Source organism: Bacillus cereus, from assembly GCF_025917685.1.
Classification (GTDB): domain Bacteria; phylum Bacillota; class Bacilli; order Bacillales; family Bacillaceae_G; genus Bacillus_A; species Bacillus_A cereus_AT.
The window spans coordinates 3,455,565-3,916,937 of record NZ_CP089518.1; the positions used below are offsets into that span (position 1 = coordinate 3,455,565).

Sequence of the window (461,373 nt, forward strand, 5' to 3'; positions counted from 1 at the left end):
TATTAAATCATGCTGTAGATACTGCAAACTTCCCGTACCTATCAGCAAACATTTTAGATAAAAACATAAAAGAACCTTATTTCGGGAAACCATATATAATAAAACGTATCGAATCAAATATGAAAATTGCTATTTTGGGGGTAACAACGCATTACATCCCAAATTGGGAACAAGCCCATCACATTAAAGATTTACTATTTGAAGACGCATTCGAAACTACAGGAAAATGGGTTTCTTACATCCGCGAACATGAAAAACCAGATTTACTAGTCGTAGCCTATCACGGAGGATTTGAACGTGATTTACAGACCGGAGTACCAACTGAAGTGTTAACAGGCGAAAACCAAGGATATGCAATATGTCATGAAATTGAAGGTATAGATATTTTATTAACAGGCCACCAACACCGAGAAATTTCTCACACAACGGCTAACGGTGTAACAATTTTACAGACTGGATGTAATGGGCAATCAGTTGGAAAAATAACCGTAACCTTCGAAAGAATGGAACAGAAGTGGGTAAAAAAAGAAAGTTATTCAGAGTTGTTGACGGTGCAAGGAATTGAGGCAGATCCAGATGTTCTCTCATTAGTATCTGATTATGAAGAGAATACACAAAAATGGCTTGATCAACCTATCGGAATCATTCATGGGGACATGCAAATTTCAGATGTTATGCAAACTCGTTTGCAAGACCATCCATTTATTGAATTTATAAATAAAATACAAATGGATATAGCTAACGTTTCAATTTCTTGTACAAGCTTATTCCATAATACATCTCCAGGTTTCCCGAAATATGTAACAATGCGTGACATCGTTTCTAATTATATTTATCCAAATACATTAAAAGTAATTAGAATAACTGGAGCGGACATAAAAGATGCCCTTGAACTCTCTGCTTCTTATTTCACATTAAATATAGATGGAACTATCATCGTAAACCCTGCCTACATAGAACCAAAGCCGCAACACTATAATTACGATATGTGGGAAGGAATTTCGTATGTATTAAACATTTCCAAACCAATTGGCGAGAGAGTAGAATCTTTACAGTATAAAGGCGCTTCTCTTAATATGAATGAAGAATATGACGTTGTTATGAATAATTATCGTGCAAGCGGTGGCGGGAACTTCTTTATGTTTCAAAATAAGCCAGTAATAAAAGACATACCAACAGATATGTCTGAACTTATCGCTAACTATATATTGAAGCATAAAAGGATAGAAGCAACGAAAAATGACAACTGGAAAGTTATTAAATAACGATTTTAACAAATAAAAAAAGATGGGCTGCGCCCATCTTTTAATTTAATTTTGCATTATCTTGCTTTTTTAAAGCTTTTAATTTCGTCGGTGTAACATCCGTTCCTTCTTCGTTAACGACTTTAATTCCTTTTAATTCGTTTAACATATTTTGACGAAATCCTTTTAAATATTGTTCACGTAGCGACTGGCGCTCACGTTGTTCTTCTTCAGTTAAGCCTTCAGCTTTTGCTTTTTTCGCTAAGAAGTTAATGCGTTCAATGAGTACTTGACTTGGCATCTCGAATCCCCCTTCTACTCAAAACTGATTATTATCATACAATAGTTAGTCCTCTTTATCAAGCAATTGCTTTGTATATTCTACATACCTTCGATGTACAGTTGCTTTTGAAACATCATGACCAAAACCACGAAGTGTTGCTGCAATTTCTTCAAAAGTTAATTCATTCCGGCGTAAACGTACAATTTCCTCAATTGGTACTTCTTTTTTCTCACGTCCTATACTTAAATGACGATTTTTTAAATTATTCTCTGGACGAAATCCTTTCTCTACCGCCCTTTGCATACCACGTTTAATTTTTAAATTGTGAATCTTTCTTTGATACTCTTCAACAATCCCAATTATATCTAGCACCATCGAATCAGAGTCAGAGAGTTCTAATTCTCCATTATGCGTATGCGTATATACTTTTATTCCCTCTTTATGTAAACAGTGCATTAATGCAATTTTCGCATTCCCTCTACCAAGACGCGTTTCATCTTGTATTAGAAGTACATCAACTTGTTCATCGCGAATTGTATCTAGCACTTCTAATATGCCATCACGTTCAATTGTATAACCGCTAGCCTGCTCCTCAATCACCTTTGTAACATTCATTTGATAACGCTCAGCTAAATGCAATAATTCATCTTTTTGACGCAATAATGATGTTTCCTGCGCTTCTTTTGTTGTGCTTACACGTGCATAAATAATTGCATTCATTTTGAACCCTGCTTTCTCACTATATTTTCCTTATAGTGTATCATAAATTCGCCTTTCGTTCGAACTTATGTTTGTAGAATGTTTTTTCGCATGTTATACTTAATAATAAGAAAAATGAAAGAAAACGAGGTGTTAGAAAACATGGAAAAGTTAACGAAACGCCAGCAAGACATTCTCGACTTTATTAAGCTAAAAGTACAAGAAAAAGGATATCCACCTTCCGTACGCGAAATCGGTCAAGCAGTCGGCCTCGCTTCTAGTTCTACAGTGCACGGACATTTATCACGACTAGAAGAAAAAGGATATATTCGACGCGATCCAACAAAACCACGCGCAATTGAAATTTTAGGTGACAACCGAATGGAAACAGAAACACAATCTGTTATTCAAGTTCCAATCGTCGGAAAGGTTACTGCCGGTTTACCGATTACAGCAGTCGAAAGTGTAGAAGATCACTTCCCACTTCCAGCTAGTATTGTTGCTGGAGCAGATCAAGTGTTTATGTTACGCATTTCTGGAGATAGCATGATTGAAGCTGGTATCTTTGATGGTGATTTAGTTGTTGTTCGCCAGCAACAGTCTGCATACAACGGTGAAATTGTAGTTGCTTTAACAGAAGATAACGAAGCAACTGTTAAACGTTTCTACAAAGAAAAAGACCACTTCCGTCTACAACCGGAAAACTCTTCTCTAGAACCTATCATTTTAAAACAAGTGTCAGTTATCGGAAAAGTAATTGGCGTATATCGTGATTTACATTAAAAATAATAAAAAGAAGATAATCCCCTTATTTATATAGGGCATTATCTTCTTTTTATATTTTGATAGATTTCCGTTCACTCAAAAGAATGCATTACCTTAATTATCAACGCGTTTCAATAGTAACATCTCCAGCAGCTGTTTTACCGCTAATTTTTTTACTCCCATTACCAATTGTTATATTTTGATTTTCTTCATTAAAAATTGTCACGTCTCCAGCAGCACTTTGCCCCGTTATAACTGCATCTTGTGGTTTTTCCAACAAAGTAATATCTACATCGCCAGCAGTTGAACTTGCCTCTGCATCATATTTAGGATCATGATCCATAATATTTACATCCCCGCTAGCCGTTTTTGCTGTTACTTTCCCTATTACTTTTTTAAAGCTCACCTCACCAGCTTTTGTAGATCCCTCCACACTCTTAGCTGTTACATGTTTCAAATCTACTTCTCCAGCGAGTGTTCCAACACTTACGCGATCACTTTTCACATCACTTATTTCTACTTGTCCAGCGGATGAATTCACTTTTATCCCTTGGTAAGAACGTTCAGGCACAAGTATAGTCACTGTAGGCGTTTGAAAATTGAAAGTGAAAAATGAAAAATCAAATGAGACACCTTTCTCTATTTCTCCTTTAATTTTTAATGTGTCACCATCCTCCACAATACGAATCTCTTGCTTACGTAAATCACCTGATTGCTTTACATAAAAAGTGGAATCAGGTGATTTTTGGACAATGATATCCCCAGCATCTAACTTAACTTCTATATTTTTTAGTGTTTCGTTTTTAATTACTTCTTCTTTATCGCCTTTTTCTGCAGTTTTTACTGCCTTTTCATATGTTTGTGAAATTCCTATTACCCCAATAATGATACAAGCGATAGCTACTAATAATACTTTTTTCATCATCTACTCCCCTTTTATCATTTTGAAGTTCCATATTACATATCGTACACACAATCTTTTAAACCACTTCGTACTATAATAAGCTGCAATACATAACAACAAACCTACTCCAACAAACGTTATACTAACGAAAAGATCCAACCATATAAACGTACCCATGAATATTTTTATAATAACGAAAAATGGTGTCACTACACTAGCAATTCCACCGCCCCAAAAGGAAAATATAAAAGCTATAATTGCAACTAACGGGCCTAACACAATAATAAAATTAAACAAACTAAGTCCAACCACTGCCATGACAGCTCTTGTTACATTTGAAGTCGACGGATCTTTTTTCATTTCATCAAATCGATACATCGCAAGTAAGTCTTTCGCAATTACTTTCGGAGAGCCAAGACCCTTTATTATTTCTGATTCAGTTTTCCCCTCTTCTATCCCAAACTGAAAGTGCTCTTCATAATCGAATAAAATATCTTGTCTCTCTTCTTCTGGTAACTTCCTAAGATAACTTGATAATTCTTTAAGAAACCGTTCTTTACTCATCCCATTCCACCCCTTCAATAATTTCTTGAACACCTTTAGCAAAATCGCGCCACTCTGTTACTAATAAAGTAAGTTGCCTCTCTCCTTGCTCTGTTAGTTGATAATATTTACGGGGCGGTCCTTCCGTGGATTCTTTTAAATATGTTTGAAAATATTCCTCTTTCGTTAAACGACGTAATAGCGGATATACAGAACCTTCCGATATTAAAAATTTATTTGAAATTTGCTGAACAAGTTCATAACCATAACTATCTTTACGTTTCACAAGTGCCAAAACACATAGTTCTAACACACCTTTTTTAAATTGAACGTTCAAGGACAATCCCCCTTTCTTATTTTAGTACTGTTCAGTACACGGTACCTGTTTCATCCATAATATACCACTTGGTACTGTTCATTGCAAGGTACTTAATTATATTCATTCCCAAAATTTAGAAAACATATATATAAAAGCCCGAATAAGATCCTGTTATAAAACTGATCATTACTCGAGCTTTTATTCGATTCGAACTGCATGAATACAAAACTTCATTCACTCTTTCTCCTCTATGAACCCACTTCCATTTGTGACCCTAATAAATTTCGAAATACACCTTTTCTTTCTTTAGCTAATTGATTAAATTCACCTATTTGAACAATTTCACCTTTTCCTAAGACAATAACTTGATCTGCGTTGCGTATAGTAGATAAGCGATGCGCAATAACAACAATAGTCATCGTTCCTTTCAATCTTTCTATTGCTGATTGAATTTTTACTTCATTTTCAGTATCTAATGCACTCGTAGCCTCATCTAATACTAAAATCGACGGTTTTCTTAAAATAGCCCGTGCTAGTACAAGCCGCTGGCGTTCACCACCCGAAAGCCTCACCCCTCGATCCCCAATCAATGTATCAAGCCCATTTGGAAGCGTTCGTACAAATTCAGAAGCGGCCGCAAACTCTAATGCATCCCAAATTTGTTCTTCACTTGCATTCGGTTCAATCATCAATAAATTTTCTCTTATGCTTGCATTAAATAAGAAGGGATCTTGTGGTACATAGCTAATAGCCCGCCTTAATGACAATAAATTATCAGTTGTAAGTGGAATACCATCTATTAACACTTGACCTTTTTCTGGTTGAATTAATCCCATTAAAACATCAATTAATGTACTTTTTCCCGCACCAGAATGCCCCACAATGGCCGTCATACTATTTATTGGAATTTGCACATTAATATTTTGAAGTGCGTATAAAGATTCTTGCTTATTATAACGAAAGTAAACATCCTTACACTCAATACCTCGCTCTATACAAATCGGAGTTATATGTTTTTGCTGATGTATATCCTGCATTTCAATTGCTTCCTTACATTCCTCTTGTAATTCCCATAATGACTTAAAAGCAGGAATACTTGCAGCCAGTTGTTCTAAATTTGATTGAATTGTCATGAATCTCGGCCATAGTCTGGAAAAAATGAGGATGATTAATAGTAATTGGGTAGTTTGCGCTTGAAACATATTTACTGATAAAAATATAAAAAATGCAATTAATATAGCCATTGAAATTTTATAAAACAATTGAGAGTTTGATCTTATTCTCATATACTCCATTTGTTCGCTACTCATCTTTTTTGTTATAGATTGAAACCAATCCAAACGTGATACTTCCAAAGTATTGCTCTTTATATCTTTAATTCCATTGAAATGATCTGTTATACCAGAAAGATAGTCTTTTGCCAATTCTGAGGTCTTACCGCCTAGTATTCGTGCTTTTTTTATAAAAACACGAGAAGCTACCAAGAATAATAAGCCAAAGACCAAAACAAATATAGTTATTTGGGGAGATAATAAAAACGCAATCCCCACCTGTATAAATGTAAACAGAATAGCAGCTAACAATTGTAAAATTAAATTAACCCCATAACTTACACGAGCTAATTCTGTAGTTAATATATTTATTAGATTTGTTTTCCTTTTCTCTAAAAAAAAACTCCATTTTGCTTTTAAAATCATACTATATGTTTCTATTCTTAATTCTCGTACAAAAGCTTGTTGCGTTCTCGCATCCCTTAGCGTTATATTTCTTTGTAGTAAATTTTGACCTAACACTATTAGTATATATATACCTAAAATGAAAACTAGACTTGTTACTTTAGGAAAATCCTGCAAAAATCTATAGACAGGTGCAATAAAAGTAGTCTCCTCGCCTATATTAATTATTCCAGTCATACTTATCATAGGAATTAATAAAATAATACCTATCCCTTCAAGTAAACTTATTAAAACCATACCAAATAAATTCACATACAGTATTTTTCCCGCTGAAGAGTATAATTTCTTCATAAAATATATAATATGATTCATTGATATCCCTCCTATAACAAAGCAAGCTTCTTTGTTTTCCTCCAAAGACATAAAAACGGACGTAAAGGAAAATATAAAAAATGAAGGAATTTAGGTAACGGTAATGTTTTTGCATCAATTGGATAAGGATATAGTTGGCTCATAATATATAAAATCTTTTGCTGATTAGACATTAGTGAAAATAAATGTCGACTATGATAAGTAAGTACTTCTTCAGGGACAGGGTCGGTATGCAAGTTTATCATTTGCTTGAAATAAAACAACGCCTCTTGAGCTAACTGCTTTGAATGTTTTTTCGCTACTAATTCCATCGTTCTTTCATCTAGTCGTACACCCAGCAATTGAGATGCCAAAATTAATGCTTGTCCTCCTAAATGAAGCATTTGATATTTTCTCATTAATTTATGAATCTCACTCCAATTAAGATCTTGATCGACAATTTTTTTTATATCTACTAACCACCGTAATCTGGACCAACCATGTCTAGCACCATGAGATACAAGAAATAAAAATAAATCTTCCTTCCCTAACATATATACAGAATTACTCGTAAGGGTACTTTTTCTTTTGCTTCCCCAAAGCTCTTCAAACCCAGGTTCTTTACCCGGTCCGGGGTTTAGCCTCCAATGAATTTCAACTTTGATCCGCTTTATTGGATGAAAAAATGTTATATGATGATGCCTCCATTTCCAATCATTTAATATCGTTTGAATATAATCATCTTTTACATACCCCTGCTCTAAAAGTAGTATTTCTACTTCCTCTAAATTTTGAATTGGAATAAGAACGTCCAAATCACAGGATGTTCGTAAAGAAATATCTCCATATAAGTCCTGAGATAGTACAGGTCCTTTTAAAAAAATCATACGAATCTCATTTTCATTACATAGTTTATTTATTCGTTCCATTTCAGCACTTAAATAAAGCATTTGAAATGTATTTTTTTTATATTTTCTATTCAAGGTTTGTACAATATGTGAAGGAATTAGTTCCTCATCCACCTGTTTAAGTTTTTGATATATCACCGGATAAACGCGATGATGCACAGCTTGCTCAAGAAATACCTCCCAATCAATATCCAAAAACCATTCATTACTGTAAGTTTGCACTGTTTCGTCATCTTGTAACTTCAAAATTGCAAAAAGAAGTTTCAATTCCTTAGACATGAACTCTACATTAAGACCAAAATCTTTCTCCATTTTATTCTCCTTTAATAATGTCCTCACTTAGCCTCTTTGCAAATGATCCAACGACAGTAAATCTCTCCATTCCTTCTGATCCAGTAACATAAAAAGAACCGCTCCGTAACCATGCATGTGCAATTAATTCCCCATGACTATCCTTAGCAGTTCCTAAATAAAGAGTACTCTCAATGTGACGTTTTTCAAGCATTTTCATCCCAGCTATAGCTTTAACGAGACATTGACTTTCCCAAAAAGTATACCGACTCATAATAGAAATAGCTTCAGACACCTTCTTTAGTGTATCCCCGTGTGGCTGAATTTGGGCAACTGATGTTTCGTTCATGTAATCCCCTAAAGAAGGTGCAACTTTGGAAAAGGTAATACTTTTTAGTACACGCGCCCATCCTAAAAAAATAAAAGCCTCTAAAAATAAAAGCTTTGTTTCCGTGTTCAGTGATAAAAATACTCTTAACCTTTTCACAATATTCATTAATTCCTTCCTAACAGTTCTCTTGAAATTACGAATCTATCTATTAGATTGATCTTTTATTTGAATTAAACCTTCTTGAAATAAACACTCTAAAAAGGAAAGAACTTGCTCTTCACAATCTTTTCGTTCAATATCATAGTTAGATACTAACATAGTAACAAGCTGATTAATTATTATCGGCTTTTCAATAAGCTCCCATATTTCTCCGCCTATTTCACCTAAGTTATAATAATTTCCTTTTTGGACATTTAACATAACTTTTTCTCCATCCATATCGCTCACTATATTACCTTCACTCTGTACAACGTTATGTTCTAATGATATTTTTCTCGAATGAACAACCATCAACCATACTCCCTTTCTGTATAGTATTTAAAATAACTTGCACAAGCTCATGAGCTGTAAATCTCGAATCCGGGCGTCTTAATTGAAACATTTCCATTCCACTTGCAATATTAGATGAGGTTTCAAAATGCCATTCCATCAATCCTAATTTAGAAATCAAAGAATTCCTAAAAGTATGTTGGTATAATTTACACAAGCGTGTGAGACCTTCAATACGGGTCATCTCGATATCTTCTCCCTGCGTTTTTACTAATTCAATAACACCAGCAAGAGGTAATGGATCGGGGGAAAATTGAGAATTCACAGGAACAGCATACTTCGTTTCTCTTTCAAACAAAGGGCTAAATTGCGCTACTTCCATTCCTAACTCATTTATGCTCTCTTGCCATAATTTTTGTTGTGCGTAAGAAGGATGAACTATTGCAGTATTTTTATTCAAAAGAGACACAGCAACTACATCATCACTTAAAAGCTGATATCCTATATTCAAAAAAGCCGAGGCTAACGTTGATTTTCCAGCTCCTGAATCACCAATTAATGCATACGCTTTCCCATCTATGGCAATTACACTCCCATGCAATGGAAGTATTTTCCGTTGCATTAAAAGTGCCCCCATACAAGTTCCCAGAATGTATAATCGAATTTTATCTTCTTTCGCCTCTGGCATAGGTGAAAAAGTAATTTTCTCGCCCGCTTGGATAGAAAATATTGCAGTTTGAGGAACATGAAACATCACTACATCATCTTCCACTACAATGGTTTTTTGCTGTGATTCGTCATATCTACCCCATCGTTCAGATAAATCAGTTATTTCAATTTGAACATCTGTCATCTCTTTCTTTTCATTCAGCTGAGACAACTCGGGTAATGGGACTTCACTTACTATTTTTAACCCGAAGGCTTTGTATAACACATTTCCCATCGAATCGATCATCCTATTCACCCCACATTGTCAATTTTTTTTGAAAGCTCTTATATAATAAAACTATATAAGAGCTTTATTTTTCCAATGACTTAACTATACTTCACTGGATCATCTGGATCAGGTTGAACTGCGTCAGGAATTTTATGTCCTGGCCCCGCCATAGTCATATTAATATTAAGTACTTCTAATACAGGTTGTTTCCATTCCTTTTTCATACATATCACCCCCTTTCATATTAAATTTTTTATAAATCGATAGAAGATTAAGCTACGCATTAAAATTCTAAAATCTAAATCAAATGCATATTCTGGTCGAGGTTCTTTACATATTTTTGAGATAGCTTTCTTAATTACCTCTACATTTAGAAATTCAGAGATTATTGGATCTACACTAAGTTCTTGAACTTCCTCAATAAATTCATTCCAAAAAGGAGTCATACGATAAACACCATCTGCACCCTGAACACCTCGAACGCGTTGATTTAATCGTACTTTATCCGGAAGGAAATTTTTTGTGGCTCTCCGAATAAGAGATCGATCTAAACCATTTTGAACATACTGTTCTTCTGGGACTGACAAACAAAATTGAATAATCCGTAAGTCATTTGTAGGATCACGATCCCATAAAGCATAACGTAACGATAATTTCGTTTCATACGTTCCATTTATGCTCCAATAATAAGGTTTTTCAAATTGTTCTCTTTTCATGTCATATGCATTTGATATAAAGGTACCTGTTATATCAACATCCTGTTCTTTGAGCCTATCAAAAACATTCATTTTTTTTGCAAATTCCGGATTGATTATTATAGGAAAAACATCTTGTTCCTCTGAAGAAAGTAACTGATGCAAAAACGGAAATGCCTTTCTTCTTACCACTTCAAAAACACGTGCTTTTTTCACTCCTATATTTCTACTATATAAATATAGTTCACGATAAAACCGAATCCAATGTAGCTTTTTCAATAACATTGCCTGGTAATCAAAAATAGGCCCCCATGATACTGTCCAATTACCTCTTTGACCACTAAGGAGTACTCCTATGTCACGCTGAGATGCTTTTTCATAAACTCCCCTCAACCAAAAGGTATTCTCAAAAAATTTATACGGCATCTCCATTGTTTCCAACCAATCATCAATTTCCGATAATGGGCTTCTTTCCGGTAATTCTAAATAATAATCCTGTATATTCCCTACATATTGTACAGTCGATTGAATAAATGGTCTTTCGTCAGCTATCCTACCTTTGTGTGTCCAATCTTCAAATCCTTCTGCCGGGACATAACTAAACGTATGTAATTTTTTATTTTCAGCACGTAAATCTTTTGCAGCAAAGCTAACGACAGACCCTGAGTCTAGCCCTCCGCTCAAATGAGCTCCTACTTGGTGATGTGTTCGTAAACGTACCTTCACTGCACTTTGATACACCTCTCGAAACGCCTCTTCATACTCTTCATTTGATTTTAAATTAAGCATTTTTCCAGCAGTTGGTATATAGTATCGCGAAAACTCAACTTTGCCATCTTTCACCAAAACAGTGTGTGATGGAGGCACCTGTTCTATATATTTATAGACCGTTAGCTGTGGATCTACTGATTCAAAATTTACAGGTATAGCTAAAAATTCAGCAATCCACTGCTCATTCAATTTTTTCTCAACATATGGTAGAGTAAATAACGGTTTTATAATAGTACAAAAAGCAAATTTGTTCTCACTACGATAAAAATAAAGTGTTCGGCTCCCAGAAAAATCTCTAGCTCCAAAAAGAATTTGTTTTTTCTCATCCCAAATCATAAAGGAAAAATCGCCCACCAAATATTTCGGTGTTGCCTCTCCCCATTTCTGATAAGAGAGTAAAATCAACTCACTATCTGTCATGTTTTTTCTATCAGCATAATCTACTTGTAATTTTTCAAACAACTCATCACGATTATCAATAATAGCATCTGCTGTAATTGCCAGTTGTTCTTCATAATTATAGAAGGGTAATTGTTCACCAACTGACTCTGGTGTAATCCATTGTGCGTGACATCCCAGGAAAACGTTTTCTTTGTGCCATATTTGAATATCATCAGCAGGGTACTTTTGTAAGTCACTCATTAATCGTGTACCATGTTCAATTGATACAGCTTCATTATTAAAGTGAATAATGCCAGTTATAGCGCTCATTTTTCCCACCTCTTATACAACAAGTTACTAAAAATGTTTTATTTATTTCATGCAACTCACCTATACGTTCTTTTTAAAGAACGTATAGGTTTTTTAACACCTAATTGATTAAATTCTCTGATTCACTAACGAATCGGGGTATAGATATGTTAAAGTTATCATTATATTTTCTCTACGTCAACACGATAATGGTAATTATCACCAAATAAGTTCCATTAAAGTTCGTTATAATGAACTTTAATGGAACAAATATATGAGTCCAACATTTTTTATCCTATTTATTTCTCTTTGAATTATTCCATGTTATATAATATTTATTATAGCCTGAATAACTCTCCGTTGATCCTCATCCATCATATTGGAACCCGAAGGGAGACAAACCCCCTGTTCAAATAATCTTTTAGATACATCATTATCTTTCTGATGAGAATAATACTTACTTTCTTTAAAAAGTGGCTGCATATGTAGTGGCTTCCAAGTAGGACGTGCTTCAATATTCTCTTCTGCTAAGGTTGTCAATAATTTTTCAATAGAGATACCAGATTCCTTTTCATCAATCATCATAGTTGTAAGCCAACGATTCGAGCGAGTATTTTCTAATTCCGGCATAAAACAAAATCCAGGTATGTGAGATAATTCTTCATAATACCGATTAAATATACACCTTCTAGTCCTCACTCTATCTTCTAAAACTTCTAATTGCCCTCTCCCAACACCAGCTAATATATTACTCATTCTATAATTGTAACCTATCTCACTATGTTCATAATGTAGTGCTGGATCCTTTGCTTGCGTCGCTAAAAATTTTGCTTTCACTAATGCTTCCACATCATCTGATATAAGCATTCCACCACCTGAAGTTGTAATGATTTTATTTCCATTAAATGAATAAACCCCAAACCTCCCAAAAGTACCGCTCGCTTTTCCTTTATATGTAGAACCTAGAGATTCTGCTGCATCCTCAATTATAGGAACATCATATTGATTACAAAGCGAAAGAATTTCATCTAACTTAGCACTCTGACCATATAAATGAACAAGAATAACAGCCTTCGGTAATTCCCCTGCTTTATTAGCATCATATAATGCAAGCGCTAGCGCTTGCGGTGACATATTCCATGTTTCCGGTTCCGAGTCAATAAACACCGGTTCAGCTCCCAAATAAACAATTGGATTCGCACTCGCTACAAAAGTAAAACTTGAACAAAACACTGTATCTCCCTTTTTAACATCTAATAGTCTCAAAGCCAAATGAATAGCAGCCGTACCTGAACTAACTGCAGCCCCACCTTTAACTCCTACAAAAGATGCAAGTTCTCTTTCAAATTCATCTACATTTGGACCAAGAGGGGCAATCCAGTTTGTATCAAATGCATTTTGAATATATTTTTGTTCATTTCCACTCATGTGCGGTGAGGAAAGATAGATTCGTTTTTTATGCTGAATGGTTTGCATATGAACACATCCTTTATACATATTTTTAAAATTATGTATCTAAAAACATATGCTTTAATACAGGTATATCAGGGAGTCTTCTTAAATCATTTATTGTATAATGTGCTTTATAATCTTGCCCAACTATAAGATTATGGTAAATCCCATCTTCTCTATTAATATGAATTGTTATCCAATTTAGTTTCTTCGCAGTTATAAAATCCTTACTTAAATTATCTCCTATATAAACACACTGCTGATGTGGAACCTGTAGTTCCTTACTTATTTTTTCATAAGGAATTTGGCTCGGCTTCCAATATTCTTTTCCCAGCTCATCAGTGAGAATTATTGAGTGAAATCTCTCTTTTAACTTTAATGCATTAATTTTCTTTTCTTGGGCAACTAAATATCCGTCTGAAATAAGTCCTATTTTAACGGTATTAACTAAATTATTTAGTACCCAATCCGCTTCATCCAACAATTGAATATCTGGTTTATGAAACCTATACTGTTCTATCAAATTACTAATCAATTTTTCATCGTAAGGAATGTTTAACTTTTCTAGTGTTTCATTAAACACGAACCTTCTTTCCCCCGAATCGAATAATTGAATTGCAATATTATAAAATCCAGTTTTCTTATACTTCTCTTTAATCCAATCATCCACTGCTTTAAAACCACTTACAACATAATCTTTCTCTTTATATAAAGTATCATCCATATCAAAAACAATTGCTTTAATCACCATCTTAAATACTCTCCATAAAAACCGCTTCATCATATCTAAGCATCGTTAAGTTTTCTCTCCAATTAAAGTCCCTATCTATAAAAACTTCCCCCTGACACATTTTAATTGTCCAAAGCGGAAAATTTGCTCCCGCCTCTATGGATAATGGAATCCCTCCACCAAAACGAGGATTTATTTCAATAAACTTAATTTCCCCATCTTCTTTTTTAAAACATTGTAAAGTTATACAGCCAACAGGATCAGGAAGTGCCTGAATTACATTTTCTGCAGCTTTAATGATTTCAAAATCCTTTTTGGTCATTCCTTTGCTTACCTCACCCGCTCGTGTTTCTATACGCAATCTAGGAACAATTGTTTTTATATTTCCATTGAAATCTACCATTACATCTATAGTGTATTCTTCCCCTGAAACGTATTCTTGTATCATAGCGTTAGGTATATACTCCTTGAAGAATTCTAATTCCTTTTCATTCATAATTTTTGTTACACCTTTACTAGAACTTCCATTATATGGCTTAATTAATAATGGAAATTGATATTCTTTCCTTTCAATTTCTTCATCACTATATACTTTAGGCGTTGGAATATTATTAGAAACAAAGAAGTTATATGTGTATTTTTTGTTATTAGCTATTTTATTTAATTCCAAACTAGAAACTAGTATTTTTACACCGATACTTTCAAAAACCTTCGCATTATTAGCCAAAAGGATTAATTCCGTATCAATTAACGGAATTATTAGTTTTATCATTTCAGATCTACATATCTTTAATAATTCATTAATATACCCTTCTTCATTTACACGCGGAACAACAAAATGCTTATCGCTAAAGTAAATGGTAGGAGCAGTTTCTTTTAAGTCTGCAGTAAAGATTTTCCCTTCGATTCCTTCTTGTTTAAGTACTTCCTTGAATTTTTTAATTAAGGCAACCCTCCTACCTGAGCTAGTAAACAAAATATTCATTTCATTCTCCACCACGCTCGATTCCCCCCTTAAAAACTGGCATAGTCACATGCTTATTATTTGTTATCCCTTCTGACTTTAAAACCTTACTAAAAGTCAGATATAAAATTTTCAAGTCTAAAAGAAAACTTTGATTCTCAACATACCATACATCTAATTTGAATTTTTCATCCCATGAGATACTATTTCTTCCATTAATTTGAGCCCACCCAGTGATTCCAGGTCTTACATTATGCCTTTTAGCTTGCTCTTTCGAATATAAAGGCAAATATTCCATTAATAATGGTCGAGGACCCACCAAACTTAATTGACCTTTTAGCACATTTATTAATTGTGGTAATTCATCTAAACTATATTTTCTAAGAAATTCCCCAAATTTAGTTAATCTAACGTAATCAGATAGCAGCTCGCCATCACTATCTCTAGCATCAGTCATCGTACGAAACTTGTAAAGGTAAAAAGGCTGTCCATGTAGTCCTGGACGTTGTTGTTTAAATAGAATAGGTGAGCCTATTCTAAACTTAACTAGGACTCCTACTAAAAGAATAACGTGACAAAAGCACAATAATAATAATAAAGAAATAAGTATATCAAAGAGTCTCTTCATTAATAATCATACTCCTTGCTAAAATTTTTACGAATGCCTTTTTCAAAGATAAATAGACAAAAAAACATTCATTACAAACTTACTTCATTTCACTATACATCTTAGAAAAAAATTTAAACCTCGTATTTTTTAATTCCTTTTTTATTTATACATTTAGTTCCTCTTAAATTTATTGTTGATTTCACTTTTCAAAATCACTTTTTATCCCTATCATTTATTTACAATTAAATTCGTAAAAAAACTATTCAATCGCTCTTTGGTTATCACGTACAATAAAACTCTTTTTGTCAATCATTCGCACTACAGGTTTATATATACAATTTATTACATACGATGAAGCAATACATAACGTTATCAACCAAATAAAAATTATGATTGGATATCTAGGTGCAAATATAAGCTCTGGAAAAATTGACATATAAAAAAACATATGAGTCAACCATATGTTTGTCGAATGATCCCCCAAAAAAGCTAATATATGTTGTATAACACTACTCTTATTCATAAGAATAAAGAAACTAATAAATGCAATAGCCGTAAAAGGGGCGATAATCATAGATTCATAAAAAGCATGTAAAACTATTAACATGATTATCCCTATAGCACAAAGTGTATTCTTATAAGACATGTCATAAAATTTATTATATAGTTTCGAATAAATTTTTTCTTTCGCAAAAATAGTACCTACAATAAATGGAAGTAAAGATGTACCAACCAATACCACGGCATTTACTGACATACCTAGAATTGTATGATGCCCAACATCCAAAACATTTTTTATACGTTGAATATAACTCACTAAATATATAGTTCCAAAAACCAGTAACAAACTTAATGAATTATATTTCCTCACCAATTTAGTCAATAACGGTGCTAAAAAGACAAGAATAATATATGTCTGTAAAAACCACCATGCACCATTATATGAAGATGATAGTACAAAGACATTGAGAAGGAACTTTATTATACCACCTGAGAAAACCTCTGATTTACCTGAAAAAAATCCTACAACAACAAATAGAACAAGCACTATCCAATAGTTCATTAATAGTTTTAAGATACGTATACAGTTTCTATTTACATTTAATCTTTGTTCTTTATAAAAAATTACATATAAACCATAACCACTTACAAAACAATATATAGGTACACATGCATCTCCAAATAATGCCAAGTAGTAAACTAGCGGCGTTCCATTGATTGTTATAAAGTTTTCATACATCCCATTAACTTCTTTCCTACCAAACAGGTGAAGTAACAACATGAGTAATATAGCTGCTCCTTTTAACATTTTCGCATCACTTTTTGAAATTTCTATAAAATCGAATCTCCTCCTTTCATATCTGCTGGTTTCTCATTATACATTCCATATCAGCTGTTTTATTTAAGCCGTATATAATTAAATTTAGTTGTCGTTATATGATACTTCTTCCTAAAGTTTTAAAAATCCCAACATAAATAAAAAGCCACTATGCTTATGAAAACATTGTGGCCTTTCTCTTTTTATATTAATAATTCAACACATTACGCATTTATTTGTCCGAATATTGCAAATGTAGCCAATAGACCGATTTCCTTCCATACAATATCATTATCAGTAATAGTATCGCTGGAAATTGTAGAAAAAGTGGGTGAGATTGTATGTGACGTACCATTATTTAAAGCTTCATATACATGGTTACCAAAATTAATTCTACTTCCTTTCACATAACTTTTAGACGCTATCCACGTTTGATTATTTGCATATCCGCTTTTAGAACAAACCCAACCAATATATCCTCCCGCAATCGGATTTGAATTTCTTATTTCTTGTCCTAATCTATAATATCCTGTTGTCGGGATAGTTGGTATTCGATAGTATGGATCTAACACACCGTTAACAACATTTCCTTGTAAAAATTCTTTTCCTGTAATCATCATTGTTGCATTATTTAACATATTATTTTGCATTACAACTTGAAGTGTATTACTTGCTGTCCTATTGTCTATTCCAACTTGCGTTAAATTTACTGCGGTTATAGTATTATTTTGGATCACTGCTTGCTTACCTGCAAATTCTCCATCTAAAATAACAATCGTTCTTTGAAGAGTATCATTTGTAATTTTTATAACATTTCCACTTAACACTATATCATCAGATACATTTTGAACATTTAAGACTGTTCCATTTGGTTTTTCAATATGACAATTAATCATCTTGAATGACTTGAGATTATTTACTGTAAGTAACGTATTGTATCTATCCGTACTAATGAACTTACAATCTCTTAACTCTAAAGAGGTTGTTTTACTTGTTGCACCCAACAAATCAATTTCCTTAAAAAAACAATTCGTATATGTTCCTGCAAATAAGGTTGGGTTTTTAACATTATTAAATAGTGTATTTTCAAATATCCATCCTGGTTTAAATGTTCCTGCTGTTACATAATTTAAATACAACACATCTTGCCCTTCAAACACGCAGTTCGAAATTATTTGCGGCTCATTTTTAACCTCTAAAGTCCATTGATACAATGATGATAAGGAAGCTAGTTTATCCGCATCATTAAAAAAACGACAAGAATCAACTTTAACTACATATGGAAAAGGTGTATCAATAATCATCTTACTATTACAAAAAACATTACTTACTATGTTAATAGACCTGTTCGCATATACACCCTGCGTGTTTATTTGTGTTCCATATACGTAATTATTAGAGAAAATAACATCGCCTGACAAAGAGATTTTTGTTAATCGAATATTATTCCCTGCCACCATTACCCTATCGGTGCCACCATTAACTGCTAGCCCAACATAAGCATTTGATACTGTATTCATAATAGAATTGTCCAATATATAGATGAATTTCCCATTTACAACAATAATATTGTAATTTTTATTATCATGAAAATTATTTCTTTCAATATAGATATATTGGTTTAAGTCATATCCATCTTCAACATCAATTCCACTTTGTGGATTAGTACCTGCAATATGATGAATATTATTATCTCGAATGTATACATTCTTTGCACCACATACACTAATTCCTTGTCTACGGCAGTCATGTAAATTACATTTCTCAATATACGTATATTGAGGGAACGAAGGCACTCGAACATTTATTAAGCAATTTGTAGAAGCAGGAACATTACCTTGATGCAGAACGATTTTAGCGTAACTTGCTCCTTTAGGAACCTCTACTTCATCAAAAAATTGCACATTATTTTTTGATGATATAAATACATCACTTAAAGTATAAAAAATCACATCATAATAATCGCATTTTATATCAGAACCCAATGCTCCGTATCCATTTCCATACAAACCGAAGTAACCATACTTTACAATAGCCACTTGAGTCATATCAATTCGCAAAGTGGAACGTATCTTTGTTGTACTACTTACTAATGAACCATCTGTTGTATTAATTGCTCCCTGTTCAAATGAACTTGCTAATGATGTAGGAAAAGGTGAAATCTGACCAAAAGTACTGTTCAGTGTAATGGCATCTCCTGTACAATCTAAAATATCTAGATTATCTAAAGATACAAACCTTGTATTGTTCCCCCCATCAGCAGGTGGAATAAAACTCCCCACTTCAATTCCGTACCCTCCCTCATGTGTTCCTCCACTTGAATAATCATGCGTATCTCTATCCCCTTGGATAACACCATTTGTAACCCTGGAATAAATCTGATTTTTGCGAAAACTTACAATTGCATACCCTGTCAATTTATTCGTTTCCATTTTTAAGATTGAACCATTTAAATTCAGTGTAAGATAGCTTTGAGGTTCAATAGGATTTTGTTTATCAATTAAATATATACCTTTTGGTAATACAACTTCTGTATACCCTTGTTGCTGCGACGCCCAAACTAAAGCATTATTAATCCCTTGAGAAGTATTAACGGCGTCAGTTCCATCATTCTTAACATTCCACCTATCTAATTCTAATGTATATACACTTAAAGAATTTGTAATCCCTAAAGATTTTGGAATCCATTTTGATTGATTACTATCATAAGTCAAAATATCGTCATTAGAAGGAGGCTTGGTTACAAAATTCAAATCACTCAAACTTCCAAGATTAACCTTTCTAATCCACATCAATTTACACCTCTTTTTCATGTTTCTATATATTATGTTCAATACGGTAAATTGATTGGATATAGTAGAATTACTTGTACTTTCTAAATATCAATACAGGAATTCACTATTTAGAAAGACCTTTTACAATCCCTTTCTTCTTTCCTGAAAGATTTTCTCCTACTCATTATTTTTGGTCCACTTACCAAATAATTGGAGTAGACGATATAATTTTGAAAAGTAGTTTGGTCCAAAGGAAATTTTTATTGAAGGCCCTTTTGTATTTTCATAACTAATCACAATAAGTTAGATTACAGGAAACTTAGCAATAACATTTTTAATACCTCTTTTAATTTTCCCCTTTCTATACACTCTTTCACCTAGCACGTACAAATATTCTATATTTTTATATTTGATAGCCTCTAAATATTCCTTTGAAAAATAGTCCCTAGAACCTTCGTTATGCAAACACTCTATTACCTTTTCATTCGAAACATACTCTTCTATTAATCCTCTAATGTGCGCTTCACTCAGGTTACTATTAAACAAATTATATAGACATGTTTTAAATGTATTTAGCAACATTATACTAATTCCGTTGTATTGCTCTTGTTTAGTATCTAAATAATATTTATTAATAACTTCTTTTTGTATTTGATAACCATTGACCATATCCTCAAATAAATACGGCATATATTTACTTGTTAGTCCGCCCATCCTATAATAATATAAAGTCTCATCAATAATTGTTACCCTATTTGATTTTATAAACATTTCCAAATTATAAAAAAGATCTTCTCCCAAAAAATGTATTTTTTCTAAATACCCCCCACAACTTTCGAGTATCTTCTTTTTATATAACTTTGCAAATAACGAAGCTGGGAATGGGTGCCCCCAAAAGTATGCTACTACTAATTCTTGTCTTATTTCCTCCTTATTATAAATTCTATTATTATCGAAGTATTCACTTTTATTTTTTTTCTTAATCAACATACCATTACCTAGAACTTTATACGCATTACAAACTGTAATATCCGCAGAACTTTCAATAGAGTGTTTATATAGTATTTCAACCATTCTCCTGTCAATCCAATCATCTGCATCAACGAACATGACATAATCAGAACTCGAAACTTCTATTCCTTTTCTTCGAGTTGGAATACTTCCCTCATTATTCTTATTTATTACAATGATTCTTCTATCTAGCTTTTCATATTTCCTACATATATCCAAACTACCATCTGAGGATCCATCATTCACTAAGATCAGTTCCAAATCCTCAAATGTCTGGTTAAGAATAGATTTTATACATTTATCAAGTTTTTCCTCTGCATTATAGATAGGTACTACTACACTTATCCGACTCATACACTTCACCGCCCTTTATACAAATAGTCATAGTAATCTGAATTCTATTGTTATTTTTAGATTTTATGGTACATCATTTAAACTCACAATGCTCTAACTGTTAAACATCTAGATGTATGTAATTAAAAAACCGCTATGCTTTTATACATAACGCCCTTTCTCTTCTAGAATAATATCCTTCTTAATATATTTACTTATAATACACCTTCTTTTCATTTTATTATGCACATTAGGATCTTTATCTTCTTATTCAAAACATAACTTCCTTCGATTGAATCCACATAACATATAACATTTTTAGAATTTTATTCATTCCTCCCACTAATGATTTGTTCGAACAATCTAATGTTTTTTTTATAGGAAAAAAATTCCCTTCGTTCTTTACTTTTCAACTTATACTTCTCTATTAATTTAGGAGATGAGAGCATCCTTTTTAACCCTTCGTAGATACCATCTTCACTGTTTTCAACTAATAATCCATATTTTCCATTATCTAACATCTCAGCAGGTCCATTGCAATACGTGCTTAAAATTGGTAACTCCAAAATAATTGCTTCCGCTACAGCTAAAGAAAATCCCTCGGTTAATGAGGATGAGACATATATACTACACCTACTCATATATTTATATGGATTATCCTTAAATCCTAAAATATCTATTTTCCCACTTAAAACAGGGGTATGAAAAATCATTTCATTTAACTTCTCTCTTTCGGGACCATCTCCTAAAATTATTAAATTAAAATCATAACCTTCACTTAATAATCTTTTACATGAACGGATTAACCTATCAATACCCTTTTCAGCACTTAATCTACAAGAACATACGATGTTTATACCATCCTTGAATTCATAGTCCAATACCGCTTCATGAGATAGTTTCGTTATTTCATTATTATTAATCGGATTAAACAACACTTGACATCGTTCGTTCAAGTCATATTTATTACCAAATCGTTTTCGCGCAGCATTTGTTAACGTAATTATTGTATCGAAATTTCTGTAAGCTCGTTTTTGAATCCATCTTTTATAATTAACAAATGTAGTTGATTCCTCAGTTTCAAGATGTTCCAACCCTCCATGAATCCACATAACTTTATAACACTTGTTAATACTAATTGGGTATGAAAAAAAGTCTTTAGTAGTTACAATAATGTCATAATTCTCTTTAACTATGAACTTATTCACAAATATATGAGGCAAACATATAAATGAATAATACAGTAATCTTTTATAAATGCCTTTAACAGGTTTATAAAAAAGATATTGTATTCTAACATTTTCCGGGATTTTTTTAATATTCTCCTTCTCTCCTTCAGTTCTATACATAATAAACAGAGTTACTTCAAATTTAGTATAATCCAACCCATTCAAAGTATTTACTATAACTTTTTCAACTCCACCTATTGACATTATATCTGTGACTAGCAAAAGTTTCTTTTTCAATCAAAAAACACCCTTTCAAAAAAATGACATAAATAGTATTTTAATTACTATATTATGCGACTTGGTGATATTCAAAAACTTATTCATAGATAGGTCTTACTCGAATTTTTATGTGCTAATCGTCTAGATATTATTTTATTAGTTAATGTTTTGAACACATTAATTAAATACTCAAATTCTTCACTTTTTCTAAACACCATAAAAAAGATTGTATTTGGAATAACTAAACATAAAATGCTACGTATTACCATGTTACTAACTATAGAATTATTAAAGATATTGCCCAGAATATCCGTTATTATAACAGCAACTAAAACCAGCACTACAAACAATCCATATCTAGCAAAATATAATTTTACTGATTTTTTGAAAACTAAATTAAATATAATATAAGGATCGTACCAGAAGTAAGTGCACAATCTACTGATAATAGTCCCCAAAAATACACCTGCAATTCCTATGTGTTTCGCGAGAATTATAGAAACTACAATGTTTATGACAGCCGCTATAATAGGTCTATATTTTCCTTTTTTAAATAAACCAGTGGTTTCTCTAAAAGTTGTGGCCGCATTTTGCATTCCGGCAGTAAAAAAATTTAGTATTATGGCAAATATTATGTATTTATTAAACACATAATCCTTACCTAACCATAGAGTTATAAATGGATTCATTAAATTCCAAAGACAAACAGTACAAAAACCATATATCCAAAAATTAGCGAAATTCATCACACGAAAAATAAAATACTTTTTTTCCGCATCTTCTTTAGCATTTAAATTCCCGACACTGGCAGTAACAGAATAAAAAAAATACCCCAACAAGGTATTCAATGTGTTTAAAATCAATAAATAGTTCGAATACACACCAACCCAAATAATTCCAATAAATTTAGAGATAACAATATTATCAGTTCCGTTAATTACTACACCACTAATTTTATATAATAATAAAGCATACAAATTTTCAAAGAATAGCTTTCTATCTTCTTTGGATAATTTTGCATTATTTTTCCCTTGTAGATATGGATATAATTTATTTGCCGTATTTGCAATATATATATTTTCAATTATTCTCAATACTAATTGAACTATTAGTACCAAAATATAATTACTTATAGCTACCAATAAAAAAATTTGTAACGAGTGGGATATGATTGTAAATATACTATGTATTTTGGAAATAACATGATTACGTTGATCAGCAATAATAATTGATTGCTTATACACAAAATAATATGATGAAACTGAACTTACTAAAAATAAGAGGTAGATCATGTTAATATTTTCAATTGTAGTATGGGCATTCGTTATATAAGGAAGAAATGGTAATAGTGATAACCCTAGTAACAAAACTATTAATCCTATTAATCTGTATGCTTTTTGATATAAGTTCATTAATGCCTGTATTTTATAAATATCATTTTCAGCTAAAGGCTTGTATAAACTATAAATTATAGCAGTATCAAAACCCAAATTAGCTAGTGAAAACATAATTAATATACTTGTAAAAAGTCCATCCACACCTAAATATTCTACGCCGAGTGTATAAATAAAAACCGTTCTAACGACAAACCCCATACCAATACTGAGTAATTGTCCAGACAAACCAAATAATATATTTTTCAGGGAATTTTGTATTCTCATAATAATACCCTCTATTTTTAATTGTTTTGTTTAAGTATTGCATTTACTTTAATACTAATTTTTCTTTTTAAAATTGGAAAAAATTTCGTTATTCTGTATTTTAGTAATGCTTTTCTTCTCTGTGCTTTAAAATCATAATTTAAAAACCAGTCTAGTAAGTCTTTATCTAATATATACGTATAATTTTGCTTCATCCGAATTTGAATTAGATTCCAATACATAACAATGAACGTATTTGTAAAAAACTTCACCTCATTATTTAAAGATTTTTTGACGTACTGAAAAAGATTATTCGGGATATTGAACCCATACTCCCGAGGATCTTTTCCTTCAGCAATAATTCCCATAATAGTCCTTAAACATTTTTCACATTTACAACAATTTTCTTCATTTTTAAAACATACCCTGATATTAACCGATTCCTTATTAATTGAATAATGGTCAACAACCACTTTAACTTTATCCTGCCTAGTAAGTTCGTATCCATCGTGAAAAACTTCACCTGATGCATATTTTATTTCATTGTCGACTGTTGGATCCGATGCACAAGTAACTTGATATAAAGGTGAATTAGAGCTTGCAATATATATGCATTTTATCTTAAGTTTGAAAGCTATAGGAATAGCTGCGGATATTATTGCTAGTCCATGATGCAATCCATGCCACCATGTATCGTCTAATTTATCTCTAAAGTCATGGTCAACATTCCCCGCAATTATAAAAGTTCCATAATTAGATTGAATAAGAATATTTTCTAATCCATTCTCTTTTGCAAAACTTATAACATTTTCTTTATCTGCTTCCCAAACATTACTATTCTCTATATCATCTTCATGCCATCCATATTCCGTAATCAATAATGGCTTTTTATCCTTTATTCTTATAAAAGTAGTAAGTGCATCAAGCCCCCCACTAAATAGAGATGCTGCTTCAAGTTTAGGAATGTAAGAATTGTCAACAATTTTATCTACTACAATAGAACCCATAAATTTGACACTAGGAAACATATTTTGATATGCACTTTTTATATTATTTAGACAGACATAAAAGGATTTATCTAATTCTTTTATCACTATTGTTGAATCAGTAATCCATATAAGAGGGACTACATTCGCAACAAATGGAATAGCTAAAATGCTATTTGGAATATCCGATACATTATAGTTGTATTCAAGAAACATATGATTACTTGTTTTAAAATACTTTTGTAAATCCCCCTCGATACTAAAAAAGTAATCCACCCTGTTATTTTTTATTATAATTTCATCGAGAATTATGCTATTCATTTTTACCTCCTAATAAATCGCCTCATTTACCATATGTTCTGTTTAATTTGAGAATTGTCTTAACCATCGATTTACCACATCAAAATCTACCTTAACATCTGTGATTATTTCTGAATTAATCATTTTTTCAAGATTATTAAAATCACTTCTATCGATTAAATTTAAATTATATGTCTCGCCCATTCCCTTTGCTCTTTCATCTATAGAGATAATTATTGTACGTTTTTTATGTCGCATTGCGAATATACCACCATGTAAACGTGTTCCAATATAATCCACTTCTCTATTCAATATTTTTTCGTACTCTTCGATGGTAGGGGGTACAATTTTTATTTCTTGTACACCTTTTAATTCTTTCAAATATTCAAGATCTCCCGCGTCTTGTATCCAAAAATAAACATTTTTATAATTTTTATTAAGTATATCTATCAATAATTGATCCTTTACACGGTTCTTAGAATGATGAGTAAGTGTAAAAACAACTGAGTCTGATTTTTTTGTAGGAATTCCCTTACAAAACTCAGGTGTAAGGGACCACAATGTTACACACCCTGTATTTAAAGCTTTAAACCCCATTTCTTCTAAAAATCTTTTGGTTCTTTCGTCCCTAACGCTATGTATATATTCATGTGATAGAACTTTTTTATATAACAACTTTGTATATATATTTATCTTATTACCTTTCCCTGCACCAACACCAACTAGAATACTCCCTTTTAAAGGACCACAATTAAACATATTAATATTCCATTGAGGAAAATGAGTAAACATGTCCATCGCTAGCAAGTTTGAACCACCTACAAACTTATATTTAGCGCTACTATAAATCTGTACTCGATGTGATTTTCTTACTACTTGATACCAATGAAACGGTGAAACATGAGTGGGTAATGTTAAAACATATGCATTTTGAGTTATATCAGATAGCTGGTACTTTACACACTTCATTATTATGTCATCGCCCTTGTTAAGAGAACCTACCGACGTATCTAACACTAAAACATTATCCATGAAAACACTTCCTCCAAATATCTTTTATACATATAATAAAAGATTTTTTAGTTTTATAACTTAATCAATTATCACTCAATTAATCTATATATCTTTTCCACTTCTGTTTCATTGCCATAATTCCGTTGACTAACATTATTCACAATTTCAGTTCTGAATTCGACATCATCAACCAGGTTTTTTATCCCCTCTACAATCCCCTCTACACCCATTGGACAAATATATCCATCTACACCATTCTCTAATTGGCTTTTTGCAGTTGGAAAATTAGTTATAAGTACTGGTTTATTAAGGATTTGTGCCTCACGTACTGTCACAGCTTTCCCTTCATATCTGGATGGTTGTACATATATATCACACGCTTTTATGTACGGATACGGATTGGTCTTCTTGCCTAGTAGAAAGAATCTACCTTGAAGCTCTAGTTTATCTATCAATTTTTCAAGTTCAGTCTCTTGAGGTCCATATCCAACAATGTACCACTCAATATCGTATCCTTGATCCAATAATTTCCGACAGGCATATATAGCGTCATCGATTCCCTTAGCATGTGAAAGTCTACCTACAGTAACTAGTTTTATCCGTTCAAGGTCAACTGGTATTTCATGATTAACATCTTGATTAGATTGCTCACGTATAAACTCAGGAGATATTATATTTTCAATAACCTGTACTTTTTTATTTATATAAGGAATGCTACTAAGAAATGTATCTCTACAACTTTCAGAAACAGCCACGATATCATCTATTTCTTTCCACATTTTATATTCCATGCCTTTATTAAGTTGTATGTTTGAATAATCTGTATGAATCCACCCAATTTTTCTTTTCGCCCGAACTTTATTACCTACGAAATAATGTGGCCACAAAAAACTAATCGCAACATCGTACTCTTCTTCCAACCTCGGAAGAAATGGAAGAGACATTCTCCATCCATATTGAATGACAAAGTATCCTGGTTCTTCACTCTTCAGATACCCTCCATGCACAGTACCCATAACTTTACCTATCAACCTTGTTATCCCAATAGAGATATGCCCATCTTGTACTATTTGTTTAATTGATTTCCTAAAAGTAGTGTATTTTTTTAATTCTTGTAACAAATTCGGTTCTTTAGGTAATAAAGAAAAAAACTCTCCCTCATGTTTAAATAACATTAAATCTACATCATATTTACTGTAATCAATTGTATTTAGCAAACCAATTAAGCTTCTTTCTACTCCACCAATTGCCAAATCAAAAGATGTAATCAATATTTTTTTCTTTTTCATCATCGAATACCTCACAAAATCTATTGTGGACTTCTATTAATTCATATGATATTTTGCTATCTCCGCCCAACAAATCACCATATGAATCAAGTATATAAATTAGCAATGAACCAGATTACCTTATAGCTTCCTTACCCTCTATTCCATATAACGTTAACCACTCAAGAATATTATTATTGATATCAAAACCTAATTTTGAAATATTATTAATTATTACTCCCTTTTCAGGTCTTTCTTTTAGTAGAGCTTTATAAATTTCTGTAGACCATATTTCAATTTTTTCATCTAAGCCAACAAACGACATTATACCTAAGCCCATATCAGTATTTTTAGGTATTGTATCCGCCACAACACAAGGTACGCCTGCACATTGTGCTTCCAATGTCACAATACCGAACCCCTCAAATAAAGAAGGAAAGATAAAAACATCTAAAACATTCATAATTACCGGAACGTCTGTTCTCACCCCTAAAAATCTAATGTTTTCATAAATACCTAGTTCTTTTGCTTTCAATTCAATAGAAGTTTTTAACGGACCATCCCCTGCTAAAATAGCGATAAAATTCGTATCCCTCTTTAAAATCTCCTTTAAAACTTGTAAGATAAAAATATGATTCTTCGATTCCGAAAAACGGCCTATATGCCCAATTAATTTCGCAGTATCCGGTATACAAAGTTCTTTTCTTACACTAGAAATCTCCTCTATATCCACATCAATAAATTGTTTTATATCTATTCCATTTTTAATCAATTCCACCTTATTATTGTGAAGCATCTTTTCACCAAATAAAAAACGCGCCGCTTCAGCACTGCACGCACAATAGTCTGTTCCAGCATATTTAATAATAGATTGCAGTATCTTTAGGGTAACTCTTGCTGTGACTCCAGATCCTTGTGGCCAATTATTACTGTGAGAATGGCAAATTCGCTTTTTTATACCAGCCTTTTTTGCAGCCACAGCTACAAAACCACCTTGATAATCCGTATGTGCATGTACAGCTACATATTGACTATCAGACATTATTTTTGTAAGTTCTTTAATATATGCCAAAGGCCCTACTTGTCCTAGACTTGGTATTCTATATACTCTCCCTCCTAATGCTGTTATTTCATCATCGTAATCACACTTCCCACTTCCATGAGATACAAAATCAAATTGAAGTTGCTCTCTATCTATTTTCCTATACATATTCATTATTAGAGTTTCGGCACCGCCCCGATTCATAGCACTGACAATGTGCAAAATTCTTTTGGCTTTTTTAGTCTTAAGCATTGAAATCTACCCCAATCTTACAATCAATCCCCTATATTTAACCCTTTATTATCCAAGTAAATTGCTCTTATAGATAATACCCAAAGTAATGATATGTTCATAAACAAAATAGATAAAATAGCATACCAGGATACTATAATAAATTAATTTCTGATCCTTCTGTGTAAATAACTTTACAACCCAAGAAATTAATATTAATTGATATAATCCAAAATAAATCGAAAATCTTGCAAAAATCCAATTTTGAGTTGAAATAATCATAAAAACTAGACCTAATAATGCCATATTTACGATATAATCACTCTTCGGAAAAAGTTTTCTTAGTTTATGCCTCCCAATAAAAGCAAGGATGAGCGGCGCTGAATCCACAGCAACCCTCAATATATTGGCTCCACCTTCGTGAAAATTCTTATATTCACCATATTGTGTATCTTCTATAGCCGTAAAAAATAACGTTGAAAATTGATTAAATCCAATTACAATTATTACAGCAAAAACAAGAAGGATACATGTCATTACTGACCAAGATTTCCTTCGAACTAAAAAATATATTGGAATTAAAACAAGCGCACTTTGATGAAAAGTTGAAGCAATAAGAACTATTAAAATATACATTTTCCAGTTACCATTCAAAATATATTTGGTCGCAGCGAAAATAATAGCTGCAGCTAAGCACTGCCTTATTCCATTCATAGAAACTAAATACATCCCAGACGTTATATACACATAGAGACTTATTTCAATTAACCTTGAATATTTATATAGAGTAAGTACAATTAACACATTTGTTATCAACGCTGTAATAAAAACCATGACTTGAGGATCATCGGTGTACCCCTTTAAAATCATTTGAAATATATTGAATCCCATGTCTTTATTATTCTGGATATATTCCCAATTAAATTCGGCAACAGTATATGCATGCATATAAAAATAAGTATCCCCAATATTATTTCTAAGCCCTGACACTAATACAAGAGATAGAACCGCCATCAAAATTAAAAACTGATTTGGCTTTATCGATGTAAGACTATTAGTCACTGGTATAGCAAAATATCTTGCAAAAAATGCGAGTATGAATACTATAGCAAGATTCATCCAAAGTATGGTCATTATTCTGTCCTCTCATTTAATTACTAAATAAGTCTCTACATGTTTACTTTCATTTTTGTTTTCATTGTAATGTAACTATAAAGGATAGCCCCAAATGGTAGTGCGCAAAGTGTCAGTCCTTTACATGGCGATTCTTGTATAAACCTTCTATTTCTCGATATGAAACTACTAGATACATAATGTATAGCTTGCCTATACTTAAATAGTCGATTAGTAAATGGTAGTTTCATTAGTTCCTTGCGATAAAAAGCAAACCCTCTTGGATTTTTACGATATTGATTTAGCATATTCATTGATGATCCATCAGCCATGTATTCTACATAACAAAGCGCTTCGTTCATTAGTAACATCTCATACTGTTGATCTAACATATAGTATTTATATGCTAACCCTACATATTTTTCATTTTTAAAAATTGGGTATGGATATTTCTTAGTCAATTCTGTGCGATAGATCAATTTTTTATCACCTGTGACACCATGTTTGTTGTAAAGATCAAAAAGCGTGGAGTGTTTAAGGTTCTCTGGTAACTTTGAACCAATTATTTGCCCATTTGTATACAAATCCAATCCAATTATCCCACTAACTTCTTCATTCCCATAGCTACTCCAAAAAGAAAGGATTTTTTCTACAGCATCATCGGGCATATAATCATCAGAATCAATACAAACATTTAGCTCCGTTTCAATCATTTCATATGCTGTATTATGAGCACCATGCATCCCTTGATTTTGTTGCCAATGATACATAATTTTGATATGTTTTTCAGCTATCCAACTATCCACCAATTCTTTTGTGTTATCATTAGATCCGTCATCTATTATTAACCATATAAAACTCTTACATGTTTGACGTTTTAAACTCTCATAACAATTTGTAAGACAATACGCTCTATTATAAGTAGGGGTGAAAATCGTTAAATTCTCCATATTCCTCACCTCGAAAGTACTGAATAATAGTCTTGAGTTAATTCTGCCGTATGTTTTATATCGTAGCCTTTGTCTAAAAATACTTGAGCTGGTATTTTTCTCGAAAAATTACTAATTTCTATATTTTTCATTTTTTCTATCCAAGCCTTTTTATCTGTTAGAGGAACATGTTCAACTAGGTTCATTCCCAAGTCCACTTCTTTCGTAATTGCATCTGATATAATACAAGGCAAACCAACTCCTTGCGCCTCTATGAGAGTAAGTGGTAATCCCTCATGTATGGATGGAAAAACAAATGCATCAAATGCTTGAAGTACCCTCTCTATATCGGCTCGTATCCCAAGAAATCTTATATGCTTCTCCAAATTCAATTCCCTTACTTGATTTTCAATTTCCACACGAAGTGGCCCTTCTCCAGCTAATAAAAGCATTGAATTCGGCCTAACTCGAGTTAACTGCGCAAATAATTCTATAAGGTAGATATGGTTTTTTTGACGAGCAAACCTTCCAACATGGCCAATAACAATAGCATCTTGCTCAATTTGTAATTCTTCTCTTACTTGTTTTCGCATTTCTGGACAGAACAAAAATCTATCACAATCAATTCCATTTTTTAAGATTTTAGCTACATCGGCTTTATCCGCAAATAGCCATCTGGCAGCAGCATTTGAACATGCTAACAAATGCGTTGCACATGTACCTATAGATTTTCCTGCATACCATTTATAGATTTTTGCAGCAGCACCACCTTCACTACTAGTATTGTGACTATGCGCAATCCTAACTGGCACTCTTGCTTTTTTAGCTGAACGAAGGACAAATCCACTCATTTTATCCATATGTGAATGAACGATTTTATATTGCGGATGAGAGCTAAAGAAAGTATCTAGCGCCTTTATATAGCCTCTATGACCAACGTCTGTAACATATGGAATTCTATGAACTTTTCCGCCTAACTTTACTATTTCTTCATCAAATACACCCTCTTTACAAGTTAAAAAATCAAATTGTACTTTTGAGCGGTCTATATTACGATACAAATTCATAATTAAAGTTTCGGCTCCGCCTCTATTCATATTTACGACTACATGTAATACTCTCAATGGAGTGCCCAATTTAAATCCTCCATTTCATCCATATATGTTGTATAAATTTCTTGTTTCTCTTTCAACACTTCATTAACTGAATATTCACTTGTAATAATAGTACGTCCACACTGTCCAAACTGCGCTTGTAATTTAGTATTTTTAGAAATGAAATTTATTCTTTCAGACATCGTCTTTATATCATCACGATCTATAATCCAACCATTTTTATTACTAATAATTAGCTCCCTATGTCCCCGATTATCAGTAGCTACAACCGGAAGTCCACAAGCCATAGCTTCCATAATATTAACTGGTAAACCTTCCCGGTAACTCGATGCAACAGCTAAGTCACACATCTGCAACAAAGAGGCTATATCATTTCTATAACCAAGAAAGTGAACCATATTACTCACGCCTAGTTGGGTCGCTATTTTTTTGCACTCTTCTATTAACGGTCCTTCCCCAGCAAGTAGAAGCTTTGCATGTGGAATTTCATTTTTCAATTGTGCTACTACATGGATTAAAAAACTTTGATTTTTATTCTTATTAAATTCAGCAGCATAACACATTAAAAAATCTTGTGGATTATAGCCAAATTGTAGTTTTAATTCTTGCTTTTCAGTTTCAGTTACAGGAGCAAATTGCTCTATATCTACCCCTACACCATGAACGAGTTTAATATCTTTCGCTTGAAAACGATGTTTAACTGCTAAATTGTAATCTTCTTCGTTAATTGTTATTAGGCAGTCCGTATTAATCGCTAAACTCCTTTCAATTGGATAATATAGAAGCCAATTTATGAATGGTGACCCTTTACAAAAATGAAATCCATGTGCTGTATATACGACTTTTGTTCCTTGCTGCCTTGCTTTTCGAGCAGCTAAACGAGCAATTACTCCTCCCATAGGCGTATGACAATGAATGATTTTATATTTATTTTGATGAATAATTGATTTTAGTTTTTTATATGCATGAAAATTTTGTATGCTGAGAGGTGATCTTTGGATAGGAATATTATATTTTTGAGTTACGTACGGAAGATGTATATTCCCATTCGCTGCAACATGTACTTCCCATCCTTGGTCTGTAAACCATTTCAAATACGGTAAATGAAAAGCTTTAAAATGATAATCCACAGTTGCACAAAACAGAACTTTTTTAGACACCATCCCACGCACCCGTCTTATATAAATTTTTTCTATTAACCTGATACCGGTATTAACACCTTTAAAGTTTTACGCTGATTTACTAACTTTAACAATCGTTTTCTTAATTCTACTTCGTTTAAATCGGTATAACTTGAAATGAACTCTTCAATTTCTTCTATACGAACATTCATTTCTTGCCCTACATAAATTCTCGGATGAACTTGTTTCTCATTCATTTCACCTTCTTTTAGTAATTCTTCAAAAAGTTTCTCCCCTGGACGTATACCAGTAAATTCTATTCCTATTTCATCTACAGAATTTCCTGATAATCGAATTAGATTTTTAGCAAGATCGACAATTTTTACTGGTTCTCCCATGTCTAATACAAAAATCTCTCCACCTTTAGCTAAAGCACCCGCTTGCACTACAAGTCTTGATGCTTCCGGAATTGTCATAAAATACCGAACCATATCAGGATGAGTAACTGTAACTGGTCCACCATTTTGAATTTGCTTCTTAAATAAAGGTATAACACTCCCTCTACTTCCTAAGACATTCCCAAAGCGTACAGTAACAAATTTTGTATGACTTAATTTATCTTTATTTTGAATAACCATCTCCGCCAATTTTTTCGTTGCTCCCATAACACTCGTCGGATTCACTGCTTTATCCGAAGAAATCATGACAAATGTTCCCACTCCATGCGCTCTCGCTGCCTCTGCTATATTCATAGTCCCAATCAAATTATTTTTAACAGCCTCTTCAGGATTATTCTCCATTAGAGGTACATGTTTATGTGCAGCTGCATGATATACGACATTTGGAAGATGTTTACTCATAATTAAATTCATCTTTTTTTCATCTTGTATATCTGCGATTTCAGGAATAAACGTGCCTTTCATATCTCCATATTTTTCGTTTAATTCCATTTCTATAGAATATATACTGTTTTCCCCATGCCCTAGTAAAATCAACTTTTTCGGCCTAAATTTTGCAATTTGTCTACAAATTTCCGAACCAATTGAGCCACCTGCACCAGTAACTAAAATAACTTTATCCGTTATATAATCTGAAATAATATTCACATCAAGCTCAACAGGATCCCGCCCTAATAAATCTTCTACTTGAACATCCCTGAATTCATTCACCGAAACTTTACCTGTTACTAAATCTTCTAACATCGGAAGAATTTGAGTTTTCACTTGCGTTTTTAAACATTCTTTTAAAATAGCATTTCGATCACTTTTGTTTAGCGAAGGAATTGCCAAAATAATATTTTCAATATTCAGTCTTCTGGTTACATACTCAATTTGATTACTACCACCCATTACTGAAATTCCTAAAATATCAAGATTGTGTTTTTTTACATTATCATCAATAAATGCGACTGGCATTAATTCGGCAGCACTATTCTTTAACAACTGTCTTGCAACCATTGTCCCGGCTGAGCCAGCACCAACAATTAAAGTTCGTTTTTTATCACCCTTTTTTACATAATAAGTATCTCTATACATTCTCCATATAAAACGCGAACCACCAATTAATAAAATATGGATCATCCAAGTTACAACTAACAATCGAAAATACATTTTTTGCATTATAATTTGTTGCATAACCGCTGTAGTGATAATAGAAAATGTAACAACTTTGCATATAATGAGTAATTCACCTATACTTGCATATTCCCAAGCTTTTTTGTATAAATTATAAACAAAAGCAAACAAATGATGACTTAATAATAAAGTGATAGAGCTAATAACTGATGATAAGGTGATAACACTGAAGCTAGCATTTACAAAGAAATAACTAAAAAAAATAGCACTTAACACAATCAGTGAATCCATTAAAAGCAATAACGATATCCTCCGCCGATACGTCATGTAACTTCCTCCTTTAATCAATTCCATACATAACTCTTTCAAATTTAAAGTTTCTAACTATATTCTCTTTATTAAAAACACATAGTTAGAAACTTTAATAAAACATGGGCATCTAACCCGGCCTCACATTACACTCTTGATGACTCGCATCTAAGGTTGTTTTCACAACCCACAGCATAATCGAGTGCCTCCGTTGATAGCGGTAAGGAGACATCACCACATCGTAGCTCTTCAAAAAATTCTTTATAAAGAACATCTTAATATAAGAATATTAAATTTATTTTTCTAAAGTACATTTATGTTATTTATACTTTCCCATTCAAAATTGCACCCAATATTCTACTTTTCGTAAAACTTAACGCTCTTTTCGTTTCAATCGCATCTTCGTTCACAGTACGATTATAACGAATCACCAATAATACTCCTTCACACTTATCAGCTAATACACTCGTATCTGTTACTTCTAATACAGGAGAAGAATCAAATAATATGATGTCGTACCATCCCATCGCCTTTTGAATTAACATATCCATTGCATCTGAACTAAGTACTTCAGATGGATTGAATGGTATCGGTCCGCTAGTTAATACATCCAGACTTTCCATCTCTGTTTTTTTCACAGCGCCCTCTAAAGTTGTTTTTCCGTTCAATATATCAGTTAATCCAATTGTATTTTCTACTCCAAACATTTCATGAATCGTTGGTGTTCGTAAATTTGCATCTATTACCAATACTTTTTCACCTTTTTGTGCTATTGAGACTGCTAAATTAACTGTAATCGTTGATTTCCCTTCACCATACCTCGGAGAAGTAATAACTATAGTTCTGCTTTTATGAATAGATGAAGATAATTGAAGGTTTGTTCGAAGCGAACGATACTGCTCCGAAATTTTCGATCTTGGAGCGGTATGTACAATTATACTTTCTCCTTTAACTTTATTTGTTTTTCGTCTATTTTTGTATGCCACTCCGTTCCCTCCCCCAATAATACCGTATTTTTTTTACTGAATTTGTCTTTCACATTTTTTCTATTCATCTTAGATATTCCGCCCAAAACAGGGATATCTAACAATTGTTCAATTCGCCGTTCCGATTTGATTCTCTCATCAAGTGAATCCAATAAAAAAATGAATCCAATACTGAGCACCATACCTATAGAGAATGCAATTAGTATCGTCTTAAAGTGATTTATATTTATAGGCATAGAATTTTTTTGAACTGGGTCTTCTGGTAATATACTCACATTATTAAAATTCAGTATATTCGCTACTTCTTTCTTATAAACAGCGGCTGTAGTATTTGCAATTTTATGAGCAAGTACAGGATCTATATCCACTACATTTATTCTCATAATCTGGGACCCTTGCAAACTTTCTGTACTTATTTGTCCACTTAATGCACCTGCAGATCTGTTAATATTCAATTCAGCAGCCACTTTTTCTAATATTACAGGCTCATTTACCATCGCTTTCAATGTATTCATCGTTTCAGCATTAGCTTGAACAATAACCCTTGCTGAAGAGGCATACAATGGTGTTTTTACATATATACTATATATCGCTCCTGCTACTGTTGTGAGAGTTGTAAATAATAGAATGATCCAAATTCTTTTCCGTATAATAGTAAATAGATTTTTCAAATTTATTTCTTTATCCATAATTCTCCTCCTCATTTAAAACCAATGAGCTTGAAATTGAAATTAAAAACTCCAGTACAATAACATTTTCATTCTTTTAAATATACAAACATTACTAATTAATGCCATTTTAGTTCTTTATATAGAACGAGTCAATACAAATTATTCTTGTTAAATCACTTCTTAATTACACCGCAAAAATTACGACAAATTTCACTGTAATTCGCTGTAGATAAATGACGAAAAAGCCCTGATGCCGTAATATCAGGGCTTTTTTTCTTAGTAGCCAAACGTATTTCAGTAACTGTTTCATTTTAGTAACTGTTTTATCTATTTCACCTTGTGTGTTTTTCACAGCAGTAAGAGTTTGTGCAACCTCTTTAAGATTCCTTGTAACTTCATTATCCGGAAACATCATTACTTTAATACCATTGAGTAATGATCCTATCCATGAACCACAGACCTACGACCTTTCAGCTGAAGATGTAAAAATCATTGGTCGCGTTGTACAAGCAGTAAAAAATTATTAAATTTTTAGCGCTAGAAATTTAACATAAAAAAGAATCAATTCTAATAAAGGTTGATTGGAATTACTGTATCTATTATCAGAATACTCTTAGTAGAACACCTTAAGAAAAATATAAGAAAGACTCCGTCATATATCCATTGAAGTAACTTCTAATATCTATTTTCATATTAGCGACAAAATCAGTAAAGGTTCTATTTCTGAATTTGAAAAGCATATGAGTAATGTTTTAGACTAAAAATTTTAGTGGCTATTTTGTGGCCGCTTTTCATTTTGCATCCACTTGAAGTTATCTTTATAAAAAAGAAAAAGCCCTAATACCGTAGTATTAGGGCTTTTTTCTCTCTTAGTATAGAGACATATATTGATCGCGTTCCCATTGGTGAACTTGAGTTCTAAAAATATCCCACTCAATTTCTTTTGCTTCAATGAAGTGCTCAAGTAAATGGTCACCTAGTGCACCACATACCACTTCATTTGATTGTAATGTAACTAATGCTTGCGCTAATGTTGCTGGTAAGTCAACGATACCTGCTTCTTCACGCTCTTCTTTTGTCATTACATAGATGTTACGATCTACTGCAGCTGGCGGAGTTAATTTGTTTTTAATTCCGTCAAGACCTGCTGCTAATAATGTAGCCATTACTAAATATGGGTTTGCAGCTGGGTCAACACTACGTACTTCTACGCGTGTACTAATACCACGAGATGCAGGGATACGTACTAATGGGCTACGGTTTTGTGCAGACCATGCTACGTAACAAGGAGCTTCATATCCAGGTACTAAGCGTTTATATGAGTTTACAGTTGGGTTTGCTACCGCTGTAAATGCTGGTGCATGTTTTAAAATACCTGCGATGAAGTGACGAGCATCATCACTTAATTGTAAGTCACCGTTTTGATCGAAGAATACGTTCTCACCATTTTTGAATAGTGATAAGTTACAGTGCATACCTGAACCGTTCACACCGTATAATGGTTTTGGCATAAATGTTGCGTGTAAACCGTGTTTACGAGCAATTGTTTTTACAACAAGTTTGAATGTTTGAATATCATCACATGAGCGAATTGCACTTGCATATTTAAAGTCAATTTCATGTTGACCTGGTGCAACTTCATGGTGAGACGCTTCAATTTCAAAGCCCATCTCTTCTAGTTCAAGAACGATATCACGACGACAGTTTTCCCCTAGATCCATCGGCGCAAGGTCGAAGTATCCACCGTTATCGTTTAATTCTAATGTTGGATTTCCTTTTTCATCTACTTTAAATAGGAAGAATTCTGGCTCTGGTCCAAGATTGAAATCTGAGAATCCTAAAGCTTCCATTTCTTTTAACACACGTTTTAAGTTGTTACGTGGGTCTCCATCAAATGGAGTGCCATCCGCATTGTAAATGTCACAAATTAGACGAGCAACTTTACCTTTTTCAGCTGTCCAAGGGAAAATTACCCAAGTATCTAAGTCAGGATATAAATACATATCAGATTCTTCAATACGTACGAAACCTTCAATCGAAGATCCATCAAACATCATTTTGTTATCAAGAGCTTTCGTTAATTGTCTCACTGGAATCTCTACGTTTTTAATTACTCCTAAAAGGTCTGTAAATTGTAAACGGACATACTTTACATTCTCTTCTTCCGCCAAACGGAAAATATCTTCTTTTGTGTACCTAGCCATTATAAATTCCTCCTTAGTCCCTCTAAACACCTTCAGAATCAGTTATCTTTAGTGAAAAAACCTTGAAATGTCACCTTGTCGCAATGAAGTTCGATTAAATCTACCTGTATGTTGTAGTTCATCTCGAAGTATTTTGCGAAGCTCAGTTTTTGAAATTTCTTTCGTTTCTTCTTTTACTTTCACTGTTTCTGTTTGATTTTCTTTCATTAGTAACACTTGTTTAATACCAGCCATATTCAAGCCTTGATCTAATAAATCTTTAATCTCTAACAACTTATCTACATCGTTAAATGAAAATAATCTACGATTCCCCTTTGTACGGGTTGGAGAAACAAGATTATGCTCTTCATAGTAGCGAATTTGACGTGCAGATAATTGTGTTAAATCCATAACAATACCAATAGGAAACAGCGGGGCAGAACGTCTATCTTCTTTCATTGTTTCAGTTCCTCCTTCGCCTTAACTGCTTCTCATTTTATACCATGTTATGTTTAGTGTCAATAGATGTTAGCTTTTCTTACATGATTTTTTTATAAATTTTTTCATTCTTTTTTCTAATGAAATAAATCATTACTTTCACACGAAAAAAGCTGTCGAAATCGACAGCTCCCCCTTAAGAAATTGTTAATAATTCTTTTTCAATTAATGCGTCAATTGCAGAACAAATCGCAATCTTCACATGCGAATAAGTTAACCCACCTTGCACGTAAGCAACATACGGCGGACGAATTGGACCATCAGCTGACAATTCAATACTTGCACCTTGAATAAACGTTCCAGCAGCCATAATTACATCATCTTCATACCCCGGCATATAGTTGGCATATGGAGTGAAATGAGAATTAATCGGAGATGCATATTGAATCGCTTGGCAGAATGCAATCATACGATCTTTATCATCAAATTGAACAGACTGAATTAAATCTGTTCTTGGTGCATTCCATGCTGGTGATGTATTCATTCCTAACTTCTCTAAAAATGCAGCTGTAAAAATCGCACCTTTTAGTGCTTGTCCCGCTACATGAGGCGCTAAGAAGAAACCTTGATACATTTCTTGTAGACTGTATAAAGATGCCCCTGCTTCCGCACCGATTCCTGGAGATGTTAAACGATATGCACACGCTTCAACATACTGTTCTTTACCAACAATGTAACCACCAGTTTTAACAATTCCACCACCTGGGTTTTTAATAAGCGAACCTGCCATTAAATCTGCACCAACATGACATGGCTCTTGCTCTTCAATAAACTCGCCATAACAGTTATCTACAAATACAACAACATCAGGCTTAATTTCTTTAACAAACGCTATCATCTCTTTAATTTGAGAAATAGTAAATGACGGACGAGTAGCATAACCTTTCGAGCGCTGAATACCAATCATCTTCGTATTACTATGAATTGCGGCTGCAACTGCTTCAAAATCAACAAGCCCCTCTTCAGTAAGCGGAACTGCATTATAACCAATATTATATTCTTTAAATGAACCTACACCTTTTCCGCGTACACCAACGATTTCTTCTAACGTATCATACGGCTTGCCAGTAATGTACAATAACTCATCTCCTGGACGTAAAATACCGAATAACGCTGTAGAAATAGCGTGAGTTCCTGAAATAATTTGCGGGCGAACAAGACCAGCTTCTGCCCCAAATACATCCGCATACACTTTCTCTAACGTGTCACGGCCAATATCATCATAACCATAACCTGTCGTCGGAATAAAATGCGAATCACTAATTTTATGTTTACGAAAACTTTCTAATACACGAAACTGATTACTTTCAATTACTTGATCCGCACGTTTATGTACTTCTGTAATCTGACTCTCTACTTCTTTTACGATTGGAGCAATTTTTTCTCCATTTTTCAAACGATCAAACATTTTTATTTTCTCCTTCTTCCACTAAAAATCTCTTTAATTGCCCATTAAGTGATGAATGAGCAAATATATACCCTGTACAATCATATATAAATTTATTTTCCAAAAACTCCATCTTTGTTAATAGTGTTTCTGTTTTTAATAGCGTTAACAACTTACCTTCACTCGGAGGAATTTCCACTTGATAACGATCCATTTCTTCCTTCATCTGTTTTTCTATCGCTTCTTTTATATGTAATAAATCACTTTCTTCAAAAGCACTAGTCATTAAGAAGTCACTTTTCGGAAATGGAATGAAATTTTGATGCAACTTATCTTTTTTATTATAAAGCGTAATAATAGGAATATGATTAATTTTAAGTTCTGACAATAATTCTTTTACCGTTTGTTCATGCCCTACGTAATTAGAGTCTGCCGAATCAACAACATGCAAAATCACATCCGCTTCACCAGCTTCCTCTAACGTAGAACGAAAAGCAGCAATTAGTGACGTAGGTAAATCTTGTATAAAACCTACTGTATCAGTCAGTAACACTGTATAACCGGAAGGTAATGGCATCTTTCTTGTTGTTGGATCTAACGTTGCAAACAATAAGTTTTCTTCAAACGTATCAGCTTCCGTTAACCTATTAAACAACGTGGATTTCCCTGCATTCGTATATCCTATTAACGAAACTTGAAATACTTTATTATCTTTTCTTCTCTCACGATATCTTTTCCGATGTTCCACAACAACCGCAAGTTGTTTCTTTATTTCATCAATACGCGATCGAATATGACGACGATCCGTTTCAAGTTTTGTCTCTCCCGGTCCTCTTGTACCAATCCCGCCACCCAGACGAGATAAAGACAAACCTTGCCCCATAAGGCGCGGCATCGTGTATTGCAACTGGGCTAATTCTACTTGAAGCTTACCTTCTCTCGATTTCGCACGTTGCGCAAAAATATCTAATATTAATTGCGTTCGGTCAATTACTCTTGCATCCAACACTGAGGATAGATTCCGAATTTGACTCGGTGTCAACTCGTTATTAAATATAATAACAGCTGGTTCTAATTCTTCAGTTAAAGCCGCAAGCTCTTCTAATTTACCTTTCCCTATATAAGTCGCCGGATGGAACTTCGGACGTTTTTGCGTCGTTGATACTAACACTTCCGCTCGAGCAGTCTTCGCTAGCGATGCAAGTTCTTTCATGGAATGCATAAATTTTTCATCATCATCTTGCGACAATTGACAGCCAACTAATATGACTTTTTCTTTTTCTTCCATCAAATATGTTCACTCATCCTTTTCGAAATTTAAACCTTCTAATATAATAGCAGAGGAAGCATATTTCATCTAGTTAGCGGGGGAGAAAATTCATGGCATGGGAGATTTTTAGCATCATAGGCACAATCGCCTTCGCACTAAGCGGAGCCATTGTTGCAATGGAAGAAGATTATGATATTTTCGGGGTATATATTTTAGGAATGGCAACCGCATTTGGGGGAGGTGCCCTTCGTAATTTATTGATTGGTTATCCAATCGTCGCATTTTGGCAACAAGACATGTTATTCCAAATCGCACTTTTATCAATGACGATTATTTTTCTTTTTCCAAATAAATTAATTAGACATTGGAAAAAGTGGGAAAACATCACAGACGCCATTGGCTTATCAGCATTCGCTGTACAAGGAGCACTATATGCTCAAAAACTAAATTTGCCAATTAGCGCTACAATCGTAGCTGCAGTTTTAACCGGCATCGGCGGTGGTATTATTCGTGATCTTTTAGCTCGCAGAAAACCTCTCGTCCTTCGAGCTGAAGTATATGCGTTTTGGACAATTTTAGCAGGTTTCTTAATTGGCGCTAAAATTATCGTTAGCGATTGGGCTCTATACACCTTATTCATTTTAATTGTTTGCTTCCGCATGATTTCTATTCATTACAAATGGCATTTACCGCATAGACGTATCGATACAAATGAACGTTCAATGCATAAATAGCACTCTTACCTCTTTACATATCGTAAAGAGGTTTTTCTTTTCTAACGAGTTTTTCTTCACATAATGTTTATACTAATTTTTAAAGTGAGGTGAATACAAATGACAAACCACGTTAATAAAGGTGCTCAAAAAAGCTCAGTAGGCCAAATTGAACACGACCCTAATTCAGCACACGAAAAAAGCGCTAAAATGGAGCGCTTCCATAAATCTTACCAAGAAAAAGCGAAAAAAGAGTAAACACACTTATACACCAAAAACAGACGCACAGTTTACGTACTGTGCGTCTCCTCTTCAAGCATCAAATCCATACTTGATATCCCAATCAAATCATATTTATCATACGTATCCTCTTGTAACAATCGCATAGCTTGTGTGCGAATTGATTTTTCAACAATATTCCGTACGTATCGCCCATTACTAAACGATGTAATTTGTGACGAATACTTTACCGCGTGTAAATGATCTCTAAATTTCCACTCTGCTTCTTTCGACAACTGATATTCACGCTCTTCATACATTCTCTTCCCAATTTCCAACAACTGATTTACCGAGTAATCCGCAAATTCAATAATAAACGGAAAACGAGATTGTAATCCTGGATTTAATGAAAGAAAATGATTCATTTCTCTTGAATATCCAGCTAAAATTAATACAAAACCGTGTTGCTTATCTTCCATATGCTTCACAAGTGTATCAATCGCTTCCTTCCCAAAATCCTTCTCTCCCCCCCTCGCTAATGAATACGCCTCATCAATAAATAAAATCCCTCCCATAGCCTTCTTTATTAAGTCCCTTGTCTTTTGTGCTGTATGACCGATGTACTCACCTACAAGATCAGCACGTTCAGCTTCAACTAAATGCCCTTTCGATAAAATATTCATCTCAAACAACAATTTCCCTATCATTCTAGCAACGGTTGTCTTCCCAGTACCAGGATTCCCCTTAAATAACATATGAAGCACTTGCTTCTCAGACTTCAACCCCACCTCTTGCCTTTTTTTATTCACAAAAATCCAAGCATAAATTTCTTTTATTATCTTTTTTATATCATCCATCCCAACAAGTTTTCCCATTTCTTCTTCAATTCTCTGCAACATCTCATGTTTAGTAGTGGTTTCACTTGAAATTACGGCTTTATTTTCTGATGCCGGTAACGAAATTTTTTTTCGATGGTTTAATACAATATTAATTTGATTGTTATTTTTCTTACGCATCGATTGCTCCATACAATCACCTCATTTTATCCACTCACCAAATATTATTATTCCAACCTCTCTTTCAAATGCCTATTTTCAGAAAAGTTTGCTATAATATAAGAAATAATTAAGGTGGTGGGACTATGGAAACAACGGAATTCCATGATATAATACAAGCCTTTTCTATTTTTTTATTGAATAAAGGTCGAAAGCCTTCAACCATTAAACGTTATGTTTATGACATTGAAGATTTCGGACATTGGTTAGAAAAAAACCAAAAGCTCCCTTCCAGTAATATATGGGCAACACTTTGTACAAAAGACTATGAAGATTACTTTTCCGACTTAAAAAAGAATCGACACTACTCAGAAAAAACGATGCATCGTGTATTTATTGTTCTAAATAGAATGCATCATTTTCTAAATATTCCCAATCCATTAAAGAATATGGAAATTACTATTCAACCAGACCGTGCATTGCGCGATGAAGATTTCATTTCATCCGATGAAGAAAAAAGATTAAAGCATATAGTCACTTCATTAGACGGACTTTCAGAAAAACAACGTCCTGTTCGTCCATTATTAATGGATCGTAATATCTCCATTTTAAGTCTGTTAATCGACTACGGACTATCCTTACAGGAACTCACAGCACTAACTATGCATCACGTTCATTTCGAAACTAATACACTTTCTATTCCAGCAACCGCAGGAGTAGAAAGATCAATCACATTAACAACCGAAGATAAAAAGCAACTGTACACATATTATAAAAGTATTCCAGAACCAGTTCGCCCTAAATACCATAGTAACGATCCATTGTTTGTTGCATTCGATTTTAACCGCGGAACATTCAGATGGGTATATGAAAACGACGCACCAAAGGCATTAACAGAAATCGCTATCCAAAAAATGATCCGACTTGAAGTAGCAAGAGCGAATTTACGTAAAGGCATTTCTGGACAACACTTTCGAAACACTTTTATTTTACGCCTAATAAAAAAACAAACCCCAGAACCAGAGATCATAAAATTAGTTGGCTTCAAATCAAAAGTCTCACTAAAACGATATTATCAATATGCTGAAAATAAAAAAAACGCCCTATTATAAGGCGTTTTTTTTATTTCTTTTCGAAACAATCAATTTCACTATGACCATTTAACTATTCTCTGCATCTACTATGATGAGTTTCGTTCACATTCTCATTAGAAAGGAGAGATTTAATGTCTCGCTTTAACGACAATCAAAATAAATACTCCAATCCATGCTTCCCAACTAGTGCTGGACGAATTCCAACTACCCCAACGATTCCAATTACTAAAGCACAAATTAGAAAATTCCGCGCAATCATTAACGATTTAATAAAAATAATCCCTAAACTTTTCGCCAATCCATCCCCAAAAAACATAGAAGATCTAATAGATACATTGCACCTACTAAACAAATTCATTTGTTCACTAGACGCTACTTCTGCTCTGAAAGCACAAGGATTCGCCATTATCAAAAACTTAATAACTATATTAAACAATCCGACCTTCGTAGCAAGTGCCGTATTTGTTGAACTTCAAATTTTAATTAATTATTTACTTTACATTACAAAGTTATTCCGAATTGATTCTTGTACACTCCAAGAACTCCTTAAATTAATTGCAGAGTTACAAACTACTCTAGTTAATTCAGCTTCTTTCGGCAGAGGACCTACTGGACCTACTGGACCTCAAGGTAATACTGGCGCTACCGGACCTCAAGGTATTCAAGGTAACACGGGTGCTACCGGACCTCAAGGCATTCAAGGTAACACGGGTGCTACCGGACCTAGAGGTAACACAGGTAATACTGGCGCTACCGGACCTAGAGGTAACACAGGTGCTACTGGTGCCACTGGATCTCAAGGGCCTCAAGGTAATACTGGCGCTACTGGACCTCAAGGTATTCAAGGTAACACGGGTGCTACCGGACCTCAAGGCATTCAAGGTAATACTGGCGCTACCGGACCTCAAGGCATTCAAGGTAACACGGGTGCTATCGGACCTAGAGGTAACACAGGTAACACGGGCGCTACCGGACCTAGAGGTAACACAGGTGCTACTGGTGCCACTGGATCTCAAGGGCCTCAAGGTAATACTGGCGCTACTGGACCTCAAGGTGTTCAAGGTAACACGGGTGCTACCGGTGCCACTGGATCTCAAGGGCCTCAAGGTAATACTGGCGCTACTGGACCTCAAGGTGTTCAAGGTAACACAGGTACTACTGGACCTAGAGGTAACACAGGTGCCACTGGTGCTACTGGACCTCAAGGTGTTCAAGGTAACACGGGTGCTACCGGTGCCACTGGATCTCAAGGGCCTCAAGGTAATACTGGTGCTACTGGACCTCAAGGTGTTCAAGGTAACACGGGTGCTACCGGACCTAGAGGTAACACGGGCGCTACTGGTGCTGCCGGACCTAGAGGTAACACGGGCGCTACTGGTGCTGCCGGACCTAGAGGTAACACAGGTGCCACTGGATCTCAAGGACCTCAAGGTAATACTGGCGCTACCGGACCTCAAGGTATTCAAGGTAACACGGGCGCTACTGGTGCCACTGGTGCCACTGGACCTCAGGGTGTTCAAGGTAACACGGGTGCTACCGGATCTCAAGGGCCTCAAGGTAATACTGGTGCTACTGGACCTCAAGGTGTTCAAGGTAACACGGGTGCTACCGGACCTAGAGGTAACACAGGTACCACTGGATCTCAAGGACCTCAAGGTGTTCAAGGTAACACAGGTGCTACCGGACCTAGAGGTAACACAGGTACCACTGGATCTCAAGGACCTCAAGGTAATACTGGCGCTACTGGACCTCAAGGTGTTCAAGGTAACACGGGTGCTACCGGACCTAGAGGTAACACAGGTGCCACTGGATCTCAAGGACCTCAAGGTATTCAAGGTAACACGGGCGCTACTGGTGCCACTGGACCTCAGGGTGTTCAAGGTAACACGGGTGCTACCGGATCTCAAGGGCCTCAAGGTAATACTGGCGCTACCGGACCTCAAGGTGTTCAAGGTAACACGGGTGCTACCGGACCTAGAGGTAACACGGGCGCTACTGGTGCTGCCGGACCTAGAGGTAACACGGGCGCTACTGGTGCTGCCGGACCTAGAGGTAACACAGGTGCCACTGGATCTCAAGGACCTCAAGGTAATACTGGCGCTACCGGACCTCAAGGTATTCAAGGTAACACGGGCGCTACTGGTGCCACTGGTGCCACTGGACCTCAGGGTGTTCAAGGTAACACGGGTGCTACCGGATCTCAAGGGCCTCAAGGTAATACTGGCGCTACCGGACCTCAAGGTATTCAAGGTAACACGGGCGCTACTGGTGCCACTGGACCCCAGGGTGTTCAAGGTAACACGGGTGCTACTGGACCTCAAGGTGTTCAAGGTAACACGGGTGCTACTGGTGCCACTGGATCTCAAGGTGTTCAAGGTAACACGGGTGCTACCGGACCTAGAGGTAACACAGGTGCTACTGGTGCTACCGGACCTCAAGGGCCTCAAGGTAATACTGGCGCTACTGGACCTCAAGGTGTTCAAGGTAACACGGGTGCTACCGGATCTCAAGGGCCTCAAGGTAATACTGGCGCTACTGGACCTCAAGGTGTTCAAGGTAACACAGGTACTACTGGACCTCAAGGTGTTCAAGGACCAACGGGTGCTACTGGTATAGGAGTTACCGGACCTACTGGACCTTCTGGTGGGCCTCCTGGACCTACTGGACCTCAAGGTGTTCAAGGTAACACGGGTGCTACTGGTGCCACTGGATCTCAAGGTGTTCAAGGTAACACAGGTACTACTGGACCTAGAGGTAACACAGGTGCCACTGGTGCTACTGGATCTCAAGGTGTTCAAGGTAACACGGGTGCTACTGGACCTAGAGGTAACACAGGTGCCACTGGTGCTACTGGATCTCAAGGGCCTCAAGGTAATACTGGCGCTACTGGACCTCAAGGTGTTCAAGGTAACACGGGCGCTACTGGACCTCAAGGTGTTCAAGGTAACACGGGCGCTACCGGACCTAGAGGTAACACAGGTGCCACTGGATCTCAAGGGCCTCAAGGTAATACTGGCGCTACTGGACCTCAAGGTGTTCAAGGTAACACAGGTACTACTGGACCTCAAGGTGTTCAAGGACCAACGGGTGCTACTGGTATAGGAGTTACCGGACCTACTGGACCTAGCTTCCCAGTAGCGACAATCGTTGTAACAAACAACATCCAACAAACAGTAATCCAATTTAATAACTTTATTTTTAGTACTGCAATTAACGTAAACAATATTATCTTTAACGGCACAAATACAGTGACTGTTATCAACGCTGGTATTTATGTAATTAGCGTATCCATCTCTACAACCGCACCGGGATGCGCTCCGCTTGGAGTAGGAATTTCAATAAACGGAGCAGTGGCAACTGACAACTTCTCTTCAAATTTAATAGGCGATTCGCTTTCATTTACTACAATTGAAACGTTAGCAGCTGGCGCAAATATTTCTGTCCAATCTACCTTAAGCGAAATTACAATCCCCCAAACAGGCAACACTAACATCCGACTTACTGTATTTAGAATCGCTTAAATTTCACCACTTATTGTTTATGGCAAATAAAAAAAAGAGCGAGAAATTCGCTCTTTTTTTGCTATGTACAATAATTCATTACTACTCTAGTTCAATCGAAACATTTTTTTGTGGTACAAATGTAGAAATTGCATGTTTATAAATAAGCTGTTGCTTACCTTCTGTCTCCAGTAGGACTGTAAAATTATCAAACCCTTTAATTAATCCACGAAGCTGGAAACCATTTAATAAGTACAGCGTAACGAACGTATTCTCTTTACGGAGTTGATTTAAAAATTGATCTTGAATATTGATTGATTGCTTCATGTCGAATCCTCCTCTTTTTCTCTACTTAATATTATTCGACTTTAGTTGTAACTTTCCTTCTATGTATCGTAAAATTTCTGACGTTTTTTCACCATCTGTAACATCAAACCATGTGACATCCATTTTATTGCGGAACCATGTTAATTGACGTTTGGCATAACGGCGTGAATTCGTCTTTAATTGTGCCACCGCTTCTTCTAAAGAGACACGATTCTCAAAATAACCATATATCTCCTTATACCCAATCGCTTGAATAGATTGACAATCTCGCATCCCTCTACTATACAGCCCTTCTACTTCCTCTAATAAACCTTGTTCCATCATTAAATCCACTCGCAAGTTAATGCGATCGTATAGCATTTCTCGATCCATTGTCAAGCCAATTAATGAAACATCATATAATAACTCGTTTTCTTGTTTTTCAAGTTGATCACTCATTTTTTCGCCCGTCGTATGGAAAATTTCTAACGCACGAATGACACGTCGCACGTTATTTGCATGAATACGCTCCGCGCTTTCTGGATCTACTTCTTGCAATTTTCCATGTACATATTCCACACCACGTTCTAAAGCTAACTTTTCCATTTGTTCTCGGTATGTAGCATCACCAGCATCATCTGTAAACTGATAATCGAATAAAACAGATTGTATATAAAGACCGGTTCCACCAACTATAATTGGTAATTTACCACGCTTTGTAATTTCTCGAATATGTTTACGAACACGTTCTTGAAATTCCGCAACAGAAAATGATTCTTCCGGATCTTTTATATCGACCATATAATGTGGAATTCCATCCATCTCTTCTGTTGTTACCTTTGCAGTTCCAATATCCATCGTGCGATAGATCTGCATGGAATCGCCACTTATAATTTCACCGTTCAACGCTTTTGCAAGATCGATACTTAACTTCGTCTTCCCAACAGCAGTGGGTCCAATTATGACAGCAACTTTTTCACGTTGCACTTCTCCCATATCATTCAACTCTCTTTATGTAATGTACTCCATCTATTGATTATACCCAATCTTACCAATTTTAACGACATGATTGCAAGTTCTTTCATTCCGGTAAATGAAATTATAAATAAAAAAGAACATAGTTTGTCCAATTCTGCATATACATGATAAAAATCGCTCGGAGAGGATGGGTTGACTATGAAACAATCCACTATCAATTTTTCAACACTAACAAATGACCTCATTTTGGCTACAGCTACAAAAGAACAAAATTGTTCACAAGACGAATTGTACTTCGCCTTAAATTGTTTACTACGTTCTTTTCATTCTACTCTTCAAGAAACAACGTTACATTCGGAAAACACACATACAGAGTATATGCAAACTCAATTTTGCAGCGCATATAAAATTATTACAGGTAAAACAATTTATCCATTTCAATAACCATTTTTTGAGGCGATATTGTTATTACAAAATGATAAAAAGCGGTTGCTTACATATTTTCAAGCAACCGCTTTTTTACATTAATAAAGATAAATTATTTTATAACTTTCACTTTAACGGATTTACGACCCCAACTATCAGCATTGCTATCTGAACCAACTAAAACATCAATACGGTTTCCTTTGATCGCGCCACCAGTATCTCCAGCAATCGCTTCTCCATATCCTTCCACCCACACTTTTGATCCAAGAGGGATTACTTTTGGATCCACAGCAATAACTTTCATATTTGGATTCGCTGTTAAATCATGCCCCATCGCAGTTAACACACGTCCACCATACGTACCATTCTCACCTGGATTCGCTGTATACGCTGTCGCTTCTACTGTTATTTCACGCCCACCAGCAGGTTCACTAGTTTCAGTAGATTTCGCAACTGGTTTCGCAGTTGGCTTTGTTTTTTCTACAGGTTTACTTGAATCTACACTCTTAACAGCTTCTTTACTCTTAACTGTCGTATTATTTTTAACCGATGTTTTCACTCTAGCCGGTGCTTCTTCTTGAGTTACCACTTCTTTCGTTTCAATCACAGGTGCCGTTCCTGTTAAAAATGGAACGTGAGCATATGCTGTTTTCCCATTATATTCGAATTGTAACCATTCATTTTGAACTTGATTTGTCGTTTCAATCACATCATCTTTATTTAGTTTACCAATAATTTCAGAGTCAGTATTCGCTCCAGCACGAACATTTAATACGTTCGCCGCTACATAATAAGTACTTTTTGTAAATTCAGCACTTACAAATGCTTCTTTACCATTTAATTTAATTTTTGTCCATCCGTTTTCTGTATTTATAACATCTAATTTATTTCCACTTAACATTTTACCTACAAGCTTTGACTCGACAGTTGGGTTTTCTCTAACATTTAATACGTCCGTTGTTACAATCGTTTCCGCTTTCGCAGAACCTGCAAAAATCCCAAGACCAAAAACTGCTGCTGTTGCTATACCTAATAATTTTTTCATGAATAGCCTCCATTTGCTTTGTTTTCGTATTTTCATTATAGCAACAGATTTTGGGGGTTTTTAGAAATCACACAATTACAAAGCATTCGTAATACACCATTAATGAGCTGTAACATAAATTTCCATATTCATAAAGTGCATTTCCAATAGAATCCCCAATAGTTTTCATATATTTTCCACATAGAAGCATGAGAATTTTTTCCAGAAAAAATTACAGTATTACTGTTTTGTTACAAAAAAATCACGTTTCATTACATCTTTTACCAAAATTCATCATTCTCCAACTATTAACCTACTTTTTTGTAATAAAAAAGGAACAACTCCTATTAGCTGTCCCTTTTATCATTTATTTAACTTTCTTTTTCCAAACACCTATCATAACCGCTGAAACAATCGTTCCAATTAATATAGAGAAAATATATAGCAACGGTTTATTTACTAATGCTATAACAAACAACCCACCATGTGGTGCTGGTAACGTAATTTGGAATAACATCGATAACGCACCTGCAATACTTGAACCAACAACACAACTTACAATTACTCGAATCGGATCTGCAGCTGCAAATGGAATTGCACCTTCTGTAATAAACGATGCGCCCATAATATAATTTGTTAAACCTGATTTACGTTCCGCTTCAGTAAACTTCGATTTAAAGAATGTAGTTGCGAATGCAATTGCAAGTGGCGGTACCATACCACCAGCCATAACAGCAGAGTGCACTCCAAAGTTCTGCGCTTCTATTGCAGCAATACCAAATGTAAATGCAGCTTTATTAATTGGACCACCCATATCAATTGCCATCATACCACCTAAAATAAGACCTAGTAATATAGCATTTGTACCGTTCAAACCATTTAACCATCCTGTTAACATTTCATTCAATGCTACTACAGGCGGAATTACTACTTTTTGCATTACAACTCCTGTAATTAACAATCCAAAGACTGGATATAACAAAACAGGTTTAATCCCTTCTAACTGTGCTGGTAATCCTGAAAATAATCTTTTCAATCCTAAAACAACATATCCAGCTAAGAAACCAGCAATTAATCCACCTAAAAATCCAGCATTCGCATGTGCCGCTAAAAACCCACCTACGACACCAGGCATAAAACCAGGTCGATCAGCAATAGAACTCGCAATAAATCCAGCTAAGATTGGTACTAGGAATAAAAACGCACCTGTTTTTCCGCCTCCAATAGACATTAGCAATTCAGCGAAAGGACCTTCTGCCTTAATACCACCAACCCAAAACGCTAGCGCAATTAAAATTCCGCCACCAACAACGAATGGAAGCATATTACTTACACCGTTCATTAAGTGCTTATAAATTCCTAACCCTTTTTCTTTCTCTGCGCTTTCTGTCTTCCCATCTTCCTTTATTCCTTTAAAGATAGGCGCGTCTTGTTTTACAGCTCGATTAAGAAGCGCTTCCGTTTTTCTAATCCCATCAGCGACTGGCACTTGAATGACATGCTTCCCAGCAAAACGGTTCATTTCTACTTGTTTATCTGCCGCAACGATAATAGCCGTTGCACGTTCAATGTCCTCTCTTGTTAAACCGTTTTTTATACCTGTTGATCCATTCGTTTCAACTTTAATTGCGATTCCTAGCTCTGCTGCTTTTGCTTTCAAGCTATCTGCAGCCATATACGTGTGAGCGATTCCAGTTGGGCAAGCCGTAACTGCTAATACGTACGGTTCATTTCCTTCTGGTTTTGCAACTTCAACCTCTTCTTCTTCTTTTTCATTCTCTTTTTCATCAAATAAACGAAGAAGTTCCTCTTCATCCTTTGCTTCTAATAATTGCTTGCGAAACCCTTCATCCATTAATAATGTAGAAAGACGAGACAACGTTTCTAAATGCGTATTATTCGCCCCTTCACTCGCAGCAATCATAAAGAATAAATGTGCAGACTGTCCGTCCAGCGATTCATAGTTGATACCGCTTACACTTCTACCAAAACAAATCGCTGGTTGCTTAACAGCTTTCGTCTTCGCATGAGGTATAGCAATACCTTCACCAATTCCAGTTGTACTTTGTGATTCCCGCTTTAAAATAGCTTCTTTAAATTCAGCTTTACTATTTAAACGATTTGCCCCGCTTAACTTCTCAACTAATTCATCTATGACAGCTTCTTTATTTGAAGCTGTCAAATTCATAATGACTGTATCCCTTTTTAATAGTTCTGTAATTTTCATATGTTGGTTCCCCCTATCGCTTAGCTACAATTACTTGCGACAATAATCCTTCTACTTTTTCTTTTTCACATAAATCAGCTGAAAATGCTGTTGCACTCCCTGTTGCAACGCCATATTGAAATGCCTTTTCAATATCTTTTGTCTGTTCATATTTACCTACAAATCCTGCAACGAGAGAATCCCCGGCCCCAACCGAATTAATTACAACACCTTTTGGAACAGTTGCTTCATATATACCTTCTGCCGTAAATAATAAAGCTCCATCTCCGGCCATTGATACGATAACGTGCTCTACACCTTGTTCGATTAATTTTCTTCCATACGGTAAAATATCTTCTACTGTTGAAATCTCTACTCCGAATAACTCACCAAGTTCATGATGATTAGGCTTTATTAAAAATGGCTTATTTTTAATTACATGTTGCAAGGCACTTCCACTTGCATCTACTACTACGCGAATGCCTTTTTCTACTCCAAACGCTGCGATTGATTCATAAAAGGTACTTGAGATAGACGCAGGTATACTTCCAGCTAGTACAATGCAATCTCCCTGCTTCATACTTTCAATTTGTTTCATTAATTGTTCAAATTGCTCATTTGTCACATTAGGACCTTGCCCATTTAATTCTGTTTCTTCTTGCCCTTTTATTTTCACATTAATTCGGGAATCTCCGTCTACTTGGACGAAGTTTGTTGTTACACCTTCCGCCTGTAATACATCTTTAATAAATTGACCGGTAAATCCACCAGTAAATCCAAGCGCTACATTTTCAACACCTAAACGATGAAGAACGCGAGAAACATTAATCCCTTTCCCCCCAGGAAACTTCATATCTTTCTCTGTTCGATTTACTGCGCCTAAATCGAAGGAATTAACTTGTACTACATAATCAATAGATGGGTTTAAAGTAACTGTATAGATCATTGTTTATCAGCCTCAATTACATTGGTTTGTCTTTTATATTTTTCTAAATCAATTTCTAAATGGTTTGTAATAATATTTGCCTCTTCAACATTTGCAATTTTCGCAAACGCAACTTCTGAAAACTTACTTTCATCAATTAAGAAATATCCTTCGTTCGCTAATGTTAATGCCATTTGTTTTAAAAGTGCCTCTTCTGGATCTGGCGTTGTAAAACCAAGCTGTTCATGTACACCATTCGCTCCTAAAAAACATTTATCAAAACGGTACTTCTGCATACTTTCCTGTGCCATAGCACCAATTAAAGCTTTCGTCCTACTTTTCATCATCCCGCCTAGTAAATATGCACGAATATTATTTTCAACTAATGCTTCAATATGCATAAGTCCATTCGTAACGACAGTAACATCTTTGTTTATTAAAAATGGAATCATTTCAAATGTTGTACTTCCCGCATCTAAATAAATGCAATCACCTTGTTCAACAACGCTAGCCGCATAGTTAGCAATTTGTTGTTTTATATGAATGTTTTTGGATGATTTTTCAACCATCGTTGGCTCTTGCCCTTTTCCTGTTAAAACAGCCGCACCACCATGAACTCTTTTTAATAACCTTTGTTTTTCCAATTGTGCTAAATCACGACGAATTGTTGATTCAGAGCTTTCTGTTCTTTCCACTAATTGTTGTAATTTAACAACCTTCTGCTCTTTTACAAGTTGCAATATCATTTGATGACGTTCAGGAGTTAACATTTTATTCACCTCTTCTTTGATTACAGTATAATGAAAACGATCACAAAAATCAACCAAAAACACTCATTAATAATCACAAACAACCAAAAACAATTATAAATAGCCAAAAAGAAACCTATTTGATACAATAATCAAATAGGTTTCTTCTTTCGATCCACTTTATAGAGAAGCTTTATATATATCTAGAACATCATCTTTATTTAGTTTTTTAAAGTTACCAAATTCCCCATAAGCCATCGCTTTATCCGCCATTAAATCAATTTCATTTTCTCCAATAGCGTAATCAGCTAATGTTACTGGCGCTTCAATCGAAGTCCAAAATTGACGTAACGCCTCAATTCCTTCTAATGCAACCTCTTTATCTGTCTTCCCATCTGTTTCTACATCGAATACACGAATAGCGAACTGTTTAAAGCAGCTTACATTCTCATCTACAACATGCTTCATCCAGTTCGGGAATAAAATCGCAAGGCCACCTCCATGCGGTATATCATGAACAGCAGAAACCGCATGCTCAATATTATGGGTTGCCCAGTCTCCTTTTACTCCCATCGCTAAAATGCCGTTTAACGCCATCGTGCCGCAATATAAAATTGTTTCCCTATGCTCATAATTTTCTAGATCACTTAAAAGCTTAGGAGCTGTTTCAATTACTGTTCTTAAAACAGATTCACAATAACGATCTTGTAGTTCTGTATTTGTTCCATGATGGAAATATTGTTCTAATACGTGTGACATAATATCTACCATACCGTAAATTGTTTGATCTTTCGGTACAGATGCAGTATGAACTGGATCTAAGATTGAAAACTGCGGGAAAGTAACTGGGCTACCCCAGCCATATTTTTCATTCGTTTCCCAGTTTGTAATTACAGATCCTGCATTCATTTCAGAGCCTGTCGCCGCAAGTGTAAGTACAGTACCAAATGGTAACGCCTCGCTAGCAAATACTTTTTTCGTTACAATGTCCCATACATCTCCATCGTACTTACTACCAGCGGCAATTGCTTTCGTACAGTCGATTACACTTCCTCCACCAACAGCTAAAATAAAGTCGACTCCATTATCTTTACAAATTTGAATCCCTTTCTTTACAGTTGATACACGAGGATTCGGTTCAACACCTGTCAACTCAAACACTTCTGCATTTATATCCTTTAAGATAGAAATTACATTATCATAAATACCGTTTCTTTTAATACTTCCTCCTCCATATACGAGAAGAACTTTTTTACCGAACTGTGGAATTTCAATTTTTAACTGCTCTAATTGTCCTTTACCAAAAATAAGTTTTGTTGGATTACGAAATACAAAATTTTGCATATCCCTTTACCATCCCTTCTATATGAAAAGCAACTATACTTTTATATACCATATTTTTTTCATATCACAAAAATATTTGCTTTACAAAAAAAATCCCAGCCTAAAGGCTGAGACTTTTTATTGATAATAAGGTGATATCATTAAGTAAACAATAACACCAGATAAACTTACATATAACCAAATTGGCATCGTCCAACGTACAATTTTACGGTGACGTGTTAATTGGTTTGTAAAACCAAATACAAGTGCGAACAATGCAAGTGGTACAATAATTGCTGCAAGGATAATATGTGTAATTAAAATGATGAAATACACATATTTAATAAATCCTTCTCCGCCAAAATGTGTTGCTGGCGCTAAGTAATGGTACGATAAATACGACACACAAAATAGTAAAGTCGTTGTAAATGCTGCCAGGATGAAGCCACGATGCATTTTTACATTCTTTTTAATAATAGAGAATAACGCTGCTAATAAGAATACGAACGTAAAGCTATTAAAAATTGCATTTAACATTGGTAAGATTGTTACATCAAAATGTACTTCTCCTTCATAGCCAACAGGTCCAAAGAACAAAAATAAAATAATCGCATTTACAATTACAGAAAGCGTTATCACAATAGGAGCATAGCTTTTCTGATTAGTTGATTGATCCACCAAAATGGTCACTCCTCTTCCTTCAAATATGTATACGTAACCTCACTATTTTAACATATTATTCACAGTGTAAATGTGACAATAGTTTGACACAGTAAGACAGAGCAAAGAAAAAAATCCTTCTTAATAAAACTTCTTAAGAAGGATTTTATCGCTTTATTATTTAAATAGCAATGTAATTAGTTTTTGTTGAAAAACGTATTGCTATATGCTTGAAAAATTTCAGACACTTGATATCCCATTAAAGAAATTGCTGTTAATGAAAAGAAACCAATCATAAGAAATCGAAACCACATATAAATCTCCTCCTTGTATTTAGCCTATAAAGCAGTTGCTATATTACAAGTTGAGTGGCACTCTTCATCGTCACTTTCCTTCTTCTTCACAATCGCTGTTATAAATCGAATCATAAAGAAAATAACAAAAGGAAATTGTTCGTAATTTACATTGGCATAGTTTTGCAACGGCTCATGTTGCAAATCGGACGGGGATGAGAAGGAATAGAACATACCTTGCTCTTCCATATATACAATTACAATTTTCATGCAAAATAATATCCCAAGAAACGAAACAATATCTTGCCATTCTGTCGTATATAACAGGTTATACAGCTCTAATACGTACTCTTCCATCATCATCCCCCCCTTCCTTTTTTATCATTCTGCTCTCCTTCGTATAAAAAGTCAAGAAAAAAGTTTATATTCACTATGACAATAGTAATTACTCTTTTCTTTACTTATATATGAATCTTTTCTAGCAATGATTGGATATACCTTTCTTCGAAAACAAGAAATTAGAATTGAACGAATTCTTTATCCTCACCTTTAGGATTCAAAACCGAACCATTTTTATTTTTATTTCTTAAATAACTACTTACAAGACTTAAAAGTAATTTCCCACCAACCAACATCGCACGTTCATCAAAATCGAATTGAGGATGATGATGTGGATATGTTGCTCCTATTTCTTCATTACCCGCACCTGTGAAGAAAAATGCTCCTGGAACATGTTCTAAGTAGTATGCAAAATCTTCTCCCCCCATAATCGGTGGTATTTCAATGACCCTTTCTCTTCCAAGATCTCGTTTCGCAATCTCCATAAAATGACTCGTTTCATCTAAATGATTTATTAATATCGGATAGCCGCGTTTATATTGAATATTAACTTCCGCATGAAGAGATTGACAAATCCCCTCAACAACTCTTTTAAATTCCTTCTCCATAAATTCTCTCACTTCAGGATCCATCGTCCGAATTGTCCCTGTAAATATAGCAGTATCCGCAATAATATTATCTGCTTGACCAGCATGGAATGTACCAACTGTTAAAACTGCTGATTGAAGTGGATCAACTTTTCTACTCACTAAAAGTTGCAACTGATTAATAACTTGTGTTGCAATGATAATGGCATCTACAGTATGATGCGGCATACCTCCGTGACCGCCTCGTCCTTGAATCTTCACTTCAAAAGTATCAGCTGCCGCCATCATTGCTCCCGCTTTCGCACCAACAATTCCTACAGGCATTTGAGAAGACAAATGTGTGCCAAAAACAACATCTACTTCCTCTAAACAACCATCCTCAATCATAGCAATTGCTCCGCCAGGCTCTTTCTCTTCTGCATGTTGATGAATAAGGACTATTTTTCCTGAAAGTTGGTCTCTGTTATCGCTTAATACTTTTGCAACTCCTAAAAGGGTTGCTGTATGGCCATCATGGCCACAAGCGTGCATTACGCCAGGAACCTTTGATTTATATGAAACTTTCTTTTCATCTTGAATAGGTAGTGCATCAAAATCAGCGCGCAACGCGATCGTCTTCCCAGGTCTTCCTCCTTCAATTACGCCGATTACCCCTCTTCCCCCGACATCTGTTTTCACATCAATATGAAAACTTTTTAAAATTCTAGCTATTTTTTTCGGTGTTTCTATTTCTTGAAACGATAGCTCTGGGTATTGATGAAAATCTCTTCGCCACAAAACCATTTGGTTATATAAACTTTCCAATTCTTTATGCCATGTTTCTATCATAGAAACGCCCCTTTCTTTTTTAATACTTCAAATAAAATTTACATAATATTCTGTGTTTAATCAATGAAAAAAGAGAACTTTCTCTGAAAGTCCTCCTACTATTCTAGTAATAGTCTAGTTACTATTTTGCTTCAATACAAATACTGAAAGTTCAGGTACACTCCAAAATCTAACAGGCATTCGGGTTGTCCCAATACCACGATTTACGTATAAATGTAACAGCTTATTCTTCCCTTCTACTTCATACATACCTTCCACATGACTCTCAGCTAGTTTTGTAGTAATTAATGGACCTATAAAAGGAATTTGAACTTGTCCTCCGTGACTATGGCCTGACATTTGAAAATCAACTGGGTAACGTGCTACTTTGTCTACAACATCCGGCTCATGTACTAAGAGCATATTGAAATCTTGTTGCCTTATATGTTTTAAAGTCGAGTCTATTTGCGGCTTCCCTAATAAAAAATCATCCAAACCTGATATTGTAATATATTTGCCGTTTTCCGCTTTAATTTTCTGCACTTCATTGACTAACACAGAGAAACCAGCTTCCTCCATATATTTTTTATAAAATAAACTACCTCCACCGCCCCTATCATGATTCCCAAACACTGCATATTTTCCTAAGGGTGCATGTATTTTCTGTAAAATACCTTTCGCCTCTTCTCTTTCGGCTTTATATGATCCAAACTTATCAATTAAATCCCCTGTAAAAACTACTACATCTGGATGTAACGCATTCATCTTCTCCACCAAATTTTCTAGTTGTTTCAGTGTAAATTCTGGCCCTAAATGTACATCTGAGAACTGCAATATTTTTTTATTATTAAACTCTTTAGGAATTGTAGGAGCTTCTATTTCATTCCACGTAACTGTTACTAGTCTTCTTTCTATTTCTGTCGCATAGAAATACAAACTTACTGGTATCATTAATATACTTATGAAACTAATAATAAATATCTTTACAACTGATTTTTTCCGTTCTTTTTTTACATGATGCGTATTCATGTTTTCACCTCTAAAATCACTTTAAAACCTTATTGTTACATTAATGTGACAACATGAACAATGTTCGTTATATCCAATTTTATCCCCACTCCCTTTGACAAATTTATACAGAAGTCATAACATATTTTTATAATACATAGATTCTTTAAAATGTTTCTTCTATTCATTCCATCATTCTATTAAGGAGAGGTTATTCATGTCTGTATTTACACCAGAAGAAATTACGGAACTTGCTGCTAATTCCGGAAGAAAAAAAGCTCATTTATCATTGCTCCCTATGCTAATTCTCGGTTTTTTTGGTGGTGCTTTCATAGCATTAGGATATTTACTTGATATCCATGTTATCGGAACAATGCCAAAATCTTGGGGATCATTTACTAGTTTTCTAGGTGCTGCCGTATTCCCTATCGGTCTTATACTCGTTATCCTTGCAGGCGGTGAATTAGTAACTGGCAACATGATGACCGTTTCAATGGCATGGCTTCACAAAAAAATCGACTTATTTCACTTCATACGAAATTTAGTTATTGTTACGTTTAGCAACTTCATAGGTGCTATATTCGTCGCTTATTTTTTTGGTCATATCGTCGGCTTAACGGAGGGAGCTTTTTTAGCAAAAACTGTTTCTATTGCACAAGCTAAACTACAAGATACACCACTGCAAGCCTTCATTTCTGCAATCGGGTGTAATTGGCTCGTTTGTTTAGCTGTTTGGCTCAGTATGGGAAGTAAAGAATTTATCGGAAAGATTGTCGGTATTTGGTTCCCTGTTATGACTTTTGTCGCGATTGGATTTCAACACGTTGTAGCCAATATGTTTGTCATCCCAGCTGCAATTTTTTCTGGTCATTTAACTTGGGTTGAATATTTTCCAAACTTCATTTTTGTTTTCTTCGGAAACTTAGTAGGGGGTATGCTATTTGTAGCATTACCTTATTTCATATCTTATAATAAAAAACTACCTTCCAATAAAGAGAAAACTGCATTAAAGAAAAAATCTGTATCCGCTTAAATTGAATATCTATAAAGTGGCCCTAAAAAATATTACAAATTTCATTTTTTTTGCGAATATATGTACGTACACTTGTTCTCGAATGTTTTATACGTTATAATAACAACTTAAATAGCATTATTTACATATGAGGTGAAAAACATGAATAAAACAGAATTAATTAAAAACGTAGCACAAAATGCTGAGATTTCTCAAAAAGAAGCTACTGTAGTTGTACAAACTGTAGTAGAATCAATCACTAACACTTTAGCTGCTGGTGAAAAAGTACAACTTATCGGATTCGGTACATTTGAAGTTCGTGAAAGAGCTGCTCGTACAGGCCGTAACCCACAAACTGGTGAAGAAATGCAAATCGCAGCTTCTAAAGTACCTGCTTTCAAAGCTGGTAAAGAACTTAAAGAAGCTGTAAAATAATGAAAAAATAGCCTTCTCGTTTATGAGAAGGCTATTTTTTTCATTACATAATTAATAAAAATTTGACCATTATGCTGCTTTTTTTGTTCCTTTAAGCAAATATAACCGTTTCTTTCAAAGAAAGGTTTTGCTGTAATACTCGCCTCAGTATATATCTCCCTATGATGCAATTTCACTGCTTCTTTTTCTAACTTCTGTATTATATATGAAGCTATGCCTTTTCCTTGATAATCTTTATGTGTAAATAAGCGATCTACGTAATGCTCATCATTATAATCCCCAAATCCCACTATTACTCCTTTATAATCGGCAACATAACAAACATTCTTTTCTAAAGACTCTAACCATCTTTCTCTATCTAGTCGATCTGGTGCCCATGCCTGTAGCTGTAACACGTTATAATCTTTTACATTAACCGTATGAACTGTTTCATAGAACAACTGTAATACTTGCTCTAAATCCTCTTTCTGGAATATTCTAATTATAATATCCTTCAACATATGTAAATCTCCTTATCAAAATAACACTTAGTTTTTCTACTATCTACAATTCAATATTTTTGCTTTATTATATCTTTTTATTTTCTATACGAACAAAAACAATACTTTGAATAAGTATTGTTTTTGTAATAATCATATGCCATTATTTAATGAGCTTTTTAAGATTTCAATTTAACTCTTTGTAATCTTAACGCATTTAATACGACAGATACAGAGCTAAACGCCATCGCTGCACCTGCAACCCAAGGAGCTAAGAAACCCAGCGCCGCAATTGGAATTCCTAGACCGTTATAAGCTAACGCCCAGAATAGATTTTGCTTAATATTTCTAATCGTCATTTTACTCATAAAGATTGCATCAGCAATACTATTTAAATCACCACGTATTAACGTAATATCCGCTGCTTCCATTGCTACATCTGTTCCTGTTCCGATGGCCATTCCGATGTCTGCTGTAGCAAGAGCAGGAGCATCATTAATTCCATCCCCAACCATAGCCACTTTCTTACCACTAGCCTGAAGTTTTTTCACTTCCTCTGCTTTTCCTTCTGGTAATACTTCTGCAATTACGTGATCAATACCAACTTGCTTAGCAATAGCTTGAGCAGTTTGTGTATTATCTCCTGTAATCATAACAACATCTAGACCCATTTTCTTAAGTCTTGCAATTGCTGCTTTTGAAGTATCCTTTACAGTATCTGCAACAGCAACAATTCCAGCATATTCCTTATCTATCGCTATAAGCATTGCTGTTTTTCCTTCTCGTTCTAACTCTTCCATTGATTTAGAAACTTCTTCAATATCAATATTGAATTTCTTCATTAATCGGCGTGTACCAATTAATAATTGTTTCCCTTCCACGACTGATTCGATACCGAATCCAGGAATCGCTTCAAACGCTTCTGAACTTGGGATATCAATTTTCTTTTCTTTAATTCCTTCTACAATCGCTTCTGCAAGTGGGTGTTCAGAATTTTTTTCTGCCGCACCTACTAAACGTAGTATTTCTTCTTCATAGAATCCATCTACTACAATTACATCTGTTAACACCGGCTTCCCATTTGTCACAGTACCTGTTTTATCTAGAATAACTGTATCTAATCGATGCGTTGCTTCTAAATGCTCCCCGCCTTTAAATAAAATACCATACTCAGCCGATCTTCCTGATCCAGCCATAATAGATGTAGGTGTCGCAAGACCTAATGCACATGGACATGCGATAACAAGTACTGCTATCATTTTCTCAAGTGCTCCGCCAAAATCACCTGGTGTAACAAATATCATCCACACTGCAAATGTGATAATAGCAATCACAACTACTACAGGTACGAAAATACCTGAAATTTGATCCGCTACCCTTTGAATAGGAGCTTTTGAACCTTGAGCCTCTTCTACTACTTTAATAATTTGAGCTAATGCAGTATCTCTTCCTACCTTAGTTGCTTTCACTTTTAAAAATCCATTTTTATTCATTGTAGAACCGATTACTACATCCCCAATTGTTTTATCAACTGGAATACTTTCACCCGTTAACATCGATTCATCAATTGCTGATTTTCCTTCTACAATCTCACCATCTACCGGAATTTTTTCACCAGGCTTTACATAAACGATATCACCGGCTACTACTTCTTCGATTAAAATTTTCATTTCTGTTCCATCTCGCACAACTGTAGCTGCCTTTGCTTGTAAACCCATCAACTTTTTAATTGCTTCTGATGAACGTCCCTTTGCTTTTGCTTCAAATAATTTCCCTAAAATAATTAATGTAATAAGTACTGCGCTCGTTTCAAAATATAAATCTGTCATATGTTCCGAAGAACCGATAGATTGAATGCTTAAATATACACTATAGAAATAAGCGGCCGATGTTCCAAGTGCCACAAGAACATCCATGTTAGCACTTTTATTACGTAACGCTTTATAAGCCCCAACATAAAACTGTCCACCAATGATAAATTGAACTGGCGTTGCAAGAGCTAGCTGCACCCAAGGGTTCATAAGCATATCAGGTAAATAAATAAACGATGTAAATGAGAAGTGACTTACCATTGCCCACAGTAACGGGAATGATAAAATAAACGAAATGATAAACTTCTTCTTTTGTCGCTTAATTTCTTGTAAGCGATGATCAGTTGATCCATCTTGCTCATCTGATTTCACTTCCAATTTATATCCTAATTTCGTAATTGCACTCTTCATTTCATTTACATTAATTTCATCAGGATTAAAATCTACTGTAGCCGATTCCAAAGCGAAATTTACTGTCGCTCCATTCACACCTTCTAACTTATTTAAACGCTTTTCTACTCTATTGGCACATGCTGCGCATGTCATTCCTGAAACAGTAAATTCAGCTTTATCACTTACAATTCCATATCCTAACGATTCAACTTTTTCCTTAAATTGTTGCGGATTTGTTTTTTGGGGATCATACATTATTTTGGTTTTTTCAAGTGCAAAATTTACATTTGCATCATGAACACCTTCTACTTTTTTTAGACCTTTTTCAATTCTATTTGCACATGCCGCACATGTCATTCCTGATATTTGAAGATTGGCCTCTTTTTGTTCATTCATGTCTCTCACCTCTATATACCCTTATGAGGTATAATTATTAGCAAAATAAATCGTACTTCCTATAAAGTACGATTTATTTCCATATCTAAAAATAACTATTGAACATCGTATCCTTGATCTTCAATTACAGCAACGATATCTTTTAATGTTACAACCGATGAGTCGATAGTAACTTCAACAGTTCCTTCTGCTAATTGAACTTTCACTTGGTCAACACCGTTTAGTTCTTTCACACTGCTTTCGATAGCATTTACACAATGTCCACAAGACATACCTTCAACTTGTAATGTTAACTGTTCCATTTAAAATCCTCCTCTTGTTTCTTCATTGTTTGTTAATTACAACTACATTTTACCATACCCCCCTAAGGTAATCAATAGTTTTATATCATGATTTTTCAATTATTTTCTAAAAGTTTATTTTACACACACTTATTCACAACAATACACCTAAACCCTATATAAGGATAAATAAACAAACAAAAAAACAAGCCAGTTATATACTAGCTTGTTTTTACGCTTTTGAAAAACGTTCAAATACCGTCATTAATTCTTCGATTGCTTCGTCACCATTCCCATCTTTAATAGCTCCTGAAACACAATGACTAGTATGATTTTTCAAGACACCCATTCCTACTTTTTTCATCGCTGCATTAATGGCTGAAATTTGCACTAAAATATCAACGCAATAACGATCATTTTCAATCATATTTTGAATACCACGGACTTGTCCTTCAATTCTCTTTAATCTATTTATAATTTGTTCTTTTTCTTTTTCCGATCTATGTGTAGTTGCTTCATGCTCTTTATGATCCATATTATCACCTTCTCAAAGTTTTTCTTCATCCAATAAAACAATTACTTTTACGAGTATACCAATTATAGCATCAAACATCTATGTATGATACCCCATATGAGTATATTTCCGCTTTATGATTATTCTTAACAAATTATTAGCTTCTCAGACTCAATTATTATGATACCCTTTCCTTTTTTCAAAAAACAATAATAAGCAGGGATTGTCCATCCCCGCTTATTATTCATCCTCAAATATAAAAGTCTCAATTTTCACACATATAAATCGAGACTTTTTTCTTCCTATATATATTATTGCTGATCACATACTTTTGTATCATTCACTACTGAAGTTCCTTCAACGGTTACCGTATGAAAACAGTCATTTACACGAACTGTCACAACATTATCTTGCCGATCAATGATATGATATTCATTAAATTTTTTATTCAAAGCACTGCGAATTTGTTCTCCTTCATAAATTGGAATGCCATGTGATAAAACCCAAATAAGCCCGGCAATAACAAGAATTGCTTTCATACGATCTACCTCCTTGAGAATAAAGTGAACTTTTAATCGGTGTTTATTTCAGCCCTACTAATCATTAATTGAATCAGTCGAGCTTTTATGGGATAAGTTCATTTCGTCTATTTTATGTTTATGCTAATTGTGACGGAAATGTGACAACTTTTTGTCTCTTTAGACGAAAAGTTGAAACAAAACTTTCAAAAAGGACAATTCTACTTATAAAAAAGGTTATGGAATGTTTCATCCATAACCTTTTTTCAGTCCTATTTTACAACTCATTTACCTGATTTAATGTGATTTTTCGGGACTTGTTCTATTTCGATTTATCTATATCAAAACAAAACTTTGAAAAAACTTCCCACACAAGTTCATTTCTACTATGCACCCCAACTTTTTCGAAAATAGATTTTAAATGATCCTGTACGGTGTATATAGAAATACAAAATTATCTAGCTAACATACCCGGAAGACTCCTACTTATTACTTGCTTCTCACGTGTTGTCAGGCTATATACCTCCGCAATAAGATGCGATTGTTCAGATAAACATTTGAGTTTATTAAAATCATCTTCTAAAAATTCGGTCATAAACAACTGTAGATAAACCTTTTCAATACTTGCATCAGTATACGCCTTCTACACTTGACTAATAAATCTCAATCCTTTACTTAAAGACGTTGGCACAACCGATGCATGATTCTCCCCTTCAGCTTCATAAAACTTAAACCTAAACTTCTCATATTTGAATTGAAGAAGACGCTCTGATAATGCATTTGCATCTACAACCATATGCTCTCGCTCCAATGATCCCACTGTAAGGAATACTCCCGTTTCAACCTTCGCTTCATTTAATTCATTTACAAGATTCTCTTCTTTTTCAAGTACGGATTGATTATTCCACCAAATAGACGGGCTGCTAATAAAATAATTTTGAAAAGCATTTACATTTGTAAATAGTATATGTAATGCAAATAGACCACCTAAAGAATGCCCAAATAACGTTTGTTTTTCTTTATCGATTTCAAAAACATTTTCAATTTGTGGTTTCAATTCTTCTTCAATAAAAGTAAAGAAATTATGTGCTCCTCCTGTTTTAGGCCACGGTTTGCCATCCGGTTTTAAAGGAGCATCTTTTGAAATTATAGAAGGTGTAAAATCATAACATCTTTCTTCTCCTGAAAATGCCCCTTCAATTGGATAACCAATACCAACTATAACGGCTGATGAAACACCTGTTTTTTCCGCTCTAACCGATTGTATTTTAACCGCTTCATGAAACGTTTGAAAAAAGGCATTGCCATCTAATACATATATGACCGGATATCCTGAATCTGGTGCTGGTTGCTTCGGCTTTGAAATATGGATTTGATATTCCTTACCTTCTAATTTTGAATACATTTTCCACTGCTCTGTATTAGATGTAATAATCTGCTGTTTTTCGATAGTAGTATTCACCCTATATCCCCCTTTTTTAACTTGTTACATATATTTCTACTTTTTCATCCTGAGATACAACGCTATCATAACCGAAACAAACAGGGGCCCCATTATATGGATCAATCATGACTCGTGCATCAATATGAAATACTTCTTTTAATACTTCATTTGTAATTATCTCTTCTGGGCTACCAGTTGTAACAATTTCCCCTTCTTTCATTGCAATAATTTCATCTGAAAACCTTGCTGCATGGTTAATATCATGCAGTACCATAACAACTGTACAATTATGTTCTTTATTTAACTTCTCCACAATTTGCAGTACATCTAATTGATGAGACATATCAAGATATGTCGTCGGTTCATCTAGTAGTAACACTTCTGTCTCTTGCGCTAAAGCCATCGCTAGCCATACCTTTTGTCGTTGACCACCTGATAGATTTGCTATTTGCCTCGTTCGAAAAGCAGATGTTTTCGTTATATCTAATGCCCAATCAATCATCTCTTTATCTTTTGAAGTTAACTTATTTACGTTATTTCGATGTGGATAGCGTCCATAAGAAATTAATTCTTCTACTTTAAGTTCTCCTGGTGCAATTGGAGTTTGCGGGAGTAAAGCTAACAGCTTGGCAATTTCTTTCGTTGGAATTGTATTTAAATCTTGCCCTTGCAAATACACTTTACCGCTTTTTTGCTTTAAAATTCGTCCCATTGTTTTTAACAATGTCGATTTACCACACCCGTTTGGCCCTATAATTGTCGTTACTTTTCCTTCTTGTATTTCCACATTTAAATCGCGAAACACTGTAAGCTTTTCATAGCTCGTTTCTAAATTCTTTGCACTTAAAATACTCACTTTTACTCCTCCTCTTACGCCTTCGCCTTATAAAGTAAATATAAGAAATACGGTACACCGACAATAGAAATAACGATTCCAACTGGTAACTCTACAGGTGTGAAAACTGTTTTTGCAATAAAGTCTGATGCAATTACAAGGAACATTCCGATTACTCCGCACGTAGGAATGATATACTTATGCTGAATACCGACAAGTCTTTTCGCTATATGCGGTGCCATTAGTCCAATGAAACCAATACTTCCTGAAACAGCAACACATGCACTCACAAGTCCGATACTACTTAATAGTAAAATGGATTTCTCTCGTTCTACTGCAACACCTAAACTTGTAATACTCGTTTCTTCCAATTGAAATAAATCTAATAAATAAGCTTTCTTTTGTATAAGCGGAATTAAAATGATAAGCCACGGTAACATAGCAACAATATATTTCCAGTTTGCACTATATATACTTCCAGACACCCAAACCGCAGCCATCTCAAAATCAGTTGACTTCATTTTAAGTGATAAATACATAGAGAATGCTCCAAACCCTGAACCAATTGCAATCCCTGTTAATAAAAGACGCTGCGAGTCTAACTTACCGTTTTTCCAAGAAAACAGATAAATTATGATGGCTGCACCTAATCCACCGACTAAACCAAACATCGGCATCATCATAATAGAAATCCAATCTGTACTCTTTAATTGTCCTTGAAAGAAAAACATGAAAATGACGATTGCTGTTCCTGCCCCAGCATTTACTCCTAAAATACCTGGATCCGCCAATCCATTTCTCGTAATTCCTTGGATAACGGCACCCGCAACGCCTAAACCTAATCCTACTAATCCAGCAATTACAATGCGTGGAAGACGAAAATCAAAAATAACTAAATCATGCTCTGGTACTGGATCAATTCTAAAAAGTGTTTTAAATACATCTGTAATCGTAATATCAAACGTACCATTCGTTAAACTAATATAAATTGCACCAAAAATTAAAAATATAATAATCCCCATCGTCATTCCAAAACGTTGACTTGAACTTTTAGGCATGTCTCTCTCCTCCTCTTGTACGGATTAAATAAAGGAAGAAAGGAATTCCAATTAAAGATGTAACAACTCCAATTGGTGTTTCAAATGGATAGTTTACAAATCTACTTAATACATCGCATAATGCTAAGAAAACTCCACCAATAACGCCTGCGCATGGCAAAATCCACTTATAATCTACCCCGATTAAGAAGCGAGTAATATGCGGAATAATTAAACCTACAAAACCAATTTTCCCAACTAAAGCAACTGCCGTTCCTGTTAAAAAAATTACTGATAAAATTGCCATTGCTTTAACTAGTTTTGTACGCTGTCCTAGATTAATAGAAACTTCTTCTCCTAACGAAAGAATGGTAATAGATTTTGATATTAACAGTGCTAAAACTATCCCAATTATCCCAAAAGGTATCGTGATTTTAATTATATTAGGATCCACTTGATCTAACTTTGCATTAAACCAAAAACTAACATTTTGAGAAATTTGGAAATACGAAGCCATCGCGGCTGATACACTGCTTAAAAATGTTCCAATAACTGTTCCAATTATTGCTAATCTAACAGGGGATAAGCCATTTTGAAGTAGTGAGCCAAAACCAAACACTATACCGGCTCCTAGTGCAGATCCAATCATTGAACATAAGACCATACCGATCGATGACATTCCCGGAAGAAAAATCATACTAAGTGTAATAACAAAAGCTGCACCATCGGTCACACCCATAATAGAAGGGGATGCAAGATAGTTTCTTGTCATCCCCTGCATAAGTGCTCCTGATATGGCTAGAAATGCTCCGACTAAAAGAGCTGCAACTACCCTTGGCAAACGTGAAGTAATAATAATATTATGATTTACATCGCTTGAATTGAAATGAAATAATGCATTCCACACTGTTTCAGCATCAATGCTTTTTGCACCATATAAAATAGAAAGTATAACTGTAAATACAATCACTATGGGTGCTATACATAAAATAGTTACTGGTACCGCATTCGTTTTCTGCATATCATTCAACGCACCTTACTTATTGTATTATTTTGATAAATTTTTCACTGCTTCTTTTAAGAATGCTGTTTTACTCCAAGCAGTACCACCTTGTGCCATTGGATCTACAACGTTTACAAATACTTTCTTTTCTTTCGCTGCATTCATACTTTGCCAAATTGGATTACTTTCAATGTCTTCTAGCACTTTTGGTTTATTATTTTCGCTTGCCTCGTATTGTAAGAAGATATAATCCGGATTAACTTCAGCAAGTTTTTCTAAAGAAATCTTCTCTTGTGCTTTTACAGTTTTTAGTTGTTCTGGCACAGTTAGTCCAAGATCTTTATAAATTACAGGATTAAAGTATACTCCTTCTGGGTATAAAAATAGGTCGTTTGCTCTTAGTCTAATGACAAGTACTTTTTTATCTTTTAACTTATCTCCCAGTTTCGCTTTTGCTTTTTCAGCGTCTGCATTGTAATCTTTAATAATTTTTTCTGCTTTGTCCTTCTTACCAGTTAGTTCCCCCATTAACTTTAAGTTATCTTCCCAATTTGTTGAAACGTGTGATACTGGGAACGTCGGAGCTACTTTCGTAAACTTCTCAGCTGTTTCTGCTGGGAATTTCGTACTTGATGTAATAACGTCTGGTTTTAATTGAAGTAATGTTTCAAAATTCGGTTCCATTTTCTCACCAACAGATTTTGCACCTTCTAAATCTTTTTCAAGATATTTTGGCAATTTACCACCAACAGTAATGGCACCTACTGGTTTAATTCCAAGTACTGCTGCATCTTCCATTGACTCTAAACTAGCTGTCGCAATTTTATCTACTTTTGCTGGCACTGTATATTCTTTACCTAAATATGTAATTTTTCGTTTTTCATCTTTTTTCGTTTCTGTTGCTTTTGTTTGTTGCTTTTGTTCCCCAGAAGTTTTGTCTGCACTATTACATGCTGCTAAACCTACACTTAAAACTGTAACCATCCCTAATGTAAATAATTTCTTATTCATCTTTATATATCTCCTCTCGAAAGCTTTAAATATATTATTTTAACTATGAAACTTAATTACATGAAACATATTTCTCATATATATTTCACATCATTAATAAATCTACATAAAATGGAGAGCCATTCTCGTTCACTTCCCCTAGTATTAAATTCTTTACAACCCTCATCCATCGATAATTGTTATCAATGATAATGATTATCGTTATTAAGTATATATTTAAAATCAGATTATTTCAAGAATGATTTGAAAAATTTTAACAAACTGAATTAAAAAGAAGTATCCGCCTATTATTAGCGAGATACTTCTTTTTTTAGAAATTTATATGTAATTCAACTGGACAATGGTCTGATCCCATTATTTCACTGTTAATTTTTGCATCTGTTATTTGACCTTCTATTCTTTCCGAGACAACAAAATAATCTAAACGCCATCCAATATTTTTTGCTCTGGCTCCCATTCGATACGACCACCACGAATATGCACCTTCCTGATCAGGATAAAGATGACGATACGTATCAATAAATCCTTCTTCTAAAATACATGTAAACTTCTCTCGTTCCTCATCAGAGAATCCAGGATTTTTACGATTACTTTTTGGATTTTTTAAATCGATTTCTTTATGAGCGACGTTTAAATCACCGCAAAAAATGACTGGTTTCTTCTCATCTAATCTTTTGATATATGCCCTGAAATCATCTTCCCATTTCATTCTGTAATCTAAACGCTCTAATCCTCGTTTTGAGTTTGGTGTATATAAAGTTATCATGTAAAAATCTTCGAATTCTAAAGTAATAAGTCGCCCTTCTTGATCATGCTCTTCAATTCCTAAACCGTATGTAACAGCAATTGGTTCTTTTTTCGTAAATATAGCCGTTCCAGAATAGCCTTTTTTTACAGCATAATTCCAGTATGTATAGTATCCCTCTAGATTTAAATCAATTTGCCCATCTTGTAATTTAATCTCTTGTAAACAAAATATATCAGCATTTGATTCCTCAAGATATTCTAAAAATCCACCTTTTGCGATAACTGCTCGCAAACCATTTACATTCCACGAAATTAACTTCACCTATAGTCCTCCTCTTGATGTTCACTTTCAAATTTCATGCTATCACAAAATAGAAAAACAATCATATTTTCATCTTTGTAATCTTGCTCTTACATTTGTGAATACATACATACGCACTTTATTCAGGTTATACTAATTTCAGAGGTGATGTTCTTTGCACAATGAAGGAGTTACGTTAACAAATGAGCATTGGCAAGCGATTATTCATAATGATTCTTCCTATGATAGCAAATTCTTTTATGCTGTGAAATCAACCGGAATCTTTTGCAGGCCGTCATGCAAATCAAGGATACCAAATAGAAACAATGTACGAATTTTTCATCATGCAGAGCAAGCATTAAGTGAAAACTTTCGCCCGTGCAAACGTTGTAAGCCAAATGGGATCACTTTACCTAATGAAGAGTGGGTAGAACAAATTAAAGATTATATCGAAAAGCACTTCGATGAATTATTAACTCTCGATATACTTGCAGAAATGTGCCATGGTAGCCCATTTCATTTACAACGCACTTTCAAAAAAACGACAGGAATAAGTCCAATAGAATATATACTACAATTCAGGATTGTTAAAGCGGCAGAACAGCTATTACAAACAAATCAATCCATTAAAGAGATTAGTACCGCTGTCGGGATAGAAAACCCCGAATATTTTGCAACTTTATTTAAAAAGAAAACCGGATTAACTCCTACTGAATATCGAAAAAAGAACGAAATGAAAGAAGGATACAAGAATGAATTCCTACAAAAATAAATTTATTTATTGGACGCTACTTACACATAAGAATTGGCAGTTTCATATTGCTGCAACTGAAAATGGACTATGTTTCATTGGATCACAAGATGAAAACTTTGAAGAACTAAATATATGGGCTAGAAAAAAATTGCCACAACATATATTGGCCTGTAATCCAGATTATCTACAATCATATACGAAAGAAGTTATCGAGTATTTAGAAAGTAAACGAGAAACTTTTACATTCCCTATCGATGCTTACGGAACTGATTTTCAATTATCTGTTTGGAATACGGTACGTGAAATTCCTTACGGGAAAACATATTCTTATTCAGAAATTGCCGAAAGAATGCAAAAACCTACGGCTATACGTGCCGTTGCTACTGCTATTGCTGCTAACCCCCTCCTTATTACAATTCCTTGCCATCGTGTTATTGGTAAGAATGGTAAACTAACCGGCTTTAGAGGTGGCTTAGAAATGAAGAAAGAGTTGCTTACATTAGAAAAGTCGCAGGTAGAATTCATATGACAGCAAAATATACTAGCGCATTGACTTTAACAGTTCCAACAGAATTTAGTTTCCAAGAAAATTTTCGCTATCTATCCCGCTCTAACAATGAATGTATGTTTCACATTGAAGATAACAAAATTTATAAAGTTGTCCCTGTTCACGATGTAAATCCTTTAGTTGAAATTAGTATGAATATGGATGGTAATATTCAAGTACGTTTTTTAGGAGAGTCATATATAACTGAAGAATCGATACGTGAAGCTGTAGCTAACTATGTAAAAGAGTGGTTTGATTTAACTACTGATTTAGCTCCCTTTTACACGTTAGCTAAACATGATGTACTCCTTCAAGGACCAATTGAACAATATTATGGACTTCGAACTTTAGGTATTCCTGATTTATTTGAAGCACTTTCCTGGGGAATTATCGGTCAGCAAATTAATCTCACATATGCTTATACGCTAAAAAGAAGATTAGTCGAGACATTTGGAAGTTATGTAGAATGGGACGATAGAAAACATTGGGTATTCCCTTCTCCTGAAACAATTGCAAATTTACATGTAGAGGATCTAAAAAAATTAAAAATGACGACTAGAAAATGTGAATATTTAATCGGTGTTGCAAAGCTTATTACAGAAGGAAAACTGTCAAAAGAATCTTTACTGCAACTACAAAATGTAAAAATCGCTGAAAAACAATTAACTGCTATACATGGTATAGGACCGTGGACTGCCAACTATGTTTTAATGCGTTGTTTACGATTCCCTTCCGCTTTTCCAATTGACGATGTCGGTTTGCATAATGCAATTAAATGTATAACAGGTTCCGAAAGTAAACCAACTAAAAATGAAATAAAAGATTTTGCGGTAAACTGGAAAAATTGGGAGTCTTATGCGACTTTTTACTTATGGCGAGTACTATACTAAAAGAACCAAGTAGCAACTCCGCACTACTTGGTTCTTTTTTAAGCTTGTTCTTCAAATCGTCTTGCAATTTCTACAATAACTTGAACAGCTTTTTCCATAGTATCTACCGAAACATACTCAAATTTACCGTGATAGTTTTCACCACCAGTGAAAATATTTGGCGTTGGTAATCCCATATACGATAATTGTGATCCATCTGTTCCACCACGAATTGGATGGATGTTCGGTTCGATATTTAAACTTTTCATCGCTTCATAAGCAATATCAACAATTTCTCGCACTGGTTCAATTTTTTCAAGCATGTTATAGTACTGATCATTCATCTCTAAAACAATCGCATCTTCACCGTACTTCTCTTGCATGTTTTTCACAATATCTTTAATGTTATTTTTACGCGCTTCAAAATGATTACGATCAAAATCTCGAATAATATAGTAAGCTTTACTTTGCTCGACGTCACCATTTAAAGAAAGTAAATGATAAAAGCCTTCATATCCCTCTGTATATTCTGGCGCCTCTTCTACCGGCAACTGTCTATCGAATTCCATAGCAAGTTTACTTGCGTTACGCATTTTGTTTTTCGCTGTTCCAGGATGTGTATTTGTCCCTTTAAAAGTTAATTTAGCGCTTGCAGCGTTAAAACTCTCATATTCTAAACCACCTAATGGACCTCCGTCCATCGTATAAGCAAACGATGCACCAAACGCTTCTACATCAAAATGAGCTGGCCCACGACCAATCTCTTCATCTGGTGTGAATGCTACTCTTATTTTTCCATGCTTAATTTGCGGATTATGTATTAAATAATTCATTGCGACCATTATTTCTGTAAGACCAGCTTTATCATCCGCTCCAAGAAGTGTTGTACCATCAGTTGTAATAATTGTATGTCCTTTATATGATGGTAATTCCGGGAACTGTTCAGGTGTTAACACAACATTTAATTCTTCATTTAACGTAATCGCATTACCATCAAAATTTTCATAAATTTGTGGTTTTACGTTTTTCCCTGTAAAATCTGTTGCTGTGTCTAAATGAGCTAAAAATCCTATTACAGGAACATCCTTATCTGTATTAGCAGGCAGTGTTGCCATTACGTAACCATTATCATCCATCGTCACTTCTGATAACCCAATCTCTTTTAACTCTTCCACTAATAACTTACCAAACTCAATTTGCCCTGGTGTTGTAGGCACTGTATGACTTTCTTCATTTGATTGTGTATCAATCTTTACATATCTCGTAAATCTTTCAATAAGTTCTTGTTTCAAATTCGTTCACTCCTTTTATAGTTCTCTCTCTATTATAATCCTTAAAACGAAATATTTTAACTTTTTTGACTGTAAATATATATATCCATTTACATTTTTAATAAATCATAAAAAGACATAATATTTGTACATTTAAATTCAAACATGTAATATACATCATTATATATTGGGAGGTTTTAAAGATGAGGCTAACTCTCTTTCGCTATTTTCTTTTTTTCCTAGGATTAATTTTCTTTGGACTTGGAAATGCTCTTGCAGTCAAAGTTAAATTCCTCGGTTTACACCCTTGGGAAGTTTTAAATATGGCTCTCTACCAACGATTTGGGTGGACAATTGGTACTTGGAGTGTCATATGTGGATTATGTCTCGTTCTTATCTCTTTACTAGTAGATCGAAAATATATAAACGTGGGCACATTTTTAAATGCACTACTTATCGGTCCTATTATGGATTTTTTCTTACAATCAAAAATCCTTCCAAACGCTAGTGATTATTTATGGATAAACTTACTCATTTTATTTTCTGGTATTGCAATTACAGGAATTGGGGGCGGCATGTACGTTGCGGCTGGCATTGGTGCTGGACCCCGTGATGGATTCATGCTTACCATTTCTGACAAAACTGGGTTATCTATTAGCCGTGCTCGAATCATTGTAGAATGCTTTGTACTAGTCATTGGATACATGCTAGGAGGTCCTGTTTTTATCGTAACTTTTCTATACACTTTTATTCAAAGTCCAATATTCCAGCATTCATTTAAGGTATTTCAAAAACTCTTACATACTTTAAATAACAAAAACAAAGAACATATTAGTGAAACTATTTAAAACTCAGCTTAATACAAAAGAGTGTGTTTTAAAAGTAATTTTTAAAACACACTCCATATACCCCATTTCATTCTCCTTTCCATAATCTCTCTACATTCATTAATTGCTCTTCTTTAAATTCTAGCTTATATATATCCGGTTTGGATGTATTCATTAAAAAATCAAGTCCATATTGATTATCAAAATAGTTCATCATTAGTGTCATTACAAGCCCATGTGTACCAATTACAATTTTATGTCCTTGAAAATTCATTAATATTTCTTTTAACACTCTCACTACCCTTCTCTGACAATCCGCATATGACTCTCCATCCGTCAGTGCATATTTTGAATTAAAAAACATCTCCTTTACAAGTGGGTACACTTCCTTATCCGATATAATTTTATCTTCATTTAAAAACTTACACTCTTTAAGATTTTCATATACTAATATTTCTTTTTCATGGAAATTCGCTGATTCTTCTATCGTTAACATAGCCCTCTTATACGGACTTGAAATGAAAGTATTAATTCCCTCTGTTTCTAATATCTCAGTTACTCTTTGAGCATCTAAAATTCCCTTCTCAGTTAATCCACGTGTTCTTTCATTTCCTTCTAATTTTGGCGATTCACCATGCCTAACCATATAGATATATGTATTCATAATTCCTCCTTAAAAATATTTATAAGTTAATTACTTTAATCTTTTCCATATCAAAACTTGAATACAATCAAAATATTAATTTATTCTTTTTTTATGAACTTTGCTGAGCAGTTCGTCTAACCCACTCCGAAACTAAACTCTCAAATAATTCAGGCTGTTCAATTTGCAAATTATGTCCCGCGATATCTAATACCGCTAATGTCGCTCTTGGATAATCTTCAATGATTCCTACAATATCTTGATAACCTACCGATATATCTTGTCTTCCAGCTAATAAAAGAACGGGTTTCTCATATTTTTTATGCTGGAAGTCCAAAGTAAGAGAGTAATTCTTTTGTAATCTTTCAATAAACCCATCATTAGCAATATCTAGCCCTGGCTTAATTTCTTCTTTGAAACGCTTATATGTATACTCATTCGCAACCACTGCTAACTCACAAAATTCTTCCCTTTCGGTTGAAGTAAGTGTGTTTAAAAATTCTTCATCCTTTACAATTACCCGTTTATCCGGGAGAATCCTTTTTTCTCGTTGCGCTACAACAACAGGACATACTAACAATAATCCATTAACTCTCTCAAACATCTTTGAAAGTATCCCGCTAGCTAAATATCCCCCGTAAGACTCTCCTACTAGTAAAAAATCTTTTGTTGGGATGATTTTCTCAATAAATGCAGTTAACAGTTCTAATATATAATCTGAACTATTTATCCAATCTGGGGCATTCGATTTTCCCATTCCAGGTAAATCAATATAAATTCGTTGATATCCTTTAGACTTCTGAAACACTGTTTCCATACATCTCTTCATTAATCTATGGTCAGGAGAACACCCATGTATGATAAGTACTGGCTTTCCTTCTCCAATGATTTCATAGTATACTTCTGCATCCCTAATCCGGCATATCATAAAAAAACCTCCCTATTTTGATATTTACCTTTAAAAACAACCCTCTCAAACTCAAAAGAATACACGTTCTCATTTTATATCTTTTCAGAAGTTAATTTCAAATCTTAATTTTCAGATTACAAATACCAAAAAGCTTCCCTATGAGTGTATCTCTTCCAAGTAAGCTTTTTTATATTTTCTTTTATCCTATCAAAATTCGAAACTTCTCTTCTCTAGCTTCATTACATCCTATTCTTCTATTTGCATCAACACAATTCTCCAACCATCTGGGTCCTCTATAGTAATCCCCTTTTCTTTCCAATATGGATTTTCCGGTTCTACTTCATCGTATCCCATTGCATGTAGCCTTTTACTCACTTTTTCTACTTCATTATATTCTTTTATATAAAATATAAGTAAATTATCTTTTGTTGGGGCTGGACATGGGCTTCCATCTATATGTCTTGTAAATTCTAAATGATATTCTTCATCCGGTAGACCAAACATGACTCCATCATAGCCGTCATGGTCATTAAACTCACCTATACGTTTTAAGCCTAATCCTTCTTCATAGAATGCAATAACCTCTTCAAACTTGTCTGTTGGACGTGCTATCCTAAACCTTATCCACTTTTTCATGCTCTTCCTCCCACACTAAAAACTTAATGTATTATTACATATTATTGTATATACTCAACACATTTCTGAAATCCCTCATTGGTATGAGAATAGTTACATACTAATGTCTTACTTAATATTCTCTAATAGCAACAAAACATCATTTTATATGTATTTTTGCATTTTCACTTGCAAACTCTTAAAAAGTCATTACAATTTACAGAATGACTAAATATACAAATTTTATCCAAACTAATAAGTATTGATCATATTATTTCCCGAAAATTCCCAGAAGTATTATACTACTCAATTCTTTCTTTATAAACATGCTTTTTCTGTAGAAATCTGATACAATCCTTAAGTAATATCCTTATGTATGGATATTATGAATAACGCACATACTTTAAGAAGGTGATCATATTGAAAATAAATAAAAATTTGCAATTATGTATATTAACAACAACTTTAATATGTTATTCCAGTTATTGTTTTATATATTTCTTTTTGTTCCATGCTCATTTTTCCGGCTTCAACGTACGCTTCTCTTCACTCATCGTAGAAGCCATTACATTTATATCATTAATTTATTCTATATACTCTAAAAAAGTCCGCTCCAATCCTTTTTGGTTATGTATTACACTCGCAATTGGCAGCTTTTTATTAGGGAAAATAATATATATATATCAAAATGAATTTTTCCAATTTCCAATACATCAATTTTCTATTTCTGACGTATTTTATATGCTTTTTCTATTCTTATTTCTTATTGCTTTCTGCTATAAAATCTTAAACAAATGCAATAAGTGGGAAAAAGCTTTCTTTATATGCGATATATGTATAGTACTCACTTCCATTCTCACATTAGAATGGTATTTATTTAACCAACCAGATTTAAATATATTCTCTCTCTCAATGGGAGACATGGTACTTTCATTTCTATATCCAATTGCAGACTTACTTTTTCTACTACTAGGCGTTATTCTCTTTTTCCGCCCAACAACTTTTAATTCAAAATGGAAAATTTATATCTTTATTTTTGTATTAATAAGTTCTGCAACTTTTAACTATATTTATTTTTACTTACATACTTATTTATCGTATGACACGATAGCATTATTACGTCTATTATATAGAATACCAATATTATTAATTGCCATTGCTGGTTCTATTTCAAACGATCATAATAGCAATACAAACCATTTTATTATAAACCCTATATTAGGAAAAAAAATCTTAGTCGTATTTCCTTATCTTGCTGTTACAATACTAATCGGGTTTACATTAAAAGAACAAACATCGTCTTCAACTCTCATTACAGGAAATTGTATCGCTTTTGTTTTCGTACTTATTCGGCATTCTATTGCACATATGCAAAACAACAGCCTAACAAAACGTTTACAAGTATTTAATACTCAATTAGAAGAAAAAATTACTTTACGGACTTCTGATTTAGTCCAAAAATCAGATGCTTTATCTCAAAAACAACAAAAATTCAAATCTTTATATGAGTATCACCCTGATCCTATTTTTACGATTGATTTAAATGGAATATTCTTAAATGCGAATAATGCAGGAAGTGTATTACTCGAAGCACCAACGAACGAGTTACTCGGTGAAACATGTTTTTCGATTATTTTAGATGCAGATAAACATAAACTAGCATCTGCATTAGAAAAAGTTAAACAACAAAAATCAGCATCTTTACAACTTAGTTCTCAATATAAAGATGGCTTTACTTATTCCTTATACGTTACCATCGTTCCTATTATGATAGACGGACAAATTTCAGGAAGCTATATTATGGTAAAAGATATTACCGCATTAAAAAAACAACAAGAAGAAATAAAATATTTAGCATTCCACGATACTGTAACGAAAATTGGGAACCGATCCTTTTTCCATAAGAAATTAAGAAAAGTTATAAAGAATGCTCAAACAATACAAAGTGAGTTTGCATTATTATATTTAGATTTAGATCGCTTTAAAGTAATTAACGATACACTTGGACATTCGTCAGGTGATTACATATTAGAAGAAGTAGCAAAACGTTTCCAATCATGTCTTCCATCACATACTCATCTGTCAAGAATCGGTGGCGATGAATTTACAATTTTAATCGAAAACTATACGGACCATGATTGCTTATTCAAGTTATGCAACCGATTATTTGAATGTATGAAAAAACCGTTTGTCATACATGAGCATAAATTAACTTTATCACTGAGTATCGGCATCGCTATTTATCCATATTCCGGAATCGATACCGCTACACTTCTGAAAAACGCTAATGTTGCAATGTATGATGCAAAGGCGAAAGAGCTTAACTCTGTCTCTATTTATGACGATGTAATCGCAAAAAAAATCGAAAGACGATTACGATTAGAAAAAGATTTACCAGACGCAATACAAAATGAAGAATTGTTCCTTTTGTATCAACCTCAAGTTGATAGTGAATCTAATAAAATTATCGGTGCAGAAGCTTTAATCAGGTGGAATCATCCTGAATTAGGTGTTATTTCTCCATACGAGTTTATTCCGATTGCAGAAGAAACACTACAAATTATTCCAATAGGAAAATGGACATTACAGCAGGCTTGTGAGCAAATGAAACGTTGGCACGCACTCGGATATTCGCATTTAAAAATAGGTGTAAATTTATCTGCTAAAGAATTTGAGCAAGAAGATTTTGTAAAGTCTATTTCTTCTACTTTAGCAAATACAGGTTTATCAGCAAGTTCTCTCGATCTTGAATTAACAGAACGAATTGCAATGATGGATGAGAGAGAAACATTGATAAAACTGCGTACACTAAAAAGTTTAGGGATTCACATTTCAATCGACGACTTTGGTACAGGCTATTCTTCCCTAGCCTACTTACCTTTATATCCAATCGATACGTTAAAAATCCCGAGAGAATTTATTACAATGTCTGAAACGTGTGAAGATGGAATGGAAATCATTAAAACGATTATCACATTAGCAAATACATTAGGAATGTCTGTCATTGCTGAAGGTGTAGAAACGAAAGAACACGTGAATTTCCTTCAAAAAAATAAATGTCAGTTTATTCAAGGTTATTATTACAGTAAACCTATTCATACTAATGCATTTACTGAGCTATTAGAAATCGGTATTCACCAATAGTACATAGCTAATCGGTATAAGTAATAATGAATTTGAACAACTATAGTAAAAAGGAAAGAAGATACCTTCTTTCCTTTTGTTTTTCTATTTAAATTTCTATTACTTCACCACTTCATTTATTATATCTATTAATTGATGAATCCCCTCATCATTTGTTTTCTTATATCCATTCATGTTTTGAATATATCTCTCCTTATTTGTATACAACTTATTTACTGCATGTATAAATGTACTAGTGTTTACTCTATCTTGAAGTAAAACTTCCGCATACCCTTGCCTAGAAAAATAGTCAGCATTTAAAACTTGATCCCCTCTACTGGAAGCATTAGTTAACGGAATAAGCAACATCGGTTTCTTCAAAAATAACAATTCAGAAATAGCGGTAGAACCCGCTCTGGAAACTACAACACTTGCCATATTTAGTATATGCGGCAACTCTTCCCCTATATATTCAAATTGCATATAACCTTCCATGCCAATAGATAAATCCACCTTCCCTTTACCACACATATGAACAATATTAAAATTTAATAATAATGTATCTAAACTTTTCCTTACCATATCATTTATCCACTTAGCACCTTGACTCCCACCCATTATTAACAATACCGGTTTATCTTGCTGAAATTTACAATAGCTTCTTCCTCGTAATACGTTACCTCTCTCAATTTCTCCCCTTACAATTGGCCCTACATAAACCTTCTTCTCAGTACTTACATTACCCCCTGTTTGAGGAAATGTTGTGCATAGTTTTTTAGAAAAAGGTAATGCTATTTTATTTGCCAACCCTAACGTACTATCTGGTTCACGTATTATTATAGGTACACGATTTAACCATGCCCCTATAACTACAGGAACTGAAACAAATCCTCCTGCTGAAAAGATAACGTCAGGCTTCATTTTCTTAATTAATTTATAACTTTGTAAACAACCGTGTATAATTTTAAAAGGATCTTTAAAGTTCTCCCAATCCCAATATCTCCTAAGCTTCCCCGTTGAAATACTATTGTATTTAACATTTTGAACTAATAATTTTTCAATTCCATTTTGAGATCCAATATACTCAACTCCCCATCCTTTTTCCATAAATTTAGGAATCAATACCATATTAATCATTACGTGTCCGGCTGTACCGCCCCCAGTAAAGAGAATCTTTTTATTCATAACTTATATCCACCTTTATCATTAAAAATCTAGCTTTATATTAATCTTTAACTCAAGTCCTATATCTTGTAAAAGATCTTTGATGAGTTCATAAAAATCATTTCCATACTCACTACACTTATACTGAGCAAAAACTTGAATCACATGCCTAGTTCTAATCTCTAGTGCTGGCTTTGTTCGATCAACCTTTTTTTCTTCCACATACGCTCGATATTGATTTATTGCCTCATAGAGGTGTAACACATGCGCTTCTTCATCTTTCCAATCCAGCGTATCAACAATCGAAAGAAATAACGTACTTTGATTATCTATTGCTTCATAACCATTCATATACTTCTTACACCCTTTTTTATTAAATGCAGATGTCACTGTGCTTCGCATACTCAAGTACATCTTTCAATGATTGATGAAATTGGATTTTTGGGACCCAACCTAACTTTTTTATATCCTCTAACACTAAACTTTTATTTGAGTCACTCTCAAAATTATCTGTTTCTTTTATAGTAAAGTTCAGCTGTGTTAATCCTTTATATTGTTCTAGTACATCTAATAAAGATCGTTTTACTCCTGATCCAATATTATATTCTTTTCCATTTATACCATCACGTAATAACACATGATACGCTTTAACTGCATCACGTACATCTAGAAAGTCCCTACTATCTTTCAAACTGTTTACTTCAATAATTGGTTCACTTTTACCCGACTCTATATCTATCATTTTTTTTGCCAGAATAGAACAAATGCCATTCGATACTCCTGGACCAATTAAGTTCGAGGGCTTTGCAATGATAATATTTGAATCCATTAACCCACCCCAAGCCTCTGCGACGATTACTTGCATAGTTTTACTTAAACTATATGGATTTGAAAATTTTATGGTGTTCATACTATCTGCTTGCAATGCAGATCCTATAACTAATGTTCTACAATGGGGGGCTTCTTGCTTAATTGCTTCTAATAAATATAACGTCCCTATCACATTAATCTCCATGTATTCAAGAGCAGCTGTCCAAGACTCTATGACCGAATTTCTTCCTGCTAAATGCAATACATAGTCTGGCTTTATTTGTTTAATTACCCTCATTACTTCGCCCTTATTAGTTAAATTACAAGTAATTCCATTCCTGCATTTTTCTCTATGTGAACGATTTTGAAACATAGGAATTACATGAAAGCCCTTGTCTAAAAAATATTGGCAAGCATGGCGCCCTGTGAAGCCATTTGCACCAGTTATTAAAAGGCTCGCATTTTTTTTCATCGTAAAAAGCCTCCTTTTTCTAACATTTGTTTCACCTCATGTTTTGCAAGTAAGTCTTGTTGAGAACTAAAACTCTTCACATCCACAAGCGGATAACTAGCATAATATTCTTGAAGTCCTTCTATAGGAATAGTCGGTAGTACCACAAAATAATTTTGATCAAAACTAATACTTGTTTTACTCTCTACCTCAGATAAAAGCATTTCACTTAATTTTTCACCAGGTCTTATCCCTACTTCTTTTATCTTCACGTTTTCTTTTTTTGAATCTTCAATCAATACTGTTGCTAAATCCGTTATTTTACATGCTGGCATTTTCATAACAAAGATTTCCCCTCCTCTTCCTTCAGATGCTGCTTTAAATAACAATCCAACAGCATCTTCAATTGTTAAGAAGAATCTAGTCATATTTTCATCAGTAATCCCTACCTGTGAAGACTTTTTAATTTGCTTTTTAAAGAGCGGTACCACACTTCCATTCGTCCCTAAAACATTTCCACCACGAACACAAATGAATTTTGTTTTCTTCGTTTGCACATTCGCATGAATCATTAACTTTTCACCAATTGCTTTTGTCATCCCATACGTATTTGATGGGTCGGCCGCTTTATCAGTTGAAACATATATAACTTTCTCAACTTGCTTCTGGATTGATGCTTCAATTATATTTTGCGTACCATGTATATTTGTTTTTATAGCTTCATAGGGATAATACTCACATACTGGAACATGTTTTAAAGCTGCAAGATGGAATACATAATGTACACCTTGGCAAGCATAGACTAGTTGGTCTTTATCACGAATATCTCCAATAATAAATTTTAATCTATTGTCATTTATAAACTGTTGCTGCATTTCAAACTGAACCGTTTCATTCCTTGAAAAAACCCTAATTTCTTTCGGCGATCTTTCTAATAGTTGTTTTATAAGTTCATGTCCCCACGAACCTGTGCCACCAGTAATTAAAATTATTTTATTAAGCATTCCTTTTCCTCCTACCATACATTTCAATAAAAATTGTACTTATTAACGCGATTGAATTATTTTCAATTGATTCAAATCATAATCGTCGTTTGTTACATTAAATTGACAAAATAAAAAAACAGAAACTATTAAACATAGTTTCTGTTTTTCATTTCACCTCTTAACAGTAAGATTTTTTCATACTGTTTGCTCGATAACTATATTACTTGTAAAAAAACACCGCTCATTTATTTCATATACTCGTAATAAAATAAATAGAATGATTCATAACCAATATCATGTTTAAATTCATGAAAAGGGAGGTAATGGAATGTACCAAAGCAACTCAAATAATACATATAATGAAGCTTCCAAAGCACTTCCTCTCTCCCTATTTGATGTAAAAAACGAGTTAAAACAAAAATGCAAACTCATTCATTCTGGAACCATGTATAAATTAACGAAAGAAGAGCAACTCATCATCGACAACATAAAAGCACAAACAAAACAACTAAATAAAAATAATGTAACAAGAACACGTGCATACTACCAATTTTACATTCAATATCCAGAAATACATTGGGCACTACTTGGGCATATGGTATCACGTAACGGTGGTTGGAATATGACCGATTTAAAGGGAGATTTATATACGAGAATTTTATCTGAGAAAGATCAAATTACATTTTTTTCTTTCTTAGAAAGAGGAAATTGGCTTATTTTCCAAGATGTATATCCTCAATTTTTGCTATATGAACAAAGTGTAAAAAGATCTCAAAGGCTATTTCACCTTCTCCCTCACCTAAATGTTTCTACATTTATGGAAACGATGTGGAACGATTTTTGGAAAACAGGTAACAAAAAAACATTAGCGATTGCAACTATTATTAATGAACAAAACTACTTAGAAAAAAGAGTTATTCAAAATGCTCACTTTCAAAAGACTGTACTAAATAGTATTGGATTTAAGCTCTTTGATTTCTTTCAGTTTAATCATATCCTTTTCCCATTCTACGAAAACGATAAGAAACAAAAAGTATTACTATTTGGTGATACAATGAAACATTTTACTTCCTTACATGAACGAATCTTAATCGGAAAAAGGTTGTATTCATTATTATTTCGGGATACACATGTTTTATCTCAAATAATAAGCTGGGCCCAAAATCATCCGCATACAGGATCAAGAAAAGATTACTGGCCTCATTTATTTTCAAGTGTAAATGAATCTTTTTCCCGTGAGTTTTATAAACGCCGAATAAAGAAATGCCAGTTGCGTAGTGGCGCATATCGTATATACAGCCCTGCACTCATCTATGCATGGCGCGATATGAAACATGAAGAAGATGAAAGTAAAGATTGGTTTACTGATTGGCAAGTTGTAAATTACTTAGTTGATAAGGAGGAAAAGATAAGTGGACAAATTACAGAAGACTATTGCAAAACACTCGAGAAAATTGAACTTGCCATTCTCGCAAAGAAAAATGTCCTCCTCCGAGAGGAAGAATGACTTTCTAGCTTTAATAATTACAGTTTTTTTCTCTGCTATTATTGGAACTTGTTTAGATGCTTTCTTTGTTAATAAACAACTATATTCCTTTCCAGTTAGGCCCTTCTCATCCATATTTTCAGTTAACATAGCTTTTACGTTGTTTGTACTGCCGATTTTAACAGCCTCTTTTATACAAATTTCAAAAAAATTATCTACAGTTTCTAGAACTCTATTTATTTTTTCAATAGGTATTTGTGCTAGTATTTTTGAACAAGTTGCTGAGAGATTAGGTTTATTTGTACATAATATGAATTGGCAGCATAGTTATTCTTTGTTTGGATATATCATTTTCTTTTCTCTTATTTGGACATTTTATAATTGGATGCTAAAAATAAAGAGACCGTTTTTATAACGGTCTCTCCTTAAGCATAATCTTCAGTTACTGCTACTGAACGACTTTGAAGGCTTTTTGATCGCAAACGATATGCAACTACTTTCTTTTTATATTGCTTTATTACATCAACGTGTTCCTCGTAGCTATATATAGAAAATCTAATCTCTCTTTTTCCTTTCTTCGTCTCCATGACTATCGGTGTACCATTCCCTTGTGGCGGAAAATAATGTTTATCTAAAAATAAAGCCTCATTAAATTCATGGATAACTTGAAGTTTCATTTCTCCTTCTATACTTTCCCCATCTACTGTTATAGTAGTATTTTCCTCATCAAGTTTTTGATGTAATTCGAATCTACTAATAATTGATTCTACAACAGAAGTTGGCATACTAGAAACTAATACTTTAAGAGCACCAAAAATAAATAATGTAACTATAAACCACGTTGTCACTTTCATCATCTCCATTACGTTCTAAAACGAGTAGTGTTATACTCCTTATTACGATTCATTAATTTTTAAAATAAAAATTTAATTCCATAAGGTACTAATATACTAATAAGTATCCCTGTTACAATCATCGTTACCGAACCGATAGTTGCCTCTTTCTCTCCTTCTTTCACTAAACGACTCACACCAATGATATGTGATGCACAGCCCATCCCTACTCCTTTTCCAATTGTACTTGTTATACGGAAAAGCTTAAGTACTGTCGGTCCTATAATAGCACCTGTTATTCCTGCAACAACTACAAAACTAGCTGTCATAGATGGGATACCACCAATTTGCTCGGCTAATGAAATTGCAATAGGCATCGTCGCTAATTGCGGGATAGTTGTTAATATAAGTTCCTTATCTATATTCAACATTTCCCCAATCACTACATTCAAACTTATTAAAGCTACTATACCGATTACTACCCCAACAAGTATTGATAAGAAGTTTTTCATAAGTATTTTTCGTTCCTTAAATAGCGGTATTGCTAATGCTACAATCGCAGGGCTCAAGAAGCTTGAAAGAATATCTCCCCCATTTTCCTTATAATCTTGATGCGAGATCCCGAAGGTAAGAAATATACAAATCATAATCGTCGTAACTGTTAACACCGGTAAAGTAAATGGAAACGTAAATTTTTTATATAGCTTTGTCGCCAATAAATAAATCACTACAGTAATAAAAATTAAGACCATTTGAATAGCGCACCTTGTCAATTTTATTTTTTAGATGTTATTAATAATTGACTTACATAACCTGAAATAATCAATGTTACTATCGTACTTGCAACAACTAAAAGAAATATAATACTCCCCTTACTTAAAAGAAAAGACCCGTATTCCATTAACCCAGTTGTCGAAGGAATTAGAAATAATGGTAAAAATATTATTAACTTTTCTGCACCTATCTCAAACCAGTTTAACGGTAAAATACGAGTGGAGAGGAGCAAGAACAGCATTAACATCCCAATTAAACTTCCTGGCATTGATAGATGGAATACTCCCTGAATCCACGTACCAGCTAAGCTAAATACATATAGCACGCCTACTTGAAGTAAAAGCGTCACGTACTTCATTTTTTTCCCTCATTTCAATATCGAGCATCACTATTACGAAATCTCATTTAACGTTTCTGCAAACCTCGTAATTCCCAGTTGAATTTGTTCTACGTCTACTCTCCCAAAAGTAAAACGAATATATTCACTTTTAGAACCTAAAACACTTCCTGGAACGAATGCTACACCATTTCGTATCGATTCACCTAACAAATGATATTCATCAAACGTTCCTTGCACTTTGCACCATAAATGTATTCCGCCCTCCGGAACGAAAAATTCAACTCGGTCCCCTAATAATTCTTCAATCTTTTTAATTAACTCATCTCTTCTTTGTTTCAATTGTCCACGAAGCATTGTAATATGTGCATGAAAATCTTCTGATTCTAAAAATTGATTTGCTACCCACTGTGTAAATACACTATGACCAAAATCAACTTGTTGCTTCGCATCTGCTAAACGTTCTATTACGCGTGTAGGACCAATTACCCAACCAATACGTAATCCTGATGCAACAATTTTTGATAATGAACTTACATAAAGAACATTCCCATTTTGATCCATTGATTTTAATGTGGGATTCACTTCTCCATTAAAAGAAGTCAAACTATACGGATCATCTTCAACAATCGGTATACCGTATTCAGAAGACAGTTCTAGAATTTTTTTACGTCTCGCTACTGAAAGCACAGTGCCAGTTGGATTTTGATAATCCGGATTCAAAAACACCATACGAATACGATGCTTTTTGTGCAAATCAATTAAATCATCCGGATTCATTCCATGCTGATCAACAGGTAAATGGAATATTTTTAAACCAGCGGATTTAAACATCGGAAGTGAGAAACAATACGACGGATCCTCAATTGCAATCGCATCACCAGGCTTTAATAAACATTGAACGATAAGATTCAGCGCCTGTTGTGCTCCAGATGTAATAAGTATAGAACTTGAACCTGCTTCAATTTGTTTATATTGCTGAACATGTGCTGCAATTGTTTTTCTCAGCATTTCATTTCCAAGTGGATGGTCATAACCGAGGTTTTCCATAAATGTTTTCTCCGACAAAATCGTTCGGAATCTATCACTTGGAATTAATTCTGGTGATAATTCACCACTCGCTAAATTAATTAAGTCATCTTTTTGTGTTTCCGTTCGAATTTGTTGAACAAGTGGTACATTAGGTAAGAACGATCCATCCTCAACATACCTCCCCCAGTTCGGTATTCGTTTATGTGACACACCCCATATGTCTGTATTCACCCGAGTGCCGCTTCCTTTTTGTCGTTCTACTACCCCGAGTGATTTTAATTCCTCATAAGCAGCTACTACCGTACTCCGGTTCACCTGTAACTTCTGTGCTAACATACGCTCGGAAGGTAATTTTCTATCAGAAGGGAATTCACCGGTAGAAATGCCTCTTTCAATGTAATCAGCAATTTGTTTATACACTGGTATCTTATCTGCACGATTCAGTTTCCATTCCATTTAGTTCCCTCCTCTCCAAGCTAGTGTCCTGAATTCATTAATAACAGTATTCACTGTAAAAATGGTATTAATCAAACGCATGGTTTAAAAACACCTCAACCGTCACATTAAAATTAGTAAGCTGTTCTAAATAAGGCAAATGCCCACTATTTTTCAACTCAACGAACGTCACGTTTCTCAGGTGTTTTTCAAATTCTCTCACATACTTTTCCGGAACAAAATAATCATTCTCTCCTCGTATTATTAATACAGGACATGTAATGTTATAGAGGTATGGTCTTTGATCGTAATCAACTAATTCAAGGTAAGAGGGACTTTCTGCTCCGTATAAGCCAAAATCGTGTCAGTCACACAATACGACTCATCATCTGGATGCGGGAAAACAACTAAAACATGGCGCTCATTTTTCATCAATGCATTAACTCCTTCATCATATACACACTCTATAAAATAACGACCGCATACCAAGTAACTCCCACAAGAAGCCCTAAAAGAAGAATGATATAGATAGCAGATAAGTTTTTTACATTCCTCTTTGTAGACTTACCGTAATTCTCTTCTACATTTCTTGCGACTAGTACGGTCCCAAATAGTGATACAACTACAATAATAACAACTAGTGAAATCGCAAAACTCATTGTCTTTCACCTCTCTAAGGCCAGTCTATTTTAAAACATGAATAACATACTACCTTTCTTCTCTTATCATAATAGAAGTTTGTAAAAAACGGACCCACCACTTTTGTGTTTTTTTGCTCATCCACTTTGACAATAAAAAGTAACTGATCGTTTCGTATAAGTTGCTTTTCTTTTCTCAGATTTATTTAGTTCTAAAAGCTGTGCATTTTCGTTATTTATTTTTTCACAATTAATAACTTTATCGGCAAAACCAATATTTAGTCACAATCCTTCAATGAAATAACTGTATACAGAGCTTAATGCTATTTCTATTTCCTACCTTTCATAATTTGTTATACACTAGGAAAATAGCAAATAAACTATTCGTTAGCAGGTGGAAAAATATGTATGACGTTACAATTATCGGAGCTGGAGTGAGTAGCATTTTTATGGCTTATGCATTAGCTAAAAGTAACAAAAACATTTTAATTCTTGATAAAGGTAAACCGCTAGAACATCGGAATTGTCCTTTAGACCAAGGGAAAACGTGTAACTGTAACACATGTGATAAATATTTCGGATTTGGTGGTTTAGGAAAGTCTGAAGGGAAATTTAATTATACAAATGGATTTGGAGGCGAACTCGAGCAAAAAGTAGGTAAAAAAGCTTTTATACAACTCATGGCTGAAGTAGATGAAATTCTATGTCAGTTTGGCGGAAGTTCGGTTTCAAAATATTCTACAGAAAATCTAAATCTCACTAAGAGAGCTGAGACATGTGGTTTACAAATGCTGACAACAGAAGTAAGGCATCTTGGCACTACACTTTCAAGTAACATTTTTCAGCAGCTCTACGAATTTTTACTTACGAAAATAAATATCCGATTTCATATAGATGTAGAGCATATCATGAAACAGAAAAATCATTTTAAAATAGATACAAATCAAGGAATAGTTCAATCTAAGCAAATCGTATTTGCAACAGGACGTTCCGGGGCGGATTGGTTAAAAGAAATGTGCACTTCTCTAAATATTTCTCAAGAGCAAACTCGTGTAGATTTAGGTATTAGAGTAGAGATGAAAGAACACCAATTACGTACTATATTAAAAGATACATTTGAGACGAAACTTTCTTATGAGCATGAACTTTTCACGGCTACTACTTACTGTATGAATCCAAAAGGACGCATTATTCGAAAGTACGAAGACGGCTTGATTATGCCTGACGGTCAAAATTTCCGAGAGCAAGAAACTGGCACTTCTAACTTAAATTTCACTTTATTTATCCCGCGCTATTTTCCAACTCTCAAAGAAGCAAATGTATACGCAAGTTCAATTATTAAAAACATTAACCAAGGACGAGATCGGATTGTTATACAGCGTTTAGAGGACTTAATAAAGAAACAACCTACAGCGGAGAACAACATGAAACATAATCGTATACAGCCTACACTACACGGAGATTATGGAGATTTGAATAAAGAAATTCCTCCATTATATATTGAAGGACTCAAAAAATTTTTATTACGTTTAGAACAATTTATACAAGAGCCTATCGATCAAGATACTTTATTATATGGAATTGATGGCAAGTTCTACGCTCCTACAATAAAAATCAATAACTATTTTGAAACAAGTATGAATGGGCTATTTTTAATTGGAGATTGTTCAGGCGTCACTCATTCATTATCTCAAGCAGCCGCAAGCGGTCTGTATGTCGGAAAACACTTGTCTGACATTTAATCGCTATAATTTAAATACCAATCAAATATTTTGAGCTTCATCAGTACTTTACTTATGTAGTAATAGCATGAATGAAATCCTTCCCTCGCTACTGATTAACCTACAAAGAATCGGGATTTTACAAGATACATATTTAATATAACCATGTATGTAAAACTATTGACATTCAATTCTAACAAATTGAATGTCAATAGTTTTACAAGTCTCTATTCATTTTCACTTTTATTTGTTCGATATTTTGTAACATCGCCGTAGGGTTTAATATGTTAGGATGTCTATAAGTATTTTTTACTACAACTATGACTTTTTCTGCTCCGTTTCTAAAAAAATTAGATTTATGTTACTTCGCTTTAAAATTCTCCATTGTATGTATATGAATACTTCAAATTATTACCTTTAGAAAAATATAGTCTAAATAGTTCACCACACTCTAATAGTTATAAAAATATAATATATAACCTCAGTTAAATAAACTCTATAAAGAAGGTGTAAAAATGAAGAATAAAATAAATTTACAAATGCAAAATATAAGCTTTGTTATAATAATTGCTTTAGCAGTATGGTTAAAAACATATCTTATTACGCGATTCAGTTTTGATTTAAAAATTGAGTCTTCTACACAAGAATTTATTTTGTTTATTAGCCCTCTCGCTGCATCGTTAGCATTTGTTGGATTAGCATTATTTGCAACCGGTGAAAAGAGAAATTATATAGCGCTATGTATTAATTTCTTATTAACAATCGTACTTGTTGGGAATGTAATGTTCTATGATTTTTATAATGATTTCGTTACGTTGCCAGTACTTGGACAAACATCAAACTTTGGCCAATTAGGCGGCAGTATTATAGAAATATTGAACTACAAAATTATACTCGCATTCGTAGACATTATTTTCTTCTTTATTTTATTAAAAAAGAAAGCAATAGTCTTTAAAACAGCACGTGTAACTCATTCTGCACGCTTATTATATTTTCTTTTAACGATTGGTGTATTTTTTGCGAATCTACATCTTGCAGAAAAAGAACGACCTGAATTATTAACGAGATCCTTCGACCGCGTAATGCTTGTGAAAAATTTAGGACTATACACTCATCAAGTATATGATTTAACACTACAAGTAAAAGCAGGATCCCAAAAGGCACTTGCAGATAGTAGTAAATTACAAGAAACTGAAAACTACGTAAAAGCAAACCAAAGTGAACCAAATCCTAATATGTTTGGTGCAGCGAAAGGAAAAAACGTAATTGTCGTTACTCTTGAATCCTTGCAAACCTTTTTAATAGGTGCATCCGTCAATGGTCAAGAAGTTACACCGTTCTTGAATGAATTCATAAATGAAAGCTATTACTTTGATAACTTTTTCCACCAAACTGGGCAAGGAAAAACATCAGATTCTGAATTTCTAATAGATACATCGTTGTATCCATTAAATCGAGGAGCTGTATTCTTCACGCACGGTAACAATGATTATACTGCGACTCCAGAAATTTTACGTCAGCAAGGCTATTTTACTTCTGTATTCCATGCGAATAACGCAACATTTTGGAATCGTAATATCATGTACTCTGCTCTCGGTTATGATCGTTACTATAATGAACTTGATTACAAAATTACGCCAGAAACAAATTTAAATTGGGGCTTAAAAGATATCGAATACTTTGATCAATCAGTAGATATATTAAAAACTGTTGATCAACCATTTTACGCTCGTTTCCTTACTTTAACGAACCATTATCCATTTACGTATGATGAAGATACAAAATTCATTGAACCATATAACTCTGGTAATGGCGTGTTTGATCGTTATATCGTAACAGCACGTTACCTAGACGAATCAATTAAAAAATTTATTGAGCGTTTAAAAGCCGAGGGAATATATGATGATTCTATTATTGTTTTGTATGGTGATCATTATGGCATTTCTGAAAAACATAATCGCGCAATGGCACAGTTTTTAGAAAAAGATCAAATAACAGAATTTGATACTTTAAATTTACAACGTACACCTTTATATATTCATATGCCTGGCCAAACAGAAGGTCAAACGATTTCAAAGCCTACGGGACAAATCGATATGAAACCTACTATTCTAAATTTATTAGGGATTGATAGTACGAACGATATCCGTTTTGGTCATGATATGTTTTCAGATGAATATACCGGTTTTGTTGTTTTACGTGATGGTAGCTTTATTACAGACAAGTATGCATACACAAACAACACTTTCTATGACCGCATAACAGGTGAAATTGTAGATTTACCAAAAAAAGAAGCACAAGCACTCATTAACCGTGCACAAAATGAATTACGAATGTCTGACAAAATTATTGAAGGCGATTTATTACGTTTCTCAGAAAGTAATAAAATTAAAACTGGAGAAGTAAAAACTAAAATTAAAGAAACTGAAAAATAATCTATATATGCGAAGGGAGCAACTTATTAAAAGCTGCTCCCTTTTTACTTTCTTATAACACATGGTGCAATTTCATATAAAAAAACTGATATATTTTACTTTTATTCTACGCTTGTTTCTAAAGTTACATCTGTATAGGTATTATCATCACCTATATTTAAAATTACTTCACATTGACGTAATCTCAATTCAAAGAGCTTTATAGGATCATGGTAAACTTCAGGGGTTGATTTCATTTTATGCAGTTTATCTTGTTTTTCTTTTATTTCTAAATGAGTGTTTTTTACAGCTTGTTCCAACGCGCCAAATGGATTTCTAAAGAACATATTAATATCCCGCTCTTGTGTATTTTCAAACAGCTCAAATTGCAAGAAAAACTTCTTCATAATAGAAGCCGTTACATCGGTATAATCTTCATTTTCTAAATACTGTTTGTATTTGTTATATAGCATAGCTTTATTTTTAGGAAGAACTCCAAATAATTTACCGGCACTTTTCAGTAAAAATTGCGCTGGTGTAAATCGACGTAAAATATTTACCTCTTCCATTTGTATTCTAGTTGTCATTCTATCAGTATCTCTACGCCAGTCATCAATTACTTTAAAGTCACATTCTAACTGTATTCGATTTTCTCCAAATAAAGAATTAAGCCCTTCACTGGTTTCTTCTAAGTACAATTGACTTTGAAGGAGTTCGTTATTAGAAGTTGCAATCCAATTTTGCATAGAGCGAGCAAGATTAGGTAATACAGTTTGTTCTAGATATTGTTGCACTCTTTCATTCATCGCTGTGTTTAGTGCAATATCAATGTGACCAAAATCGCTTTCTTCACTAATTAAATCGGAACAACTCTGCAATAGTTTCGGAATATGTTCTGTAAGATCATTAGTAATTTCATTTTTCATCGTACGATATGATTCTGTAATTAAATGAATTTTTTCCTTCTCAAAAGCAGTAAGGTTATTAATACAACCATTAAGTTTAACTAACGTATCTTCATTCCAATTAATAGAATCCACTAGATTATTTTCCTTCTCGACGCGTTTATCCAAAAGATATGTAATTGTTTTTCGAATGAAAAACAATAGCTTTTCATTACGTTCTGCATCGATATTTTTATAGTTAAAGTTAAAATGAATAAACTCAGTTAAATCGTTTAATTGTTTACTATTTGTATATAACGAAGAATAAGGGAAAACTCTTGCATTAGGGAAATATGTATTTATTCTCACTTGCGTATCTTGTATAACTCTTTTTGCTTCTGCTTCATTGTAAATGTTATCGATTTTATTTAATAAGAAATGAACTTGTAGATTTGGTGTATGTTCTTGAATACTTAATAGAATGTCACGTTCTTTGTCAGTAAAAGGTGAATCCGCATTCAATACGAATAATAATTCATCTACGGAATTTAAATATTCAAATACCTCATCTCTTGCATCATTGTTCCTATTAAAGCTAGGTGTAACAACGAATGTAAGTTTGTTTTTACTTAAAAATCTGCATGGTAATTTAAATTCAACACATGCTCTATCTCTATATGTTTGACGGTGCACTGCCATCATGTTATGGAAATCAGAGAAATTCTCAGTTGTTGTAATTTCCGAATCTGTTATAGCGTTAATTTCTGTATAAGCGTCATTTTTAAAAACAACCACATTTGAGATTGAGTTTTCTAATATATTTTCTCCTAAAATAGAGTTAATAAACGACGCTTTTCCGTTTCCTGAAGTTCCAGTTACTAATAGGCGATTTGTTCTTAAATCTGCAAGCTCGCCAACTAACCAGCTAAATCGGTGACCCATTTCTAAATCATGTTCTTGTGCCCAGTCTGTAATAGATTCAAAAAGATGTAAACTATACTCTAAGCCATTCACATGATTAATAGAATATGACAGTAGGTTTTCCGCGTCTTTTATATCCGCTGAATCTATTTTAGAAGGAAAAATCTCATCCCATGCCAATACTGCTGCAGATGGAAATACAGCATGAGAGGGATTGACTACTTTTAACCAATTTGTTAACAGATTTGGAATGATATCGTGTAATTGTCTAAGCATATATTGACCTTGAATTAATTCAAAGTATGTTTCTTCGTAAAGTGAAGAAATTTTGTCCCATATATCGGACGAATGTATTTCGATATGTATAAAAAATTCATTTATTGTGTTAAGCCATAATAAGTAATTTTGTTCATCTTTATAGCTGCGCCAAAGTGATGAAACTATTTGCGTAAATTGTACTTGATCTACATTATTTAATGTTACTAATACTTTATAAAAATAATCTGGTGAAATATTTTTAGTAAATCCTTTATTGATATATTCTTTTAGAACCTCAAACCATGGATAAGATTCTGTTCGAATTAACTCGTTCACAGCCAGCTCTACTGCACTATCAAAATCTTGCTGTTCTTCATAAAAGGAACGTGCAATTGTTGTGACGTTTGGATAATCGGGATTTAAAGAAACCGCTTCTTTTATAACAGCGAAAGCTGAATCAAAATTATTTTGCTCGATGTAAAGAGACAGTAATTGCAGTACAATTTCGGTCATAAGTATTTTGTTATCAGTAGTAATGGAAGTATACACATTTTCAGCAACTGATAATTGGTTAAGTTCGAAGTAAGCATCCGCAATATTTTTTTGTGCCCATGGCGCTAATTCATTACTAACTTTCTCCCATTTAAAAATAGCTGCTTCAAAATCTTGATGGTGATAATAAAATTCACCTTGTGCAAAACGAATATAAGATCCATCAGAAATCTCATTTTTTTCTTCGTTTACATAAGCTTCTCCTAGTACTTGAAGAGGTGGATGTGTTTCGTTTTCCATTAGGAATGTTTCATAATACATCTTTTTTATTAATTGTTTTTCTATTCTCATCTTTTCCCCCACTATATCTTGAAATCACATTTTTAAGATATGTCAATACTTTTTTTATGTATGCTTTTTATCTTAACAAAGAATTTCTTTTGGAAAATTTCATTTTCCTTTCATTTTTCAAGTAAGATTGAATTTTTATGAGAAAAGTTTCATTTCTTTTTCAATTCGCTTTCAGTTGTGAAACAACATTAAATGTTCCTAATAACCTAATAACAATATAATATTCCACATTATATTATCAGGAAAATCCCATATAAGTCACATTATAAAAACAATCTATAACGAATATATATGCATTGTTTGTTTCACTGATAAATAAAAGAACTCATCACATAATGGTTATTAGATAGACCAATATGCTACGTCCCCACAGAATTTCGAACACACCACGATAACTTAAACAACAATAATAATGCACAGCTATCATTACAATATATTTCTCCAATTGTTTTCCTTAAAAATATTTCAGTAGTTATGTAATTAAATTGTTCTAACCTATATAAATAACTAGTCCAAAAAAACTCTATATGCATATCATGTTATAGTAAAGAATTTAGGAAATCCTAAAAAGGAGGCATTTTCATGTTTGAAGATAAATCTAAAATAAATTACCCATATGAATTTACTGAAACTACAACAGTCCCTCTAAAGAACCCCATTGAAAAAAAATTCAAGAACGGCACAGGTACACATAACTTCCCAATTAAAAAGCATTATAAAGAGCAGGTTTTATATACTGAAAAAATTAATAATAATAAAAATAAATAATCGTATAGATCCTTATAACAATTAACCAAATAAGAATCAATATTTGGCCATGCATAGTTATGTGTTTAATAATGTAGAAATCCTTATTATACAATTTACGTACCTTTAAAAAGTGCTGATATACGGCGCTTTTTTATACATAGATAATGGACGAACTTGAATTATTAATATAAGGTATGGATATTTTCCATACCTTTTTTGTTCTTTGCTATTTATAAATAGAGTCCGCTCATGTTTGCTTTGCATAATAGCACTTTAATGGCACTTCTAGAAGAAATAAAAGCTAGTTTAATGAAAAAATAAGTTTCTTAGCGTCTTCAGAGCTATTCAGGATAATACTATTCGAATACATTAGGAAATAAAGTCCACTTCCACTAATCCTTAGCCAATGTTCCTACCAGCAAAATTTTACTCGTTGGAGTCATTGAAGAAAGGAGTAGATTGATGAATCACAAAGTTAAAGAAGCACCCAAGAATGATATAGGCATTATTGCTCTATTATATATATTTAAAAATTTACTAAACGTTGTTTCAAAGCTACTTAGTTTTCATAAAATATTTTTTGTTTCCGTTGGAATGGATAGGCTTTAATCTCATCTGTATCTAAATTTTCATGGAATAAATGAATGGCTATAATTTGTCTACAATCGTAGGTATGATAATAATATGTTCCAGACTCCATACACATTACGCTTGTATAAATGGTATTATCTAATGCACCTTCTTCTGTTATTACTCCACCTTTAGGAACCTCGCAATTTGATAAGATATGAAATAGGGCCGATACTCCCTCTTCTTCACTATCTATACCTTGAATGTTTTGTTTGCCATATGCTGCCCGCACAAACCTTGATGGCGGGGTGAAATCCCCTGGAAGTCCCATTGAGCCTGAACCTTGACCAAAAGCACTTAATGGTAAGTTACTCCACTCAGTTGGCGCGAATGGCTGCGATTTAAGGCCAATATATTGTCTTAAATTTTGCAAATGCCAATTAAACTCCGGACTATTCGTCATCACTCCTAGTGGGTTGTCATACATTTTTAATCCTTCATTTGTCGGCTCCAGTACGATGCAATCTCCCCATTTATCCGCTAAAATCCAATGTAGTGGTGGCGTAAGTCCTAAATCCGGTAATGGTATATCCAAAAAGGCAAGGCTATCTACAGATTTCTTTAACTCTTTGACAGAATTGAATTGTGTCAGACTCCAAGTCACAAAATCAAATGGAGCTAAATTCGTTTTGTTGTCATCTATGCTTTGACTATAAGTAGCGAATCCTGGAAAATAGAGTGTTGCACATGTCATACCTGCTTCATTTACTCCGTCCGCCATAATGATCCTTCCTTGATGATTAATCCCCATTCCGACCGTAGCATGTTTCGTATTAATGATTTCACCAGTTATATTATTCCACTGGTAATGTCGAGGAATGATTATTACTTCTTGATTCAAATCTAATGTGAAATCCATCGTTCTTGCAAAAAGATGCTGACCATTTTTTGTCTGTAATGTCAAACTAGTACACATAAAGAACACCCCATTTTATGGTTTTATCTACACTTTACATAATTCTGATAAATCTGTAAATTAAAAACCCTTTCCTTACAAAAAAATAAAAAAACACATATAAATTACAAATAGGTTATCTCTAGTTTATAAATGAATTTTTAAAATATAGTTGCAAAAGAATTATATTAAAAAGGAGCGATTTGTTACTATCGCTCCTTTTTATTTCTCTCAATATTTTATTAAAATAACTGTAAAGAACATTGCTATTACATATTTATTTTCTTTCAACACATATAAATAATACTAGGCACTTTCAAACCGTTTCAAATAACTGGGAACGAACTTTTTCTCTTTGGACATTAACCCTACATAACCCTCTTAAACATCTTCTCCAACTCATAAGTAGAATGATGCACAAGAATTGGTCTTCCGTGCGGGCATGTGTATGGATTTGTTGTTGTACGTAGTTCTTCAAGTAAAGCAAATATTTGATCGTTCGTTAAATATTGATTTGCTTTAATTGAAGCTTTACAGCTCATCATAATCGCTGCTTCTTCGCGTAGTTTTTTTATATCTACTTTTTTCAGTTTTACAACTTGCTCCATCATTTCATCAATGATTTCTGTTTCTTGTCCTTTCGGGAACCACGTTGGGTGCGAGCGGACGATAAAGGATTGATGGCCAAACTGTTCTAAAAATAGTCCAACTTTTTTTAATTCTTCTAACTGCTCTTCGACACGTAAAAATTCAGTAAGAGATAAGTCAATACGGTACGGTACAAGTAGTTCTTGTACTTCTTGCGCTACTCTTCCTACTTTATCACGGAAATATTCATAATTGATACGTTCCTGCGCTGCGTGCTGATCAATCATATATAACCCATTATCATTTTGAGCAAAAATATATGTTCCGTGCATTTGTCCAATTGGATAAAGCGGTGGTAAATCATTACCGTTCATTTCAATCTCTTTTATTTCGTGAACTTCTTCTTCCAATTCCTCTAATTCAAAATCATCATTGTTGCTAGTCCATTCCTTTTCCTCTCGAACCGTTTTTTCTATTACCGGCTTAGAGGATGGCTGCCAGCTTTGTTCTTCTCTTACGAGCGACTGTGGTGGTTGCCATTCTTGCTTCGGCGGTTGCCACAGTTGTGCTGGCTGTTTTACTGCCAGTGGTTCTTCTCGTTTTTCATCCATGCCCGTCGGTAAAATGATGTCCGGCATAGATGGCTCTTTCGGCTTCGCATGCTCAAATTGGAACTGTCCTTGCACACTTTCATCTTTTTCTTTTTTCTTCGTTGTTACACCTGCATCTGGAATGAGCTGTATTTTTTTAAATGCTGCTTGCAACGTTTCTTCGATAAGCTTTAGCAATTCTTGTTCTTTACTAAAACGAACTTCTAATTTCGCTGGATGTACGTTAACGTCAACAAGCATTGGATCCATTTCAATCGATAAGAAGCCTATTGGATATCGTCCAACTGGCAGTAATGTATGGTATCCTTGCTGAATAGCTTTCATCAATACGAAATTTCGAACGTAACGGCCATTTACAATCGTTGACATATAGTTACGTGACGCTCTCGTTACTTCTGGTAATGTTACATAACCTTTAATTGTAAAGTCTAAAGATTCGGCTTCAATTGGAATAAGCTTCTTCGCAACTTGAATGCTATAAATCGATGCAAGTACTTGTCTTACATCACCGTTTCCTGACGTATGAAGCAATTTCTTTTCATTATGAAACAGTTTTAACGATACTTCTGGATGTGACATTGCAATACGATACACGATATCTGTAATATTCCCTAGCTCTGTATGAATGGTTTTCATATATTTAAGACGCGCTGGTGTATTAAAGAATAAGTTTTGTACTGTAATATCTGTTCCTTTTCGGCTCGCTGTTTTCTCTTGCTTTATAATGTCTCCACCTTTAATGATAAGGTGTGTACCAGGTGCATCACCTGTGCTACTGATTAATTCTAATTCACTAACTGAGGCAATACTCGGCAACGCCTCACCGCGGAAACCAAGTGTTCTTATGCGAAACAGATCGTTTTCATCTTTAATTTTACTCGTCGCATGTCGCTCAAAAGCGACGATACAATCTTCTTCGGCAATACCATCACCGTTATCAATGATGCGAATTTTCGATAAACCAGCCTCTTCTAAGTGGATTTCAATAGATGTACTATTCGCATCGATAGAATTTTCCACAAGTTCTTTTACGACTGAGGCAGGGCGTTCTACTACTTCCCCTGCCGCAATTAAGTTAGAGAGTTGGTCATCGAGTTTGCGAATTTTCCCCATCTACTTACTCATCCTTTCTTTAACTTTTTCTGCAAGCGATACAGTTCATTCATCGCTTCTAAAGGTGTCATATCAAGTAAATCAATTTTTTTAATTTGCGCAAGTACTGCTGTTTCTTTTACATCTAAAACTAGCTTGTCTTGTTTTTTCGAAGACTGTTCTCCACCAAAAAATGATAGTTGTGATTCTTCTTCAGTCTCTACTTTCTTCTCTTGTATTTCTACTGGCGCTTCTTTTACAACTACAGGTTCTGGAATAACTTCTTGCACTTTCACTTCTGTGCGCTTTGGAATAATAATTTCTTCCTGTCCTTCTAGTTGTGCTAACACTTCTTTCGCGCGAGCGATTAAGCTATCTGGAAGCTCAGCAAGTTGAGCAACGTGAATTCCGTAACTTTTATCAGCCGCTCCATCTTGAATTTTATGAAGGAAAACTACTTTTCCATTCTCTTCAATTGCTGAAACATGTACATTTTTTAGTTGGTCTAAACTTTCTTCTAACACCGTTAATTCATGATAATGTGTAGAGAATAATGTTTTCGCACCAATTTGGTCATGAATATGTTCAATGATTGCTTGTGCAAGTGCCATACCATCATACGTAGATGTACCGCGTCCAATTTCATCGAATAAAATTAAACTTCTTTCTGATGCATTTGCAATTGCATTTTTCGCTTCTAACATTTCAACCATAAATGTACTTTGACCTGAGATTAAATCATCCGCTGCACCAATTCTCGTAAAGATTTGATCGAATACAGGTAATACCGCTTCTGTTGCTGGTACGAAACAACCGATTTGCGACATAACAGTTACAAGCGCTAATTGTCTCATATACGTACTTTTACCAGACATGTTCGGTCCTGTAATTAAAAAGACATCCATCTTCTCCGGCATAATACAATCATTCGGTACATACAATTTCCCGTTCAATACTTTTTCAACGACAGGATGACGACCATCTTTAATAAAGATTTCGCGCTTAGTTGTTAAAACAGGTTTTACAAACTGTTCTTCTTCACTAACTGTCGCGAAACTTTGCAGTACGTCTAATTCACTAATTACTTTCGCTAAATGCTGTAATTTCGGAATAAATACTTTTACTTCTTCACGAAGCGCTGTAAATAAATCGTATTCTAGTTGTACAATTTTTTCTTCTGCTTCTAAGATTAACGTTTCTTTTTCTTTCAGCTCATCTGTTATGAAACGTTCAGCATTAGCAAGTGTTTGTTTACGCTCATAGCGGCCTTCTGGTAATGCTGCAAGGTTCGCTTTCGTTACTTCAATGTAATAACCGAAAATACGGTTGTACCCGATTTTTAATGATTTAACTCCTGTAATATCACGCTCTCGTTTTTCAAGCTCAGCGATCCACGTTTTTCCATTTTTACTAACGTATCGATATTGATCAAGCTTGTCATTATAACCGTCTTTAATAATATCTCCATCTTTAATAGAAAGCGGTGGGTTTTCTTGAATACTTCTTCCTAGTAATTCAGTTAAGCTCTCACATGGATCCGCACCTTGAATTAACCTTGCTGCATAAGCATTATCTAACAAACTAATCGCTTCTAAAATAGCTGGTACTTGAAGTAAAGATCGTCTTAACTGTAATAAGTCCCGTGCATTCACATTACCAAATGCAACTTTCCCTGCTAAACGTTCTAAATCATATACTTCTTTTAATTTTTCTTTTAAATCTTCACGTAAGAAGTAATCATTTACAAATGTTTCAACCATTTCTAAACGCTCTTCTACTTTTTCTTTTTGGATCAGTGGACGTTCCATCCACTGTTTTAACATGCGACCGCCCATAGCTGTTTTCGTTTTATCTAATAGCCATAGTAATGATCCTGTTTTTTCTTTCGTTCGAAGTGTTTCTGTCAGCTCTAGATTTCGCTTTGAATGCACATCAATTTTCATAAACTGGTTTGTATAATAAATTTCCACTGGTTGCAAATGGTCTAACGAACGTTTTTGCGTTCTTATCACATAGTTAAATAAGCGTCCAACTGCTTTAATTAACTTTGCTTGTGAAACGTTTTTCACAAGATGTTCTAATCCCTCTGGAATCGTTGTTGCATCTTCATACGAAATCGTCATTTTTAATGTTGCAGTTAATTTATTTAATTCATCTTTCGAAAATGTAGAATCTACAACAATTTCTTTTGAACCAGTTGCATACACTTCTAATAAAATATCTTCTACTGAACCTGTTAACAACGTTACTGTATTTTGTCCAGTCGTTAAATCATTACAAGCTAAAGCATACGATCCATCTTCAAAATGTGTTAATGCTGCTAAGAAGTTATTTTCTTTCTCATCAATCGTACGCCCTTCCATCATCGTTCCTGGCGTAATGAGTTGTACGACTTCACGGCGCACTACACCTTTAGCTGTTTTTGGATCTTCCACTTGCTCACAAACAGCTACTTTATATCCTTTTTCAACAAGTTGCTCAATATAATTTTTAGCTGCATGATGTGGTACACCGCACATCGGTATACGATCACTACTACCACCATCTCGGCTCGTTAATGTAATTTCAAGTTCATGAGCTGCTTTAACCGCATCTTCAAAGAACATTTCATAAAAATCACCTAATCGGAAAAATAAAAAGGCATCTTGATAGTCTGCCTTAACCTTTAAATATTGCTGTATCATAGGCGTATATTGCGTCATACTTATCCTCCATAATTCTTACATAATAATCTATATTCATATATGTCACACTTCACGGACATCCATATCTCCTATTTCAGGAGTCTTTCTTCATTATAGCACATTTCATAAGGAATCATGGTCATTCAAGCACTACTTATGTAAAGTAAAAAGCTAGGAAGAACTTCTCCCTAGCTTTCTATTACTCTTCTTCTGCATCAACGATAAAGTTCGGATCTAATTCTTCAAACTCATCATCATCGATTTGGAAATCTTCGTCTGATTCTACACACCCTTCAGGATTTACACTTACACAAATTTTCGTTTCGCCAACTACTTCTGTTACAAATTCACGTTCTACAGTCACAACGATTTTATTACCATTTGGTGATACAAGAGCTTCTAAACAATTTGGTGGCTGAATGACACGAGCAATAATTTCTAAATCATCACCAGAAAAGTTTTTATCACGATACCCAATACTCACTTCATCAGTGTAGTTCACACGTTCTGTTACAACTTCTGTCTTTGTATTACCATCAAACGAATACCAAGTGTTCACATCATAGAAACCTTCAATTTCCACATGCTTTCCATTCTTTCTTGCTTCGTACGAGTGGTTAATTACCCAGCACCCTAAAATACTTGTTGGCTCATTATTCGATTCACATGTATGCGTTGACTTTGTATACTTACGTCCTTTTCCAACCACTGCTTTTGTAATAATCTCTCTAAATTCGGACATTCGTAACCCTCCTCAATCACTATTCACTTAATCATATGCGTGACAATAGCGGAATGTGTCATTCTTTTTTCGAGAAGAACTTACGTTTAACCTACTAAAAAAAGAGATGTCAATTCGACATCTCTTTAACAACCACAATTTCCTTTTTTACTTTCTACCTCTGCGCCCGTTTCACCCTTCAATACATCACCATTAGTTGAAATTAATATTTCATCTGTTACGTTGTTAGAAATCGTACTGGCAACTAGCTGTAGTAAGTCATTTACATATGTTTGTGAAGATTTAAATTCTTGTACAACTGGGATACTATCCAACTTATCTTGCAATGCATCAATTTCAGCTTCTACTTTTTTCAAAGCTTCCCATTTCCCGTAATGCTGCAAGTTTACTGCTTGCTTTTGCAGTGCTTTAATTTCATCAATTGCGCGCTTTACATTTTCATTTTTATGAATTTGCGCCTCTGCTTTCTTAAAGAAATCAACTTCTTCTGTTTCAGAAATCATTTTTGCTAATTCTTTCGCTTGCTCAACAATTTCATCTTTCGTATATACTTTCATCTATCATTCCACCTCAATCGGCTCTTCAACTAATTCTCCGTTAAGAGACCAAGTTTTCGCATCCGTTACTTTTACTTTCACTAGCTGACCAATTAAAGATTTTGGCGCAACGAAGTTTACAAGTTTATTCGTACGAGTATAACCTGCAAGTACTTCCGCGTTATTTTTACTTTCCCCATCAACTAACACTTCTACAATTTGACCTTTATAACGATCATTCTTTTCAACTGCCAATTTATTTACTAATGTATTTAAGCGTTGAAGACGTTCTTTCTTCACTTCCATCGGTACATTATCTTTCATCTTCGCAGCTGGTGTACCTTCGCGCGGAGAATAAATAAAGGTAAAGGCAGTATCAAATCCTACTTCACGATATAACGACATCGTTTCTTCAAATTGCTCATCAGTTTCATTTGGGAAACCGACGATAATATCAGTCGTTAATACCGCGTTTGGAATTGCTTCTTTAATTTTTCTTACAAGCTCTAAATAATGCTCACGTGAATATTTACGCGCCATAATTTTCAACATCTCTGTGCTTCCAGATTGAACTGGTAAGTGAATATGTTCTACTAAGTTTCCACCTTTTCCAAGCACTTCAATTAAGTGATCATCGAAATCGCGTGGATGGCTCGTTGTAAAACGAATACGGGCAATATCAACTTTACGGAGTTCGTCCATTAAATCGCCAAGTCCGTATTCAAAATCTTCAAAGTCTTTACCATATGCATTTACGTTCTGTCCAAGTAACGTAATTTCTTTATAACCATTCGCAGCTAAATGGCGGATTTCTTGGATAATGTCTTCTGGACGTCTGCTTCGCTCTTTTCCACGTGTATACGGCACAATACAATATGTACAGAACTTATCACAGCCATACATAATATTTACCCAAGCTTTAATATCGCCACGGCGTACTTTCGGAAGGTTTTCAATTACATCCCCTTCTTTTGACCAAACTTCAACTACCGTCTCCTTCGAAAACATTGCATCCTTTAGAATGTACGGTAATCTATGAATATTATGCGTTCCAAACACCATATCTACATGCTGATTTTTTTGCATAATTTTATTTACAACGGATTCTTCTTGCGACATACAACCACATACACCAATTAAAAGGTCCGGATTTCTTCGTTTTAATGACTTTAAATGACCTAGTTCACCGAACACTTTATTTTCAGCATTTTCACGAATGGCACAAGTATTTAATAACACTACATCTGCATCTTCAGTTGAAAAGGTTGGCTCATATCCAAGTGCGGTAAAAATCCCCGCCATTACTTCGGTATCATGTTCATTCATTTGACAACCATATGTACGAATATAGAACTTTCTTCCTGTACCAAAATTGCGAAACTCTTCAGGTAAGCCAAAATCCCGTTCAATTTTAACTTCTTCTTTCCCTCGTTTTTTCGCGTCTTTTAAGGAAGGTGGTTGGTATACACTTTCAAAGTATTTACTATAATCTTTCTCTTCTTTTTTCATAGAGGAATTTGCTTGTTGACTTGCTAATCGTTGTTGCTCGTTCATCGGTAATCTCCTTTCACCCTTAACTATACACATTCTATAGTCCATTTTAATGCGCTTTGACTCACCTCAAAAATGGTTAGATAGCTTGAGAGATAACTTGTCCTTTGAAACTTGAGTAATCAATCTAATCATTCATAAGAATGAAGTCTTCCCCACACACAAATAGACATTCCCTTTTAACATTTCTTTTTGTCCTACCCAAAAGCATATTGCTTTATCCTTATAAACATTACCATAGTATGAAGCGTTTCGCCAATTTTAACAAGAAAGAGGCTCTGTTTGGATCTTACATTTCATATACAATGAACTCACCATTTTCATACAACGATTTATATATTATTTTACCATTCTGAATTTTCTAAGTAAATAAGACTGCCTTATATTTTTCTCATGAAAAAAGGTTGCCACATGGCAACCTCCTCTTCTTATATTACATAAATTCAGCAACAAGTTCATCAAACATTTTCTGATCCATATTTAAATCAGCTTGCACTAAAGGCTTCTCGCTATAGCCATTTACAAGTTCTTGGTAAGAAGGTTGCTTTGTATTTTGATAAATTAAACCTGTTACTAACCCGTTCTTTTCCATTAATGTTTGCATAGCCATCATGCGATTAGATGGATCATATCCCTCTACTGTACTTAGTTTCGTTAAATTCTCTTTAAACCAATCATAAGTATTTACTTTATTGTAAGTAACACATGGACTAAATACGTTAATTAATGAAAATCCTTTATGATTAATGCCAGCTTCAATAATTTGTGTTAGTTCTTTCAAATCACTTGAAAAGCTTTGCGCCACAAATGTCGCACCAGCTGTTAAAGCCATTTCCATAACATTTAGTGATGGTTCAATTGAACCTTGTGGTGTACTTTTCGTTTTAAATCCAGCTTCACTTCGTGGTGAAGTTTGACCTTTTGTTAATCCGTAAATTTGGTTATCCATTACAATGTACGTAATGTCAATGTTACGACGAATAGAATGGATTGTATGTCCCATACCAATCGCAAAACCATCACCGTCACCACCGGATGCAATAACTGTTAAATCACGATTTGCCATTTTCACACCTTGTGCAATCGGAAGAGCACGCCCGTGAATACTATGCAAACCATACGAATTAATGTAGCCTGAAATACGACCTGAACAGCCGATACCAGAAATAACAGCTAGCTCATCTGGATTTAAACCAACGTTAGCTGCCGCACGTTGAATCGCAGCCTGCACTGAGAAGTCTCCGCAACCTGGGCACCAGTTTGGTTTTACACTGTTACGAAAGTCCTTAAATGTTGCCATTTAATACAACCCCTTTTTTGCATTCGTTGTAAATCTCTTTCGGTAAGAATGGATTTCCGTCATATTTTAAAAGACTAGAAATTTTCTCACCATTACCAAGATTCATTTTCATAATGTTAGCAAGCTGACCAGTTGCATTATTTTCTACTACTACAACACGCTTCGCTTTTTTCACAAGTGGATCGATTTCAGCTGTTGGGAACGGATGAATTAAACGTACATGGGCATGGTTTACTTTCATTCCTTCTTGTTCCAAACGCTGCATTGCCTCTTCGATCGCACCACGAGTTGAGTTAAAGCCAACTAACAATACGTCTGCTTCATCATGCTTAGCATTTTTGTAAATAGGGGTATTAAACTGCAAGTTCGCCATTTTACGGAAACGTTTGTCCATTTGTTCTTTACGATTTAACGCTGATTCAGATGGTTTACCCGTTTCATCATGTTCTACACCTGTAACATGGTGAATACCATTTTTCATACCAGGTAAAACACGTGGTGAAATTCCATCTTCTGTTACTTCATAACGCTTGAAGTATGCTTTATTTTCACGTTCTGGTAATTCTACTTCTAAATCAAGCTTACCGCGACGAATTTCAACTTTATCTAACTTAAGTGGTTCTACTGTTTGCTTTCCTAAAGAAAGCTGTAGATCTGTTAAGAAGATAACAGGCACTTGATATTCTTCTGCTAAGTTAAATGCTTCTACAATATCATAGAAAGCTTCTTCAACTGTGCTTGGCGCCATTACGATTTTTGGAATTTCACCATGCGTTCCGTAAATCATAGCCATTAAGTCAGACTGCTCTTGTTTTGTTGGTAAGCCCGTACTTGGACCACCACGTTGTGTATCAATGATAACTAGCGGTGTTTCAGTAATACCTGCTAAACCTATTGCTTCCATCATTAAAGAAAGACCAGGACCAGCAGATGCTGTTAATGTACGAACACCAGCGTAGTTTGCGCCGATTGCCATTGTACAAGCTGCGATTTCATCCTCAGTTTGGATTACTGTCCCGCCGACTTTCGGTAACTTTTTAATTAAGTATTCCATAATTTCAGATGCAGGTGTGATTGGATATGCAGACATAAAGCGAGCACCACCAGCTACTGCACCAAATGCGATTGCGTCGTTTCCAATCATAAACATGCGTTTCTTACCGTCAGCTTTTTCAAGCTGCATCATGTTTACTTTTTCACCAAGCAATTCTTTCATATATTGAGAGCCGCGTTTAATGGCTTCCATATTCTTTTGAACGACTTGCTCTCCTTTACGACCAAAGATTTCTTCAACAACATCTAAATACGCTGTTTCGTCTAATCCTAATACCGCACTAGATGCCCCAACAGCAACCATGTTTTTCATTAATGATGTGCCTAACTCTGAAGCAATATCTGTAAACGGTATCACATATAGATTTACATCTGTATTATCAGGTATTGTTGGATTAAATTTCGCATCCGCAACTACAATTCCACCCGGACGTAGTTCGTGGAAGTTAAAATCAATTGTTTCTTGATCAAAAGCAATTAAAATATCTAAATCATCTGAGATCGCGCGTACTTCTGTTGTACTTACACGAATTTTATTATTTGTATGGCCGCCTTTAATACGTGATGAGAAGTGGCGGTAACCGTATAGGTAATATCCTAATCGGTTTAATGCAATACAGAAGATTTCCCCTGTACTTTCAATTCCTTCACCTTGTTGGCCTCCAACTTTCCATGAAAGTTGACTAATCATCTCCTACACCCCTTTTGGCTGCATTCATTGTAGTGTATTTTTTTACAGTATTAGTTTAGCATTTTTTATACAAATAAACTACAATGGACGCAAATTATGCCTCTTCTGATTTCCCTGAATCTTTAGTATAAAGCTATTTCGTTTTCCATTCTAGTATTAGGTCTTAAAAAAATCAATAAATTCAAGTGAATTTATTTTAATTTTTCTGAATTTTTAAAACGCAATCTTTAGAACGTTACACAGTCAACAAAATTTTTATACAAAAATCGATCTACAGTTGATTCACTATACTTTTTACACAGGTGATTAATTATATTTTCATAATCCCTGTATGCTTCTACACCTACAACAGTTTCTAAAATCCCATCAAAATCCGAACCGAATCCTATATTTTTTTCTCCACCTAATGAACAAATATATTCCACATGTCTTAATATATCTGCTATATTCGCTTGTCTTTCATTCGTTAAAAACTGCGGTACGAATGTAATACCAATAATGCTATTTTTCTTTATGAGAGCTCTTATTTGTTCATCGGTTAAATTGCGTGGATGCCCACAAAGTTGATAACAGTTTGAGTGAGATGCAATTGGGTTTTTAGCTATTTCTATAACATCCCAAAAGCTTCTTTCATTTAAATGAGACACATCGGTCCATAAATCTAACATATTAAGTTCTTGTACAACTTGTCTACCAAATGTAGTTAAGCCTGCACCACGTGTCTCTAGCGCCCCATCAGCTAATAAATTAGCATAGTTCCATGTTAATCCAAAGGAACGTACACCTAAGCGATAAAACAAACGTAATCTCATCGCTTCTTTTCCAATCGCTTCGCATCCTTCTAATGTTAATAACGCTCCAGTCTCGTCCTGTTTTAGCATGTTAATATCGTTTTTTGTCTGAATAAACTTCATTCCTGGTAGCGATAGAATTTCACTATGAAAAATATCTATCATTTGCAGTGCAACTTCAAAGCGCTTTTCATACGCTACTGTTTCTGGTACATATATCGCAAAGCATTGTATACTTCCTTTTCTTTTCTTTAATTGTTCAAATGTAATATGTAATTGTGAATCGTTTTGAAAGTCTTTTTTTCCCTTTGCACTCCATAACTGAAAGAGTACATCGCAATGAGCATCAAAAATTTTCATATTCATTCCTCCACTATAAAAACAACCTGTTTGCATACATGCAAACAGGTTGTTTCAACTTAACGAGGTTCTACAATTAATTTTATTGCTGTACGCTCTTCGCCATCAATCATAATATCTGTAAACGCTGGGATACAAATCAGATCCAAGCCACTAGGCGCTACAAATCCTCTTGCAATTGCTACTGCCTTTACCGCTTGGTTCAATGCACCTGCACCAATAGCTTGAATTTCTGCTGTTCCGCGTTCGCGAATAACACCTGCAAGTGCACCAGCTACAGAATTAGGGACCGACGTTGCTTTAACTTTTAATATTTCCATTCCGCGTTTCCTCCTCGTTTTTATAAAAAGTAATAGCAATTATTTCACTTTAACTTATATTCACGAGGAATGGCACGTATTCCTGCTAAATTTCTGTAATTTTTCTAAAAAATTAAAATATAATGACTTCTCTAATTTTTCGTTAAAAATTACTCAAAAAACGGCTGATCATCATTAATTAAAATGCGTTCAATTTTCTTCGCTTTCCCTGTATTTGGATCCACATCGATTAAAACTGCACTTAATTGCGTTCTGCCATTCGTTACTTCAAAACGTACTGGTAAGTTCGTTAAAAACTTCTTCAATACCGCTTCGCGATCCATACCTAAAATACCATCATACGGTCCTGTCATACCAACATCTGTAATATAAGCTGTTCCGCTTGGTAAAATACGATTATCAGCTGTAGGAACGTGTGTATGTGTACCTACTACAGCTGTAGCACGACCATCTACGTACCAACCTAACGCCTGCTTCTCACTTGTTGTTTCAGCATGAAAATCAACAAAGATAATATTCGTACGTTTTTTTGCAATATTGATTAATTCATCCACTTTACGGAATGGACAATCAATTGGAGGAAGGAAAGTACGTCCTTGTAAGTTAATTACCGCAACTTCTGTTCCGTTACAGTTCACAAAGATAAGACCTTTTCCTGGCGTTCCTTCTGGGAAGTTAGCTGGTCTTGCAAGATATTTAGCATCATCAATAAATTCAAATACTTCACGATTATCCCAAGCATGGTTTCCAAGCGTAACTGCCTGTGCCCCGCACTCCAAAAAGTTTCGATATATTTTTTCCGTAATTCCACGTCCACCCGCAGCATTTTCTCCATTAATGATTGTTACTGTAGGTGTATATTTTTTCTTTAATGCCGGTACGTACTGTTGAATCATGTCTCTACCAGGAGATCCTACTACATCCCCAACAAATAATATTCTCATATGTCTTACCCTTTCTATGTACTACATTTTTTATTGCCTTACTCTAACAAGCAATTTCCTTATAATATTAAAATTTTACCTATTATAAGTTTCTTTCACTTGCATACTTCTCATAAATAATTTTCTTTATTTTACCCAATTCCAACACAAAAAAATAAAGTGGTATTTCACCACTTTATTTTGCGTATTCCACTGCACGTGTTTCACGAATAACAGTAACTTTAATATGTCCTGGATAATCCAGTTCATTTTCAATACGTTTTCGAATATCACGAGCTAAACGATGAGCTTCTAAATCATCAATTGTATCCGGTTTTACCAGAATACGAACTTCACGTCCTGCTTGAATTGCGAAAGATTTTTCTACGCCTTCATAAGACTCTGAAATTTCTTCTAACTTTTCAAGACGACGAATGTAGTTCTCAAGTGTTTCACTACGAGCTCCCGGTCTTGCAGCTGATAATGCATCTGCTGCTGCAACTAGAACTGCAATGATAGAAGTTGGTTCTGTGTCACCATGGTGAGATGCGATACTGTTTATTACAACAGGGTGCTCTTTATATTTCGTTGCGAGTTCAACACCAATTTCAACGTGGCTACCTTCTACTTCATGATCAATTGCTTTTCCGATATCATGTAATAGACCAGCACGTCTTGCTAGTTTTTCATCCTCACCAAGCTCCGCTGCCATAAGTCCAGTTAAATATGCAACTTCCATAGAGTGTTTTAAGACGTTTTGTCCGTAACTTGTACGGTATTTTAAACGACCTAAAATCTTAATTAAATCTGGATGTAAGCCATGAACACCCACTTCAAACGTTGTTTGCTCTCCGACTTCACGAATATACTCGTCCACTTCACGTCTTGATTTTTCGACCATCTCTTCAATACGCGCTGGGTGAATACGTCCGTCCTGTACTAGTTTATCAAGAGCGATACGAGCTGTTTCACGACGAATCGGGTCAAATCCAGATAGAATTACCGCTTCTGGCGTATCATCGATAATAAGGTCAATACCTGTTAACGTTTCTAGCGTACGAATATTACGACCTTCACGTCCGATAATACGTCCTTTCATTTCGTCGTTTGGAAGATTTACAACCGAAACGGTTGTTTCAGCAACATGATCAGCTGCACATCTTTGCATTGCAAGAGATAAAATCTCTTTTGCTTTCTTATCCGCTTCTTCTTTCGCACGAACTTCACTTTCTTTTACCATAACGGCAATTTCATGAGAAACTTCACTTTCTACTTTACCAAGAATAATTGCTTTCGCTTGTTCGCGTGTCAGATTGGAAATGCGCTCTAATTCTGTTTGTTGCTTTTGAACTAACTCTCCCACTTTGCTTTCCAACTCTTCAATCTGTTGTTGTTTCGCTACAAGAGAATCCTCTTTCTTTTCCAACTGTTGCTCGCGCTTATCGAGCGTTTCGTCTTTACGATCAAGGTTCTCTTCTCTTTGCATTAAACGATTTTCTTGTTTTTGTAATTCGCTTCTACGGTCACGAATTTCTAATTCAGCTTCTGTACGAAGTGTATGAATTTCATCCTTTGCTTCTAAAAGCGCTTCTTTCTTAAGTGCTTCTGCCTCACGATTCGCTTCGTCTAGAATACGTTTCGCTTCATTAGTTGCACCATTAATCTTCGCTTCAGCAATAGACTTTCGAACAAAAAAGCCAACAACTGCACCGACTGTTGTTGCAAGCAAAATGGAGATGAGTATCCAAACTGTACTACTCATGATTTCACCTCCCCTTGCTATGAATGAAAAAAGACTGTCGGCATGTACATTGAATAGCAACGTACAGCAAAGACCGTCGTCCCGCTTTTTTAAGGGACTTTCTTCATTTCACAATTAAAATGTCATATTATTATTTCGGCAAGATTTAAGTCTTACTCCGAATATTACTTCTCTTCTTGAGAAGAGTATATCGTATATAAGAAAAAATATACATTCTCATTGTATCTATCGCAATTTTCATTGTCAAGCGTTGTCTACTTTTACTTTCTTTACCTTCAGCCCTGAATCTTATCTGAATTCGAAAAGTAGGTAGCATATTATCCTGGAAAACCTTAGTAAATCCCATTGTCTTCACGTAAAATATATGAATATTCCTCTTTATACATAGCCTTTTGGATAGAATAAATATTTTATCTCCAACTATATACAACGCTTTCATAGCGAATTTAAAAATAAAAGACACGATTCCGTGTCTTTTATTTTTAATCTTAAAGGGTTGAATCTTCCGTGTCTTCAACACCAGAGTCTTCACCAATTCCATGATGTTCACGAACAAAGAAGGCAATTTCCTCTCTTAAATCCGTATTCTCTTTTAAGAATTGCTTCGAATTCTCACGACCTTGTCCTAAGCGATCTTCATTATAAGAGTACCAAGCACCACTCTTTTGCACGATATCAAGTTCAGAAGCCATATCTAAGATTTCACCTTCTCTTGAAATACCTTCTCCGTACATAATATCAACTTCAGCAACACGGAATGGTGGTGCTACTTTATTTTTAACTACTTTTACTTTCGTTTTATTACCAACGATGTCGTTACCTTGTTTTAACTGCTCAGCACGACGCACTTCAAGACGGACAGTTGAATAGAATTTCAACGCACGACCACCTGGAGTTGTTTCTGGGTTTCCGAACATAACCCCAACTTTTTCACGAATTTGGTTGATAAAGATTGCGATTGTTTTTGATTTGTTGATTGCACCTGAAAGTTTACGAAGTGCTTGTGACATTAAACGTGCTTGTAAACCAACGTGAGAGTCACCCATGTCCCCTTCGATCTCAGCTTTCGGTACAAGAGCTGCTACAGAGTCAATTACGATAATATCAACCGCGCCACTTCGTACAAGTGCTTCTGCGATTTCTAGTCCTTGCTCCCCTGTATCAGGCTGTGATAATAGTAATTCATCGATGTTAACACCTAATTTTTGTGCATAAACAGGATCCATCGCATGCTCCGCATCGATAAATGCTGCTTGTCCACCTTGTCGCTGTACTTCCGCGATTGCATGTAATGAAACTGTTGTTTTACCTGAACTTTCAGGTCCGTAAATTTCAATAATACGGCCACGTGGGTATCCGCCTACCCCTAGTGCCACATCTAGTGCTAAAGAACCACTTGAAATTGTAGAAATTCTACGCTCCGCTTGTTCTCCTAATTTCATAATTGAACCTTTACCGAATTGCTTCTCTATTTGTTTTAACGCCATATCTAATGCCGCTTGACGATCACTCATTCATAACTCCTCCTTAACTGAACTGCTAATCTTATTATACCTATTTTCAATTCAATTTGCCAACAAAAATCGAACATTTATTCGATTTTTTTATTTTATATCGAATCAAACTAGATTTTCCCACAAAAAAAACCAGAAGAAACTTATATCTCTTCTAGTTTTTTGTATAAATGATAAAACCCATATTTTGTAGAGCGCTCTCTAATTTGTTGACGACTTCCACTTAAATTAAGAGGGAAGACTTCAGTCGGTTCATCCTTAATCGCCAATCCAACAAATACTGTTCCTGGTTCTTTATACTCTGAAGCATCAGGTCCTGCCACCCCAGTAAAACTAATTCCGATATCTGCTTTTAACAGTTCCTTTACATTTTCAGCAAGATAACGAGCACATTGTTTACTAACCGCGCCGTCAGTACGTAACACTTCTTCAGGTACATGTAAAATTTGTTGCTTTACTTCATTTTGATAACAAACGACACCGCCTTTAAACACAGACGAAACACCCGCATTTTCTGTTACTTGATTTCCAAAGAGACCGCCTGTTAAACTTTCTGCACATGCTAAAGTTAACCCTTTTTCCTTCAATAACTCTATTGCCTTGTAATGAAGAAAATCTTGGTCATATCCATAGAAAAATTCTCCTACTCTTTCTAAAATCAAATTTTCCACATGTTGAATTAGTTTCTCCGCCTCATTCGCATCATGATGTTTTGCAGTTAAACGTAATGTCACTTCTCCATCATTTGCGAGTGGTGCAATGGTCGGGTTCGTTTGTCCATCAATTAAATCTTGAACTTTTACCTCTAATTGAGATTCCCCAATACCGAAAAAGCGAAGAACGCGAGAATAAATATTTTCCCCTGTTGTAAAGTTACGTAAAAAAGGCTCTACGTAACTTACATACATCGGCTTCATTTCTTTTGGTGGCCCTGGTAATAAAATATAAACTTTTCCGTTTTTATTTAACCCCATGCCAGGCGCCATACCGTGATCATTCGCAAACACAGTCGATCCACTTAGAACGAGCGCCTGCTTTTTATTATTTTCCGTAAATTCACGGCCTGTACGCTTAAAATAATCGCTTATAGATGTTAATGCTGTTTCATCATACACAAGCTCTTCACCTAAGCTAGACGCTATTGTTTCTTTCGTCAAATCGTCTTTTGTCGGCCCTAATCCGCCCGTAAAAATAAGCATATCAGCGCGCTCTTCAGCCAATTCAATTGCCTTTTGTAATCGCTTGTTATTATCACCCACAACAGTATGATAGTACACATTTATTCCAATTGAAGCTAACTTTTCAGATAAAAACTGGGCATTTGTATTTGCAATTTGTCCAAGTAACAATTCAGTTCCAACCGCAATAATCTCAGCATTCATCCCAATTCCCCCATAAAACTTCTATTTTGAGTTTACAAAAGCAGCCCTATTTTTCCAGAAATAATCCCATCCTGAAATAACAGTAAAGATTAATGCAATCCATATGAAAATATCAGCAACTGGGATATGGATTAAATTTAAAGGTACATCGTGTAATAAATACGCTGCAATCGCAATAATTTGTGTCCATGTCTTAATTTTCCCTAACTGATTTGCTGCCACTACTTCCCCTGTCCCAGCAAGTACAAGGCGTAAACCTGTTACTGCAAACTCACGGCTTATAATTACAATAACGATCCAAGCAGGTACATATTGCATTTCTACCAATGTGATAAGTGCTGCCGAAACAAGTAATTTATCCGCTAACGGGTCAAGGAATTTCCCTAAATTCGTTACAAGATTATACTTTCTTGCATAATGTCCATCAATCCAATCTGTAGCCGAAGCAATAATAAAGATAAGTGCCCCTACTAAATGTTGAATTGGTAACTCTACATCACCAATTATTAATGAGCCCCACTCAAAGGGCGCTAACATAATTACCATAAAAATTGGAATTAAGAAGATTCTAGATATTGTAATTTTATTTGGTAAATTCACAGCTATTCCTCCATCATATCAAAAACATTTGTTCATTGAAAAAAGTCATCGAAGCGATGACTGTTATTGTGCAGGTTGCCCTATCCCTTGGTTTTTTATCACCAATCTTTGGTGATATTCTTTTTCTGGATCCAATGGGAAAGCAACCACTTGGCCATTCAGTTTAATTTCAACATTCGGTGCACTTCCGATATTAAGTCGCACTTCTTTTACTGTTGATAAATCACGTTTTTCTGTTTGACCACCTTGTACTGTAGTGTTTAGAATTTCGTTACCCGCATCATCTTTAACATCTACATAACTCGCACCTTTACCCGATATTTCCAGTTCTAATGTTTTATTATTATGAATTTCCAAAGTAGATACCTTACCAGTTGTTCCAACTACTTTTATCTCTTGCTGTCCAGTTGGTTGTGCTGGTTGTTCCTCTTTCTTTGGCTCTTCTTTTTTTGGTTCTTCTTTTTTTGGTTCTTCCGCTTTCTCTTCATCTTTCTTCGTATCTAGCGGAGAATTTTTTGCTTTTTGAACTTCAATTTTCTCACTTTGAGCATTTGGAACGTGCCTATCATCTTTTCCAGTTAACGCTTGAATAACAAACCAGACTACCACTCCAAATGCAATTACTAATAACGCAATCAAAATTTTTGGCATATGATCTGCAATTGGCCATGATGAAGATTTTTGCATTGTTTCTTGTGTTTTCTGTCCAGTTGATACTTGTGGAACATCGTGTTTTTCAGATTGTGGTATCGTACTCTGATATTCTACAAGCAGTTCCTCTCCATTTAACCCAACCGCATCTGCGTGTTGTTTAATGAATGCACGCGCATAAAAAGCCCCTGGCAATACATCATAATTGCCTTCTTCAATCGCTACTAAATGGCGTTTTTGAATTTTTGTAATTTCATGCAGCTGATCAATAGACAAGCCTTTCGCTTCTCTTGCTTCTGTCAGCTTTTGTCCTAATTCCGTCACTACTAACACCTCAATATTTCTTTAAAAGTCAAACATAGAGAAATTATTTTGCGTACCTTGCTCAATTTCATCTACTAAATTATATTGAATTTCTTCATCATAATCGTTACGCAATTCGATAATATAATCAAAATCATCCAATGTGTATTCCGACTGACTCACAAATACATCTGGATGTTCCACAACTTTCGTTGCAGGCAACCTCATGATTTCACGAACAAGCTGCCAATGTCTTTCATTTGCACGCTTTGTTGATACAATTCCATCTAGTATGAAAATATTATCGTCGCTATACTCATCTTCAATCAATTGGCTACGAACAGTTTGCTTAATAAGAGTCGATGATACGAATAGCCATCTCTTATTTGCACAAACACTTGCGGCAACAATGGATTCTGTTTTTCCGACACGAGGCATTCCTCGTATCCCAATTAGCTTATGACCTTCTTTTTTCATTATCTCCGCCATAAAGTCTACAAGTAAGCCTAATTCATCACGTACAAATCGAAATGTCTTCTTATCATCTGCATCTCGTTGTATGTACCTACCATGTCTAACTGCTAGCTTATCTCTAAGCTTTGGCGGACGATATTTCGTTACCGTTATATTATCCATCGTATTTAGAATTGATTCAAGTCTAGAGATTTGCTCTTGATTATCACACATAAGTAGAAGTCCACGTCGTGCATTATCTACACCATTAATTGTGACAATATTGATGCCAAGCATACCGATTAACGAAGAAACGTCACCAAGTAAGCCAGGTCGGTTTTTATGTATTTCATATTCAAAATACCATTCAATCATCCAAGATCACTCCCCCACGCTTACTTTACACCTACGTACTATATTATATGATTTCACCTTAATAGGGAAGCTAAATGTATAATCTATCCCTCTTAATTATTATACAAAAAAAGTAGAGAGGAGTTTCTCCTCTCTACTTTTACTTATGTTGTACAAACTTCACCATTAAATTTGCGATTGTATGTTGCTCTTGTTCATCAGCAACTTTCCAAAGCTCAGACAATAATTTTTCTTGATCGTTGCGCGCTTCTACTTCATTTGCTAAATAATCACCAACACGAAATGCCATATCTGATACGGCACCACCATCAAGCCCTTTTCCTCCCGCTTGTTCTAAACGTTCTCCTAAAAAGCTCTTCCACTGATCAAAATTATCTAACACTGACATGTTTAAGCACCTCACTACTTAGTAATAGAATCATGCTTAATTTGTACATTTTTTTATTTTTTATGTAAGAAATTTTTAACAATGCCAACCGCCATTCACTCCAATAATTTGTCCAGTTATGTAAGATGCTCCTGGTGATACGAGGAATGATACCGTTTTTGCTACCTCTTCTGGTAATCCCAATCTACCTAATGGAATCTCTTCAGCAATTTCATTCTTATCCTCTTCTGAAAATACACTTAGCATTTCCGTTTCAATTGCTCCTGGTGATACTGCATTAACACGTAATCCACTTAATGAAACTTCTTTTGCTAAAGCTTTTACATAAGAATTTTGCGCACCTTTTACCATTGAGTAAAGCACTTCACATGATGCGCCAATTTGTCCCCATATAGACGAAATAAGTACAATGTTACCGCTTTTTCGCTGAATCATTGGCGGAAGTGCCATTGATAGTAGTTTATAGATGCTCTTCACTTGAAGTTCCACCATATAATCCAATTCATCGTTTGTTACATCTGTTACTAGCCCAAAGATACTCTTCCCAGCTGCGTATACGATAACATCAATGGGATGTTTAATTTGTCCCCACAACTGCTCTGCTCCATCACTAGAAGCTAAATTTGCTTGAACAGGAATCACTTCAGCCCATTCCTTCTGTAACTCATTTACCTTCTCTTCACTGTTATTGTAATGAACATATACTGTATATCCATCCTGAATTAATTGTTTTGAAATAGCAGAGCCGATTCCTCCGCTCCCTCCAGTTACTAATGCATATTTTTTCATAATTTCCCTCTCTTATCTCTACAAGCTCATTTTTCATACAACTAAATAATACCCTCATCTTATAATTTATCAATGATAAGATGAGGGTATTATTATGAAACCTTTTATTTTTTCGGTAAAACTTGACAAACACTCATTTTTTCTTCTGATAATAATAATTTTGCTACTTCTTGTAAATCTTGAACAGTTAGACCTTCTAATACAGTCAATGCATCAAACAAGCTAGATTCATTAAACGCATATCGTGTAAATTGATTTGCAATATATTCCGGTGAATTCAACGATCGTAAAAAACCACCAATTTTCTTTTTCTTTACTCGTTCTAATGCTGCCTCATCTAATTGATCATAATTTGTGTTTAATAAAATACCTTTCAAACGCTCTTCCAATTCATCAGGTTGCTTCGTATCACCGCCAACCATTGCAAAACCGAAGTTATTCTCTTCCGTATAGTCATATGAGAACGAATCATCAATAAGCCCTTCATTATATAAAGCTTCGTAATGAACAGAACTTTTTCCAAATAAATAATCTAAAAGTAACGTAAGCGCAATTTCTTGTTTTAAAAGGGCTTTCCCTTTTTCTTGTAAATTCGTTGCTTTAATACCGACTAAACATTTTGGAGTTTGAACAGGCATTAAAATAATCTTTTTCTTTTCATTTACTTCTTCTGGTTCCTCTTCAAAAGAACGAACGATTTCCGGTTGGTTTTCGTAATCTTTTTTCTCTTGATTTTCACGAACTAAATCCATTGTTTTTTCAGGATCAATCGCTCCAACAACAAACAATAACATATTGCTTGGATGGTAAAAAGTCTCATAACACTCATACAATAGGTCTTTTGTAATTTTACTAATAGACTCAATCGTCCCTGCAATATCAATTTTAATTGGATGTTTCACAAACAAGCTATCGATTAATCCAAAATATAAACGCCAATCTGGATTATCTTGGTACATTTGAATTTCTTGGCCGATAATACCTTTTTCTTTTTCAACCGTTTTTTCTGAGAAATACGGTTCTTGAACAAAATTTAACAACGTATTTAAATTTCGCTCTACATTTGATGTACAAGAAAAAAGGTAAGCAGTTCTCGTAAAGGATGTAAAAGCATTTGCTGAAGCACCTTGTTTACTAAACAATTGAAATGCGTCATGGTCCTCCTTTTCGAACAATTTATGCTCAAGAAAATGAGCAATCCCATCTGGCACACGAGTCATTTCTTCTTTTCCAAGTGGGACAAACGTATTATCAACAGAACCGTACTTCGTCGTAAATGTCGCAAATGTTTTATTAAATCCTTGTTTCGGTAAAATGTATACATCTAAACCATTCGGAAGTTTTTCATAATATAGTGTCTCTTTTAATTGCTCATACACAATTTTCTCCATCTATTCTCCCTCCGTTCCATGTAAAAAGTAAATTGTATCTAGTTCAATATTTTTAGCAACTTTCACAATCTCTTCTTTCGTCACACTTTCTATACCCGTAAGCCATTCTTCAACTGGACGTGTACGATCTGAAATAACGCCATGATATAGCATTTCCACAAATCCACGCGGTGTATCAATTGCCTCTAATACTTGATTTTGAATGACACTTTTTGTTTGATGCATCTCTTCTTCAGAAAAATCACCATTTTGCATCGCTAGCATTTGTTCTTTTATAATTTCAACTGCTTTTTCATAATTTTTCGCTTCGATTCCTGACATAACAAACAACAAGCCTTTATGGCTTTCAAAGCGTGATGCTGCATAGTACGCTAAACTATTTTTTTCACGCACATTTACGAATAGCTTCGAATGAGAAAAGCCTCCAAATAACCCATTGAACAATTGCAGTGCGAAATAATCTTCATCTTTATATGTGACAAACGTACGATAACCGATGTGTAATTTGCTTTGTTTTAATTCTTGTTTTTCAACAACTTCTTTTTCTTCATTATTTCGCTTATGAAGGAGTACATTTCTTTCTCTCACAGGACGCGCTGAAATAGAAAAATACTTACTTACAAGGTCAACTGCACTTTCTGAAATATCACCAATAATATATAGATCCATTTCATCTTCTGCTAACACTTTTTGATAATATTGATATAGACTTTCATTTGTAATAGAAGCAACACTCTCTTTTTTTCCATTTGCACTTAATCGATACGGTTCTACTTTGCACATTTCTTCGATTAAACGCTCGTTTGCATAGCGCATTTTATCATCATAAGTAGCTTCAATTCGCTGCAAGAGCGCTCTTTTTTCACTTTCTACGATAGAAGGTAGGAAACTATTCCCCTCTGTTGCTGGATGTAAAACAATATCTGATAACATAGAAAGCGCTTTTTCAAATAACGGTGGTGCATCATGTAAATATACTTCATTTGCGATATCTACATAAATAGAGATGATATGGTCTTCCCCTTTTTTACTTACATCTACCGCTAAAGAAGATCCATATAATTCTTCTAAATATTGACGAAGACGAATTACAGAAGGCAGTTTTTCTGTCGCACTTTGCAATACGTATGGCAATAGGGCACGCTCTGTCACCGTCTCCTCATTTAAAGGTGCTTTAAAACGAAATACAAAGGTATTTGTTTTATATTTATCAGTCGGAATAATATGTACTCGCAAGCCACCTAATTCATGTAGTTGCTGTTCCATTAGTTTCATTAATAGCCCTCCTTTACGTATGTAGGAATATTCCTCTTCAATATACAGTTTTTAGAAATAAAAAATCAACTTTTCTTCCTTATTATGCTTACATTTGAGTCTTTCTAAAAACTTTAATATGTAAGGAACATAGTAAATTTCCGTATTAAATATATTCTATGTAAAAAAGCCCGCACTAATGTGCGAGCTTTTCTTATACTTTCTAAATACTCATCGTTTTCCTTTTTCATAAGGCGTTCCTAATGCTTTCGGAGCTTCAGATCGGCCCACAAAACCAACAAGTGCTAATATTGTAAATACATACGGTAATATCGTTAAGAATACACTTGGAATTTCTTTTAATACAGGAATTGTACCACCTGTTATCCCAAGTGATTGAGCAAATCCGAAGAATAGAGCTGCTCCAAGGGCGCCTAGTGGATTCCACTTACCGAAAATCATAGCTGCTAATGCTAAGAAACCTTGTCCAGTAATTGTAGCACCTGAGAAGTTACCAGAAATCGACATTGCAAAGACCGCACCACCCACTCCTGCAAACATTCCAGATATACAAACTGCAATATAGCGCATTTTATATACATTAATCCCCATCGTATCTGCTGCCATTGGATGTTCACCAACTGCACGAAGACGAAGACCGAACGGCGTTTTATAAATAATGTACCAGACAACAAAAGCTAAAATAATAGCAATATATGATGTTAACGGTACATTTGAGAAAAAGATTTTCCCGATTACCGGAATATCTGAAAGTCCTGGAACATCAATTTTTTCAATACGGTATTGAATAAAATCAGTTTGTCCTTTACCAAAGATTTTCTTAATCGCAAATACAGTTAAACCGAGAGCCAAAAAGTTAATCGCTACTCCACTTACTACTTGATCCGCACGGAATGTAATAGATGCTACTGCGTGAAGAAGTGCAAATAACCCACTACCAATTGCTGCAAATAATAGTGCAATCCAAGGAGTCATCGCTCCCCACGTATCACCCATTAATAACGTTGTAACGATACCAGTAAATGCACCAAATAACATTAAACCTTCTAACGCTATATTTACAACTCCAGAACGTTCACTGAACACCCCACCTAACGCCGTAAAAATAAGTGGCGCTGCCGTATATAACGTACCAGTCACAAGAATGGCTAAAATATCAATAAAGCTCATTTATTTCCCCTCCTTGCTCATGCGTGTAAGTGCCCAGCGTAAAACATAACTGCAAGCAACAAAGAAAATAATGCATGCGATAATAACATTAATTAACTCAGAAGGTACATCTGCTTCAAAATTCATTTGCGGGGCTGCACTTTTCAAACCACCGAACAGTAAAGCCGATAATAATATACCAAACGGATTATTTCCTCCAAGAAGAGCTACCGCAATCCCATCGAATCCAATACCAGTAAACGACGTCATTGCTGTCATACTTTGGAATGTTCCTAGACCTTCCATTGCCCCACCAATTCCAGCAAAAGCACCAGCAATTGTCATTGATAATACAACATTACGAGAGACTTTCATCCCTGCATATTGCGATGCATTTTGGTTAAAACCAACCGATTTCAACTCATATCCTAACGTAGTTCTATCTAACAAGAACCACATTACAATAGCAATTATAATAGCTACAACAATTCCCCAGTGCAAACGAGATCCATCTGTCAATGAAGATAGCCAATCAGAAGCTAATGAAGCACTCGCCTGTACATCATAAGATTTCTCGTTACCTTCATGTATAAAACGTTTAATAAGGTCATACGTAACATAAAGCGCAATGTAGTTCATCATAATTGTTACAATTACTTCATTTACTTTAAGCTTTCCTTTTAAATATCCAGGTATAAAACCCCATAAACCACCAGCAATCGCGGCTACTAAAATAGATAATGGAATATGCAAAAATGCCGGTAGCGATACTGCGTAACCAAACCAAACAGCGGCAAGCCACCCAACTAATAATTGTCCTTCTACCCCAATGTTAAAAAGACCGGTACGAAATGCAAATGCCACGGAAAGTCCTGCTAACACAAGCGGAATCATCGTACGTAACGTTTCACCAATCGCTTGCGGATTCCCAACCATTCCTTCCCAAAGCGCTGCATACCCAACAATTGGATCATATCCACTAACTAACATTACAATGGCACCAACAATTAAACCAAAAATAACGGATAATACGGGAACTAAAATATTAATTGTTCGCTCCGTTAAAAATTTTTTAGCCATTTGTATTCACCTTCTCTTTCTCCGTTCCGCCAGCCATCAACAAACCAAGCTGTTGTTCATTTGTTTCTTTTGCATCGACAATCGCTACAATTTTCCCTTCATATATAACAGCAACTCGATCGCTAACATTTAAAATTTCATCCAGTTCTAACGATAGAAGTAATACCGCTTTCCCATTATCTCTCTGCTCGATTAACTTCTTATGAATAAATTCAATCGCACCTACATCTAAACCACGTGTTGGTTGCGCTGCAATTAATAAATCTGGATTACGATCTACTTCACGTGCAATGATAGCCTTCTGCTGATTTCCACCTGATAGAGCACGCGCTAATGTTTGTTCGCTAGGCGTACGTACATCAAACTGTTCAATAAGCGCCTTTGCTTTCTCTGTGATTTTACTAAAGTTTAAAATCCCCTTCTTTGAAAATGGATTTTTATAGTACGTTTGCAAAACTATATTGTCTTTAACAGAAAAATCAAGCACTAGCCCGTGTTTATGACGGTCTTCTGGAATATGACCAATTCCTTCCTCTGTAATTCTTCGAACAGGCCAATTCGTTATTTCTTTTCCTTTAATTGCAATAGAACCTGACTCAACTTTTCGTAAACCAGTAATCGCCTCTATTAATTCACTTTGTCCATTTCCATCAATCCCTGCAATCCCAACAATTTCTCCTGCACGAACAGTTAAGTCAAGGCCTTTTACAGCAGGTAATTGGCGTGCATCATGAACGACAAGATTCGCAACAGACAGAACCTCTTCTTTCGGTTTGGCCACTATTTTTTCTGTTTTAAAATTCACTTGACGTCCGACCATTAATTCTGCAAGTTTATGTTCATCCATTTTCGCAACGTCAACTGTACCAATCCCTTTACCTTTACGAATAATTGTACAACGATCGCAAACTTCCATAATTTCTTTCAACTTATGTGTAATAAGAACGATAGATTTCCCTTCTTGTACAAGTTTTTTCATAATTTGAATCAATTCATTAATTTCTTGAGGGGTTAACACCGCAGTAGGTTCATCAAATATTAAAATCTCCGCACCACGATAAAGTGTCTTTAATATTTCAACCCTTTGCTGCATCCCAACCGAAATATCTTCAATCTTTGCATATGGATCAACAGCTAAACCGTACTGTTCAGATAATTGTTTAATTTCTTTTGCAGCCTCTTCAACAGCGATTTTCCCTTTTCTCTTCGGCTCATTTCCTAGAATAATATTCTCTGTAACTGTAAAATTATGAACAAGCATAAAATGCTGATGGACCATCCCAATTCCAAGGTCATTTGCTATGTTCGGATTTGTAATTTTTACAGGTTTCCCTTTAATTTTAATCTCTCCCTGTTCTGGTTGATACAAACCGAACAGTACATTCATTAGCGTTGATTTCCCTGCACCATTTTCTCCAAGTAAAGCATGTATTTCTCCCTGTTTTACTTGCAGCGTAATATCATCATTCGCCACAATGCCTGGGAATACTTTTGTAATATTGTTCATCTCAATTACGTATTCCATTTTGTTCCTCCTTCTAGCAGGGAACACTCCCCAATTACACTCTATTAAAAGTAATTTTATATATACAAAGGTTAGTTCTAAGAACTAACCTTTGCTATTTCTCTATCATTATTTCTTTAGAGAAGCTTCGTATGCTTTATATTCCTCATCTGTCGCAGGTACTTTAATTTCACCAGCAGTAATTTTCTTCTCAAATTCTTCTACTTTTGTTAAAATTTCTGGGTTTACTTTTTTCACATTGTCAGTTGTTTTCGCAATACCGACACCTTCATCTTTTAAGCCAAACTCTTCTACTTTACCGCCTTTTAACTTACCATCTTTCGCTTCTTGTGCCACTTTTGCAACTGCAATATCAACACGTTTTACCATCGAAGTTAAAGTTACATTTTCAGGCATACCTTCTTGGTTTTGGTCACGGTCAACACCGATTACCCAAACGTCTTCACCTTTTTTCTTGCGGTTTTTCGCTTCTGTGAATACACCGTTACCAGTTGCACCTGAAGCGTGATAAATTACGTCAACACCTTGACCGTACATTGCTGAAGCTAATACAGATCCTTTTTCTGGCTTATCAAACGCATCAGCATATTGCGATACAATTTCGATATTTGGATTTACTGCTTTTGCACCAGCTTTAAAACCTGATTCGAATTTTGTAATTAATGGACTCTTCACACCACCAACAAAACCTACTTTATTTGATTTTGTTGTCATTGCTGCTACAGCCCCAACTAAGAATGAACCTTCATGGTCTTTAAATGTAATACTTGTTACGTTTGGCTTATCCACAACTGTATCTACAATCGCAAACTGTTCTTTCGGATACTGTTCAGCTACTTTTGTAATTGATTTTTCCATTAAGTAACCAATACCAAATGTTGTGTTATAATTATCTTTCGCAAATTTCGTTAAATTCGGGATATAGTCTGCATCTTTACTTGATTGAAGATAACGGTATCCTTCATTTTTCTTTAAATTGTTGTCTTTACCAAATTTCGTTAAACCTTCCCAAGCTGATTGGTTGAATGATTTGTCATCAACGCCCCCAACATCTGTAACCATACCAACCTTAAACTCTTTATCCCCTTTTTTGTCACTATCCGCTTTATCCGAGTTACCACATGCACCTAACACTGTACTTGCTGCTAATGTTAACGATAATAAAAGACCTGTTTTTTTCTTCATACTAGAAACCCCTCCTGAAATGTTTTGTCTAATGATTCATACGCTGCTGTCCCTTACTTCTTGCTGTCACCTCCCTAAAAAGGAACTTCCCTACATACGTTTTCTTAATACGTGGAAGCTAAATTTATCAGCTCTAAAGTAATTAATAGAATATAAGATTGGCTCATCATTTTGATCATAGTGCATTTGTTTTAAAACTAGCAGTGCCGTTTCAGGTTCACATTCTAAAATCGGTGAAATTTTCGGATGATAACCTATCGGCTCAATGTGAGCAACTGCGTATGTGATTCGCTTGTGCGTATTATTATGTATTACTGTAAGCAGCGATTCCTCATTGTATCCCGATAAATCTGGTAATATCTCTTTTGCCAGTTTATCAATGCAATATACAACTGGTTCCCCATCCGCTGTACGAACACGCTCGATCATTACTGCACTAAAGCCATCTTCACAATTAAACTTCTCTTTTTCTTCTTCTGTTAAAGTTGTTGTAGATGATGATAAAAAGATTGTTCCTGGTGTTTTCCCCACACTAGAAATCATATCTGTAATACTAGAAAGTTGCTCTATTCCAGAAGAAAATAACGGCTTCGCATTTACAAACGTCCCTACACCATGTCTACGAATGACAACATTTTCTTCTTCTAAAATACGCAGTGCTTCCCTTAAAGTTGCCCTACTTACACCAAGCTCTTTCGCTAGATCAAACTCTGAAGGTAACTTTTGCTTTTCTTTATAAGCCCCATCTTTAATTTTTCCTTTGATGTGATCAATCACCCGTAAATATAGGTGACGACTATCGGATTTTACTGACATAAGACTCCCCCGCATTTCAATTATTCGACCTCTGATGTAAGACTTCTTTTCTCTTTTTTCAACTTACAACACAGCATAATTACTAAATACTAAAAATAAGTGTAATTATCGAACAAATATTAATAATTTTTCAAGATGAAATTTTCACTCTTTATTCCATAAAAAAAACTTTGCACCATAAACATTCCTCATATCGAGAAAAAGTTCGGCACAAAGATACTTTACATCCTTTGTTACACACTTTTCCCCCATAGTCTAGCAATTCATGGTTGCCAGGTAGAAACTTATGGACCTTATCTCCAAGATTATATGAGGCAGTGATTCTTTTCGAAGTAATCTTACCACTTGCTCCCATATGTGTCAACAGAATTCAACATTTTTCTACATTAAATATCGAACGTTTCGAAAACCAAAACAATAAGCATTCGTATTCTAAAGAGCACCCGGTTATGTAAGCCCTTTCTTTTATATTGACTATAGTATATAACAAAAATAGCATATAAAAAAGCCTAATCGTAAAAACAATTAGGCTTTTTTTCAAGAACTTTTTTCTTGCACATCTTTAATGAGTACTTCCCTCGGTTTACTACCTTCATAAGGACCTACTACACCATTCATTTCCATAGCATCGATTAAACGAGCCGCTCGCGTATATCCTACTCTAAATCTACGTTGTAACATAGACACAGATGCTGTTTGCATTTCTACTACAAGTTGAATCGCTTCATCGTATAATTCATCTTCTACTTCCTGCTTTGTTTCAGGAACATCTTGCGGAATCATATCCTCTTGATATTGCGCTTTTTGTTGCGCAACAACATATTCTACGACTCTCTCAACTTCATCATCTGATAAAAATGCTCCTTGTACACGAACAGGTTTCGATGCACCAATTGGTATGAACAACATATCTCCACGCCCCAGCAGCTTCTCTGCACCACCACCGTCAAGAATCGTTCGAGAGTCTGTTTGGGAAGATACAGCAAATGCAATACGCGATGGAATATTCGCTTTAATAACACCTGTAATTACATCAACTGACGGACGCTGAGTCGCAATAATTAAATGAATACCAGCAGCACGTGCCATTTGAGCTAAACGCATAATCGCATCTTCTACATCAGAAGAAGCAACCATCATTAAATCAGCTAACTCGTCCACAATTACTACAATATATGGTAATTCAGGTTGTTTCGCTTCCGATTGGCTATTATGCTCTTTAATATGATCGTTATACCCTTCAATGTTACGCGTACCGCTATGCGCGAATAATTCATAACGACGCTCCATTTCACTCACAACTTTCTTCAAAGCCTGTGACGCTTTTTTCGGATCAGTTACAACTGGCGTTAATAAATGCGGAACACCGTTATATACATTTAACTCTACCATTTTCGGATCAATCATCATTAATTTTACTTCATGCGGTTTCGCACGCATTAAAATACTTACAATAATTCCATTAATACATACACTCTTTCCGCTACCAGTCGCACCAGCTACTAATAAATGGGGCATTTTATTTAAACGTGCCAATACAGCCTCTCCTGTAATATCACGTCCAAGACCGATTAATAACTTCTCTTCTGGATGGTTATTCGCCTTTGAATCAAGAACTTCTCTAAGCGTTACCATAGAAACTTCTGAATTCGGAACCTCAATCCCAACAGCTGATTTCCCGGGAATAGGTGCTTCAATACGAATGTCTTTCGCTGCTAAAGCAAGCGCTAAATCATCACTTAAACTAACAATTTTGCTTACTTTTACTCCCATATCAGGATACACTTCATACTTCGTAACTGCGGGACCTCTATGTACTTTTGTTACTTTCGCTTTCACACCAAAACTTTGGAATGTACGTTCCAATTTACGAGCATTTTCATAAATTTCCGCATTTTCATTTGTAACTTGCTTATTTTTTGGAAACTTTAATATATCAAGCGAAGGAAGCTTATAATCTTTATTTTCCACATTAGAAAATTGCATAGGAGGCGCTTTCGTTTCACCTTCTAGAGATTCAACGATTTTTTCTCCTCGTTTCTTTTGAGGGTGCTCTTCTGGTGTAGCCGGAACTGTCTCTTCAATAAACGGAGGAGTGATTAAATCATTTTCATTTTCTTCTATCCGCTTTTCCGTCTCTTCACTTACTGGATAATTCTCAGTAAAATTTGAAATAATTGGCGGTCCGATTTCTATCTCTTCTACTGGCTCAATAGCCTCTTCTTGTTCGGCAACTCGTTCACGCCTCTTACTTCTTGTTGTTTTTGTCTTTTCAGTTTGCTCAGCGACCCTTTTAGATCTCCAATCTTTATAATCCCCTTGCATTACTTCGAATTGACTTCTAAGAATTCGCCCTACAGGAGCAAGTACTTCTCCAATATGCTTATTTGTTATACACAGTATTCCGAGTATAACTAAAATAATTCCAATGATATATGCTCCTACTTCGTCAAATAAGAAATAACACGTTGCGAACATAAGCGCACCGAACATACCACCACCTAAATGAACACTATCTGGGCCCTTTTTCATTTCAAGGAAGAAGTAATCTTTTGTACTAACAATTACAGAAGTATTTTGCACAGCTCCATCTTTCGTAAGAAGATTAAATAATGTAATATGACTAAACATTAATATTGCTAATACAATTAAATAAACACCTATTAGCCGTTTATTTAAAAGGTTTGGCCATCCACGCTTTATAACAAACGCAACAGATAAAGCTATTACACCTAACACACCAATTATGTACCACTCACCAAAGAAGAAGCGAAAAAATAACACAAACGATTTCCCTACTACACCTAGCTGTAAAATCGTAATAATTGAAAGTGCAAAAAGAGTCAACCCGACGATTTCATAATACAAAGTTGGCTTTATCGTACGCCTTGCTTTTGCCTTCGTCCCTCTTTGCTTTTGTTTTGCCATTTCTTCACCTCGTGTTCTAAAAATTAAGTACAACTTCCTAAAAAAGCTCTACTTATATGTCTTTCTCTCTATTTTTCTGGTCTTTATATCTTCTATTTTTACACTTCTTGTAAAATGTTAAATAAACAGAAGAAAGCAGCCTACTCATGGCTGCTCAACCGTCTTGTTTTTTATATTATACCATAGCTTCTAAACAAAATCCTTCTTTTTGCTAAAAGGTAATTTTCTGTCCAGGCTCAAACTCTAGGTAGTGAGACGGATTCGTACTTAACACACGTACAATCGAGTAACATTGATTATCCTCCTCAGAAACCATTAATTCCACGCCATTTACATTCACAACTTTTTGACTTTCGCATTGTGAATAATCGGCCGGATATACAAGTTGCTCTGGCATAATTGTATATAAAATCATTGTAGCATTGTCCCTTCTGTCTGATTGTCCCCACGCGTATCAATTAATTCGTTTAACTTCCGCAGCGCGCTACCAATACCACCGACATCATCTATAAGACCATACTTCACTGCATCTCCACCTATTACATTCGTCCCAATATCTCGCGTCAAATTCCCTTTTGCAAACATAAGCTCTTTAAAACGATCTTCCGTTACTTTCGAATGCTTTGTCACAAATCGAATGACTCTTTCTTGCATTTTATCCAAATACTCAAATGTTTGCGGCACACCTATAACAAGACCTGTTAAACGAATCGGATGAATTGTCATCGTCGCTGTTTCGGCAATAAATGAATAATCAGTTGAGACCGCAATCGGTACACCAATTGAATGCCCTCCTCCTAAAACAAGAGAGACAGTTGGTTTTGAAATCGAAGCCACCATTTCAGAAATTGCTAACCCAGCTTCAACGTCACCTCCAACTGTATTTAATATTAAAAGTAAGCCTTCAATTTTCGGATTTTGTTCGATCGCGACAATTTGCGGAATGATGTGCTCATATTTTGTTGTTTTATTTTGTGGCGGCAACTGAATATGACCTTCCACCTGCCCAACAATTGTTAAACAATGAATACGCGATTCATTCATTTGCGGTACATTCGTCTGTCCAAGTTGTTGAATTTTCTCCACTATAGAAGCTTCTTTCGGAATTTCTTTCGGCTCAGCTTCTTTTTCTTCATTTGTATAACGATCACGTTCTGTCATATCGTATCCCCTTTCACTCGTATATAACTATTATTTCTTAAGTTATAAATTTCATTCGATAGGGTTAAAAAAGAAAAAGATCACCTGTAAAGGTGATCTTTTTTATACTTCCATAATAATCGGTAAAATCATTGGCTTTCTCTTCGTTTCTTCGTACAAGAACTGCCCTAATAATTCACGAATATTTTGTTTTAACATAGACCATTCAATTGAATATTCTTTAATAGATTGTTCAACAATCATACGTACAATATCTGTAGAACGTTCGATCAATGCTTCTGATTCACGTACATATACGAAACCGCGTGAAATAATTTCTGGACCAGAGATGATTTTCTTTTCATCTTTACCAAGTGTCACAACAACAACTAAAATTCCATCTTGAGATAACATCTTTCTATCTCGAAGAACAATATTACCAACGTCGCCAACACCTAATCCATCAATTAAAACATTGCCAGCTTGCACTTTACCAACTAAGTTTGCTTCTTCATCGCCAAAAGCAATTACATCGCCTTTTTCTACAATAAAGATATTTTCTCTCGCAATACCTACATCTTCCGCTAAATATGCATGTGCTTTTTGCATACGGAACTCACCATGTACGGGTACAAAATATTTCGGCTTCATTAAATTCAACATCAGTTTTAATTCTTCTTGGCTACCATGACCTGAAACGTGAACTTTTCTTTCACCGTAATAAATAACTTCAGCTCCAGCTCTAAATAACAAATCAATAATTTTCGATACAGATATTTCATTCCCTGGAATAGGAGAAGCTGCAATAATAACCGTATCACCTTTACGAATTGAAATTTGTTTATGAGCTTGCTTCGCCATTCTAGAAAGGGCTGCCATTGGCTCACCTTGACTACCTGTTGTTAAAATAGCTACCTTTTTCTCTGGGAAATTGTCCACTTCTTGTAATGAAATAATCATACCTTCTGGAACCTCTAAATAACCAAGACGTCTTGCAATGTCTACCACTTTTACCATACTGCGTCCTACTACCGCTACTTTTCGTCCTGTTTCACCAGCTGCATCAAATACTTGTTGGATACGATGTACATTCGATGCAAATGAAGCAACAATAATACGACCTTCTGCACTATAGAACACTTTTGAAATCTCTATACCAACTTCTTTTTCTGAACCTGTATAACCAGGACGTTCAGCGTTTGTACTATCAGATAGTAAGCAAAGCACGCCTTCGTTTCCGATTTGCGCCATTTTCCCAAGATCTGCTCCATTATTTCCAATTGGAGTTTGATCAAATTTAAAGTCTCCTGTATACACTACAGCACCTTTTGATGTATGGAAACAAACACCAACAGAATCCGGAATACTATGTGTCGTTCCAAAGAATGACACAGTTGTTGAATTAAACTCTATAGTTGAATTCGAGTCAATTGTTTTTAAGTCTACACGGCCTAACATCCCCGCTTCGCCAAGCTTTTCTTGTATAAGCCCTACCGTTAATTTCGTCGCGTATACTGGAATAGATAATTTGCGAAGTACATAAACAATTCCACCAATATGATCCTCATGACCGTGAGTAATGAATAATCCTTTTACTCGCTCTTGATTTTCTACTAAATATGTAATGTCAGGAATAACAATATCAATTCCAAACATTTCATCTCCCGGGAACATCAATCCTGCATCTACAATAAAGATTTCAGAATCAATTTCAACACAGTACATGTTTTTTCCGATTTCACCTACTCCACCAAGAGCAAATACTTTAACAGACTCATTCTCTTTTCTCTTCATGTTGTTGCCTGGTTTAAAAATCTTGCAAACACTGATTTCACCAAAATTGCAGAGACACCAGGGGAAACTCTGCAACCACCATATATTCACCGTCCAAGACGAATGTCCTTACCGTTATGCGATATCATGTTCTTGTTTATTTTTTAAACCAGGTTTCACCTCTCTTTCATTATATAAATCAAATATCTTATTCGATATGATATGAAAATTTCATTAAATCATAATTTTTTCCAATTTTGCTAAGCATACCCGTACTAAGCTACTTAGCCATATTATACCTGATACAAGAAATAGAACACAAGTTAAATTATGCGAAAGACAAGAGAAGACACTAAAATGAGGTTATAAATTACGAGGGCGAAATTCATATCATCTTTATTATTTTTCCTACTCCATAAGAGTCTAATGGAAAAATATTCATGCGATTTCTTTGCATGAATATTAAACTCTATGCACTAAAATGTTTCATAATATATTAACTCTGCAATCAGTTTATAACAAATTAAATGTTATTTCTGCTTCCCCTACAACCTATTAACTCTAGGTGAATTTACTTCACATAATTTAAAAAATAAAAATGACCTAGTTTCACACTAGGTCATTTTTATTAACGAGGAATAGATTGCATTACAGATTGTAACGTTACTCTTTCTTCTTCTGTTAATGGAAGAAGTGGTAAACGTACCGAACCTACATCTAATCCAACCATTTGCATTGCTGTTTTTACTGGTGTTGGGCTTGGCGCCATAAATAGTGCATCTGTTACTCTTACTAGTAATTGATGTAATTTCTGCGCTTTTTTGAACTCTCCAGCTTGGAATGCAGCAATCATTTCTTGCATTTCATTGCCGATAACATGAGATGCTACAGAAACAATACCTTTTGCTCCAATTGCCATAGCTGGTAACGTTAAACCATCATCACCGCTGTATACTGCAAAGTCGTCCGCTGTTTTTTCAATGATTTCTGTCATTGTTAGCACATCGCCGCCTGCATCTTTAATCGCAACAATGTTTTCTATTTCTGATAAACGAACAACTGTATCAACGGAGATTTGTACAATAGATCGTCCTGGAACGTTATATAGCATAACCGGAAGCGGAGTGCTTTCAGCAATTGTTTTAAAGTGCTGATACATCCCTTCTTGGCTCGGTTTGTTATAATACGGTGCCACTAGCATTACTGCATCAACACCAACTTCAGTCGCCTTTTTTGTTAGCTCAACAGAAGCATGCGTATTATTGCTACCTGTTCCAGCGATTACGGGCACCCTTTTATCGACAACAGATACGACATGGCGATATAACGCTACTTTTTCTTCTGAAGTTAATGTAGGAGATTCACCTGTCGTTCCTCCTACCACGATTGCTGTTGTACCGTTATCAATTAAATAATTTACCAATTTCGTTGTCTTTGCAAAATCGATATTCCCGTTTATATCAAACGGTGTTACCATCGCGGTTGCAATTGTCCCAAAATCTATCATGGTCTCACTCCTTATTGTTCCAGTTGCTTTTCTTTTGAAAGCTCAAACGCACTATGTAATGCATTTACAGCCTCCACTAAATCGGTTTCTTTTACAAGAACCCAAATTGTCGTATGACTATCTGCTGATTGCAGAATTTGAATACCTTTTTCCGCTAAAGCTGTAACGATTTTCGCAGTAACCCCTGGGTATCCTGCCATTCCAGCTCCTACAATAGATACTTTTGCACAATGCTCTGTCACAATTGGCTCATATCCAAGATTATTTAATAATTCAACTGCACGACTTGATACATTATCACTCACCGTATAAGCTACTCCAGTAGGTGAAATGTTAATTAAATCGACACTTATTCCTTCATTCGCCATTTCTTTAAACACATGCTGTTGCAAATCATATGCCGTTTCTTTTGCAAGCACTTTGATTTGCGTCACATTTGATACGTGAGCGATACCTGTAACAGGCCGTTCTTCTACATCACGGCCTTTTGTAGCACCGTCAGATGCTGAAATAAGCGTACCTTCACTATCAGAATACGTAGAACGTACACGAAGCGGCACTTTTGCATGCATCGCAATTTCAACTGCACGTGGATGAACGACTTTTGCACCTTGATATGCCATGTTACAAATTTCATTGTACGTTACAGTTTGAAGATGGCGTGCATCTTTCACAATACGAGGATCCGCAGTCATAACACCTTCTACATCTGTGAAGATATCGATATATTCAGCATGAAGCGCAACACCTAACGCTGAAGCTGAAGTATCGCTACCTCCGCGTCCAAGTGTTGTCGTATCACCTTTTTTCGTTTGTCCTTGGAATCCTGTAACGACGATTACATCTACATTTTTTAACTCTTCATGTACGCGATCACAATTCATTTCAATAATCTTAGCATTCGTAAAATCATCATTTGTTACAAAACCAGCTTGTGCACCATTTAACGCTGCTGCTTTTATACCGTTCTCATTTAACATATTAGAGAAGACGATTGCTGAGATTAATTCTCCGCATGATAATAATAAATCTTGCTCACGATTAGAAATGTTAGATTCCTCTTTATTTACAAGACTTAACAAAGTATCAGTTGCATATGGTTCACCTTTACGGCCCATAGCAGATACGACAGTAACTACTTTATAACCCGCATCTAACGATTTTTTTATATGATGAAGCGCATGCTTACGTCCATTTTCATCACGTACTGATGTGCCACCAAATTTTTGAACAATTATTTTCATATTTTGCACCTTCTCTTAGCCGTTTACACTAATTGTAATTTTACTAAGCGCTCTGCAATTTGAACCGAATTCCATGCAGCGCCTTTTAATAAGTTATCAGATACGACCCAAAGGTGGAATCCTTTATCGTTATTTAAATCTTTACGGATTCTTCCAACGAATACTTCGTTTTTACCTACTGCAGTAGCTGGCATTGGGTATAATTGTTCTGCTGGATTATCTTGCAGTACAATCCCTTCTGCATTTGCAAGTAAGTTCTTTAATTCTTCTACTGTAACGCCTTCTTTTTCCACTTCAATGTACACAGATTCCGAATGACCTGATACAACTGGTAAACGTACACATGTCGCAGCTACTTCTAGTTCTGGCATATGCATAATTTTTTTCGTTTCATTAATCATTTTCATTTCTTCAAATGTAAATCCATTATCTTGGAATTTATCAATCTGTGGAATAGCATTAAAAGCGATTTGGAAATGCTTCTCATCACCTGATACAGGTAAAACATTCGCTTTAACTTCTTCTCCATTTAAGATTGCTTGTGATTGTTCATGAAGTTCTTCAATAGCTGCTGCACCAGCACCTGATACAGCTTGGTATGTGGAAACGATTACTCGTTTTAAACCATATTGCTGACGAACTGGCTCAAGAGCTACTACCATTTGAATTGTAGAACAATTTGGATTTGCAATGATACCATTATGCTCTTTTAAGTCATTTTCATTTACTTCAGGTACAACAAGTGGCACGTTTTCTGTCATACGGAATGCGCTTGTATTATCAACAACAATTGCACCGCGCTTTGCTGCTTCTGGCGCTAATTGTTTCGATACAGATCCACCTGCACTAAATAGTGCAATATCTACTCCTTCAAAACTTTCAGGAGTTGCCTCTTGAACTGTAAATTCTTCGCCTTTAAATACAAGTTTCTTACCTGCAGATCGTTTAGATGAAAGTAACGTTAACTTCCCAATTGGAAATTCTCGTTTCTCTAAAGTATTTAACATTTGTTCACCAACTGCGCCGGTTGCTCCAACTACAGCGACATGAAAAGTTTTTTGCTTTTCCATCACTATGCCCCTTTCTAGATACCAATCCTTCTATAACTTAGAATTAGAAGGAGCTAAAAATGCCCCTCCCAATCTTAATAACGTTAATTTTATCATATTCTACAGTAAGAATGATGGTTTCATCAAAAATTGTCCGTTTTTTTTCGTTTTTTAATTCATATATCTGAATTTTTCTACAACAACAGGTTGCAATTGTTTCCCTTGCAGTGCTTCTAATACTGTATCTTCAAGTAACTCCATACGAGCTACCATTGAGTTCGGTTTTTTCTCTGGTGCATCTTGGCCGAATGGGACGAAGTAGATGTTTTTTGTAGCCATTAGGCGCATGAGGTTGACGCCAACAGGGTGATGACAATATAAATATTTCTTTTTTCTTCTATTATATGTTTATTTCACAAGCTGTAAATTTATTTTCATTTCAAAGCATGTATATCATATTCTTCATTGAAGCTAAATGTGAAATTAAAGAAAAGAAATAATACATACTTAATATATAATTTCTTTTAGGGGGCATCTTCATGAAGGTTGTACGCTCTATATTTAAAACTTTTCGTTTAGTAGGTTTAATTGTAAAGCCAGTACTTAAAGCATTATCTAAAAGTAAATTTTAAATCTCATAAAAATTAAAATCCCCTTCTGCATATAAGTGCAAAAGGGGACTTTTTTCAAATTATTCTATTCGTTCTACAGACAGTACTCATAGATAAATAAGAAACGGTGTATATTTACACTAACATTTATAAAGATGGAAATCAATATATAATTATCTACATATAGAACCAGATAATAATTTTTGTTCATAAAACTATTCTTTTGTTAAAAAAATGATTAATTCACTTTAATATATTCATACCACCATTTACCACCAGGTCTAGTATCCATCCACCAGGTAATCTTGTCTAATTCTGGATTAGGTAAAACCTCTGTTTCAATATGAGCAAGACCTGTTAATGGATTAACAACCACTTTCCCCTTTGTTCCTCTTTCGTTCATCGCTTGGATAGCTTCTTCAATTAAGTTAGTACCGAATTCACCAGATTTAATATATTGATATCCGCCATTAGAAACAGGTTGTTCGGGTTGTTTTTCTTCTGTAAACCAAGATAAAGATTTGCTCCCAATCAATTCATTCAAATCACATTTACCAATACCAGCTACATTCCCTGTTTCAGTGTATTGCCAAATATCGCATGGATAAGCTGGTCTATTCCCGCCATAACGAGGAATCCATACAAAGTCAGCGTTTATTTTATCTGCTTGGAATTCTTTGTATGTGTGGTGGCCAACATATAATCCAACCTTTTTAGCACCAAGTCTGCGTAATTCATCAATGAATGCCTGCGTGCCAGCTCTCATATCCCCCATTGTTTTTACTTCCACATCAGCAACCCAAAATAAAGCACCTTTATCACCACGATTCCAGAAGTCACGAGCTTCTACACGTGCATCATTCTCAGAAACGAAACGACAGAATGCATAGTTACCAAATGGAACGCTACGTTTTTTCATTTCTCTTACATATCCTTGATACATATGATCTACTGCGTTCGTACCATCTTGCACCCTAGCAATCACTAAATCCAGCTGTGACGCTGCTACATCCCAATTAATATTACCATTCCATTTAGAAATATCTACAATATAACCCATTATTTATCATCCCCTTCACTATTTACATCATGATCAGACCAAATGCCAAGTGCGATACCAACAGTTAATAAATAAGGTGCTAATTCATCTAAGAAGCTTTTCGCCTCTGGTACACCAAACTTTGTAAACAAAAATCCAAGCAAAGAAAAAACCGCAACCCATGTTTTCCAGTTGCGGAATCGTTTTTTTATATTCTCTTTTGATTGATTCATAGTTAATTTATCTCCTTTTCTACATTATCAATGCGCTTATGCGCTTGTTTAGAGCTTTCTTCGACCCTTGTAATACGCTCGCCAAACGAAACCATCTGCCTTTCACTCGCCTTTTGGTCTATACGAATATCATCAACACCTTTACTGATGTATTCTAATTTCGCTTTCATCTCTGCCCCTTGTTGACCGTCTGACTTAATTTCTTTTGAGCGATTTAGCGAGTAAGAAAAATACCCGATTAATGCTGATGCGATTGCTATAAGTACTCCAATTTCAATTGTCATAACTTCACTCCTTTTATGCTGCAAAATAACTTGGATCCATTCCAAATATCTCTGCAATATCTTCTTCACTTCTATCTTTCAAGTAAGATTCAGTTGTAGAAATATCCGAGTGGTTAGCCAACGACTTTAGCTTCTCTAGTGGTACACCTTGCACTTTTAAATTATCTAATCTGCTATGACGGAAACAGTGCGGATTTATTTTAAACTCTTTACCTTCTTTTTCACGCAGCATCTTAGCAAATATCTTGCACCAATAATTAAATACGCTTTTATTTAAAAGTTTTCGCCCACCATTCTTATAAACTCTTACAAATAAATCTGGAATAGTATCTTTACCTAGTTGATCTATATATAAACGAATACATTTCTGCACTCGTGGATTGTAATATAATCTAAACTTCTTACCACGCTTCCCTCGGACCACATTTGTATAATATTGTTCTGTCAGTCCTTCTTTTTGAACTTGGTAAACTTCATTTTTTCTAGCTGCACTGTAGTATGAAAGTGCTAAATACGTAGCTAACATATATCTTTCTTCTGCTATTAACTCATCGATTAACCATTCAATTTGTTCTTCAGTTATAAATGTAATTTCTCTAATTGGATTCTTAGGTAAACCACGTACCCTTGAACCTACATTGAATTCATAATTATAGTCATCATCGTCTGCGCAAAATTCAAGTGCTGAACGTAAAGCACTCATCAATCCATTTACACGCGCATTAGACATTCCCATTTCTTGAAAAATAATAGATAAGTTTCGAATGTCTTTACGTGTTAAATCAATAAGATTTTTATTTTCGAAGTGTTCATGTACTAGAAACAAAATAATTCGTAAATCCCAATTGTATTGCTGTAAAGTGCTTGCCGCTTTTCCTTGTGCTTTCTTTTCAATAAGAAAATCCTTGACTAGACTTTTATTTTTCTGGCTAACATACTTTTCATAAATCGCTTGGTCTACTATTCGTTTCACACTAATCATCTCCTCAAAATAAAAAGAGAAGCGAAATCGCTCCTCTTGATCTATGAATTGAATCTATTTACAGCTTCACTTTATTTTTTACACGAACTGGACCATCATATAATGTTTCAAAAAAATAATTTTCACTTCTTTTTTCACTAAAATAGTTACGCGCTAACGTTTTCAAATCTTCATAATGCTTCCCTGTGCTAAAATCAATCCATGTCATATCAGCAGTTATAATACGACCAGGTTCTTCTATTTCCACTTCATAAACATGATTTATGTTGAACTTCTTTCGATATGCTAATGCCGCTTTTAAATCTTTTACTAGATATTTTGATTCTAATCGAGAAGGTGCCGAAGGAAAGCTAACTTTTCTTACTTCTTCAAAAATCATCTCTCTTAAATGTTGAGCGTAATTATGTTCGCTTCCCCTATAAAAATCAGGATGCTGTATTGCTTTACCATAATTAATAGTCAACAGTTCACCTTTTTTTAATTCCGTATTGGATGCATGATAGAAAATCCCCAAACATTTCTCCTCCTAACGCATATTAAAAATAAGAATAAAATAATACGAATATTCTATCATAACAATGATCTTTAATCTAATTATTCGAATTTACGATAACCACTTCTGTTAATACAAGCCGTATTTTATTAAAAATAAAAAGCCCACTATTGTGCGCTATCCGTAATTAAATCCGCTCTTCCATTGTCAGTTAGGTATTTATCGATTCTTTCTTTGTACGTCTTCATCTTTACAATGATAAATGTATAGGTAAAAACTTCATCGATAACTCGTTGTGCCATGTATTCTGCCATTTTGGGTCCACTCCTTTTTTATTGAATACCTGCAATAATCATTTCATCCATTGCCTTCTGCATTAATTCCATCTGCTTTTTAAGTTTTTCTAATTCCGATGGTTCCTCTGGTTGCGGTTCTTCAGGCTTGGGCTCAACTGTTTTAACCCATTTTACCCCCGTGAATATTGGATCGTAAGCTAACCAGGGGCAAACTTCTAAAGTACAATTTTCTGGGATATCTGGCTCGTAACCTACAATAACATCTTCCTTATATGGCACTTTAACAGGTACATACTCAACACTGCGTATAACACAATCAGGACATTCGTGTTTGTCGATCGGTTCCTCTGGAAGAAATTCCATTGCCTCTTCTGGATCTTCACCCGGATCGGGGAGCGGCACGTCAGGTTTATACGTACCATCCTCAATAGATTGGTGAAGCTCACATAACTTCTCTTCTGTAACAATTTCTTTCTGTTCTTCTCGGATGAATTCTTTTCTTTCGTAAATCGGTTTCTCATCTAACGGAATGATTTCCGTAAATTTCCCTTTATCATCGTAACAATAGCCGTAATATTTAGCCATGAAATAGCCTCCTTTAATTCACTACGAAAGTAGTTAATATTCTAAATCTCTTCCCTGGGGCGTCAACATATATTTCTCCATTGTATCGAACCATTACTCGTGATGGCGTTCCATCAACGGCGATTGCGTCGAATGCATAAGATTCTGTTGGGCACATATCAGCAGGTAGAGTTGTAACAATAAGACCTGTAGCTCCTGCATTTCTAACTACGTCTAAATTAACTGTTACCACATTCCCTTTCCGTGTAGCTAATTGAGGGGTTGCGCTTCCTGCTGTAGCGTCTGCCGTTAATGTTAAAGTTACTTTCCCGTCTTTCGTTTTCGTCACTACGTTAGTGTTTGGCGCAAGGATATTGAAAGATTTTGCAGTTTTATCATAGGAGAAAATCGAATTACCTGCACCAGAATGGTAGGCTCTCCAGTTGCCGCCTACGTCTTGACCTAGTACAACGTCTATGTCACCACCTGTAGTCCATTTTAATTCACGGTAAGATGCCCCTGTCGGTCTATCAAGTTGTAAATCTCCTGTCATGACCTCCCCAGACTTCTTAACAAGGTTCGCAGCGTTGACATTGAAACCGTTGTCGTCATTACTCCAAAGAACTTTATCTCTCTTCCAATCTTTCATGTACAACTGCTTGCCGTCTGCTGTAGACATGATGCCCGTGTCCATGAATTCTCCATATCGCCATATTAAACCTTTACCGCCTGTACCATAAATAAAGTTATTAGCTACAGTACCGCCGTTAATATCTAGTTGTTGAATCCATTCTCCCCACACACCTTTATTCCATAGCCTTACCCAAACCATAGGTGTTGCAACAGCAAGTGTAGTAGCCGTCTGTTTAGCGTAGTCAGAGGATGTGTGTTTAACCACTTCAATATAGAAGAACTTAGATGAAGCCGCTGCACCGTCTGGCGTGTTCAACATGTTCTGCCCAGAGTACTGTCCAGCTTTGATTATAGTATTCAAGTCTTGACCTGTTATCGTAATAGCTCGTCCATCAGGTTGTGTGAACTCTGAATAGTTTTCCGATTTCTTCACAAGGTTAGTAGTCGAATTCAATGTAAATGTATCAGTCGATGCTTGATACTCCCATACGAATTTATTTCCTTCTGTAGGGTGTAATTTCTGCATAATTAACTTATTGTTTCCTGCTTGAGCACGTATTTTAAATTCATTATCATTACTGCCTTTAAAAGTAACGTTTCTATCAACGTTCATGTTTAGATCGCCTGTCATCGTATCCCCAGCTTTTTTAACTGCTGCATCAGCTTTTGCCCCTGCTGCGATGATACCGTCAATATCTACTCCTTTAAGTTTCTCCCCTGCTTCAATCGCTTTTTGGATAATTGTAAATTCATTTGTAGATTCAACGGCACCATTACCTGAATATGATTGTTTAACAGTAAATCCAAACGGTTCTGCATCTAACTCCTGGTCCTTTTCAAAAATTCGAACTTGCCCATACACATTTCCTGCCGCTGCTAGAGTTTGTGTTTTTAAGATAATTTGATATTTACCTTTCGTCGCGTTAATCGGTTGCAAATCTTCCTGAAACACTGTTGTACCATCTGGCTTTTTAAAAGTGATTCGAACCGCTTTTGCCTGACTCAAATCTAATTCCTGTCCTTCATTTGTTATGTTTAATACTAATTTAGCGGAATTTCTATCACCTTGTGAGAAACGTATTTCCTTTGTAGATATCTCATTTACTAAATCTACAGTAAGTTCTCGTGTTTTGAATGTCATAAAATCACTCCTCTATGCAAAATAAAAAAGACCAGCGTTTGCTGCTCCCTTGGTTTTAACTAATTAATTTTTGAAGTAATGCTTTCATTTCTGATACGTCATTTTCAAGTGTTGCTACTCGCTCTTTGAGTTGTTTATTCTCTGCTTTAAGTTCAATATATATTTTTTGCGTTGCATCGATTGCAAGAGAAACTACAGGATATAGATTAATAGCTTCCTTTTCTACTGTAGTAAATACATCATCAGAATCCTCTGCTATAAACCCATATTGTAGAGGGATATCTTTAACAGTAGGTAATGGATCTCCTTCTTTTCTGTTCTCTCTCATCTCATACAATCTATCCATATCGGATTTAAAGTGATACTGTTGCACTTTAAGTCCCATAAACTTATCAAGTGAATCAATTTCAATATCCTTAATGGCTGTTTTAATTTTTCTTGTAGATGTCTGTTGTAAGGATACAGCCTTAATATAACGAGCTTCTAAATCCCTAAATTCATTACCGTTAACACTTTTAATTTGAAGACTGCCTTGATAACCAGAGGCGTGAGAGGACCTCATTAGAACATAAGCAAGCCTAAAATCAGCATTCATATCATCGTCTTTTATAACAGGTGCATTTTGCTCACTTGGTTTGTTGGTTTTTGAAAAAATCCAGTTACCATTACCAGATTCGATATATACTTCTTTGTTAGCCTTTACCCATGCGTAACTAGCCGCACCTACATACACACGACCACCATAAGTTCCAGCAAGACCTTCTGTCCCTATATAAACATCATTTTTAGACTGTAAATTAAGCCTTCCATCAGCACTTATATTCATATGCCCGCCATCACGATAGAATGAAATTTGTGAGCTTCTAGAAAATTCATTTGTAGTAGGATTATAGTATGCAACCATACCTAGAGTTGCATATGATGTGTCAAAATTCTCTACTCCATTTATCCTTGGGGTTACTTGTGTAAGTGCAAATGAACCGTTCATTGACCCTTGCGCACTGTCTCGCCCTAAAATAAAAGTTGGTTGGAGTCCTCCGTCTGTTGATCTATCATAAAACCCTAAAAATCCACGTATTTCATTTTTATCATATAGACGTATGTTTTGTTTATTAATTTGTATATATCTTTGTTCGGAATCTCCTGTAGTCTTTAAAGTCACTCCTTCTAAAACTTGCCCTTTAATATGATTCGCTGTAATAAAACCTACTAAGTTAATCTTGTTCGCATTCAATGTTATATTCTCTTTACTCATATTGAATGCTGCGATTACACCGTTTTCCTTTACAGATATACTAACGCCTTTTTCTGTTAGCTCAAGGCGTGATTCCATAGTTCTTACATAGGAATCTTTAGCAAATTCTCCATCTGCTTGCGTTCTTGTATATACTTCTGTCTTTTTTGCTGCTAAATCGATACCTTTCTCATTAACACTAAAACGGTTGTCGATCATAGTCATCTTCTGATTAAATTGCTCAGTTGCAAGCTTGTTCGCTAGTTCTGCTAATAGATCTTCTTTATTTTTATTAACTGTATTCTTCAAATCAGGAATCTTAAAACCAGCAACATAATCCTCTACTTGTTTCAATTCAACTTTTGCATTGATTGCTGTTGCCTGTTGTTCAATTTTAGAATTTGCTTCAGTAAGCTTTTTACCTTGCGCATCTACTATATTATTTAAATTCCCAACTGTGGAGGATAAACCGCTTGCTGTTTTTTCAACTTCTAAAACACGTTTATCAAATCCATTTTGGTTATTTTCTACTATTGTTATTGTTTCTTTGATACCATCCACACTTTTTGTAATTTCATTTGTTTTCTTCGTAAATTCATCATTTGCAACTTGGTTTTCTGGGGCTGGCGTCCAATCCTGCGGCTTATTCCCTTTATATAGAGCAACCCACTCTACAGTAGCTTTTGTAGTATTACTTGGAGAGTTATATAAACTTAACTTTCGTTCATTCCCACTTGTAGCCGCAACAGCTTTGAAGGTTACATAAGTTATTCCATTAGCGTAAACACTTGTTGCATATCCAACATTGCTAGACCCACCATTCTGCCAAATCCCAAATTTTTGACCTTGAAGGACACTTCCTTTAATTACAAAGGTATATTCCTCACCTGTAGCGAAATTTTCAGTTAGAGAATATTGATTGATTAAATAATCTGTTTTCTCATATTTTACATTTGAATCTAATGCAAGGTTACGTCCCCCAACCTTATCATTATTAACTTTCGTTTCTACACTAGTTAACTTTTCATTGATTTTACCTGCTTGCTCTGTAATTTCAGTTGTTGTTTTCTTGAGATCATTTGCTGTTTGCTGCACATCTGAAATTGTCTTTTTTGTACCTTCCACAGTTTGCTCGACTGTATTTAATTTCCCGCTAATTTCCCCATCTTTTTTCGTTAATGATTCAATAGAAGTTTTAAATCCATCAGCGGTTTGTTCTGATGTAGTAACTCGTTCGGTAAGCTTTCCCTGTTCGTTTTGTATATTTGATACAGAAGTATTGATCCCTTTAATAGTAGTCTCAATTTCTACTGTTTTTTTCGTGAATTCAGTTGTTGATACCTGATCTTCTGGTGCTGGTGTCCATGCTGTCGGTACTGTGCCAATTTCTAATTTAGCCTTTTCAATTAACGTATCCCCAGTGAAATCACGTGCTAAAGCGTAAGCTGAAATCCCTTTAATAGGCTTATCTATTACTACAGCACTCGCTGTGAACCTTTCCTTGTTATACTGTTTACCTGGTGTTAGGCGGTTTTCTATGCGACAACTTGGATACTGAAATGTATCGTCTGTGAAAGTAATCTTCACTTCGATACCAACCCATTTATTCGTTACACCCCATGCCGTAACTTTACCTGTAAATAGGAAACTCATAGCAATATTCTTACCCTGCATTAAAGTAACTGCATCTTTGGCTACATCAAAATAAGTAGATTGCTTGTTTTCCCCAGTCTTCACTAAATGCGATTTAGTAGCCGTTTCTAGTAATAGATTTCGAACACCAATTTCCGTATTATCAACTTTTGTTTTTAAATCAGTAAGTACTTGTTTCGTACCATCAGCGGTTTGTATTACTTCATTCGTTTTCTTTTCAAGCTGTGATAGACCCTCATTCGTTTTCGTTAACTCTGACTTCTCGGCTTTCTGTGTAAGAGCTTCATTCGTTTGACCAATAGATGTATTTATATCCTTGAATTTCTGTACATTCCCTTGTTTATCAGTTTCATAGACTTGTTTACCAACAGTGTTATTATCGATGTAATCTCTCGTATAAACACCTGATTTATCAGCCTTATCTTTTAGCTGAGTATTAATCCATGTTTGATCCACTTTGTCATTAACTTGCTTTTGAACATCAACTATTTGTCCAGCTATTTCTTGAGCTTTATTTTCCACAGTTTGAACTTTTTGATTTAACTCTTTTTTTGTGGACTCAATATCTTTATTAACCTGCTCTAATGTTTCTTTTTTGACAGACTCTACATCTGGTACAACAGATTCCCAAGCTGTACCTGTCCATATTTTTAAAATACCAGGCTTTCCATTGCTAATATCACGCCAAAGTGTTTTATAGGGCTTTAATCCTGTTGTCGGCGGATTCTTAGCTTCTATAATTTCAACGGTATTATTTTTAAGATTCTCTTGAACCTTTTCAGCAAGTGTTTTGGCTGCTTCTGATTCTTTTTGTGCATTACCAGCGGTTTCGTTAGCTTCTTTAACTAATTTATCTAGCTGATCTATCATTTCTTGTTTATTTCCTAAGGAACTAAGAATGCGATTGTAAATCTTTCGTAGTTCTTCATTTGGATCTGTAATCTCACGGTAATCACCATACACATATTTATCTTGCAATGGATTTTTATGTGATTCATCACCAGCAATTGTTCTCGCTTCTAAATAAAGCTTAGGCGTGAATCCAGTATCTTTAATTCGAATTGAATCTCCCTCATTGATTAACTCATGAGCTAGTCCAAATACACGCCCTATACTTTGTGCTTGAACATCATAAGAAACAGAAGTATTCACACGTTTTGCTAACTCTGCTTTCATAAGAGTCAACAATCGTTCTGGTGTTATATCTTCTTCTGTTTCTGGAGTGTAAAATCCAAATTTATGTTTACCTTTTTCATTCCAGCGTTGAAAAGCATCGCTATCCACAATATATGGCATACCTTTGTTTATATCTGCGATAGTGAGAACTTCTCCACCTTCTTTTTTGATAAAGCCAATTAAAGCTGTACAAATGTTTTGTGAGTTTTCAATACGTTTAATTCCAACTAAATCTTTACCTAACGAGACTTCCTTACCTGTTTCTCTCCCTCTTTTTTTCACCATGTCTACATACCAACCTACGATTTGAGAACCGACCACTTCAACACGGTATATAATTTCTAATTCAAATAGGGAAGCAATCTTTTTTAAGAAACTCAACGGATCTATAAATTCATCAATAGTCATAGAACGAAAACCAGCATACTCTGTTTTACCACGCTGCCATTTTACACCTACAAGAGCAATGTCCATAAATTCATTTACTGTCTTACCTTCAATTTTCTGTGGACGAATATAGTCATCTTTAGCAAGATTAATCCATGCACCTGATGCATAAGTAATTACGGATCTATCGTTAGGATCTTTCTCTACTTCAGTGATTACATACGGAACAATACGCCCATCCCTTACTTCTTTTAATACTAAGTTTTGTTGCATAAGTGTGGCTGCATATTTCGTGTTATCAAATACTTTAAACTCCAAAGTATCGATATTATTCTTGATTTCCCAATGCCGTTTATCATCCCAGTAATCTTTTGGCTGTATAGCTGAAACGATTTGACTAGTTTTAAAATCAATAATATGTAAGACTCCACTTGGTGTTCTCATCTAAACCGCTCCCTATATTTAACCCTGGCTGTTCCGATATCAGAAGGCATGATTTCTAGTATATTAGTACCTTTATTAATGACAGGAAAATTACTGAAAATGTCTTTAATATTAATCGCATCCTTCCCTTCAATCGTTACATGACTATTTTCTGTATCAATTACAACTTTATCGCCAACATCTACTATATAAGGCGGTGTGTTTTTCGTATTTAAATTCACTTTCCAAAACTTCAAATCACTAACTGACATCGCTTCTACTGGCGGTACATCCTGCCATTGCATGATGCTAATCTGTATTTGAGCTGCTTTTTCCATGTGATAGTTATTTTCATCAGTCCACCGTGCGAAACGTTCTGAATCATCTTTTTCTGTCCCAGGAAGAAATTTTGAAATATACGCTTCCCATACGTTTCCTGTTCTAGCTATCCACAATCGACCGAAATATTGATTCCATGTATTTGGATAATCACCGCTCTCATAAATCAGCCCTGTTTTCCCTGGTTTGTTATCGTATCCGATAACCATCGTTCCAAAATTTTGTTCAGCTTGCCAATAGAGATCATTCATAGCAATTTTTGAAAGTACCTTACTATTTTCATCGAGTATTGCTATCTCAACTCGTCCCATTTCATTGATTTTCTTACTCTTACAAGTAACGTAGGCTTGCATAATAAAATCTTGTAATGGACCACCAGGTATACTCTTTTTAACAGCTGCACCATGCCATCCTTTACCTGTTCCAGTACCGAAATCAGAACAATAAAATTGATATTTATCTGATTTCATTTCGCCAACTGGCTCACCATCTTCCATTGCACTGACTTTACTCCATCCGACTGTAGTAGCCATTTCATCCCATACTATACGCTGATTCTTTTCTACAGGCTTTTCCACAGTTTTTAGTGGCATACCGATACGAAAATAATCTCGATTATTTAAAGATATTCCACCGAACCATACATCTAAAAAAGTGTTTGGTTTCGTAATGTCAATCTCAATAATAGGATTAGAGTGAACTGTTCCTTTGTTTTGAACATTTGCCGTTAACCCACGTGCACCTGATTGAAAATCTACTGTTCGAGTAGGTCCTAATTTATAAGGCATCGGACAAATAAACTTCAAAGTACCTTTACCTAACGTAACGAAATCCTCAGGATTAAAATCTTCATCAATAATAGCTAAATATGTTCTATCAGGAGTTGCATCAAATACTAGCTCAACTGCTTCTTCTGTAATTAACCAAGCTGCTATTTCTTCTTTTAATGTTTCTAAATCTTTTCCATCTGGAACGATAATTCCCACAGGGACAGGAAGTGGACGAGGATCTGTTTCCATTCCTAATAATCTTGCGCCTGGATATCCAGGCGTTTTTAAGAAATTGCGTTTCAGAGGTGCCCATGTTGGTGGACTCCATCCTTTTTCTATTTGGATGTATTTTTTCCGTTCGTTATTAAATGTAAAAGAACTCATTTTTCCACCTCATTTCTATATAAAATAAAAGAAACCCTAACCTAAAAGGCTGAGTTTCTTGCTGTTTCTCTATCTTGATACTCTTTCGTATATCGATAAGTCCCACGCGCCACATCTCGTCCCTCTAAAACAACAGGAACTTCAACAACTAAATCACCACCAAGCATTGGAATGGCTCCACCACCAGATGATCCAGACGAATAATTAATCACTTGATTTGATACGCTATTTGCCATAGCTTGTCTGCTATTTGACATACTTCCATACACACCACTCATAACAGACTTTAATCCTGATAACTGGCTCATAGAGCTAGCCATCATACGGCTCATGTCACCCAATAGTTGATTGATTTCTCCCGACATAGCAAATTGTTGTTGTGGCATGGCTGCTACTATTCCCGCACCAATATCTCCAAGTGTTTTTTTATTCAATGGTAAAACCGCTTCTTTTCCAGCTTCTCCTGCACCTTGTAAGTTTCCACCATTCATTCCAAAGATAGTCGGTTTAGTGAAAATACCACCTTTAGCGCGCCAATCAACATTAATTCCTGATGGATAAGTAACGTCTTTACCCAGTACATTTTTTGTACTAGTTTCTAAACTAAAGTGCGGCATTTTAGGCATTTCAGGTTTAGGAATTTTCAATTTCAAATTATCAAAGAATCCTTTGATTTTATCAATGAACCCCTTTACCCCATCAACTGCATCTCTTATTGGATCCATAATAAATCTTTTTGCCGCTTCAAATTTTTCTTGTGCGGCACTCTTCACGGAATCAAATTTCTCGCGCGCTGAATTATATAAATCAGTGAATTTTTGTTTGGCTTGATTATACGTTTCAGTTACTGGATTAATTACGTATTGCTTCACTAAATTCCAGGCTAAAAGTGTATAGGATTTTATAGATTCCCAATTTCCTAATATCCAGTTAGCTAAATCTGCTAGTTTTTGTTTCGTTGTATTCCACAATTCCTGAACCGGTTGAATAACATACTGTTTTATTAAATTCCAACCTGCTAGTGTATAAGATTTTGCTAATTCCCACTGTGAACTTAGCCAAGAAACCAAATCAGAAAATTTTTCTTTCACTAAAATCCAAGTTTCCTGGACTGGTTGGATAATATACTGCTTGCATAAAGACCAAGCAATTTGTGTTGCTAACTTTACTAACTCCCATTGTTGGCTCAACCAGTTAACCAAATCACCAAATTTTTCTTTGACTAAATTCCACGTATCTTGAACAGGTTGAATAATATATTGTTTCAATAAACCCCATCCAATTTGCGCGGCCGCCTTTGCAATTTCCCATTGTGTGCCAAGCCATGAAACCAATTCGCCAATCTGTTGACTTACCCAATCATACGCTTCTTGAATCGGTTGAATAATATATTGAGATATAGCCGCCCAAGCAATTTGTGCACCTGCTTGTATTAATAACCATCCAGCTTGTAGGACCGTTGAAATTAATGAAATAATTGGATCTAAGAATGTAAGTATAGAATTCCAAATTTCTTGCCATTTTTGGAACAATTGCATAAAGAATTGAGATGCTGTTTCAACCAAGGATGACCACCAAATCGATGCTGTTTCTACTAAGGAAGAGAGCCAACTTACAGCTGTATCAACTAAAGAAGAAAACCACCCTGTTGCTGTGTCTACTAAAGAAGATAGCCATGAAGATGCCGTCTCTACTAAAGAAGACCAATAAGTTGATGCTGTTTCGACAAGTGAAGACCACCAAGTCGATGCCGATTCAACAAGTGATGATAGCCACATTGTCGTAGATTCTACTAGAGAAGACCACCAACTAGACACTGATTCTACAAGAGAAGATAGCCAAGCTGATGATGTCTCGACTATTCCACTCCACAAATTTGATAAATAATCACCTATAAAATTAAAAGTATCTATTGTCCACTGTTTTATAGAATCCCAGTTTTTATAAATGGCAACACCTAAAGCAACTACCGCGGCTACAATAACAGCAAAAAGGGCTATCCATCCCATCATCGCTGCTCCTATCCCTGATATGACGACAACTATCGGCGCTAAAGCCATAAACGCTCCTGCGATTACTCCAATAGCTACTGCAATAGCTGCCAACGTAGCTGCTAATTTGGGATTGTTAGAAATCCAATCAGCTATTTTAGCAACGACATCAGCTATAACACTAAGAACTGGCTTGAGGGCTACTTGTAAATCTTGCATTGCCTTTTGGAATTTAACTGCTGGATTTGCATCCATTTTCTTAATAGAATCATTTAATTTGTCTTGTTGCTTTCCAAAATCGACTGTTTTATCTTTCGCACCTAGCAAAGTATTAATGATGTTTTGCCCTTGATCTTCGTACATCGTACCAAAAAATTTAACACCTAATTCATTACGTTTGGTTTCATCATCAACCTCAGATAAAGCCTGGGCAATTTCAGTCATAGCCGCTGAACCTTCTTTACCACCATTAGCTACAGCTTGCCCCCACTTTTCAACTTGTTCTGCCGAAATTTGCGTGCCTTCAAGGGCTTCTTTCATCGCTTTATCGACACCTTGACCAAACTCAGCCGCTTTGATACGTCCTTCTTTTAAACCCGTTATGTTCAGTAAAGTACGCAACACTTTACCCGTCCCCAAAGGACCGCTCACTGTCGCCAGTAAGACCAGACTATATCATCATCTAAGCAAAAACAGATCCTAGATGCTCCCCATTTCCACTATCATTCGCTTATAGTGTACGTCTCTCGACTAGTCGTTACACCTTCATCTAACAAATCAAATTTGTACCCTTCTAAATGACGATATTTACTTTTTTGCCTATTAAAATCATCTTCTACAGAAATTTTCTTACCTAATAACTTTGTTAATAAATATAAACTTATTTTAAACTGCTTACTTGTTATTTCTTTCGTTTCATAGATTGTAACATTACCTAGATTATCAGTAACTTTAACTTTTACAGCGGCGGGATTTTTACCTCCTGCAATAGCTTGACCGTTTCCGTAATTCGGGTTATTAGCTCCACCTACGTCTATTTTTTCTCTAGCTATTTTTAAGTTTCTTTTGTGTTCTTCTGATTTCTTTTTTCCTTTTAACGCTTGGCTTATATTTAAACGCTCTTGTTCAGTTTTCTTACGTCCGTATATCGGACTTGAATCCCCACGTTTTCCGTACATTCCATTTCTTTTTCCAGAACGAGCTAGACTTTGCTTTCTGCGGGTTTCTTCTGACACAACCACGCCATAATTCGGATGTAACGATCCTTTCCGACCGTACATGTGGTTAAACTTTCCTTCTACCGCACCAAGTCCTCCATCATCTAAATTAACAAGTTTGTAGTTTAAAACATGCTTATATTCATAAATAAACCAAACTTCAGCATCATAAGCCTCTTTTTCGGTTAAATTATTAGATATGATAGCTACAGCTACCTCAGTTTTGTTTAAAATATTTTTAAAATACCTATTTCTACTTTTATCAATTTGATACGCTCGATTACCACTACCTTTTCCTACATAAAAAGGCTCGTTAGTATCAATCCTTATCCATTCATAAATATAAAATCTTCTATCCATACCCTCACTCCTAATACAATATCTTACAGCAATAGAGAGGATTATTGAATAATTAAAAGTAGTATCAACAGTAAAAATGACTCATCAATTTAAAATAATTAAATCATCTGTAAAAGGATGTCTGTCTAAATATACAAAGTAAATAACATCTTTGATTTATTAAATGCTTGGCACGGTATTGTCTCTATGACAGAGAGTTCCACCGTTTTAAAGGAGTTTTCTATGAATGTCACCACTCATAGGGACAATACTTTATCCAATAAATTATCGATATTCCAAGTACCTGTTTCAACCCCAGCTGCCATAATAGCTTGTACTTCTTCAGCTGTATAACCTGCTCTTGTAAGCTGTCCACCATATTCAGCGATAATATCTAACTGTTCTGGTGGAAAACCCATTTTCAATAAGGCATCAGCCATACCAAGAGCACCTTCTTGTGAAATACCTAGTTCACTGCCGATTTCATTTGTTTCTTGAATTAACTCAGTAAAATCTATACCTTCATAGGACTGTGCAATTGCTACTGCTCCCTTTACGATTGCTGCATTTGCTTCATCACTTACATCTTTATTTAAAGCCCATTGTCTACGCACACCAGCAAGCGATTCTTCCGCATCTAATCCATAAGCCGAAATACCTCTTATTGCATCCTCTACGGATTTTTTTGATGAATCTGGAACATCAAAAGCTATATCAATTTTCGTTTGTAGCTTTGACATATCCATAGCTTTTTCAATAGCTGTCGCAATTCCGCCACCAGCTGCTAATCCACCAATAACATTTTCTAATCCTATTTTTAGCCCTTCAAACTTTTTCTCTGTTCTCCCAGCTTCTTGTTGTAAATCCCTTAATTCATTTTGTACCTGTCGTATCGAATTACCAGCATCCACAGATCTTAGCGCACGTTGTAATTTATCAATATCTGTCCCTGCGCCTAATGCTTCTTTTCCGATAATTCCAATTGCTTGCTCTAACTGCTTACTTGTAGCCGTTCCGTTTCTAATTGCATTCACAAGACGATTTCCTAACGCTCCTGCAAAATCATCAACGCTTTTCCCTGTAGCTCTGAATAACGTTTCTAATTGTCTTGTGGAACTAGCTACACTTTCCTGCTCGGCTTTCATGTTTCCAAGCTTATTTTTCAGACCATTAAGAGACCCTTCTGTAAATTCAATCTCACGCCTGAACGCACGATATTGTTCTTCAGAAATTTTACCGTTTTGAAATTGTGCTTGAACTTGTTGTTCTGCTGCTTTTAATTTATCTAGCTTTTGCGTGGTATTTTCAATCTGTTGTGTAAGTAACTGTTGTTTTTGAGCTAATGCTTCCACATTACCAGGATCAAACTTTAACAACCGTTCAACGTCTTTAAGTTCTTTTGTTAAATCATTACTTCGTTTATTTACATCTTTTAAAGCATTTTGAAGACCAGTAGTTTCTCCACCAATTTCAATCGTAATCCCTTTAATTCTTCCTGCCATTTTCTCACCCCTTTCTTAGAATGAATCGAAGTCTTTTTGACCCGCTTTACGTGTTTTGTCTTTGTCTGGATTCTCCATTTCAGCGAATTCAGCAATATAATCAAAACAATCACCAACGGTCATATCTTCTAAATCCCAACGTGTTAATTTCGCTTTATAACAAAGAGCAAGGAACAAATCAGTGGTTAATTCTTCAGCACTGAATGTCCCTTGCTCTCCATTATTTTTCTTTATTTTTTTTTTGCTCCCATAGTAACCTGAACTAATTCCATGACTTCTGGCATAATTTCTTCAATCGGGAATTCTTCAAATTCATCCAGCCACGTCATAGGATCAGGAATACTTTGATCAGCCGTTTTAGCGTATAACCACGTCAAATCATAAATAAGCTCAAAATCCACGTTACTTAAATCTAAATTAGACACATCAATAGGTTGTTGTGAACCATCTGGTGAAGTTAAAGCATTAATTGCTCCTAACGCCATCAGATCTGCAAATAAATTACGTCTGAATTGCGCTTTGTATCGTTTAACTGTTGCCGCTGTAGCTTTTAATTTAACTTTTTGTCCATCTATAACAATTGTCTTTTCCATCTATATTAAGCTCCTTTTTTCATATATGCCGCGTTGTACCAGCCGTCATAAATTGCTTGAGTAGTTTTAGAAGTTGTTTTTGTTTTAACCAGTCGTTTTCCACCTGGTACTAAAACAATTGGACTTGAAACAAACTTTAGTTCATTTGTATTTGGTTCAGCTGAAGTTGTTTTTGTTTTAGATGCAATGGTTGGTCGACTCGCTGAACAGTTATACATAATGTGTCGAACTGCTTTTTCATCCCCATCAAATTCAAATAACAGTGCAAATGGTTTTCTCTTTGCATTTGCAACTTCGTTTAACACACCGTCTGTTTCATCTAATTGCTCTCCTAACACGTCAATTGCAAATTGTTCTGGAATATTAGCAATTCCCAACGTGCCATCATAACCTTGGTTATTGTCTGCTGAATAGTAAACCATATCGTCCGCATAAAATTCCGTTAACTCACCCTTAGGTTCAAAGGTTAATTCAACTCCACCTGGCATTGGAATTGGAACTCCAAATTTAGCCGTACCATTTGTTACATCTAATAATGCATAATGAACATTTTTTAAACCGAAAGTAACTTTGTTCATTTATATCAACCTCGTTTCATATAATTTTTGATACATTTTTTCAGATTCAATAACCCCTTCCAATGGCGAGTCATAAGGAATCTCATGATCGCCCAGGACCTTTTCAAGTTTGGCTTCTGCAACTAAATCTTTCTTAGTTGTGTAAAGCTCTATATTTAAATCATTAATCTTGTGATAAACCTTGTTATCAGCCATTAAATTCGCTGAACCGTCCACAAGAAAACAAATATATGGCGGTTTTGGTACTTGGTTACCTGGTGTTGCTGTGAAATGCGAATAAGCTACAGGATAACCTGTAGCTTCAAGGATTTTTGTTATTTCACCTAATGTCATTGTTGAACCGCCCTTTCGATGCGTCTTGGCAATTCATCAATTACAAACTCTTCAACTGGACGAATATGCACTTGTGCCGGAACACGTCCACCACTAACTTTTGCATGTCCATTTTCTAAAAGGTGTGTTAATTGTCCTTTTGTATTATGAAGAACAACACCTTTACCTTCTTTCTTCTTACGCCACCTTTTACGATAAGTACCTGTTTTTTTAGGACTATTTTGCTTTAATTTATCTACAGCAATATCCCCTATTTCTTCGATTTCATTTTCTAAGTTTTCTTCCACGACATTCGCATACCTTTGTAATTCTCTAGCAATCTCACTCGCAAAATCATTCATATTAAGTATGCTCCTTTGCGATAATGGTCAATGTTTGATACATTTCATCATCATTCATTGGTGGTTCGATAATATCAAAGATACGATTCTTCATTTTGATCCGCATTTCTTCTGTAATTCCCGATGTATAAGGGATAACAAACCGATAAATCCGAGTAGCCTGTGAAGCTGAAGCTTCAATATACTCGGAACCTTTTACCGTTTTTATCATCGACCAGGCTTTTTTAACTTCTTGCCAATCTGTTTCAATTGGCTGATTCAATTCATCTTTTATTACTACAGGTTGTTCAATGATAATTCGATTTCTACAATCACCTGTATTCAGTGGCTTTTTGTATTGAAAAGGACGCATCTTATTCACCGTCCAGTTTGATTTCTTCTAAAGCTTTTGCAATGCCAAAACTATTAATTTCGGTTAAAAAATTCTTAGTAAAATACTCAAGCGCATCATTATAAACATAACGAGAACGCTCAAAAACTAGTTCTTTGAACGTCTCATCTTTGTTTATGTCATACGATCCACACACTTTTATTAAAGCTTCATTGGATGCAAAAAGGATACGTCTCAGGTTATCGTCTTCATCATCACCTAATCGCATCCTATCTTTGAATTGCTGTAATATTTCATTTGAAATTACTGTTTCCATTTACATCATTCCTTATTTAGTTGCTGGTGGTGTTTCCTCAAGGCTTAATGTGTAAACTTGTGAAGTATATTTGTCCTTCGGCTTACCCGTAGCATATTGTTTAGCAATATAAAGTGTTGCATCTTCTAAAGCTAATGTTTCTTCATACTTTTTAATTGGTTCAGTTCCACCCATCGCTGCAATATACTCTCCTTTAACAAAAAACAGCACCTTACCTTGAGGTACAAACACTGATTCTGTAGGAGTTGGATTGAACGGTAAGCTTGTCACATACACTCCAGCTGCATTTTGAATTGTTGCATTTGCTTGGATATCAAAAGTATCAAACGGATTTGTTACCATAACTACTTTCCCAGCAATATTTTTTGGTCTGTCTGCATCAGTTTTACCATCAGGACTTAGCTTTTTAGCCAGTAATTTAACAACTCCTTTTAATTCATTGATTGTTTTTCGACCTGGTTCAAATGTTAAAGTCCCTGCTGTTTTTTTATCTGGATATACTCCTCCGACAACACTTCCACTTGGATCTTTTAACAATCCAATAGGTTCATCTTTACCTGTACCAATTACGAATCCACGTTCTAAACCAACAGACATAGCTTCTGAAATCATTGTACGAACATAGCGTTCCACCCACACTGGACCAAGTTTAAGCATGTCATTCGCCAATGGGATAAATGCCGTTAATTTAAGTTGAGAGATAGACTCTTTTCGGAATGTGGCATTTAGTTGTCCTTTAATATCACCGAATAATGGTCCCCATACAGCCGCACCTTCTGGATCTCCATAGATAAATTCTGTCACAGCACCTAAGTTTTCTAATCCGATATGTGCTAACAACGGATGACCTTGAACTAAATCATCAAAAATTCGTTCTTGTGTTGTCTTAGGTAATGTTTCAGTATCTTTAAATCCACCATCTTGAACTACTACATTGAAGAATTTCATTTCCTCACTTGTTAATACGTTAGAACCTCGAGACTGCATAATAGAACGATCTACAATAGATTCATTGACTTGATTCAAGATATCCGAACGAACATCTGTAGCAAGTGCTTCAATCATAGAATTTAATGCTGCTGTTTGTTCTTCTGGTGTACCTTCCTGTGTCGCTTTCGCAAAAGCTAGTTTCTTCTCTTCAAAATTATTAAATTTAATAACCATATTTTATTTTCCTCCTAAATTTAAAAAGAGCGTACTCAAATTCTGTTTATTAACAGGTTCTTGAATAGGCTCTTTTGGATTTTGATTATTTGGTTGTTTCGTATACTTAGCAACTAAATCTTCTTTGAAATTTTCTACAACTTCCACTTCTTCCTCTTCTTGCGTATCATCAATTTCAATTTCATCAGCAATTTCATCAGCTAAACCAAGAGCAACTGCTTCCTCTGCTGTTAGCCATGTTTCATCTTTTAATAGTTGCCTTAATTCTTCATCTGTTCCAACAAAACGTTTCTTATAAGATGCCGCTAAAGCTGAATCAATCTTTCGTAAATCTCGTGCTGTTTTTTCAAATAAATCTGCATTTCCATATTCAAAGGTACTTGCTTGATGAATCATCATCATAGTATTACTAGGCATAATGATTTTATCACCTGCCATTGCAATTACAGACGCGGCACTAGCTGCCCAACCATCAATATGAACTATAATTTCTGCACTATGCTGCTTTAATTGATTACAAATTGCTACACCATCAAAAGCGGAACCTCCACCAGAATTAATATGAACGTGAATTTTTTCTGCTTTAACATCTTGAATTTTTCTTCTTACTGCTTCAGCATTATTTTCACTAAACCATCCACCAATTGACCCATAAACAGTTAATTTGTATTCATTTTCACCTTTAGCTTCAAAACGAATATCTCGTTTTAAGTTCAAAAGCTTATTCATATTCACATGCTCCATCATTTCTCACCCCCTTCAGATTCATTTAATTTTGTATAGTTCTTCGTAATATGATGGATATTTAGATTTGGATCATCCGACTCCTCATAATCTACTTCTGAACGAATTTCATTTCCTGTAAATGCACTTGAAGAAATAAGTTTATCAATACTTGTCGCAAGATCAAATATACTTTGATAGGAAACAGCCTTAACCTCAATTTTTCGTCCTAAAAGATATTCACTCATTTCAAAGAATTTAACGTTCGCTTCATCAGATAGCTTTTTTAATAATGGCCGTACTGTGAAAAGCATATAATTTTTCGTTTGCTTTTCTACATCAGCCATTTCTCCATATATCAGAGCTATAGGAATACCAATTGCCATAGCTACTTGATTCAAGAAACCATTTGTTACTTTATTGATTTCTTCCACACTTGGACCATTTGCAACACCATTGTATATCTCGTTATAATTAATACCTTTTTGCTGTGGAACAATAGCTATATCTTTCGAACCAATTGACTTATACATGTTGTCTATAAACTCTTGTAACTTTGCTATTTGTTCCTCAGTTTTAGCACCAATCATATCCATATCAACCGTGCCACGAACTTGATTTTTACGTTTCTGTGAATTTAGTATCCTACCAAATAAATCACCGTAATCTGCAAACAATCCATCAATAAGTGGAGATAATTTATCATTCCGATACTTCAAATGAATAACTTCGCTTTGCTTAAAACTTCTCTTAAACGTATAATCTTTTACCCTTACATCAGTAAAGGTATCTTCAAACACAGCATACTCATTATGTTGGAATCCATCTGCAATAAGTAAATCACCATCATCTGCTTGTATGACTAAACACTCATTATCATAAATAAGTTTGCGAACAAACCTTTCCCAAAAGGTACTTGCGGTCATATTCTTGTTTGGTCTTACATTTAATCGATAATAAAGCTCATCCTTCTTAAATACTTTACCATTTCTTACTCTAAATTCAGATTGACTAATCGTCCTTCCTAAAAATGAGACACATGTATCAATTGCTAAACGTTTCATATGAAGCCTGTTTGCTGTATCAGTAATTATGTCCAGATCCAACATGAATTCTAGTTCTTTATTTCTTTTAAATACTGAACCTAACCATCCAATGATTATCACCCCCTTTATTAGAATTTAATACCATCTAGCATAAAGTCGAATTCATCCACAAGAATATTATCCGCTTGCCATAACGCATGTATAAAAGCTTGGAATCCATCTGTTTTTCGCTTAAATTCATCTTTTTTCAGGTATTCTTTGTTGCCGTCTTTTTTGATGTGGACGTAGACGTTATTGGTGTACCAACGCATTAATGGATTATCCCCAAAAATAATACGATTGTTTGCAAATAACGTTTCAACTCTTGGTGCTAAAAGAGAATGTATTGCCTTTGGATTACGGATATACAACAATATAAATCCTTCAGCTTCAAGTGCCGTTTTAACAAGATCAAGACGGAATGTATCGGCTACAATCGTATTAACACCGTATAACTCACGCATTTTTACAAACCAATCTACAATGTGAGAGATATTAATAACTGGTTCATCCACAATAGTTAGTAAGCCATTTTCAGCCCATTCATATATAGGTGCTTTTAATTTCACCTTGTCCAAAAATCCCTTACGTACAAATGAATGACCTTTCCATATATAATCTTCACCATGTTTAAATAATAGACCAACCGCAGCAAAGTCTTTAATGCTGGCGAAGTCGAGTCCGCCTACAGCTACTTTATGTTTTAAATCTGGAACCTCTCTGAGCGTTTCCCCATCTTCTTCAAAACCAGTACGCATGATTTCTTCCCATGAAGCTACAGACTTTGTTAAATCTGTTTCAGGATAATTCATACGTTTTGTGATGAATTCTTCACGGTTTGAAGGATTATTTTCTAATTGTTTATATTGAGTTAATACCTTTTTAAATAATTGTTTAGCATAAGAACTTCTCGGCTCGCTAAACATCGGATTCGCTTTTTCCCATACATCAGGATTATCAATTTCTTCTGGATTATCTATTTTGCAAATAAAAGGAAATAATGGATCTTCTAAATCTTTTCCCTTTAGAATATTCATCGCTCGCTCTTTTGTTTTATCCAGAAATCCGTCGCGGACAAAGCCATCTGTACCAATAAAAAATTCTCTAGCATTTGGTACTTTTCCAAGTCCACTAGAGAACACATTTACTACATCAAAGTTTTCATATCGATGTATTTCATCGTAAATAACACAACCGTCACGAAGTCCATCCTTAGAACCAGCATTAGATGTATGATATTGCATAATGCTTTGAGTATCGTTACTCAGTATCTCTACCTTGGTTCGATAAAACATATCCTCTAGTATTTCTTTTCCTTTAATAGCATCATAGACTTCACGAAAAGAAACTTTAGCCTGCTTCTCGTTGTTCGCCACAATTGAAACATTGTATCGATTTATTCCATGCAACGGACTAATAAAGAAATGGCATAATGATGAAATTAAACCGTTTTTACCACCACCACGAGCCATCATAATTAAAAATTGCTCGTAAAAAACAGAATCATCTTCTTTATAGAAAAGAAAAACAAATGCTGTTAGGAACTTTTGGAATTCTTGCAATTCAAAGTACCATTTCTCAGTGAATTTTATATAGTCCTCATGCATTTCATTATCAAAATACAAATCATCGCGTATTAAGATGTATGTCTCCAGGTACTCAATTAGCATTATGCGCTCTTTATTCAGCTTAATTTTCCCTGCGCGATACATTTCAATATATTCAGTGACATATTTATTTTGAATCATGTTAAATCTTTAATAGAGCGCACAGGTTTTGAAGGAACTTTCTTTTCTTCTGCCGATGCTTCTAATCCAAGTGCATCTAAAATCTTTATCATTCGATCATTTGTTTTATGTAAATCGTTAATAGAAGGATTGGATTTCGGACCATGCATGCCAGATACTTTTATTCCTGTTTCTTCAATATCATCAACAAGAATACACTTTAAATCCCACAACGATAAATAGTCTTGAATTAAGTCAGTATAATGATTTCCTACAATCTTCTTTTCTTTCAATTGGTTTGTTAGATCCTTTTCAATCCTTTTTCTCATTGTTTCACGCTTCACTCTAGCCACAATATCCCTCCCTTCTGATTTACATCATTTCCCAATTTGATATAACGCGCGAATTTGGTTATAAATTTGAAAAATCGACCCCCTCCTCCGGTGCCCCTTAGAGCAATTTTTGATGAAATAATTTAAGGGGGGTATCATTATCGAATCATTTTTACCACTTTTCATCATTTTCCCATTTATTGATTTTCTTTTTGAATGTTCTACCGTGTTCTTTATTATGGCAATCCACACAGATTGTTTCGAGATTATCTATTTCTAATGCAAGTTCAGGATAATCTTCAAGCTCTTTGATATGATGGACAACTAACTGTATCTTCTTACGCTTGGCACTCTCACTGTATTCATTGGTGTCTGTTTGTACTCGACCGTTGCGCTTACACTCCTGACACTCATAGTTGTCACGCTTCTTTACTTGTTCTCGTATACTCTTCCACTCACCACTATCATAGAACTTACGCTTCTGTTGTTTGGTTTTGTATTGCTTCACTGTTCTTCATCTTCTAATATCTTATGAATGAATTTACTTACAACACTTTTACCAGCTTCCTTCATTTGATTTAATGTTGAGTTACTGACTATGTTATCTAATTCATTATCTATTTGTTTTAATAAATCATTACCTTTATCAAGTTCTTCCTCATCTAACCCTTGAATGAATGCACTAAGAGCAATTGCTACCTCTAGTTTAGTTAGTTCCATTTACCTTCACTCCTTATCGTTTAATAGATCATCCATCAACTTACTAATTAAATTCGTTATGGCTTCTTTCTTTTCTTCAGGTTTTGTTCTCTTATGTAATTTATTTAGAACTTTCACTACTGGCCGTAATGATTCTAACTCCACACAATCTTCAAGCTTATCTTCATCAATAGAATTAAGGATTGTTCCAAGAGCAATTGCTTTCTCAAGTTTAGTTAATTGCATCTGTCTCACTCCTTACTATTAATGAATTCATCCATTGCCTTACCAAGCAAACTAATCATCGCTTCTCTCTTTTGCTTTGGTGTTGTGTTATCTTCTAACTCGTTAAAGATTGGAATTGCACTTTCTAATTTCTGTTTATCAATACGCTCATTTATAAGGTCCTGTCCTAACATTGAAATGAATGTACCAATTGCAACCGCTTGTTCTTGTTTAGTTAGTTTCATTTATCTCACTCCTTAACCAAAATAAAAAGCACCCGAATGGATGCTTTAACAAATTATTTATTCAATTTCTTTAATTAATTTATATAATTCATCTCCAGCCGGATTTCTTTCAAAATTAACACTATCATTATCAAATGTAACAGGGCCTAAAGTTAAAATTTGAAAACTATTTATTCGCATTAAAGAAGACCTAAGTGTTTTATATTCCTCACTTTTCATAACCCTTTTCTCTTCTTCTATCAAACGTGCTTCTACTTGTGATGAATTATTTATCAATTGTTCATATTCTTCTTCAGATATAATTAGCAGTAAACGCTTAGTATTTACCCTCGTTTTTTGGGGATAAGCCTCAAAATGTGAATATATTTTCTTAAAGCTATCAATATCCCAATTATTCATGTTTTTTAGACCATTAATAAGAATCCAATCATTATAATTAAATTGTCTTTCCTCTTTCATTACTTGCCCAGCTATAATTCCTAATAGCTTCGAGGAAGTATCTGATACAGTTTTTGTTGCTTCTTCTAGAATATCTAAAACTAAAAGTCTATTTACATTTTTATTTAATAACTCATTTAGTTTTTGCAAATCATCAGAAGTAAGTTCTTCTCGAGAGAGAACCTTCATCCCTAATCCTTGAAGAAATTCTTTACACTTTTTCTCTCTTCTTTTATTCATCCAGTTATTTGCTAAACGTACATAAGGACTATATTCAGAAAGTGTATCAACTAATTCATGACCATTCTTTAATAAATCTCCTGCGGTTTCAAATACATCATCTTGTTTATTTATTAAATCTAGTTTGTCCTTAATACTCATACCATCCACTCCCTTATTAGAAATTACTTCCAAAATTATATTACAACATTTCTATACAGGAATAAATTATAAAAAGAACAACCTTATATCAGTTGTCCTTTCGTCAAAATCGTATGTTATTACTAAAAATACGGTAAATGAAGTTTTATTCTTCTTCCAACCACCTAATGTTGTTTGCGTTTATCTGTCCCAGCAATATTAAGTAACTGGAAGAAGAGCAAAAGCCCTTCTCCGTTTACACAACAGATTTTGACTTTGGAATTGAAAACAAGAAACAACATCTCATTCAATCCTCAACCATCACCCATAGCCTAACGATCCATTTGAATTATAAAGGAACGTGAAAAAATGTTTTCCGCCACTTCTCACAATACAAATATATCACGTTCATTCCAAAACAACCGGCACATTTACTGCCAAAAAGCGGTCACGACTCCGCCACTTATTTCAATTCGCTAATAATCTTTATTTTCCTAGACAACCCCACTGCAACAGCCATAAAGAATAAATTGGATTTTTATTTAGGCATTATGCTTGATCTGATTGTAGAACATGTAATGGAGGCGGAATAATCCAACCTTTTTTCTTATTCAGACGAAGTAATATAGCTCCAGCTTGTGCTTTTTTCATATGAAATTGACCAAACATCATTCCTACATCTTCTCGAAGAGATTGACCCATAGCTTGGCTACATGCTACTAACCCAGCAGCAAGATCCATAGAAACTTTTGCAGCAATTTCTGCATCATTAATGCGAGCTCCAGGAGGAATCGTTTCAATAGATGCAACTGGTCTTTCTGGAGGTGCTGGTGGTAATGCAACACCATTCAATTTTAATATATTTTTTAATTCTTCAACTTCTGATTGGATATCATTCTCTACAAGGTTTTCTAAAAATTTCTTTAAATCCTCGTCTCCTGTGTGGTTAATAAGAACTTGATATCCAGCAATTGCGCCTTGTGCCGCTGCAAGATAACTCCAAATCCCAAAGACTTCTCCGTAGTGCATTGGTTCATTTTGTGGATTTCCACTTAAAATACCCATAAAAATATTCCTCCTTAAAGAAATTAGACTTTTAGCAACAATACTTACTATAGAAAAAATTTTCCCAATCATGTTCTTGATTAAAGAAAATAAGTTCTTATAACTCATAAGGAACACCTTACCCAAATATAGTAATTACCTCTCATAGAATGTACCGTTACCAAAAATTTATACTTATAAAGAATAAATACATTTCAATTAACTTAATCCATCACTTACCCATATCTTATATTTTGTGTAACTGACCCTTTCGCTAGAGCCCTTGATATTCATAGCTTCATAAGCCTTCCCTTTTTGAGTTACACAACACATAAAAAATGGGTAATTATAAAAATAAAAAAATAAAAAGGATGTTGCTATATTTTAAATTTAATCATAGCTTTATCCATCGCATCTTGATTGACACCTATGTATCTTAACGTAACCCTTTCAGATGAATGATTAAATATCTCCATAAGTAAGGCAATATTCTTCGTCTGCATATACATGTGATATCCAAATGTCTTACGTAATGTATGTGTACCTATCTCATCCAATCCAAACTCTGCTGCTGTACTTCTAAGTATCTTATATGCCATGCTGCGTCCAATCGGTTTATTCTTTCCTTCACGACTCTTAATTAAATACTCATTGTCATCTCTTTCTTCAATGTACCAACGTAGTTCTCTTTTTAATGCTGGAGTCAATTGAATACGTTTCTGTTTGCCTGTCTTCTTTTCTCTCATTGAAATATGACTTCCTTTTAAATCACCAACTCTTAACTTTAAAATATCACTAATCCGTAAACCTGTATTAATACCCATTACAAACAAAATATAATTACGTTCATTGTTTTCCTTCAGATATTCTTTAATCTGCTGTATTTGCTCCGGATCACGAATAGGTTGAACAAAGTTCATAGATCCTCCCCTCCATTTTGCTTTTCTATTTCATACGCTTCTAATCTAAGAGCAAAAGCTAAATTATAAAATGCTCTGGACTTCCAACGACGATAAGTACGTTCAGCCATTCCAATCTCGTTATAAATCATATAATCACATACGTCTTCTTCTTCTAAATAACGCTTTTTAATGATATCCCTCTGAATTCTTCCTGCACGTCCATTACCCAAACGACTTAAAAATTGATCAATGCGGAATGACATATTTTCAAGGTATTGCTCACGTTCACTACGCTTTATATTTTCTAAAGCTACATCTTCTAATGGGTTTCCTACTGTATTTGTAGGGCCATGATATCTCACTTCATATGAAGGAGTGACTTTCATTTCTTCTCGAACCATTCCGAACTGTTTGTAAATACGTACTTCTTCAAGAAGGCTTTCTAATTTCCCTTGTGTTGCTGCACGATCAATTTTAGATAAGAAAGTTAATTGAGTCATATATAAACGCTCCTTGTCTATTTTGTTAATAAAATACAAAAAAGCAGACACCAAACTATAGAGCAATATCACTAATGCTCTTTATAGTTTGATGTCCGCTGGTTCTTCCAGTAGGACTAAATGTGTAATTGGTATTATTATATCATTTTCTCATATTTTAGTAACTTTCTTATTAGAAAAGGATTATTTTATTAGGTTTTCTAACAACCTTCATTTTTAAATTTTCAGATCCAGATGCACATCTAGACTCATAAACCATATGCTAATTTAAATACTTTCTAAGAAAGTAGGTGAAAACAATGCCCTCTGTTGTTGGAAATATGGTTGTACAAAATAGTAACGGCTCTTTCAACTTAGGTGATTTTTATAACGTTTCTCCAAAGGAAAATACAAAAGCTTATAATGGTTCGGGTTCATCAAATGTTGCTTTTGTTGCCAATACCTTTAGCGGTGTTAGTGCAACAAACACATATGATTCTGATATTGCAGACCAAAACCAAGTTGGGACAGTCTAGAATTGTTCATTTCCCTCTTCCTCCCCTGAATAAAACTAAATATTCCGGCAATACTGTAGACAACCCATTCTCCAATTCCTCTGGAGCCGAGCAGTTAGCTTTTGCTAGCTGCTCTTTTATTTTAATTAGCTTGTCACCATTTGATAGGGCAAGCATATATTATGGATATGGAAACTTTTCACTCATAGGGCCCTCCCTACAAAGAGCACTTGTATACGGTACTCTTTTTTGTGCGAAGATTTTCTACAAAATGAAATTTTTATTAAGTTCCCTTTCGTTCCCGCATAACATTTCCAATTACGTTTATACTATAGCTGTAACTTCAAGTTACATATCATTACTTGTATGGCCTAATTTCTTTTGTAAAACAAGTAGTTAGCTAATTGAGCTAGCTGCTTTGTTTTTTAACCATTTTTGTAGGAACATAATTTATATGCATAATTTCTGAAGTGAAATCCATACTATATTTAGGTCTTAGGTCTTAGATCTTAACATCTAAAACCCTTATTTCAGCCTTAGACCTAATAAAGAGCCCCTCTCTCTTCCATGGGGCTAAGCAGTTAGCTTTTGCTAGCTGCTCTTTCTTGTATATTCTGATTTTCATTACATATAATGCTTATATACCAGCTAAAAAGGCATTCTATCGCCTAGCCCATGAACAGGTGACACTTCTTGTCCTTTTTTATTCCACTACACTTTTGGTTTTATTTCTTACCCATTAAACATACCTTAATATCGAAAGACGTTTAGCTCAGAGAGTTACCTCCTTATCGAAGGGCACTTGTGTATAGTGCTCTTTTTTTACTGTACAACTTCTCTTTATTCAAATGACTCACATTATTAAAGAAATCCCATATTATATCACGTATTCTTTTACATTAAGAGTTTTGGTCCTAAGAGCACTTATTTAAGTGCTCTTTTTAAATTTAAGTTCCACTTCAATTTGTTCACCATTGTGTAAAATGAACATATACTAACCTGACAAGTCATAGTTTTTGATATAGTGGTGCACAAAAAACTTTGTGCACTATTTTTCATCTACATAACTAAGTTATCAAATAGCGTTTTTATTCGATATCAAAAAATCTATATACATCGAAATTAATAATTGCATTTAAATACTAGTACATAAGCCGTTTCTAGTATTTAAGTACGTCATAGAATACAATATAGGACAAGTTTTCTCATAATTTAGTCCTAATAAAATTGAGAAGGAGGTGAATACCAAATGGCTATCGTACCTCCATTTATAGCTTCTAGAAGATTTACATCCACACTAGGCGCAGGAACAGGGACAGGTGCTGCGTTTGCGGTTGCTGCTACAGCTTGTCTAAATGATGCTGGTGTGGCTGCTACAGCATTTCCAGTTTTTACGTATTACAACTTCTACGTGAATGGTGTACTCCAACCAGGCGGAAGCTCTAGTGTTACTACTGGCGCGGCTGGTGCAATCACAATTCCAGGAGGAGACACATTGGATCCAGGAATCCCTATTACCGTTGAATTTATCGTAACTTAATTCACATCTTTTACTTTTGGACAGATTTCTTAATAAAGAAATCTGTCCTTTTTTTAACTAATAGTAATGAATTGCAAAATAATTGAAGCTCCCTGCACTGGAGCTTCAGGGGCTAACAAAGTTAACTGCCCTGTTACAACCTGGTACGAAGATAGTGGCTGAAGAATTCCGTTTACAAATAAATTAATATAGGAAACATCACTTGGTGACAATATCTGTGTTGTTCCATATTGAGGTAAGCCATCAGCATTTGTATAGACGAGTTTTTGCCCGTCTGAAAAAGTAAAATACAATACATTTGTCGTTTGTATTACTCCAGTTGGACCCGTTACTCCGGTTGGGCCCGTTACTCCGGTTGGACCCGTTATTCCAGTTGGGCCCGTTACTCCGGCTGGACCCGTTATTCCAGTTGGGCCCGTTACTCCGGTTGGGCCCGTTACTCCGGTTGGGCCCGTTATTCCAGTTGGGCCCGTTACTCCGGTTGGGCCCGTTACTCCGGTTGGACCCGTTATTCCAGTTGGGCCCGTTACTCCGGTTGGGCCCGTTACTCCGGTTGGGCCCGTTACTCCGGTTGGGCCCGTTACTCCGGTTGGGCCCGTTACTCCGGTTGGGCCCGTTACTCCGGTTGGGCCCGTTACTCCGGTTGGGCCCGTTACTCCGGTTGGGCCCGTTACTCCGGTTGGACCCGTTGGAAAAATAATGGCCGGGAGTGGCGGAAGAGTCGGCCCTATAGTTACAGGATCTATAAACCTTTGAGTATCAGACATTCTTCTAAATCGGTCCACATCAATACCTCCTTCCCTCTAATATTTATTAGATGATAAATTGTATTAAATGTTAAAAATTAATTTACAAACACGGTTTTCATCATTATTTATCCTATCAAATAACGATTTTGTTCACTTTTATAGCTAGCCATTCCTCATAGTTGTGTTTTTCCTCTAGGACTTTTATAAAGTTAAAGTGTCCATCGAGATAACAAGCATTGATATAACCCCCAAAATATATTTCATTAACTTCGCTTAAAGTAAAATATTCATTTTTTCATTCACCCAAGTTCATAACATATTCTTTTCCTCCGATAAAATAATGATTAGGTGCCCCACGCACATTTTATCCACTGGAAATAACACCATTTACGTACTTAACTATTAGAAACTTCATTTCTGCTACTTCTGCAATAGCAATTTTGTTCACTTTTTCGATACATTTATGAAACATTCATTTGTTATCTTCAGTATGTTCAATCCTTTTTATAAAACCGTGTGAGATATACCAAAACAAGAATCCCTAGAGCCCTAACTCTAGGGATTCTTGTTTTCAAATAAGGATTTTGTTTTCATTTACACACTTGTAATCAGTTAATATATTGCAAACGATGATAGCCCTAAGGCAGATCCACCAAATAATGTTCCGTACAAATTACCTTTTGTACTGTCTACACAACAAAATATAGTTGCATAGACAGAGAATGCTATGAGACTAAACCACCATACAAAGGACAAGACCATTACAGCTGCTATTATCATTAATCTCACTTCCTCCCAAATAACGCTTTTTTTTATTGAAAACCAATTAACTATAATTTGAAAAATCGGAAACATTTACTCAATGTTTTTTCTGAATACTCATGATATTATTTATGTGCTGATGTTCACCATCCCAAGAACTCAGTAATTTCATCCACAGGCTCCACTCTCACCCTTTTGAGAGTGGAGCTTTTATTTATAAGGATTATCCTCAATTAATTTTTATAAAATTCAAATTTGATTAAAGTAACTGTGTTTTTCGTTCTTCCATACGAATTACTTTTCCACTTTGATATACAAATGATTGTTCACCAAATCCACCTTGAGGTGGTTCTATTAGTTGGATTTGACCATTTTTAATAACATATATTCCGTTTATTTTCAAATCTATTTCAGCTGTCATTTCTACAAGATTTTCTTTCCGGATTCCCACCAAGATCACTCCCATATGTTATAATTACTTTGTCGAAGTAAGTTGAGAGTGATCTCAGCTTTTTTTTATTTGTCTATAGATATTGCACAACATTTTCTGGAACAAATGATTGTTCAAGTGACAAATGGAGCCGTATTGGAATCGGCTCTTTGCTATCCCTTGCTCGCTTACACGTTTCTTCTGCTTCTTCCCATACAAATTGTTTATCCTCCGCTCGCTTATAACGCCAAATTCCAATTGTGTAATCTTCAAATAACTCATAACGTTCATCAGGCGCTGTCGTTGGTTTTAATTCATCAATCGCTTTGGCATGACGTGGTATTTGTACAACCACATCTGCATACCGTAATTTTGAATTCAAACGGTGAATATGAGCTTTCTTAAGATCAAATGATACAACTGGTTCCACGTCAAAAATTGTTAATTGCTTTGGCATTGTTCTTTCCCTCCAATACCTGCAAGCTTGCAATTAAGATTCCTTCAAGCTGCGTTAACGTTAGTTGATCTAATGTTTGTCCGTTAATTTCAGCTAATCCTAATCCCAATAATTTACGAATGATTGCTAGTTTTCTACGCTCTACTTCTTGACGTAACAACATGATTAAGCCTCCTGTTGACGATTGAACTTACGCTCTAAATTTACAAACTTACTAAATTCTTTAATAAATGCTAGTTCAACTACACCAACTGGGCCATTTCTCTGTTTCGCTAAAATGATTTCTGTTATGTTTTTATTCTCTGTTTCACGGTTGTAATAATCTTCACGATATAAGAATGCAATCAAGTCCGCATCTTGCTCAATTTGACCATTTTCACGTAGGTCTGAGAGTAACGGCCTTTTATCTTGTCTACTTTCAACAGCACGACTTAACTGCGATAATGCAACCACACATACGTTTAGCTCTCTTGCCATAAGTTTTAGCTTGCGACTAATCTCACCAATCTCTTGCATGCGATTTCCTTTGTGCTTTGGGTCACCTACAATAAGCTGCAAGTAATCAATTGCGACTAGCACTTTTTTGTCTGGGTATTTACGCTTTAGTTTCCTAGTCTTTGCGTAAATTTCTTGCATTGTTACATTGGCTTTATCGTATATTTCTAGTGGTAAATCATTTATCAAGCCCATGGCCTGACTAATCTTTTCCCAATCCTTTAAATTACATAGCTTTTTAGGATTCTTTAATTTCGTAGCATCTATATTTCCAGTACTTGAGATCATACGCTTAAGTAACTGCTCTTCTCCCATCTCTAGCGAAAAGACTCCCGTTGCTGCATGAGCGCTCGCTGCATGGAAAGCAACGTTTAATACAAATGCTGTTTTCCCCATCGAAGGACGGGCACCAATAATAATTAAATCGCCTTCTTGCAATCCCGCGGTCATTCTGTTTAAGTCGTCATAACCAGTTGGTATACCGGTTAAATCTCCTACATCAATTTGCATATTCTTATACAGATCAACTAGGGTTTCCTTTAGATTAAATTCATCTGAATAACCCGTTTCCTCAATGGCGCTTAATTCATCAATTGATGTACTAATAGCACTAATATCTCTTTCATCCTGAAGACGATTATATAAGTTACCAGCAACCTCTTGAGCATGTCGCATCTTCCAAGCTTCAATCACTAAACCTTCATGATACGAGAAGTTTTTAGTTGTTGTTACAACTTCTGTCAGGTTTACAAAGAATTCAATTCCGCCAATCTGATTCATAAAGCTCTCATCGAATTTCCCCATGAGAGCGACAAGGTCTATTGGAACCTCAGCATCCTCTAACTCTCTCATCGCTTTAAAAATCACTTGGTGTGTTGGTAAAGAAAACTGTTTTTCCTTTAGCTGGCAATCTTTAATTAAATCGCCTTCTTGAATAATGCTACCTAAAACACTTTGTTCAGCTTCTGCGTTACGAATCATATCGTTACTCATTGAACCATCCACCCATTTTGTTGATTAAGTGCTGCCAGTTCTTCATCCGTTGGAATGTTTTTCTCCCATGATTGTTGCTGCTGTATTACGTTCTTAGTAGATTCTGATAAGCCTTTCTGTTGATAAGGAGCTTGCGTCGGTTGTTGTGCCTTTGCTAATCGTTGAGTACGAAATGCTTTATCAGCTACTTCAACATCTACTATCGTTTTAAAACCTTTAAGATGCCAATCTCGTAAAATCGTATTTACGTAAGACATGTTTCTCGTATTTTTCTCTAAAGCAATCTCCATAGCTTTTACAACTAGCTCCGCATTTAAATCATCTATCCAAGCGTGAATACCATCTGCGATAAAAGGTGTAATGAATCCGAAGTTCTGCTCGTAAAAAGAAATTGGATTAACCTCAACAACTTCTTCCGCGCCTGCGCGTTCTTCTTGTTGTTGTTCTTTTTCTTCTTCTTTTTCTTTTTCTTCTTCCTTGCTAGGGTCTTGGAAGCCCCTTATAAGTCCCTCCAAACGGACTGATAAATACTCCTTGATACGAGGGATTTTGAAATCTTGTTCACGTTCTAATTGCAAACATGTTTCATAGAAATCAGCTAAAAAATCTTGGTCCTTCACAGATTGAATCTCTTTTAAAACACACTTTTCAATGTTTACATTTTTAATCGGATTGAATTTCAACCAGTTGATTAAGAACAACTCTTTTGTTTTTTGGTTGTAATTAATTTTTCCATACTCAGCAAAACGTTCTAATAACTTCATAACAGTTTCGCGGTTATATCCTGTATCAGTTTCAATGATACGAAGTGGAAGTTCATAGATTCCTGATTGAGACGTCTTACTGTTTGTCATCAAATATAAGTAGAAATACTTCTCCTCCGGTGTAAGATCTAAAACAAATGAATCCTGCCAAAATGAAACGTGTACTGGTCTATAAACTGCCATATTATTCATCCTCCTGTTTACATATCGCAAATCCGTCCTCTACACGTAATAAGCGATAATTCTTGTATCCCGTTTTGAGATATTGGTTTACTAAATAAATTAGGTGTTGCGTTGATGTTGCTCGTTGAAACACTTTAGGATTCAGCAACACTCTATGTAATGACTTGTCTAAAGGCATGCAATACACCCCGTTGTTATACGAATGCTAATTTGATATAATTAATCCTAAGATCTTTTGCAAGACCATTTATCTATCACTCTGCCAAGTGATAGACTTTTTTATTTTCTACGTGTTACCAATGAAGCGTTAACTCCTCTTGCTCTTAAATCTTTAATCACTACACGATAACTCATCGATGCCTCATGTTCCTCTTTTGTATCACGAAGCATTTTAAATTCCCTCATACATCGCTCCAGTTCTTCTTCCCAGCAATTTGATTCTTCAGTTGATTCTGCATTAAACATGTTATGAATACATGCAACCATACAGTTATGAAGTTTATTTGCGAATGAAAAGTCTCCTGGAAGAACTAGATCATGAAGACGATCGTTTTTATATGTCATGAATTACATCTCCTTTCTATTTGAGTTGATGCTGTACGCATCGTTACAACCAGAAAGGAGTTTTGTAGGGGTAAGGGAGGAACATAATCCCTTTCTGGTCATAACGACAAGCACAGTGGCTTGTCCAAATAATGAATAAAATGTTATAATTGCTTTATCAAATTTTTGTTAGAGCTACTGTTGTCTAGGCGGTAGCTTTTTCTTTTGCCCATTTATGTTTTAAAATGAATGATGCTTCGATAATTTTGATTCGAATCCCCACTAACTTTTTCTCTTGCTTTAACTCAACTGACTTTGAATCCTCACCAAGTGTTTTTGCTATTTTAATTTCACCAGTTAGTTTTGCATCATAGCGTATTAGTTCCTTATATTCTCTTAAACTTGGTTTCTTATAATCTACTGTCATTTTTCTTCCTCCTTTACAGCATCTTTGTTAAAGTCATTAAGCTATCCACCGATTGAATAATAACGTTCTCCGCCATAGCCTTTTGCAACCAACTTCTTTGTATTTGTTCCATAATGCCAAAATGAACCTGCTCAAGAGCTTGTACTACACATTGAGTAGCTTGGATTGTATCGAAGATTTCTTTTGCATGAACTGCGTATTCATGTTTCTTTTTTTCATCAAGCTTCCATGACCTTGTTGCAACTTGTAAGTTCATGATTTCCTTTGCTGCCACAATCCCCTCTTCAGCTTGTTTAATGTAGTTCATCAATTGTAGATTTACATCTTGAGTTAAACGTGGATCTGTAGGCGGTAATCCAACACCATAAATATGTTTAATCGCTTGTTGATTCAACTTTGCTCCTGTTGCATGACACCAATCCATCGCAAGCTCAAATTCTGGTTTAGAAAGTCCAGATTCAATACGAGTTAAGCGTTCATGTGTAATGCCAAGGTACTTAGATAGTCCTTTCTTCGTTTTCAGCTGAACATTATCACAACATTCTCTAGCATTCTGTAATAATTCCCCTATTGCTGAATTGCAGTATATGCTTGTTCCCATATCTGTTCGCCTCCATATTTAGTTTTCAAATGGTTATAATGAATTTAGTACATACGTAACTTGTCTATTATTCATGTAAAAAGAGAGGAACTACTCCTCAATGTTTTCTTTCACTTGCATTTCTTTGATGATGGCCCAACCAGCCTTGTAATATGCTTGAAGGAGTTTATCAATATCCTTTTGCGCTTTCGGCTCAGGAGCCACAACATGGACTTTCGTTTTTCCAAATTCATAAGTCGCTGCATATTCTTCTTGTTGGCTCATGGTGTCACCTCTTGAAGTGCTTTTTATATGTTTATGCGAAGGATCTGTTGGTACTGCCATGTTAGTTGATGGCATTTCCTCACCTACTTCCCAGTTAAAAAAGTATAAGATTCTTGTACTTATATACATCAAATTAAATCTTTTACATCACACCTAAGAATAGCAGCCAACCTTATAGCTTTTTCAAGATTTGGATTACTATAACCATTTTCCCAATTACTTATTGTAGATTTTGTAACTTGCATTCTACCTGCAAGATCTTGTTGCGTTAACTTACTTTTTTTCCTGGATCTAATTAACTTGATATTTTTGTTCACTGTCTCGCTCCTTGTATAAGTTATTTGTACTTTTATTATAAGTATAAGATTCTTGTACGTCAATACATTTGTACAATTTTCTTGTACAAAGTTTGATGTTCCATCTATATAATGTACAATATATTTGTACTTTTTATTAACGGGAGGCGCTAAAAATGTTGAAGCAAAGATTAAAAGAAACACGTAAAACACGTAAACTCACTCAACAAGAATTAGCCAATAAAGTAAATACAACTAAAGGCACCATTAGTAACTATGAGAATGGTCATAGCACTCCCTCAAACGAAATGCTAAAAGATTTAGCAAATGTTTTAGGAGTAACAACAGATTATTTATTAGGACGAGAAAATGAATCGAGAGTATCCAATACACTTCCTGATTTAACAAAAAAAGATACTCGTGATATCGCTCGTGACTTGGAAAAAACTCTAGAACAATTAGAAAACAGTGATGAAGCGTTAATGTTTGACGGAGAGCCAATAGACGAACATACAAAAGAAATGATTCGTATTTCTCTGGAGAACTCAATGCGCATGGCAAAACAATTAGCAAAACAAAAATTCACTCCAAACAAGTATAAAAAAGATTGAACGGAGCGAGAAATGGAAATTAAAGAATACGCACTCAAAATCGCAGAAAAACATGAAACAACAAATCCATTTGAAATTGCTAGACGAAAAAATATTATAGTGTTGTTTGAAGACCTTGGGAATACTCTTGGTTTTTACAACACATACAAACGCTTCAAATTCATTCATATTAATAATCAAATCGACGAAACTACTCAACGTTTTGTGTGTGCTCATGAACTTGGACATGCCCTATTACACCCAAAAGCAAATACTCCATTTTTAAGAAATAAAACTCTGTATTCTGTAGATAGGTTAGAGATTGAAGCAAATACATTTGCAGTCGAGCTCTTATTACCTGATGAAATGATTTCTGAATATCAAGATACTAATCTATCAATTCAAGAAGTAGCTGAAATCTATGGGATTCCAGAAAATTTTGCTCGTTTAAAAACCTATTAATATGAATTTAAAATACAACTTTATAAGTTAGGAGTTACATAGATGAAAATATTTTTCTCATTTCTATTTGCAATAGCAATGATAGCCACGTTCATTTTACTAATTACATCATTAGTGTTTCGTTTAAAAAAGAAACCAACCACTAAGAAATACTTTAAGCTTACAGGTATAGCTTTTGTTTTATCTATCATTTCATTAATTGTAGTTAACATGAACATGACACCACAAGAAAAACAAGAAATTCTCGCTAAACAAAAAGCTGAAGAAAAGCTAAAGGCCGAAGAAAAACAAAAAGATAAAGAACAAAAAGAAGCTGAAGAAAAGCTAAAAGCCGAAGAGAAACAAAAAGCTAAAGAGCAAAAAGAAGCTGAAGAAAAGCTGAAAGCCGAAGAGAAACAAAAAGCTAAAGAACAAAAAGAAGCTGAAGAAAAGCTAAAAGCCGAAGAGAAACAAAAAGCTAAAGAGCAAAAAGAAGCTGAAGAAAAGCTGAAAGCCGAAGAGAAACAAAAAGCTAAAGAGCAAAAAGAAGCTGAAGAAAAGCTGAAAGCCGAAGAGAAACAAAAGGCTAAAGAGCAAAAAGAAGCTGAGGATAAACAAAAGGCTGAAGAAAAGAAATTAGCTGAGGAACAAAAAAAAGCTGAAGAAAAACAAAAAGAATTTGCCTCCTATGCCCAAAACATCAGAGGCGGAAATTTTATTAAAGATATGAAGCTTAATAATAATGAAGCTGAAATTGTGTTCCATGATTCCTATCAATCTTATAAATCTGCAAAACCCGATAGCAACGTCACAGAAGAACTTTATAAACAATATTTCTCAACTGGAGATGATATTGAGAAAATGTTTGTAAGTGAACCAGCTAGATTACTAAGACAGTTTCCAGATTTAAATACGGTAAAAATGACTCTTCCATTCGATGGGAAAACATATAACACTAGCTTGGATAGAAATTCTTTGAATTCATATCTTGGATTTAAAATTGAAGATTTAAAAGTTGAAGACAAGTCTTGGGTCAAGAAGTTTAACGATCCATACGTGTATGATAAGACAAAACGTAAGGCATTCTTTAAGAAATTTGTTACTGTTCAATAATTTTTGTCTTAGAGAATCTATCCTTATCCAATATCACTAATATACTCAATAATAAAAGGCTGATATCCTCACGCCTTTTATTTCTACAAATAAAACGAACATACGTTTTATTTTAAACGTGAAAAATATATATTTAATCGTATAATTTTTTATATAATAAATAATACAAAGGAGGTTCTTCCACTATGAAAACTGCAATCTACCTAAGAAAATCTCGTGCCGATCTCGAAGCTGAAGCGCGTGGCGAAGGCGAAACTTTAGCAAAGCACCGCACTACCCTGCTGAAAATTGCCAAGGAAATGAACTTAAATGTTTTATCTGTCCGTGAGGAAATCGTTTCCGGTGAGAGCTTAGTGAAACGTCCTGAGATGTTAGCGCTGCTTGAAGAAATTGAAGATAACAAATATGATGCTGTTCTTTGTATGGATATGGACCGTTTAGGGCGTGGTGGTATGAAAGAGCAAGGAATCATTTTAGAGACGTTTAAACGCTCGAATACGAAGATTATGACGCCTAGGAAGACTTATGACCTTAATGATGAGTGGGATGAAGAATATAGCGAATTTGAAGCATTTATGGCACGTAAAGAATTAAAGATTATTACGCGTCGTATGCAACGCGGCCGTATAGCAAGCGTGGAGGCTGGTAATTACCTTGGTACCCATGCGCCTTATGGTTATGATATCCACCGTTTAAATAAGCGAGAGCGTACGTTAACGATTAACTCAGAAGAAGCTTCTGTCGTAAGAATGATATTTGATTGGTATGCAAACGACGATATGGGCGCTAGCGCAATCAGAAACAAGTTAAATGAACTTGGCTACAAAAGTAAGTTAGGTAATGAATGGAACCCTTATAGCATCTTGGATATATTAAAGAACAATGTATACATAGGAAAAATAACGTGGCAAAAACGAAAAGAAGTAAAACGTCCTGATGCTGTGAAACGTAGCTGTGCAAGACAAAATAAATCAGATTGGATTATTGCTGATGGAAAACATGAACCTATCATACCCGAATGCTTGTTTGAGCAAGTGCAAGAAAAATTAAACTCAAGGTATCACATTCCATACAATACGAACGGGATAAAGAATCCATTGGCTGGTATTATTAAATGCGCTAAATGTGGTTACAGTATGGTCCAACGTTATCCAAAGAACCGAAAAGAAACTATGGATTGTAAACACCGGGGCTGTGAAAACAAATCAAGCTATACTGAATTAATCGAGAAGCGTTTACTCGAGGCCTTAAAAGAATGGTACATCAATTATAAAGCTGATTTTGAAAAATATAAGCAAGATGACAAATTAAAAGAAACACAAGTTATTCAAATGAATGAAGCTGCATTACGCAAGCTTGAAAAAGAATTAGTGGATGTCCAGAAACAAAAAAATAATTTACATGATTTATTAGAACGTGGCGTTTACACAGTCGATATATTTTTAGAACGCTCCAATGTAGTTTCTGATCGTATTACTGAAATTACTTCCACGATGGAAAACCTAAAGAAAGAAATTAAAACAGAAATTAAGAAAGAAAAAGTGAAGAAAGATACAATACCTCAAGTAGAGCATGTTCTTGATCTGTACTTTAAAACAGATGATCCCAAAAAGAAAAACAGCCTCCTAAAGTCGGTTTTAGAAAAGGCTGTTTATAAAAAGGAAAAGTGGCAAAGACTCGATGATTTCGAACTTGTGCTTTACCCTAAGCTCCCTCAAGATGGCGACATATAAGCATTTATGACTTAACCCATAAAGTTGCATACCAATAACTTATAACTTTACATAACAAAAAGGTGATGCTTTGAAATGAAGTTATGAAAGGGTTTATTTTCCCTCACAGATAAGAGAAAAACAATGTATTTTTGATGTAGGTGGGATATATTTAGTAATAGGCTAATTAAAGCTATTTTGATGAATCGTCGAATTAATAGGAGGAGAATTAAATGGAAATCAACTTACCACATGCTGAATTAACTGACTTGCCACGCCTAAACATATCTCTAAATGAAATTACAAATATAAATCTTTTCGATAATAATTTCACAAAAATCCCAAAAGAGATCTATAAAATGAAGAATCTAGAGGTACTAAATATTTCCGCTAATGAGATTGGGGAAATTCCTGCTAGTATAAAAAATTTAAAAGAACTTAAAATGATGGACTTAGGGCACAACCAGATTGAAACAGTTCCATCAGAAATAGAATACCTTGTAAATCTAGAGGATTATTTATATCTTCACAATAATAAACTTGAAACAGTTCCATCAGAAATTAGGAACCTTGAAAAATTAAAATATTTAAATCTGAGTGATAATAAATTGAAGGAATTACCAAAAGAACTTGGTAACTTAACTAACCTGCTAGAATTACGCTTAATGAATAACCAACTTAATAAGATACCTGAGAGTTTTAGCATGTTAACCAATATTAAAGAACTTCACCTGAAAAATAATCAATTTAGTACTTTACCGGAAGTTTTTGGGGATTTAGCATTATTAAGAGTGTTGGATATGGAAGATAATAATTTAAAACAAATTCCTAATTCACTCAAAGAATGTAAGAAATTACGACGTCTGAACCTGAGAAATAATCAATTGACTACATTGCCAAATGAAATAGGAAAACTAGAAAATTTATTAGAATTAGATTTAAGAAGTAATAAATTGAGGGAATTACCAGATTCATTAATGGAAATGGACGGATTAGAACGTTTAGATTTAAGATGGAATCATGATTTAAGAATACCTGGTTGGCTAAGGGCGTTAGAAGAAAAAGGTTGTATTGTTTATTTGTAGACTAATTTTCCTTAATGTACTCATGCGTTAGTTAAAGATAGAAAGAAGCATAAACCTGCATTTTATACAAAGTTATGCTTCCTTCCATAGCGCTCACGTTTTGTCGTTACCTTGTTGGTGTAATTAGGTTCACCCCATTAAGCCCTAAAGCATCATTCGTCGAAACAGCTAACACAACAGGCTTTCCATTTCTTAGCGTCGCTTTTGCTGCCATTAGTACTGGAGAGTCTGTCATTGCATTTGCAAATTTACTCATAGAATTTCCTGTTAGTGGTGCAATCACCATGCAGTCTAGTGGAATTTTAGGTCCTAGTGGTTCTGCGCCAACAATTGAATTAATTGCCTTAAAACCTGTTATTTCTTCAATCTTTTTAATCCACTCTTCTCCTTCTCCAAATCTAGTATTTGTTGATTGAACAGTGTAAGAAACAACGGGACGTACTTCTGCTCCCTCAGCAATTAATTTTTCTAAATGAGGCATCACTTCCTCATACGTACAATGTGAACCTGTAAAACCAAATCCTATTCTTTTCCCTTTTAAATTCATTCCCCATTCTCCTTTCTTGCTATTGCACCTTCTGCTAGTAACTGAGAAAGAACGTTCGCTAAAATTTGTCCGGCTGTTTTCGGAGCAACAATACCCGGCAAACCAGGTGCTAACAACGCCTTGACTCCTCTTTTTTCCGCATATCTAAAGTCGGTACCGCCTGGTTTAGAAGCTAAATCAATTACTAACGTATGAGCTGGCATTTTTGAAATAACATTCGCTGTCACAACGAGATGCGGAATTGTGTTAATCACAATATCGATATTACCTACTTCTTTTTCTATGTCTTGCATATGAAAAGGAGAAAACATCATTTCTGTAATACGAGCAATATGTTCCGATCGTCTCGCTCCTACTTTGACATGTGCTCCTAATGATTGAAAGGCTCTTGCTACACTCATACCAGTTCTACCAAACCCTAAAACCATTACATTCGATCCATGAATTGTATAATCAGTATGTTGAATAACCATCATTAGTGTACCTTCTACAGTCGGAATAGAGTTATAAATTGCAACATCATCACGATCAAATAATTTTACAAGTTTTCGATTCGTAGTAGATACAAGATTCTCCAAATAAGGTGTTCCGATACCTGAATATATAGTAAAGTGTTCTGGTGTCTTTTCAATTTGCTCTTGCGTTATAGAAACTTTTTCATTTGAAAAAATAGTATCTACTTCTCCTTTGGCATTCGTCCCTGCAACTGGCAAAATAATGGCATCTAAAGCAGCGAAATTTAAATCCTGTATACTTTCTTTTGCTGCCCCAGTGAAGCCATGATCTAGCTGTTCAAACCCTATTAATGAAAGTTTCGCATCTAGTTCAACTAACTTGCGAATTACTTCTAGCTGCCGTGCATCTCCTCCTATGACAGCGATATGCATCTCAGTCAACATTCCCTAATTCACCTTCTTTTTCTTTCATTTATAAGAAAAATGCCTACTTTTTCTTTTTCCTCCACATCATATGTAATGTACGAGTTTGAGGTGATTGAAAAACAAAAAGCACACATGATTTATCTTCTTTATATAAAGATAAAAAAAAGACAACCAAAATGGTCATCTTTCACTCTGATTTTGAATGGTTTGTAAAATCACAAAGTATCATATCATGTCCCACTTTCTTAATTTGGTTCCATTCGACCCTCACTTCTTGCTGTTCTCTTTTAAAACCTCCCCACTTCCCAGCAGGTATAATAAGAGCTTGTATTCGTCCATCTCGTTCATTAATTTCTAAATCTGCGTGTCCTAAAACTCCCATTCTTTCCGCTCTTTCTAAATCCACAATCTCTTTACCACTTAATTCACTTAAACGCATGAAATCTCCCCCTTATCTTTTTTATCAAAGCCTTCCTATAATAAGTACCTATTCTGCATATATAAAAAAAATAACCATATCTCCTTTAAAAGAGATACGGTTATTTCTGAAAACAAATGAATCACAACACCAATTAAAGTTTCATTCCTTTTGGTAGTTTTCCATCCGGACTAATAAGTGCTGCAGAGAATTCATCTGTAAACATGTTACGAATTAATTCGTCTACATTTTGTTTTGTTACAGTGTTTACACTTTCAATAATCTCATCAAGAGAACGATGTTTACGAAGAAGTAGTTCGTTTTTACCGTTACGGCTCATACGACTATTCGTACTTTCTAAACTTAACATTAAGTTTCCTTTTAATTGTTCTTTACTATTAACAAGCTCTTTTTCTGTAATACCTGTATTTTTCAACGTATTTAACGTCTCTTGCATTGTTTCATACAGTGTATCTAATTGTTGGCTACCTGTTCCACCGTAAAGCGTTAACATCCCTGTATCTTCATAAGAAGAGTGATAAGAGAATACTGAGTACGCCAATCCACGTTGCTCACGTACTTCTTGGAATAAACGGCTACTCATACTACCGCCTAAAACATTATTTAATACAATTAAGTTATAAATATCTTCGTGTCCCATTTGCAAGCCTTTATATCCTAAACATAAATGAGCTTGTTCTGTTTCCTTCTTACGTGCTACTTTATTGAAATGGAAAATTGGGCTATGTACTTGTTCACGATTTGTTGTACCTTCGTAATTACCGAAATATTGCTCTACAATTTGTAAAAATGATTCATCAATATTACCTGCAATTGATACAACTACATTTTCAGGTGTGTAATGATCTTTTATATATTGACGTAACGTATCACCTGTAAATGTTTCAAGTGTTTCTTCTGTTCCTAAAATAGGATATCCAAGCGGATGCGTTTCATATGTCGCTTTCGTTAACATATCATGCACAATATCATCTGGCGCATCTTCGTACATTTTTATTTCTTCACATACAACATTCTTCTCTTTTTTCAGTTCTTCCTCATCAAATGTTGAATTAAAGAACATATCTGCTAAAACGTCTAACGCGTATTTAGCGTGCTCATCTAACACCTTTGCATAGTAACATGTATATTCTTTTGAAGTAAAAGCATTTACTTGTCCGCCAATGCTATCAAATGATTCTGCAATTTCTCGCGCGCTACGTGTTTCTGTCCCTTTAAAGAACATGTGCTCTAAAAAGTGCGAAACCCCATTGTTTTTTTCATTTTCATTTCTTGAACCTGCATGGATCCATATACCAATCGCAACTGAGCGTACAGTTGGAATATTCTCCATAACAATTCTTACACCATTTTTACACGTATATTTTTTAATCAAAAACTTTCCTCCTAATGCCAGTTTCTCTAAATAATTGCTATTATTTAATGATAACAAGTTTAAGGATGAATGTCATGCAAATGTATTTAATCTACACGTTTTTCATCCAGTAATTCTGTTATATTCCCCACTTTATATCCTTGTTCCTTCAAATTTTTAATCATAGTTTCTAATGCTTCAGTTGTAGATGAAGTAGGATGCATCAGCACGATAGCACCTGGATGTATTTTCCGCATTACTCTCTGCAATAGTACGCCTGGTTCTGGTCGCTTCCAATCAATTGTATCTACCGTCCACATAATCGTACCCATTTGAAAATCATCTGCTATCTTTACTACCTCATCCCGAAAACTTCCACTTGGAGGAGCAAACCATCTCACCTTTTGATTCGTAGCTACTTCTATCATTTGATTCGTTTTTTGCAATTGCTCTCGTATTTCCTCCGAAGATAACGTTTTCATATTCGGGTGTGTGTAAGAATGATTTCCTACTTCTTGATTCGCATCTACAATCATTTTTGCAAACCTCAAATTTTCTTTCACCCAACGTCCTTCTAAAAAGAAAGTCGCCTTCACATCATGTTTTTTCAATATCTCTAATATACGAGGCAAATACTCATTGCCCCATGCCACATTAATTGTTAATCCCACCATTTTTTTATTTGGGTGCCCTCGATAAATGGGAGCTGGTGGTAAATCTTTTAGATGGACACTCGGTGATACTTCCTTGAATTTAAGTTGTTGTTGATCAAACTTCTTGAGCGTCTTCATATTATTGTAGGATGCTTCTACATCCACTTGTCTTCCATTATATCCTGGTGTCGCTTTCCAAATCTTATCAATCACCGCATTTTGCGGGACAACCTCATACTGTTTTGCATGTTTTTGAATTTCTTCATACAAACTATCTTGAGCAAAAACGGAATAAGAGCCTAAACCAACATATAAAGAAAATATTAATATGTATGCAAATATACGAACTTTCATATAAACCCTCCCATTAACTATATAAAAAGAAAACCATTTTCTTCTTATCTTTGTTAATTTGAGCGTTATGATGAAAACTATACCTATACTGACATAAAAATATATGCAAATCATGTTTTTTACATAACAAAAAAAGCCAGTTTAACTGGCTTTTACTTATTGCTGCTCTTGTTTATTTTCTTCTTTCGCAGCTTCTTTTTCTTGCTCTTCTTTTAGCAATACTTTTCTAGATAAGTTCACACGACCTTGCTTGTCAATCTCGATAACTTTAACTGTAATTACATCACCGATTTTCACAACGTCTTCTACTTTACCTACACGCTCAAGTGCCAGTTCAGAAATGTGGACTAATCCATCTTTACCGCTGAATAATTCAACGAAAGCACCGAATTTCTCAACACGTTTCACTTTTCCTTCGTAGATTTCACCTACTTGTACTTCACGAACGATATCTTCGATAATTTTCTTAGCTTTGTCATTCATTTCTTGATTTATTGAAGAAATGAATACTGTACCATCTTGCTCGATGTCAATTTTAACGCCAGTTTCTTCAATAATTTTATTAATTTGTTTACCGCTCGGTCCAATAACGTCACGGATTTTATCTGGGTTAATTGTCATTGTAATAATCTTTGGAGCATACGCTGATAATTCAGTACGTGGCTCTGCAATAACAGATAACATATGATTTAGAATGTGCACACGACCAACTTTCGCTTGTTGTAATGCCTCTTCTAAAATTTCACGAGATAGACCATCGATTTTAATGTCCATTTGCAGTGCAGTTACACCTTTTGCTGTACCTGCTACTTTAAAGTCCATATCACCTAAATGATCTTCCATACCTTGAATATCAGATAAAATTGTGTAATGCTCACCAGATTTAACTAGACCCATTGCAATACCAGCAACTGGAGCTTTCAGTGGAACACCCGCATCCATCATTGCTAAAGTACTACCACAAATACTTGCTTGTGAAGTAGAACCATTTGATTCTAAAACTTCAGATACAAGACGTACTGTATATGGGAAATCTTTTTCAGATGGAATTACAGGCTCAAGAGCACGTTCTCCTAGTGCACCGTGACCAATTTCACGACGACCTGGTCCACGCATCGGTCTTGTTTCACCAACACTAAATGATGGGAAATTGTAATGGTGCATAAAGCGTTTTGATTCTTCTACACCAAGACCATCTAAAATTTGTACATCGCCTAATGCACCTAATGTACAAATACTTAATGCTTGTGTTTGTCCACGTGTGAACAGACCAGAACCGTGTGTACGAGATAAAATGCCAACCTCTGATGCTAATGGACGGATTTCGTCACCTTTACGGCCATCTGGGCGGATTTTTTCAACTGTAATAAGACGACGTACTTCTTCTTTTACAATTTTATATAAAATCTCATTTACTTGTCCTAATGTGTCAGCGTCAGCTTCCTGCGCTTCGTAATGTTCAATTACACGCTTTTTCACTTCGTTAATTGCATTTTCACGTGCATGCTTTTCATGTACTTGAATCGCTGAATGCATATCTTTCTCAGCCATTTCACGTACAGCTTGATTAAGATCAGCATCAACTTCATAAAGTTTTACTGCTAATTTCTCTTTACCTACAGCTTGTACAATCTCTTCTTGGAATGCAATTAGACGTTTAATTTCGTCATGACCAAACATAATTGCTTCTAACATTGTTTCTTCAGGTACTTGATCTGCTCCTGCTTCAACCATGTTAATTGCATCTTTCGTACCAGCTACAACTAGGTGAATATCACTTTGTTCTTGCTGTTCTACTGTTGGATTAATAACGAACTCGCCATTAATACGACCAACTGTTGCACCAGCGATTGGGCCTTCAAATGGAATATCTGAAATCGATAACGCTAATGAAGAACCAAACATAGCTGCCATTTCAGAAGAACAATCTTGATCAACACTCATTACAATGCTGACAACTTGTACTTCGTTACGGAAACCATCTGCGAAAAGTGGACGAATTGGACGGTCGATTAAACGACTTGCCAAAATTGCTTTTTCACTTGGACGGCCTTCACGCTTAATAAAGCCGCCTGGAATTTTTCCGACTGCATATAAACGCTCTTCATAGTTTACTGTAAGCGGGAAGAAATCTACATTTTTTGGCTCTTTTGATGCAGTTGCTGTAGATAGAACTGCTGTGTCGCCATATCTTACTAATACTGCTCCGTTCGCTTGTTTTGCAAGCTGACTTGTTTCAATTGTTAGCTGACGACCAGCTAAATCTATCGAGAAGACTTGCTTTTCCTGACTCATTTAAGTACCCCTCTCAATTTAAAATATTCAATTCTTCTATGTAAATGGATAGTATATCACAATATTCTTTCCTCTAGTATTGCCGAAAATTTAATAAGCTATAAAGAGTAGAAGATATATTTTTACCTAACAAAAAAGCGGGAATATTCCCGCTTCTCTGACTATCGACGTAAGCCAAGCTTTGTGATTAATTCACGGTAACGTGTGATATCGCTATTACGAAGGTAAGTAAGTAAGTTACGACGTTTACCAACCATCTTTAATAGACCACGACGTGAATGATGATCCTTCTTGTGAGTACGTAAGTGCTCGTTTAGAGTGTTAATTTGCTCCGTTAGGACAGCAATTTGAACCTCTGGAGAACCAGTATCAGTCTCATGAGTTCTAAATTGTGCAATGATTTCATTTTTACGCTCTTGTGTTAAAGCCATCCTATTTCACCTCCTAATAATTAAACCCCCAATTACCTAGCAAGCGTCGGTGAGTCGCAATGCCAAGCAATGGTTGTCATAAAGTACATAACATAGAATACTACTTTTCATTTGAAAAAGCAAGTATATTCTTTGCGCTTGAAAAATATTCTTGGGCGATTTTCTTATCTTTCGCAATTTGTGCAACTAACTCATCAATACCATTAAACTTTTTTTCTTCTCTTATACGCATATGCCACTCCACCGTGACACTTTGATCGTATATATCTTTATTAAATTCAAATAGATGTACTTCAATAGATAATTGGCGCTCATTCTCTTTAAAAGTTGGTTTATATCCAATATTACATACGCCATCGTGCCATTCATCGTGAACTTTTAATCTCACTGCATATACACCTACAGGTGGGAGTAGATATTCATCACTTAAACCTACATTTGCAGTTGGAAAGCCAATTTGGCGTCCACGCTTATCACCGTGCACAACTGTTCCTTCTACCGTATAAGCTCTCCCTAAAATAGATGGAATCTGCTCCATTTCTCCATTTCGAATTAACTTTCGTAATGAAGTAGAACTTACTTTTTCTTCTTGATATTCAACTTTTTCGATCACGGTCTGTGTAAACTCCCCTCTTGCATGAAATGGTAAAGTCTCCATCTTCCCTTTCCCTAAACGTCCATATGAATAATCAAAGCCTGCTACTACATGCTTTACGTTTAAATCAATAATATAATCATCTACAAATTGTTGTGGTAATAATCCTGCAAATGATTCATCAAATTTAATAACATATAATATATCGATTCCTAAACTTTCGACTATTTTTTCTTTATCACGCATTGGTGTAATATACTCCACATGCGCTTCCTTTTTTCCTAAAACAACAGATGGGTGAGGATAAAATGTCATAACTGCACTTTTATATCCCCGTTCATCCGCTATTTGCTTCGCAGTTCGAATCACACATTGATGTCCTAAATGAATGCCATCAAAAAATCCTAATGCCATTACAGTAGGTGGTAATTCTAATTTATTTTGTTCATGTGGATGAGTTAAATGAATAAGTTTCACGCTTGAATTCACCTTTTTCTGTAATAATCCTTCCGATAATTCATTATAGCTTTAGTTCTTGATTATTCACAAGTACTTTCATTGGCTTTAGCATACCAGGGTGTTTTGGATGATGCTCATAAATCGCTAAGCAACAATCATTTTTATCAAATACTGTAATAAATGGTGCTGTTATTTCTAATTCATTCTTTAAGAACATACCATTTTTTATTTTTTCTGCTTGCTTTTCATCTACAACCATTTTTGGAAACTTACTTAACGCTTCATCGATTGAAATGAAGATAGACTCTACTGTTCCATTTTGCACGTTTTCTTCAATTTCTTCAAATGATATGCAATCTTCTAGTAAAAATTCACCAGATGCCGTTCTTACAAGATGGGACATGTGTGATGGAAAACCAAGTTTTTCACCAATCATTACTGCTAGCGTTCTTACATATGTACCTTTACTACACGTTACACGGAAACGGAATGAAATGTTTTCCCCTTCAAAAACTTCACGTTCATCAAGTAATACAAATTCGTGAATTGTAATTGTACGAACTGGACGTTCAACCTCTTGACCTGCTCTAGCATATTCGTATAGTTTTTTCCCGTTTACTTTTACAGCTGAAAACATCGGTGGCATTTGTTCAATTGTTCCTGTTAACTTTGCAAGAACATTTTCTACTTCTTTTCGTGTAATAACACGATCCACATTTTTCGTTTCTACAACTTCACCCGAAGCATCTTCAGTCGTCGTAGAAAATCCTAATGTTACTTCACCTTCATACGTTTTCGTCTCACTTGTTAAAAATTGTGCAATTTTCGTTGCTTTACCAACACAAATCGGTAATACACCCGTTACATCTGGATCTAATGTTCCCGTATGACCAATTCGTTTCTCACGTAAAATCTTTCTTAATTTAAATACACAATCATGTGACGTCATGCCTTTTGGCTTATGTAATAATACTACACCTTCCATATATGTTCACCTCATCATAATTCTTTCATAATAAATATCCAAAACTTATTTTGCATTGAAAAAATGGATAGACATATGTCTATCCATTATTCTTCACGTTTACCTTCTTTATTAATTTCATGTAAAAGTGTATCAATTCGATGACCATATCCGATAGACTCATCAAATTCAAAGGAAATTTCCGGTGTTTTACGAAGACGAATACGTTGGCCAATTTCTGAACGAATGAAGCCTTTTGCCTTCGCTAAACCTTTTAATGTACTTTCTTTCTGTTCTTCATCACCTAAAACAGAAATATATACTGTAGCAATTTGTAAATCTCCACTCACTTGTACATCTGTTACTGTAACAAATCCGACACGTGGATCTTTAATTTTACGACTGATTATGTCGCCTAATTCTTTTTTCATTTGCTCGCCTACACGGTTTGCACGTAATTTCATAATTCTTCACCTCATTCAGTACCATTCCAATTGTGTTATCGTACGTTCAATTTCAGGAAATGAATCGATGTACTCAAGTACACGATTCATTTCTTTTTCACAGATAACACGATTTGAGGATACGGAAACAATTGCAATTTCTGTACGTTGCCATACATCTTGATGCCCTACTTCTGAAACAGCTACGTTATAACGCTGCTTCACACGAGTTAGCACCCTTTGCAAAATTGCTCGTTTCTCTTTTAAAGAATGCACATCGTAAATCATACACTCGAATGAGAGTGAAGCGATAATCATCGCTTCACTTCTTCCATAATGTACGCTTCAATGATGTCCCCTTCTTTAAGATCATTATATCTCTCAATTGTAATACCACACTCATAGTTTTGTGCAACTTCTTTTACGTCGTCTTTGAAACGTTTTAACGTATCAAGTTGTCCTTCGAAAACTACTACGCCATCACGGATAATACGAACGCCACTATCACGTGTAATTTTACCGTCGATTACGTAACAACCTGCGATTGTTCCAACTTTTGTTACTTTGAACGTTTGACGTACTTCCGCTTGACCGATTACTTTTTCTTCGAATTCTGGATCCAGCATACCTTGCATTGCTGATTCGATTTCTTCGATTACTTTATAGATAATACGGTGTAAACGAACATCAACGTTCTCTAATTCAGCTGTACGCTTCGCATTCACATCAGGGCGTACGTTAAATCCAATTATAATTGCATTAGATGCAGAAGCTAAAATAACATCAGATTCTGTAATCGCACCTACGCCCGTATGGATAATTTTTACTTTTACGCCTTCAACATCAATTTTACGAAGTGATGCTGCCATTGCTTCTACAGAACCTTGTACGTCTGCTTTCACAATTAAGTTAATTTCTTTTACATCGCCCTCTTGGATTTGTTGGAATAAATCTTCAAGGCTTAATTTAGATTTCTCACCACGTTGAGCAAGTAACGCTTCTTGTGCACGTGATTCACCGATTTGACGAGCTTTCTTCTCATCAGCGAATGCCATGAAACGATCTCCGGCTTGTGGTACTTCATTTAAACCTGTAATTTCAACAGGAGTTGATGGACCAGCAACTTTTACACGACGACCAATATCACTTACCATCGCACGAACACGACCGAATGATGTTCCAACAACAATTGGATCTCCAACTCGAAGTGTACCGTTTTGAACAAGTAATGTCGCGATAGTTCCTTTACCTTTATCAAGCTGCGCTTCAATTACAGTACCAGTTGCATAGCGATTTGGATTTGCTTTATATTCTTCTACTTCACTCACAAGAAGAATCATTTCTAGCAAGTTGTCAATTCCCTCGCCTTGAATCGCAGAAATTGGTACGAAAATTGTGTCTCCGCCCCAAGCTTCTGGAACTAATTCATATTCTGTTAATTCTTGCATTACACGATCAGGATTTGCCGCTGGTTTATCCATTTTATTCACAGCAACAATAATTGGTACTCCAGCTGCTTTCGCATGGCTAATTGCTTCAACTGTTTGTGGCATAACACCGTCATCAGCTGCAACAACAAGAATTGTAATATCCGTTACTTGCGCACCACGAGCACGCATCGTTGTAAATGCTGCGTGACCAGGCGTATCTAAGAATGTAATTTTCTTATCATTTACTTCAACTTGGTATGCACCAATATGTTGAGTAATTCCACCCGCTTCGCCAGCAGTTACTTTTGAATTACGGATAGAGTCAAGTAAAGTTGTTTTACCATGGTCAACGTGTCCCATAATTGTAACAACAGCTGGACGCTCTTTTAAGTTTTCTTCATCATCTTGCTCATCGATGAATGTTTCAAATTCAGTTTCACTTACAACTACTTCTTCTTCTACTTCAATACCGTAATCAGTAGCAATTAACTCAATTGTATCTTTATCTAAGTCTTGGTTAATTGTTGCCATAATTCCTATCATGAAGAGCTTTTTAATAATTTCAGATGGCTCTTTGCTTAACTTTTTAGCAAGTTCACCTACTGTAAGGCTTCCAGAGAAAGTAATTTTATCTGGTGTTTCTACTATTTGTGTTTGTTGTCTTCCAGCAAAGTTTTCTTGACGTTTGTCTTCATTTCCTTTGCCTTTTTTCTTCTTCTTATTGCTGTTCTTTTTACTGCGAACAACTTTCTCTTCTACTTCAAACTCATCTGCAACAGAAGGTTTTTCTGCCCCAGTGTTATATTGATTATCTAATTTGTTTACTACTTCGTCTTCTAACATTGTCATATGATTCGAAACCTCGATATTCATCTCTTTTAGTTTTGTCATAAGATCTTTACTTGAGATATTATTTTTTTTTGCATATTCATGTACTCGAATTTTACTCATACCTTCACCCCCGGTAATTTGTATCGAGCATGCTACGTAGCTTTTTCGCAAAGCCTTCATCTAACACAGCTACAACGACTCGCTCGTCTCTCCCAATCGCATGCCCTAATTGTTGTCGATTTTCGACTTTTCTCATTGGTATGTTGTAGTACGTGGTTTTATCAATGATACGTTTTGTAGTGTTCGCTGACGCATCTTCAGAAAGCAATACTAGCTTTGCTTTGCCACTTCGTACTTCTTTTAAAACGAGTTCTTCACCCGAAATAATTTTTCGAGCGCGGTTTGCTAGTCCTAAAAACGATTTCCAATCGGACACTTACTTCGACTCCTTCTCAACAAGCTCAAGAAGCTCTTCGTACAGAGAACTGTCGATTTTCGCTTTTAGATGATGTTCCAAAATATTTTTCTTTTGGGCTTGAATAATGCATTCTTTATCTTTTGACAAATATGCACCTCGTCCTGATTTTTTTCCTGATAAATCAATAGACACTTCGCCCTCTTTGGAACGAACAATGCGAACGAGCTCTCGTTTTGATTTCATCTCTTGCGTCGCAATACATTTTCGTAACGGAACTTTTCGATTGCTCATACTCATCACCTCTATTCGATTTCGTCTTCAACTGAATCGAATCCGAATGCGATTACGCTATCTTCATCTGTTACAATACCAAGTTGTTTCGCATCAGACTCACTTTTAATATCAATTTTCCAGCCTGTTAATTTAGCTGCAAGACGTGCATTTTGTCCACGCTTACCAATTGCTAATGAAAGCTGGTGGTCTGGAACAACAACAGTTGTTGCTTTTTCTTCTTCATCTACAAGTACTTTAACAACTTGTGATGGACTTAAAGCATTTGCAACATATTCAACTGGATCATTTGACCAGCGAACGATGTCAATTTTTTCGCCTTTTAGTTCATCTACAATGCGTTGTACACGTTGTCCTTTCGGTCCTACACAAGAACCTACTGGATCAACATCGATATTCTCTGCATACACAGAAATTTTCGAACGATCGCCTGCTTCACGCGCTACAGAGCGAATTTCTACAGTTCCATCATAAATTTCTGGAACTTCCATTTCGAATAAACGTTTTAAAAGACCAGGATGTGTACGTGATACGTAAATTTGTGGTCCTTTCGTTGTTTTTTCTACTTTTGTAATAAATACGCGAATACGATCATGTGGTTTATATTGCTCATTTGGCATTTGCTCACTTACAGGTAATAAAGCTTCTACTTTCCCTAAGCTTACATAGATGAAACGAGCATCTTGGCGCTGTACAATACCAACCATAATGTCTTCTTCACGATCACTAAATTCTGAATAAATAACACCACGTTCCGCCTCACGAACTCGTTGTGTTACAACTTGTTTTGCAGTTTGTGCTGCAATACGACCAAAATCTTTTGGCGTTACTTCAATTTCTAGTACGTCGCCATCTTGGTAGTTTGGATTAATTTGTCTTGCCTCTTCTACAGAGATTTCAAGACGTGGATCAAACACATTATCGACAACGTCTTTACGTGCTAAAACTTGAATTGTTCCCACTTCTGGGTTAAAGCTCACACGAACGTTTTGTGCTTGGTTAAAATTGCGTTTATAAGCAGAGATTAATGCTGCTTCAATTGCATCAATAATAATATCTTTGCTAATACCTTTTTCTGACTCTAAAACGAGCAAAGCATCTAACAACTCAGTGCTCATGAAGATCCCCCTTCTTACTAAAACGTAACAGCAAGTCGCGCATTGGCAACTTTATCCATTGGAATTTGGATTTCTTTTTTACGTGTTTTAATTGTTAATAGTAGTGTAATTGTAATACCGTCGTAGGAAAGTAGCTTTCCTTCAAACATCTTTTCACCATCAATCGGCTCATATGTTTTAATTGCCACTTGTTTCCCTACCGCTTGCTGGAAGTCTTTCTCTTTCTTTAATGGGCGTTCCGCTCCAGGAGATGATACATCCAAAAAGTAAAGATGAGGAATTGGGTCCTCTTTATCTAAAGCTTCGCTTAAACGTTCACTTACCGCACCGCATTCTTCAATGTCGACTCCCTTTTCAGAATCGATGAATACGCGTAAGAACCAGTCTTGTCCTTCTTGCACATACTCTACATCTACAAGTTCAAGATTTAACTCTTCAACGATCGGCTGCGCAAATGCTTCTACAACTTCTGTGACTTTCTTATCCATAAACAGCCTCCTTCCTGCCGCCATGTACCATTTACAAGAAAAGATCCCGTTCATTAAGACGGTCTATCTTATTCTTTCTCGTTAGCTAACAAAAGCCCCTGCCGTTAAGCAGGGAATATCTGTCTTAGTATTACCAAATTTAAGAAGTAAAACTTGTAACAAAATATGTATATACGACAGAAATATCTTTACTATCCACATAAATAAAATGTAGATAGTAACACGAAAGAGTGGGTTTCCCCACTCTCTTTTTCACAAAATATACATGACATGGTTATCTCGGTTTATAGTATACCATAGCAAATATTGATTTGCAAAGACTTTTCCTACCTGTTAGAACAGTGATAATTGGTTTTGATCCGGTAAATCTCCTAGACAACCTTGACTATCTAAATACTCAATAATTGTTTTTGAAACCTTACTGCGCTGCTGTAAGTCTTCTTTTGATAGGAAGTCTCCATTTTTACGTGCTTCTACAATACTTAAAGCTGCGTTTGTACCAAGACCAGGCACTGCATTAAATGGAGGAATTAATGAGTCTCCATCAATAATAAATTCTGTTGCATGCGAGCGGTATAAATCAACCTTTTGGAATGAGTATCCACGCTCACACATTTCAAGTGTCATTTCTAGTACAGTTAATAAACTCTTCTCTTTCGGCGCTGCATCCAATCCTTTTTGAGCAATTTCGTCAATTTTTACGCGTATGGATGCTGAACCTTTCGCCATCGCTTCTACATCAAAATCATCTGCACGAACTGTAAAATATGCCGCATAGAATAAAAGTGCAAAATGCACTTTAAAGTACGCGATACGTACAGCCATAAGTACGTAAGCAGCCGCATGGGCTTTAGGGAACATGTATTTAATCTTCTTACATGAATCAATATACCAACCTGGTACATTATTATTTTTCATATCCTCTTCCCATTCTTCCGGTACACCCTTACCTTTACGAACCGACTCCATGATTTTGAAGGCTAACGATGGATCTAAACCTTGATAGATTAAATATACCATGATGTCATCACGACAACCAATAACTTCACTCAGCGTACATGTACCGTTATAAATTAACTCGTTTGCATTACCAAGCCATACGTCCGTACCATGTGATAATCCAGAAATTTGGACTAACTCAGAGAATGTCGTAGGTTTCGTCTCTTCTAACATCTGCCTTACGAATTTCGTACCAAACTCTGGTATACCAAGTGTACCTGTTTTACAGTTAATTTGTTCCTCCGTTACGCCTAACGATTCTGGCCCAGAGAAAATTTTCATTACTTCTGGATCGTCCGTTGGGATTGTTTTCGGATCAATACCACTTAAATCTTGTAACATACGAATAACGGTCGGATCATCGTGTCCTAGTATATCAAGTTTCAATAAATTATCATGAATCGAGTGGAAATCAAAGTGTGTCGTTCTCCACTCAGCACCTATTGAATCTGCCGGGAACTGAATTGGTGAAAAATCAAAAATATCCATGTAATCTGGCACAACGATAATACCACCTGGATGCTGTCCGGTTGTACGTTTTACCCCTGTACAACCTGCAACTAACCGATCTATCTCTGCATTTCGAATCGTTAAGTTATGATCATTTGCATAACCTTTTACATAACCATAAGCAGTTTTTTCCGCAACTGTACCAATCGTTCCTGCACGATATACATAATCTTCACCGAACAGTACTTTCGTATAGTTATGGGCACGTGGTTGGTATTCCCCGGAGAAGTTCAAATCGATATCGGGTACCTTATCTCCTTTAAATCCAAGGAACGTTTCGAACGGAATGTCATGTCCATCTTTTACATATGGAATATTACAAGCAGGACATTCTTTATCCGGTAAGTCAAAACCAGAACCTACAGAACCATCATTAAAGAATTCTGATTGCTTACACTTCGGACATACATAGTGTGGTGGTAATGGGTTTACTTCTGTAATTTCCATCATCGTTGCAACAAATGATGATCCTACCGATCCACGCGAACCTACTAAATATCCGTCTACTAACGATTTTTTCACAAGCTTATGTGAAATTAAATAAATTACGGCGAATCCATGCCCAATAATACTTTTTAATTCTTTTTCTAAACGTGCTTCTACAATTTCCGGTAGCTCTTCACCATAAATGCTACGCGCCATTTTATAACTCATATCACGCGTTTCATCATCAGCACCTTCAATTTTCGGTGTGTATAGATCGTCTTTTACTGGATGCACATCACCAATTAATGACGCAACCTTTTGTGTATTTGTTACAACAACTTCTTTCGCTTTGTCTTCACCTAAGAATGAAAAACATTCTAACATTTCATCAGTTGTACGGAAATGTACTGGCGGTAATGAATGTCGATTTAACGGATTGGCTCCGCCCTGCGAACTGACTAAAATTTTACGATACATTGCATCCTCAGGGTCTAAATAATGCACGTTTCCTGTAGCAACAACTGGTTTATCTAACGTCTCACCTAGTTTTACTAAGTTAGAAATAATTGTTTTTAATTGACCTTCATCTCGAACAAGTTCACGTTCTACTAAATGACGTAACACCTCTGGAGGCATTACTTCAATGTAGTCATAGAACTGGGCAATTTCTTCTACCTCTTCAGGTGCCTTTTGCATCATTGCCTCGAACACTTCACCTTTATCACAAGCCGTTCCTACTAAAATTCCTTCACGGTATTTTTTTAATAGTGACCTCGGCACACGTGGTACACGGTAAAAGTAATTTAGATGCGAATAGGAAACAAGTTTATAGAGATTTTTTAACCCCACATCCGATGTGGCAAGTAATGTCATATGACTTGGACGGCCACGCTTATACGCATCCCCTTGTCCCATGCTATCATTTAATTGATCATGATATTCAAATCCCTTTTCAATTACGTCTTTCAACATTTTCACAAGTAAATATCCCGTCGCTTCTGTATCATAAATCGCACGGTGATGTTGCGTTAATTCAATATCAAGTTTTTTACACATCGTATTTAATCGATGATTTTTCATCTCTGGGAATAGGAATCGTGCAAGTTCTAACGTATCAATAACTGGGTTATTCGTTTTTTCTAGTCCAGCCTTTTTAAAACCTACGTTAATAAAGCCCATATCAAAGCTCGCGTTATGGGCAACAAGTGTATGATCGCCCATCCATTCCTCAAACTTTTTAAACACTTCGTCCACTTCTGGTGCATCGGTTAACATATCATCTGTAATACCTGTTAATTCAATAATCGTCGCTGATAATGGTTGATGTGGATTTGCGAAAGATTCAAAGCGATCAATGATTTCGCCACCCTTTACTTTTACGGCAGCCAACTCAATGACTGTATCGTATACAGCTGATAAACCTGTCGTCTCAACGTCGAAAACAACATACGTTTCCTCTGCAAGTAAACGATGCGCTTCGTTATACGCTATCGGTACACCATCATTAACTAAATTCGCTTCTACACCGTATATAACTTTAACTCCAGCCTTTTTCCCCGCAGAATATGCCTCCGGGAACGACTGAGCCACAGCATGGTCTGTAACCGCAATAGCTTCATGTCCCCATTTACCTGCTTGGGCAACAAGCCTAGAAACAGGAGTAACAGCATCCATTTGGCTCATCGGAGTGTGAAGATGAAGTTCTACACGCTTTTCGCCTTCTGGCGCTTTATCTTTACGAGACGGCCCTGTTATTTCATTAATATCATTTGCAATCATTACTAAATCTCGAACGAATGTATCGTTTTGAACAGAACCACGCGCTTTCACCCACATTCCTTTTTTCAAGGATTGCAGCATTGGAATATCTTCTTTGTCACGCGAGAACATTTTGATCATAATAGAATCCGTATAATCCGTTATTTTTAAAGTTAATAACGTACGTCCACTACGAAGCTCTTTTGTTTCTACATGGAAGACATATCCTTGAACCGTTTTTCTTCTTTCTTCATCTTGAATTTCTCGCATCGGTGTAATCTCTTCATCTGGCTTAATAAGATACCCGAGTGTAATCGGTCCTTCATACACAACGCTGCTTTCTTCAGCTTGCTTCTTCGCCATTTCTTCCATAGCTTGTATAACACGCTCGCGGTCTTCTTGCTGCGTTTGCTCACGAAACTTTTGCATTTCTTCTGTATTTTGCTGTATATGTGTGTCTAACTGGAAACGCGGGAATCCAAAAACTTCGTATTGATCCCCTACTGGTTTCGCAACGTTTTTCTTTAAAGCAGTAGACTCCAGCTCATTATTCACATTTATTAGCAACTTCACTCCATTCACCTGTGGAAGCTGCTTCTTTAAGTATGCGAACATAGGTGAAAATGTAATTCGTTCCGTACAAAGCGGCCAATACGCCCTCACTTCTTCTTCTGTAAATTGTTTATTCTCTGTTTCTAATGCAAATGTTGTTCTTGCAATATGAGAAAATGATTGCTTAAGCTTTGTTTCTAGCAATTCATATAATTCTGTAGGCAAAATACGTGGCACTTGTAAATCAAAATGCCAACTTTTATTCGCTTTATCAATAACGAGCCTTTCAATACCACCGCCTTGTAAATATTGATTTATAAGGTCGTCTGGTATTTGCAACTGCTGGAGCAAAATTTGAAATCGCTCTTGTTGTTCATTTGTTAATGACATATGCACTCTCCTTCCATTTGCTATTATAAATTGAATCGTACTACAAAGAAAGATTTCTCCCTTCTTCTTTTACGAAATACGTTTACAAAGAAAGAGAAGGTACCTCATAACGAGGTACCTCTTCTTATTTTAAAATATTAGCAATATATGTTTGAAGTTCTTCTACTTTCACTTCTACAGACTCACCTGTAGCACGTACTTTCACTTCTACAATACCTTCATCCGCTTTTTTACCAACTGTAACACGAACTGGAAGGCCGAATAAATCTGCATCAGCAAATTTAACACCTGCACGTTCTGCACGATCATCTAGTAATACTTCGTATCCTTGATCTTGTAATGAGTTGTAGATGTTTTCACCCATTTCACGTTGTGCATCAGATTTCATGTTTACTGGAATTACATGCACATGGAACGGTGCGACAGCTTTAGGCCAAACTAAACCGCTCTCATCATTAAACTGCTCTGCAATTGCTGCCACTGTACGAGATACACCGATACCGTAACAACCCATAATAAGTGGTTGTGTTTTCCCGTTTTCATCTAGGAATGTTGCATTCATTGCTTCGCTATAACGAGTTCCTAATTTGAATACGTGACCTACTTCAATTCCGCGTGCGAAAAGAATTGTTCCGTTTCCGTCTGGAGATTGGTCTCCTTCTTGAATGAAGCGTAAATCTGTATATTGACTTACTTTAAAGTCACGTTCTGGATTTACATTTACATAATGGAATCCTTCTTCGTTCGCTCCTGAACATCCGTTGACAATTGTTGCTACAGCATGGTCAGCAATAATTTCGATATCACCTGTTACACCAATCGGTCCTAAAGAACCAACTTCACAGTTTAATAACTCTTTTACTTCTTCATGCGAAGCAAGCTCAACGACTGAAGCTCCGTATAGATTCTTCACTTTTACATCATTGACTTCATGATCGCCACGAACAAGTACAACTACTAGTTTCTCATCTACTTTAAACACCATAGATTTAATGCATTTTTCCGCTGCAATATTTAAGAATGCAGATACTTCTTCAATAGCCTTTTGATCCGGAGTTGCTACCTTTTCAAGTGCTTGTTCAGCATCATCACTTTTCGTATACGTAGCAACAACAGGAGCCATTTCAATATTTGCCGCATAATTAGATGTATCAGAATACGCAATTGTATCTTCACCTACATCAGATAATACCATAAATTCATGTGTATCTTTTCCACCCATTGCTCCCGAGTCAGCAATAACAGCACGGAAGTTCAAGCCACAACGAGCAAAAATGTTAGAGTATGCATTGTATAAGCGATCATACACTTCATCTAAGCTCTCTTGCGTAGCATGGAAAGAATATGCATCTTTCATTAGAAACTCTCTTCCACGTAATAGACCAAAACGAGGTCTTTGTTCGTCACGGAACTTTGTTTGGATTTGGTATAATGTTAACGGTAATTTTTTATATGATTTCACTTCATCACGTACAAGATCAGTAATTACTTCTTCGTGTGTAGCTCCTAATGCAAATTCACGAGCGTTACGATCTTTCATACGCATTAATTCAGATCCGTAAGAATACCAACGCCCTGACTCTTGCCATAATTCCGCAGCTTGCATAGCCGGCATTAATAATTCTACAGCTCCTGCACGCTCCATTTCTTCACGAACAATACGTTCTACTTTGTGTAATACTTTTAAACCAAATGGTAGAAAACTATAAATACCAGAAGCATTTTGACGCATAAACCCTGCGCGAAGTAATAATTGATGACTTTTAATTTCAGCATCAGCTGGAACTTCACGTAATGTAGGACTGAATACCATACTTTGTTTCATTTATTCGCACCTCTTCATTTTACTCTTACACGCAACAAAACCCCTCACCTCGAGTTAGGTGAGGGATTTTATTGTACGAGCTCTATTTCATTATAAACTTCTTCTTATTTTACAAGAAAAACTTACGGATGTCATTCCATGTTACAACTAACATAAGCAACATTAATAATGCAAATCCAATAAAGTGAACCATTCCTTCTTTTTGACGATCAATCGGTTTCCCTCTTAATGCCTCAATTAAGAAGAAGAACAAACGTCCACCGTCTAAAGCTGGAACTGGTAATAAATTAAATAAACCAAGGTTAATACTTAAAACTGCCGCTAAACTTAGTACACGCGTAAATCCATAATCTACAACTTGATCTGTTAGATTATAAATTCCTACTGGACCTGACAACTCATTAATAGAAAATTGACCAGTTACTAATTTCACAAGAGAATCAAAAATTAGTTTCGTCCATTCGTACGTTTGTTCAAAACCTGATTTAATAGAACCCATCACTGTTTTCTCTACAGGAGAGTAAACACCAATTCTACCAACTTCTTCTTTTCCTTCTTTATCAACCGTTGGCGTTACTTTCACATTAATCTGTTCACTATCACGCTTTACTTGTAACGTAATTTCTTTATTCGGGTTTTCACGTACAATGTTAACAACATCTTTCCATGTACTTGTGTTTTTCCCATCAATAGCTTGAATTGTATCATTTTCTTTTAATCCAGCTTGCTGTGCTGCACTATTATCCATTACTTTTCCGACCATTGGTTTATCAACGGGAACCCCTTGTACAAATCCAAGAATCACAAAAATAACAAATGCTAGAATAAAGTTCATTGCAGGACCTGCAAAAATTGTTAACGCGCGTTGACCCAATTTTTTAGAGCCAAACTGTCTGTTAAACGGAGCGATTTGGATTTCTTCTCCCGCAGATATGATACGAGCTTTTTCATTCACTCGGAATGTTTGCAGCTCTTCCTCGTACTCTTCATATCCCGAAATTGTAAGATTATGCTCCAAATCAGCTTGTTCGACTTCAATAACACGAACATTTGGATATTTTTCATATCCATCAAAAACTAATTTCACAGCTTCGTCTTTTTCATTTAGCACAAGGCCAACCTTTTTCCCTGGCTTTAACTCAACTGTGTCCGCATCCTCGCCAGCCATTCTTACATAGCCACCAAGGGGCAGTAATCGAATCGTATACACCGTTTCATTCTTTTCAAATGAGAATATTTTTGGACCAAAACCAATCGCAAACTCGCGGCATAAAATACCCGCTCTTTTTGCGAAATATAGATGCCCTAGCTCATGGAAAAATACGAGTGCACCGAAAATTAATATAAAGGCAATCGCTGTATTCAATTCCATAACCACCTTTGCTAAATTTGTTCCATCACAAACCGTCTTGTGGCTGCATCAATTTCCAGAATTTCCTCTAAGCTCGGACGTGCAATGACATTGTGATGGTTCATTGCTTTTTCAATGAGGTCTTCCACTGTTAAGAAACCAATTCTCTTTTGTAAAAAAGCTTCAACAGCTACTTCATTTGCAGCGTTCATTACAGCTGGCATACTTCCACCTGTTTTCCCAGCTTCATACGCAAAACGTAGACAACGGAAACGTTCTTGGTTCATTTTTTCAAAATGCAATGTTCCCATTTCCCATAAGTTTAACTGTTTTGTGTCTGAAAGAGGTAATCTATCAGGATATGTAAGCGCGTATTGAATTGGTACTCGCATATCAGGTGAGCCAAGCTGTGCCATTACACTACGATCTTCAAATTCAACCATAGAATGAATAATACTTTCTTTATGTAAAACAACATCAATTTGCTCATAAGGGATACCAAAAAGCCAATGTGCTTCAATTACTTCTAGTCCCTTATTCATCATTGTAGCAGAATCAATTGTAATTTTCGAACCCATTGACCAGTTTGGATGTCGAAGCGCATCTTCTACGGTCACATGATGCAATTCATCTCTCGTTTTATCACGGAAACTTCCGCCAGAAGCCGTTATAATGAGTCGAGAAATTCTTTTTTCATTTTCACCATTCAAGCATTGAAAAATAGCTGAATGTTCACTATCTACTGGAAGTAACGAAACATTATGTTTTCGTGCCGCTTCCATTACTAGATGCCCTGCAGTTACTAACGTTTCTTTATTTGCAATTCCAATTGTTTTTTTCGCCTCAATTGCACGAAGTGTTGGTAACAACCCTACGCTACCTACAACGGCATTTACTAAAATCTCCGCATCTGGATGTAATGCTACTTCTAAAAGACCTTCACTACCATATACAATTTTTGTATTACCAGAAACAGCTTGTAATTTTATAACATCTTCTGCTCTTTGCACAGAAACAATTTGCGGAGAAAATTCTTGAATTACTTTTACTGCGTAGTCAATATTTTTCCCTACAGAAAAAGCAACGAGACGGAATTGGTCTGGGTGCGAGCGTAACACATCTAAAGTTTGTGTACCAATTGATCCGCTTGCACCTAATAAACTAATATTTTTCATGACTCCAACCCCTCGTTCATTTATTAATTGTATTGTAATAAGAAGTAGAGAATTGGTAACACAAATAACCAACTATCTGTTCGATCTAATATACCACCATGTCCAGGTAAAATTGTACCTGAATCTTTTACGCCATAGTGACGTTTAAATGCAGACTGTACTAAATCACCAATTTGTCCAAAAATAGAAATGATAATCGTCAGCACAATTAAAATCCCTACATTTGCTTCAACTGGGAAGAACATATTGTAAACAAGTGCAACAATAACTCCACAAACAATACCGCCTAATGAACCTTCAATTGTTTTATTTGGACTAATTTCTGGCCACAACTTTCTTTTTCCTAATGCTTTTCCTACGAAATATGCGCCTGAATCAGTAGCCCATATAACAAATAATGCGCAAAACACATATTTAATTCCTAATATTCTCGTTTCATTTAAATATAAGAATCCCATTGCAACATATGTCGTTGCCATAAGTAAAAATGAAGCATTATCAAAAGTAAATGTATTCTTAGAAAGGACTGTATATGATAAAAGTAATAAAACAATCACAAACGTAATTTCTAATTTACCTAATCCAATCCACCTAAACAGTTCTGATGCACTACTTGGAACTAAAATAACCCATAATAATACCGCAGCTAAAACTGTTGGTACCGAAATAAGCGTAAGCTTGTTCATACGAATTAATTCATATAAACCTATAGAAGCAAGTGCATACACTAAAACCGTAAAAGGCACGCCACCGTAAATTACGATGGGAATGAATAGCGCGGCAGCAACCACTCCAGTAATAATTCTCTGTTTCACTACCAAACCCTCTCTTTCTACACGCCTCCGAATCTGCGCCCTCTATGTTGAAAGTCTGTAATCGCATTAAGCAAATGTTCTTCCGTAAAGTCTGGCCAATACACATCCGTAAACCAAAATTCTGAATATGCAATTTGCCATAACATAAAATTACTAATACGTAGCTCTCCGCTTGTACGAATTAACAACTCTGGATCAGGTAAAGAACTCGTCATTAAGTAGGAAGAAATCATTTCTTCACTTATCTCTTCAGCACGAATTTTTCCTTCCTCACTATCTTTCATCATATGTTGCACAGCAGAAACGATTTCATCTCGACTTCCATAGTTTAACGCGAAATTAAGAATTAATCCCGTATTCTCTTGCGTATCTTCCATGGCTTTTTCCATCGCTCTGCGTGTATGCGTAGGAAGACGATCTTTTTGCCCTATTACTCGGACTTGTACGTTTTCTTCAATCAATTCTGGTAAAAATGTACCTAGAAATTCTTCTGGAAGCCTCATTAAATAGTCAACTTCCTTTTTCGGTCTTTTCCAGTTCTCAGTTGAAAAAGCATAAAGAGTTAACACTTTCACATTAAGCTTACTTGCAAATTTTGTAATTTTCTTTACAACTTGCATGCCTTCATGATGTCCCGCAATACGAGGCATAGCTCTCCTCTTTGCCCATCTTCCATTGCCATCCATAATGATGGCAATATGTTCTGGTATATATCCTTTTTTCACTTCTTCAACGAGATGATCAAACGATGCGTCCTTTTTACTTTTAAAAAAAGGAAAGTTTTTAAACATCATTCATACCCTCCAGCAAGCAGACGTATGCCTAAAAGTGTAAAAAGACCCCCTTAAGAAGAGGGTCATATTTGCGAAGTTATCGCTATTACACTTCCATGATTTCTTTTTCTTTGTTTTTTGCGATTTCGTCAACTTTTGCAATATATTTATCTGTTTCTTTTTGGATATCTTCAGTATATCCTCTTAAATCATCTTCCGTAATATCGCCAGCTTTTTCAAGCTTCTTAAGATCATCGTTACCGTCACGACGTACGTTACGAACCGCAACTTTTGCTTCTTCAGCATATTTTTTCACAACTTTTACAAGATCACGACGACGCTCTTCTGTTAATGCAGGGAATGCAATACGAATTACAGTTCCGTCATTAGAAGGGTTTAATCCTAAATCTGCTTTTAAGATTGCTTTTTCAATATCACCGATAGAAGTTTTATCATAGGGTTGAATTACAAGCAAACGTGCTTCTGGAACTGTAATGTTCGCTAATTGCACAACTGGTGTTGGTGCACCGTAGTAATCAACTTGTACCTTATCTAATACAGACGAGCTTGCACGACCAGCGCGAACTGTTGCTAATTCACGAGAATAAGCAGCAACTGCTTTTTCCATTTTTTCATTTGAAGACTTCAATACTTGTTGTCCCATATTTATTTCCCCCTTACAACTGTTCCAATATTTTCGCCTAAAACGGCACGTTTAATGTTACCTTTTTCCATAACTGAGAATACAATTAATGGAATATCATTGTCCATACATAAAGAAGAAGCTGTAGAATCCATTACACCTAAACCTTCTTTTAATACATCTAAGTAAGTAAGTGTTTCGTACTTTGTAGCAGTTGGATCAATAGATGGATCTGCACTATATACGCCATCCACATTATTTTTTGCCATTAAAATAACGTCCGCTTCGATTTCCGCTGCACGTAATGCTGCTGTCGTATCTGTAGAGAAGTATGGGTTACCAGTACCTGCGGCAAAGATAACAACACGTTTTTTCTCTAAGTGACGAATTGCTTTACGTCGAATGTAAGGCTCTGCCACTTGACGCATTTCAATTGAAGTTTGAACGCGAGTTTGAATTCCAATATTCTCTAAACTATCTTGAAGAGCTAGTGAATTCATAACTGTTGCTAACATGCCCATGTAATCTGCTCCTGCACGATCCATACCCATTTCGCTTCCAATTTTCCCACGCCAAATGTTACCGCCACCAACAACAACAGCAACCTCTACATCAAGTTCTGCAATTTCTTTCACTTGTTCCGCAACTGACTTAATAACAGTTGGGTTAATTCCAAATCCTTGCTCGCCAGCTAAAGCTTCTCCGCTCAGCTTTAAAACGACACGATTATATTTCGGTTTACTCATAATGAACCTCCAATTGCTTACATCTTTATTTTAAAAAAGGGAACACAATGTGTTCCCTAATCTGTATTAGTTGTTACCTTTTACTTGGTTCATTACTTCTTCAGCAAAGTTGTCTTCGCGTTTTTCGATACCTTCACCAACAGCGTAGCGAACGAATCCTTTTAATGTTCCGCCTTTAGACTCAACGAATTGACGAACTTTCATATCAGGATTTTTAACGAATGCTTGGTCAAGTAAGCAAATTTCTTCGAAGAATTTGCCAAGACGGCCTTCAACCATTTTTGCAACGATTTTTTCAGGCTTGCCTTCGTTTAAAGCTTGTTGTGTTAATACTTGACGCTCATGCTCAACTTCTTCAGCTGTTACAGCATCACGGTCAATGTATTTAGGGTTAACTGCTGCAATGTGCATTGCTACATCTTTAGCAGCTGCTTCGTCAGTAGAACCTTCAAGAACTGTTAATACACCAATACGTCCACCCATGTGTAGGTAAGCGCCGAATGCATCAGCATCAGTTTTTGATACGATTTCGAAACGACGAAGTGTAAGTTTTTCACCAATTTTAGCGATTGCTTCATTGATGTGCTCTTCTACTGTTTTACCGCCTTCAATTGTTTGAGCCATAGCTTCTTCAACGTTAGCTGGTTTGTTAGTTAATAAGTGAGCAGCTAATTCTTTAATTAAAGCTTGGAAACCTTCGTTTTTCGCAACGAAATCAGTTTCAGAGTTTAATTCTAAGATTAAACCGTCGTTACCGTTTGTTTCGATGAAAGTTAAACCTTCAGCAGCGATGCGGTCTGCTTTTTTAGCAGCTTTCGCAATACCTTTTTCACGTAAGAAGTCAATTGCTTTCTCCATGTCGCCGTTAGTTTCAGTTAAAGCCTTTTTGCAGTCCATCATACCTGCGCCTGTTTTTTCACGAAGTTCTTTTACCATTTGTGCAGTGATTGCCATGTTTTTCATCCTCCTAAAATATGTATTTATACCTTTTAAAAAGGTTTTTATACCTTAAAAAAGGTGATAAAAGGCCGAACCCCTTATCACCTTTCCAAATTTGTTACGCAGTAACAGTTTCTTCACCTTGTTTTGCTTCAAGGATCGCGTCTGCCATTTTAGATGTAAGAAGTTTTACAGCACGAATTGCATCATCGTTTGCTGGGATAACGTGATCGATTTCGTCTGGATCACAGTTTGTATCAACGATACCGATGATTGGAATGTGTAATTTGCGTGCTTCAGCAACTGCAATACGCTCTTTACGAGGGTCTACTACGAATAATGCACTTGGAAGACCTTTCATATCTTTAATACCGCCTAAGAATTTCTCAAGACGCTCTAACTCTTTTTTAAGTTGAACAACTTCTTTCTTAGGAAGTACTTCGAAAGTACCATCTTCTTGCATTCTTTCGATGTCTTTAAGGCGCTTGATACGCTTTTGGATTGTTTGGAAGTTTGTTAAAGTTCCACCTAACCAACGTTGGTTAACGAAGTACATACCAGCACGAGTTGCTTCTTCTTTAATAGCTTCTTGTGCTTGTTTTTTAGTACCTACGAATAAAATGTCTCCACCTTCAGCAGCGATGTCGCGCATCGTTCTGTAAGCTTCCTCAACTTTTTTCACAGTTTTTTGTAAGTCGATGATGTAGATACCGTTACGCTCTGTGAAAATGTAACGCTTCATTTTTGGGTTCCAACGACGAGTTTGATGTCCGAAATGAACACCAGCTTCAAGCAATTGCTTCATAGAAATTACTGACATAATTTAGTTCCTCCTAAATGGTTTTTGATATCCTCCGTTTACTTCATCTCTAAGCGAAACTACAAACGTAGCACCAACACTTAAATCAGTAAACGTGTGTACTTTGTACTGACACCACTGCTTACTATATCATACTGAAATATTACAATCAAGTCGAAAATGCGAACAATGTAAAACTTTCTTTTTTTCACGCTCAAATTCTAGTATTTCCAACCTTCACTTCCTTTAAGCAAGGAGGTGAAGGCTAATTAATAGTTTTCTAATGAACGCTGTCATGACGCCTTACGTAAGCAAAATCATTCTCTTAAAAAACAAAAAACTCTCCTCAACTGAGGAGAGTTTTTATATAAATTAGTTTGTTTTTAATTTAGCAAGTTCCTGTAGAAACTTGTCGTTTAGTACTTTAATGTATGTTCCTTTCATACCTAAAGAACGAGACTCAATAACACCAGCACTTTCTAATTTACGTAGTGCATTTACGATTACAGAACGAGTAATTCCTACGCGATCAGCAATTTTACTTGCAACAAGTAAACCTTCTGTTCCATTTAATTCTTCGAAGATATGCTCGATTGCTTCTAACTCACTGTAAGATAATGAGCTAATCGCCATTTGAACAACAGCTTTACTACGTGCTTCCTCTTCGATTTCTTCTGCTTTTTCACGTAAGATTTCCATACCTACTACAGTTGAACTGTATTCAGCAAGGATTAAATCATCGTCTAAGAACTCTTGACCAAGACGAGCTAATACTAACGTACCTAGACGCTCACCGCCACCAACGATTGGTACGATTGTAGTTAAACCTTGACCGAATAATTCTCTATTTTCTACTGGGAATGCTGTGTAAGCACTGTTTACATCTAAGTTAGAAGATGTTTCTGTAATGTTGAATAAGCTTTGTGTGTATTCTTCCGGGAATTGACGCTCTGCAAGCATTTGTTTCATACGCTCATTCTCAATTTGTTGGTGAATTGCATAACCTAGTAATTTACCACGACGGCTTACTACGAATACGTTCGCTTCGATTACTTCACACATTGTGTCAGACATTTCTCTAAAGTTTACAGGCTTTCCTGCTGCGCTCTGTAATAACGCATTTAATTTTCTTGTTTTTGCTAATAATTCCATTTCAAAAGTTCCTCCTACATATTACTCACATATTTTTTCATCACTTGGAAACTAGGGCGAGTCACCTGATGACACAATTACAAAATAAACTGGCTCACATCTTTATTTTTAGCAATCGTTGCTAATTTCTCCTCAACGTATTGAGGTGTTATCGTTATTTTCTCTAACGTAATTTCAGATGCTTCAAACGATAAATCTTCAAGGAGCTTCTCCATAATCGTATGAAGTCTTCTTGCTCCAATATTATCTGTATCCTGATTAACTTGATAAGCAATCTCAGCAATCTTACGAATAGCTTCGTCTGAAAATTCAATTTCTATACCTTCAGTCGCTAATAAAGCCATATATTGTTTAATTAACGCATTGTCAGGCTCGATTAATATTTTAACAAAATCATCTGTCGATAATTTTGTTAATTCTACTCGAATCGGAAATCTCCCTTGCAATTCCGGAATTAAATCCGACGGTTTAGACATATGAAACGCTCCAGCTGCAACGAATAAAATATAATCCGTTTTTACTGATCCGTATTTTGTCGCAACATTCGATCCTTCTACAATTGGTAAAATGTCACGTTGCACACCTTCGCGTGATACATCTACGCTATTCGACTGCTTACCAGCAATTTTGTCAATTTCATCAATAAAAATAATCCCGAGCTGTTCAGCACGATAAACAGCCTCTTGTGTAACTTCATCCATATCAATTAAGCGCTGTGCTTCCTCATTTGTCAAGAGTTTTCTTGCTTCTTTTACAGAAAGTTTACGTTTTTTCGTTTTTTTCGGCATAAAACTTCCTAATGCATCTTGGAAATTCATTCCCATTTGTTCCATGCCAGTTCCTTGTAACATATCAAACATGGAAGACTGTTGTTCAGTCACTTCAATCGATACAATTTCATCTTCAAGAAGTCCCGCAGCAAGCTTTCTTTCCACGTCTTGGCGTTTCTTTTCGATTTCAACATCTTCTTGTGTATCAGATGTTTGATTCGAATTTTGAGTACCGCCAAAAAGCATTTCTAATGGGTTTTTAAATCCAGATTGCTTCTCCGGACTCGGCACTAAAATTTCAACAAGACGTTGGTTCGCTTGCTCTTCTGCTTTATCTTGAACTTTAACTACCATTTCTTCTTTTACGATGCGTACTGACGTTTCTACAAGGTCACGTACCATCGACTCTACATCTCTACCTACATATCCAACTTCTGTGAATTTCGTAGCTTCAACCTTAATAAAAGGTGCTCCAACGAGTTTCGCCATTCGTCGTGCTACCTCTGTTTTACCAACACCTGTCGGTCCAATCATTAAAATATTTTTAGGTGCAATTTCATCACGTAAATTTTCAGCTAGTTTACTGCGACGATATCGATTTCTCAGAGCTACAGCAACCGCTTTCTTTGCATCTTTTTGACCGATGATGTATTGATCTAATTTTTCCACAATTTGGCGCGGAGTAAAATGTAAATGCATATAAAATGCCTCCCTTACGATTCTACAATTCTTCAACAATTATGTTGTGGTTCGTATAAACACAAATATCGCCTGCAATTTCTAAACTCGCTTTCGCAATCTGCTTCGCAGTTAAATGTTCACTTGCATATTGTTTTAAAGCACGACCTGCAGAAAGTGCATAATTTCCACCAGATCCAATTGCTAAAATACCATCATCGGGTTCAATTACTTCTCCTGTACCCGAAACAAGGAGCATAGTTGTTTTGTCCATGACAATGAGCATCGCTTCTAACTGACGCAGCATTTTATCCCCACGCCATTGTTTCGCCATTTCAACTGCAGCTCGCTGTAAGTTCCCGTTATACTCTTCTAATTTCCCTTCAAACATTTCAAAAAGAGTAAATGCGTCCGCAACTGAACCTGCAAAACCAGCTAAAACTTTCCCTTGGAAAAGTTTACGGACTTTACGAGCTGTATGTTTCATTACAACTGCATTTCCCATTGTCACCTGACCATCTCCAGCCATTGCACATTCTCCATTATGATGAACTGCAAATATCGTTGTAGCGTGGAAATTTCCCATAGAAAAAACTCCTTTATATGTTTTTATAGCTTTAAAAGCAATTTATGCCCGCGGGTGATGCTTCATGTAAACAGAACGCAATCTTTCTTTAGAGACATGCGTATAAATTTGTGTCGTCGACAAATTCTCATGGCCTAATAGCTCCTGGACAGTACGTAAATCCGCCCCTTCATCTAACATATGTGTAGCAAATGTATGCCTTAACATATGGGGACTTATCCGCATTGTCAGCGAAGCCTTTTTAATGAGTTCGTTTAAAACATAACGAACTCCACGACTTGTTAGCGGCGTACCTTTCGCATTTAAAAATACCATATGAGAGTCTTCATCAGTCTTATTAACTAACTGTTTTCTCCCATTCTCTATATAAGTAACTAAAGAATCTTGCGCATAGCTTCCGAACGGAATATACCTTTGTTTTTTTCCTTTTCCCATTACTAAAACTGTTCCCACCGCAAAGTCAATATCGGTAAGTTGTAAATTGACACATTCACTCACACGGATACCAGTCGCATACATCAACTCTAATAATGCTTGATTCCTTTGACCTAATGGTGTTTCCGCGTCAGAAACTTCAAATAATTCCTCTAACTCTTCAGCATATAAAAACTTTGGGATTGACAATTCTTTTTTGGGGAGTGACGCAAGTGCAAACGGATTATCTTTTTGATAACCTTCTCGCATCAAAAAACGATATAAACTTCGTAAACTTGATACTTTTCTTGCGACAGATTTACGGGCTAACTTTTCATCGTGCAACGTCGTTAAGTATAAACGAACATCCGCGTATGTAACATCTAAAAAAGAGGATATGCCTTCTCGCTCCATAAATTGCACAAAATGTTCTAAATCATTTTGATAACTTGCAATTGTATATTTTGAATAATTTCTTTCAATTTGTAAATATCCTACGAATAATTGTAACAATTTCTTCACATTCACATAACTCACCTCAATAAAGGCTACTAAATCGTATCACAACTTAGTAGCCTTTGCAAGAAATTTAACTAAATATTTACAAAATTTTGAATCATTTCTAAAGCGCGTGTAGCATACGCTTCATTTCGCTCTTGTTTCTTTTTAATTTTCTTCTCTAACGGTGCAAATAGCCCGAAGTTTGCATTCATTGGTTGGAAGTTTTTCGCATTAGTCGCTGTAATATAATTTGCCATACTTCCCATTGCAGTTACAGATGGTAGTACAACTGGCTCTTCACCTTTTACAAGTCGAGCAGCGTTAATACCTGCCAGTAATCCTGACGCTGCCGATTCAACATATCCCTCTACTCCAGTCATTTGACCGGCGAAGAATAAATCATCGCGTTGTTTATATTGATATGTTGGACGAAGTAAGTTAGGCGAATTAATAAACGTATTACGATGCATTACACCATAACGTACAATTTCTGCGTTTTCTAGTCCTGGAATTAGCTGCAATACTTCTTTTTGTGGCCCCCACTTTAAATGTGTTTGGAAGCCTACAATATTGTATAACGTTCCTGCCGCATCATCTTGACGTAGCTGAACAACTGCATATGGTGTTTTTCCTGTTTTCGGATCTTCTAATCCAACAGGTTTCATCGGTCCAAATACTAACGTCTGTCTTCCTCTACTTGCCATAACTTCTACTGGCATACAACCTTCAAAGAAAATTTCTTTTTCAAATTCTTTTAAAGGCACTGTCTCAGCAGCAATTAATGCTTCATAAAAGCGATCAAACTCTTCTTCTGTCATTGGACAGTTTAAATATGCAGCTTCACCTTTATCATAACGAGATTTTAAATATACTTTATTCATATCAATGCTGTCTTTCTCAACAATTGGTGCTGCAGCATCATAGAAATAAAAATAATCTTCACCTGTTAATTCTTTTAATTGTGCAGCAAGATCAGGAGACGTAAGTGGACCTGTCGCGATAACAGTAGGTCCTTCTGGAATTTCAGTGATTTCTTCATTCATCACAGTTACGTTTGGATGATTTTTCACATACTCAGTTACCTTTGCCGCAAATTCATGACGATCTACAGCTAAAGCTCCTCCTGCTGGTACAGAGCACTCATCAGCTGCACGAATAATAACAGAATCCATTAGGCGCATCTCTTCTTTAATAACACCAACAGCATTTGTTAATGTGTTTGCGCGAAGCGAGTTACTGCATACTAGCTCTGCAAATTTATCTGTGTGATGAGCTGGCGTTTGCCTTACTGGTCTCATTTCATATAATCTTACTTGGACACCACGTTTTGCAATTTGATAAGCTGCTTCGCTTCCTGCAAGACCTGCGCCAATGACGTTTACTACTTGTGTTGTCATATATATCACCTTTCCTTTTCTTCCCGAAAAAAATGTGAGCAGTTACGCTCACATTTGTTGTTCTTCTTCATAATCACACGAAATACATTGTACTTGCACGCCTTTTTTCAACTTCTTCTCTACAAGCATACCTTCGCACTTCGGACATTTACGGCCAATTGGCTTATCCCAAGATACAAAGTCACACTCTGGATACGTACCGCACCCATAGAAAAGACGTTTCTTTTTATTACTTCGACGTTCAATAATCTGTCCTTTATCACACTTCGGACAAGTAACACCGATTTCTTTCACAATCGGCTTTGTATTACGACAATCAGGGAAATTCGAACATGCCATAAACTTCCCGTATTTACCCATTTTAAAGACCATTGGGTGCTCACATAATTCACAGTCTTCCCCAGCTGGTTCATCTTTAATTTCCACTTCACGCATTTCTTTTTCCGCTTTCTCTAAGCGCGGTTCAAATTCTACGTAGAAATCATCAACAATTTTCACCCAATTCGCATTTCCTTCTTCTACTTCATCAAGGCTTTGCTCCATATTGGCAGTAAATTCAATGTTAATAATTTCCGGGAAAAACTCTAAAATAAGTTCGATTACTATTCCACCAAGTTCAGTCGGAACGAAGCGTTTATTATCTAAACCAACGTATCCACGTTTTTGAATCGTTTCAAGTGTCGGTACATATGTAGAAGGTCTCCCAATTCCAAGTTCCTCAAGTGTTCTTACTAGACGAGCCTCTGTATAACGCGGCGGAGGTTGTGTGAAATGTTGCTTCGGTTCTATATCTTTTGAAAATACAGTTTCCCCTACTTCTAAAGGTGGCAACATTTTATCTTTTTCTTCCGCACCATCATCTTTCGACTCTACATACACTTTCATAAATCCTGGAAACTTTACAACCGATCCACTTGCACGGAACTGAACATTGTTATTAATGAGTTTCGCTGTAACAGTATCCATTATAGCAGATGCCATTTGACTTGCAACAAATCGCTCCCAAATCAGTTTATACAAACGTAGTTGATCACGACCTAAGAAACTTTTTAGTTCCTCTGGCTTTCTCATTACCGAAGTAGGACGAATCGCCTCATGCGCATCTTGTGCATTCGACTTTTTCGTTTCTTTCTTCTTCTCTGTCCCTATGTATTCCGCACCGAACGACTCTGTAATATAAGTACGAGCCTCTGTTTGAGCTGTTTCTGAGATCCTTGTTGAATCGGTTCTCATATACGTAATAAGACCTACAGTCCCTTGCTTTCCAAGATCTATCCCTTCATACAATTGCTGCGCAAGCATCATTGTTTTCTTTGCTCGCATATTTAATTTACGTGCAGCTTCTTGTTGCAAGGAAGATGTTGTAAACGGTAATGCCGGATTACGCTTTCGCTCTTTTCGCGTTACATTTTCAACCGAAAACGCATTATCTTTCATCTTTTCGATTATTTCGTTCACTTGTTCTTCGTTCGTTAATTGAACTTTTTCACCATCTACACCGTAAAAGCTTGCTTCAAATGTGTCTTTACCTTTCACAAATTCTGTTTTAATTGTCCAGAATTCTTCAGGTTCAAAGTTTTGAATTTCTTTTTCACGTTCGATAATTAAACGAACTGCTACAGATTGTACGCGTCCTGCACTTAATCCTTTTTTTACTTTCTTCCATAATAAAGGACTAATATTGTAACCAACAAGACGATCGAGTATACGCCTTGCTTGTTGCGCATCTACTAAATCCATATTAATTGCCCGAGGATGTTTAAATGATTCTTTTATTGCATCTTTTGTAATCTCATTAAATACCACTCGGCAATCTGATTCAACGTCCACATTTAACGTATTCGCTAAATGCCAAGCAATTGCTTCCCCTTCGCGGTCTGGATCGGCCGCGAGATAGACTTTCTTTGCTTTTTTTGCCGCTGATTTTAAATCTTTTAAAACGGGACCTTTACCACGAATGGTAATATACTTCGGGGTGAAGTTATTCTTTACTTCTATCCCCATTTGGCTTTTAGGTAAATCGCGAACATGTCCCATGGACGCAACGACTTTGTATTTTTTCCCTAAATATTTCTCAATGGTCTTCGCCTTAGAAGGCGACTCCACGATTACGAGGTAATCTGACATGCTAGTGCCTCCTTAAGAGGTGGATTCAAGTCTTCATTAATCTTATTGATTTCTCTTGTTTTTGTCAATCAAGAATGAATATACCATACAGTGACAATCTACCATTTGTCAATAATTGTTTAATAAAAACATAAAAATATAAGGTTAATTTATAATTTCCTCCAGGATATCCTCTGCATTTCGTACTAATTTTGCACCTTGTTGAATAAGATAATTCGTTCCTGATGCACTATCTATAAATATTGGTCCAGGAAGGGCAAATACCTCTCTATTTTGCTCTAATGCAAGGTCTGCAGTAATAAGTGATCCACTTCTCGATTTTGCTTCTACAACTAAAACCCCTTTACTTATTCCACTAATAATTCGATTTCTTTTTGGAAAATACCATTTTTTCGGTGCATAATGCGGAGGATACTCTGTCAATAGCAATATATAGTCTTTGCACGTGTCATATAAACGTCTATTCTCTTTCGGATACATATAAGATAATCCATGTCCTAAGATTGCAATAGTCGGGCAACGTTGACTTACTGTAACTTCGTGAGCAATTGTATCTATTCCTCTTGCAAACCCACTAACAATAAGCCATTCCTTTTCAAGTAAAGGGTGTAAAATAAATTCCATACTCTTCTTTCCGTATAAAGACGGATCTCTCGTCCCAACAATCGCTAATTTATTTACTTTACTAAGAACAGCCCTCTCCCCCTTTCCATATAAAATAAAAGGAGGATCTTGTATTTCTCGCAATAATTTTGGATAATCCTCATCCCATATAGTCATATAAAACATTCGATTTTTTTCTAAATAGGAGATATATTGCGGGAGACTTGCATTCTGAAGAAAATTTACTAGTTCTGAAGATTTTTTCGAGGATATTCCAGCGTAATATTCAAATTGCTTTGCACTAAAAGTGTACATCCCATTCAATTCTGGATCAACATATAGTATCCTCTCCATCGCTTTCCAATGATCCGCCAACATGTAATGTAGGTGCAATAATCGTTCTCTTTTCATCCCAATTCTCCTTACCCATAATTTTTATTATGTAAACAGAAAAAGTATAAAAAGACACCCTCAAACAAGAAGGTGTCTTTCAAAAAGATTAATAGTTTTTACAAGTTTCAAATAATCCCTTTTCTTTTAAAACAGAGATTAATGTTTCACCCATAACAGCTGGCGTTTCAGCTACTTTAATACCACAAGCTTCCATTGTTTTAATCTTTTCCGCAGCAGTTCCTTTACCGCCAGAAATGATTGCACCGGCATGGCCCATACGTTTACCTTCAGGCGCAGTTTGGCCACCAATGAAGCCGACAACCGGTTTTGTCATATTAGCTTTTACCCACTCAGCTGCTTCTTCTTCTGCCGTACCGCCGATTTCACCAATCATAATTACAGCATGTGTTTCTTCATCTTCATTAAATGCTTTTAGCGCATCAATAAAGTCTGTACCGTTAACAGGGTCCCCACCGATACCTACAGCAGTAGATTGGCCAATGCCTTCTTGTGTTAACTGATGTACAGCTTCATACGTTAATGTACCAGAGCGAGATACGATACCCACATGACCTTTTTTATGAATGTATCCTGGCATAATACCAATTTTACATTCATCAGGTGTAATGACACCAGGACAGTTTGGTCCAAGTAAACGTGTATGTTTACCTGCCATGTATCTCTTTACATTTACCATATCTAATACAGGGATTCCTTCAGTAATACATACTACTAAATCAATCTTTGCATCAACTGCTTCCATAATAGCATCAGCCGCAAAAGCGGGTGGAACGTATACAACTGAAGCATTTGCGCCTGTTGCTTTCACTGCATCTTCTACAGTATCAAATACTGGTACACCTTCAATATCAGTGCCACCTTTACCTGGCGTTACACCACCGACAATTTTCGTACCATATTCAATCATTTGTTTTGTGTGGAATAATCCTTGAGAACCTGTAATACCTTGAACAATAACTTTTGTATCTTTATTAACTAATACGCTCATTTTTCTCCCCCGCTTTCTATTAGCCCACTAGTGAAACAATTTTTTGTGCACCGTCTGCCATAGATTCTGCTGCAACAATATTTAAGCCAGACTCATTTAAAATCTTCTTACCTAACTCTACGTTTGTACCTTCAAGACGTACAACTAAAGGTAACTCAAGACCCACTTGCTTCGTTGCTTCAATAACACCTTCTGCAATAACATCACACTTCATAATGCCACCAAAAATGTTAACGAAGATACCTTTTACATTTTTGTCAGAAAGGATAATTTTGAATGCTTCTGTAACTTTTTCAGCTGTCGCGCCGCCACCAACATCTAAGAAGTTAGCTGGATCACCATGGTAATGTTTAATGATATCCATTGTAGCCATTGCTAAACCTGCACCATTAACCATACAACCGATATTTCCATCTAAAGGAATGTAGTTTAAGTCATATTTAGAAGCTTCAATTTCTTTTGAATCTTCTTCATCAAGATCACGAAGTTCTAAAATGTCTTTATGGCGATATAACGCATTAGAATCGAAGTTTAATTTCGCATCTAAAGCCATAACTTTACCGTCACCTGTTGTAACAAGTGGATTAATCTCAGCGATAGAGCAATCTTTTTCGATAAACGCACTATATAAGCCCATCATAAACTTCACAGCTTGTCCTACAAGCTCTTTTGGAATATTGATGTTAAACGCGATTCGACGTGCTTGGAAACCTTGTAAACCTACTGCTGGATCAATATATTCTTTAAAGATTTTTTCAGGTGTTTTTTCTGCTACTTCTTCAATTTCTGTTCCACCTTCTTCAGATGCCATTAAAACAACTTGAGAAGTTGCACGATCTAACACAAGACCTACATAATATTCTTTTTTAATATCGCAACCTTCTTCGATAAGTAAGCGTTTTACTTCCTTACCTTCAGGACCTGTTTGATGCGTCACAAGTGTAGTTCCTAAAATGCTTTCTGCATATGTACGAACTTCTTCTAAATTTTTCGCAACTTTTACTCCGCCAGCTTTGCCGCGTCCACCAGCGTGAATTTGCGCTTTAACTACACATACTTCCGTTCCTAATTCTTTAGCTGCTTCTACAGCTTCTTCTACTGTAAATGCAACCTTCCCGTTCGGAACGCTAACCCCATAGCTTCTAAGGACTGCCTTACCTTGGTACTCATGGATATTCATGGTCCCATCCTCCCCTGTTTTCCTGTTTTACTCGAAAAGTTTTTTAATGTTTAAAAAACATTACATTGCCATTGTATAAGATGATTGGCACGCTGTCTACAATAAAGTGTCAGAAAACTGAAATCGCTTTATTCTTTTTCGAAAATAATAATGTTCATATACCAAAATAAAAAAATAAGCTGTATATTCACAGCTTATTTTTAAATCATACCTTTAATTGGCGCAAATGATTTCCGATGTTCCTCTAACACTCCATGTGATTCAATCGCTTCTAAATGCTGTTTCGTCCCATATCCCATATGTTGTTCAAATCCATATGCAGGATACTTTTTACCTAACTCTTTCATCATACGATCTCTTGTCACTTTCGCAATAATAGATGCAGCTGAAATAGATATACTTTTCGCATCACCTTTAATGATTGATGTTTGCGGAATTGATGTAGGCAACTTCATCGCATCGATTAATAAATATTCTGGTGTACATGATAAATTGGCAACTGCATCTAACATCGCTTGCTTCGTTGCTTGATAAATATTGATTTCATCAATAATTTGTGGTGATACAATTCCAACTCCAATTGCAATTGCATGCTCTTTAATTTCATCATAAAAACGCTCTCGTTTCGCTTCACTCAACTTTTTCGAGTCATTTAACCCTGGAACATAAAACTCTTCTGGAAGGACAACAGCAGCCGTCACAACAGGTCCAGCTAACGGTCCTCGTCCCACTTCATCAATGCCAGCAATGTACATGATTCCTTTTTCACGCAAAGCATGTTCATACTTAGACATTTCTAGAAATTTTTCTTTTTCCTTGTGTGCTAACTCTTTTTGTTTATACCACTTCAAAATTAATTTTTGAACACCTTTTCTCTCGTCTTTCACTAACATTTGAAAACGCTCATCTTCTTCATTTATAATTTCTTGTAGCAAACATTCGGCTTCTTGTATAGTCATTTTTTGCATCTATCTACACTCCTTTTTAAACGTATCCAAAAAGAAAAGACGCACATACGCACGTCTTATACTTCTTCTACTTTTTCCACATCTTCTACCTGCTCTGCATACTCTTCTGGTGTTTCAAACGTCATTTTTCCAAGTTTACCACCACGAAGCTCACGAAGTACAAGTTCAGATGTTTTATCATAGTCAATCATGCCGCCGCCCATTAGGCAACCTCTGTTTTTTCCGATTGCATCAAATAACTCCACAATATCTTCTGGAATGTCATTTAAATTATATCGCTCTTTTAATCGTTCTGGATAATGTTTCTCCATAAAACGTAATGCATAAACAGCTACATCTTGTAGATTTAAAATAGAGTCTTTAATTGCACCAGTCGTAGCTAGACGTAAACCAACTAATTGATCTTCAAATTTAGGCCACAAAATACCCGGTGTATCAAGTAACTCCATTTCTTTTCCAACTTTAATCCACTGCTGAGCCGTAGTTACTCCAGGACGATCTCCTGTTTTTGCGATATTCTTCTTCGCTAATTTATTAATCAAAGTAGATTTACCAACATTTGGAATACCTACAATTAAAGCACGAATCGCTCTCGGTCTAATACCTTTAGCAACCATTTTATCAAATTTTTCTTTAACAAGTATTTTACAAGCTGCTGCAATTTCTTTCATACCTTGTCCAGCTTGCGCGTTAATTGAAATTGCCTTATGGCCCTTTTCTTTAAAATACGCGATCCATTGTTTCGTTAAACGATCGTCTGCCATATCTGCCTTATTTAAAACAACCAGTCTCGGTTTATGTGTAATAATTTCATCAATCATCGGATTTCGAGAAGATAAAGGTAATCGAGCATCTACAAGCTCAATTACAACATCGATTAACTTTAATTTTTCTGTTACTTGGCGTCTAGCCTTTGCCATATGTCCTGGGAACCATTGAATTGCCATGTTGCCACCTTCTTTTTCTGTTATTTCACAATACGTGCGTCTTTTAACGGCCAATATAACATATTTGCATTACCAATTACTTGGTCCACTGAAATGGTACCAATTGTCCGGCTATCTTTACTAAAACGGCGATTATCACCTAAAACAAATAATTGACCTTCTGGGACAGTTTTCTTTCCAGTCATTTCTTCAAGAGTAAAATCATATGTAAGCGGTCCGTCAGAAATTTGTTTTTTCTGTTTGTCTAAATACGGCTCCTCATAAGCTTTTCCATTAACGTATAGCGTATCATTACGATATTCGATTTCATCGCCTGGTAAGCCGATAATACGCTTAATATAATCTTTTTCTTCCGTCGCTCGAAATACAATAATATCAAAGCGCTTCGGATCACCTATGTGATAACCTATTTTATTAACAATCATTCGATCACGGTCATGTAAAGTTGGTGACATCGATACACCATCTACGAGAATTGGCGCAAAGAAAAACTGTCTAATAACGCCCGCTAATACAATAGCAATCAAAATTGCTTTGATCCATTCCCAAAGTGAACTCTTTTCTTTCTTCATGCATTTCCCCTCCACAATTATGTAAGCTGCTCGTATTATATCAAAATTTTATATAGATTGGAAAAAGGGAGCTTGTGCATTTACAAGCTCCCATACATGTCTTATCGAATTTCTTTAATACGTGCTTTTTTACCGCGAAGGTTACGTAAGTAGTATAACTTAGCACGACGTACTTTACCACGGCGAAGTACTTCGATGTTCGCGATTCTTGGCGTGTGAACTGGGAATGTACGCTCAACACCTACGCCGTAAGAAATCTTACGAACTGTGAATGTTTCACTGATTCCGCCACCACGACGTTTGATTACAACACCTTCGAAAAGCTGAATTCTTTCACGAGTTCCCTCAACTACTTTTACGTGTACACGTAAAGTGTCTCCAGGACGGAATGAAGGAAGGTCAGTTTTTAATTGGCCTTTTGTAATTTCTGCGATTAATTGTTGCATATTAAATTCTCTCCTTTAAACAGATGCTCTTATAAAGTCTTAATAAATTACAGCGGAACATCGTTAATACGGCTACTGATTTCAGTAGCACAAATGTTATAATAGCATATTGCTAGGACTGTTGCAATAGAAAATATATCAAGCCCTTATTGGTCTTTTTTAATTTGCTCCAGCCATTTCTCTTCCTGCTTAGATAATTCTCGCTCTTCTAGTAAATCTGGTCTACGCGTATACGTGCGACGCAAGGATTCTTTATGGCGCCATTCATCAATGTTTTTATGATTTCCTGACATTAATACATCCGGTACCTTCATACCACGAAAATCAGCAGGACGTGTATAATGTGGATGTTCTAACAAGCCTGTGCTAAAAGAGTCTTCCACTTGTGACGTTTGATTCCCTAGCACTCCTGGCAGGAGACGTACAACACTATCAGTAATCACCATTGAGGCTAATTCTCCACCGGTCAATACGTAATCACCAATAGAAATCTCATCTGTTACAAGATGTTCACGAATTCGTTCATCGTACCCTTCATAATGGCCACATACAAAAATAACATGCTCTTCTTCAGCAAGCTCTTCTGCCTTCCTCTGCGTAAAACACTCTCCTTGTGGACACATTAAGACGATTCTCGGTTTACGGTCTGTTTCCTTCGTTAACTCTTCCACCGCATCAAAGATAGGCTGAGGAGTTAATACCATCCCAGCTCCCCCACCATACGGATAATCATCTACACTATTATGCTTACTAGTTGTATAATCACGGAAATTGACAACACGAAGCTCTACCGCTTCTTTTTCTTGTGCTTTCTTTAAAATTGAAGACCCAAACACACCCGTAAACATATCTGGAAACAATGTTAAAATGTCAATTTTCATTATAGCAACCCTTCCATTACATGAATGGTTACTAATTTATTCTCAATGTTAACTTGTAGTACAACGTCATCGATATAAGGAATTAAAAGATCTTGACCTTTTGGACGCTTAATCACCCATACATCATTCGCACCAGGAGATAGGATCTCTTTGATCGTTCCTAACGCTTCTCCTTCTTCCGTTACAACACTGCAACCAATAATTTCATGATAATAGTATTCACCTTCAGCTAGTTCGCCTAACTGCTCTTCTGGTACTTTTATTAAAGAACCTTTCAACTTCTCTACTTCATCTACATTGTTGTAGCCTTCCAATGTTAATAAATCAAATGTCTTATGTTGACGATGAGAATTTACCTTCACTGGAAGATAGTCTGTACCTTTCTCATTACATATGTATAACGTGTTTCCTACTTTATATCGCTCTTCCGGAAAATCAGTACGAGAAATTACACGAATTTCTCCTCTTACGCCATGAGTATTTACAATTTTCCCTACGTTAAACCATTTTGTCATAAATAGTATGTCACCCCTGGTTTCTATATAAATTAAGCATCTCCATTTCATATATGGAACATGCAACTTCTCTTTAAATGTTAAAAAAGGGAGAGGAATTAACTCCTCGCCCTTTTTACGTTTATTGAATTTCCAGTGTTACTTTTTCATCATTATGATGTCCCACTGAATACAAGAGCATTCGAATTGCTTTCGCAACCTTCCCTTGCTTTCCAATGACTTTTCCAACATCCTCAGGATGTACAGTTAATCGATACTTTATCTCTCCGTTGCAAAGTTCCTGTGTAACTTTTACATCTTCAGGATGATCGACAAGAGGCTTGACAATCGTCTCGACTAACTTCTTCATAGTCATTGCCTCAATTACTTACCTTGTTTAGATAAGTGGAATTTCTCCATGATACCTTGGTTAGAGAATAGGTTACGAACTGTATCAGATGGTTTAGCACCGTTTCCTAACCATTTTAATGCTGCTTCTTCGTTGATCTTAACTTCAGCTGGTTGAGCAACCGGATTGTAAGTACCGATTTCCTCAATGAAACGTCCGTCACGAGGAGAACAAGAATCTGCAACAACTACACGATAGAAAGGAGTTTTTTTAGCTCCCATACGTTTTAAACGAATTTTAACTGCCATTTATAAAGCACCTCCGAATTTATTTCACACAGATAATTATATTAGCAAAAAGACTATTGCTTTGTAAAGTATTTTTTCTTAACAGAGCCATCTTTTTTCCTTACATGAATGGAAACTTCAATCCACCTAGTCCTTTTTTCTTACCTTTTTGCATTCCAGTCATCGTCTTCATCATTTTTTTCATATCATCAAATTGCTTGATTAGACGATTAATTTCTTGTACGGTTGTACCGCTACCTTTGGCAATGCGTTTTTTACGACTAGCATTGATTATTTCCGGTTGTTCTCGCTCTAATTTAGTCATAGAACGAATAATTGCCTCAATATGCCCAATTTGTTTTTCATCAACTTGTGCATTTTTCAGCCCTTTAATTTTATTTGCACCAGGAAGCATTCCTAACAATTCGTCAAGCGGTCCAAGTTGACGCACTTGTCCAAGTTGTTCTAGGAAATCGTCAAGCGTAAACGAAAGCGTACGCATTTTTTGCTCAAGTTCTTTTGCTTTCTCTTCATCAACTGTAGCTTGCGCTTTTTCAATTAATGTTAAGACGTCGCCCATCCCTAAAATACGGGATGCCATACGTTCTGGATGGAACGCTTCAATCGCATCTAGTTTTTCGCCCATACCAGCAAATTTAATTGGTGTGTTTGTTACAGCCTTAATAGATAATGCCGCACCACCGCGCGTATCACCATCTAATTTCGTTAATACAACACCTGTTAAACCTAACTGCTCATGGAAACTTTGTGCTACATTTACCGCGTCTTGTCCTGTCATCGCATCGACAACAAGGAAAATTTCATCCGGTTTCGCAACTTCTTTAACTTTCGCTAATTCATCCATTAGTTCTTCATCAATATGCAGGCGACCCGCTGTATCAATTAAAACATAATCGTGATGATCTTCTTTTGCTTTTGCAATCGCTTGTTTCGCAATTTCAACTGGACTTACTTTATCTCCTAAAGAGAAAACAGGCATGTCCAATTGCTTCCCTAATGTTTCAAGCTGTTTAATCGCTGCTGGACGGTAAATATCTGCTGCAACAAGCATCGGTTTACGATTATACTTTTTACGAAGTAAATTCGCAAGCTTACCTGTTGTCGTTGTTTTACCCGCACCTTGCAGACCAACCATCATAATAACAGTCGGTGGCTTATTAGCAACAGCAATTTTGCTTTGCTCTCCGCCCATAAGTTCTGTAAGTTCTTCCTGTACGATTTTAATTACTTGTTGTCCAGGTGTCAAACTTTTCATTACATCTTGTCCGACAGCACGCTCAGACACACGCTTTATAAAATCTTTTACTACTTTAAAGTTAACATCTGCTTCTAAAAGAGCTAGACGAACTTCTCTCATCATTTCTTTCACATCGGCTTCAGAAACTTTTCCTTTGCCGCGGATTTTTTGCATTGTCTGTTGAAGTCGGTCGGCTAATCCTTCAAATGCCATATTGCCGCCCTCCTAATCTAATTTTTCGATAGCTTCAACAACTTGTTTCATTTCTTCATTCACATGCTCTTCTTCGCTGATTAGCTGTTTTAGCTTTGCAACAAGTCGCTGTCGCTCTTGAAACTTTTGAAGTAATACTAATTTATCTTCATATTCTTCAAGCATCGCTTCAGTCCGTTTAATGTTATCATACACGGCTTGGCGGCTTACATCAAATTCTTCCGCAATTTCACCAAGAGATAAATCATCTAGATAATAAAGCGACATATAACTTCTTTGTTTTTGCGTTAACAACGATTGATAAAAATCAAATAAATAGTTCATTCTCGTTGTTTTTTCGAGCATGTTGGATCATCCTTTGTTAAGTGATTTCCCTTTACATGAATTAGTTTACATGGAGTATAAAAGAGTGTCAAGTTTTTTTCTTAACATCACATATTTTTTATAGAAAAAGAAGCGGAAATACCGCTTCTTTCACTTACACTTCTTCAGTTTCTACCAAGTTCGCGAATAAGCCATACACATATTGTTCTGGATCAAATTGCTGCAAGTCATCCATTTGCTCTCCTAGTCCAACAAATTTCACCGGTACATCCATTTCGTTACGAATTGCTAATACGATACCACCTTTAGCAGTTCCGTCTAACTTCGTTAAAACAATACCAGTCACATTTGTTGCCTCGCGGAATGTTTTCGCTTGACTTAAACCATTTTGTCCTGTTGTTGCATCAATAACAAGTAATACTTCATGAGGAGCTCCTGGTACTTCACGCTCAATTACACGCTTCACTTTCTCTAACTCTTTCATTAAGTTGACTTTGTTTTGCAGGCGTCCTGCTGTATCACATAGCAACACATCCACTTTACGAGCCTTCGCTGCCTGTACAGCATCGTACATAACAGCCGCTGGGTCAGACCCTGATCCTTGTTTAATTACTTCTACACCAACACGATCGCCCCATACTTCTAATTGTTCAATCGCCCCAGCACGGAATGTATCTCCTGCCGCCAATAGGACAGACTTACCTTCCGATTTAAATTTATGTGCAAGCTTACCAATTGTCGTCGTTTTTCCTACACCATTAACACCAACAAATAAAACAACTGTTAATTGATCCTCTTGTATATTAACTTCATTACTAAAGTCGCTATCACCTTTGTAAATTCCCACTAACTTCTCAGAAATCACAGCCTGTACTTCTTTTGGATCTTGAATGTTACGACGTTGCACTTCTTCTTTCAACTGATCAATTAATTCCATCACTGTCGAAACTCCAACATCTGCACTAATTAATATTTCTTCTAATTCCTCAAAGAAGTCTTCGTCTATTTTACGGTAACGATACACTAAATCATTTACTTTATCAGCAAATGAATTCCTTGTTTTTTCCAATCCTTGTTTAAACTTCTCTGTTACTGTATCCGTTTGTTTTGAAATCTTTTCTTTTAATTTTTTAAAAAAGCTCATACTTCCCATCCTTCCTATTTACTTGCTACAAGTTCTTCACCATCACCTAAACGAACAGAAACAAGCTTAGATACCCCTGATTCTTGCATTGTTACACCGTACAATACATCAGACTCTTCCATTGTACCTTTTCGGTGTGTAATTACAATAAACTGCGTTTCATCACTAAATTTCTTTAAATACTGCGCAAAACGAGCAACATTAGCCTCATCAAGAGCCGCTTCTACTTCATCTAGCACACAGAATGGGACTGGGCGTACTTTTAAAATACCAAATAAGAGCGCAATTGCCGTCAAAGCACGCTCTCCACCTGAAAGTAAACCTAAGTTTTGTAGTTTCTTCCCTGGCGGTTGCGCCACAATATCAATACCAGTATTTAATAAATCTTCTGGATTTGTCATTACTAAATCCGCTCTTCCGCCTCCGAATAATTCAGAGAATACAGATTGAAACTCCGTTCGAATTCCTTCGAATGTAGTAGAAAAGCGTTTTTTCATCTCTTCATCCATTTCCGTAATAAGTTGATGTAACGTCGATTTCGCTTCTTCCAGGTCATCTCTTTGCTCTAGTAAGAATGTATGACGTTCTGCTACACGTTCGTATTCATCAATTGCCCCTAAGTTTACTGCGCCTAACTCTTCAATGGATAGTTTAATTAATTTCACCTTTTTACGCGCATCTTCTGCAGGCATCGTCATTGTATACTTCAGTTTTGCTGCTTCAAATGAAATAGTATAAGTTTCACGTAAATGTTGCAATCTATTTTCCAACTCTACATCAAGTCGGTTAATTTTCACTTCTTGATCTTTCAACATCTCAAGAATATATTTATGTTTACCTATTGTTTCTTTCACACCGCGTTCTAAATGCTCCACTCTCTCTTGCAATGATACGCGTTGTTCACGACGCGAACGAATTAAATCCGAAGTTTGATTACGATCATACGCTTTCTTCTCTATCATATTCGTAATTTGGTCTTCGCCACTTGAATTAGACGTCATCTCTTGTTTTAAGAACGCTAAATCTTCTTTCGTTTTTACAAGTGTCGTATCAGTCTCTTCTTTTTCCTTCGTTAATCGTTCAACTTTTTCTTTTTGATTAGATAAACGTTGTTGTTGTTCAGCTGCTTGTACTTTTAGCTCAGTCATTTCCTTTTGAACTTTTTCTTTTGAAGAATGTTGCTCACTTTTTTGTTTCGTTAATGCGACGATTTTGCCATCTAATTCCGAAATCTCCGCTTGAAGAGTTGCTAAAATCTTTTCTAACTCTCCTTTACGCCCTTGCATTTTCACTTGATCTTGTAAAAATCCTTCTATCTCTAAATCGTATATAGATAAACGATCATTAATTCGATGTTCTTCTAATTCTAATCGATTAATTTCTTCTCTTAATTTCTGTTCATCTAAACGCTCAGTTTCTACGCCTTGGCGTAGTTCACGTATTTGTACTTCTTTTTCTTGAATCTCTTGCTTTACTGCTTTAACAAAGTTTTCTAGCTTCGTTGTTTTTTCTTCCATATCAGCTAGCTTTTTAGTCCATTCTTCAAGTTCACGCTGGCGCCCTAATAAAGAAGATTTCGCCTGTTTTACAGCTCCACCAGTCATAGAACCACCAGGATTCACTACGTCACCTTCAAGCGTTACAATACGATAGCGATATTGTAATTGTTTCGCTAATTCATTTGCACCGCGTAAATCTTTCGCAACAATAACAGTACCTAATAGGCTTGAAACTACATTCTCATATTTATTGTTGTACTGCACAAGTTCTGCCGCCACACCAACAAACGCTGGATGTTGATTCACAATACGTAATTGTTCAAATGATAACGATCTACTTTTAATAACAGCTTGAGGTAAAAACGTTGCACGACCATGTTTATTTTGCTTTAAAAATGCAATTGCATTACGAGCATGTTCTTCTGTTTGTACTACGATATGTTGCATCGCTGCCCCAAGGGCGATTTCCATTGCAATTTCATATTCTTTCGGCACAGTCAGAAGTTCTGCAACAGCTCCCTCGATACCTTGCAATCTATTTTCTCTAGCCTTTAATACTTCACGTACCCCTTGATAGAAACCAGAATAGTCCTCTTGCATTTCTTCTAGCATTTCTTTTCGAGAACGCGCCTGTTGCACAAATTGATACGCTTGATACAGTTTCGTTTCATTTTCACTATACTGAGACTTACATTTCCCAAGTGCCGTTTCTGTCTTCTGTATGTTAGAAATAATGCCAGCTACTTTCTCCTTCACTTGCTCATAACTTTCTACAAGTTTCGCTTTTTTCGCTGTAATTTCCATACGCATCTGTACATATTTTTCATTTTCTTCATCAAGGCGTTCATTTTTAGAATTTTGCTGTTTAGATTGTTCTTCAATCATAGATAATTCATTACGAAGACTTGCTTGTTGATTTAAAAGTTCAATATAATCACCTTTTAAATTCTCAATCTGTTCCTCTAGATTCACGGCAAAAGTTGCAAGTAGTTGCTCATTATCATGCAATTTCTTCTCCAACTCTTTTACTTGATTCACAAATTGCATTAACGCTTCGGTACTTGTTTCAATTTCGCCATCATAACTTTTAGCTTTCTCTACCAATTCAACAATTAGCTTTTCAAGCTGCGCACAATGCGTCGTCGCATTTTGCTTTCTTTCCTTTAACAACTCACGCTGCCCTTCTAGCTTTTCTAGCTCTTTACTAGAAAGAAGAAGAACTTCTTGTAAAGAGTTTACAGATTCATCAACCGCTTGTAATTGTCCGCGTAATTCCTCAAGCTCTTCTTCACTTTTTTGTAAATTCGTCGACATTTTAACTTCTTCATCTTTATTATGCCCAAATTGATTTCGAAGCGCTTCCCACTTTTCATGTAATTCTTCAATTTCATGTACAATAAGCGCCGCTTCTACTTTTTCTAATTCTTCTTTTTTCTCAAGAAAATCTTTCGCTATAGAAGCTTGTCTTTCTAGCGGCTCTACTTGACTACTCAATTCATGTATAATATCTTGCACACGATTTAAGTTTTCTTGTGTTTCTGCTAATTTCCCTTCGGCTTTCTTTTTACGAAGTTTGTATTTCAGCACACCCGCAGCTTCCTCAAATACCCCTCGACGTTCTTCCGATTTACTACTTAAAATCTCTTCGACTTTCCCCTGGCTAATAATTGAAAAAGCTTCTCTTCCCATACCAGAGTCCATAAATAAATCAATAATATCTTTCAGTCTACAAGATTGTTTATTAATATAAAAATCACTATCACCCGAACGAGATACACGACGTGTTACACACACCTCGTTATATTCAATCGGTAATCGTTGGTCTTCATTATTTAAAGTTAATGTTACTTCAGCAATATTAACCGCTCTTCTCGTATCACTACCTGCAAAAATAATATCCTCCATTTTTGCACCACGTAATGACTTTGCAGATTGTTCACCAAGTACCCAGCGAATCGCATCAGTAATATTACTTTTCCCGCTCCCGTTAGGTCCTACTACAGAAGTTACACCTGGAACAAAATCGACAGATACACGCTCAGCAAAAGATTTAAATCCTGCTATTTCTAATCTTTTTAAAAACACGAAAGGCCTTCCTCCTATTCTCCGTTGTTGTAAACATTGTCTGTACGAAAACAAGCTACTATACGGATTTCCCACTCCTTTTATTTATAAACAAAAGGAAAGTTTCATTCTATGCATAAGGAATCCCCCTCATTCAAAGGGGGATTCCTCATAATTGTTCTTTTAATTTTTTCAATGCTTCTGCAGCAGCTTGTTGCTCTGCCTCTTTTTTTGACTTACCACTCCCAAGACCTAATGCCTCATTATTTAAAGTTACACGTGACACAAATTCTCGGTTATGGGCCGGTCCTTTTTCTTGCAAAATTTGATACTCAATGTTCCCACTACCATCACGCTGAATCAATTCTTGCAATTGACTCTTATAATCCATCACATGAGAAAAAGCACCTTCATTAATTTTCGGATATACAACTTCTTTTAAGAATCCCCAAACTGTTTCAAGCCCTTGATCAAGATAAAGGGCACCAATAAACGCTTCAAAGACATCCGCTAATAAAGCTGGTCGTTCACGTCCACCCGTCATTTCCTCACCTTTCCCTAATAAAACAAGGCTACCAAATGACAATTCGTTTGCAAAACGAACAAGAGATGGTTCACATACAATAGCTGCACGTAGTTTTGTTAACTCTCCTTCGCTCATTGTCGGATATTTTTGAAACAGATACTGTGATACAGTGAGTTCCAATACAGCATCACCAAGAAATTCAAGACGCTCATTGTCCTCATGCGGTTTTTTTCGATGCTCATTCACATACGATGAATGCGTAAATGCTTGAATCAATAATTTTTCATCTGAAAACGTAATACCTATCTCTTCTTGAAATACTTTAAACGCTTCACGATATTTTATTTCGTATTTTTTTTCTCTATGTTTTCGGTACGGCATAGGTCCCTCCAGATATAAGCCGAGAAGCCCCGCTAAAAAACGGGACTTCACTTAAGCATTATAGATGACTCTCTATGTAAGTCACAGCATCGCCAACAGTAGCAATCTTTTCAGCATCTTCATCAGAAATTTCCATTTCGAATTCGTCTTCCAATTGCATTACAAGTTCTACTACATCTAGGGAGTCTGCGCCTAAATCTTCTTTAAAGCTAGCAGCCGGTACTACTTCAGTTTCTTCTACACCTAAACGATCAACGATGATTTTTGTTACACGCTCTAAAACATCTGCCATTCCATTCACCTCCCCTCAAATATTATATAAAATATTGTCCAAAAAAACTAGGTGAAATCGATTCTTTTATTACATTACCATTCCGCCATCAACATTTAACGTTTGTCCTGTAATATATTTGCTTTGATCAGCAGCAAAAAACGTTACAGTATTTGCGATATCTTGCGCTTCACCAAACTGAGCTGCAGGAATTAATTTTAACATTTCGGCTTTTATATTTTCATCTAATACATCCGTCATATCAGTCGCAATAAAGCCTGGAGCAATTGCATTTACAGTAATATTTCGGCTCGCTAATTCTTTTGCTGATGTTTTTGTTAATCCAATTACACCAGCTTTAGCAGCAACATAGTTTGCTTGTCCTGGGTTTCCTGTTACTCCGACAACAGAAGCGATATTAATAATACGTCCATGACGTTGACGCATCATATAACGAGATACTGCCTTCGTACATAAGAAAACACCTTTTAAGTTTGTATTAATAACTGTATCCCATTCTTCCTCTTTCATACGCATTAATAAATTATCTTTTGTTACACCAGCGTTGTTTACAAGAATATCTACTTGTCCAAACGTATCTACAGTTTGTTTCACCATACTCGTAACATCTTCAGCATTTGCAACATCTGCTCTTACTGCAATAGCATCTGAACCTAATTTCTTTATTTCATCGACTACTTCATTCGCCTTTTGCTCATTACCAGCATAATTTACTACAACATTTGCCCCTTGTTTTGCTAAATCAATCGCAATCGCACGACCAATTCCACGTGAAGCGCCAGTTACTAATGCTACTTTCCCTTTTAACATCAGTTTTCTCCTCTCAAATTTGAAATGGTATCTTTTAATGTCTCTTCGTCATATATCGCATATGCTTTCACAGAAGAGTCAATCGACTTCATAAGACCAGCAAGTACTTTTCCAGGGCCGATTTCAATAAATGTATCTACCCCTTGATTCACCATATACTCAATGGATGGATACCATAATACAGGCGAATAGAGCTGTTCAATCAGCTTTTCTTTAATATCTGTACCACGTGTAATAACGTCCGCTGTAACATTTGCAATAACAGGAATATTCGTGTCTTGAATTGTAATTTCATTTAAAACACTTTGGAATCTCTCAGCAGCTGGCTTCATAAGTGAGGAATGAAATGGTCCGCTTACTTTAAGAGGAATTGCTCTTTTAGCACCATTTTCTTTCGCTCTTTGAGAAGCAAGTTCTACTCCTTGATTTGTTCCAGAAATAACAATTTGCTTCGTGCTATTCATATTAGCAATTTGCACCGCATATCCTTCACTTGTTACTTCTTCTGTAACTTGTTTCAGCATTTCCGGATCAGCACCTAAAATAGCTGCCATTGCACCTTCCCCGCCCGGAACCGCTTCTTCCATATATTCCCCGCGTTTCCTTACAGCATATACAGCATCTTCAAAAGTTAATGCACCTGCTGCTACAAGAGCGCTATATTCACCTAAACTATGTCCCGCGACAAAATCCGGTATAATATCATACTCCTTCAAAGCTGTTAAAATTGCAAAACTCGTTGTTAATAAAGCAGGTTGTGCATTTGTCGTTAATGTTAGTTTTTCCTGTGGCCCTTCAAAAATCACTTCTGAAAGTGAATCTTGCAGCACCTCATCCGCTTTTGCAAACACTTTCGCAACCTCGTTATTATTCTCCGCTAACTGTCTACCCATTCCAACTGCCTGTGAACCTTGGCCCGGAAAAAGAAATGCTAGTTTTCCCATTTCAAATCCTCCTCTTATTGAAGCGGCTCTTTCTCCATTACATTTGAAATTGTAGGAATTACTTCTTTCGCTACCATTTCTCTTGTTTGACGAATCGCACTAAATATCGATTGGTCATTTGAAGAACCGTGAGCCTTAATGACAGGAGCTTTTAACCCAAACAATGCCGCTCCTCCATACTCCGAATAATCCATTTTATCTTTTAATACCATAAGTTTTGGTTTTAATACCGCTGCTGCTAATTTGCTCGTAAACGAACTCATTAATTGCTCTTTTAACATAGAGAATAATGCAAGTGCTGTTCCTTCTAATGATTTTAGAGCTACGTTACCTGTAAAACCATCACATACAACAACATCTGCTACACCTTGCAATAAATCTCTTGATTCAACGTTTCCAACAAAATTAATTGGTGCATCCTTGAGCATAGCAAAGACTTGTTTTGAAAGCTCGTTTCCTTTGCCATCCTCTGTTCCAACGTTTAAAAGTCCAACGCGAGGATTTTTAATTCCTCTTACCTTCTCTGCATAAACAGAGCCCATTACTGCATATTGATATAAATGGATTGGTTTTGCATCAACGTTTGCTCCAACATCTAACATCACAAAACCTTCTCCATCAACAGTTGGCATTGTAGGTGATAAAGCTGGTCGTTCAATTCCTTCCATACGACCAACAACAAATAATCCAGCTGCCATTAAAGCTCCTGTACTTCCTGCTGATATACAAGCATCCGCTACGCCGTTCTTTACTTGCTCTGCTGCCAGTACCATTGAAGCTTGTTTTTTTCGGCGAACCGCTCTTACTGGTTCATCTGTCGATTCGATTTTTTCGTCTGTATGAAGTATAGTAATTCGCTCTTCACTCGTTAAGTATTGACGAATTTCCTCTTCTTTCCCTACTAACGTAATATGTAAATCTGGGTATTCCTTAATAGCTTTCATTGCTCCTAATACTACAGCCTTTGGAGCATGATCGCCGCCCATTGCATCTATTGCGATTTTCATAAGTTGTTACCTTCCTCACTATAATTACTAGATCGATACATTTCAAAAGTGCCTGTGAAAACAAGTTCTTCTCCAACAAAGCTACGCACTTTGACAACCGTCCGTCCTTTATCATTCTCTACATCTTCAACACGTGCTTTTGCAACAACACGCTCTCCTAATTTTACAGGACGAATGTATCGAATGGTAGACTTTGCAGTTAAAGCTAATTCTTCATCAATAACCGCAACAGCTAGTGAGTTTGCTTGTGCAAACAAATGATGCCCACGAGCAATTTGATTTCTTTTAAATACATGTTCTACCTTTACTTCAAAGATAGAAATCGCATGTCTATCTAATTCTATATCGATAATTTCTCCGACAACCTCTTCTAACGGTAAAGATTTCACATCTTCTTCATGTTGTTTTGTAGCCACATGCTTAATTCGTTCTCTTAATTCAGGAATAGATAATTCCATACGATCAAGACGAACAGTTTGTATGCTCACTTGAAATTTTTCCGCTAAATCTTCATCCGTTATAAAAGGATTCGTTTCTATTGTTTGTTGTAATAATTCTTGTCTTTCTTTTTTACTTCTTCTTTTTTTCATACCGCACCATCCATTTTTATGACTAGGTACTAACAGTAGTATATAATCATTAAAAGTAGAATGCAACAAAAACTTTTGCAGACTACTCTTAGTCGAGCTTCTCTCCCTGGAACACACCTGTTCCGTCAAGATAAGCACGCAACGAAGCATACTGATCATTGTGCCAAAACGCTTCTGAATCAACTAGTATCGCCGCATCTTGTCTCGCTGTTTCTAACGCTCGATAATCATGTACCATATCAGCAACCTTAAACTCTGGCAGACCACTTTGCTTACTTCCAAAGAAATCTCCAGGACCTCGTAACTCTAAATCTTTTTCTGACAATACAAATCCATCATTTGTTTCAGTCATAATGCGCATTCTTTCTTTTCCCGTTTCTGATTTCGGGTCCGCAATTAATAAACAATATGATTGTTCACTACCACGCCCAACGCGCCCCCTGAGCTGATGAAGCTGCGATAAACCGAAACGCTCCGCGTCATAAATAACCATAACAGTCGCATTCGGTACATTCACACCTACTTCAACAACTGTTGTCGATACAAGAATTTGCACTTTATTTTCACTAAACTGTCCCATTATCTCTTCTTTTTCTTGAGATGATAGTCTCCCATGCATTAATCCAACTTGACATTTCCCTTGATAATGATGAGTCAGCATACTATGTAAGTCGATAGCATTTTGTACATCAAGCTTCTCAGACTCTTCAATTAGAGGACAAATAACATATGCCTGTCTTCCTTTTTTTATCTCTTTCTCCACAAAACCGAGAACACGATCTAACATATCATGTTTTGCCCAGTACGTTTCGATCACCTTTCTACCAGCTGGCATTTCATCGATAATAGAAACGTCCATCTCTCCAAATGCAGTGATAGCTAACGTACGCGGGATTGGGGTCGCCGTCATAAACAACACATCTGGACTTTCACCTTTCTCACGTAAAACCCGGCGCTGCGCTACACCAAATCGATGCTGTTCATCAGTAATAACGAGACCTAACCTATGAAATATAACTTCATCTTGAATTAAAGCGTGCGTCCCAACAAGGATATCTACTTCCCCTTGCTCTAATCTCGCCAAAATTTCTCGACGTCTCGCACCTTTAACAGAACTTGTTAGCAGTTCAACCTTCATACCGAAATGTGAAAACGTCTCAGCGAGCGACTGATAATGCTGTTCAGCTAAAATTTCCGTAGGAACCATCATAGCACCTTGATAATGAGCTAATTTCGCTCCATAAAGGGCAATCGCAGCAACAACTGTTTTCCCAGAGCCTACATCCCCTTGCAATAATCGATTCATGCGATAGGGAGATGTCATATCTTTCATTATTTCATCTACAACCCGGCTTTGTGCGCCAGTTAACGGAAACGGAAGTGCATCAGTAAACTCTTGCAATTCTACTGACGAAATTTCTTTTTTCGTGCCCTTTGAATTTTCCCTTTCCATTTTCCGTAATGTTTGCATTTTCAACTGGAACAAGAAAAACTCCTCATATACAAAACGGCGCCGCGCTTGCTTTAAGTCTTCCTGTCCCACTGGAAAATGTAACGCCCTGAGCGCTTCATAACGTGGTAATAATTTATACCTACTTAACAAACCGTCAGGTAACACTTCAATTATAGAGTCTCCATATTCCTTTAAAGCCTGGGCAATAAAACGGCGCATCTGCTTTACTGTCAACTTCCCTTTCACTGAATACACTGGCTCTACTTCTTGTTGACGCACAACCGGTCCAAAGTGAAGTTCTGATACAGCGATCGTTTGGCGATGCTGATCCCATTTACCAGTAATCGTTACCGTCTCATCTAGCTTTAACTTTTGTTTATAATATGGTCTATTAAAACATACGGCTGTAATTAAATAACGCCCGACAAGAACACGAACTGTAAGACGCGACTTTTTCTTTCCATAATATTGAAGTAAAGGAGCGCTATGTACTTTCCCTTCAACCGTCACACGCTCATCATGCTTCACTTCAGCAAGATCTTTCATCGCATAGTCTTCATAACGGTACGGAAAATATTCTAATAGATGAGAAACTGTATAAATTCCCATCTCGTGTAATAACTCAGATGTTTCTCCTCCGATTCCCTTTACATCCGTAACAGGAACTTGTACAACTTCATTCAAGATTCTCACGCTCCGTCACATTATTTTCTTCGATTCATTCTATAGATTCTCCATTAACATCATCGACATCTATAATCGCTCTCTTTCACCCTATATATTCTATCATAGGCATTCTAAGAGAAACTACTCTAATCCCTCTATATAAAGTGAAACTATAATCAGTGGGGGGTTGTTCATCCCCCACTGATTATTAGCCCTCACCAATCGGGCTTTTACGGGCAGTTAATCTCCCACCTAACTTCTTTGCTCCAGCCGAATTTAGGGGTGGAAATTTTACTACCCACAAATAGAGGGACAAAACAAAGATATACAACACGTAAGAAAAGAGCCTCACTATTAGCAGCAAGGCTCTTTTCTATCATCAATATGCTAGCCTTTTGAATAAAAACTAGTAATAAATTTCATATCACTACTTTTCATCCATTAGCAAGTAAGTAATCCATTTATTTTTAAAACGAATCTTTTCTTATTCTACAGAGAAGATGAAAGAATACACCGGTTGGTTCCCTGCATGTACTTCTACTTCTGCATCTTCAAAGTTCTCTTCAACAAACGCAACTAATTCAGCCACTTCTTCGTCTGTTGCATCTTCACCTTGTAGAATCGTTACGATTTCAGAATCCTCATCAATTAGTGCTTCTAGTAATTGCTTCGCAGCTCCTACTTTTTCAGCGTTTGTTGATACGATTTTTCCATCTGCAATACACATGAAATCATCTTTTTGAATTGCCACACCGTCAATTTCCGTATCACGAACAGCATACGTAATTTGACCTGTTTTCACATGAGATAAAGCTTCGTTCATGTTTTCTTTATTCTCTTCTAACGTTCCAACTGGATTAAATGCTAACATTGCAGCCATACCTTGAGGAACTGTTTTCGAACGAACAACAATCACTTCTTGATCTACTACTGAAGCTGCTTGTTCTGCTGCCATTATGATATTCCCGTTATTTGGTAAAATGATGATTTTTTCAGCATTCGCCTCTTCAATCGCCTTCACGATATCCTCCGTACTTGGATTCATCGTTTGGCCACCTTCGATAACTTTCGTTGCGCCAATGCTCTCAAATAAAGTTTTAATACCAGATCCCATAGCTACAGTCACAATACCATACGGTTGTTTCTCTTTTGGTTGATTCGTTTGTTCAGGCTCCATAGCAGGTTCATCTAATAAAGCCGTATGCTGTTCACGCATATTTTCTACTTTGATCTTAATTAGACTACCGTAGCGTTGTCCATAGTTCATAGGATCTCCAGGATGTTCCGCATGAATATGAACCTTAACAACCTCATCATCTGATACAACAAGTAGTGAATCTCCGTACACACTAATATCTTCACGGAATTTTTGTTCAGAGAAATTATGTTCCTTCATTTTTTCAGGCTCTAATTTCACCATGAATTCCGTACAATATCCATACTTAATATCTTCTGTACTCAATTGGCTTTGTACACTACGGTGATGTTCTGCGCGTACCATGTCATTCATAGATGGTTGCGTCTGCACATTAGAAGAAATAGTTTCTCCTTTTAAGTCAGCTAAAAATCCTTCATATACAACAACTAGACCTTTACCACCGCTATCTACAACGCCAACTTGTTTTAATACAGGTAATAAATCTGGCGTACGATTTAACGATGCATTCGCTTCTTTTACAACGTCTTCCATAAACAAAACAAAGTCGCGCTGTTTTTTCGCAACTGTCACTGCATATTTACCCGTTTCTCTTGCAACCGTTAAAATCGTTCCTTCAATTGGTTTCATAACCGCTTTATATGCTGCCTCTACTCCAGCTTCTAAAGCTGCAGCAAAATCAACTGTTGTTAATTCTTCTTTTTGTTCAATGGATTTAGAAAAACCACGGAATAACTGAGATAAAATAACCCCAGAGTTACCACGAGCTCCCATTAATAATCCTTTGGCTAAACTTACGCCGACTTTACCAGCATGCTGTGAAGGGTTTTCTTTCACTTCACGTGCGCCTGAAGTCATTGATAAGTTCATGTTTGTACCGGTATCGCCATCTGGAACTGGAAATACGTTTAATGCATCAACAAGCTGAACATTATTTGTTAAATTATTTGCTCCTTGAATGATCATTTGTGATAAACGTTTTCCATCAATTTTTTGAATTGACACAGATTTTCCTCCTTAATGCACATTACAAGTTTATTACTTTAACTCCTTGTACGTAGATGTTTACAGAATCTACTGCTAGTCCTACAGTTTGATCTAATGTATATTTCACTTTAGTCTGCACGTTATGTGCTACTTCTGAAATTTTCGTACCATAGCTCACAATAATATACATATCAATATGTACTTCATCTTCATCTTTACGAACAATAACACCTCTAGTGAAGTTTTCTTTTCGTAAAATGTCTGTTAATCCATCTTTTAACTGATTTTTTGATGCCATACCTACGATACCGTAGCAATCTACTGCGGCACCTCCAGCAATTGTTGCAATTACATCTGTACTAATATCAATTTGACCGTACTTCGTTTTAATTTCAATTGACATCTCGTTTCCCCCTTCATAAATGGTGAAAGTGAGCTAGACTACTTTAGTTACTATCATATAATCTTTTTAAAGAAAATTCCATCGTTCTTTCTTTTCACTCTCATATTTTATGTTTATACTACACTTTTCTATGATGAGCAAAATAGTCCATTGTTATTATACAACATGTACCACTATAATATGTCAAGCAATTTTTCTTGATTTCAGCTTTTCTTCATTGATATATGGTGTCAAGTAATTTTTCTTGATTTCTTTTTTCTACGGTGTTGCATTCTCTTTTTAGTTGTGTTAAATTATAGTAGTGTTTTTAGCATCGCAAAAAAGGCTAACATTGAAAAATTACGCATGGTAAGGTATCAAGGGAGGGAAATATAAATGGCTCGTGTTTGTGCTATCACTGGAAGAAAAGCTCGTTCTGGTAACTCTCGTTCTCACGCAATGAACGCTACAAAACGTAAATGGGGCGCTAACCTTCAAAAAGTTCGCGTACGCATCGACGGAAAAGTTCAACGTGTTTACGTTTCTGCTAGAGCATTAAAATCTGGCAAAATCGAACGTGTTTAATAATAAAAAAAAGAGCCGCTAGGCTCTTTTTTTATTATACCAATGGAAAAAGCACCGGTAATAGGTGCTTTTTTTAGTCTTTTTTGAAGGTATTTAACATCGCACGTACAATTCCACCAAGAAATTTAGGTAACTTAATTGTATAAAATCTCATGGTTTCCCTCCTAATCCCCATTACTCCACTTGTTTACTATATGATGCAAGGAGCAAAATTGTTTCTTCAATCAGTGCTTCTTATCATCATTAATATGCCAGAAGTAAATGAAAAATTACCTTTTTCCACAATGAGTTCATTACTAATACAAAGTGTCGATCCCCACTCTATTGTTTTGTTAGTAAGAGAGTACTTAAATCCACGTAATGTAATACCTTCAACTATTTCAGTAACCGGTACAAAGGATACATAAGGAAAGTTTTCATTTTCTTCAATTATATGTTTACCAACTTTTTTTACTGTTATTTCATTTTTATTGTCTACAATACACATTTCTATCTCTGCCGCTAAACCTTTTAAAAGCATTTGTATATTTGCCAAACCATGATCAAGCCTTCCACCAGTCGCGCCAAAAATACGAATGAATTTCGGTTTTTGTTCTAAAGCCCAGCTAATTGCAATTTCTAAATCTGTTTGATCTTTTTCTCGCGGAACAATATGTAACTCATTTGTTTGCTGCCTCATCCATGCTAACTCATCCTCAGTAACCGAATCGTAATCTCCAAATGCAACGGCTGGAGTGATTCCACTTTTTAACAAACGGTACACTCCCCTATCAACCGCCGCCCACACTACTTCTTCATTTTCATATCGAGAAAAATCTGCGCAGTATTCTACAGGTCCTCCTGCCAAAATATGAACAATCATTTTTTCTTCCCTTTCTATTGTAAAAAGGCAATCTGCCATTCGGTAGATTGCCTTTCTCCTTATTTTTCGCTCTATCCTGTATAAAATAGTGAAGTCTTAATTAACTAGATGCTTCACTAGAATAAAGGCCATTCATTCTTTATCCACGAATTATACGAATTGCTTCACCGCGGTCTTTTTGATTGTATACTGCTGATCCCGCTACAAGAACATTCGCTCCTGCTTCAACACAAAGTCTTGCCGTTTCAGCGTTTACACCACCATCAACTTCAATTTCTACTTCTAGATTTCGCTCTTTAACCATTTCTGCAACTTCTTTAATCTTCGGTAATACAGAATGAATAAACTTCTGTCCACCAAATCCAGGATTTACTGTCATTAGTAATACCATATCTATATCTTCTAATACATGTTCAATCACCGAAACTGGCGTATGCGGATTCAATACAACCCCTGCTTTAATGCCATGAGATTTAATTAACTGAATTGTACGATGTAGATGAGGACACGCCTCTACATGAACAGTAATAATATCCGCTCCCGCTTTTGCGAAAGTCGGGATATAGTTATCAGGATTTTCAATCATTAAATGTACATCTAATGGTAATGATGTAATCGGACGGATAGCTTCTACAATTAATGGTCCAATCGTAATATTTGGTACGAAATGTCCATCCATTACATCGACGTGAATGTAATCAGCTCCACCTTTTTCTACATCTTTAATTTCTTCCCCTAATTTTGAAAAATCTGCTGATAAAATCGATGGCGCAATTTTAATCATGACTAATACCTCGGCTTTCTCTCTCTAATTTCTTCTACGAATTGTTTGTAATTCTTATAACGATACTCGGTTATCTTTCCTTCTTCAACCGCAACTTTCACCGCACATTTCGGCTCAGAAAGATGTGTACACCCTCTAAATTTACAGTATTGGCTCGCTTCTTTCAACTCTGGAAAACAATATGTAAGATCTTCTACCTCTATATCTATGAAATCAAGCGAACTAAAACCAGGTGTATCCGCAACAAGTCCGCTCCCAACTGTAATTAATTCCACGTGTCTTGTCGTATGTTTCCCGCGCCCTAAATGTGAAGAAATATCATTTGTTTTCAATTCTAAATCTGGACGTAAAACGTTTAACATTGAAGATTTTCCAACACCAGATTGTCCTGCAACGACAGAAACACAGCCCTCTAAGAATGGTTTCAAAATATCGATACTTTCCGATGTATTTATAGAAGTAAACAATACATCATAACCCATTTCACGATAATCATTTGCAAAAGCTTCAACAGTTTCCTTCATTTTTTCATTCACTAAATCCATCTTACTAATACAAATAATCGGCTTAATATTATGATATTCAATTTGTACTAAAAATCGATCTAACAGTCCGGGATTAAAATCTGGTTCTACTGCAGAGAAAACGAGAATCGCTTGATCAACATTAGCAATAGGAGGTCTAACAAGTTCGTTTTTTCGATCAAATACTTCTAACACATATCCTTCACTCGGATTATCTGCTTGAAAAACGACTTGGTCTCCTACAAGTGGCGTAATTTTATTCTTTCTAAATACACCACGCCCGCGACATTGTGTAATTCCTTCTTCATGCTGCACATAATAAAACCCACTTAGAGCTTTTACAATTTTTCCTTCTGGCATATAATTCTCCTTTATTTTGTATAAAGTGAAACTGTAATTAATAATGAATTGACTAGAGTTCTTTAAACAATTATTTAAAAACTAACTAAATATACACCCAGTTAATATATTTAAACTACCATCACATTCAAAATATTATTCACAATCATATCACCTTTATAGCTTTTGAATCATATATTTTTGCCTGCTATACCATCCATTATATAGACAGATAACAGGCAAGAGTAATAAAGTGAAACTTTGATCATTGGGGTTTTATCGATCCCCTCTGATTAGTAAAAGCCCTCACCAATCGGGCTTTTACGGGCAGTCAATTCCTGTCTACCTTCTTTGCTTTACAGCCGAATTTTGAGGCGGGAGTCTTACTACCAACAGATAGCAGGACAAATTCCATCCTCTATTAAACAAGAATGGAATCCATTATTATTGAGCTGGATATGGTACTTCTTTTTCTATAATCGTTACTCCATCTCGAACAATTTTATAATGTCCCTTTGAACCTTCTTGAATTACAAATTCTAAAGAAATAGTCGCTGACTCAGTAATCGTTCTCGTTTCAACTGGTCTATCCATTTTTTGCTGCATATCTTCTTTATAAATTTCTATTGTTTGCGGTTTTTTCTCACCTATTGCAGAAGCTTCATATGGGATAGAAATATTATCCACTTTTACTGTTTTCGTCACTTTGGGCTTCGGACCATCAGAGATAACAATCGTTACTTTATCTCCTTCTTTTAAAGGTGTCCCAGGTTTTGGAAATTGAGAAATAACAAGTCCCTTTTCAACAGTATCTGAATACTCCCTTTTTATATCAGAAACAAGCTTTCTTTCATTTAAGTAACCTTTTACACTATTTTCAGTCCATCCTGAAAAATCACCTGGCCTAATTTGATAAGGCCCTTTACTTACCCAAATCTTCAGTTCTTGTTCTGCCTCTACTACCATTTGATCAGGCGTTGGTATTTGCTCTACGATTTCACCTTTCGGCTTATCATTTTCAATAAAATTAATGGTAACCTGTTTATATTTTTCTTCTAACTCAGCTCTTATACTCTCGAAATCTTTTCCTGTGAAGTCACTCATTTTACTTTTCTTTTTTCCACCTGATTGATAGATAGTGATTTTAGAGCTTTCTTTCACTACTCTTCCGGCTATTGGATCTGTTTTTATCACTTTTCCCACTTCAACATTATCTGTATATACAATGTTAGGTTCTGTAACTTCAAAGCCTTTTTCAACTAATGTATTTACAGCTGTCGTATACTTCATACCAGCCACATCAGGAACCTTCACATCTTTCGGAATAAAGAAGCCTGGAATAACAGTAAGCGCTAATGTTATCCCTATCGCTAAAAGTAAAAATGTTGTAATTAAAACCTTCAGCCATTTGTTACTGCGCTTTTTCTTCTTACCTGATTCGGTCTCTTCTTTTCTTGCTTGTTCATCCACTTTACTTCCTTTTAGCACAATTGTTTCATCACTCACATTTTGGAATAATTGTTCTTGTTGAATGATTGGAATCGCTTTCGTTGCTTCCATATCTTCTGGTATGTAAAATGGTTGTTCATTTATTCTTTCTGGATATAGCGCTGTTTCAATATCCCGTTTCATCGCGTTAGCAGATTGATATCGATGGAACGGATCTTTCGCAGTTGCCTTTAATATAATATTTTCAACACTTTGTGGAATATTTTCATTCCATCTTTTTGGAGATGGTATTTCATTTTGTAGATGTTTTAAAGCTATTGCAACAGCAGATTCACCCGAAAACGGTTGTCTTCCTGTTAACAATTCAAACATAACAATCCCAAGTGAATAAATATCTGATTGTTTATTCGCTATACCACCACGTGCTTGTTCTGGTGATAAATAATGTACAGAACCGAGCACCGAATTTGTATGTGTAATTGTTGTTGCACTTGTAGCTGTCGCAATTCCAAAGTCTGTGACTTTTATCACTCCATCATCTCGAATCAAAATATTGTGCGGCTTTATATCACGATGCACAATCTCAAAATGATGGGCGTGTGCCATGGCGGACGTTAACTGCTCCATTATATCAAGAGCTTCTCCTATCGGTAACATCCCTCGATCAATTATGTATTGCTTCAATGTTCGTCCAGGTACATATTCCATTACAAGATAATATATACCATCCTCTTCCCCAACATCATACATATTCACAATATTTGGATGCGACAACGTTGTAACAGATTGCGCTTCTCGATGGAAACGTTTAATAAACTCTTCATTATTTGAATAGTCGAGTCTTAATATTTTTACCGCTACATCTCGGCCAAGTATTTCATCATGAGCTAAATATACATTGGCCATTCCTCCACCGCCAATCATTTTCAGCAGCTTATAACGGTCATTTAAGCGTTTTCCAATCAGCACGTTGCACTTCACCTACTTTCGTTTGCCGAATCCGCATAATCAATAATAACGAGGGTGATATTATCTTCTCCACCACGATCATTTGCTAATTGAATGAAATGCTCTCCCTTCGCCTCGAGCTGTTCATTCAATTGTAAAATTTGTTGCATATCAGCCATAGGGACTTTGTTAGACAATCCATCAGAGCAAAGAAGCAATTGATCATCTTCTTCTAGAACTAATGTTTTAACATCTAATCCAACTGTTTCTTCTGTACCTAACGCTCTTAATAGAACATTCTTTTTCGGGTGATATTCTGCATCTTCTTTTGAAATTTCACCGTGCCTAACAAGTTCATTTACAAGTGAGTGATCTTCCGTTATAAGCGACATTTCTCCCTCTGATACCATATAACAACGACTATCTCCTATATGACCTATTGTTACAAAACTAGGTGTACAAATCGCTACGATAACCGTTGTTCCCATGCCATTACATTCAACATGCTGCTTAGAGTAAGCATATATACGCTCATTAATAATTCCAACGTTAGTATGTAACCACTTTTCTACTTTTTTAGGCTCATTCATATTATGCGTTTGCTTCCAATAATCATGGAATAATTGAATAGCCATCGAACTAGCTACATCGCCAGCTCGATGACCTCCCATTCCATCTGCTACTACCGCTAAAATATTTCCATCTAAATTGTGAAAAACTCCTGCACTATCTTCATTATGTTGACGAACTTTCCCTTTATCCGATAGAAACACGGCTTTCATCTCGTCACCTCGTCTCTTCTTTGCGCTCCTTTGCACGCAACTGACCGCAGGCTGCATCAATATCATGACCTTGTTCACGGCGAATTGTTACATTCACTCCACGATCTTTTAGCGTCTTTTCAAATAAGAAAATTTGCTCTCGTGGCGTACGTACATAATCACGTTCTGGCACGTAGTTTACCGGAATTAAGTTTACATGACATTTTACACCTTTTAAGAGCGCAGCAAGTTCTTCCGCTTGCTCAACTTGGTCATTTTCCCCTCCAAATAAGCCATATTCAAACGTAATACGACGCCCTGTTCTATTTACATAGTATTTAACAGCTTCCATTAAATCTGGTAGCTTATAAGCACGGTTAATCGGCATTAATTTTGAACGTAACTCTGTATTTGCAGAATGCAATGAAATCGCAAAATTGATTTGCATATCTTCTTCAGCGAACTTATAAATTTTTGGAACAATTCCACTTGTTGAAACTGTCATATGCCTTGCGCCAATATGAATTCCTTTTTCATGATTTACAATGCGTAAGAATGACATTAAGTTGTCATAATTATCAAACGGCTCTCCAATTCCCATAACAACAAGAGAACTTACACGCTCTTCTGTTTCATCAAGCGCACGCTGAACTTCTACTACTTGCGCTACAATTTCTCCAGCTTCTAGGTTTCGTTTTAGCCCACCAAGTGTAGAAGCACAGAACGTACAGCCAATTCGGCAACCAACCTGTGTTGTTACACAGATCGAATTTCCATATTCATGTCGCATTAATACCGTTTCAATAGAGTATCCATCGTATAACTGGAATAAGAATTTAATTGTTCCATCCGAAGACGTTTGTTTTACTAATGTATTTAAAGTAGTAATATCAAAGGAATTCGACAATTTATCGCGCAATCCTTTAGAAAGGTTTGACATATCCTCATAATTTTTTACACGTTTTTTATATAACCAATCAAAAATTTGCCCTGCACGGAATTTAGGTTCCCCTTGTTCCTTTAACCAATCTTGCATTTCATGAAGTTGTAAAGAGTAAATTGACGGTTTCTTTGTTTCTAGATTTTTCTTTTGTTTTTTTACAGTTGTTTCCATGATGCTACACCTTCTTTCTTAAACAAGCAATATAAAAGCCATCTGTTGCAAAATAATGCGGTAAAATTTGTACTTGACCTTCATCAATGTACGGACTTAATTTTTCTGGCATACGTTCTTTTATCGTAGTATCCCACTCAAATTCAGGATGCTCTTGTAAAAAACGTTCTATTACTTGTTCATTTTCTATTTTTTCAATTGTACACGTACTATAAACAAGGCGACCACCTTGTTTTAATAATGGTGCTATTTTGTCTAATATCGCAAATTGAATCGTTGATAATCGTTCACTATCGCCCTTATCTTTCCCTAACTTAATATCAGGTTTACGTCTTATAACACCGAATCCTGAACATGGCGCATCTACTAATATTTTATCAAAGGTTTCATTTTCAAAATGCTCTTGAACTTTTCTAGCATCTAATGCCTTTGTTTCTACATTTTCTAGACCAAGTCGATCTGCTTGTTGTCTAATTAAACGCACTTTATGTGCATGTAAATCAAGGGACATTACCTTACCAGTTCCCTTTAATCGCTCTGCAATATGCGTTGTTTTCCCGCCTGGGGCAGCACAACTATCAAGGACTGCATCGCCCTCATTTGGTTCTAAAGCACGTGCCACCAGCATAGAGCTTTCATCTTGAATAGAGAGAAATCCTTTTTTAAACGCTTCTGTATGCGCTACATTCCCTCTTTCAATTTGAATTGCATCATCTGACAAATCGCCACGTTTCGCTTCTATACCCTCGTTTGCTAATAGCCCAATCGCTTCTTCCACCGTAACTTTATCAACATTCACACGTGCTGTCGGTACAGGTGGTAACATATTTACTTCACACATTTTCCCTGCTGTCTCTAAACCGTATTCAGATACCCAGTCTTGTACAAGCCAAGCTGGATGACTCGTTGTAATCGCAAGACGTTCTACCGGATCCTTGATTTCTTCTAACGACGGTACACCTTCTCGCTGAATTGAACGTAATACTCCGTTCACCATGCCTGAAATCCCTTTATGCCCACGACGTTTCGCAATCTCAACAGCTTCATGAATAGCCGCTCTTTCTGGAACTCGGTCTAAATATAGCATTTGATATAAAGATAGGCGAAGCAACACTCTTACCCAAGCCTCAACCTTCTTTTTTAAAAATGGTTGTAAATAGTAGTCTAATGTGTCACGACGTTGAATTGTTCCATATACAATTTCAGTTAATAAGCCTATATCTTTTCTATCAATTGCACTTTTTTCAATCAGGTTATTTAAAAGTAAGTTGCTATATGCGCCACTTTTTTCTACTTGAATTAAACCATCAAGAGCTAACTCACGAACATTTTGTCTCATTCATTTTCTCCTAACTTCGTGCCAATTTCAGGTTTTGTTCCACGTAAAAACTGTGAACAACTCATGCGCTTTTTACCAGACGGTTGTAATTCAGTAATTTTAACACCTGTCTCATTACCTGTTGCAACAACAAATCCATCTTCTTCATGAGCGACTATTGTACCTGGTTCAGCTTTCTCTGCCATAGAAACTTTCTCTCCCCACCATACTTTTACAACTTGTCCTGCTAAAGTTGTATAAGCAACTGGCCATGGATTCAATCCGCGAATGTGATTGTATACTTCTTCACCTGTTTTTGTCCAATCAATTTTCTCTTGCTCACGTTTTATATTATATGCGAACGTTACTTCATCTTCATTTTGTTTAATTGGTTCTAGCTTACCTTGGATTAATAAAGGTACTGTTTTAGATAGAAGATGTGCACCTGCTTCACTTAACTTATCGAATAACGAGCCCGTCGTTTCACGCTCGTCAATTTCCACTTCTACTTGCGTTAAGATATCACCAGCATCTAATTTTTCTACCATATACATAATTGTAATGCCTGTTTTCGCTTTTCCTTCCATAATCGCATAATGAATCGGTGCACCACCGCGAAGCTCTGGAAGTAATGATGCATGGACATTAATACATCCGTACTTTGGTGCTTCTAAAATTTCGTTTGGTACAATCTGACCGAACGCAGCTGTTACAATTAAATCTGCCTCTAGTGCTAATACTTTTTCATATTCGTCTTGTTCACGAATTTTCAGTGGCTGTAGCACCGGAATACCATGTTTCTCTGCTTCAACTTTAACTGGAGTAGGCGTTAAAACCTTTTTTCTACCTACTGGACGATCCGGTTGTGTTACAACACCCACTACGTCATATCCATCCTCGATAAGACGACGAAGCACCGGTACAGAAAAGTCCGGTGTTCCCATAAATACTACTTTTATCATTCAAAAACCGCTCCTTTTAACACCTATTCTAATTCGTTTTCTTCATAATATCTCGTCACTTTAGATGTAAATAAAACACCATGTAAATGATCGATTTCATGCTGAATCGCACGCGCTAAGAAGTCTTTTGCTTCTAATAAGAATATTTTCCCACGACGATTTTGCGCACGCACTTTAATGTAATCTGCACGCTCCACTTCACCATAAAGTCCCGGAAAGCTTAAGCAGCCTTCGGGACCTACTTGTTCACCACGTTTTTCTAAAATAACCGGATTTATTAATTCTATTTTACCCGTATCATCACCGATATCAACAACAGCAACTTGTAAGCTCACACCTACTTGTGGTGCAGCTAAACCAACGCCATCTGCAATTAACATTGTTTCATGCATATCTTTTAACAATTTCACTAACTTTTTATCAAAGTTAATTACTCTTTCGCATGGTGTTTCTAATACTTCATTTGGATGCTTTACAATTTCTAAAACTGCCATATTTCCCTCCGCTACATTAACATTGTTGGATTAAAATCAATTGAGATTTGTAGCTCTTTTTGCATTTCTGCTTGATAATGTTCATTTACCATTTTGAGCACGTTCTTTAAGTTTGGTTCCCGTTTGTATTTTATCATGCATTGGTAACGATATCTATCTTTTATCCTTGGAATCGCTGAAGCAACTGGGCCTAATACCATTGTTTGCTGTGAGCAATGCGTTCGTAAATGACCGACAATTTTTTCCGTCACTTGGACTGCCTTTAATAATTCTGGATGAGATACGGTTACAAGCACAACGTAATAATACGGCGGATATTGTCTTGTTCGTCTCATTTGCATTTCATGTTCAAAAAACACATCATATTGCTGATTCTTTGCTAATTCTACACTGTAATGTTCCGGTGTATACGTTTGAATTACAACTTCCCCTGGCAATTCATGCCTTCCAGCACGTCCACTCACTTGCGTCAATAGCTGATAGGTCTTTTCACTCGCTCGGAAATCAGGTAAGTGCAGCATCGTATCTGCCGTTAATACACCTACAAGCGTCACTTTCGGAAAATCAAGTCCTTTTGCAATCATTTGTGTTCCCAGTAATATATCTGCTTTCTCTTCCCCAAATGCCTTTAGTAATTTTTCATGCATTCCTTTACGGCTTGTTGTATCTACGTCCATTCGAATGACTCGCGCCTGTGGAAATAGTTTTGTGATTTCTTCTTCTACCTTTTGTGTACCAGTACCAAAAAAACGAATGTATGTACTATTACAAGCCGGACACTCTGTTGGCATACTTTCCTCATGGCTACAATAATGACATTTTAAACGATGATTCATTTTGTGGTATGTCAACGAAATATCACAATGCGGACATTGTACGACATATCCACAATCACGGCACATCACAAACGTAGAATGTCCCCTTCTATTTAAAAAGAGAACCATTTGTTCTTTCTTTTCTAATCGATCTGCTATTTTCTCATGTAGTGCCTTTGAAAACATTGAGCGATTTCCATCACGAAGTTCTTCACGCATATCTACAATTTCTACGGTCGGCAAAGCTTGTTCATTCATACGTTTCTCCATCGTCAGCAACTCATAGACACCCTTTTTTGCTCTAGCAAATGATTCAAGTGTTGGGGTTGCACTTCCAAGAACGATTGGGCACTTATGATATTGCCCTCTCCACACCGCTACATCTCTTGCATGATATCTCGGATTATCTTCTTGCTTATAACTCGATTCATGCTCTTCATCTATAATGATAATTCCTAAATTTTCAAAAGGAGCAAAAATAGCTGAACGTGCACCAACTACAACTTTCACTTCTTTTCTTAAAATCTTTCGCCATTCATCATATTTTTCACCAACTGAAAGCGCACTATGAAGAACCGCAACTTGCGAACCGAACCTACCTTTGAAACGATCTACCATCTGAGGCGTTAACGCGATTTCCGGAACAAGTACAATAGCTTCTTTTCCCTTTTTCAACACCGCTGCTATAGATTGTAAATATACTTCTGTCTTCCCACTTCCTGTAACACCATATAGTAAAAATGGATTATAAGTTTCATTTGCAATTGATGATAAGATCGGTGTAATAACTTGCTTTTGCTCCTCAGTAAGCGGAAATGGTTTCGTTTGTTCAAAATCATCATCGTCATATGGATTCCGATATACTTCCACATACTTTTCTGAGATTAGTCCCTTTTTAACAAGTGCTTTTATTGGAGCATCTGTTATTTGCAACTCTTCTGTTATCACTTTCAACGGTACACTTTTATAATTTTCCACAAAATAATAGAGTACATCTTGTTGTTTTTTACTTTTCAGTTCAAATGCCGCTAATTCTAATTTATCTTCTGGCAACTCCGGCTGTACTACTCTTTGTTTTTTCTTTTGCACTTTATCCTTTACCTGATAAACAACTTCAATCGTGCCATTTTTAATTTCTTGTTGAATAGTGCGGTATAGATGCGGCTGCGTCTCAATCGCTTCCCAATCTATCGCCTCTTTGTTTTGAAATAAAAACAGTAGTTCAGGTGCTACTTCTTCTTGTTTACGAAGTTGTATCCGTTTTTTATACGTCGCTTTTATCGCTGTCGGAAGCATCACTTGAAAAGCTGAAATCATATAACATAACGTTTCACTTGTAAGCCAATATCCAAGCCTTAATAATTCCTCATTTAAAACCGGAGTAACATCTAATATTTCATGGAGTGCCTTTAATTTTTTACTTTCTACCTCAGCCGAGTCCTTTATGCCAATAATAAAGCCTTGCAATTTTCTTGGACCGAATGGAACTACTACACGCATTCCTGTTTGCACGATATCTTCCCATTTTTTAGGGATGATATAATCAAACGGCCGATCTGTTTGACGTGCTGGTACATCAACAATTACACTTGCAAACTTCATACACAATCATCTTCTAACATCATTTCGATTTGCTTTAATATTTCACGAGCCACTTCTTTCTTTGTTAAAAGTGGTAACTCAATAATCTCTCCATCTTTTCTATACATTGTTACAATATTCGTATCTGTACCAAAGCCAGCTCCTTGCGCCTTCACATCGTTCGCAACAATCATATTTGCATTTTTCTCGCGTAATTTTTTCGTCGCATATTCTTCTATATTCGTCGTTTCAGCTGCAAATCCAATAAGTAACTGTCGCTCTTTTTTCTCACCTAATGTTCTTAAAATATCTACTGTTCTTTCCAATTCAATAACAGCATCGCCATTTTGCTTTTTCATTTTATTATCGTGAACATATTTTGGGCGATAATCTGCAACTGCCGCTGTCTTGATAACAACATCTACATTCTGATAATGTTGAAGAACTGCCTCTAACATATCTTGTGCAGATTCTACTTGTCTTGTTGTTACATGTAATGGCGGATTTAATGCTGTCGGTCCTGACACAAGTATGACATCAGCACCTAAGCTTGCTGCAACTTCTGCAATCGCATACCCCATCTTTCCAGAAGAAAAATTCGTCATAAAACGGACTGGGTCAATCTTTTCACGTGTCGGGCCAGCCGTTATTAATATTCGCTTTCCTTGCAATGGTTTTTGTTCTGAGAAAACCTCTTCTAACCTTCCAATAATCACCTCAGGTTCTTCCAGTCTTCCCTTAGCTACATAACCGCATGCTAAAAAGCCTTCGCCAGGCTCAATAAATGTATATCCTAACGCTTTTAACGTCATCATATTTTTTTGAACAATTTTATTTTCATACATATGCACATTCATAGCAGGCGCAATCCAAACTGGAGCTGTAGTAGCCAACAACGTAGTCGTTATCATATCATCCGCAATACCATTCGCTAACTTCCCAATGCAATTCGCTGTAGCAGGTGCCACAAGTACAACATCTGCCCAATCCGCTAAATCAATGTGAGCGATAACCGCTGAGTCTTTTTCATCAAACGTATCCGTATATACATCGTGGCGAGAAAGCGCTTGAAATGTAAGAGGTGTAACAAACTTCATTGCCGATTCACTCATCATTACTTTTACAGTAGCACCCGCTTGTGTCAATTTACTCGTTAACGCAGCTGCCTTAAAAACTGCAATGCCTCCTGTTACACATAGAAGTATCTTTTTCCCTTTTAGCATATGACTCGTCCTCTTTCTTTTTCAAACTTATTCTACTGAAATAGAATTTTCAGCTCGTCAGTACCAATATGTTGTTCCACCTTGTTACGATTATTTCTTCCCTATCGTAAAAAAATAACAACCTACTTGTAAATAGGTTGTTACCGTTACATAGAAAATTATAAAGTCTATGTTTTAATTTGTCGAAAAGAATGTCTTAATCGATGATTTTGTCTTCACTTGGTACATATTTTAATACTTCTGCATCGATTTCTTCTAATGATTTACCTACACATTTATGAGAAACAGGTTGCTCAATAACACAATTGTTCGCAAGTTGCATTTCACGCGCACGCTTCGCAGCTACTGTTACAAGCGTATATTTAGAATCGATTTTTGTTAATAATGAATCAATTGATGGATTTAACATAATTATAGACCCTCCGTCATTTCTTTATAATATTTTGCTACTCTTTCGCGGCGGCAATGTTCGCCAACCACAATTGCTTTAATTCTGTCGCAAGCTAATTCAACTTGATCGTTTTCTACAACATAGTCATAAGCGTCCATCATTTCGATTTCTTCTTTCGCTACAGTTAAACGATTTTCAATAACATCTTCAGTTTCTGTACCACGACCGACAATTCGGTTCTTTAGTTCAGATAAACTTGGAGGTGCTAAGAAAATAAATACACCTTCAGGGAAGGCTTTCTTAACTTGAATTGCTCCTTGTACTTCAATTTCTAGGAACACGTCTTTTCCTTCTTGTAATGTTTTTTCAACATAATCAATTGGTGTTCCGTAATAATTACCAACAAACTCAGCCCATTCAAGTAACTTTTCATTACGAATCATTTCCTCAAATTCTTCTCTCTCTTTAAAGAAATAATCCACACCATCTACTTCACCTTCACGCGGTTTACGCGTCGTTACTGAAATAGAATACTGAAAACGTGTATCCTCATGGCTAAATAGCTCTTTTCGAACCGTTCCTTTTCCAACCCCAGAAGGTCCTGAAAGAACGATGAGCAATCCTCTTCTACTTCTCATAAATATGTAAAACCTACCCTTCCTCACTTAAATCTTCTTTATTATTCAAACGATGTGCAATCGTCTCTGGCTGAATTGGACTTAATACTACATGCCCATCATCCATAACAATAACCGCCCTTGTTTTTCTCCCATACGTAGCATCAAGCAAAGCATTATGTTCACGTGCTTCCTGTACTGTTCGTTTAATAGGAGCTGACTCCGGACTTACAATAGCAATAATTCGATGAGCAGATACAATATTTCCGTATCCAATATTTAAAAACCGCATGGCCATAGTTTGCGCCTCCTAGTAAGTCTATCCGATTTCTCCACCACGTATAACTTTATATATTTTTTGAAAGCTACTCAATATTTTGTACTTGTTCACGAATTTTTTCAAGGTTATTTTTCATTTCTACAACATATTTTGAAATTGTTAAGTCATTTGCCTTAGAACCAATCGTATTAATTTCTCTATGCAGCTCTTGCACGATGAAGTCCATTTTCCTTCCAACAGGCTCTTCAATCTGCAGTGTTTCACGAAATTGATCTAAATGACTTTGTAAACGAACTAACTCCTCGTGAATATCACAACGCTCTGCAAACATTGCGACTTCTGTTAGCAATCTTTGTTCATCTAAATCTTGATTATGTAATTCTTTTAAGCGATTTTCTAATCGTTCACGATATTTTTGTGTAACAATTGGTGCATGTGGAATAATTGCATTTACACAATTGTGAATCTCTTGCAAACGATACGCTATATCTTTATGTAATCGTTCTCCTTCGCCATCTCTCATCGTTTTTAACATATGAGCAGCTTGGCGAACAGCCTCATATAAACTGTTTTCAAATTGTTCATTTACATTTTCTATTTCTTCAATTGCCGTTACTTCTGGCATTCCCATTAGTTGCCCGATTGTAATAGAATCTTGTAATTGAAATTTCCCTTTTATATCTTCCATAATGGATTGGTACTGCTTGAGAAGCTCCCAATTCACACTTAATTTTCTTTCAACAAGCCCTTCACCTGTTATACTAATAGACACTTCAATACGTCCACGGCGAACTTGTTCTGCAATTATTTTACGAATTCTGTCTTCAAACACCATCATTTGCTTCGGAAGTCGAATACTCATTTCTAAAAAGCGATGGTTCACCGACTTCATTTCTACTGTTATTTGAAAAGTATCATTTTCTACTTTCGACCTTCCAAATCCTGTCATACTACAAATCATCTTTATCACATCCAAGCCATGAAATAACTCAATGAAAAAGGTAATAGAGACAAGGCTCTACTACCTTCTGTAAATTATATCATATTTTCATATCATTGACTATTTCAAGTTTAGTCCCTTCTTATATAACAGTGGCTTTTTCTTTTTATCCTTCGTTCTTGTTAATAAAGATCCTACTAATAAGAAAGTCGGAATAGATGATAATCCTCCAATTAACAACCAATCTCGTGCTTGTATCGGCATTGTGCTAAAAATCGGCTGTAATGGTGGATAATATATAACTACAAGCATTAACAGTAAAGAAATAATAACCGCCCCTACTAAATATATATTTCCAAACGGGTTACGATGAAATATAGAATGTTCACTACGACAATCAAATACATGAATAAGCTGAGCAAGTACTAATGTTGCAAAAGCTACCGTTTGTGCATACTTTAATTCATTTGGATGCTGGTTAAATGCAATAATAAACGCTACTAACGTCACTGCTCCGATTAGAAAACCACGACTTATAATTTTCCACGCAAGCCCTCTAGCGAACACCCCTTCTTTCGGATGGCGTGGTGTTCTCTTCATGACATCTCCTTCAGGCTTATCCAAACCTAATGCCATCGCTGGTAAACCGTCAGTAACTAAGTTCACCCATAAAATTTGAATTGGAACCATCGGCAATGGCAGTGCAAGTAACATCGCAAATAACATAACTAAAATTTCACCAACGTTAGATGCTAGCAAATATCGAATAAACTTCCGAATATTTTCATATATGTTTCTACCTTCTTTAATCGCCGATTTAATCGTAGCGAAGTTATCATCTAACAAAACAAGTGAAGAAGCTTCTTTTGCAACATCTGTCCCTGTAATTCCCATCGCAATCCCTATATCAGCTGTTTTAATAGCTGGAGCATCGTTCACTCCATCACCTGTCATAGCTACTATATGCCCCTTATTTTGCAGCGCCTTAACGATTTTCAATTTATGCTCAGGAGACACTCGAGCGAATACATACGTATCTTCTACAATATCTTCTAATGCCTCTACATCCATATTCGCAAGTTCTACACCTTCAACAACGCGTCCACCAGCTGGTAAAACCCCTAACTGTTCCGCAATTGCCATTGCTGTCACTTTATGATCTCCCGTAATCATTACCGTTCTAATACCAGCTTCCTTACACTCCTTCACCGCTTGCGCCACTTCTGGTCTTGGCGGATCTATCATTCCTTGTATTCCAACAAGCATAAAATCCTGCTCTACTTCTCTTTCATGCTCAATTGAATCTGTAGCTTTTAACGGTTTAAATGCCACCGCAATCGTTCGTAAAGCTTGACTTCCTAGACTATGAATCGCTGCCTGCACTTCTTTTCGATACATTTCACTTAAAGGCTGCTGTTTATTCCCCCATAAAATCGTTTGGCTCATTTGCAATAGAACATCTGGTGCTCCTTTTGTAATAACAAATTTTTTCCCTTCACGATCACGAACGATAACGCTCATCATTTTTCTAGTTGAATCAAAAGGAAATTCACGAATGACTTCAAATTTCCCTTTAAGAGCTTCACGTGATATTCCCGCCTTCATTGCAGCAGCTACGAGAGCTCCCTCTGTTGGATCTCCATCTAACACATACGTCTTTTTCTTTTGAATAACATTCGCATTATTACATAAACAGCCAAATGTGAGTAGTTGATACAGTGATTTCGTCTTAGAAGGGTCAATTACTTCTTCACCTTTCATAAACGAACCCGTTGGCTCATAGCCTTGACCTGTTACTTTCCACAATTCTCCGCCTGACCACATATGTGTTACCATCATTTTGTTTTGTGTCATTGTTCCTGTTTTATCTGAGCAAATAACAGAAGCACACCCTAACGTTTCTACAGCTGGCAACTTTCGCACAATTGCTCTCTTTTTAATCATGCGCTGTACACCAAGTGATAGCGCAACTGTAACGATAGCTGGTAATCCTTCCGGAATAGCCGCAACTGCGAGCGAAACCCCAGCCAAAAACATGTGATACACTTCATTCCCCTGATATACACCAGCTAATACTACAAGAGCTGTCAAAATAAGAGCGACAATAATTAAAATTTTCCCTAGCTGTTCTAACCTTCTTTGTAATGGTGTTTCCATTTGCTCAGCATTTTGCAACATATTTGCAATTTGGCCCATAGCTGTATTCATTCCAGTCGCTATGACTACCCCTGTTCCAGCACCTCTCGTTATCATCGTCCCCATAAATGCCATGTTTTTTTGATCACCAATTGAAACATCTTGGCCTTGTAATGCTTCTACCTTCTTTTGTACCGGTACTGACTCCCCTGTAAGAGCAGACTCTTCGATATATAAACTTGAAGATTCCACAAGACGAACATCCGCGCCAATACGATCACCACTAGAAAACTTAATAATATCACCTAATACAAGCGCTTTAGACGGCGCTTTTACCCACTTCCCATTTCTTAGCACCGTAACTTGAGGAGCTGCCAACTCTTTTAAAGCTTCCAACGATTTTTCAGCTTTCCTTTCTTGGAAGAAACCAAGGATACCATTGATAATAACGATTGCAACAATTGCAATTGAATCGATATATTCTCCTAAAAAAGCTGAAATAATTGTTGCACCAAATAAAACAAGTACCATAAAATCTTTAAATTGCGCTAAAAACACCATAAGTGCAGAAGGCCGCTTTGCTTCTTGCAATTCATTTGTACCAAATTTCCTTAATCGCCCCTCTGCTTCTTGCTCTGTAAGACCTACCTCCACATTCGTATTCGTTCTTTCCTCCACTTCATGTGCTCGCATTTCATACCAATTCATCCTGCCATCGACCTCCTGATTCCAGACATACTCTAATGAAAGCTTATTCAGCCTCGTCCAAAAAAATGCTATAATTAACTTTTAGTTAGAAAGGAGTGTTCATTTATGGCATTCGATGGATTATTTACAAGAGCGATTACACATGAAATTGCAAATTCTCTTTACACGGGAAGAATTTCCAAAATATATCAACCTTCAAAATACGAGATTTTATTACATATTCGCGCAAACGGAAAGAATCAAAAACTGATTCTCTCCGCTCATCCGACATATGCACGTTTACACTTAACAAACCAAAATTACGATTCACCCGCACTTCCACCAATGTTTTGTATGCTTCTCCGCAAGCATTTAGAAGGTGGTTTCATTGAAAAGATTGAACAAATTGATTTAGAGCGCATTATTCAAATTACAGTTCGCAGCAGAAATGAAATTGGTGATGAATCGCTAAAGACATTAGTAATTGAAATCATGGGACGACATAGTAACATCATTTTAGTAGACACAAAAACAAACAATATTTTAGATAGCTTAAAACACGTTTCTTTAGCAGTAAACCGACATCGAACCGTATACGCTGGAGCTGAATATATTGCACCACCAGCACAACATAAAATTAACCCGCTTCAGATTGAAACAGATGATGAATTTATTAGACCGCTAGACTTTCTATCTGGAAACATGGATAAACAGCTTGTCGGCACCTTTACGGGAATATCACCGTTATTCGCAAAAGAAGTAGTGAAAAAAGCAGGTTTGGTAAATGAAAAAGCATTATCTGAAGCATTTTTCTCCATACAAAAGCCATTACTAACTCATACATATTCACCAACAATGAGTACTGCAAACGGGAAAGAATTCTTTTATCTTTTCCCTCTTACGCACTTACAAGGAAAAGAAAAAACATTCTCATCAGTAAGCGAATTGTTAGATCGCTTCTTCTTCGGTAAAGCAGAGCGCGATCGTGTAAAACAACAGGCGCATGATTTAGAGCGCTTTATGCAAAACGAAAAAAATAAAAATGAGAAAAAACTCATTAAACTAGAAAAAACATTACAAGATGCCGGGAAAGCAGATAAATATCAACTTTTTGGAGAGCTACTTACAGCCAATATGTATGCTTTGAAAAAAGGTGACAAAGATATTGAAGTCGTTAACTATTACGACGAAAATGGTGGGACTGTAAAAATCACATTAGATCCTTTAAAAACACCATCCGACAATGCACAACGCTATTTCCAAAAATATCAAAAAGCAAAAAATTCAGTTGTTGTTGTAGAAGAACAAATCGAAAAAACAAATGAAGAAATTCTTTATTTTGATAGCTTACTTCAACAAATGGAAGCTGCTTCTTCAAAAGACATCGAAGAAATTCGCGAGGAATTAGCCGAAGAAGGTTATATGCGCAATCGCAAAGCAAAAAATGCTAAGAAGAAACCAACTAAACCGGTATTGGACAAATATTTAGCTAGTGATGGAACAGAAATTTTCGTCGGCAAAAACAATAAACAAAATGATTATTTAACAACGAAATTTGCCCGTCGTGATGAAATTTGGTTACATACGAAAGACATACCTGGCTCTCATGTTGTCATTCGTTCTTTGGAACCCGCTGAAGAAACTTTACTAGAGGCTGCAAAAATCGCCGCTTATTACAGTAAAGCAAAAGAGTCTAGCTCTGTACCTGTTGATTTCACGAAAATACGTCATGTGAAAAAACCGAGTGGTGCAAAACTTGGCTTTGTTACATATGACAATCAGCAAACTGTATATGTAACACCGGATGCTGATACTGTAATGAAATTAAAAGCATAAATATTAAAAAATGCGTTGCTTGCAAGCGACGCATTTTTTATATGGTTTCAATTCAGTTCATATATCCATTCACTAATTCATAACATCTTTCTTCCCTTCAATATTGTCAAAAAAATTGACAGTGTCATTTCACATCTGTATAAATTTTTTTACAATATGTATATAAAGTGCACCTTCAATCAATATCTTTTCATCCCCCCACTGATTATTGAAGTAATCTTGACTTTATGAACAAACCGCCTCCCACAAATAGCGGGCTAATTTTTTATCTCCCCTAAAACACATGTAGTTCCTACTATCTTTTCTTCAAATATACATTTTGGCACGCTATTTGCTTTATTCAATACTGTGAAAAGGGGGAAATTAACATGACTTTAAGAATTAATAAAATCCAAAATCAACTACAAAAATATGAAATTGACGGATTACTTATTACAAAAAAAGAAAATCGTCAATATGCAACAGGCTTTACAGGCAGCGCTGGCGTCGTCTTAATCTCTGCGGATAAAGCGGTTTTTATAACTGATTTTCGCTACGTAGATCAAGCGAAATCACAAATAAAAGACGCTGAAATTGTTATGCATAAAGGAAATTTAGAGAAAGAAGTTGCAAATCAAGTATCGAAATTAAACATTCAAAAACTTGGAATTGAAGAAAATAACATGACATTACAACAATATAAAAACTTACAAAAATACATACATGCGGAAATGGTGCAAGTGTGTGAAATTATCGAAGATATTCGTATTATTAAAGACACACCTGAAATAGAAACAATGAAAATTGCGGCTAATATTGCTGACGACGCATTTCACCACATCCTTAAGTTTCTAAAACCGGGAATAAGTGAACATGATGTACGAGATGAGTTAGAATTTTTCATGCGAAAAAAAGGTGCTACATCCTCATCATTTCAAATTATTGTAGCTTCTGGCGTTCGTTCTTCACTTCCTCATGGAGTTGCATCAAATAAAATAATCGAACGAGGCGACATCGTTACATTAGATTTCGGTGCACTTTACGACGGATATTGTTCCGATATTACACGTACTGTAGCAATAGGGGAACCATCAGAAGAATTCAAAAAGATATACAATGTTGTACGAGAAGCGTTAAAACGTGGGACTGAAGCGATTAAGCCTGGAGAAACTGCGAAAAGTATCGATGATATAACGAGAGATTACATTACAGAACATGGATACGGTCAATATTTCGGTCACTCTACTGGTCATGGTCTTGGGTTAGAAATACATGAACCGCTTCGCCTATCCCAAGAAAGTAAGGCTACTTTAGAAGAAGGTATGGTTGTTACAGTTGAACCAGGTATTTATATACCAAACTGGGGCGGTTGTAGAATTGAAGATGATATCGTCATTACAAAAGACGGATATGAAGTTATTACAAAATCAAATAAAGAGCTAATTGTTATTCCTTGTTAATAGTTTAAAGTTTTTAACAGGATTTTTTCATTGCACATAAAATTCCTTCTCTGGGGTATTCATTTAAAGAGGGGGCATTTAAATTGAATTTTGTAATTGATAAAATAGATGGTTTACAAGTTGAATTTTCAAAACTTGTTTCCATGATGAATTACGCTCGCTATACAACAATGCAGGCTGTCGAAGGCTTAACAATTGAAGAACTTGATTATTTATATGATGATGAAGCAAATTCAATTGGTATGTTATTGTACCCTATGGCCGCTGTTGAATTTTACTACCAGATTCATACTTTTGAAGACCGTGAACCAACGGAAGCTGAATTAGAACGTTGGTTACCTGGTATTGAGTTAGGTGATCTTGGACGTGAGAAAATAAAAGGAAACGCTATAGAATTTTACATGCATACATTACAAGAAGTACGTTCCAAAACAATCGAAACTTTTCAAACGTTACCTGATGAATGGTTATTTAAAACGACAGAATTTTGGTATGACAAACCAGCAAATAACTACTTTAAATGGTTTCACGTATTTGAAGATGAAATCAATCATCGTGGACAAATTCGTTTAATTAAAAAGATGCAAAAAGCTCATGCAGTAAAATGAGAAAATGCCACCGAATAAGGTGGCATTTTCTTTTATTCATTAACGAATAGCTTTTCGTTTACTGTTTTAGTGACTACCGCTACCAACATTAAAATGCATATTAAATATAGCAATTTTGCAATAAATAACCACCCTTGAAACATTACAATTCCATCTATTATCTCATTTCCTTTCAATAACAAAAATGGAATCGTACCAATTATAATGACAAACTCGATACTGAAAACAATTTTCTTTTTTCGACTATATGCTTTCCATTCATCCCAGCGATACATGGGAGCAAAAATCAATACTCCTATACATAATATAACGCCTATCCATTCACTTTTAAGAAATTGTCCTGAAATGACTGATAATATTAAACAACCGAGCACACCATAATACCCTATTTTTTCTCTCATTCGCACTCCCCCCGTTCTATTCGCTCTTTAATATGTAACTCCCTATTCTTATCATGACTCCTAGAAAAATGACGACTACAATTACAAGATAAAGACCTTTCGCAGACGACATCCATTCTTGAAAAATAGACATTTTCTCCATTTGCCTTTGCCCCTCTATTAAAATAAACCCTACGACAAATGAACAAACAACAATGATACCTATCATAATTCCAATACTTTTCTTACTATATTGTTTCATGTCATCCCAACGATATAACAGTATAAAAACAAACCCGAGAACAGGTATAATACTTATCCATTCATTCTTTGTAAATAGATTTAAAATGATTAATAGACTACAAGATATAATAAATCCCCAAAAACCAATTTTTTTGTGCATAGCCCCTCCTTTAATTCCATTTTTAGGATTAATTGTATTGTAACATCCATTTTTAAGTCTTACCATTACAGTACATGAAATTTTATTTTTTTCTTTTTCCTATACTCACATACTTTCACTGCTTTCATACAATGAACTACACGAACGCCTAAGGATGTGAATGTTATGGGAGTTGAATTAACGCTTTTACACGCTCTCTATATTCTTTGTTTACTCACTATTATTACCTTCTTTATTTTTAGAAAAGATACGACGATCATTTGTATCGTTTTTATCTTTTTACTGGCATTAACCGCAACAAGTTCTATTCCTCTTGCCATTAGCGGTATTTTTCAAAGCTTCATCTACGCCATTACTGAACTATTACCAACTATATTAATCATCTCCATTATCGTATCCATGAGCAATCTACTCGTTCATACTGGCATAAATGATACAATGATTTCACCATTTACAAAGATGATTCGTACCCCTACCCTCGCCTACTGGATTATCGGCCTTTTGATGATGACAATTTCTTTCTTCTTTTGGCCCTCTCCTGCTGTCGCCTTAATGGGAGCAATTTTATTACCTGTCGCTGTACGTGTAGGCCTTCCGCCAATTGGGGTTGCGATTGCTATGAACTTATTCGGACACGGCATCTCCTTATCTGGTGACTTCGTTATTCAAGGTGCACCAAAATTAACCGCTGACGCTGCTGGGTTGCCTGTTTCTAGCGTTGTTTCTGCCAGTGTTCCCCTCGTTATCGTTATGGGTATTGTAACAACTTCTGTCGCATTCTTCTTCTTACGAAAAAAATTTCATACAGGCTTATCTATACAAGAATCTATTCCATCAACTGAGTCTTCTAAAACGCTCACTTCATTATCTTCTCGGACAACAAAATGGCTCGCTATTTGTATTCCGATCGTATATGCCATCGATATTCTTTGCATGATTCAATTTAAACTACAAGGAAGCGACGCAACAGCACTTATCGGCGGGACGACTGTTATTATGATTATCATCATTTCTCTCATCGCCTACAAAGGAAATGGACTAAATAAAACGACCGATTATTTTATAGAGGGGCTCCAATTTGGATTTAAAATTTTCGGGCCAGTTATTCCAATCGCTGCACTCTTTTATTTAGGAGATAGCGGCTTTGTAAAAATTATCGGGGACTATTTACCGAAAGGTTCACACGGAATTATTAACGACTTAGGAATCGCCTTATCTCAAACGGTTCCTTTAAATCAATATGTATCCGCAGGAACATTAACTATCGTTGGTGTTATAACAGGGTTAGATGGATCAGGTTTTTCAGGTATATCACTTGCTGGTTCGATTGCAAATCTTTTCGGCACAGCACTTGGTCATGGAACAGCTACATTAACAGCACTCGGACAAATTGCAGCTATATGGACCGGGGGAGGAACGTTAATTCCTTGGGCACTTATTCCTGCCGCTGCCATTTGTAAAGTTGATCCATTTGAACTTGCACGCCGAAACTTTTTACCGGTTGTGATTGGCTTAATTGTCACCACGATCGTTGCGATGTTTATTTTATAACGTAAGCAATTGTTCTCTTGCTTACGTTTTTTATTGTGAAATCCATCATGTATTACTGACTTTCAAAAGGGATTACGTATATGTTAGCGAAATTATATTAAGAGAGTATTTATTTCAAAACGTTTACGAGAAACAGATTACTTCCATTAGAAAAGGGGACATAACTATGAATGAATTGATTTTCGTCTTATTAATTTGTCCATTACTTATCTTTATCGTTTCTGTTATTGGAACACGTAGAACGAAAACGTATTACGTAATGCCGATTGTAACGTTTGCTAGTTTTTTAATAATAGGTGTTATCGCCCTTACTCCAAAATTTTTCTTTTGGGTTGGTATGTACAGCATCTTCTCATTTATTGTTTCTTATATGACTCTATTGTTTGTAAGAGGATATGAAGTTGCAGAAAACGCTAAATAGTTATTAGCAAGGAGATTATAATATGATTTTCTTTGATGTCGATGGAACTTTACTTGATTATGAGACTGCTGAGAAAAATGGTATCTCGCATTTCTTCCAACAGTATAATGATATTTTTTCAGGAAACGAATTAGAGGCCTCGAAACTATGGCATGAATTATCCGAACAATATTTCAACAAATTTTTATCCAAAGAATTATCTTTTCAAGAACAACAAGGGATGCGAATGTATCATTTATTTAAAACATATGGAGTAAACTTATCACCCGGGGAATCTCAGCACAAATTCAATCAATATATAGAACTATATAAGAACAACTGGACCGTGTTTGAAGATGTACTCTATACATTACAATCCTTACAGCAAAGAGGATATTCATTGGGCATCATTAGTAATGGCGACTATGAACAACAAATCGAAAAGTTAACTGCTCTAAACATTCTACAATATTTCAAATACATATTTACTTCTAGTGAAATTGGTATTTCGAAACCAGACCCAGAAATTTTCCACAGAGCCGGATTACAATCGAATCTTGAAATGAAAGATTGCTATTATATTGGCGATCGATTAGAAACAGATGCAATTAGTAGTACAATAGCTGGAATGCATGGGATTTGGTTAAACCGGAACGACTCACTGCTAAAATACGATGTGCCCACAATACGTTCTTTACGCGAATTTTTAACAAGGATATAAAAAGACGACCGCGTTCCCCCGCAGTCGTCTTTTTTCATATTACGCTGTAACCCAAGCCTCGTCCGCTGGATTTTTACGCCACTCTTGTAATTTTTTCGTTTCAGCTTGTCCAATCATACCTTTTTCTGCTGCAACTTCAGTTAATGCACTGTAATCACTTAAAGAATATGACGCTACGTTAGCTGCTTCTAATTTTTCTTTTCCTGACTCTAGCTCGTATGTGAAGATTGATACGATTCCTAATACTTCACAGCCAGCTTCGCGAAGTGCTTCTACACATGTAATTGCACTACCGCCAGTTGAAATTAAGTCTTCTACTACTACTACTTTTTGACCCTTTTCAGCTTTTCCTTCGATTTGGTTCCCTTTGCCGTGACCTTTTGCCTTACTACGTACGTAGCACATTGGTAAATCCATACGATCGCTTACCCATGCAGCGTGCGCAATACCAGCAGTTGCTGTTCCTGCAATAACTTCTACAGTTGGGAAGTGCTCTTTAATTAACTCTTCTAATCCAGCTGCAATCGCTTGACGTACTTTTGGATAAGATAAAGTTAAACGATTATCACAATAAATTGGTGATTTCATACCAGAAGACCAAGTAAATGGATCATTCGGTTGTAAAAATACTGCTCCAATTTCTAATAAATGCGATGCGATTTCTTTTTTCATACTGTTACACCTTCCCACTGTTGTTTTACTGTTTTATACGCTTCAAGCGGATTTTCTGCTTTTGTAATACTACGTCCAACTACGATGTAGCTTGAACCAAGTTCCCTCGCACGTTTCGGTGTTGCTACGCGCACTTGGTCATTTACATCATCGCTTGCAAGACGAATCCCCGGTGTTACTGTTACAAATTCATTTCCGCATACTTCACGTAATTTTGGAACTTCAAGTGTTGAACAAACAACTCCATCAAGTCCACTTTCTTTCGTTAATTTTGCATAATGAGCAACCGCTTCTTCTAACGTTTTCTCAATGCCGATCTCTTTTTTCATCATAGCTTCCGAAGTGCTTGTTAGTTGTGTAACTGCAATACAAATCGGTCTCTCTTTTCCTTCTTGCTTACCTTCCTCTAATCCCTCAATCGCAGCTTTCATCATACTGCTTCCCCCAGCAGCATGAACATTTACCATATCAACTTCTAGACTAGCTAGGCTACGCATAGCGCTTTTTACTGTATTCGGAATATCATGAAGTTTTAAATCTAGGAAGATCTTATGCCCTTTTTCTTTTAAGTACGTAATAATCGCAGGGCCTTCTTTGTAAAATAACTCCATACCAACTTTGACAAATAACTCTTCTCCTTCAAAGTGGTGTAAGAATTGTTCTACATCTTGTTTCCCTGGAAAATCTAGTGCAACAATTAACGACTGTGACATGTTTGCTTCCAGCTCCTTCCTTGACACTCCGAAATGTGATCAAATCCTAATTCATCTAGTAATGCTGGTAACTCTTCAATAATTGTCGGACATACAAACGGGTCTATGAAGTTCGCTGTACCTACTGCAACCGCGCTTGCGCCAGCATAGAAGAATTCAATTACATCTTCCGCAGTTTCAATACCACCCATTCCGATAATCGGAATGTTAACCGCTTGACTTACTTCATGTACCATACGAATTGCTACTGGCTTAATCGCTGGCCCTGATAGTCCGCCCGTACGGTTTGCTAAAATCGGTTTTGCAGTTTTTAAATCTAGACGCATACCAAGCAATGTATTAATCATCGTTAAACCGTCCGCACCCGCATTTTCAATTGCTTTTGCAATCTCCACAATGTTTGCCACGTTGGGTGACAATTTCACATATACCGGTACTTCAGAAACCTCTTTTACTCGCTTCGTTAAATCAGCAGCAATTTCAGGATTTGTACCAAAAGCGATACCACCCGTTTTTACGTTTGGACAAGAAATATTTAATTCTAGCGCATGAACATTAGGTGCCTTTGAAATTTCCTTCGCAACTGCTACATAATCCTCAGCTTGTGAGCCAGCAACATTTGCAATAATCGGAAGATCAAATTGCTCGAGAAAAGGTAATTCAGAATTCATTACCTTTTCTAATCCAGGATTTTGAAGCCCGATTGCATTTAGCATTCCACCTGGTGTTTCAGCAACACGAGGTGTTGGGTTTCCGTAACGAGGCTGTTCTGTTGTCGCTTTAATCATAATTGATCCAAGTACACTTAAATCATAGAACTGTGCATACTCACGACCAAATCCGAAGCAACCAGATGCTGGGATGATTGGATTTTTTAATGATAACCCTGGTAATTCAACTTGCAATCTGTTCATAGTACAACCTCCCCGATTGGAAATACTGGTCCGTCGCTACACACCTTCTTGTAAGAATGTCCACTCGGATCTGCTTGCAGATGGCATACACATGCGAAACATGCTCCAATACCACAGCCCATACGCTCTTCTAATGAAATGTAGGCTTTTCTCTCTTTATAGCGTCCTTCTAATGCACGAAGCATCGCTAAAGGTCCACATGAGTATAGAATGTCAAAGTCAATTCCATAGCTATCAATTACATCTGTTACAAAGCCTTCTGTACCATGCGTACCATCAACTGTTGCAACATACGTATCACCAAGCTCTGCGAATTTCTCTTCATAGAAGACAACATCTTTCGTTTGGAAACCTAAGATGTGAATAACGCGTACTCCCTTTGCTACAAGACGCTGTGACAATTCATATAGTGGTGGTACACCAATTCCCCCTCCAACTAATAGAGCCGTTTGTCCAGCTTCCGCTTCTTCTACAGGAAAACCATGTCCAAGTGGTCCTAACACATCTACAAGTTCGCCTTGTTTTCTTTTTGCTAATGTTTTTGTTCCTTGTCCTTCCGCACGATATAGCATTGTAAATTCGTTCTTATCTTGATCGACATTACAAATACTAATTGGGCGGCGCAGAAGGGGCGTGATGCCCTCTGCTACCTTAATGTGTACAAACTGCCCTGGGTCGTTCATTTGCTGCACAAGATCCCCTTGAAGCACTAATTCGTAAATATTTTTTGCGATTTCTTTTTGGTTAACGACGATCATATTTTGCTTTTGCATCATGCATGTACCACCTCGTGACGCTTCGTTTGCGTAATTTCTTTCATTGAATGAGCTGAGAATGTCATAGATTCTAATACTCGTAAGATTGCTCTCGTTGTATCAAGTGATGTTAAGCAAGCCACACCATTTTCTACTGATTCACGGCGAATGCGGAAACCATCACGCGCTGGTTGTTTGCCTTTTGTTAATGTATTGATTACAAACTGTGCTTTTCCTTGACGGATAATATCAAGTAAGTTGTAGTCTTCAGAATCAATTTTGTTTACAACTTGCACTGGGATATTTTGCTCTGCTAATGTTTGTGCCGTTCCAGCTGTTGCTAATAAATTGTAGCCAATTTCGTGGAAACGTTTTGCAATTTCCATTGCCTCTTCTTTATCTTTATCCGCTACAGTAATGATTACTGATCCGTGCGTTGGAATGTTAATTCCTGAAGCAACTAACCCTTTGTATAATGCTTTTTCAAGAGTTAAGTCTTTACCCATTACTTCCCCTGTTGATTTCATTTCAGGTCCTAATGTTGTATCAACTGAGCGTAGTTTCGCAAATGAGAATACCGGTGCTTTTACATACACTTCCTTCTCTTCTGGGTGATAACCAGTTCCATATCCTTGTTCTACAAGGTTTTGCCCTAAAATAACTTTCGTTGCAACATTCGCCATCGGTACGCCTGTAATTTTACTTAAGAATGGTACTGTACGGCTCGCACGTGGATTTACTTCAATTACATACACTTCATCTTTGAATACTACAAACTGAATGTTTAGTAATCCAATAATGTTTAATCCTTTTCCAAGTGCAATTGTATGTTCAATAATTTGTTCTTTCAGTTTTGCAGATAAGCTTTGTGGTGGATATACTCCGATTGAGTCACCAGAGTGAACTCCAGCGCGTTCAATATGTTCCATAATACCTGGAATGAATACATTCTCACCGTCTGAAATTGCATCTACTTCAATTTCTTTACCAACCATGTAACGGTCGATTAATACTGGGTGATCTGCGTGAACTTTAACCGCATTTTTCATGTAGTGCAGCAGTTCTTCTTGACGATATACGATTTCCATCGCACGTCCACCTAGTACGTAAGATGGTCTTACTAATACTGGGTAACCAATTTTGTCAGCGATTGCTACTGCTTGCTCTACAGTCGTTGCTGTTTTACCAACTGGTTGCGGAATACCAAGCTGTGTTAGAGCTGCTTCAAACTTATCACGATCTTCTGCACGGTCTAAATCTTCAAGTGATGTTCCTAAGATTTTCACACCGTGAGCCTCTAATTTAGCAGCTAAGTTAATTGCCGTTTGTCCACCGAATTGGACGATAACACCTTCTGGCTTTTCTAAATCGATAATGTGCATTACATCTTCGATTGTTAATGGCTCAAAGTATAATTTGTCAGAAATACTGAAGTCTGTTGAAACTGTTTCTGGATTGTTATTAACAATGATTGCCTCATATCCAGCTTCTTTAATTGCCCATACAGAGTGAACTGTTGCATAGTCAAACTCAACACCTTGACCGATACGGATTGGACCAGACCCTAGTACAACAACACTCTTACGATCTGTTATAACCGATTCATTCTCGTCACCATATGTGCTGTAGTAGTATGGTGTTGCAGATTCAAATTCTGCCGCACAAGTATCTACCATTTTATAAACAGGAGTTATATTGCTTTCTTTACGCATATCGTAAATTTCACGCTCTGTTTTGCTCCAAGCATTGGCGATGTAATGGTCACTGAAGCCCATTTCTTTCGCTGATTGTAATACTTCCATATTTCCTGCATTTGCTTTTACTTCGCGTTCCATGTTTACGATATTTTCAACTTTTTGTAAGAAGAAGAAGTCCATTTCACACCAATCGTTGATTTCTTCTTTCGTTACACCTTGACGGATTGCTTCTGCTACAATAAACAGTCGCTCATCATCAGCTTTTATAATGCGTTTTTTCATTGTCTCTTTATCAAGCTCTTTTAAATGCTCTAACTCTAAGTGATAAACGCCAAGTTCTAAAGAACGAACCGCTTTTAATAATGATTGCTCTAAGTTACGTCCGATTGACATAACTTCACCAGTTGCCTTCATTTGTGTACCAAGCGTTCTGTTTGCTGATTCAAACTTATCAAATGGCCAACGTGGAATTTTTGAAACAACATAGTCTAATGCTGGCTCGAAACAAGCGTATGTCTTTTGTGTTACTGGGTTTATAATTTCATCTAATGTTAAACCGACTGCAATTTTTGCCGCTAATTTAGCAATTGGATATCCAGTTGCTTTAGATGCTAGTGCAGATGAACGACTTACACGCGGGTTTACTTCGATTACATAGTATTGGAAGCTATGTGGATCAAGTGCAAGCTGAACGTTACATCCGCCTTCAATTCCTAATGCACGAATAATTCTTAATGAAGTGTTTCGTAACATTTGATACTCACGGTCACTTAATGTTTGGCTCGGTGCTACAACGATAGAATCACCTGTGTGAACCCCAACTGGATCGATATTTTCCATGTTACATACTACAATCGCGTTATCATTCGAATCACGCATTACTTCATATTCAATTTCCTTGCAACCAGCAATACTCTTTTCTAATAAACACTGTGTCACTGGACTATGTTTTAAACCACCTGATACGATTTCAATTAATTCCTCTTCATTACTACAGATTCCGCCACCTGTTCCCCCCATTGTAAATGCCGGGCGAACAATAACTGGATAACCAATTTCTTTTACAAATTCATGTGCTTCTTCTAGCGTATGAATAATCGTACTAGATGGAATTGGTTCATTTAATTCCTGCATTAATGTACGGAATAAATCACGATCTTCCGCTTGCTCGATTGCTGATAATTTTGTTCCTAAAATTTCAACTCCACACTCTTCAAGTATGCCTGATTTCGCAAGTTCAACAGCCATATTTAGACCTGTTTGACCACCTAATGTTGGTAGGATTGCATCTGGACGTTCTTTACGAATGATACGGCTTACGAATTCTAATGTTAACGGTTCTATATATACTTTATCTGCTGTTGCAGTATCTGTCATAATTGTTGCTGGGTTAGAGTTAACAAGGATTACTTTGTAACCTTCTTCTCTAAGAGATTGACAAGCTTGTGTACCAGAGTAATCAAACTCTGCGGCTTGCCCAATTACAATTGGTCCTGATCCGATTACTAAAATTGTGTTAATGTCTAGGCGTTTTGGCATAACTCTTCCCCTTCTTTCTTGAAGTTTTCAATCATTTCTAAGAAATCTTCGAATAAATCATTTGCATCTTCTGGTCCTGCTGAAGCTTCTGGATGATATTGTACTGTAAATGCTGGGAACTTCGTATGACGAAGACCTTCTACTGTTCCATCATTTAAAGCGACATGTGTAATTTCAAGTTCTGTATTTTCAACTGATTCTTCTTCTACTGCGTAACCATGGTTTTGAGATGTAATTGCTACTTTTCCAGTTGTAAGGTTTTTTACTGGATGGTTTAAACCACGGTGACCGAATTTTAACTTACTTGTATTCGCACCAGATGCTAGTGCGAACAATTGATGTCCTAAGCAAATTCCGAATAAAGGAACTTTACCGATAATGTCTTTTAGCATTTCAATCGCTTCTGGCACATCTTTTGGATCTCCAGGTCCGTTACTTAACATAATTCCATCTGGGCTAAGGCGTAAAATCTCTTCTGCTGTTGTATTGTAAGGTACTACAATTACATCACAATCACGCTTATTTAATTCTCTTAAAATACCATGTTTCATTCCGAAGTCTACAAGTACAACTCGGTGTCCACGGCCTGGACTTGGGTATGGGTCTTTCGTTGATACGCGTTTCACGTGATCTGTAAATACTGTCGCTTTTAATTGACTCACGATGTATTCTACATCTGCATCCATGTTACATAGACGTCCACGTAATGTACCGTATTGACGAATTTTTCTCGTTAATTTTCTCGTATCAATTCCTGCTAACCCTGGGATGTTTCTTTCTTTTAAGTAATCATTTAACGAAATTTCATTACGGAAGTTTGATGGGTGATCACAAATTTCGTTTACGATTAAGCCATTTACAGATGGGTGAATCGATTCAAAATCGTCACGGTTGATGCCGTAGTTTCCGATTAATGGGTACGTGAATGTTACGATTTGACCGCAATATGATGGATCAGATAATGTTTCTTGATATCCAGTCATTCCTGTTGTAAATACAACCTCACCTGACTTTTCGATTTCTCCTCCGAAACCTTTTCCAATTAATACTGTTCCATCTTCTAAGATAAGTTGTCTTTTCATACTAATGCACTCTCCTTTTGCCATGCGATCTTACCACCAACGATTGTCATTACCGGCCACCCTTGGCATTTCCAACCTGCGAATGGTGTATTTTTTCCTTTTGATAAGAATGTTGTTGGATCAATCTCTTCTTCTTGTTCTAAATCAATGATTGTAATATCAGCTGTTCTACCTTCTTTCAGGCGACCTGCTTCTAAGCCGAATGTATCAGCTGGCTTTTCTGTTAAGAATTGAATTAACTGCTCTAATGTAATAATTCCTTTTTTCACAAGGTTTGTGTATAGAAGTGGGAATGCTGTTTCAAAACCAGTAATTCCGAATGGTGCTCTTTCAATTCCTTGTGCTTTCTCTTCCGCTGTATGCGGTGCATGATCAGTTGCGATCATATCGATTGTTCCATCTAATAGCCCTTCAATTAACGCTGCGTGGTCTTCTTTTCCACGAAGCGGTGGGTTCATTTTAAAGTTAGGATCAGCTGACGGGATATCATCTTCACATAACACTAAGTGATGCGGTGTTACTTCTGCTGTTACTTTGATTCCAGCGCGTTTCGCATCACGGATTACACGTACAGATCCTTTTGTACTTACGTGACATACGTGATAGTGACAATCTGCCGCTTCAGCAAGCAGTATATCCCTTGCAATATGTACAGATTCACATACTGATGGGATACCGTTTAGTCCGTGTTTCTCAGAAAACTTCCCTTCATGTACACAACCTTTATTAATAAGTGTATTCTCTTCACAGTGTGCAACTACTGCCATATTCAATTTCGCTGCACGCTTCATAGCAGCTAACATCATGCTCGCATCTTGTACGCCTACGCCGTCATCAGTGAAAGCAAATGCTCCAAGTTCTTTTAACGTTTCGAAATCTGTCATTTCAGAACCCGCTTGGCGTACTGTAATTGCTCCGTATGGTAGTACGTTGACATGTGCTTTTTCTTTAATACGTTTTTGCAAGTCTTCCATATGTTCTCTGCAATCTGGTACTGGGCGTGTATTTGGCATTGCACAAATTGTAGTGAATCCACCTTTTGCTGCTGCAAGTGTTCCTGTTTCAATTGTCTCTTTATGTTCACCACCTGGTTCACGAAGATGTACGTGTACATCTACTAATCCAGGTGCGATTAACTTTCCATTTACGTCGATTACTTCAGCATTATCTGCCGTAATATTTTCTGCTACTTTCGCAATTTTACCGTCTTGTACGAGAAGATCTGTTGCTACAATGTTTCCTTCTTCATTCATATAACGACCATTTTTAAACAAATAATTCATGTTTCATTCCTCCTAATACATTTGGTAAGGCGCGTTTTAGTACAGCCATTCTTACGTAAACTCCATTTTCCATTTGTTTGAATATGCGCGAACGCTCACACTCAACAAGTTCACTTGCAATTTCAACATCACGGTTTACAGGAGCTGGATGCATAATAATGCTTCCTTCTTTCATACGTTTTTCTCTTTCAACTGTTAATCCATGTTGCTTGTGATACTCTTTCATAATGTCTGTTTCATAATGATCATGACGCTCGTGTTGTACACGAAGTAACATCATTACATCCACTTCTGGAACAAGTTCATCTAATGATTTGTATGTTCCAAATGTGTTATCTTCATCTTTCCACTCTTCTGGGCTTGCAAAGTAAATTGTCGCGCCCAGTTTCGTTAATGCTTCTGCATTAGAACGTGCTACTCGGCTATGTCGAACATCTCCAACTATTGCAATCTTCAAACCTTCAAATCTTCCAAACTCTTGTTTAATTGTTAGAAGATCGAGCAGACATTGCGTTGGATGATTTCCACATCCATCTCCAGCATTCAAGATTGGAATGTTTACTTGATCTTTCAGCTCATCGAAGTAACGATCTTGCTCATGGCGGATGACTACCGCTTTTGTTCCGACTGATTCTAGTGTTCTTATCGTGTCGTATAAAGTTTCTCCTTTTTGTACGCTAGATGCATCTGCTGAAAAGTTTAAAACATCAAGTCCTAATCTCTTCTCAGCAACTTCGAAGCTAAATCTCGTTCTCGTACTATTTTCAAAAAACAAGTTTGCTACAAATGTTTGCTCTGTTGTTTTGCTCTCTTTTCCATTCGCAAAATCTTCTGCGTCTTTTAGGATTTCTGAAATTTCTAGTTCCGATAATTCACTCATCGTTAACAAATGGTTCATCGTCATCCCTCATCTTTCTGATTTTTATGTTATCACTTTTGTATTTATATAACAATATCTGTATAAAAATACCCTAGTCATGTGAGACTAGGGTGCAAGGAAGAAGCCACCCTTTTCTGTCTCACAGGACTGATTTAAAAGGTTGTTTTTATGAAGCAATCTGCTTAGATTGTTTTATTTGTTTTGTTTCTGGTAACAGTAGATTTAACAGTACACCTACAATCGCTGCTAGTGCCATTCCTTCTACTTGGAACGATTCTCCTACGTGAAGTACCGCTCCACCAATGCCGATTACTAGTATTACTGATGCAATCATTAAGTTTCGTTTGTCGCTTAAGTCTGTTTTATCATCTACCATCATGCGTAATCCGCTTGATGCAATTACACCGAATAGTAAGATTGATACGCCACCCATAACTGGTGTTGGTATGGAGTGGATCAGCGCGGAAATCTTACCGACAAACCCAAACACGATTGCGAATACTGCTGAACCGATGAATAAGTATACACTATACGCTCTCGTAATTGCTAGCACACCGATGTTTTCACCGTATGTTGTATTCGGTGGTCCACCGATCAGTGATGCGATTAATGTTGCTACACCATCACCGAATATCGAACGATGTAAGCCTGGTTTTTCAATTAAATCTCTTTTAATAACATTTCCAAGTACAATTTGATGTCCGATATGTTCTGAAATTGTTACTAGTGCAACTGGTACCATTAAAAGTACGATCTTCCACGAGAACTCCGGAGTGTATGTTACAAACGGTACTGTGAAATCTGGTACAACAAACCATTTTGCCTCAGCTACCGGCTTTAAGTCTACTAGCCCTTGGAAGTAAGCAAAGATATATCCGCCGATGATGCCAAGCAGTACTGGTATTATGCTGAAAAATCCTCTTCCGAATATAGAGCAGATAATTGTAATTGCTAATGTTACTAATGCTACTGAAAAGTGTGTAATGCTATACTTACCATCCGCACCGTTCATCGCCATGTTCACCGCTGTATGTGCTAAAGCTAAACCGATTACCATTACGACTGGTCCAACTACGATTGGCGGAAGTAATTTCATTATCCACTCTGACCCAGATTTCTTAATTCCGAGTGAGATTAAGATGTACACAAGTCCCGCTAGTAAACCACCAAGCATTGCTGCTCCCGGTCCACCTGCTGTTTTTGCTGTAATAATCGGTGCGATAAAGGCGAATGATGATCCTAGATAGGCAGGTACTTGACCTTTCGTTATAAGAAGAAACGCTAACGTTCCTAATCCACTTGATATTAATGCTACTGACGGATTCAATCCTGTTAAAAACGGAACAAGCACTGTTGATCCAAACATCGCGAACAAATGTTGTATACTTAAAAATAACCATTTTCCCGGTTTCGGTACTTCATTAACGTCTAACACTGGCTTTTGTTCCATTGTTACATCCTCCTTCAGTTTAATTCTTTGCAATAAAAAAACTCTTTGTGCCTGTGCACAAAGAGTCCTACACTTTCGTATGCCAAATTTGACATATGAAAGCCAAGACCCTTTGGCAGCCTCACAGGACTACATTTAAAAGGGCTTTACTTATCGTATATGCTTACTCGATCTTGTTGATCTGTCTCTTGCAAATCAACTTCGATACGCTCTTCACTAGATGTTGGAATGTTCTTTCCTACATAATCAGCGCGAATTGGTAATTCACGATGACCTCTATCAACAAGAACAGCCAATTGGATTTGTGATGGTCTACCTAAATCCATAAGAGCATCCATTGCTGCTCGAACTGTTCTTCCTGTATATAACACATCATCCACAAGGATAACTTTTTTCTTCGTAATATCTACAGGAATATCAGAACCTTTTACAAGTGGTTCTTTATGTTTCGATTGTAGTGTTAAATCATCACGATATAACGTAATATCTAACTCTCCTACTTCCATCTCTTTTCCTTCAATTTGACCAATTCGTTCTGCCAAACGTTGTGCAATAAAAATTCCACGTGTTTTTATTCCGACAAGAACACAGTTATCGACACCTTTATTTCGTTCCACGATTTCATGACTAATTCGTGTTAAAGCGCGGCGAATCATTTGGTCATCTAAAACGACAGCTTTCTCTTGCATGCTCTACACCTCCAAGCTTATTTTCTTGCGTGAGAGTAATGGTATAAAAAAAGTCCTCTCAGCGTGTGCGAGAGGACTTTTGAAAAAAGGGTACAGCATACCCTAAGTATTTCAAACCGTTACCTTCTCAACCTCACGGGGCTGTGTTAAAGGATCATTATTTAACTGTTGTCAGTATCTCAGTTTTCTTACGATTTGTCAATACTATTTCCGTAAAATATTTAGTGCTTCTTCAAACACTTCTGGAATCGGTGCTTCAAACTCAATATATTCACCAGTACGAGGGTGATCGAAACCTAAAATCCCTGCATGAAGTGCTTGCCCATTCATATCTAATGTTTTCTTCGGACCATACTTTGGATCTCCCGCAAGTGGATAGCCAATATATTTCATATGAACACGAATTTGGTGCGTACGTCCTGTTTCTAAGCGACATTCTACAAGTGTGAAGTCTTTGAAGCGCTCTAACACTTGGAAGTGCGTAACAGCATTCTTACCATTTTCATCAACTGTCATACTTTGACGCTCTTTCTTATCACGGCCAATTGGTGCATCAATCGTTCCCTTATCATGCGGAATAACACCGTGCACAATCGCTTTGTAACGTCTTGTTACTGTTTTTGCTACAAGTTGATTTACAAGTGATTCGTGCGCCATATCATTTTTAGCAACCATTAATAGTCCAGATGTATCTTTATCAATACGATGAACGATACCAGGACGCATTACACCATTAATACCTGATAGGTCTGTACAATGATGCATAAGTCCGTTTACAAGCGTACCACTTGTATGTCCTGGTGCCGGATGTACAACCATACCACGTGGCTTATTTACAACGAGTACATCTGCATCTTCATAATGAATTTCTAAATTCATATCTTCCGCTTTAATATCAAACTCTTCTGGGTCAGGAATTGTTACTGTAATTTCATCATTTCCTTTTACTTTATAATTCCCTTTAACTGATTTCCCATTTACTGTGACAACAGCATCTTTAATCCATTGCTGTACTTGTGAACGTGACCATTCACTGTTTATTTCTGCAACGAATTTATCAATTCGCTCGCTTTTTTGTTCTTCTGCAACTGTTACTTGTACTACTTCACTCATTCAATTACTCCTTCGTTTTCTTTCCTTCTAATACTGTTTGAATAATAATTAATACAACTCCAATACATAATGCTGAATCAGCTATATTGAATACTGGATAATTGTACGAGAAAATATACACGTGAATGAAATCCACTACTTCTTGTCTAAATACACGATCAATAAAATTACCAATTGCTCCGCCTAAAATCAGACCTAATGAAATACCTAGAAGTTTGTCCGTTTTTGCATATTTTTTCATATAAAATACGATAAATGCTACGAAAACGACTGTAATAATGTAGAAAAACCACATTTTATTTTCTAAAATACCCCAGGCAGCTCCTCTATTTCGATGTGATGTTATGTATAATACATTATCGATAATCGGAATGCTCGTACCCAATTCCATGTTCTTTACAATTAGCCACTTCGATATTTGATCGATGGCAATGACAAATAACGCTATTACATAATATATCATTTTCATTTCCCCCACAAAGACAGTGTACCTCAAAATTTTAGCATAGCTGCTACCTTTTCACAATGAACCTTTATAGAAGAATAAAATAAATTAAAAAAAGGTAATATAATATCGTTGTGCGCACTCATACATTTACCTTTTCATAGAAAAATTCATGAATCGTACGGGCAGTCGGCATTGTTTTCATTTGTTTTGTAGGAATTGCTCTCCCAGTTTCTTCACAAATACCGTACATATCTATTTCCATTTTAAACAATGCACGTTCTACATCTTTTAAATCCTCTTTTATATCATGTAATAGCAGTTTTTTCTTTATCTCTTCCTTAATTTCATATCCAAGCTCCCCGCTAAACTCTGTATCATATTTGTGCATGACTTCTTTAGCTAGTCTCTCTTGCAACTCTTTTCTCATCAATTGCAATTCTTCTTTTATTTCCATATACATTTCATTCACGTGTACATTCCTCCCAGCTGCAATGTACGATTAGTGTGTCCGAAATTCTCATGCTTACCTCACACACATTTTTCCTTCATAGGAAAGAGAGTGAAAGTTATTTCAATATATTATCAACGAAAAAACAAAAAAACTGACTGCACTTACGCGCAGTCAGTTTTTTATTATTTTACATAGTTTTCTTTAACAACTGTTGCACAACGCTCACATAATGTTTCATGTTCTGCATCTTTACCAATTGTTTCTGAAACAACCCAACAACGTTCACACGTCTCACCTGTCGCCTGTGCTACAACTACAGCTGTATGCTCATACTTTGGTGCTTCTGTTGGCGCTTCTTCAATTGTACCACCAAGTTTATACTCAGAAACGATGAATAATTGCTTTAAGTCTTCACTAATAGACTCTAACATAGCCTTCATTTCTGCAGTCGGATATAGCGTAATGCTCGCATTTAATGACTTACCAATTACTTTCTCATTACGAGCTACTTCTAACGCTTTTAAAACGTCATCTCGTAATGTCATAAATGCATCCCATTTTGCTCTTAACGCTTCTGAACCCTCTACTTCTGTAGCTTCTGGCATATTAGTTAACTGTACGCTTTCTTCTTCTGCACCAGGAACATATGGCCATACTTCATCAGCTGTATGAGGTAAGATTGGTGTTACAAGTTTCGTTAATGCAACAAGAACATCATATAATACAGTTTGAATTGCACGACGATCCGCGTGATTTGCACCTTCAATGTATAAAATGTCTTTTGCAAAGTCTAAGTAGAATGAACTTAGATCAATTGTACAGAAGTTGTGAATTGCATGATATACAGCAGCAAAGTCATATGTTTCATATGCATCTTTTACTTTTGTAATTAAGTCATTTAACTTCACTAACATGTAACGATCTACTTCACGAAGTTCAGCTACTGCTACTGTATTTTCACTTGGATTAAAGTCATCTAAGTTTCCTAATAAGAAACGGAATGTGTTACGGATTTTACGATACACTTCTGCTACTTGTTTTAAAATATCATCTGAAATACGTACATCAGATTGATAGTCAACAGAAGATACCCATAAGCGTAAAATGTCTCCGCCTAATTGATCCATAATTTTCTTCGGTACGACGATATTTCCAATCGACTTACTCATTTTACGTCCTTCACCATCTAATACGAAACCGTGGCTTAGTACGCCTTTATATGGAGCTTTACCTGTTACAGCAACCGCTGTTGATAATGAAGAGTTAAACCAACCACGATACTGGTCAGATCCTTCTAAATATAAATCAGCTGGACGTTGTAAGTCTTCGCGCTCTTCTAATACCGCTTGATGAGAAGAACCTGAATCGAACCATACATCCATGATGTCTGTTTCTTTACGGAATTCACCATTTGGGCTACCTGGGTGTGTAAAGCCTTCTGGTAATAGATCTTTCGCTTCACGCTCGAACCATACGTTAGAACCGTGTTCACGGAATAAATCTGCTACGTGGTTAATTGTTTCATCCGTAATAATTGGATCGCCATTCTCAGCATAGAATACAGGAATTGGTACACCCCATGCACGCTGACGAGAAATACACCAGTCACCACGGTCACGAACCATATTATGAAGACGAGTTTCTCCCCACGCTGGTACCCATTTCGTTTCCGCAACAGCTTCTAATAACTCTTTACGGAATGCTTCAATAGATGCAAACCACTGTGCTGTCGCACGGAAAATAATTGGTTTTTTCGTTCTCCAATCATGTGGGTATGAATGCGTAATGAATGTTAGTTTTAGTAACGCGCCTACTTCTTCTAATTTTTCTGTAATTGGCTTGTTAGCTTTATCATAGAATAAGCCTTCAAATCCAGGTGCTTCCTCTGTTAATACACCTTTATCGTCAACTGGACAAAGTACTTCTAATCCATACTTTTTACCAACAATAAAGTCATCTTCTCCGTGTCCTGGTGCTGTATGAACACAACCTGTACCTGCATCTGTTGTTACGTGATCTCCTAGCATAACTAATGAATCACGATCGTAGAATGGATGTTTTGCAACTGTGTACTCAAGTTCGCTACCTTTTACCGTTTTCACAACTTCAGCATTTTCCCACTCTAACGTTTTTGCAACTGTCTCAAATAGTTCAGAAGCAATAATATATTTTTCATCATTTACTTTTACGATGCTGTATTCAAGTTCTGGGTGAACAGAAATACCTAAGTTTGCAGGTAACGTCCAAGGTGTTGTTGTCCAGATAATAAATTTCTCATCACCTTCTAATACGTTCTTTCCATCTTTTACAGGGAATGCTACGTAAATAGATGCTGATTTTTTATCTTGGTATTCAATTTCAGCTTCTGCTAAAGCTGATTCACTCGTTGGAGACCAGTAAACTGGTTTTTGCCCTTTATAGATATAACCTTTTTTCGCCATATCACCAAACACTTTAATTTGTTGTGCTTCATAAGCTGGCTCTAAAGTAATGTATGGGTTATCCCAATCAGCACGTACACCTAGACGCTTAAATTGTTCACGTTGACGTTCTACTTGTTCATATGCATACTCTGCACATAACTTACGGAACTCAGCAACTGTCATTTCTTTACGCTTTACACCTTTATTTGTTAAAGCTTGTTCAATTGGTAAACCGTGCGTATCCCAACCTGGAACATATGGCGCAGAGTAACCAGTCATAGATTTATAACGAACAATAAAGTCTTTTAATACTTTATTTAATGCATGTCCCATATGAATGTCACCATTCGCATATGGAGGTCCATCATGTAGTACAAATAAAGGACGACCTTTTGTATGTTCTTGTACCTTTTCATAAATATTCATTTCAGCCCACTTTTCTTGCATTGCAGGCTCACGTTTTGGTAAATTCCCACGCATTGGGAACTCTGTTTTTGGCATTAGTAATGTATTTTTGTACTCCATGCTCAATTCCTCCTTACATGTATAAAAGAAAAGACCTAAAAAACGGAATAAAAAAGAGACTTTCTCATCCCAAAAAGGGACGAGAAAGTCTCCCGCGGTACCACCCTAGTAGATCCTATACGCATGTATACAATCCTCTTTATATTCTTAACGCGAATATAACGCCTACGCTTACTCTATTTGTTCAGCGCGGAACTCCAGGGTGATATTCCCATAATCTCCTTATCCTGAGCTTACACCATCCTCAGTTCGCTATATAAGGTATGAAAAAGGTACTTATCCCTATCTTCGTTTTTCTTAATAAATATGCTGTTTAAAATTATATGTAATAATGGGAAAAACGTCAAGCTTACACTGTTTCTTCTTTTTTCAACAGCTCGTCCACTTCGTCTTCTAACTCAATTAGTTTATCCCAATCATCGTTGTTTAACATTTCAAGCTGTGTTTCTAATAGCATACGGAAACGAGTACGGAATACTTTTGCTTGTTTTTTTAATTCTTCAATATCAAATGCCACTTTTCTTGATTTTACTAGCGCTTCGTTAATGATACGATCCGCATTCTTTTCCGCTTCACGTACGATTAATTTCGCTTCTTTTTGCGCATTACGTTTCACTTCTTCCGCTGCTTCTTGTGCAACAACGATAGATTTGTTTAGCGTATCTTCAATATTAGAAAAATGATCTAACTTTCCTTCTAATTGCGCAACCTTTTCTTCTAAAGTTTTTTTCTCACGAATGACTAATTCATAATCTTTGATAATTTGATCAAGAAACTCATTTACTTGATCTTCATCATAGCCACGGAATCCGCGACCAAATTCTTTGTTATGAATATCTAATGGTGTTAACGGCACAACGCCACCTCCAAGTAGTTATCTAAATTTCCTCTTTCAATTATATCTTTTCTTCGACAAAATAGGAGGATTTCCTTCTAAAAAACCAATCATTTTAGTATACCATACAAAATTCTCCATTTGTCGCGCTTCGTTTTACCTTCTACAGAAAATATTTTACTTCTTCCGTATCCTCTAACCGAGAATACATCTCCTGGAAAACATTCATACGCAGTTTGTTCTACTGTTTTCCAATTGACTTTTACTAAGCCACCTTTTATAAGAGGCTGTACTTTCTGCCTGGATATATGTAGCATTTCAGCTAACAAAACATCTAGACGAAGTGATGAAACTGTTCCAGATTTTTCTCCCCACTTTTCACCTACACACAAAATTTGTTCTGCTTGTACAGGCGTGAGAGATACTTTCACTTTCCCTATTGATTGTAAGTTCATTTCAATATAAGATGCAACTTCTTTTGCAACTGCAATTTGGGCACGATTTTCTTGAAGCAAAATATCACCACATTTTTCTCTGGTTAAACCAAGTGACATAAATGCACCTAATATTTGCCTGTGTTCTAGCGTATAAAATTTGGAAGGATAGTCAATTTCTAATACTTCTACTTGAAATTCTTCTTCATTTAATTCTAGATAGTCTGGATAAATTAGTGCTCTTTTTCGTTCAGATTCAGGCATCGCACCATCAAAGCGTACAGCAACCTCTCCTTGCCCTATTACCATAGAGACAATTTGTTGCTGTCTTGGATCAAGAAAATCTGTTAACTTGACTTGATGATACTCAGCCTCCTGTTTCCACTCTAATACTTTATCCACAAAGACCTCTTCATCAGGTCTAAAATGCTCATAGATGCTCATGTAAGTAACCTCTTATTATAAGAAATAGCGGAATAAACTTACTAAACCATTTGTAGCAAGCTTTAACGCAAGAATCGCAACGATTGGAGAGATGTCAATCATACCAAGCGGCGGAATAAACCTGCGAAATGGTTCTAAATACGGTTCACAAATACGTGCAAGAAACTCTCCAAAAGTTGATTCCTTTGCACCAGGAAACCATGATAGGAGAATGTAAATAATAAGTGCCCACGAGTAAATCTCGATAGCATAAAGTAAAACTGTTAAAACTGTTCCCATGGCGTATTACCACCTCTTTATATTTGTTTCTTCTTCTTCACCGAACAACTCTGAAATTGCACCAACAATATCTACATTTTCAGGTGTACACATAAATGTTTTTGGGCCTATCTTTTGAATATCCCCGTCTATAGCGTATACAGTACCACTTAAAAAGTCAACGATACGTACAGCTTGATCTGTAGACATTCTTTGTAAATTAATTACAACAGCTCGTCTACCTTTTAAGTGATCCGAAATGCCTTGTGCTTCCGAATATGTGCGTGGTTCTAGTAAAACAACTTTTGAAGATTGCTTCGCTGTTTCAATACTCACTACATTTTGCTTCGGTTGCATTTTCGCAAACGGAACATCTTGTTTTTCAGGGGGGTCTTGTTGTTTTTTCATGTCTGTTTGCTCCTTTTCATAACTATATTGAGCTGCTTCTTTTTCTTCCGGTGTGTCAAAAAAGAAGTATTTTACTTTTGACCAACTCATAATAACTTTCTCCTTCCTCTTACGCTTTTCCTACTAAAACCGTTCCCAAACGAATATATGTAGCGCCTTCCTCAATTGCAATCGTGTAATCATTTGACATTCCCATTGATAATTCTTTACATGGTGCATGTAATAATTCTAGCTCTTGCACCTCTGTTTGTAGCATGCGCAATTCCTTAAAGCAGCGACGAATCTCTTCCTCTTCTCCTGTAAACGGAGCCATTGTCATTAATCCTACCACTTCAATCTTATCCAATTCTTGCAAACTTTGAATAAAAGAAATTGTTTCTTCTATCGCCAATCCTTGCTTTGATTCTTCAGATGATGTTTTCACTTGAATAAAGCATTTAACTTTCTTATCAGCACGTTTTTGAATTTCTTTTGCAAGTGAGAGACGATCTAATGAATGTAAATAATCAATCTCATTAATGATTTCTTTTACTTTTCTCGTTTGCAATGAGCCAATAAAATGCCAATTCACGTTTGAACCGAAATGCTCGTATTTTTGTGAGAAACCTTCATTTCTATTTTCACCTAAATCAATAATTCCTGCTTCAATTACTTCGCTTGTTTTTTCAATTCCTACAGTTTTTGTAACTGCAACGAGCTTAATATCTTTCATCGAACGTCCAGCTCGTGCACAAGATTCTTTAATTGCTTCGTTTACACCTGCTAAATTCCCTTGCACTGTCACTTGCTTCACTCCTCCTTAAAACCTATGAAACTCAACATTCTCCCCGTCTTACCTTGATCACGACGATGAGAGAAAAATAATTGTTCTTCACAGCTTGTACAAAGAGATGACATTACAATATGTTCTTCTTTTATGCCTGCTTGTACACATAATATACGATTAACTTCTTTTAAATTAATTGCATACTGACCATCAGAAATTACTTTATAAGGAACAGGTCCGTTTACTACTTGCTGTGCTGCTGTTAATACACGATCATCAACAACATAACAACATGATCCGATCGCCGGCCCAATTGCGACATGAATTTCATCACTTGAAACACCTTCTGCATTCCACTTTTGAATCATTTCTTTCGCGATCTCTGTTACAGTCCCTTTCCACCCAGCATGCGCAAGTCCTATCATATCATGTGATGGTGCATAAAAATAGAGCGGAACACAATCAGCGTAACAAGATGTTAAGAGAACATCTTTGTTCGTCGTATAAATGCCATCCGTTTTTGGAATACCGTCTTCATATGAATAAACGCCTTTCCCTTTTTCTTGCAATCCTACTTTCTCAACATGATGGTCATGAACTTGTTCAGAGCAAATCCAGTTTTCTAATGGTTTTTGTAACTTATTTGCTAAAATGCGTCTGTTTTCATGAACGTTCTCCACGATATCATTCACATGTAATCCTAAATTCATCGCATGAAAGGAGCCTGTACTTACTCCACCATCTTTTGTCGTAAATCCAACAGTAATGTTTCCAAGTTCTTTCCACGCTTGTAAATACAGTATACCGTCCACATATTTAAATGGTTCTCTCATAACAAAGCGGCTCCTTTTAATTAAAATAACATAAAAAAGCATGGTACTTCCTGTCTATTTTACCATACTTTTATTTTTTCATAATGACAACTGAAAAAAAAGAGGAATTTGTAATATTCTTTAAGAAATTGTCGGTGTTTGTATTGATTCTGTTACAGAATTAATATTATCCACCCTCACAAGTATGACATCTTCCCCAATCTTCATAATTTGCTCCCAAGGAATTACAAATTCTACTTCCTTTCCAAAGAGTCCAAGCATTCGTGTCTGCTTGGAAATAATAACTGCCCTAATCTTCCCTGTGTCTATATCAAAATCAATATCTCCAATATTTCCAAGCCTTTTTCCATCTAAAACATTCACAACATCCTTCATTTGAAACTCCGAAATTCGAATCATATTCATCCTCTCCCTTATATCATGAATTGTAAGTACGCTCTCAAATAAAGTGCAACCTTAATCAGTGGAGATATTGCCCATCCCTACTGACTATTCCCCCATGCCAATCGGACTTTTACGGGCAACATGACTTCCACCTAACTTCTTTACTTCAGCCGAATTTAAAAGCGAATAAGCAGTATATAACTGCTACTAATAGAACATCCATTTTATTTTCATTATATGAACCGATCTACTTTACTATGAGCGCAAAATATTATATAAAAAAGGCCTCACCATAACTGGTGAGGGCCTTATCCTTGAATCGTCTTATTCATTTGCTTAATAGCAGACTTCTCCAAACGTGATACTTGCGCCTGAGAAATCCCAATTTCTTCGGCAACTTCCATCTGTGTCTTTCCTTGGAAGAAACGTTTTCGAATAATCATTTTCTCACGATCATTTAAACGTTTCATCCCCTCTTTCAACGCTAGTTCTTCAACCCACTGCTCGTCCTTTTGTTTTTCATCACTTAACTGATCCATAACAAAAATAGGATCTCCTCCATCATTATAAATCGGTTCAAACAATGAAACTGGGTCTTGAATAGCATCTAACGCAAAAACAATTTCTTCATGTGTCACTTCAAGAACTTTGGCAATATCCATTGCTGTCGGTTCTTTCGAGTTTTCAGCAATCAATTTCTCTCTTACTTGCAATGCTTTATACGCAATATCTCGTAACGACCGAGATACGCGAATTGGATTGTTATCACGCAAATATCTGCGTATTTCCCCAATAATCATCGGCACAGCATACGTTGAAAATTTTACATTTTGGCCTAAATCAAAATTATCAATGGATTTCATAAGTCCAATGCAGCCAACTTGAAATAAATCATCAACATATTCTCCTCTGTTATTAAATCTTTGGATGACGCTCAGTACAAGACGTAAGTTTCCATTCACTAATTTCTCTCTTGCGCTTATCTCTCCACTTTGCATTTCACGAAATAATTTACGCATCTCTTCATTTTTTAGTACTGGAAGTTTAGCTGTATCAACACCGCAAATTTCTACTTTGTTTCTCGTCAAAGTGTTCCCTCCTATCGGGAGTTGCTGTACAGTGTAAAGTATTTCCTTTGAAGGGGATTTTATGCATGTGGTTTTTCCATCATTTTTCACAAACATCATATTTCCTAATGCACAAAAAAGAATAGGACCAGTCTAAATACCGACTGGTCCTATTCTTCACACCATTTTATTAAATTCTTTTCGTAATCTTTTTATAATTCTTTTTTCCAAACGAGAAATATAAGACTGTGAAATTCCAAGCATATCAGCCACATCTTTTTGTGTCTTCTCTTCGCCACCAGCGAGTCCAAACCGAAGCTCCATAATTTGTTTTTCACGATCATTTAATTGATGCAATGCTTTCATTAAAAGATGACGATCTACTGTAGCTTCTAAATCTTTTGTAATAATGTCATCATCTGTACCTAAAACATCTGATAATAACAGTTCATTTCCGTCCCAATCAATGTTAAGAGGTTCATCAAACGAAACTTCCGAACGATTTTTATTATTTCGACGCAAATGCATTAAAATCTCATTTTCTATACAACGAGATGCATATGTTGCTAATTTAATTTTCTTTTCTGGATTAAATGTATTCACTGCTTTTATAAGACCAATTGTTCCTATACTAATTAAATCCTCAATATTTATCCCTGTATTTTCAAACTTTCTTGCTATATATACAACAAGCCGTAAGTTACGTTCAATAAGCAGTGACCTCGCCGCTTGATCTCCCTTTGGCAATTTATTCAAAAGAACTTCCTCTTCTTCTTTCGTTAACGGTGGTGGCAACGCTTCACTTCCACCAATATAATAAATTTCATCGGTCTTAATTCCTAATTTCAGCAATACTTTATACCAAAGGTATACCAAATAAAATTTTAATTTCATCATATTATCCCGCCTCTCATAATTAAGCTATTACCATCTTTTGCGAAATCAACATTTTCGGATGTACAATGCATTGATACTCTCCATTGCTAGATAATTGTTGTGTATTTAATCCAATCAATACTTTATTTACAACAATCGAACTATCTTCATGATAAACTTGCACACAATCTGGCTTAATTGCCCATAAAAATTGATTCTCTACTCCTACTGCTCGGAAAGGAATTAAACGCAGTTTCGTTGCCCATCCGGAATCATTTTCTGGTATTTGAGGAATTTCTGTTTTGGAATAAATTTGTTCTGTTAACCAAACTGGCAAACAATGTTCTAATGATGAAATATGCATAATCATAACGGGTGTTTTTGTTAACGGATCATAAAGTTGGTTCCCACTATCAATTAGACCTGCTAGTTCCAATTCCTCTCCAACTAATTGAATTTTCACTTTCACGATTTGATCATAGTGTATCTTTGTGACTTCTACGCTTTCTATACGCTTTTTAGAAAAGTAATAAATTACTGGAAAACCAAAAATCACAAACAACCAACTAATTGGATCACCGTAAGAAACTGATTTAGATTGAACTAATCCATTTACCATTTCGTTCGTTTGCAAAAAGAAATGAGTTCCAATTAATCCTCCACCAACCATAAAAGTGACAAAGTAAAAAGTAAAAACAGTTTGTGCATAATTTCTAAATGTTGAAAACCCAAATGCTGTATACACAATAAGTAACGAGTACAACAGTTTCATAATTGGATGTGTCATCATAGAAGCAAAAGGAGTAAAGGCGAAAATAACAATAGTTGAACCTATAAATGCTCCTAACACAAGCCTCCATCTTTTGATTCTCTTTTTTAACACGGTGGCTGTTAATAAAAGTAAAAGAAAATCAATGCAGGCGTTTAACAACCAAACAATGTCGGCGTAAACAACCAAACAATTCACCTCTTTTTTTAAGTTGAGACTAGTATAATGCATATCCAATAGGAAAGTGTGTCAATTGGTGGAGGGGTTTTTTTGTTATTTTGTGATTTCTAGACATAATCTGTCGGTAAAAAATAAAAGTGTATTTTTCATAGAATAATATGAATTTCTTACTTATATACATAATAATTGAATTATATGTAAGCAAATTTACATCCTCTTTCTCACAACTTCATCTACAAATAAAAAAAAGACCTGCTAAGCAGATCTTTTTCATTCCAATAATAAAAAAGGAGCATGAAAGCTCCTTTTCTTTTATCGTCTACGACGGTTACGTAAGAATGCTGGAATATCGATGTCATCTGAATCTGTATGACGATCATGCACAACCGGCTCTTCACGTTTCATTTCACGCTTAACTTCACGTTGTTTTGAAGGTTGAGCTACTGGTTGTTGTTGCTGTTGCGTGTGATTCGCAGTCGGACGAATAATTGGTTTTGGCGGCTGCGTCGCAGCACTATCATCAAAACCAGTTGCAATTACAGTGACAACAATATCATCTTTTAATCCTTCATTAATAACAGAACCGAAGATCATATTTACTTCTGGATCCGAAGCTGAAGCTACAATGTCTGCTGCTTCTTGTACTTCGTATAAGCTTAAGTTCGCGCCGCCCGTAATGTTCATAATAACACCTTGAGCTCCATCAATAGATGTTTCTAGTAATGGACTAGAAATAGCTTTCTTCGCAGCTTCAGCAGCACGATTTTCACCATTACCAGAACCAATACCCATTAAAGCAGAACCTCTATTAGACATAATTGTCTTTACGTCTGCAAAGTCTAAGTTAATTAAACCTGGTGTTGCAATTAAATCAGAAATACCTTGAACACCTTGGCGTAATACGTTATCAGCTTCACGGAATGCTTCTAACATCGGCGTATTTTTATCAACAATCTCTAATAAGCGATCGTTTGGAATTACAATAAGTGTATCTACATTTTCTTTAAATGCCGCAATACCAGATGCAGCTTGCGTCGCACGTTTACGTCCTTCAAATGTAAATGGACGTGTTACAACACCAACTGTTAACGCACCTAATTCTTTTGCAACTTGAGCAACAACTGGAGCTGCACCAGTTCCAGTTCCGCCACCCATACCAGCAGTTACGAATACCATATCTGCACCACGAAGTGCTTCTTGGATCTGTTCTTTACTTTCTTCCGCCGCTTTTTTCCCTACTTCAGGGTTTGCGCCTGCACCAAGTCCACGCGTTAATTTTCCACCAATTTGCATTTTTGTTTCAGCTTTTGATAGATTTAATGCTTGTGCATCAGTATTCACAGCGATAAAGTCTACACCTTGTACACCGTGTTCAATCATACGGTTTACAGCATTGTTTCCGCCGCCGCCGACACCGATAACTTTTATATTTGCTAATTGATCTTGAGTAGTATCAAACTCTAACATGTCGAAATCCCCCTAGAACCTCATTTTTCGTGTCCAATTTTAATCCCATAAATAACGGAATACACGTTTTACTTTTGACATCATACGGTCATCATTTTGATTATTATTGTTTTGATTACGAGTTTTTTGTTTCGCAGGTTGCTGTTGTACCGGCATTGGTGCTGGCACTGGTTCAAAATGCTCTTGCTTTTCCTGCACATTTTTTCCACGTAATTTAGCTTTTTGATATGAGTGTTTAATTAAGCCTACTCCCATTGTATATTGTGGCTCACGCACACCAATATAATCGGGAGTTGCTATACGAACATTTTCATGTAAGATATCATATGCAAGATCAAGAACACCTGGCATAGAAGCAATTCCACCAGTTAGTACATAGCCAGAAGCAACTTGCTTTATTCCTAACTTGTGCACTTCATCTTGAACAAACATTAAAATTTCCTCTACACGAGCCTCGATAATATCCGATAATTCCAATTGTGAATACTGTTCTGTTTGATCGCTTCCCATAATAGGAACCGTAAACATTTCTTCTTCAGATGCTGTATCATAAAAAGCATGTCCATATTTTAACTTAATTTGATCTGCATTTTCAGTTGAAGTTTTCAACCCAATCGCAATATCCTTCGTTATATGGTCTCCACCTAATGGTAATACGCTCGTTGCTTGTAACTCTCCATCTTTAAAAATAGATAAAGTTGTAGAGCCTCCCCCAATATCAACAAGGGCCACTCCTCTATTTTTTTCATCTGAAGATATTGCAACTGTTGCAGCCGCTAAAGGTTGAAGACAAATATCAACAATTTCAAGACCTGCTTTTTCTACACAACGAAGTAGGTTATGTAGTAAAGTTCTCGAGCCTGTAATAAGTGTACCTTCCATTTCTAATCTTACACCGATCATCCCGCGTGGATCGTTAATCTCGTCAAGACCGTCTACAATGAACTGTCGAGGTACCACATCAATAAATTCACGTTCAGGAGCAATTGACACAACTTGTGCTGCATCTAGAACGCGTAAGACATCTTCATTTCCGATTTCACGATCTTCATTTGAAACAGCGACTACTCCATGACAAGGAAGTAGCTGTACCTGGTTTGCATTGACACCCACTACAACTTGCTCAATGTGGATTCCCACCATACGCTCAGCTTGTTCAATTGCTTTTTTAATTGATCGAACAGTCTCATCTATATCGACTATCGATCCCTTCTTTAAACCATTTGATTTTACATTTCCAACACCAATTATGTTTAAGCTGTCATTAACCATTTCACCAATGATGACTTTAACATTGGATGTACCGATGTCAAGACTAACATATATTTCATTGCTGTTCATTCTTTGGCACCTCCTTCTTTATTTATACCATACAACTCAATATATGGAACAACAATCGCAACTTTACTATTTATAAGAAAAATATTCAACGTCTTTATACGTTTCCCTTTTTTAACCCTATATTTTTCTTATTTTTATTTAACATTCATTTAAGAATATCGCAGTAAACTGTGAATAACTGCTTATCTTGAAATAATTCTATTTCAAGTGTAAAGATTACCGCCAAGTATAAGTCTACACTAAGATGTACTCATAGAAAAGTGAAACTTGTACCAATCCTAGTATGAATCTAATAATTTTTACATATTTTTCATCAAATTAAGCATTCTTGCAAATTAGCATTCATATAAAAGAACATTCGTTTCATTTTATACGTAATAACGCAGTGAAAACTATCATTCTATTCTTTCTTTTCTTCAGCACCTAGTTCCTTCGTATAAGCCCCCACTTCTAAGTCAATTAATACCTTCTTACCAGGTTCAATTGTTTTTATAATAAGTGGATAAGCTTCCATTCGCTTTGCGAAATTTTGAATAGTAGTGCTCACTTCATATCCTTCATTCATATATAAAGTAAGATGATCTTCATTTGCGTTCGTTGGTGTATAACGAATTTCAGAAATAGACCTTAAAATAGTCGGCGTTAATTTTTCTAGTTCTGCAATTAACTCCTTCATTTTTTCCTCTTTAAACGGTTCAAAAATTGGTGCTGCAACTGGAAGTTTTCCATTTGGAAGTACATCTAGTGTTTTCCCATTTTCTAATAACGGTTGTAATTTCCCATCTTTGTTTATATAGCCGATGGTTAAATATTCTTCTATATGAACATCAATTTTGTTTGGGAAACGCTTTTTTACATTTACCGCTTTAATTTCTTTTCGTTTCGTTAAGTTTTCTTCTGCTTTATGTGCTGTTACTCGGAAATAACTCGTGTCATATGTCACACCTGATTCCTTCATAACTTGTTCATCTGTCATATAATGATTTCCAAACACACTTATCTTTTTTATATTACTAAGTGGAGACCGAAAGTAAATTAAAAAGAGTACTAATAAAAATAAAATCGATATGTATAAAATTAACCGATGATTAACAGGTTTTTTATTCTTTTTCTTTTGATTCTTTAGCTTTGGTACACGATCTTGTAGTTTAATCACTTTACTATTTTTCATGTACGATCCCCCTATGTAACATAAAAAACGGCATGTTCCTCATGCCGTTCTTATCTTCTTATTATAACATAAATGATAATGAGCGGAACGAATAACCGTTATCTTCCAATTATTTCTACTTCGGTATGCATATCAACACCAAATTTATCCTTAATTGTACGCTTTATCAATGCAATCAAGTCTAATACATCTTGCGCTGAGGCCACACCAGTATTAACAATAAAATTCCCATGCATTTCAGAAATTTGAGCCCCACCAATTGTATAACCACGAAGCCCTGCTTTTTCTATTAAATCTCCTGCAAAATATGGGACTGGATTTCGAAATATACTTCCTGCACAAGGATGATTCCAAGGCTGTGTTTCACGGCGATAATCTTTATTCTTTTGCATGCTTCTTACAATTTCCTTGCGTTCGCCTACCTCCAATTGGAATTCAGCTTCCAAAACAATACCAGGGCGCTTCGTTTGCAATACAGATGTACGATAAGAAAACTCCATTTCGGTATTCGTCAACCAATTAATTGTTCCATTTTCAAACAAAATACGAGCTTTCGTTAGTACACTCGATATATCGGACTTATGAGCGCCTGCATTCATATACACTGCACCACCGACACTTCCTGGAATACCACTTGCAAATTCCAAGCCAGCTAATCCCTGTCGACTAAGTAAAGTTGACAATTTAATAAGGGGATATCCAGCACCAACTCTTACTTTATGTTTTTCGACTTCTAAGTGGTCTAATCCTTCTCCTAAACGAATAACCACACCTTCTATACCTTGATCAGATACAAGAAGATTTGAACCACGACCAATTACAGTCCACCCTGCCTTGTACTTCTTTACTAACTTTAGCGTTTTCTCAATATCAGCAACATGCTTTGGCACAATTAAAATATCAGCTGGTCCACCTATTTTCATAGTCGTGTAACGCGCTAACGGTTCATTAGCTAACACGCGACCAACATTTGCTTCTAAAAGCTCTTTTACTAATTGTTCCATAGACAATCTCCCCCATATTAAGTCTCCTTATTACAGTAATATGCAGGGCGTTCACCTAATGTTATTTTTTAATAAGCTTGTTCATTACCTCATATAGCTTATTTGCTGCATCTGGAATACCAAGTTGCTTAGCAGCCAGTTTCATATTTTGTAATGTTTGTGTATCCAATAAAATTTCATCAATATCACGAATAAGCGTTTCAGATGTTAAATCTTTTTCAAGTAGCATTTTAGCTGCTCCTTTATCAACAACTGATCGTGCATTTTTTTCTTGATGATTATTTGTTACATACGGACTCGGAATTAATACACTTGGCTTTCCTAATGCCGTTAATTCTGCAAGCGTTGTAGCCCCTGCTCTTGAAACAACAAGATCTACACCAGTCAGTACCTCTGGCATATTATGAATAAAAGGTTTAATAATAACATTATTCGGATTCCCTTTTTGTTTCACAGCTTCCATAACTTTATCATAATGTACTTCGCCTGTTACATATAATACTTCGTAACTTTTATTCCCAAATTGTTCAATCGCTTCTACAAAAGCATCGTTAAGCGGTCTAGCCCCACGACTCCCACCAAAAATAAGCACGGATTTTTTAGAAAGGGATAGTCCTACCGAACGTTTTCCTTTCATTCCATTTTGGTCCAATACTTCTGATGCACGTGGATTACCTGTCATAACCACTTTTGACTGTGGGAAATGTTCTGCAGCTGCTTCAAAGCAAACTGCAACTTTATCGACATAACGACTTAAAAATTTATTCGTTACACCAGGTACACTATTTTGTTCATGTACAATAGTCGGAATACCTAATTTAGCCGCAGCATATACAACTGGCCCACATACATATCCACCCGTACCGATAACAATATCAGGATTAAAACGACGAATATATCGTTTACTATCTTGAACACCTTTTAGGAAACGCATCACCGTTTTTACATTATCAAGAGATATTTTCCGTTTAAATCCACTTATAACAATAGATTGGAACGGAATACCCGCTTTCGGTACGATGGTACTTTCTAATCCATTCTCTGTACCAATGTATAAAAACCTTGCTTCCGGATTTAATTTTTTTATTTCTCTAATTAAAGCAAGAGCTGGATAAATATGTCCTCCAGTACCCCCACCACTTACTAATACTCGCACTACTAATTCCTCCACTTCCCTGTTCTTATTCAATCGTATTTATTTCTATATACATATTGTATTTTCCACACATACGAAAAACCCTGTCTTTTAAACAGGGTTTAATAGCGAGAATGGCGACTTATATTCAATAATACACCTACTGCCATTAACATTAAGGTCAAACTTGATCCACCATAACTTAAAAATGGCAAAGTAATACCCGTAACAGGCATCAGTCCTGTTACAACACCAACATTAATCATTACTTGAATCGCAATCATCGCCACAATACCTACTGCTAAAAACGTACCATATAAATCTGGCGCTCCTAATGCTATACGAATCCCGCGCCATAGTAATAGACTAAATAATAATAACACAAATGAACCGCCAATAAAACCTAATTCCTCGGATAAGATTGCAAATATAAAGTCTGTTTGTGGTTCAGGTAAATAAAGAAACTTTTGTCTACTTTGTCCAAGTCCAAGCCCAAATAAACCACCAGGTCCAATTGCGAGTAACGATTGAATAATTTGAAATCCACTTCCAAGCGGATCCGACCACGGATCTAAATATGATGTGATGCGTTTCATTCGATATGGTGCTGATGCAATTAATCCTACAAATCCCGCTGCACCAAGCAAACCAAACATTGCAAAGTGAAAGACCCTTGCTCCCGAGATAAATATCATAATAATACATGTCCCAACCATTACCGTTCCCGTACCAAGATCTGGCTGTAACATAATCATCCCAAAAGCAAGAAATACAAAACTTAGAGCAGGTAGTAATCCACGTTTAAAAGATGTAATTAATTTTTGTCGTTCCGCTAAAAATTTTGCTAAGAAAATAATCATCGCGAATTTCATAAACTCTGACGGTTGAATGGAAAATGCCCCGATTCCAATCCAACTTCGTGCTCCCCCGCGAACGAGACCCACTCCTGGAATTAAAACGAGAATAAGAAGAACGAAACAAACTAGCAAAATTACTTTTGAATACGTGCGCCACACCCAATAATCAATTTTCATTATAAAAAACATAGCCACTACACCAATACTCGCAAACAACAACTGTCTTTTTGCAAAAAAGAATGAATCCCCCATTTTATAAGAGGCCCAAACTGCACTCGCACTATAAACCATAATCATTCCGATTGTTAACAACGCAAGTGTAACGATGATGAGAATAAAATCAGGCGTTTTCTTCATTATCCATGAACACCACCTCTTTAGGCAGAACCCTTTGCCCTATGTAACAAAACATCAGTAGGTGTTAGCCTACTGATGTTTTGATTTACTTTATATAAGTTTATGCACAGCTTGTATAAAAATGTCTCCTCTTTCTTCAAATGTTTTAAATTGATCCCAGCTTGCACATGCTGGTGAAAGAAGAATTACATCGCCATCCGTAGAATGAGCGTAAGCTTTCACTACTGCCTCACCTAAAGTATCGACACTTTCAATTACATCTAATCCTGCTTTTTCAGCCGCTCTTACTAATTTTGGCGCAGTTTGTCCAAATGTTACAATCGCTTTGACATGTTTAAAGTATGGAATTAAATCGTCAAATTCATTTCCGCGATCAAGTCCGCCAGCTAATAAAACAATCGGTTGTGTAAATGCAGACAATGCTTTTTCTGTTGCTAGCATATTCGTCGCTTTTGAATCATTATAAAACTTACGATTATTAATCGTTGTTACATATTCTAAGCGATGCTTTACACCTGTAAAACTTTTTAACACAGCAGTAATTGCTTCATTAGAAACACCTAGTAGCTTCGCAATACTCATCGCTGCTAAAATATTTTCTAAATTGTGCTTACCAGGTAAAACAATATCGCTTACTTCAACCACTTTTTCGCCTTTAAAATAAAGAGCGTTTTCTTTTATATATGCACCATCTTCAATTTCTTTCGTAGTCGAAAATAGTACTTTTTGTCCTTTACTTTGTGCCGATAACGTCATTACATCTGCATCATCCGCATTAATTACACTATAATCTGTTTCAGTTTGGTTTTTGAAAATATTCGCTTTTGCCAAACCATACTCTTCCTTCGTTCCATGGTAATCTAAATGCGCTTCAAATAAATTTAAAAATGCAGCAATTTTAGGTTGGAACGTCTCTACTCCCATCAACTGGAATGATGAAAGTTCTGTAACTACAACTTCATTTTCTTTTGCAGCTTGTGCAACTTCACAAGCTACTGTTCCGATATTTCCCGCAATAACAGGGTGCTTTTTGCCTTCTTTTAACATTTCAAACGCAAGCATTGTCGTTGTTGTTTTACCGTTAGATCCCGTAATTCCAACAAATGGAGCTTCTGAAATACGATATGCTAATTCAACTTCAGTGACAATCGGAATTTGCTTTTCTTTCGCCGCCACTAGTAGTGGATTAGAATATGGAATCCCTGGATTTTTTACGATAAGTGAAATGTTTCTTTCCAACAATTCTAACGGATGTCCACCACAAACAACATCCATACCCTTCGCTTGCAATTCAGCTGCAGGCACGTTACCCGCTAATGGTTTCCCATCATTTACAATAACGTTTGCACCTAATTCGTTTAATAAAGCAGCTGCTGCATAACCACTTTTAGCAATACCTAATACAAGAACATTTTTATTTTCAAATTCAGTTATAGTTTTCAATTACATCCACACCCCGATATAAATTCCTAACACAGCTAGTAAAAATCCTACAGACCAAAACGTTACAACAACGCGCCATTCTGACCAACCACATAATTCATAATGATGATGTAATGGACTCATTTTAAAGACACGCTTTCCTGTTGTTTTGAACGAAATAACTTGGATAATAACAGATAAAGTTTCTGCTACGAATACACCGCCAATAATAACGAGTAACAATTCTTGTTTTAACAAAATCGCTACAGCCGCAATTGCTCCCCCTAAAGCTAGAGATCCTGTATCGCCCATAAATACTTTCGCTGGATTCGCATTGAATACTAAAAAGCCTAGTACAGCTCCTACAACTGCCATACAGAAAATCGCTACACCAAATTGTTCTTGAGCCACAGCAATAATACTAAATGCCCCGAATGCAATAGCAGCTGTTCCTGATAATAAACCATCTAAACCATCTGTTAAGTTAACCGCATTCGATCCACCAATAAGCATAACTAATACAAGAACAAAGTATGCCCAGCCTAATTCGAATTCAACATCCGTTCCTGGAATCATAATATAAGTGTGAAATGCTTGCCCTTTTCCAATTAAAAAGAATGCAATAGCAATTACAAGCTGACCAATCAATTTTTGTTTTGATGTTAAACCAAGATTTCTTTTCTTAACTACTTTTATATAGTCATCTAAAAATCCGATTAATCCATATCCAAATGTAACTAATAATAATAATGATACTTCTGCACCTAAATTGTTAAATTTAATCGCCATAATGAGCGTAGTTACCATCATGGATACATATATGACAATACCACCCATCGTTGGTGTCCCTGATTTCTTTTGGTGTGACTTCGGTCCTTCGTCACGAATACTCTGTCCGAACTTTAACTTTCTTAAAAATGGAATAAATAATGGCGAAAGGGCAACAGAAATTAAAAATGCTACCCCGGCCGTTACTAATAAACCTTGTTCAAGCACATGTAGTCCTCCTCTCATGCTGTTACTCTTTGTTGTTTAAACGCTCCGTGATTGCTTCTTTAGCGACTTCACGATCGTCAAAATGATGAACTTCCTTACCAATAATTTGATATGTTTCATGCCCTTTACCAGCAATAATAATTATGTCAGCATCTTTTGCTTTAGCAATTGCACAATGTATCGCTTCTTTTCTATCAATAATTACCTCGTAATTATTCCCATTTGCACCATTTACCATATCATCTAAAATAGCCTTCGGATCTTCACTTCTTGGATTATCTGATGTATAAATTGCATGCGTTGCATATTCTGTTGCGACACTTGCCATTATCGGTCTTTTCGTTCTATCTCTATCACCACCGCAACCAACGATACAATATACATTCCCTTTTGCAAATTGTTTTGCTGTTTTAAGTACGTTCTCTAAGCTATCAGGTGTATGTGCATAGTCAACAATAACTGTGTAATTTTGTCCACCATCAACAACTTCAAAACGTCCAGGAACACCAGCAAGCTCTTTAATTACACCAATAATTGTTTGTAAGCTCACTCCTGAAACAAGACCTGCTGCTGTAGCAGCTAACACGTTGTATACATTAAACTTACCAATTAATTTCATCGTAACATTGACAGTTTCATACGGTGTTACAAGTGTAAATGTTGTACCGCCACTCGTCATTACGATATCTCGTGCCATAATGTCGCTTGCAACATCTATACCGTATGTTACAACAGTAGCTGCTGTACTTCTCATATACTCCTCTGCTACTGGATCATCACTGTTTAATATAGCGTATTTTTCACGATTATGATGATAACTATTGCCAAGCTGTGCAAAAAGCAACCCTTTCGCATGTTTATATTCTTCCATCGTTTTATGATAGTCTAAATGATCTTGTGTTAAATTCGTAAATACTGCAACATCATAATCACATCCGTGTACACGGCCAAGATCTAAAGCATGAGACGAAACTTCCATTACTGTGCTATCCACACCTTGTTCAACCATTTTTGAAAACGTCTGTTGAAGTGTTAGTGCATCTGGTGTTGTATTTTTCACCTCAAATGTTTCATCACCGATTTTCATATTAATCGTTCCAATTAGCCCTGTTTTATGACCATGTGCGCGCATAATTTCATCCATAATATGCGATGTTGTTGTCTTTCCATTTGTACCTGTAATACCGATTAAATGTAACTTGTGTGTTGGTTGGCCATAAAAATAATCAGCTAAAACCGCTAGCGAACGAAAAGTATTTTTCACAAGTACAACTGGAACGTCAACATCAATTGGTCTTTCCGCAACAATAGCAGCCGCTCCTTGTGCGGCTGCTTGCTTAGCAAAGTCATGGCTATCAACCGTATATCCTTTCATACATATAAATAAGCTTCCCTCTTTCACTTTACGTGAATCCGCTTCAATAGATGTTATTTCTGGATTTTCTTTTGGAACAACTGGAAAATCATGCAAACATGATAAAAGTGTATGCAACTTCATTTCACTAAACCCTCTCTACATTGTTTATTTATCTCTTATTTTAGCAAGTAACACGTTACCTCCTAGTTATATAAAAATAGGAGGTAAGTGCTACTATAGTCTAATCAATAGATTTATTTATTAATGAGACACATATCGTCTCAAATAAAGCAATTTTCTTATAAAAAACTCACTTCCACCAATTGTACCATAAAACACAATCAGTTACCTTTAATTCCCGAAGTAAATTCTAACTTTTGAACCCTCTTTTACTTTAGCTCCTGCTTCTGGTGATTGTTTAATTACTTTCCCACCATCACCACTTATATCAAGCTTCAAGTCTACAAGTTGCGTTTGTAAATCTTTCTTTTTCATACCAATTAAATTCGGAACTTCCACAGTTGGTGTATCGCCCCATTTATATTCTTTCTCAACTTGCTCTTTTCTCGGTTCCACTCCCATTACAGGAAGTGCGTCACGAAGAATATTCCCAACAATAGGTGCTGCTACAACTCCACCAAATTGAGTGACTCCTTTTGGGTTATCCACAGCTACATAAACAACAATTTGCGGATCGTCGGCTGGAGCAAAACCGATAAATGATACAATATAGTTATTATCTAAATATTTTCCGTCTTTTACCTTTTGAGCAGTTCCAGTTTTTCCACCTACACGATATCCATCAATATAAGCTCCTTTACCAGAACCTTTCGCTACAACATTCTCTAATGCGTAACGAACTTTCTCTGAAGTTTCCTTGGAAATAACTTCCCTTTTCGCAACAGGTGTCTTTTTGCTGACAACTTGATTATTCTTCGGATCAATAAATTCTTTCGCTATATATGGCTGATACAAAGTTCCACCATTTACAGCGGCCGCTACAGCTGCTACTTGTTGAATCGGTGTAACAGAAACACCTTGCCCAAATGAAGTCGTCGCTTGCTCGACTGGACCAACTTTATCTAAATTAAATAAAATCCCGCTACCTTCACCTTGTAAATCAATTCCGGTCTTCTGTCCAAACCCAAAATTGCGAATGTATTTAAACAATCGATCTTTACCAAGACGATCACCGAGTTCAATAAATCCTGGGTTACAAGAGTTTTGAACTACCTCTAAAAACGTTTGGCTACCATGGCCTCCAGCTTTCCAACATCGCAATCTAGCTCCACCAACTTCAGCTGCCCCATCATCATAAAACGTATCTTTCTCTAAGTCTACTAAATTTTCATTCAAGGCTGCAGCTAATGTAATAATCTTAAATGTTGACCCTGGCTCATACGTACTCCATACAGGTAAGTTTCTGTTATATACTTCCGGAGAAACACTTTGAAAATCTGCTGGATCAAAACTTGGCCGACTTGACATACCTAAAATTTCACCATTTTTCGGATTCATTGCAATTGCTATCATACCGTCGGGATTATACGTCGATTCTGCAATATTCATTTCTCTTTCCATAATCCTCGTAATGCGGGCATCAATTGTTAACCCTAAATTCAAGCCGGCTTCTGGTTTTTTGAAATCATCTCCAACGTTAGGCATTCTCTGTCCTTTCGCATCTGCAAAAAATCGCACATGACCTTTATCGCCATTTAACTCTTTATCATAATATTTCTCTAGTCCCATAAGCCCTTGATTATCACTGCCCGCAAATCCTAATACGTGTGATAAAAAATTACCGAATGGATAGTACCGGATAGAATCCTCAGCGATATACACACCCTTTAAACTTAATCCGCGTACTTCTTTCGCTTTGTCATGCGATATTTTCCTTCCGCCTTTATCAAGCCTTACAATCGACTCTTTTTTTGTAATCCGCGTATAAATATCATCTTTTTCCACACCTAATACTGCAGCTAACTTCTCTGCAGTCTCTGCTGGTTTTTCAATTTGCCTCGGCACAACAAAGACGGTCGGTGCACTTTTATTCGTAGCAAGCTCCACACCATTTCGATCTAAAATCTTCCCTCGCTCTGGTTCAAAAGTAATATTACGACTCCATGAATCCTTCGCACGATCTGTTAACATATTTCCAAGAAAAAATTGCACATATCCAAGACGAATATCGATGATGGTGAAAATGAGTATACCCGATATAAGTATAAAAATAAGTCGTTTCCTAACTGTTACATTTGATACACGCATATTGGAACAAGCCTCCCTTACGCCTAGCTTGTTCCAATATATGCTTGTACTTATTTAATTAGAACTTCTTCCCTATTACCATTATGGCTTTTCCGCTTCTTGCTGTGGCTCAAGTGGTGGTACGAGTGTTACACCTAGTTCTGTACCAGGTTGCAACAATGTTCCTTCCGCCACACTTTGTTCCGTTACATATCCTGTACCAGAAGGTTTTAAGTTAAGCTTTAATGTTTTTGCTAAATTCATAACATCACGCAGTGCCCATCCCTGTATATTTGGCATTGTAGGCTTATCTCCTACTAAGAAGACTCGATCACCTTTTAATGTTTGTTCAGTTGCTTTTGGCACTTGCTGCTGTACTTTCCCTTCACCTAATACAATTGGACGAAGTTTTGCTTTATCAATTGCTTTTTTCGCTTCATCCATCGTTTTTCCTGTTACATCAGGAACGACAGTTTGTTGCTCTTTCACATATTTCTTCGGATCCTTTACTTCATTTGGCTTAATCTTTAAATACTCTAAACTATTTTTCGTTACATATTTAAAGATATCAGCTAAAGGTTTAGCCCCGTTTTCATCATCTTTTAATTTCGGCTGTTTAACGGCCACATACACAACAAGTTGTGGATCGTCCATCGGTGCCATACCTAAGAATGAGAATATATAATTCTCTCTTCCTGTCATATAGCCACCTTTCCCGTCAGGAATTTGTGCTGTACCTGTTTTACCACCGACTGAATAGCCATCAATTTTATATGCAGTCCCTGTTCCTTTCGGTGATGTAACAACACGTTCTAGTAATTGTCTTACTTGCGCGGCTGTCTCTTTGGTAACAGGTTTTCCTACTTCTTCTGGTTTATGCTCTAACTGTACTTTACCTGTTATTGGATCCACAATTTTATCAACTGTATAAGGTTTCATCATTTTACCATCATTTGCAATCGCTGTTGCAGCTTGTACAAGTTGAATTGGTGTAACTGTAGAACCTTGTCCAAATGCCGTTGTTACTTGTTGTATTTGTTGATCAAATAAAATTGTATTTGACCCTTCACCAGATAAATCAATGTTTGTTTTCTCATCTAATCCAAAACTGTGAATATATTTTCGAAAACGCTCTGCACCAAGTTTTTGATCCCCTAAAATTGCGAACGCTACGTTTGAAGATCGCTCTACCCCTTCATCAAAAGTAATAGAACCCCATCCAGCGCCGCCGTTATGATCTTTTATTTTGCGATTACCAACTTGATATGTACCAGACTGATAAAAATCTTGCCCATTGTATACACCTTCATTAATGGCCGCCGCTAATGTGAAAATCTTCATTGTTGATCCCGGTTCAAACGCATTTGCAATGGCGTCGTTGAAGAAATATTTAATTTGACGATCATTAGGGTCATAACTAGGTTTACTAGACATCGCTAATATTTTCCCTGTCTTCGGATCCGCAACAATCCCTATTAAATTTTCTGGTTCATAATGTTTACTCGCTTCTTTCATTGCGTCTTCTAAATAACTTTGAATACGTTGATCAAGCGTTAAATACACATTATCTCCATTTTTAGGTGCCTTTACATTCACTTTCCCACCGTCAAGAGATACTCCTTTACGGTCACCTGTATAAGCTACCTCACCATTAGAAGCACCTAAATATTTATCCAAACTCTTTTCTAAGCCAAATTGACCGACTGAGATTCCATTTTCATCAGGTTTCGCATGACCTATGACGTAAGATGCGAAATCACCGTTTGGATAAACTCTCGCATTTTCGGTAATAAAAGATATTCCCGGCAATTTCAATGCTTCTATTTGTTCTTTCTTTTCTTTCGTCAAGTCCTTACCCAATGTTCCAAATTCCACTTGACTTTTGCCTTCTTTATTTAAAGTAGCTAAAATTTTATCTTCATCTTTTCCGAGTACTCCTGCAATTTTCTTTGCAGTATCCTCTTTATCCTTAACGGCGTTGGCTCCTTTTAACTCGGCTACAAGTTTATAAGAATTTGCATCTTGCGCTAGGACATGACCATTTTGATCATAAATGGTTCCTCGATTCGCTTCGAGAACTCCCTTTTTACTATGTTTCTGCTCAGCAAGTTTCTTTAAATCATGATTGTCCACTGTTCCTGTTACTTGTATGTAAAAAAATCGGGCTAATAACAGCAAAAAGAGCAGGAGGAAAAATATCATAAAATAACCTGCTCCCTTATTGGTATGAAATTTGGTCATATTTCTCTTCATCTTTTCTTCACACCTATTTGCCTTACTTTAGGCCTTTCACGTTATTCGCATTAATTTCTAGCCCGTGTTTTTTTGCAACTTCAGCGATACGCTCATAACGACTTAACTTCTCTACTTCAGCCTGCAATTCTTGATTTTCCTTTTGTTTTTTCACAATTTGTTCTTCTATTGTCGCTGCTTCTACATTCACTTGATAAAGACCCGCTTTATTCCCAATAAAAGCTACACAAGCATATAATAAAAACCCAATAAACGTTACATACAATAGCTTTTCAATTCTTGTAATTTTCGCTTTAACTTTTGGCTTAACCATCTGCTGTGGCGGCGTTTGAATTGTTACCTCTTCTTGCGCCTGTTGTTTATACTTTACAGCTAAATTAGTCATACCTCTCTCTCCTTTTTATCGTTTTTCAGCGATTCTCAACTTCGCAGAACGCGCTCGATTATTTTCTTCTAATTCAATGTCAGAAGGTAAAATCGGTTTTCTTGTAATAAGCTTTAATTTCGGTTTAAATTCATCCGGAATAATAGGTAGTCCCGGTGGTAATTGTGGCGTTGTGCTATTTCGCTTAAACGTCGTTTTACAAATACGATCTTCTAAGGAATGGAACGTTATAACACTAACTCTTCCACCAGGCTTGACCATATCAATTGCAGACTCCAATGCCTCTTCAAATACTTTTAATTCATCATTTACAGCAATACGAATCGCCTGGAATACTCGCTTCGCAGGATGTCCACCTGTTCTACGTGCCGGAGCTGGAATACCTTCTTTAATTAATTCTACTAATTCTCCTGTCGTTTCAATAGCCTTATTCTCGCGATACGCTTCAATTTTCCTTACTATTTGCTTTGAAAATTTTTCTTCGCCGTATTGGAAGAAAATTCTTACGAGTTGTTCATATGACCAGCTGTTTACAACATCATATGCTGTTAATGGGGCATCTTGATCCATCCGCATATCTAACGGTGCATCATGATGATAACTAAAGCCACGCTCTGGTGTATCTAATTGTGGGGATGAAACACCTAAATCGAATAAAATCCCGTCTACTTCTGTGATACCTAATTCATGTAGTTTTTCAGATAAATAACGGAAGTTGCTCTTCACTGTTATAAATTGTTCACCATAAGAAGAAAATTTTTCCTTTGCATTTTGAATCGCTATTTCATCTTGATCAAATGCTATTAATTTTCCACCATCTGTTAGCTGGGATAATAAATAAGAACTATGTCCTCCTCCACCCAGTGTACAATCTACATATGTACCACTCGGCTTTATATCTAAGCCATCTACTGTTTCTTTCAAAAGTACTGTTACGTGTTTGAACATTGCTGCACCTACTCTTTTTCCAATTAATTATGTTAAATACATTTCTCACTCTACAAACATTATTTACTACTAGAGGATGAAATGCTAATAAAGAACGACTCATTTAACTTCCAACAAGGTAGCCTGCTATACAAATCGCTATTTTATTTTATTATATACTAAATTTTATCATTTTTTGCGGGAATTTAAACAAAAACCTGTCGAAAAAGATATTAATCCGTTTACATTTTGTGCTATTTTGTTATATATATAAACCTGGTACATAGCGATTCATTACACCAATATAAGATAGATAATTCAGAAATAATTCACTTCACAGTTAATTCAACGGAATAAAAATAAAATCCTGCTCAAAAGAGCAAGATTCTATAGTTTTATTACATGATGTTTTCCGTCCCACAAAAATGATTGTTCCATTACCTGGTCCACAAAATCAAGACCGAATTGATTTAAATAATAACAAACATTCCACACACGTTCTTGTGGTGCTCCTAATGGACGAAGCGCAAATTGCACCCGTCGGAATTTATTTAGTTGAACCTCATGCTTCTTCTCAACATTTCTTTTCAACATTTTTTCTAACAGTTCAATTTGTTCATTAATTTTCAGTTCATTTTTCCCTGCAAACTCATTTAATCCTGGATCTATTTTTTTCACGAATAGTTGTAATGATGTATGAATATCCATTATTTCTTTTTTCGCTTCTAGAAATCGTTCGTCTATCGGTTCCTCTATTTGATTAGAAAGCCAATTGTCACGCAAATTATCTACTTTATTTAGAAATGGATCAATTTCTTGCAAATCTAAATCGTATAAATCTGTCGCTATATCTCGCTCCATATAAGTAATCGTAAGCCGAGGAACGACAGGTGGCATTTGGAAACCGACAGTATGAAACACTTGTTGCAATTCACTCCAATAAGCCAACTCCCCCGGACCACCAATAAACGCTAACGTAGGAAACACATACTCTTGCATAAGAGGACGCGTTACAACATTATTACTAAAACGTTCTGGACTTCTTTCCATCTCTTCCATCAATTCTTCATACGAAAATGAATGCACTCCATCTTTCCCAATAAACTTCCCCTGATTCTCTTCAAGTAATACTCGCTCATTATCAATTTCCATAAATATATGTACTGCATTTGCCTTCGTTTCAATAATCGGTTTAAATCCTAATTCCTTAATTACTTCCTGTTGATTATGAAGGCCTACTTGAATTTCTTTATATTTACTTATTATTTGTTGTAAAAACGGTACTTCTAATTTTCTTAATGCAGGGTGATGGGAATCTACAAGAATTAAACCAGAATTTACGAACATTTTTGTAATAAGGTGCGCAAAGAAATCTACATATGTATGCGATTTATCTAAAGCATCCTCAACAAATTGTAATACATCCTTTGTAAAGTTCGTTTCCGGATATGTTTTAAAAATCTCTTCAATCCATTTTCTACAGTCTTCAATAGAAAGCTCTGACTCAGAAGCACTCGCTTTTTTCGGATGGCGATCATGAAAAATGGTCTTTTTTATTTTTTTATTTTTCGTTACAAATGTATGATTAATTTCATCCATATCATGATCTTCACCAGCAATCCAAAAGACCGGAACAACTCGAATCCCTAAGCTCTCTTCTTTTTCTTTTGCAAGCTGTAAAATCGAAATGACTTTATGCACTGTATAAAGTGGTCCAGTTAACAATCCAGCTTGTTGTCCAGCTATAACTACATATGTATTTTCATCTTCAAGCGCTTTTATATTTTGAATTGTAGATTCTCCCGCTTGCAATTGTGTATTATATTCTAATAAATGCGTTACTAAATCTTGACGGAAAAACTCTCTCTCACGTAAATCATGTAAACGCTGTTTAAAAGCATCTTCTGTTAACAAATAGTCAAAACATGACTCTATCTCTTTTTTACCGTTCACATAGTCCGCTACAACACCTTGTAGTGGAACAGAGATTTCTTTTATCTCCATATAATTCTTCCTTTCGTATCCTGTTCTCTCACCAACCCACATTGTAGTCAATGTTTCCCGTAAAAGCAAAGAAAAACACTTATAATTCCATCCCTTTTATTGCATCATACAAAAATTGAAGTGTCGGAACGGATTGGTGTCGTCCCTTCGCTTCTTCTAATACGTATCCGACAATCGCATTAATTTCCGTTTGTCTATTCTCTCTTACATCCGCTAACATAGATGATGTATTACGAGCTGTTTTTTCACATACTTGGCATACCATTTTCCATACCATTCTTTTGTCCTCTTCTTTAATAAGAAATGCGACTTCCTGAAATACTTGCTCCATCATTTGATAAAAAAACGGATTTGAAATTAACTCTCCGTTCTCAACCCGTAATAATGCGGTCAGTGGATTAATACATACATTCACCACTAATTTATTACACATAATCCCATTCCAATCATCTTCTACTTGAATTGGAAAATAATGAGAATAAAAATGATTCAACACCTTTTCAAAACCATTAGATTGACCACGCACTACACCAAACTTTGTAACACCTATTCCAGTATGATAAACTGTATGTTTCCCTTCTTTTTTCGCACCATGCTCCACGATCCCAACCGCTATACGTTCATTCCCTAATTTTTGCATAATGTGAAGGTGAGACATTCCATTTTGCAAAAAGATTAATGACGATTCAGCCTGCACAAAAGGTAATATGTCAGTTATATGATACTGCTTTACAGCAATAAATGTATAATCCAACTTCTCATCTCGCATACTTTCTATCGGTAACACAGTTGGAAATACCGTTTCACTTTCCCCATTTCTAATACAAGTTACACCTGTTACATTCAATTCCTCAGCCTGCTTAGCCGTCCTTGTAAACAACGTAACATCTTGATTGTTTTTTTGTAAATAAAATGTATATAGGAGACCAATAGCCCCTGGTCCAACAATTCCAATTTTCATCCTCACACAAGGAACTTATATTAAACAAGTGATGTAAGTTCCCTTGCTCTTCCCCCTTTACAGCTTATTAAATTATCTTTTAACAAATGCAACCTCTTCTTTCACTATGTATATACTACTTATATACATAGTTCTACTCTTAGTTTAGCAAATCCTCAAAAAAATAATGAAAGAAATATTCTATCTTCTTCATAAAAATTAAAAAATGAGTTATAATATTATTATAAATATTTTAATTTTTCTGCATTCAACAAGATATGAAAAGGATGTGATGTAATGGGATTCCCAAAAGTTGAGCGCTTGCTCATCAATTATAAAACATTAGATGAATTTAAAAAGTTTAAAGGTTGCGGAGCTCAAGAGCTATCCATGTTGGAAGAATTAGAAGCAAACATTATTGAAAATGATAGCGAATCTCCATTTTACGGTATTTATTACGGAGGATCGCTAATCGCACGTATGAGTCTATACATGAAAAGGAACGGCGGAGAACCATTTGAAATTACAGGACCTTACCTAGAACTTTATAAACTTGAAGTGTTACCGACTTTTCAAAAACAAGGATTCGGACAAATACTTGTTAACTATGCGAAGCAACTGAAATTCCCAATTAAAACGATAGCACGTATCCATTCAGCTGGTTTTTGGGATAAATTAAGTTTCCAACCAGTATCAGTAACTGATGGCGATTTTTATATTTGGCTTCCAGAAACAAATATGAATGCGGTTACAAATGGAGAATCTGCATAAGAAATAAAAAAAAACAGCTGCGTAACAGCTGTTTTTTTATTTCTTTACCTTCTCTAATTTCCCATTCGAGCAAGCACCATTTCTTTCCGCTACCATTACACTTCTTTTTTGATCGATATAATCAAGTAATGTTCTATATTCTTCCTCATATACTGATAATCGCTCCAGAAGACGTTCTCGCTCTGTTTGTAACGATTCAATTTGTTGTTGCAACACCATTAAAGAGTTTTCATCTTTATAATTTCGTAAGAAATCAATAACATCATTCAACGTAATAGATTTCGGCTCTAATACCTTTGTCTCTTTCACTTCATAATTTTCTACCTTACGAAGTTGCTTTGCTTCTTCAATACGTTCTTTATACTGCTTTCTAACGTAAGAATTCCACCTAAATCCACAAGCTGCAGGTGTACGAGACAAATGTCTCCCCACTTCTTTAAAAGCAGACAGTTGGGTCCCACCTTCACGAATATGCCGGAGTACTACTTCTGCCAGAAGCAAATCTTCATCATCAGTCCAAGCATCTTGTCTTGTTGTCGCCATCTCTCTAGTCCTCCCTATGCATTTTTTATTAAGCATATGCAGTTACTAGAAAAGATAGAATACAACAAATAAAGAATAAGACAAAAAAAATAAACGCAGAAGATATCTTCTACGTTTATTTCCCCGCAATTACTTGCTGATTACTTCTTTACCTTTGTAAGTACCGCATGCTTTACATACACGGTGAGCTAATTTCGCTTCACCACAGCTTGGGCACTCTACCATACCAGGTACTGATAATTTGAAATGCGTACGACGCTTTCTTTTTACTGTTTTAGAAGTTCTTCTAAAAGGTACAGCCATTCTTCCCACCTCCTTAAAAGAAATAGTTATTTTCATATGAAGGCCTAAACCAGTCTTCCGATTATTTGTCAAAAAACTTTGCAAGTCCTGCTAATCTTGGATCAACAGTCTTTTCTTTGTTTTCTTCCGAAATCACTTGCCAGTCTTGACCTTGCATCGGTGCTCCACCAGAAACATCATCACTGAAAATTTGCATTGGAATCTCCAAAAGTATATTTTCCTTGATTACGGGCAGTAAGTCAAGTACTTCTCCTTCTAAACAATGAATTTCAGCTTCTGTTTCAAATTCTTCTTCTGAAGTTTGGAACACCTCAGTTGTTTTAATGTCAAATGGTAATGTCACATCTACTAAAGAGCGAGAACATGGTAAAACCATGCTTCCAGTTATATGTAGATGAAACGTAAACTTACCGGAGCCAAAATCAACTCTTCCTGTTACATGAACGGGATTAATTTCACGAATATCTTTCTCGACCTCTTTTAGCTCACTTACATCTACCATTTCATTCAATGTCAATCCTTTATTTCTCAATTTATTCAATTGATGGATGGACCATTTCATATCATATCACCTCAAGGCAACAAACAAAATTATAGCTAGCCATTTTATATTTGTCAATGTTTTTTCTTTACACTATAATGAAGTCATCATAGGAAATAATATATAGATTATCACGTTTTCCAAAAAGATGCTACATCGAAAGGAGAGATTACCATAAAAGCCAGTGGTATTGTTGTTGAATATAACCCTTTTCATAACGGTCATGCTTATCATGTGCAACAAACAAAAAAGTTAACACAGTCTGATATTATTATCGCCGTTATGAGTGGTCCTTTTTTGCAGCGCGGTGAGCCAGCACTCATCTCCAAATGGTATCGTACTAAAATGGCCTTAACAAACGGCGTAGACCTTATTGTAGAGCTTCCGTATGCATTTGCAACACAAAAGGCTGAAACATTCGCAAATGGCGCAATTTCCATTTTAAACGCCCTTCGTGTTTCTGAAATTTGTTTCGGTAGTGAAGATGGGCAAACTGAAAATTTTTATAATACCATTTCTGTACAAAAAAATGAAGAAGAGACTTTTAATCGTCTTGTAAAACAATTTATGAACGAGGGAAATAGTTACGCAAAAGCAACATCTGAAGCCTTTCTACACATTTTACCATCCGAAAAAAACATCGATATGTCACAACCGAATAACATTTTAGGCTTCCAATACATAAAAGCGATTCTCTCACAAAATAGTTCTATGCAATCACAAACTATAAAAAGATTTGCCTCTCATTATCATGATGAAACGTTTAATGACCAACATATTGCAAGTGCAACGAGTATTCGTAAACAACTTTTTAGCGAGAATGGTTCATTTACAGCAATTGAGCCTTTTATCCCGAAAGCAACCGCTTCTCTTTTAGCAAATTATAAACAAAACTACGGGTTATTACATAATTGGGAACAATACTTTTCATTTTTTAAATACAAACTCATGACGATGTCTCCAGAGGACTTACGACATATATATGAAATAGAAGAAGGTTTAGAGCATCGTATTTTATCAAAAATACAGGACAGTTCATCTTTCTATTCATTCATGGAAGCATTAAAAACAAAACGTTATACATGGACTAGATTACAAAGAGCTTGTACACATATTTTAACTAATACAACAAAAGAAGAAATACATAAAGCAAATATAGAACAGCATGCACCGTATATTCGTCTACTTGGCATGTCACAAAAAGGACAAACTTACCTTTCAAAAAACAAGAAAAAAATAGAGCTTCCAATCCTTACCCATACAAAAACATTTGACCATCCTACTTTAGATATAGAGCGAAAAGCAAATTCTGTATATTTCTCCATAATACAAGAACCATTACGGACACAACTACTAAAACAAGACGTAACACACCATCCAATTCGTTACAATGAAACAACTACAACATTTCTATAAGAAAAACCTCTCTATTTCAGAGAGGTTTATTTTTTCTTACCCATTTTTTCCAAATACATTAACGCATCATCCAGTGTATCCACCGGTACAATTTTCATCTTTGTTTTAATATCTTTCGCAGCCTCAAGAGCGTCTTTATAATTCGATTTCTCCGCACCCTTTTCATTTGGCGCAAAGAACACTTCAGCTCCCGCATCACTAGCAGCTACTACTTTTTGCTGAATACCACCAATGGGACCAATTTCTCCTTTTTCATTGATTGTACCTGTTCCAGCTATTTCATGTCCGTTTGTTAAATCTTCTTCAACGAGCTGATTATAAATTTCTAAGGTAAACATTAAACCCGCTGATGGCCCCCCTATTTCATGGGAATCAATTTTCACTTTCGGATCTACCACTAACTCTCTTTCTGTAACGATAGAGACACCTATTCCAACGCGGCCATTTCCATTAGGAATTGTCTTTACATTTAAATTTTCTTTAAACTGTTTTCCGCCTCTCTTGTATTCAATATTTACTGTATCTCCCTCTTTTTTCCCTGTCATATACTCAATAAATTGTTCCGTCTTTTCGAATGTTTTTCCGTCGACAGCTATGATAATATCTCCAAGCTTAAGTTTCCCTTCTGACGGCATTCCCTTTGCCACACCAGCAACTAGTACCCCTTTATTTTCAAAAGATACGGAACGATTTGCACGTTTATATGCATTATAAATTGCGGCGTTTTGTGAATCTTTCATTGCATAATTTTGACGAAATTGATATTCTTCATCACTCTCACCTTTTTGCAATATTTCTTCCGCCTTCGAAACGTGTGTATATTTATTAAATTGCGCGGCTATTAAATTCACAACATTTGCAGGCCCCATTGAGACTGTGACAAGCATAAAATCACCCGACTCTTTAGTTCCCCCATCAACTTGCACGTACGGCGCTAATTTCGCGGCCATACCTGGTTTTGTCACAAAGTATGGCAAACGCACATAAACAAGTAGCATCGCCAATATAACCCCTATTAAAATTGCATATATAAACCGAAAACGCTTAAACATTATGTTTCTCCTTCCACTGCTCAATTAGTAAATAAATGTTTGAAATATGTTTTTCTGCTTCCACTTCTCCGACCCTAATAATGTCTTCAATATGTGTAAAAGCACGCGAACTAAATTGTTCTACTGCTGGCTGCATCATTAAATCTGATGCTATTTGCCGATTCATCACAAGTTCATGTTGCATGATTTCAATACTCTGCATAATTACATCATAAATCGATGTAATCTCTCCATTCACCTTAATTGGAGATACATCAACAGCAATAACAATATCAGCCCCTAAATCTTTTACAACTGATACGGGAATACGGTCAATTACCCCTCCATCCACTAATAAGCGGCCATCTATTTTCTCTGGAACAAACACCCCTGGCACAGATATACTAGCTCGAACCGCCTCCGCAATCGGACCGCTTGTAAAAACAACTTTTTCCCCCTTCAAAATGTCAGTAGCCACAACAGCCGTCGGGATATCTAACTCTTCTAAATTTTTATTATATGTAAACATTTTAATCATATCTTTGATACGTTTTCCAGCAATAAATCCCATTTTAGGAACTGTCAAATCCAAATAATATTTCCTTTTAAAAACAGCGGCCAATCTATACAGCCTTTCAACGTCACAACTCGCTGCATAAAATGTACCAATTAATGCTCCTATACTACTACCTGCTACCATATGAATAGGGATGCCAGCTTCCCTTAACACTTTTATTACCCCTATATGAGCAAAACCTTTTGCACCTCCGGATCCAAGTGCTAAACCGATTTTTGGTTCCTTCATTTTTCTCACCCTTTAATTTTTTTCATTCCTTTTTCATACTTATGGTCTAAATTCACCACATATCCACGTATACTGAAATGAACGTTTTTGGGACAAAGGGGGATTTTCTTACATGTACGAAAAATGGAAAACTGCTTTTCTTACCATATCAATGCTGTTTTTAACCTTTTCTCTTGTACTCCACCCCCAAGCTGCTTTGCAAGCTTCAATTCGAGGGTTAAATATATGGTGGGAAGTTGTATTCCCTTCACTACTACCGTTTTTCATCATTGCGGAACTTCTAATCAGTATTGGTATTGTAAAATTTATCGGCGTTATATTAGAACCACTAATGCGTCCATTGTTTCGTGTTCCAGGGGTAGGCGGGTTTGTTTGGGCAATGGGAATGGCTTCAGGATTCCCCGCTGGCGCCAAATTAAGTGCTAGACTACGCAAGAGCAATCAACTAACACAAATTGAAGCGGAACGACTCGTATCTTTCACAAATTCTTCTAATCCGCTTTTTATTTTCGGAGCGGTTTCTATTGGTTTTTTCAATAATCCGAAATTAGGGCTCGTATTAGCAGCAGCACATTATATAAGTAACTTTACCGTCGGGTTACTGATGCGCTTTTATGGTAGTAACGATACTTACATAAAAGAAAAACATACGAATCAAAAACGTGCCTTTCAAAATCCTTTTTCCATTCTCCACCAAACACGTATGCAAGAAAAAAGGCCAATCGGAAAACTACTTGGTGACGCTATCGTTTCTTCTATTCAAACACTGCTCATGATTGGTGGGTTTATTATTTTATTCTCTGTTTTAAATAAAATGATTATTGTTTTCGAAATTACAGAAGCGCTTTCTTTTATTATGCAACATATTTTATCATTCTTCCAACTTACTTCCCAATTTAATATTCCGATATTATCCGGTATTTTTGAAATGACGCTTGGAAGCCAAATGATTAGCCAAATAAATGAAACAACACTTCTTCAACAAGCGATGGTAACAAGCTTCATTTTAGCATTTAGCGGTCTTTCTATTCAGGCACAAGTAGCAAGCATATTAGCGGAGACAGATATCCGTTTTAAACCATATTTTTTAGCTCGAATTATCCAAAGTATTATCGCTCCTATTTTCACTTTTATATTTTGGGAACCATTTTATGAAAAAGTTCATTCTGTCTCGCCTACACAAGAAGATATTCCCGTATTTTTATTGAATCATTCTTTTACACTAAATGATATTTGGATAGCATTTATACACTACGGACCAATCTTCACCTTATTTTGTTTATATTTATATGTTATCTTATTGTTTTTACGTATTTATAAAGAAAAACCCCGTTCACTTTAACGGGGTTTGAAACTTTTCTTTTAAAGCTCGCTCTACAATCGGAGGAACAAGGTCTACTACACTTCCTCCATATCTCGCAACTTCTTTCACAATACTTGAACTTAAAAATGAATATTGATTGTTTGTCATAATAAAAAAGGTTTCTATATTTTCATCTAATTTTCGATTCATTGAAGTAATTTGCATCTCATATTCAAAATCAGAAACCGCTCGCAAACCACGTAATATTGCATTTGCATTACGCATTTTTGCATATTCCACCAATAATCCACTATGTGAATCAACCTTTACATTCGGAATATCCTTTGTCGCCTCTCGAATTAACTCTAAGCGTTCTTCTACCGAAAAGAATGGTTTTTTTGATGAATTATTTAAAACAACTACATATACTTCATCAAATACTTTTGCTCCCCTTTTAATAATATCCAAATGTCCAAGGGTAATTGGATCAAAACTCCCTGAAGAAATAGCTATACTTGTCATTCCGTCCCCTCACCTTCATACTTATAAATCGAAATTGCTGTAATCCCATAGTTTTCTGCTCGTACTTTTACAAGTTCTCCTATAGAGTCAGGTAAAACCACGTCATCCCCATGCTCCGCCATAATGATTCCATCTTTATTTAACAATCCATGTTGGTCCATCACACTAACTAAAGACACAATTTTTTGAGCTTTATATGGAGGGTCTATTAGTATAAGATCGAATGATATTTCACGCTTTATAAGCGCCTTTACCGCACGTTCCGCATCATTTCGGTACACTTCAGCTTGTTCTTGTAGTCTACAGCTTTCTAAATTTTGATGAATGACTTTTATCGCCTTACTATCTCGGTCAACAAAAATCGCTTTATCAATCCCTCTACTTATGGCCTCAATTCCAAGACCACCGCTACCACCAAATAAATCAAGAGCGATACCACCATCATAATAAGGACCTATCATATTAAAAATAGATTCTTTCACTTTATCTGTCGTTGGACGCGTTGTATTGCCAGGTACCGCTTTAAGTGGGTGCCCTTTACATTTTCCTGAAACTACTCTCATCTGTTGTCACTACCTTTATTTCAATCTATAGAGCGATTACAGCAAATTCATTTCAATTCGGTAACCGCTACCAATTCATACTATTTCATACATTTTTCATTAATCTGTCGTTCGACTAATTGAAAACCTCAGTTAAAATAACTGCTCACTACTTCTTCCAAATTCATTTCACTATTTGCAAGCAACAGCCCTCTATGTATATCAGTTCACTTTACCTTTTTTATCCTATCATAAAATAAAAAAAAGAAAAATAAAAAGCCTAACATAAATTTTAATTTCATTATGTATATCTTCATTTAGATTGGACATAAATAAATATAACAACATCACCTTCGATGTTGTTGCCAACCGCGGAGAAGACTTACGTTTCCCCATAAGTTCTTCCTCCGGTTTCTCCTCTCCCTTTGCCTTCTTGCTAGTTCATACTAGTATAAGAAGGGCCCTGCATTGCAGGGTTTTTTTCTTTGTCTACTTTTCATTTAAAAAGTGAGATGGTACAGTAAAAGAAAGAGGAGGAAAAAATATGATTCAACGCTTTATAGAACTCGGAGAAGGCTACTCTGATTTATATGAATTACTTGAAATTGCCAAAGCAAACAAAGAACGTATAACACATATGTTACAATTTGAAACTGTAAAAAACGAAAAAAAAGTGTGTTCACTTGTTGTAATACTAAAACCTACAACTACTGGTGATTTCCAGCCATTATACATATGTCGTGAAGGCATTCCTGTACTTGAAAATAAAAAAAGCAAACGTGTTATTTTATTTGAAGAAATGGCAGAACAATTAGGGAAAAAGGTTACTACCTTTACTGTAAAACCGTCGACAACTTTCCCTGAAAAAGAACTATTTTTTAATCATCTAATTGGTATTTTACGAATGAACAATTTCATTCCTCCAATGAAGTAACACGTTATTTTAAGTGAAAAATCCCCCGCTAAATTTAGCAGGGGATTTTTTTATTAGCTATAATCGTATTCCTTTGCCCGATCAGGACGTGAATTTTCGAATTCCGTTTTTAAAAATGGGCGATACGACTGTTCTACTTTTTTTACAAAAGGAAGTTTATTCAATTTTTGCATCATATGCTCAATTTGTTCCATATCACAATATACAACCGCATATTTCAATCGTTTTGATATGTAATGAATGTTACCATATTTCCTTAAAATCTTGGCATGTTTCAATGAATGTAAATAAACAATCATACTTTGTCGTTGCCCGAACATAATCTTCTCCATCTTCTCCTTTTAAAAACTTATATTCTTGTATTTTATGAAAACCAATCAGAAATTTATGACATTAAAGGACAAACTCTGTATACGTTTTCTTCTATATTCTAAAAAACAGGGTAAATTACCCCGTTTTTTTACAACCACAACCGCCCCCGGTACCACAACCACCGCCACAGCCACCCGCATCAAAAAACGGATTTCCTGTTGGAACTTTAACGGAAGGAGATACCTCAGAACCAATTGCTACACTAACTTCATCTAATAACTTTTGTAAAGCAGTTTCTGCTCTTTTAAAGGCTGCAACCTTATCATGCATATCTACAGAACGCTTTAATTCCCTCATTTTCGTCGAAACGAAAGTATAATCAGGATGATATTTACCAAAGCGTTGCACTTCTTCATATCGCTCTTTCATCGCTGTAAATTGCTGAATTAGCGTCTGGACTTCTATATCTTCTTGTAAATCCTTATAATACTTACGATAATCTTCTGCTATATCTGAACAGATAATCGCTTTTGCAAGCTGCTCTGCCTTATCTAAAATCAATACGCTTTCCAGCGTCGCTACAATCATGAGAGACACCTCCGAGTATTCATCATAACACATTTAGAACAGAACTACTAATTGAAGTGTCTCACCTAAAAGAAAGATATGATTCTAACTACTTTTCATACAATCCCCTTACACTCTTTATACACTAATATGCTCCGCAATATTATATTTAAGAACATCCCATTTCCCGCTATTCTCTTTCACATAGCTAATACATGCGTTTTTTAACGGCGTTTTAAATGTAATTTCATCTGGTGCAATTGCGTGTAAAATAGCTTTTATTGCATGTGAATGTGCAACAATGATAATACGTTTATCTCCATGTGCTGCTGCAACCTCTTGTAAAGCCGTAAAACAGCGCTCTACAATTTCTTCATCCTGCTCCATTCCTTCTACATTACCATCTGCAATTAACTCTCTAACGGCCGCAACTGGTTTCCCAGAAGCTTCCCCAAAATTACGTTCCATAAATCGCTCATCTAATAAAATAGATGGTAATCCAATAGCCCCAGCAATTTCCTTAGCTGTTTCTTGCGCTCTAATTAACGGGCTACTTATAAGGACATCCCACGATTCCGCTTGCAAGGCAGCTGCGCTTTGACTCGCTTGCTTTTTCCCAACTTCGTTAAGCGGAATATCTTCGCGTCCTTGAATAATCTCTTGAAAATTCCAATCAGTTTGTCCATGTCGTACTAAACAAATTTCCGTCATGCTGCAACTCCTTTTTAAATAATCCGATTCTATTGTAACAAAAGTTTTGCATGACGGACATAGTTTTCACCTTCCAATTACGTCACATTTTGCTGCTTCATATACTGAAACATATCAATCATAATTGAAGCCACCGCTAATTGGTTTTGAAATTTTTCCACTTTATCCGGTATTGTTTTTTTGAAATGCTGCATAGCAGCTAACTCAAAGGCTTCTTTTTCTTCTGGATTACGCGTTAATTTCCGATACCAGTACGGCTGTTCCCGGATATAACGAGTTAAATCCTCATCAGCTTTTATAAACTCCATAATATCTGCTCTCATCCTCTTTCCTCCTAATCCTTTTGAAAGAAAAATGGATTATTTTCAGAAGTATTTTGTTCTTCTTGCGCGCGGTTTCCTTGAAATTGTTGTATAACTTGTTGCACACTACCAATCGCACTCGTTACATTTGCTAAATGTTGCTGCATTTGTTCTACGTCTAGCTTTTTAAAAAAAGAAAGCATTTGTCCCATCACATCAGCAGTTTTTTCTTCTTCAGTTTTTTCTTCTTCAGTTCTATCTTCTTTTTTCTCTTTATTTTTTTTCACTGAAGAAAAAGTAGGTGCTCCATCAGGTCTATACGCTGCCCATATTCGATCCTCTTCACCGAGTAAGTACCATTCTTCATAAAATTGCTGCCAAGTTTTTTGGCCACCTCTAACCTCATGAACCATTTTAGGGTGATGGTTTACAAATTCTTTAAACTGCTGAACCGATGGATGCAACGGCCCTTTTGTTGTCGGCATAATCCTCACCTCTTCATGTATATCTACTATATTGTAAGAAAAAAAAGGCGCATGGTTCGCCCATTTTTAGACGATTCATGCACCTTTTTATTTTCGAATAAAGTTTTGAGTATAAAACTTATCGTATACCCCAACACCTAATCCAGTGAATTGCTCATTTAATAAATTTTTTCTGTGACCTTCACTATTTAACCAGCCTTGTACCGCTGCAATTCCATCACTATGTTGCGCCGCTATATTCTCACCAGCAAGTTGAAAAGCTACTTGACCACGTTGCAAGCGATCTCCTAACGTACCAAAAGTAGGCGAGTCATGGGAAAAATAATTATTATCCTTCATATCTTTACTATGGCCAAATGCAACGTCTGCCGTTTGTTGATCCCATGTTAACAATGGTAATTCATGACGACTTCGAATAATATTTGTTAAATCTAGAATTTGCTGCATATTTCCATTTTCTACTTGCTTCACTTTTTCTGGAGTCAATGGTTGTTCCGCTATTAATTCTCCTGAATAAACAAGCTGATAGGGTCTTTGGCGTAATAAAGTTTCATCATCCATATAACGAACACCAACAAGCTCATGAGTAAAATGATCAAAGTATAATTGTGCCCATCCATCTTCTACAGGTATTAGTGGTTGTTCCATTACTTCTGTATCAGATAACTCAAATTGATAACTATTTTTCCCTCTTTTTAATGAAATCTCATGTGAAATCGGATTCTTTTTATATACTTCTTCATACTTTTCATTTATATGATAAGGTGTCACCTTAACTTGTTCACCAGCAACATACGCCGTTACAACTTTACGTTCAGCAACTCCAAATTGAACATACTGAGTTAAATCTTGATTATACACCCACCATTCATATCCATAAGCAGACGGCTCTATTCGAGACGGTTCGCCCCACTTTGCTAATAAATTCTCAGAGTCCCCACCAATCATATTTAAAACTGTGTCTGAGGTTTCTTCATTTATTTGCTTTTTCTTTTTCACAATTTTATTTTCTTGCTTAGAGTGAGATGGGGTTAATATATATTGCGAAACGAGTAATTTCCCGTATAAATCCACAGCTAAAATTAAAAATGTAATGATTACGATACGTAATACTTTTTTCAAATGATATACCTCCTGAACAAAACATAAAATTGAGATATACACAAATCCTTTTCTTTCCTTTTTTGTGTGTACCGTACTCTTTTCACTATATCATATTTTCACGAAAAAAGTCTGGATTATCCCTTTTCTCTCAATATGAATTGCACTTTCTTATTATTCATACTATTATAAAAATAATAACGTAACATTAAGGAGGAGGTATTTTATGCAATTTACAAATACGAAGTTTAATGATGCAGTCGTAGATTTAACTCTTTTAACTGAAATCATGGAAAACAACCATTTTGTACTCGCTGGACAGTGGGATTATGAACGCATTACATATGATTATAAATTTGAAATCTTAAAGGATGTTTATTATTTACGTGTACAAGGTTTTGCTGTTGAGGGTGACATCGGCGGTAGACACGCTCAAGTAAAACTATTACCCCCCTTATTAGGAAAACATTATTATCCTCATGGCGTTGAATATGGTGATGATGAGATTTTCCCAACGAATGTACTTCAAAAAAGCGAACAACTCCTACAAAATATTGAAAAAGAATTGAAAGAATTTCAGATTATTGAATAACAAAAAACGAGAGCATCAATAAGATGCACTCGTTTTTATTTTGTCTGCAAATAAGGCGGTAACTCTTGCAACTGCTCTTTATCCTTTTCACGCTCTCTACGTGCCCATTTAAAGAACACATAGCCGATAATCGTACCGTACACTATTTCCTGGACAATTTTCATAATGATACCGCCTGTTTGTTGGTCTTGTACTACTGGCATCCAATGTAAAAATTCTGGTCCGGTTATATTTAAATCTGATAAAGTACCCGCTGGTACACAAAGTTCCATCGCCTTCATCCAAGCGGCCGGATCCGTATATGTTGCAAATAATGGTGCAGTCGCAAAAATTATTAATGCACAAGCTGGTGTTAATAAAATACCATTAGCAAACATGTAACCAAGCTTCTTTATATCACTTAACGTTTGATATTCCGGCAATGGATTCAACATCGGCCACCACATCATTATTGCTGCAAAAAACAATATAGCAAGGCAAATAGGATGCGCTATTTGACTTTGTTTTACTGTATCAAAAACAACTGGCAAATGATAAAAGGAAAACAGACCGTTAAATACGAACAACGCAATAAGCGGTTTTGCAAAAAACTTTAGCACAATTTGAACGAACTTAAAAGAAGTAATATATTGATATAACCATACAGGTATACCTAGCAGTAATAACGGGGGAACTGCAATATACATTATTGCCATTTCGAACATATGCGCGCTAAATATAATATGACCAATTAAATCAATAGGTCCTCCCTTTACAAAATACAAGAGGACAATCCCAGTCGTAAAATAAAAAATTTGCTTCTTACTTACCTTCGTCGCATTTTCAAATCGCGTTCTATATGGTCCAATAATTAAAAAGTACCCAATAAGAATCGAAAGCATAAATAATAAAAAGATCGGACTCCATAGAGCTTGAAAACCAAATATCCACAAGTTACTCATTGTCACACCCACCTTCTTAAGGTTATCCTTTCACATAATGTGAAGAGGGAGCTGTGACAACACAAGCTCCCTTATTTTTCACTTTTCAAATCCACACGATCGTCATAAAAGCTAAAATTGTAATTAACCCTATTAACAGACCAGAATAAAGAAAGAAACTTGCTGCTTCATGTCCTTTATGACTCATATGCATAAAATAATACAATTGAAAAATTACTTGTACCACTGCTAATAGTAAAATAAACGGTACAGAGAAAGTCGGACTAAAAGTTTTCGGATATGCAACTGCTACAAATGCAACTAATGTTAAAAAAATCATTAATGTAAACGTAATAACTTGATGCTTCATCTCCTCCGCACTTTTTCTCTTCCGATAAACAAGATCAACTTTAGGATTATTCGTTTGCCTTATCGCCATTGTTTATCCCACCATTCCCATTAAATATACTACAGTGAAAATAAACACCCAAACTACGTCAATAAAGTGCCAATAAATTGATGCAACATAAAACTTTGGTGCGTTGTATAAATTTAAACCACGCTTCGCATTTCTAAAGATTAATGTCAAAATCCAACATAATCCAAACAACACGTGGAGCCCGTGTGTACCAACAAGAGCATAGAATGCAGAACCAAATGCACTACTTCTCATAGTATGCTTAAATTCATGCGTATAATGATAAAACTCATATATTTCAAACCCCAAAAATCCTAAGCCTAGCAGCACTGTTACAAGTAACCAAAGTTGCATTTTCTTAAAGTTGAAATTTTTCATATGATACATTGCATATACACTCGTTAAACTACTTGTTAACAAAAGCATCGTCATGATGAAAACGAGTGGCATTTGAAACATCTCTTGAGATGTTGGTCCGCCATTTGTAGAGTTCTTTAACGCTAAATATGTGCCGAATAAGGAAGCGAACAACACCGTTTCGCCTCCAAGAAATAACCAAAAACCGACAAACTTATTTTTCCCCTCAAGGGTTGCTTTTTCAGGCTCTGCTGGAAATGTTTCATTCGTTAATTTTTCATCTACATGCATTATGCCTTGCCCCCCTTATCCTCTAAATCTTCTTTATGAATATGATATCCATGATCATCGACTACTGAGCGAAGGAACATTGTGCCAAATGTAATGATTAAACCAATAATTGCTACTAACAACCAAAACTTATCTTTTCCACCCTGCATATACATCGCACCAAACGCGGCTATAAATAAACCTAAAGAAATGATAAACGGTGAAAACGAAGGGTTTGGCATATGAATATCACCAACTGGTTCCGCAGCTGTCATCTCTTTATTACCTTCACGTTTTTCAATCCAAAACGGATCTAATCCGCGAACAAATGGTAATTGTTTGAAATTGTATTCCGGTGTAGGTGCTGGCATTGTCCACTCTAATGTACGTGCATCCCATGGGTCACGACCAGCCTTCTCTTTTGACACTGTCGTTTTAATTACATTGAATAAAAGAACGATTGTGCCAAGAGCCATAAATACTGCTCCAATAGAACTAATCATATTCCCCATTTCTAATCCTTGTCCCTCTAGGTATGTGTAATAACGACGTGGCATACCAATTAATCCAAGGAAATGCTGAATAAAGAACGTTAAATGGAAACCGATAAAGAATAACCAAAATGTTATTTTTCCTAGCGTTTCATTTAATACCTTATTAAACATAAGTGGCCAATAATAATGTGCACCTGCAAGTAAACCAAATACAACACCGCCGACAATTACATAATGAAAATGTGCTACTACAAAATAATTATCATGAAATTGATAATCAGCTGGTGCAGATGCAAGCATAACGCCTGTAACTCCACCCATAACGAATGATGGAATAAAAGCTACCGCCCACATCATTGGTGTCGTAAACCTAATACTTCCACCCCACATTGTAAAGAGCCAGTTAAATATTTTAATACCTGTCGGAACTGCAATTGCCATTGTTGCAACTGAAAAGATAGCGTTCGCGACAGGACCAAGACCAACTGTAAACATATGATGCGCCCATACCATAAACCCTAAAAAACCGATTAATACAGTCGCGAACACCATCGATGAATAACCAAATAATCTTTTTTTCGAAAATGTGGCGAAGATTTCTGAGAATATTCCGAAAGCTGGGAGTATAAGAATGTATACTTCTGGGTGACCGAAGATCCAGAATAAATGCTCCCATATAATTGTATTCCCGCCCAATGCCGGATTAAAGAAACTTGTGCCAAATAAGCGATCTAGCATTAAAAGACCTAATCCTACAGTTAATGGAGGAAATGCGAATAATATAAGTGACGATGTTACAAATGTTGTCCATGTAAACATCGGCATGCGCATATAGGTCATTCCTGGCGCTCGCATATTAATAATTGTAACTAGGAAGTTAATACCTCCAATTAATGTACCAATACCTGATATTTGCAAGCCGAGTACATAAAAGTCAACACCATGCCCTTTTGAGGCTAAAGCTAAAGATGCATACGATGTCCAACCTGCATCAGGTGCTCCTCCTAAAAACCAACTTAAATTTAAAAATACTCCACCAAAGAAAAATAACCAGAATCCGAGTGAATTCAAAAACGGGAACGCCACATCACGTGCTCCAATTTGAAGTGGTACTGCGGCGTTCATAAATGCAAACACGAGTGGCATAGCTGCGAGGAAAATCATTGTTGTACCGTGCATCGTTAATACTTGATTATAAGCATCCCCAACAAGAAAAGCATTGTTAGGAATCGCTAACTGAAGGCGAATAAATAGCGCTTCTATTCCGCCTATTATAAAAAATACTCCACCTGCAATTAAATAGAGAATGGCAATCTTTTTATGGTCTACTGTCGTTAAATAATCCCATATGACAGCACCCACCCCCTGTTTTTTTGCTACAGAACTCACGTTTTCAACCTCCCCTTCGCAAATGATCCCTCTTTACTTTTCAATCTTTAACGTTTGTAAATATGCATTTAATGCATTAATTTGATCATCCGTTAAGTTGCCATATTTACCAGTCATTTTATTACCTGGCTTCATATTTTCAGGATCTTTGAGCCATTTTTTTAAGTTCTCTTCATTGTTTTCGGCAATACCAGCAACTGTATCGCGATCTGCAAAGTTTGCTAGGTTCGGTGCGATACGAGCAGAAGGTGGTCTACTATCATTTGATCCAACCGCATGACAACCAATACAGCTTTTATTAAATATTTCTTGGCCTTCTTGCGCCTTTGTAGAAGCTACTTCTTTTTTTCCATCAATCTTCTTCATATCAGCAAGCCATTTTTTGTACTCGCTTTCATCCAGAGCTTTCACTTTGAATTGCATTAAAGAATGTGATGGGCCACAAAATTCTGTACAAAAACCATTATAAGTGCCCGATTTATCTGCCTTTAACCACATTTTGTTTACATTATCTGTATTTGTATCCATTTTCCCAGCTAAAGATGGAACCCAAAACGAATGTTTAATATCGGCACCCTTCAAATTCAAATACACTTTCTTACCTGTGGGGATGACTAAATCTTGAGAAGTTACTATTTTTTCTGATTTATAAGAAAATTCCCACCAATAAAGATTCGCTGTTACATCAACAACGATAGTATCTTTATCAATATTCTTTTTCTCCATCGCACTTACATCAGCAAGCTTGAATGTATATGTAACCGTCGGAACAGCCAAGATTAACAAAAGAATAATCGGAATAACTGTCCATATAATTTCTAGTTTGTGATTTCCTTCAACTTGCTCTGGAATATAATCTTCCTCACCCTTTTTTTGTCGGAAACGCACAATTACATATAAGAAAATAATAGTAACTACAAGTACTACTCCTATCATGATTGCACTCGCTAGTAAGAGCAAATCATATTGCATTTTCGCTACTTCTCCTTGCGGAATTAAAGTAGATTGAAAGGCTTTACCGCATCCCCCTAACAGTAAAGCCAGCAGTGAAACGAACGAAAGCAGTCGCCACTGTTTCTTCATACAAACAACCCCCACTTTCTTTGTGAATTAGATTGTACTTTATAGTTAAGTAAAGTAAATCTCAACGTAAAGAAATCCAATCATGTCGTTGTCTTAGAAGAATGTAACTACAATCATTGACACAAATAAGATTGTTAAGTAATTCAGGGAATAAACAAACATTTTTACGGACCATTTGATGTCATCTTGCTTACGGAAGCCATAAAACCCTAGTACGATCCATCCGATGTTAAGCAATGTTGCAATTACCATGAATGTTATTCCAAGCCCACTCATATAAAATGGTAGTGGTAATAAACATACTGTCCAAATCATAATCTGACGTTTCGTAATATCAAATCCCTGTACAACAGGAAGCATTGGGATTCCTGCATTTCGATATTCATCAACACGTTTCATCGCTAATGCGAGGAAATGTGGGATTTGCCAAATAAACATAATTAAAAATAACATCCAAGCAATTGGATGATTTAAAGACGGATCAATTGCCGCCCATCCAATTAAAGGTGGAACTGCTCCTGATATACTACCTACAACAGTATTTAATGTATATTTTCTCTTCGTCCATAACGTATATAAAACAACGTATGTGAAGGCACCAATAAATGAGATGAAGACTGCCATTGGTGTAGTAAGTAATAAAAATGCAAATCCAAGTAGTAAAATTACAAGTCCAAATGCCAGTGCAAATCCAGGTTTATATTTACCTGTTACCGTTGGACGATTTTTTGTTCTTTCCATTAATGGATCGATATCTCGGTCAATGTAGTTATTTAAACAACATACCCCTGCCATAATTAATGCAGAACCAACGATTGTGAAAAATAGCTTATCTAGATGGTCCATAACACTTAATCCATTAAAATGTAAAGCCAGCCAAAATCCTGTAAATACAGTAAGTGTATTTGAGTTTACAATCCCCATTTTAACGAGTGCTGATAAATCTTGTAACCGAGTTGTTTCCGGTACACTTGAAACAGCTGACTCATCATGCAGCTCACTTGTTGCATGGTTCATCACTTTAACCCCCTCTTAAACCTATCATCTTTCTTAGCTTTTATTTCATATGAAATATTTCGCTTTATATAGCAATATTATTACAGTAGAAATATTGTTAACCCATTCTACTACTAATCTACGCCCATACTCCAATATATTAAATCATATTTCCCGAACATTTTGTGAAGAAAACATGAACTTTTTGTGTCGAATGTTAAAAAACTTTATTCTACTCTATCCTTATCATAACACGATGTTATCTTCTATAATAAACTATTTTGTCATATTTAGCATGTATTCTCCCTATTTCTTTTTAAAATCTCCTTATTTTCCCCTAAAATATGTATGTTAATCCCCATTTTTTTCTTCGCGATACGTACATTGCCCACACCCTTCATTTCTTTGCTATTTTATTATTTTTTATATATCATAGGACTGTAGCACGTTTTATTCTATACATAATGGAATGAAAATATTTCGCAATAACTTCATAGCAGAAAGATGGTGAAAGAGATTGCAACGCTTTATTAAATGGTTAGCAGTCATTACAAGTCTCGATTTACTAATAGTTTTACTAGGAGGCGCTTTAGTTACAAAAACAGGGTCAGGCCAAGGATGCGGTAAATCATGGCCACTTTGTAACGGTGAATTGATTCCATCTAATTTATCAATGGAAACTATTATTGAGCTAAGTCACCGCCTTACATCAGGATCAGCAGGAATCCTTGTTACTCTTCTTTGTATTTTGTCCTGGAAATATTATAAACATGTGCGCGAAACAAAGACGTTAGCAATTTTATCCTTCGTATTTTTAGTGGCCCAAGCATTAATGGGAGCGGCGGCAGTTGTATGGGGACAAATGCCTGCTGTATTAGCTATCCACTTTGGTATTTCCTTAATTTCATTTGCTTCTGTTATCTTGTTAACGTGTCTTATTTTTGAAATTGATCAAAAATTCGATGCACGTTCTCTTATTATGGACAAAAAAATGAAATTTCATATTTACGGTGTAACAATTTACAGTTATATCGTTGTCTACACAGGAGCTCTAGTACGTCACGAACGAGCTAGCCTAGCCTGTCCAGACTTCCCTTTATGTAGCAAAAATAGACCTATGCCAACCCAACTACATGAGTGGGTTCAAATGGGACATAGAGTTGCAGCGATGTTAATTTTCGCTTGGATACTATATGCGATGATTATCGCTATTCGCCATTACAAGCAGCAACGTGTAGTATACTGGGGATGGATCATTTCATTTATCCTTGTTACACTTCAAGCTGTAGTAGGAGTTTTAGTCGTATTTACAAATGCTAGTTTAGCAATGGCATTATTACATTCACTCTTCATTTCTTGCTTGTTCGCTGTACTATGCTATTTAGTTATGTTAGGTACAAGAAGTACAGTCAATGCAAAAGAAGCTGAATTGACTTCCAAGCAAAATAAAACAAAGTAAAACTTTAATACCTTGCCGAATTGGCAAGGTATTATTTGTAATAAAAAAAGAGCTGCTTTCACACAGCTCTTTTTCTTTATTTTAATGATCTAATTCAATAAGTAAATCTCCCGTTTGAATTGCATCTCCATCATTTACATATACTTTTTTCACTTTACCATTAAATGGCGCTTGAACTGTCGTTTCCATTTTCATCGCTTCTGTAATTGCCATAGAATCGCCTTTTTTCACTTCATCGCCTTCTTTTACAACTACTTTAATAACTGTTCCCGGCATTGTTGCACTAATATGGTTTGGATTTTCACGATTCCCTTTCACACGTTGTGCAACTGTTGCTTTTACACTTTCGTCTTTCACAACAATCTCACGTGGTTGGCCGTTAAATTCCAAGTAAAGCACACGATTTCCATCTGGCTGAGGCTCTCCAATTGATACTAGTTTAACCATCAATGTTTTACCTTGTTCGATTTCCACATCGATTTCTTCACCTAGTCTCATTCCATAGAAGAATGTCGGTGTATCAAGCACAGATACGTTTCCATAAAGCTCAGCAACTTTTTCGTAGTCCATAAATACTTTTGGATACAACGCATATGCGACTACATCAAAAATCGTCACTTCGCGTCCAAGTTTATGGAATAACTCTTCTTGTAAAGCATCGAAATCTACTGGCTCTAATAATTCACCTGGTCTTACTGTTAATGGCTCTTTCCCTTTTAAAATTATTTCTTGTAATTTTTCCGGGAAACCACCATATGGTTGTCCTAAATCTCCCGAGAACATTTCAACAACAGATCCTGGGAAGTCCATAGAATGTCCACGCTCTAAAATATCTTGTTCTGTTAGGTGATTTTGAACCATAAATAATGCCATATCACCGACAACTTTAGATGATGGTGTTACTTTTACAATATCGCCAAACATATCATTAACACGGCGATACATCACTTTAACTTCATCAAAGCGATCTCCTAAGCCAACTGCTTTTGCTTGTTGTTGAAGATTACTATACTGTCCGCCCGGCATTTCATGCATATACACCTCTGTGTGAGGAGCATTCATACCACTTTCAAATGGAGCATAGTATTTTCGTACATCTTCCCAATAATGAGATAGTTTTTCTAATGAGTCTATATTAACATCTGGCTGTCTTTCGTTTCCACCTAACGCATAGTATAGTGTATTCGCACTTGGTTGTGACGTTTGACCAGCCATTGAACTCACCGCTACATCGACAATATCAACACCTGCTTCAATCGCCTTTGTATACGTTAAAATACCATTTCCACTCGTATCGTGTGTATGCAGATGAATTGGAATCGACACCGTCTCTTTTAATGCTGAAACTAAATCATATGCTGCGTTTGGCTTTAGTAAGCCCGCCATATCTTTAATTCCTAAAATGTGAGCTCCTGATGCTTCCAACTCTTTTGCTAAGTTTTTATAATAATTTAAATCGTATTTACTACGTAACGGGTCATGAATATCTCCTGTGTAACACATTGTTGCTTCTGCAATTTTACCAGTATCTCGTACAGCATCAATCGCAACTCTCATACCTTCTACCCAGTTTAAGCTATCAAAAATACGGAACACATCAATTCCAGCTTGAGCAGAACATTCCACAAATTTTTGAATTAAATTATCTGGATAGTTTTTGTAACCTACTGCGTTTGAAGAGCGAAGTAACATTTGGAATAAAACGTTTGGCATTTTTTCACGAAGATCTAGTAATCGTTCCCATGGATCTTCTTTCAAGAAACGATATGCAACATCAAACGTTGCACCGCCCCACATTTCTGCTGAGAATAAGTTTGGTAACATTCTCGCTGTCGGCTCTGCAATGTGATGTAAATCTTTTGTACGAACACGAGTTGCAAGTAATGACTGATGTGCATCACGGAATGTTGTATCAGTTAAAAGTACACGCTTTTGATCTTGTACCCACTTTACTAATCCATCCGCTCCACGCTCATCCAAAATTTGTTTCGTTCCATTTTGGATTGGCTCTGAGTGTATCACATTTGCTATACGAGCATCTGGGAAAATTGGTTTCTCTTTTTTCCCTACTCCTGGGAAGCCATTTACTGTTACTGTACCAATATAATTTAACATTTTTGTTCCACGGTCTTTACGTTTCGGGAACAAGAATAGTTCAGGTGACGCGTCAATAAATGAAGTGTCATATTCTCCTGATAAGAAGTTTTTATGTTTTACTACATTCTCTAGGAATGGAATATTTGTTTTAATACCACGAATACGGAATTCTTTTAAGTTACGTTCCATTTTTGCAGCAGCTTGTTCAAAAGTAAGTGCCCAAGTAGTAACTTTTACAAGTAAAGAATCGTAGTACGGTGTAATAACTGCACCTTGGAAACTATTACCTGTATCAAGACGAACACCAAAACCACCGCCTGATCGGTACGCCATAATTTTCCCTGTATCCGGCATGAAATTATTTAGTGGGTCTTCAGTCGTTACACGAGATTGGATTGCAAATCCGTGCACAACCACTTCCTCTTGCTTAGGAACACCTACCATTTTACTATGTAATGCATGTCCATCAGCTATTAAAATTTGCGATTGAACAATATCCACTCCTGTAATCATCTCTGTAATCGTATGCTCAACTTGAACACGTGGGTTTACTTCAATGAAGTAAAACTCATCACCTTTTACAAGGAATTCTACCGTTCCTGCATTTAAATAGTTTACATTTTTCGTTAACTTAACAGCAGCATCACAAATACGTTGACGCAAATCATCTGAAAGCGACACGCTTGGTGCAATTTCAACTACTTTTTGATGGCGACGTTGCACAGAACAGTCACGCTCGAATAAATGAACAACATTACCTTCTTCATCTGCCAAAATTTGTACTTCTATATGTTTAGGTTTTTCAACGAATTTTTCAACGTATACTTCATCATTACCAAAGGCTGCTTTTGCTTCTGATTTCGCGCGATTATACGATTCTCTTAACTCTTCACTAGCACGTACTATACGCATACCGCGACCACCACCGCCAAGCGATGCTTTAATAATAATCGGGTAATCATACTTTTCAGCAAATTCTGCGACTTCTTCTAATGAATTTATTGGACCATCACTACCAGGAATAACTGGAATTTGTGCTAACTGCGCTTGTGTTCTTGCTTTAACTTTATCTCCAAACATATCTAAGTGCTTACTTTTTGGACCGATAAAGATAATTCCTTCTTCTTCACAACGTTTTGCGAATTGAATATTTTCTGACAAGAAACCATATCCAGGGTGGATTGCATCTACATGATTACTTTTCGCAATCTCAATAATGCCTTCAATATCTAGATAAGCATCAATTGGTTTTTTCCCTTCCCCAACTAAATAGGACTCATCGGCTTTATAGCGATGATAAGAACCGCTATCCTCTTTCGAATAAATTGCAACTGTGTTTAATCCAAGTTCTGAACATGCTCGGAACACACGAATCGCTATCTCTCCACGGTTAGCTACCAATACTTTTTGAATACGTTGCAGCTTTGTCATGATTTTCCCCCTCTATTTTCCTACCACTCTAGAGATAAAATACATACACACTCTAAAGAGCGTGAAGTTCTTCACTTTCTACATTATATTATACTTAGAAAGCTTCACTTTATTTTTATCCATCATACCTTATTTTTCAACAAATGATAAGTTTTCTGATCAATTTGTTTCACAAAAATAGTATAGCATACCTCTTCCTTTTCTAACAACCTTATTGTATATCACATTATTTTTAATGTGATATACCTTTAATCGATATGACGAAATAGTATATCACATTAAAAATGAACGAAATAAAAAGCACACTGAGTTCTTCATCCCAGTGTGCTTTTTATTTTACAACAACAAGATGTGGTCCACCTTGCCCTATTTCTGTATTCATTTCATTCTGTAGTTTCTCTTGTCGTTTTACATGACTAGCAATATTTAACAGTATACCCATTGCAAGCAGATTAGCTAATAAAGAACTACCACCATAACTTACAAACGGTAATGGTACCCCTGTAAGTGGTATTAACCCAGACATACCACCGACATTAATAAAAGTTTGAACTCCAAACAAACTTGCAATTCCAATTGCAATTAAACTTCCAAACGGATCTTTACACTTTTGTGCAATTCTAAATGAACGAATAATAATGAGTAGTAAACAGATCAAAATGACAGCTATACCTATAAAACCAAGCTCTTCAGATATAATTGCCATAATAAAATCTGTTTGCGGTTCTGGTAAGTATCCATATTTTTGTACACTGTTTCCTAATCCTCGACCATTTAGCCCTCCTGAAGCAATTCCAATAAAAGAATTTATTAATTGAAACCCATCATTCTGAGGATCGTTAAATGGATCAAGAAAAACTGAAAAGCGAGCTTTTTGGTATGGACTTAACTTATAATTCCCAATAAAATATAGCGCTGGAATCCATATTATAGACGTTAAGAGGAATCGCTTTATACTTAAATTAACATTAACTCCTGAACAAAAGAACATAATCAGTACAGTTCCACCTATTAGTATATCGGTCCCTAAGTCATTTTGAAGTAAAATTAATCCCATCGATCCACCGACAACAGCTAGAGGAGGAATTATCCCTTGTACAAAAGGTGTTTGCGTTTCTTGTTTCTTAGCAAAAAAGTTTGCTAACGTAATAATAACCGTTATTTTCACAAACTCAGCTGGTTGTATACCTAATATCCATCCTTTTGCACCATTTACGTCCTTACCGAAAATCAAGGCTGCTAATAATAGACCAATACTCCCTATTCCCATTGCAATCAAAGCTATTCGCTTTCTCCACAACTTATAAGGAATAGCAACGATAATCGCTAACATTATCGTTCCAATAGCTAGAGCAATTAATTGTTTTTTAAAAAAGTAATTTGCTGGCCAGTTATGCCTCGAAATCGCAACAATGGAACTAGAACTATATACCATTATAACTCCCAACACACATAAGATAACAAGAGGAAGTAATAATGAATAATCCATTGATTTCCATACTTTTTTCATTTCATTTCCTCTTTCTGTTTCAATTTAATTATTGTTGTATTCCATATGTATATAGGTTCTTCCTGCTTTATTATACAAATAAAAAGCCCAAACTATTTCAGTTTGAGCCCCCTTATTTGAACCCGTTATTGTTGTTTGTTTGTAAATGCTTCATGAAGTGCAGACAACTCACGTTCGAGCTCTCCTAACATTGCTTTCCCTTGTTCTTCTGCAATAAGACCAAGGCGAACCGCAAAATCGACCTCGCGGGATAGTCCAAACATTTGTGTGTCTAAAACTTCTTCATATAATGGACATTGCGGCATTGTAAGATTGTCCATTTGTACCTTAATAAGTCTTAAAATCTTCTCTGCATCCGCTTGTAGAAGGGCTAGTGCCTTTTCCTGATGATTTGATACTGTCTCAGACGCCAAATTGATTCCCTCCGTTTCCGTCCTACTCTCTCATATCTATTAATATTAGCGATAGTTTTAATAAATTGCAATAGAAACATTTTTTGTGACAACAGTGTCTAATACTATTATACTGAAAAGTGGGAGTATAACACAAATGGGGGAACAACAATGAGCGAAATTTTATTTATTAACGGAAAAGTACGTTTTCCAATCACTATCGATCCAACTGTTTGGATTTTTGATGATCGAAAATTAGATTTGACAACTTACTTTGATGAAACTAGAGAAGAATCATCCGAATTAGAAACATACTTAAAACATACTTCAGAGCATTGGGATCGCGAAATCCGTGATGGCGCTGCCTTCCCGCCAATCCAACAAAGCGTAAAGAAATATAAAAAAGAACAGCTTATTAACGGAACATTTGGCATACCACTTCAGCCATTTCTTAAAAATGCTGAAATTTTAGAATGTGCTACTCAAGTCGAAATTGAAACTACAGACAATTTGATTACACTTCCGTTAGAAACAGCCAATCAAGCAATTCTCGGTTTTTCAAAAGAAGGTAAACCATTAAGAGAAGACGGGCCTGTTCATCTATATTTCCACGATGGATCTAATAGACAAAATCCGATTCGTAACATCCGTAAATTTACTATCATTTAAATTGTATAATTAAAAGGCAAAAAAGGAGTGAGCTGAGGCCCACTCCTTTTTATAATAAATCCGCTGCTAGTTGAGCTAAATTAGAACGCTCTCCTTTAACAAACTTTACATGACCACTAATACGTTGCTCTTTAAACTTCTCTACAACATATGTTAAGCCATTATTATATTCATCTAAATACGGGTGATCAATTTGCTGAGGATCTCCCATTAATACAATCTTACTTTTTTCGCCTACTCTTGTTAATATCGTCTTTACTTCATGCTTCGTTAAATTTTGTGCCTCATCAATTATAATGAACTGGTCTGGAATACTTCTCCCACGTATATAGGTAAGCGCCTCTACTTCAATCGAACCCATTCCAGCTAAAATAGCATCTAGCTCTCCAGGCTTTTTCGTATTAAATAAATACTCTAGATTATCAAAGATCGGCTGCATCCACGGTCTTAATTTTTCTTCTTTTTCTCCTGGTAAATAACCGATATCTTTTCCTACTGGAACGATTGGTCTCGCAACAAGTAGCTTTTTATATAACCCTAAATCTTCCGTTTGCATGAGCCCCGAAGCTAATGCAAGTAACGTTTTTCCTGTACCGGCTTTCCCTGTTAACGTTACGAGCGGGATATCTTCCCGAAGCAACAATTCTAATCCCATAATTTGCTGCACGTTTCGTGGGCGTATCCCCCACACTTGCTCATTGTGAAAAATAAGTTTCTTTACCTTCTTACCTAAATGATCCACAATCCCAAGTGCAGAACTAGAGCCCCCTAGCGCATCTTTCATTACAACAAACTGATTTGGATAAAAAGGATGATTTGCGATTTCAGATAAAGGTAGTTCACCTTTTTCATAAAAATAGTCTAACTGTTCTTTTGATATATATCCTTCTAAAAACCCTGAATATATATTTTCCACTTCAATTACTCGATCACTTAAATAATCTTCAGCCTTCAAACCAATTGCATCAGCTTTTACCCTTACGAGCACGTCTTTACTTACTAAAATAACAGACTTCCCGTCCTCTTTTTCTTGTTCTTCTAAAGATAGGTTTTTCGCTACCGCTAAAATTCGATTATCATTTGTTTTTTCTACAAAAATATCTTGCAGTTGAACAAATGAGCGATGATTTAATTCAATACGAAATGTACCGCCGTTTTCTAACGGAATACTTTCATGCAGCTTTCCTATTTCGCGAAATTTATCTATTAACTTAGACACATAACGAGCATTTCGTCCTACTTCATCCATATAACGTTTTTTCGAGTCAACCTCTTCTAATACAACTGCTGGAATCACTACTTCATTTGTTTCAAATGAAAAAATAGATAAAGGATCCTGCAAAAGTACATTCGTATCTAACACATAAATTTTATCCAACCTGTTACCCCCTGACTCCACTTTTAAATTTGTAGAACAAGGGTTTCATCCATAAAATATGGACGAACCATTGTTATAATTATATGTAACGTATAAACGAGGTAGAATCGAAATTCATAGAAATTAAACCTTTTCTTTATTTTTTATTCATTTCTATTCAATATATTACTTTTAATTATTATTTTTCACATTAAATCTCAATACTCGATTACAAAAGTTAATGAACGACTTTCCTATTCATCCCATTTATAACTCTTTCATTCCTACCAACACTTGATTATCCAGCTTTTTCGCAGCTCGAAGATCATATGTTTTTTCATATACTGGTTCTGTAGTAAGTTTGGCTCCATAAAACATAACATCACGAACTTCTTGCACATTCACTTCTATTACAGTTAATTTTAGAGGAATCCCTTCCATTCTATCTGTTAAAATTTCACCTTCACCACATATGGAAAATACGGATTCATTCGCCAATATAGTCAATACTACCCCTATATTGCGCCGTATATTTTCCACAATACGTGAGCGTTGATCTACCGCAAATCGAATACTAGTTTCACTCACTGCATATACCCAAGAAATAGCACTTACGTTAGGAATTTGTTTTTCGAAATCTGTCGTTGCTACCATAACGATACACTCTTTACGTAACGATTGTACTAAATCATCTGTCAATGTAGGCTCTACTACATTCGCCATATCTCCACCTCCAAATAATCTTTCTATATCCCTATCATAACTTATTTTTCGAATTGCGAAAATATTATTTTTTCCTGCTATTATTCAAAAACATTATGCTTCCATGATATACTTATACTGATAGAATTCGTATTGAGGTGACGAAATGAGAGTCAGATGTATGATTTGTGATAAAAAAGATGTGTTAGATGACGAAAATCCTATGGCAAAAAAACTGCGTAATCGCCCTATTCATACATATATGTGCATGGAATGTACGGAACGCATTGCAGAGCGTACTATGGAACGCCATGCAAGTGGTAATTTCCGATTATATCGTGATAAAAAAGTAGAAGACGATTGGTAAACCGTAAATAAGTCCTTAATCATATAGATAAGGACTTATTTGTATTTTTCTGGTTCACGATTCATCTGATCCAAAAAACAATCAATTGCTTCTACTGGAAATCTTGCACACCTTATTTCTCCATCAATTTCATATGTAATTAAATACATTTCCTCGTTCTTTTCCACTTCTACATTTCGTAATTTATGCTCTTCATATATCATATCTCGAAATAATACATATGTTTCTTGTGCAGCGCTATCATCTGGACGCGCTTCCGCAACAGTTTTAATTGTTAACCAATTATATAGTGCATCTTGTACCGAGCGCATGAAGCTCCCCCTTTTCACCCTGCTTTTTGTTGTTTCGCTTGATGTAAACGTAATCTATAAATTCCAAGTACAATTGCCGCTACAACAAGCCCCTCCCCCACAGGTAAAAAAACTGCAAAGAACGTTAAAACCGTACATCCAATCGCTAATGATATGTATATCACTATATTTTTTATTATCGACAGTTTTCTTGCGAATCCCAAGTTATACACAAGCGCACTTAATATGATAATGATGCCATACAGTAACCACATCCCTAGTTCTGGATTTTCGTCAACTTTACACAATTTCGCAAAAAACGACATTCTTTCTAACACTATTTATCCCCCTCCTCATAAAAAATAAAAACTCTTTATGTACTTAATACAAGAGTAACCCGCGAAAAAAATACTGTCCACAAAAAAAGAGTAAATATTCCAAAAAATATACATAATAAAAAACAGCTACCTTTATCAAAGGTAGCTGTTTTATTATTTTACGCTTCTACAGATTTCTTTTTCTTAGCAGCTCTTTCGCGCTCGCTCTTATCAAGAATCTTTTTACGTAGACGAATTGATTCTGGAGTTACTTCACAGTACTCGTCTTCGTTTAAGTACTCTAATGACTCTTCTAAAGTCATTAAGCGTGGTTTTTTCATTGTTGAAGTTTGATCTTTCGTCGCAGAACGAATGTTAGTTTGTTGTTTCATTTTTACAACGTTAACTGTTAAATCATTTTCACGTGTATGTTCTCCGACAATCATACCAGCATATACTTCTGTACCTGGTTCAACGAAGATTACACCGCGATCTTCAACTTGCATAATACCGTATTGTGATGCTTTTCCTGTTTCAAGTGAAACTAGAACACCTTGGCGACGTCCACCAACTTGTCCAGCATGTACTGGTTGGTAGCAATCGAATGTGTGGTTTAAAATACCGTAACCACGAGTTAATGTTAAGAATTCTGTTGTGTAACCAATTAAACCACGTGCTGGAACCATGAAAGTAAGGCGAACTTGACCGTTTCCGTTATTCACCATATCTAACATTTCACCTTTACGTGCACCCATAGATTCCATAATAGAACCTGTGTATTCTTCAGGTACATCGATTTGTACGCGCTCTACAGGCTCACATCTTACGCCATCAACTTCTTTAATAATTACTTCAGGCTTAGATACTTGTAGTTCATAACCTTCACGACGCATGTTTTCAATTAAGATAGATAAATGTAATTCTCCGCGTCCAGATACGATCCATGCATCAGGAGAATCTGTATTATCTACACGCAAACTTACATCTGTTTCTAATTGTGAACGAAGACGCTCTTCAATTTTACGAGATGTAATGAATTTACCTTCACGACCTGCAAATGGGCTGTTATTTACAAGGAATGTCATTTGTAATGTTGGCTCATCGATACGTAATAATGGTAAAGCCTCTTCATGCTCAACCGGACATACCGTTTCACCTACGTTAATGTCTTCCATACCTGAAACAGCTACTAAATCTCCAGCTTTTGCTTCTTCAATTTCTTGACGCTTTAATCCAATATAACCAAATAATTTAGTTACACGGAATTGTTTTACACTTCCGTCAACCTTCATTAATGCAACTTGTTGTCCTACTTTCATTGTACCACGGAATATACGTCCAACCCCGATACGACCAACATAGTCATTGTAATCAAGAAGCGCTACTTGGAATTGAAGTGGCTCTTCGCTATTATCAACTGGTGCTGGAATATGTTCAATGATTGTGTCAAACAATGATTTCATATTCTCTTCTTGATTTGCTGGATTTGAATCTAAGCTTGCTGTTCCGTTCATTGCTGATGCAAATACAACTGGGAACTCTAATTGATCTTCGTTTGCACCAAGTTCGATGAATAAGTCAACTACTTCATCAACTACTTCATCAGGGCGAGCGAAGTCACGGTCAATTTTGTTTACAACAACGATTGGCGTTAAGTTTTGCTCAAGAGCTTTCTTTAAAACAAATCGTGTTTGTGGCATACAACCTTCATATGCATCAACAACAAGTAGAACACCATCAACCATTTTCATGATACGTTCTACTTCTCCACCGAAGTCAGCGTGACCAGGTGTATCTAAAATGTTAATTCGTTTATCTTCATAGTGAATCGCCGTATTTTTTGCTAAAATTGTAATACCACGTTCTCTTTCTAGATCATTCGAATCCATTGCACGTTCTTCAACGTGTTCGTTTGCACGGAAAGTCCCCGCTTGACGTAATAACTGGTCAACAAGTGTTGTTTTACCATGGTCAACGTGGGCAATAATTGCTATATTTCGTAAATCTTGTCGTTTTTTCAACATGTCCAACTCCTAATGTCTTTTTAATCCTTCTCTATTATAAGAGCGAAGGGGATACTATGGCAATCAAAATAAAATCAAGAATGAAAATATAGTTGTATTCTTACTTTTGTGAAAGTAAAATGAGATTGGAGGGTGAAGAAATGGAACACATTCAATATCGCTTTTTATTAACTGCAATTATCGGTGTTATTTTCTTAATTGGTATCGGTATTATGATTGCTGAAAATAGTCCCATCGGTGTTATCATTTGCATTATCGGCACATTTGTTACAGTTGGATACGGTTTTGTAACAAAAAGAAAAATGCGTAAATCGCAATAACGTTAAAAAGTAAGAAGCTTCTTTTATAGCCTCTTACTTTTTTTGTTACTGCGATACAAATGGTAATAACTCTTCGTATACTCCTGGTTTTGCAACTAACACACTGCTCTTCTCTATGATAGAAAGAGGAGTTCCAGAGAAGGTTGTTACTCTCCCGCCAACTTCTTCTACAATAATCTGTCCCCCGCCAAAGTCCCATGGCGATAAACGCGGTGTTACATACGCATCTAATCTTCCCGTTGCAACATATACCATTTCTAGCGCAGCACAACCATAAGACCTCGTTCCTCTTGCTTTCTTAACAAGCCTCATCATTTTTTTCGTATTCAGCAATGGATTATCAGTAAGCCATATCGCATTTAGAGCTATAATTCCCTGTTCTATTGTTCCTTCTTCTAGCATGGGAATAGGTAAATCATTACAAAAGGCCCCTTCTCCCTTTATCCCATGATATAATTCATCATGAACTGGATCATAAATAAGGCCAATTTTTCCGATACCGTTCTCATAAATTCCAATTGAGATTGCGAAATTTCTTTTTTGGTGAACAAAGTTCATCGTGCCGTCAATTGGATCAATTAACCAAACAACCCCATTAGAAGAAGTGATTTCATCTCCATAGCCTTCTTCTCCTAAAATATTATGGGCCGGGAATGTTTCTTTAATTCTCCCAATTAAAAACCGCTCCGTCTCTCGATCCATGTTTGTTACTAAATCCGCTGCATTAGATTTTGTTTCTATAATAAGTGCTTTTTTCAGCGATCCCATTAAACGTTCTCCCGCTTCTCGAATCCACTGTTTTGCGTGTGTATCAATATCTTTCCATATCTCGTGCATGTTTAAACACTCCGATCTATACTGTTCACAGAAAAAACGAACCCTTTATAAGGTTCGCACCAACTAATTTTTTATTCATATACTATTATTACGCTTCTAAACGAATCATTTCAAGTCTTAACACTTCTAATTTTTCTACGCACTCTTCTTTTTTCTGTTTGTCATTCTCCATCATTGCATCATATAAAGTTGCTAATTCATAATCTAGCTCCAAACGTAGCACCGGAATTCTTTTTTCAGCATCTGTTCTCTTTAACGCATTAATCACCTGTCTCATATTATTTGCCTCCTCCCAATATTCGTTTGCCCTCGGACTAGAATTGATTCAATTTTCTGATTTTTTGTTTTATACTATACTATGTTGGATAAATCATCTATGCAACAAAATTATATTTTTTTATTAAAATTTTTTTGTGCTGTTTTTTTTATGAATAGTACAAGCTATGCTAAAATAAAACAAAATAGGAGTTGGAGGAACAATCATGCCACTACAAACATTCACATCAACTGATTTTGAAGTTTTTACTGTTGATGGTCTTGAAGAACGAATGAGCGCAATTAAAACGAATATTCATCCTAAGCTAGAAGCTTTAGGGGAACAGTTTGCAGAATACTTATCAAAACAAACCGATGAAAACTTTTTCTACCATGTAGCCAAACACGCACGCCGCAAAGTCAATCCACCAAACGATACTTGGGTTGCTTTTTCAACAAATAAACGTGGATATAAAATGTTACCACATTTTCAAATTGGTTTATGGGGTACTCACGCTTTCATATACTTTGGTTTAATCTATGAGTGTCCACAAAAAGTGGAGACGGCTCACGCCTTCTTAGAACATTTAAATGATTTAAAAACGAATATTCCAAATGACTTCGTTTGGTCCATTGACCATACTAAACCAGGTGTAAAATTACATAAAACGCTTGAAACGGAAGACTTACAAAAGATGATTGAACGTTTAGCTACTGTGAAAAAAGCAGAATTATTAGTTGGTATTCATATATCACCAGAGGAGTTTTCAGCAATGACCAACGAACAATTCCTTGCTAAGATTGAATCTACGATGCAATCACTCCTTCCTTTATATGCGATCTCTAATCGATAAATCGATAGTAGAAAACGGACAATTTATATTGTCCGTTTTTAGTTGTTATCACATTATAGCACTTTGTATTTTATTTTTCAAAATATTTTTACATTTTTACAATCTTTTTTTCCGCTACTTCTTTTGTCTTTTGAATCGCACGATATATAGAATATCCACTTACTTCTTGAAATTCTTTATCAATTTTTTTCTCCGCTGCCTTCGATGGCACAATCTCTTTAAAACGACGATATAATTCCATCAAGTCTTCTCTCAAAACTCCTTTTTCATATACCTTTTCAATCGCTTCATAAAACTTTACAACTGCTACCATTTCTTCATTTGACCAATCGTAATCAAGTGGATATTGATATTCCATTTTTGCACCTCATTCAGTATTCTTTCTTTTTTCATTATGCTACCTTTAAAAGAACCTTTTATTCTTCACTATAGCCACTCTGCATTATACACCATTTATCCATTTCAATGGAATTGTCTTCCTCTTTGCGGTATTTAAAATATAACCATTAAACATACTCACCTTGAAAATGAGATTTTTCTATACATCTATAATTATTGGTGATATAATGCTTTTGTTTTATAGAAAGTAAAGTGAGACTACCATCCCCAAAAAAGCTTTTGTGAATGGCAGGAAAACAAGTCACGTTCTAAAAGTTAGTCATCTTAAATTCCTTTTAGAATGAGATGAAATCATATAAAACAAATTCTAATAAATATTACGAAGAAGAAGGGGTGTATAGATTGTCCCAATACGAAACACCATTGTTTACCGCTTTAGTTGAGCACAGTAAGCGAAATCCCGTTCAATTCCATATTCCAGGTCATAAAAAAGGACAGGGCATGGATCCAACATTTCGCGAATTTATTGGGCATAATGCATTAGCAATTGATTTAATTAACATTGCGCCACTCGATGATTTACATCATCCAAAAGGTATGATTAAAGAAGCTCAGGATTTAGCCGCCGCTGCTTTCGGTGCAGATCATACTTTCTTTTCTATTCAAGGTACAAGTGGTGCAATTATGACAATGGTGATGAGCGTTTGCGGCCCTGGCGATAAAATCCTCGTGCCACGAAACGTGCATAAATCTGTAATGTCAGCTATTATTTTCTCAGGTGCAAAACCGATTTTCATGCATCCTGAGATTGATCCGAAGCTTGGTATTTCACACGGGATCACAATGCAGTCTGTCAAAAAAGCTCTCGAAGAGCACTCAGATGCAAAAGGCTTACTTGTTATTAATCCAACATACTTTGGGTTTGCTGCAGATTTAGAGCAGATTGTAAAATTAGCTCATTCTTATGATATTCCTGTACTTGTTGATGAGGCTCACGGTGTTCATATCCATTTTCATGATGAACTACCAATCTCGGCTATGCAAGCAGGTGCAGATATGGCAGCAACAAGTGTTCACAAATTAGGAGGGTCTTTAACCCAAAGCTCTATTCTTAATGTAAAAGAAGGCCTTGTGAACGTAAAGCATGTCCAATCCATTATTAGCATGCTTACGACAACATCAACTTCTTACATTTTGTTAGCATCCCTTGATGTTGCTAGAAAACGTCTTGCTACAGAAGGAAAAGTTCTCATAGAACAAACAATACAATTAGCTGAACATGTTCGTGATGCTATTAATGCTATTGAGCATCTTTATTGTCCTGGAAAAGAAATGCTAGGAACAGATGCTACTTTTAACTATGATCCTACAAAGATAATTGTATCTGTAAAAGATTTAGGTATTACTGGCCATGAGGCTGAAGTATGGCTTAGAGAACATTACAACATTGAAGTAGAACTCTCTGATTTATATAACATACTTTGTCTTATCACTTTTGGAGATACCGAAAGTGAAACTGATACACTTATCACAGCATTACAAGATTTAGCAACAACATACAGAAATAGAGTAGATAAAGGTGTTCAAGTACAAGTAGACATTCCAGAAATACCTGTGCTAGCACTCTCTCCTAGAGATGCTTTTTATTCAGAGACGGAAGTCATTCCATTTGAAAACGCAGCAGGTCGTATAATAGCTGATTTTGTTATGGTTTATCCGCCAGGGATTCCAATCTTTACTCCGGGGGAAATTATTACACAAGAAAACTTAGAGTATATTCGTAAAAATTTAGAAGCAGGGTTACCTGTACAAGGACCCGAAGATATGACGTTACAAACATTACGTGTTATTAAAGAGTACAAGCCTATCAGTTGATAGGCTTTTCTTTCACCTTTTTTTCCTTTTCTCATACGATATTAAAGAATGTAACGTATAGGTGGGGATACTATTATGATTGTAATAGGCCGTTCTATTGTACATCCTTATATCACAAATGAATATGAGCCCTTTGCAGCTGAGAAACAACAAATTTTATCCATAATGGCAGGAAATCAAGAAGTTTATTCCTTCCGAACAGCTGATGAACTCAGCTTTGATCTTAATTTACGAGTTAACATTATTACTTCCGCGCTAGAACTTTTTCAAAGTGGATTTCAGTTTCGTACATTTCAACAATCTTTTTGCAACACTCAGTTTTGGGAAAGAACATCACTTGGCGGATTTAAACTACTTCCAAACATACCGCCTTCCATTGCCATCCAAGATATTTTCAAAAACGGAAAACTATATGGAACTGAATGCGCAACCGCTATGATAATTATTTTTTACAAAGCATTACTATCATTGTATGAGGAAAAAACTTTCAACCGGCTATTTGCAAACCTTTTACTTTATACATGGGACTATGATCATGATTTAAAGCTCATAACAAAAACGGGTGGCGATCTTGTTCCAGGCGATCTCGTTTACTTTAAAAATCCACAAGTGAATCCAGCTACAATCGAGTGGCAAGGAGAAAACACAATCTATTTAGGAAATTTCTTTTTTTACGGACATGGCGTAGGTGTAAAAACAAAAGAGGAAATTATCTACTCATTAAATGAACGACGAGTCCCTTATGCATTTATTTCGGCTTTCTTGACTGATACTATTACTCGTATCGATAGTCGTATTATGAGCCACTACAGTTCGCCTAGCACACCACAAACATCAATAGGATTTATTCCAATTAGAGATGATGCAATCGTTGCAACAGTCGGACATACAACTACAATCTATTAAAAAAACGCCTACATGTGTAGGCGTTTTTTCTTCATTATTAAGCTTTTGAGTGTTCCTTTTGGTCACATTCGCAATGAGATCCACATTTCCCATAAAGTACTGTTGATTTTTCATCTTCAAAATGTCCGATTGTTCCTTCACATACTTGGCATACGATTGTTCCCATTTTTCATTTCCCCCTGAGTTTTAATAATAATCTACTTATTTATAATTAAGCTTTCGCATTGTCTCTATTAGCACATTCACAATTTGTACCACATTTCCCGTAAAGCACTGTCGTTTTTTCATCTTCAAAATGTCCGATTGTTCCTTCACATACTTGGCATACGATTGTTCCCATTTTTCATTTCCCCCTAAGTTTATGGTCCTAAAAACTTTTAGCTGTCCATTTCCTATCAATTATTGGGCTTTTGTATGCTCTGTGTGATCACATCCGCAAGATCCACATTTCCCGTAAAGTACCGTTACTTTCTCATCTTCGAAGTGTGCAATTGTACCTTCACAATCTTGACATACGATTGTTCCCATTTTTCATTTCCCCCTAAGTTTATAATCCCAAAAACTTTTTGTAACCGCTTAACTTTCTGTCTTTATTTTAATATGTTATACTTTTTACGTCAATAGGTTTTTAGTATAACACATTAAATATTTTAAAATTAAATTAGTATGCGATATTAACACAAAAAAACAGTCATATCTCATACGTACGACTGTTTCTTGTTAATTATTCTTCATACTCCGCATGCAAAGAAGTAGACGGAACAAGAAATTTAAAAAACTGAGCTAGCTCCTCTGCCTCCTCTTCCGACCCTAACTTAAAAGTTTCTTGTATATAAGGAACATTTTCCACATCATCTCGTCCAAGCAAAGTAGATCTCCCTGTTTGCATACAAACAATAAGTGGCTTTCCAAAAAACATATTTGTATAAATAACTCCAAAATCATAACGTGTATCATGCGTCATAAATCCTAAAAATCGTACCTTCACACTTTCATGCTCATCATACAATTTTTCAAACATCAGTTTCCACCTTTCTCAATAACATTTCCTACTCAATAATATATTAAACAAAAAAAGTAATACTCCTTTTAATTGTCAAAAAATTCAGTAGGATGTAGAATGATATTATTCTACTAAACAAGGGGGTAAATTTGTATGCAACACGCCTTTATCACACTTGTACCTAAATCCAATCAACAATCTGTTTCAATAGAGGATGTCAAACATCTTTTTCATAACTATAAAACCGTTACTTCCAAGACTGGTGATCAAATTAATTACGCCTATACAAATACAGCTTTTCCTTATGAAATATTAGATACATCAGCAACAACATTAAAGCTCCAATCGAGTCACGACCGATATAATTCTATTTATGTGGGGATTGGAATAAAAAAGGAACAATCTTTCATACAGATTTCTTTACCCACCACAGCAACATTTGGCGATAAAGGAAAAGCAAATGAATTTAGCCGTTTTCTAGCGAAGAAATTGGAAGGAGAATTACAATTATTTAATGGAAGAACAATGTATTTCTATAAACGTTAATTTAAAAAATAGAGAATATGATTAAAAAAAGTATGCAATTTGAACACGTAAGGAATAATGCCTGTTTCCTTACGTGTAATACAAAACATGCAATCACATATGCCAAATAAAGAAATACGAAAAAGAGAATTACTTTATAATGAAACTTATCACCATTCGATAATGTTAATACGATGGAAAAACCACTCCATAATAGAAAATGATAAAATATAACATGTAATATTCTCATGGAACCTTCTCCTTTGACATGCTCTATTTTATTAATATATGGGATTAAGTTTGAATCAATTACATATTATATGAAAGTATATACTGCTTTTGGATTAACGTATGTTCTGACGATTCATTTAAAGTATTATATATATTCATTCGACAAGTACATATAAAGACCTTGCAAGCCATTATATTAAAATAAAAATAACCCATCTCTTTAAATAAGAGATGGGTTATTTACATTACTTAAATTATTTTACAATGTGAATTGGCATTCCAAGAGCAACTTCAGCTGCTTCCATTGTGATTTCACCTAATGTTGGGTGAGCATGGATTGTTTGAGCGATATCTTCTGCTGTCATTCCAGCTTCGATAGCTAAACCAATCTCAGAGATAATATCAGAAGCGCCTGCACCTGCAACTTGTGCACCTACAAGAAGACCATCTTCTTTACGTGTTACAAGTTGTAAGAAACCGTCAGTGCTGTTTAATGATAACGCACGACCGTTTGCAGCGAATGGGAACTTAGATACAGCTACTGTCATTCCTGCTTCTTCAGCTTGTTTCTTAGTGTAACCAACAGATGCTAATTCTGGATCAGTGAAGCATACTGCAGGAATTCCGATGTAATCGATAGCTGATGCATGGCCACTAATTGCTTCAACAGCTACTTTACCTTCGTAAGAAGCTTTGTGAGCTAATGGTGGTCCAGGAACGATATCACCGATTGCATAGATGTTTGGTACGTTTGTACGGCATTGCTCATCGATTTCGATGATACCGCGGTCAGTCATTTTAACTCCAACTTGCTCAAGACCGATTTCTTGAGTGTTTGGACGACGACCTACAGTTACTAATACGTAATCTGCTTCTACAGTTTGGATTTCACCTTTAACTTCGAAGCTAACTTTTACGCCAGTTTCTGTTTCTTCAACGCCTTTAGCCATAGCTTTTGTATGGATATTTACGTTACCTTTCTTTTGAAGAGCACGTTTAACAACAGAGCTCATTGCTTTTTCGAAACCAGCTAAGATTTCGTCGCCAGCTTCTACTACAGTAACTTCTGTACCGAAGTTAGCATATGCAGTACCTAATTCCATACCGATGTAACCGCCGCCGATTACAACAAGTTTTTTAGGAATTTCAGGTAAGCTTAAAGCGCCTGTAGAGTTGATAACACGTTTAGAGTATTTGAATCCAGGAATTTCGATTGGTGTAGAACCAGTTGCAAGAACAGCATTTTTAAACGTATAAGTTTGTGCTGCATCTTCAGTCATTACGCGTAATGTGTTAGCATCTACGAAGTAAGCTTCACCGCGAATGATTTCAACTTTGTTACCTTTAAGAAGGCCTTCAACACCGCCAGTTAATTTCTTAACTACGCCGTTTTTCCATTCTTGAACTTTTGTAAAGTCAACTTTTACGTTCTCTGCAGTGATACCCATGTCATCAGAATGCATTGCATTCTCATAACGGTGACCTGCATTGATTAACGCTTTTGAAGGAATACATCCAACGTTTAAGCATACGCCACCAAGGTTAGCTTTTTCAATGATTGCTACCTTTTGACCTAATTGTGCTGCACGAATTGCCGCAACGTATCCACCAGGACCTGCACCAACAACGACTGTATCTAATTCAATTGGGAAATCTCCTACTACCATTGTTATTACGCCTCCATTACTAATAATTGTGGGTCATTCAATAGACGTTTAATTTGGTTTAATGCTTTTTGAGCAGTTGCGCCGTCAATTAAACGATGGTCAAAGCTTAGAGATAATGCTAATACTGGAGCTGCAACGATTTCACCGTTTTTCACAACTGGTTTCTCAGCGATACGGCCGATACCAAGGATTGCTACTTCTGGGTGATTGATAACTGGAGTGAACCATTGTCCACCTGCAGAACCAATGTTTGTAATTGTGCAAGAAGCACCTTTCATTTCAGCTGGAGCTAAACGACCGTCACGTGCTTTACCAGCAAGTTCATTAATCTCGTTAGAGATAGTAAAGATAGATTTACGATCTGTATCTTTAACAACTGGTACTAATAGACCTTTGTCTGTATCAGCTGCGATACCGATGTTGAAGTAATGTTTATGAACGATTTCTTGAGAAGCATCGTCTAAAGCAGTATTCAACATTGGGAATTCACGTAATGCAGATGTTAAAGCTTTTACAACGTATGGAAGGTAAGTTAATTTAATACCTTTGTCAGCTGCAACAGCTTTGAACTTCTTACGGTGAGCAACAAGTTCTGTTACATCTACTTCATCCATTAATGTTACGTGAGGAGCTGTATGCTTAGAGTTAACCATTGCTTTTGCAATCGCTTTACGGATACCACTCATTTTCTCACGAGTTTCTGGATATTCACCAGCTGGGATTGGTTGTGCTTTTGGTGCTTCTTCTTTCGCTGCTGCTGGAGTAGCTTCTACTGCTGCTGGAGCCTCAGTTGCTGCTACAGTTTGTCCACCATTTGCAAATGCATCGATGTCAGTTTTCACAACGCGGCCGTTCTTACCAGAACCAGCTACTTTATGAATATCTACACCTTTTTCACGAGCATATTTACGAACAGATGGCATAGCGATAACGCGCTCATTTACTACTTCTGCAGTTGCTGCTGGAGTAGCTTCCGCTGCTGGAGCTTCTACTGCTGCTTCTTCAGCTGCTGGAGCCGCATCATGATCGTCACCTTTAAATTTAAGGTTTTCGTATCCAGGAGCATCAAATTTAATTAATGTATCTCCTACAATTGCAACTGTTCCTTCTTCTACAAGTACTTCAAGTACTTTACCTTTAACAGGAGAAGGGATTTCTACTACTGCTTTATCATTTTGTACTTCAAGAAGTACATCGTCTTCATTTACTTCATCGCCTGGTTTAATAAACCATTTTACGATTTCACCTTCGTGGATACCTTCACCGATATCTGGTAGTTTAAATTCAAATGCCACGGAATTCAGCCCCCTGATTCATTTCATTATTATGGAATATGTACAAAAGAAACCAGCATGTGCTGATTTCTTTTGCACATGAAAAACTAAAAATTAGAAGTTCATTACTTTGTTAACAGCTTCAACAATATCTTTGTGGTTTGGTAACCATACGCTCTCAGCTTGAGAGAATGGGAATACTGTATCAGCAGCTGCAACACGTACAACTGGAGCTTCTAAGTTTAAGATTGCACGATCATTAATTTCCGCTACAACGTTAGCTGCAATACCAGCTTGTTTTTGAGCTTCTTGAACTACAACTACGCGACCTGTTTTTTCAACAGAAGCGATGATTGTTTCGATATCTAATGGTTGAACTGTACGTAAGTCAACAACCTCTAAAGAGATACCTTCTTTTTCAAGTTCTTCAGCAGCTTTTAATGCAGCGTGAACCATAGCACCGTAAGCGATAACAGATACATCTGTACCTTCACGTTTGATATCAGCTTTACCTAAATCAATTGTGTAATCGCCTTCTGGTACATCTTGACGGAATGAACGGTATAATTTCATATGCTCTAAGTAAATAACTGGATCGTTGTCACGAATCGCAGAGATTAAAAGACCTTTTGCATCGTATGGAGTAGATGGAATAACAACTTTTAGACCAGGTTGTTGTGCCACTAATCCTTCTAAGCTATCAGCATGTAGTTCAGGAGTATGAACACCACCACCGAATGGAGAACGAATTGTTACTGGAGCAGTCCAACGTCCACCAGAACGGTAACGCATACGAGCTAATTGACCAGAAACTGAATCCATTACTTCATAAATGAAACCGAAGAATTGGATTTCTGGAACTGGACGGAAACCTTCAAGTGCAAGTCCAACTGCAAGTCCACCAATACCAGACTCTGCAAGTGGAGTATCCATTACACGATCTTCACCAAATTCAGCTTGTAAACCTTCAGTAGCACGGAATACTCCGCCGTTTACACCAACGTCTTCACCAAACACAAGTACGTTAGGATCATTTTTCATTTCAACGCGTAAAGCATCAGTGATTGCTTGAATCATTGTCATTTGAGCCATGGCTTACTTCGACTCCTTTTCTTTGTAAATTTCATATTGTTCAGCTAAGTTGTAAGGCATTTTTTCGTACATGATTTCCATTAAATCAGTAACTTTTTGTTTTGGAGCTTGGTCAGCCTTAGCAATTGCTTGTTTGATATCTTCTTTTGCTTCTTCGATTACTTTCTCTTCAACTTCTTGAGACCATAGGCCTTTGTTTTCTAAGAATGCACGGAAGCGTACGATTGGATCTTTTTGTTCCCATTCGTTTTCGATATCTTTTGTACGGTAACGAGTTGGGTCATCACCAGCCATTGTATGTGGACCATAACGGAATGTTAAAGTCTCGATTAAAGTAGGGCCTTCGCCGTTTACTGCGCGCTCACGAGCGAAAGCAGTTGCTGCGTATACAGCTAATGGATCCATACCGTCTACTTGAATTCCGTAAATACCTGCTGCTACTGCTTTTTGTGCTACAGTTTTAGCTGCAGATTGCTTTTCTACTGGAGTAGAGATTGCATAACGGTTGTTTTGTACAACGAAGATTGCTGGAGCTTTGAATGCACCCGCAAAGTTCATACCTTCGTAGAAGTCACCTTGTGAAGCACCACCGTCACCAGTGTAAGTAATTGCAACAGATTTTTTACCACGTAATTTCATACCTAACGCAACACCAGCAGTTTGGATGATTTGCGCACCGATAATGATTTGTGGAGCAAGTGCATTTACATTCTCAGGCATTTGGTTACCCATGAAATGTCCACGAGAGAATAAGAATGCTTGATATAATGGTAGACCGTGCCATACTAATTGTGGCACATCACGATATCCTGGTAAGATGAAATCTTCTGCTTCAAGTGCGAAATGACTTGCTAATTGAGAAGCCTCTTGTCCAGCAGTTGGTGCGTAGAAACCTAAACGTCCTTGACGGTTTAAAGAAATAGAACGTTGATCTAGTACGCGAGTATACACCATACGGCGCATTAATTCTTTTAATTGATCATCAGATAATTCAGGCATAGCTGCTTCATTCACAACTTCGCCTTTTTCATTTAAAATTTGTAATGTTTCAAATTGAGCTGCAATAGCTTTCATTTGCTCATCAACATTAAATAGGGTCTTTTTTGTTTTAGTACCCATTCCGTTCACCTCTTCCTCTCTTGAACCATATTCTGAAACGCTTTCACTATCTATTGGCTAGACTGAAAGCGCAACAATGTAAACCAACAAATTTGTCTGTCGGTTGAGAATAATTTTGTGTACCTAACAATCTGTACTAATGTTTTTTCAAAAACATATTAATACAATCTTGATCACGTTTTTTAGTTTACAACTATTCTAATTACGATGTCAATTACTTTGAATACGTTTTTTTATAAATAATATGCAGGTTTCCTCTACACAAACGTGTTTTTATTTTTCACATCTGTATTAGTAAGCAATAGCCTACTGTTATATTATTCCCTTTTTAACTTATTTTTTCTCTTAGAATAATATGTAAACGATTTAATTCTCTTTAGTTTTTCTCTCTTCTCAATAAAATTATACAAACACTTCTTCCTTTTATAGGTAAATACCTATACATTTCTGACCCGTCCTCCATACATTATAGTAACCGCAGTATAGCGGGAAATGATAAAGGAGGTCATCTCATGTACGGATACTCATATTGCTATCCAACAACTTGTTCATATCCTTCCTACGGTTATGGCGGTTCTTGTGGCGGGTCTGGATGCGGCTTCGCCTTAATTGTTGTGTTGTTTATCCTTTTAATTATCGTTGGTGCTGCTTGCATTCGCTAATGTAAATTGAAACAACTATGGAAAGAAACAGACGGCTTTGCCGTCTTTTCTTTTTAATACATAACTTATCTATAGAAGATTTGTTTCCAAATAGCTCTTCCTTACTTGCCGATGACTTTTTTTATCTCCTTTGGTAGACTAAAGAAGAAAGGAGAGATTACATATGCTTACAATGAATGAGGTAATTCGTGAAGGAAATCCTATTTTGCGCGATGTCGCAGAAGAGGTCTCCTTACCTGCTAGCGAGAAAGATACAAATACCCTTAAAGAAATGATTGAATTTGTAATAAATAGCCAGGACGCTGAAATGGCTGAAAAATATAATTTACGCCCCGGAATCGGATTAGCGGCTCCGCAAATCGGTATTTCAAAGAAAATGATTGCGGTTCATGTAACTGATACGAACGGTACGTTATATAGCTACGCATTATTTAACCCAAAAATCATTAGTCATTCTGTTGAACGTACATATTTACAAAACGGTGAAGGCTGTCTATCTGTAGACCGTGAAGTACCTGGTTATGTCCCTCGTTACACAAGAATTACAGTAAAGGCAACAACTATTAACGGGGAAGACGTAAAACTGCGATTAAAAGGTTTACCAGCAATTGTATTCCAACATGAAATCGACCATTTAAACGGTGTTATGTTCTATGACCATATTAATAAAGACAATCCATTTGCGGCTCCCGATGATTCAAAACCTCTAGAGCGATAATAATAAAAAGGCGGAAGTTAACCTTCCGCCTTTTTATTATCTGAAATGGGTTCCATATTCACTTATAACAATCCAGCCCATTTTAATCCATGATATATACCGTCTTCACTTACATCGTTTGTCACATGATTTGCAAGTTTTTTCAAGTCTTCATGACCATTTCCCATCACAATACCTGTGCCTACTGCTTCAATCATTTCTAAATCGTTTAAGCCATCCCCAAATGCATACACTTGTTCACGGTTAAATCCTAATTTTTCAATGAACTTCTCAATCCCTTTTGCCTTAGAACCACCATTTGGAATGATGTCCATTGAATACGCATGCCAACGAATAAAATGAAAATCTGGATACTGATTAATGAACTTTTCCTCTTCATTTACTTCACAGAAAAGAAGCGTTTGATAAATATCACGTTTCTCATAAAAATCAGGTTCATATGCCGGATGATCAAATTGCAAGCTTCCAAAACCTTCTTTTACATAATCATGATATTCCACTGACGCTCTCATCTCTTGATGGTCAAGATATACAAGTGGATATCCTTCTTGTTTTGCAAACTGGGTAAACTTATGCAGAGCCGCTGGGTGTAACGGATTATTAAATATTGTCTCACCTTCAAATACAACGTACTGTCCATTAAAACTAACATAATTATGTATATTGAGTTCCTTACGAATATCTTCAAACATAAATGGCGCACGCCCTGTCGCGATTGCTACGTGCACACCTTTTTCTTGTAAATCTTTTACTGCATCACGTGTAGATTGTGGAATTTTTTTATCATGATCTAATAATGTTCCATCAATATCAAAAAAGACAATTTTATCATTCATTTGTCAAAATCCTTTCTGGCACTCTATATTCCTATTTTGATTATCACTTTTCAAATTTCAAAAAAAAGTATAACATATTAAACATCTGTGAAGAAAGCGTTCACTTTCTGACCTTATTTATGAAATATGCATATAATATTAGTAAAAAATGTGGATACTTGTTCGGATGAATTTTCTTTTCTATTCTTCCTCATACTATATCTATAACTAACGGCTACTAATCGTTACTACAGGATAACTTACACTATACTAAAAAGAACAAGATTCACTATTCACTTCTAATCTTCTTTCTTGTACGGGAGACGGAGTTATCATTAGTAACATGCATGTTTAAAATAAGGAAAGGAAGGAGTAATCATGCTGAAGAAGCTGAAGAAAAAGCTCAAGCGTTATTTAAACGATTTAGTCCGTAAGAAGACAATCGCTTAAATTGTGCCCATTTCGGGCTTTTTCTTCATTCTCGTTCGAAAAAACATGAAAATCATGACTGTTTGCTTTATAATAAGTAACAGATAATGCAAAACATAGACAAGGAGAGGTTTTCCCAATGATTTTTAAAGTATTTTATCAAGAAAAATTAACTGAGGTCCCAGTACGTGAAAATACAAAAGTTTTATATTTAGAGGCTACGTCTCAAAAGGATGTTCGTAAAAAATTACAAAAGTTCGCATATAATATCGAGTTCGTTCAGTCTGTTACTGGTGCTCATCTTGAATATGAAAAACAAAACGCTGATTTAATATTAGCGGAGATCGTATAGTCATATGAAATTCCTAAAAAATGATCAAGCTGCCGTTTTTGCCCTCGGTGGTCTTGGTGAAATCGGTAAAAATACATATGCTGTTCAATTTCAAGATGAAATTATTATAATTGACGCTGGAATTAAATTTCCAGAAGACGAACTCCTCGGGATCGATTATGTAATACCAGATTACACTTATTTTGTGCGAAACGAAGATAAAATTAAAGGGTTATTCATTACACATGGTCACGAAGATCATATTGGTGGAATTCCTTATCTATTACGTCAAGTAAACATTCCAATTTACGGCGGAAAATTAGCAATTGCCCTAATAAAAAACAAATTAGAAGAGCACGGATTACTTCGTAAAGCGAAACTTTATGAAATTCAAGAAGATGATGTTATTAAATTTAAAAAGACATCTGTTTCCTTCTTCCGTACAACTCACAGTATTCCAGATTCATACGGAGTTGTTGTGAAAACACCTCAAGGACAAGTCGTTCATACAGGTGATTTCAAATTCGATTTCACACCAGTCGGTGAGCCAGCAGATTTAACAAAAATGGCCGAAATCGGAAAAGACGGTGTACTTTGTCTCTTATCTGATAGTACAAACAGTGAAGTACCAAACTTTACGATGTCTGAGCGTCGTGTTGGTGATAGTATTCAAGATATATTCCGTAAAGTAGAAGGTCGTATTATCTTCGCAACCTTTGCATCAAATATCCATCGCTTACAACAAGTTGTTGAGGCCGCTGTTGAAAACAATCGTAAAGTAGCTGTATTTGGTCGAAGTATGGAAGCAGCTATTGAAATCGGACAAAACCTTGGTTATATCCGATGTCCAAAGGATACATTCATAGACACATCTCAGCTAAACCGCCTACCAGCTAATAAAGTTGTTATTTTATGTACAGGTAGTCAAGGGGAGCCGATGGCAGCACTTTCACGTATTGCCAATGGTACACATCGTCAAATTCAAATTATCCCTGGCGATACAGTTGTTTTCTCTTCTTCACCAATCCCAGGCAATACAATTAGTGTAAGTCGTACAATTAACATGTTGTACCGTGCTGGCGCTGATGTAATCCATGGTAAACTCTCAAATATTCATACGAGTGGACACGGTGGACAAGAAGAACAAAAGTTAATGTTACGTCTTATTAAGCCGAAATATTTCATGCCAATTCATGGTGAATATCGTATGCAGCGTATGCATATGAAATTAGCTAATGATTGTGGTATTCCAGAAGAAAATTGTTTCATTATGGATAATGGCGATGTTCTTGCTTTACGTTCTGATGAAGCAAGCGTAGCTGGGAAAATCCCATCTGGCTCTGTCTATATCGATGGAAATGGTATTGGAGATATCGGGAATATCGTATTACGTGATCGTCGCATTCTTTCTGAAGAAGGACTTGTTATTGTAGTTGTAAGCATTGATATGAAAGAATTTAAAGTTGCAGCAGGACCTGATATCATCTCGCGTGGTTTCGTTTATATGCGTGAAAGCAGCGATTTAATCAACGATGCTCAAACATTAATTACAACACATTTAGAAAAAGTAATGGAGCGAAAAACAACACAATGGTCTGAAATTAAAAATGAGATTACAGACACATTAGCACCATTCCTATACGAAAAAACGAAACGCCGTCCAATGATTTTACCAATCATTATGGAAATATAAGAAAAAGGACAATGCCTCCTCGGCATTGTCCTTTTCTCTTATCTTAAAAAATGCTTAAAACGATCTACTTCATCGTCATGACCAATTACAATTAATATATCTCCCGCTTGAATGTTTTCTGTAGCTCGAGGAGATACGATAACTTCTTTTCCACGTTTAATTGCTACAATGTTCAAACCAAACTTCGCACGAATATCTAATTCAATTAAAGAGTGCCCATCAATTTTTTTATTTGCAATAATCTCTACAATACTATGCTCATCTGAAAGCTCTAGGTAATCTAACACATTACTTGATGCGATATTATTAGCAATCCTTTTTCCCATATCTCGTTCTGGATGCACAATATGATCTGCCCCTATTTTACTTAACACTTTTTCATGATAGTCATTTTGAGCTTTCACAGTAATATTTTTCACACCTAATTCTTTCAAAATTAACGTTGTTAAAATACTTGAATTTAAATTATCTCCAATAGCAACGACTACATGATCAAAATTGCGAATACCAAGACTTTTTAATACCATCTCATCTGTAGAATCTGCAATTACGGCATGCGAAGCTATATTTGCAAACTCATTAATTTTATCCTCATCTGAATCAATTGCCATTACTTCCATACCTAATTGAGCGAGTTCTCGGCAAATACTTCCACCAAAACGTCCAAGCCCAATAACAGCAAATTCTTTCTCTTTTTCGCCCACAGGAATTCCTCCAATAACATCAAATACTATGTACTTTTATTGTAACATACTTTAGATTCGCTACAAAAACCTGTATATAATTCTTATTTTTGTTTTTGCATATAAAAATACTGTTGTAAATAAAATGCGATACCGAAAATTAACATACCGAATACAAATATATTTCCAAATGAACTAAATGTTTCAAAAACGAACAATAACGTTTCTTGTCCGAAAAAAGCAAATAATAATTGTGTAAATGCGAATAACAATGCCAATATATAATGATGTTGATGGAATAAATAATGTGTTGCGCCTAAAAAAGCTATAAACGAAACAATAAAAATCCACCAAGTTTCTAAAAACAGTTGCCAATTAGTAAATTGATATCCATTTACTAATATCGCAATAATTCCTATAACTGCCATCGTCGGCACACTCCATAATAATGCACGCCCTCTAAAGAAGCGTGTACCTTTTGCATCGCCTTTTTCATTTGCAATGTATGTTAGCACGACAGTACTTATATACAAAACAGACAGGATTGTTAAAACAATAATAAGCCAAAAATGTAATTGATAATATTCATGTTCTATATTCGTCACGATTGCAGCTAACATACATGGAATTAGCATTCCCGTCCAACCATCTACTTTTCTTTCATTCCAAAATACCGTATTACCAATCCGAATTCCTAATAGCATAAAAATAATGATACCTAGCACAAATAATGTAGTCTTATTCCCTACTAAGCTCGTTGAGAAAGCAATTAATCCAATAAATAAAAAAAGAACAAATCCATTCATAATTTCTAGTACAGGTGACAAATATCTTTTCACCCATTTGTATGTTTCTTCATATTCACTATTATTCGCTAAACGATAGGCGTAAAAACTTATCCCAAAATAAACCGCCGCAATAATAACATATGCATATAAGACGAAACATAAAATCGCACTGCTAATTTGCACGTAATTCCCCACCCTTTTTTCTATGTATCACATTAATTTTACACACTTTTCATACTAAAAGTAAACATATATAGGTAGTTAAATAATTATCTTCTCTATTAGCAATAATTAATAATGAGCAGTGGCTAAAAACCCCCTGCTCATTATTAAAACACCAAATGTAACTTTACTCATTTGTATGAAAATGTCTAACACTAACAAATATGAAAGTTATTTTCGTCTCGGAACTAAGAAGTCCCCACTCTAAACTGTTGCACAATTAGCGCGGAAGTTCACTTTCGATTTCCCTTCCACTTCACATATTGATTTAAAAATACAATCGCTTTCTCAATAGCCTCTTCGTCTGGTTTTAATTTCGCATGATGTAAACCATATTCTGAATTTACTCCAAGCCAAAACATAAATCCAGGTATCTCTCGAAGCATATAACCAAAGTCTTCACCTGTCATTGCCTCCGTGCATGTAATTACATCTATATTCGTTTGTTCACGAGTAAATTGCATAAACTCTCTCGTTAACTCTTCATGGTTATACACTTGATGATACATCGCTCCGTAGTCAATAACAGCTTCACATTGAAATGCAGCTTCTATTCCCGCAACAATTGCCTCAATTCGGCTTTTAACACGTTTCATTGAATCCACTGATAACGTTCGAATTGTTCCTTCTAAACGAGACTTTTCTGCGATGATGTTTTGGACTGTACCACCAGTGATTTTCCCAATTGTAATTACCGCACTGTCAAGAGGGTTCACATTACGACTAATAACTGATTGTAGTTGTGTAACGAGATGACTCGCTGCAACAATCATATCATTTGCTGTATGCGGATATGCAGCATGTCCACCTTTTCCTTTTAAATCAACGTATAACTCTGATGTATTCGCAAATAATAAACCTTCTTTTGTAGCAATTGTTCCCACAGAGTATTCAGGCGCAATATGAAGCCCAAGAATCATATTCGGCTTCCATTCTTTTAACTCTTCACTTTCTAACATAGGAAGTGCACCACCTGGACCTTCTTCAGCTGGTTGGAATATAAACACAAGATCATCGTCTATTCTTTCGCTTACAGCCGCTGTTAGAAGGCCTAAACCAATTGTTGTATGCAAATCATGCCCACACGCATGCATCATTCCTTCATGGATAGAAGAGAAGTCATATTCCGTTTCCTCTGTAATTGGTAGACCGTCTATATCTGCACGATAACCTATTATTTTTTCTGGATTTTTCCCATTTACTTTAACAATTACACCTGTTTTCCATGTTTTCACTTCCAAATATTCATTAGGAAGCGTTCCTATATAATCTAAAATATACTGTTGTGTTTTCCACTCTTTAAATCCGATTTCCGGAATTTTATGTAAATCTCTACGAACTTGGACAAACTTACTTACTGTCATTTTTACACCTCCATCTATAAAAAGCGTAAGAGCACATTCATGCTCTTACGCTTTTTGTTTTTTTATTTCTCTGGGTTTAATTGACGAAGCTCTTGTTTAATTTCAGTTTTTGCCTTTGTCTTCTCATCAATTTCTTTAATTACACGTGCTGGAGTTCCCGCAACAACTGTATATGGAGGTACATCTTCTGTTACAACTGCACCAGCTGCTACAACTGCACCTTTACCTACTGTAACGCCTTCTAGAACAACTACATTTGCACCAATTACAACATCGTCTTCAACGATAACTGGTTTTGCAGAAGGTGGCTCAATAACACCCGCAAGTACAGCACCTGCACCTACGTGACAGTTTTTGCCAACTGTTGCACGTCCACCAAGCACTGCGTTCATGTCGATCATAGTACCTTCGCCAATTACAGCACCGATATTAATTGTTGCATTCATCATGATAACAGCGTTGTCACCAATTTCAACATTGTCACGAATAATTGCGCCTGGCTCAATACGAGCTGTAATACCTTTTAAATCAAGCATTGGAATTGCAGAATTACGACGATCGTTCTCAACTACATAGTCAACAATGTGCTTGCTATTTTCATCAAGAATTGTCTTAATTTCAGACCATTCTCCGAATAATACACCAGATTTTTTATTTACAAATGCTTGTACTGTTTCAGGGAATGTTACTTCTTTTAAATCCCCTTTTATGTATACCTTTACAGGAGTTTTCTTTTCACTCTTTTGAATAAACGAAATAATTTCGTTAGCGTCCATCATTTTCATTCTTGTTGCCTCCTAAATCCATTTATAATGTTACTCTACCAAACGATAGGGCGAGTAGCAAGACAATAATCTTATTTTTCCATTTGAATTTCTTCTATAATTTCTAAAAATGCTTGCACTTGCTTCAACTGCCTTGCCGAGTCACTCGTCAATAACCATGTTTCTCTCGTTAATTGAACAGGTGTTTTATACATGTTTTCCTGCACTTCTTTTAAAACAGTCGAAGGTAAAAGAGCATAGCCTATACCATTTAAAACAAGCTGTTTGCACGTTTCAATTTGGTCAACTACAATCGTTCGCTTAGGTGGATTGGAAAATAATCCATACCACCAATTTTGTATTTGTCCATAGTAGGTCGAATCACTTTTAAATTGAATAAAAGGTCTATTTGTCTCTTTTAACATTGTAATATCTTTTATTTCTTTATCAACTAAGTATAATTCATCTTCAAATAATTGTTGCTTCTGACCTTTATATTCTTGTGTCCCTCTTAATATGGCGACGTGAACGTCTCCTTCATAAAATTGCTTTTGCACTTCACTACTCCAGCCAGTAAACAGAGATATCTTCACAGAAGGATACTTATGCACAAATTTTTTCAAAACAGGTGGAAGCCAATATTGACCAATGACTGACGCAACAGCTATTTTTAGCGTACCGTAGGTTTCCGTTCTAAAAAGAGCCAGTTCACTTTTAATATCCTCTTCTTTTTGTAACATTTCTTTTGCATAATTTGCAACTTTTTCCCCTTCAGGTGTAATTGTCAATCCTTTTTGTGAACGAATAAAAAATTTCATTCCCCATTGTTTCTCCATAGATTGTAATCGTTGACTAAGCGCAGGTTGGGAAACAAATAAACGTTCCGCCGCTTTTCTCATATTTGATTCCTGAGCTAACACAACCATCATTTGAAAATCATCGATTTGCAACTTTCTCCCTCTTTCCTTAGCTTCCATACACCTAATTTTAATAAGCATTTCATCTTTAATTTAATTGAACAATTTTATACATTAGAACCGTTTGTTAGTTCAAACTTTTCTTATGTTTTATGTCTTTTTAAATATAATACATACACAACTGATATGCACGAAAAAAAGTGACTTCTCCTTTTCTGTGAAGTCACTTTTCCTATGTTATCGATTATGCTGTCTCACTTTTTTATTCAACAATTTTAAAATAGCTCGACGTGTCAAAATACCCTCGAAGTAACCTTCTTCATTGACAGCGCAAATAAAAGGATGATCAATTGTCATTTCTAAAGCTTTTGCAAAGGAATCTTCTAACATAAGAACTGGAATCTCTTCCTTCATCACTTGTTCCACTTTCATATTCTCAAGTCTTTCAAACTCAATGCGCTCTAATCCTAAAATACCATCTAAAATCATAGCAGTACTAATCAACCCATGTAATTTATACGTAGGGTCTAAAACAGGAATCGCCGAATATCCAGATTTCACAAGAACGAGTAAAGCATGTTCTAAACCATTCCCTATTTGGACATGTGCTACTTTTTCTGATGAAATCATTAAATCCTTCACAAGAATTTGTTGAAACTCATCTTTCGGAATACTAATCATGTTACATCCCCCATTTTCCCTTTTTCCTGCTTACATTCTCTGATCCTATTCACATTTTATGATAGCGTTTTCATATTATTATTTTGTCCTGACATTCTTCTAATAAAAAAGATACACAGTTATTTTAGCATACAACATAAAAAAAAGACTACCATTCCGGTAGCGCTTAATACCCTTTATTTTTTAATCGGTAAAACAATCTTGTGATTTTTTTATATTGTGTCACATCTGTCTGTTTTAAACCATTCTCAATGTCTGTAAGCTCCACCGCTAAAATTTCGCTCGCATAATTTTGCTGAAACAGAATATCCAACAATAAATCTTCTTCTTCTCTCGTTAAAACAAATTCCTTTTCCATATGTCCCTCTCCTTGCCCTCACATCATCACTTTCATTATATAAAATTTTCAACTTATTTAATAGATGTAATATTCAGTTTTTAATAAAAGTATTTAATAACTGCGAATATATAGAAACCATTTCACATTATTTCGTATACCTGTTCGCATAACTAAACGCCGCATAAGCATCCGGTTTAATTTTTGCTGTTAATCCCATCGCTTGAATTTTCTTCGTCATATCTAAAATAAATTCTTTTGTTAAACCATCATTCCCAATATCTAAATGAATTTCCATTATGAATCCCGCTCCATCTTGAGCATATGGGTGCAATAAATCCCAGATTGTTTGTATATGATTTGGAGTAAATAGACAGGCAATTTCTTGACTAAACTGTGTTTCTAAATATATTTTCTCTCGCAAAGTTGCTGGCTTATTTTTTACTGATTTGTGATTCAAACATCCCCATGCTCCTTTTCCAACCCGATGAATATGTATCGCTGTAATAAACCTCGTATCCTTTTGATGTGCTTGTGAGTCTGTCCCAATAGATAAGCGATATAAATTTCGCGGATCCTTTTCAATGAAACTACAAATGCGGTTAAATACCATATCAAAATTCAAATGTCTCTCAGAAACATTATAAAATGTATGTTCACCGTCCACATAGTCACGTCCTTTCAATTAGACAGACCTTTCGTATTCTCATTGTATGGGACAAAAACAAAAATTATAACTCACTACCCTTTATTCGTTTCAATATTTCGGATTACATAATGACAAAACCTACACGTATAAATTACATTTTGATTAGACTGAGCAGTTAATACATGATTAATTTCCGCATGACTGTGACAATTAGGACAAATAACAATCGGTAAGCGTTCCATCCTTTTCACCTCCTATTACTATTTACTACCATTGTAGGACAAATAAAAAATTCCTATACATATACATTTGTGGAAGTTCTTTTGTTTGATTGCGACTTCCACAAATGTATAGCCTATTAATTAATATAACTAAAAAAGGTACTGCCAAATGGCAGTACCTTTTTTATATGTATCAAGAAATGATGTCGTAAATCTCAATTGCAACCATGTCGATGTTGTCGAATTGATACACTTGAGGTTTTTCACCTTGTTGATACACTTCTAACTCATACATTTCACTTTTATCGAAAAATTTCACGCTACATTTGCGCTCACCGTTCACTTCAAAATAGCGTTGTGCTACTTCACCGCTTTCAGCTTGTTCTTGTAGACTAACAAGTCGAGTTAAAATTCCTTGGAGTAGAGACATGAAATCTCTCCTTTCTCTGATCTTCCTACCAATAGGTTTTACAGCTATACTCATTCTATCCGTCATAACAGAAAAAATGTTCCACACTCTAGGATAAAGGTTCTTGGCCAGAAACTCAACTAAAATTTGTCGAAATACGAAGGAAAAAGAAGAAAGAATATCTTTTTCCTTCTTTATTGCTCTTTTTATACTGACAGAATATAATAAAACACAGAAAAAGGGAGGAATTACAATGAAAAAAATTGAGGTTTATACACAGCCTGATTGTCCGCCTTGTACCATTGTGAAAGAATTTTTAAAACATAATGACGTTGCGTATGAAGAATTTGACGTAAAAAAAGACGCCGCTGCACGCAATCGTCTGTTATATGACTATGACTCCTATTCAACTCCAACAGTTGTAATTGACGGAGAAGTTGTCGCAGGTTTTCAAATTGAAAAATTACAACAGCTACTTGGTATAGAATAGGAATAGGGAGAAACCTATTCCTATTCTCATAATTGTTGTAACCTTTTTATTTCAGTCAAAAGTTCCTGACTTTCATGATACCCTGCTAATTTCCATTTCCCATTATCCTTTTGTAATGTCACAATTTGATATTGTCCACTTTTTGCCCGTTCATAGACATATAAATTTTTATGTTCCTCATCATATGACATTTTTGTTTCTGAATTAAAGGAAAACGGAGCTTCTTTTGCTGGAAGTAAATACTCACCACTTTGTTTTTCATTTCTACTGTTTTCATCTGTAAAAACTTGAAGGAAATTATTTGTAAAATATGGTGATAACGTCTCTATCATCTTATTCATTGGTATTTGCTTCCCTCGAATTGAAAATTGCGTCTCATAACCTTTTTGTATCGTTGTAAACACTTCTTTCCGATCCACTTTCACTTCTTCTTTCCCTAAAACAGTTGTGACACTATAGCCAACTAGAAAGGCAACACATATAAATAGAACAAACCATATTCCATATTTCCTCATTTTTTCACCTTCCTTTTAAAAGAGCTTGTCTTTGTAGTATTCATTGTAACAATGATTATGCAAAGACAGGGATGATTTCGTTCGTAAAATCTTTACAACGATAGACAGCATTTTCATTATTATTTTCACTATTACCAATTTATGATAAAAACAAACAAAAAAATGCACGAATCTCTTCGCGCATTAAAATAAAACGTCTTCTTCATATAAATATTCATAAGATAAATCTATAAATAAAAAGTTTTCATCATCAATCGGGAAAGAAAATGTTCGTACCATTTCACCAGTTTCAATATCGGCATATAAATCTGAAAGTCGCGCCTTATTTTCAAAACGCATTTTCATGATATTCTCGAGAAAATACGGACGCCAACTCCAGTTTTTCATATAATACTCCGGCATCACAATCCATTCCCCATCTTTTTTCATAACATTACCTGATTGCTGGAAACCATCTTCATTACAAATAAATATCCGAAAACTACATTGTGATACACTTTGGCTAAATTGTAATAACCAGTCATTTATATCTTCATTCTTTTTTTGTTTTGACAGAACATCACCAATTCGATCACGTAACATCTCTGTTAAATTATAAATTTTTTGCAACTTCTTCTTCTCATGCAGAATAAATTGATGACATTCATTACCAAGTCGCTCTTTTAAAACATTCGTTTCAATAAAATCCGGTAAACATTCTTTTAAATAATTACCTTGATAATATCTACCACCGTTTTTCCAAGCATATTGTAGTTGATAAAAAGCATCAATCTCTTCATATAACAATGTCGCACCAATTCTTCTAGCAAGTAAAGATAAGGAATATAAAATATCTTGATAAGATTGTAAAAGTGCAGTTTGCCTTAGGTTTGTTAAATCTACTTTTAAAATATCCGGTGCTAACACGCTAATACGTTCTAAATTACTTGTACCCGTTCCAACTTTATTAATCGAAATTTGAATACCATATGTACGATAATACATCAGCAAATGATTAAATTGCTCGATATCTTCTTTACATTCATGTTCTGTAATCTCTAAAACAATGTGGTTCAAATTTAAACCTTGTTTTTCATACATCAATAAAAGTTGAAGTAAACTTTCATCTTCATCATTCATTAATACATTAGCATTCCGATGTATAAATAATAATAATTTTTGATCTGTTTCTAAATACCTATTTAACGCTTTTTCTACTATGATATTATCTGCTTCCAGTTGGAACTCACTCGGAATAGAATCATCATGGAAGAAAGATGCTAAACTTTGTATGCCCTCTTCTGTTTGAATACGTCCTACAACTTCATATCCAATTACTGTATGCTCATCAGCACTAAAAATAGCTTGATAATAAGGAAGGACTTTATCCAAGTTACTCATTACATCTAATGCATCTATCAACGTGCTTCCCTCCCTTTACTTTTCAAAAATTATAACACGATATTTACGGAAAAATAATAAAAAATCCCTTCAGTTTTCCTGAAGGGATTAGAGGGGTAAAATGCTAAGGGGAATTAGCAATTCTACTATGAAGAAAAAAGAGGTCTTAAATATACCGTATATATTCCCCTTTGTAAACACCTTTCTCTCACGTGTCACAATTCCGTCACATTTTACCGGAGAAAAATGAATAAATCATTCATTTTTCATCCCTTTTAAAATGGATATTGGTGCAAATGCTGGCCACCATCCATTGTCATACAAGTACCATTTATGTATGCAGCTTCGTCTGAACATAAATAATAGGCTAGACCTGCGATTTCTTCTGGTGTCCCCAATCTACCAAGTGGGACACTCTGTATTGTACGCTTAGCCATTTCTTCTGAAATCCATAATTTATCGGCACCACCCGTACGTTCAATCGGTCCTGGTGCGATAGCATTAACTCGTATCCCATATTTACGTCCCCACTCAACAGCAAGCGTTTTAGTCATTGCTAATACACCAGCTTTAGCTGCTGCTGAATGAATAACCCCTGGCCCTGCATCCCATGCATATGTTGCCACCATGTTAATGATATTTCCTTTTATACCTTTTTCAATCCAATATTTTCCGACAGCCTGGCTACAATAAAATGTACCATTTAATACAATGTTAATTACCGAATTCCAGCCATTCACAGATAAGTCCTCCGCTGGACAAATAAAGTTTCCAGCTGCATTATTTATTAAAATATCAATTCGTCCAAACTTCTCATCAATATGCTCAATCATCTTTTGGATATCATCAGTATTTCGTACATCCATTTGTACAGGTAATACTTGCCCCGGAAACTGTTCAATTTCTAGCTTTGTTTCTTCTAGTTTTTCTTTTGTACGTCCTGTAATAACAACTCGTGCCCCTTCTTTCGCAAAACGAATCGCCATTCCTTTTCCCATTCCACTTGATCCACCTGTTATAATAACTACCTTCTCTTTCACATACATCCCCTCCAAAAAATGAATACACATTCATTTTATCATTTTATTTAACAGAAATCTTTATATTTTTAATATTTTCTGATATTTTAGCGTAAAGAGGTTTCTTTCCGTTCATTTTTTCGTAATCTATACTACTTTTTTAATATCCAAAATATATTTTTAAAAAACTGAAAGGAGATTCAAGTAACCTGTATATGAAAAAAATTACAAGAAGAAATTTTTTAAAAGCTGGAATACGCACTTGTCTATATTCATTTATCACCGCTAGCATCGGCTATTACTATGCTAAATATATAGAACCCTATTTACTTTCTTTTACCCAACACACACTTACATCACAACTCATACCAAAAGGTTTTCATGGTATGAAGATTCTTCAATTTAGCGATTTACACCTGGGATACTATTTCTCTCTCCAACATTTATCTCAAATCGTTTCCAAAATCAATGCTGAAAAGCCAGATATTGTCCTTTTTACTGGTGACCTCATTGATGATTATCAAACTTATACCGAGGCTCCTTTTGTGGCATCCATTTTAAAGAATATACAAGCACCCTTCGGTAAATTTTCCATTTATGGTAACCACGACCATGGCGGATATGGAACTGAATACTATGATCACATCATGCGTGAATCGGGATTTGAACTTTTACAAAATAGTGAAAAGCGAATTCGTTTACTGGATAATAGTGAAATTTCCATTTTCGGGCTCGATGATGTACTACTAGGCAAACCAAAAATAGCGGAAACTTTACAGCAAGCAAAACAAAATATTTATACAATTGTTCTCGTTCACGAACCAGATATCGCGCCACAAATCGCTACATATCCAATCAACCTTCAACTTTCTGGTCATAGCCATGGTGGACAAGTACAAATTCCTTTTTTAGGTGCTATTATTACCCCGTCGCTTGCAAAACAATATATTGAAGGTTTCTATAACATTCAGGATTTGACTCTCTATGTCAATCGAGGTATTGGAAGAACACGTGTCCCATTCCGCTTTATGTCAAAACCCGAAATTACACTCTTCACCCTACAACATTCGTAACAATTCGCCTATTTTCTTACTTATCCTTTCTTGTACTCGCTCATCCACGCTTGGTCTACCATATGATAAAAATGAGTCCAATAAAGGAGGTTTGTTCATGTATCCATATTATCAACCAATCCCAGTTCGTTCAGCACCTATTGGCCCAGCAGGCGACTCACGCTTCTTTCCATTTTTCGGTGTTCCATTTCTAGCCGGAATTGCTGGAGGATTACTCGGTGGGGCATTAGCTTTCGGCCCTAGACCGTTTTATCCGCCTTATCCACCGCCTTTCCCACCACCAGCACCCTTTCCTTGTTACGGAGGGCCTTGTCAGCAACCATACTATTACTAATTTTAAAAAAATTCTTCCAAATCTTATTCTCTCAAGGAACCGACTCATCACACGCTTATAATAAAAACTATTCTCTCTACTCATTCTTCCATTTTAGGAACATATGAGTAGAGAAAAAAAGTAAAAACCTCTTAATTGCACTAAGAGGTTTTTACTATATTCCCACTATTCAGCATCTGTATTTTGATAAGCCATCTTAAATAAACTCACTTGGCTATCAATTTCTTCTACACCACTATTAATAATATAATAATAGTCACCATCTTTATTTTGTTCACGTGTTTTCACATTATCAGCTAAAGTAAGCTGTAAGATTGCCTTTATTCTCGCTTTCATTTCAATATCTAAAATTGGGAAAGATATTTCTACTCGTTTTTCCATATTTCGTGTCATCAAATCAGCTGAAGATAAGTATATTTTCTCATCTCCATTATGATGGAAATAATAAATACGACTATGTTCTAAATATCTTCCCACAACACTAACCACACGAATATTTTCACTTACATTTGGAATCCCAGGTCTTAAACAACATGTCCCTCTAACGATGAGCTCTACCCTTACCCCAGCTTGCGATGCTTCATACATTTTTTTTATTAACGGTTTATCTGTTAACGAATTCATCTTAGCGATAATATATCCATTTCCATATTGTCTATGGTAACGGATTTCCTCATCTATTAAATCCATAAATTGCTCTCTTATATCAAATGGTGCAACAGATAAATGATGAAAATGCGGTTTCGTTGTATAGCCACTCAAATAATTAAAGAAGTTTGTTGCATCTATACCAAAGTCTTTTCGCGATGTAATATATCCAAAATCGGTATATAACTTCGCTGTTGCATCATTATAATTTCCGGTTCCAAGATGTACAAACCTTTCAATCTTTCCGTTTCTTCTTCTTACAACTAACGTAATTTTACTATGCGTTTTCAAGTGACTTACTCCGTAAATAACGTGACATCCGGCCTGTTCCAATTCTTTAGCCCAATGAACATTATTCTCTTCATCAAACCTCGCCTTTAACTCAACCAATACCGTCACTTGTTTCCCTTTTTCAGCCGCTACCTTTAGCGCCTGAATAATCGGAGAATCTCCACTTACACGATATAATGTTTGTTTGATTGCAAGTACATTCGAGTCATCTGCCGCATCACGGACAAAATCAACGACTGGCTGAAACGACTCAAAGGGATGGTGTAATAAAATATCATGTTCTATCGCTTTTTCAAATACATCTTCCTCATCACCTAAATCTTGAGGAGGTTGGGGAATAAGAGCCGGATATACTAGATGTTCATATAAAGGTGCTAGTTTTTTATATAAGGAGAATAAACATGTTAAATCTAACGGTCCATCCATCATGTACACATCTTCATCTTTTACTTCTAACACTTCATACAATAACGCTAACACTCTTTCATCAATGTGTTCTTTACCAACTTCTAAACGAACGGCAGCTCCCCACTTACGCTTTTTCAATTCTTTTTCAATTACTTTTAATAAATCGCGTGCACCTTCTTCATGGATTGTTAAATCCGCATTACGTGTAATACGGAAACGAGTAACGGGTGATACGTTATATCCTGTGAATAATTTATGCGTAAAACCACTAATTACATCTTCTAATAAAATAAATTTATGTTTTTGCCCTTCACTCGGTAAAAATATGAAACGCTCCAGCAAAGAAGGCACTTGGACAATTCCTAACTTCGTGCGATTTTCTTCCTCTGCCTGCTTCTCATCGTATAAAATAGTAGCTAAATTCAGGCTTTTATTTAATAACATAGGAAATGGACGATACGCATCAATAGCTACAGGAGTTAATACCGGAAAGATTTGTTCATCAAAATATTCTTCTATAAATTCTCTCTGCTCTTTCGTCAAATCATGGAATGTTAGACGCTCAATCCCCTCTAGTTCAAGCGCTGGCAATACATAGCCTTTAAACGTGTCATACTGTACAGTCATTAACTCATGAGCTTTTATCGCAATCTTATTTAACTGTTTCTTCGGTGTTAAACCCGCTTTATTTTCTGGCTGATTAAATCCAGCACTTACTTGATCTTTCAAACCTGCTACGCGCACCATAAAAAATTCATCTAAATTTGAACTAAAAATACTAATAAACTTTAATCTTTCTAAAAGTGGATTATTTTCATCTTGCGCTTCTTGTAGTACACGTTCATTAAAAGCTAGCCAGCTCAACTCACGGTTATTATAATAAGCTGTATCATTTAAATTTACTAAATTCCCCTTTAGCAATTCCATTCTCTTCACACTTCCCTTTGAAACTTTTTCACTATAATTTAGTTACTTTTATTTTATCAAATTACTATATTCCAAAGTGTTAATTTTTTGTAAAGACATCCGTACAACTTAACGTTTTGATTCAAATGATAAGTTAATATTCGTTTTCAATACTCTTTCCAGCTGCTTTTTTTGCTTTTCAGCTTGCACTTTTTCTGATAACGCCGATTGCTCACATACAATTCTAAATGTTAATCCTTCTTTACTTTCTGTTATAGATATCGTTTCAACAAGCGATCTTTGTCTCACATTTAAAGCAGCTGAAAATTGCAAAACAGCTCCTAATAACCGAATTTTTTTTTGTTCACTTTTCTCAAACCAACCTTCAAATGGAGCTAAATGTTGTTTAAATAACATTTTTGATTTGTATGAGGCAATAAGCGCTAATCTAACTCGGTCTTTATGCATCATACCATCAATTGTTTTATTCGCCAGTAAATAAAACGTATGTAAGCGGCTCGCTTCTTCATCTATGTACTTCCCAATATTAAATACTTTCGCCGCTTGATGGAATATTTCCCAGTCTTTTTCCGACATAGAAATAAGTCCTACTCCTTCAAGTTGTTTACAAATCAATGTTCCTTGTTTAATAAGTTGAATTACAAATTCCATATCCATTTCGTATTCAAATGATAATAGATGTAAACTTTCTTCTACTACGTTTGGATAGTATGAAATCCCCAAATCTTTCGTTAATTCTTCATAGAAAACACCTTCTCTTAATCCTTTTTTACTCAATACAAATGCCGGTGCCTCTATAACGTTAACCAGTATATGAAAGACTTCGATAGCTGGAATAATCGTATCCGCTCGATCTTTTGCTAACCCCTCTAACTTTTGAAGCTCTATGAACGACAATTCTTTTAATTCCTCTTTTACATGTTGAATATCTTCTTCTTTCATTTTGTATAAATGTAATCCAGCTATAGGATAACAAATTAAATTTTGATGGATTTTCACCAAGTTCCTCGCACTTCCACCAATTGCGATAAGGGGTAATTTTTTATCGATTAACCATGGTAACGTTCGAAATTGATTCCATAAATAGTTTTTAATTTTCTCTAACTCTTCTGTAGTAGGAATATCACCTTGAATAAATTGTTGCTTTAAAGAAAGTGCTCCAAAAGGAAAGCTATGATATTCTAAATTTTCTCTATTTCGGAAGTATGTAACTTCTGTGCTTCCCCCACCAATATCAACTGTAACTCCTTCTGAAAATGAAGTAGAATTCATAACTGCTAAATAACCGTAACGTGCTTCTTCATATTCTGATAAAACTCTAAGAGTAAAATCTGTTTGTCCTTCAACAAGTTTTTTAATTTCATCTTGATTCTCTGCCTGTCTAATTGTTGCCGTTGCGACACAAAGCACATGATGCAACTTATGAAATCGTGTACTTTCTTGAAATTGAAATAATGTTTGTAACAATACTTCTATTCCTTCTTCACTTAATACACCATCTACTAAGTAATTTCTTAACCTAGCGACCACTTTCGTATTTTCAATCTCTTTATAAAAACCTCCGCTTTGTTTTTCATAAATAACTAAGCGCATTGTATTAGAACCAATGTCTATAATGGCATATTGTTGTTTTAATATTTCTTTCAAACTTCTCACTCTTTCATTATCAAATTTCTGAAACATGTTCTATCACTATTATACAAAATAGTTGTTTTTTGTAACAATATTGCTTTAATATTGAAAATATATACAATTACTTTTTGCATATAATAAAAACCCATTTTATTTATGCTATAATAAGGAAAAATTGAAAGGAGATTCAATATGAAACCTTCACAACCACAATCTCAATTACATAACCAACATTCTATTAATAGACTAGCTCAATCTATTTTCGTTGTGAATCGTCATGCTAAAGCTGCAACTAACCCTAAGTACTTATACTGGTTAAAAAAGACTGCTTTAGAACGCTTAATTACTGAAAAGAAGGCTATCAAAGAAGGATTACATTTTTCTAGAAATCCACGTTTTAGTCAACAACAATCCGATGTTCTTATACGTTTAGGTGATTATTTTTTCCATATCCCTCCTACGAAAGATGATTTTCGCACCCTACCGCATCTTGGTCACCTTGAATCCTCCTATCGAAATCCGAAAACAACCTTATCTTTAACAATAGCAAAAAAAACACTGCAAGATTATATTGGTCCTGAAGCATTAAAACAAGAAAAAAAATTAAGCGAACCAGTTCCATGGTATAGTCGTACTTATACAAAAAAATAAAACAGTTTGGCCAAGTGTAGGCCAAACTGTTTTATTTTTTCTCTTCTTTAATTTTAATATTTGCTTGTTTATAAAAAGCTATTTTTTCTGTATTATAAGATTTCGTAAATTCATTAAACTTGTCTTTTTCTGATTCAATATCTTTATAAGATTGATTTACTACTTTTACTTTTTCACTAATATCTTTTAATTTTGTACCTTTATCTTGTAACATTGTATATAATTCTTTTTCTTGTTTTAACGATTTACTATAGCTATCATACATCTTGTTAAATGAATCATGTCGTTTCTCATATGTGCTTTTCACTTTATCCGCTTGATCTTTCAATTTCTTATCTTCAATTTTCTTTACATATTTATCTGCTGATTTCACTTCTTCTTGTGCTTTATTTAAAGATTCTTTTTCTTTTGTAAGCACTTTTTCTCGTTCATCTGTATTTTTCACTGCTTGATTCAGCTTTTCTTTAACAGTTTGATTATTATCTTTTCCTTCTTGAACAATCTGGTTATATAATTCTTGTCCCTCTTTCTCTAAAGTTTCAAGTTTTTTTGCATCTTCAAACATTGTTTTTTCTTGCTTTGCAGCATTTTCAAACGCAACATATAATTCCTCTTCTGGTTTCGGTCCGAAACAACCGGCTAGTAAAGTCAGTGATAATGCAGTTACAATTGCTAATTTATTATATTTCAACATCTTTTCCTCCTATTTAGTAAACGATCATCGTGCCAAAAATCCCATGAAAACATGTAACTTCTTTATCTATTTCACGCTCGCATCTTTTTTACGAAGATCATCAATAATTATTTATACTACTTGTACAATTTTAGCATTTGAAATTATGTAATGTCTTAAAACATAAAGGTATTTACTGTAATCTTACCTACTGCAAGAAACACTATAATGTTTCACCTGATAAAAGATAATCTATAACCTCTCACGTCTATCATTCCCTTTCTCACTTTCTACCAAATAACCTCTTTGTCCATTTTACATAGTGCGAAGATGACCTCGCAACTCTTACAAAGATTCTTTTAATTTCTTAAAAAGGAAAAGTGTAGAGCACGTTTTCCTCTACACTTTTAAACTGAAAACATTGTGCAAAATGCATTGATACATCCACACACAATTATATGCTGATTCCATATATTTTTAAAGACTTTTGTTACAAAAAAAGTTTTTCTTGTAACAAAAGTCAAAAAAATGTTACAAAAAATTCTTTATATCATACTTCTTCAAATCAAAATTTCATTCATCACTTTGCAGGTTTCTATAATTATACAATTGATTTTGTGCTTTTCTAAGCAATTCTTCAAAAGTTTTTCCTTCTACTGGATAACTAGCAGCTCCAAATAATAGATTCATACTTAACAAGCCATTTTCTATTTCACTTTCAATATTTTTCATTAATCGGTTTGTTATTGTCGACTTTTCATGTCCGTTATCAATCGCCACAATAACATACTTATTTTCATCCCACTTAGTAACGACATCCCCTTTACGAATTGTCTTTACAATCGTACTCTCCAATTTTTTTCTTGTACTGTTTCTTTTAGTACTTTCCATTCTTTCACAGAAAGAATGTACACTGTAATATTATGAGAATCCCGTTCTGATAATGCAGCTACTTTCTCAAAAAAATCAACTACAAAATCATTACTTGCCATTCCTCCTATTTCCTTATCCATACGACCACTCGCTTTTTTATCATACCAATGTCCAAAATAATAGCTGAGTAACATTTGCAATATATAAATAATAAAGACGGTATAAAATGATCGCGAATCCAGTTTTGTAATTACATCCTGAAGCGCAATCCATTCTGTAACCGCCACTGTATTCCAAAGTAATAACCCACTAATTTTTCCTTTATGTTTCATATTTCCCCTCCTTTCTATACCAATATATGCTTCTATAACAATTATGTTTTTCTACAAAATAAAAAATGTACATATTGGGTGTACATTTCCGCTTAAGCTTGTCTACCATTTCTATTCTATTTCATATATATACTATATATCGTTTTAGAAAGAGGTGACCTATATGCTTCAAAAAGAAAATCTATCAGATATTATACGTTTTCTAGCAGGTTTTCTGTTAGCGTTAAAATTACTATTTAATTCTTTCGGAGTGAACTTTATTACAAACGATCAAATTGATGCTATTGTAAATGTTGCTTCCTTTCTTTTCATTCTATATTTTGGTTATAAAAACAATTATGTAGGAAAAAAAGGAATCGAGCAAAAAAAAGTACTCAAAAAACACAACCTTCACTAAAAAAGGAACCTTTCATACAGGTTCCTTTTTATCATTGCCGCACAACAACTTCATTTGTTTGCAGTGGACCATATGATAATCCTTTATATTGAAATGTATATGTAGCCTGAAATAATGCGTTTTTAAGTGCTTTATCTTTATTTGCTTTTATTTTACAAATTAGTTCTACCTTTTCATTCGGTAATAAATTTTCGATTCGCCACCTTACAAGCTGGAACAGAAACTCACTCATCCCCTTATCAACCTTTAATGAGTTTGGAATATATGCAAAATAATCTCGAATCATATGACTTACTACAACTCGTGAAATCATTTCCATTCCTTTATTTTCAACTTCAATTCGAATAATAAGTATGTCATTTACATCATAGGTCAGTTCATATGAAAATTTTTCTTTATACATACTACGGATTTGTAATGTAACTGCTACATTAGGACATTCGTTTTCCTTTTTTGAGCCATCAATCCATAACACCGGTTGTAGCGGTATTAAACGCCTTCCTTGATCCGAAATTCGTTTCCACATTTTCATAATAATATTCACCCCATTTCAGATGCATCATCCATACGACCTTATTCTGCCTCTCTACACGATATTAATAAAGCTTGTTACAAAAGATATATAGTTATTATTCTTCCTTTTATCCTATTCGACAATATAAAGAAAAAACCATTTTTCCTCTGTTAACAGAAGGTATTCTTACCGAAATATTTTTTTACAATTTCCTTCATTGACTTTATACCAATATTAAGTATTACTCACTCTTTCGCTGTCCATACAACAGAATATTTTGACGGAAGAAAAAGTTTGCCTTTTAGTCAAATTTGACTATAATATTCTTTATGGCTTTGTCAGTGCACTTGTGTAAATTGATTTGAAAGAACTATATTAATTTTTTATGCGCTGCACTCAAAACTTAATATAGTGTACTTATTATTAAAAGGAGGGTTATATTTGGAATCTCAATTATTAAAAAAAGACTCCAACAAGACAAAATTTGTTGTTGCTGGTTTACTACTTGGTATTTTAATGGCAGCAATGGATAATACAATCGTTGCAACAGCAATGGCAACGATTGTTGGAGATTTAGGAGGATTTGACAAGTTCGTTTGGGTCACGTCTGCATACATGGTAGCAACAATGGCCGGTATGCCTATTTTCGGTAAGCTATCTGATATGTACGGACGGAAACGCTTTTATATTGGTGGACTAATTCTTTTCTTATTCGGTTCTGCACTTTGCGGGACAGCGACAAGTATTGAACAACTAAGTATTTATAGAGCCATTCAAGGAATTGGCGGTGGCGCTCTGATGCCTATCGCATTTACAATTATGTATGATATATTCCCACCTGAAAAACGAGGTAAAATGACAGGTCTATTTGGTGCCGTTTTCGGAACATCTAGCGTATTTGGCCCTTTATTAGGCGCTTATATTACGGACTATATAAGTTGGCATTGGGTCTTCTATATTAATATTCCATTAGGGCTTATCTCCTTCTTCTTTATTACTAAATACTACAGTGAATCTCTAGAATTTAGAAAACAAAAAATTGATTGGGCTGGCGCTATTACACTTGTTATTAGTATCGTTTGCTTAATGTTCGCCTTAGAACTTGGCGGTAAAGAATATGCATGGGGCTCTAATGTGATTATTGGTTTATTTTCAACTGTTGTTATTATGCTTATTATTTTCTTCTTCGTAGAAAGAAAAGCAACTGAGCCTATCATTTCTTTCCATTTATTTAAAAAACCTTTATTTGCAGCTACCCAAGGTGTTGCCTTTTTCTATGGCGCAGCTTTTATCATCTGTACAGTTTATATTCCAATCTTCGTTCAAGGTGTTCTCGGCGGTTCAGCCTCAAATGCTGGATTGATTTTAACACCTATGATGGTCGGCTCTGTAATTGGAAGTCAAACAGGTGGACAGTTAGCTTCTCGAACAAGTTATCGTAACATCATGATGGTGTCTGGTGTTTTCTTCGTTCTTGGTATTTATTTACTAAGCACCTTAACAATGGACACACCACGTGTACTCGTAACGCTATTTATGGTTCTCGCTGGACTTGGTGTTGGTTTCTCATTCTCAGTTTTAAGTATGTCTTCTATCCACAAATTAGAAATGAGAGACCGTGGTTCTGCTACATCAACAAACTCATTCTTCCGTTCACTCGGTATGACCCTTGGTGTAACGATTTTCGGTACCATTCAAAATCATATTTTTACAGATAAACTAAACACTGTGTTCCCTCCTGAACTAGCAAAATTAGCCCCAAAGGGTGGAGACACAAGTTTCTTATTATCACCAGGTGCTACCGATAAAATACCAGCTGAAATATTAACTGGTATTAAAGAAGCTCTTGCTACATCTATTGCCAGTACATTCTTCTGGGCACTTATCCCGGCTGTATTAAGTATTATTTGTATTTTACTTATGGGAAATGAACGCCTCTTTACCGGACCAAAAACGAAGCAAAAACAAAAGCAAGTAAGTTAGTATAGAAAAAAGAAACGGCATACCCTTTATGAAAAAGGGTATGCCGTTTATAATATATAAAGTAAAACTTTAATCAGCATAGGACCATTTCCACTAATTATAATCCCTCACCAATCGGGATTAAGTTTCTATATACAGGAGTTGAAACAGCATGAGCATGAAATTAGTCATTCTCGGCTTGCTACTCGAAGGGGATAAACATCCATATGAAGTGCAGCACATCATGAAAGAAAGACAAATGGATTGTTATATTAAATATGCAAAAGGATCACTTTACTACGCCTTCGAGCAATTAGAAAAGCAAGGTGCAATTAGTATTACAACTATTGTTCGAGATACCAATAGACCTGATAAAACAATCTTTCATATAACAGAAGAAGGAAAACGGTTATTTCACACGTTACTATTAAAACAATTCGAAGCAAAAAATCAAATATATAAACCAATTTATTCAGCACTCTCTTTCGCTCATTTTGGTGATGATCAAGAGTTAATTCCTATTTTAGAAAAGAAGAAAAATGATACCGTTCAATATTTACATAAAATGCAAACTATTTATGATTGTAGCAAAGGAAAAATTCCACGTGCACAACTATATATTTTGCAAAGCGTTATTGAACATATTACAGTTGAATTGCAATGGTTAAACACCCTCCTTACAGATGCAGTTGCAGGGCGACTTTCAGAAATTGATATAGATGAAGGTTAAGCTTGTAAAGAAGAGACTGTAAAAAGACAATAAAGTTATTTAATTTTAAAACCTAAGATAAACATACCCCCGTTCTAATTTAGGACGGGGGTATCATATAGTTGTTTAATTTTCGATATAGGATACTTCACTGTGCTCAAAAATATAACAATAAAATCGTTTGAAAATCTAAGATTTATTCAACAATAGTGTCCTATAATAGAATTTCGTTTCTTAAAATTCTATATAAAAAGGTTGTTGATTTTCATCCAAACTGTATTCAATTCTTTGTCTAAAATTCATAAAACTCACCATTTCTAACGCCTGTTCAATAGGATAAAACCCTACTTCCAAACTTTCTGGTGTAGTCGTTAATTTACCGCCAACTGGTCTAGCTAAAAATAACGTATTACATATTGAATGGTTCACATTTTGAAATACTCCACAAAATTTTAAAACTTCAATATCAATACCCGTTTCCTCTTTAGTTTCCCTTATTGCAGCATCTTTCAAAGACTCTCCTTCTTCAACTTGTCCACCTGGCATTTCCCACCCTCTTTTAGGTCCCTTGATTAATAGGATTTCTTTTTGTTCATTCATTACAATTGTCGCTGCTGAAACTATATGTTTTGGCGGTGAATAAATATTTTGTGTACTTTGTTCCAATTGAAATTCCCCGTTTCTATAAACTTAGTATATGCATCTTTATATAGCTATTTTGTTCTTTTTTTGTGATAACTTACTATTTCAAAATGAACTATCCAATTCCCTTCCTTATTCCAGAATATGGACCGGTTCTTAAATAACATAACTAGCATCTTATCCCTGTACAAGTACACAATTCTTTATAAGTTTAATCCAATTCCCCCCTCATAACTAGTCAGAAAAATAAGAATAATAAAAATAAAAAACTTTGGAATTTTCTTATTTTAAAACAGTAGACAAAATTCTAAAAATTGTGTTAGAATTTGTTTCAATATCATATCGCTTGTTAAATTCCTTTCAAAAGGAAAATGGGTACACGAACATTTTGTTTCGTGTTTAAAAGGGAAGCTTGGTGAAACTCCAACACGGTCCCGCCACTGTAAATGCTGAGATTTCTTTTCTATACCACTGTGAAAACGGGAAGGTGAAAGAAATTATATGAAGCATAAGTCAGGAGACCTGCCTGTTTTAGCAACACTGATAGATTCACGGATGATGATGAGGTGTTAAAACAAAAAGGAAGGCTTATTTTCTATGCCTTTGTACTTTTTGTTATAGGTATTTCCTAGTAAACGGAAATGCTTACTTTCAATTAGGGAGGAATTTGAAATGGCAATTCAAACAAGTAATTTAGGTTATCCACGTATCGGACTACAACGAGAGTGGAAAAAAACATTGGAAGCTTTTTGGTCCAATAAAATCGATGAAGAACAATTTTTAACAACAATGAAAGAAATTCGCCTTCAACACGTTAAAGCACAGCAAGAAAAAGGGATTGAACTCATTCCAATTGGCGATTTTACATATTATGATCACGTTTTGGATACTGCTTATATGCTAGGATTTATTCCATCACGTTTTTCTGAGTTTACATCTTACCTTGATGTATATTTCGCAATGGCGCGTGGCTCTAAAGATCACGTAGCTTCCGAAATGACAAAATGGTTTAATACAAACTATCATTATATCGTTCCTGAATATGAAGAGGGATTACAAATCTCTTTAAAAGATAATCGTCCACTTCGCTTATATGAAGAGGCAAAACAAGAATTGGGAGTAGATGGAAAGCCTGTTATTTTAGGACCATATACTTTCTTAAAATTAGCGAAAGGCTATACACAAGAGCAATTTGCTACGATTTTAAACCAATTAGTTGCACCTTACGTACAACTAATTTCAGAACTACATGCAGCTGGTGCACAAATCATTCAAGTTGATGAACCGATTTTCGCTTCTTTAACGAAAGAAGAAATTCAACATGCAAAAGAAATTTACGAAGCTATTCGTAAAGAAGTTCCAAATGCGACTCTTCTTTTACAAACATATTTTGATAGTGTAGAAGAAAACTATGAAGAAATCATTACATTCCCTGTATCTGGTATTGGATTAGATTTCGTTCATGGTAAAGAAGGAAATCTAAATGCTATTTCAAAATATGGATTCCCAGCTGATAAAATTTTAGCTGTCGGTTGTATAGATGGCCGTAACATTTGGAGAGCTGACCTTGATGAAGTTCTTACGTTATTTACAACGCTACAAAAACAAGTCCAAACGAAAGATTTCATCGTTCAGCCTTCTTGTAGCTTATTGCATACACCAATCGATAAAACAGAAGAAACTCACTTATCGACTGAGCTATTTGATGCGCTAGCATTTGCAAATCAAAAATTAGAAGAGTTAGTTCTTATTCATTCTGCTCTAACTCAAGGTACAGAAAGCCTTAGTAATGAGCTAGAAACATACCGAAACGTACATCATACAATTCGTTCATCTGCTGCACGTAACCGAGAAGATGTTAAAGCAGCACGAACAGCATTAAAAGAAGAAGATTTTTCACGTCCTCTTCCATTTGAAAAACGATATGAATTACAACAAGTCGCACTTCAGTTACCGTTGTTACCAACAACAACTATCGGTAGCTTCCCGCAAACAACAGAAGTTCGTCAAACGCGAAAAGAATGGCGTAACGGTGTTATTTCAAATGAACAATATGAACAATTTATTGAAAAAGAGACAGAAAAATGGATTCGTTACCAAGAAGAAATTGGTCTTGATGTTCTTGTCCATGGTGAATTTGAAAGAACTGACATGGTTGAATATTTCGGCGAGCGCCTTGCTGGTTTCTCCTTTACTAAAAACGGATGGGTACAATCATACGGTTCTCGTTGCGTAAAACCACCTGTTATTTATGGCGATGTTGCCTTTATAAATGGAATGACTATTAAAGAAACTGTATATGCACAAAGCTTAACAGAGAAAGTAGTAAAAGGTATGCTCACTGGACCTGTCACTATTCTAAATTGGTCATTCGTTCGAAATGATATTTCACGAAAAGAAGTTTCATATCAAATTGCACTAGCACTTCGTCATGAAATTGAATTACTTGAATCTTCCGGAATAAGAGTAATCCAAGTCGATGAGCCCGCACTTCGTGAAGGTATGCCGTTAAAAGAGAAAGATTGGGATGCATACATTACATGGGCAGTTCAATCATTCCTTTTAGCAACATCTTCTGTAGCAAACGAAACACAAATTCACACCCATATGTGTTACAGTAACTTCGAAGATATTGTAGATGCCATTCGTGCGTTAGATGCAGATGTTATTTCTATCGAAACATCAAGAAGTCATGGAGAATTTATTGATACATTAAAACATACAACATATGAAAAAGGAATTGGTCTAGGTGTATATGACATTCATAGTCCACGTGTCCCAAGTAAAGATGAGATGTTCGCAATCGTGGAACAATCTTTACAAGTATGTGATCCTAAATATTTCTGGATTAATCCAGACTGTGGTTTAAAAACTAGAAGAGCGGAAGAAGTTATTCCGGCTTTAGAACACATGGTGCAAGCAGCAAAAGATGCTCGTTCCCTTTTAAAAACAAACGCATAACAAAAATGGGTTATCCTCCAAAAGGATAACCCATTTTTTATACTTTACTTTCAAAAAAGAATTCATATTGTATTTTATATAATTCATCATCCGTTGGCTCTTCAAGAGGAATTGCCTGTAATACAACGGTATACTCACCATTTGGAATAGGGATCTGAAATTTATTTGAAAGAATACTCGTTACAACGATACATTCATTTTCAACTGTAAAAGGAACCGCAACCGTTCTAATCACTTCTTCTTTCTCAATATGTTTTCCACAAGTTACTTTTACTTCACAAGTATAATCAGAGAGTGCTTCAAAAATAACAGTTCCATCCGCCTTAGCATAACCTCTTTCAAAATCTTCATCTGTCCAATCTACGTAAGGCTGCTCACCGTCATAGTTCATCAACATTAATTGTGAATAAGAAATTGTTAACTCCATAGTTCCCTTCTCCTTCATTATGAAATATGCAACTACTACTTCACTTCAAATTTCACACGCGTACCATCTGGATATTTGTCTAGCTTATTCCCTACCCAAGAACCTGCACCGCGGTTATCTGCTGGACTTATATATTCAATATGAGCTCCTTTTCCGCCTTCCTTACACATCGCCATCGGCCATTCATCGCGATCATAACCTTTCTTCGTCGGATATGGCGCTAACGATAATTTCCTTCTATCCGCTGCACCATTACGATCAATTGTACACATTTCTGAATGCCCTTCTTTTATAGCATCCGCTATATGTTTCCCGGTCTCTGGATATCGTTCTTTCGGGAACTCTAAAATTTGATCATACGTAGTTGTTTTTTTAGTACTTGTCTCCTCTGGCACAAGTACTTCATATACTGCTACCAAAAGAGAAAGAATTGCAATAATTGAAATGATAATACCTTTTAATTGCTTCATGTGTACCTCCGTGTTCCTACCAATTTCTTTTCCTCAGCTATTATAACAAACTTCTTCTATGTATGTTTTCAGACATTATTTTAGCTCTTCCTCTCCATTCCGCCAAAAACATTCATTTTTCCTCATCTTTTCACTAATGCTGTAGAAAACTAATAACCTTCCGACATTCTTTTTCAAAGGAAGTCCTCATAAAAGATTGAAATGATATATACGATACTTTTTGGGGAGGAAATATCATGGAAGCTATTTATAAAACGAAAGATGTTACAAATAAAACAGGTATCCCAAAACATATAGTCCGAAAATATAGCCAACTCTTAGAGGAACACGGTTATATCATTTCAAAAACAGCTGATGCTCGTATTTATAAATTGGATGATTTAAAACTATTAAAATCTATACATGAAAGAGCTGCTACATTACAAGAAGATATTTCAGAAACAATACCTATTATTTTAAAAGAAAAAGAGGCCCCACCTGTACCTGTTATTCAAGATAAGCAAGAAATACAACCAAAAGAAAAAGAAGATGGGCGTAACTTTGAGGAGTTCATGTTAAAACTTGAAATGCTTGCTCAATTAAATGAAGCAATTATTCATCAAAACTCTACTCTCATTACACAAAATCGTTTAAAAGACGAGAAATTAGATGAACTTATGCAACAAGTTTATGTAAAGGAAGGATCTCAAGAAAAAATGTTACAAGATCTAGTTGATCACGCCGCTCAAACAGATGCACTTCAGAAAGAAAAGATGGACTTATTAATGAATCATATGTATAAGCGAGAATCTAAACAAGAAGAAAAAATGAATAAACTTGTCCATCAAATTTACAATAAAGACAGCAGCCGTGATGCACAACTTATGCAAGTTATTCGCGAAATTCAAGAAACAAAAAAATTAGTCGCCGCCTCAAAAGAGCAAAGCTTCTTTCAATCATTTAGAAGTTTATTCATTCGAACAAAACAAGAAAAAACAAATGAATAAACTTCTGTATATTTTCTAATGCACAATAAAATAAAAAGTTACCTTCTACCGGTAACTTTTATTCCTTATATCGTACAGCTGGCAATATAATAATAGCTTCAGTTCCTTTTCCGCTTTCACTTTTATATTCCAATGTACCATTATGCGCTTGTAAAATACTAAATGTTACCATAAGACCTAATCCTGTTCCTTTTTCTTTTAAAGAATAATACGGTTGTCCAAGCCTTGCTAACTGTTCTTTTGTCATCCCAACGCCACTATCTTTAACTCTTATTATTATCATTTCATCTTTTTGAATAGCCGTGACTTTTAAATACCCTTTGTTTCCTTGAATTGCTTCAATACCATTTTTAACAACATTCATAATAGCTTGCTTCAATTTCGTTTTATCACCGATAGTATAAAGGCTCTCAGAAATCTCAACTTGCAAATAAACGCCCTGCATCGCCGCAAACGATGACATAAGCGTTGTCATTTCAATTAATTGTGCTGATAAACAAATATGTTCTTTTTTTTCAATTTGAGGCCTTGCCAAATTTAAATAATCTGAAATAATCTGTTCAGCACGATCCAGTTCAGCTAATACGAGACGCATATAATCTTTGTTTTTTACGTCTTCCGTACTCTCTAACAATTGAATAAACCCACGTACCACAGTGAGCGGATTTCGAACTTCATGTGCAACACTTGCAGCTAACTCACTTACAATATTAAGTTTTTCTGATTTTTGCATTTCTGTACGTAATAATGCATTTTCGTTTAAATACTCAGTCAAATACACTTGAAACACCATTGTCATAACCATGATAAGTGATGCAAATATATACCCACTATATAGATTAGATATGTACGGTGTAAAACCTGTTTCTAAAAGGACATTCAACATCCCAAATACTAATGAAACAAGAACATAAAATGATGCAATCATAAAAGCTATTATTAACTTCTTATCTCTTGAAAAAAGAGACCATTTCTTTGACAAAAACAATGGAATTATTGAAAGAAATATAACTTCTACGATAGGTAACCAACTGAGCCCCTTAACAATCCATTCATATGCAACAAAAATAATGGCAGGGATGAGCCCAACAATCCCACCATATAAAAAGCCACTAACAATTGGGATTGGATGAAAATTGTATCCACAAATGGTACCAAAACAAATAGAGTATGTCATGGAGAGAACGAGTGTAACGCTAGATAAAAACATAATAAAGTAGCGATTAGGCTTCGGAAGCATTTCTTGATAGCGATTTAAACGAATCGCTTCATATAAAAATAGTGGTAAAATAATGATGGCAATTTGGATCATTAAATCACGAATCAGCTCCATAGCCTCTCATCCCCTATATGTATTTTGATATGATTATATCATTTTATAAGTTGATTTGTTTTAAAATTTTGATTTTTCTTAACATATTTGTTAATTATTTGTTAACAACTAATAATAAATGTTACAGATTTCCGAAATGATTGTAAACCCTGTACCAAATTTCCTTCATGCAGTATACAATGAATACGGATTACAAAGAAATTAAAAAACACTTCACTAGACGGACAACTATCGCAAAATACAGCATATAATCCATACTATCTATGTTTACAAATAAGTGATCATTACTTTAGTAGGAGGAAGATAAAAATGGCGGGTACTACGCTTGTTTTAAAAGAAGAAAATTTGGTTGTGCTAGAAAACGTTGAAAAATCAGTATACGAAGAACTGCAACATAAAGCAGGGGAAGATAACTGCACATGTGCTGTAAATGAATCCGTTGTCCATCTCGGCAAAGTATCTTCCGTACTTTGGAACGAAGATGAAATAGATTGGGAATACGGTTATTAAAAAGTCGCTTTCAGCGGCTTTTTTCTTTTCTCTCTTTCTAAATAACATATGCAAAGCGTAATCATAGAAAATATGATAAAATGGACTTAATTTTCAAACGGAAGAAAGGGAGATACAATGGAACAATTCATTAATCCTAGAGTGAAGGACATCCAAATTTCTGGAATTCGCCAGTTTTCTAATATGATTCAAAGCTATGATAATCTTATCTCTTTAACAATTGGGCAACCCGATTTCCCTACACCTTCTCTAGTAAAAGAAGCAGCTAAACGGGCCATTACAGAAAATTATACAAGCTATACACATAACGCTGGTTTACTAGAATTACGCAAGGCAGCTTGTAACTTTGTAAAGGACAACTACAATTTACATTATTCACCTGAAAACGAAACCATTGTTACAATCGGTGCTAGTGAAGCGATCGATGTTGCATTCCGAACTATTTTAGAACCAGGAACGGAAGTAATTTTACCTGCTCCTATTTACCCTGGTTACGAGCCGATTATTCGACTATGTGGTGCAACTCCTATTTTTATAGATGTTCGTGAAACTGGATTTCGTTTAACAGCTGAAGCATTGCAAAATGCAATTACAGAACGAACAAGATGCGTCGTTTTACCGTATCCTTCTAATCCAACTGGTGTTACCTTATCAAAAGAAGAATTAGAAGATATTGTATCTGTCTTAAAAGATAAAAATATTTTCGTTCTTTCTGATGAAATTTATAGTGAACTTGTATATGAAGAAAAACACACATCTATCGCTCATTTCCCAGAAATGCGTGATAAGGCGATTGTCATTAACGGATTATCAAAATCACATTCTATGACCGGCTGGCGTATCGGACTTTTATTTGCTCCAGAATATTTAGCAAAACACATATTAAAAGTTCATCAATACAATGTTACATGTGCTACTTCAATCGCTCAATATGCTGCAATCGAAGCTTTAACAGCTGCTAAAGATGCCCCGAAGATGATGCGCTATCAATACAAAAAACGCCGTGATTACGTATATAATAGACTCATTCAAATGGGTTTAACGGTTGAGAAACCAACAGGTGCATTTTATTTATTCCCATATGTTGGACATTTAACATCTTCATCATTTAATTTTGCACTTGATCTTGTAAAAGAAGCCGGGCTAGCCGTTGTTCCTGGGACAGCATTTTCGGAATACGGTGAAGGCTACCTTCGCCTTTCCTATGCTTATAGCATCGAAACTTTAAAAGAAGGCTGTGACCGTTTAGAAGCCTTTCTAAAGCAAAAAGCTAAGAGTTAAACTCTTAGCTTTTTTCATGCATAACGATCACAAGTTTGACGCTTCAGTAATTTATGTGGAATAATGATACACTTTGCAGTTGACTCCGCATTCTCTACTTTATCAACTAAAGCTTTTGCTGCTTCATATCCTAGCTGATATATATTCACATCAACTGTCGAAAGCGGAGGACTCGCAATTTCTGATAATAAAGCATTATTAAAGCTTACAATAGAAACATCCTTCGGTACAACGAATCCTTTTTTAGAAAGTGCGCTTAATACACCAAGTCCAATTAAATCATCCGTTGCCATAATTGCCGTCGGTGGTTGCTTCAGTCCCATTAACTCCTCAACAGCTTGTTGACCACTTTCCCTTGAAAAATCAAAATGTAAAATATACTCTTTCGGTAATACAATGTCTGCTAGTTTTAAAGCATCACTCATACCGGCTAAACGATCTCTCGTTACAAGTAAATCTGATCCACCACCAATGAACGCGATCTGTTTATGGCCTAGTGAAATTAAATATTCTGCTACTTCTCTTGCAGCCGTATAATTGTCATTATCTACATATGTAATTTCATCTTTTCGATCATATGGTTTTCCAATTAAAACGAACGGGAAGTTTTGGTCATGCAAGTATTGAATAATCCGATCGTTCTCTCTTGAATATAAAAGAATAATACCACCGATTTGACGCCCTTGTACCATTTTTACAACACCATTAAAAATTTCATCTTCCGTTTCACCAGTCGACATATAAAGCGCGTACCCTTCTACATGTGCAAATGAACTAATTCCTCTTATAACTTCTGGGAAAAACGGATTTTGAAAAGCTTTACTTGCAGAGCTCGGCATAACAAGACCAAGTGTCTTCGTCGTTTGGTTCGCAAGGTTTCTTGCATTTAAATTTGGATGATACCCTAATTCACTCATTACTTTTCGAACACGGCGCTTTGTCTTTTCACTTATACTTGGATTATCAGCAATTACACGAGAAACAGTTGATGGTGCTACGTTCGCCTTCTTCGCCACATCTTTAATTGTAACTGTCATAAAAATCCCCTCCTTTCACGTCTCTGCCATTTTCATATATTTTATCCCGCTATTTGCCGGGCAGTAAGACCCCCACCTCAAAATTCAGCGAAAGCAAAGAAGTTAGGTGTGGGGTCGGGCTGCCCGTAAAAGCCCGATTGGTGAAGGCTAATAATCAGTGGGGATGAACAACAACCCCACTGATTAAAGCTTCACTTTATCTTGCACTCGTTGCAAGTCATAGGGTAAGTCATAGACTTTCATTTATTTATTCTATCTTGCAAAACTTATCATATTCTCCCTCTCCATGTATTGTAAGGGATATAGCTCTTTTTTCCTATACTATAATATACTATTTATTTCACTTCTTTTCATATGCGATGTCAAATCTCTTTTCATCTCTCTATAAATTTTTTTATAGAGAGATGAAAAGAAAAATGGGACATAATGTCCCATTTCTCATCCTTTCGTACCTCCAGCTGTTAAACCAGAAATAAAGTATTTTTGTAGTGATAAGAATAAAATCGAAATCGGGATTGCAATTAATACCGAACCGGCTGCAAACGTTGTAAATTCATTACCAAATTTCTTCGCTACCATTTCATAGAGTCCAACTGCTAAAGTATAATTTTCCGGTGTGCGCAAAATAATACTCGCTAAAATGAAATCTGTAAATGGACCGATGAAAGTGAATAACGCTACAACTGCCACGATTGGCTTTGCAAGTGGCATAATGATTTGCCAAAAAATACGGAAATGTCCAGCTCCATCCATACGAGCTGATTCATCCAACTCTTTCGGAATCGTATCAAAATACCCTTTCATAAGCCATGTATTCATAGGGATTGCTCCGCCTACATAAATTAAAATTAATGCAAGATGTGTATCGATTAATCCTGTTAACTGCGCTAATACGTATAGTGCGATTAACGCTGCAAAGTTCGGAATCATTTGCAGAATTAAAAATGTTAATAAACCATTCTTTCTTCCAACAAAACGATATCTCGAAAATGCATAAGCAGTAAAACTAATTGCTAACACTGAGAAAATCATCGTTAAAACACTTACTTTTAATGTGTTTTTATACCATAGTAAATAATTACTATTCTCTAAATCTAATAACTTACGATAATGATCTAACGTTGCATTTTGCGGAATAATACTTGATCCAGATAAACTATCACCCGGATTAAACGATGAGCCAATAATCCATAATAATGGATAGAAAATGATGGCACACATTACGAAAATAACGAAATAACTTAATGAGAGACGTAACATCTTTTGTCTTTTAATATTCATTTACATCATATCCTCTTCTTGGAATGATTTTGTTCTCTTAAATTGCCATAACGCAACTGTAATAACGATTAACGATAAAATCATTGTAAGAGCTGCGGCTTTCCCGTACTGCGCCGAAGTCATCGTTAACTTATAAATCCATGAAATTAAAATATCTGTTCCACCTGCATCTTGTCCAGCTACAGCAGGACCTCCGCCGTTAAATAGATAGATGATACTAAAGTTATTAAAGTTAAACGTATATTGCGTAATTAATATTGGTGCTGTTGCATATAGAACAAGTGGCAATGTAATTTTACGGAACTGTTGCCAAGCTGTAGCTCCATCTACTGTAGCCGCTTCATATAATTCTCCTGGAATCGATTGCAATATACCTGTCGTCATTGCGAAGACGAACGGGAATCCAAGCCACGTTTGAATCATAATTAAAGCGATTTTTGCCCAAAATGGATCTGTCATCCAAGCAATCTTTTCAATTCCGAATAAAGCTAATACTTGGTTATTAATTGCTCCAAATGTTTCATTAAACATACCAGAGAAGACAAGGATAGACACGAATGCTGGAACAGCCCACGGTAAAATGAAAATTGTTCGAATAACAGCCTTCCCTTTAATCCCAGGCTGATTTACGATAATTGCTAAAAAAATACCAAGTGCAACTTGTAGTGTTGTTGCAACGAATGTCCAAATGACAGTCCAAGAGAATACACTTAAAAATGTCTCTCTCCACATTGGTAATGTGAAAATATCAATAAAGTTTTTAAAGCCCACCCAATCTACTAATTTAGCTGGAGGAGAGTGATATAAATCGTAGTTCGTAAATCCAATTAAAATTACGAAAATGATTGGAAATACAACAACAAAGATAAGCAATAGAAAACCTGGTGAAACCATTAAATATGGAAAACCTTGATCTAATAAGTTACGATATTGCTCTTTTACTGAGTTTAATGGTGTTCCTATGTCACGCTTCTTTCCATTTTGGTATGCATCATATAAGTTAAATGCATATATCCCCAGTCCAAACACTATGACGATAAGTGCCAAAATCCCTTCTACTAATAGAAAGACAGAATGGTCACGTGGAACTTCTGTACCGAGTGTTACAATTCCCCATAACCCCATATTTAACAAATCAGCAAATGCTACAATGAACGAACCTGTTAATACTAGAAAAATAAGACCTTTAACATATTGTTTATTATATAGTTGACCAATGCCTGGAATAATTGATAACATGGTCGCCATTTTCCTATGCTTTGAACCGTTTAACTCTTTTGCTGGCTCCATAGATGTTTGCATGTTCCTTCCCCCTTTTTTCTTCCTACTTGGAAGGGAGAGAATTCGTGCCTCTTATATTCGAGGCACGAATTTCACCTTATTTTTTATTGCTGTGGTTTGCCTCAATATTCCCTTTAATTTGCTTCACTGCATTATCAAGTGCTGCTTTTGGTGCTTCTTTATCTGTAACAACTAACTGAAGAGCGTCTCCAGCTGGTTTCCATACTTCTTGCATTTCCGGAATATTCGGCATTGGAACTCCATTTTCTGATTGAGTTGCAACTGCTTTTGCAGCTTCATTATCTTTAATAATTGGATCTTCCATTACTGATTTTACTGGAGGAATTTCTTTTGTTTTCTCAAATCGAATTTTTGCATTTTCTTCATTAGTTACCCACTCAGTGAATTTTGTAGCTAAATCATTTTGTTTAGAGAAGCTTGTTACATGCCATCCTTTTACCCCAACAAATGTTTTCATCGGTTGACCATTTGGTAATTTCGGCATTGGAGCAACACCATAATCAATTCCGTTCTTTTCCATCGCTTGGAACGCCCACGGTCCGTTCATGATAGACGCTGCTTTTCCTTCATTGAATAATCCGTCAGCAGCAGGGCCACCAGATTCACCAATAATACCTTTCGGGAATAACTTTTCTTTGTACCATTTTTGAAGATATTCAGCACCTTGTACTGCTCCACTATTATTCAATCCAACATCACCTGCATTTGGCTTTCCGTCTTTCTCACCAAATACATATCCGCCCATACCTGCCATAAACGCGTTAGCAAAGTAGAAGTTATCTCCTAATGCTAAAAATCCGTACTTGCCATCCTTCGTAAAGTCTTTTGAGAAGTTAAACAGCTCATCCATCGTTTCTGGTGCTTTTTGCATTAATTTTTTATTGTAAATAAAAACTGGTGTTTCAATTGCTTTTGGTAAACCATATAATTTTCCGTTATATGTCTGTGCTTCTATTGATAAGTCAGTAAATTTACTCTTCACAGCATCATCTGCTTTTACTTCAGAAAGTAAGCCTTCTGTTACTGCATTTCCAATTTGATCGTGTGGCAATGTTACAACATCCGGCCCCGTCCCCGCAGGTCCATCAAGACGTAACTTCTTCACTTGATCTGTCATTTGCATTTCAACAACTTTAACTTTTACTTTATATTTTTCCTCAAAGCTTTTCACGGCTGGTTCTAAACCAACACCTTTTTTATCATCTTCCCAGACGAGAAGGTCATAATCTTTCTTCTCTTTACTTGCTTCCTTTTTCCCTGAATCTTTCGGTCCACATGCAGATAACATACCGATTGACAATGCTGAAATCGTTAATAGTGATAATGCTTTCTTCATCCCAAAAAACCTCCCTAAATTGTCTATGTACCTAAGAAATTGAAAACGTTTGCATTCGATAGTTTAATAGAAGCGCAAACAATATCATAATCTATGAAAACGTTTGCGCTATTTGTCTATCATTATACATCCTTTTATTCATTTTGCAAATATTAATTTTCAAAATAATCTTCTCATACTCTTTATTCATTGACTTTATATAAAATGAATACTACTCTTATAAGCAATATTAAAGTTATGTGAAAGGAAATCGTTTGCAACATAATCTTTATTATTTCGTTTTAGGTAACAATATGTATAGAGATATTAAAGGGGGATTTTCTATATGCTTAAAGAAGCGATCTATCATAGGCCAAAAGATAATTATGCATACGCTTACGACGAAAAAACAATTCACATCCGAATACACACAAAAAGAGATGATGTTCACAGCGCCGCCCTCATCTACGGTGATCCATACGAATGGCAAGATGGGAAATGGATTTCAGCGAGTACACCGATGAAAAAAACCGGATCTACTGATTTATTTGATTATTGGTCGGTTTCAATCGAACCGAAATTTAAACGCTTACGATATGGATTCGAATTAAAAAACGACGTAGACACTCTTATTTATACAGAACGAGGATTTTTTTCTAACATTCCAAATGACGATGTCGGTAACTTTTTCTGCTTTCCATTCATTCATGCAAAAGACGTTTTCAGGGCACCATCTTGGATTAAAAACACAGTATGGTATCAAATCTTCCCGGAACGATTCGCTAACGGGGATAGCGCAATAAATCCGGCAAACACCCTTCCTTGGGGAAGTGCAGAGCCAACTGCTACTAATTTTTTCGGGGGTGATTTCGCTGGCATTCTTCAAAACCTTGATTACCTTGTGAAGCTTGGAATCTCTGGAATTTATTTCACTCCTATTTTCAAAGCTCATTCGAATCATAAATACGACACAATTGATTACATGGAAATCGACCCACAATTTGGGACGAAAGAAACTTTCAAAGAACTCGTTGAAGCATGTCATAAACGTGGTATAAAAGTAATGCTCGACGCTGTTTTTAATCATAGCGGATACTTCTTCGATAAATTTCAAGACGTGCTGAACCATGGTGAGAATTCCGCCTATAAAGATTGGTTCCATATTCATGAATTTCCAATTATAACTGAGCCGCTTCCTAATTATGATACTTTCGCATTTACACCATATATGCCTAAATTAAATACTGCTCATCCAGATGTAAAAGAATATTTACTTGAAGTAGGTCGTTATTGGGTAAGAGAGTTCCATATAGACGGTTGGCGCCTTGATGTCGCAAATGAAGTCGATCACAGTTTTTGGAGAGAATTCCGTAGTGAAATAAAAGCATTAAATCCTGAAGTATATATTCTAGGAGAAATCTGGCATGATGCACTCCCATGGCTACAAGGGGATCAATTTGATGCTGTAATGAGCTATCCTGTTACAAACGCCCTACTTTCTTACTTTGCTAACGAGTCCATTCATGCGAATGAATTCATGAAACAAATTACAGATTCTCTACATTCCTACTCTATGAATGTAAATGAAGCGGCATTTCATTTATTAGACAGTCATGACACACCTAGAATTTTAGCAACATGTAATGGGGATACAAATAAGTTAAAGTTACTCTATGTATTTCACCTTTCTTTCATCGGTTCTCCTTGTATTTATTATGGTGATGAAATCGGTATGGATGGTGGCATGGATCCTGGTTGTCGTAAATGTATGATATGGGATGAAAAAGAACAAGACACTCTTTTATTCACACATATACAAACATTAATTTCATTACGGAAACAATATAAATCATTTGGAGGACACGGTATTTTTCAATTTATCGAAGCAAATGATGAACATAATTATATTTCTTATACAAAAACATATGAAGATGAGACTATCTTTTTCGTTTTAAATCCTACTAACAGTGAAGTTACAGCTTCACTCCCTCTTCATATTACTGGGAAGAAAATACTTAACATTTATACAAACGAAGAATTTTCAGCGGAAGCAAGTGTATTACAAGTTACACTTCCACCGTACGGATTCTCTATTTTAAAATGGTAATAGAAAAAGCCTTATGCCAGGGTGGCATAAGGCTTTTTCTTATTTCAATTTAAATACCATTGCTTCATACGGTCGTAATATAATATTTTCTATCGATACATTTTCTACGTCATAATTGTGTATTAATAACTCTGATTCGTTATAAATAATGTCCTCAGGTAATTCGAATACACATTCATCCGCAGTGAAGTTTGCAATCACCAGAAGCTTTTCTTCTCCATATGTTCTTACATATGCAAAAATTGAAGGATTATTTTCTAGTATTAAATCGTATGATCCATACACAACTATTTCATTATTTTTACGTAATTCAATCAATTTTTTATAGTAATAAAAAATTGATTCTTCGTCTTGAATCGCCTGTTTCACATTAATTTCTTTGTAGTTAGGGTTTACCGCTATCCAAGGCTCACCCGTTGTGAATCCAGCATGTTTCTTATCATCCCACTGCATTGGCGTTCTAGCATTATCTCGGCCCTTTATATAAATAGATTGCATCACTTTATCTATATTTTCACCGTGCTCTATAACTTTTTCTTTATACATATTTAGCGTTTCAATATCTCGATATTCATCAATGGATTCAAATCGAACGTTAGTCATTCCGATTTCTTCTCCTTGATAAATATACGGTGTCCCCTTCATCATATGAAGTACTGTCGCTAACATTTTCGCTGATTCATTTCGATAAGCTCCATCATTCCCGAAACGTGATACAACACGCGGCTGGTCATGGTTATTCCAATAAAGGCTATTCCAGCCTGTTTGCTCTAATGCTTTTTGCCATTTTGTTAAGTTTTCTTTCAGAGTAAGGAGTGAGCACGGTTTTACATCCCATTTCCCACCTTCTCCAGAATCTAAATCCATATGTTCAAATTGGAATACCATTTGTAGTTCTTTTCTAGCTTCACCTGTATATAATTTAGCCTCTTCTGTCGTTACACCTGGCATTTCCCCAACCGTCATAATGTCATAATGAGACAATACTTCTTCATTCATTTCATGCAAATATTTGTGAATGTTCGGACCGTTCATAAAATGTTTATGCCCTGAAACATATCCTTCTTCATCCGTTTCAACAGCTGGTAAACCTTCTTCTTTAGAAATAAAATTAATAACATCCATACGGAATCCATCAATTCCTTTTTCTAACCAAAACTTCATCATGCCATAAACATCTTGTCTTACCTTTGCATTATCCCAGTTTAAATCTGGTTGTTTTTTAGAAAACAGATGTAGATAATATTCGTCTGTCATTTCATCATATTGCCATGCAGAGCCACTAAACGCTGCTCCCCAGTTATTCGGCTCTTTCCCTTCACTTCCAGGACGCCATATATAATAGTCTCTATATTTATTATCTTTCGATTGACGTGATTCAATAAACCAATTATGTTCATCTGAAGTATGATTAACAACTAAGTCCATCATAAGCTTCATATTACGTTTATGCATTTCATGTAATAGTTCATCCCAATCTTCCATTGTTCCGAACTCATTCATAATTTTACAATAATCACTTATATCATAACCATTATCATCATTTGGAGATTCATAGACTGGTGATAACCAAATTACATCAATACCTAATTCTTTTAAGTAATCTAGCTTTGAAAGAATGCCACGAAGATCCCCTATGCCATCACCGTTACTATCCATAAAACTACGAGGATAAATTTGATATACTACACTTTCTTTCCACCATTGTTTTTCCATTATGCTACCCCATTTCATCTATACTATAATTTTTTCTTTTTTAAGGCGCAAACGTTTTCATTACTGAATGATAACAGATTCTATCTTAATTTAAAATAGCGCTTACAATATTTATTCTTCTTTTTCTAAGAAAACGAGCGAAAGTTACTATATTTTCTTGCAAAAATGAAAACGTTTTATTTTTTTCTAGTGTTTTTATTTCTTTTTTGAATCTATTCGTTTATAATGAACTTAAAGAAAACGTTTGCATAAATTTCTAGGGGGAAATATCATGGCAGAACTTAAATTAGAAAATATTTATAAAATATATGATAATAACGTAACAGCCGTAACAGATTTTAACTTACACATTCAAGATAAAGAATTTATCGTATTCGTTGGTCCTTCTGGGTGCGGAAAATCTACCACATTACGAATGGTAGCTGGCCTTGAAGATATTTCAAAAGGAGAATTTTCAATTGATGGTAAGCTAATGAACGATGTTCCTCCAAAAGATCGAGATATCGCAATGGTCTTCCAAAACTATGCTCTTTATCCGCATATGAGTGTTTATGATAATATGGCATTCGGATTAAAACTTCGAAAAATACCGAAAGATGAAATCGATCGTCGCGTTAACGACGCAGCAAAAATTTTAGGGCTTGAACAATATTTAACTAGAAAACCAAAAGCGTTATCAGGTGGACAACGACAACGTGTTGCATTAGGCAGAGCAATTGTTCGAGACGCAAAAGTTTTCTTAATGGATGAACCATTGTCAAACTTAGATGCAAAACTACGTGTTGCAATGAGATCCGAAATTTCTAAATTACACCACCGCCTTGGCACAACGACAATTTATGTAACACATGATCAAACTGAAGCAATGACAATGGCTTCACGTCTTGTTGTTATGAAAGATGGAAAAATCCAACAAATTGGAACTCCAAAAGAAGTATATGAAACACCTGAAAATATTTTCGTTGGTGGTTTTATCGGTTCACCCGCGATGAATTTCTTCCGCGGAAAATTAACTGAAACCGATTTCGTTATAGACAATTCATTAAAAATCAAAGTATCTGAAGGAAAAATGAAATTATTACGCGAACAAGGCTATGTAAATAAAGAAATTGTTTTAGGTATTCGTCCAGAAGATATTCATGATGAACTATTATTTTTAGAAGCTTCGCAATCTACTACTTTCACAACAAAAATTGAAGTTGCAGAGTTGTTAGGGGCTGAATCTATCTTATATATGAAACTTGGAAATCAAGATTTTGCAGCACGTGTTGATGCAAGACATGCTTTTTCACCTGGAGATCAAATTAAACTTGCATTTGATTTAAATAAAGCGCATTTCTTTGACAGTCAAACCGAACAACGTATTCGTTAAAAAATAAAGTTCTATTATAGAACATACAAAAAAACCGTCCACATATATGCTGAGGGCGGTTTTCCATTATTATGCTAGGGCTTCTATTGTATGAAATGATTGTCCTCTCGTGCTAATAACACCAAAAACCGGTAAATCACTGAGCACCACTTCTTCTTGCTGTTTCATAAAAGATGACGTTAATTGTTTTATCTCTATCCAAACGTCATTAATACAAAGTACATTGGAATCGTTCTCTTGTCGGCGGGAAAAAATAGAATCTATTTTATATAGACCAGCATTTTGAAAAAGCATATCAACACGACTGTATGCCTCCATAGTAAAACTGATAACACGTTGCCAATCTCCTTGTTTTCCCATATCATAGGATACAAAAAGCGCCTCTCCGCCTAGATTCATAATTTCTTCCACTGTTGCTTGTCCACTTTCTTGATCAATGTCCGTCACAATTACTTTTGCGCCTTGTTTAGCCAACAAAAGAGCTGTATTACGTCCAATACCGATGCCACCGCCAGTTACGATAGCAACTTTTCCTGCAAGCTTCATTTTCATTACCCCTTCTATATGTCTTACCGTCATTCAGTATACTCCTTTATTAGATTAGTCCGCAAGCAGGAAAAGTTAACCTCATAACTTGTAAGCGATTACTTTTTTGTTTCTTTTTTCTTACTATTATATTGATCAAAGGTTAAACCGATAAAAATAAGAATCCCCCAAAATATTAAGCTACCTCCGGTCATTCCAAATCCCCCTTTGTTATATAACAATATTATTTATATTCATTATATCATTAACTTAATTTTCAATCTATTCAAACAGAAAATAGGATGTTTGAATTAGCCACCGCTTCTTTAAACATCTTCAATAACATGGCGAGTACTATATAGGAGATATCCAGCCTATATAAATTACATTTATCAAATTTCTAAAAAAAAATAAGACTTTTTATATGCAAACAATAAAAAGTCTTATTCCACTATTATAACGTATAATCTGAATGTTTCTTATACTAGACTCATCACTTTCGTTTTTGCAATTAAATCATGGAAACCACAATTATCTTTGCGGAATAACATCATATATACGTTACATATTAATGGAATTCCAAGTAACAATATGCTTGGTAATAACAATACAAAAAATCGTATTATTAATGTTTGTAACGTTAGTTTTTCACTTGTTAATGAAATTATTTTTGTTCTTGTTACCTTTTTACCTACTGTAGAACCGTTCCAAATAAAGGGTAACAAAATAAAATATATAGCCATTAGTATAAAAGCTACCGTAAGGTCATATCTATAGTCACCAAAACTTATATTAAAACGATTGAAAATAGCACTATAGTTTCCGGTGATAACAGCTACTATCGCACCGTACATAACCGAGATTAAAAACATGTCAATAAGGGAAGCACCTATGCGATTCATTACAAGCGCTGGACGATGCATCTTTAACTTCATTCTATGTCGACTCCTTCATATCCTTCTTTACCCGTTTCATCGTACCACTTCTAAAAAACATTGTAAACTAGCGTTTCTCTTACTTTTCTTGTACAATGTGTTACAACAGCACTATAAAGGAGGTTCCCATATTGAAAAGATGGATAATCCTATTTGCCGCACTCTTATTAACAGGTTGTACAGGCAATACAAACCATTTAACCTATACAATTAACGACGAATATGAACTCATACATACTTCTGGAGATGCATTTGAACTTTTCCCATCGCAAGATGCTGTATATGCTACACAATACATTCCTGCAAAAATCACAGAAATTGCTTGGGACGATAAATACATTATCACAAAACAAATTGAGGAAAAATCAGATCCAAATAATCCTGATGCAGCAATTACAAATAAAAAAAGTGAACATTATTGGATTATCGATGTAAAGCATAATAAACGATTCGGTCCTTATAATGAAAAACAATTTAACGAACAAAAAGATGCATTTAAAATTACAGTACCTTTTCAAAGTGTAGATTCATATGTGAAAGAGCTAAAAAAACAGTCAGCATAATTTTTATGCTGACTGTTTTTGTTTAAATACACACCTTACTTGGAAAGTGAGATATTGAAAGTTTGTGGCTCTTTAACAGCTTCATGAGTATCTCCTACCGCTAAATCATCTGTTGTAAACTTAATATCCTTTACCTTCTCTTTTCCATCATCAAGTATTAAACCGATAATTCCGGCTCGTGTCTCACCAGGCTTATAATCTTCCCTTGATACACTCTTTGTCCCCACCAGTGTGTCTTCTTCATATAAAAAGTTTTGAGTCGCTACATTAAAATGTTGTTTATCATTAATAATAACATCATTCATAGAGAAGAATTGCATGTTCTTATCTCCACTATTTTCTACCTTATATGTAATTTCAACATACCGAATCGTATCGCTAATCTCTGTTCCACTTAACGATGCATATAATTCAGCATCTTCTTGACTCACTTTATCTCCCAATCTACGCTTTACTTCTTCAGGAGTTAATGCCGTATACACTTTCAATGTATTTTTTGCATCTTTGCTCATTTGTGATAATGAGATAACTTTAACGTCTTGTACATGAATTTTCATTGGGGCTACTTCAAATGTTTGATTCACAGAATGAATCTGTTCTAATTCAAATGTCCCCCATCCTTTTTCTTTCACTTTTTGTCCTACTTTTTTAAGCTCACGCCCACCATACTCTTTTGTTTCTGGAATAGATTCTTTCTTTTTAGGTTCTGCCTTCTTTTCTTCTTGATGGAAGCAACCACTTAACATAAGAAGAAAACTACATAAAACAAAAATACTTTTCCATGCTTTCATCATTTAATTTCTCCTAACACTATCATTCATTAATATAAAGTGAAACTTTAATCAGTGGGGGTTTTGTCCATCCCCCACTGATTATTAGTTGAACCAATCCGGCTTTTACGGGCAGTTAATCTCCCGCCTAACTTCTGCGCTCCAACCGAATTTTGAGGTGGGAGTCTTACTGCCCACAAATAGCGGGGTAAATTAGTCCCTTGCTTTGTAAACTATAGAAACAATGAGAAGTCCACAAAACGAACTTGTCAGTCCAGATACTATTATACCCCCTATTTGGAAAATATGAAAATAGGGATCTATGAACGCATGAACGATAAATATAATGGCTGCCAAACCAATAGATAAAGACCAGTATTTCCTTTTTTCCGAAGTTAAACTAGTATCTCTATCCATTCTTCTATATTTCCATAGTACATATATTAGTAATAGTAGACCAAAACATGTACTCCCATGCTGTAAAAACTTATAAATCGGTATACTATATACTTCTTGCTGTAACAGCGGCATTTTCATAACAAAATAGCCAGTCTTATGAGTAAAAGCATCCCAAACGACATGCGTCGCCATACCGAATAAAGCAGAATAGCAAAATACAAAAAAATCTTTCCAAGTATAAAGCCCCCACTTCTCATCTACTACATATTTATAGTAACTAGCAAAAGGCTTAGGTAAATATGTTATAAATGGTCCTTTTAAAATACAATGATATACATATGCTAATAAAAAAATGAGTGGTAAATTCAAATATAAGAAACCAGCCCATGTATGGCCAATAATACCGTATGGCCTAAAATGTAAAAAATATTCAAAATCAGGTGCCATACTACCTAATATAAGAGCCGTTACTGAAATGTAACTAGATTTTTTCTTAGCAAAAGGGAGAACAGCTGCTGGATGCGCAAATGTAAACGGCATGTTTTAACTCCTTTTCATAATTTCAATAGAATACATACTATCATAACGACATGAATAATCTCCATGCAATATTTATTTTCACATTGGAATATGATAGTTTAAATGATATAATCCACATGAAATATTCAGAAAATAAAGAGGGGTTCATATGTCGTTAACATTTGTCTTTCTCCTTATTATTCCAATACCTTTAATAAGTGCATACATAGGATTTTTTCGATGGAAGCATTTAAAAATTATAAAGTATATACCGTAGTTGGCTTTATTAACAAGCTGTCTTACACTTGTATTCACTGCTTTTTCAGAATCAAAATCCGTTATGAATTGAGGTTTATATATTGATTGACGTACCCTTTTTAAAAAATGTCACATTAAAAAAAGAAAATATCCCTAGTTTTTCTGCCTATCCTTACTGTCTACCCGCTATCCGATCATTACAATCACTAGCTTTCCACCCAAATGTAACCTTCATTACTGGAGAAAACGGGACAGGTAAATCAACATTACTCGAAGCAATTGCAGTTGCTTTAGGTTTTAATGCAGAAGGTGGAACAAAAAATTTCCGCTTTAGCACAAATGATTCACATTCGTCTTTACATGAATATCTTCGAATTTCCAAAAGTTTCAATACACCAAACGACGGTTTCTTTCTTCGCGCTGAATCATTTTATAACGTTGCTTCTTATATCGATGAAATAGATGCTATAAAATCTTACGGCGGCGTTTCACTTCACGAACAATCACACGGCGAATCATTCTTCTCATTATTTATGAATCGTTTTTCAGGACAAGGTTTATACATTTTAGATGAGCCTGAGGCAGCTTTATCCCCGATGAGACAACTTTCAATGCTCATTCGAATGCACGAACTAGCTGAACAAGGTTCACAATTTGTTATTGCCACGCATTCCCCTATATTAATGGCTTATCCTGAATCTACTATATACTCTTTAACACAAGAGGGGATTCACGAATCATCTTTAGAAGAAACGGAGCATTACCAAACGACGAAACTTTTCTTTGAAAATCGCGATCGATTATTTCATCATTTATTTAAGTCATAAAAAAGAGGCAGCAATCGCTGCCTCTTTTTTATAATGCTTCTATAAATAAAGCTACTCCAATGCCGCCTCCAACACATAGCGAGGCAATACCTTTCTCTAATCCACGTCTTTTTAATTCATGAATTAAACTTACCGTAATACGAGCTCCTGTACAACCGATTGGATGTCCAAGTCCTACACCACTACCGTTTACATTCACTTTCTCACGGTCTAATCCTAACTCTTTCTCTACAGCTAGGTATTGTGCAGCGAAAGCTTCATTAATTTCAAGTAAATCTGCATCTTCTAATGACCAATCTACTTTTTCTAAGCCTTTGCGAATTGCTGGCGCTGGTCCAATACCCATAATTTTCGGATCTACACCCGCTACTGAATATCCAACAATTCGAGCTAACGGTTGTAGCCCTTTTTCTTTCGCTTTTTCCTCACTCATTAATACTAAAACCGCACTTCCGTCATTAAGACCAGATGCATTTCCTGCCGTTACCGATCCATCTTTACGGAAAGCTGGTTTTAATCCTGCTAATTTTTCCGCTGTAATATCTGCACGTGGATGTTCATCTTTCGAAAATACAACTTCTTTTCTACGTTCTTTTATCGTAATAGGAACAATTTGATCGTCAAAGTATCCAGACTCGATTGCTTGCAGTGCCAATGTATGACTGCGAAGCGCAACTTCATCTTGTTCCTCTCTTGTAATTTCATATTGTTCAACTAAATTTTCCGCTGTTTCACCCATCATAATATGATGAATCGGATCTTCTAGCACTTCCCACACCGTGTCACGAATTTCTCCGTGCTGTAGACGTTGTCCCCAGCGGTGCTGTTTCAATGCATAAGGGCTCGAACTCATCGCTTCTACTCCACCTGCAATAACAACATCACTCACACCTAATTGAATTTGCATTGCAGCTGACATAATTGCTTGCATACCTGAAGAACATTGGCGTTGGATTGTATACCCCGTAACTGTGTCAGGAAATCCTGCCGCTAATGCAGCCGTTCTCGCCGTATTTGCTTCATCAGTTCTTTGAATACAATGACCTAAAATTACTTCATCAACTTCATGTGGTTCTACCCCGCCTCGTTTTACAGCTTCCTGAAGTACAGGAACAGCTAATTCTACTGGCGTTACATTTTTTAGCGCTCCCCCAAAAGTTCCAATTGGTGAACGAACTGCAGCTGTAATAACAACATTATGCATTTTGTACTTGCCCCTCTCTTATGTACCCTAGTCAGTTTTTAGGTGAAATTCCATAAGATGTATATCTACAACTATCATACTATAAACATACTAAAAAATCAAAATATTTAATATAATAAAAATAGAAGGAATTAACCTTCTATTCTGTTAATGCGTATAGGAATTTTTGTAAAATCTTCTCCGTTGTTTTATTCAAATTCGGTAACTTATCTACCGGAAAATATTGAAGCTGTAATCCTTCATGATCAAGCTTAACTTCCCCACTCACATGATGACCCTGATACAGATGAATGACATTAAAAATTTCATCTCCATTTGGATATTGGAAGTACACTTCTTTTCCCGAAAGAACCCCAAGAAATTGCATTATTTTTGCACTTAGCCCCGTCTCCTCGAATAATTCTCTACGAGCAGTTTCTTCTGTCGTTTCTCCCAATTCCATTGCCCCGCCAGGCACACCCCAATCATATGTATCTGAACGATATTGAAGCAATACTTCTTGATTATCATTTAATATAATAATTGCTGACCCTACTAAAATAAGTGGTCTCGTACCAACTACTTTGCGTAACTCTTCAATATACCCCAATATGTAAACTCTCCTTTCCTCACCCTTCCTTATCATAACAAAATTCTCTACCTTATGTTGATGTAATTTTCAACAAAAAAGGAAGCTTTCGCTTCCTTTCTTCACCGTTATCCTGCTATTTGCGGGCGGTAAGCCCCCTACCTCAAAATTCAGCGAAAATAAAGAAGTTAGGTGGGGAATAAACTACCCGCAAAAGCCCCATTAGTGAGGGCTGATAATCAGCGGGGGATGAAGAACCACCCCACTGATTAAAGTTTCACTTTATTTCTTAAAGCTTTCGTACTTTACAGCTTCAAAAGCTTCTTCAATTTCCTCATTGCGATAATGGACGTATGTAAAACGCCCTAATTCTACTAATCTCGCTATTTCTTGTAGCGCTTTATGTTGATCATATGTTTCTTCAATTGTAATATGTACATAAAATTTCATTAATGGATGTTCATATAAAGGTTCTCCCACCTCTACAAATACATCTTCAACCCCTTGTACGACTCTTACATAACTCGCAAATTGATAAAGAGCTTCTCTGTCTGAAACGATTTTTAATGTATACATATATTCTCCCCCTTTCCTTTACTATATCAAAAAGATGACCACACTACGTTATAGAACTATGAAATTTTTTCGACTTGTAGTCTATATTTTCATGTAATAAACAAGGCATTTATCCATACATAGCATCTTTTCCCCACATATATTATAGGAAGAATTTTTTCATTTGAGGTGTCCCTTATGGATCCATACGTCAATATATGTATTTGCATTACTCCAGGCGCTAATATTTCTGACGACCGCATCGCAAAAGATTTAGCAGTTGCAGAATCAATTTGGCATCCCATTACATTTCAAATTCAAGAAGTAATTGTGTTAAATGAGCTTTTCCGTTTTTCTGACCGTGAGATTAGTTATAAAAGTTCCATTCAAAGTCAGGAAAAATTAGCATCCTTTTTCCAAACGTGTGTAAATGAAGCTCCCGAATGTGATCTTTATATTTGTTATATTGGCAGTGATTATTTCAAAGAAACAGCAGTAATTGCCTGCGCCTACTCTTTAGCAAAACAACAACAACTTACTGGTTACATCGTTTTAACAAACTCAGCTGCTCCAATGAAAAATATATACACCCTCGCTCACGAAATTGGTCATATTTTATTTACAAGACGGATTCACGGAAAACTTACTCATGCAGATCCTCATTCCCCAACTGGCTCGGAGCACCATCCTTCCCCATCAAACCTTATGTATCCTATAGTTCCCCGCCCAGAAAACGTCCATATTCATTCCTTATTAACGAACGAACAAAAGGAACTCTCCTTACAAAGTTCTTTATTACAAAGAAAAAAACAGTAACTGTCGTGTTACTGTTTAAAACAACTTATTCCAATCAACAAACCAAATCCCGGCTGCAAAGGATACACTATACATCTAAGCGTAATCTCTCTTAAAATCAAAATATAGTATTTCTTTGGAAATAATTTTTTGCATATCCAGAGCAGCCACTTTTTTGAACTACTCGTTTACACTTTTTCTCTCTTCAATTTTTAAAGACCATCTCATTAATCCATATATACTTCCATACATAAGTAATATCTTTGCAATGCCCCAAAGTACATTTCTTTCTTCTAAGTCTTTAAATATAAACATAATCGCTAAAGGAACAATTAGCACCAGAACACCCATCCAACCAAGAACATACACTTCTCCAATGAAAAGTAATAAAAAGATACTTGCTGCTAATATATATGTTTGTATTGTCGACAATTGCAAAATAGGTGTACCGTACCATTTATCAATAAACATCAATAATACTAATAATAAGATGGGAACCATTACTATTACGTAAATAATCCCGAACTCTACAAACTTATTTTTAAAAGAAGACATTCTAAATGCAACAATTGTTCCAATAATCGTAATGATTAAGACGATAGGATATCCAATTAACTGCATATTCGTTAGTGTAAATTGCTGATTCGGATTATTAAATAAGATATGAGTTAATATCCAATACCCACCAATACCAATTATCATCGCAAGAATACTCTTTATACTCCCGCTTTTATCCTTCTCCATCTCTTTCGCCAATTCTTCCGCATACTCTTTTGGCGAATCACCAAATATATCGCTCACCGTCTTTCCCTTTTTCTCACCTTCTATTAAATGAAGTTCTGCATCTTCTAAAAAAGCGTCCACATCTTCTTCTTTAATTCCCTTCGTTATTAAATACACTTTCGTATCAATTAAAAACTTTTCTCCTTCTTTAGAAACCTTCATTATAACCCCTCCCTTATTAAACAGCTTCCCTTCTATTCATCTTCATCATAATTTCAAGGAAAATTAAAATAAACAAACTTCCATATAAACATATAATTTGAAATAACATTGGCACGAGGTCTTCCGATGTAAATGTTTTAAACACTAACATAATAGAAAGAGGAATAATTAAATATAAGTTTTTAAACCATCCATCAAAATATATATTTATCGCTACTGTGATGACAAATATACCTCCAGCTAATATATAACTTTGCACCCCAGTGAATGTAAACATTTTGGTAGGATATATCACATCTAATATCGTTACAGCCCCTATTAGAAACATTGGTACAATCATGACTAAAGACCACATAGCAAACCATGTTTTTGTAAAACTTGTTACGAAGGTCATTTTACGAAGTAAAAAATTAGGACCCATAACAACTAAAATCAATGAAAAACTATACCCAACGCACTGAATAAGTGACATCTGTAATAATCCGTTATTCACTATTAGGATAGAAGCAATAATCCAAAACGAAACGATATTCATTACTGTAAAACCAATTTGCTTCCACGTTTCCTGTCTATCTCTTTCCATCACTTTTACAAGTTCATTTGCATATTCTTTCGGTGAGCTTCCGAAAATTTCTTCTACACTTTTCCCATCAGTCTCACCTTCTATTAAATGAAGTTCTGCGTCTTCGATAAAGCTTTCAATATCGCTTTCTTTCACACTCTTTGCTGTCAAAAATAATCTCATATCCAATAAAAAATTTCGTGCTTCACTTGATAGCATTATTTTCTTCTTCCCTTCCCTTCAAGTAGACGTTCTACACTACTCTGCATCGCTTCCCAGCGCCCCATAAATTCATCTAGTTCATCTGCTCCCTTTTCTGTTAACGTGTAATACTTCCGTTTAGGGCCAGATGGAGATTCCTTCATTATACTCGTTATTAATCCTTCCTTTTGCATTCGTATTAATAACGGATAAATACTTCCCTCACTTGCCATTGTAAAGCCATACTTCGCTAGCCTTTCACTCATTTCATAACCGTATATTTCACCTTCAGAAATAATAGCAAGTAAGCACCCTTCTAAAATCCCTTTCAGCATTTGACTTGTCGACATAACTCAAATCCTCCCACTATCTTGTTTTACAAGATAGATAAGCGTAAGTATCTTGCTTTACAAAATAGTATAGCAAAGACTATTTTGCAAAACAAGATAGCTAACAATATTTTTCCAAATCTTTGCAGGATTTTTATTATCCACTCTCTAAATAGAGCAATATGAGAACTTTATTACGAAGGGATGTTTTTCATCATGGTTACAAATCAGGTTGTCTTTTTAACAGGTGCTGCAAGTGGGATTGGTTATGAAATGGGAAACGCTTTTGCAAAAGAAGGTGCAAAAGTTGTCATTACCGATCGTCTTGAAGAGCGGGCGAAAGAAGCAGCTAAACAATTACAAAAAGAAGGCTATCAAGCTATCGGTTTAAAATGTGACGTTACATCCGAAGAAGAGATTGCAGCAGCAATTTCACAAACAGTTACTCACTTCGGTTCATTAGATATATTAATTAACAACGCAGGAATGCAACATGTTTCACCGATTGAAGATTTTCCAACTGAAAAGTTCGAGCTGCTAATCAAAATTATGCAAATCGCTCCTTTCATCGCAATTAAGCATACCTTTCCGATTATGAAAAAACAAAAGTATGGTCGGATTATTAATGTCGCTTCCATTAATGGCCTTGTCGGATTTGCTGGAAAAGCTGCTTATAATAGTGCGAAACATGGTGTAATTGGATTAACAAAAGTGGCTGCTTTAGAGGGAGCAACTCATGGAATTACTGTAAATGCCCTTTGTCCTGGATATGTTGATACCCCTCTTGTACGAAATCAACTACAAGACTTAGCAACTACGCGAAATGTACCACTTGAAAATGTTTTAGAAGATGTTATTTATCCTCTCGTACCACAAAAGCGCTTGTTGCAAGTACAAGAAATTGCGGATTATGCTATGTTTTTGGCGAGTGAAAAAGCGAAAGGTATAACTGGTCAAGCTGTCGTTATCGATGGTGGTTATACTGCTCAATAAAGTGAAACTTTAATCAGTGGGGGTTTTACTGCCCGTTAATGTGGAATAAAAAATAAAGTTTGCTCACGAAGAGCAAACTTTATTTTTTATCCCGAGGATCTTTTTACTTTAGTAATTGTTTAGGGAGTTTCTCAATTGCAACAATTACCCCCTCTAATTTACTTTCAATACGATGGAGTAAATATAGTGTTACAACAATTGGAAAGCCTACATTACCTACCATCCTGATCCACTCTTCCATCTTTCTCTCCTCCTTTCATTATATAAATAAGAGAAAAGAAGACATTTAGGCATAAAAAAACAAGCTATTATGTATTAGCTTGTTTTTTTAAATAATGATGCAATTTCCTGTTTATAATCTCCTCGTATAATACCTTTCTCGGTAATAATACCTGTAATTAATTCATTCGGTGTTACGTCAAATGCAGGGTTATAAACATCAGTTCCAATTGGTGCCACTTGTTTCCCAAAAATTTTCGTAACTTCTGTTTCATCTCTTTCTTCAATAATAATTTCAGCACCTGTTTGTTTCGTAATATCAAATGTCGATAGCGGAGCTGCAACGTAGAACGGGATATCGAAATACTTTGCTAATATAGCTAAATTCATTGTTCCAATTTTATTTGCTGTATCTCCATTTGCTACAATTCGGTCCGCTCCTACTATAATCGCATTTATTTCTTTCTTTTGAATAGCATGCGCTGCCGTATTATCTGTAATAAGTGTTACATCAATATTTGCCTGTTTTAATTCCCAGGTTGTTAAACGCCCACCTTGTAAAACCGGTCTCGTTTCACACGCATATGCATGTAAACTTACACCTTTTTCTTTCCCAATATAAAACGGTGCTAATGCAGTACCATATCTAGCAGTTGCAATACTTCCAGCGTTACAAATTGTTAAAATGTTATCACCGTCTTTAAAACATATTAATGCATGTTCTCCAATACTCCGGCATACCGCTTCATCTTCTTGCTGAATGAGAAGCGCTTCTTCTTCTAATTTTTTTTGCGCTTCTTTTATTGTAATAGTTTCTCGAATCGATTCTCTCATACGATCGATTGCCCAAAATAAATTGACTGCTGTCGGGCGTGACGTACCTAAATAATTACAATCTCTATTAAACTTCTTTTGAAATTCTTCAATATGTACAGTGTTATATTTTTTGGATGCAAGCGCCAAACCAAATGCAGCTACAATTCCAATTGCAGGCGCTCCTCGTACTTCTAGCATGACAATACTTTTCCATACCTCTTCAATCGTCGTTAATGTTTTGTATTCTGTGCTATGCGGCAACTTTGTTTGATTTAATACTGCAATAGCATCCCCTTTCCAACTGACAGACCTCGGAATAGTAACAATTGTACTCATACTTTTACCCCTCCAGAAACTGTCTGTTGGAATAGTGTTCGGAACAGTTGAATATCAGCGTTCTTGGATTCATATTTTATTAGTTCTTTGCCTAAGGATAACGCTTGCTTCTTAGCTTGAATTCTTTTTTCTTTATTTGCTATTTCATCTAAATCTGCTACATGAGCTAAGCCGATTGTTCTACGAATAAGTTCACATCCAGCAAATCCGACAGCATCAGTAAAGATATTTTGCAAAATAATTGGTAACCATTGTTTTTCTTTCGTATATGCTTCTACACCTTCTCCAATCCATAACCTCGTAAAAGCTTCTACAAAATAACTCCATGTCTTCTCTATATGGAAAAATAGTACATTTCTCTGCTCTTCTTCTCTTGATAAAGCATTTAATAATAAATTTGCAATAAATTGACCGATGTCAAATCCAAAGGGACCGTACGTTGCAAACTCTGGATCAATTACTTTCGTTTCAGAAGGTGATGAAAATATACTACCAGTATGTAAATCTCCGTGTATGAGAGCCTCTTTTCTCGTCAAAAACTTATACTTATACTGTGCTACTTTTAATTTTAAAGTTTTATCACTCCACAGCTCATCAACCGCTAGTTGTAACTCTGGTTCATAATCATTCGTATCATAATGACTAAACGGATCTGTAAACACTAAATCTTCTGTAATTTTGCTAAGGTCTGGGTTTACAAATGTACCCTCTAGTATCCTCTTCTCTTCTGACTGTAAACCGAAATCTGAAGTATAAAATAAAACATGTGCTAGAAAGCGACCAATGTGCTGGGATAAAAGAGGATACTCTTCTCCATCTATTAATCCTTTTCTTGTAATCGTTAGTCTTGATAAATCTTCTATTACTGTCACTGCCAACTCCTCATCATGACTGTATACTTTTGGAACGTATTCCGGTACATACTTCGCGAAAATTTGTAATGCCTTACTTTCAATCGTCGCTCTTTTTATAGACAATGGCCAGCTCTCACCAACTACTTTTGCATATGGAAGTGCTTGCTTTAATATAATCGTCTTTTCTCCATCCTCTAATTTGAACACGTAATTTAAATTTCCATCTCCAATTTCATGACAAACTACATTTGCTTTCTTTTCAAAGTAACCGTGTTCTTTCGCATATTGTATAGCTGTCGTTTCAGTTAATGAATAATATCCCATCGTCTTCTCCCCCTTTTTATTCAGAGGTTTTTCTAAAATAGAAAAACCCCTTTCCACAAAGAAAGAGGTTTGAAGTTTATCTTCTCCCCTCTTATCTGCCAGAAAGTTTTACTTTCTGCTGGAATTAGCACCGTGCCTTTTGGCGTAAATAAACGCCCCATTTCACAATGGTATTACGGTCGGTTGCTGGGCTTCATCGGGCCAAATCCCTCCACCTGCTCTTGATAAGAGTTGTATAATTTTTTGAATTTTTAACTTTATGTTGAAGACTATACCAAGAATAAAAATCACTTGTCAACATTTTATTTGTATAATTCTGGACGACGATCTGCAAAAACTGGAATTCCTTTGCGTACTTCTTTAATTTTCTCAAAATGAAGCTCTCCAAATAAAATTGATTCTTCTTCATTCGCTTCTACAACAACTTCCCCCCAAGGATCGATAATTAAAGAATGACCCGCAAACTCATTATTCGGATCCTTTCCTGCCCTATTACATGCAACAACATAACATTGATTTTCAACTGCTCTTGCTTGCAATAGCAAACGCCAATGTGCTAAACGAACTAATGGCCATTCTGCTACAACAAATAAAACTTTTGCACCTTTAGCAGTATGAACACGCATCCACTCCGGAAAACGAATGTCATAACAAATTGTACCAGCGCACTCTATATCATCTAACTTAAATTCGCCTGTACTATTCCCAGCGATTAAATATTTATGTTCATCCATGAGCTGAAATAAATGCACTTTACTATATTCATTGACTAGCTGACCTTTATTAGTTACAACATACATTGTATTTGTAACACCTTGATCTGTTTGCTTCGCTATAGAACCACCGACAATATGTACACCATATTGTTTCGACCACTCTTTCAGCTTTTCTTTCGTTTCTAATCCATCCCTATCTGCAATTTCAGAAAGCCTAGTTAAATCATATCCTGTTGTCCACAGTTCTGGTAAGACAATAACATCGGGTCTTTCTTTCATTGCTTCACTTATTTTATTTTTAGCATTCTCAATATTTTTTTCTACATCTCCAAAGACAATATCCATTTGAATACATGCGACTTTCATTTTGTCAGCCCCATTCTTAATTTTTTTCTTTACAAAATACTGGAAAGATTATATCATTTGTCACTAGAATTGTAACAACTTTCAAAAGAGGTGGAAAGTATGAAATTATTTCAACCTTCTGAGATAGTAACATCATTGCCAACACAATTTTTCGCTTCACTTGTTGCAAAAGTTAACAAAGTCGTTGCAGCAGGTCACGATGTTATTAATCTAGGACAAGGTAATCCAGATCAACCAACACCACAGCATATCGTAAAAGCTTTACAAGACGCTGCTGAAAAGGCCATTCATCATAAATACCCGCCATTTCGTGGACATGAAAGTTTAAAAGAAGCTGTGGCAACATTCTATAAACGTGAATACGGCGTAGAATTAAATCCAAAAACAGAAGTTGCTATTTTGTTTGGCGGAAAGGCTGGATTAGTAGAATTACCAATTTGTTTTACAAACCCTGGCGATACCATTCTCGTTCCAGATCCAGGATATCCAGATTATTTATCGGGAGTTGCTTTAGCAAAAGCACAATTTGAAACAATGCCGCTACTTGCAGAAAATAATTTTTTACCGGATTATACGAAAATTGATGACACTATCGCTGAGCGGGCAAAGTTAATGTTTTTAAATTACCCAAACAATCCTACTGGTGCTACTGCATCAAAAGATTTCTTTGATGAAACTATTCATTTTGCTAATGAACATAATATATTAGTCGTTCATGATTTCGCTTACGGTGCGATTGGATTCGATGGTCAAAAACCTGTTAGTTTCTTGCAAGCAGACGGCGCTAAAGATACAGGTATTGAAATTTACACTTTATCGAAAACTTTCAATATGGCTGGATGGCGTATTGCTTTTGCTGTGGGAAATGCAAGTGTCATTGAAACAATTAACTTATTACAAGATCATATGTATGTTAGTATTTTTGGTGCAGTTCAAGATGCTGCCCGTGAAGCACTATTAAGTTCACAGTCTTGCGTCGTAGACCTTGTAAATAGTTACGAATCTCGCAGAAACGCTCTTATTTCAGCTTGTCACTCAATTGGTTGGGATGTAGACATTCCAACAGGATCATTCTTTGCATGGCTTCCTGTACCAGAAGGTTATACATCTGAGCAATTTTCTGATATTTTACTAGAAAAAGCACACGTTGCAGTTGCCCCTGGTGTTGGATTTGGTGAACATGGCGAAGGGTATGTCCGTGTTGGCCTCTTACATACAGAAGATAGATTGCAAGAAGCCATTAATCGAATTGATAAATTAAATTTTTTCAAAAAGTCATTGACAACATGAAAAATATCTGACAAAATTCAGTTATCTTAAAAATTTAAACATTTCTAAATACTTCTTATCAAGAGCAGGTGGAGGGACGAGCCCGACGAAACCCGGCAACCGATCTACAATTGTAGACACGGTGCTAATTCTCGCAGCATTATGCTGACAGATAAGGAGCTGGTTGTAAAAAAACCTCTCCTTAGCTGAGAGGTTTTTTTATTTAACTAGGAGGTTTTAACAATGAGCGGAATTATAGCGACATATTTAATCCATGATGATTCACATAACTTAGAAAAAAAAGCTGAGCAAATTGCACTCGGTTTAACAATTGGATCTTGGACTCATTTGCCACACTTATTGCAAGAACAATTAAAACAGCATAAAGGCAACGTCATTCATGTTGAGGAATTAGCTGAACAAGAACATACCAATTCGTATTTACGTAAAAAAGTAAAACGCGGGATTATTAAAATTGAATATCCGTTATTAAACTTCAGTCCAGACTTACCAGCAATTTTAACAACTACATTCGGAAAGCTATCACTTGATGGCGAAGTGAAATTAATCGACTTAACTTTTTCAGACGAGCTAAAAAAGCATTTTCCTGGTCCAAAGTTCGGGATAGATGGTATTCGAAACCTACTACAAGTGCATGAGCGTCCTCTTTTAATGAGTATTTTTAAAGGAATGATTGGACGAAATATTGGGTATTTAAAAACGCAATTACGCGATCAAGCAATTGGTGGTGTAGATATTGTAAAAGATGATGAAATTTTATTCGAAAACTCATTAACACCACTTACAAAAAGAATTGAATCTGGGAAAGAAGTTTTACAATCCGTATATGAAACATACGGACATAAAACGTTATATGCCGTAAATTTAACAGGTCGAACTTTCGATTTAAAAGAAAATGCGAAACGCGCAGTGCAAGCCGGGGCTGATATTCTATTATTTAACGTATTTGCTTACGGACTAGATGTACTACAATCACTGGCAGAAGATAATGAAATCACAGTTCCTATTATGGCACACCCTGCTGTAAGTGGTGCTTACTCAGCATCCAAGTTATATGGAGTTTCCTCTCCACTATTACTCGGAAAACTATTACGTTATGCTGGCGCTGACTTTTCATTATTCCCATCTCCATATGGAAGTGTTGCACTAGAAAAAGAGGACGCTCTTGCTATCTCGAAATATTTAACTCAAGACGATCCATTTTTCAAGAAGAGTTTTTCTGTTCCGTCTGCTGGTATTCACCCTGGTTTCGTTCCCTTTATTTTACGAGATTTCGGTAAAGATGTTGTTATTAATGCTGGCGGTGGGATACATGGACATCCGAGTGGGGCGCAGGGCGGCGGTAAAGCTTTCCGTACTGCCATTGATGCTACTTTGCAAAATACACCACTTCATGAAGTAGATGACATAAATTTACATAGTGCACTACAAATATGGGGAAATCCCTCTCATGGGGTGAAATTATGAGTATTCAAGTATTTTGTGATTTCGATGGCACGATTACAAATAATGATAACATTATGTCCATTATGGAAAAATTCGCACCACCAGAAGCCGAAGAAGTAAAGAATAGAATTTTATCACAAGAGCTGTCTATTCAAGAAGGTGTTTCTCAATTATTTCAATTAATACCTACTAGTCTACACGATGATATGATTCAATTTTTAATAGAAACTGCTGAAATCCGTAGTGGTTTTCATGAATTTATACAATTTGTAAATGAAAATAACATTTCTTTTTACGTTATATCAGGTGGAATGGATTTCTTCGTCTATCCACTCTTACAAGGAATCATTCCAAAAGAGCAAATTTACTGTAATGAAACAGACTTTTCAAGTGAATTCATTACAGTTAAGTGGCCTCATCCTTGTGATCATCATTGTCAAAATCATTGCGGATTATGCAAATCATCTTTAATCCGTAAATTAAGTGATACGAATGACTTCCATATTGTGATTGGAGATTCAATTACTGATTTACAAGCTGCAAAACAAGCAGATAAAGTATTTGCCCGCGACTTCCTTATTACAAAGTGTGAAGAAAATCATATTGCTTATATACCGTTTGAAACATTTCATGATGTTCAAACTGAATTAAAACATTTGTTGGAGGTGAAATCATGAAACAACTTTTTCGTCAATGGTATGACTTAAGCGAGATAAAAAAAGAATTAACAACACGAAATTGGTTTCCAGCAACGAGTGGTAATATTTCTATAAAGGTTAGTCATGAGCCACTCACTTTTCTTATTACAGCAAGTGGTAAAGATAAAACAAAAACTACTCCTGATGATTTTCTATTAGTAGATCATCTAGGGGTTCCCGTATTAGAGACTGAATTACGCCCTTCAGCAGAAACAATATTGCATACACATATTTATAACAATACGAATGCCGGGTGTGTACTTCATGTTCATACAACTGATAATAATGTCATCACAAATTTATATAGTGATGCAGTCACCCTTCAAAATCAAGAAATTATTAAAGCTCTCGATATTTGGGAAGAAGGTGCAACAATTAACATTCCTATTATCGAAAACGATGCTCATATCCCAACGCTTGGAGAAAACTTCCGAAAGCATATACAAGGAGATTCGGGAGCAGTATTAATCCGTAACCATGGTATTACCGTATGGGGCCGAGATAGCTTTGATGCAAAGAAAAGATTAGAAGCTTATGAGTTTTTATTCCAATTTCATATAAAACTATTATCAATTCAAGGAGGCGTTTCTAATGGCGCAAATTCGTATTCATGAAGGAAATACTCGTATCGAAAATGAAGTGGAAGTATCTAAATTTCTACAAGAGGAAGGCGTTTTATATGAGAAATGGAACATTTTTAAGCTTCCTACTCATTTAAATAAAAATTATTCGTTAACAGATGAAAACAAGGCTGAAATATTAGCTGTGTTTTCAAAAGAAATTGCTGATGTTTCAGCGCGCCGAGGTTATAAAGCACACGATGTAATTTCACTTTCAAATAGCACACCTAACCTTGACGAATTATTAATTAATTTCCAAAAAGAACACCATCATACCGACGATGAAGTTCGCTTTATTGTCAGCGGTCATGGCATCTTCGCTATTGAAGGAAAAGATGGTCGATTCTTTGACGTTGAACTTGAGCCTGGTGATCTTATATCTGTACCTGAAAATGCAAGACATTATTTTACCTTACAAGATGATCGCCAAGTTGTAGCTATTCGTATTTTTGTTACAACAGAAGGTTGGGTTCCAATTTATTAAGGTAGCTAGTTGAATAAAAGATTGGAACCCCTTTTCCAATCTTTTATTCACTCTACATATATACATCCTCCTATGGAACAGGCTTATTTCATAACATTGAAGTAAGCCTGATTTTTTATTCACTAAAATAATTTGTCCCTTTCGTTTGTTCAAATCAAATACCTCAAATCACGCTTCCACTTTATCAAGTACATTTCGGAACACTTTTTGAACATTTATTGAACTTTTTTGATTTTTTTCTGAAAATTCTGTTTTGTGTATGATATACTACAACTAATAATAAGGAAAAGAATATTGCAAGCAGAGGGGGATAATCATGAGTTTACTTATCGCACTTATACTAGGAGTTTCATGTGGAGCTATTCCTGTCATTTTAGGAGCTATTATGGAAGAATTAGAAGTTGGTGTTTTAGGTTTTGTTGCATCTTGTGTAAGCGCTTTATTTTTCGGTTTGTACGGTGCTATTCCTGTTGCTATCCTGTGCGCATTTTATATAGTACGCCATGCTCGCGCGAAACAGTTTGGTCCTAATCACATTGCACAAGTTATTCCATTCCCAATTGAACGATGCCGCCGCGCTTCCAACCTATAAATTATCCAACTTAAATATTATGCCTGCCTAAATAAATAAAAAGTCCTCAAATGAGGACTTTTTATTTATTTTCTTCTAGAAATTGAAACAATTCTTGCAAATGAAGTGCATCTTCATTATAGCTAACGGATACGTGACATGTCCCTTCAATCTCAGCATGCATATAAAGGGCAATTCCATCTCGATCATATTTCAATGCCAAATAAAACTCCATTTCCTCTAACATCTTTTTTGAAGTTCGGATAACATAATGCCCTTTCTCATCTCGTCCATATTCGAAACTTGGCTCAAAATCGTATTTTTGTTTAAAAGCTTCTTTTTGCTTATCATTAATCTGTACACAAGTTGATTGCTGCACAGCATCAATTATCTCGTCAAATTTTTGGAGATCCATCTCATTTACCCCTTTATGTATTTTTTGTATAATACTTGTGTTCCGCTATTCTCTTCTCCATCTGCGATTAGTTCCTCATACAATTCCTTCGCCAAAGTTAAACCAGGTACTGGTAATTGTAATTTGTCAGCTTCATCTAAAGCAATCTTCATATCTTTCATAAAATGCTTCACATAAAAACCAGGTTCAAAATCTCCCTTTAACATTCGAGGAGCTAAATTACTTAATGACCAGCTGCCTGCTGCGCCTGTCGAAATACTCTCTAATACTTTATCTGCATTAAGCCCGGCCTTTTTCGCATATGCCACCGCTTCACATACACCTATCATGTTAGAAGCAATTGCAATTTGATTGCACATTTTCGTATGTTGTCCACTCCCAGCTGGTCCTTGTAACTGAATATTTGTTCCTAGTTTTTCAAATAACGGTAAACATCTATCATATATGTCTTTCTCTCCACCGACCATAATTGCAAGCCTTGCTTCTTTAGCACCAACATCTCCTCCAGATACAGGGGCATCTAACGTAAATACATTCTTTCTTTTACCAACTTCATTTATACGTTTTGCCAATGTTGGTGTAGATGTCGTAAAATCAATGGCTATCGTGCCTTCATTTGCATTCTCTATAATGCCTTCACTTCCAAAGTAGACTTCTTCAACATCATGTGGATATCCAACCATAGTCATTACAACATCTACTTGCTTCACTAACTCTTTCGGTGTATCACACCAATTTGCACCATCTTGTACTAAAAAATCTGTCTTCGCTTTCGTTCTATTATATACATATACTTTATGACCGCCTTGCATTAAATGATGTACCATACTTTTTCCCATTACACCAATACCGATGAAACCTATTGATAAAGTTTTACGTTCCATTTTCTCATCCCCTTTGTTCTAATAAATCATTTACCATCTTTCGGAACTCTTTATTAAAATCATCATCCATACTATTTTTCACATTTGAAAATAAAATAACAAAAGTCCCTTTTTCTTTATTAAAATTATTGAAAGTGTTCCAACCAGATAATACACCATGATTATGAAAATAGTCCGGATATATATAAAAACTAAATGCATACTTCCGTTCTGCTGAAGGTGTAAACATCGCTTGTATACTTTGTTCAGAAAGAAGCTTTCCATTTATAATCGCTTCATCTAATTTCTTCATATCTCCTACTGTCGTATACATCTCACCAGAGCCATATAACCAGTCCATCCCTAATTTTTGCGCTGGTACAAGTTCTTGATCTTTCTTCACATAACCCTTCGTGAAGTTTTTATCTCCAGGCACCATATTTCCCATACCTGATTCATGCATCTCTGCCTTTGTAAATATATTTTCTTTTATATAATCTCCTAAAGGCTTTTTCGTTATGTTTTCTATAATATAAGCAAGTACCATATAATTATAATCCGTATACTTCCAACCTGTTCCTGGTGGAAAATCCAACTTTTGACTTCCAATCCAATTTATTAAATTGATACGTGAAGCTACATTAACCTTTCCTTTCCCATTTTCCGGTAAACCAGATGTATGCGTTAACAAGTGATATAACGTAATGTTTTTATCTGCTGGAAATGAAGGAATGTATTTATTTACATTATCTTGGATATTTAACTTCCCTTGTTCTTGTAGCTGTAAAACAGATGTAGCAACAACTGTTTTCGTAATAGAACCGATACGATATTTTGTTTGAGGCGTATTTTCTATTTTATTTTGAACATCAGCATATCCATATCCTTTATTCAATATAACATGCTCTTTATCTGTCACCAAAACTGTCCCATTAAATTGCTTTCCTACTAAATATTGATCTAACTTTTGAGATATACTAGCATAATCGATTTTTTGTACTTCTTCTATATTATCCTGTACCTCTGACTCAATAGCGGGAGTTACCTTTGTTGTTAATACTACTTGTTCCTTTAGATCGGGACTATAGAGAAAATAGTATACTCCGCCGCAAACTACAGCAGACAATGAAGCCATAATCATTATTTTTTTTTTCATATTGTTCCTCCATAATTACTTCGTGAAGAATGGTCCCCCACATTCTATTATCAGGCAATAAAAAAAAATCGCAACAATTTGTTGCGAAAAATCACATTTTTTCCTTTCTATATATACATACTTGATTTTTCCCATTTTTTTTTGCTTCATATAATGCAATATCCGCTCTTTGCATTAATTCCTCTTTAGTAATTCCTTGCTCATATAACGCAACTCCAAAACTCGCTGTTAATTTCGAAATTCCAGAAAATTGCTTTGTTTCAATGAAAAATCGTAACGATTCCGCAACTTGAAACGCTTCTTTTTCTACCGTATCTGTCACTAATATTATAAATTCTTCTCCTCCCCACCTTGCAAATATATGTTGATGTTCAAATTTAGATTTCATAAGATTTGCAAGTTGTACTAATGCTAAATCGCCAAAATCATGACCATATGTGTCATTTACTGATTTAAAGTTATCTATATCAAACAAAATAAGTGCTATTTTTTTATCATTACGTATTACATTCTCCCACTCTGTCTCCAATATTTGCTGGAATTTCAAACGATTATATATTTCTGTCAATGAATCTATCATAGCCAGTCTTTCTTGCTCTTGATAGATTTCATCTAATTCTGTAATCTCTGTGCATTTTACTATAAATCGCGATAAGTCTTCTGGTAATGGTGTCGCACGTAATAAAAAGGTAGAAGCTTCCCCTTCATAATTGTGCATCTTAATTCTTCTTCCATTTGATAAAGTATCATCCAGCCATGTTACATCGTGAGTCGTCGAATAATATCCAGTCTCTCTTATAAGATGTTCTGCAAACACTAAATGTTGTTCACGATAGGTAAATAAATTATCATATCCGAAAAACTCTAAAAAATTTGTATTACAATCAACAATCTCATCATCTTCTACTATAAATAATAAATCATTTTGAAAATCAAACATCGTTTGAAGTAATTCCTGTTGTAAACTTACTTGTCGCACTAAAGAAAGCTGATATAAACTCTTATTCACTTCCTCCAGTACTACTTGTGGGGTTACTGGTGCTATAACAATATTACGTATTCCTAACAGTAGTAAATCTGCAAACTCATTGTTTATCTGTTGATCCCAAATGATAATGAATGTGCTCTGTGAATTATATATATTCTTTATATATTTTATTTGAGCAAAATCTGTTACATACATAATTACAATATGCGGTCTAGTTCTATGAAACAACATTTCTCCTTCTTCAAAACTATTTGCTATAAACATACATTTTGGATGGACGTTTTCTATCGTTTGTTGATGTGTACATCCATCTTCTATATAAAGGACATTCAACTGAAGATCTTGTAATACATTTTGGAAAACAGTATTCTCTAATAAAAAATGTAGTATGTTCATCACTAGTCTTCACTCACTTCATATATCTTGTTCTACTGAATTCCTCGCAATCATTTTATAAAAAATAGTTCTCAAAAAAATCCGATTAGTGAGGAATGCATATTAACAAGCTAATTGAGAATGTTATCTTCGCTTATCTACTCTGGAAACTCCTTTTTTAGTGTATGATTATAGGAATTGTATCGTTTGTATGAATGCCCCATCTCGTTACTTAAAACTTGACAATTAAAATAAAGTTATTATATTCTTAAATTCAATAACTTACAAAATGTAAGTAGAATATATTACATTTATTTTATATTAAGTTGATATGTAATTTGGAGGATATATAATGACAAACAATGACTTTTTTAACGTTTTATATGAACGCACATCTACACGTGCATTCAACCCTGAAAAAGAAATTTCATCTACAGAATTACATGAAATTTTAAAAGCCGCTGCACAAGCACCTTCTGCTTGGAACTTGCAACACTGGAAATTCCTTGTTTTCCAAGGCGAAAACGTACAAAAACGATTACATCCAATTGCTTATAACCAACAACAAATTCTTGATGCTTCTGCCGTAGTCGCTATTTTAGGTGATTTAGAAGCATATAAAAATGTTGAACCTGTTTACGGTCCAATTGTTGAACAAGGATTTATGAAAGAAGAAGCAAAAGAGCGCTTAGCTAAAAACATTGAATCTGCATATACTCGTGAGCAATACCCACGAGATGCTGCCTTTTCAAATGCTGCTTTAGCAGCAATGCAACTTATGCTTGCTGCTAAAGCAACTGGTTGGGATACTTGCGCTATTGGTGGATTCAACCCACAAGCACTAATGGAAGAATTTAATGTTTCATCTCGTTACGTACCAATTATGCTTATTACAATTGGTGAATCCACTTTAAAAGGTCACCCTGCACCGCGCATGAGCGTAGAACAAGTGAGTGAATGGGCGAAATAATAAAAAACGAAGGTAATTTCATTACCTTCGTTTTTTTATATTCTGTTACACATCCGTAATATTACAATGTATTATTCGACATCTATACGTAGAGAAATCGTAATTTTCATGCTATCCCCATAAACAAATATGGCGTTTTGTGTCGAAATTTGTTAAACCACCGAAAGATAACCGTGTGTTTTTGTTACAATTGTGATACAATGATAACAAATAGATAACAAGAGAGGGATTTTCATTGAGTTCATACGGAAGCTTTATCGCACTTTTAAGTTACATAGTAACTGTACTACTGCTATATTTTATTGGCGATGCTGCAAACATATCAGTGTTACAATTCCCAAAAGAAGAAGTGTTCCAATTAGAAGCAGAAAAACATACTGCACGATCCATTGCACCACTACTCCTAGCTCTTCCTGTATATATCATCGTTTTATATAAAAGCAAAAAAGTGTAAAGGCTACCTAATTTATTTCATTTCGGTGGTCTTTACATTTTTTTGTGATATTTCCCCTATTTTAAACATCATTCCATACTAAATACCCACCTAGTCATTTAAAATGAGAAAATCCCCTAGAAAAATTTTCATTATCTGTCCAGTCACCAACTACCGAACTTACATAGATTATAAGTGTGAAGGGGGTGATGAGGATTATGTTTGGATCATTTGGATGCTGTGATAACTTTAAAGAATGTCATCATCGAGAGAGAGAGAGAAGAAGTTAGACCACAACGACCTGCTGTATGTAACGTACTTGCTACTATTTCAGTTGGAACAGAAATTTCTCTTTTAAGTATTAGAGTCCATCAATCATTCCGCAATGTAATTTTTGAAGGATTCTGTAACGGTGTTGCTCTTTTCTCTGCTTTAGCTAATAACAACAAAGATAACAACAATAAAGACGATAAGAACAATCAAAATACTTTTACTGGCATTTTACGTGTATGCCCAACTGATATTATCGCAATCGCTATCTAATTCTGTTCCTTATCCTCTATAGTAAGAAAATAAGATTTACTTTTCTCATAGCAAAAACCTGAGACCGATTTCAAATCGACTCAGGTTTTTTTTTATTATATGCTTTTAACTAATTCAACAACTTCTTCAGCAGTTGACATTGTTAATGCTTTTTCTGCTAATGTTTCCATTTCTGCTTTTGACAATTTGCTTAATTGTGTTCTTGCAGGAAGGATAGATGTTGCACTCATACTGAACTCATCTAAGCCTAATCCTAATAATAATGGGATAGCAAGTGAATCTCCCGCCATCTCACCACACATACCAGCCCATTTGCCCTCTTTATGAGCAGCGTCGATAACCATTTTTACAAGACGTAAAATAGATGGGTTATATGGTTGGTATAAGTAAGCTACTTGTTCGTTCATACGGTCCGCAGCCATTGTGTATTGGATTAAGTCGTTTGTTCCGATAGAGAAGAAATCAACTTCTTTTGCGAATTGATCTGCTAATACTGCTGAAGCTGGAATTTCAACCATCATACCAACTTCAATAGAATCAGAAACAGTTGTACCCGCTTCTACAAGTTTTGCTTTCTCTTCTAATAAGATCGCTTTCGCTTGACGGAACTCATCAAGAGTTGCAATCATTGGGAACATAATTTTTAAGTTACCGTATACGCTAGCACGAAGTAATGCACGAAGTTGTGTACGGAACACATCTTGCTCATCAAGACATAAGCGAATTGCACGGTATCCTAAGAATGGGTTCATTTCTTTTGGTAAATGTAAGTATGGAAGCTCTTTATCTCCACCGATGTCAAGTGTACGAACAACGACAGGTTGACCTTCTTTTACACCTTCAAGAACTGCTTTATACGCATCGAACTGCTCTTCTTCTGTTGGAAGATTGTCACGGCCCATGTATAAGAATTCTGTACGGTATAAACCAACGCCTTCTCCGCCATTATCGATAATACCTTGTACATCATTTGGTGTTCCGATATTAGCAACAAGCTCAACGTGATGTCCATCGCTTGTTACAGTAGCTTGGTCTTTTAATTTTGCCCATACAGCTTTTTGCTCTTCAAATTTCGCTTTCTTTTCTTCAAACGAACGAAGAGTTTCTTCTGATGGATTTACAATTACTTCTCCATCTAAACCGTCAATGATTACGATATCGCCGTTTTGGATTTTCTCCATAACAACTTTCGTACCAACAACAGCTGGAATTTCCATAGAACGAGCCATAATTGCAGAGTGAGATGTACGTCCACCGATATCAGTTGTGAAACCTTTTGCATACTTACGGTTTAACTGAGCTGTATCAGATGGTGTTAAATCTTCAGCAATAATGATTACTTCTTCAGAAATTGTACCAGGATTTGAGAAGTTAATTCCTAGTAAATGTGCAAGAACGCGTTTTGTTACGTCGCGAATATCCGCAGCACGTTCTTTCATATATTCGTTATCCATGTTTTCAAACATAGAAATAAACATTGATGCAACTTCATCCATTGCAAATTCAGCATTTACTTTTTCGCTATTTACTTTATCTTTTACTGGATTTACTAATTCCGGATCATTTAATACTAATAAATGTGCTTCAAAGATAGCAGCTTTATCAGCACCTAACTCAGCAAAAGCGTGGTCCTTAATAGCTTCTAGTTCAGATTTTGCTTTCTCAAGCGCAGCGTCTAAGCGTGCAATTTCAGCAGCTTCGTTCGTAATTGATTTCTTTTCAATGTTAAATTCAGGATTCTCAAGTCTGAAAGCCTTTGCAATAGCAATCCCACTTGATGCAGCGATCCCTTGGATATTAAGAGTCATTATTCTCCTAATCCTTCGTTTTTCATAGTTTCTTCGATAGCTGCTAGTGCTTGAGCTGCATCATCACCATTTGCAGTGATCTTAATTTCCGCGCCTTGTTGAATTCCTAAAGACATAACACCCATGATTGATTTTAAGTTAACGTTTTTTCCGTTATACTCTAAGTTAATGTCAGAACCAAATTTGCTTGCAGTGTTTACAAGTAGAGTTGCTGGACGAGCATGAATTCCTGAATCGCTAGTTACTTTAAAGATTTTTTCCATGATAATTTATCTCCTTTAAATTACGTATTTTTTTAGTTGTATAGACGTGAGTACTACATCATCTATTGTATATAATAGGCGATGTTCGGTCAACCACATCGCCTATTATAATTATAAACATTTTGCGTCAAATTCCTATTGAATGTCAATAATAGCGTTTTCGCCCTTTTTAACATTTCCATCTTTTTTCAATTCGACTTGTTGCCCTTGTTGTAAATTCGTAAAGACGATTGGTGTAATAATAGATGGTGCATTTTCTTTTACAAATGCAAGATCTACTTTTAATAATGGTTGTCCTTGCTTCACTTTATCACCTTGTGCTATAAGCGCTTCAAAGCCTTCACCATTTAATTTTACAGTATCAATACCAAAGTGGATTAAAATTTCTTTTCCACCTTCAGACTGAATACCAATCGCATGTTTTGTAGGGAATACATTTACAATCTCACCATTAACTGGAGAAACTACTGTTCCTTCTGTTGGCTCAATCGCAAATCCATCTCCCATCATTTTCCCTGAGAATACTTGGTCAGGTACTTCTGTAATCGGTAAGATTTTCCCTTCAATTGGTGAAACGATTGTTTCATTTTCATCAACTTGTTGAGGAGTTTCTTCCACTTTTACAGGCTCTTCTTTTTCAACATGAGGTGTACGACCTGACATAATATCATGAATTTGTGATTTTAATGTGTCAGATTTCGGTCCAAAAATAGCTTGAATGTTATTTCCAACTTCAAGTACACCAGCTGCTCCAAGCTCTTTTAAGCGGTCTTTATTTACATTCTTTTGTTCGTTAACTTGTACACGTAAACGAGTAATACAAGCATCTAAAGAAGCGATGTTTTCTTTACCACCAAGTGCTACTAATACTTCACGTGGAAGTTCACCTGCTTCTGTTTTTCCTGCACCGTCATTCGCATTTGCTACTTCACGACCAGGTGTTTTTAAATCCCATTTACGGATTGCAAAGCGGAATCCGAAGTAGTAAATAACTGCTAGTACAAGACCAACAATAATTACCCACCACCATGCTGTACGGCCTGGTAGTACACCGAATAAGATAAAGTCGATTAAACCACCAGAGAATGTCATACCAATTTTAACACCTAAAATTTGCATTGTCATAAATGATAGACCAGCGAATACTGCGTGAATTCCGAATAATACTGGTGCTACGAATAAGAATGAAAATTCAAGTGGTTCTGTAATACCTGTTAAGAAAGATGTTAATGCAGCAGATCCTAAAATACCAGCTGCTAATTTTTTATTTTCTGGACGTGCTTCATGGTACATTGCTAAAGCGGCAGCTGGAAGACCGAACATCATGAACGGATACTTACCAGTTGTAAATGTACCTGCTGTTAATTCCACACCATCTTTTAACTGTGCCATAAAGATTTTTTGGTCACCGCGGATTAATTCGCCAGCTGCATTTGTATACTGACCGAATTCGAACCAGAACGGTGAATAGAAAATATGATGTAATCCAAATGGAATTAATGAACGTTCGATTAAACCGAATATAAATGCTGCTAACGTTCTATTTGCATCAATCATTTGATGTGAGAACGTATTTAAGCCACCTTGAATGTATGGCCAAACGAAGCACATGATAATACCTACTACTAAAGAGAATGTTGCAGTTGCGATCGGTACGAAACGCTTACCTGCAAAGAAACCTAAGTATGATGGTAATTCAATGTTGAAGTATTTATTATAGCAATATGCAGCTACTATCCCGACGATAATACCACCAAATACTCCTGTTTGTAGCGTTGGAATTCCTAATACGTTTGCATATGCTGGATCTGCAAATCCAATTTTCACTGGATCTGTTCCAGAACTTGTTACCTTCACTAGCTTATCTACTTCTAAGAACACACTCATCGTTTTGTTCATAATTAAGTAGCCGACGAATGCTGCTAAACCAGCTACTCCGTCTCCACCAGCTAAACCGATTGCTACCCCAACTGCGAATAATAATGCAAGGTTAGCGAAAATAATATCACCCGATTGTTCCATAATTTTTGCAACCATTACGAACCAATCTGCTTTTAAAGCAGGAATAACATTTGTTAACTGTGGATTTTGAAATGCATTACCAAATCCAAGTAAAATACCTGCTGCCGGTAAAATCGCTACTGGAAGCATGAGCGCTTTTCCGACTTTTTGAAGAACACCAAAGATCTTCTTAAACATGGAAACCCTTCCTCTCTTATCTATATTGATACTTTTCGACAAACGCCAAAAAGGCATGAGGAAAAAAAAGATAGAACGATAGCTATACAAAGGGTAGTATGTCCCTTTATTTAGCTTACATTCCCAACTTCTCTCCACTCATGCCTGATCGAATCAGTAACACGTGTCAAAAATAGGATTACGTATAAGTTCACTATAATTAAGGCAAACGTTTTCGTTACTTACCTTAATGTGTTTGTCGAATTTTGTATAACTTTGCAATAGTTATTATACATAACTATTGTAAGCGATTCAATCATTTTTTTTAACGTTTTCATTTTAGACAAAAATATATGTCTTTTTACACATGTTCTGCTTTCACTAATCGTTGTAAATGCATCGTTAAATAAATACTCTCCGCTTCATATACAGGGAGTTGCAATTCTTTCTGCATTACTTTGACTAGTTTCCACGCCAAATTATAACAAACTGGATATTCCAACTTTAATAAATCAGCAAAACTTTGTGCTTCTTCTACTTTTTCTCCTTTTTTCACCCGCTCAATAGCATATTGTAAATGGCGAATAAGGCGTAAATAATGAATGCTTTCTTGGTCTAATGTAATTTGTAAGCTTGTCTCAATTAAAGACACAAGTTGTGCAATAAGACGGGAATTTTGATTAACAGAAGATAAATCAGAGTTTGTAAGCGAGCTGTAAATGTGAAGTGCGATAAAGCCAACTTCCCCTTCTGGCAATGTAATTTGCAAACGAGAATTTAAAAGTTGCACAACGCCTTCAGCAATTTCATATTCCTCTGGATATAGCATTTTCGTTTCAACTAAAAAAGGATTATCTATTGTAAGTCCTTGTTTCAGCCTTTTAATTGCAAAAGAAATATGATCTGTTAAAGCGATATGAATATGTTCATTTAATGGAGATTCCGCTTTTTCTTGAATATATAACATAATATCATTCATCAATTCAATTAGCTTTTCACTCACATGTGGTACTAAAAGTTTGTATTGTTCTCGATCACGTTCATTTTTTAAAACAAACATTTTCTCAATTTGTTCTTGCTCCAACACATCTTCAGCCTTTTTCCCAAATCCAATTCCTTTACCGATCACTACTACTTCCTCGTGTTCAGGATGGCTAGCAATGATGACATTATTATTTAAAACTTTTTTAATTTCTAGATAATTACTCATATAACACCACCCTCGTACTTAAATAGCCTGCTTTTATGTTACAGAATATTCTTCTTTGTCGTCAATGTAAAACATCTACCATTTAATAAAAATTCATTTTTTAGACATGTTTATATATGATGCGTATAATGTAAGAGCAACTGTACATAGAAAGGAGATAGCAACATGATTAAAATGTTTGTAAGTGATATCGATGGTACAATGATGCAACACGGAGGTCTTATCGACGAACAGGATGTTATGGCCCTACGCAGTTTAGCTGAACAAAATGTAATTCTTTGTTTCGCTTCAGGAAGACTTGATAATGAAATTGCAGATTTGATGAAGGCAGTTAATACAAATTTCCACCGCATTAGTGTGAATGGTGTATTTGTGTATACAAACGATAATAAACAACTACTATCCGCTACATTCGACTCTAGTATTTTACCTGATTTATTAGCGATGACAAAAGAAGATCCTTACTTCCGTTATGTAAGCGATGAACATAATTACTACATTGAAGAGAAGACACCTTTTATACATGAGTTAGAAAAACAAATAACAATGACTTCTATTGAAGAACCAAATTTATTACAAAAAATTGATGATACCATTTATCCAAATAAAATTTCTGTCGGTGGAACGAAAGAGGATTTACAAGTTCTTCAGGAAAAGATTGACGAAAAATTCACTGGAAAAGTTAGTACTTTCATTTCAGCAGAACAATGTTTAGATGTGATGCCACCAAATATTAGTAAAGGTTCTGCTATTTCTATTTTATTAAAAGAATTTCAAATACAACCAGAGGAAGTTGCTTGTATAGGGGATTCTTATAATGATATTCCAATGTTTTCTTTAACTCCTCACAGTTTTGCTATGTCTCAAGCAGATGAGGCAGTAAAAAAGCATGCTCACTATGTAGTAGATACAGTCAAGGATGCTGTTAACCACGTGATTGCTCATAATAAAAATACGACTCGCTCCTTATAAGGATGAGTCGTATTTTTATTTCTTTACATGTTGAAAACATCAAAGTTCACTGTACTTCACAAACTGAAATATATTACTTGTTACGTGCGATGTTCGTAATAAACTTATAACGGTCACCACGATAAATACATTTCACATACTCTAACGGTAACTCACCTTCTGAATAAGACCATTGACGCATTACAAGTACAGGCGCCTTTTTAGGAATATGCAGATGTTCAGCTTCGTTATCCGTTGCAATTGAAGCCTCAATTGACTGAGTAGCGCGAACTAGCTTAAAGCCCAGTTTTTTCTCTAAATGTTCATATAAAGATTGTTGCAATATTTCTTCGTTAATATCTTTCACAAGAGTTGGCGACAAATATGTCGTCTCAAATGCAATCGGTTCGTCATCAGCTAAGCGAGTACGCCTCACCTCATAAACCGATTCTCCCTCTTGTATTCTTAGCCGGTCTGCTATTTTAGCAGTAGCTGGAACTAGGCGGAAACTTAATAACTGGCTGCTCGGTTTCATACCACGAGAAATCATATCTTCTGTGAATCCCGTCATCCCTTGCAACTTTTGCTCCACTTTCGGAAGTTGGACGAACGTTCCAATTCCACGCTTCCGGTATAAATACCCTTGTTCCACTAAGTTATTAATTGCCTGTCTGATTGTCATACGACTCACTTCGAACTTATCACAAAGTTCATTCTCAGATGGAATTTTATCTCCCGGCTTCCATTCGCCGTCCTCAATTAGCTGTTTCACCCACTCTTGAATCTGATAATAGATCGGAAATGGTGAATACTTGTCGATGTTCATCAGCAATCGCCTCACTGCATAAAGATAGAGCTTCTGGATCTGCGATTACGGTTACATTCGGATGACGTTGTAAAACTGTAGCAGGACACGCCTCACTATATTCACCTTGCAATAATTCTTTAATAGCTTCTGCCTTTTTAGATCCCATAGCAACAAGTAGAATTTGTTTCGCTTTCATAATGCTTCCAATTCCCATTGTAATCGCATGAGTCGGCACATCTTCTTCATTTTCAAAGAAGCGAAGATTTGCTTGGCGTGTAGATTCTGTTAATTCCACAATGTTAGTTGGAGAATTAAATGGTGTTCCTGGCTCATTAAATCCGATGTGACCGTTTTCACCGATTCCAAGAATCTGTAAGTCAACTGGGTTAGCTGCTAGAATGCCTTCATAACGCTTGCACTCTTCCTCTAAATCACTTGCCATCCCGTTTGGTACATAAGTTTGTTTAAATGGAAGATGATCAAACAACTGTTCTTGCATGAAATAGTGATAGCTGTTTTTATCTTCATGTGGTAAATTTACGTACTCATCTAAGTTTACAGTGGTTGCATGACTTGTATCAAGTTTATTTTTTCGCATTTCTGCATAAATACCTAATGGAGAGCTTCCTGTAGCCATTCCTAATGTTGGATTTTCTTTTGATTTTACAACCCCTTCAATTAACTTATAACCTGCTTCTGCTAATTCTTCTGGAGTTTTTACAACAAGAATATTCATTTAATTACTTCCCTTCCTTCATATGAATTCCTAAACGCACCGTATCATATACATGTAATTCTTCAGTCATAACAACAAAGTCTGCATCTTTACCTACCGCTAACGCACCTTTATTATTTAATCCAAACTCTTTTGCTTGGTTAACCGATGTCATGAGTACTGCATCCTCGATTGAACATCCTGTAAATTCAATTACATTTCGGAAAGCTTGATCCATTTTCAAAATACTACCAGCTAACGTTCCATCTTCTAATCGGGCACTACCATCTTTTACATGTACTGGCTGTCCGCCAAGCTCATATAATCCATCTTCAAGACCTTTTGCACGCATTGCATCAGTAATGACACTTACTTTTTTTGGTCCTTTTAATTTATATGCTAATTTCACCATATCAGGGTGAATATGAATACCATCTGTAATTACTTCAACCATTACATCTGGATTTAATAACACATGACCAACAACTCCTGGTTCACGGTGATGTAATCCACGCATTTGATTGTATAAATGTGTTGCATGTGTAATTTTTCTATTTTTCAGTTGTGCATCAATCGCATCTGTATGTCCCATTGTGCCAACAACGCCAGTTTCAGCAAGATACTGTTCAAACTCTAACGCACCTTCTTCTTCCGGCGCATATGTTACTAATTTAATTAGATTACCGCTTGCTTCCTGCCATTGTTTAAATTGCTCGATACTTGCAGGAACAATATGTTCAAGTGGTTGTGCACCCGCACGTTTTTTTGAAACATATGGTCCTTCTAAGTGAATATATTCGAAATGTGCTCCCTTATCTTTCGCTTCCTTGGCAGCAGTTAACGCTGCTTCAATCGCTTCTGGAGCTTGTGTCATCGTTGTTGGGAAGTAAGTTGTAACTCCTTCTTTTAACATTTCTTTACCAAGAGTTACTAATCCATCGCTATTTGCATCCATCGCATCAATATCGTATCCACCATGAATATGAACATCAATCATACCTGGAATCACAATCTTCCCTGCCGCATCTAAAACAGTTTCATTTTCTTGTGATACATATTGAGCCATCAAACCAATTTCTTTAATTGTTTCTGCGTAACGAATAAATCCGTTTTCCACTACTTCTTGACCTGTATAAATTTTGGCATTGATGACAACTTGCGTTTTCATTTTCATCGACCCTTTCCCATGAAATACCTACTTGTTATTATTACCTTATTCGCCTAATTCCATCTTAATATACACACGAGTAGTTGTCTATACATTCTAATGAAATTTCCTCTTTGTTCAGCAAAAAAGGAAATTAATTGTTTCTCTCTCAATTATAATATATGTTATTCATTTTTTCCAAAAAGGGAAAATAACCTCTTATATAATTAGTTACTTAAGTAATGGCATCAAGCCGCTCGACCACATTGCAATATGTTCACCATCTGTTTCTATTTCTACTGTTCGTTTGTTTGTTCCATATAGCATTATACCGTGCTGTTTTAATCGTTTCACTACACTTTGGTGTGGATGCCCATACGGATTTCTACTCCCGTACGAAAGAATAGCGAATTGTGGATCTACTTTTTTCAAGAACGTTTCACTCGTTGAAGTATATGAGCCATGATGCCCCACCTTTAATACATCTGCATGTACATCAAATTGCTCTAATATTTCATTTTCCGTCCGTACATCAGCATCACCCATTAATAAAAAGTCCGCTTTACCATAACGAATCTTTAACACAATTGAAGACTCGTTATTCTCATCTTTCGATTTTCCATTGTTCAATACTTGTATAGAAACATGTGGATCTAGCGGTATGTATTGTCCTTCCTTCACTGGAATGAAAGGAATGCCCCTTTTTTTAATGTTATTTCGATACGTATGATAAGTAAATGAACTATATGTTTTTCCGCTATCTAATACGAGGGAAACTGGCATTTGCTCTACAATTGGAATAAGTCCTCCTATATGGTCCATATCAGGATGAGTACTTACAATTACATCTAAATGATTAATTCTTTTTTCAATTAGTTTTTGAATAATGACCTCTCCCGCTTCATAAGGACCTCCATCTATTAACATCGTTTGACCATTTGGCAATGTAATAAGTGTCGCATCACCTTGTCCAACTTTTAAAAAACTCACTTTCATTTTACCAAAATGTTGCCGCTGCATATGTATAGAAGACGCAGTATGAATAGACATCATATATCTTTTAGCCGATGCGCTGTTTAACGAAAAACATAATAAAACAGAAACCAACAATAGAATATTCCGTACACCTCTCATAACTCGTCTCCTTTTTTCATTTAGTATGGCACGCTCTGTAATTGATATACAAAAAAAGCTTAGCAAAATGCTAAGCTTTTATTTTGATAATTCCTGTAAAGAACCGAAGAATAAATCTGCTTCATTCATTTGTTCATTTTCTTCAGAAAGGGCTGGTAAATCATCTAACGTTTTTAATCCAAACGTGTCCAAAAACTCTTTCGTAGTTCCGTATAAGATAGGACGCCCTGGGCCTTCCGCTCTTCCCGTTTCTTTTATAAGCAAGTGCGAAACTAACGTTTGTAATGCCTTGTCTGTTTTCACTCCTCGAATCTCTTCCATTTCTGTCCTTGTAATCGGTTGACGGTACGCAACGATTGCCAACGTTTCAAGAGCTGCTTGAGAAAGTGAAGCCGCTGTTGGCGTATCTATTAATTTTTGATAGTACGAAGCATGCTCTTTCTTTGTTGCAAAACGATATACTTTTGCATATTGCACAATTTGCAAACCGCGATGCGATCCTTCACATTCCTTCTGCATTTCCTCTATACTGTTTATTACTTCTTCCACTTCAATTTCAAGAACTTTCGCTATCTGTTCTGGATAAATACCTTCGTCACCCGCAACAAATAAAAGCCCTTCAATAATCGCTTTTTGTTCTCTTCTATCCATTTTACGAACTCCTTCCTCCTATTTCCCTATAAAAATACACATAAAAAAACCGAATCACAGTAAATGCGTTCGGTTCAATATTTCTTCTCTCGTTCCAAACGATACATTAAAACCTAACATGAGATAAAATATTTCTACCCCATCTTCACATGCTGGCTCTATACGGATTTATTAGAGCTTGATACGAAAATTTCATCAAAATTATGTTCTTGCTCAATTATGATTTGTTGATTTTTCATCAGTTCAAGAACCGCTAAAAATGTTACAACCATTATTTCACGTTCTTCATCAGCAAACAAATCATAAAAGCTTTGACGACCGCCTTTTACTTCTAACTGCTGTAGTATATCAGTCATTCGCTGTGCAATTGGTATTTCTTGACGAGTAATTCGCGTCGTTACGGGGTTCTTTGCTTTTTTACGGCGCATTAGCTTTTGAAATGCCGCTAACATATCATATAACGTAACATCAAGAGGTAAGCTCGTCTCCTCTTCTTGTTGAAATGATGTAAAATCAATTGGCGGACGTGTATATAGCTGTGCTCTTTCTTGTTCTCTTTCTTTTAACTCAGTAGCAACTTGCTTATATTTCTTATATTCAATTAACCTCTCCATCAATTCTTGACGAGGGTCGTCTATAAAGTCATCACCGTTATCAGGTACATCTTCTTCTTGTTTCGGTAGCAACATTTTACTTTTAATTTGTAATAACGTTGCAGCCATTACTAAATACTCACTGGCAACATCTAATTGTAGTTCTTTCATCGTATGGACATAAGATAGATATTGCTCTGTAATTTCCGCTACAGGAATATTATATATATCAATTTCGTAACGATGTATTAAGTGTAACAATAGATCTAAAGGCCCTTCAAAAGCCTCTACTTTAAAATTATACTGCACAAAGCATCCCACCACATTTTTTCTATAACAACATAAGTATAGAGCATACTCATGTTCTATCCAACCTTTTTAAGAAATTTAATTAAAAATAGACCTATGCCCATGTCATAATGCCCACCGCTTCATATGATAACAATGTAGTAAGAACAATGTAGGAGGTCAAAAAACTATGGGTCACGTTGATTGCGGTTTTAGCGGTGGATTCGCATTACTTGTTGTACTGTTCATTTTACTAATCATTGTAGGAGCAGCTTGCTTCTGCTAATATGAAGCAATAAAGCGACTAGGGATATTTCCCTAGTCGCTTATTGTTAATATTTCTATGATACACTGTACATATAACCGTTAGACAGGAGCGAAAAAAATGTATCCTACCGAGTACATGCAATTTTTAATTCATTTTCATGGAGACTATGATTATTTTGAATGTCATGAAATACTAGAAGAGTATTGGAAATTAAAGCCTAGAGGAGAACGTGACAATTACTTAGTCGGTCTCATTCAAATTGCTGTTTCCTTATACCATCATAGACGATCCAATTGGAATGGTGCAGAGAAGATGATAAAAAGCGCAATAACAATTTTAGAAAAGAACAGCGCGCAATTACATCAATTCGGAATAGATCATAAACAACTTACATTCTTATTAAATGAAAGATTACAATCTATCCACAAAAAGGAAAATTTTGCCCCGTTATTTTTACCATTATTAGACGTATCGCTAGAAAAACAATGCATACAGTTATGTAAGAAACAAAACCTCTCTTGGAAAGATGCGAACGTCATTCCTGGTGAATACATCATAAATAAGCACACATTGCGTGATCGAACAGAAGTCATTTCTGAACGACACGAACAACTACAAAAAAGAAAGCAGAGATAATAAACTACTTATCCCTGCTTTCATGAATGTATATTTTGTTCAAGCTCTTTACACTTTTTGCAAAAACTTGCTGTTTGCTCATTTCCGCAAATTGTAAACTCAAGAAATTTACTCTTAAGCTCTTGAACCATCTTCGTCCCAATACCCATATGACGGTGAGACGGATTCACGCTCAAATGCTGAATTTCCAATACCTGATCTTCTTTTTTTATAATCCCCATTATCCCAACAAAATCTTCATTTTGTTTCCACAAATACAATTGCCAATCCTCTTTCGCCTCATACTCTTTCATTGTCAATTGTAATGTTTTCACATCTTTTTCAGTTGGCATAAATGAAAGAAGCCCCATTGCAATTTTTTCATAACTTTTTTTAAAACGAATTAACATAACCCTTATCCCTTCTTACAAAAGTTACAAACTATTTATCCCCTCAGTCACTCTTTTCATATCACATTCATTCTACAATATTTTTAACAGAGTGAGAAGAGGCTGAAACAACTTGATAATCATACAAAGCGTTAAGAAGAAAGTCAAATATATGTTTCCACGCTATTTTTTTCTATTATACCGCTCAGAAAAGAGACAATACTGTATAGAAACTAAAAGGAGAATCCCCCTGCTCATCACATTTTAATTATTTTTGAACGAAATAGTTCTATTAAAAACAATATGTTGAGAGAAATCCATTTATTGAAGCATATAATCGGTACTCCATTCTATGTATTTTGTTAAAATTGTGTTCTCCTGCACAATATATTTTAACGTTAGTAGCCGTCCTATTTGCATCATATATTTCGAAATATATACCAATTACTGTTTATACGAAATAAAAAAAGAGAGCAAAATCGCTCTCTTTTTCTCGTAACTTATTCTTCCCAAACTTTAACTTCTTTCATTACATCGCCTTGACGCATGTTTAATACTGTTTCAATACCGCTTGTTGCTTTACCGAATACAGTGTGTACGCCATCTAAATGCGGTTGTGGCTCATGAACAACAAAGAATTGGCTACCGCCTGTGTTACGGCCAGCATGTGCCATAGAAAGTGAGCCAACAAGATGTCTATGAGGATTTCCATCAGTTTCACATGGAATAGAGTAACCTGGACCACCTGCTCCTGTTCCTGTTGGGTCTCCACCTTGGCTTACGAAGCCAGGAATAACGCGGTGGAATGTTACACCATCATAAAATCCTTGCTCTGCTAATTTTTTAAAGTTTTCTACTGTTTTTGGTGCTTCTTCTGGGAAAAATTCTAAATCGATTTTTTCACCATTTTCCATTAATATGTATCCTAAAGTTTTCATACGTATATGTCTCCTTTCAACTATCTCAGCACTATATTACCACATTCATGACTAGAAACAAAAAGAATCCGACAATCTACATACTTCTTTTTTGAAATGTGGAGAAAGCTAGGTGACAAATAAAAAATATATACTATAATAACTGTGTTGCCCGAAAATTTTAGAAAGAGAAAGGGAGCGATTTTTCGTGAAAACGAAATTACTAGCTCTGCTATTAGCTGTAACGGTATTTATGATGCCAACAGCTTCATTTGCAGACATCATTGAGGGAGAATCAATTGTTACACTAGGAGAAAACTTATCTGAACAACAAAAACAAGATCTGTTAAAAGAAATGAAAGCACCGAAAGATGCTACAATCATTACTGTGTCTAATGCGGAAGAACATAAATTTCTAGAAGGAATTGTTCCAAAAGCACAAATTGGTACGAGAGCAATTTCCTCTTCTATGATTACATACACAAAGCCAGGATCTGGCCTTATTGTACGCTCAAAAAATATTAATTCGATAACAGATGCGATGTACACAAACGCACTTATTACAGCAGGTGTGAAGGATGCAGAGATTCAAATTACTGCACCATTTAAAGTTTCAGGAACTGCTGCTTTAACAGGTTTAATGAAGGCCTATGAAACAACATCAAACAAAGCAATTCCTGAGGAAGTAAAAAAAGTAGCCAATGAAGAAATGGTGCAAACGGCCCAGCTCGGCGATAAAATCGGTGAAGAAAAAGCAGTTCAACTTGTTGCAAAAATTAAAGAAGAAATTGCCAAAGAACAGCCAAAAACGACTGAAGATTTACGTTCATTAATTAAAAAAATTGCGGATCAACTTGGTATTACATTAACGGATGAACAGTTAGATAACTTAGTTGCGCTATTTGATAAAATGAAAAATCTTAATATCGATTGGAATCAAGTTGGCAGTCAGTTAAATAAAGCAAAAGAACACGTTTCTGCCTTTTTAGGATCTGAAGAAGGGCAAGGATTCCTAGATAAAGTGAAAGATTTCTTCTCAAGTATCATTGATTTTGTTAAATCGTTATTCAAGTAAAAAGAAGCTCGTCAGTGACGAGCTTCTTTTTTATACAAGTAACGGCAATTTCATAACAGCTTCTTCAACCGAACGAACAATATGATTTGCCTTCTCCTTCACATATGGATGAGCATGATGAAGAGTAAATGAATGCGGAGTTACTTCAAACATAGAAATATCATTGAAAGAATCTCCAATGCATGCAACTTCATTTGCTTCAATTTGCAAATGTTCCATTAGCCGCCTTAAAGCACTCCCTTTACTTACTCCCCTTGGCATAATGTCAACATAGCGTTTACCAGACATAAAAACTTCTGCTTCGCTCTGAAATGTATCTCGTAACTCTTGATCTAATGCTGCAATTGTCTCTTCTTCTCCAAAAACAAACAATTTCGCAGGATGTACAGTCTTACCAAATTCCTCTTCTAATGCTTCTATCTCAGCAATATGTACGCCCATATACGTTTCAAAATTATGATGATGTTCATTCTTTCTTTTTGTATACCGTTGCTCATTTGCACAAACAATATCTGCTAGTCCCTTTTTATGGATATATCGATATATTTCCTGGGCAATCCCATCTTCAAAACTTGATTCATGAAATATTTTTCCATCCGGTAGTAACATCATCGCTCCATTTAAACTAGTTGTGTAATACGGGAATGCAAACCTATTTACGACTTCATCAATTCGATGAGTAAAGCGGCCAGAGGCAAAACAAATATTTGTCCCTTTTTCAGCTAACCAACAAAGTGCACGTTCATCTTCTTTTTGCATATGATTCACATTGTAAACGAGCGTATCATCTAAATCACTTACAAATAATTTAATCATGTCCTCTTCCCCTCTCATACACAATATCTACTCTAAGTGTACACAAAAAATGTTTGGTTTTTGTTAAAAAAAAATAAATTTTCAATAAAAAAATAAACGGGAGCATAATCCCGTTTATTTTTGTCTTCTTACATTTTGAGGTCGTACAATACTAGGACGCACTTTTAAACTCGACATAGTTGGGCGGAGTAAAATTTTCGTTAACGCACCCCAATCAAATGGTAAAAACGGCCATAAATACGGTGTTTGTAAACTTTTTATGGACGCTAAAAATAAAATCAACATCGTCATTCCGATTACAAATCCCATCTCATGAAAGATGCCGGTTAAAATAATGACAAATAATTTTCCTACCTTATTTCCAAGTCCAAGCTCATAACTCGGAGTTGCAAATGATCCAATCATAGAAACCGCTACATACAAAATAACTTCTGGTACAAATAAACCTACATCAATTGCAATTTGACCAATTAATATAGCTGAAATCAAACCTGCTGCTGACGACAATGGTGTCGGTGTATGAATAGCAGCCATCCTTAAAAATTCAAGTCCAATTTCAGCCATCAAAACTTGTAATAAAATAGGTAAATGTGTCATCTTATTTGGCCCAATGAAAGCGAGTTTCTCCGGTAAAAGCGTTGGATCAAATACAAACACTAACCAAAATGGCAATAAGAATAAGGAGAATATAACACCTAGAAAACGTACCCAACGTAAAAATGTACCTACAGCTGGATTTTGTCTAAATTCTTCAGCATGCTGTAAATGATGAAAATATGTTGTTGGCGTAATCATCGCACTTGGTGACGTATCAACGAGCACTAGTACATGTCCTTCTAATAGATGATTTGCTGCTACATCGGGCCTTTCTGTATATCGAATAAGCGGGAATGGATTATAACTTTGCCTTACAACAAATTCTTCTACCGTTTTATCCGCCATCGTAATCCCATCTACTTCGATGCTATTTAATTCTTGTTTTATAATCTTCACTAAATCCGGATTTGCAACATCTTGTACATATGTAATACAAATATCCGTTTGCGACCTATCCCCTACTCGGATCATTTCATTTCGAAGACGTGGATCGCGTATCCTTCTACGAATTAAAGCTGTATTTACAACGATATTTTCAACAAAGCCATCCCTTGCACCACGTACTACCTTTTCTGTATCTGGTTCTGTCGGTGTCCGGCCCGGATAACTACGAACATCTATTGCAAAAGCTTCCGTTTCACCTTCCACAAATATAATAATGAGTCCTGATAATACTTGAAGCATTACATCATCCATCGTTTTCACTTTACTTACTTGTTGATGAATTAAACGATTTTCTAAAAGCTTTACTGTATCTTCTTCTACATCCCTTATTTCATTTGTATCCACTGCTTCTTCTAAAATAGGGATAATATAATTCGTATCACAAAGTCCATTTACAAATAACACACCGATTTCTTTATTTAAAATTTGAAATTTACGAATACCAACATCGTATGTAACACCTAGTCCAACTGTTTGCTTTAAGTAATTTTCATTATCACTTAAAAAAGATGAAATCGGGATATTCACCTTTTTAGGCTTCGTCATAAAACCCACTCCTTTCCAAAATTAATTGAATCGCTTTTCTAGTAATAGGTGATCCTCTCTCCCATTCATCATTTCCACACATCTTACCAATATCACCGACCCCGACAATGACAGGGACGTTCAGATCATCTAAACAATAAATCGTATCCCCACTAATCCGGCCGATTTCACCATCTGGGAGTCCAAATTTATCAACACCGTATTCTGTCAAATTCCCATTCCGATCTACACTTACATCTACACGCGCCCATTCCCAATGATGTGTATTCGACGCTACTGCTAAAATACCCAGTACATCAACTTGTTTATGTGTTGCAACATACTTTAACGCCTTTTCACCAGATCCTTCTCCTATAAATCCGCTGTCATCAAACATGACAAATACAGGGTCATATGGCGTTTGCATAATAAGCTCAACAACTTTCTTCCCTGTCAATTTGGTCGGATTACTTTGCGATGCTGAAATACACCTTCCCCCAAATTCCTTTGTTAAAAGCTCAATTGTCCGCTTTGCATATTCATCTCCATCTGTGACCAAAACAACCCTTCGTCTCATTTGATTTATCCTTTCGGTTTACATATAAGTGCAACAAAAAATGAAAATAATATCGCCGCTGAAATCCCCGCAGACGTTAAGCTAAACATACCGATTCCAATCCCTAAATATCCATGTTTTTCTGCCGCATGCATTGCCCCGTGCAATAGTGAATGTCCAAAACTTGTAATAGGGACCGTTGCCCCAGCACCTGCAAATTTTATAAGCTTATCATACAATCCGAATCCGTCTAAAATAGCTCCGGCGACTACAAAAGTTGCCATTAAATGTGCCGGTGTTAACTTTGCAAAATCTAGCAACACTTGTCCAATGACACAAATAGCTCCTCCTACAAGAAATGCATATATAAAATCCACAATTCACTCTCCTTTAACTCTTTCAAACACAACACCATGCGCAATCGTTGGAATCGTTTCCTTCTGCTGTATCATCATCGGGCTTAATAAAGCTCCAGTTGCAACGACAAAAATTCGTTGTAAGTTCCCTTTTTGCATTTCACGCAATAAATGACCGTATGTTACAACAGCTGAACAAGCACAACCACTACCACCTGCAAACACTTCTTCTTGATTTGAATTGTAAATCATTAATCCACAATCGTTGTATATATGTCCAAGATTATACCCTTCCTCAAGTAAAAGTTGTTTCGTAATTGGTGTCCCCACAGCTGATAAATCACCAGTAACAATAAGGTCATAATCAGCGGCACTTCTTCTTAAATCTTCAAAATGCTGTTGAATTGTATGAGCAGCAGCTGGCGCCATTGCCGATCCCATATCTAGAGGATTAGCAATTCCTAAATCTTGTACTTTTCCGATTGTTGCTGCTGTTATTTTAATTGCACTTTCTTCATTGCTAATTAATATGGATCCTGCTCCGGTAACAGTCGAGTTTGCTGTCCCAGGCTTTTGTCCCCCGTACTCTGTTGGATTACGAAATTGTCTTTCAGCCGTCGCATTATGACTACTTACTGTCGCTAAGACACGATTCGCAAATCCACCATCTATAAATGCTGATCCAACCGCCAAAGTTTCCATTGACGTCGCACAAGCACTGAACATCCCTAAAAAAGGAATACCACAATCTCGAGCAACATAATTTGCTGTCACTGTTTGGTTTAATAAATCACCTGCTAAAAAAAAATCAATTTGTGATGGTTTTATATTTCCTTTTTGCAACGCTTGTTGAATCGAGTCTGACATTAACCTTCGTTCAGCAAGTTCCCAGTTTTCCTCTCCACAATGTAAGTCTGAATATGAAATATCAAAATCCTTTCCAAGAGGGCCTTCAGCTTCTTTCGGACCGACAGCGGTACCAGTTGCATTCACGAAGATATCATTTTGAAATACCCACGTTTGTTTTCCGGTCAATCTCATACCTATCCCTCCTTTAAGACATTAAAATTTGAAATGTATATCTTATTAATCCGATAATGTATGCACCGACCACTCCAAACACAATGACGCTTCCTGCGAGCTTAAACATGTTTGTAGCGATTCCTAGAACAATCCCTTCACTCCTATGTTCTATCGCAGCACTTGCCATAGAATTCGCAAATCCAGTAACTGGTACTGCTGATCCCGCTCCAGAAAACTGCCCGATTTTATCATAAACACCACATCCTGTTAAAATCGCTGATAGTAAAACGAGAGTTGCAACTGTAGGGTTTCCTGCCTCTTGCTCACTAAAGTGAAAGTAATGTATATAAAATTTCATCAATACTTCTCCGACGGTACAAATGAATCCCCCAACAAGAAATGCCTTCACACAATTTATTAAATAGTTCGGTTTCGGATGGTACTCTTTCACTTTATTTATGTAATCATCTTTCAGTTTTCGCCCTGCCATATATATATTGCCTCCTACTTTACGAAATAAATCCAGTGAAACAATGAGCCTATTACTTTTCCAAGTACAAGAGCAACGAGTAAAATAATAATTTTCCCCTCTACCCCTACCCGTTTCGCTAAAATAGGTAAAACGTTTAACACTTCCGTTAACGCCGCAGCTAGCATTCCAATGAATGTGCCACAAAATAACCCTAATATTACGAGCCAATATTGCGACGTTTGAAATGTAATATTCTTCAAACTACACCAAGCCCCTGTTAAAGTACCTGTAATGACTGCCCACTCAAAATATTGAATATGCTTTCCACTTCTCGTTAATTGAGCTAAACGAGGGATTATACCAAGTACAGCTAAAAACGCGACATATCCGCTACCTACTGCAATCCCCCCAGCTAAACCAATTAAAATCACGAATCCAGACTCAATCATCGGTAAGCTGTTTCATATTATCCTTGTTTTCATGAACAATTACATATTGATCAAGCGACTGTTGATATTGAAACATCTCAACTTCTAACGGACTAGGCTCTTCATTAATTCGCTTTTGAAATACATGATTAAAAAATAAAACCATACCTAACCCAAGACCTAATGAATAAGGAATTTGAAATAAAAGTGGTTGCGCCTTAAATTCTCCAGTAATCATGTAATATAACCGTTGGTGTACTTGTTGCATGCTTACATCTTCATGAAAATAAATAATTGCAAGTGCTGCTCCAATGAAGAGTAACAACCATACAAGTCCGAAGAAAACCGGATGCACTTTCTTTTTTTCATATATAATTTCAACAAGAGTTTGTCCAGAACCAAGTAAATTAATTTGTAAGTGAGCCGCTTTTTGTTGAACAATCTCAATCACTTTCATAACATCAATTACAACATGTGTTTTATCATGCGCTGTTATTTTGTAAATTATCTCATTTTGTAACGACTCAACTACCAAAGAATCTCCAGCAAGTTGAGCAACATCGCTCAGTTTTACTTCATACGTAGGAGACACTTTTAATCGATTGCGCATTTTAATATAAATCGTTTGTTCCAATTTTCATTCACCCCTTCACTCTTCCTCGTAGTTGTAGTATGGTTATTGGAATTTTTTCTAATACAATTTTTTCATAAAAAAACATCTGTACCGTTTTGGTACAGATGTTTTTCTGCTAAGCCTTTTTCTTAAATAAATTTGCAATGCTTAATGCGAGCCCTCCCCAAATGACTACCATACCTATAACCATCATCATAATCGCTGATCCGCTCATCATGAAACACCTCGATCCTTCCATTCTTTTTCAAGCTGGGCAGAGTCTGAATGTATTTGTGCATTCCATTTCTTCAGACTAATGACTAGTGCAACTATAAGAAATGCTGCTGCAATTGACCAACCATACGTTACAACAAACTCGGTTGGATAATCTCCGTAGTTCTTTTTAATATTTTGGATTGTGCCATCAATTAACATATACCCTAACATAAGCGGGGTAATAACGAGTAAACTCACTCTCCAAAACGTCCCTAACTTTATATCAGATACAAAGTTTGCGTGATTTTGATAAACTGGTAAACGGCGCAAGATAAGGCCTATTACAACTACTTCAGCTAGTGCAATTGTAATCAACCCAAAATTGTTAGCGAAATAATCAACAACGTCTAAGAACATAAGTCCACCACGCGTTGCAAAAACAAGAGAAACTAACACGAGAAGTGTTCCCATAATTCCAATCGTCTTTGGACGACTCAAGCTGAATTTTTCAGATACAGCAGCAAAGCATACTTCCGCAAGTGAAATGAGTGATGTAATTCCAGCAACGGTTAAAGATAAGAAAAATAATACTCCAAATAACGGTGACATCGGTAGTTCATTAATAATTTGCGGGAATACTACGAACGCAAGTCCCACACCAGCACTAGCTACTTTATCAACCGGTACCCCCATGTTATTCGCCATAAATCCAAGCGCTGCAAAGACCCCAATACCTGCTAATAATTCAAATCCTGAATTTGCAAATCCAGTAATAAAAGCATTATTTGTTGTATCTGAGTTTTTCGGTAAATAACTAGAATACGTAATCATAATTCCGAATGCTAAAGATAAACTAAAGAAAATTTGTCCATAAGCAGCAAGCCATACTTTCCCATCAAAAATACGACTCCAATCTGGTTTAAAGAATGCATCTAATCCTTGCATCGCACCTTCCATCGTCACTGCACGAACAACGATAATAAGAAACATAACAACTAATAACGGAATAAAAATGCGGTTAACAACTTCGATTCCTTTCTTAACGCCTTTAAATGCAACACCAAGTACAATAATCCAAACGAGCGCTAATGGAATTAATACTTCCGGTACAAGCCCTCCAAACTGCCCTGGCTTATCTGCAACATGTAAATATTCTTTAAATAAAAATGATTCCGTGTCTTTCCCCCATGCTCCAGTAATCGCAAAGTACGTATACGAAATAGACCAAGCAATAATTACTGCATAATATGTTGAAACGATAAATGTTACACACATTTGCCACCATCCAATAAATTCAGCACGTGGATGAATACGGAAGAATGTAAGTGGTGCCGAACCACGATGACGATGCCCAAGAGCAAACTCGAATGCTAATAATGAAATACCAGTTGTTAATAATGCGAATAAGTACGGTAAAAAGAATGCGCCTCCTCCGTTTTCATACGCTGTATAAGGAAAACGCCATATGTTTCCTAATCCAACGGCAGAGCCGATCGCTGCGAAAATAAATCCAGCCCTCGTTCCCCATTGTTGCCTCGTTTCCATGTTTCCTTCCCCCTTTGTGACAAGTTCATACTTGGATTATATTTTAAATTAACTAAATTATCAATAAATTCTGTAAATTATTTAACAATAGTTGGAATCTTCCCCTTTTCATGACAATAAAAAAAATCGAATAGATAGCTATTCATCTATTCGATCTTTCATCTGTTTCAATATTTTCTTTTCCAGTCTGGAAACTTGTACTTGTGAAATGCCTATGCGCTCCGCTACTTCTGATTGGGTTTGGTCTTTATAGTAGCGCAAATACACAATTAGACGTTCTCGTTCATCCAATTCTCTAATTGCTTCTTTTAAAGCAATTTTATCAAACCATTTCGTTTCCGATTGATCTGCAATTTGATCTAAAATAGTAATTGGATCTCCATCATTTTCATACACAGTTTCATGTATTGATGAAGGAGCACGACTCGCTTCTTGTGCCAGAACAACTTCTTCTGGTGTTAGTTCCAGAGCCTCCGCTACTTCATTAATCGTTGGAGCCCTTCCGAACTCTTTCGAAAGCTCGTCTCTCATCTTTCGAATTTTGTTTCCTGTTTCTTTTAAGGATCTGCTTACTTTCACTGATCCATCGTCACGTAAAAATCGTTGTATTTCACCAATAATCATTGGAACTGCATATGTTGAAAATTTCACGTCGAAAGATAAATCAAATTTATCTACCGATTTTAAGAGCCCAATACATCCAATTTGAAATAAATCGTCTGGTTCGTATCCTCGATTAAGAAACCGCTGCACAACCGACCATACGAGACGCATATTACTTTGAACGATTGTATCTCTCGCTTGTTGATCTCCATCTTGACTTTTTTGAATTAACGCTTTTAGCTCGTGGTCCTTTAACTGAGGTTTCTTCTTCTCTTTTCTGACCTCTATGTCCATTGGCTATTCTCCTTAATTGCATAGAGCGTTACTATTTGATAAGTACTTTGTCAAATGGATTGTTGTCCCGAAAGATTCGTTTGAAATAACTTCTACTTCATCCATAAAATTTTCCATGATAGTAAATCCCATTCCGGAACGCTCTAATTCAGGTTTAGTTGTAAAAAGGGGTTGTCTTGCTTCATCTAAGTTAAAGATACCAATCCCTTCATCTCGAATCGTGAGTTTCACCATTGCTTCTTCCAAAATCACTGAAATATAAACAACACCTTCTGCATTTCCTTCATACCCATGAATAATTGCATTTGTAACCGCTTCTGACACAACTGTTTTAATCTCTGTTAATTCTTCCATCGTCGGGTCTAATTGTGCAATAAAAGCAGCTACTGTAACGCGAGCGAATGATTCATTCTGACTTAACGCTGAAAATTGAAGGTTCATTTCATTTCTCATTTATGCCACCCCCAACGTCGCGAGCGCGTGCGCTTCACTTTCTTCTAAACGAACAATTTTGAATAGGCCTGACATTTCAAATAAACGTTTAACAGGCGGTGAAATTGCACAAACAACCATCTCTCCACCTAATCCCTTTACATGTTTATATCGGCCTAATATAACACCTAAACCAGAACTATCCATAAATGATAAGTTCTCCAGGCTCAAAACAATATGATGAACACCATGTGTCTCAATCATATCTGTTACTTTCGTTCGCAACTCTTCAGCAGTATGATGATCTAATTCACCCTCCAGCCTCACACATAAGACGTCACGTTTTACTTCTAAATGCATGGAAAGACTCACACGATTTCCTCCTTATGCTCAAACTTTACTCATTAACATAAGATTTTCGTGATATAAAATAAGAATCCTTCCTACTGACAAAAGAAGAACTATTTCGTCATAATGTGAAACCGTTCAGCAATTATTCCCGTACATACGAACAGAAAAGCGGCAAAATTTTTGCCGCTATTTTGATGTTGAAAACATCCCAAAACTTCTTTTAAATAACTCCCACCAACTCGCTGCAGCAACATCTTCTTTCGCTACAATAGTTTGTTTTAATAAAACATCTTTATCTTTTTTAATAACAAGTGTGCCAAGCGCGTCACCTTTTTTAATCGGTGCCTTCACTTTCTTTTCAGCGATTACTTCTTGTTTTACTTTGTCCATATTTTCGCCCTTCTTCATAAGAAGAGATACGTTGTCTGACGCAACTAAATCTACTTTTTCTTTTTTCCCTTTTCCTACTTGTACAGTCTTAATTTTTTCACCACGTGTATACAATTTCTTTGTCATATATTGTCCAAACGCATAATCAAGAAGCTTCGTCACTTGATTGTTCCGTTCTTTTGATGTAGGTGCTCCCATAACAACTGAAATAACACGCATTCCATTCTTTTCAGCTGATGCAGTTAAACAATATTTCGCTTCTGTCGTAAAGCCCGTTTTCACACCATCTACTCCAGGATAAAAACGTACTAACTTATTCGTATTAACAAGCCAAAACTTCTTATCCGTATCTTCACGTAAATAGTCTTCATATTTACCTGTGTATTTGCGAATAAGTGGATACTTCATCAATTCTCTCGCCATTATAGCCATATCATTTGCCGTGGAATAATGATCTTTTGCTGGAAGACCTGTTGGATTTTGAAAATGAGTATTTTTCAACCCTAAATCTTTCGCTTTTTTGTTCATCATATTTACAAAACCTTCTTCTGAACCAGCGATATGCTCCGCTACTGCAACAGATGCATCATTTCCAGATGCAATGGCAATGCCCTTTAGCATTTCATTTACGGTCATCTCTTCCCCAGGTTCTAAAAAGATTTGTGATCCACCCATTGAAGCTGCGTGTTCACTTGCTCTAACTTTATCGGTCAGTTTTAGTTTTCCTTTTTCAACTTGTTCCATAATTAATAGCATTGTCATAATCTTCGTCATACTGGCAGGTGGTAACTTTTCATTCGGATTTTTATCAAATAAAACTTTACCTGTATCTTGCTCAATTACGATTGCTGACGACGCTTGTTCCGCTAACTTCGGCGCGGTTCCTTCTGTTTTCTCCTGCTTCGTTTTCTCAGATTGTGCAAAACTAACTGAAGTACCAGAAAGCAATAACATGAAACAAACAAGTATTCCAAAAACTCGCTTCATGACTAACCCTCCATTCTATATCAAACCTATTTTTTCCAATTCTATAATTTTTAATACCATATTTTTCTATTAATTTCAGTTGACAAATAAATTCATTGCCGATATTGTATTAAGTGTATTACACACATTAGTACACTTAATACTCATTAGGAAGGAGACATTGCTCTTGCATATTCAACTTGATCCAAGAAGCAACACTCCGATATGGGAACAAATTGTTCAAAATATAAAAGAACTCGTATTGAAAAACATGCTAGCTCCAAGTGATAAGCTTCCTTCTGTACGCGAGCTCGCTTCATTGCTCGTTATAAATCCAAATACAGTTAGTAAAGCGTATCAAGAGTTAGAACGACAAGGGATTATTGAAACATTACGAGGAAAAGGAACATTTGTATCCCAATCGATTACCCCAACATTAGACGAAAGGAAAATCGCTATGGTTGAAAAGCAATTTCATCAATTACTACTAGAAGCCTCTTATCTTGGGATTACGAAAGATAAAATTCACGATTGGATAGATTCATACTACAAAGAGATTGGAGGAACTATGGATGCTGAAAGTGACAAGCTTGAAGAAAACAATTGATAATCAAACGATTTTAGATAATGTTTCTTTCACATTGCAAAAAGGTAGTATCGTCGGATTACTCGGAAGAAACGGTGCGGGGAAAACAACTTTATTACGAACGATGGTCGGCATTTTAGACCCTGATGCAGGAACTGTTACATATGAGGATACGAATATTCACCAACATCCTGAAACGAAACAAAAAATCGTATATGTTCCGGATTCTACTAACATACTGAACGGATATACAGTGAAAGAAATTGTAAAGTTTTATAAAGCTGTTTACACAGCATTTGATGAATCCTATTTCTACGAACTGCTAGAACGTTTCAACTTACCAAACAAGCGAATTCGTAGTTACTCAAAAGGAATGAAAGCACTACTTGCAATCATTTTAGCCGTTGCTGCAAAAGCAGAATATATCATTTTAGATGAACCGACAAACGGATTGGATCCTATCGTTAAAAGACAAATCCTCCAATTTCTAGTTGGAGAAGTTGCTGAAAAAGAGATTACTATTTTCATCTCAACTCATCATTTAGATGAAGTTGAACAAATCGCCGATACAATCATTATATTAAAAGGCCATACTATAGCTTCTATTACATCACTAGACGATGCAAAATCACGATTTGTAAAAATACAAGTAGCTTACGAACGTTCATTACCTCAAAAACTAGAAAACTTAAGCAATATTAAAATATTAAATCAAACAGGAAAAGTATATACAATCTTAATCGAAGGAAATATTGCTACAACGCTTGAGAAGTTTTATAAAGAGCAACCAATTCTCATTGAAGAATTAACAATGTCGCTTGAAGATATCTTCGTTACGACACTTGAGGAGGATGAGTATGTTTCATAAGGCGTTGTGGATGTGGAATTGGAAGCGCGGGAAATATGCTGTGTTACTCTTCTTCTTTAGTTCGCTTTACTTGTTATCTTTTGGCTACTATAAAAGTGCTCAGAGACAACTTGCTGAGTATTACGAGTTACAAGAAAAAGGTAAACAGTATTATTATTTTTATGGCTTTTCGCCAGGGGAAGGTAATAGTTTTTGGTTAACTGTTCTTATCATTGCTTTAGCCTGCTTATTGATAGGATGGGAACGTAGCAACCAATCTAATACACTACTTATGACGATGCCTTTTAAAAGAAAAGATGTCTTCTTATCTAAATGGGCTTTCGGTTCCTTTTGTATTGTAAGCTCGTTACTTATAAATTGGATTCTTATGTATGTTATTTATAGAACAACTATTCATTTTGATTATCAATCATTTAGTCCATTTCATCGATACTTTCTTTATGCGATTGTTTCTTATGCTGCAGTATATACAGCTGCACTATGCATCGGTACTTTTACTGGAAGCGTTGTTTCGCAGGTTGTTTTTTGTATTCCTTGGTTACTAATGGGGCTTACATTTATTCCACTAGTGTCCACTTTTACGATAAATCACTTAGAAGCTACCGATACTAAAAATTATAAGTTACATGAACAACTTTACAAAATTAATCAAAAAACAAATATAGTTGCACCAATATATAATTTCACGATTTATTACGATTATGATCCTGAATTACGTAAAAAAGAAAAGGACTCAACTACTTTAAGAGATCCAGCATCTTATCACTATTATTCAGCTAAATCGATGTTTGTCCCTATTTTTTATACAATAGTTAATTTGCTACTTGGCGCATATTTATATACACAATCGCCAAATGAAAACACTCAAAAAATATTTATTTTCCAAAAACATTTAAAAATATGGGTATGGGGGACAACCATTTACTTTGCATTACTAGGTGGCTATAAAATAAATCAATTTAGTTTCGTATTTAACTACTATATCGGTTTGTTTCTCGCTGGAATCATTACTTATGTTGTATTATCACGACTAACAAATTATAAAGTTTTTTAAAGGAGAGATCCTATGTTTCAAAAAGCACTATGGCTAAGAACGTATCAACAAAGTAAATATGTTGTATGGCTGTTTTGGTTCGTTAGCTTCTACAATTTGTCATACAAATACTATTTGGCATCGATTGAACAACAACACCTTCTGAAGATGCAAAAAGAAGGGGAATATGTATATCATTACAATTTTGGTTTATCACTTATGGACCCTGTCATCTTTCAAGGTGGTGCACTTATCATTCTGGCCTGTACGTTAATCGGCTGGGAAAGACAAAATAACTCTAGTGACTTGTTATGGTCTATGCCATTTAAACGTTCACACCTTTATATAACAAAATGGTTGTTTGGAATCTGTAATATCGCCACTGTTGTCGTTTTAAACTGGGGACTATTTGCTATTATGAAAAAGTTGACTTTTCATAATAAATATCAAGTATTCTCCCCATTTCATAGTTACTTTATATACATGTTAATTGTATTAATCGCTATTTATACACTTGCCTTATGTGTAGGTACAATTACAGGGAATATTATATCGCAAGGATTTCTCACTGCAGCTATATTAATCTTCCCAGCTTTACTTCCATCACTTATCTCAGGAGTCTTTGCTGTTCACTCAAACACTGACTTTCATGAGAACAATGGCCATATACATGATGTGATGGAAAACATCCGTATCTCTAATCCAGCAGAAGGTTTCAATATTGACTTTAATTATGATCCACAAAGTCATTATACCGATTCAGATGGAGTGCGTCATAACGGACCAAACTTTACAAAGATTCCATCGGTAAAAACATTGATTGGACCTATTGCACATGTCATTATTTTATTACCACTCGGTATATATTTATATGTTCGTTCAGTCAATGAGCGGAATGGTAGTTTCTTACTATATCCAAAGCTTCAAAAGATATTTATGGTCTGCGCTATTTTCTGTATCGGAATTAGCGGCGGTTTAATAATTGGCGGGACCCATTCGTTGCTTAATTTTTACGTTGGTTTGTTCGGAACAAGCATAATTAGCTATTTTCTTCTATCTAAAATATTGAGATTGAAGGTCTCTTGGAATTTCAAATAAAATAACCTCCTCACTAAGAGGAGGTTATTTTATTTTCTCTCTCCTATCTCCATACACCATCTCTTCTTTCATCCCAAACCCATCACCATTTTGCACAATTTGCTCTGTTGGTGCGACTACACTTTCAGCAATTTTCCATTCCCCGCGCTCTTTCATAAATACTTGCAGAAAATAGTTCATGCCATTTAGCTGATATGCATTTTCTTTTTTCACATTATAGTGCACCGCAATGTAGTACACTTGAATGTTTTCTTTCCCTGCTTTTGATACGTATTGCGATAATCTTGGAATGTACATTGATGCTTTCTTAAATGGTAAGTGCTTCGCTTTAACGAGCGATGAACTTGTTACATTACGTAATGTGTCCTGATTACGAATGTTATCACTATGATGAAATAATACTGCATTTTGCATAGAACGAACCCATAATTTCGAATACAAGACAGTATTATCATTTTCAATATACTTCACTTCTTTTTGCACCACTTGAATAGGGGTATCGGCGTACATGAATGTATTAAAGCAGAAAAAGCTTCCAAGTAAAACGGTAAGTGCCGCAATATATTTCATAATCTTTCCTCCGATCTTTTTAATTAAAGTATCGGAGTTTCAAAATATTTTTATTCAAAAGAAAAAGGATAGGAAAGCTCTTGCTTCCTATCCTCATTTATTATAAGACGCGGCCAAATAGTTCTAAAACCATTTCTATCTCTTGGTCGCTCCAACCTTTAAATCTCTCTTTATAATATTCTTTACGCACAGCTTCAAGTTTTTCAGTTACTTCTCGTCCGTTTTCTGTAATTTCTAAGTATACGATACGACGGTCTGAATTTGATCTCTTTCTTTCAACAAACCCTTTTCGCACGAGACGATCTGTTACAGCTGTAATATGACTGGAGGTTACGTTTACTTCACTCGCAATTTGCGAAGCCATCTGTGGACTTTTTAAAAATAACGCACGTAATACAGAGAATTCATTATATGGCATATGCTCTGAAAAACGTGTATTAATATCATTTTGTAATAAACGTATCATCTTTCGAAATGATGCAGATAAATCTAAAATCAGTGTTTCTCTATTTTCGTTCACTAGCCTCGTCCCTTTTTTATCATATTTATACATATTATAATCTATAAATACCTATGTTGTATATGCTTTCTTCCCTTAACATTCTCATTTATGTAACTTTTTTCATACGATTTTCTTTTTTGTTCACACATATACATATAAAAAAGGATGGTGAGCATAAATGCAAGGTGGAATGAATCCGTATTTACATAATATCCGTACGACAAATACTGGTAAAGAAGCTACTATTACTGTACAAGGAGAAGGCATTATAAAAGCCAAACCAAATGTTGTCATATTAACACTAGGCATTCGAACAGATAGTAAAAATGTAAAACAAGCGCAAGAAGAAAATGCAGTTCAATCGAAACAATTGCTTGATGCACTCAAACAGCTAGGTATTGCCGATAAAGATATAGAAACTATTTCTTATACGATTACCCCTCAATACGAATATGTAAATGATAAAGCCTTACTACAAGGCTACCGTGTGGAGCATTTGTATGAAATTACCGTTTTAAATGTACAAAAAGCAGGGGAAGTATATGATATAGCCGTGACGAATGGTGCAAACGTAGCAAAAGGTTTACGTTTTCGAATATCTCATCCAAATAAATATTATGAGCAAGCTCTCATTCAGGCTCTGCACCAAGCAGTAGAAAAAGCTCGTGCTATTGCGAGTACCTACAATTTAAACATTAATCCTGTTCCCCTCTCACTCGTTGAAGAATCTGCCCAATTACCACGGGAGGTTGCATCCTATGCTACTTTACATGCACAAGCAGCCCCGCCCATTCAATCTGGAGAACTAGAAATCATTTCAACCATACGAGCTATTTTTACGTATTTATAAATAATTTCGTTTATAAGTAAACGTTATCATTTTCGTTGTTGTAAAAACATGATGTTCTGATATAATAAAGGACGGTGAGCTCTTATATAAGAGATATCACGGGTGGGAGAGGGATATGAAAAAGAAGGTTTAACATGAAAGGAATACTTGAAAGAACATTTAAATTAGACTTACACCAAACATCACCAAAACAAGAAGTTTTAGCTGGAGTTACGTCATTTTTCACAATTGTTTATATTATGATTGTAAATGCGTCAATCTTATCAGATGCCGGCATTCCTCTTGAAGCTGGAATTTTAGCAACTGTTTTTAGTTCATTTGTCGGATGTCTACTTATGGCATTTTGGGCAAATGCACCTGCTATTCTTGTCCCAGGTATGGGTGTAAATGCATTCTTCACGTACACTGCTGTGCACACGCTCGGTCTAGCTTGGCAAGAAGCATTAGCAGCTGTTTTTATCGCCGGTATTATTTTTGCAATTGCTGCTTTTACACCGATTGCTCGCGTGCTTTCGGTATCGATTCCAAAGTCATTAAAGGAAGCGATCACTGTCGGTATCGGGTTATTTTTAGCTTTCATCGGCTTGCAAAAAGGTGGTTTAGTCGTTTCGCATCCTAATACTGCTGTTGCAATGGGGAAATTAAGTAGTCCTGTCGTTCTTGCAACACTACTTACTCTTATTGTGGCACTTGTGCTATTTGTGCGTAATGTACGTGGAAACTTTTTATGGACGATTGCAATTGGAACTGGTATTGCATGGCTATTTGGCCTTGTTGATACGAGTCAAGTGGGCAATAGTTCGTTTTCATTCGCTAATTACGGCGATGTGTTTGGAGCTATGTCATTTGGGAAACTTTCTTCCTTACCATTTTGGATTGCAACATTCTCCTTAAGCATGGTGCTTATTTTTGAGAACATGGGACTACTGCACGGTTTATTAGAAGATGACCGTAAATTCCCACGTGCTTACCAAGCAAATGCAATTTCAGCAATGACATGTGGTCTATTTGGCACAAGCCCTACCGTTTCAACAGTAGAGAGTGCCGCGGGTATTACTGCAGGTGGAAAAACAGGTCTGACGTCTATCGTTACAGGGTTGTTATTCTTCGCGTCACTGTTTGCACTTCCGTTTGTCAAACTAATTCCTGATAGTGCCATTGCACCAATCTTAATTATTATTGGCGGCCTGATGATTACAAGCATTCAACAAATTCCTCTGAACGACTTTTCAGAAGGATTTCCAGCGTTTTTAATTATCGTTATGATTCCGCTCACATATAGTATCGCTGACGGCATTGCGTTCGGATTTATTGCTTATCCTATCTTGAAAGTTGCTCTTGGAAAGCGTAAAGAAGTCGCACCGTCCATGTATATCATTACATGCTTATTCTTAGCCATGTTCGTATTACACGCTATTGGCTAGTTAAAAAACACCGAGGGAACCTCGGTGTTTTTTACTTAAACCAACCTTTTTTATAAAACCAAGCCATCATGCCCCCGCCAATTAACGCCATAATTAATAGACAAATAAAGTAACTATACTTCCCGCCAAGCTCTGGCATATGTGAAAAGTTCATGCCGTATACCCCTGCAATAAATGTTAACGGCATGAAAATAGTTGAGAAAACAGTTAATGTTTTCATAATATTGTTCATATGGTGGGAATTCAGTGAAAAGTAACTATCTCGAATATCTGCTGTTAATTCACGGCTTGCTTCAATCATCTCTGTCAGTTTAAGCAAATGATCATGTATATCTTTAAAATAAATTTCATGATCGCTTATACCGTAAAAACGAGTTGAATTTAAAATGCGGTACAATAAATCACGCATCGGAATAATCGTACGCCTTAGTTTAGATAAATCTGCACGAATATCAAATACCTCTTCTAGCACACTTCCTGCTGTCTCACCCGTTAAATTATCATCAATTGCATTTAAATGGTCTTCAATGTAATAAACAGGTGCGAAATAATCATCTACAATTTGGTCAATAATTGTATGTGCTACATTTAAAGGGCTCTTCTTAATACGTTTTTTCTCACCGAGCGTTTTCCATACTCTTTCAATCGCATTATTATGAGAGAAGTGGAAAGAGACTATATATCGATCACTAACAAATAAATCGATTTCATGCGGTTCTAATCCGTCTTCTCCGAATGCATGGAGAACTAAAAAGTTATATCCATCATAAAAATCTACCTTTGGTCTCTGTACATACTCTACACAATCTTCAATCGCAAGGGGATGGAACTTGAAGTGATCTTGTAAAATATATGTATACTCCTCTTTCGTCGGCTTATATAAATCAAGCCAATACCATACGATGTTTTCTTTTTTCGTGTCTTCCAGCGAAACATCATATAAAACTTCATTTTTTTTCGTTATTGCACAAATTCTAATCATAATTTCACCCATTATTATTATAAACAAAAAATAGTAAAAAAAGCCAAGGAGAAATACTCCTTGGCTCTTCTTTATTATTTAGTAACGATGCCGTGCACTAGTGTCGGCGTATCTACATGGTCTTTAGCGATTTTCATGTTCTCATAAATTTTCGCTTTTACATCTTCAACATTTTCGCGGTTTGCGTAAATTGTAACAAGAGAGTCACCTTTTTTCACGCTATCGCCTACTTTTTTGCGAAGCATTAGACCAACTGCTAAATCAATTTCAGACTCTTTCGTTGCACGCCCTGCTCCTAAAAGCATTGCTGCTGTTCCGATTTCATCTGCAACGATTTCCGATACGTAACCGTCTTCTTTCGCTTCCACTTCAATTTTAAATTGTGCTTGTGGCAATTTAGAAGGATCATCAACAACAGATGCATCGCCGCCTTGCGCTGATAAGAACGTTTTAAATGATTCTAGCGCTTTACCATTGTTCATTACTTCAATTAACTTTTCACGCGCATCTTCTAAAGATGAAGCTTGTCCAGCAAGGTACACCATCTGACTGCCAAGCGTTAAACATAACTCTTCTAAATCTTTCGGTCCTTTACCTTGTAATGTATCAATTGCTTCTTGTACTTCTAATGCGTTACCAATTGCTTCACCAAGCGGCTGACTCATATCAGAAATAACCGCCATCGTATTACGACCAACGTTATTACCGATTCGTACCATTGCTTCAGCTAAACGTTTTGCATCTTCATCCGTTTTCATAAATGCTCCTGCTCCAGTTTTTACATCAAGAACAATTGCATCTGCACCAGCAGCAATTTTTTTACTCATAATCGAGCTTGCAATAAGCGGAATTGAGTTTACTGTTGCCGTTACATCACGAAGTGCATATAACTTTTTATCAGCAGGTGTTAAGTTTCCACTTTGGCCGATAACAGCAATTTTATTTTCATTTACAAGACGCATGAATTCATCATTTTCAATTTCCACATGGAATCCTGGAACTGCTTCTAATTTATCAATTGTACCACCAG

General features: G+C 35.7%; 462 protein-coding genes, 11 pseudogenes, 4 riboswitches and 1 other annotated feature (2 of these 478 running past the window's edge). Of the genes and pseudogenes, 87 read left to right on the plus strand and 386 right to left on the minus strand.

Annotated features, from left to right (window positions below):
- On the plus strand, nt 1–1,265 hold the 3' portion of the coding sequence (locus LUS72_RS17905) for a bifunctional metallophosphatase/5'-nucleotidase (RefSeq protein ID WP_264447636.1). 325 nt of this gene lie to the left of the window's left edge; only the last 1,265 of its 1,590 coding nucleotides appear in the window; its start codon lies off the left edge, out of view; it ends in the stop codon at nt 1,263–1,265.
- Between the two features lie 40 nt (nt 1,266–1,305).
- Here LUS72_RS17905 and LUS72_RS17910 read toward each other — a convergent pair whose 3' ends face one another.
- Both LUS72_RS17910 and LUS72_RS17915 read right to left on the minus strand, forming a co-directional pair.
- Nucleotides 1,306–1,545, minus strand: a complete 240-nt coding sequence (locus LUS72_RS17910; protein ID WP_264447638.1) for a DUF896 domain-containing protein — start codon at nt 1,543–1,545, stop codon at nt 1,306–1,308.
- 45 nt (nt 1,546–1,590) lie between these two features.
- A complete protein-coding gene (locus LUS72_RS17915; protein ID WP_097829137.1) occupies nt 1,591–2,247 on the minus strand; it encodes a YneB family resolvase-like protein in 657 nt (218 codons plus the stop codon).
- 141 nt (nt 2,248–2,388) lie between these two features.
- Between LUS72_RS17915 and lexA the strand changes: the two genes are divergently transcribed.
- Nucleotides 2,389–3,009 carry a transcriptional repressor LexA gene (lexA, locus tag LUS72_RS17920; RefSeq protein ID WP_128853760.1) on the plus strand — a complete coding sequence of 207 codons (621 nt, stop codon included), beginning with the start codon at nt 2,389–2,391 and terminating at the stop codon, nt 3,007–3,009.
- 103 nt (nt 3,010–3,112) lie between these two features.
- Here the strand turns inward: lexA and LUS72_RS17925 are convergent, their stop codons facing one another.
- The 30 genes from LUS72_RS17925 to LUS72_RS18070 form a co-directional block, all read right to left on the minus strand.
- A complete protein-coding gene (locus LUS72_RS17925) occupies nt 3,113–3,916 on the minus strand; it encodes a DUF4097 family beta strand repeat-containing protein (RefSeq protein WP_097829138.1) in 804 nt (267 codons plus the stop codon).
- Nucleotides 3,917–4,459, minus strand: a complete 543-nt coding sequence (locus LUS72_RS17930; RefSeq protein ID WP_264447641.1) for a DUF1700 domain-containing protein — start codon at nt 4,457–4,459, stop codon at nt 3,917–3,919. It abuts the gene before it with no gap.
- Nucleotides 4,452–4,775, minus strand: coding sequence for a PadR family transcriptional regulator (locus LUS72_RS17935; protein ID WP_264447643.1), 324 nt, complete (start codon nt 4,773–4,775; stop codon nt 4,452–4,454). The genes LUS72_RS17930 and LUS72_RS17935 overlap by 8 nt, the downstream gene beginning before the upstream one ends.
- Before the next feature lie 230 nt (nt 4,776–5,005).
- Complete coding sequence (locus LUS72_RS17940; protein ID WP_264447645.1) at nt 5,006–6,805, minus strand: ABC transporter ATP-binding protein; 1,800 nt, start codon at nt 6,803–6,805, stop codon at nt 5,006–5,008.
- Nucleotides 6,806–6,816: 11 nt separating this feature from the next.
- Complete coding sequence (locus LUS72_RS17945) at nt 6,817–8,004, minus strand: nucleotidyltransferase domain-containing protein (protein ID WP_264447646.1); 1,188 nt, start codon at nt 8,002–8,004, stop codon at nt 6,817–6,819.
- Nucleotide 8,005: 1 nt separating this feature from the next.
- Nucleotides 8,006–8,479: a lasso peptide biosynthesis B2 protein gene (locus LUS72_RS17950; RefSeq protein ID WP_264447648.1), complete on the minus strand. Its 474-nt coding sequence runs from the start codon at nt 8,477–8,479 to the stop codon at nt 8,006–8,008.
- A 36-nt stretch (nt 8,480–8,515) separates the two neighbouring features.
- A complete protein-coding gene (locus tag LUS72_RS17955) occupies nt 8,516–8,824 on the minus strand; it encodes a lasso peptide biosynthesis PqqD family chaperone (protein WP_264447650.1) in 309 nt (102 codons plus the stop codon).
- A complete protein-coding gene (locus LUS72_RS17960) occupies nt 8,787–9,758 on the minus strand; it encodes an aldolase (RefSeq protein WP_264447652.1) in 972 nt (323 codons plus the stop codon). The genes LUS72_RS17955 and LUS72_RS17960 overlap by 38 nt, the downstream gene beginning before the upstream one ends.
- A gap of 80 nt (nt 9,759–9,838) precedes the next feature.
- Complete coding sequence (locus LUS72_RS17965) at nt 9,839–9,964, minus strand: paeninodin family lasso peptide (protein ID WP_016086744.1); 126 nt, start codon at nt 9,962–9,964, stop codon at nt 9,839–9,841.
- A gap of 15 nt (nt 9,965–9,979) precedes the next feature.
- Nucleotides 9,980–11,917, minus strand: a complete 1,938-nt coding sequence (locus LUS72_RS17970) for a lasso peptide isopeptide bond-forming cyclase (RefSeq protein WP_264449074.1) — start codon at nt 11,915–11,917, stop codon at nt 9,980–9,982.
- Nucleotides 11,918–12,220: 303 nt separating this feature from the next.
- Nucleotides 12,221–13,372 (minus strand): aminotransferase class I/II-fold pyridoxal phosphate-dependent enzyme, encoded by a 1,152-nt coding sequence (locus tag LUS72_RS17975; protein WP_264447656.1) that lies wholly within the window; start codon nt 13,370–13,372, stop codon nt 12,221–12,223.
- A gap of 31 nt (nt 13,373–13,403) precedes the next feature.
- A complete protein-coding gene (locus LUS72_RS17980; protein WP_097829148.1) occupies nt 13,404–14,099 on the minus strand; it encodes an HAD family hydrolase in 696 nt (231 codons plus the stop codon).
- A gap of 1 nt (nt 14,100) precedes the next feature.
- Nucleotides 14,101–15,063 (minus strand): ATP-grasp domain-containing protein, encoded by a 963-nt coding sequence (locus tag LUS72_RS17985; RefSeq protein ID WP_373605108.1) that lies wholly within the window; start codon nt 15,061–15,063, stop codon nt 14,101–14,103.
- Between the two features lies 1 nt (nt 15,064).
- Nucleotides 15,065–15,670, minus strand: coding sequence for a sugar transferase (locus LUS72_RS17990; RefSeq protein ID WP_097829150.1), 606 nt, complete (start codon nt 15,668–15,670; stop codon nt 15,065–15,067).
- Between the two features lie 241 nt (nt 15,671–15,911).
- Nucleotides 15,912–16,988, minus strand: coding sequence for an acyltransferase family protein (locus LUS72_RS17995; protein WP_420720175.1), 1,077 nt, complete (start codon nt 16,986–16,988; stop codon nt 15,912–15,914).
- A 206-nt stretch (nt 16,989–17,194) separates the two neighbouring features.
- Nucleotides 17,195–19,762, minus strand: coding sequence for a right-handed parallel beta-helix repeat-containing protein (locus LUS72_RS18000; RefSeq protein ID WP_097829152.1), 2,568 nt, complete (start codon nt 19,760–19,762; stop codon nt 17,195–17,197).
- A 285-nt stretch (nt 19,763–20,047) separates the two neighbouring features.
- A complete protein-coding gene (locus tag LUS72_RS18005; RefSeq protein WP_264447659.1) occupies nt 20,048–21,109 on the minus strand; it encodes a glycosyltransferase family 2 protein in 1,062 nt (353 codons plus the stop codon).
- Between the two features lie 305 nt (nt 21,110–21,414).
- The gene (locus LUS72_RS18010; RefSeq protein WP_097829154.1) at nt 21,415–22,554 is read right to left on the minus strand and encodes a glycosyltransferase; all 1,140 of its coding nucleotides are present in this window, start codon (nt 22,552–22,554) and stop codon (nt 21,415–21,417) included.
- Between the two features lie 83 nt (nt 22,555–22,637).
- Nucleotides 22,638–24,197, minus strand: a complete 1,560-nt coding sequence (locus LUS72_RS18015; RefSeq protein WP_097829155.1) for a lipopolysaccharide biosynthesis protein — start codon at nt 24,195–24,197, stop codon at nt 22,638–22,640.
- A 17-nt stretch (nt 24,198–24,214) separates the two neighbouring features.
- Complete coding sequence (locus LUS72_RS18020) at nt 24,215–25,483, minus strand: peptidase (protein WP_097829156.1); 1,269 nt, start codon at nt 25,481–25,483, stop codon at nt 24,215–24,217.
- Nucleotides 25,484–25,525: 42 nt separating this feature from the next.
- Nucleotides 25,526–26,494 (minus strand): polysaccharide pyruvyl transferase family protein, encoded by a 969-nt coding sequence (locus LUS72_RS18025; protein WP_097829157.1) that lies wholly within the window; start codon nt 26,492–26,494, stop codon nt 25,526–25,528.
- A gap of 71 nt (nt 26,495–26,565) precedes the next feature.
- Nucleotides 26,566–27,765, minus strand: a complete 1,200-nt coding sequence (locus LUS72_RS18030) for a glycosyltransferase (protein WP_097829176.1) — start codon at nt 27,763–27,765, stop codon at nt 26,566–26,568.
- Nucleotides 27,766–27,880: 115 nt separating this feature from the next.
- Nucleotides 27,881–29,038 (minus strand): glycosyltransferase family 1 protein, encoded by a 1,158-nt coding sequence (locus LUS72_RS18035; RefSeq protein ID WP_097829158.1) that lies wholly within the window; start codon nt 29,036–29,038, stop codon nt 27,881–27,883.
- 48 nt (nt 29,039–29,086) lie between these two features.
- Nucleotides 29,087–30,151: an EpsG family protein gene (locus tag LUS72_RS18040; RefSeq protein WP_097829159.1), complete on the minus strand. Its 1,065-nt coding sequence runs from the start codon at nt 30,149–30,151 to the stop codon at nt 29,087–29,089.
- A gap of 35 nt (nt 30,152–30,186) precedes the next feature.
- On the minus strand, nt 30,187–31,080 hold the full coding sequence (locus LUS72_RS18045) for a glycosyltransferase family 2 protein (protein WP_097829160.1): 894 nt from the start codon (nt 31,078–31,080) through the stop codon (nt 30,187–30,189).
- 5 nt (nt 31,081–31,085) lie between these two features.
- Nucleotides 31,086–32,195: a glycosyltransferase family 1 protein gene (locus LUS72_RS18050; protein WP_264447665.1), complete on the minus strand. Its 1,110-nt coding sequence runs from the start codon at nt 32,193–32,195 to the stop codon at nt 31,086–31,088.
- The gene (locus LUS72_RS18055; protein WP_264447667.1) at nt 32,180–33,337 is read right to left on the minus strand and encodes a glycosyltransferase family 4 protein; all 1,158 of its coding nucleotides are present in this window, start codon (nt 33,335–33,337) and stop codon (nt 32,180–32,182) included. Before LUS72_RS18055 ends, LUS72_RS18050 begins: the two co-directional genes overlap by 16 nt.
- Nucleotides 33,338–33,369: 32 nt before the next feature.
- Nucleotides 33,370–35,196 carry a polysaccharide biosynthesis protein gene (locus LUS72_RS18060; protein ID WP_264447669.1) on the minus strand — a complete coding sequence of 609 codons (1,827 nt, stop codon included), beginning with the start codon at nt 35,194–35,196 and terminating at the stop codon, nt 33,370–33,372.
- A gap of 305 nt (nt 35,197–35,501) precedes the next feature.
- Nucleotides 35,502–36,164, minus strand: coding sequence for a CpsD/CapB family tyrosine-protein kinase (locus LUS72_RS18065; protein WP_264447671.1), 663 nt, complete (start codon nt 36,162–36,164; stop codon nt 35,502–35,504).
- Nucleotides 36,113–36,853 carry a YveK family protein gene (locus LUS72_RS18070; protein WP_097829165.1) on the minus strand — a complete coding sequence of 247 codons (741 nt, stop codon included), beginning with the start codon at nt 36,851–36,853 and terminating at the stop codon, nt 36,113–36,115. Before LUS72_RS18070 ends, LUS72_RS18065 begins: the two co-directional genes overlap by 52 nt.
- Before the next feature lie 377 nt (nt 36,854–37,230).
- Here LUS72_RS18070 and LUS72_RS18075 point away from each other — a divergent pair.
- Nucleotides 37,231–37,362, plus strand: a pseudogene (locus LUS72_RS18075) (LexA family transcriptional regulator); the annotation flags it as partial.
- Nucleotides 37,363–37,704: 342 nt separating this feature from the next.
- Here the strand turns inward: LUS72_RS18075 and glnA are convergent.
- The 4 genes from glnA to hflX all read right to left on the minus strand — a co-directional run bounded on the left by glnA (nt 37,705) and on the right by hflX (nt 42,191).
- The gene (gene glnA, locus LUS72_RS18080) at nt 37,705–39,039 is read right to left on the minus strand and encodes a type I glutamate--ammonia ligase (protein ID WP_097829166.1); all 1,335 of its coding nucleotides are present in this window, start codon (nt 39,037–39,039) and stop codon (nt 37,705–37,707) included.
- A gap of 48 nt (nt 39,040–39,087) precedes the next feature.
- The gene (glnR, locus tag LUS72_RS18085; RefSeq protein WP_000656784.1) at nt 39,088–39,477 is read right to left on the minus strand and encodes a transcriptional repressor GlnR; all 390 of its coding nucleotides are present in this window, start codon (nt 39,475–39,477) and stop codon (nt 39,088–39,090) included.
- 175 nt (nt 39,478–39,652) lie between these two features.
- Nucleotides 39,653–40,924, minus strand: coding sequence for a methionine gamma-lyase family protein (locus LUS72_RS18090; protein ID WP_264447677.1), 1,272 nt, complete (start codon nt 40,922–40,924; stop codon nt 39,653–39,655).
- Complete coding sequence (gene hflX, locus LUS72_RS18095; RefSeq protein ID WP_141533364.1) at nt 40,917–42,191, minus strand: GTPase HflX; 1,275 nt, start codon at nt 42,189–42,191, stop codon at nt 40,917–40,919. The genes LUS72_RS18090 and hflX overlap by 8 nt, the downstream gene beginning before the upstream one ends.
- Nucleotides 42,192–42,283: 92 nt before the next feature.
- Between hflX and LUS72_RS18100 the strand changes: the two genes are divergently transcribed.
- Both LUS72_RS18100 and LUS72_RS18105 read left to right on the plus strand, forming a co-directional pair.
- Nucleotides 42,284–42,907, plus strand: coding sequence for a trimeric intracellular cation channel family protein (locus tag LUS72_RS18100; RefSeq protein WP_097829169.1), 624 nt, complete (start codon nt 42,284–42,286; stop codon nt 42,905–42,907).
- 99 nt (nt 42,908–43,006) lie between these two features.
- Nucleotides 43,007–43,144 carry a hypothetical protein gene (locus tag LUS72_RS18105; RefSeq protein ID WP_071747730.1) on the plus strand — a complete coding sequence of 46 codons (138 nt, stop codon included), beginning with the start codon at nt 43,007–43,009 and terminating at the stop codon, nt 43,142–43,144.
- A 32-nt stretch (nt 43,145–43,176) separates the two neighbouring features.
- Here LUS72_RS18105 and spoVK read toward each other — a convergent pair whose 3' ends face one another.
- Entirely contained in the window at nt 43,177–44,133 is a 957-nt protein-coding gene (gene spoVK / locus LUS72_RS18110; protein ID WP_000438190.1) for a stage V sporulation protein K, read from the minus strand.
- Nucleotides 44,134–44,246: 113 nt separating this feature from the next.
- On the opposite strand from spoVK, the gene LUS72_RS18115 reads away from it, so the two are divergent.
- Nucleotides 44,247–45,212 carry a tyrosine-type recombinase/integrase gene (locus LUS72_RS18115; RefSeq protein ID WP_264447683.1) on the plus strand — a complete coding sequence of 322 codons (966 nt, stop codon included), beginning with the start codon at nt 44,247–44,249 and terminating at the stop codon, nt 45,210–45,212.
- Nucleotides 45,213–45,325: 113 nt separating this feature from the next.
- The gene (locus LUS72_RS18120) at nt 45,326–48,715 is read left to right on the plus strand and encodes a Gly-Xaa-Xaa repeat protein (RefSeq protein ID WP_264447686.1); all 3,390 of its coding nucleotides are present in this window, start codon (nt 45,326–45,328) and stop codon (nt 48,713–48,715) included.
- 81 nt (nt 48,716–48,796) lie between these two features.
- Here LUS72_RS18120 and hfq read toward each other — a convergent pair whose 3' ends face one another.
- Complete coding sequence (gene hfq / locus LUS72_RS18125) at nt 48,797–49,021, minus strand: RNA chaperone Hfq (RefSeq protein ID WP_000813896.1); 225 nt, start codon at nt 49,019–49,021, stop codon at nt 48,797–48,799.
- 21 nt (nt 49,022–49,042) lie between these two features.
- Nucleotides 49,043–49,996 carry a tRNA (adenosine(37)-N6)-dimethylallyltransferase MiaA gene (gene miaA, locus LUS72_RS18130; RefSeq protein ID WP_097831040.1) on the minus strand — a complete coding sequence of 318 codons (954 nt, stop codon included), beginning with the start codon at nt 49,994–49,996 and terminating at the stop codon, nt 49,043–49,045.
- 180 nt (nt 49,997–50,176) lie between these two features.
- Between miaA and LUS72_RS18135 the strand changes: the two genes are divergently transcribed.
- The gene (locus LUS72_RS18135; protein WP_071771467.1) at nt 50,177–50,422 is read left to right on the plus strand and encodes a hypothetical protein; all 246 of its coding nucleotides are present in this window, start codon (nt 50,177–50,179) and stop codon (nt 50,420–50,422) included.
- 94 nt (nt 50,423–50,516) lie between these two features.
- Here LUS72_RS18135 and entD read toward each other — a convergent pair whose 3' ends face one another.
- From entD to LUS72_RS18180, 9 genes are all read right to left on the minus strand, one after another.
- A complete protein-coding gene (gene entD / locus LUS72_RS18140; protein WP_097831039.1) occupies nt 50,517–51,449 on the minus strand; it encodes a cell wall-binding protein EntD in 933 nt (310 codons plus the stop codon).
- Between the two features lie 346 nt (nt 51,450–51,795).
- Nucleotides 51,796–53,655 carry a PTS fructose transporter subunit IIABC gene (locus LUS72_RS18145; protein ID WP_097831038.1) on the minus strand — a complete coding sequence of 620 codons (1,860 nt, stop codon included), beginning with the start codon at nt 53,653–53,655 and terminating at the stop codon, nt 51,796–51,798.
- Nucleotides 53,656–53,668: 13 nt separating this feature from the next.
- Complete coding sequence (gene pfkB / locus LUS72_RS18150) at nt 53,669–54,580, minus strand: 1-phosphofructokinase (protein ID WP_097831037.1); 912 nt, start codon at nt 54,578–54,580, stop codon at nt 53,669–53,671.
- Complete coding sequence (locus tag LUS72_RS18155; protein ID WP_097831036.1) at nt 54,577–55,329, minus strand: DeoR/GlpR family DNA-binding transcription regulator; 753 nt, start codon at nt 55,327–55,329, stop codon at nt 54,577–54,579. The genes pfkB and LUS72_RS18155 overlap by 4 nt, the downstream gene beginning before the upstream one ends.
- A 159-nt stretch (nt 55,330–55,488) precedes the next feature.
- Complete coding sequence (locus tag LUS72_RS18160; protein ID WP_264447700.1) at nt 55,489–56,652, minus strand: iron-containing alcohol dehydrogenase; 1,164 nt, start codon at nt 56,650–56,652, stop codon at nt 55,489–55,491.
- A gap of 117 nt (nt 56,653–56,769) precedes the next feature.
- On the minus strand, nt 56,770–57,312 hold the full coding sequence (locus LUS72_RS18165) for a DUF420 domain-containing protein (protein ID WP_000228315.1): 543 nt from the start codon (nt 57,310–57,312) through the stop codon (nt 56,770–56,772).
- Between the two features lie 317 nt (nt 57,313–57,629).
- Entirely contained in the window at nt 57,630–57,941 is a 312-nt protein-coding gene (locus LUS72_RS18170; RefSeq protein WP_097831034.1) for a hypothetical protein, read from the minus strand.
- Nucleotides 57,942–58,102: 161 nt separating this feature from the next.
- Nucleotides 58,103–59,338, minus strand: a complete 1,236-nt coding sequence (locus tag LUS72_RS18175) for an amidohydrolase (protein ID WP_264447705.1) — start codon at nt 59,336–59,338, stop codon at nt 58,103–58,105.
- 114 nt (nt 59,339–59,452) lie between these two features.
- Complete coding sequence (locus tag LUS72_RS18180; RefSeq protein ID WP_264447706.1) at nt 59,453–60,346, minus strand: metallophosphoesterase; 894 nt, start codon at nt 60,344–60,346, stop codon at nt 59,453–59,455.
- 196 nt (nt 60,347–60,542) lie between these two features.
- On the opposite strand from LUS72_RS18180, the gene LUS72_RS18185 reads away from it, so the two are divergent.
- Nucleotides 60,543–61,358, plus strand: a complete 816-nt coding sequence (locus LUS72_RS18185; protein WP_097831031.1) for a formate/nitrite transporter family protein — start codon at nt 60,543–60,545, stop codon at nt 61,356–61,358.
- Between the two features lie 141 nt (nt 61,359–61,499).
- Nucleotides 61,500–61,772, plus strand: a complete 273-nt coding sequence (locus LUS72_RS18190; RefSeq protein WP_001043904.1) for an HU family DNA-binding protein — start codon at nt 61,500–61,502, stop codon at nt 61,770–61,772.
- A gap of 20 nt (nt 61,773–61,792) precedes the next feature.
- Here the strand turns inward: LUS72_RS18190 and LUS72_RS18195 are convergent, their stop codons facing one another.
- The 12 genes and pseudogenes from LUS72_RS18195 to LUS72_RS18250 all read right to left on the minus strand — a co-directional run bounded on the left by LUS72_RS18195 (nt 61,793) and on the right by LUS72_RS18250 (nt 72,563).
- Nucleotides 61,793–62,272: a GNAT family N-acetyltransferase gene (locus LUS72_RS18195; protein WP_264447710.1), complete on the minus strand. Its 480-nt coding sequence runs from the start codon at nt 62,270–62,272 to the stop codon at nt 61,793–61,795.
- 158 nt (nt 62,273–62,430) lie between these two features.
- The gene (locus LUS72_RS18200; protein WP_264447712.1) at nt 62,431–64,851 is read right to left on the minus strand and encodes a heavy metal translocating P-type ATPase; all 2,421 of its coding nucleotides are present in this window, start codon (nt 64,849–64,851) and stop codon (nt 62,431–62,433) included.
- Nucleotides 64,852–64,946: 95 nt separating this feature from the next.
- The gene (gene copZ, locus LUS72_RS18205; RefSeq protein ID WP_071726924.1) at nt 64,947–65,153 is read right to left on the minus strand and encodes a copper chaperone CopZ; all 207 of its coding nucleotides are present in this window, start codon (nt 65,151–65,153) and stop codon (nt 64,947–64,949) included.
- A 211-nt stretch (nt 65,154–65,364) separates the two neighbouring features.
- Nucleotides 65,365–65,667: a metal-sensing transcriptional repressor gene (locus LUS72_RS18210; protein ID WP_070144516.1), complete on the minus strand. Its 303-nt coding sequence runs from the start codon at nt 65,665–65,667 to the stop codon at nt 65,365–65,367.
- A gap of 290 nt (nt 65,668–65,957) precedes the next feature.
- Nucleotides 65,958–66,185 carry a hypothetical protein gene (locus tag LUS72_RS18215; protein ID WP_097831028.1) on the minus strand — a complete coding sequence of 76 codons (228 nt, stop codon included), beginning with the start codon at nt 66,183–66,185 and terminating at the stop codon, nt 65,958–65,960.
- A 301-nt stretch (nt 66,186–66,486) separates the two neighbouring features.
- Nucleotides 66,487–66,699 (minus strand): annotated as a pseudogene (locus tag LUS72_RS18220) (helix-turn-helix transcriptional regulator); the annotation flags it as partial.
- A gap of 108 nt (nt 66,700–66,807) precedes the next feature.
- The gene (locus LUS72_RS18225) at nt 66,808–67,626 is read right to left on the minus strand and encodes an alpha/beta hydrolase (protein WP_097831027.1); all 819 of its coding nucleotides are present in this window, start codon (nt 67,624–67,626) and stop codon (nt 66,808–66,810) included.
- A 16-nt stretch (nt 67,627–67,642) separates the two neighbouring features.
- A complete protein-coding gene (locus LUS72_RS18230; RefSeq protein ID WP_097831026.1) occupies nt 67,643–68,464 on the minus strand; it encodes an ABC transporter ATP-binding protein in 822 nt (273 codons plus the stop codon).
- 14 nt (nt 68,465–68,478) lie between these two features.
- Nucleotides 68,479–69,501 (minus strand): FecCD family ABC transporter permease, encoded by a 1,023-nt coding sequence (locus LUS72_RS18235; RefSeq protein WP_097831025.1) that lies wholly within the window; start codon nt 69,499–69,501, stop codon nt 68,479–68,481.
- Complete coding sequence (locus LUS72_RS18240) at nt 69,494–70,501, minus strand: FecCD family ABC transporter permease (RefSeq protein ID WP_097831024.1); 1,008 nt, start codon at nt 70,499–70,501, stop codon at nt 69,494–69,496. Before LUS72_RS18240 ends, LUS72_RS18235 begins: the two co-directional genes overlap by 8 nt.
- A gap of 27 nt (nt 70,502–70,528) precedes the next feature.
- On the minus strand, nt 70,529–71,494 hold the full coding sequence (locus LUS72_RS18245) for an iron-hydroxamate ABC transporter substrate-binding protein (RefSeq protein ID WP_264447721.1): 966 nt from the start codon (nt 71,492–71,494) through the stop codon (nt 70,529–70,531).
- Nucleotides 71,495–71,804: 310 nt separating this feature from the next.
- Entirely contained in the window at nt 71,805–72,563 is a 759-nt protein-coding gene (locus LUS72_RS18250) for an exodeoxyribonuclease III (RefSeq protein ID WP_097831022.1), read from the minus strand.
- 154 nt (nt 72,564–72,717) lie between these two features.
- Here LUS72_RS18250 and LUS72_RS18255 point away from each other — a divergent pair, with 154 nt between their 5' ends.
- Genes LUS72_RS18255 through LUS72_RS18265 form a run of 3 tightly spaced genes read left to right on the plus strand, consistent with a single transcriptional unit; the run spans nt 72,718 to nt 74,733 of the window.
- Nucleotides 72,718–73,314 (plus strand): bifunctional transcriptional activator/DNA repair enzyme AdaA, encoded by a 597-nt coding sequence (locus tag LUS72_RS18255; protein WP_097831021.1) that lies wholly within the window; start codon nt 72,718–72,720, stop codon nt 73,312–73,314.
- Nucleotides 73,295–73,825: a methylated-DNA--[protein]-cysteine S-methyltransferase gene (locus LUS72_RS18260; RefSeq protein WP_097831020.1), complete on the plus strand. Its 531-nt coding sequence runs from the start codon at nt 73,295–73,297 to the stop codon at nt 73,823–73,825. The genes LUS72_RS18255 and LUS72_RS18260 overlap by 20 nt, the downstream gene beginning before the upstream one ends.
- Nucleotides 73,822–74,733, plus strand: coding sequence for a DNA-3-methyladenine glycosylase family protein (locus tag LUS72_RS18265; protein ID WP_097831019.1), 912 nt, complete (start codon nt 73,822–73,824; stop codon nt 74,731–74,733). Before LUS72_RS18260 ends, LUS72_RS18265 begins: the two co-directional genes overlap by 4 nt.
- Before the next feature lie 38 nt (nt 74,734–74,771).
- Here LUS72_RS18265 and pepT read toward each other — a convergent pair whose 3' ends face one another.
- Nucleotides 74,772–76,004, minus strand: a complete 1,233-nt coding sequence (gene pepT, locus LUS72_RS18270; RefSeq protein ID WP_097831018.1) for a peptidase T — start codon at nt 76,002–76,004, stop codon at nt 74,772–74,774.
- Nucleotides 76,005–76,186: 182 nt separating this feature from the next.
- On the opposite strand from pepT, the gene LUS72_RS18275 reads away from it, so the two are divergent.
- The gene (locus LUS72_RS18275; RefSeq protein WP_097831017.1) at nt 76,187–76,831 is read left to right on the plus strand and encodes a YczE/YyaS/YitT family protein; all 645 of its coding nucleotides are present in this window, start codon (nt 76,187–76,189) and stop codon (nt 76,829–76,831) included.
- Between the two features lie 67 nt (nt 76,832–76,898).
- Here the strand turns inward: LUS72_RS18275 and LUS72_RS18280 are convergent, their stop codons facing one another.
- The 3 genes from LUS72_RS18280 to LUS72_RS18290 all read right to left on the minus strand — a co-directional run bounded on the left by LUS72_RS18280 (nt 76,899) and on the right by LUS72_RS18290 (nt 78,999).
- On the minus strand, nt 76,899–77,474 hold the full coding sequence (locus LUS72_RS18280) for a histidine phosphatase family protein (protein WP_097831016.1): 576 nt from the start codon (nt 77,472–77,474) through the stop codon (nt 76,899–76,901).
- Nucleotides 77,475–77,565: 91 nt separating this feature from the next.
- Complete coding sequence (locus LUS72_RS18285; RefSeq protein WP_097831015.1) at nt 77,566–78,381, minus strand: alpha/beta fold hydrolase; 816 nt, start codon at nt 78,379–78,381, stop codon at nt 77,566–77,568.
- Nucleotides 78,382–78,609: 228 nt separating this feature from the next.
- Nucleotides 78,610–78,999, minus strand: coding sequence for a VOC family protein (locus tag LUS72_RS18290; protein ID WP_097831014.1), 390 nt, complete (start codon nt 78,997–78,999; stop codon nt 78,610–78,612).
- A gap of 399 nt (nt 79,000–79,398) precedes the next feature.
- Between LUS72_RS18290 and LUS72_RS18295 the strand changes: the two genes are divergently transcribed.
- Nucleotides 79,399–82,122: a putative bifunctional diguanylate cyclase/phosphodiesterase gene (locus LUS72_RS18295; RefSeq protein WP_264447733.1), complete on the plus strand. Its 2,724-nt coding sequence runs from the start codon at nt 79,399–79,401 to the stop codon at nt 82,120–82,122.
- A gap of 99 nt (nt 82,123–82,221) precedes the next feature.
- Here LUS72_RS18295 and LUS72_RS18300 read toward each other — a convergent pair whose 3' ends face one another.
- Genes LUS72_RS18300 through LUS72_RS18315 form a run of 4 tightly spaced genes read right to left on the minus strand, consistent with a single transcriptional unit; the run spans nt 82,222 to nt 85,530 of the window.
- Entirely contained in the window at nt 82,222–83,286 is a 1,065-nt protein-coding gene (locus LUS72_RS18300; protein WP_097831012.1) for an undecaprenyldiphospho-muramoylpentapeptide beta-N-acetylglucosaminyltransferase, read from the minus strand.
- Between the two features lie 21 nt (nt 83,287–83,307).
- On the minus strand, nt 83,308–83,616 hold the full coding sequence (locus LUS72_RS18305) for a DUF6572 domain-containing protein (protein WP_097831011.1): 309 nt from the start codon (nt 83,614–83,616) through the stop codon (nt 83,308–83,310).
- A 22-nt stretch (nt 83,617–83,638) separates the two neighbouring features.
- On the minus strand, nt 83,639–84,547 hold the full coding sequence (locus LUS72_RS18310; RefSeq protein ID WP_097831010.1) for an SDR family oxidoreductase: 909 nt from the start codon (nt 84,545–84,547) through the stop codon (nt 83,639–83,641).
- Nucleotides 84,544–85,530: a UDP-N-acetylglucosamine 4,6-dehydratase family protein gene (locus tag LUS72_RS18315; protein WP_097831009.1), complete on the minus strand. Its 987-nt coding sequence runs from the start codon at nt 85,528–85,530 to the stop codon at nt 84,544–84,546. The genes LUS72_RS18310 and LUS72_RS18315 overlap by 4 nt, the downstream gene beginning before the upstream one ends.
- Nucleotides 85,531–85,840: 310 nt before the next feature.
- On the opposite strand from LUS72_RS18315, the gene LUS72_RS18320 reads away from it, so the two are divergent.
- Complete coding sequence (locus LUS72_RS18320) at nt 85,841–87,019, plus strand: DUF2515 domain-containing protein (RefSeq protein WP_097831008.1); 1,179 nt, start codon at nt 85,841–85,843, stop codon at nt 87,017–87,019.
- Entirely contained in the window at nt 86,994–87,413 is a 420-nt protein-coding gene (locus tag LUS72_RS18325) for a CBO0543 family protein (protein ID WP_097831007.1), read from the plus strand. The genes LUS72_RS18320 and LUS72_RS18325 overlap by 26 nt, the downstream gene beginning before the upstream one ends.
- 10 nt (nt 87,414–87,423) lie before the next feature.
- Here the strand turns inward: LUS72_RS18325 and LUS72_RS18330 are convergent, their stop codons facing one another.
- The 8 genes and pseudogenes from LUS72_RS18330 to LUS72_RS18365 form a co-directional block, all read right to left on the minus strand.
- Nucleotides 87,424–87,846, minus strand: a complete 423-nt coding sequence (locus LUS72_RS18330) for a YfmQ family protein (protein WP_097831052.1) — start codon at nt 87,844–87,846, stop codon at nt 87,424–87,426.
- A gap of 65 nt (nt 87,847–87,911) precedes the next feature.
- A complete protein-coding gene (locus LUS72_RS18335) occupies nt 87,912–88,583 on the minus strand; it encodes an LrgB family protein (protein WP_097831006.1) in 672 nt (223 codons plus the stop codon).
- A gap of 23 nt (nt 88,584–88,606) precedes the next feature.
- Nucleotides 88,607–88,963, minus strand: coding sequence for a CidA/LrgA family holin-like protein (locus tag LUS72_RS18340; protein ID WP_097831005.1), 357 nt, complete (start codon nt 88,961–88,963; stop codon nt 88,607–88,609).
- A gap of 33 nt (nt 88,964–88,996) precedes the next feature.
- On the minus strand, nt 88,997–90,430 hold the full coding sequence (locus tag LUS72_RS18345; RefSeq protein WP_264447745.1) for a MocR-like pyridoxine biosynthesis transcription factor PdxR: 1,434 nt from the start codon (nt 90,428–90,430) through the stop codon (nt 88,997–88,999).
- A 67-nt stretch (nt 90,431–90,497) separates the two neighbouring features.
- Nucleotides 90,498–90,737 (minus strand): annotated as a pseudogene (locus tag LUS72_RS18350) (alpha/beta fold hydrolase); the annotation flags it as partial.
- A pseudogene (locus LUS72_RS27330) lies at nt 90,734–90,841 on the minus strand (bacillithiol biosynthesis deacetylase BshB2); the annotation flags it as partial. The pseudogenes LUS72_RS27330 and LUS72_RS18350, both read right to left, overlap by 4 nt.
- Before the next feature lie 32 nt (nt 90,842–90,873).
- On the minus strand, nt 90,874–91,068 hold the full coding sequence (locus LUS72_RS18360; RefSeq protein WP_002014626.1) for a hypothetical protein: 195 nt from the start codon (nt 91,066–91,068) through the stop codon (nt 90,874–90,876).
- A gap of 174 nt (nt 91,069–91,242) precedes the next feature.
- A pseudogene (locus LUS72_RS18365) lies at nt 91,243–91,377 on the minus strand (GntR family transcriptional regulator); the annotation flags it as partial.
- A 74-nt stretch (nt 91,378–91,451) separates the two neighbouring features.
- Here LUS72_RS18365 and LUS72_RS18370 point away from each other — a divergent pair.
- On the plus strand, nt 91,452–92,789 hold the full coding sequence (locus LUS72_RS18370; RefSeq protein ID WP_098361640.1) for a BaiN/RdsA family NAD(P)/FAD-dependent oxidoreductase: 1,338 nt from the start codon (nt 91,452–91,454) through the stop codon (nt 92,787–92,789).
- A 494-nt stretch (nt 92,790–93,283) separates the two neighbouring features.
- Nucleotides 93,284–95,203, plus strand: coding sequence for an LTA synthase family protein (locus LUS72_RS18375; RefSeq protein ID WP_264447752.1), 1,920 nt, complete (start codon nt 93,284–93,286; stop codon nt 95,201–95,203).
- 101 nt (nt 95,204–95,304) lie between these two features.
- Here the strand turns inward: LUS72_RS18375 and LUS72_RS18380 are convergent, their stop codons facing one another.
- Nucleotides 95,305–98,088, minus strand: coding sequence for a dynamin family protein (locus LUS72_RS18380; RefSeq protein WP_097831001.1), 2,784 nt, complete (start codon nt 98,086–98,088; stop codon nt 95,305–95,307).
- 582 nt (nt 98,089–98,670) lie between these two features.
- Here LUS72_RS18380 and LUS72_RS18385 point away from each other — a divergent pair.
- Nucleotides 98,671–98,856 (plus strand): hypothetical protein, encoded by a 186-nt coding sequence (locus LUS72_RS18385; protein WP_097831000.1) that lies wholly within the window; start codon nt 98,671–98,673, stop codon nt 98,854–98,856.
- A gap of 541 nt (nt 98,857–99,397) precedes the next feature.
- On the opposite strand, the gene LUS72_RS18390 is transcribed toward LUS72_RS18385, so the two are convergent.
- The 66 genes and pseudogenes from LUS72_RS18390 to LUS72_RS18715 form a co-directional block, all read right to left on the minus strand.
- Nucleotides 99,398–100,384: a choloylglycine hydrolase family protein gene (locus LUS72_RS18390; RefSeq protein WP_264447755.1), complete on the minus strand. Its 987-nt coding sequence runs from the start codon at nt 100,382–100,384 to the stop codon at nt 99,398–99,400.
- A 347-nt stretch (nt 100,385–100,731) separates the two neighbouring features.
- Complete coding sequence (gene mutL / locus LUS72_RS18395) at nt 100,732–102,675, minus strand: DNA mismatch repair endonuclease MutL (RefSeq protein ID WP_264447757.1); 1,944 nt, start codon at nt 102,673–102,675, stop codon at nt 100,732–100,734.
- An 8-nt stretch (nt 102,676–102,683) separates the two neighbouring features.
- Nucleotides 102,684–105,356: a DNA mismatch repair protein MutS gene (mutS, locus tag LUS72_RS18400; protein WP_264447759.1), complete on the minus strand. Its 2,673-nt coding sequence runs from the start codon at nt 105,354–105,356 to the stop codon at nt 102,684–102,686.
- A gap of 181 nt (nt 105,357–105,537) precedes the next feature.
- Nucleotides 105,538–106,080 carry an outer spore coat protein CotE gene (gene cotE / locus LUS72_RS18405; protein ID WP_001288800.1) on the minus strand — a complete coding sequence of 181 codons (543 nt, stop codon included), beginning with the start codon at nt 106,078–106,080 and terminating at the stop codon, nt 105,538–105,540.
- Between the two features lie 125 nt (nt 106,081–106,205).
- Entirely contained in the window at nt 106,206–106,637 is a 432-nt protein-coding gene (locus LUS72_RS18410) for a YlbF/YmcA family competence regulator (RefSeq protein WP_097830997.1), read from the minus strand.
- Between the two features lie 3 nt (nt 106,638–106,640).
- Nucleotides 106,641–108,170 (minus strand): tRNA (N6-isopentenyl adenosine(37)-C2)-methylthiotransferase MiaB, encoded by a 1,530-nt coding sequence (gene miaB, locus LUS72_RS18415; RefSeq protein ID WP_097830996.1) that lies wholly within the window; start codon nt 108,168–108,170, stop codon nt 106,641–106,643.
- Nucleotides 108,171–108,600: 430 nt separating this feature from the next.
- Nucleotides 108,601–109,467 (minus strand): 2-oxoacid:ferredoxin oxidoreductase subunit beta, encoded by an 867-nt coding sequence (locus tag LUS72_RS18420; RefSeq protein WP_097830995.1) that lies wholly within the window; start codon nt 109,465–109,467, stop codon nt 108,601–108,603.
- The gene (locus LUS72_RS18425) at nt 109,454–111,211 is read right to left on the minus strand and encodes a 2-oxoacid:acceptor oxidoreductase subunit alpha (RefSeq protein WP_097830994.1); all 1,758 of its coding nucleotides are present in this window, start codon (nt 111,209–111,211) and stop codon (nt 109,454–109,456) included. Before LUS72_RS18425 ends, LUS72_RS18420 begins: the two co-directional genes overlap by 14 nt.
- Nucleotides 111,212–111,438: 227 nt before the next feature.
- Complete coding sequence (locus LUS72_RS18430) at nt 111,439–112,362, minus strand: dipeptidase (RefSeq protein ID WP_264447767.1); 924 nt, start codon at nt 112,360–112,362, stop codon at nt 111,439–111,441.
- 59 nt (nt 112,363–112,421) lie between these two features.
- Nucleotides 112,422–112,682 carry a stage V sporulation protein SpoVS gene (gene spoVS, locus LUS72_RS18435; RefSeq protein WP_000404341.1) on the minus strand — a complete coding sequence of 87 codons (261 nt, stop codon included), beginning with the start codon at nt 112,680–112,682 and terminating at the stop codon, nt 112,422–112,424.
- 149 nt (nt 112,683–112,831) lie between these two features.
- The gene (locus LUS72_RS18440) at nt 112,832–113,626 is read right to left on the minus strand and encodes a TIGR00282 family metallophosphoesterase (protein ID WP_001221088.1); all 795 of its coding nucleotides are present in this window, start codon (nt 113,624–113,626) and stop codon (nt 112,832–112,834) included.
- Nucleotides 113,627–113,801: 175 nt separating this feature from the next.
- Complete coding sequence (gene rny, locus LUS72_RS18445) at nt 113,802–115,367, minus strand: ribonuclease Y (RefSeq protein WP_071746754.1); 1,566 nt, start codon at nt 115,365–115,367, stop codon at nt 113,802–113,804.
- A gap of 488 nt (nt 115,368–115,855) precedes the next feature.
- On the minus strand, nt 115,856–116,881 hold the full coding sequence (gene recA / locus LUS72_RS18450; RefSeq protein ID WP_264447773.1) for a recombinase RecA: 1,026 nt from the start codon (nt 116,879–116,881) through the stop codon (nt 115,856–115,858).
- Between the two features lie 143 nt (nt 116,882–117,024).
- On the minus strand, nt 117,025–118,263 hold the full coding sequence (locus LUS72_RS18455; RefSeq protein ID WP_097830990.1) for a competence/damage-inducible protein A: 1,239 nt from the start codon (nt 118,261–118,263) through the stop codon (nt 117,025–117,027).
- 21 nt (nt 118,264–118,284) lie between these two features.
- Nucleotides 118,285–118,863, minus strand: coding sequence for a CDP-diacylglycerol--glycerol-3-phosphate 3-phosphatidyltransferase (gene pgsA, locus LUS72_RS18460; protein ID WP_097830989.1), 579 nt, complete (start codon nt 118,861–118,863; stop codon nt 118,285–118,287).
- Between the two features lie 63 nt (nt 118,864–118,926).
- Nucleotides 118,927–119,838, minus strand: coding sequence for a helix-turn-helix domain-containing protein (locus LUS72_RS18465; protein WP_097830988.1), 912 nt, complete (start codon nt 119,836–119,838; stop codon nt 118,927–118,929).
- 21 nt (nt 119,839–119,859) lie between these two features.
- Nucleotides 119,860–120,645: a DUF3388 domain-containing protein gene (locus tag LUS72_RS18470; protein WP_000574107.1), complete on the minus strand. Its 786-nt coding sequence runs from the start codon at nt 120,643–120,645 to the stop codon at nt 119,860–119,862.
- A gap of 139 nt (nt 120,646–120,784) precedes the next feature.
- Nucleotides 120,785–121,033: a DUF3243 domain-containing protein gene (locus LUS72_RS18475; RefSeq protein ID WP_000114449.1), complete on the minus strand. Its 249-nt coding sequence runs from the start codon at nt 121,031–121,033 to the stop codon at nt 120,785–120,787.
- 75 nt (nt 121,034–121,108) lie between these two features.
- Nucleotides 121,109–121,822, minus strand: coding sequence for an elongation factor P 5-aminopentanone reductase (gene ymfI, locus LUS72_RS18480; protein WP_097830987.1), 714 nt, complete (start codon nt 121,820–121,822; stop codon nt 121,109–121,111).
- Nucleotides 121,823–121,926: 104 nt separating this feature from the next.
- On the minus strand, nt 121,927–123,213 hold the full coding sequence (gene yfmH, locus LUS72_RS18485) for an EF-P 5-aminopentanol modification-associated protein YfmH (RefSeq protein ID WP_264447781.1): 1,287 nt from the start codon (nt 123,211–123,213) through the stop codon (nt 121,927–121,929).
- Entirely contained in the window at nt 123,214–124,488 is a 1,275-nt protein-coding gene (gene yfmF / locus LUS72_RS18490) for an EF-P 5-aminopentanol modification-associated protein YfmF (protein WP_097830985.1), read from the minus strand.
- 210 nt (nt 124,489–124,698) lie between these two features.
- Nucleotides 124,699–125,658, minus strand: coding sequence for an ABC transporter permease (locus LUS72_RS18495; protein ID WP_000008059.1), 960 nt, complete (start codon nt 125,656–125,658; stop codon nt 124,699–124,701).
- Complete coding sequence (locus LUS72_RS18500) at nt 125,659–126,717, minus strand: ABC transporter permease (protein WP_264447784.1); 1,059 nt, start codon at nt 126,715–126,717, stop codon at nt 125,659–125,661.
- The gene (locus tag LUS72_RS18505; protein ID WP_097830984.1) at nt 126,710–128,242 is read right to left on the minus strand and encodes an ABC transporter ATP-binding protein; all 1,533 of its coding nucleotides are present in this window, start codon (nt 128,240–128,242) and stop codon (nt 126,710–126,712) included. The genes LUS72_RS18500 and LUS72_RS18505 overlap by 8 nt, the downstream gene beginning before the upstream one ends.
- 108 nt (nt 128,243–128,350) lie before the next feature.
- The gene (locus tag LUS72_RS18510) at nt 128,351–129,427 is read right to left on the minus strand and encodes a BMP family lipoprotein (protein WP_097830983.1); all 1,077 of its coding nucleotides are present in this window, start codon (nt 129,425–129,427) and stop codon (nt 128,351–128,353) included.
- Between the two features lie 90 nt (nt 129,428–129,517).
- Nucleotides 129,518–130,243: a GntR family transcriptional regulator gene (locus LUS72_RS18515; protein ID WP_002121705.1), complete on the minus strand. Its 726-nt coding sequence runs from the start codon at nt 130,241–130,243 to the stop codon at nt 129,518–129,520.
- 231 nt (nt 130,244–130,474) lie between these two features.
- A riboswitch (purine riboswitch) is annotated at nt 130,475–130,576 on the minus strand.
- A gap of 204 nt (nt 130,577–130,780) precedes the next feature.
- The gene (locus LUS72_RS18520; protein WP_097830982.1) at nt 130,781–133,171 is read right to left on the minus strand and encodes a DNA translocase FtsK; all 2,391 of its coding nucleotides are present in this window, start codon (nt 133,169–133,171) and stop codon (nt 130,781–130,783) included.
- A gap of 211 nt (nt 133,172–133,382) precedes the next feature.
- The gene (locus LUS72_RS18525) at nt 133,383–133,586 is read right to left on the minus strand and encodes a YlzJ-like family protein (RefSeq protein ID WP_000605032.1); all 204 of its coding nucleotides are present in this window, start codon (nt 133,584–133,586) and stop codon (nt 133,383–133,385) included.
- Nucleotides 133,583–134,332, minus strand: coding sequence for a translocation-enhancing protein TepA (gene tepA, locus LUS72_RS18530; protein ID WP_097830981.1), 750 nt, complete (start codon nt 134,330–134,332; stop codon nt 133,583–133,585). The genes LUS72_RS18525 and tepA overlap by 4 nt, the downstream gene beginning before the upstream one ends.
- A gap of 102 nt (nt 134,333–134,434) precedes the next feature.
- Nucleotides 134,435–136,105: a ribonuclease J gene (locus LUS72_RS18535; protein ID WP_097830980.1), complete on the minus strand. Its 1,671-nt coding sequence runs from the start codon at nt 136,103–136,105 to the stop codon at nt 134,435–134,437.
- 607 nt (nt 136,106–136,712) lie between these two features.
- On the minus strand, nt 136,713–137,591 hold the full coding sequence (dapA, locus tag LUS72_RS18540; protein WP_097830979.1) for a 4-hydroxy-tetrahydrodipicolinate synthase: 879 nt from the start codon (nt 137,589–137,591) through the stop codon (nt 136,713–136,715).
- 11 nt (nt 137,592–137,602) lie between these two features.
- Nucleotides 137,603–138,835: an aspartate kinase gene (dapG, locus tag LUS72_RS18545; protein WP_097830978.1), complete on the minus strand. Its 1,233-nt coding sequence runs from the start codon at nt 138,833–138,835 to the stop codon at nt 137,603–137,605.
- 23 nt (nt 138,836–138,858) lie between these two features.
- Nucleotides 138,859–139,905, minus strand: a complete 1,047-nt coding sequence (asd, locus tag LUS72_RS18550; protein ID WP_097830977.1) for an aspartate-semialdehyde dehydrogenase — start codon at nt 139,903–139,905, stop codon at nt 138,859–138,861.
- A 150-nt stretch (nt 139,906–140,055) separates the two neighbouring features.
- Nucleotides 140,056–140,244, minus strand: a pseudogene (gene spoVFB / locus LUS72_RS18555) (dipicolinate synthase subunit B); the annotation flags it as partial.
- Nucleotides 140,245–140,733: 489 nt separating this feature from the next.
- A complete protein-coding gene (locus tag LUS72_RS18560; RefSeq protein WP_264447797.1) occupies nt 140,734–141,555 on the minus strand; it encodes a GH25 family lysozyme in 822 nt (273 codons plus the stop codon).
- Complete coding sequence (locus LUS72_RS18565) at nt 141,555–141,767, minus strand: hypothetical protein (protein ID WP_153598888.1); 213 nt, start codon at nt 141,765–141,767, stop codon at nt 141,555–141,557. Before LUS72_RS18565 ends, LUS72_RS18560 begins: the two co-directional genes overlap by 1 nt.
- Before the next feature lie 2 nt (nt 141,768–141,769).
- The gene (locus LUS72_RS18570; protein ID WP_264447801.1) at nt 141,770–142,051 is read right to left on the minus strand and encodes a hypothetical protein; all 282 of its coding nucleotides are present in this window, start codon (nt 142,049–142,051) and stop codon (nt 141,770–141,772) included.
- 13 nt (nt 142,052–142,064) lie between these two features.
- Nucleotides 142,065–143,024: a tyrosine-type recombinase/integrase gene (locus LUS72_RS18575; protein WP_264447803.1), complete on the minus strand. Its 960-nt coding sequence runs from the start codon at nt 143,022–143,024 to the stop codon at nt 142,065–142,067.
- Nucleotides 143,025–143,091: 67 nt separating this feature from the next.
- Nucleotides 143,092–143,547, minus strand: coding sequence for a DUF2441 domain-containing protein (locus LUS72_RS18580; protein WP_264447805.1), 456 nt, complete (start codon nt 143,545–143,547; stop codon nt 143,092–143,094).
- 146 nt (nt 143,548–143,693) lie between these two features.
- Complete coding sequence (locus LUS72_RS18585) at nt 143,694–143,840, minus strand: hypothetical protein (protein WP_167738264.1); 147 nt, start codon at nt 143,838–143,840, stop codon at nt 143,694–143,696.
- A gap of 18 nt (nt 143,841–143,858) precedes the next feature.
- Complete coding sequence (locus LUS72_RS18590; protein WP_264447807.1) at nt 143,859–144,407, minus strand: hypothetical protein; 549 nt, start codon at nt 144,405–144,407, stop codon at nt 143,859–143,861.
- 13 nt (nt 144,408–144,420) lie between these two features.
- Nucleotides 144,421–146,160, minus strand: coding sequence for a BppU family phage baseplate upper protein (locus LUS72_RS18595; protein WP_264447809.1), 1,740 nt, complete (start codon nt 146,158–146,160; stop codon nt 144,421–144,423).
- Between the two features lie 55 nt (nt 146,161–146,215).
- Complete coding sequence (locus LUS72_RS18600; protein ID WP_264447812.1) at nt 146,216–151,054, minus strand: phage tail spike protein; 4,839 nt, start codon at nt 151,052–151,054, stop codon at nt 146,216–146,218.
- Nucleotides 151,051–152,526 (minus strand): distal tail protein Dit, encoded by a 1,476-nt coding sequence (locus LUS72_RS18605; RefSeq protein WP_264447814.1) that lies wholly within the window; start codon nt 152,524–152,526, stop codon nt 151,051–151,053. Before LUS72_RS18605 ends, LUS72_RS18600 begins: the two co-directional genes overlap by 4 nt.
- Before the next feature lie 41 nt (nt 152,527–152,567).
- On the minus strand, nt 152,568–155,141 hold the full coding sequence (locus tag LUS72_RS18610) for a phage tail tape measure protein (RefSeq protein WP_420720164.1): 2,574 nt from the start codon (nt 155,139–155,141) through the stop codon (nt 152,568–152,570).
- A gap of 98 nt (nt 155,142–155,239) precedes the next feature.
- The gene (locus LUS72_RS18615) at nt 155,240–156,094 is read right to left on the minus strand and encodes an NUMOD3 domain-containing DNA-binding protein (RefSeq protein WP_264447816.1); all 855 of its coding nucleotides are present in this window, start codon (nt 156,092–156,094) and stop codon (nt 155,240–155,242) included.
- 254 nt (nt 156,095–156,348) lie between these two features.
- Nucleotides 156,349–157,575, minus strand: a pseudogene (locus tag LUS72_RS18620) (DUF2207 domain-containing protein); the annotation flags it as partial.
- Nucleotides 157,576–157,805: 230 nt separating this feature from the next.
- Nucleotides 157,806–158,168 carry a hypothetical protein gene (locus LUS72_RS18625; RefSeq protein ID WP_264447820.1) on the minus strand — a complete coding sequence of 121 codons (363 nt, stop codon included), beginning with the start codon at nt 158,166–158,168 and terminating at the stop codon, nt 157,806–157,808.
- Nucleotides 158,169–158,173: 5 nt separating this feature from the next.
- Entirely contained in the window at nt 158,174–158,746 is a 573-nt protein-coding gene (locus LUS72_RS18630; protein WP_264447822.1) for a major tail protein, read from the minus strand.
- Nucleotides 158,747–159,079: a hypothetical protein gene (locus tag LUS72_RS18635; protein WP_264447824.1), complete on the minus strand. Its 333-nt coding sequence runs from the start codon at nt 159,077–159,079 to the stop codon at nt 158,747–158,749. It abuts the gene before it with no gap.
- Nucleotides 159,076–159,420: an HK97 gp10 family phage protein gene (locus LUS72_RS18640; protein WP_264447826.1), complete on the minus strand. Its 345-nt coding sequence runs from the start codon at nt 159,418–159,420 to the stop codon at nt 159,076–159,078. The genes LUS72_RS18635 and LUS72_RS18640 overlap by 4 nt, the downstream gene beginning before the upstream one ends.
- Before the next feature lies 1 nt (nt 159,421).
- Nucleotides 159,422–159,772 (minus strand): phage head closure protein, encoded by a 351-nt coding sequence (locus LUS72_RS18645; RefSeq protein ID WP_264447828.1) that lies wholly within the window; start codon nt 159,770–159,772, stop codon nt 159,422–159,424.
- A 1-nt stretch (nt 159,773) separates the two neighbouring features.
- Nucleotides 159,774–160,067, minus strand: coding sequence for a hypothetical protein (locus LUS72_RS18650; RefSeq protein WP_264447830.1), 294 nt, complete (start codon nt 160,065–160,067; stop codon nt 159,774–159,776).
- 12 nt (nt 160,068–160,079) lie between these two features.
- Nucleotides 160,080–161,231, minus strand: a complete 1,152-nt coding sequence (locus LUS72_RS18655) for a phage major capsid protein (protein WP_264447832.1) — start codon at nt 161,229–161,231, stop codon at nt 160,080–160,082.
- A 3-nt stretch (nt 161,232–161,234) separates the two neighbouring features.
- Nucleotides 161,235–161,975, minus strand: coding sequence for a head maturation protease, ClpP-related (locus LUS72_RS18660; RefSeq protein ID WP_264447834.1), 741 nt, complete (start codon nt 161,973–161,975; stop codon nt 161,235–161,237).
- Nucleotides 161,975–163,120, minus strand: coding sequence for a phage portal protein (locus LUS72_RS18665; protein WP_264447836.1), 1,146 nt, complete (start codon nt 163,118–163,120; stop codon nt 161,975–161,977). Before LUS72_RS18665 ends, LUS72_RS18660 begins: the two co-directional genes overlap by 1 nt.
- A gap of 8 nt (nt 163,121–163,128) precedes the next feature.
- The gene (locus tag LUS72_RS18670) at nt 163,129–164,787 is read right to left on the minus strand and encodes a terminase TerL endonuclease subunit (protein WP_264447838.1); all 1,659 of its coding nucleotides are present in this window, start codon (nt 164,785–164,787) and stop codon (nt 163,129–163,131) included.
- Nucleotides 164,784–165,119, minus strand: a complete 336-nt coding sequence (locus tag LUS72_RS18675; RefSeq protein ID WP_098290793.1) for a P27 family phage terminase small subunit — start codon at nt 165,117–165,119, stop codon at nt 164,784–164,786. The genes LUS72_RS18670 and LUS72_RS18675 overlap by 4 nt, the downstream gene beginning before the upstream one ends.
- A gap of 151 nt (nt 165,120–165,270) precedes the next feature.
- A complete protein-coding gene (locus LUS72_RS18680) occupies nt 165,271–165,606 on the minus strand; it encodes an HNH endonuclease (RefSeq protein ID WP_264447843.1) in 336 nt (111 codons plus the stop codon).
- A complete protein-coding gene (locus tag LUS72_RS18685) occupies nt 165,603–165,818 on the minus strand; it encodes a hypothetical protein (protein WP_264447845.1) in 216 nt (71 codons plus the stop codon). The genes LUS72_RS18680 and LUS72_RS18685 overlap by 4 nt, the downstream gene beginning before the upstream one ends.
- Nucleotides 165,819–165,824: 6 nt before the next feature.
- A complete protein-coding gene (locus tag LUS72_RS18690; protein WP_264447847.1) occupies nt 165,825–166,043 on the minus strand; it encodes a hypothetical protein in 219 nt (72 codons plus the stop codon).
- Between the two features lie 5 nt (nt 166,044–166,048).
- Nucleotides 166,049–166,267 carry a hypothetical protein gene (locus LUS72_RS18695; protein WP_264447849.1) on the minus strand — a complete coding sequence of 73 codons (219 nt, stop codon included), beginning with the start codon at nt 166,265–166,267 and terminating at the stop codon, nt 166,049–166,051.
- Between the two features lie 57 nt (nt 166,268–166,324).
- Nucleotides 166,325–167,086 (minus strand): hypothetical protein, encoded by a 762-nt coding sequence (locus tag LUS72_RS18700; RefSeq protein ID WP_264447851.1) that lies wholly within the window; start codon nt 167,084–167,086, stop codon nt 166,325–166,327.
- 528 nt (nt 167,087–167,614) lie between these two features.
- Nucleotides 167,615–168,130 (minus strand): DUF3231 family protein, encoded by a 516-nt coding sequence (locus tag LUS72_RS18705; protein WP_000512143.1) that lies wholly within the window; start codon nt 168,128–168,130, stop codon nt 167,615–167,617.
- Nucleotides 168,131–168,486: 356 nt separating this feature from the next.
- Entirely contained in the window at nt 168,487–169,029 is a 543-nt protein-coding gene (locus tag LUS72_RS18710; RefSeq protein ID WP_059037601.1) for a site-specific integrase, read from the minus strand.
- Nucleotides 169,026–169,511, minus strand: a complete 486-nt coding sequence (locus LUS72_RS18715) for an ArpU family phage packaging/lysis transcriptional regulator (protein WP_264447858.1) — start codon at nt 169,509–169,511, stop codon at nt 169,026–169,028. Before LUS72_RS18715 ends, LUS72_RS18710 begins: the two co-directional genes overlap by 4 nt.
- Nucleotides 169,512–169,810: 299 nt before the next feature.
- Between LUS72_RS18715 and LUS72_RS18720 the strand changes: the two genes are divergently transcribed.
- Together LUS72_RS18720 and LUS72_RS18725 are read left to right on the plus strand one after the other, a co-directional pair.
- Nucleotides 169,811–170,026: a spore germination protein gene (locus LUS72_RS18720; protein ID WP_264447860.1), complete on the plus strand. Its 216-nt coding sequence runs from the start codon at nt 169,811–169,813 to the stop codon at nt 170,024–170,026.
- Between the two features lie 1,228 nt (nt 170,027–171,254).
- A complete protein-coding gene (locus tag LUS72_RS18725) occupies nt 171,255–171,545 on the plus strand; it encodes a DUF4183 domain-containing protein (protein WP_264447862.1) in 291 nt (96 codons plus the stop codon).
- Between the two features lie 53 nt (nt 171,546–171,598).
- Here LUS72_RS18725 and LUS72_RS18730 read toward each other — a convergent pair whose 3' ends face one another.
- The 12 genes from LUS72_RS18730 to LUS72_RS18785 all read right to left on the minus strand — a co-directional run bounded on the left by LUS72_RS18730 (nt 171,599) and on the right by LUS72_RS18785 (nt 178,530).
- Nucleotides 171,599–172,330, minus strand: coding sequence for a DUF4183 domain-containing protein (locus LUS72_RS18730; RefSeq protein ID WP_420720165.1), 732 nt, complete (start codon nt 172,328–172,330; stop codon nt 171,599–171,601).
- 576 nt (nt 172,331–172,906) lie between these two features.
- A complete protein-coding gene (locus tag LUS72_RS18735; protein ID WP_264447864.1) occupies nt 172,907–173,074 on the minus strand; it encodes a hypothetical protein in 168 nt (55 codons plus the stop codon).
- Between the two features lie 241 nt (nt 173,075–173,315).
- Nucleotides 173,316–173,507 carry a DUF3954 domain-containing protein gene (locus LUS72_RS18740; protein WP_264447866.1) on the minus strand — a complete coding sequence of 64 codons (192 nt, stop codon included), beginning with the start codon at nt 173,505–173,507 and terminating at the stop codon, nt 173,316–173,318.
- A gap of 73 nt (nt 173,508–173,580) precedes the next feature.
- A complete protein-coding gene (locus tag LUS72_RS18745) occupies nt 173,581–173,943 on the minus strand; it encodes a cell division protein SepF (RefSeq protein ID WP_264447868.1) in 363 nt (120 codons plus the stop codon).
- The gene (locus LUS72_RS18750; RefSeq protein ID WP_016109007.1) at nt 173,918–174,106 is read right to left on the minus strand and encodes a hypothetical protein; all 189 of its coding nucleotides are present in this window, start codon (nt 174,104–174,106) and stop codon (nt 173,918–173,920) included. The genes LUS72_RS18745 and LUS72_RS18750 overlap by 26 nt, the downstream gene beginning before the upstream one ends.
- A 2-nt stretch (nt 174,107–174,108) precedes the next feature.
- Nucleotides 174,109–175,431 (minus strand): replicative DNA helicase, encoded by a 1,323-nt coding sequence (gene dnaB, locus LUS72_RS18755; RefSeq protein WP_264447871.1) that lies wholly within the window; start codon nt 175,429–175,431, stop codon nt 174,109–174,111.
- Entirely contained in the window at nt 175,428–176,378 is a 951-nt protein-coding gene (locus LUS72_RS18760) for a DnaD domain-containing protein (RefSeq protein ID WP_264447873.1), read from the minus strand. The genes dnaB and LUS72_RS18760 overlap by 4 nt, the downstream gene beginning before the upstream one ends.
- A gap of 279 nt (nt 176,379–176,657) precedes the next feature.
- Entirely contained in the window at nt 176,658–176,942 is a 285-nt protein-coding gene (locus LUS72_RS18765; protein WP_264447875.1) for a hypothetical protein, read from the minus strand.
- Nucleotides 176,943–177,126: 184 nt separating this feature from the next.
- Entirely contained in the window at nt 177,127–177,348 is a 222-nt protein-coding gene (locus tag LUS72_RS18770) for a hypothetical protein (RefSeq protein ID WP_016092216.1), read from the minus strand.
- A 13-nt stretch (nt 177,349–177,361) separates the two neighbouring features.
- The gene (locus LUS72_RS18775) at nt 177,362–177,949 is read right to left on the minus strand and encodes a sporulation sigma factor-processing peptidase (RefSeq protein WP_201052831.1); all 588 of its coding nucleotides are present in this window, start codon (nt 177,947–177,949) and stop codon (nt 177,362–177,364) included.
- A gap of 90 nt (nt 177,950–178,039) precedes the next feature.
- Nucleotides 178,040–178,288: a hypothetical protein gene (locus tag LUS72_RS18780; RefSeq protein WP_264447880.1), complete on the minus strand. Its 249-nt coding sequence runs from the start codon at nt 178,286–178,288 to the stop codon at nt 178,040–178,042.
- 53 nt (nt 178,289–178,341) lie between these two features.
- On the minus strand, nt 178,342–178,530 hold the full coding sequence (locus LUS72_RS18785) for a helix-turn-helix transcriptional regulator (RefSeq protein ID WP_264447882.1): 189 nt from the start codon (nt 178,528–178,530) through the stop codon (nt 178,342–178,344).
- Between the two features lie 155 nt (nt 178,531–178,685).
- Here LUS72_RS18785 and LUS72_RS18790 point away from each other — a divergent pair, with 155 nt between their 5' ends.
- From LUS72_RS18790 to LUS72_RS18810, 5 genes are all read left to right on the plus strand, one after another.
- The gene (locus LUS72_RS18790) at nt 178,686–179,120 is read left to right on the plus strand and encodes a helix-turn-helix domain-containing protein (RefSeq protein WP_264447884.1); all 435 of its coding nucleotides are present in this window, start codon (nt 178,686–178,688) and stop codon (nt 179,118–179,120) included.
- Between the two features lie 12 nt (nt 179,121–179,132).
- Complete coding sequence (locus LUS72_RS18795) at nt 179,133–179,561, plus strand: ImmA/IrrE family metallo-endopeptidase (protein WP_016092220.1); 429 nt, start codon at nt 179,133–179,135, stop codon at nt 179,559–179,561.
- 42 nt (nt 179,562–179,603) lie between these two features.
- Nucleotides 179,604–180,653: a hypothetical protein gene (locus LUS72_RS18800; RefSeq protein ID WP_264447887.1), complete on the plus strand. Its 1,050-nt coding sequence runs from the start codon at nt 179,604–179,606 to the stop codon at nt 180,651–180,653.
- Nucleotides 180,654–180,838: 185 nt separating this feature from the next.
- Nucleotides 180,839–182,386: a recombinase family protein gene (locus tag LUS72_RS18805; RefSeq protein ID WP_264447889.1), complete on the plus strand. Its 1,548-nt coding sequence runs from the start codon at nt 180,839–180,841 to the stop codon at nt 182,384–182,386.
- A gap of 212 nt (nt 182,387–182,598) precedes the next feature.
- Nucleotides 182,599–183,450, plus strand: a complete 852-nt coding sequence (locus tag LUS72_RS18810; RefSeq protein ID WP_264447891.1) for a leucine-rich repeat domain-containing protein — start codon at nt 182,599–182,601, stop codon at nt 183,448–183,450.
- 121 nt (nt 183,451–183,571) lie between these two features.
- Here LUS72_RS18810 and dpaB read toward each other — a convergent pair.
- The 56 genes and pseudogenes from dpaB to LUS72_RS19090 form a co-directional block, all read right to left on the minus strand.
- Nucleotides 183,572–183,997, minus strand: a pseudogene (gene dpaB, locus LUS72_RS18815) (dipicolinate synthase subunit B); the annotation flags it as partial.
- Nucleotides 183,994–184,896, minus strand: a complete 903-nt coding sequence (gene dpaA, locus LUS72_RS18820; protein ID WP_016130177.1) for a dipicolinic acid synthetase subunit A — start codon at nt 184,894–184,896, stop codon at nt 183,994–183,996. The gene dpaA and the pseudogene dpaB, both read right to left, overlap by 4 nt.
- Before the next feature lie 169 nt (nt 184,897–185,065).
- Nucleotides 185,066–185,317, minus strand: coding sequence for a YlmC/YmxH family sporulation protein (locus LUS72_RS18825; protein WP_098361638.1), 252 nt, complete (start codon nt 185,315–185,317; stop codon nt 185,066–185,068).
- Between the two features lie 133 nt (nt 185,318–185,450).
- A complete protein-coding gene (locus LUS72_RS18830) occupies nt 185,451–186,692 on the minus strand; it encodes a M16 family metallopeptidase (protein WP_071746773.1) in 1,242 nt (413 codons plus the stop codon).
- A gap of 86 nt (nt 186,693–186,778) precedes the next feature.
- Nucleotides 186,779–187,678, minus strand: coding sequence for a polysaccharide deacetylase family protein (locus LUS72_RS18835; RefSeq protein WP_000868213.1), 900 nt, complete (start codon nt 187,676–187,678; stop codon nt 186,779–186,781).
- Nucleotides 187,679–187,834: 156 nt separating this feature from the next.
- The gene (gene pnp, locus LUS72_RS18840) at nt 187,835–189,973 is read right to left on the minus strand and encodes a polyribonucleotide nucleotidyltransferase (RefSeq protein ID WP_097830976.1); all 2,139 of its coding nucleotides are present in this window, start codon (nt 189,971–189,973) and stop codon (nt 187,835–187,837) included.
- Between the two features lie 161 nt (nt 189,974–190,134).
- Nucleotides 190,135–190,404, minus strand: coding sequence for a 30S ribosomal protein S15 (gene rpsO / locus LUS72_RS18845; RefSeq protein WP_001229392.1), 270 nt, complete (start codon nt 190,402–190,404; stop codon nt 190,135–190,137).
- A gap of 100 nt (nt 190,405–190,504) precedes the next feature.
- Nucleotides 190,505–191,476 carry a bifunctional riboflavin kinase/FAD synthetase gene (gene ribF, locus LUS72_RS18850; RefSeq protein ID WP_000766725.1) on the minus strand — a complete coding sequence of 324 codons (972 nt, stop codon included), beginning with the start codon at nt 191,474–191,476 and terminating at the stop codon, nt 190,505–190,507.
- A gap of 43 nt (nt 191,477–191,519) precedes the next feature.
- Nucleotides 191,520–192,443: a tRNA pseudouridine(55) synthase TruB gene (truB, locus tag LUS72_RS18855; RefSeq protein WP_071746777.1), complete on the minus strand. Its 924-nt coding sequence runs from the start codon at nt 192,441–192,443 to the stop codon at nt 191,520–191,522.
- Nucleotides 192,444–192,529: 86 nt separating this feature from the next.
- Nucleotides 192,530–192,886, minus strand: a complete 357-nt coding sequence (rbfA, locus tag LUS72_RS18860; RefSeq protein WP_000776443.1) for a 30S ribosome-binding factor RbfA — start codon at nt 192,884–192,886, stop codon at nt 192,530–192,532.
- A gap of 15 nt (nt 192,887–192,901) precedes the next feature.
- Nucleotides 192,902–193,183, minus strand: a complete 282-nt coding sequence (locus LUS72_RS18865) for a DUF503 domain-containing protein (RefSeq protein ID WP_000582364.1) — start codon at nt 193,181–193,183, stop codon at nt 192,902–192,904.
- Entirely contained in the window at nt 193,180–195,246 is a 2,067-nt protein-coding gene (gene infB, locus LUS72_RS18870; protein ID WP_097830975.1) for a translation initiation factor IF-2, read from the minus strand. The genes LUS72_RS18865 and infB overlap by 4 nt, the downstream gene beginning before the upstream one ends.
- A 4-nt stretch (nt 195,247–195,250) precedes the next feature.
- The gene (locus LUS72_RS18875; RefSeq protein WP_001286519.1) at nt 195,251–195,562 is read right to left on the minus strand and encodes a YlxQ family RNA-binding protein; all 312 of its coding nucleotides are present in this window, start codon (nt 195,560–195,562) and stop codon (nt 195,251–195,253) included.
- A complete protein-coding gene (rnpM, locus tag LUS72_RS18880; RefSeq protein ID WP_000071123.1) occupies nt 195,563–195,835 on the minus strand; it encodes an RNase P modulator RnpM in 273 nt (90 codons plus the stop codon).
- 11 nt (nt 195,836–195,846) lie between these two features.
- The gene (gene nusA, locus LUS72_RS18885; protein ID WP_097830974.1) at nt 195,847–196,953 is read right to left on the minus strand and encodes a transcription termination factor NusA; all 1,107 of its coding nucleotides are present in this window, start codon (nt 196,951–196,953) and stop codon (nt 195,847–195,849) included.
- A gap of 17 nt (nt 196,954–196,970) precedes the next feature.
- Entirely contained in the window at nt 196,971–197,441 is a 471-nt protein-coding gene (gene rimP, locus LUS72_RS18890) for a ribosome maturation factor RimP (RefSeq protein ID WP_097830973.1), read from the minus strand.
- Nucleotides 197,442–197,774: 333 nt separating this feature from the next.
- Nucleotides 197,775–202,076, minus strand: a complete 4,302-nt coding sequence (locus tag LUS72_RS18895; RefSeq protein ID WP_097830972.1) for a PolC-type DNA polymerase III — start codon at nt 202,074–202,076, stop codon at nt 197,775–197,777.
- A 124-nt stretch (nt 202,077–202,200) separates the two neighbouring features.
- Nucleotides 202,201–203,901, minus strand: coding sequence for a proline--tRNA ligase (locus LUS72_RS18900; protein ID WP_097830971.1), 1,701 nt, complete (start codon nt 203,899–203,901; stop codon nt 202,201–202,203).
- A gap of 109 nt (nt 203,902–204,010) precedes the next feature.
- Complete coding sequence (gene rseP / locus LUS72_RS18905; RefSeq protein WP_141533254.1) at nt 204,011–205,267, minus strand: RIP metalloprotease RseP; 1,257 nt, start codon at nt 205,265–205,267, stop codon at nt 204,011–204,013.
- Nucleotides 205,268–205,284: 17 nt separating this feature from the next.
- Nucleotides 205,285–206,427: a 1-deoxy-D-xylulose-5-phosphate reductoisomerase gene (dxr, locus tag LUS72_RS18910; protein ID WP_097830969.1), complete on the minus strand. Its 1,143-nt coding sequence runs from the start codon at nt 206,425–206,427 to the stop codon at nt 205,285–205,287.
- Nucleotides 206,428–206,450: 23 nt separating this feature from the next.
- On the minus strand, nt 206,451–207,242 hold the full coding sequence (gene cdsA, locus LUS72_RS18915; RefSeq protein WP_097830968.1) for a phosphatidate cytidylyltransferase: 792 nt from the start codon (nt 207,240–207,242) through the stop codon (nt 206,451–206,453).
- 17 nt (nt 207,243–207,259) lie between these two features.
- Entirely contained in the window at nt 207,260–208,036 is a 777-nt protein-coding gene (gene uppS, locus LUS72_RS18920) for an undecaprenyl pyrophosphate synthase (protein ID WP_097830967.1), read from the minus strand.
- 85 nt (nt 208,037–208,121) lie between these two features.
- Nucleotides 208,122–208,679 (minus strand): ribosome recycling factor, encoded by a 558-nt coding sequence (gene frr / locus LUS72_RS18925; RefSeq protein WP_000531504.1) that lies wholly within the window; start codon nt 208,677–208,679, stop codon nt 208,122–208,124.
- Between the two features lie 2 nt (nt 208,680–208,681).
- Nucleotides 208,682–209,404 carry a UMP kinase gene (gene pyrH / locus LUS72_RS18930; RefSeq protein WP_097830966.1) on the minus strand — a complete coding sequence of 241 codons (723 nt, stop codon included), beginning with the start codon at nt 209,402–209,404 and terminating at the stop codon, nt 208,682–208,684.
- A 66-nt stretch (nt 209,405–209,470) separates the two neighbouring features.
- Nucleotides 209,471–210,358 carry a translation elongation factor Ts gene (gene tsf / locus LUS72_RS18935; protein ID WP_097830965.1) on the minus strand — a complete coding sequence of 296 codons (888 nt, stop codon included), beginning with the start codon at nt 210,356–210,358 and terminating at the stop codon, nt 209,471–209,473.
- 103 nt (nt 210,359–210,461) lie between these two features.
- Entirely contained in the window at nt 210,462–211,163 is a 702-nt protein-coding gene (gene rpsB, locus LUS72_RS18940; RefSeq protein ID WP_000111485.1) for a 30S ribosomal protein S2, read from the minus strand.
- Nucleotides 211,164–211,514: 351 nt separating this feature from the next.
- Nucleotides 211,515–212,294 carry a GTP-sensing pleiotropic transcriptional regulator CodY gene (gene codY / locus LUS72_RS18945; RefSeq protein WP_000421290.1) on the minus strand — a complete coding sequence of 260 codons (780 nt, stop codon included), beginning with the start codon at nt 212,292–212,294 and terminating at the stop codon, nt 211,515–211,517.
- A gap of 77 nt (nt 212,295–212,371) precedes the next feature.
- Entirely contained in the window at nt 212,372–213,763 is a 1,392-nt protein-coding gene (hslU, locus tag LUS72_RS18950; protein WP_000550087.1) for an ATP-dependent protease ATPase subunit HslU, read from the minus strand.
- Between the two features lie 22 nt (nt 213,764–213,785).
- Nucleotides 213,786–214,328: an ATP-dependent protease proteolytic subunit HslV gene (gene hslV, locus LUS72_RS18955; protein ID WP_000526272.1), complete on the minus strand. Its 543-nt coding sequence runs from the start codon at nt 214,326–214,328 to the stop codon at nt 213,786–213,788.
- A 42-nt stretch (nt 214,329–214,370) separates the two neighbouring features.
- Nucleotides 214,371–215,270 (minus strand): tyrosine recombinase XerC, encoded by a 900-nt coding sequence (xerC, locus tag LUS72_RS18960; RefSeq protein WP_097830964.1) that lies wholly within the window; start codon nt 215,268–215,270, stop codon nt 214,371–214,373.
- Nucleotides 215,271–215,335: 65 nt separating this feature from the next.
- Nucleotides 215,336–216,640, minus strand: coding sequence for an FADH(2)-oxidizing methylenetetrahydrofolate--tRNA-(uracil(54)-C(5))-methyltransferase TrmFO (trmFO, locus tag LUS72_RS18965; RefSeq protein ID WP_264447926.1), 1,305 nt, complete (start codon nt 216,638–216,640; stop codon nt 215,336–215,338).
- 48 nt (nt 216,641–216,688) lie between these two features.
- Complete coding sequence (gene topA, locus LUS72_RS18970; protein WP_097830962.1) at nt 216,689–218,767, minus strand: type I DNA topoisomerase; 2,079 nt, start codon at nt 218,765–218,767, stop codon at nt 216,689–216,691.
- A gap of 144 nt (nt 218,768–218,911) precedes the next feature.
- Nucleotides 218,912–219,781 (minus strand): DNA-processing protein DprA, encoded by an 870-nt coding sequence (gene dprA / locus LUS72_RS18975; RefSeq protein WP_098361637.1) that lies wholly within the window; start codon nt 219,779–219,781, stop codon nt 218,912–218,914.
- An 88-nt stretch (nt 219,782–219,869) separates the two neighbouring features.
- Nucleotides 219,870–220,772: a succinate--CoA ligase subunit alpha gene (gene sucD, locus LUS72_RS18980; protein ID WP_000115185.1), complete on the minus strand. Its 903-nt coding sequence runs from the start codon at nt 220,770–220,772 to the stop codon at nt 219,870–219,872.
- Between the two features lie 19 nt (nt 220,773–220,791).
- The gene (gene sucC, locus LUS72_RS18985) at nt 220,792–221,952 is read right to left on the minus strand and encodes an ADP-forming succinate--CoA ligase subunit beta (RefSeq protein ID WP_001020797.1); all 1,161 of its coding nucleotides are present in this window, start codon (nt 221,950–221,952) and stop codon (nt 220,792–220,794) included.
- A 200-nt stretch (nt 221,953–222,152) separates the two neighbouring features.
- Nucleotides 222,153–222,920: a ribonuclease HII gene (locus LUS72_RS18990; RefSeq protein ID WP_097830960.1), complete on the minus strand. Its 768-nt coding sequence runs from the start codon at nt 222,918–222,920 to the stop codon at nt 222,153–222,155.
- A 56-nt stretch (nt 222,921–222,976) separates the two neighbouring features.
- Nucleotides 222,977–223,867, minus strand: coding sequence for a ribosome biogenesis GTPase YlqF (gene ylqF, locus LUS72_RS18995; RefSeq protein ID WP_097830959.1), 891 nt, complete (start codon nt 223,865–223,867; stop codon nt 222,977–222,979).
- 20 nt (nt 223,868–223,887) lie between these two features.
- Nucleotides 223,888–224,439: a signal peptidase I gene (gene lepB, locus LUS72_RS19000; protein ID WP_097830958.1), complete on the minus strand. Its 552-nt coding sequence runs from the start codon at nt 224,437–224,439 to the stop codon at nt 223,888–223,890.
- Between the two features lie 101 nt (nt 224,440–224,540).
- Nucleotides 224,541–224,885: a 50S ribosomal protein L19 gene (gene rplS, locus LUS72_RS19005; RefSeq protein WP_001186517.1), complete on the minus strand. Its 345-nt coding sequence runs from the start codon at nt 224,883–224,885 to the stop codon at nt 224,541–224,543.
- Between the two features lie 146 nt (nt 224,886–225,031).
- Entirely contained in the window at nt 225,032–225,766 is a 735-nt protein-coding gene (trmD, locus tag LUS72_RS19010; protein WP_264447936.1) for a tRNA (guanosine(37)-N1)-methyltransferase TrmD, read from the minus strand.
- Nucleotides 225,766–226,281 (minus strand): ribosome maturation factor RimM, encoded by a 516-nt coding sequence (rimM, locus tag LUS72_RS19015; RefSeq protein WP_097830957.1) that lies wholly within the window; start codon nt 226,279–226,281, stop codon nt 225,766–225,768. Before rimM ends, trmD begins: the two co-directional genes overlap by 1 nt.
- A gap of 121 nt (nt 226,282–226,402) precedes the next feature.
- Entirely contained in the window at nt 226,403–226,630 is a 228-nt protein-coding gene (locus tag LUS72_RS19020) for a KH domain-containing protein (RefSeq protein WP_000737392.1), read from the minus strand.
- Between the two features lie 14 nt (nt 226,631–226,644).
- A complete protein-coding gene (gene rpsP, locus LUS72_RS19025; protein ID WP_264447939.1) occupies nt 226,645–226,917 on the minus strand; it encodes a 30S ribosomal protein S16 in 273 nt (90 codons plus the stop codon).
- 100 nt (nt 226,918–227,017) lie between these two features.
- On the minus strand, nt 227,018–228,367 hold the full coding sequence (ffh, locus tag LUS72_RS19030) for a signal recognition particle protein (RefSeq protein ID WP_097830956.1): 1,350 nt from the start codon (nt 228,365–228,367) through the stop codon (nt 227,018–227,020).
- A gap of 12 nt (nt 228,368–228,379) precedes the next feature.
- Nucleotides 228,380–228,712 carry a putative DNA-binding protein gene (locus tag LUS72_RS19035; protein ID WP_000891061.1) on the minus strand — a complete coding sequence of 111 codons (333 nt, stop codon included), beginning with the start codon at nt 228,710–228,712 and terminating at the stop codon, nt 228,380–228,382.
- A gap of 133 nt (nt 228,713–228,845) precedes the next feature.
- Nucleotides 228,846–229,835 (minus strand): signal recognition particle-docking protein FtsY, encoded by a 990-nt coding sequence (ftsY, locus tag LUS72_RS19040; protein ID WP_000007653.1) that lies wholly within the window; start codon nt 229,833–229,835, stop codon nt 228,846–228,848.
- Nucleotides 229,836–229,849: 14 nt separating this feature from the next.
- Nucleotides 229,850–233,419 carry a chromosome segregation protein SMC gene (gene smc, locus LUS72_RS19045; RefSeq protein ID WP_097830955.1) on the minus strand — a complete coding sequence of 1,190 codons (3,570 nt, stop codon included), beginning with the start codon at nt 233,417–233,419 and terminating at the stop codon, nt 229,850–229,852.
- A gap of 148 nt (nt 233,420–233,567) precedes the next feature.
- Complete coding sequence (gene rncS / locus LUS72_RS19050) at nt 233,568–234,305, minus strand: ribonuclease III (RefSeq protein WP_097830954.1); 738 nt, start codon at nt 234,303–234,305, stop codon at nt 233,568–233,570.
- Between the two features lie 58 nt (nt 234,306–234,363).
- Complete coding sequence (gene acpP / locus LUS72_RS19055; RefSeq protein WP_000786062.1) at nt 234,364–234,597, minus strand: acyl carrier protein; 234 nt, start codon at nt 234,595–234,597, stop codon at nt 234,364–234,366.
- A 69-nt stretch (nt 234,598–234,666) separates the two neighbouring features.
- Nucleotides 234,667–235,407, minus strand: coding sequence for a 3-oxoacyl-[acyl-carrier-protein] reductase (gene fabG, locus LUS72_RS19060; protein ID WP_097830953.1), 741 nt, complete (start codon nt 235,405–235,407; stop codon nt 234,667–234,669).
- Nucleotides 235,407–236,351: an ACP S-malonyltransferase gene (gene fabD / locus LUS72_RS19065; RefSeq protein ID WP_097830952.1), complete on the minus strand. Its 945-nt coding sequence runs from the start codon at nt 236,349–236,351 to the stop codon at nt 235,407–235,409. The genes fabG and fabD overlap by 1 nt, the downstream gene beginning before the upstream one ends.
- A gap of 14 nt (nt 236,352–236,365) precedes the next feature.
- Nucleotides 236,366–237,358 (minus strand): phosphate acyltransferase PlsX, encoded by a 993-nt coding sequence (plsX, locus tag LUS72_RS19070; protein WP_097830951.1) that lies wholly within the window; start codon nt 237,356–237,358, stop codon nt 236,366–236,368.
- On the minus strand, nt 237,355–237,948 hold the full coding sequence (fapR, locus tag LUS72_RS19075) for a transcription factor FapR (RefSeq protein ID WP_000747352.1): 594 nt from the start codon (nt 237,946–237,948) through the stop codon (nt 237,355–237,357). The genes plsX and fapR overlap by 4 nt, the downstream gene beginning before the upstream one ends.
- Before the next feature lie 88 nt (nt 237,949–238,036).
- Nucleotides 238,037–240,085: an ATP-dependent DNA helicase RecG gene (gene recG / locus LUS72_RS19080; protein ID WP_264447952.1), complete on the minus strand. Its 2,049-nt coding sequence runs from the start codon at nt 240,083–240,085 to the stop codon at nt 238,037–238,039.
- 466 nt (nt 240,086–240,551) lie between these two features.
- On the minus strand, nt 240,552–242,228 hold the full coding sequence (locus LUS72_RS19085) for a DAK2 domain-containing protein (RefSeq protein ID WP_264447953.1): 1,677 nt from the start codon (nt 242,226–242,228) through the stop codon (nt 240,552–240,554).
- A gap of 22 nt (nt 242,229–242,250) precedes the next feature.
- The gene (locus tag LUS72_RS19090; protein ID WP_000021109.1) at nt 242,251–242,613 is read right to left on the minus strand and encodes an Asp23/Gls24 family envelope stress response protein; all 363 of its coding nucleotides are present in this window, start codon (nt 242,611–242,613) and stop codon (nt 242,251–242,253) included.
- Between the two features lie 375 nt (nt 242,614–242,988).
- Between LUS72_RS19090 and rpmB the strand changes: the two genes are divergently transcribed.
- Complete coding sequence (rpmB, locus tag LUS72_RS19095) at nt 242,989–243,177, plus strand: 50S ribosomal protein L28 (RefSeq protein WP_000124776.1); 189 nt, start codon at nt 242,989–242,991, stop codon at nt 243,175–243,177.
- Nucleotides 243,178–243,250: 73 nt separating this feature from the next.
- Here the strand turns inward: rpmB and spoVM are convergent, their stop codons facing one another.
- From spoVM to LUS72_RS19180, 17 genes are all read right to left on the minus strand, one after another.
- Nucleotides 243,251–243,331: a stage V sporulation protein SpoVM gene (gene spoVM / locus LUS72_RS19100; RefSeq protein ID WP_001213599.1), complete on the minus strand. Its 81-nt coding sequence runs from the start codon at nt 243,329–243,331 to the stop codon at nt 243,251–243,253.
- Nucleotides 243,332–243,397: 66 nt separating this feature from the next.
- Nucleotides 243,398–244,078, minus strand: coding sequence for a thiamine diphosphokinase (locus LUS72_RS19105; protein ID WP_141533253.1), 681 nt, complete (start codon nt 244,076–244,078; stop codon nt 243,398–243,400).
- A 100-nt stretch (nt 244,079–244,178) separates the two neighbouring features.
- Nucleotides 244,179–244,823 carry a ribulose-phosphate 3-epimerase gene (gene rpe, locus LUS72_RS19110; protein ID WP_000589964.1) on the minus strand — a complete coding sequence of 215 codons (645 nt, stop codon included), beginning with the start codon at nt 244,821–244,823 and terminating at the stop codon, nt 244,179–244,181.
- A 2-nt stretch (nt 244,824–244,825) separates the two neighbouring features.
- Entirely contained in the window at nt 244,826–245,707 is an 882-nt protein-coding gene (rsgA, locus tag LUS72_RS19115) for a ribosome small subunit-dependent GTPase A (RefSeq protein WP_097830948.1), read from the minus strand.
- Nucleotides 245,708–246,130: 423 nt separating this feature from the next.
- Complete coding sequence (gene pknB / locus LUS72_RS19120) at nt 246,131–248,104, minus strand: Stk1 family PASTA domain-containing Ser/Thr kinase (RefSeq protein ID WP_264447959.1); 1,974 nt, start codon at nt 248,102–248,104, stop codon at nt 246,131–246,133.
- 8 nt (nt 248,105–248,112) lie between these two features.
- A complete protein-coding gene (locus tag LUS72_RS19125; RefSeq protein WP_097830946.1) occupies nt 248,113–248,865 on the minus strand; it encodes a Stp1/IreP family PP2C-type Ser/Thr phosphatase in 753 nt (250 codons plus the stop codon).
- A 4-nt stretch (nt 248,866–248,869) separates the two neighbouring features.
- Entirely contained in the window at nt 248,870–249,958 is a 1,089-nt protein-coding gene (gene rlmN / locus LUS72_RS19130) for a dual-specificity RNA methyltransferase RlmN (RefSeq protein ID WP_000450535.1), read from the minus strand.
- A 4-nt stretch (nt 249,959–249,962) separates the two neighbouring features.
- Nucleotides 249,963–251,297, minus strand: a complete 1,335-nt coding sequence (gene rsmB, locus LUS72_RS19135; RefSeq protein ID WP_097830945.1) for a 16S rRNA (cytosine(967)-C(5))-methyltransferase RsmB — start codon at nt 251,295–251,297, stop codon at nt 249,963–249,965.
- Nucleotides 251,294–252,238 carry a methionyl-tRNA formyltransferase gene (gene fmt, locus LUS72_RS19140; protein ID WP_097830944.1) on the minus strand — a complete coding sequence of 315 codons (945 nt, stop codon included), beginning with the start codon at nt 252,236–252,238 and terminating at the stop codon, nt 251,294–251,296. The genes rsmB and fmt overlap by 4 nt, the downstream gene beginning before the upstream one ends.
- Nucleotides 252,239–252,261: 23 nt before the next feature.
- The gene (def, locus tag LUS72_RS19145) at nt 252,262–252,732 is read right to left on the minus strand and encodes a peptide deformylase (RefSeq protein ID WP_002173124.1); all 471 of its coding nucleotides are present in this window, start codon (nt 252,730–252,732) and stop codon (nt 252,262–252,264) included.
- 11 nt (nt 252,733–252,743) lie between these two features.
- Nucleotides 252,744–255,149 (minus strand): primosomal protein N', encoded by a 2,406-nt coding sequence (priA, locus tag LUS72_RS19150; RefSeq protein WP_097830943.1) that lies wholly within the window; start codon nt 255,147–255,149, stop codon nt 252,744–252,746.
- Nucleotides 255,146–256,351, minus strand: coding sequence for a bifunctional phosphopantothenoylcysteine decarboxylase/phosphopantothenate--cysteine ligase CoaBC (gene coaBC / locus LUS72_RS19155; RefSeq protein ID WP_097830942.1), 1,206 nt, complete (start codon nt 256,349–256,351; stop codon nt 255,146–255,148). The genes priA and coaBC overlap by 4 nt, the downstream gene beginning before the upstream one ends.
- A gap of 196 nt (nt 256,352–256,547) precedes the next feature.
- Nucleotides 256,548–256,760: a DNA-directed RNA polymerase subunit omega gene (gene rpoZ / locus LUS72_RS19160; RefSeq protein WP_000933968.1), complete on the minus strand. Its 213-nt coding sequence runs from the start codon at nt 256,758–256,760 to the stop codon at nt 256,548–256,550.
- 2 nt (nt 256,761–256,762) lie between these two features.
- Nucleotides 256,763–257,380, minus strand: a complete 618-nt coding sequence (gene gmk / locus LUS72_RS19165) for a guanylate kinase (protein WP_001257739.1) — start codon at nt 257,378–257,380, stop codon at nt 256,763–256,765.
- A 13-nt stretch (nt 257,381–257,393) separates the two neighbouring features.
- Nucleotides 257,394–257,657: an extracellular matrix/biofilm regulator RemA gene (gene remA / locus LUS72_RS19170; RefSeq protein WP_001251456.1), complete on the minus strand. Its 264-nt coding sequence runs from the start codon at nt 257,655–257,657 to the stop codon at nt 257,394–257,396.
- A 67-nt stretch (nt 257,658–257,724) separates the two neighbouring features.
- Complete coding sequence (locus LUS72_RS19175; RefSeq protein WP_097830941.1) at nt 257,725–258,600, minus strand: YicC/YloC family endoribonuclease; 876 nt, start codon at nt 258,598–258,600, stop codon at nt 257,725–257,727.
- Between the two features lie 99 nt (nt 258,601–258,699).
- Entirely contained in the window at nt 258,700–261,423 is a 2,724-nt protein-coding gene (locus LUS72_RS19180) for a calcium-translocating P-type ATPase, SERCA-type (protein WP_264447970.1), read from the minus strand.
- A 105-nt stretch (nt 261,424–261,528) separates the two neighbouring features.
- Here LUS72_RS19180 and LUS72_RS19185 point away from each other — a divergent pair, with 105 nt between their 5' ends.
- The 3 genes from LUS72_RS19185 (at nt 261,529) to LUS72_RS19195 (ending at nt 265,285) form a co-directional block, all read left to right on the plus strand.
- Entirely contained in the window at nt 261,529–263,238 is a 1,710-nt protein-coding gene (locus LUS72_RS19185) for an Rqc2 family fibronectin-binding protein (protein ID WP_097830939.1), read from the plus strand.
- A gap of 368 nt (nt 263,239–263,606) precedes the next feature.
- Nucleotides 263,607–264,677 (plus strand): M24 family metallopeptidase, encoded by a 1,071-nt coding sequence (locus LUS72_RS19190; protein ID WP_097830938.1) that lies wholly within the window; start codon nt 263,607–263,609, stop codon nt 264,675–264,677.
- A gap of 83 nt (nt 264,678–264,760) precedes the next feature.
- Nucleotides 264,761–265,285: a DinB family protein gene (locus LUS72_RS19195; protein WP_097830937.1), complete on the plus strand. Its 525-nt coding sequence runs from the start codon at nt 264,761–264,763 to the stop codon at nt 265,283–265,285.
- Between the two features lie 32 nt (nt 265,286–265,317).
- Here the strand turns inward: LUS72_RS19195 and LUS72_RS19200 are convergent, their stop codons facing one another.
- A complete protein-coding gene (locus LUS72_RS19200; protein WP_097830936.1) occupies nt 265,318–265,686 on the minus strand; it encodes a YoqO family protein in 369 nt (122 codons plus the stop codon).
- Between the two features lie 16 nt (nt 265,687–265,702).
- Nucleotides 265,703–266,134, minus strand: coding sequence for a YoqO family protein (locus LUS72_RS19205; RefSeq protein ID WP_170960990.1), 432 nt, complete (start codon nt 266,132–266,134; stop codon nt 265,703–265,705).
- Between the two features lie 99 nt (nt 266,135–266,233).
- Here LUS72_RS19205 and LUS72_RS19210 point away from each other — a divergent pair, with 99 nt between their 5' ends.
- The 3 genes from LUS72_RS19210 (at nt 266,234) to LUS72_RS19220 (ending at nt 268,740) form a co-directional block, all read left to right on the plus strand.
- Nucleotides 266,234–267,619, plus strand: a complete 1,386-nt coding sequence (locus LUS72_RS19210) for a hypothetical protein (RefSeq protein ID WP_264447996.1) — start codon at nt 266,234–266,236, stop codon at nt 267,617–267,619.
- 166 nt (nt 267,620–267,785) lie between these two features.
- Nucleotides 267,786–268,040: a YbeF family protein gene (locus LUS72_RS19215; RefSeq protein ID WP_097830933.1), complete on the plus strand. Its 255-nt coding sequence runs from the start codon at nt 267,786–267,788 to the stop codon at nt 268,038–268,040.
- Between the two features lie 22 nt (nt 268,041–268,062).
- A complete protein-coding gene (locus tag LUS72_RS19220; protein ID WP_097830932.1) occupies nt 268,063–268,740 on the plus strand; it encodes an HAD family hydrolase in 678 nt (225 codons plus the stop codon).
- A 39-nt stretch (nt 268,741–268,779) separates the two neighbouring features.
- Here LUS72_RS19220 and pyrE read toward each other — a convergent pair whose 3' ends face one another.
- The 39 genes from pyrE to panE form a co-directional block, all read right to left on the minus strand.
- A complete protein-coding gene (gene pyrE, locus LUS72_RS19225) occupies nt 268,780–269,412 on the minus strand; it encodes an orotate phosphoribosyltransferase (RefSeq protein WP_000711455.1) in 633 nt (210 codons plus the stop codon).
- Nucleotides 269,409–270,125 (minus strand): orotidine-5'-phosphate decarboxylase, encoded by a 717-nt coding sequence (gene pyrF / locus LUS72_RS19230; protein WP_097830931.1) that lies wholly within the window; start codon nt 270,123–270,125, stop codon nt 269,409–269,411. The genes pyrE and pyrF overlap by 4 nt, the downstream gene beginning before the upstream one ends.
- Entirely contained in the window at nt 270,110–271,039 is a 930-nt protein-coding gene (pyrD, locus tag LUS72_RS19235) for a dihydroorotate oxidase B catalytic subunit (protein WP_001081053.1), read from the minus strand. Before pyrD ends, pyrF begins: the two co-directional genes overlap by 16 nt.
- Nucleotides 271,036–271,815 carry a dihydroorotate oxidase B electron transfer subunit gene (pyrK, locus tag LUS72_RS19240; protein ID WP_000983346.1) on the minus strand — a complete coding sequence of 260 codons (780 nt, stop codon included), beginning with the start codon at nt 271,813–271,815 and terminating at the stop codon, nt 271,036–271,038. Before pyrK ends, pyrD begins: the two co-directional genes overlap by 4 nt.
- Nucleotides 271,812–275,030, minus strand: coding sequence for a carbamoyl-phosphate synthase large subunit (gene carB, locus LUS72_RS19245; RefSeq protein WP_097830930.1), 3,219 nt, complete (start codon nt 275,028–275,030; stop codon nt 271,812–271,814). Before carB ends, pyrK begins: the two co-directional genes overlap by 4 nt.
- Nucleotides 275,015–276,112: a carbamoyl phosphate synthase small subunit gene (locus tag LUS72_RS19250; protein ID WP_097830929.1), complete on the minus strand. Its 1,098-nt coding sequence runs from the start codon at nt 276,110–276,112 to the stop codon at nt 275,015–275,017. Before LUS72_RS19250 ends, carB begins: the two co-directional genes overlap by 16 nt.
- A complete protein-coding gene (gene pyrC, locus LUS72_RS19255) occupies nt 276,109–277,395 on the minus strand; it encodes a dihydroorotase (protein ID WP_097830928.1) in 1,287 nt (428 codons plus the stop codon). The genes LUS72_RS19250 and pyrC overlap by 4 nt, the downstream gene beginning before the upstream one ends.
- A complete protein-coding gene (gene pyrB, locus LUS72_RS19260) occupies nt 277,379–278,293 on the minus strand; it encodes an aspartate carbamoyltransferase (protein WP_097830927.1) in 915 nt (304 codons plus the stop codon). The genes pyrC and pyrB overlap by 17 nt, the downstream gene beginning before the upstream one ends.
- 148 nt (nt 278,294–278,441) lie before the next feature.
- Entirely contained in the window at nt 278,442–279,725 is a 1,284-nt protein-coding gene (uraA, locus tag LUS72_RS19265; protein WP_141533252.1) for a uracil permease, read from the minus strand.
- A 146-nt stretch (nt 279,726–279,871) separates the two neighbouring features.
- Nucleotides 279,872–280,414, minus strand: a complete 543-nt coding sequence (gene pyrR, locus LUS72_RS19270) for a bifunctional pyrimidine operon transcriptional regulator/uracil phosphoribosyltransferase (protein ID WP_001156489.1) — start codon at nt 280,412–280,414, stop codon at nt 279,872–279,874.
- 204 nt (nt 280,415–280,618) lie between these two features.
- Nucleotides 280,619–281,527 (minus strand): RluA family pseudouridine synthase, encoded by a 909-nt coding sequence (locus LUS72_RS19275; RefSeq protein ID WP_097830925.1) that lies wholly within the window; start codon nt 281,525–281,527, stop codon nt 280,619–280,621.
- Nucleotides 281,528–281,531: 4 nt separating this feature from the next.
- The gene (gene lspA, locus LUS72_RS19280; RefSeq protein ID WP_000642178.1) at nt 281,532–281,990 is read right to left on the minus strand and encodes a lipoprotein signal peptidase LspA; all 459 of its coding nucleotides are present in this window, start codon (nt 281,988–281,990) and stop codon (nt 281,532–281,534) included.
- A 124-nt stretch (nt 281,991–282,114) separates the two neighbouring features.
- Nucleotides 282,115–282,444, minus strand: coding sequence for a TraR/DksA C4-type zinc finger protein (locus LUS72_RS19285; RefSeq protein WP_097830924.1), 330 nt, complete (start codon nt 282,442–282,444; stop codon nt 282,115–282,117).
- A 164-nt stretch (nt 282,445–282,608) separates the two neighbouring features.
- On the minus strand, nt 282,609–285,374 hold the full coding sequence (gene ileS2 / locus LUS72_RS19290) for an isoleucine--tRNA ligase (RefSeq protein ID WP_097830923.1): 2,766 nt from the start codon (nt 285,372–285,374) through the stop codon (nt 282,609–282,611).
- Nucleotides 285,375–285,446: 72 nt separating this feature from the next.
- Nucleotides 285,447–285,672, minus strand: a binding site (T-box leader).
- A 51-nt stretch (nt 285,673–285,723) separates the two neighbouring features.
- On the minus strand, nt 285,724–286,230 hold the full coding sequence (divIVA, locus tag LUS72_RS19295) for a septum site-determining protein DivIVA (RefSeq protein WP_097830922.1): 507 nt from the start codon (nt 286,228–286,230) through the stop codon (nt 285,724–285,726).
- 89 nt (nt 286,231–286,319) lie between these two features.
- On the minus strand, nt 286,320–287,087 hold the full coding sequence (locus tag LUS72_RS19300; protein WP_097830921.1) for a YlmH family RNA-binding protein: 768 nt from the start codon (nt 287,085–287,087) through the stop codon (nt 286,320–286,322).
- A gap of 15 nt (nt 287,088–287,102) precedes the next feature.
- Nucleotides 287,103–287,366 (minus strand): YggT family protein, encoded by a 264-nt coding sequence (locus tag LUS72_RS19305; RefSeq protein WP_097830920.1) that lies wholly within the window; start codon nt 287,364–287,366, stop codon nt 287,103–287,105.
- A 6-nt stretch (nt 287,367–287,372) separates the two neighbouring features.
- A complete protein-coding gene (locus LUS72_RS19310) occupies nt 287,373–287,843 on the minus strand; it encodes a cell division protein SepF (protein ID WP_097830919.1) in 471 nt (156 codons plus the stop codon).
- Nucleotides 287,844–287,862: 19 nt separating this feature from the next.
- Nucleotides 287,863–288,537 carry a YggS family pyridoxal phosphate-dependent enzyme gene (locus LUS72_RS19315; RefSeq protein ID WP_097830918.1) on the minus strand — a complete coding sequence of 225 codons (675 nt, stop codon included), beginning with the start codon at nt 288,535–288,537 and terminating at the stop codon, nt 287,863–287,865.
- A gap of 5 nt (nt 288,538–288,542) precedes the next feature.
- Nucleotides 288,543–289,352: a peptidoglycan editing factor PgeF gene (pgeF, locus tag LUS72_RS19320; RefSeq protein WP_097831050.1), complete on the minus strand. Its 810-nt coding sequence runs from the start codon at nt 289,350–289,352 to the stop codon at nt 288,543–288,545.
- Between the two features lie 120 nt (nt 289,353–289,472).
- Entirely contained in the window at nt 289,473–289,751 is a 279-nt protein-coding gene (locus LUS72_RS19325; RefSeq protein ID WP_097830917.1) for a YlmC/YmxH family sporulation protein, read from the minus strand.
- Between the two features lie 293 nt (nt 289,752–290,044).
- Nucleotides 290,045–290,824, minus strand: coding sequence for an RNA polymerase sporulation sigma factor SigG (gene sigG, locus LUS72_RS19330; protein WP_000197755.1), 780 nt, complete (start codon nt 290,822–290,824; stop codon nt 290,045–290,047).
- Between the two features lie 156 nt (nt 290,825–290,980).
- Entirely contained in the window at nt 290,981–291,700 is a 720-nt protein-coding gene (gene sigE, locus LUS72_RS19335; protein ID WP_000976948.1) for an RNA polymerase sporulation sigma factor SigE, read from the minus strand.
- Nucleotides 291,701–291,719: 19 nt separating this feature from the next.
- On the minus strand, nt 291,720–292,637 hold the full coding sequence (gene spoIIGA, locus LUS72_RS19340; protein WP_141533251.1) for a sigma-E processing peptidase SpoIIGA: 918 nt from the start codon (nt 292,635–292,637) through the stop codon (nt 291,720–291,722).
- A gap of 303 nt (nt 292,638–292,940) precedes the next feature.
- Nucleotides 292,941–294,095: a cell division protein FtsZ gene (gene ftsZ / locus LUS72_RS19345; protein WP_097830915.1), complete on the minus strand. Its 1,155-nt coding sequence runs from the start codon at nt 294,093–294,095 to the stop codon at nt 292,941–292,943.
- Between the two features lie 39 nt (nt 294,096–294,134).
- The gene (gene ftsA / locus LUS72_RS19350; protein WP_097830914.1) at nt 294,135–295,436 is read right to left on the minus strand and encodes a cell division protein FtsA; all 1,302 of its coding nucleotides are present in this window, start codon (nt 295,434–295,436) and stop codon (nt 294,135–294,137) included.
- 400 nt (nt 295,437–295,836) lie between these two features.
- Nucleotides 295,837–296,607 carry a cell division protein DivIB gene (gene divIB / locus LUS72_RS19355; RefSeq protein WP_128853658.1) on the minus strand — a complete coding sequence of 257 codons (771 nt, stop codon included), beginning with the start codon at nt 296,605–296,607 and terminating at the stop codon, nt 295,837–295,839.
- Between the two features lie 98 nt (nt 296,608–296,705).
- Entirely contained in the window at nt 296,706–297,611 is a 906-nt protein-coding gene (murB, locus tag LUS72_RS19360) for a UDP-N-acetylmuramate dehydrogenase (RefSeq protein ID WP_264448019.1), read from the minus strand.
- A gap of 61 nt (nt 297,612–297,672) precedes the next feature.
- On the minus strand, nt 297,673–298,767 hold the full coding sequence (gene murG, locus LUS72_RS19365) for an undecaprenyldiphospho-muramoylpentapeptide beta-N-acetylglucosaminyltransferase (protein ID WP_097830911.1): 1,095 nt from the start codon (nt 298,765–298,767) through the stop codon (nt 297,673–297,675).
- Between the two features lie 101 nt (nt 298,768–298,868).
- Complete coding sequence (gene spoVE, locus LUS72_RS19370) at nt 298,869–299,960, minus strand: stage V sporulation protein E (RefSeq protein WP_000753514.1); 1,092 nt, start codon at nt 299,958–299,960, stop codon at nt 298,869–298,871.
- Nucleotides 299,961–300,050: 90 nt separating this feature from the next.
- Nucleotides 300,051–301,403 (minus strand): UDP-N-acetylmuramoyl-L-alanine--D-glutamate ligase, encoded by a 1,353-nt coding sequence (murD, locus tag LUS72_RS19375; protein ID WP_097830910.1) that lies wholly within the window; start codon nt 301,401–301,403, stop codon nt 300,051–300,053.
- The gene (gene mraY, locus LUS72_RS19380; RefSeq protein ID WP_097830909.1) at nt 301,404–302,378 is read right to left on the minus strand and encodes a phospho-N-acetylmuramoyl-pentapeptide-transferase; all 975 of its coding nucleotides are present in this window, start codon (nt 302,376–302,378) and stop codon (nt 301,404–301,406) included. It abuts the gene before it with no gap.
- A 22-nt stretch (nt 302,379–302,400) separates the two neighbouring features.
- The gene (murE, locus tag LUS72_RS19385) at nt 302,401–303,876 is read right to left on the minus strand and encodes a UDP-N-acetylmuramoyl-L-alanyl-D-glutamate--2,6-diaminopimelate ligase (RefSeq protein ID WP_097830908.1); all 1,476 of its coding nucleotides are present in this window, start codon (nt 303,874–303,876) and stop codon (nt 302,401–302,403) included.
- A gap of 210 nt (nt 303,877–304,086) precedes the next feature.
- A complete protein-coding gene (locus tag LUS72_RS19390; protein ID WP_002121911.1) occupies nt 304,087–306,003 on the minus strand; it encodes a stage V sporulation protein D in 1,917 nt (638 codons plus the stop codon).
- 81 nt (nt 306,004–306,084) lie between these two features.
- Nucleotides 306,085–308,184, minus strand: coding sequence for a penicillin-binding protein (locus LUS72_RS19395; RefSeq protein ID WP_264448023.1), 2,100 nt, complete (start codon nt 308,182–308,184; stop codon nt 306,085–306,087).
- A gap of 73 nt (nt 308,185–308,257) precedes the next feature.
- Nucleotides 308,258–308,620 (minus strand): cell division protein FtsL, encoded by a 363-nt coding sequence (gene ftsL, locus LUS72_RS19400; RefSeq protein WP_097830906.1) that lies wholly within the window; start codon nt 308,618–308,620, stop codon nt 308,258–308,260.
- A 15-nt stretch (nt 308,621–308,635) separates the two neighbouring features.
- On the minus strand, nt 308,636–309,568 hold the full coding sequence (rsmH, locus tag LUS72_RS19405; protein ID WP_097830905.1) for a 16S rRNA (cytosine(1402)-N(4))-methyltransferase RsmH: 933 nt from the start codon (nt 309,566–309,568) through the stop codon (nt 308,636–308,638).
- Nucleotides 309,569–309,934: 366 nt separating this feature from the next.
- Nucleotides 309,935–311,551, minus strand: a complete 1,617-nt coding sequence (bshC, locus tag LUS72_RS19410; RefSeq protein WP_097830904.1) for a bacillithiol biosynthesis cysteine-adding enzyme BshC — start codon at nt 311,549–311,551, stop codon at nt 309,935–309,937.
- A gap of 79 nt (nt 311,552–311,630) precedes the next feature.
- Nucleotides 311,631–312,518: a 2-dehydropantoate 2-reductase gene (gene panE / locus LUS72_RS19415; RefSeq protein ID WP_264448026.1), complete on the minus strand. Its 888-nt coding sequence runs from the start codon at nt 312,516–312,518 to the stop codon at nt 311,631–311,633.
- A 270-nt stretch (nt 312,519–312,788) separates the two neighbouring features.
- On the opposite strand from panE, the gene LUS72_RS19420 reads away from it, so the two are divergent.
- The gene (locus tag LUS72_RS19420; RefSeq protein ID WP_097830902.1) at nt 312,789–313,262 is read left to right on the plus strand and encodes an N-acetyltransferase; all 474 of its coding nucleotides are present in this window, start codon (nt 312,789–312,791) and stop codon (nt 313,260–313,262) included.
- Between the two features lie 36 nt (nt 313,263–313,298).
- Here the strand turns inward: LUS72_RS19420 and LUS72_RS19425 are convergent, their stop codons facing one another.
- The 3 genes from LUS72_RS19425 to LUS72_RS19435 all read right to left on the minus strand — a co-directional run bounded on the left by LUS72_RS19425 (nt 313,299) and on the right by LUS72_RS19435 (nt 314,670).
- Nucleotides 313,299–313,805, minus strand: coding sequence for an RsfA family transcriptional regulator (locus LUS72_RS19425; RefSeq protein ID WP_097830901.1), 507 nt, complete (start codon nt 313,803–313,805; stop codon nt 313,299–313,301).
- A 129-nt stretch (nt 313,806–313,934) separates the two neighbouring features.
- The gene (gene rpmF / locus LUS72_RS19430; RefSeq protein WP_001984764.1) at nt 313,935–314,108 is read right to left on the minus strand and encodes a 50S ribosomal protein L32; all 174 of its coding nucleotides are present in this window, start codon (nt 314,106–314,108) and stop codon (nt 313,935–313,937) included.
- Between the two features lie 61 nt (nt 314,109–314,169).
- Nucleotides 314,170–314,670, minus strand: coding sequence for a YceD family protein (locus LUS72_RS19435; RefSeq protein ID WP_000872151.1), 501 nt, complete (start codon nt 314,668–314,670; stop codon nt 314,170–314,172).
- A 213-nt stretch (nt 314,671–314,883) separates the two neighbouring features.
- Here LUS72_RS19435 and LUS72_RS19440 point away from each other — a divergent pair, with 213 nt between their 5' ends.
- The gene (locus LUS72_RS19440; protein WP_240523169.1) at nt 314,884–316,065 is read left to right on the plus strand and encodes a nucleotidyltransferase; all 1,182 of its coding nucleotides are present in this window, start codon (nt 314,884–314,886) and stop codon (nt 316,063–316,065) included.
- A gap of 26 nt (nt 316,066–316,091) precedes the next feature.
- Here LUS72_RS19440 and LUS72_RS19445 read toward each other — a convergent pair whose 3' ends face one another.
- On the minus strand, nt 316,092–317,117 hold the full coding sequence (locus LUS72_RS19445; protein WP_097830899.1) for a SepM family pheromone-processing serine protease: 1,026 nt from the start codon (nt 317,115–317,117) through the stop codon (nt 316,092–316,094).
- Nucleotides 317,110–317,901 (minus strand): patatin-like phospholipase family protein, encoded by a 792-nt coding sequence (locus LUS72_RS19450; RefSeq protein WP_097830898.1) that lies wholly within the window; start codon nt 317,899–317,901, stop codon nt 317,110–317,112. Before LUS72_RS19450 ends, LUS72_RS19445 begins: the two co-directional genes overlap by 8 nt.
- A gap of 112 nt (nt 317,902–318,013) precedes the next feature.
- Here LUS72_RS19450 and ylbJ point away from each other — a divergent pair, with 112 nt between their 5' ends.
- Nucleotides 318,014–319,243, plus strand: coding sequence for a sporulation integral membrane protein YlbJ (gene ylbJ / locus LUS72_RS19455; RefSeq protein WP_097830897.1), 1,230 nt, complete (start codon nt 318,014–318,016; stop codon nt 319,241–319,243).
- Here the strand turns inward: ylbJ and coaD are convergent.
- Both coaD and rsmD read right to left on the minus strand, forming a co-directional pair.
- A complete protein-coding gene (coaD, locus tag LUS72_RS19460; protein WP_000200601.1) occupies nt 319,235–319,726 on the minus strand; it encodes a pantetheine-phosphate adenylyltransferase in 492 nt (163 codons plus the stop codon). The genes ylbJ and coaD overlap by 9 nt on opposite strands.
- Nucleotides 319,723–320,289 (minus strand): 16S rRNA (guanine(966)-N(2))-methyltransferase RsmD, encoded by a 567-nt coding sequence (rsmD, locus tag LUS72_RS19465; RefSeq protein WP_001266992.1) that lies wholly within the window; start codon nt 320,287–320,289, stop codon nt 319,723–319,725. The genes coaD and rsmD overlap by 4 nt, the downstream gene beginning before the upstream one ends.
- Nucleotides 320,290–320,812: 523 nt before the next feature.
- Between rsmD and LUS72_RS19470 the strand changes: the two genes are divergently transcribed.
- A complete protein-coding gene (locus tag LUS72_RS19470; protein WP_097830896.1) occupies nt 320,813–321,202 on the plus strand; it encodes a DUF7147 family protein in 390 nt (129 codons plus the stop codon).
- Nucleotides 321,203–321,255: 53 nt separating this feature from the next.
- Here the strand turns inward: LUS72_RS19470 and LUS72_RS19475 are convergent, their stop codons facing one another.
- The 6 genes from LUS72_RS19475 to LUS72_RS19500 form a co-directional block, all read right to left on the minus strand.
- A complete protein-coding gene (locus tag LUS72_RS19475) occupies nt 321,256–321,522 on the minus strand; it encodes a YlbG family protein (protein WP_002088292.1) in 267 nt (88 codons plus the stop codon).
- Between the two features lie 127 nt (nt 321,523–321,649).
- On the minus strand, nt 321,650–322,102 hold the full coding sequence (locus tag LUS72_RS19480) for a YlbF/YmcA family competence regulator (protein WP_070144653.1): 453 nt from the start codon (nt 322,100–322,102) through the stop codon (nt 321,650–321,652).
- A 117-nt stretch (nt 322,103–322,219) separates the two neighbouring features.
- Nucleotides 322,220–322,792 (minus strand): histidine phosphatase family protein, encoded by a 573-nt coding sequence (locus LUS72_RS19485; protein ID WP_097830895.1) that lies wholly within the window; start codon nt 322,790–322,792, stop codon nt 322,220–322,222.
- Between the two features lie 77 nt (nt 322,793–322,869).
- Nucleotides 322,870–323,115 carry a YlbE-like family protein gene (locus LUS72_RS19490; RefSeq protein WP_097830894.1) on the minus strand — a complete coding sequence of 82 codons (246 nt, stop codon included), beginning with the start codon at nt 323,113–323,115 and terminating at the stop codon, nt 322,870–322,872.
- Between the two features lie 11 nt (nt 323,116–323,126).
- Nucleotides 323,127–323,579, minus strand: coding sequence for a YlbD family protein (locus tag LUS72_RS19495; protein WP_264448043.1), 453 nt, complete (start codon nt 323,577–323,579; stop codon nt 323,127–323,129).
- Nucleotides 323,580–323,666: 87 nt separating this feature from the next.
- Nucleotides 323,667–324,701, minus strand: coding sequence for a CAP domain-containing protein (locus tag LUS72_RS19500; RefSeq protein WP_264448045.1), 1,035 nt, complete (start codon nt 324,699–324,701; stop codon nt 323,667–323,669).
- 205 nt (nt 324,702–324,906) lie between these two features.
- On the opposite strand from LUS72_RS19500, the gene LUS72_RS19505 reads away from it, so the two are divergent.
- Nucleotides 324,907–325,272 (plus strand): YugN family protein, encoded by a 366-nt coding sequence (locus tag LUS72_RS19505; protein WP_097830891.1) that lies wholly within the window; start codon nt 324,907–324,909, stop codon nt 325,270–325,272.
- A gap of 35 nt (nt 325,273–325,307) precedes the next feature.
- On the opposite strand, the gene ctaG is transcribed toward LUS72_RS19505, so the two are convergent.
- The 6 genes from ctaG to ctaB all read right to left on the minus strand — a co-directional run bounded on the left by ctaG (nt 325,308) and on the right by ctaB (nt 331,220).
- The gene (gene ctaG / locus LUS72_RS19510; RefSeq protein ID WP_097830890.1) at nt 325,308–326,213 is read right to left on the minus strand and encodes a cytochrome c oxidase assembly factor CtaG; all 906 of its coding nucleotides are present in this window, start codon (nt 326,211–326,213) and stop codon (nt 325,308–325,310) included.
- An 85-nt stretch (nt 326,214–326,298) separates the two neighbouring features.
- Nucleotides 326,299–326,631: a cytochrome c oxidase subunit IVB gene (ctaF, locus tag LUS72_RS19515; protein WP_097830889.1), complete on the minus strand. Its 333-nt coding sequence runs from the start codon at nt 326,629–326,631 to the stop codon at nt 326,299–326,301.
- Nucleotides 326,632–326,634: 3 nt separating this feature from the next.
- Complete coding sequence (gene ctaE / locus LUS72_RS19520) at nt 326,635–327,258, minus strand: cytochrome c oxidase subunit III (RefSeq protein WP_000557861.1); 624 nt, start codon at nt 327,256–327,258, stop codon at nt 326,635–326,637.
- On the minus strand, nt 327,258–329,120 hold the full coding sequence (gene ctaD, locus LUS72_RS19525) for a cytochrome c oxidase subunit I (RefSeq protein ID WP_097830888.1): 1,863 nt from the start codon (nt 329,118–329,120) through the stop codon (nt 327,258–327,260). Before ctaD ends, ctaE begins: the two co-directional genes overlap by 1 nt.
- 33 nt (nt 329,121–329,153) lie before the next feature.
- A complete protein-coding gene (coxB, locus tag LUS72_RS19530) occupies nt 329,154–330,203 on the minus strand; it encodes a cytochrome c oxidase subunit II (RefSeq protein WP_071746861.1) in 1,050 nt (349 codons plus the stop codon).
- A 93-nt stretch (nt 330,204–330,296) separates the two neighbouring features.
- Nucleotides 330,297–331,220 (minus strand): protoheme IX farnesyltransferase, encoded by a 924-nt coding sequence (gene ctaB, locus LUS72_RS19535; RefSeq protein ID WP_071746862.1) that lies wholly within the window; start codon nt 331,218–331,220, stop codon nt 330,297–330,299.
- 496 nt (nt 331,221–331,716) lie between these two features.
- Between ctaB and ctaA the strand changes: the two genes are divergently transcribed.
- Entirely contained in the window at nt 331,717–332,658 is a 942-nt protein-coding gene (gene ctaA, locus LUS72_RS19540) for a heme A synthase (protein WP_097830887.1), read from the plus strand.
- An 81-nt stretch (nt 332,659–332,739) separates the two neighbouring features.
- Here ctaA and pyc read toward each other — a convergent pair whose 3' ends face one another.
- The 3 genes from pyc to LUS72_RS19555 form a co-directional block, all read right to left on the minus strand.
- A complete protein-coding gene (gene pyc / locus LUS72_RS19545) occupies nt 332,740–336,186 on the minus strand; it encodes a pyruvate carboxylase (RefSeq protein ID WP_264448054.1) in 3,447 nt (1,148 codons plus the stop codon).
- 331 nt (nt 336,187–336,517) lie between these two features.
- On the minus strand, nt 336,518–337,696 hold the full coding sequence (ftsW, locus tag LUS72_RS19550) for a putative lipid II flippase FtsW (protein WP_097830885.1): 1,179 nt from the start codon (nt 337,694–337,696) through the stop codon (nt 336,518–336,520).
- A 125-nt stretch (nt 337,697–337,821) separates the two neighbouring features.
- Nucleotides 337,822–338,109, minus strand: a complete 288-nt coding sequence (locus LUS72_RS19555; protein ID WP_000135698.1) for an Fpa/YlaN family protein — start codon at nt 338,107–338,109, stop codon at nt 337,822–337,824.
- Nucleotides 338,110–338,259: 150 nt separating this feature from the next.
- Here LUS72_RS19555 and LUS72_RS19560 point away from each other — a divergent pair, with 150 nt between their 5' ends.
- Complete coding sequence (locus tag LUS72_RS19560) at nt 338,260–338,757, plus strand: hypothetical protein (RefSeq protein ID WP_097830884.1); 498 nt, start codon at nt 338,260–338,262, stop codon at nt 338,755–338,757.
- Nucleotides 338,758–338,806: 49 nt separating this feature from the next.
- On the opposite strand, the gene LUS72_RS19565 is transcribed toward LUS72_RS19560, so the two are convergent.
- The gene (locus LUS72_RS19565) at nt 338,807–340,135 is read right to left on the minus strand and encodes a PhoH family protein (protein ID WP_000358083.1); all 1,329 of its coding nucleotides are present in this window, start codon (nt 340,133–340,135) and stop codon (nt 338,807–338,809) included.
- Nucleotides 340,136–340,381: 246 nt separating this feature from the next.
- Nucleotides 340,382–340,837, minus strand: a complete 456-nt coding sequence (locus LUS72_RS19570; RefSeq protein WP_097830883.1) for a pyridoxamine 5'-phosphate oxidase family protein — start codon at nt 340,835–340,837, stop codon at nt 340,382–340,384.
- Nucleotides 340,838–340,982: 145 nt separating this feature from the next.
- Here LUS72_RS19570 and LUS72_RS19575 point away from each other — a divergent pair, with 145 nt between their 5' ends.
- Nucleotides 340,983–341,183: a YlaI family protein gene (locus LUS72_RS19575; protein WP_264448060.1), complete on the plus strand. Its 201-nt coding sequence runs from the start codon at nt 340,983–340,985 to the stop codon at nt 341,181–341,183.
- Between the two features lie 35 nt (nt 341,184–341,218).
- On the opposite strand, the gene LUS72_RS19580 is transcribed toward LUS72_RS19575, so the two are convergent.
- The 3 genes from LUS72_RS19580 to typA form a co-directional block, all read right to left on the minus strand.
- Nucleotides 341,219–341,494 carry a hypothetical protein gene (locus LUS72_RS19580; RefSeq protein ID WP_097830882.1) on the minus strand — a complete coding sequence of 92 codons (276 nt, stop codon included), beginning with the start codon at nt 341,492–341,494 and terminating at the stop codon, nt 341,219–341,221.
- 14 nt (nt 341,495–341,508) lie between these two features.
- Nucleotides 341,509–341,811: a YlaH-like family protein gene (locus tag LUS72_RS19585; RefSeq protein WP_097830881.1), complete on the minus strand. Its 303-nt coding sequence runs from the start codon at nt 341,809–341,811 to the stop codon at nt 341,509–341,511.
- A gap of 158 nt (nt 341,812–341,969) precedes the next feature.
- A complete protein-coding gene (typA, locus tag LUS72_RS19590; RefSeq protein WP_071746870.1) occupies nt 341,970–343,814 on the minus strand; it encodes a translational GTPase TypA in 1,845 nt (614 codons plus the stop codon).
- Nucleotides 343,815–343,954: 140 nt separating this feature from the next.
- Between typA and LUS72_RS19595 the strand changes: the two genes are divergently transcribed.
- The gene (locus LUS72_RS19595; RefSeq protein ID WP_071746871.1) at nt 343,955–344,134 is read left to right on the plus strand and encodes a DUF5325 family protein; all 180 of its coding nucleotides are present in this window, start codon (nt 343,955–343,957) and stop codon (nt 344,132–344,134) included.
- 45 nt (nt 344,135–344,179) lie between these two features.
- Here the strand turns inward: LUS72_RS19595 and LUS72_RS19600 are convergent, their stop codons facing one another.
- On the minus strand, nt 344,180–344,971 hold the full coding sequence (locus tag LUS72_RS19600) for an inositol monophosphatase family protein (RefSeq protein ID WP_097830880.1): 792 nt from the start codon (nt 344,969–344,971) through the stop codon (nt 344,180–344,182).
- Nucleotides 344,972–345,059: 88 nt separating this feature from the next.
- Nucleotides 345,060–345,248: a hypothetical protein gene (locus LUS72_RS19605; RefSeq protein ID WP_001250167.1), complete on the minus strand. Its 189-nt coding sequence runs from the start codon at nt 345,246–345,248 to the stop codon at nt 345,060–345,062.
- A 205-nt stretch (nt 345,249–345,453) separates the two neighbouring features.
- Between LUS72_RS19605 and LUS72_RS19610 the strand changes: the two genes are divergently transcribed.
- A complete protein-coding gene (locus LUS72_RS19610; RefSeq protein WP_071746873.1) occupies nt 345,454–346,080 on the plus strand; it encodes a YktB family protein in 627 nt (208 codons plus the stop codon).
- Between the two features lie 88 nt (nt 346,081–346,168).
- Here the strand turns inward: LUS72_RS19610 and LUS72_RS19615 are convergent, their stop codons facing one another.
- Complete coding sequence (locus tag LUS72_RS19615) at nt 346,169–346,438, minus strand: UPF0223 family protein (RefSeq protein WP_097830879.1); 270 nt, start codon at nt 346,436–346,438, stop codon at nt 346,169–346,171.
- Between the two features lie 383 nt (nt 346,439–346,821).
- Between LUS72_RS19615 and speA the strand changes: the two genes are divergently transcribed.
- Both speA and LUS72_RS19625 read left to right on the plus strand, forming a co-directional pair.
- Entirely contained in the window at nt 346,822–348,294 is a 1,473-nt protein-coding gene (gene speA, locus LUS72_RS19620) for an arginine decarboxylase (RefSeq protein WP_141533250.1), read from the plus strand.
- Nucleotides 348,295–348,369: 75 nt separating this feature from the next.
- The gene (locus tag LUS72_RS19625) at nt 348,370–349,200 is read left to right on the plus strand and encodes a protein-glutamine gamma-glutamyltransferase (protein ID WP_097830877.1); all 831 of its coding nucleotides are present in this window, start codon (nt 348,370–348,372) and stop codon (nt 349,198–349,200) included.
- A gap of 37 nt (nt 349,201–349,237) precedes the next feature.
- On the opposite strand, the gene LUS72_RS19630 is transcribed toward LUS72_RS19625, so the two are convergent.
- The 4 genes from LUS72_RS19630 to LUS72_RS19645 all read right to left on the minus strand — a co-directional run bounded on the left by LUS72_RS19630 (nt 349,238) and on the right by LUS72_RS19645 (nt 350,221).
- Nucleotides 349,238–349,366, minus strand: coding sequence for a GapA-binding peptide SR1P (locus LUS72_RS19630; RefSeq protein ID WP_000536797.1), 129 nt, complete (start codon nt 349,364–349,366; stop codon nt 349,238–349,240).
- Nucleotides 349,367–349,411: 45 nt separating this feature from the next.
- Complete coding sequence (locus LUS72_RS19635) at nt 349,412–349,540, minus strand: GapA-binding peptide SR1P (RefSeq protein ID WP_000536808.1); 129 nt, start codon at nt 349,538–349,540, stop codon at nt 349,412–349,414.
- A gap of 59 nt (nt 349,541–349,599) precedes the next feature.
- A complete protein-coding gene (locus LUS72_RS19640) occupies nt 349,600–349,728 on the minus strand; it encodes a GapA-binding peptide SR1P (RefSeq protein WP_000536778.1) in 129 nt (42 codons plus the stop codon).
- 196 nt (nt 349,729–349,924) lie between these two features.
- Entirely contained in the window at nt 349,925–350,221 is a 297-nt protein-coding gene (locus LUS72_RS19645) for a DUF3055 domain-containing protein (protein ID WP_000462037.1), read from the minus strand.
- A gap of 135 nt (nt 350,222–350,356) precedes the next feature.
- On the opposite strand from LUS72_RS19645, the gene LUS72_RS19650 reads away from it, so the two are divergent.
- Nucleotides 350,357–350,749 carry a DUF1885 family protein gene (locus LUS72_RS19650; RefSeq protein WP_097830876.1) on the plus strand — a complete coding sequence of 131 codons (393 nt, stop codon included), beginning with the start codon at nt 350,357–350,359 and terminating at the stop codon, nt 350,747–350,749.
- 1 nt (nt 350,750) lies between these two features.
- On the opposite strand, the gene LUS72_RS19655 is transcribed toward LUS72_RS19650, so the two are convergent.
- From LUS72_RS19655 to pdhA, 5 genes are all read right to left on the minus strand, one after another.
- Nucleotides 350,751–350,978 (minus strand): hypothetical protein, encoded by a 228-nt coding sequence (locus LUS72_RS19655; RefSeq protein WP_002088334.1) that lies wholly within the window; start codon nt 350,976–350,978, stop codon nt 350,751–350,753.
- Between the two features lie 235 nt (nt 350,979–351,213).
- Nucleotides 351,214–352,626 (minus strand): dihydrolipoyl dehydrogenase, encoded by a 1,413-nt coding sequence (gene lpdA / locus LUS72_RS19660; RefSeq protein WP_061678278.1) that lies wholly within the window; start codon nt 352,624–352,626, stop codon nt 351,214–351,216.
- 5 nt (nt 352,627–352,631) lie between these two features.
- Nucleotides 352,632–353,921 (minus strand): pyruvate dehydrogenase complex dihydrolipoyllysine-residue acetyltransferase, encoded by a 1,290-nt coding sequence (pdhC, locus tag LUS72_RS19665; RefSeq protein ID WP_264448085.1) that lies wholly within the window; start codon nt 353,919–353,921, stop codon nt 352,632–352,634.
- A 93-nt stretch (nt 353,922–354,014) separates the two neighbouring features.
- Nucleotides 354,015–354,992, minus strand: a complete 978-nt coding sequence (gene pdhB, locus LUS72_RS19670) for a pyruvate dehydrogenase complex E1 component subunit beta (RefSeq protein ID WP_000068162.1) — start codon at nt 354,990–354,992, stop codon at nt 354,015–354,017.
- A 3-nt stretch (nt 354,993–354,995) separates the two neighbouring features.
- Complete coding sequence (pdhA, locus tag LUS72_RS19675) at nt 354,996–356,111, minus strand: pyruvate dehydrogenase E1 component subunit alpha (RefSeq protein ID WP_000536893.1); 1,116 nt, start codon at nt 356,109–356,111, stop codon at nt 354,996–354,998.
- A 512-nt stretch (nt 356,112–356,623) separates the two neighbouring features.
- On the opposite strand from pdhA, the gene LUS72_RS19680 reads away from it, so the two are divergent.
- Nucleotides 356,624–356,773, plus strand: a complete 150-nt coding sequence (locus LUS72_RS19680) for a YjcZ family sporulation protein (protein WP_025147739.1) — start codon at nt 356,624–356,626, stop codon at nt 356,771–356,773.
- Nucleotides 356,774–356,936: 163 nt separating this feature from the next.
- Nucleotides 356,937–357,491, plus strand: a complete 555-nt coding sequence (gene def, locus LUS72_RS19685; protein WP_128853586.1) for a peptide deformylase — start codon at nt 356,937–356,939, stop codon at nt 357,489–357,491.
- A 62-nt stretch (nt 357,492–357,553) separates the two neighbouring features.
- Here def (LUS72_RS19685) and LUS72_RS19690 read toward each other — a convergent pair whose 3' ends face one another.
- Nucleotides 357,554–358,327 carry a Cof-type HAD-IIB family hydrolase gene (locus tag LUS72_RS19690; RefSeq protein WP_097830873.1) on the minus strand — a complete coding sequence of 258 codons (774 nt, stop codon included), beginning with the start codon at nt 358,325–358,327 and terminating at the stop codon, nt 357,554–357,556.
- A 547-nt stretch (nt 358,328–358,874) separates the two neighbouring features.
- On the opposite strand from LUS72_RS19690, the gene LUS72_RS19695 reads away from it, so the two are divergent.
- Complete coding sequence (locus LUS72_RS19695) at nt 358,875–359,087, plus strand: DNA-dependent RNA polymerase subunit epsilon (RefSeq protein ID WP_000576437.1); 213 nt, start codon at nt 358,875–358,877, stop codon at nt 359,085–359,087.
- A 4-nt stretch (nt 359,088–359,091) separates the two neighbouring features.
- Nucleotides 359,092–360,759, plus strand: coding sequence for a ribonuclease J1 (gene rnjA, locus LUS72_RS19700; protein ID WP_000670372.1), 1,668 nt, complete (start codon nt 359,092–359,094; stop codon nt 360,757–360,759).
- A 38-nt stretch (nt 360,760–360,797) separates the two neighbouring features.
- Here rnjA and LUS72_RS19705 read toward each other — a convergent pair whose 3' ends face one another.
- The 10 genes from LUS72_RS19705 to LUS72_RS19750 form a co-directional block, all read right to left on the minus strand.
- Nucleotides 360,798–361,463 (minus strand): potassium channel family protein, encoded by a 666-nt coding sequence (locus LUS72_RS19705; RefSeq protein ID WP_000504032.1) that lies wholly within the window; start codon nt 361,461–361,463, stop codon nt 360,798–360,800.
- Nucleotides 361,464–361,546: 83 nt separating this feature from the next.
- Entirely contained in the window at nt 361,547–362,413 is an 867-nt protein-coding gene (locus tag LUS72_RS19710) for a cytochrome C oxidase assembly protein (RefSeq protein ID WP_097830872.1), read from the minus strand.
- A 272-nt stretch (nt 362,414–362,685) separates the two neighbouring features.
- Complete coding sequence (locus tag LUS72_RS19715) at nt 362,686–363,816, minus strand: N-acetyldiaminopimelate deacetylase (RefSeq protein WP_097830871.1); 1,131 nt, start codon at nt 363,814–363,816, stop codon at nt 362,686–362,688.
- A 62-nt stretch (nt 363,817–363,878) separates the two neighbouring features.
- Complete coding sequence (gene dapD / locus LUS72_RS19720) at nt 363,879–364,601, minus strand: 2,3,4,5-tetrahydropyridine-2,6-dicarboxylate N-acetyltransferase (protein ID WP_097830870.1); 723 nt, start codon at nt 364,599–364,601, stop codon at nt 363,879–363,881.
- A gap of 71 nt (nt 364,602–364,672) precedes the next feature.
- Nucleotides 364,673–365,557 carry a transcriptional regulator CcpC gene (locus LUS72_RS19725; protein ID WP_097830869.1) on the minus strand — a complete coding sequence of 295 codons (885 nt, stop codon included), beginning with the start codon at nt 365,555–365,557 and terminating at the stop codon, nt 364,673–364,675.
- A gap of 177 nt (nt 365,558–365,734) precedes the next feature.
- Complete coding sequence (gene cbpB, locus LUS72_RS19730) at nt 365,735–366,178, minus strand: cyclic-di-AMP-binding protein CbpB (protein ID WP_000623577.1); 444 nt, start codon at nt 366,176–366,178, stop codon at nt 365,735–365,737.
- A 166-nt stretch (nt 366,179–366,344) separates the two neighbouring features.
- The gene (gene abbA, locus LUS72_RS19735; protein WP_071771533.1) at nt 366,345–366,536 is read right to left on the minus strand and encodes an antirepressor AbbA; all 192 of its coding nucleotides are present in this window, start codon (nt 366,534–366,536) and stop codon (nt 366,345–366,347) included.
- A 127-nt stretch (nt 366,537–366,663) separates the two neighbouring features.
- Nucleotides 366,664–367,182, minus strand: a complete 519-nt coding sequence (locus tag LUS72_RS19740) for a ribonuclease H-like YkuK family protein (RefSeq protein WP_097830868.1) — start codon at nt 367,180–367,182, stop codon at nt 366,664–366,666.
- Nucleotides 367,183–367,256: 74 nt separating this feature from the next.
- Nucleotides 367,257–367,406: a hypothetical protein gene (locus tag LUS72_RS19745; RefSeq protein ID WP_071746889.1), complete on the minus strand. Its 150-nt coding sequence runs from the start codon at nt 367,404–367,406 to the stop codon at nt 367,257–367,259.
- A gap of 172 nt (nt 367,407–367,578) precedes the next feature.
- Nucleotides 367,579–367,815 (minus strand): YkuJ family protein, encoded by a 237-nt coding sequence (locus LUS72_RS19750; protein ID WP_000055151.1) that lies wholly within the window; start codon nt 367,813–367,815, stop codon nt 367,579–367,581.
- Nucleotides 367,816–368,047: 232 nt separating this feature from the next.
- Between LUS72_RS19750 and LUS72_RS19755 the strand changes: the two genes are divergently transcribed.
- Nucleotides 368,048–368,284 (plus strand): glutaredoxin family protein, encoded by a 237-nt coding sequence (locus LUS72_RS19755; protein WP_097830867.1) that lies wholly within the window; start codon nt 368,048–368,050, stop codon nt 368,282–368,284.
- A 26-nt stretch (nt 368,285–368,310) separates the two neighbouring features.
- On the opposite strand, the gene LUS72_RS19760 is transcribed toward LUS72_RS19755, so the two are convergent.
- The 3 genes from LUS72_RS19760 to fadH form a co-directional block, all read right to left on the minus strand.
- Complete coding sequence (locus tag LUS72_RS19760) at nt 368,311–368,799, minus strand: DUF3993 domain-containing protein (RefSeq protein WP_097830866.1); 489 nt, start codon at nt 368,797–368,799, stop codon at nt 368,311–368,313.
- Nucleotides 368,800–368,982: 183 nt separating this feature from the next.
- Nucleotides 368,983–370,200 (minus strand): EAL domain-containing protein, encoded by a 1,218-nt coding sequence (locus LUS72_RS19765; protein WP_000564312.1) that lies wholly within the window; start codon nt 370,198–370,200, stop codon nt 368,983–368,985.
- A 254-nt stretch (nt 370,201–370,454) separates the two neighbouring features.
- Nucleotides 370,455–371,219, minus strand: coding sequence for a 2,4-dienoyl-CoA reductase (fadH, locus tag LUS72_RS19770; protein WP_097830865.1), 765 nt, complete (start codon nt 371,217–371,219; stop codon nt 370,455–370,457).
- 194 nt (nt 371,220–371,413) lie between these two features.
- Here fadH and LUS72_RS19775 point away from each other — a divergent pair, with 194 nt between their 5' ends.
- Both LUS72_RS19775 and LUS72_RS19780 read left to right on the plus strand, forming a co-directional pair.
- Nucleotides 371,414–372,271 carry a metallophosphoesterase gene (locus tag LUS72_RS19775; RefSeq protein ID WP_097830864.1) on the plus strand — a complete coding sequence of 286 codons (858 nt, stop codon included), beginning with the start codon at nt 371,414–371,416 and terminating at the stop codon, nt 372,269–372,271.
- Nucleotides 372,272–372,368: 97 nt separating this feature from the next.
- Nucleotides 372,369–372,605, plus strand: coding sequence for a hypothetical protein (locus LUS72_RS19780; RefSeq protein ID WP_000283735.1), 237 nt, complete (start codon nt 372,369–372,371; stop codon nt 372,603–372,605).
- Between the two features lie 165 nt (nt 372,606–372,770).
- On the opposite strand, the gene LUS72_RS19785 is transcribed toward LUS72_RS19780, so the two are convergent.
- Together LUS72_RS19785 and LUS72_RS19790 are read right to left on the minus strand one after the other, a co-directional pair.
- On the minus strand, nt 372,771–374,879 hold the full coding sequence (locus tag LUS72_RS19785; protein ID WP_097830863.1) for a polyphosphate kinase: 2,109 nt from the start codon (nt 374,877–374,879) through the stop codon (nt 372,771–372,773).
- Between the two features lie 108 nt (nt 374,880–374,987).
- Complete coding sequence (locus tag LUS72_RS19790; RefSeq protein ID WP_141533249.1) at nt 374,988–376,562, minus strand: Ppx/GppA family phosphatase; 1,575 nt, start codon at nt 376,560–376,562, stop codon at nt 374,988–374,990.
- 141 nt (nt 376,563–376,703) lie between these two features.
- Here LUS72_RS19790 and LUS72_RS19795 point away from each other — a divergent pair, with 141 nt between their 5' ends.
- Entirely contained in the window at nt 376,704–377,162 is a 459-nt protein-coding gene (locus LUS72_RS19795) for a YkyB family protein (RefSeq protein WP_000804854.1), read from the plus strand.
- Nucleotides 377,163–377,193: 31 nt separating this feature from the next.
- Here the strand turns inward: LUS72_RS19795 and LUS72_RS19800 are convergent, their stop codons facing one another.
- Both LUS72_RS19800 and LUS72_RS19805 read right to left on the minus strand, forming a co-directional pair.
- The gene (locus LUS72_RS19800) at nt 377,194–377,856 is read right to left on the minus strand and encodes a YkyA family protein (RefSeq protein WP_097830861.1); all 663 of its coding nucleotides are present in this window, start codon (nt 377,854–377,856) and stop codon (nt 377,194–377,196) included.
- 552 nt (nt 377,857–378,408) lie between these two features.
- A pseudogene (locus tag LUS72_RS19805) lies at nt 378,409–379,040 on the minus strand (diguanylate cyclase domain-containing protein).
- A gap of 163 nt (nt 379,041–379,203) precedes the next feature.
- Between LUS72_RS19805 and LUS72_RS19810 the strand changes: the two are divergent.
- The gene (locus tag LUS72_RS19810; RefSeq protein WP_097830860.1) at nt 379,204–379,437 is read left to right on the plus strand and encodes a phage holin; all 234 of its coding nucleotides are present in this window, start codon (nt 379,204–379,206) and stop codon (nt 379,435–379,437) included.
- A 31-nt stretch (nt 379,438–379,468) separates the two neighbouring features.
- Here the strand turns inward: LUS72_RS19810 and LUS72_RS19815 are convergent, their stop codons facing one another.
- Nucleotides 379,469–379,969, minus strand: coding sequence for a hypothetical protein (locus tag LUS72_RS19815; RefSeq protein ID WP_097830859.1), 501 nt, complete (start codon nt 379,967–379,969; stop codon nt 379,469–379,471).
- A 423-nt stretch (nt 379,970–380,392) separates the two neighbouring features.
- Between LUS72_RS19815 and LUS72_RS19820 the strand changes: the two genes are divergently transcribed.
- Nucleotides 380,393–381,934, plus strand: a complete 1,542-nt coding sequence (locus LUS72_RS19820; protein WP_264448116.1) for an MDR family MFS transporter — start codon at nt 380,393–380,395, stop codon at nt 381,932–381,934.
- 151 nt (nt 381,935–382,085) lie between these two features.
- Nucleotides 382,086–382,643 (plus strand): PadR family transcriptional regulator, encoded by a 558-nt coding sequence (locus tag LUS72_RS19825; protein WP_097830857.1) that lies wholly within the window; start codon nt 382,086–382,088, stop codon nt 382,641–382,643.
- A 213-nt stretch (nt 382,644–382,856) separates the two neighbouring features.
- Here the strand turns inward: LUS72_RS19825 and LUS72_RS19830 are convergent, their stop codons facing one another.
- Complete coding sequence (locus LUS72_RS19830; RefSeq protein ID WP_071746900.1) at nt 382,857–383,288, minus strand: NUDIX hydrolase; 432 nt, start codon at nt 383,286–383,288, stop codon at nt 382,857–382,859.
- A 332-nt stretch (nt 383,289–383,620) separates the two neighbouring features.
- Nucleotides 383,621–383,809, plus strand: a riboswitch (cobalamin riboswitch).
- 127 nt (nt 383,810–383,936) lie between these two features.
- Between LUS72_RS19830 and metE the strand changes: the two genes are divergently transcribed.
- Nucleotides 383,937–386,225, plus strand: coding sequence for a 5-methyltetrahydropteroyltriglutamate--homocysteine S-methyltransferase (gene metE / locus LUS72_RS19835; protein WP_097830856.1), 2,289 nt, complete (start codon nt 383,937–383,939; stop codon nt 386,223–386,225).
- Between the two features lie 37 nt (nt 386,226–386,262).
- Here the strand turns inward: metE and comJ are convergent, their stop codons facing one another.
- Entirely contained in the window at nt 386,263–386,652 is a 390-nt protein-coding gene (gene comJ, locus LUS72_RS19840; RefSeq protein ID WP_097830855.1) for a competence protein ComJ, read from the minus strand.
- Nucleotides 386,653–386,687: 35 nt separating this feature from the next.
- Nucleotides 386,688–387,122, minus strand: coding sequence for a DNA-entry nuclease (gene nucA, locus LUS72_RS19845; RefSeq protein ID WP_000811509.1), 435 nt, complete (start codon nt 387,120–387,122; stop codon nt 386,688–386,690).
- A gap of 236 nt (nt 387,123–387,358) precedes the next feature.
- Between nucA and LUS72_RS19850 the strand changes: the two genes are divergently transcribed.
- A complete protein-coding gene (locus tag LUS72_RS19850) occupies nt 387,359–388,108 on the plus strand; it encodes a DUF3967 domain-containing protein (RefSeq protein ID WP_097830854.1) in 750 nt (249 codons plus the stop codon).
- A gap of 58 nt (nt 388,109–388,166) precedes the next feature.
- On the opposite strand, the gene LUS72_RS19855 is transcribed toward LUS72_RS19850, so the two are convergent.
- Nucleotides 388,167–389,441, minus strand: coding sequence for a sensor histidine kinase (locus LUS72_RS19855; RefSeq protein WP_097830853.1), 1,275 nt, complete (start codon nt 389,439–389,441; stop codon nt 388,167–388,169).
- Nucleotides 389,442–389,750: 309 nt separating this feature from the next.
- On the opposite strand from LUS72_RS19855, the gene LUS72_RS19860 reads away from it, so the two are divergent.
- Together LUS72_RS19860 and LUS72_RS19865 are read left to right on the plus strand one after the other, a co-directional pair.
- Complete coding sequence (locus LUS72_RS19860) at nt 389,751–389,951, plus strand: hypothetical protein (RefSeq protein WP_000929279.1); 201 nt, start codon at nt 389,751–389,753, stop codon at nt 389,949–389,951.
- 117 nt (nt 389,952–390,068) lie between these two features.
- Nucleotides 390,069–391,232 carry an aminotransferase A gene (locus LUS72_RS19865; RefSeq protein WP_098361632.1) on the plus strand — a complete coding sequence of 388 codons (1,164 nt, stop codon included), beginning with the start codon at nt 390,069–390,071 and terminating at the stop codon, nt 391,230–391,232.
- 14 nt (nt 391,233–391,246) lie between these two features.
- Here LUS72_RS19865 and malR read toward each other — a convergent pair whose 3' ends face one another.
- The 4 genes from malR to LUS72_RS19885 form a co-directional block, all read right to left on the minus strand.
- Entirely contained in the window at nt 391,247–392,269 is a 1,023-nt protein-coding gene (gene malR, locus LUS72_RS19870) for a maltose operon transcriptional repressor MalR (protein ID WP_097830851.1), read from the minus strand.
- A gap of 438 nt (nt 392,270–392,707) precedes the next feature.
- Complete coding sequence (gene malD / locus LUS72_RS19875; protein ID WP_001022595.1) at nt 392,708–393,550, minus strand: maltosaccharide ABC transporter permease MalD; 843 nt, start codon at nt 393,548–393,550, stop codon at nt 392,708–392,710.
- The gene (gene malC / locus LUS72_RS19880; RefSeq protein ID WP_097830850.1) at nt 393,551–394,852 is read right to left on the minus strand and encodes a maltosaccharide ABC transporter permease MalC; all 1,302 of its coding nucleotides are present in this window, start codon (nt 394,850–394,852) and stop codon (nt 393,551–393,553) included.
- Nucleotides 394,853–394,928: 76 nt separating this feature from the next.
- Nucleotides 394,929–396,188 (minus strand): extracellular solute-binding protein, encoded by a 1,260-nt coding sequence (locus LUS72_RS19885; RefSeq protein ID WP_097830849.1) that lies wholly within the window; start codon nt 396,186–396,188, stop codon nt 394,929–394,931.
- Nucleotides 396,189–396,513: 325 nt separating this feature from the next.
- On the opposite strand from LUS72_RS19885, the gene LUS72_RS19890 reads away from it, so the two are divergent.
- Nucleotides 396,514–398,274 carry an alpha-glycosidase gene (locus LUS72_RS19890; protein ID WP_097830848.1) on the plus strand — a complete coding sequence of 587 codons (1,761 nt, stop codon included), beginning with the start codon at nt 396,514–396,516 and terminating at the stop codon, nt 398,272–398,274.
- Between the two features lie 39 nt (nt 398,275–398,313).
- On the opposite strand, the gene malL is transcribed toward LUS72_RS19890, so the two are convergent.
- Entirely contained in the window at nt 398,314–399,990 is a 1,677-nt protein-coding gene (malL, locus tag LUS72_RS19895) for an oligo-1,6-glucosidase (RefSeq protein WP_097830847.1), read from the minus strand.
- Between the two features lie 271 nt (nt 399,991–400,261).
- On the opposite strand from malL, the gene LUS72_RS19900 reads away from it, so the two are divergent.
- Entirely contained in the window at nt 400,262–401,362 is a 1,101-nt protein-coding gene (locus LUS72_RS19900) for an ABC transporter ATP-binding protein (protein WP_097830846.1), read from the plus strand.
- Nucleotides 401,363–401,431: 69 nt separating this feature from the next.
- On the opposite strand, the gene LUS72_RS19905 is transcribed toward LUS72_RS19900, so the two are convergent.
- The 3 genes from LUS72_RS19905 to LUS72_RS19915 all read right to left on the minus strand — a co-directional run bounded on the left by LUS72_RS19905 (nt 401,432) and on the right by LUS72_RS19915 (nt 402,822).
- Nucleotides 401,432–401,941, minus strand: a complete 510-nt coding sequence (locus tag LUS72_RS19905; RefSeq protein WP_097830845.1) for an SDR family NAD(P)-dependent oxidoreductase — start codon at nt 401,939–401,941, stop codon at nt 401,432–401,434.
- Nucleotides 401,942–402,006: 65 nt separating this feature from the next.
- Nucleotides 402,007–402,102: a hypothetical protein gene (locus tag LUS72_RS19910; protein ID WP_000145641.1), complete on the minus strand. Its 96-nt coding sequence runs from the start codon at nt 402,100–402,102 to the stop codon at nt 402,007–402,009.
- Nucleotides 402,103–402,366: 264 nt separating this feature from the next.
- On the minus strand, nt 402,367–402,822 hold the full coding sequence (locus tag LUS72_RS19915) for an RDD family protein (protein WP_097830844.1): 456 nt from the start codon (nt 402,820–402,822) through the stop codon (nt 402,367–402,369).
- A gap of 131 nt (nt 402,823–402,953) precedes the next feature.
- Here LUS72_RS19915 and LUS72_RS19920 point away from each other — a divergent pair, with 131 nt between their 5' ends.
- A complete protein-coding gene (locus LUS72_RS19920; RefSeq protein ID WP_002033805.1) occupies nt 402,954–403,385 on the plus strand; it encodes a DUF3997 domain-containing protein in 432 nt (143 codons plus the stop codon).
- Between the two features lie 35 nt (nt 403,386–403,420).
- Here the strand turns inward: LUS72_RS19920 and LUS72_RS19925 are convergent, their stop codons facing one another.
- Together LUS72_RS19925 and LUS72_RS19930 are read right to left on the minus strand one after the other, a co-directional pair.
- Nucleotides 403,421–404,179, minus strand: a complete 759-nt coding sequence (locus tag LUS72_RS19925) for a hypothetical protein (RefSeq protein WP_097830843.1) — start codon at nt 404,177–404,179, stop codon at nt 403,421–403,423.
- A 189-nt stretch (nt 404,180–404,368) separates the two neighbouring features.
- The gene (locus tag LUS72_RS19930; protein ID WP_097830842.1) at nt 404,369–405,094 is read right to left on the minus strand and encodes a DUF4184 family protein; all 726 of its coding nucleotides are present in this window, start codon (nt 405,092–405,094) and stop codon (nt 404,369–404,371) included.
- Between the two features lie 338 nt (nt 405,095–405,432).
- Between LUS72_RS19930 and LUS72_RS19935 the strand changes: the two genes are divergently transcribed.
- Nucleotides 405,433–406,158: an AAA family ATPase gene (locus LUS72_RS19935; protein ID WP_097830841.1), complete on the plus strand. Its 726-nt coding sequence runs from the start codon at nt 405,433–405,435 to the stop codon at nt 406,156–406,158.
- Between the two features lie 28 nt (nt 406,159–406,186).
- Here LUS72_RS19935 and LUS72_RS19940 read toward each other — a convergent pair whose 3' ends face one another.
- The 3 genes from LUS72_RS19940 to LUS72_RS19950 all read right to left on the minus strand — a co-directional run bounded on the left by LUS72_RS19940 (nt 406,187) and on the right by LUS72_RS19950 (nt 408,506).
- A complete protein-coding gene (locus tag LUS72_RS19940; protein ID WP_097830840.1) occupies nt 406,187–407,362 on the minus strand; it encodes an acetyl-CoA C-acetyltransferase in 1,176 nt (391 codons plus the stop codon).
- Nucleotides 407,363–407,501: 139 nt separating this feature from the next.
- A complete protein-coding gene (locus LUS72_RS19945) occupies nt 407,502–407,951 on the minus strand; it encodes an NUDIX hydrolase (RefSeq protein ID WP_141533248.1) in 450 nt (149 codons plus the stop codon).
- Between the two features lie 261 nt (nt 407,952–408,212).
- The gene (locus LUS72_RS19950) at nt 408,213–408,506 is read right to left on the minus strand and encodes a DUF3928 family protein (RefSeq protein WP_097830838.1); all 294 of its coding nucleotides are present in this window, start codon (nt 408,504–408,506) and stop codon (nt 408,213–408,215) included.
- Nucleotides 408,507–408,683: 177 nt separating this feature from the next.
- Between LUS72_RS19950 and LUS72_RS19955 the strand changes: the two genes are divergently transcribed.
- The gene (locus LUS72_RS19955) at nt 408,684–409,301 is read left to right on the plus strand and encodes an ImmA/IrrE family metallo-endopeptidase (protein ID WP_000371627.1); all 618 of its coding nucleotides are present in this window, start codon (nt 408,684–408,686) and stop codon (nt 409,299–409,301) included.
- 15 nt (nt 409,302–409,316) lie between these two features.
- On the opposite strand, the pseudogene LUS72_RS27335 reads toward LUS72_RS19955, so the two are convergent.
- The 4 genes and pseudogenes from LUS72_RS27335 to LUS72_RS19970 form a co-directional block, all read right to left on the minus strand.
- Nucleotides 409,317–409,453, minus strand: a pseudogene (locus LUS72_RS27335) (DNA-binding protein); the annotation flags it as partial.
- A gap of 7 nt (nt 409,454–409,460) precedes the next feature.
- Complete coding sequence (locus LUS72_RS19960) at nt 409,461–410,225, minus strand: DUF1129 domain-containing protein (RefSeq protein ID WP_097830837.1); 765 nt, start codon at nt 410,223–410,225, stop codon at nt 409,461–409,463.
- A gap of 16 nt (nt 410,226–410,241) precedes the next feature.
- Nucleotides 410,242–411,006: a DUF1129 domain-containing protein gene (locus LUS72_RS19965; RefSeq protein WP_097830836.1), complete on the minus strand. Its 765-nt coding sequence runs from the start codon at nt 411,004–411,006 to the stop codon at nt 410,242–410,244.
- Nucleotides 411,006–411,338 (minus strand): PadR family transcriptional regulator, encoded by a 333-nt coding sequence (locus LUS72_RS19970; protein ID WP_097830835.1) that lies wholly within the window; start codon nt 411,336–411,338, stop codon nt 411,006–411,008. Before LUS72_RS19970 ends, LUS72_RS19965 begins: the two co-directional genes overlap by 1 nt.
- 195 nt (nt 411,339–411,533) lie before the next feature.
- Between LUS72_RS19970 and LUS72_RS19975 the strand changes: the two genes are divergently transcribed.
- Nucleotides 411,534–412,310, plus strand: a complete 777-nt coding sequence (locus LUS72_RS19975) for a 3-hydroxybutyrate dehydrogenase (RefSeq protein ID WP_097830834.1) — start codon at nt 411,534–411,536, stop codon at nt 412,308–412,310.
- A 103-nt stretch (nt 412,311–412,413) separates the two neighbouring features.
- On the opposite strand, the gene LUS72_RS19980 is transcribed toward LUS72_RS19975, so the two are convergent.
- The 4 genes from LUS72_RS19980 to LUS72_RS19995 all read right to left on the minus strand — a co-directional run bounded on the left by LUS72_RS19980 (nt 412,414) and on the right by LUS72_RS19995 (nt 415,941).
- Complete coding sequence (locus LUS72_RS19980) at nt 412,414–412,551, minus strand: YvrJ family protein (protein WP_097830833.1); 138 nt, start codon at nt 412,549–412,551, stop codon at nt 412,414–412,416.
- A 74-nt stretch (nt 412,552–412,625) separates the two neighbouring features.
- The gene (gene mtnA, locus LUS72_RS19985) at nt 412,626–413,681 is read right to left on the minus strand and encodes an S-methyl-5-thioribose-1-phosphate isomerase (RefSeq protein ID WP_097830832.1); all 1,056 of its coding nucleotides are present in this window, start codon (nt 413,679–413,681) and stop codon (nt 412,626–412,628) included.
- On the minus strand, nt 413,678–414,859 hold the full coding sequence (gene mtnK / locus LUS72_RS19990; RefSeq protein WP_097830831.1) for an S-methyl-5-thioribose kinase: 1,182 nt from the start codon (nt 414,857–414,859) through the stop codon (nt 413,678–413,680). Before mtnK ends, mtnA begins: the two co-directional genes overlap by 4 nt.
- 88 nt (nt 414,860–414,947) lie before the next feature.
- A riboswitch (SAM riboswitch) is annotated at nt 414,948–415,090 on the minus strand.
- A 71-nt stretch (nt 415,091–415,161) separates the two neighbouring features.
- On the minus strand, nt 415,162–415,941 hold the full coding sequence (locus LUS72_RS19995; RefSeq protein ID WP_097830830.1) for a carbon-nitrogen family hydrolase: 780 nt from the start codon (nt 415,939–415,941) through the stop codon (nt 415,162–415,164).
- A 99-nt stretch (nt 415,942–416,040) separates the two neighbouring features.
- Here LUS72_RS19995 and LUS72_RS20000 point away from each other — a divergent pair, with 99 nt between their 5' ends.
- The 6 genes from LUS72_RS20000 to LUS72_RS20025 all read left to right on the plus strand — a co-directional run bounded on the left by LUS72_RS20000 (nt 416,041) and on the right by LUS72_RS20025 (nt 421,071).
- Nucleotides 416,041–417,231 (plus strand): pyridoxal phosphate-dependent aminotransferase, encoded by a 1,191-nt coding sequence (locus LUS72_RS20000; protein ID WP_097830829.1) that lies wholly within the window; start codon nt 416,041–416,043, stop codon nt 417,229–417,231.
- Between the two features lie 52 nt (nt 417,232–417,283).
- A riboswitch (SAM riboswitch) is annotated at nt 417,284–417,389 on the plus strand.
- 64 nt (nt 417,390–417,453) lie between these two features.
- Nucleotides 417,454–418,698, plus strand: coding sequence for a 2,3-diketo-5-methylthiopentyl-1-phosphate enolase (gene mtnW / locus LUS72_RS20005; protein WP_097830828.1), 1,245 nt, complete (start codon nt 417,454–417,456; stop codon nt 418,696–418,698).
- Nucleotides 418,695–419,354, plus strand: a complete 660-nt coding sequence (mtnX, locus tag LUS72_RS20010; protein WP_097830827.1) for a 2-hydroxy-3-keto-5-methylthiopentenyl-1-phosphate phosphatase — start codon at nt 418,695–418,697, stop codon at nt 419,352–419,354. The genes mtnW and mtnX overlap by 4 nt, the downstream gene beginning before the upstream one ends.
- On the plus strand, nt 419,351–419,989 hold the full coding sequence (locus tag LUS72_RS20015; protein ID WP_097830826.1) for a methylthioribulose 1-phosphate dehydratase: 639 nt from the start codon (nt 419,351–419,353) through the stop codon (nt 419,987–419,989). Before mtnX ends, LUS72_RS20015 begins: the two co-directional genes overlap by 4 nt.
- Nucleotides 419,967–420,479 (plus strand): 1,2-dihydroxy-3-keto-5-methylthiopentene dioxygenase, encoded by a 513-nt coding sequence (locus tag LUS72_RS20020; protein WP_097830825.1) that lies wholly within the window; start codon nt 419,967–419,969, stop codon nt 420,477–420,479. The genes LUS72_RS20015 and LUS72_RS20020 overlap by 23 nt, the downstream gene beginning before the upstream one ends.
- Before the next feature lie 316 nt (nt 420,480–420,795).
- Complete coding sequence (locus LUS72_RS20025; RefSeq protein ID WP_097830824.1) at nt 420,796–421,071, plus strand: hypothetical protein; 276 nt, start codon at nt 420,796–420,798, stop codon at nt 421,069–421,071.
- Nucleotides 421,072–421,132: 61 nt separating this feature from the next.
- Here LUS72_RS20025 and LUS72_RS20030 read toward each other — a convergent pair whose 3' ends face one another.
- From LUS72_RS20030 to LUS72_RS20045, 4 genes are all read right to left on the minus strand, one after another.
- The gene (locus tag LUS72_RS20030) at nt 421,133–421,465 is read right to left on the minus strand and encodes a DUF3909 family protein (RefSeq protein WP_097830823.1); all 333 of its coding nucleotides are present in this window, start codon (nt 421,463–421,465) and stop codon (nt 421,133–421,135) included.
- Nucleotides 421,466–421,470: 5 nt separating this feature from the next.
- On the minus strand, nt 421,471–422,349 hold the full coding sequence (locus tag LUS72_RS20035; RefSeq protein ID WP_097830822.1) for an NAD(P)-dependent oxidoreductase: 879 nt from the start codon (nt 422,347–422,349) through the stop codon (nt 421,471–421,473).
- Between the two features lie 4 nt (nt 422,350–422,353).
- On the minus strand, nt 422,354–423,484 hold the full coding sequence (locus LUS72_RS20040; RefSeq protein WP_128853534.1) for a serine hydrolase domain-containing protein: 1,131 nt from the start codon (nt 423,482–423,484) through the stop codon (nt 422,354–422,356).
- 91 nt (nt 423,485–423,575) lie between these two features.
- A complete protein-coding gene (locus tag LUS72_RS20045) occupies nt 423,576–424,868 on the minus strand; it encodes a GGDEF domain-containing protein (RefSeq protein WP_141533246.1) in 1,293 nt (430 codons plus the stop codon).
- Between the two features lie 331 nt (nt 424,869–425,199).
- Here LUS72_RS20045 and LUS72_RS20050 point away from each other — a divergent pair, with 331 nt between their 5' ends.
- The 3 genes and pseudogenes from LUS72_RS20050 (at nt 425,200) to LUS72_RS20060 (ending at nt 426,793) form a co-directional block, all read left to right on the plus strand.
- The gene (locus tag LUS72_RS20050) at nt 425,200–425,817 is read left to right on the plus strand and encodes a nitroreductase family protein (RefSeq protein WP_071746939.1); all 618 of its coding nucleotides are present in this window, start codon (nt 425,200–425,202) and stop codon (nt 425,815–425,817) included.
- Between the two features lie 235 nt (nt 425,818–426,052).
- Nucleotides 426,053–426,271 carry a hypothetical protein gene (locus tag LUS72_RS20055; protein ID WP_071746940.1) on the plus strand — a complete coding sequence of 73 codons (219 nt, stop codon included), beginning with the start codon at nt 426,053–426,055 and terminating at the stop codon, nt 426,269–426,271.
- A gap of 197 nt (nt 426,272–426,468) precedes the next feature.
- Nucleotides 426,469–426,793, plus strand: a pseudogene (locus LUS72_RS20060) (DUF3915 family protein).
- Nucleotides 426,794–426,888: 95 nt separating this feature from the next.
- Here the strand turns inward: LUS72_RS20060 and ptsP are convergent.
- The 4 genes from ptsP to glcT all read right to left on the minus strand — a co-directional run bounded on the left by ptsP (nt 426,889) and on the right by glcT (nt 432,252).
- The gene (gene ptsP / locus LUS72_RS20065) at nt 426,889–428,601 is read right to left on the minus strand and encodes a phosphoenolpyruvate--protein phosphotransferase (RefSeq protein ID WP_000174202.1); all 1,713 of its coding nucleotides are present in this window, start codon (nt 428,599–428,601) and stop codon (nt 426,889–426,891) included.
- Nucleotides 428,601–428,864, minus strand: coding sequence for a phosphocarrier protein HPr (gene ptsH, locus LUS72_RS20070; RefSeq protein WP_000411079.1), 264 nt, complete (start codon nt 428,862–428,864; stop codon nt 428,601–428,603). The genes ptsP and ptsH overlap by 1 nt, the downstream gene beginning before the upstream one ends.
- A 135-nt stretch (nt 428,865–428,999) precedes the next feature.
- Entirely contained in the window at nt 429,000–431,063 is a 2,064-nt protein-coding gene (ptsG, locus tag LUS72_RS20075) for a PTS glucose transporter subunit IIABC (protein WP_264448162.1), read from the minus strand.
- A 340-nt stretch (nt 431,064–431,403) separates the two neighbouring features.
- Nucleotides 431,404–432,252: a glucose PTS transporter transcription antiterminator GlcT gene (glcT, locus tag LUS72_RS20080; RefSeq protein ID WP_097830819.1), complete on the minus strand. Its 849-nt coding sequence runs from the start codon at nt 432,250–432,252 to the stop codon at nt 431,404–431,406.
- A 165-nt stretch (nt 432,253–432,417) separates the two neighbouring features.
- Between glcT and LUS72_RS20085 the strand changes: the two genes are divergently transcribed.
- Nucleotides 432,418–433,224: an HAD family hydrolase gene (locus LUS72_RS20085; RefSeq protein ID WP_097830818.1), complete on the plus strand. Its 807-nt coding sequence runs from the start codon at nt 432,418–432,420 to the stop codon at nt 433,222–433,224.
- A 73-nt stretch (nt 433,225–433,297) separates the two neighbouring features.
- Here the strand turns inward: LUS72_RS20085 and phnF are convergent, their stop codons facing one another.
- From phnF to scpA, 6 genes are all read right to left on the minus strand, one after another.
- Nucleotides 433,298–434,029, minus strand: a complete 732-nt coding sequence (phnF, locus tag LUS72_RS20090) for a phosphonate metabolism transcriptional regulator PhnF (protein ID WP_071746946.1) — start codon at nt 434,027–434,029, stop codon at nt 433,298–433,300.
- Complete coding sequence (gene nagB / locus LUS72_RS20095) at nt 433,959–434,747, minus strand: glucosamine-6-phosphate deaminase (protein WP_097830817.1); 789 nt, start codon at nt 434,745–434,747, stop codon at nt 433,959–433,961. The genes phnF and nagB overlap by 71 nt, the downstream gene beginning before the upstream one ends.
- Before the next feature lie 4 nt (nt 434,748–434,751).
- Entirely contained in the window at nt 434,752–435,894 is a 1,143-nt protein-coding gene (gene nagA, locus LUS72_RS20100; RefSeq protein ID WP_097831048.1) for an N-acetylglucosamine-6-phosphate deacetylase, read from the minus strand.
- Between the two features lie 210 nt (nt 435,895–436,104).
- The gene (locus LUS72_RS20105) at nt 436,105–437,007 is read right to left on the minus strand and encodes a ComEC/Rec2 family competence protein (RefSeq protein WP_097830816.1); all 903 of its coding nucleotides are present in this window, start codon (nt 437,005–437,007) and stop codon (nt 436,105–436,107) included.
- Between the two features lie 78 nt (nt 437,008–437,085).
- Nucleotides 437,086–437,658 carry an SMC-Scp complex subunit ScpB gene (gene scpB / locus LUS72_RS20110; protein WP_097830815.1) on the minus strand — a complete coding sequence of 191 codons (573 nt, stop codon included), beginning with the start codon at nt 437,656–437,658 and terminating at the stop codon, nt 437,086–437,088.
- Between the two features lie 158 nt (nt 437,659–437,816).
- Nucleotides 437,817–438,560, minus strand: a complete 744-nt coding sequence (scpA, locus tag LUS72_RS20115; protein WP_097830814.1) for a segregation/condensation protein A — start codon at nt 438,558–438,560, stop codon at nt 437,817–437,819.
- A 169-nt stretch (nt 438,561–438,729) separates the two neighbouring features.
- On the opposite strand from scpA, the gene LUS72_RS20120 reads away from it, so the two are divergent.
- Together LUS72_RS20120 and LUS72_RS20125 are read left to right on the plus strand one after the other, a co-directional pair.
- Entirely contained in the window at nt 438,730–438,825 is a 96-nt protein-coding gene (locus tag LUS72_RS20120; protein WP_000510194.1) for a YjcZ family sporulation protein, read from the plus strand.
- A 99-nt stretch (nt 438,826–438,924) separates the two neighbouring features.
- Nucleotides 438,925–439,443: a DUF309 domain-containing protein gene (locus tag LUS72_RS20125; RefSeq protein WP_097830813.1), complete on the plus strand. Its 519-nt coding sequence runs from the start codon at nt 438,925–438,927 to the stop codon at nt 439,441–439,443.
- 20 nt (nt 439,444–439,463) lie between these two features.
- Here the strand turns inward: LUS72_RS20125 and ribT are convergent, their stop codons facing one another.
- Nucleotides 439,464–439,832 (minus strand): GNAT family N-acetyltransferase RibT, encoded by a 369-nt coding sequence (gene ribT / locus LUS72_RS20130; RefSeq protein ID WP_000908403.1) that lies wholly within the window; start codon nt 439,830–439,832, stop codon nt 439,464–439,466.
- 479 nt (nt 439,833–440,311) lie between these two features.
- Nucleotides 440,312–440,749, minus strand: coding sequence for a peptidylprolyl isomerase (locus LUS72_RS20135; protein ID WP_000853785.1), 438 nt, complete (start codon nt 440,747–440,749; stop codon nt 440,312–440,314).
- 187 nt (nt 440,750–440,936) lie between these two features.
- Between LUS72_RS20135 and LUS72_RS20140 the strand changes: the two genes are divergently transcribed.
- Nucleotides 440,937–441,803 carry a DUF1002 domain-containing protein gene (locus tag LUS72_RS20140; RefSeq protein WP_000850509.1) on the plus strand — a complete coding sequence of 289 codons (867 nt, stop codon included), beginning with the start codon at nt 440,937–440,939 and terminating at the stop codon, nt 441,801–441,803.
- 30 nt (nt 441,804–441,833) lie between these two features.
- Here LUS72_RS20140 and LUS72_RS20145 read toward each other — a convergent pair whose 3' ends face one another.
- From LUS72_RS20145 to dacF, 14 genes are all read right to left on the minus strand, one after another.
- The gene (locus LUS72_RS20145) at nt 441,834–442,637 is read right to left on the minus strand and encodes a Cof-type HAD-IIB family hydrolase (RefSeq protein ID WP_141533245.1); all 804 of its coding nucleotides are present in this window, start codon (nt 442,635–442,637) and stop codon (nt 441,834–441,836) included.
- A gap of 96 nt (nt 442,638–442,733) precedes the next feature.
- A complete protein-coding gene (spoVAF, locus tag LUS72_RS20150; protein ID WP_097830812.1) occupies nt 442,734–444,206 on the minus strand; it encodes a spore germination protein SpoVAF in 1,473 nt (490 codons plus the stop codon).
- Nucleotides 444,193–444,762, minus strand: a complete 570-nt coding sequence (locus tag LUS72_RS20155; protein WP_001254419.1) for a stage V sporulation protein SpoVABEA — start codon at nt 444,760–444,762, stop codon at nt 444,193–444,195. Before LUS72_RS20155 ends, spoVAF begins: the two co-directional genes overlap by 14 nt.
- A 5-nt stretch (nt 444,763–444,767) precedes the next feature.
- The gene (gene spoVAE, locus LUS72_RS20160) at nt 444,768–445,118 is read right to left on the minus strand and encodes a stage V sporulation protein AE (protein WP_002014916.1); all 351 of its coding nucleotides are present in this window, start codon (nt 445,116–445,118) and stop codon (nt 444,768–444,770) included.
- Nucleotides 445,119–445,121: 3 nt separating this feature from the next.
- Complete coding sequence (gene spoVAD, locus LUS72_RS20165) at nt 445,122–446,138, minus strand: stage V sporulation protein AD (protein WP_097830811.1); 1,017 nt, start codon at nt 446,136–446,138, stop codon at nt 445,122–445,124.
- A 13-nt stretch (nt 446,139–446,151) separates the two neighbouring features.
- Nucleotides 446,152–446,610, minus strand: a complete 459-nt coding sequence (spoVAC, locus tag LUS72_RS20170; protein WP_097830810.1) for a stage V sporulation protein AC — start codon at nt 446,608–446,610, stop codon at nt 446,152–446,154.
- Nucleotides 446,611–446,624: 14 nt separating this feature from the next.
- Nucleotides 446,625–447,041, minus strand: coding sequence for a stage V sporulation protein SpoVAB (gene spoVAB, locus LUS72_RS20175; protein WP_097830809.1), 417 nt, complete (start codon nt 447,039–447,041; stop codon nt 446,625–446,627).
- Nucleotides 447,034–447,654, minus strand: coding sequence for a stage V sporulation protein SpoVAA (gene spoVAA, locus LUS72_RS20180; protein WP_128853520.1), 621 nt, complete (start codon nt 447,652–447,654; stop codon nt 447,034–447,036). The genes spoVAB and spoVAA overlap by 8 nt, the downstream gene beginning before the upstream one ends.
- A 115-nt stretch (nt 447,655–447,769) precedes the next feature.
- Nucleotides 447,770–447,868 (minus strand): methionine/alanine import family NSS transporter small subunit, encoded by a 99-nt coding sequence (locus LUS72_RS20185; protein WP_000016829.1) that lies wholly within the window; start codon nt 447,866–447,868, stop codon nt 447,770–447,772.
- On the minus strand, nt 447,868–449,394 hold the full coding sequence (locus tag LUS72_RS20190) for a sodium-dependent transporter (protein WP_264448180.1): 1,527 nt from the start codon (nt 449,392–449,394) through the stop codon (nt 447,868–447,870). The genes LUS72_RS20185 and LUS72_RS20190 overlap by 1 nt, the downstream gene beginning before the upstream one ends.
- Nucleotides 449,395–449,532: 138 nt before the next feature.
- Nucleotides 449,533–450,291, minus strand: a complete 759-nt coding sequence (gene sigF / locus LUS72_RS20195) for an RNA polymerase sporulation sigma factor SigF (RefSeq protein ID WP_071746962.1) — start codon at nt 450,289–450,291, stop codon at nt 449,533–449,535.
- 12 nt (nt 450,292–450,303) lie between these two features.
- On the minus strand, nt 450,304–450,744 hold the full coding sequence (gene spoIIAB / locus LUS72_RS20200; protein ID WP_001243400.1) for an anti-sigma F factor: 441 nt from the start codon (nt 450,742–450,744) through the stop codon (nt 450,304–450,306).
- Nucleotides 450,745–451,095 (minus strand): anti-sigma F factor antagonist, encoded by a 351-nt coding sequence (gene spoIIAA / locus LUS72_RS20205; protein ID WP_000059128.1) that lies wholly within the window; start codon nt 451,093–451,095, stop codon nt 450,745–450,747.
- A 165-nt stretch (nt 451,096–451,260) separates the two neighbouring features.
- Nucleotides 451,261–452,451 (minus strand): serine-type D-Ala-D-Ala carboxypeptidase DacF, encoded by a 1,191-nt coding sequence (gene dacF / locus LUS72_RS20210; protein ID WP_097830806.1) that lies wholly within the window; start codon nt 452,449–452,451, stop codon nt 451,261–451,263.
- A 166-nt stretch (nt 452,452–452,617) separates the two neighbouring features.
- Between dacF and LUS72_RS20215 the strand changes: the two genes are divergently transcribed.
- The 4 genes from LUS72_RS20215 to LUS72_RS20230 are packed head-to-tail and all read left to right on the plus strand — an operon-like array spanning nt 452,618 to nt 456,015.
- Nucleotides 452,618–453,037 carry a GntR family transcriptional regulator gene (locus LUS72_RS20215; protein ID WP_097830805.1) on the plus strand — a complete coding sequence of 140 codons (420 nt, stop codon included), beginning with the start codon at nt 452,618–452,620 and terminating at the stop codon, nt 453,035–453,037.
- Complete coding sequence (locus LUS72_RS20220; protein ID WP_097830804.1) at nt 453,003–453,884, plus strand: ABC transporter ATP-binding protein; 882 nt, start codon at nt 453,003–453,005, stop codon at nt 453,882–453,884. The genes LUS72_RS20215 and LUS72_RS20220 overlap by 35 nt, the downstream gene beginning before the upstream one ends.
- Entirely contained in the window at nt 453,874–454,938 is a 1,065-nt protein-coding gene (locus LUS72_RS20225) for an ABC transporter permease (protein ID WP_097830803.1), read from the plus strand. The genes LUS72_RS20220 and LUS72_RS20225 overlap by 11 nt, the downstream gene beginning before the upstream one ends.
- A gap of 12 nt (nt 454,939–454,950) precedes the next feature.
- A complete protein-coding gene (locus LUS72_RS20230) occupies nt 454,951–456,015 on the plus strand; it encodes an ABC-2 transporter permease (RefSeq protein WP_097830802.1) in 1,065 nt (354 codons plus the stop codon).
- 24 nt (nt 456,016–456,039) lie between these two features.
- Here LUS72_RS20230 and LUS72_RS20235 read toward each other — a convergent pair whose 3' ends face one another.
- Together LUS72_RS20235 and LUS72_RS20240 are read right to left on the minus strand one after the other, a co-directional pair.
- Nucleotides 456,040–456,585: a hypothetical protein gene (locus tag LUS72_RS20235; protein ID WP_097830801.1), complete on the minus strand. Its 546-nt coding sequence runs from the start codon at nt 456,583–456,585 to the stop codon at nt 456,040–456,042.
- Between the two features lie 100 nt (nt 456,586–456,685).
- Nucleotides 456,686–457,105, minus strand: coding sequence for a MarR family winged helix-turn-helix transcriptional regulator (locus tag LUS72_RS20240; protein ID WP_001004995.1), 420 nt, complete (start codon nt 457,103–457,105; stop codon nt 456,686–456,688).
- A 160-nt stretch (nt 457,106–457,265) separates the two neighbouring features.
- On the opposite strand from LUS72_RS20240, the gene LUS72_RS20245 reads away from it, so the two are divergent.
- Nucleotides 457,266–457,937: an SIMPL domain-containing protein gene (locus LUS72_RS20245; RefSeq protein ID WP_097830800.1), complete on the plus strand. Its 672-nt coding sequence runs from the start codon at nt 457,266–457,268 to the stop codon at nt 457,935–457,937.
- 134 nt (nt 457,938–458,071) lie between these two features.
- Nucleotides 458,072–459,361 carry an NCS2 family permease gene (locus LUS72_RS20250; RefSeq protein ID WP_000676230.1) on the plus strand — a complete coding sequence of 430 codons (1,290 nt, stop codon included), beginning with the start codon at nt 458,072–458,074 and terminating at the stop codon, nt 459,359–459,361.
- A gap of 31 nt (nt 459,362–459,392) precedes the next feature.
- Here the strand turns inward: LUS72_RS20250 and corA are convergent, their stop codons facing one another.
- Nucleotides 459,393–460,355 carry a magnesium/cobalt transporter CorA gene (gene corA / locus LUS72_RS20255; RefSeq protein WP_141533262.1) on the minus strand — a complete coding sequence of 321 codons (963 nt, stop codon included), beginning with the start codon at nt 460,353–460,355 and terminating at the stop codon, nt 459,393–459,395.
- Between the two features lie 62 nt (nt 460,356–460,417).
- A protein-coding gene (locus tag LUS72_RS20260; protein ID WP_097830798.1) for a pyrimidine-nucleoside phosphorylase crosses the window boundary here: on the minus strand, nt 460,418–461,373 show its 3' portion. 349 nt of this gene lie beyond the right edge of the window; only the last 956 of its 1,305 coding nucleotides appear in the window; its start codon lies beyond the right edge, outside the window; the stop codon is at nt 460,418–460,420.

What these genes read in the sequence shown, in the direction of transcription:
- comJ (WP_097830855.1), bottom strand. Translation starts at nt 386,652, where the DNA reads ATGGAGTTAACAATTTCTTATTCACAATTAATGTTGATGAACTATGAC.
- copZ (WP_071726924.1), bottom strand. Translation starts at nt 65,153, where the DNA reads ATGGAACAGTTAACATTACAAGTTGAAGGTATGTCTTGTGGACATTGT.
- LUS72_RS17950 (WP_264447648.1), bottom strand. Translation starts at nt 8,479, where the DNA reads ATGAATATTGTGAAAAGGTTAAGAGTATTTTTATCACTGAACACGGAA.
- rplS (WP_001186517.1), bottom strand. Translation starts at nt 224,885, where the DNA reads ATGCAACAATTAATCGCAGAAATTACAAAAGGCCAATTAAAAACTGAC.
- LUS72_RS20050 (WP_071746939.1), top strand. Translation starts at nt 425,200, where the DNA reads ATGACAAACAATGACTTTTTTAACGTTTTATATGAACGCACATCTACA.
- mtnK (WP_097830831.1), bottom strand. Translation starts at nt 414,859, where the DNA reads ATGGGATATTATTCATTAACTGAAACGACAGCTATACAATATGCGAAA.
- LUS72_RS19650 (WP_097830876.1), top strand. Translation starts at nt 350,357, where the DNA reads ATGCAACACGCCTTTATCACACTTGTACCTAAATCCAATCAACAATCT.
- LUS72_RS18240 (WP_097831024.1), bottom strand. Translation starts at nt 70,501, where the DNA reads ATGCAGAAAACGAATGCGGTACCAGTAACTATTTTATGTATAGCACCC.
- LUS72_RS19175 (WP_097830941.1), bottom strand. Translation starts at nt 258,600, where the DNA reads ATGATTTGTAGTATGACAGGATTTGGAAGGTCGAAAGTAGAAAATGAT.
- LUS72_RS18235 (WP_097831025.1), bottom strand. Translation starts at nt 69,501, where the DNA reads ATGCCTAAAAGTTCAAGTCAACGTTTTGGAATGACGATGGGGATTATT.
- rsgA (WP_097830948.1), bottom strand. Translation starts at nt 245,707, where the DNA reads ATGCCAGAAGGAAAAATTGTAAAAGCTCTAAGTGGGTTTTATTATGTG.
- LUS72_RS20025 (WP_097830824.1), top strand. Translation starts at nt 420,796, where the DNA reads ATGAGTTTACTTATCGCACTTATACTAGGAGTTTCATGTGGAGCTATT.
- LUS72_RS20245 (WP_097830800.1), top strand. Translation starts at nt 457,266, where the DNA reads ATGCAAGGTGGAATGAATCCGTATTTACATAATATCCGTACGACAAAT.
- LUS72_RS18275 (WP_097831017.1), top strand. Translation starts at nt 76,187, where the DNA reads ATGAGGCTAACTCTCTTTCGCTATTTTCTTTTTTTCCTAGGATTAATT.
- dprA (WP_098361637.1), bottom strand. Translation starts at nt 219,781, where the DNA reads ATGAAAAGAGAACGATTATTGCACCTACATTACATGTTGGCGGATCAT.
- LUS72_RS19495 (WP_264448043.1), bottom strand. Translation starts at nt 323,579, where the DNA reads ATGCCGACAACAAAAGGGCCGTTGCATCCATCGGTTCAGCAGTTTAAA.
- corA (WP_141533262.1), bottom strand. Translation starts at nt 460,355, where the DNA reads ATGGGTGAAATTATGATTAGAATTTGTGCAATAACGAAAAAAAATGAA.
- dacF (WP_097830806.1), bottom strand. Translation starts at nt 452,451, where the DNA reads ATGAAGCGAGTTTTTGGAATACTTGTTTGTTTCATGTTATTGCTTTCT.
- dapA (WP_097830979.1), bottom strand. Translation starts at nt 137,591, where the DNA reads ATGATAGATTTTGGGACAATTGCAACCGCGATGGTAACACCGTTTGAT.
- LUS72_RS19995 (WP_097830830.1), bottom strand. Translation starts at nt 415,941, where the DNA reads ATGAAAGTCGCATGTATTCAAATGGATATTGTCTTTGGAGATGTAGAA.
- trmFO (WP_264447926.1), bottom strand. Translation starts at nt 216,640, where the DNA reads ATGACAACACAAGTAGTAAACGTCATTGGCGCAGGTCTTGCAGGAAGC.
- LUS72_RS18060 (WP_264447669.1), bottom strand. Translation starts at nt 35,196, where the DNA reads ATGACGTATCGGCGGAGGATATCGTTATTGCTTTTAATGGATTCACTG.
- LUS72_RS18185 (WP_097831031.1), top strand. Translation starts at nt 60,543, where the DNA reads ATGTCTGTATTTACACCAGAAGAAATTACGGAACTTGCTGCTAATTCC.
- fapR (WP_000747352.1), bottom strand. Translation starts at nt 237,948, where the DNA reads ATGAAAAAAAGAAGAAGTAAAAAAGAAAGACAAGAATTATTACAACAA.
- LUS72_RS19940 (WP_097830840.1), bottom strand. Translation starts at nt 407,362, where the DNA reads ATGCATAATGTTGTTATTACAGCTGCAGTTCGTTCACCAATTGGAACT.
- LUS72_RS18900 (WP_097830971.1), bottom strand. Translation starts at nt 203,901, where the DNA reads ATGAAACAAAGTATGGTATTCAGTCCTACATTACGTGAAGTTCCAGCT.
- entD (WP_097831039.1), bottom strand. Translation starts at nt 51,449, where the DNA reads ATGAAAAAATTATTAGGTATAGCAACAGCAGCAGTTTTTGGTCTTGGG.
- LUS72_RS19890 (WP_097830848.1), top strand. Translation starts at nt 396,514, where the DNA reads ATGCTTAAAGAAGCGATCTATCATAGGCCAAAAGATAATTATGCATAC.
- LUS72_RS19905 (WP_097830845.1), bottom strand. Translation starts at nt 401,941, where the DNA reads ATGACGGTAAGACATATAGAAGGGGTAATGAAAATGAAGCTTGCAGGA.
- dapD (WP_097830870.1), bottom strand. Translation starts at nt 364,601, where the DNA reads ATGAAAATGATGGACGCTAACGAAATTATTTCGTTTATTCAAAAGAGT.
- tepA (WP_097830981.1), bottom strand. Translation starts at nt 134,332, where the DNA reads ATGACAGAACGTGATCGTTATACAAATGAAGAAAAAGAAGCTGAGCCG.
- rncS (WP_097830954.1), bottom strand. Translation starts at nt 234,305, where the DNA reads ATGCCGTACCGAAAACATAGAGAAAAAAAATACGAAATAAAATATCGT.
- LUS72_RS18410 (WP_097830997.1), bottom strand. Translation starts at nt 106,637, where the DNA reads ATGAAAGTATATACGAAAGATGAAATTGTTGAGCAAGCGAAAGAATTA.
- LUS72_RS19205 (WP_170960990.1), bottom strand. Translation starts at nt 266,134, where the DNA reads ATGGTAAGACTTAAAAATGGATGTTACAATACAATTAATCCTAAAAAT.
- LUS72_RS18800 (WP_264447887.1), top strand. Translation starts at nt 179,604, where the DNA reads ATGAAAATATTTTTCTCATTTCTATTTGCAATAGCAATGATAGCCACG.
- divIB (WP_128853658.1), bottom strand. Translation starts at nt 296,607, where the DNA reads ATGAAAAATAGTAAAGTGATTAAACTACAAGATCGTGTACCAAAGCTA.
- malL (WP_097830847.1), bottom strand. Translation starts at nt 399,990, where the DNA reads ATGGAAAAACAATGGTGGAAAGAAAGTGTAGTATATCAAATTTATCCT.
- LUS72_RS19640 (WP_000536778.1), bottom strand. Translation starts at nt 349,728, where the DNA reads ATGGGAACAATCGTATGTCAAGATTGTGAAGGTACAATTGCACACTTC.
- ftsY (WP_000007653.1), bottom strand. Translation starts at nt 229,835, where the DNA reads ATGAGCTTTTTTAAAAAATTAAAAGAAAAGATTTCAAAACAAACGGAT.
- LUS72_RS17980 (WP_097829148.1), bottom strand. Translation starts at nt 14,099, where the DNA reads ATGGTGATTAAAGCAATTGTTTTTGATATGGATGATACTTTATATAAA.
- LUS72_RS18040 (WP_097829159.1), bottom strand. Translation starts at nt 30,151, where the DNA reads ATGACCATACTTTGGATGAATCTTGCTATAGTATTCATACTCGCATTT.
- ffh (WP_097830956.1), bottom strand. Translation starts at nt 228,367, where the DNA reads ATGGCATTTGAAGGATTAGCCGACCGACTTCAACAGACAATGCAAAAA.
- LUS72_RS19215 (WP_097830933.1), top strand. Translation starts at nt 267,786, where the DNA reads ATGAATGAATTGATTTTCGTCTTATTAATTTGTCCATTACTTATCTTT.
- LUS72_RS19190 (WP_097830938.1), top strand. Translation starts at nt 263,607, where the DNA reads ATGACTTTAAGAATTAATAAAATCCAAAATCAACTACAAAAATATGAA.
- LUS72_RS18525 (WP_000605032.1), bottom strand. Translation starts at nt 133,586, where the DNA reads ATGATTTTATATACAATTATGCCAGAGCAACTTGTATATCCGGCCGAT.
- LUS72_RS18440 (WP_001221088.1), bottom strand. Translation starts at nt 113,626, where the DNA reads ATGAGAATATTATTTGTTGGGGATGTAGTAGGATCTCCTGGTAGAGAC.
- LUS72_RS18155 (WP_097831036.1), bottom strand. Translation starts at nt 55,329, where the DNA reads ATGTTAACTCCTGAACGTCATCAAATGATATTGCAACTTGTAAAAGAG.
- LUS72_RS19180 (WP_264447970.1), bottom strand. Translation starts at nt 261,423, where the DNA reads ATGAATTGGTATGAAATGCGAGCACATGAAGTGGAGGAAAGAACGAAT.
- recA (WP_264447773.1), bottom strand. Translation starts at nt 116,881, where the DNA reads ATGAGTGATCGTCAAGCGGCATTAGATATGGCGTTAAAACAAATAGAG.
- spoVE (WP_000753514.1), bottom strand. Translation starts at nt 299,960, where the DNA reads ATGAAGAAAACGCCTGATTTTATTCTCATCATCGTTACACTTGCGTTG.
- hslV (WP_000526272.1), bottom strand. Translation starts at nt 214,328, where the DNA reads ATGGGAAATTTCCACGCTACAACGATATTTGCAGTTCATCATAATGGA.
- LUS72_RS20120 (WP_000510194.1), top strand. Translation starts at nt 438,730, where the DNA reads ATGGGTCACGTTGATTGCGGTTTTAGCGGTGGATTCGCATTACTTGTT.
- LUS72_RS18195 (WP_264447710.1), bottom strand. Translation starts at nt 62,272, where the DNA reads ATGTTGAAGGATATTATAATTAGAATATTCCAGAAAGAGGATTTAGAG.
- LUS72_RS18765 (WP_264447875.1), bottom strand. Translation starts at nt 176,942, where the DNA reads ATGACATATAAAAACGATCGTCTTCATGATCTAGTTCTTCCAGGAGAC.
- typA (WP_071746870.1), bottom strand. Translation starts at nt 343,814, where the DNA reads ATGTTGAAAAAACGACAAGATTTACGAAATATAGCAATTATTGCCCAC.
- sigF (WP_071746962.1), bottom strand. Translation starts at nt 450,291, where the DNA reads ATGGACATAGAGGTCAGAAAAGAGAAGAAGAAACCTCAGTTAAAGGAC.
- pyrF (WP_097830931.1), bottom strand. Translation starts at nt 270,125, where the DNA reads ATGTCACAGTCGTTAATTGTTGCACTAGATTTTCCAGGGAAACAAGAT.
- LUS72_RS18790 (WP_264447884.1), top strand. Translation starts at nt 178,686, where the DNA reads ATGTTGAAGCAAAGATTAAAAGAAACACGTAAAACACGTAAACTCACT.
- LUS72_RS19885 (WP_097830849.1), bottom strand. Translation starts at nt 396,188, where the DNA reads ATGAAGAAAGCATTATCACTATTAACGATTTCAGCATTGTCAATCGGT.
- LUS72_RS19470 (WP_097830896.1), top strand. Translation starts at nt 320,813, where the DNA reads ATGATTCAACGCTTTATAGAACTCGGAGAAGGCTACTCTGATTTATAT.
- rpe (WP_000589964.1), bottom strand. Translation starts at nt 244,823, where the DNA reads ATGATTAAAATTGCGCCATCGATTTTATCAGCAGATTTTTCAAAATTA.
- LUS72_RS18470 (WP_000574107.1), bottom strand. Translation starts at nt 120,645, where the DNA reads ATGATTGAATGGTATTTTGAATATGAAATACATAAAAACCGACCTGGC.
- LUS72_RS19580 (WP_097830882.1), bottom strand. Translation starts at nt 341,494, where the DNA reads ATGCGCTCGGTACAAGATGCACTATATAATTGGTTAACAATTAAAACT.
- LUS72_RS18635 (WP_264447824.1), bottom strand. Translation starts at nt 159,079, where the DNA reads ATGACATTAGGTGAAATAACAAAAATCCTTGAAGCTACAGGTTATCCT.
- murB (WP_264448019.1), bottom strand. Translation starts at nt 297,611, where the DNA reads ATGGAACAATTAGTAAAAGAGCTTTTAGAAGCAAATGTTGGTCGCGTG.
- LUS72_RS18895 (WP_097830972.1), bottom strand. Translation starts at nt 202,076, where the DNA reads ATGTCATTAACAAATGAACAACAAGAGCGATTTCAAATTTTGCTCCAG.
- LUS72_RS18100 (WP_097829169.1), top strand. Translation starts at nt 42,284, where the DNA reads ATGGCATGGGAGATTTTTAGCATCATAGGCACAATCGCCTTCGCACTA.
- LUS72_RS18115 (WP_264447683.1), top strand. Translation starts at nt 44,247, where the DNA reads ATGGAAACAACGGAATTCCATGATATAATACAAGCCTTTTCTATTTTT.
- tsf (WP_097830965.1), bottom strand. Translation starts at nt 210,358, where the DNA reads ATGGCAATCACTGCACAAATGGTAAAAGAACTTCGTGAAAAAACAGGC.
- ptsG (WP_264448162.1), bottom strand. Translation starts at nt 431,063, where the DNA reads ATGTTTAAGAAGATCTTTGGTGTTCTTCAAAAAGTCGGAAAAGCGCTC.
- LUS72_RS19695 (WP_000576437.1), top strand. Translation starts at nt 358,875, where the DNA reads ATGATTTTTAAAGTATTTTATCAAGAAAAATTAACTGAGGTCCCAGTA.
- LUS72_RS18025 (WP_097829157.1), bottom strand. Translation starts at nt 26,494, where the DNA reads ATGGATAATGTTTTAGTGTTAGATACGTCGGTAGGTTCTCTTAACAAG.
- pgeF (WP_097831050.1), bottom strand. Translation starts at nt 289,352, where the DNA reads ATGAGAGAACCATTTAAATATGTGGACGGTATACTGTATTTACAAGCG.
- spoIIAB (WP_001243400.1), bottom strand. Translation starts at nt 450,744, where the DNA reads ATGAGAAATGAAATGAACCTTCAATTTTCAGCGTTAAGTCAGAATGAA.
- LUS72_RS19480 (WP_070144653.1), bottom strand. Translation starts at nt 322,102, where the DNA reads ATGATTGTAGCGACGCTGGAAAGCGTATTGATTTTAGATAAGGCAGAG.
- LUS72_RS19605 (WP_001250167.1), bottom strand. Translation starts at nt 345,248, where the DNA reads ATGAGACAGGTGATTAATGCGTTAAAGAGAACAGATGCTGAAAAAAGA.
- LUS72_RS18455 (WP_097830990.1), bottom strand. Translation starts at nt 118,263, where the DNA reads ATGAATGCTGAGATTATTGCGGTTGGAACTGAATTGTTACTTGGACAA.
- LUS72_RS18655 (WP_264447832.1), bottom strand. Translation starts at nt 161,231, where the DNA reads ATGGTTATTAAATTTAATAATTTTGAAGAGAAGAAACTAGCTTTTGCG.
- rny (WP_071746754.1), bottom strand. Translation starts at nt 115,367, where the DNA reads ATGAGTAGTACAGTTTGGATACTCATCTCCATTTTGCTTGCAACAACA.
- LUS72_RS18430 (WP_264447767.1), bottom strand. Translation starts at nt 112,362, where the DNA reads ATGAAAATTTTTGATGCTCATTGCGATGTACTCTTTCAGTTATGGAGT.
- LUS72_RS18120 (WP_264447686.1), top strand. Translation starts at nt 45,326, where the DNA reads ATGTCTCGCTTTAACGACAATCAAAATAAATACTCCAATCCATGCTTC.
- mtnW (WP_097830828.1), top strand. Translation starts at nt 417,454, where the DNA reads ATGAGCGGAATTATAGCGACATATTTAATCCATGATGATTCACATAAC.
- LUS72_RS19785 (WP_097830863.1), bottom strand. Translation starts at nt 374,879, where the DNA reads ATGGAATTGCTAAAGGGGAATTTAGTAAATTTAAATGATACAGCTTAT.
- yfmH (WP_264447781.1), bottom strand. Translation starts at nt 123,213, where the DNA reads ATGGAGAAAATTGTGTATGAGCAATTAAAAGAGACACTATATTATGAA.
- LUS72_RS20125 (WP_097830813.1), top strand. Translation starts at nt 438,925, where the DNA reads ATGTATCCTACCGAGTACATGCAATTTTTAATTCATTTTCATGGAGAC.
- LUS72_RS19610 (WP_071746873.1), top strand. Translation starts at nt 345,454, where the DNA reads ATGCCACTACAAACATTCACATCAACTGATTTTGAAGTTTTTACTGTT.
- coaD (WP_000200601.1), bottom strand. Translation starts at nt 319,726, where the DNA reads ATGACAAGTATAGCTATTTCTTCAGGGAGTTTTGATCCAATTACCCTT.
- LUS72_RS19310 (WP_097830919.1), bottom strand. Translation starts at nt 287,843, where the DNA reads ATGAGTTGGTCAAAAGTAAAATACTTCTTTTTTGACACACCGGAAGAA.
- LUS72_RS17930 (WP_264447641.1), bottom strand. Translation starts at nt 4,459, where the DNA reads ATGAGTAAAGAACGGTTTCTTAAAGAATTATCAAGTTATCTTAGGAAG.
- LUS72_RS20145 (WP_141533245.1), bottom strand. Translation starts at nt 442,637, where the DNA reads ATGAGAGGGGAAGAGGACATGATTAAATTATTTGTAAGTGATTTAGAT.
- LUS72_RS19475 (WP_002088292.1), bottom strand. Translation starts at nt 321,522, where the DNA reads ATGTTCGGGCAACGACAAAGTATGATTGTTTATTTACATTCATTGAAA.
- LUS72_RS18705 (WP_000512143.1), bottom strand. Translation starts at nt 168,130, where the DNA reads ATGGGTATTTTAAGTGGAAATCCACAAAATGAACCAATGCACTACGGA.
- LUS72_RS18475 (WP_000114449.1), bottom strand. Translation starts at nt 121,033, where the DNA reads ATGTCAGTGTTAGATAATTTTGATCAGTGGAAGAGCTTTTTAGGAGAA.
- LUS72_RS18290 (WP_097831014.1), bottom strand. Translation starts at nt 78,999, where the DNA reads ATGAAAAAGTGGATAAGGTTTAGGATAGCACGTCCAACAGACAAGTTT.
- dpaA (WP_016130177.1), bottom strand. Translation starts at nt 184,896, where the DNA reads ATGTTGACTGAGATGCATATCGCTGTCATAGGAGGAGATGCACGGCAG.
- LUS72_RS19420 (WP_097830902.1), top strand. Translation starts at nt 312,789, where the DNA reads ATGGGATTCCCAAAAGTTGAGCGCTTGCTCATCAATTATAAAACATTA.
- LUS72_RS18030 (WP_097829176.1), bottom strand. Translation starts at nt 27,765, where the DNA reads ATGAAAAAGAAAAAAATATTGATTACATCTTTTGATTTGGCAATTGGT.
- sucC (WP_001020797.1), bottom strand. Translation starts at nt 221,952, where the DNA reads ATGAATATCCATGAGTACCAAGGTAAGGCAGTCCTTAGAAGCTATGGG.
- malC (WP_097830850.1), bottom strand. Translation starts at nt 394,852, where the DNA reads ATGCAAACATCTATGGAGCCAGCAAAAGAGTTAAACGGTTCAAAGCAT.
- pyrD (WP_001081053.1), bottom strand. Translation starts at nt 271,039, where the DNA reads ATGAACAGATTGCAAGTTGAATTACCAGGGTTATCATTAAAAAATCCA.
- LUS72_RS19200 (WP_097830936.1), bottom strand. Translation starts at nt 265,686, where the DNA reads ATGAGAGAAAAAATAGGGTATTATGGTGTGCTCGGTTGTTTAATATTA.
- LUS72_RS19725 (WP_097830869.1), bottom strand. Translation starts at nt 365,557, where the DNA reads ATGGAAGCTAAGGAAAGAGGGAGAAAGTTGCAAATCGATGATTTTCAA.
- LUS72_RS19810 (WP_097830860.1), top strand. Translation starts at nt 379,204, where the DNA reads ATGCTTCAAAAAGAAAATCTATCAGATATTATACGTTTTCTAGCAGGT.
- ftsL (WP_097830906.1), bottom strand. Translation starts at nt 308,620, where the DNA reads ATGACTAATTTAGCTGTAAAGTATAAACAACAGGCGCAAGAAGAGGTA.
- LUS72_RS19020 (WP_000737392.1), bottom strand. Translation starts at nt 226,630, where the DNA reads ATGAAGAAGTTAGTCGAGACGATTGTCAAGCCTCTTGTCGATCATCCT.
- LUS72_RS17910 (WP_264447638.1), bottom strand. Translation starts at nt 1,545, where the DNA reads ATGCCAAGTCAAGTACTCATTGAACGCATTAACTTCTTAGCGAAAAAA.
- LUS72_RS19800 (WP_097830861.1), bottom strand. Translation starts at nt 377,856, where the DNA reads ATGTTGAAATATAATAAATTAGCAATTGTAACTGCATTATCACTGACT.
- LUS72_RS20220 (WP_097830804.1), top strand. Translation starts at nt 453,003, where the DNA reads ATGCTGAAAGTGACAAGCTTGAAGAAAACAATTGATAATCAAACGATT.
- coaBC (WP_097830942.1), bottom strand. Translation starts at nt 256,351, where the DNA reads ATGCTAAAAGGGAAAAAGATACTTCTATGTGTAACAGGAGGCATTGCA.
- topA (WP_097830962.1), bottom strand. Translation starts at nt 218,767, where the DNA reads ATGTCAGATTACCTCGTAATCGTGGAGTCGCCTTCTAAGGCGAAGACC.
- LUS72_RS17925 (WP_097829138.1), bottom strand. Translation starts at nt 3,916, where the DNA reads ATGATGAAAAAAGTATTATTAGTAGCTATCGCTTGTATCATTATTGGG.
- spoVS (WP_000404341.1), bottom strand. Translation starts at nt 112,682, where the DNA reads ATGGAAATATTAAAAGTTAAAGCAACGTCGGTCCCTAATTCTGTAGCT.
- LUS72_RS19900 (WP_097830846.1), top strand. Translation starts at nt 400,262, where the DNA reads ATGGCAGAACTTAAATTAGAAAATATTTATAAAATATATGATAATAAC.
- LUS72_RS19125 (WP_097830946.1), bottom strand. Translation starts at nt 248,865, where the DNA reads ATGAAAGCCGTGTTTCTATCGGATAAAGGGAAAGTTCGTCAACATAAT.
- LUS72_RS19615 (WP_097830879.1), bottom strand. Translation starts at nt 346,438, where the DNA reads ATGGAATATCAATATCCACTTGATTACGATTGGTCAAATGAAGAAATG.
- LUS72_RS18385 (WP_097831000.1), top strand. Translation starts at nt 98,671, where the DNA reads ATGTTTGAAGATAAATCTAAAATAAATTACCCATATGAATTTACTGAA.
- LUS72_RS20000 (WP_097830829.1), top strand. Translation starts at nt 416,041, where the DNA reads ATGAAATTATTTCAACCTTCTGAGATAGTAACATCATTGCCAACACAA.
- LUS72_RS19690 (WP_097830873.1), bottom strand. Translation starts at nt 358,327, where the DNA reads ATGAATGATAAAATTGTCTTTTTTGATATTGATGGAACATTATTAGAT.
- LUS72_RS18510 (WP_097830983.1), bottom strand. Translation starts at nt 129,427, where the DNA reads ATGAAGAAAAAAACAGGTCTTTTATTATCGTTAACATTAGCAGCAAGT.
- LUS72_RS19625 (WP_097830877.1), top strand. Translation starts at nt 348,370, where the DNA reads ATGATTGTAATAGGCCGTTCTATTGTACATCCTTATATCACAAATGAA.
- LUS72_RS18310 (WP_097831010.1), bottom strand. Translation starts at nt 84,547, where the DNA reads ATGAAAAAAAATGCGAGCCTTTTAATAACTGGTGCAAATGGCTTCACA.
- phnF (WP_071746946.1), bottom strand. Translation starts at nt 434,029, where the DNA reads ATGAACATCGACAAGTATTCACCATTTCCGATCTATTATCAGATTCAA.
- LUS72_RS17940 (WP_264447645.1), bottom strand. Translation starts at nt 6,805, where the DNA reads ATGAATCATATTATATATTTTATGAAGAAATTATACTCTTCAGCGGGA.
- scpB (WP_097830815.1), bottom strand. Translation starts at nt 437,658, where the DNA reads ATGGATAGAAGAGAACAAAAAGCGATTATTGAAGGGCTTTTATTTGTT.
- LUS72_RS18285 (WP_097831015.1), bottom strand. Translation starts at nt 78,381, where the DNA reads ATGATATGCCGGATTAGGGATGCAGAAGTATACTATGAAATCATTGGA.
- rpoZ (WP_000933968.1), bottom strand. Translation starts at nt 256,760, where the DNA reads ATGTTAAATCCATCAATTGATTCATTATTAACAAAAATCGATTCTAAA.
- LUS72_RS18535 (WP_097830980.1), bottom strand. Translation starts at nt 136,105, where the DNA reads ATGAAGAGAAAAGAGAATGAGTCTGTTAAAGTATTTGCTCTTGGTGGA.
- LUS72_RS18420 (WP_097830995.1), bottom strand. Translation starts at nt 109,467, where the DNA reads ATGGCAACATTTAAGGACTTTCGTAACAGTGTAAAACCAAACTGGTGC.
- LUS72_RS17970 (WP_264449074.1), bottom strand. Translation starts at nt 11,917, where the DNA reads ATGAGCGCTATAACTGGCATTATTCACTTTAATAATGAAGCTGTATCA.
- LUS72_RS18180 (WP_264447706.1), bottom strand. Translation starts at nt 60,346, where the DNA reads ATGAATACGCATCATGTAAAAAAAGAACGGAAAAAATCAGTTGTAAAG.
- infB (WP_097830975.1), bottom strand. Translation starts at nt 195,246, where the DNA reads ATGAGTAAAATTCGAGTACATGAATATGCAAAAAAAAATAATATCTCA.
- LUS72_RS18280 (WP_097831016.1), bottom strand. Translation starts at nt 77,474, where the DNA reads ATGAATACATATATCTATATGGTTAGGCATGGTGAATCGCCAAAATTA.
- LUS72_RS20190 (WP_264448180.1), bottom strand. Translation starts at nt 449,394, where the DNA reads ATGGAAACGAGGCAACAATGGGGAACGAGGGCTGGATTTATTTTCGCA.
- LUS72_RS18585 (WP_167738264.1), bottom strand. Translation starts at nt 143,840, where the DNA reads ATGGCAGAATACATGGCACAACGAGTTATCGATGAAGTTTTTACCTAT.
- mutS (WP_264447759.1), bottom strand. Translation starts at nt 105,356, where the DNA reads ATGACGCAATATACGCCTATGATACAGCAATATTTAAAGGTTAAGGCA.
- LUS72_RS20020 (WP_097830825.1), top strand. Translation starts at nt 419,967, where the DNA reads ATGGCGCAAATTCGTATTCATGAAGGAAATACTCGTATCGAAAATGAA.
- LUS72_RS18735 (WP_264447864.1), bottom strand. Translation starts at nt 173,074, where the DNA reads ATGATAATAGCAGCTGTAATGGTCTTGTCCTTTGTATGGTGGTTTAGT.
- LUS72_RS17945 (WP_264447646.1), bottom strand. Translation starts at nt 8,004, where the DNA reads ATGGAGAAAGATTTTGGTCTTAATGTAGAGTTCATGTCTAAGGAATTG.
- LUS72_RS18595 (WP_264447809.1), bottom strand. Translation starts at nt 146,160, where the DNA reads ATGACATTCAAAACACGAGAACTTACTGTAGATTTAGTAAATGAGATA.
- LUS72_RS19390 (WP_002121911.1), bottom strand. Translation starts at nt 306,003, where the DNA reads ATGCGTGTATCAAATGTAACAGTTAGGAAACGACTTATTTTTATACTT.
- dnaB (WP_264447871.1), bottom strand. Translation starts at nt 175,431, where the DNA reads ATGAGTAACGATATGATTCGTAACGCAGAAGCTGAACAAAGTGTTTTA.
- LUS72_RS18780 (WP_264447880.1), bottom strand. Translation starts at nt 178,288, where the DNA reads ATGCCATCAACTAACATGGCAGTACCAACAGATCCTTCGCATAAACAT.
- pdhB (WP_000068162.1), bottom strand. Translation starts at nt 354,992, where the DNA reads ATGGCTCAAATGACAATGATTCAAGCAATCACTGATGCTTTACGCGTT.
- LUS72_RS17955 (WP_264447650.1), bottom strand. Translation starts at nt 8,824, where the DNA reads ATGGTTGTTCATTCGAGAAAAATATCATTAGAACATAACGTTGTACAG.
- LUS72_RS19450 (WP_097830898.1), bottom strand. Translation starts at nt 317,901, where the DNA reads ATGAAGGAACCAAAAATCGGTTTAGCACTTGGATCCGGAGGTGCAAAA.
- LUS72_RS19655 (WP_002088334.1), bottom strand. Translation starts at nt 350,978, where the DNA reads ATGAGAATATTACATGTTATATTTTATCATTTTCTATTATGGAGTGGT.
- LUS72_RS19980 (WP_097830833.1), bottom strand. Translation starts at nt 412,551, where the DNA reads ATGGAAGAGTGGATCAGGATGGTAGGTAATGTAGGCTTTCCAATTGTT.
- rpmF (WP_001984764.1), bottom strand. Translation starts at nt 314,108, where the DNA reads ATGGCTGTACCTTTTAGAAGAACTTCTAAAACAGTAAAAAGAAAGCGT.
- LUS72_RS18190 (WP_001043904.1), top strand. Translation starts at nt 61,500, where the DNA reads ATGAATAAAACAGAATTAATTAAAAACGTAGCACAAAATGCTGAGATT.
- LUS72_RS18615 (WP_264447816.1), bottom strand. Translation starts at nt 156,094, where the DNA reads ATGGATAGAAGATTTTATATTTATGAATGGATAAGGATTGATACTAAC.
- LUS72_RS18145 (WP_097831038.1), bottom strand. Translation starts at nt 53,655, where the DNA reads ATGAAAATTACAGAACTATTAAAAAGGGATACAGTCATTATGAATTTG.
- pyc (WP_264448054.1), bottom strand. Translation starts at nt 336,186, where the DNA reads ATGACAAAGCTGCAACGTATTCAAAAAGTATTGGTAGCTAACCGTGGA.
- LUS72_RS19795 (WP_000804854.1), top strand. Translation starts at nt 376,704, where the DNA reads ATGAAACCTTCACAACCACAATCTCAATTACATAACCAACATTCTATT.
- LUS72_RS20225 (WP_097830803.1), top strand. Translation starts at nt 453,874, where the DNA reads ATGTTTCATAAGGCGTTGTGGATGTGGAATTGGAAGCGCGGGAAATAT.
- cotE (WP_001288800.1), bottom strand. Translation starts at nt 106,080, where the DNA reads ATGTCCGAATTTAGAGAGATTATTACAAAAGCAGTGGTTGGAAAAGGA.
- pyrK (WP_000983346.1), bottom strand. Translation starts at nt 271,815, where the DNA reads ATGATGCAAAAGCAAAATATGATCGTCGTTAACCAAAAAGAAATCGCA.
- LUS72_RS19630 (WP_000536797.1), bottom strand. Translation starts at nt 349,366, where the DNA reads ATGGGAACAATCGTATGCCAAGTATGTGAAGGAACAATCGGACATTTT.
- LUS72_RS19950 (WP_097830838.1), bottom strand. Translation starts at nt 408,506, where the DNA reads ATGTATACATTAAAAATCGTTTCAGACAGAGAAGCTCTTTATCAATTT.
- frr (WP_000531504.1), bottom strand. Translation starts at nt 208,679, where the DNA reads ATGGGACAACAAGTATTGAAGTCTTCAAATGAAAAAATGGAAAAAGCA.
- LUS72_RS18045 (WP_097829160.1), bottom strand. Translation starts at nt 31,080, where the DNA reads ATGGAGAATTTAACGATTTTCACCCCTACTTATAATAGAGCGTATTGT.
- LUS72_RS18090 (WP_264447677.1), bottom strand. Translation starts at nt 40,924, where the DNA reads ATGTTTGATCGTTTGAAAAATGGAGAAAAAATTGCTCCAATCGTAAAA.
- LUS72_RS19105 (WP_141533253.1), bottom strand. Translation starts at nt 244,078, where the DNA reads ATGGCAGATTGCCTTTTTACAATAGAAAGGGAAGAAAAAATGATTGTT.
- LUS72_RS18175 (WP_264447705.1), bottom strand. Translation starts at nt 59,338, where the DNA reads ATGATAGAAACATGGCATAAAGAATTGGAAAGTTTATATAACCAAATG.
- pyrR (WP_001156489.1), bottom strand. Translation starts at nt 280,414, where the DNA reads ATGCAAGAGAAAGCTGTCGTTTTAGATGACCAAATGATTCGCCGCGCT.
- LUS72_RS18035 (WP_097829158.1), bottom strand. Translation starts at nt 29,038, where the DNA reads ATGCTTAAGACTAAAAAAGCCAAAAGAATTTTGCACATTGTCAGTGCT.
- LUS72_RS18775 (WP_201052831.1), bottom strand. Translation starts at nt 177,949, where the DNA reads ATGGGAACAAGCATATACTGCAATTCAGCAATAGGGGAATTATTACAG.
- rimP (WP_097830973.1), bottom strand. Translation starts at nt 197,441, where the DNA reads ATGGATAAGAAAGTCACAGAAGTTGTAGAAGCATTTGCGCAGCCGATC.
- LUS72_RS19750 (WP_000055151.1), bottom strand. Translation starts at nt 367,815, where the DNA reads ATGTCTCTACTCCAAGGAATTTTAACTCGACTTGTTAGTCTACAAGAA.
- LUS72_RS19435 (WP_000872151.1), bottom strand. Translation starts at nt 314,670, where the DNA reads ATGAAATGGTCCATCCATCAATTGAATAAATTGAGAAATAAAGGATTG.
- rimM (WP_097830957.1), bottom strand. Translation starts at nt 226,281, where the DNA reads ATGACAAAATGGTTTAACGTAGGGAAAATTGTAAATACTCATGGCGTA.
- codY (WP_000421290.1), bottom strand. Translation starts at nt 212,294, where the DNA reads ATGGAATTATTAGCAAAAACAAGAAAATTAAATGCGTTATTACAGAGC.
- dxr (WP_097830969.1), bottom strand. Translation starts at nt 206,427, where the DNA reads ATGAAAAATATTAGTTTATTAGGTGCAAGCGGATCAATTGGTACACAA.
- LUS72_RS18605 (WP_264447814.1), bottom strand. Translation starts at nt 152,526, where the DNA reads ATGAGTTCTTTTACATTTAATAACGAACGGAAAAAATACATCCAAATA.
- LUS72_RS18495 (WP_000008059.1), bottom strand. Translation starts at nt 125,658, where the DNA reads ATGAGCTTTATTGATATTTTAGCCATTCTTGTGACTGGTACGTTATAT.
- LUS72_RS18590 (WP_264447807.1), bottom strand. Translation starts at nt 144,407, where the DNA reads ATGGCTAAATATTACGGCTATTGTTACGATGATAAAGGGAAATTTACG.
- LUS72_RS18690 (WP_264447847.1), bottom strand. Translation starts at nt 166,043, where the DNA reads ATGCAATTAACTAAACTTGAGAAAGCAATTGCTCTTGGAACAATCCTT.
- LUS72_RS19855 (WP_097830853.1), bottom strand. Translation starts at nt 389,441, where the DNA reads ATGGAGCTGATTCGTGATTTAATGATCCAAATTGCCATCATTATTTTA.
- LUS72_RS19925 (WP_097830843.1), bottom strand. Translation starts at nt 404,179, where the DNA reads ATGATGAAAGCATGGAAAAGTATTTTTGTTTTATGTAGTTTTCTTCTT.
- LUS72_RS18600 (WP_264447812.1), bottom strand. Translation starts at nt 151,054, where the DNA reads ATGAGAACACCAAGTGGAGTCTTACATATTATTGATTTTAAAACTAGT.
- ctaB (WP_071746862.1), bottom strand. Translation starts at nt 331,220, where the DNA reads ATGAACCATGCAACAAGTGAGCTGCATGATGAGTCAGCTGTTTCAAGT.
- LUS72_RS19745 (WP_071746889.1), bottom strand. Translation starts at nt 367,406, where the DNA reads ATGGAACGCTTACCGATTGTTATTTGTCCTAATTGTCACAGTCATGCG.
- glcT (WP_097830819.1), bottom strand. Translation starts at nt 432,252, where the DNA reads ATGAGTAATTATCTAGAAATTAAAAAAGTTTTAAATAATAATGTCATC.
- rnpM (WP_000071123.1), bottom strand. Translation starts at nt 195,835, where the DNA reads ATGAGCAATCGAAAAGTTCCGTTACGAAAATGTATTGCGACGCAAGAG.
- ptsH (WP_000411079.1), bottom strand. Translation starts at nt 428,864, where the DNA reads ATGGAAAAAATCTTTAAAGTAACTAGCGATTCAGGAATTCATGCTCGT.
- LUS72_RS19975 (WP_097830834.1), top strand. Translation starts at nt 411,534, where the DNA reads ATGGTTACAAATCAGGTTGTCTTTTTAACAGGTGCTGCAAGTGGGATT.
- LUS72_RS18990 (WP_097830960.1), bottom strand. Translation starts at nt 222,920, where the DNA reads ATGCAAAAAATGACTATACAAGAAGCCGAATGTTTGCTACAAGAAATT.
- LUS72_RS17985 (WP_373605108.1), bottom strand. Translation starts at nt 15,063, where the DNA reads ATGAATATTTTGTTTACTAGCTCAGGTAGGAGGGTTGCCTTAATTAAA.
- spoVAC (WP_097830810.1), bottom strand. Translation starts at nt 446,610, where the DNA reads ATGGCAGGGCGAAAACTGAAAGATGATTACATAAATAAAGTGAAAGAG.
- nagB (WP_097830817.1), bottom strand. Translation starts at nt 434,747, where the DNA reads ATGAATATTCTTGTTGTAAAAACTCCAGAAGAATTAGCAGAAGCAGGT.
- rpsP (WP_264447939.1), bottom strand. Translation starts at nt 226,917, where the DNA reads ATGGCAGTTAAAATTCGTTTAAAACGTATGGGAGCTAAAAAAACTCCT.
- LUS72_RS18210 (WP_070144516.1), bottom strand. Translation starts at nt 65,667, where the DNA reads ATGGATCATAAAGAGCATGAAGCAACTACACATAGATCGGAAAAAGAA.
- sigE (WP_000976948.1), bottom strand. Translation starts at nt 291,700, where the DNA reads ATGATGAAATTAAAATTTTATTTGGTATACCTTTGGTATAAAGTATTG.
- LUS72_RS18745 (WP_264447868.1), bottom strand. Translation starts at nt 173,943, where the DNA reads ATGCCAAAGCAATTAACAATTTTTGACGTGGAACCAGTTGTATCATTT.
- LUS72_RS18560 (WP_264447797.1), bottom strand. Translation starts at nt 141,555, where the DNA reads ATGGGTTATATTGTAGATATTTCTAAATGGAATGGTAATATTAATTGG.
- ylbJ (WP_097830897.1), top strand. Translation starts at nt 318,014, where the DNA reads ATGTACGAAAAATGGAAAACTGCTTTTCTTACCATATCAATGCTGTTT.
- LUS72_RS18360 (WP_002014626.1), bottom strand. Translation starts at nt 91,068, where the DNA reads ATGAGTTTTGCGATTTCACTAGTTGTTATTATTGTAGTTGTATCACTA.
- LUS72_RS17990 (WP_097829150.1), bottom strand. Translation starts at nt 15,670, where the DNA reads ATGAAGAGACTCTTTGATATACTTATTTCTTTATTATTATTATTGTGC.
- pyrC (WP_097830928.1), bottom strand. Translation starts at nt 277,395, where the DNA reads ATGAATTATTTGTTTAAAAATGGTCGTTATATGAATGAAGAAGGAAAC.
- LUS72_RS19300 (WP_097830921.1), bottom strand. Translation starts at nt 287,087, where the DNA reads ATGAGCATCTATGAGCATTTTAGACCTGATGAAGAGGTCTTTGTGGAT.
- LUS72_RS19930 (WP_097830842.1), bottom strand. Translation starts at nt 405,094, where the DNA reads ATGCCGTTTACATTTGCGCATCCAGCAGCTGTTCTCCCTTTTGCTAAG.
- LUS72_RS19970 (WP_097830835.1), bottom strand. Translation starts at nt 411,338, where the DNA reads ATGTCGACAAGTCAAATGCTGAAAGGGATTTTAGAAGGGTGCTTACTT.
- LUS72_RS18070 (WP_097829165.1), bottom strand. Translation starts at nt 36,853, where the DNA reads ATGGATAAAGAAATAAATTTGAAAAATCTATTTACTATTATACGGAAA.
- LUS72_RS18695 (WP_264447849.1), bottom strand. Translation starts at nt 166,267, where the DNA reads ATGAAACTAACTAAACAAGAACAAGCGGTTGCAATTGGTACATTCATT.
- LUS72_RS19965 (WP_097830836.1), bottom strand. Translation starts at nt 411,006, where the DNA reads ATGCTATCAAGTGAAGCACGAAATTTTTTATTGGATATGAGATTATTT.
- LUS72_RS18795 (WP_016092220.1), top strand. Translation starts at nt 179,133, where the DNA reads ATGGAAATTAAAGAATACGCACTCAAAATCGCAGAAAAACATGAAACA.
- sucD (WP_000115185.1), bottom strand. Translation starts at nt 220,772, where the DNA reads ATGAGCGTATTAGTTAATAAAGATACAAAAGTTATTGTTCAAGGTATT.
- LUS72_RS18315 (WP_097831009.1), bottom strand. Translation starts at nt 85,530, where the DNA reads ATGCTTAATAAAATAATTTTAATTACTGGTGGCACAGGTTCGTGGGGA.
- LUS72_RS18770 (WP_016092216.1), bottom strand. Translation starts at nt 177,348, where the DNA reads ATGACAGTAGATTATAAGAAACCAAGTTTAAGAGAATATAAGGAACTA.
- LUS72_RS19680 (WP_025147739.1), top strand. Translation starts at nt 356,624, where the DNA reads ATGTACGGATACTCATATTGCTATCCAACAACTTGTTCATATCCTTCC.
- LUS72_RS18135 (WP_071771467.1), top strand. Translation starts at nt 50,177, where the DNA reads ATGAAACAATCCACTATCAATTTTTCAACACTAACAAATGACCTCATT.
- LUS72_RS18570 (WP_264447801.1), bottom strand. Translation starts at nt 142,051, where the DNA reads ATGACAATTGAAATTGGAGTACTTATAGCAATCGCATCAGCATTAATC.
- LUS72_RS18000 (WP_097829152.1), bottom strand. Translation starts at nt 19,762, where the DNA reads ATGTGGATTAGAAAGGTTAATCTTGGAAGTTTGAGTGATTTGAATTTT.
- uraA (WP_141533252.1), bottom strand. Translation starts at nt 279,725, where the DNA reads ATGGAACAAAAGCCAGTGTTAGACGTTAATGAAGTACCGAAACCGGGA.
- LUS72_RS19425 (WP_097830901.1), bottom strand. Translation starts at nt 313,805, where the DNA reads ATGGCGACAACAAGACAAGATGCTTGGACTGATGATGAAGATTTGCTT.
- rpsO (WP_001229392.1), bottom strand. Translation starts at nt 190,404, where the DNA reads ATGGCTTTAACACAAGAGCGTAAAAATGAAATCATTGCACAATTTAGA.
- LUS72_RS18105 (WP_071747730.1), top strand. Translation starts at nt 43,007, where the DNA reads ATGACAAACCACGTTAATAAAGGTGCTCAAAAAAGCTCAGTAGGCCAA.
- ribT (WP_000908403.1), bottom strand. Translation starts at nt 439,832, where the DNA reads ATGTTAATTCGTTTTAAAAAAAGTTATGAAAAAATTGCAATGGGGCTT.
- LUS72_RS20015 (WP_097830826.1), top strand. Translation starts at nt 419,351, where the DNA reads ATGAAACAACTTTTTCGTCAATGGTATGACTTAAGCGAGATAAAAAAA.
- nucA (WP_000811509.1), bottom strand. Translation starts at nt 387,122, where the DNA reads ATGAAGCAATTAAAAGGTATTATCATTTCAATTATTGCAATTCTTTCT.
- LUS72_RS18715 (WP_264447858.1), bottom strand. Translation starts at nt 169,511, where the DNA reads ATGACTCAATTAACTTTCTTATCTAAAATTGATCGTGCAGCAACACAA.
- LUS72_RS18370 (WP_098361640.1), top strand. Translation starts at nt 91,452, where the DNA reads ATGTATGACGTTACAATTATCGGAGCTGGAGTGAGTAGCATTTTTATG.
- LUS72_RS20250 (WP_000676230.1), top strand. Translation starts at nt 458,072, where the DNA reads ATGAAAGGAATACTTGAAAGAACATTTAAATTAGACTTACACCAAACA.
- LUS72_RS20030 (WP_097830823.1), bottom strand. Translation starts at nt 421,465, where the DNA reads ATGGATCTCCAAAAATTTGACGAGATAATTGATGCTGTGCAGCAATCA.
- nagA (WP_097831048.1), bottom strand. Translation starts at nt 435,894, where the DNA reads ATGAAAACGCAAGTTGTCATCAATGCCAAAATTTATACAGGTCAAGAA.
- LUS72_RS19760 (WP_097830866.1), bottom strand. Translation starts at nt 368,799, where the DNA reads ATGAGGAAATATGGAATATGGTTTGTTCTATTTATATGTGTTGCCTTT.
- LUS72_RS18265 (WP_097831019.1), top strand. Translation starts at nt 73,822, where the DNA reads ATGACAGCAAAATATACTAGCGCATTGACTTTAACAGTTCCAACAGAA.
- pnp (WP_097830976.1), bottom strand. Translation starts at nt 189,973, where the DNA reads ATGAGTCAGGAAAAGCAAGTCTTCTCGATAGATTTAGCTGGTCGTCAG.
- LUS72_RS18565 (WP_153598888.1), bottom strand. Translation starts at nt 141,767, where the DNA reads ATGAATCAATCAAAAGAGAATATAAAAAAACGATTCCGCAACTGGAAA.
- glnA (WP_097829166.1), bottom strand. Translation starts at nt 39,039, where the DNA reads ATGGCTAGGTACACAAAAGAAGATATTTTCCGTTTGGCGGAAGAAGAG.
- rpsB (WP_000111485.1), bottom strand. Translation starts at nt 211,163, where the DNA reads ATGTCAGTAATTTCTATGAAGCAATTGCTTGAAGCTGGTGTTCATTTC.
- pyrH (WP_097830966.1), bottom strand. Translation starts at nt 209,404, where the DNA reads ATGAGTAAACCGAAATATAATCGTGTCGTTTTAAAGCTGAGCGGAGAA.
- LUS72_RS18325 (WP_097831007.1), top strand. Translation starts at nt 86,994, where the DNA reads ATGTCCTCCTCCGAGAGGAAGAATGACTTTCTAGCTTTAATAATTACA.
- LUS72_RS18660 (WP_264447834.1), bottom strand. Translation starts at nt 161,975, where the DNA reads ATGGAGCATGTGAATATGAATAAGCTTTTGAACTTAAAACGAGATATT.
- LUS72_RS19600 (WP_097830880.1), bottom strand. Translation starts at nt 344,971, where the DNA reads ATGCACGAGATATGGAAAGATATTGATACACACGCAAAACAGTGGATT.
- LUS72_RS19755 (WP_097830867.1), top strand. Translation starts at nt 368,048, where the DNA reads ATGAAAAAAATTGAGGTTTATACACAGCCTGATTGTCCGCCTTGTACC.
- rsmB (WP_097830945.1), bottom strand. Translation starts at nt 251,297, where the DNA reads ATGAGACAAAATGTTCGTGAGTTAGCTCTTGATGGTTTAATTCAAGTA.
- LUS72_RS18345 (WP_264447745.1), bottom strand. Translation starts at nt 90,430, where the DNA reads ATGGAATGGAAACTGAATCGTGCAGATAAGATACCAGTGTATAAACAA.
- truB (WP_071746777.1), bottom strand. Translation starts at nt 192,443, where the DNA reads ATGGAAGGTGTAGTATTATTACATAAGCCAAAAGGCATGACGTCACAT.
- nusA (WP_097830974.1), bottom strand. Translation starts at nt 196,953, where the DNA reads ATGAGCACTGAGTTGTTAGATGCTTTGCTCGTTTTAGAGTCAGAAAAA.
- priA (WP_097830943.1), bottom strand. Translation starts at nt 255,149, where the DNA reads ATGAAGTTTGCAAGTGTAATTGTTGATGTACCAGCACGTCAAACAGAT.
- LUS72_RS20085 (WP_097830818.1), top strand. Translation starts at nt 432,418, where the DNA reads ATGATTAAAATGTTTGTAAGTGATATCGATGGTACAATGATGCAACAC.
- LUS72_RS18645 (WP_264447828.1), bottom strand. Translation starts at nt 159,772, where the DNA reads ATGCGTCCTTTTCAATACAAAAAGCCACTGAATACAGGTGATTGTAGA.
- LUS72_RS18835 (WP_000868213.1), bottom strand. Translation starts at nt 187,678, where the DNA reads ATGAAAGTTCGTATATTTGCATACATATTAATATTTTCTTTATATGTT.
- LUS72_RS20235 (WP_097830801.1), bottom strand. Translation starts at nt 456,585, where the DNA reads ATGAAATATATTGCGGCACTTACCGTTTTACTTGGAAGCTTTTTCTGC.
- rsmH (WP_097830905.1), bottom strand. Translation starts at nt 309,568, where the DNA reads ATGTTCAAACACGTAACAGTACTTTTGAAAGAAACAGTAGATGGCTTA.
- LUS72_RS19275 (WP_097830925.1), bottom strand. Translation starts at nt 281,527, where the DNA reads ATGAGTGAAGTAGTACAAGTAACAGTTGCAGAAGAACAAAAAAGCGAG.
- rlmN (WP_000450535.1), bottom strand. Translation starts at nt 249,958, where the DNA reads ATGGAAACAACTGTAAAAAAACAAAAGAAAAATCTAGAAACAAAGAAA.
- pdhA (WP_000536893.1), bottom strand. Translation starts at nt 356,111, where the DNA reads ATGGGTACTAAAACAAAAAAGACCCTATTTAATGTTGATGAGCAAATG.
- LUS72_RS19645 (WP_000462037.1), bottom strand. Translation starts at nt 350,221, where the DNA reads ATGTTTGAAAAATTGTATGATGAGCATGAAAGTGTGAAGGTACGATTT.
- lspA (WP_000642178.1), bottom strand. Translation starts at nt 281,990, where the DNA reads ATGATATATTATGTAATAGCGTTATTTGTCATTGCCATCGATCAAATA.
- LUS72_RS18215 (WP_097831028.1), bottom strand. Translation starts at nt 66,185, where the DNA reads ATGAAAGCAATTCTTGTTATTGCCGGGCTTATTTGGGTTTTATCACAT.
- spoVAD (WP_097830811.1), bottom strand. Translation starts at nt 446,138, where the DNA reads ATGAGATTGACCGGAAAACAAACGTGGGTATTTCAAAATGATATCTTC.
- rnjA (WP_000670372.1), top strand. Translation starts at nt 359,092, where the DNA reads ATGAAATTCCTAAAAAATGATCAAGCTGCCGTTTTTGCCCTCGGTGGT.
- LUS72_RS19860 (WP_000929279.1), top strand. Translation starts at nt 389,751, where the DNA reads ATGGCGGGTACTACGCTTGTTTTAAAAGAAGAAAATTTGGTTGTGCTA.
- glnR (WP_000656784.1), bottom strand. Translation starts at nt 39,477, where the DNA reads ATGAAAGAAGATAGACGTTCTGCCCCGCTGTTTCCTATTGGTATTGTT.
- ftsA (WP_097830914.1), bottom strand. Translation starts at nt 295,436, where the DNA reads ATGAACAGCAATGAAATATATGTTAGTCTTGACATCGGTACATCCAAT.
- def (WP_002173124.1), bottom strand. Translation starts at nt 252,732, where the DNA reads ATGGCAGTTTTAGAAATTGTAAAGCATCCAAATGAAGTATTAGAAACA.
- LUS72_RS18640 (WP_264447826.1), bottom strand. Translation starts at nt 159,420, where the DNA reads ATGAATGATTTTGCGAGTGAGATTGCTAGAGAATTACAAAGGTATGCG.
- LUS72_RS19220 (WP_097830932.1), top strand. Translation starts at nt 268,063, where the DNA reads ATGATTTTCTTTGATGTCGATGGAACTTTACTTGATTATGAGACTGCT.
- fabG (WP_097830953.1), bottom strand. Translation starts at nt 235,407, where the DNA reads ATGTTAAAAGGGAAAGTAGCATTAGTAACTGGCGCTTCACGTGGAATT.
- LUS72_RS17960 (WP_264447652.1), bottom strand. Translation starts at nt 9,758, where the DNA reads ATGATCGATTCGATGGGAAATGTGTTATACAAAGCCTTCGGGTTAAAA.
- LUS72_RS18650 (WP_264447830.1), bottom strand. Translation starts at nt 160,067, where the DNA reads ATGGAAACAGTAATTTCAAATGAAATATTACAGCAATTCAAAGATAGG.
- ctaF (WP_097830889.1), bottom strand. Translation starts at nt 326,631, where the DNA reads ATGGCGATAAGGCAAACGAATAATCCTAAAGTTGATCTTGTTTATCGG.
- LUS72_RS20155 (WP_001254419.1), bottom strand. Translation starts at nt 444,762, where the DNA reads ATGAGACGAAGGGTTGTTTTGGTCACAGATGGAGATGAATATGCAAAG.
- metE (WP_097830856.1), top strand. Translation starts at nt 383,937, where the DNA reads ATGGCAATTCAAACAAGTAATTTAGGTTATCCACGTATCGGACTACAA.
- LUS72_RS17975 (WP_264447656.1), bottom strand. Translation starts at nt 13,372, where the DNA reads ATGCAAACCATTCAGCATAAAAAACGAATCTATCTTTCCTCACCGCAC.
- LUS72_RS19325 (WP_097830917.1), bottom strand. Translation starts at nt 289,751, where the DNA reads ATGATTCGAATTTCGGAGTTTCAAATGAAGGATGTTGTGAATGTTTTA.
- gmk (WP_001257739.1), bottom strand. Translation starts at nt 257,380, where the DNA reads ATGAGAAGTAGAAGAGGATTGCTCATCGTTCTTTCAGGACCTTCTGGG.
- LUS72_RS19825 (WP_097830857.1), top strand. Translation starts at nt 382,086, where the DNA reads ATGAGCATGAAATTAGTCATTCTCGGCTTGCTACTCGAAGGGGATAAA.
- LUS72_RS20105 (WP_097830816.1), bottom strand. Translation starts at nt 437,007, where the DNA reads ATGAGAGGTGTACGGAATATTCTATTGTTGGTTTCTGTTTTATTATGT.
- pyrB (WP_097830927.1), bottom strand. Translation starts at nt 278,293, where the DNA reads ATGAACCATTTGTTAACGATGAGTGAATTATCGGAACTAGAAATTTCA.
- malR (WP_097830851.1), bottom strand. Translation starts at nt 392,269, where the DNA reads ATGACAGTTACAATTAAAGATGTGGCGAAGAAGGCGAACGTAGCACCA.
- LUS72_RS18320 (WP_097831008.1), top strand. Translation starts at nt 85,841, where the DNA reads ATGTACCAAAGCAACTCAAATAATACATATAATGAAGCTTCCAAAGCA.
- LUS72_RS18750 (WP_016109007.1), bottom strand. Translation starts at nt 174,106, where the DNA reads ATGTTGTTACGTCAAGAAGTAGAGCGTAGAAAACTAGCAATCATTCGT.
- LUS72_RS18005 (WP_264447659.1), bottom strand. Translation starts at nt 21,109, where the DNA reads ATGAGTCGGATAAGTGTAGTAGTACCTATCTATAATGCAGAGGAAAAA.
- LUS72_RS19250 (WP_097830929.1), bottom strand. Translation starts at nt 276,112, where the DNA reads ATGAAAAGACAACTTATCTTAGAAGATGGAACAGTATTAATTGGAAAA.
- LUS72_RS19560 (WP_097830884.1), top strand. Translation starts at nt 338,260, where the DNA reads ATGAGCGAAATTTTATTTATTAACGGAAAAGTACGTTTTCCAATCACT.
- LUS72_RS18685 (WP_264447845.1), bottom strand. Translation starts at nt 165,818, where the DNA reads ATGGAACTAACTAAACTAGAGGTAGCAATTGCTCTTAGTGCATTCATT.
- LUS72_RS18160 (WP_264447700.1), bottom strand. Translation starts at nt 56,652, where the DNA reads ATGCAAAATTTTGTATTTCGTAATCCAACAAAACTTATTTTTGGTAAA.
- mtnA (WP_097830832.1), bottom strand. Translation starts at nt 413,681, where the DNA reads ATGAGTACAATTGTTACTATTCCGAGGTCTGTCAGTTGGAAAGGGGAT.
- LUS72_RS19815 (WP_097830859.1), bottom strand. Translation starts at nt 379,969, where the DNA reads ATGAAAATGTGGAAACGAATTTCGGATCAAGGAAGGCGTTTAATACCG.
- LUS72_RS18515 (WP_002121705.1), bottom strand. Translation starts at nt 130,243, where the DNA reads ATGTCAGTAAAATCCGATAGTCGTCACCTATATTTACGGGTGATTGAT.
- LUS72_RS19570 (WP_097830883.1), bottom strand. Translation starts at nt 340,837, where the DNA reads ATGGCGAATGTAGTAGAGCCTACATTGACAGATGATTTAGTACAATCG.
- LUS72_RS19305 (WP_097830920.1), bottom strand. Translation starts at nt 287,366, where the DNA reads ATGGGAACAGTTTTAACAGTTTTACTTTATGCTATCGAGATTTACTCG.
- LUS72_RS18245 (WP_264447721.1), bottom strand. Translation starts at nt 71,494, where the DNA reads ATGAATAAGAAATTATTTACATTAGGGATGGTTACAGTTTTAAGTGTA.
- LUS72_RS19865 (WP_098361632.1), top strand. Translation starts at nt 390,069, where the DNA reads ATGGAACAATTCATTAATCCTAGAGTGAAGGACATCCAAATTTCTGGA.
- LUS72_RS19915 (WP_097830844.1), bottom strand. Translation starts at nt 402,822, where the DNA reads ATGAAGTTAAAGATGCATCGTCCAGCGCTTGTAATGAATCGCATAGGT.
- hflX (WP_141533364.1), bottom strand. Translation starts at nt 42,191, where the DNA reads ATGGAAGAAAAAGAAAAAGTCATATTAGTTGGCTGTCAATTGTCGCAA.
- LUS72_RS18335 (WP_097831006.1), bottom strand. Translation starts at nt 88,583, where the DNA reads ATGGTCTTAATTTTTATTACTGTAGTGATTTATTTATTGGCGACAAAG.
- lpdA (WP_061678278.1), bottom strand. Translation starts at nt 352,626, where the DNA reads ATGGTAGTAGGAGATTTCCCAATTGAATTAGATACAGTCGTTGTTGGT.
- fmt (WP_097830944.1), bottom strand. Translation starts at nt 252,238, where the DNA reads ATGATAAAAGTAGTATTTATGGGAACACCGGACTTTTCTGTACCGGTG.
- LUS72_RS18340 (WP_097831005.1), bottom strand. Translation starts at nt 88,963, where the DNA reads ATGAAGTACGTGACGCTTTTACTTCAAGTAGGCGTGCTATATGTATTT.
- cbpB (WP_000623577.1), bottom strand. Translation starts at nt 366,178, where the DNA reads ATGATTAGTATTCCGAAAGATGAGTTTCAACAAATTCTTGTGAAGGAT.
- LUS72_RS18805 (WP_264447889.1), top strand. Translation starts at nt 180,839, where the DNA reads ATGAAAACTGCAATCTACCTAAGAAAATCTCGTGCCGATCTCGAAGCT.
- LUS72_RS18305 (WP_097831011.1), bottom strand. Translation starts at nt 83,616, where the DNA reads ATGAATGGTTATGAAGCAATAGATAATCAAAGTACGTTATTTCTTTCG.
- carB (WP_097830930.1), bottom strand. Translation starts at nt 275,030, where the DNA reads ATGCCAAAACGCCTAGACATTAACACAATTTTAGTAATCGGATCAGGA.
- LUS72_RS18015 (WP_097829155.1), bottom strand. Translation starts at nt 24,197, where the DNA reads ATGAGAATACAAAATTCCCTGAAAAATATATTATTTGGTTTGTCTGGA.
- LUS72_RS19635 (WP_000536808.1), bottom strand. Translation starts at nt 349,540, where the DNA reads ATGGGAACAATCGTATGCCAAGTATGTGAAGGAACAATCGGACATTTT.
- LUS72_RS20185 (WP_000016829.1), bottom strand. Translation starts at nt 447,868, where the DNA reads ATGAGCGGATCAGCGATTATGATGATGGTTATAGGTATGGTAGTCATT.
- LUS72_RS19210 (WP_264447996.1), top strand. Translation starts at nt 266,234, where the DNA reads ATGGGAGTTGAATTAACGCTTTTACACGCTCTCTATATTCTTTGTTTA.
- ylqF (WP_097830959.1), bottom strand. Translation starts at nt 223,867, where the DNA reads ATGGCAATTCAATGGTTCCCAGGACATATGGCAAAGGCTAGACGCCAA.
- LUS72_RS18300 (WP_097831012.1), bottom strand. Translation starts at nt 83,286, where the DNA reads ATGAATAAAAAGATTCTCTTTACTGGGGGCGGTACAGCCGGACACGTA.
- LUS72_RS18810 (WP_264447891.1), top strand. Translation starts at nt 182,599, where the DNA reads ATGGAAATCAACTTACCACATGCTGAATTAACTGACTTGCCACGCCTA.
- hfq (WP_000813896.1), bottom strand. Translation starts at nt 49,021, where the DNA reads ATGAAGCAATCAATCAATATTCAAGATCAATTTTTAAATCAACTCCGT.
- LUS72_RS19505 (WP_097830891.1), top strand. Translation starts at nt 324,907, where the DNA reads ATGCAATTTACAAATACGAAGTTTAATGATGCAGTCGTAGATTTAACT.
- murE (WP_097830908.1), bottom strand. Translation starts at nt 303,876, where the DNA reads ATGAAGTTGCATACACTTTTATCATGTTTGCATGATTTTCCAGTTGTT.
- miaA (WP_097831040.1), bottom strand. Translation starts at nt 49,996, where the DNA reads ATGGGAGAAGTGCAACGTGAAAAAGTTGCTGTCATAATTGGACCCACT.
- ptsP (WP_000174202.1), bottom strand. Translation starts at nt 428,601, where the DNA reads ATGACTCTTAATATCCAAGGGATCGCTGCATCAAGTGGGATTGCTATT.
- ctaG (WP_097830890.1), bottom strand. Translation starts at nt 326,213, where the DNA reads ATGAGTAACTTGTGGATATTTGGTTTTCAAGCTCTATGGAGTCCGATC.
- plsX (WP_097830951.1), bottom strand. Translation starts at nt 237,358, where the DNA reads ATGAAAATCGCAATAGATGCAATGGGCGGCGATCATGCTCCAAAGGCT.
- LUS72_RS20230 (WP_097830802.1), top strand. Translation starts at nt 454,951, where the DNA reads ATGTTTCAAAAAGCACTATGGCTAAGAACGTATCAACAAAGTAAATAT.
- ctaE (WP_000557861.1), bottom strand. Translation starts at nt 327,258, where the DNA reads ATGCATGTAGATGAAAAATTAACGAATGAAACATTTCCAGCAGAGCCT.
- rbfA (WP_000776443.1), bottom strand. Translation starts at nt 192,886, where the DNA reads ATGAAATTACGTGCAAACCGTGTAGGCGAGCAAATGAAAAAAGAATTA.
- LUS72_RS18710 (WP_059037601.1), bottom strand. Translation starts at nt 169,029, where the DNA reads ATGAACTTTGTTCAACCTATTCGTGATCCGGAGCAAATACAGCAGATT.
- LUS72_RS18055 (WP_264447667.1), bottom strand. Translation starts at nt 33,337, where the DNA reads ATGGTGTCTAAAAAAGTTCTGTTTTGTGCAACTGTGGATTATCATTTT.
- LUS72_RS18700 (WP_264447851.1), bottom strand. Translation starts at nt 167,086, where the DNA reads ATGAGTATTAAGGACAAACTAGATTTAATAAATAAACAAGATGATGTA.
- lexA (WP_128853760.1), top strand. Translation starts at nt 2,389, where the DNA reads ATGGAAAAGTTAACGAAACGCCAGCAAGACATTCTCGACTTTATTAAG.
- spoVM (WP_001213599.1), bottom strand. Translation starts at nt 243,331, where the DNA reads ATGAGATTTTATACAATTAAGTTACCTAAATTTCTTGGTGGAATTGTA.
- LUS72_RS18170 (WP_097831034.1), bottom strand. Translation starts at nt 57,941, where the DNA reads ATGGAAGAGTACGTATTAGAGCTGTATAACCTGTTATATACGACAGAA.
- ileS2 (WP_097830923.1), bottom strand. Translation starts at nt 285,374, where the DNA reads ATGGAGTACAAAAATACATTACTAATGCCAAAAACAGAGTTCCCAATG.
- LUS72_RS17965 (WP_016086744.1), bottom strand. Translation starts at nt 9,964, where the DNA reads ATGAAAAAGGAATGGAAACAACCTGTATTAGAAGTACTTAATATTAAT.
- LUS72_RS18720 (WP_264447860.1), top strand. Translation starts at nt 169,811, where the DNA reads ATGCCCTCTGTTGTTGGAAATATGGTTGTACAAAATAGTAACGGCTCT.
- LUS72_RS19595 (WP_071746871.1), top strand. Translation starts at nt 343,955, where the DNA reads ATGGAACACATTCAATATCGCTTTTTATTAACTGCAATTATCGGTGTT.
- lepB (WP_097830958.1), bottom strand. Translation starts at nt 224,439, where the DNA reads ATGAAGAAAGAAAAGAGTTCACTTTGGGAATGGATCAAAGCAATTTTG.
- spoVK (WP_000438190.1), bottom strand. Translation starts at nt 44,133, where the DNA reads ATGGAGCAATCGATGCGTAAGAAAAATAACAATCAAATTAATATTGTA.
- LUS72_RS19185 (WP_097830939.1), top strand. Translation starts at nt 261,529, where the DNA reads ATGGCATTCGATGGATTATTTACAAGAGCGATTACACATGAAATTGCA.
- LUS72_RS19445 (WP_097830899.1), bottom strand. Translation starts at nt 317,117, where the DNA reads ATGTTTAAGCGTTTTCGGTTTATATATGCAATTTTAATAGGGGTTATA.
- LUS72_RS18425 (WP_097830994.1), bottom strand. Translation starts at nt 111,211, where the DNA reads ATGATTAGTCAACTTTCATGGAAAGTTGGAGGCCAACAAGGTGAAGGA.
- LUS72_RS20135 (WP_000853785.1), bottom strand. Translation starts at nt 440,749, where the DNA reads ATGAAAACTTTAGGATACATATTAATGGAAAATGGTGAAAAAATCGAT.
- LUS72_RS18725 (WP_264447862.1), top strand. Translation starts at nt 171,255, where the DNA reads ATGGCTATCGTACCTCCATTTATAGCTTCTAGAAGATTTACATCCACA.
- ftsZ (WP_097830915.1), bottom strand. Translation starts at nt 294,095, where the DNA reads ATGTTAGAGTTTGATACTACTCAAGATCAATTAGCAAATATAAAAGTT.
- LUS72_RS18865 (WP_000582364.1), bottom strand. Translation starts at nt 193,183, where the DNA reads ATGATTATCGCTTCACTCTCATTCGAGTGTATGATTTACGATGTGCAT.
- LUS72_RS18825 (WP_098361638.1), bottom strand. Translation starts at nt 185,317, where the DNA reads ATGCGTTTAAGTGAATTAAGTGGTAAAGAGATTGTGGATTTAGAAAGA.
- LUS72_RS19850 (WP_097830854.1), top strand. Translation starts at nt 387,359, where the DNA reads ATGGAAGCTATTTATAAAACGAAAGATGTTACAAATAAAACAGGTATC.
- spoVAB (WP_097830809.1), bottom strand. Translation starts at nt 447,041, where the DNA reads ATGATTGAGTCTGGATTCGTGATTTTAATTGGTTTAGCTGGGGGGATT.
- LUS72_RS18520 (WP_097830982.1), bottom strand. Translation starts at nt 133,171, where the DNA reads ATGGCAAAACAAAAGCAAAGAGGGACGAAGGCAAAAGCAAGGCGTACG.
- pfkB (WP_097831037.1), bottom strand. Translation starts at nt 54,580, where the DNA reads ATGATCTATACAGTTACTTTAAACCCATCTATTGATTATGTAGTACAA.
- pyrE (WP_000711455.1), bottom strand. Translation starts at nt 269,412, where the DNA reads ATGAAAAAAGAAATCGCATCGCATTTATTAGAAATTGGAGCAGTATTT.
- LUS72_RS18380 (WP_097831001.1), bottom strand. Translation starts at nt 98,088, where the DNA reads ATGAGAATAGAAAAACAATTAATAAAAAAGATGTATTATGAAACATTC.
- LUS72_RS19035 (WP_000891061.1), bottom strand. Translation starts at nt 228,712, where the DNA reads ATGCTCGAAAAAACAACGAGAATGAACTATTTATTTGATTTTTATCAA.
- LUS72_RS19575 (WP_264448060.1), top strand. Translation starts at nt 340,983, where the DNA reads ATGAGAGTCAGATGTATGATTTGTGATAAAAAAGATGTGTTAGATGAC.
- LUS72_RS19715 (WP_097830871.1), bottom strand. Translation starts at nt 363,816, where the DNA reads ATGACAGTAAGTAAGTTTGTCCAAGTTCGTAGAGATTTACATAAAATT.
- LUS72_RS20035 (WP_097830822.1), bottom strand. Translation starts at nt 422,349, where the DNA reads ATGGAACGTAAAACTTTATCAATAGGTTTCATCGGTATTGGTGTAATG.
- LUS72_RS19960 (WP_097830837.1), bottom strand. Translation starts at nt 410,225, where the DNA reads ATGAAGGTTTCTAAAGAAGGAGAAAAGTTTTTAATTGATACGAAAGTG.
- ymfI (WP_097830987.1), bottom strand. Translation starts at nt 121,822, where the DNA reads ATGAAAAAATATGCATTAGTAACTGGAGGGAGCGGAGGAATCGGCTCT.
- LUS72_RS18630 (WP_264447822.1), bottom strand. Translation starts at nt 158,746, where the DNA reads ATGAACAAAGTTACTTTCGGTTTAAAAAATGTTCATTATGCATTATTA.
- LUS72_RS18500 (WP_264447784.1), bottom strand. Translation starts at nt 126,717, where the DNA reads ATGGCTAAAAAATTTTTAACGGAGCGAACAATTAATATTTTAGTTCCC.
- mutL (WP_264447757.1), bottom strand. Translation starts at nt 102,675, where the DNA reads ATGGGGAAAATTCGCAAACTCGATGACCAACTCTCTAACTTAATTGCG.
- miaB (WP_097830996.1), bottom strand. Translation starts at nt 108,170, where the DNA reads ATGAACGAGCAACAACGATTAGCAAGTCAACAAGCAAATTCCTCTATG.
- LUS72_RS19395 (WP_264448023.1), bottom strand. Translation starts at nt 308,184, where the DNA reads ATGATATTTTTCCTCCTGCTCTTTTTGCTGTTATTAGCCCGATTTTTT.
- LUS72_RS18200 (WP_264447712.1), bottom strand. Translation starts at nt 64,851, where the DNA reads ATGAATGAACAAAAAGAGGCCAATCTTCAAATATCAGGAATGACATGT.
- LUS72_RS19490 (WP_097830894.1), bottom strand. Translation starts at nt 323,115, where the DNA reads ATGAGAGCAGATATTATGGAGTTTATAAAAGCTGATGAGGATTTAACT.
- spoVAF (WP_097830812.1), bottom strand. Translation starts at nt 444,206, where the DNA reads ATGACGAAGCCTAAAAAGGTGAATATCCCGATTTCATCTTTTTTAAGT.
- rpmB (WP_000124776.1), top strand. Translation starts at nt 242,989, where the DNA reads ATGGCTCGTGTTTGTGCTATCACTGGAAGAAAAGCTCGTTCTGGTAAC.
- LUS72_RS18625 (WP_264447820.1), bottom strand. Translation starts at nt 158,168, where the DNA reads ATGGAAAAGACAATTGTTATAGATGGACAAAAAGTTAAATTAAAAGCT.
- LUS72_RS19090 (WP_000021109.1), bottom strand. Translation starts at nt 242,613, where the DNA reads ATGTCAATTGAAATTAAAACGAAGTACGGTCAAATTGATATTAGTACA.
- def (WP_128853586.1), top strand. Translation starts at nt 356,937, where the DNA reads ATGCTTACAATGAATGAGGTAATTCGTGAAGGAAATCCTATTTTGCGC.
- acpP (WP_000786062.1), bottom strand. Translation starts at nt 234,597, where the DNA reads ATGGCAGATGTTTTAGAGCGTGTAACAAAAATCATCGTTGATCGTTTA.
- fabD (WP_097830952.1), bottom strand. Translation starts at nt 236,351, where the DNA reads ATGGGAAAACTAGCATTTCTTTTTCCGGGCCAAGGTTCACAGGCAGTT.
- trmD (WP_264447936.1), bottom strand. Translation starts at nt 225,766, where the DNA reads ATGAAAATTGACATTTTAACATTGTTTCCAGATATGTTTACGGGTGTG.
- remA (WP_001251456.1), bottom strand. Translation starts at nt 257,657, where the DNA reads ATGGCCATGCGGTTTTTAAATATTGGATACGGAAATATTGTATCTGCT.
- LUS72_RS18505 (WP_097830984.1), bottom strand. Translation starts at nt 128,242, where the DNA reads ATGGAATACGTAATTGAGATGAACAATATTACAAAAGTATTCCCAGGC.
- malD (WP_001022595.1), bottom strand. Translation starts at nt 393,550, where the DNA reads ATGAATATTAAAAGACAAAAGATGTTACGTCTCTCATTAAGTTATTTC.
- LUS72_RS19780 (WP_000283735.1), top strand. Translation starts at nt 372,369, where the DNA reads ATGTATCCATATTATCAACCAATCCCAGTTCGTTCAGCACCTATTGGC.
- mtnX (WP_097830827.1), top strand. Translation starts at nt 418,695, where the DNA reads ATGAGTATTCAAGTATTTTGTGATTTCGATGGCACGATTACAAATAAT.
- abbA (WP_071771533.1), bottom strand. Translation starts at nt 366,536, where the DNA reads ATGGAAAAGGAATTTGTTTTAACGAGAGAAGAAGAAGATTTATTGTTG.
- LUS72_RS19910 (WP_000145641.1), bottom strand. Translation starts at nt 402,102, where the DNA reads ATGACCGGAGGTAGCTTAATATTTTGGGGGATTCTTATTTTTATCGGT.
- LUS72_RS18375 (WP_264447752.1), top strand. Translation starts at nt 93,284, where the DNA reads ATGAAGAATAAAATAAATTTACAAATGCAAAATATAAGCTTTGTTATA.
- uppS (WP_097830967.1), bottom strand. Translation starts at nt 208,036, where the DNA reads ATGATGTTTAAAAACTTTCCTTTTTTTAAAAGTAAAAAGGACGCATCG.
- LUS72_RS19790 (WP_141533249.1), bottom strand. Translation starts at nt 376,562, where the DNA reads ATGTTTCAGAAATTTGATAATGAAAGAGTGAGAAGTTTGAAAGAAATA.
- bshC (WP_097830904.1), bottom strand. Translation starts at nt 311,551, where the DNA reads ATGGAGATAAAAGAAATCTCTGTTCCACTACAAGGTGTTGTAGCGGAC.
- hslU (WP_000550087.1), bottom strand. Translation starts at nt 213,763, where the DNA reads ATGCATTTACATTTTACTCCGCGCCAAATTGTGGAAAAATTAGATCAA.
- LUS72_RS18020 (WP_097829156.1), bottom strand. Translation starts at nt 25,483, where the DNA reads ATGAATAGCATAATTCTCGATGAAATTATAATAAAAAATAACAGGGTG.
- LUS72_RS19955 (WP_000371627.1), top strand. Translation starts at nt 408,684, where the DNA reads ATGGATCCATACGTCAATATATGTATTTGCATTACTCCAGGCGCTAAT.
- LUS72_RS19485 (WP_097830895.1), bottom strand. Translation starts at nt 322,792, where the DNA reads ATGACGGAAATTTGTTTAGTACGACATGGACAAACTGATTGGAATTTT.
- asd (WP_097830977.1), bottom strand. Translation starts at nt 139,905, where the DNA reads ATGGAAAAGCAAAAAACTTTTCATGTCGCTGTAGTTGGAGCAACCGGC.
- LUS72_RS20045 (WP_141533246.1), bottom strand. Translation starts at nt 424,868, where the DNA reads ATGAACATACTACATTTTTTATTAGAGAATACTGTTTTCCAAAATGTA.
- yfmF (WP_097830985.1), bottom strand. Translation starts at nt 124,488, where the DNA reads ATGAAACTAATGGAACAGCAACTACATGAATTAGGTGGCTTGCGAGTA.
- dapG (WP_097830978.1), bottom strand. Translation starts at nt 138,835, where the DNA reads ATGAAAATAATTGTTCAAAAATTTGGTGGCACATCAGTACGTGATGAA.
- LUS72_RS20040 (WP_128853534.1), bottom strand. Translation starts at nt 423,484, where the DNA reads ATGAAAAAAAAAATAATGATTATGGCTTCATTGTCTGCTGTAGTTTGC.
- LUS72_RS17915 (WP_097829137.1), bottom strand. Translation starts at nt 2,247, where the DNA reads ATGAATGCAATTATTTATGCACGTGTAAGCACAACAAAAGAAGCGCAG.
- ftsW (WP_097830885.1), bottom strand. Translation starts at nt 337,696, where the DNA reads ATGAAAAAAGTATGGAAATCAATGGATTATTCATTATTACTTCCTCTT.
- LUS72_RS19775 (WP_097830864.1), top strand. Translation starts at nt 371,414, where the DNA reads ATGAAAAAAATTACAAGAAGAAATTTTTTAAAAGCTGGAATACGCACT.
- LUS72_RS18390 (WP_264447755.1), bottom strand. Translation starts at nt 100,384, where the DNA reads ATGTGTACTAGTTTGACATTACAGACAAAAAATGGTCAGCATCTTTTT.
- LUS72_RS18670 (WP_264447838.1), bottom strand. Translation starts at nt 164,787, where the DNA reads ATGATTCAAAATAAATATGTCACTGAATATATTGAAATGTATCGCGCA.
- LUS72_RS18760 (WP_264447873.1), bottom strand. Translation starts at nt 176,378, where the DNA reads ATGGCAGTTTATAGACCAGTACACGTTTCATTTTGGCAGGATTCATTT.
- rsmD (WP_001266992.1), bottom strand. Translation starts at nt 320,289, where the DNA reads ATGAGAGTAGTTTCAGGAAAATGTAAAGGGCACCCACTTAAAGCGGTA.
- coxB (WP_071746861.1), bottom strand. Translation starts at nt 330,203, where the DNA reads ATGAAGAAACAGTGGCGACTGCTTTCGTTCGTTTCACTGCTGGCTTTA.
- LUS72_RS18260 (WP_097831020.1), top strand. Translation starts at nt 73,295, where the DNA reads ATGAATTCCTACAAAAATAAATTTATTTATTGGACGCTACTTACACAT.